Below are 461,373 nucleotides of genomic sequence, written 5' to 3'. Positions count from 1 at the left end.
CGGCGACGTCGCGGTGCGCGCGCACGGGGTGCCTGTGCGGGGAGACGACCTGAGCGCGCTCGGCGGCACCGCCGCCATCCGGATGGACGCGGCGGATGTCGACGCGCTGCTCGCCGCGGTCGGCGGCAGCTGGGCGACGTGGGGGGATGTCGCCGTGCAGCTCCCCGGGCCCGCCGCGCGCCTGTCGACGCACGTGAGCCTGCTGGGCGCGGACATCCCGCTGTCGTTCACCGCCGTGCCGAGCGTGTCGGACGGCGACGTCGTGCTCACCCCCGAGGCGATCTCGATCGGCGACCTCGAGCTGACCGCGGACACGCTCACGCAGGCGCCGGTCGACCTCAGCGCCCTCGCGCGGCCGTTCACGCTGTGCCGCGCCGATGCGCTCCCCGACGGCCTCGAGGTGACCGCGGCCGACATCGTCGACGAGCATCTCGTCGTCCGCCTCGCGTGCGCCGACGGCGTCCTCTCTGACGCCGACGCCCTCGCCGCGGCGAGCTGCGGCTGATGCGTCGTCGTGCGTCGTCCCGCGGCACGGGTCGCGCGCGGCGTGCCATAGACTCTCAGTCACCGCGGCGACGTGACCATCCCGCGCCGCGGCGAACCCCATCCACTGATTGGTGCCCCGTGTCCTCGTCCGCCCTCGCGCCCGAATGGCTCACGTCTCCCGCTGACCCGAACGACCTCGCGCCCGGTGTCTGGCCGGCATCGGCGTCGCGCGACGCGAACGGGGTGCTCGTCATCGGCGGGGTGCCCGCCACGGCGCTCGCGCGCGAGTTCGGGACCCCGGTCGTCGTGATCGACGAGGACGAGGCGCGCTCGCGCGCCGTGCGCACGCGCGAGGCGTTCGCGTCCGCTGCGGCTCGCCGCGGCGGCGACGCGCGCGTCTACTACGCCGGCAAGGCGTTCCTGAGCGCCGAGATCGCGCGGTGGATGGTCGACGCGGGCCTGCGGATCGACGTCTGCTCGGGCGGCGAGCTCGCGGTCGCCCTCGCCGCCGGCGTGGCGCCCTCGCACATCGGCTTCCACGGCAACAACAAGCAGGTCTGGGAGCTCGAGCGCGCCGTCACCGCCGGCGTCGGCACGATCATCGTGGACTCGCTCATCGAGATCGAGCGCCTCGCGGCGATCACGGAGCGCCTCGACGTCACGCAGAGCGTGCTCGTGCGCGTCAACAGCGGTGTGCACGCCGAGACGCACAGCTTCCTCGCGACGGCGCACGAGGACCAGAAGTTCGGGTTCCCGCTCAGCGCGGCCGAGGAGGCGGTGGCCCGCATCCGCGAGCTGCCGCACGTGCGCTTCGCCGGCCTCCACTGCCACATCGGCTCGCAGATCTTCGGCGTCGCCGGCTTCCGCGAGTCGGCCTCGCGGCTCGTCGAGCTGCACGAGCGCCTCCTCGCGGGCGGCGACATCCCGCTGCTCAACCTCGGCGGGGGCTTCGGGATCGCCTACACGCGAGCCGACGATCCCTCGCCCATCGAGGAGCTCGCGGAGGGCATCGTCGGGGCCGTCGCGGACGAGTGCGACGCGCGCGGCATCCCGCTGCCGACCCTCGCCTTCGAGCCGGGCCGCAGCATCATCGGCACCGCGGGCGTCACGCTCTACGAGGTCGGCACCGTGAAGCCTGTCCGCGTGCAGACGCCCGACGGAGAGCGCGACCGCGTCTACGTGAGCGTCGACGGCGGCATGAGCGACAACGCGCGCGGCGCCCTGTACGGCGCGCAGTACTCGGCGCGGCTCGCATCGCGCGAGGGGATGGACGCTCCCGCGCTCGTGCGCGTCGTCGGCATGCACTGCGAGTCGGGCGACATCGTCGTCGACCACGAGTACCTTCCGGGAGACGTCACGCCCGGCGACCTGCTCGCGGTCCCCGCGACGGGCGCGTACACCGTGCCGCTCGCGAGCAACTACAACCACGTCCCGCGGCCGCCCGTCGTGGCGGTCCGCGGGGGGAGCGCCCGCGTGATCGTGCGCGGCGAGACGATCGACGATCTGCTCGCCCGCGACGCCGGGCTCGACACCGAGACCGGCCTCGCGGCCGGAGAGGGAGAAGGATGATCGACCACCGCACGCTGAGGGTCGCCCTGCTGGGCGCCGGTTCCGTCGGCTCGCAGGTCGCGCGCCTGCTTCTCGAGCACGGCGACGACCTCGCCGAGCGCAGCGGCGCGAGCCTCGAGCTCTCGGGCATCCTCGTCCGCGACCTCGACGCCCCTCGCGACGTCGAGCTCCCGCGCGAGCTGCTCACGACCGACGCCGAGAACCTCATCGTCGGCGCCGACATCGTCATCGAGCTCATGGGCGGCATCGAGCCCGCCCGCACCCACATCCTCACCGCCCTGAACTCGGGCGCCGACGTCGTGACGGGCAACAAGGCCCTCCTCGCCGCTCACGGCGCCGAGATCTTCGACGCGGCCGACCAGGTCGGCGCGTCCGTCTCGTACGAGGCCGCCGTCGCGGGCGCGATCCCGATCATCCGCCCCCTGAAGGACTCGCTCGCAGGCGACCGGATCGTCCGCATCTTCGGCATCGTCAACGGCTCGACGAACTTCATCCTCGACAAGATGGACCGCGAGGGGCTCTCCGCCGAGGAGGCGCAGCGCATCGCGACGGACCTCGGCTACCTCGAGGCCGACCCGACCCTCGACCTCGAGGGATACGACGCGGCCCAGAAGGCGGCCATCCTCGCGAGCCTCGCGTTCCACACCGAGGTCGCGATGGAGCACGTGCACCGCGAGGGCATCGAGTCGATCACGGCCGACATGATCGAGGGCGCGCGCCGCGCGGGCTTCGTCATCAAGCTCCTCGCCGTGTGCGAGCGCCTGCCCGGCGCCGACGGGGAGGACGAGTCGATCTCGGTGCGCGTGTATCCCGCGCTCATCAGCCGCGACCATCCCCTCGCGACGGTGCACGGCGGCAACAACGCCGTGTTCGTCGAGGCGGAGGCGGCGGGCCCCCTCATGTTCTACGGCGCGGGAGCGGGCGGCGTGCAGACCGCGTCGGCCGTGCTCGGCGACGTCGTCTCGGCCGCCCGCCGCCACATCGCCGGCGGCGTGGGCGTGGGGGAGTCGGCGCGCCAGAGCCTGCCGACCGCCGAGATCGGGCGCATCACGACGCGCTACCAGATCACCCTCGAGGTGTCGGACGAGCAGGGCGTGCTCGCGACGATCGCGGGCATCCTCAACGACGGCGGCGTCTCCGCGGCGACCGTCGAGCAGACCGTCGATGACGAGGGCACCGCCCGCATCGTGATCGGAACCCACAGGGCTCGGGAGCAGGCGCTCAGCGACACCGTCGCCCGCCTCGCTCAGAGCGATGTCGTCGAGCGCGTGGCCTCGGTGCTGCGCGTGGAAGGAGAATGACCATGGCCCACGTCTGGCGCGGAGTGATGCGCGAGTACGCCGACCGTCTGGGCGTCACCGACGCCTCGACCGTCGTGACCCTCGGCGAGGGCGGCACGCCGCTCATCCCGGCACCCGCCCTGTCGCAGCGCACGGGCGCGGATGTCTGGATCAAGTTCGAGGGCATGAACCCGACCGGCTCGTTCAAGGACCGCGGCATGACCGTCGCGCTCTCGCGCGCCGTCGAGCACGGCGCGAAGGCCGTCATCTGCGCGTCGACCGGCAACACGTCGGCCTCGGCCGCGGCGTACGCCGCGCACGCGGGGATCACCGCGGCGGTCCTCGTTCCCGAGGGCAAGATCGCCATGGGCAAGCTCAGCCAGGCCGTCATCCACGGCGGCCAGCTCATCCAGATCCGCGGCAACTTCGACGACTGCCTCGAGATCGCGCGCGAGCTCAGCGAGAGCTACCCCGTGCACCTCGTGAACTCGGTCAACCCCGACCGCATCGAGGGCCAGAAGACCGCGGCGTACGAGATCGTCTCGCAGCTCGGCGACGCCCCCGACTTCCACTTCATCCCGATCGGCAACGCCGGCAACTACACCGCCTACTCGCGCGGGTACGTCGAGGACGCAGAGGCCGGCACGTCAACGCGCGTGCCGCGCATGTTCGGCTTCCAGGCAGAGGGCTCGGCGCCCATCGTCCGCGGCGAGGTCGTGAAGAACCCGGAGACGATCGCCACGGCCATCCGCATCGGCAACCCCGCCTCGTGGGAGCTCGCCCTCGCGGCGCGCGAGAAGACCGACGGGTACTTCGGCGCGATCTCCGACTCGGCCATCCTCGCCGCGCAGCGGCTCCTCGCGAGCACGGCCGGCGTGTTCGTCGAGCCGGCGTCCGCGATCGGCGTCGCAGGTCTCCTCGAGCGCGCCGAGGCGGGCGCGATCCCCGCGGGCTCGCGCGTCGCGATCACTGTCACGGGCCACGGGCTCAAGGACCCGCAGTGGGCGCTCAAGCAGGAGGACGGCTCCGAGGTGACCCCGACGGTCGTCGACGCCTCGACGTCCGACGTCGCCGACGTGCTCGGGCTCGCTCCCGTCGGAGCGCCCGCGTGACGCCAGCCCGGCGCTCGGTGCACGTCCGCGTGCCGGCCACGAGCGCCAACCTGGGCCCCGGGTTCGACACCCTCGGCCTCGCGCTGTCGGCGTACGACGAGCTCACCGTGACGGCCCTGCCGGAGGGTGAGCTCGAGATCGAGGTGACCGGGTCGGGCGCGGAGGAGATCCCCCGCGACGAGTCGCACCTCATCGTGCGCGCCATCCGCCACGTCTTCGCCGATGCGGGGCGCCCCGCGCCGGGCCTGCGGCTCGTCGCGCACAACGGCGTCCCGCACGGGCGCGGCCTCGGCTCCTCGGGCGCCGCCGTCTCGGCCGGCGTGCTCGCCGCGAAGGGGCTCCTCGAGGGCGACGTCGAGCTCTCCGAGAACGACCTCCTCCGCCTCGCGACCGAGCTCGAAGGACATCCCGACAACGTCGCACCCGCCCTCTTCGGCGGGCTCACGATCGCGTGGGTCGACGAGCGGGGCCCGCAGCACAAGAAGCTCCTCGTGCATCGCGGCGTCGCGCCCGTCGTCTTCGTCCCGGAGACGACCATGTCGACCTCCCTCGCGCGCAGCCTGCAGCCCCTGCAGGTGCCGCGCGAGGACGCCGTGTTCAACGTCTCGCGCTCGGCGCTCCTCATCGCGGCGCTCACGCAGAGCCCCGAGCTGCTGCTCGCCGCGACCGAGGACAAGCTCCACCAGAACTACCGCGCCGAGGCGATGCCCGAGACGCACCGGCTCGTGCAGGCGCTGCGCGCGGCGGGCTTCGCGGCCGTCGTCTCGGGCGCGGGCCCGAGCGTCCTCGTCCTCGCCGACGGCCCAGGCCGCCGCGTCGAGGCAGCCGAGCTCGTCGCCCGCGTCGCGGACACCCCGTGGGACGCTCTCATGCTCGCCGTGGATTTCAAAGGTGGTACAGTGAGGGACATCCCGGTGGGTGCTGAATAGCACGTTCGAAGCCACCGTCGCAATTCTGCGAAGCCCCCGCACGATCCCCGCCGTCTCCGAGACCGGCCGAGATCCACGCGCGTCGTGGCGCGCGTCACGCGAATCCCGCCAGTGCGGTTCGGGTCATGCCACGCAATACCGACAGGAGTACTCGTGGAGCCGATCTCCGAGATCCAGAACGACGCCGTCGGCGGAGAAGAGACCCTCTTCGACGCGCAGCCCGAGGCGCAGACGACCGAGACGTCGCCCGCCGAGAGCGCGCAGGCCGACGCCCAGCCCGCCGCAGATGCGGCACCCGCCGAGGAGGCGCCCGCCAAGCCCGTGCGCAAGCGCGCACCGCGCCGCGTGAAGTCGGCCGGCACGGCCGACGCGGCCGTCGAGGCGCCCGCCGAGGAGGCCCCCGCGGCCGAGGAGGCACCCGCCGCCGCCGAGGCGCCCGTGGCTGAGGAGGCGCCCGCGAAGCCGGTGCGCAAGCGCGCGCCGCGCCGCACGAAGAAGGCCGACCCCGTCGTCGAGACGCCGGCAGAGGAGGCCCCGCAGGCCGACGCGGCGGCGTCCGCCGACGCCGGGGAGGTCGTCGAGGTCGCCGAGCAGGCGGTCGAGACCGCCCCCTCGCCCGAGGCCATGGACGAGGCGCCGACCGCGGAGGAGACCCCCGCCGAGGAGGAGGCGTCCGCTGAGGAGGCCCCTGCCGCCGACGAGACGGCCGCCGACGAGACGGCCGCCGCGGAGGACGCCGCCGAGGCGCCCGCCGAGGACGCCGAGAAGCCCGCCGAGCAGGCCGACGCCGCCCCGGCGGAGCAGGCCGAGGGCGAGCAGGCCGAGGGCGGCCGCGGCCGTGGCCGCAACCGCCGTCCGGTCCGCAAGGCCGAGCCGGCCGCCGAGGAGGCGCCCGCCGACGCGCAGGGAGACGCCGACGAGGCGTCCGACGCCGCACGCGCCGAGGGCGGCCGCGAGGGCGAGCGCTCGGAGGAGGGCACCGGCCGCCGAGGCCGCAACCGCAACCGCCGAGGCCGCAACAAGGGCAACGGCGAGGCACAGGGCGACGACGCCCGCGCGACGCAGGACGACGCCAACGACGAGGGCGACCGCGGGGACCGCGGCGGTCAGCGCCAGGGGCGCGGCCAGGCACAGGCCCAGGCGCAGAACGAGGGCCGTGGTCGCGCGCGCAACAAGCGCCGCGGCGGCGCCGACGACGAGTTCGACACCGAGATCGGCGAGGACGACGTCCTCATCCCGATCGCGGGCGTTCTGGATGTGCTCGACAACTACGCGTTCGTCCGCACCACGGGCTACCTCCCGGGGCACCAGGACGTCTACGTCTCGCTCGGCCAGGTGAAGAAGTACCACCTCCGCAAGGGCGACGCGATCGTCGGCGCGATCAAGCAGCCGCGCGAGGGCGAGTCGACGGGCCGTCAGAAGTACAACGCGCTCGTCAAGGTCGACTCGATCAACGGCCTGTCCGTCGAGGACGCCGCGAACCGCGTCGAGTTCGGCGACCTCACGCCGCTCTACCCGCAGGAGCGCCTCCGCCTCGAGACCGCTCCCGAGAAGCTCACGCAGCGCATCATCGACCTCGTCGCGCCGATCGGGAAGGGCCAGCGCGGCCTCATCGTCGCGCCGCCCAAGGCCGGCAAGACGATCGTCCTGCAGCAGATCGCGAACGCGATCTCGCAGAACAACCCCGAGGCCCACCTCATGGTCGTGCTCGTCGACGAGCGGCCCGAGGAGGTCACCGACATGCAGCGGTCGGTCAAGGGCGAGGTCATCGCCTCGACGTTCGACCGTCCCGCGGAGGACCACACGACGGTCGCCGAGCTCGCGATCGAGCGGGCGAAGCGCCTCGTCGAGCTGGGCCGCGACGTCGTCGTGCTGCTCGACTCGATCACGCGCCTCGGACGCGCGTACAACATCTCGGCCCCGACCTCGGGCCGCGTGCTCACGGGCGGCGTCGACGCGTCGGCGCTCTACCCGCCCAAGCGCTTCTTCGGCGCCGCGCGCAACATCGAGAACGGCGGCTCGCTGACCATCCTCGCCACGGCGCTCGTCGAGACCGGATCGAAGATGGACGAGGTGATCTTCGAGGAGTTCAAGGGCACCGGCAACATGGAGCTGCGCCTCTCGCGTCAGCTCGCCGACAAGCGGATCTTCCCGGCGGTCGACGTCAACGCGTCGTCCACGCGCCGTGAGGAGATGCTCCTGTCGCCCGACGAGGTGAAGATCACGTGGAAGCTGCGTCGCGCCCTCGCGGGCCTCGACCAGCAGCACGCGCTCGGCGTCATCCTCGACAAGCTCAAGGAGACGCAGTCGAACGTCGAGTTCCTCGTGCAGATGCAGAAGTCGATCCCGGCGACGGGCGGCCGCGGCTCGGGCCACGAGAACGACATCCGCTGACGCGGGCGGGGGAGCACGCGTGTTCGAGTCCGTCCAGGCGCTGATCGACGAGCACCGGCGGGTGCAGGAGGAGCTCTCCGACCCCGCCGTGCACGCCGACGCGGCGCGCGCCAAGCGGGTCAACCGGCGCTACGCCGAGCTCAGCCGCATCGTGCGCGCGCACGAGGAGTGGATCGCCGCGGGGGAGGACCTCGAGGCCGCCCGCGAGCTCGCGAAGGAGGACGACGCCTTCGCCGAGGAGGTGCCGGCACTCGAGGAGCACCTCGCGCAAGCGCAGGAGCGGCTGCGGCGTCTCCTCATCCCGCGCGACCCGGATGACGCGCGCGACGTGATCATGGAGATCAAGGCCGGCGAGGGCGGCGCCGAGAGCGCCCTCTTCGCGGCCGATCTCCTGCGCATGTACATGCAGTACGCGGCGTCGAAGGGGTGGAAGACCGAGCTCCTCGAGCGCGACGAATCCGACCTCGGCGGCTACAAGAACGTGCAGGTCGCCATCAAGGGATCCTCGAACGACCCCGCGCAGGGCGTGTGGGCGCATCTCAAGTACGAGGGCGGCGTGCACCGCGTGCAGCGCGTGCCCGCGACCGAGTCGCAGGGGCGCATCCACACCTCGACGACCGGCGTGCTCGTCTTCCCCGAGGTGGACGAGCCCGAGGAGATCCACATCGACCCGAACGACCTGAAGATCGATGTCTTCCGGTCGTCCGGACCCGGCGGCCAGTCGGTCAACACGACCGACTCGGCGGTGCGCATCACGCACGTGCCGACCGGCATCGTCGTGTCGATGCAGAACGAGAAGTCGCAGCTGCAGAACCGCGAGGCGGGCATGCGCGTCCTCCGCGCGCGCCTGCTCGCGAAGCAGCAGGAGGAGCTCGCGGCCGTCGCGGCCGACGCGCGCAAGTCGCAGATCCGCGGCATGGACCGCTCGGAGCGCATCCGCACGTACAACTTCCCCGAGAACCGCATCGCGGACCACCGCACGGGATACAAGGCGTACAACCTCGACCAGGTGATGGACGGCGCGCTCGAGCCCGTCGTGCAGTCCTGCATCGAGGCCGACGAGGCCGAGCGCCTCGCGTCGCTCGGGGAGTGATCTCGGCCGGCTGACGCCATCCGTCGCCCCGTTGGGCGGGCGTCGCCCCGTTCGGGTCGCAGTTGCCGGCCGTATTCGTCGGTTGGGGGCCGCGAAGTGCGACCTGGGCGGGTGTTGCGCCGTTCGGGTCGCGGTTTCCGTCCGTATTGGTCGGGTTGAGGCCGCGAAGTGCGACCTGGGCGATCGTCGCCCTGTTGGGGTCGCGGTTTCCGTCCGTATTGGTCGGTTGGGGGCCGCCAAGTGCGACCTGGGCGATCACCGTCGTGGACGAAGGCGGTGCGGCGATCGTGCGGGAGGATGGTCGGATGGACATCCACGAGCTGAGCGCCGTCGAGCTCGCGGCGGCACTCCAGCGCGGCGAGGTCGCGCCGCGCGAGGTCGCGACGCACTTCCTCGACCGGATCGCCCGGCTCGACGACGGCCTCGGGGCCTTCACCGAGGTGACGGCCGCGCGGGCCCTCGCGGCCGCGGATCGGCTCGGACGGCCCGACCCGACGCGTCCCCTGTGGGGCCTGCCTCTCGCCGACAAGGACCTCACAGCGCGCGCCGGAGTGCCGACCCGCTACGGATCGCGAGCGTTCGCCGCGTACGTGCCTGTGGCATCCGACCCGCTCGCGCTCGCGCTCGACGAGCTCGGCGCCGTGAGCCTCGGGAAGACCAGCACCCCCGAGTTCGGCATGACCGGCTACACCGAGTCGCGCGTCGCCCCGCCCGCGCGGAACCCGTGGGACCCGGCGACGGGCGCCGGCGGGTCGAGCGGCGGGGCGGCCGTCGCGGTCTCGGCGGGCCTGCTGCCCGCAGCTCCCGCCTCGGACGGCGGCGGGTCCATCCGCATCCCCGCCGCAACCGTGGGGGTCGTCGGGATCAAGCCGTCGCGCGGCCGCCTGCCGATCGGATCAGGGCTCGATGCGCCGGGCGGGCTGTCGGTCGCCGGCCCGATCGCCCGCACGGTCGAGGACGCGGCGTTCCTGCTCGACGCGCTCGTGGCATCCGCTCCGTACACCTACGCGACGCGCGCACCCGGACGCGGCCCGTTCGCCGCGGCCGCCCGGTGCGACCCCGGCCGACTCCGCGTGGGCGTCACGACCGTCACGCCGTGGGACGGATGGACCGACACGGCGCTCGATCGCGCCGCGCGCGCGGCGTTCGACCGCGGGATCGCGCTCCTCGAGGCCGCGGGGCACGATGTCTCGGATGCGGACTGGCAGCCGCGCGGGTACCCCGAGCTCTTCACGACGATCTGGCGCGCCTCCGCTGCGCGGATCCCCGTGGCCGACGATCGCCTGGACCTCGACCTCGAGCCCCTCACGGCGTGGCTCGTGCGCGAGGGGAGGGCGCTCGCGGCTGAGCGCGTGCTGGCCGCGTATGCCGCCGCGACCGTGTTCGAGCGGGAGACGATCGCGGCGTTCGCGCCGTTCGACGTCGTCCTGACGCCCGCGCTCGCGCAGTCGCCGCGCCCCGTGGGGTGGTACGACCAGGACGATCCCGAGCGGAACTTCGCGCAGCAGTGCTCCTACGCGCCGCACACCAGCTTCGTGAACGTGAGCGGGCTGCCCGCGCTCACGGTGCCGCTGCTGCCCGACGCGTCAGGGCGCCCCGTGAGTGTGCAGCTCATCGGACGCCCAGGAGGCGAGGGCACGATCATCGCCGTTGCCGCGCAGCTCGAGGCCGCGCGCGGGCCCCTGCCGCGCCCGCCAGTCGCGGCCTGACGGCCATCCGCTGGTTCCGCGAAACGCGGCGAACCAGCGGCGCCTCGCGGAGACCGGCGTCGAGCAGCGGTCAGATGCTGTACTCGGGCGCCATGAGGATGAGGCGCGCGTCCTCGCCGGACCGGCGTGCCCGCGCCTTCGCGGGGATGCCGACGAGAACCGTGTCGGCCGGAGCGCTGCGGGTGACCACGGCGTTCGCGCCGATCATCGAGCGGTCGCCGATCACGACGGGGCCGAGGACCTTGGCTCCCGCGCCGACGGCGACGCCGTCGCCCAGCGTGGGGTGGCGCTTGCCGCCGTCGTGGGTGCGGCCGCCGAGCGTGACGCCGTGGTAGAGCATGACGTCGTCGCCGATCTCGGCGGTCTCCCCGATCACGACGCCCATGCCGTGGTCGATGAAGAACCGGCGGCCGATCACGGCGCCGGGATGGATCTCGATGCCGGTCAGCCAGCGCGTGAGCTGCGAGCCCGCGCGCGCGACGAACCGGAGGCCCCGGATCCACAGGGCATGCCACAGCCGATGCGCCCAGATGGCGTGGAGGCCGGGGTAGAGGAGGGCGATCTCGAGCGCGGAACGCGCCGCGGGATCCCGACGCCGGGCGGCATCGAGATCCTCGCGGACGCGACTCCAGAACGACATCAGGCGGTCAGTCCTCGCGCAGGTCCTCGAACAGGGCCGTCGAGAGGTAGCGCTCGCCCGTGTCGGGGATGATCACGACGATCTTCTTGCCGGCGTTCTCGGGGCGCTTGGCGACCTCGATCGCGGCCCAGGCGGCGGCGCCCGACGAGATGCCGACGAGCAGGCCCTCGTTCGCGGCGAGCGCGCGCGAGGTGGCGATCGCGTCGTCGAACTCGACCGTGACGACCTCGTCGAACACCTCGGTGTCGAGGATCGGGGGCACGAAGTTCGGGCCGATGCCCTGGATCTTCGCCGGGCCGGGGGTGCCCTGCGACAGCAGCGGCGAGGCGCTCGGCTCGACCGCGACGACCTTCAGGTCGGGGTTGCGCTCCTTGAGCACCTGCCCGACGCCCGTGATCGTGCCGCCCGTGCCGATGCCGGCGACGAAGATGTCGACCTGGCCGTCGGTGTCGCGCCAGATCTCCTCGGCCGTGGTCTTGCGGTGGATGGCGGGGTTCGCCTCGTTCGCGAACTGCTTCGCGAGGATGGCGCCGGGCGTCTCGGACGCGATGCGCTCGGCCTCCGCGACGGCGGCCTTCATGCCGCCGGCGGGGTCGGTGAGCACGAGCTCGGCGCCGAACGCCTTGAGGAGCACGCGGCGCTCCTTCGACATCGAGGCCGGCATCGTCAGGATGACCTTGTAGCCGCGGGCGGCGCCGACGAGCGACAGGGCGATGCCCGTGTTGCCGCTCGTCGCCTCGACGATCGTGCCGCCGGGCTTGAGCTCGCCCGACTCCTCCGCCGCGTTGATGATCGCGATGCCGAGGCGGTCCTTGACGCTCGAACCGGGGTTGAAGTACTCGAGCTTGGCGTACACCTCGGCGCCCGCGCCCTCGACGACGCGGTTGAGGCGGACGAGCGGGGTGTTGCCGAACGCGGTGGTGACGTCTGCGTGGATACCGGTCATGACGGCCTTTCTGCGGAGGAGATCCTGCGATCGGCTTCACATTAGGGCACAACGCCCGGGGCGCCGCGCGACGGCGTAACCGAGTTACGCCGTCCGTAGACTGGACGGGCCATGACGCCCCCTGCCCCTCGGCCCGCCGCCGCCTCCGTCCGCTCCGCTCTGTCGGAGGCCGCCCGGATCCTCGCCGACGCGGGGGTGCCCGACCCCGACGTCGACGCCGAGCTCCTGCTCGCGCACGTGCGCGGCGAGAGCCGCGGGGGAGTGCAGGCCGCGGTCATCCGCGGCGATGCGCTCGCCCCCGAGCACGCGGCGGCGTTCGAGGCCCTCGTCGAGCGCCGCGCCGCGCGCGTGCCGCTGCAGCACATCACGGGCGTCGCGCACTTCCGGCACCTCGACCTCGCGGTCGGCCCCGGGGTGTTCGTCCCCCGTCCCGAGACCGAGATGGTGGCCCAGCTGGCGATCGACGCGCTCCGCGCCGACCCGTCGCCCGAGCCCGTCGCCGTCGACCTCGGCACGGGCAGCGGCGCCATCGCGCTCGCGCTCGCGACCGAGGTGCCGCACGCGCGCGTGCACGCCGTGGAGAAGTCGCCCGACGCGCACGCGTGGACCCTGCGCAACGCCGAGCGGATCGGCGCCGAGAACCTCCGCGTCGTCCTCGGCGACCTCGCCGACGCGCTCCCCGAGCTCGACGGCACGGTCGCGGTCGTCGCCTCCAATCCGCCGTACGTCCCCGACGACGCCATCCCGCGCGACCCGGAGGTGCGCCTGCACGACCCTGCCGCGGCGCTCTACGGCGGGCCGGACGGCCTCGACGTCGTGCGGGTCCTGAGCCGGACGGCCGCGCGCCTCCTGCGCCCCGGCGGCGTCCTCGTCATCGAGCACGGCGAGTGGCAGGGCGCGCCCATCCGCGATCTCCTCACGGCCGACGGATGGCGCGGAGCCGCGACCCATCCGGATCTCACGATGCGCGACCGCGCGACCACGGCCATCCGCGCCTGACCGCCTGCCGCACCGGTTCGGGCGCCGCCGCGGCGTCGCGACCGGCGTTCCCAGCGGCGTCGCCGTAGACTTGACCCGCTATGTCCCCCCTCTTCGATCTGCGCGACGAGACGCAGCTCCTCCCCGGCATGCGCCAGGCCCGTCAGGCGATCGCCCGAGGCGAGCTCGTCGTCCTCCCGACCGACACCGTGTACGGCGTCGCGGCCGACGCGTTCAGCCCCGAGGCCGTGCAGCGTCTGCTCGACGCGAAGGGGAGGGGGCGTCAGCAGCCGCCGCCCGTGCTCGTGGCGGGCGAGGACGCGATGCGCGCTCTCGTCGAGGAGGTGCCCGAGGCCGTCCAGCGCCTCGTCTCGCGCTTCTGGCCCGGCGGCCTCACGATCGTGCTCCCCGCCCAGCCGTCCCTCAGCTGGGACCTCGGCGAGACGCACGGCACCGTGGCGGTGCGCATGCCCGACCACCGGCTCACCCTGGAGCTGCTGACCGAGACCGGTCCGCTCGCCGTCTCGAGCGCGAACCTCACGGGGCGCCCCGCCGCCGTGACGATCGACTCCGCGATCGGCATGCTCGGCGAGAGCGTCGCGGTCTACCTCGACGCGGGCGCCTCCGCGACGGGCATCGCGTCGACGATCATCGACGCGACGTCGCTCGTGGGCGGAGTCGCCGACCCGGTCGTCCGCGTGCTGCGCGACGGCGCCGTCACGCGCGCGGAGCTGCGCGACGTGCTCGGCGACCTCCTCGAGCCCGACCCCGAGACCGAGGCCGAGCCCGAGGCAGCGAGCGGCCCGTGAGACAGTACGTCTTCATCATCGTCCTGACGGCCGCGGTCACCTACGGCCTCTCGTGGACGGTATGGAAGCTCGCGATGCGGTACAAGCTGTACCCCGGCATCCGCGAGCGCGACGTGCACAAGACGCCCACGCCCCGGCTGGGCGGCGTGGCGATGTTCCTGGGCATCGCGACCGCGTTCGCGGTCTCGGCGGCGAACCCGTACTTCGGGATCTTCTGGGACGAGCCGCAGCGCGTGTGGTCGATCCTCGCCGCCGTGACGCTCATCATGCTCGTCGGCGTCGCCGACGATCTGTGGGACCTAGACTGGATGATCAAGCTCGCGGCGCAGTTCCTCGCGGCGGGCATCATCGCCGTGGGCGGCCAGCTGCAGATCTTCTTCCTCCCGTTCGGCGGCATCACGGTGTGGGGGAGCTGGTTCAGCATCGGCGTCACGATCCTCTCGATCGTCATCGCCATGAACGCCGTGAACTTCATCGACGGCCTCGACGGGCTCGTCGCCGGCGTCTGCCTCATCTCCAACGCCGTGTTCTTCGTGTACTCCTACCTGCTCATCCGCGACATCGGCGCGACGAGCTACTTCAACTTCGCGACCTTCATCGCGGCGGTCCTCATCGGCGCCTGCATCGGCTTCCTGCCGCTGAACTGGAGCCCCGCCAAGCTCTTCATGGGCGACTCCGGCGCGCTCGTGCTGGGCCTGCTCATGGCCACGAGCGCGGTCGCGATCACGGGTCAGCTGCCTCCGTCGATCGTCGGGCGCGAGGACTTCGACTCGCAGCTGCTCGGAGCGTTCATCCCGATCATCCTGCCGATCATCGTCGTCGCGCTCCCGCTGGCCGACTTCGGCCTCGCCGTCATCCGCCGCATGGGCGCGGGCAAGTCGCCGTTCTCGCCCGATCGCAAGCACCTGCACCACCGGATGCTCGACATGGGCCACAGCGACCGCGACTCGACCCTCATCTTCTACGCGTGGACCTCGATCTGCTCGCTCGCGGTGCTGCTCATGTACATCGCGACGCAGAACGGATGGCCCGGCGACTGGTGGATCGGCATCGCGTTCGGCGGCGTCGGCATCATCGCGTGCCTCGTCGTCACGCTCACCCCCTCGCGCCGCGCGCCGCGCGGCGACGGCGCGGACACCCCCGCCGGCGCACCGACCCCACAGGAGGCCTGATGTCGCCCTCTCCCGTCTCGAGCACGCCCGTCCTGCGCGCGGCCATCCGGTGGAGCGTCATCGCGACGCTCGTCATCGCGATCGTCGGAGGAGCGATCGGCTTCCTCGTCGCGGGGGCGAACGGGCTGTGGTCGGCGCTCGCAGGCGCCCTCGTGGCCGCGGTGTTCCTCATCCTCACGAGCGTGAGCGTGCTCGTGGCGAACCGCTGGTTCGGCGACCCCCTCTACGTGCAGATCTTCTTCGGCATCGTCCTGGGCGGATGGTTCCTCAAGCTCATCGTCTTCATCGGCGCGCTCTTCCTCCTGCGCGGGCAGCCGTGGCTCGAGCCGGTCGTGTTCTTCGTCGCGATCGTCGCGAGCGTCGTCGCGTCGCTCGTCGTCGACGTCATCGTCGTGCGGACCATGCGCATCCCGCACGTGTCCGACGTCGCGCTGCCGGGGGAGGACGCCCCCGACGCCGACGCGCCCTGACGGGCGCCCGCCCGGATTTCTACAGAGCGTCAAAACCTGGGTTCGACCTTTGATAGGCTGGACTCACCTGCGGCCGGTGTGCGGCGCGATGAACGCGACGAGGCCCCGCAGACCCGCTCTCTCATGACAATTCACCGTGCTGGGCACTGCTCCGCGCGAGAAGCTGGAGCCACAGGTTGACTCAGGCAGCGAACCTCATCGCCAAGATCGCTGACGGCGAGGAATTCCACCCGCCGTCGATCGCGGACTTCTTCCCCGAGGGGCTGCTCTTCGTCGGCACGCCGTTCGAGATCACGCGCATCAACCTCGCGCAGTTCCTCGCCACCGCGGTCCTCGTCCTCATCCTCGTGCTCGGCACGCGCCGGATGACCGTGGTCCCCGGCCGCTTCCAGAGCATCGTCGAGATGGGCATGCTGTTCGTGCGCGACACCTTCGCGCACAACATCCTCGGGCGCAAGGACGGCGACCGCTTCCTGCCGCTGCTCATGACGATGTTCTTCATGATCCTGTTCATGAACCTGACGGGCATCATCCCCGGCATCAACATCGCCGGCACGAGCGTCATCGCGGTCCCGCTGCTGCTCGCGGTGGTCGCGTACGTGGCCTTCATCTACGCGGGCATCAAGAAGAGCCCGGCCGGGTTCTTCCGGAACGCGCTCTTCCCGCCCGGGGTCCCGCCGTTCCTCTACATCATCGTCACGCCGCTCGAGTTCCTCTCGACGTTCATCATCCGTCCCGTCACGCTGACGCTGCGACTTCTGATGAACATGATCGTCGGGCACCTCATGCTCGTGCTGTTCTTCTCGGCGACGCAGTTCTTCCTCATCTCGATGGGCGGATGGTGGTCGCTGCTGAGCGTGGGAACGCTCGCGTTCGGCTTCGCCTTCACCCTGTTCGAGGTCCTGGTCGCCGTGCTCCAGGCCTACGTCTTCACGATCCTCACCGCGGTCTACATCCAGCTCGCGGTTGCGGAAGAGCACTGACGGACGACCACACGGTCATCCGCCTTACCGAAAGGAAAAACCCGTGGACGCTACCACGATTCTGGCCGAGGTCAACGGTTCGATCGCGACGGTCGGCTACGGCCTCGCCGCCATCGGCCCCGCGATCGGCGTGGGCATCGTCGTCGGCAAGACGATCGAGTCGACCGCCCGCCAGCCCGAGCTCGCCGGCCGCCTCCAGACGCTGATGTGGATCGGTATCGCCTTCACCGAGGCCCTCGCCTTCATCGGCATCGCCACCGGCTTCATCTTCGGCTACAACTGATCCCTCGCCAGACATTTAAGGAGGCAGGATGCTGAACGCTCTTGTCACTGTCGCCGCTGAGGAAGCCGAGCACAACCCGCTCCTCCCGGCGATGTACGACATCGTCTGGTCCGCGGTGTGCTTCATCATCATCCTCGCGGTGGTGATCTTCGTCGCCATCCCGCGCCTGACGAAGATGCTCGACGAGCGCTCTGCCGCCATCGAGGGCAACATCGCGAAGGCGGACGAGGCCCAGAAGCAGGCCGAGGCCGCCCTCGAGGAGTACACCAAGCAGCTCGCCGAGGCCCGCAAGGAAGCCGGCGACATCCGCGAGGCCGCCCGCGAGGACGGCAAGAAGATCGTCGCCGAGGCCAAGGACACCGCGGTGGCCGAGGCCGAGCGCATCCAGGCGACCGCGCACGCGCAGATCGAAGCCGAGCGCCAGGCGGCGCTCGTGTCGCTCCGCGGCGAGGTGGGCACGCTCGCCCTCGACCTCGCTTCGGGCGTCATCGGCGAGACCCTCACGGAGGACCAGAAGGCCCAGGCCGTGGTCGACCGCTTCCTCGCCGACCTCGAGGCATCCGAGAAGGCGGCGAAGTAATGGGAAGCGCGACCACTCAGGCGCTCGCGGTCGGCGCGGAAGCGCTCGACGCGGCGCAGGTCGACCTCGACACGGCGCGCGAGCTGTTCGCCGCGTCGCGTGCCGTCGCCGGCTCGTCCGCGCTGAGCGGCGCGCTCGCAGATCGCGCGGCGACCCCCGAGGCGCGCGGCGCGCTCGTCGCCAGGGCCTTCGGGTCGCTGTCGCCGGCCGCCCAGGGTCTGCTCCAGCAGACCGTCGCGCAGCGCTGGTCGTCGGGCGACGACCTCGTCCTCGGTCTCGAGGAGCTCGCCATCCGCGCGGCCGCCAAGGCCGAGCAGAGCGACGTCGAGGCCGAGCTCTTCCAGGTCGCCCGCATCGTCTCGGCGAACCCGGAGCTCGAGCTCGCGCTCGGCAGCCGGCTCGGCGACGACGCCAAGAAGGGGGAGCTCATCGCCTCCCTCCTCCAGGGACGCGCCAGCGAGGGCACGACGCTCATCGTCTCGTCGCTCGTGCAGCAGCCGCGGAACCGTCGCGTGCGCGCGATCCTCTCGCGCGCCATGAAGATCGCCGCCGCCCAGCGCGGCCGGACGGTCGCGACCGTCTACACCGCCGTGCCGCTCTCGGCCGCGCAGAGCGAGCGTCTCGCCGCCGCGCTGTCGAAGCAGTACGGAGGCGCGGTCGCGCTGAACCCGGTGATCGACCCGACGGTCGTCGGCGGCATCCGCATCCAGGTCGCCGACGACGTCATCGACGGCAGCATCTCGTCCCGCCTCGCCGATCTCCGGCAGAGGCTCGCAGGCTGAAAGCTCTCCCGCCCCGGCGGACGGCTCAGGGGTCGCCATCGGCCCCACAACACTAAGGAAGACAATGGCAGACATCACCATCAGCCCCGACGTCATCCGTGACGCGCTGAAGGACTTCGTCGCCGCCTACGAGCCCACCGGTTCCGCGGCGAACGAGGTCGGCACGGTCACCGACGCGGCAGACGGCATCGCCCACGTCGAGGGCCTCCCGGGCGTCATGGCGAACGAGCTCGTCCGCTTCGCGGACGGCACGCTGGGCCTGGCCCAGAACCTCGACGAGCACGAGATCGGCGTCGTCGTCCTCGGCGAGTTCACCGGCATCGAAGAGGGCCAGACGGTCACCCGCACGGGCGAGGTCCTCTCGGTCCCCGTCGGCGAGGGCTACCTCGGCCGCGTCGTCGACCCGCTCGGCAACCCGATCGACGGCCTCGGCGAGATCACCGGCGTCGAGGGACGCCGCGCGCTCGAGCTCCAGGCCGCCGGCGTCATGCAGCGCAAGAGCGTCCACGAGCCGATGCAGACGGGCATCAAGGCCATCGACGCCATGATCCCGGTCGGCCGCGGCCAGCGTCAGCTCATCATCGGCGACCGCCAGACGGGCAAGACCGCGATCGCGATCGACACGATCATCAACCAGAAGGCGAACTGGGAGTCGGGCGACCCGACCAAGCAGGTCCGCTGCATCTACGTCGCGATCGGCCAGAAGGGCTCGACCATCGCCTCGGTGAAGGGCGCCCTCGAGGACGCCGGCGCCATGGAGTACACGACGATCGTCGCGGCTCCCGCCTCGGACCCGGCGGGCTTCAAGTACCTCGCCCCCTACACCGGCTCGGCCATCGGCCAGCACTGGATGTACCAGGGCAAGCACGTCCTCATCGTGTTCGACGACCTGTCGAAGCAGGCCGAGGCCTACCGCGCCGTGTCGCTCCTGCTGCGTCGTCCGCCGGGGCGCGAGGCGTACCCCGGTGACGTCTTCTACCTGCACTCGCGTCTGCTCGAGCGCTGCGCGAAGCTCTCCGACGAGCTCGGCGCCGGCTCGATGACGGGTCTGCCGATCATCGAGACGAAGGCGAACGACGTCTCGGCGTACATCCCGACCAACGTGATCTCGATCACCGACGGCCAGATCTTCCTCCAGTCCGACCTCTTCAACGCCAACCAGCGTCCTGCGGTCGACGTGGGTATCTCGGTCTCGCGAGTCGGCGGCGACGCGCAGCTGAAGCACATCAAGAAGGTCTCCGGCACGCTCAAGCTCGAGCTCGCGCAGTACCGCTCGCTCGAGGCCTTCGCGATGTTCGCGAGCGACCTCGACGCGGCGTCGCGCCGTCAGCTCGCGCGCGGTGCGCGTCTGACCGAGCTGCTCAAGCAGCCGCAGTACACCCCGTACCCCGTCGAGGAGCAGGTCGTCTCGATCTGGGCCGGAACGAACGGCAAGCTCGACACGATCGAGGTGGAGGACGTCCTCCGCTTCGAGCGCGAGCTGCTCGACTACCTCCGCCGCAACACGTCGATCCTCGACACGCTGCGCGACTCGGGCAAGCTCGAGGACGACACGGTGGCCGAGCTCGAGAAGCAGGTCGACAAGTTCGTGCTCGAGTTCAAGCAGGGCGACGGCAAGCACCTCACGGACGCAGGACGCGAGGAGTTCGCGCCGGCCGCCGCCGAGGACGTGAACCAGGAGCGGATCGTCAAGGGCCGCAAGGCGTAACGCCTTCCGGAGAAGACGCATCATGGGCGCACAACTCAGGGAGTACAAGCAGAAGATCTCTTCTGCTCAGACGACCAAGAAGATCACGAAGGCGATGGAGCTCATCGCGGCTTCGCGCATCCAGAAGGCGATGGCGCGCGTGCGCGCGTCATCGCCCTTCGCCCGCGCGGTGACGCGAGCGGTCTCGGCCGTGGCCACGCACACGTCGATCGACCACCCGCTCACGCGCGAGCCGGAGACGGTGCGGCGTTCGGCGGTCGTCATCATCAGCGCGGACCGCGGCCTCGCGGGCGCGTTCAACTCGCAGGTGATCCGCGAGGGCCTGGAGCTGGCGGAGCTGCTGAAGTCCGAGGGCAAGGAGATCGACTTCTACCTCTTCGGACGCAAGGCGGTGGGCTACTTCCAGTTCCGTCGTGTCGCGGCGAAGGCGGAGTGGGTCGGCGACGCCGACACGCCCCACTTCGACACGGCCGAGGAGATCGCCCAGGCACTCATCGAGGCGTACGAGCTCGACGCGAGCGAGGGCGGCGTGGACGAGATCCACGTCGTGTACAACCGCTTCGTCAGCATGATGACGCAGACGCCGGAGTCGGTGCGCCTGCTCCCGCTCGAGGTCGTCGACGCGGATGACACGGCCCCGGCCGACGTCTACCCGCTCTACGAGTTCGAGCCGGAGCCCACGCAGGTGCTCGACCGCCTGCTGCCGGTGTACATCCAGAGCCGCATCTTCAACGCGCTCCTGCAGTCGGCGGCCGCCAAGCAGGCCGCGACGCAGAAGGCGATGAAGTCGGCGAGCGACAACGCCGACAAGCTGATCACCGACTACACGCGCCTGCGCAACAACGCGCGACAGGCAGAGATCACTCAGCAGATCGCCGAGATCGTCGGCGGCGCCGACGCGCTGGCGTCCTGAGCTGCAGACCCACCAGGAAAGAGACGAAAGTATGACTGCCAACGCCACGGCTGAGACCACTGCGGTGGTCGGGCGCGTCGCACGCGTCACGGGCCCCGTCGTCGACATCGAGTTCCCGCACGACGCCATCCCCGACGTCTACAACGCGCTGAAGACGACGATCACGATCGGCGAGGAGTCGACCGAGATCACGCTCGAGGTCGCGCAGCACCTCGGCGACGACATGATCCGCGCCATCTCGCTGAAGCCGACGGACGGCATGGTCCGCGGCCAGGAGGTGCGCGACACCGGCGAGGCCATCTCGGTGCCCGTCGGCGACATCACCAAGGGCAAGGTCTTCAACGTGACCGGCGACGTCCTCAACCTCGGCGAGGGCGAGACGTTCGAGGTCACGGAGCGCTGGCCGATCCACCGCAAGGCGCCGAACTTCGACCAGCTCGAGTCGAAGACGCAGATGTTCGAGACCGGCATCAAGTCGATCGACCTCCTCACCCCCTACGTGCAGGGTGGGAAGATCGGCCTCTTCGGCGGTGCGGGCGTCGGCAAGACCGTCCTCATCCAGGAGATGATCCAGCGCGTCGCGCAGGACCACGGCGGTGTGTCGGTGTTCGCGGGCGTCGGCGAGCGCACGCGTGAGGGCAACGACCTCATCCACGAGATGGAGGACGCGGGCGTCTTCGACAAGACCGCGCTCGTCTTCGGCCAGATGGACGAGCCGCCGGGGACGCGTCTGCGCGTCGCCCTGTCGGCTCTGACGATGGCGGAGTACTTCCGCGACGTGCAGAAGCAGGACGTGCTCCTCTTCATCGACAACATCTTCCGCTTCACGCAGGCGGGCTCCGAGGTGTCGACCCTTCTGGGCCGCATGCCCTCGGCCGTGGGCTACCAGCCCAACCTCGCCGACGAGATGGGTGTGCTCCAGGAGCGCATCACCTCGACGCGCGGTCACTCGATCACCTCGATGCAGGCGATCTACGTGCCGGCCGACGACTACACCGACCCGGCTCCCGCCACGACGTTCGCGCACCTCGACGCGACGACCGAGCTCTCGCGCGAGATCGCGTCGAAGGGTCTGTACCCCGCGATCGACCCGCTGACCTCGACGAGCCGCATCATGGACCCGCGCTACCTCGGCGCGGACCACTACCGCGTCGCGACGTCGGTCAAGCAGATCCTCCAGAAGAACAAGGAGCTGCAGGAGATCATCGCGATCCTCGGTGTCGACGAGCTCTCGGAAGAGGACAAGATCGTCGTGTCGCGTGCACGCCGCATCCAGCAGTTCCTCTCGCAGAACACCTACATGGCGAAGAAGTTCACCGGTGTCGAGGGCTCGACCGTTCCGCTCAAGGAGACGATCGAGTCGTTCGACGCGATCGTCAAGGGCGAGTTCGACCACGTCGCGGAGCAGGCGTTCTTCAACGTCGGCGGCATCAGCGACGTCGAGGCGCAGTGGGCGAAGATCCAGAAGGAGAACGCCTGATCATGGCGCTCAACGTCACCCTCGTCTCCGCTGAGGCGGAGGTCTGGACGGGCGAGGCGAGCCTCGTGGTCGCCAAGACCACCGAGGGTGAGATCGGCTTCATGCAGGGGCACGAGCCCGTGCTGTCGATCCTCTCTCAGGGGCAGGTCCGCATCACGCAGGCGGATGGCACGAAGATCGTCGCGGACGCCCGCGACGGGTTCGTGTCGATGGAGGGCGACGTGCTCACCATCGTCGCCGGCCACGCCCAGCTCGTCGACTGACGCAGCTCACCTTCCCGCCAGGGCGGAGGATCCTCGGATCCTCCGCCCTGGCGCTTTCGTCTGCGCACCATCCGTGCGGAAGGGACCATCCGTGCTCCTCCTCCTTCCCCCGTCCGAGACCAAGCGGCCCGGTGGCGACCGGCCCCCGATCGACCTCGGGGGCCTGCGTCTGCCCTCGCTGCGGCGCCACCGCGAGGACGTCGCCGAGGCCCTCGTCGCGCTCTCGGCCGACGCCGACCGCGCGGCGCGCGTGCTGAAGCTCAGCGAGCGCCAGCGCGGCGAGATCGCGCACAACGCCGCGCTGCTGACGGCGCCGACGATGCCCGCCATGGACCGCTACACGGGCGTGCTGTTCGACGCGCTCGACGCGGCGTCCCTGTCGGCTGCCGCGCGCGGCTGGCTCGCACGGCACGCGCTCATCCAGACGGCGCCGTTCGGCCCGATCGGCGCGGGCGACCTCGTGCCGGCGTATCGGCTGGCCGCGGGCACCTCGCTGCCGGGCGTTCCCGCGCTCCGCCGCCACTGGGCGGGTCCGACGGGGGAGGCGCTGCGGGAGGCGGCCGACGGGCTCGTCGTCGACCTGCGCTCGAAGGCGTATGTCGACCTCGGCCCGGTGCCCGACGACGTCGCATCGGTCTACGTGTCCGTCGTCGCCGAGGGCGCGGACGGAGCGGTGCGCGCCCTCAACCACTTCAACAAGAAGGCGAAGGGCCTGTTCGTGCGCGCCCTCGCGGAGTCGCGTCCGACGTGGCGGACGGCGGATGGGCTCCTCGCGTGGGCGGCGGATGCCGGTCTGGACCTGCGGCCGGGGGAGAGCTCGCGCGAGGTGCTGCTCTTCGCGCGGGAGTAGCGGGGGATACCGCGCTTCTGGCATCGTGTGAGCTGCGGCTGACGGCAGCTGCAGACAGAGGGGAACTTCCATGTATGACGACGTGTACGGTCCCGACAGCAGCGCGATTCTCGCGCTCGCGGGACTCTTCGCCTTCTTCGGACTCCTGATCGGCGTTGTCTTCTACGTCCTGGGCTCGTGGTTCCTGATGAAGATCTTCGACAAGGCGGGCGTGCAGGGGCGCTGGCGCGCCTGGGTGCCGGTCTACAACATGATGGTGTTCTTCAAGCTCGGCGACCTCAGCCCCTGGCTCGTCCTGTACGGCCTCGGCGGCGCGCTGCTGCTGAGCTGGATCGGCATCGGGTATGTCTTCAGCCTCGCCATCGCGGTCCTGTCCGCGATGGCGGCCTACCGCGTCGGGCTCAAGCTCCAGAAGGAGGGCGCGTGGGTCGTCCTCTACGTGTTCCTGTCGCTCGTGTGGCTCGGCATCAACGCCTTCGACAAGTCGCGCTGGAACCCCAACGTCGCGCCCGCCTCGTGGGCCGGCAACGGATTCCTCGGCGACCGCACCGTGTGGGACGGCGTGCCGACCCAGCCCGCTGCCGCGCCCGGCTACGGCCAGGCCGCGCCGGCCTACGGCCAGCCCGCGGCCGGTCAGCCCGGCGCGTACCCGCCGCCGCCCGCCCCGGGTGCGTACCCGCCGCCGGCCGACGCGACCGGCGCCTTCCCGCCCGCGGGCGACGCGCCCGGAGCGTACCCGCCGCCTCCCGGCGGAACCACGCCGCCTGCCCCGCCGGCGGGAGACGACCGTCCGCCGGCCCCGCCCGCGCCTCCCGCGCAGCCGTGACGCGCTGACGACCTCGCGGAGGGCCCGCACCGGCACCGGTGCGGGCCCTCCGCCGTGCGGCCGACGCAGCCGGGTCGCACGGCTCGACTAAGATGTGATGACCCGCGCTCGCTCGCACGAGCGCTCCACGACACCCGGAGGCCGATCCGTGCCAGACGCACCCGTGACGACGCAGTCGACGATCGTGCGACGATCCGGAGGCGACGTCACCGTCTCGTGGGCGGCCGTGACGGACCGCGGTCGCAAGCGCGAGATCAACCAGGACGCGGTGCTCGCGCAGTTCCCGCTCTTCGTCGTGGCCGACGGCATGGGCGGCCACATCGGCGGCGAGATCGCGAGCGCCAGCACGATCGCGCAGCTGCAGCGCGTGGTCGAGCACGGCGACATCACTCCCGAGGCGATCGAGGAGGCGCTCCAGCGCGCCGTCGGCGACATCGGCGATCACCCCGAGACGACCGACGAGGGCACCGGCACGACGGTCACCGGCATCTACCTCCACGCGGACGGCGAGGAGGACGCCTGGATCGTCCTGAACATCGGCGACTCGCGCGTCTATCTCGACCGCGACGACGCGATCGCCCAGATCACGGTCGACCACTCGCTCGTGCAGGAGCTCGTCGCCTCGGGTCGGCTCAGCCCCGAGGAGGCCGAGAACCACCCATACGGCAACGTCATCACGCGCGCCGTGGGGCCGAGCGAGAGCGTGATCCCCGACTACGTGCGGCTCGACGTGCGCGCGGGCGACCGCTTCGTGATCTGCTCGGACGGGCTCACCAAGGAGCTCACCGACTACGGCATCCTCCATTTCCTCCGGCAGAACCCCGACCCTGCCGCGGCCATCGAGGCCATGCTCGCCGCGGCGCTCGAGAACGGCGGGCGCGACAACATCTCGATCATCGTCGTCGACGTCACCGAGCCCGGCGCTCCGGCCCCGGCGTCCGCCGATGACGCCGCGACCGCGCAGCTGCCGACCGTCGACGCCGCCGAGACGGCAGGCGCCTCGGCTTCGGGACGGGACGCGGACCCGGACTCGTCCGAGACGGCGGGCCCGGCCGCGTAGCGCGTCCTGACGTCGGCGCGGGCCGGTCCGCGCCGCGGGCACAGGCCCTCGCGCCGGATCGGCCCACGCCGGATCGGCCTGCGCGCGCGAGCGTCACCGGATTCGGATCGGCGGGGCGGGTGAGCTCTCCTGGGACAGACACGCGCACAGGAGCCCCGGCCATCCGATTCCGGGCACCACAACGCGGCCCGCGCCGCGTGCACAGGCCAGCGCGCCCGGCGCGTCTGTCCACAGGGGAGCAGTCGCCGGCCATCCGACTCGTCATCCGCGATGACATGGGAGCATGACGAGTCCCCTCGCGGCGCGCATCGACGAGCCGCTCTCGCTGCCGTCGCCCGCCCCGCCGCCGCGGCCCGCACGCTGGCCGCTGTTCGCGGCGCTCGTGCCCGTCGTCGGCGGCGTCGCCATGTGGTTCGTCACGGGGTCGCTGCTGTCCCTCTGCTTCGCCGCCCTCGGCCCGCTCATGGCCGTCGCCGCCGCGGTCGACGCGCGACGCAGCTCCCGACGGGAGCGTCGGCGCGCTGATGCCGCCTACACCGAGGCCTGTGCGCGCGTCGAGCGCGAGATCGAGCAGCGCCACGATCGCGAGCGGGTCGAGCTGAACCGCCGGCTCGTCGATCTCGGCGCGCTGCTCGCCGACGAGCGCGCGGTGTGGCGCGCTCCCTCCGACGAGCTCGTGGTCGGCCGCGGGGAGGCATCGAGTCGCGTCCGCGTGTCAGGCGGCGAGGGCGAGCGCGCAGACGCCCTGCGCCGACGGGCGGGCGTCCTCCCCGATGCCCCGATCTCCATCGCACCGGGCGAAGGCGTATGCGTGCGGGGAGCGCCGGTCGTGGCCCAGGCGGTGGCGCGCGCCCTCGCGCTCCAGGTCTGCCTGCGGATGGCTCCCGAGGCACTCGGCGTCGCGGCGGCTCCTCCCGGGGAGGAGTGGATGGAGGCGCTGCCGCATCGGCAGACCTCGGCGCCGTCGCGGCGTCTGGCGCTCTCCGGCGAGGGGCCGCCGCCGGACGCGGACATCGTGATCGCGGTCCGCGCGCCGGATGCCGCTCCGCCCGAGGCCTGCGGGGCGGTCCTCGACGTCGGCGAGGGCCTGCAGGGGCGGCTCATCCGCGGCACGCACGAGGAGGACGTCGCCGTCGAGGCCGTCTCCCGCGCGCAGGCGCAGGCCGTGGCCGAGGGGCTCGCGGGCCGCGGAGCCGAGCGCGGCGGCCGCGGCGGGCCCGATGCCGCGCTGACCCTCGGCGAGCTCGAGCCCGTCGCATCCGGGGATCGCGCGGGTCTGCCAGCGGTCGTGGGGCGGGCGGACGGCGAGTCGGCCGTGATCGACATCGTCGCCGACGGTCCGCACGCGGTCGTCGTGGGGACGACGGGAGCGGGCAAGAGCGAGCTGCTCGTCACGTGGGTCGCCTCGCTCGCGAGGACCTACACCGCCGACCGCGTGGTGTTCCTCCTCGCGGACTTCAAAGGCGGAACCGCGTTCGATGCGCTCTCCGAGCTGCCGCACGTGACCGGGGTCATCACCGACCTCGATGGGGCGGCATCGCGGCGGGCGGTCGAGAGCCTGCGCGCCGAGGTGCGCCGGCGCGAGGGACGGCTCGCTGCGTGCGGGGCGCGCGATGTCGGCGCGCCCGGCGTCGAGCTGCCTCGCCTCGTCATCGTCGTCGACGAGTTCGCGGCCATGCTGCAGGAGCACCCGGATCTCCACGCCGTCTTCGCCGACGTCGCCGCACGCGGCCGGGCGCTGGGCATGCATCTCATCCTGGGCACCCAGCGCTCGACGGGCGTGCTCCGCGATGCCCTGGTCGCCAACTGCCCCCTGCGCATCGCCCTGCGCGTCGCCGAGCCGTCCGAGAGCCGCGGCGTGATCGGCGTCGATCTCGCCGCGACGCTGCCGGGCGGCGCCGACGGGCGCGGCCTCGCGTACATCCGCCGAGCGGCCGACGCGGCGCCACGGCTCACGCGCATCGCGCTCACCACCCCGCGCGAGCTCGCGCCGATCGGCGCCGAGGGGGCGCCGCGCGCACAGGGACCGTGGCTGCCGCCGCTGCCGTCCGAGCTGCCCCTCGCCGCGGTGCGCGGCCGCGAGCCGGATGCCTCCGCCGTCGTGCTCGGCATCGCCGACGATCCGGAGCGGCAGCGCCAGCCGGTGGTGACCCTCCGCCCCGGTGTCGAGCGCGGGCTCGTCGTCGTCGGCGGATCGGGGAGCGGCACCTCGAACGTCGTGCGTCTCGTCCGTGCGCAGCGCCCCGATGCCATCGTCGTCCCCCGCGACGCGGAGGGAGCCTGGGATGCCGTCGAGCGCGCCGAGCACGCCGTCGACGGGCTGCTCCTCATCGACGATCTCGACGCTCTGCTCGCGCGATTCCCCCACGACTACGCGCACGCCATCGCCGAGCGCATCGAGAACGTCGTCCGCGATGCGGGGGAGAGGCGGATGACCGTCGTCGCGACGACCGCGCGCGTCACCGGCGCGGTCGCGCGGATCATCGATCTCCTTCAGCGGCGGGCGCTCCTGGCGCTCGCGTCGCGCGCCGACCACGCCGCGGCGGGCGGCGACGCGACGACGTTCGACCCGCGGCGGCCGCCCGGGCGCGGGGTCCTCGACGGGCAGGAGGTGCAGTTCGCTCTCGCTCCCGGCGCAGCGCGCGACGAGGCTGAGCCGGCCACGCCCGTCGCCTGGCGCCCGGGCGCTCCCGTCACCGCGCTGGTCGTGAAAGCGGCACGTCGACGCTGCGCCGCGCTCGCCGACGGATGGGGCGACGGCGTGCGGATCCTCGCCCTGGACGAGCTCCCGCCGGGATCCTCTCTCGAGAGCCTCGCTCTCGCGGACGCGCCGGTCGTCGTCGCGGGGGAGCCTGAGTCGTGGCAGCGCCAGTGGGCGCTCCTTCAGGAGGCGCGCGGCGGCCATCCGCTGGTCGTGGGCGCCGAGTGCGCGACCGAGCTGCGCGCGCTCACCGGGGAGCGGGAGCTGCCGCCGTTCGCGCGCACGCGCGCCTCGCGGGCGTGGCTGTGCGCCGACGGGCTCCCGCCGCGACGGATCGTCCTGCCATGATCCGACGCTGCTCGGTCGGGTTCGGCGTCACACGGTCGCGCGGATGCGACCCACCTCGACGCCGCCGCCGCGGATCGACAGCAGCGGGTGGCTGCGCGCGAAGGAGTCGACCGCCTCCGCCGAGAGAGCGCCCGCCCGCGCGAGCAGGGTGAGCGCGACGACGACCCCCGCGCGCGTCGAGCCGTCGAGCATCTTGAGTGCCACGGTCGTCCCGTCGGGAGCGATCATCGTCTGCACGCCCTCCGCGCCGAACTTCGAGTAGACCCCGAACGTCTCGATCGCGACCGTATCCGGGCGGCCCGGCCCGTCGACCGTCCAGGGGTGCTCGCGCACCGCCCGGACGAGCGCGCCTGCGACGCGGTGCATCGCGAACGGCGACCGCTCCGACGAGTTGCCCGCGCGGTGCACGGCGCGCGCGAGCCCCGCGAGCGTGATCGCGTGCACGGGCGCGCCGCAGCCGTCCACGACCGTGGCGCCGACGCGCTCGCCCGACAGTCGCTCGACGACCTCGCGGATGTGCAGCTGCAGCGGATGCGCGGGGTCGAGATACGTCGCGGTGTCCCAGCCGCTCGCGACGCACGCCATGAGCATCGCGGCGTGCTTGCCCGAGCAGTTCATCCGGAGGCGGGACGGCTCGAAGTGGTCGCGCACCATCGCGTCGCGGGTCGTCGAGTCGCTCGGCCACTGTGCGGGGCATCCGAGGGCGTCCTCGCTGAGGCCGACCGATCCGAGCATGTCACGCACCACCGAGGCGTGACGGTCGGTACCCGCATGGCTCGCGGTGGCGAGCGCGAGTCGCTCGCCCTCGAGGGGCGCGCCCGCGGTGACCGATCCGATGGCCTGCAGCGGCTTGAGCGCCGAGCGGGGGAGCACGAGCGCGTCGGTGCGGCCGAGCGCCGTGACCACCTCGCCGTCGGGCGACAGCACGAGCGCGGCGCCGACGTGGCGGGACTCCACGAACCCTCCTCGATCGACGACGGCGAGCTCGACGGCATCCGGGGCGGTGAAGGTCTCTGGGGTCACCTCACAACCCTAACGAAGCGCCGCGGGCCCTCCGCCGGCGTCCGTGGTGCGACACTGGGGGCATGCTCGGCGAACACCACTACGCGCTCACCGCCACCTGGACCGGCAACCGGGGCACCGGGACATCCGGATACCGCGACTACGACAGGTCCGTGTCCTTGAGGATCGAGGGCAAGCCCGAGGTGCTCGCATCCGCCGACGTGCCGTTCCGCGGAGACGGTGCGCGCTGGAACCCCGAGGACCTGCTCCTCGCGGCGCTGTCGGAGTGCCATCTGCTCTCCTACCTGCACGCGTGCGTCGTCCGCGGCGTCGTCGTCACGTCGTACGTCGACGAGGCGGTCGGAACCATGCGCCAGCAGGGCAACGGCGGGCGGTATGAGAGCGTGACGCTGCGCCCGCGGGTCACGGTCGCCGACGCGTTGATGGTCGAGGACGCGCGCGCGGCGCACGACGACGCCCACGAGTGGTGCTTCATCGCCAACTCGGTGAACTTCCCCGTGCACCACGAGGCGGAGGTCTCCGTCGGCTGACGGCTACAGGCGCTCGTGGGGCAGGGCGCGCTTGATCTTCTCGAGCGTGCTGCTCGCCGGAAGCTCGTTGTAGACCCCGGCGAGCTCCTGGCCGGACAGCTCGTGGATGGCCGCCATGATCTGATCCGTGGCCGCGCGGCGCGCCTTGCCCGAGGACGCCGGTCCGTGCACGGACACATCGATCGGCGCGCCGAAGCGCACCGTCACCCGGTCGCGGAGCGACGGCATCCGAGCGCCCACCGGCATCACCTTGTCCGTGCCGATGAGCCCGATCGGCACGACCGGGGCGCCGCTCTCGAGCGCGAGGTACGCGACGCCCGTCCGGCCCTTGTACAGGCGCCCGTCGCGCGAGCGCGTGCCCTCCGGGTGGAGCGCCACGGCCGCGCCCGTCGCGAGGATGTCCTTCTGCCGGTCGAGCGCGTCGAGCGCGGCCTGCCCGGCGGCGCGGTCGACCGGGATCGCGCCGACGGCCGTGAAGAACGTCCGCGAGAACCAGCCCTTGAAGCCGGTGCCGGTGAAGTAATCCGACTTCGCGAGGAAGTGGACAGGGCGCGGTGCCGCCGCGATCGGGATGACGATCGAGTCGATGAACGACAGGTGGTTGCTCGCGAGGATGACCGCCCCCTCGGCGGGGATGTTCTCCCTGCCCTCGACTCGAGGGCGGTAGACGGCGCGCGCGAGAGGAGCGAGGACGACGCGCCCCAGCGTGTAGACCCAGCTGGGGCGGACGGGTGAGCCGTCGGACTCGGCCGGGTTCTGCACGTCGTCGGTCATCCCTCCAGGGTACTGCCGACGTATGCCGCCGCCGGAATCCTGCGGATCGCCGGTGCGACCGCGGCGTTCAGCGCATGCGGAGCGGAAATCGGGGAGGATGGGACGCGATCCCCCGATGAATGAGGTTTCCGTGCGTGCTCGCTCCCTTGGCCTGATGTCCACCGCCGTCGTCGCGGCTCTCGCCCTCGCGGGCTGCGCGCCCTCGGGAGAGGCGGAGCCGGAGGCGTCGCCCACGGGCACGCCCGCCGACCTCTGCGCGGCCGCCGCCCCCACGGGCGAGGCCGTGGAGTCGGTGACGGTGGACGGCGAGCTCGGCGAGCCGTCGACGGCCACCTTCGAGAAGCCGATCGAGGTCCCCGAGGCCCAGCGCCTCGTCCTCGAGGAGGGCGACGGCGAGCCGGTCCAGAGCGGCGACTACCTCAACTACGCGCTCACGGCCTACGACGCCGTGAGCGGCGAGAAGGTCGGGGAGCTCGGCTACAACGAGGGCGAGCTGCTCCCCGCGCTCGTGTCGCCCGAGTCGCTCGGCCAGTTCACGGGGTGCGAGAACGTCGGCTCGCGTCTCGTGCTCGCGCTTCCGTCGGGCACCGACCAGGCCGGCACCGCGACGAACGCGCAGATCTACGTCTTCGACCTCCTGAGCGTGACGCCGACCGCGGCGTGGGGTGAGGAGCAGGAGCCGACCGAGGGCATGCCCACGGTCGAGCTCGCCGAGGATGGCGCTCCGACCGTCACGATCCCCGAGGGCGCCGAGGCGCCGGAGACGACCGAGCTGTCGACCCTCAAGGCCGGCGACGGCGCCACGGTCGAGGCGGGCGACATGGTCCTCGTCCAGTACACGGGCGTGAAGCTCTCCGACGGCTCCGTGTTCGACTCGAGCTGGGACCGCGGCACGCCCGCGCAGTTCGAGACGACGGGCGTCGTGACGGGCTTCAAGAAGGCCCTCGAGGGCCAGAAGGTCGGCTCGCAGGTTCTCGCGGTCATCCCGCCCGCCGAGGGCTACGGCGCGAGCGAGGGCAACGAGCTCCAGGAGGAGACGCTCGTCTTCGTCGTCGACATCCTCGCGACCCAGCACCCGGCGCCCGCCGCAGAAGAGGCTCCGGCGGAGTGACCCGCGTGCGCCGCGTCATCGTCCTGGGGTCGAGCGGGTCCATCGGCACGCAGGCGCTCGAGGTCATCCGCGCGCACCGCGACCGGTTCGAGCTGGTCGGCCTCTCGACGGGATCCAACGAGGACCTGCTCCGCGCGCAGGCGGCCGAGTTCGGCGTCGAGCACACGGCCCTCGGCGCGGAGGGCTCAGCCCAGCTCGTGCGAGACGTGGACGCCGACATCGTGCTCAACGGCATCACGGGCTCCGTCGGCCTCGGCCCCACGCTCGCCGCGCTCGAGGCCGGGCGCACGCTCGCCCTCGCGAACAAGGAGTCGCTCATCGTCGGCGGCGAGCTCGTCAAGCGGCTCGCCCGCCCGGGGCAGATCGTCCCGGTCGACTCGGAGCACTCCGCGATCGCGCAGGCGCTGCGGGCCGGGGAGCGCGGCGAGGTGCGCCGCCTCGTCGTGACCGCGTCGGGCGGGCCGTTCCGCGGATGGTCGCGCTCCGCGCTCGAGGACGTCACGCCCGCCCAGGCGCTCAAGCACCCGAACTTCTCGATGGGGCGCGTCATCACGACGAACTCGGCGACGCTCGTGAACAAGGGCCTCGAGGTGATCGAGGCGCACCTGCTGTTCGACGTGCCGTACGACCGGATCGAGGTGGTCGTGCACCCGCAGCAGCTCATCCACTCGATGGTGGAGTTCCACGACGGCTCGACGATCACGCAGGCCGGACCGCCGCGCATGCTCGTCCCGATCGCGCTCGGCCTCTCCTGGCCCGAGCGTCTCGTCGACGTCGACGTGCCGATCGACTGGACCGCGGCGCAGACGTGGGAGTTCTCGCCGCTCGACGACGACGCCTTCCCGTCGGTGCGGCTCGCGCGACGTGCGGGTGAGGCGGGTGGCACGCATCCCGCGGTCTACAACGCCGCCAACGAGCAGGCGGTCGAGGCGTTCCACGACGGGCGGCTGTCGTTCCCCGGCATCGTCGACACGATCGCCGCCGTGCTCGACCGGCACGAGGCTCCGGCCGAGCTCACGCTCGAGACCCTCGCCGACGCGGAGGCCTGGGCGCGGCGCAGCGCTGACGAGCTCATCGCCGCACGCGGCTGAGGGCGCGCGCGCCCGTGGGCCTGCTTGCCGCGTGCGGCCGCCATCCGCGGATCTGACCGGCCGCACGGGGCAAACGCCAGGGCTCGGGGGCAAACGCCAGGACTCGGGTGCGTGCGTCCTCGCGCGGCTCAGTTCTCGTAGGGGACGGGCCAGGCCGGGTCCGGCACGGGCCAGCCGGCGTCGCGCAGCGCGCGCCGCGCGAGCTCGCGCGCCGAGTACGGCGTGCGGACGCCCTTGATGTCGCGGTAGTCCTGGTGACCCGGGCCCGCCCAGAGGATCGCGTCGCCCGGTCCGACGAGCTTGACCGCCTCGACGATCGCGGTCTCGGGCGGCGAGAACTCGTAGATCGGGTGGTCCGGGTTCGCCGCGCGTGCGCCCTCGAGGAGGGTCGCGCGGATGGCCGCGGGGTCCTCGTGACGCGGGTGGTGGTCGGTGATGACGACGATGTCGCTGCCCTCGACCGCCGTGCGGCCCATGTCGCGGCGCTTCGTCTTGTCACGGTCTCCGTCGGCGCCGAAGAGCATGAGCACCTTGCCGGGAGTCACGCGGCGGACGGCCGCCAGCGTCTTCTCGAACGCATCGGGCGTGTGGCCGAAGTCGACGTAGACCGCGGGGCCCTCCGGTCCCGAGACGAGCTGCGTGCGCCCGGGCAGGTACGCGCGGATGCCGCCGTCGCGCTCGAGCGCCTCGACGATGCGCTCCCACGCGAAGCCGGCCTCGAGCAGCATGACGATGGCGGTGCCGGCGTTCGACGCCATGTGCGGGCCGATGACCGGCACGACCGACGTGAGCGCGCGGCCATCCGGTCCGGTCAGCGTGAACCGCGTGCCCTCCTGGCGCTCGTCGTCGATCGTGACGATCCAGTCCGCCTGGGCGGCCGCATCGGGGTCGGCCGCGATCGACGGGGTGGCGACGGTGACCACGGGCACGGTCGCGCGCGCGACGTACTCGGCACCGGGAGCCGAGTCGAGGGAGATGACCGCGCGGCGCGAGCGCTCGGGCGTGAAGAACGCCGCCTTCGCCTCGAAGTACTCGCGCATGTCGGCGTAGTCGTCGAGGTGGTCGTGCGTGAGATTCGTGAACGCCGCGACGTCGAAGACGAGGCCGTCGACGCGATGGCGGGTCAGCGCCTGCGCGCTGACCTCGACGGCGACGGCCTCGACGCCCCGCTCACGCATGAGGGCGAGCAGCGCGTGGAACTCGCTCGCCTCGGGGGTCGTCAGACGCGACACGATGACCTCGCCCGCGATGTGGCGCTCGGCGGTCGAGGAGAGCCCCGTCACCACGCCCATCTGGGTGAGGATGCCGTCGAGAAGGTGCGTGATCGAGGTCTTGCCGTTCGTGCCGGTCGTCCCGAGGAGCAGCGGCAGGTCGCGGTCGGTGCCGTAGACCCACGCCGACAGATCGCCGAGCACGGCGCGCGGGTCGGAGACGACGACGATCGGCAGACCGGCCGACGCCGCGATCTCGGCGCCCTCCGTGTCCGTCACGACCGCGACGGCGCCCTTCTCGGCCGCGGCCGCCGCGAACTCCGCACCGTGGCGGTTGACGCCGCGGATCGCGACGAACGCCTCGCCTGCGCGCAGGTCGGCGGTCGCGAGTGTGACGCCGGTGAGCTCGACGCCCGTCGCCTCCCCGCGCAGCTCGCCGCCGAAGCGCTCGGCGAGCTCGGTCAGGGAGCGTCGCGGCGGGTTCTCCGGTCGCAGGACGGGGGGCAGGTTCGACGGTGTCGCGGACATCCTCTCCATCGTCTCACGCGCGATCCGAGGAGAGCATGCGAGGCGCCGACGGGGTGTCGGCGCCTCGCATCGTCTCAGCGACGCGCGGTGCGGCGATACGCGAGGACGCTCACGACGAGAGCGGCGACCCCGGCAGCGAGCCCGCCCGCACCGAGCGCGACCGGCACTGCGCCGCTGTCGGCCTCGCCCGCGTCCGTCTCCGTCGTCGCGTCGTCCGCAGCGTGGCCGTCCTCTTCCGCCGCTGGCGCGAGCGTCACGACCGGCGCCGGAGCCTCGAGGTCGTGCGGGTCCTCGCCGTCCTCGGCGATCTCGGACCACGAGGTCGACCCATCGACGCACAGCTGCTCGACGGGGAATGCGAGCGTGTCGGGAGCGTCGGCGGCGTAGGCGACCGAGAGCTCCACGGCGGCGCGCATCGCGTTCGGGACGGGCTCGTCCGCCGTGTATGTGATCGACTGCACGAGGCCGGTCGACGCGTCGCGCTCGACGTCGATCGACCATCCGGCCTGGACGGCCGGGACGACCGAGTCGATGCCGTCGGCGGGCGGCGTGATCACGAGGGCGGTCGTGGGGGAGTCGTCGCATCCGTGCGAGAACGCGAACGTCAGCACGTCGTACCCGCCCGCGACGGGAGCATCGGGCGTCACGGTGACGTGCGCGTGCGCCGCGAGCGGTGCGGCCACGAGGGCGGCGGCGAGCGCGCCGGACGCGGCGAGGCGGATGCCGCGACGGCGGATGGCGGGACGACGGGCAGGGGCGATGGGAGTCATGGCTGTTTCCTTCGGGGTCTTCGATTCGCTCCGGCGCAGCGCGGCCCGGCTGCGAGGCAGGCCGGAGGGCGCGCGGGGGTGCCGGATGGCGCGGATGCGCCGGACGTCGCGCGCGGCGATCGCGGAGCGCGACGGGTGCCCGGGACGGGCGATGTCAGGCGAAGGAGGCCGAAGGCGGTCCGCGCTGCAGGCGGATGTCGTGGAAGCGCCGGCTCGCCCGCTCGCCGCGGCGGTCTGCACGCAGGGGAAGCCGACGACGGATGCGCACGAGCGGGAGCGCGGCCGCGCGCACGAGGCGCGCGATCGCCCACGCGGCGATCGCGCGGACGAGCTGCTCGCCGCGCCAGAGGAGCGCCGTCGTGACGAGCGCGGCGACCGCGTGCGCCGCGAGCATGGGGGCATCGGCCGCCGTCGCGAGGACGGCCGTCTCGACGAGGGCCGGATGCGCGTGCGCCTCGGCGTGCAGATGCCCCGCGTGCGCGCTCGCGGAGATGCGCGTCGCGACCGGCGACCCGAGCGCGAGGAATGCGAGGTGGAACGCCGCCTGGGTCGTGACGACGGCGGCGAGCACGCGCGACAGTCGCGGACGCCGGCCGACGACGAGGATGGCCGGCAGAGCGAGCACCGCGGCCATCGCGACGACGAGGAGCGGAGCGGGAGCGGCTCCGCCGCCGACCGTGTGCGAGACGGCGGCGAGCACGGTCGCGACCGTCGACGCAGACGCCCCGCGGAGGGCGCGCAGCTGCCGGTCGGTCACGCCCCCAGGATAGGCGCTCGCCGCGTGCGTCCGTGCCGTGCGGGGAACTCCGAGGCGTGGCCGCTAGCGTGGCGGCGTGGATGTCCTCGCGTTCGTGATCGGTGTGCTGGTCATGGTGGTCGGCCTCGCGGTCTCGATCGCGCTGCACGAGATCGGGCATCTCGTGCCCGCCAAGCGCTTCGGCGTGCGGGTCGGGCAGTACATGATCGGCATGGGCCCGACGCTGTGGTCGACGCGCCGCGGCGAGACCGAGTACGGCGTCAAGGCGCTCCCGATCGGCGGCTACATCTCGATGGCGGGCATGTACCCGCCGGCGAAGGACGAGCCGACGACCGCGGTCGACTCGGCCGCGGCGTCCGCGCGCGCCGCCCGTCGCCGCGGCATCTACGCGACGCTCGTGCAGGACGCGCAGGCCGCGAACGCCGAGACGCTCGAGGGCGTCGACGACGCGCGCACCTTCCATCGGCTGCCGGTGTGGAAGCGCGTCGTCATCATGCTCGGCGGCCCGATCATGAACCTCGTGCTCGCGGTCGTCCTGTTCGCGGTGCTCTTCAGCGGCATCGGCATGCAGCAGGCGACGACGACGGTCGCCGCCGTGTCCGAGTGCGTCCTTCCTCCCGGTTCGACAGCCACCGAATGCGCGGCCGACGACCCCGAGGCGCCAGCGCACGCGGCCGGCATCCTCCCCGGCGACCGTCTCGTCGAGCTCGACGGAACCCCCGTGGAGACGTTCGCCGAGGCATCCGAGATCATCCGCGCGCACCCCGGCACGGCCATCCCCGTCGTCGTGGAGCGCGACGGCGCCCGTATCCCGCTGACGCTCACGCCCGTCGAGAACGAGGTCGAGGTCACCGCGGACGACGGCACGACGTCGGTCGAGACCGTCGGCTACGCCGGCATCAGCTCGTCGGTCGAGCGCGTGCGCGAGCCGATCTGGGCGGGTCCGCAGGCGGCAGCAGACAACGTCGCGGCGGTCGTGGGGATCGTCGTCGACCTTCCCGCTCGGCTGTACGACACCGCCTACGACCTCTTCACCGGCGGGGAGCGCGACGCGGACGGCCCGATGAGCGTCGTCGGCGTGGGGCGTCTCGCGGGTGAGGTGGCCGCGACCGACGCGCCGATCCTCGACCGCGTCGCCGTGATGACGAGCCTCCTGGCGTCGCTCAACGTCGCGCTGTTCGTCTTCAACCTCGTGCCGCTGCTGCCGCTCGACGGCGGTCACATCCTCGTCGCCCTGTGGGACGGCGCGCGCCGGGCGGTCGCCAAGCTCCTCGGCCGCCCCGAGCCGGCGCCCACCGACGCCACGCGCCTCGTGCCCCTCACGCTCGTCGTGGTGGTGCTCCTCATCGGCATGGGCGCGCTGCTGTTCGCGGCCGACATCTTCAACCCCGTGCAGCTGCTCGGCGGCTGAACGCGCGCCAGGCGGTCTCAGGCGAGCGCGTGCGCGACGAGGCGCTCGAGGGTCCGCATGCCGTCGCGCGACAGGATGGACTCGAGGTGCCCCTGCACCGACGCGAAGCCCGCACCGCGGAGGGCGTAGACGTCGCCCGTCGACGGGTCCGCCGCGACCTCGACCTCGCCGACCGCGCCGCACCGCGTCTCGCTCGGCGTGAGCCGCGTGACGCCGGGGGTCACGCGGGCCGTGAAGGTGTTGTAGAAGCCGATCGATGCGCGCTCGCCGAACAGGTCGACATCGAGCTGGAGGCCCTGGTGGGGGCTCGCGAGCGTCCCGAGGCCGACGCCGATGCGGTCCGCGAGGATCTGGTGGCTCAGGCACACGGCGAGGAGGGGTCGGTGCTGCTCGAGTCGGCGCACGACGACCTCGCGCATGCGGGCGACGCGCGGGCTCTCGTCGTCGCGCGGATCGCCGGGGCCGGGGCCCGAGACCACGAGCTCCGCCGCGTCGAGGCGGGCGGGCTCGGCCTCGCTCCAGTGCACGATCTCCACGTCGAGGCCCAGGTGGCGCAGCTGGTGGGCGAGCATCGTCGTGAAGCGGTCCTCGGCGTCGACGACGACCGCGCGTCGGCCCGTGAACGGCGCCTGCCGGGCACCCGGCTCCTGCTCCTGCATCCAGAACGGCGCGAGGCGCGCGTTGCGGGAGGCCAGGAGCGTCGCGATGTCGGGGTCGTGGGCGAGGCGACGGGCGGGAGCCGGCTCGTCGTCGTCGGGCACGATCGTGATCGCGCGCGGGATGGCGCCGATCGCGCCGAGCACGCCGGCCGCCTTGCCGTGCGTCTCGCTGACCTCCCCGTACGGATCCGAGTGCCGCACGAGGGTCGCGCCGACCGGCACGCGGAGGCGGCCGTCCTCGAGATACGCGGTGCGGATGAGGATCGGGGCGTCGAGGTCGTGCCCGCCCTCGGCGTTCGGCGTGAACAGCGCGGCGACACCCGAGTAGTACCCGCGCGGCGACGCCTCGTGGCGGCGGATGACCGCGCACGCGTTCTGCATGGGGGAGCCCGTGACCGTCGGGGCGAACATCGTCTCCCGGAGGATCTCGCGCGGGTCCAGGCGCGAGCGCCCGCGCAGCACGTACTCCGTGTGCGTGAGGCGCGACATCTCCTTGAGATGCGGGCCCGTGATCCGGCCGCCGTCGCTGCAGACGGCGCTCATCATCTTGAGCTCCTCGTCGACGACCATGAAGAGCTCCTCGGTCTCCTTCGTCGACGAGAGGAACTCCGTCAGCGTCTCGACCGTCGCGCCGCCGGCCGGATGGCGGAAGGTGCCCGAGATCGGGTTCATCGTGACCACCCCGTCGCGCGCGCTGACGTGCGCCTCGGGGCTCGCCCCGACGGCCACGTGCCCGGGCGTGATGATCGCGAAGGTCCAGTACGCGCCGCGCTCGTGCTCGAGCAGCGCGCGGAACCAGGTCAGCGCGGCCACGCGCGGGTCGGCGTCGACGCCGGCCACGTAGTCGCGGCGGATGACGAAGTTGGCGCCCTCTCCGCGCCCGATCTCCTCGGAGATGACACGGCGGACGATCGCCGCGTACTCCGCGTCGTCGAGGTCGAATCCCGCGGCCGCGAGCGGGATGTGCTCGGCCGGCAGCGCGTCGACGGCGGCGTCGAGCGGGATGGCCGAGTGCGCGTCGACGGTGAGGCAGCGCAGCGGCGCGTCGTCGTCGTGCGCCTCGAAGCCGCGCTCGCGCACCTGGCGGAACGGCACGAGCGCGAGCACCTCGCGCGGGGTGCCGTCGGGCCCGGTCAGCGGGATGTCCGCGAGCAGCTCGACGTCGACGACCTCGCCCTCGAGCACCTCGACCGCGTCGCCGCCCTCTCGGACGATGAGCGCGAACGAGGCGCCGGGGTCGGCGGCGAGGCGGGCGATGAGGTCGGCCGTGGCGGGGGCAGCGGTCCCGGTCATGCGTGAAACTCCTCCTGGGCGAGGCTGCCCTCAGACAGAAAAGACCGCCCCATCCGGTTGAACTGGGCGGTCGAATTCGAGGTTCGCGAAGCACCGCCTATCGGGCGGGCCACCAGGTGCGGTTCGCGAACATGCGCCTGAAACTACCACAGGCGCGCGGAGCGTGCCGCGCGGTGCGTCGCTCCCGCCGCTCCGCTCGCCCGCCATCCAGCCCGCTTCCACCCGTGCGGCGTAACCTGGACCCGTGCCTGCAGTGAACATCGGTATGCCCCGCGTGCCCGAGACCCTCGCCCCGCGCCGCAAGTCGCGTCAGATCCGGGTCGGGAAGGTCCTCGTCGGCGGCGACGCCCCCGTCAGCGTGCAGTCCATGACGACGACGCCGACCACCGACATCAACGCGACGCTGCAGCAGATCGCCGAGCTCACGGCGTCGGGCTGCGAGATCGTCCGCGTCGCGGTGCCGAGCCAGGACGATGCGGATGTCCTCCACATCATCGCGAAGAAGAGCCAGATCCCGGTCATCGCGGACATCCACTTCCAGCCGAAGTACGTGTTCCAGGCGATCGACGCCGGTTGCGCGGCTGTCCGCGTCAACCCCGGCAACATCCGCAAGTTCGACGACCAGGTCGGCGCGATCGCGAAGGCCGCGCAGGCCGCCGGCGTCTCGCTCCGCATCGGCGTGAACGCGGGCTCGCTCGACCGCCGCCTGCTCGAGAAGTACGGCAAGGCGACGCCCGAGGCCCTCGTCGAGTCGGCGGTGTGGGAGGCGAGCCTGTTCGAGGAGCACGACTTCCACGACTTCAAGATCTCGGTCAAGCACAACGACCCGATCGTCATGGTGAAGGCGTACCGTCTGCTCGCCGAGCGCGGCGACTGGCCGCTGCACCTCGGTGTGACCGAGGCGGGCCCCGCCTTCCAGGGCACGATCAAGTCGGCCACGGCGTTCGGCATCCTCCTCGCGGAGGGCATCGGCGACACCATCCGCGTCTCGCTCTCGGCGCCGCCCGCCGAGGAGGTCAAGGTCGGCCACCAGATCCTGCAGTCGCTCAACCTGCGCGAGCGCAAGCTCGAGATCGTGTCCTGCCCGTCGTGCGGACGCGCCCAGGTCGACGTCTACTCGCTCGCCGACAGCGTCACCGAGGGGCTCAAGGACATGACGGTGCCGCTGCGCGTGGCGGTCATGGGGTGTGTCGTGAACGGGCCCGGCGAGGCGCGCGAGGCCGACCTCGGCGTCGCATCGGGCAACGGCAAGGGCCAGATCTTCGTCAAGGGCGAGGTCATCAAGACCGTGCCGGAGGCCGAGATCGTGCAGACGCTCATCGAGGAGGCGAACCGCATCGCCGACGCGATGGGCCCGGACGCCCCGCTCGGCACCGCGCAGGTCGTCACGGCGTAGCGCCGCGCGGCGCCGTGCCAGGATGGCGTCCGTGCCCCTCGACCGCATCGCCCTGATCTCCGACGTCCACGGCAATCTCACGGCGCTCGAGGCCGTGCTCGCCGACATCGCCGCGCGCGGCATCGGGCACATCGTCAACCTCGGCGACACGGCGGGCAAGGGCCCGCGCGGAAGCGCCGCCGTGGCGCGCGTGCAGGAGGCCTGCGCGGTCAACGTGCGGGGCAACTGGGACGACTTCCTCGACACCATCCCGGACGAGGGCCCCGCCGAGATGGTCTGGTGGCGCGACGAGCTCACGGCCGCGCAGCGCCTCTGGCTGCGCACGCTGCCGCTCCGCCACGATCTCGCGCTGAGCGGGCGCCGCATCCGCCTCTTCCACGCGTCGGCGGAGAGCCCGCACGTGCGCGTGCACTTCCACCACACGGCCGAGCAGTTCGACGGGATGTTCCGCGCCACCGAGATGACCGGACCGGGTGCGGCTCCCGACGTCGTCGGCTACGGCGACATCCACGACGCGTACATCGAGTCGGCCGACGGGCGCACGCTCTTCAACGTCGGCAGCGTGGGCAACCCGCTCGACGAGCCCACGCCGTCGTACGTCATCCTCGAGGGCGAGCTCGATGGGGAGCGCGGCGCCCCCTTCGGCGTCCAGTTCGTGCGCGTGCCGTACGACGTCGAAGCCGAGATCGCGGTCGCCCGGGAGCGCGCGATGCCCACGGCGGACGTGTGGGAGATCGAGCTGCGCACCGCCGTCTACCGCGGTCGCCAGACCGCCTGAGCGGCCTCAGCGCACGGCGGCGACGACGAGCTCGGCGAGCCGCTCCGGCTGCGTGAACTGCGGCCAGTGCCCCGAGCCGATGCGCACGACCTCGACGTCGGCGATGGCGCCGAACTCGTCCGCGAACGGCCCCCACTGCGCGAGCTCGGCGCGGAGGGCGTCCTCGTCCATCGACCCCATCAGGAGCGTGACCGGCACGTCGTGCCGTCGCGGATCCGAGAGCGCGATCTCGTCGGTCGGGACCCGGGCCGGCACGCTTCCGGTGAGCGCGGCCGTCCGCTCGCGCGTCTCCGCGTCGAGGTCGGCGGTCTCGGGCGCGTCGAAGAAGTCCCACCCCGGGAACGGCACGACGCCGCCCTCGACGGGGAACTCCGAGATGCCGAAGCCGGGCGCAGGCGGCACCGTGTCCACGAAGACCACGCGTGCCACGCGATCGGGCCGCGCATCGACCGCGCCCCAGGCCACGTTGCCGCCGCCCGAGTGGCCCACGAGGACCACCGGCTCGGCGGCGGCGTCGATCTCCGCGACGACCGCGTCGATCCAGTCGGCGAGGCCGATGTCGCCGGGATCGGGGTCCCCGACGCCGGGCATGGTGAGGGGGCGAGGGCGATGGCCGGCGGCCGTGAGCGCGTCGACGATCGGCCCCCAGGACCGTGCGTCGAGCCAGAGACCGGGAATGAGGAGGACGTCCATGCCCTCGACGCTAGCGGCGGCCTCCGACATGGCGGAAGGGGCGGCGCCGCGTTCTGCTTCAGGCGGATACGGGGCGGGCGATCAGGGCGCCGGGCGCCTCTCGCGAGACGCGCGCGGCGTCTCGCCGCGCGTCCTCGGCGACCCGCTCCAGCCATCCGCTCCGCCGCTGCGCGTCGGCATGGCGGACGTCGGTGAAGCGAGAGGCGCGCACCCGGCGGATGCCGCAGAAGCGCAGGGTCTGGGCGCGCAGCTGGCGCATCGCGGGGTCGCCCGTCGCCCACAGGAACCATCGCGGTGAGTCGCTCGTCATGATGACGCGCCCCGTGCGGCCGCGGAGGAGCCCCTCCGGGAGCCCGTTCGAGCGATACCGGTACGCGACGCGGGGCAGGAGCACGCGATCCAGGAAGCCCTTGAGGAGGGCCGGCGTCGATGCCCACCAGACCGGGGTCGCGACGACGACGTGGTCGGCGGCGAAGATCGCCTCGAGCGCGTCCTCGAGGTCGGGCTCGAGCGGCTGCTCGGCCCGGTAGCCCGCGCGCAGCACGGGATCGAAGTCGAGATCGCGCACCGCGAGCACGACCGCGTCGCCGTGCGCCTCCGCGTAGCGGCGGGCCAGGGCGGACACGAGGGAATCGGGCGACGGATGGCCGTCGATGACGAGAGCGGGCACGGCTCCTCCTGAGAAGTGGGCACTGTCCAGAATGTGGACACTGTCAGGATAGCTAGGATCTTGCGCGTGTCAACATCCGTCAGCAGGTACCACCATGGCGACCTCGGTCCCGCGCTGCTCGAGGCGGCGGACGCGCTCCTGTCCGAGCGCGGTGCGGCGGCGCTGAGCCTCCGTGAGGTCGCACGCCGGGCGGGTGTGAGCCACAACGCGCCGTATCACCACTTCGCCGACCGCCTCGCGCTCCTCAAGCGCCTCTCCGAGCGGCACATGGACGCTCTCCTCGACGCGCAGCGCCGCGCGGCGGAGGGGGAGCGCGATCCGCGCGCACGGCTCCGCGCGATCGCGTCGGCCTACGTCGGGTACGCGCGGGAGCATCCGCACGGCTTCGGCATCGTCTTCGACCCCGAGGTGTGCGTGCCCGGCCATCCGTCGGAGGCGATGGCACCGCTCATCCGCGCGAACGAGGAGCTGATCGCCGAGGTCGTCGCACAGGCCGCGCCGGCGCTCGACGCCCCGACCCGAGAGGCGGCCGTGGCCGGTGTCTGGGGCCTCGCCCACGGGCTCGCGACGCTCGTCGTCGCGGGGCACATCGACGCGGGGCAGGTCGACGCGGGCATCGACGGCGTCATCGCCCTCGCGAGCGCTTCCGCCTGAGTGCGAGGCGTCACGCGACGGACAGGACGACCTCTCCCGTCGCGATGTCGGTCGACTCGACGCGCACGCGGATGCGCGTGCCCGGCTCGACCGCCTCCCGCACCGTCGCCGTCACGAACGGGTCGGCGATCTGCACGCGGCGTCCGCCCTTCGTCTCGGCGAGGACGACCGCGTCCAGGATGTCGCCGATGCGCGCGTGCAGGACGGCCGCCTCGACGCGGTCGACGGCGCCGGACTCGAGACGAGACGCGAGGGCCGACGACCGGCGCATGATGTCGGGCAGCAGCGGCAGGGTGTCGACATCGGCATGCCCCGTGCAGGCGAGCAGCACGAAGCGATCGACGAGCCGCCGCAGGGGAGCGGTCGCATGCGCGTAGGGCGCGCCGATCGCGGCCTGGCCGGCATCCGCCGGGACCTCGTCGGGAGACGTGAACGCCGCGTAGTCCGCACCGCGGAAGAGCGCGCTCGCGGCCTGCAGGACCGCGGGCGTCGCGGGGTCGGCAGGGTCGAGCCGGCGCAGGTACTCGCCGTAGTCCACGGCGTCGTCCCAGGGGCGACCGAGGAGCGCGACGCGCCGCCGGAACTCCGCGAGCGACTCCTCGTCGGCCGGCGGCATCGTCCGCAGGATGCCGCGGCCCTCCCGCTGCATGATCGCGGCCGCGGCCATCCCCGTCATGAGGGAGATCTGCGCGTTCCAGTCCTCGACGGGAAGGGGCCTGCGCATCCGCAGCGTGTAGCCGTCCGGCCCGTCGACGATCTCCTCCTCGGGGGCGTTGAGGCTCGCTCCGCCGCGCGCGGCCTCCTGCGCGATCCGCAGGGGGCCGACCTCTGCAAGAAGCCGGAGCGTCTCCGGAGCCGAGCCGTCGTCGATCGCCCGCTGGGCCTCCTCGTACGTCCACTGGCGCCGTGATCGCACCCACGCGCGCTCGAGCGTCACGTCCTCGGGGCCGTGCGCTCCCTCGGCATCGAGCGCGAAGCGCCACACATAGGCGCGGCGGTCCTCGTCGGGCAGGAGCGACGCGGCCCCGTGCGACAGCGCCTCGGGATGGAGCGGGATGGAGCCGTCGGGTGCGTAGAGGGTCTGCCCGCGGCGCCGTGCCTCCGCGTCGATCGCCCCGCCGGGGCGCACGAACGCCGCGAGGTCGGCGATCGCGTAGTGGACGACGAAGCCGTCACCCGCGCGGGCGATGTGCATCGCCTGATCGAGATCGCGCGATCCCTCGGGATCGATCGTCAGGAACGCGAGGTCGCGCAGATCCGCGCGCTCGGCGTCCGAGCCGTCGACGGCGGCATCGCTCGCGGCGACCTCCTCCGCCTCGGCGACGACCTCGGCCGGGAACGAATCGGGCAGCTCGAGCGATCGCCGCAGCTCGGCGAGCGCCTCTCCGAGCGCGCTCTGGACGGCGGACGGCGACAGGCGGGTGTGACGTGCCGGCATGCCGTCAGCCTAGGGGTGCGCCCGCCGCGCGGGAGTCAGGCGAGCACGCGCGTGAGCTTCTCGGGGTTCGACACCCGGCGGATGCCCCGGATGGCGCCGCTCGCGTCGAACTCGAACGCGATGACGTCGACCTCCGCCCCGATCGCGAGCGACAGCCCGGGCTCCCCGTTGACCTCCGTGTGCGCGACGCGGGGCCGCACGCCCGCTGCGATCGCCTTGCCGAGGATGCCCGCGAGGAAGCGGGCGATGCGACGCGGGCCGAAGACGGGGTTGAGAGCGCTGCGGACGCGTCCTCCGCCGTCCGCCCACAGGATGGCGTCGTCGGCGAGCGACGCCACCACGGCTGCGATGTCGCCGCCCTCGATGGCCTCGACGACGCGGGCGAGCGCCTCACGCGAGGGAGGGGGCGGCGACGCGGCGCGATCTCCGTCGAGCTGGAGCCGGCGCTCGCCGCGGGAGATGAGCTGACGCACGGCCGCCGGCGAGCGCTCGAGCACGCGTCCGATCTCGACCGCGCTCATGCCGAACGCCCGATGGAGCACGACGGCCGCGCGCGCCTCGGGCGAGGGCTGCTCGGCGAGGTGCAGCACCGTGAGCGAGAGCATCTCGCGATCGGCGACGACGTCCTCGGGCAGGCGGTCGACCGCGACCGGCTCGGGGAGCCACGGGCCGGGGTACTCCTCCCGCTCCGCCGCGAGCTGCCGCAGTCGGTCGATCGAGCGCCGCACGCACGTCGTGGTGAGCCATGCGGGCCACGACCGCACGGGCGCGCCCCGCTCGGCGCGGACAGCCTCGAGCGCCACCTCGGAGACCACGTCCTCCGCGTGGCCGAAATCCCCGAGCATCCGATAGGCGATGCCGACGAGGCGGTCGCGCTCCTCGCGCCAGGCGAGAGCGGCCGCCGAGCGCGACGACAGGGCCTCCACGATGCTCAGGCTACGGGGTGGGCGGCGTCCACCGGCGGCTCCATCTCGGTCGCGATCGCGATCCGGTTCCAGACGTTGATCGTCGCGATCGCCAGCACGATGGCACCGAGCTGCCCGTCGTCGAAGTGCCGCGCCGCGGCATCCCAGACCTCGTCGTCGACCCCGTCGGGCCCGAGGCGGGTGACGGCGTCGGTGAGGGCGAGCACCGCCGTCTCGCGCTCGTCGAACAGGGAGCGCGCATGACGCCACGCGGCGACCGCGTGCAGCCTGCGCTGCGAGATCCCGCGCCGGGCTCCGTCGGTCGCGTGCATGTCCACGCAGAATCCGCATCCGTTCAGGACGGATGCCCGCAGCTTGATGAGCTCGTAGAGCTCGGCGTCCACGGTCGAGCGCACATAGCCCTCGAGGCCGATCACCGCGGCATAGCCGAGCTTGTTGGTCTTCGCGATCGCGATGCGCGTCATGGGGGTCCTCCTCCGGTCGGTGTCGACGGCGGATGGCCGTCCATCCATACCGTCGGAGCGCGTGCGCGAAGTGTGACAGGGGCGCCGCCGGCGTGTCGGAGCGGCGAGGACGCGGGCCTAGACTTGTCGCTCGTGGTCACCCGTCTGTCGCAACTCTTCGTCCGCACGCTCCGAGAAGACCCTGCCGAGGCAGAGGTCGCGAGCCACCGCCTGCTCGTCAGGGCCGGCTACATCCGCCGTCAGGCGGCCGGCATCTTCGCGTGGCTCCCGCTCGGCCTGCGGGTGAAGGCGCGGATCGAGCAGATCATCCGCGAGGAGATGACGGCGGCCGGTGCGCAGGAGGTGCACTTCCCGGCGCTCATGCCGCGTGAGCCCTATCAGGCCACGGGCCGCTGGGACGAGTACGGCGACCTCCTCTTCCGTCTGCAGGACCGCAAGGGCGGCGACTACCTCCTCGCGCCGACGCACGAGGAGGCGTTCACGCTCCTCGTCAAGGACCTCTACTCGTCGTACAAGGACCTTCCGCTCACGATCTACCAGATCCAGGACAAGTACCGCGACGAGGCTCGGCCGCGCGCCGGCCTCCTGCGCGGACGCGAGTTCACGATGAAGGACGCGTACTCGTTCGACCACACCGACGAGGGCCTCGACCGCTCGTACCAGGCGCAGCGCGACGCGTACGAGCGCATCTTCCAGCGCCTCGGACTCGAGTACGCGATCGTGCAGGCCGACGCCGGGGCGATGGGTGGGTCGCGCTCCGAGGAGTTCCTCCACCCGACGCCCGTCGGCGAGGACACCTTCGTCCGCAGCGAGGGCGGCTACGCGGCCAACGTCGAGGCGTACACGACGACGGCGCCCGAGCCCGTCCCGTTCGACGGCCTCCCCGAGCCCGTCGTCTTCGACTCGCCCGGCACGACGACCATCCAGACCCTCGTCGCGCACGCGAACGACGTGCTCGAGGGGGAGTGGACCGCGGCCGACACGCTCAAGAACGTCGTGCTCGCGCTCACCCATCTGGACGGCACGCGCGAGCTCGTCGTGGTGGGCATCCCCGGCGACCGCGACATCGACGACAAGCGCGTCGAGGTCGCCTTCGCGCCCGCCGAGGTCGAGCCAGCGACGGACGCCGACTTCGAGGCGAACCCGCTTCTCGTCCGCGGGTTCATCGGACCCTGGAGCGCGACCGGGCCCATCCTCGGCGAGGAGTCGGCCACGGGCATCCGCTATCTCCTCGACCCCCGCGTCGTCGACGGCACGCGCTGGATCACGGGCGCGAACCAGGCCGACCGCCACGTGCACGGGCTCGTCGCCGGGCGCGACTTCACGGCGGACGGCTTCGTCGAGGCCGCGACCGTGCGCGACGGAGACCCCGCTCCGGATGGCTCGGGCCCCGTGACGCTCGCGCGCGGCATGGAGATCGGCCACGTCTTCCAGCTCGGCCGGAAGTACGCGGAGGCGCTCGGCCTCAAGGTGCTCGACGAGAACGGCAAGCTCGTGACCGTCACGATGGGCTCGTACGGCATCGGCGTCACGCGCATCCTCGCGATCATCGCCGAGCTCTCGCACGACGACAGGGGCCTCATCTGGCCCGAGTCGGTCGCGCCGTTCGACGTGCACGTCGTGGCCACGGGCAAGGGAGACGAGGCGTTCGCGCTCGCCGAGCGGCTCGTCGCCGACCTCGAGTCGGCCCGCCTCGACGTGCTCTACGACGACCGTCCGAAGGTGTCGCCGGGGGTCAAGTTCGGCGACGCCGAGCTCATCGGCGTGCCGAAGCTCGTCGTCGTCGGGCGCGGTGCGGCCGACGGGATGGTCGAGCTGTGGGACCGTCGGACGGGCGACCGCGAGGTGGTCCCGTTCGCCGACGCGGTGGCGCGCCTGACCGCCTGACGCGCCGCACGGCGCTTGGCCCGCGCCCGCGGCCCGCTCCCAGCGTGGGCGCGGCTCGATCCGGTATCGTTGCGGAGATGTCGGCGAGACGTGTGCCGATGAGAGCTGAATACGGAGGACGCTGTGGATATCGATCTCGGATTGCTGCGAACGGTCGAGCGCGAGAAGGAGATCCCGTTCGACGAACTCGTTCGGATCATCGAGCAGGCCGTCCTCACGGCATACGGCAAGCACGTCTCCCAGAGCGGCGAGATCCCCGAGGGCGCACGCGCGCACCTCGACCGCAAGACCGGCCACGTCGCGATCCTCGTCCCCGTGCGGGATGAGGAGGGCGCGATCATCGGCGAGGAGGAGACGACTCCCGAGGACTTCGGCCGCATCGCCGCCTACGCGGCCAAGCAGGTCATCAGCCAGCGCCTGCGCGACCTGGCCGACGACGCCGTGCTCGGCGAGTTCCGCGGCAAGGAGGGCGACATCGTCGCGGGCGTCGTGCAGCAGGGGCCCAACCCGCGCATGATCCACGTCGACCTCGGCACGGTCGAGGCCATCCTGCCGCCCGAGGAGCAGGTGCCCGGCGAGGAGTACTCGCACGGATCTCGCCTGCGCGTCTACGTCACGAGCGTCGCGAAGGGCCTCAAGGGCCCGCAGATCACCGTGTCGCGCACGCACCCCGGTCTCGTCCGCAAGCTCTTCGCGCTCGAGGTCCCCGAGATCGCGAACGGGCTCGTCGAGATCACCTCGCTCGCCCGCGAGGCGGGGCACCGCACGAAGATCGCCGTGCGCGCGAACGACCCGTCGATCAACGCGAAGGGCGCCTGCATCGGCGAGCTGGGCCGCCGCGTCCGCGCCGTGACGGAGGAGCTCAGCGGGGAGAAGATCGACATCGTCGACCACGATGACGACCTCCCGAAGTTCGTCGCGAACGCGCTGTCTCCCGCCAAGGTGACGAGCAGCTTCGTGCTCGACGCGACGACGAAGGCCGTTCGCGCGCTCGTGCCCGACTACCAGCTGTCGCTCGCGATCGGCAAGGAGGGGCAGAACGCCCGTCTCGCCGCCAAGCTCACGGGCGCCAAGATCGACATCCAGCCCGACAGCATCCTCGAGCAGGGCTGAGCCGGCCCGATCGAAAGGGCCGTCGCGACACGCGCGACGGCCATCCGCGATGCCGAGGTGTAGGATGGAACCCGTACGGACGTGCGTCGCCTGTCGCATGCGCGCTCCCCGAGCCGCCCTTCTCAGGGTGGTCGTCATCGATTCCGAGCTCGTCCCCGATGAGCGCGCTGTCATGCCGGGCCGGGGGGCGTGGGTCCATCCGACGCCCGAGTGCATCGGAACCGCACTCACACGCCGCGCCTTCGTACGAGCACTGCGCGTGCCGGGCCCGCTCGACACGCAGACCTTCGAGAAATGGCTGAGCAGCTATGGAAATCAAGTGAACGGCTCGAAATGAGACCCGTCCGCCTTTAGAGGTCTGCCCTGTCCGGGGCAGGCCGCCCCAGACAGGAGAATTGTGGCAAAACCACGCGTACATGAGATCGCCGCGGAGCTGGGTGTCGACAGCAAGGTCGCGCTCGCGAAGCTCAAGGAGCTCGGCGAGTTCGTGAAGAGCCCGTCGTCGACGGTCGAACCGCCCGTCGCGCGCAAGCTGCGCGCCGCGCTCGAGTCGGAGGCCGCCGCGAAGCCCGCGGACGCCCCCGCCGACGCGAAGCCCGCGGCCCGCAAGCCCGCACCCGCGCGCCCCGGCGCGCCGCGCCCCGGCGCACCCAAGCCCGGTCCCGCGCGTCCGGCCGAGAAGCCGGCCGCCGAGGCGCCCGCTGCACCGAAGCCCGCACCCGCGAAGCCCGCTGCCAAGCCGGCTCCCGCGGCCCCGCAGGCCGAGAAGCCGGCCGCTGGCGAGGCGCCCGCCGCGCCGAAGCCCGAGGCCGCCGCTCCCGCGGCGCCCGGCGCACCGACCCCCGGGCCCCGTCCCGGCGGCCCGCGTCCCGGCAACAACCCGTTCGCGTCGCAGCAGGGCATGGGCAAGCGTCCGGGCGGTCCGCGTCCCGGCAACAACCCGTTCGCGTCGGCGCAGGGCATGGGCCAGCGCCCGACGCCCGGCAACATCCCCCGTCCGCCGAAGCCGCAGGCTCCGCGCCCGGGTGCACCGCGCCCCGGCGCGCCGCGCCCTGGTCGTCCCGGTGGCGGCGCCGGTCGTCCCGGTGCTCCGTTCCAGCAGCGTCCGGGCGGCGCGGGTCGTCCCGGCGGCCCCGGTGCCGGCGGCGGCTTCCGTCCCGGCGGCGCACCCGGCGGTGGCGGCTTCGCCGGCCGTCCCGGTCCCGGCGGCCGCGGTCGTGGCGGCACGGCCGGCGCGTTCGGCAAGGGCGGCGGCAAGTCCAAGCAGCGCAAGTCGCGTCGGGCGAAGCGTCAAGAGTTCGAGATGCGGGAGGCGCCGATCGTCGGCGGCGTCAAGGTCCCGCGCGGCGACGGCAACACCGTCATCCGGATGCGCCGCGGCGCATCGATCTCCGACTTCGCCGACAAGATCGAGTCGATCACCGGCATGAGCGTCCAGCCGGGCAACCTCGTCACGGTGCTGTTCCACCTCGGTGAGATGGCGACCGCGACCGAGTCGCTCGACGAGGCCACGTTCGAGGTGCTGGGCTCCGAGCTCGGCTACAAGATCCAGATCGTCTCGCCCGAGGACGAGGACAAGGAGCTCCTCGAGGGCTTCGGCCTCGACCTCGAGAAGGAGGAGCTCGAGGAGGATGACGCCGACCTCGAGATCCGTCCCCCGGTGGTCACGGTCATGGGTCACGTCGACCACGGAAAGACGCGACTGCTCGACGCCATCCGCAAGACGAACGTCGTCGCGGGCGAGGCCGGCGGCATCACGCAGCACATCGGCGCGTACCAGGTGTGGACCGAGCACGAGGGCTTCGAGCGCGCGATCACCTTCATCGACACCCCGGGTCACGAGGCCTTCACGGCCATGCGCGCCCGCGGTGCCGAGGTGACCGACATCGCGATCCTCGTGGTCGCGGCCGACGACGGCATCATGCCGCAGACGGTCGAGGCCCTGAACCACGCGCAGGCGGCCGGCGTGCCGATCGTCGTCGCGGTCAACAAGGTCGACAAGCCCGAGGCGAACCCGGCCAAGGTGCGCCAGCAGCTGACCGAGTACGGTCTCGTGGCTGAGGAGTACGGCGGCGACGTCATGTTCGTCGACGTCTCCGCGCGTCAGAACATCGGCATCCAGGACCTCCTGGACGCCGTCCTCCTCACGGCGGACGCGGGTCTCGACCTGCGTGCGAACCCGAACAAGGCGGCGCGCGGTGTCGCGATCGAGGCGAAGCTCGACAAGGGCCGCGGCTCGGTGGCGACCGTGCTCGTCCAGGCGGGGACGCTGCGCGTCGGCGACCCGATCGTCGCCGGCACGGCGTACGGCCGCGTCCGCGCGATGATCGACGAGAACGGCGACGCCGTCACCGAGGCCGCTCCCTCGCGGCCCGTGCAGGTGCAGGGTCTCAGCTCGGTTCCCCGGGCCGGCGACACCTTCATCGTCACGGACGACGACCGCACGGCGCGTCAGATCGCCGAGAAGCGCGAGGCCGTCGAGCGCAACGCCCAGCTGGCCAAGGCCCGCAAGCGCATGTCGCTCGAGGAGTTCACGCGTGCGCTCGAAGAGGGCAAGGTCGAGTCGCTCAACCTCATCATCAAGGGCGACGTCGCCGGTGCCGTCGAGGCGCTGGAGGAGTCGCTGCTCAAGATCGAGGTCGACGAGAGCGTCCAGCTGCGGATCATCCACCGCGGTGTCGGCGCGATCACGGAGTCCGACGTCAACCTGGCCACGATCGACAACGCGATCGTGATCGGCTTCAACGTCCGCCCCGACGCCAAGGCCCGAGAGGCCGCAGCTCGCGAGGGCGTGGACGTCCGGTTCTACTCGGTCATCTACAACGCGATCGACGATGTCGAGCAGTCGCTCAAGGGCATGCTCAAGCCGGAGTATGAGGAGGTCCAGTCGGGCGTCGCGGAGATCCGCGAGGTCTTCCGCTCCTCCAAGTTCGGCAACATCGCGGGTGTCATCGTCCGCTCCGGCACGATCACGCGCAACGCCAAGGCGCGCGTCATCCGCGAGGGCGTGGTCATCGCGGACGGCCTGGCGATCGAGTCGCTGCGCCGCTTCAAGGACGACGTCACCGAGGTCCGCACGGACTTCGAGGCGGGCATCGGCCTCGGCAAGTACAACGACATCCAGGTCGGCGACGAGATCGAGACGACCGAGATGGTCGAGAAGCCGCGCGGCTGACGCGGATCTCACCCACCGGCCCTGTCGGGCGGCTCCGGCCGCTCGGCAGGGCCGTCTCATCCAAGGAGGACAACATGGCCGGACAGGAACGTCAGGCGCGGCTCGCGGATCGCATCCGCGTCATCCTCGCCGAGCGCCTCGAGAAGGGCCTGCGCGATCCGCGGCTCGGCTTCGTGACGATCACGGACGTGCGCGTGTCGGGTGACCTGCAGCACGCGTCGGTCTTCTACACGGTGTATGGCTCCGACGAGGAGCGCGTCGCGAGCGGCGCGGCCCTCAAGGCCGCCACCGGCATGCTCCGCCGCGAGGTCGGGAAGCAGCTCAACACGCGGCTCACGCCGTCGCTCGAGTTCATCCCCGATGCGCTGCCGGAGACGGCCGACCACCTCACCGCGCTCCTGCGCGAGGCGCGCGAGCGCGACGAGGCGGTCGCCGGGCTCGCCGCTGGCGCGCAGTGGGCGGCGGGGGAGGACCCCTACGTCAAGCCGCGCGAGACGGCGGACGAAGACGACGCCTGAGCCTCACCGAGGCAGGCGCAGCAGCTCTCCGTCGGTCTCCACGAGGCCGTCGGACAGGAGCGAGAGGATGGCCCGGTCGCGCTGAGCGCGGTCGGGCCATTCCGCGATCACGGCGTCCTGCGGGGCGCCATCCGGGCCGGCCTCGCGGAGCCGGCGCAGCACGGCGCCGCGGGCCTGACGGTCGCTGCCCTCGTACCGGGCCTGCCGTCGCCGCGTGTCCGGCGTCTCGGGCCGCCCCGCCGCCAGCCACGCGCACGACGCGCGGACCGGGCACTCGTCGCATCGCGGGGCGCGCGCCGTGCACACGACCTGACCGAGCTCCATCGCCGCGGCGTTCATCGCCGCTGCCTCGGCCGGGGTCTCCGGCAGGAGCGCGGTCATCGCCTCGAGGTCGCGGCGGTGGGGAGGACCCGGCTGCGCGCGGCCGTCCACGGCGCGCGCGATGACGCGCCGGGTGTTCGTGTCGACGACGGGATGGCGGTCGCCGTACGCGAAGACCGCGACGGCCCGCGCCGTGTAGTCCCCGATGCCCGTGAGCGCGAGGAGCGCGTCCACGTCACGCGGGACGACGCCCTCGTGGCGGTCGCGGATCTCGACCGCGGCGCGGTGCAGCCAGAGTGCGCGGCGCGGGTAGCCGAGGTTCGCCCACTGCCGCACGGCCTCGGCCGGAGCGTCGTCGGCGAGCGCGGTCGGCGTCGGCCAGCGCTCGAGCCATGCCTCGAGGTGCGGGATCACGCGCGCGACCGGCGTCTGCTGGAGCATGAACTCGCTCACGAGCGTGCCCCAGGCCCCGTACCCCGGGCGGCGCCACGGCAGATCGCGCGCGTGCGCGCGGAACCACGGCACGAGCCTGTCGGCGAGGTCGAGGGAGGGCATCGTCTCAGCCTAGGACGTGCGCCTCCGCGCCCCGTGCGCACCCGTTCAGGTGCTTCGCATCGGGGCGCGACCGAAGCGTTATCGGACGGCGTCCTAACCGTTACCGACCCCGCCGATCCGGGCACTACCGTCGAAGAGGGGCAGCTGAGAGGAGATCATCATGATGCGCATCCGAGCGGGAATCGCTCTGACCGGTGTGCTGGCGCTCGCGATGGCCGGCTGCGCTTCCGAGGGAGATCCGGCCGACACCGCGGAGCCGACGTCGGCCTCGCCGAGCGAGAGCGCGTCGCCCTCGCAGACGCCGAGCACGCCGCCGCCCACCCCCACGACGCCCGGGCAGGACGCCGAGGACCCGGCCGACCCCGCCACGTGGGAGATCGAGGACGGCGAGCTCGGCCCGATCGAGCTCGGCGACGACTTCGACGAGGTCGTGGCGTCGCTGCCCGGCGACTGGGTGAACGACGACAGCTGCGCGTGGGTGGCGTACTGGAGCGCACCCGACGGCACATACCTCGTGTCGTTCCAGCGCGACGCCGAGGGCGCCGGTCCCGTCATCGCCGCGACCGTCGAGTCGCTGAGCGACCGGTCGGGGATCGGCCCGCGCACCGAGGACGGCCTCGGTGTGGGCGCGACGCGCGAGGACGTCCTCGCGGTGCACCCCGACGCCGTCGAGGTCGACTCGCCGATCGAGGGCATCTCGTTCCTGCGGATCGACGACGACGATGCGTCGGACGGATCGGTGTTCTTCCAGTACGCGGACGGACAGGACGGGGCGACCCGGGTGGCGGTCACGACGCTCGAGACCCCCGCGTACGAGGCCTGCGCCTGACCCGTCCGCGGGGCACTCGGCAGACGCAATACGCTGGAGGGATGGCGTCACGCGTTCCCCAGGCCGGAGGCATCCTGCTCGTCGACAAACCGGGAGGCGTGACGAGCCATGACGTGGTCGCGCGCTCACGGCGCGCCTTCGGAACCCGGAGGATCGGCCACGCCGGAACGCTCGACCCGATGGCGACGGGGCTCCTCGTCCTCGGGATCGAGGGGTCGACGCGCCTGCTGACGTATCTCGTGGGCCTCGACAAGACCTATACCGCGACCATCCGGCTCGGGCAGTCCACGACGACCGACGACGCCGAGGGCGAGGTCACCGCATCCGTCTCGCCGGAGGCCCTCGCTGCCGTCGCGGACGCCGACATCGCGCGCGGCGTCGCCGCGCTGACCGGCCCGATCTCGCAGGTGCCGAGCGCGGTGTCCGCGATCAAGGTCGACGGACGCCGAGCGTACGACCGGGTGCGGGCGGGCGAGGAGGTCGAGCTCGCGGCGCGCGAGGTCACGATCTCGCGCTTCGAGATCGTCGCCGTGCGCCGATCCGAGGGGGCGATCGATCTCGACGTCGCCGTGGACTGCTCGTCGGGAACGTACATCCGCGCCCTCGCGCGCGACCTCGGTGCCGCGCTCGGGGTCGGCGGGCACCTCACCGCGCTGCGTCGCACGCACGTCGGGCCGTTCGACGTCGCCGACGCGGCCGCCGTCGACGACCGGCTCGCCGACGCGCCCCTCCTTCCGCCCGCCGACGTGGCCGCCAGGGTCCTCGGCCGCTTCGACGCGACCCTCGACGAGGCGCGGGACCTGCGCCACGGCAAGCGGCTCGCCGGCGCGGCCGCACGCGTCCCCGGCGCTCTCGCTGCCGCCATCGATCCGGATGGCGCGCTCATCGGGATCGTCGAGAAGCGCGGATCCGCCCTCAAGAGCGCCATGAACATGCCGGAGCCTCAGGGAGGCGCCGCATGATCGCGTGGTTCACGATCGCGCAGGTCGCCGTCGCGAGCCTCGCGGGCGCGCTGTGCGTCATCCTCGGACTCGCCGGACGGCGCCCGAGCGACCTCTCCGTGGGCGCCATGGCTCTCGTGCAGGTGCTCCTCGTCGTGCAGATCGTCATCGCGATCATCGCGCCGCTCGCAGGCAACCCGCCTACGGGCGACCTGCTCGAGTTCTGGACCTACCTCGTGTCGGCCGCGCTCCTTCCCGTCGCGGGCGTCGTGTGGGCCTTCATCGACCGCACCCGATGGAGCGTCGTCGTCATGGGGGTGCTCGGGCTCGCCGTCGCGGTGATGGTGTACCGCATGCACGTGATCTGGACGATCCAGGTGGCCTGACCGCGCTCTCGCGCGGCCCGCGCGCAGGTGCGCCGCCTAAAATGGAGCCGTTATGACAGAGCCAGCGCGCACCCGCCGGATGACCGGCGTGGGCATCGTCCTCGTGTTCGTGTACGGCGTGATGGCGCTGGCCGCCACCGGGCGGTCGTTCGTGCAGATCGTGCGCGCGTTCGACGAGGCGCCGGTGGCCTACACCCTGTCGGCGGCGTCCGCCGTCGTGTACATCCTCGCGACTCTCGCGCTGATGTTCTCGAAGAGCGACGCGTGGTACCGCGTCGCGTGGGTGTCGGTGATCTTCGAGCTCGCGGGCGTCATCATCGTGGGCTCCCTGAGCATCGCGCTTCCCGCCCTGTTCCAGCACCCGACCGTGTGGTCGCTCTACGGAAGCGGATACGTCTGGATCCCGCTCGTGCTGCCGTTCTTCGGCATCTGGTGGCTCGCGACGCACCGCCCCGCCCGCTCGCGGCAGGCCGCGGAGGTCGCCCGATGATGCTCTTCAGCGACGCGGGCGAGGTGCCGGAGGGCTTCGGACCCTCCGTCGTCGCGATCGGCAAGTTCGACGGCGTGCACGCGGGGCACCGCGCGCTCATCGAGCGGATGCTCGTCGATGCCGCAGGCACGGACGCCCGCACGGTGGCCGTCACGTTCGATCGGAACCCGCTCGCGCTCATCGCGCCGGCCCGCTGCCCGCAGCCGCTCGTGAGCGTGCAGCAGAAGGTCGACCTCCTCGAGCGCACGGGCGTCGACGCGACGCTGCTGCTCGCGTTCGACGAGCAGCTCGCGGCGGAGCCCGCGGAGAGCTTCGTCGAGCGCGTGCTCGTCGGCGCGCTGCGCGCGCAGCGGGTCCTCGTGGGGAGCGACTTCCGCTTCGGGCGCGGGGGAGCGGGCGACGCCGCGCTGCTCGAGCGGATGGGGGCCGAGCACGGGTTCTCGGTCGAGATCATGCCCGACATCGCCAGCTCGGGCGACGGGCGCCGCGTGTCGTCGTCGTGGATCCGCGAGCTCCTCGACGCGGGCGACGTCGAGCGCGCCGCGAAGCTGCTCGGTCGCCGGCACGCCGTGCGCGGCGAGATCGTGCACGGGCTCAAGCGCGGGCGCGAGCTGGGCTTCCCGACGGCGAACCTCGCGCAGGACGCCGAGGGGTTCATCCCCGCCGACGGCGTGTACGCGGGATGGCTGGTCGTCCCGCGCGGAGAGCTCGGCTCGGTCGTGCGGTACCCCGCGGCGATCTCGGTCGGCACGAACCCGACCTTCGACGACGTCGTGCAGCGCCAGGTCGAGGCCTACGTGCTCGACGAGGACGACCTCGACCTCTACGGACTGAGGGTCGAGGTGCAGTTCGCGGCGCGCATCCGCGGGATGGTCGCGTTCGAGGGCATCGAGAAGCTCGTCGTCCAGATGACCGACGACGTCGCGCGCGTGCGCGAGGTCCTCGCAGGCGGCTGACGCTCAGTACGAGGTGGAGTCCTCGGCGCCCGTGGCGACGCCTCCCGCGGCGCGCGCCCGCAGCTCGCCGAGGATCGTCGCGCTCGCGCTCGTCCCGAGGCGGGTCGCGCCGGCTTCGAGCATCGCGATCGCCGCGTCCAGCCCGCGGACGCCGCCGGACGCCTTCACCTGGACGGCGGGGGAGACGCTGCGGCGCATGAGCTCGACGTGCGGCACCGTGGCGCCGCCGCCCGCGAAGCCCGTCGACGTCTTGACGAACGTCGCGCCGCCGGCCTCCGTGAGCCGGCTGCCGCGCGCGATCTGCTCCTCGTCGAGGAGGCTCGTCTCCAGGATGACCTTCGTGACGAGGCCATCTGCGGCGTCGACGACGGCGCGGATGTCCGCCTCGACCCGCTCGTCCTCGCCGCCGCGCAGGGCGCCGATGTGCACGACCATGTCGAACTCGGTCGCCCCGTCCTCGCGCGCCTGACGCAGCTCGGCGACCTTGGCGGCGGTCGACGTCGTGCCGTGCGGGAAGCCGATCACGGTGCCGACCGCGACGCCAGAGCCCTCGAGCCGGCGCACGGCGTACGCGACGTCGGACGGGCGCACGCACACGCTGAACACCTTCCACTCGGCAGCGATGTCGAGTTCGCGATCGACGTCGGCGCGCGTGAAGTCGGGCTTGAGGATCGCGTGGTCGATGGCGGCGGCGACAGCCGCCTCGGTGAGCTCGATGGCCATGCGCCCAGCCTACCTTCGCCTGCCGGGCCGCCGCCCGAGGCCGGTGCGGCGCGATTGCATCACGATCGGCGTGCGTCGTCGCCCGCGCGCCATCCGCTCGGATAGCGTCGAGAGCATGATGCGCCGTGCACTCGCCCCTGTCCTCGCAGCGGGCGTCCTCCTCTCTCTCGCAGGATGCGCGAGCAGCGTCGGCACCGGCCAGGGCGCGGAGCCCGATCCGACGCCGTCCGCGACCTCCACTCCGACGACCGCGCCGACGACATCCGTGCCCACCACCGCGCCCGGCGTGTTCACGATGCCTGCCTCATGCGAGCAGGCGTGGTCGCGCGAGGCGCTCTCGATCCTCAGCGAGGAGGCCGGCGCGCTGAACGACCCGGGTCTCACGATGCTCTCGACCGAGGTGGTCCCCGCGCTCGAGGTGCTCGACGCCGTCGAGCCGCTGCGCTGCACGTGGGGGCTCGCGAGCGAGGTCGGCATCGCGACGACCCTCGCCGCCGTCGACGAGGCCCAGACCGAGACCATCCGCGCCGCGCTGCTCGCCGAGGGCTTCACGTGCGAGGAGCGCGAGGTCGTCACTCGCTGCGAGCTCGAGACGGAGCTGACCGGGGAGGTGCCCGGTGCGACCGGCGAGGTGCACGTGCTCGGCGGCGGCGGGTGGGCTGCGACGCACTGGCTGAACGCCGACTTCGAGCCCCAGTACACCGACGACCTCATCGCGACGCTCTGGATGTGACCGCGCCTGGTGGGATCCGGCGCGTGATGGCGTAGAATGCCCGTGAGGCTTCCGCTCATCCGTTCGACGCGACAGCGCCGGAGGAGCGGGCCGCGTCACCGGACGCCGGAGTGCGCGCGCTGTTCGGTCGCCGTCCGTCGATCCAGGCGGTCGGCGCCGCCGCAGTCCGGCAGGGCGTGACGCACGCACGACTTCGACCGGCCAGGCACCAGCGGCCGCCGGCAGCGACGCTCAGGAGGAGCATGCCGACCACGGCACCCGCGCGACAGCGCAAGAAGTCCTCGTCCGCACGACGCGACGACGAGGCCCCGATCATCCCGATCCTCGCGCGCAAGGTGCGCGAGATCGAGGCCAAGGCGCAGCGCAACAAGCTCGGCCCGACCAACCGGGTCAAGTTCCAGGTGATCGCGTTCCTCGTGCGCGAGGAGCGCGCCCGCGTCAAGGCCGACGACGCGCTCTCCGACGCCGCGCGCGCCGAGCTGCTCAAGCGGCTCGACGGCGTCGCGACCATCCTCGCGAAGACCGCGGCACGCGACACGTCCCTCATCCAGCTCCTCGAGGCCGACCACGCGACGTCTCCCGTCGCGCGCCGGATGCGCCGTGACTGGCTGCTCGAGTCGGGTGCGGAGCTGCCGCCCGAGGAGCTCGTCATCACCGACGAGAAGCCCGCGCTGCCCGCGACGGTCGTCGCGCCCGTCGTGTCCGAGCGCGCCGTGACGCCGCCGCAGATCGAGGCGCGCCGCGAGGCGAACCCCTTCCTCGCGCCTGACCTCTCGCGCGTGCCCGCCGGCCCGACGCCGCGTCGACGGCTCGATGGCTGGGAGCTCATGGGGCCGCTCTACAAGGCGTTCGAGCTGGGCGCCGGCGGCGGGGCCGCCACGATGCCCCTCCCGCCCGTGCCCGAGTTCGACCGGCTCTCGCCCAAGGGGCTCGAGATCATGCCGCATCAGTCCCGGTTCCTCGAGGCGGTGCGCGCGGGGCACCGCGAGTTCCTCCTCGCCGACGAGCCCGGTCTCGGGAAGACGGCCGAGTCGGTGCTCGCGGCGTCGGTCGCCGAGGCGTACCCGCTCGTGGTGGTCGTGCCCAACGTCGTCAAGATGAACTGGGCGCGCGAGGTGGAGCGATGGACGCCGCAGCGGCGCGCGACGGTCATCAACGGCGACGGGCAGGACGTCGACGCCTTCGCCGACGTCTTCATCGTGAACTACGAGATCCTCGACCGGCACATCGGATGGCTCGCGACGCTCGGGCTGCGGGGGATGGTCGTCGACGAGGCCCACTTCATCAAGAACCTGTCGTCGCAGCGCTCGCAGAACGTGCTCGCGCTGTCGCAGAGCATCCGCGAGTCGACGCCCGGCGGCAAGCCGCTCCTCCTCGCCCTCACCGGCACGCCGCTCATCAACGACGTCGAGGACTTCGACGCGATCTGGCGCTTCCTCGGGTGGACGAACGGCGAGAAGCCCGGTCCGGAGCTCATGGAGAAGCTCGACGCGACGGGGCTCACCCCGGCCGACAAGGCGTTCTACCCCGAGGCGCGCGAGGCCGTCATCTCGATGGGCATCGTGCGACGTCGCAAGAAGGATGTCGCGGCCGACCTGCCCGACAAGCTCATCGCCGATCTGCCGGTGCAGCTCGACGACGAGTTCGGGCGCAGCATCCGCGCCGCCGAGCGCGAGCTCGGGGAGCGCCTCGCCGCTCGCTACCGCCGGATCATCGAGGCGCGCGGCGAGCGCGGGCTCGAGGCGGGCGAGATCGACGACGACATCGTGCGCCTCGTCGCGCAGGGCGAGCTCGACGAGTCGAAGGCCGCGGGCACAAGCGGCGACAACGTGTTCGCGATGGTGCGGCGGATCGGCCAGGCGAAGGCCCTCCTCGCGGCGGACTACGCCGCGCAGCTGCAGCGCTCGGTCGGCAAGGTCGTCTTCTTCGCCAAGCACATCGACGTCATGGACCAGGCGGAGGCGCACTTCGCCGCGGCAGGCATCAAGGCGGTCTCGGTGCGCGGAGAGCAGACCGGCGCCGTGCGCCAGGCGGCGATCGACGCGTTCAACAACGATCCCGAGGTCGGCATCGCGGTCTGCTCGCTGACGGCTGCGGGCGTGGGCGTGAACATGCAGGTCTCGTCGAACGTCGTGCTCGCGGAGCTGAGCTGGACGGCCGCCGAGCAGACGCAGGCGATCGACCGCGTCCACCGCATCGGGCAGGACGAGCCGGTGACCGCGTGGCGGATCATCGCCGCGCACACGATCGACACGAAGATCGCCGAGCTCATCGACCGCAAGCAGGGTCTGGCGGGCCGCGCGCTCGACGGCGAGGCCTTCGACGAGACGTCGAGCGACTCGGTCCAGCTGGCCGCGCTCATGCACCTGCTCCGCCAGGCTCTGGGCGACGACTAGGCTCCCACCGCAGACGGCGCCCGGGAGGGGAAAGGACACCCTCCCGGATGCCCTAGCGTTGTTGTCATGAAGATCGGCGTTCTGACGAGTGGTGGCGACTGCCCCGGCCTCAATGCAGTCATCCGTGGTGCGGTGCTCAAGGGCACCGAGGCGTACGACATGGAGTTCGTCGGCATCCGCGACGGCTGGAAGGGGCTCGTGGAGGCGGACTTCTTCCCCCTCACGCGGCGCGACGTCAAGGGCCTCTCGAAGGTCGGCGGGACGATCCTCGGGACGAGCCGCACGAACCCCTACGAGGGCGACCGCGGCGGTGCCGAGAACATCGCGAAGACGCTCTACGGGCACAAGCTCGACGGCATCATCGCGATCGGCGGCGAGGGCACTCTCGCGGCCGCGCAGCGCCTCAACAACGACGGGATCCCCGTCCTCGGCGTCCCCAAGACCATCGACAACGACCTGCGCGCGACCGACTACTCGTTCGGCTTCGACACGGCCGTGAACATCGCGACGGACGCGATGGACCGCCTCCGCACGACGGGCGACTCGCACCAGCGCTGCATGGTGGCCGAGGTCATGGGCCGTCACGTGGGCTGGATCGCCCTGCACTCGGGCATGGCCGCCGGCGCGCACATCATCTGCATCCCCGAGGTGCCGCTGTCGCTCGAGGAGATCACCGAGCACGTGCTCGCGGCCGCGGAGCGCGGTCGCGCCCCGCTCGTCGTGGTCGCCGAGGGCTTCAAGCTGAAGGGCCAGGACGAGGCCTACAGCGACAAGGGCCTCGACGCGTTCAACCGCCCCCGCCTCGGCGGCATCAGCGAGGTGCTGGCACCGCTCATCGAGCAGGCGACCGGGATCGAGACCCGCTCGACCGTGCTCGGCCACATCCAGCGCGGCGGCGCCCCCTCGGGCTTCGACCGCGTGCTCGCGACGCGCCTCGGGCTGCACGCCGCCGACGCCGTCGTGGATGGCGCGTGGGGACAGATGGTCGCGATGCAGGGCACCGACATCGTGCGAGTGCCGTTCACGGAGGCGCTCGGCGAGCTGCACACCGTGCCGCTCGCCCGCTACGAGGAGGCCGCAGCCCTCTTCGGCTGATCCTCCCTCCTCCCGTGTCTCACTCTCGGCGGGAATCGCTGCCGCGTTCCCGCCGAGAATGAGACATGCGTCACGCGGGGGCACCGGGGCGCCATCCGCGTTCCCGCAGCGCGGCCGCGACGAGCCCGGCCGCAGCCGGGCTCGGTCCGGCGAGGTGATGCCGCAGGATCCGCACCATGAGCCATCCGCGTCTGCGCACGGCCTCCCAGCGGTCCGCGTCGCGCTCGAACTGCCGTGCGTCCTGCGCGTGCACGCGTCCGTCGTACTCGACGCACACCCGTCGCCGCAGGTAGGCCATGTCGAACCGCGCGACGTGCGTGCCGTCGGCGTCGTGGAGATCCCAGTTCAGCTCCGGCTCGGGCAGGCCGCCCCGCCAGATCGCGAGCCTCGTCCGCGTCTCGCCGGGGGACTCCGCTCCCGGCCGGGTGAGGGCGAGCGCCTTCGCCAGGCGGCGGCCGCGCACGTCGCCCATGACCTCGACCTCCGCCGCGAGATCCGCGAGGGTGAGCACCCCGTGGCGGCGACCGGCGAGGTGATCGGCCGCGACGACGAGCTCGTCCAGCGTCCAGAGCCCGCCGACCTGGCGCCAGGCGCGGGCGGGCGACTCCAGCGGGAGCTCGGCATCTGGGTACAGGAGAGCCTCGCGTCGCTGCAGTCGATGGCCGCGGATCCCCGCGATGCGGGGCGGATGGGATGGCCGGTGCACCGACACGTGCAGCTGCGCGTTCGCCCGAGCCGGCACCGGCACTCCGATGAGGCCGAGCGCGGTGTCGTGGCTGTAGAACTCGCCGGGCTTCAGCCGCGGCGCATACTCGAGGCATCTCTCGCGGAGGCTGTCGGGAGCGAGGGCGCGCGGCGTCCGCACCCCGGGATAGGGGCGGTCGAGGTCGAGGGCCCGGAGCCGTGCGGTCGAGATGCCGCGATCGAGCGCGTCACGCACGTGGAACGGCGCAGTGGCCAGGTCGAGGGGGAGAGGCTCAGGACGACGCGACATAGCGGCAGGATGGCCCGGCGGAGCCGACCGGAGCGGCGCCTGCGCGCGCGGATCGGCGCCGATCCGGCGCGCCCCCGCCCTGTGCACGCGGTGTCGCCGTCGTTGCGCGGGTGTCCGGTCCTCCGGCGCTCGCCCGGGGTCGTCCGGCGCGCCATCCCATGTCTCATCTCTTGCGGCTTTCGCCGTGCGATTCCCGCGCGAAGTGAGACACGGGTGCGGGACCGGGCGGTGCATGTCTCGATTGCTGCGGTCATGGGAGGCGAATTCCCGCGCGAAGTGAGACATGTGTTCAGTGCGCGCCGTGCATGTCTCGATTGCTGCGGGCATGGGAGGCGAATTCCCGCGCGAAGTGAGACATGCGGCCCTCGCGTCAGGCGATGGGGTCCTCGCGTCAGGAGACGGGCTCGTTGCGCCGCCGTCCGGGGCGGCCCCTAGGCTGGCGGCATGGAGCAGTTCGGCAGGCATGCGCCCGCGCGGCGCACGATCGTCCACCTGAGCGACACCCACCTGCTCGCGGGCGGGCGCCTGCTCAACGGCGCGATCGACACCGACGCCAACCTCGTGCAGACCCTGGAGCGCGTCGAGCGCCTCGCGGGCGGCGTCGACGCGCTCGTCTTCACCGGCGACCTCGCCGACCTCGGCGAGCCCGAGGCCTACACCCGCCTGCGCGCCCTCGTCGACCCCGTGGCCGAGCGCCTGGGCGCTCCCGTCGTCTGGGTCGCGGGCAACCACGACGAGCGCCCGGAGCTGCGCCGCGACCTGCTCGGCCTGCCCGCGACGCAGGAGGCGGTGACCGGCGCATGGGATGTCGGCGGGCTCCGTCTCATCGCGCTCGACTCATCGGTCCCCGGATGGCACCACGGCGATCTCGACGACGGCCAGCTCGAGTGGCTCGCGGAGCAGCTCGCGACACCCGCGCCGCTCGGCACCGTCCTCGCGCTCCACCATCCGCCGCTGCCCAGCCACATCCCGCTGTTCGACATCCTCGAGCTGCGCCGCCAGGATGAGCTCGCGCGCGTCCTGCGCGGGTCGGACGTCCGCGCCATCCTCGCGGGGCATCTGCACTACTCGACGAGCGGCACCTTCGCGGGCATCCCCGTGAGCGTCGCATCGGCCTCCTGCTACACGATGGACATCGCGCTCCCGGCGCAGAGCGTGAACGGGATGGACGCGGGCCAGGCGTTCCACCTCGTGCACGTCTACGACGACACGATCACCCACTCGGTCGTGCCGGTCGCGTCAGCCGACCCGGGCGACTACTTCACGCCCGCGTGGTACGCCGAGATGGCCGCGCTCACCCCGCAGGAGCGGCTCGAGCGCTTCTCACGCAAGCCGGTCTGAGGCCTCGTCGGCGATCCCCAGGACGTCGAACATCCACGCGAGCTGGAACGCGCGCTCGCGCCACGCGTTGTAGCGGCCGCTCACGCCGCCGTGCCCTGCGGTCATCTCGCACCGCAGGAGCGCGTCCGCGTCGACCTCGCGCAGGCGCGCGACCCACTTCGCCGGCTCGACGTACAGCACGCGCGTGTCGTTGAGCGACGTCATCGCGAGGATGCGCGGGTACCGCACGCCCTCGCGGACGTTCTCGTACGGCGTGTACGACTTCATGTACGCGTAGACCTCGGGGTCGTGCAGCGGGTCGCCCCACTCCTCCCACTCGATCACGGTGAGCGGGAGGGACGGGTCGAGGATGGTCGTGAGCGCGTCCACGAAGGGGACATCGGCGAGGATGCCCGCGAACAGCTCGGGGGCGAGATTCGCGACCGCGCCCATCAGCAGACCGCCGGCGGACCCGCCCTCGGCGACCATCCGGTCCGGCGAGGTGTACCCGCCGTCCACGAGGAAGCGCGCGACGTCGACGAAGTCGGTGAACGAGTTGCGCTTGTTCGCGAGCTTGCCGTCCTCGTACCACGCGCGGCCCATCTCGCCGCCGCCGCGCACATGGGCGACGGCGAAGACGACGCCCCGGTCGAGCTCCGACAGGCGCGCGTACGAGAAGCCGGGGTCGATCGAGTGCTCGTACGAGCCGTAGCCGTACAGGTGCAGCGGGCGGGGTGCGGCGCCCGGGTCGCCGAAGGAGCGCTTCCACACGACGGAGACGGGGATGAGCGTGCCGTCGGCCGCCGGCGCCCACAGTCGCTCCTGGCCGTAGTCGGCGGGGTCGTAGCCGCCGAGCACCTCGACGTGCTTGAGCTCGCGCAGCTCGCCGGTCTCGACCACGTAGTCGAACACCGTGCCAGGCGTCGTGAACGAGCCGTAGCTCAGTCGGACGACGGGCTGCGCCCACTCGGGGTTGCCTCCGGACCCCGCGTTGTACAGCGGCTCGTCGAACGCGATCTCGCGCACGGCGTGGGTCCGGTAGTCGAGGATGCCGACCCGCGGGATGCCGCCGGACCGGTACTCCACGATCGCGAAGTCGCGCAGGCAGTCGACGCTCTCGAGGCGCGTGCCGGGGGAGTGGGGGATGACGAGCTCGGGCTCCGCGTCGGGGGCGTCGGCGGGCACGCGCACGAGCTCGAAGTCGAGCGCGCCGCGGTTGTGGAGCACGTAGAGCCAGTCCGCATCGTCGACGACGGCGTGGTCGACGGAGTACTCGATGCGCTCCGAGCGGCTCCAGATGGTCGTGCGGGGGACGGCTGCCGGATCCTCGGCGAGGCGGGGCAGGTCGGCGACGGGGAGCACCTGGATCTCGCTCGTCGTGTTCGACGCCGACTCGATCACGAGGTACTGCCGGCTGCGGGTGAAGCCCGCTCCGATCCAGAACGCGTCGTCGTCCTCGTGCGCGATCTCGACGTCGTGCTCGCGGGTCGGCTCGCCCACGCGGTGGAGCCAGACGCCGTCGGGGCGCCACGCATCGTCCACGGTCGAGTAGAGGATGAAGCGCCCGTCGGGGGTGAAGCGCGCCCCGCCGCCGAGCCCCTCGAGCACGTCGGGCAGGAGCTCGCCGGTCGCGATGTCCTTCACGCGGACGGTGTACCGCTCGTCGCCCTGCGTGTCGACGCCCCACAGCATGCGCGAGCCGTCGGTCGTCACACTGAACGCCCCGAGTGCGAAGTACTCGTGTCCCTCCGCCTCGACGTTGCCGTCCAGCAGCACCTGCTCGCCCGGCACCTCGACGTCGACGTCGAGCTTCGGGGGAGTCCAGTCGTCCTCGCTCGCGAGCGGCGCGCGGCACTGGAGGCCGTACTGCCGGCCCTCGAGCGAGCGGCCGTAGTACCACCATCCGCCCTGGCGCACGGGGACCGTCAGGTCCGTCTCGCGCACGCGGCCCTTGATCTCCTGGAAGATCGTCTCGCGCAGCGGCTCGAGGTGGGCGAGACGGGCGTCGGTGTACGCGTTCTCCGCCTCGAGGTGCGCTCTCACCTCGGCGTCGTCCTTCGCACGCAGCCACTCGTAGCCGTCCTCGACCACGTCGCCGTGATGCGTGCGGACGACAGGGCGTCGCGGGGCGGTCGGGGCGATGGGGGGCGCGGTCTGCGCATCGGGGGTCACGGGTCCACGCTAATGCGGACGAGCGCTCTCGCGGGGGAGGACATGGCACTTGTACGCTCTGTACATCGGGCGCGAACACCCTGTACGCGATGTCGAGAACCGAGAGCACCTGCCCTGAGTAGGATCGTGCACATCCCGCTCACATCGACGTGAAGACCCACGAGGAAGACGCACATGGTTCAGGACGCAACCCCCACCCGCACCGAGACCGACTCCCTGGGGTCCATGGAGATCCCCCGCGAGGCGTACTGGGGCATCCACACCGCGCGGGCGATGGAGAACTTCGACATCACGAAGCGCCCGATCTCGGTCTACCCCGAGCTCGTCGTCGCGCTGGCCATGGTGAAGCAGGCGGCTGCCCGCGCGAACGCCGAGATCGGCGTGCTCGACGCGCACCGGGCCGACCTCATCGATCGCGCCGCGCAGCTGGTGATCGACGGGCAGTTCCACGACGAGTTCCGCGTCGGCGTCATCCAGGGCGGCGCGGGGACCTCGACGAACATGAACGCGAACGAGGTCATCACCAACATCGCCCTCGAGCTCGCGGGACGCGAGCGCGGCGACTACGCGTACCTCTCGCCGATCGACCACACCAACCGCAGCCAGTCGACGAACGACGTGTACCCGACGTCGATCAAGATCGGGCTCTCGCTGTCGCTGCGCTCCCTCCTCGAGGAGCTCGACCTCCTGCGGCGGTCGTTCCTCGGCAAGGCCGTCGAGTTCCACGATGTGCTCAAGGTCGGACGCACGCAGCTGCAGGACGCCGTCCCCATGACGCTCGGGCAGGAGTTCCACGGCTTCGCGACGACGCTCGAGGCCGATTACCAGCGGCTCAACGAGAACGCCGTGCTCCTGCACGAGATCAACATGGGCGCGACGGCGATCGGCACCGGCATCACGACGCACCCCGGGTACGCGAAGGCCGTCGAGCGGCATCTCCGCGACATCACGGGGCTCGACCTCGAGACGGCGAGCGACCTCGTCGAGTCCACGAGCGACACCGGCTCGTTCATGTCGTTCTCCGCGTCGCTCAAGCGCAACGCGATCAAGCTGTCGAAGATCTGCAACGACCTGCGCCTGCTCTCCTCGGGTCCGCAGGCCGGGTTCGGCGAGATCAACCTTCCGGCGCGCCAGGCGGGATCCAGCATCATGCCCGGCAAGGTGAACCCCGTGATCCCCGAGGTCGTGAACCAGGTCGCGTTCGCGGTCGCGGGAGCGGATGTCACGGTCACCATGGCGGTCGAGGCCGGTCAGCTGCAGCTCAACGCGTTCGAGCCGGTGATCGCGCACTCGATCTTCCAGTCGATCATCTGGATGCGCCAGGCGATGCGCACGCTGCGCGTCAACTGCGTCGACGGGATCACGGCGAACCGCGCCCGCCTGGGTGCGATGGTGGGCTCGAGCGTGGGCGTCATCACGGCGCTCACGCCGTTCATCGGCTACTCGGCCGCTGCGGCCCTCGCGAAGACCGCGCTGCTGACGAACCGCAACGTCGCCGACCTCGTCGTCGAGGCCGGTCTCATGGACCGCGACGAGGTCGAGAAGCAGCTCAGCCCGTCGCGCCTGTCCGGCCTCGAGCCGGTGACGTCGGTCATGCCCGTGATCGCGCCGGAGGACGTGCCGACCCAGGCGTAGCGCGCCGCATGCGAAGGCCCCCGCTCAGGAACCGGAGCGGGGGCCTTCGCGCCAAGCGATCAGTCCGTCATGCGGCAGTGCGTCGTGAGCTCGCCGATGCCGTCGATCCCCACGGTCACGGTCGAGCGGTCGCGCAGGAGCACCTGCGGCGTCCGCGAGAACCCCGAGCCGCCGGGGCTGCCGGTCGAGATGAGCGTGCCCGGCAGGAGCGTGATCCCCTGCGACAGGTGCGAGATGAGCTTGGCGACCGTGCGCACCATCTGCCCGGTCGAGGCGTCTTGCATCATGTGCCCGTCCACGCGCGTCCAGATGTGCAGGTCCTGCGGGTCGGCGATCTCGTCGGCCGTGACGATGTACGGCCCGACGGGCGTGAAGCCGTCGAGCGACTTGCAGCGGCACCACTGCGCCTCGGAGTACTGGATGTTCCGCGCCGAGATGTCGTTGACGACCGTGTACCCGAACACGTAGTCGAGGGCGTCCTCCTCGGAGACGTCCTTCGCCGGGCGGCCGATCACGACGCCGAGCTCGGCCTCGTAGTCCACGGCCTCGCTCATGCGACGCGACCACGTGGTGGTCTGCCCGTGGCCCTGGAGCGAGTTGGGCCAGAACGTGAACACCGTCGGGGTGTCGTCGGTCTTGAGGTTGAGCTCGCCCGAGTGCGCGGCGTAGTTGAGCCCGACGGCGAGCATGGTCGGCGGGGTGAGCAGGGCCGGTGCGAAGTCGAGCTCCGACACCGGGGTCCGCTGCCCCGCGCCCGCCGCGGCCCTGACCCGCTCCAGGAGCTCCGGTCCGCCCGCGATGAGCTGCTCGATCGTGTCGGGCCCGCCCTCGACGAGCTCGGCGACCGCGACGGCGCCGTCGTCGTCGACGAGCGCGAGGGAAGGGGCGACGCCCCCGGGGAAGGTCACGTGGGCGAAGCGCATGGAATCCAGGCTATCCGCCGCCCGTGCACGATCCTGGGACGGATCTGCACAAAAGCGGAGCCATAGGCTGTGTGACATGACCTACGGCACCGGGCTCACGCCGCCGTCGCAGCAGCCGTTCTCGACGCCCTTCGATCAGCCGGAGCGCGCGCCGGGCGCGGCCATCCCGGTCGGCGGCCACACGCAGCCGCACCTTCCCCGCCTCCCCGTGCCCACGCGCCGAGGGCGCGGTGCGTGGATCTGGCTGTGGGCCGTCCTCGCGGTCCTGCTGTTCGGCCTCGCGTCGTACTTCACGAGCGCGCTCGGGACGGCCGCGTCGATCGTGGGCCTCGTGCTCGCCCTCGTGCCGTTCGCGCTCGTCGTGTCGGCGATGCTGTGGGTCGACCGCTGGGAGCCCGAGCCGCGGAGCCTCGTCGTGTTCGCGCTCGCGTGGGGAGCGATCGCGTCCGTGGGCTTCGCTCTGCTCTTCGACCTGGGGGTGCAGATGACGCTCCCGCGGTCGCCCGCGCTCGACCTCCTCGGCACGGTCGTGCAGGCGCCGATCGTCGAGGAGCTCGCGAAGGGGGCGGGGCTGCTCCTCATCCTCGTCATGGGACGCCGCGCGTTCGACGGCCCTGTGGACGGCGTGGTGTACGGCGCGCTCGTGGGGGCGGGGTTCGCATTCACCGAGAACATCCAGTACTTCGCGGTGTCGGTGATCGAGGGCGGCGCCGCGTCGCTCACCTGGACGTTCGTGCTGCGCGGGCTCCTCTCGCCCTTCGCGCACGCGATGTTCACCGCGGTCACCGGCTACGCGCTCGGGCGCGCGGTGCGCCGCGGTGCGTCGTTCGGGGCCGCGCTCGGCCCGTGGCTCGGCGGACTGCTCGGCGCGATGGCCCTGCACGCGCTCTGGAACGGCTCGGCCACGTTCACCGACCTCGAGGGCTTCCTCCACCTCTACGTCGTCCTGCAGGTGCCGCTGTTCGTCATCTTCACGCTCGTGCTGGTGCGACTCCGACGCGAGGAGGAGCGCCTCACGAAGCAGCGGCTGGGCGAGTACGCGGCGGCCGGATGGTTCACGCCGCAGGAGGTCGAGATGCTCGCGACCCCGGCCGGCCGGCGCGCGGGGATGGCGTGGGCGCGGACCCTGCGCGGCGACCGATCCGATCTCATGCGCGCGTTCATCCGGGACGCGACGGCGCTCGCCGCGACCCGCCAGCGCGCGGTGTCGGGGCGCGACCCGCACGCGGCGTCGGATGAGCGGGCGCTCCTCGCGCGGGCCGCGCACGCCCGCAGGGAGCTGCTGTCGTACTGATCGGGAATCGGCTCTTGACACGGCCGGAGCGCCCGGAGCATCCTTGAGTCAGATCCACTCAGCGCTCGGAAGTCTCGCAGGCATCGCCGCGGCCCGGGCGCTGAGTTCTGTTCCGGGTCCTCACAGCAGCCCCCGCCGCCCCGCTTCCTCGAGCGCCGACGTGCGGTCGGTCGCCCCGAGCCGCCGGTACGCGGCCTGGAGATGCGTCTTGACGGTGTTCGGGCTGAGGCCCAGGGCGGAGGCCGCCTGGGCGACCTGCTCGTGGTCGACGAGAGCGCGGACGACCGCCAGCTGCTGAGGCGAGAGCCGCTCGTAGCGGTAGGAGGGCGACGGCGTGAGGACGTCGCGTGCGGCGACGAGCTCTGCCGCGGGCGGCAGCCCGGCCGCCGCTCCCAGAGCGCCGAGGTCGGTCGCGGGCACGACGGAGAGCGATGCCCGCAGCCCGTGCTCCTCGCTCAGCTCGCACGCGAGGCGGAACGACGTGACAGCCGACGCGTGGTTCCCGAGGCGCAGCAGGGCCGCCGCGCGGACGACGAGAGCCTCCGTGCGGGCGCGCGGGGCGACGCTCGACGTCTCGCGGGACGCCTCGCGCACGGCCGCGTCGAGCTCGCCGAGGCCGAGGAGCGCGACGGCCCGCCGGGTGCGCAGCACCCCCGTCGCCGGGCGGGGGAGCGCGGGGCAGGCGTCCAATGCGAGGATCGCCGCTTCATGGAGGCCCTGGTACGACAGCAGCGTCGCGCGGCCGATCGCGACGAACGCGGCGTTGAGGCCGCTCGCCGTCCGGGGCGCGGGGCTGTTCTCGACCTCGACCTCGAGCCGGCTCAGCATGTCGACCGGGTCGGCGGAACGCGCCCTCGCCCCGAGGATGCTGCGCAGCGACGCCGCGATGATCCCCAGCTCCTCGAACGACTCCTCATGGCCATCCAGCAGCGCGATCGCGCGCTCGACGTCGAGCGCGTCGCTCGCGCGGTAGGCCTTCGCGAGCGCGAGTCCTCCGCGGATGCGCTGCACGTCCGGGTGCCGGCGCCGCAGCGCGTCCGCGCGGGCGATGCACCGGTCGGCATGCGCCCCCTCCCCGGCGGCCGCGTTGATCCACGCGAGCTCGCCCAGCGCCTCCATCTCGGCGCGGAGCGAGCCGGTGCGCTCCGCGAGGGACGCGGCCCCGAGGAGAACGTCGATCGCGGCGGGCAGCTCGCCCGCCGCCGCGAAGGTCGCTCCCCACTGGGTCATGAGCGTCGGCAGGAACGGCTCGAGCTCGGCGCGGTCCGCATCGTCGAGACGCTGCAGCGCGTCGCGCGCATCCTCCGCGGCAGCGGCGGCCTCCGCGAACATCCCGCGCGTGCGCAGCGCGGCCGCACGGCCGGTGAGCAGCCCGACGCGGTCGCCCGCCTCGAGATGATCGAGCGCGCGCGGGTCCGCCTCGGGGAACACGGGCGGCTTCGAGGGCGACGTGAGCAGATGGTGGACGTACTGCCGCAGGCCGATCCAGCGCGGACGACGGTGCAGCTCCGCCTCCGGGAGCGCATCCGCGACCGTCCGGATGATCGCCGGCTCGAACGCGAGCAGCGCGCCGAACCCGCGCTCGACGAGCAGCATGGCGTCGCGCCACCGCTCGTCGGCGAGTGCCTCGAACACGGCCGAGCGGAGCCCGTCCCTCTCCTCGTCCTCTTCCATCGTCCCTCCCCAGGGTGTCGGTCAGAGCAGTCCGTGCTCCTGCGCCGCGAGCAGCATCTGCCGGCGATCCGAGACGCCGAGCTTCGCGTAGATCCGCCGCGCGAGCGTCTTGACCGTGTTCGGGCTCACCCCGAGCACGGCGGCCGCCTGTGCGATGCTCCGGTCGCCGGCGAGGAGGCGGAGCACCGCGAGCTCCTGCTCGGTCGCGCGCACGCCGCTCAGCGGGGGCACGCTCGGACGCCGGACGGGCGCGCGCTCGAGGACGCTCATGCTCGGGCTCCCCGATGGCGCGAACGGCGCGAGCGCGGCGAAGTCGCTCGCCGGCAGGTTGGCGAGCGCGAGCGGCAGGCGATGCGTGTCGGCGAGCGTGACGGCGCGCCGGAAGGCGGCCGCCGTCTCGCCGTCGCGGCGGCGCAGGTGCACGGCCGCGATCACCGCCGCAGCCTCGACGACCCCGCGCGGCCGACCCAGCTCATGCAGCGACGCGTGCGCGTCGCGGAGCGCGCGATCGAGGTCTCCCTGCACGAGATGCGCGGATGCGCGCAGGGCGCGGATGGAGGGCAGGACGGGCACGGCCACCTCCTCGAGCAGGCGTCGGGCCTGCTCGCCGTGACCCGTGTGCAGAAGCGCGCACGCTCTCGCCGCGTCGAGGCGGCCCCGCCGGTCGTCGATGAGGTGCGCGAGCGATGCGGACTCGAGACGGGCCACATGCGCGAACGGATCCGCTGCCGGGTCCTTCGCGTCGACGAACGCCTGGAGCGTCGAGATCTCCACGGCGCGCTCGCCGCGGTCGTCCCACGCCGCCTCGAGCAGGCGGTGCGCGGCGGGGAGGTCGTTCGCGTCGTATGCCGCGATCGCGTGCGCGAGCAGGAGCGAGACGGGCGCGTGCGGCTGCATCTCGCCCGCCGGGAGGAGCAGGCGCGCCGCCGCCATCCAGTCGTCGCGCGCATCTGACCGGCCCTCCATCGCGTGCTGCCACGCGAGCTCGGACGCCGCGGCCAGCGCGATGCGCGGCGCACCGGTGGATCGGGCGGTCGAGTAGGCGCGGACGAGATGGTCGACCGCTGCGCCGCCGTCGCCGCCGAGGGCCTCGGTGAGCCCCCACGTGAGGAGGAGCTGCGGCAGGTCGTCCGCGAGTGCCCCCCTTCGGTGCGCAGAGGCGGACTCGTACGCGTCGCGGGCCGCGCGGACCAGGCGCAGGGCCTCGGCGTGGTCCTCGGCGGTCCGGGCGCCGCGCGCGGCCGACGTGAGCCGCAGCACCTCGTCGACGCGCTCGCCACCGGGGCCGACGCGCGGGGGAGCGCTCTTCGTCGGGATGGTCAGGAGGTAGGCCCGTGCACGCGGCCACCGCGGGTCGGCTTCGAGTCGCTCGACCGGCACGGTCTCGACGACCGCGCGGATCGCCGACACGTCCTCGGCGATGAGCCGCGTCCAGTTCTCCTCGACCAGGCGCAGCGCTGTATCCCAGGACCTGGTGCCGAGAGCTCGATAGATGCGCGCTGAAACGCTCGGTGCTCGCGGAGCCTCCCCGGGTACGGAAGCATCCGAACTACCCCTCACGAGCCACATTGTGCTCCTCTCGCGCGCTCCGCGGGGGCCGTGTTCTCGACGACGCTCCTGCGGACGGGTGACGAGCCGGGTGAACCCGCGGAATTCCGCGCTCCCCGTCGCCTCGTGCGGGGCGGGTGACGGGCCGGGTGAATTGCGACGGTGACAGCTCTCGGCAACCTCCCAGGTCGCGAAGTTGTCCTCAGCGGTCTCGCGACCGCTGCACCCGCGCAGCCGTGACTCGGCGGCTCTTTCCCGTGCGTGGGCGCAGGTACGGGGGCAGAAGTGCCCGGACAGGAGTGAATCATGTCCAGGATCCGGATGGTCGGACGCCCGGCTTCGAGGCGAACCGTGCGCCGCCGCGTGAGGGCGCTCCTCGCAGGCGCGACCGCTGTGGTGCTCGCCTCGTTCGGCGCCTTCGTCGCCGTCCCCGCGCAGGCCGCGACCGTGGGCATCGTGAACACCTCGTTCGCGATCGACGGGGACAAGGCGGGGCCGACGGACTGGGACGCCTTCTACGGCCCCGGCATCACGCCGGATGGGCGCCCGACGACGGGCATCCTGGACAGCTCGGTCGTATCCGAGTACTGCGTAGGCGGAACGATTCCCGGAGACCAGGACGATCAGCACGTCCCTGGAACGAAGCTCGATGACGTCGAATGGCCGACCGAGCTCGGCACGTCCAATACCAAGTCCGACCTCTGCGATGTCGGAGCTGCCTACGAGATTGTCGACGTCGATGGCCAGCAGCATGTCATCCTCTACCAGTACTGGACGCGGTCTGCAGACGGCACGGGAGACCTGACCGTCTACCAGGAGCTGAATGGCCCGGAGGAGGGACGTGTCGACGACTTCCTCATCGAGTTCGACTACGACGCGAGCGGCGGCGGCGGCGTCGACATCGACGTCCTGCGGTGGAATGGCAGCTCCTGGACCAGCGGCGACGCCGTCTTCGAGGCGATGGTCGGAACGAACGGCGCTGCGGGGAACGTCGGAACGTTCGGCGAGTCCGCGGTCGATCTGACCGCCTCGGGGGTCCTTCCGGACGATGAGTGCGTGAACGTGAGTACCGGTCCCGCTCACTCGCGGACCGGAAACGCACAGCAGGCGACCCTCCAGGACTTCGTCGGAGCAGGTGCCCTCACGATCGGCACGTGCGGCGACCTCATCGTCGAGAAGGTCGTCGACGGCGCGGTGCCCGACGGGCTCCTGTTCGACTACGTGATCGACCAGGCCGACGGCATGCCGTCGCACGGGGCGGGGGGAGCCACGGGCCCGGTCGCCGATCAGGACGGCTCGACCGCGTCGGTGACGGCAGAGATCGCGGCGAACACCTCGCACACCTGGAGCGGACTCATCGCGCAACCCGACTACCGCGTCGGGGAGCTCGTCGACGGGCTTCCCGCCGGCGTCACCGGCCTGTCCGTCGTCTGCACCTACCAGGATCCCTTCCAGGTCGGCTCGCCCACCGTGGAGACCACGGTGTGGCAGGGCGGGGCTTACACGGGGCAGGACTTCGTGCTGTCGGCGGCGACGCTCGGGCTCATGACCCCGCACTGCGTCATCACGAACGAGGTGACCTCGCTGACCCTCGACAAGGTGGTCGTCAACGACGACGGCGGCACCGCGGGGGCCGCCGACTTCCCGCTCACGGCGGTGAACGGCGACACCGTGATCACCGGCGCCGACACGGTCGACGGCGAGGGCAGCGACTTCACCTCGCTCGTCACCCCCGGCGCCTACACCCTGTCGGAGGAGGAGCTGCCCGGCTACACCGCGAGCGCCTGGTCGTGCGCGGGGGCGGCCCTCGTCGGCGATGTCGTGACGATCGCGCCGGGCGAATCGGCTGTCTGCACGATCGTCAACGACGACCAGCCCGCGCACCTCACGCTCGTGAAGGACGTCGTGAACGACGACGGCGGCATCGCGCTCGAGACCGACTTCACGCTCACAGCGGACGGCCCCGCGTCGATCTCGGGCACGGAGGGCTCGCCCGAGGTGACGGACGCCGAGGTGCCGGCCGGCGCGTACGCGATCGGCGAGCAGCCTCTCGCCGGCTACGAGCTCACGGGGGTGTCCTGCTGGACCGACGACACGCGCCAGACGGAGATCGCGCTCGAGCAGGGTCAGCTCACGCTGGCCAACGGCGGCACGGCGTTCTGCGAGCTGACGAACGACGATCTGCCGGGCACGCTCCAGCTCGTGAAGAGCGTCGACAACGGCGACGGCGGCACGGCGGAGCCGACGGACTGGACGCTCTCGGCCGACGGGCCCACCCCGATCTCGGGCCCGGGAGGCACGGATGTCGAGGAGGTCTCGGCGGGCGAGTACACGCTCTCGGAGACCGGCGGCCCCGCGGGGTACACGCCCGGCGCATGGACCTGCTCGGGCGCGGAGGCGAACGGCGACACGGTCGTCGTCCCGAACGCCGGCGACGTCGTCTGCACGATCGTGAACGACGACGTGGCCCCGCGGCTCACGCTGCGGAAGCAGGTCGTCAACGACGACGGCGGCACGGCCGCGGCGACGGAGTGGACGCTCACGGCGTCTGGCCCGGTCGAGATCTCCGGCGCCACGGAGTCGGGAGCCGTCACGGATGTCGCGGTGCCGGCGGGCTCCTACGATCTGTCCGAGGCCGGCCCCGGCGGATACGCGGCGAGCGACTGGACCTGCACGGGCGGCGGATCGCTGCAGGGGGCGACGGTCACGCTCGACCTGGCTGAGAACGTCACGTGCACGATCGTGAACGACGACATCGCGCCGACGCTGACCCTCGTGAAGGACGTCGTGAACGACGACGGCGGCACGGCGGTCGCCACGGACTGGACGCTGAGCGCCGAGGGCCCGACCCCGATCTCGGGACCGGGCGGCGTCGGGCCGGAGACCGTCTCGGCCGGCGAGTACACGCTCGCCGAGGTCGGACCCTCTGGATACGCGGCCGGCGCCTGGAGCTGCACGGAGGGCGTCCTCGAGGGCGATCAGCTCACGCTGCCCCTCGACGTCGACGCCGTCTGCACCATCGTGAACGACGACGCCCCCGCGCAGCTGACGCTCGTGAAGAGCGTGGTGAACGACGACGGCGGGACGGCGGTGGACACGGACTTCACGCTCACGGCGGATGGCCCCACTCCGATCTCGGGGACCGAGGGCTCGCCCGAGGTCACGGACGCCGAGGTATCTGCCGGCTCGTACGCGATCGGCGAGGAGGCGCTCGTGGGCTATGAGCTGACCGGGGTGTCCTGCTGGACCGACGAGACGCGGGTGACGCCGATCGATCTCGAGGAGGGGCAGCTGGTTCTCGCGAACGGGGCGACGGCTCTGTGCGAGGTGACGAACGACGACCTGCCCGCGCACCTCACGCTCGTGAAGAGCGTGGTGAACGACGACGGCGGGACGGCGGTGGACACGGACTTCACGCTCACGGCGGATGGCCCCACCCCGATCTCGGGGACCGAGGGCTCGCCCGAGGTCACGGACGCCGAGGTGTCTGCCGGCTCGTACGCGATCGGCGAGGAGGCGCTCGCGGGCTATGAGCTGACCGGGGTGTCCTGCTGGACCGACGAGACGCGGGAGACGCCGATCGATCTCGAGGAGGGGCAGCTGGTTCTCGCGAACGGGGCGACGGCTCTGTGCGAGGTGACGAACGACGACCTGCCCGCGCACCTCACGCTCGTGAAGAGCGTGGTGAACGACGACGGCGGGACGGCGGTGGATACGGACTTCACGCTCACGGCGGATGGCCCCACTCCGATCTCGGGGACCGAGGGCTCGCCCGAGGTCACGGACGCCGAGGTGTCTGCCGGCTCGTACGCGATCGGCGAGGAGGCGCTCGCGGGCTATGAGCTGACCGGGGTGTCCTGCTGGACCGACGAGACGCGGGAGACCGAGGTCGACCTCGCGCAGGGCGAGGTGACCGTCGCGAACGGCGGCAGCGCGTACTGCGAGCTGACGAACGACGACATCGCGCCGCTGCTCACCCTCATCAAGGAGGTCGTGAACGACGACGGCGGCACGGCCGTCGACATCGACTGGACCCTCATGGCCGACGGGCCGACGCCCATCTCGGGCGTGACCGACGACCCGGCCGTCACCGAGGCGCCCGTCTCGGCGGGAGAGTACGCGCTGTCGGAGTCGGGCCCGGGCGGCTACGCAGCCGGCGCGTGGAGCTGCGACGGCGGATCCCTGACGGGTGCGGACCTCGTCCTCCACGTGGGCGACGTCGCGGTCTGCACGATCGTGAACGACGACCAGCCCGGCGAGCTCACGCTCATCAAGGACGTCCGCAACGATGACGGCGGGACGCTCGACCCCGCCGAGTGGACGCTGACCGCCGAGGGGCCGGTCACCATCTCGGGTGTGACGGGAGATCCTGCCGTCACCGACGCCGTGGTCCCCGGCGGCGACTACGTCCTCAGCGAGGAAGGGCCGGACGGCTACGAGCCGGGCGTCTGGGTCTGCGACGGGGGCGCGGTCACGCCCGACGGCGTCGTCACCGTCCCGAACGGCGGGGACGTCACGTGCACCATCGTCAACGACGACATCGCACCGCATCTGACGCTCGTCAAGGAGGTCGTGAACGACGACGGCGGCACCGCGCTGCCGACGGACTGGACCCTGAGCGCCGACGGCCCCGCCGACATCTCAGGGCCGACCGGCGACCCGTCGGTCACGACGGCGACGGTTCTCGCCGGCGAGTACTCCCTCGCCGAGACCGGACCCGGCGGTTACGCCGCAGGGGAGTGGAGCTGCGAGGGCGGAGCGCTCGACGGCTCGACGCTGACGCTCGACGTCGGCGAGGATGCGGTCTGCACGATCGTGAACGACGACATCGCGCCGCGTCTCACCCTCGTGAAGGAGGTCGTGAACGACGACGGCGGCGACCTCGGCGTCGCGGACTTCCCGCTGATGGCCGAGGGGCCGGACTCTCTCTCGGGAGTCTCGGGCGACGATGCCGTGACCGACGCGCCCGTCACCGCCGGCGTGTACGAGCTGTCGGAGCAGACGCGGCCCGGCTACACGGCCTCGGCATGGTCGTGCGAGGGCGGAGCCCTCGACGGATCGGCGCTCGCCCTCGGCGTCGGCGACGTCGCGGTGTGCACGATCGTGAACGACGACGATCCCGTCGACCTCGCCCTCACGAAGGACGACGGGGGAGCCACCGGGGCCAACGGCGACAGCTTCGACTACACGATCACGGTGGTGAACGAGGGGGCGCGCGATGCCGACCTGGACGAGCCCGTGACGGTCGTGGACGAGCTGCCCGAGGGCATGCGCTTCGTGTCCGGCCCTGCCGAGTGCTCGGCCGACGGCCGCGTCGTGACCTGCGAGATCGATCCCGCCCTGCTCGGCGCGGGCGAGTCGGTGCAGCTCGTGCTCACGGTCGCGTTCGAGGCCGACGCGCCCGCCGGCGAGTACGAGAACCTCGCGTGGGTGACGACCGAGGACGACCCGGCTCCTGAGGAGCCGGAGTGCCCCAGCCCGTCGAACAACGTCGACTGCGAGCCGACGCCGCTGCAGCACCCCACCCTCACCCTCGTCAAGGTCGTCCACAACGACGACGGCGGCGACGCCGAGGTGTCGGACTTCGTCCTCCGGGCCGAGGGGCCCGTGGCGATCGAGGGCACGACCGGCGAGGAGGCCGTGACGAGGGCGGATGTCCCCGCGGGCGCCTACTCCCTGTCGGAGAGCGGGCCCGGCGGCTACGAGGCGGGCATGTGGACGTGCGTGGGCGGCGCGCTCGAGGACGACGTCGTGACCATCGTCGGGATCGTCGACGTCGTGTGCACGATCGTCAACGCCGATCACCCCGTCGACCTCCTCCTGACGAAGGACGACCGCGGCGTCACGGCGGAGGCCGGGCAGGAGTTCGACTACACCATCACGGTGGCGAACATCGGCTCGCGCGACGCCGACGCCGACGAGCCGGTCACGGTGACCGATCGCCTCCCCGATGGGATGGTCTTCGTCTCCGGGCCCGACGGGTGCTCCGCCGACGGCCAGACCGTGACCTGCGCGGTCGACCCCGCCCTGCTCGGGGCAGGGGAGAGCGTCGAGCTCGTGCTCACGGTGCGGTTCGCGGATGACGCACCCGCAGGCGAGTACGAGAACATCGCCTGGGTCACGACCGAGGACGATCCCGCGCCCGAGCAGCCGGTCTGCCCGGAGCCCGTCGGCGCCGTGGCCGCGATGCCCGGCAACAACGTCGACTGCGAGCCGACGCCGCTCGTGGCGGGCGCGCTCGAGGCCGAGAAGTCGGTCTGGGAGCAGGACGGCGGCGACTGGGTCGAGTCGGACGGCCGGGTCGACTTCGGCGACACCGTGCAGTACCGCATCACGCTGACGGCATCGGGCGATGCCCCGAGCCGCGACGTGGTCGTCGTCGACGCGCTGCAGGACGGGCTCGAGAGCGCCGCGGAGGCGACGTGCTCGGTTCCCTGCGACGCGGCATACGATGCGGAGTCCGCCACGCACCGCGTCGAGATCGCGGCGATCGACCCCGGCGCCGTCGTCACGGTGACGTTCGAGGCCGCCATCCCGTCGGCGCCCCCGCTGGCGCCGGGCGAGCGGGTCGAGACGTCCTTCGACAACGTCGCGACCTTCGCCACGCGCAACCAGCCGGAGGCGCCGACCAACGAGGTCACCGTGACCGCCCGCGACGAGGAGGCACCGGCCGCCCCGCCGAAGCCCGAGAAGCCGAAGCCCGAGCCGAAGCCCAAGCCCCGCCCGCTCGCCCCGACCGGCGGCGAGCTCGGATGGGCCGGTCTGGCCGTCGGCGGCGGCCTCCTCCTCGCCGGCTGGGCTCTCGTGTCCCGCGCCCGCAGGGAGAGCGTGCGCTGACACGGGCCGCGGGCCGATGCAGCCGAGTCCCCCTCCGCGCTGCATCGGCCCTTCGCGGCGTCCCCGGGGCGATGATCGCGCACGCCGGGAGCGGATCTCGGCCAGAGCGGGCAAGATGGAGGCATGAGCGCAGAACGCACCAAGCCCGAATTCGACGCGCCCGAGGGCCCCGCTCCCTCCGAGCTCGCCATCCGCGACATCATCGTCGGCGACGGCGCAGAGGCGAAGGCGGGCGACACCGTCACCGTCCACTACGCCGGTGTCGAGTACGAGACCGGCGACGAGTTCGACTCGTCGTGGAACCGCGGCGAGAGCATCCAGTTCCCGCTGCGCGGTCTCATCCAGGGGTGGCAGGACGGCATCCCCGGCATGAAGGTCGGCGGACGCCGCGAGCTCGTGATCCCTCCGCACCTCGCCTACGGTCCCGCGGGCTCGGGGCACTTCCTGAGCGGCAAGACCCTCATCTTCATCATCGACCTCATCGACGTCGCCTGACGCGATTCGATCCGGGAGCGCCCTGCGGAGGAATCCGCAGGGCGCTCCGCGCGTTCAGGCGACGCTCACGCGATGTTCAGCGCCTCGGGTGGAATATATTCAGGTGAATGCGTATTGTTCCTCTGTGACGCCGCTCGGAGCGGCCCGACCATCTGAGGAGCATCCATGACCATCGACATCCCCGGCTACCGTCCCGGCACCTACAACCTCGACCCCGCGCACAGCGAGGTCGGCTTCGAGGTGCGCCACATGATGATCTCGAAGGTGCGCGGCGCCTTCACGGTCAAGTCGGCCACGATCGTCCTCCCCGAGAACGTGCTCGAGGCCTCCGTCACCGCGAGCGCCGACGCCGCGTCGCTCGACACGAACGACGAGGGCCGCGATCAGCACCTCCGCTCGGCGGACTTCTTCGACGTCGAGAACCACCCGGCGCTCACGTTCGCGAGCACGGGCGTGCGTCACGAGAACGGCGAGTTCTACGTCGACGGCGACCTCACGATCAAGGGCGTCACCCGCCCGGTCACCTTCGAGCTCGAGCTCGGCGGGTTCGGCACGGACCCGTGGGGCAACTACAAGGCCGGCGCGACGGCCAAGGCCACGATCAACCGCGAGGACTTCGGCCTCACCTGGAACGCCGCGCTCGAGACCGGCGGCGTCCTCGTCGGCAAGGACGTCAAGATCACCCTCGACCTCCAGGGCGCGCTCGCGGCCTGACGTCGTATGCAGCAGGAGGGCCGGCCCCGCGGGGTCGGCCCTCCTGCTGTGTCAGAGCTCGGGAGCTTCGGCGTCGTAGGCCCGGAATCGAGGGTGCGCGCGGACGATCGCGGTCGTGATCGCGACGACGAGCAGCCCGCCGAGCAGCGGCGGGAGCCACGCGCTCCCTGCCTCGCCGAGCCACCCCGAGGCGGCGGTCGCGAGACCGCCCGCGTAGAGTGCGCCGATGCGCGGGCCGCCCGTCACCACGACGATGAACACGCCCTGCAGGCGACCGCGGATGGCATCGGGCACAGCCGACTGCAGCATCGTCTGCCGGTAGATCGAGCTGACGTTGTCGGCAGCGCCGGTGCACGCGAGACAGAGCATCGCGATCGCGATGAGCGGCACGTTCGGGCTGCTCGGCCCGACGTCGCCGGGGCCGAGCCATCCGGCCGCGGCCGCCGCGAGCACGAGGCCGAACACCGCGGTCACGACGCCGAACACCTGGATCGCGCGCGTGATCCCCAGGCCGTGGAAGCGGTACGCCGAGATGCGCCCGGAGAAGAGGCTCGACGCGAACGCGCCGACCGCGTTCGCCGCGACGAGCAGGCCCGTCGTGATCTCTCCGCCGCCGAGGACGATCGCGCCGATCGCGGGGAACAGCGCGAGGGGGTTCCCGAAGGTCATCGCGACGATGTCGAGGAGGAACTGGATCCGGATGTTCGGGGCGCGACGCAGGAAACGCCATCCGTCTGCGAGGGAGGCGAGCCCCGGGCGCGCCGTCGCGCCCTCGGGGCGCAGACGGGGGAGCGTCCACAGACCGAGGAACAGTGACAGCATGAGGACGACGTCGAGCGTGTAGGTCAGGGGGTAGCCGAAGAGCGCGACGAGGACGCCGCCGAGCGCCGGCCCCACCATGACCATGATCCCCACGGTGATGCCGTTGAGCGCTGCGGCGGCAGGGATCAGCTCAGCGCCGACGAGGCGCGGCGTGATCGCCATCTTCGTCGCCGACACGATCGAGTTCGCGGCCGAGTTCACGATCGAGAGCGCGTAGAGCCATCCCGCGTCGATGTGCCCGGTCCACGCGAGCACCGCGAGAAGGGCCGTCGTGAGCCACGTGGCCGTGGCCGCCGCGAGGGCGACCGTCCGCCGATCGAACCAGTCGGCGAGCATGCCTCCGTAGAGGCCCGCCACGATCATCGGCGCGAGGCCTGCGACCGCGATCATCGACACGGCGAACGTCGACCCGGTCAGCTCGTACATGTGCAACATGACCGCGGTGATCGTGAGCTGCCCGCCGAGCCCGCCCAGCGTGGATCCGACCCACAGGCGCGCGAACGCGGGGCTCTGTGTCAGGGGACGCAGGTCGAGGAGCACGCGCGAGGACATCGGGGAGAGGCTATCCGCTCTTCCGTGCCCCGCGGATGGGGTAGACTCTGGTGGTTGCCGTTCGATCGGCCGCGGATGAAGAGAGCTCGCGCATCAGGCGACGGGCGCCGCGCAACGAGGAGAGAGGGGATCGAATCTATGGCTCTGGAAGCAGACGTCAAGAAGGCGATCATCGAAGAGTACGCGACGCACCCCGGTGACACCGGATCCCCCGAGGTGCAGGTCGCGCTGCTGACGCAGCGCATCAAGGACCTCACCGAGCACCTCAAGGAGCACAAGCACGACCACCACTCGCGTCGTGGCCTGTTCCTGCTCGTCGGTCAGCGCCGCCGCCTGCTCGGCTACCTCCAGGACATCGACATCGCACGCTACCGTGCGCTGATCGAGCGTCTCGGTCTGCGCCGATAAGGCAGAGCGCGACCAGCGTTCAATCGTCTTCTCGAAGGCCCGTCCCCGGTGGGACGGGCCTTCGCTGTACCCGGGGTCGTGCGCGGCGGATCAGGGCTTCGGCCGGCGTGAGCCGGTCGGGTCGTTCCGTCGGCCGGGGAGCAGGGCAGGGTCCTGGAAGAGCCAGCGGGCGCGCGGCTCGACGAGCGGCCCCGTCAGCCAGCGCACCGGCCGGGTCGAGAGGAGCACCGTGACCGCGACCGAGAGGACGGCGACCGTCGGCAGCCAGATCCAGGTCGGCTCGAGATCGCGCAGCACGCCGGACTCGCGGAACGGGTACAGCACGAACGAGTGGAGCAGGTAGACGTACATCGTGTACTGCCCGAGGCGCGTCCAGGGGGTCTGCCGACGGGGGATGAGCACGAAGAACGCCGCCGAGAGGACGAGCCCGATCGCGAGCGTCGCGAGACGCATGGCGCCCGCCCACCAGACGCTGTGCGAGAGCAGATCGACGTACGCGTCGTCGTAGAAGAACCAGTAGCGCAGCTCCATCTCGCGCCATGTCTCGATTCCGGTCCAGGCGAGCCATCCGTCGATCGCGAACAGGGCGAGCGCGCCCGCGTACGCCCACCAGGGGCGGTGGCGCAGGAGGCCGAGCCGCTCGACGATGTCGTGCTCGCGCAGCCACCATCCGAGCACGAAGAAGGGCAGGAAGCCGAGGGTGCGCGACAGCGAGAAGGTGCTGTCGACGTTCGGCAGGTATCCGACGCCCACCGAGATGAGCACCGACCACAGGAGCGGCCAGCGCAGCAGGGCGAGGTAGGGCAGCACGAGCCGGAAGATGCCGAGCGCGAGCAGGAACCACAGGGTCCACGACGGCTTGGTGAGGTTGGGGTCGACCTGGCCCTCGACGAGCCACTTCGTGAACCACCACAGGGCCTCGAAGACGAGGTACGGCAGGAGCACGTCGGTGATGAGGCGCACCATCTGCCGACGGGACGGCGGGTCGGACTTCGAGAAGTAGCCCGAGATGATCGCGAACGCCGGCATGTGGAAGGCGTAGAACGCGAGGTAGAACGCGTAGGCGACGTCCGAGTCGTAGATGAGGCGCTGGATCGCGTGGCCGAGCACGACGAGCACGATGCACGCGAAGCGCGCGTTGTCCCAGAACGGCACGCGCCGCTTCTGCCGGATCGTCCCCGTCGACGCCGTGACCGGCGGCACTGCCTCGCTCGTCATCGCGCTCTACGCTACCGATGCGCGAGGCCCCCTCGAGGATCCGCGCCGCGGGGAATAGATTCGCTCGGGAGCCGTTGAACCAGGTATATTCACTTGCATGCAATCGGCGGGCGGGAATCCGCGCGCGGAATCGGAGGATCTGGTGAGCGACACGACCTCGTGGAGCGGGATGCAGTTCGGGCTCATGTCCGTGAGCGACATCACGCGCGACCCCACGACCGGATACACGCCGAGCGAGGCCGAGCGCATCCGCGACGTCATCGCGATCGCGAAGCACGCCGAGGAGGCGGGGCTCGACGTGTTCGCACTGGGCGAGCACCACAACCCGCCGTTCTTCTCGTCGTCGCCGACGACCACGCTCGCGTACATCGCGGCGCAGACCGAGCGGCTCATCGTCTCGACCTCGACGACGCTGATCACGACGAACGACCCGGTGCGCATCGCCGAGGACTACGCGATGCTCCAGCACGTGTCGGGCGGTCGCATGGACCTCATGATGGGGCGCGGCAACACGGGCCCCGTCTACCCGTGGTTCGGCAAGGACATCCGCCAGGGGCTCCAGCTCGCGATCGAGAACTACAACCTCCTGCACCGCCTCTGGACCGAGGACGTCGTCGACTGGGAGGGCGCGTTCCGCACGCCGCTGCAGGGCTTCACGTCCACACCGCGTCCGCTCGACGACGTCAAGCCCTTCGTGTGGCACGGCTCGATCCGCACGCCCGAGATCGCCGAGCAGGCGGCCTACTACGGCGACGGGTTCTTCGCGAACAACATCTTCTGGCCCAAGGAGCACTACCAGCGCCTCATCTCGCTGTACCGCCAGCGCTATGCGCACTACGGTCACGGCGCGCCCGAGCAGGCGATCGTGGGGCTCGGCGGCCAGGTGTTCATCGCGAGGAACTCGCAGGACGCCGTCCGGCAGTTCCGGCCGTACTTCGACTCGGCGCCGGTGTACGGCAACGGGCCGTCGATGGAGGACTTCACCGAGATGACGCCGCTCACGGTCGGCTCTCCGCAGCAGGTCATCGACCGCTACGCGGCGATGCGCGACACGTTCGGCGACTACCAGCGCCAGCTGTTCCTGACCGACCACGCCGGGCTCCCGCTCAAGACCGTGCTCGAGCAGATCGACTTCCTCGGCGAGGACGTCGTGCCCGTGCTCCGGAAGGAGCTCGCGCAGAACCGCCCGGCGAACGTGCCCGACGCCCCGACGCACGCCGCGCGGGTGAAGGCCCGATACGGCGACGCCGAGCCGCGCCAGCCGCGCCCCAACCCGAACCGCGGCGACAACGTCACGGGCGGTTCGCCGTATCAGGACACCGACACGGCGTCGAAGCCCGGAGCGGCCTTCGGCGCGGCAGCCCGGAAGGGAGCGTGACCGCCATGAGCACCACCCGCATCGTCGTCCTCTCGGCCGGCATCTCGGAACCGTCCTCCACGCGTCTCCTCGCGGACCGGCTCACGCGTGCTGTGATCGACGATCTCGCCTCGCGCGGCGTGGAGACCGACGTCTCCGTCGTCGAGCTGCGCGACCATGCGCACGACATCATGAACGCGATGCTCACCGGCTTCCCGCCGAAGGGCCTCGCGGAGGTGATGGAGCGGGTCGCGGCGGCCGACGCCCTCATCGCGGTGACGCCGATCTTCTCGACCTCGTACTCGGGCCTCTTCAAGTCGTTCATCGACGTGCTCGACCGCGAGGCGATCGAGGGCACCCCGGTCCTGCTGGGCGCGACGGCCGGCACGCCGCGGCACTCGCTCGCGATCGACTACGCCATCCGACCGCTGTTCACGTATCTGCACGCCGAGCCGGTCTCGACCGGGGTGTTCGCCGCGGCCGACGACTGGGGCCAGGGCGCCGACAGCGTGGCGCCGCTCCAGAAGCGCGTCGACCGCGCCGCGCGCGAGCTCGCCGATGCGGTCGCCGGCGGCACCGCGGTCGAGAGGGTCGATCCCTTCTCGCCCGAGAGCTACCTCGGCGAGGGCGGATCGTTCGAGAGCCTTCTCGGGGGCCTCGGGCGCTGACGAGGGGGCCGGCCGCGCGCCGGCCCCTTTCAGCGCCCGGTCGCGCCGCGGGGCGCGAAGCGGGCGATGAGCGCGTCGGTGATCCAGCCGAGGACGAGCGCGACCGCGATCGACACGAGCACGGCGACGACGGGCCCACCGGGCACGATCGCGCCGACGGCGGCCCCGACGAGGGCCTGGTAGGCCGCCCATGCGGTCGCGGCGCCCGCCGCCACCGGCAGGTAGCGCACGGCGGGAATGCGCGTCGCTCCTGCGGTGAGGTTCACCGCGAGCCGCGCGAACGGGATGAACCGGACCGTGAAGATCGCGGCCGCAACGTGCGAGCGCAGACGCGTCTGGGCCCACGCGAAGACGCGCTGGAAGCGCGGATGCCGCATGACGCGCCAGCGCTGGGGGTGGAACGCGCGCCCGAGCGCGTAGCAGGCGGCGTCGCCCGCGAACGCGGCCGCCGCCGCGACGAGGATCACGCCCCACAGCGGCGGCCCCGACGGCGTGAACGACACCGAGGCGAGAACCGTCACGGCGATCTCGCCCGGGACGACCACGAGGAACGCGTCGGCGAGCACGAGCCCGAACAGCGCCGCGAGCGCCCACGGGTTCGCGGCGAGGGCGGAGACGAACTCGTCGATCATCCCGGCAGTCTGCTCCGTCGGGGTGAACGCCGCGCGAACATCAGGGAAGCGGCGGACTCGACAGCTCGCTGCCATCGCCGGTCTGGGCGCGACGCCCCGCGAGCTCGACGAGCGCGTCGTGCTTCGCGACGAGGCCGTCGCCCGCTGTCCGCCCGCGCATGCGGCGCCAGACCCAGGGGAGCGCGTGACGGCGCAGCCATCCGCTCGCGGGCGGCGCGTCGGCGTGCAGCGCGTCGTCGAGGTCGCCGAGTGCTCCCGCGTCGGGGATCCCGAGCACCTCGGCCGCACGGTACGCGAGGAGCCGGTGGCCTCGCGACCCGAGGTGCACGCGGTCCTCGGCGTACATCGACAGGTCTCCGAGCTCCGGAAGGGCCTCCACGTCGAGCAGGATGGCCCCGGTCTCGGCTGCGATCCGCCGGATCTCGTGCGCGAAGGCCGCGAAGCGGCGCGCGAAGATCATCGCGGCGCGGCGACGGGGGAGGAACGGGGTGACGAGGAGCACGTCGGCTCCCGTCGCGCGGATGTCGCGGACCACCCGCTCGAGATCGCGCGCGAGGGCGACGGGGTCGGCCCCATGCCCGACGAGGTCGTTCGCGCCCATGAGGATGGACACGAGGTCGGGGCGCATCGCGATCGCGCGGGGCCCTGCTCGCTCACCAGGTCGCGCACCCGCCGACTGCGCACGGCGAGGTTCGCGTAGCGGAACGGCGTGTCCGCGCCGCTGCGCTGGGCGAGCAGGGAGGCGAGTCGGTCGGCCCATCCCCGGTACTCGCCCTCGCGCATGCGCGATGTGTCGCACAGGCCCTCGGTGAGCGAGTCGCCCAGGGCGACGAAGCTCGACCAGCGCCGCGTCGCAGGCGCCGACGTCGGCGGCAGCGGCCGGGTGGCACCGCGGGCGAGGAGCGCGTCGTCGAAGCGCCGCAGCCGCGCGGCCTCGGCGTAGTGGCTCACGAGCTGCTCCGTGAGCGCGCTCCAGGTGCGCGCGCGGACGCTCTCGAGCGCCGCCTGGCCGAAGGACCGTCGCTTGGCGTCGTCGCCGAGGAGGTCCGCGACGCGGGCCCGCAGGTCGTCCAGGTCGCCGGGCCGGTAGAGCCAACCGTCGACGCTGCTGCGGACGAGGTCGAGCGGCCCGCCGCGCCCCGTTGCGACGACGGGCACGCCGCTCGCGAGGGCCTCCTGCACCGTCTGGCAGAAGGTCTCGCTCTCGCCGGGGTGCACGAAGACGTCGAAGCTCGCGAGCGCCTCCGCGAGCTCGTCTCCGCCGAGGAAGCCCGTGAACACCGCCTCCGGCAGCCGCGCTTCGAGCCGTGCGCGCTCGGGGCCGTCGCCCACGATCACGAGCCGCGCTCCGGGCAGGTCCGAGAGCACGTGCAGGTCCTCGACCTGCTTCTCCGCCGCGAGACGGCCCACGTAGCCGATGATGCGCTCGCCGGGGGCGATCCGTGCCCGCCAGGACTCGGAGCGTCGGGCCGGGGAGAACCGGTCGGCGTCGACGCCGCGGCCCCATCGCCAGATCCGGTCCACGCCGAGCTGCTCGAGCTGCGCCTGAGCGGCCGACGACGGCGCGAGCGTGAGCGTCGAGCGCCGGTGCAGCCGGGCGACGTGATTGGCGGCGGCGGCGGCCGCGCCGGCGACCCCGTAGCGCTCGGTGTAGGAGACGACGTCGGTCTGGTAGATCGCGACGACCGGGATCCGCAGGGCGTCCGCGGCGACGAGCGCCTGCCATCCGAGCACGAACGGGGACGCGAGGTGCACGACGTCGGGCCGGAACTCCTCGAGGAGGCGGCGGATCCGCCAGGTCGGCGCGAGGGCGACCCGCACGTCGGGGTACGAGGGGAGGGGCATCGACGCGACGAGCGCGGTGCGCGAGCCCAGCGAGTCGGCCTTCTGCCCCGCCGCGCGCGGAGCGATGACGAGGGTCTCGTGGCCCTGCTCCTCGAGATGGCGCACGACCTGCAGAACGGAGTTCGTGACCCCGTTCATGTGGGGGAGGAAGGATTCCGCGAAGAGTGCGACTCTCACGTGTCCAGGGTCCCGGGCGCGGGACGCGCGCGGGGCCGACTTCTCCCGACCTTCGCCGGCTGTTCACCTGAGTCGGGCGGCCGTTCAGCGCGGCGTCACCGATGCCTCCGACTCCGGTGCGTCGACGAGGATCAGGGCGAGGTAGGCCCGGAGGCCGGCCGTCACGTCGACGTCGGGGTCGAGCAGCCACTGCGTCTGCAGCCCGTCCCAGATCGCGATGAGCCCGGTCGCCGCGATCGACGGCTCGATCCCCGGGCGGAGTCGGCCCTCCTCGGCGAGCCCACGCAGCTCGTCGGCGTACTGGTCTCGCAGCGACGCGAACCGGCGGGCGAAGTGCTCGCGCGCGGGGTGGCCCTCGGTGACGGACTCGCCGCACAGCACGGTGTAGAGCTCGGGGAGCCCGTGGTGCCGCGCGTTGAGATCCGCCTGCGCGAGGACGTCGTCGGGGAAGGACAGCCCTGCCGGCGGCTTGTCCACCGCGTCCCGCTGGTCGAGGACCGCGAGGAGGAGGTCGCGCTTCCGGGGGAAGTAGTGGAGCAGGCTCGTCTGCGACACGCCGATGCGGTCGGCGATGTCCTGGAGCGACCCGGCGAGATAGCCCTTGGCGGCGAAGACCTCGAGCGCGGCGTCGACGATCGCGCGGCGTCGCTCGGCCGATCGCGCATACGGGCCGCGCTTGCGCGGAACATCCTCGTCCATGTCGGAATGCTAGACCGGCGCCACGAATTTCGAGTACGTACTCGAATCCTGTGGTAGCTTCGTCGCCACGCGGGCGCACGGCTCGCACGGACCACGCCGACGTGGCCGCTTTCACAGAGACGTGGAGGTCAGATGGGCGCGATCACGCGCAGACAGCTGCTGGGCGCAGGGCTCGGCGCGGTGGCGGCGGGCATGCTCGCCGGCTGCTCGACACCGGGGACGACCTCGGTCAACGTCGAGCCGACCATCCCGCCGGCGACGGGCAAGAGGATCACCCTCACCTACTGGGCCTGGCTGAAGGACCTGCAGAAGGTCGCCGACGTCTGGAACGCGCAGAACCCGGATGTCCAGGTCGAGGCCGTCTGGATCCCCGGCGGCAACGCGGGCGGATACCAGAAGATCTACTCCGCCCTCGCGGCGGGTGGCGGGCCGGACATCGCCCAGGTCGAGATGCGCTCGATCCCCGAGTTCATGCTCGTGAACGGCCTCGTCGACCTGTCGCGCTACGGGGCCGCCGACCACGCGGCGAAGTTCGACCCGACCCTGTGGGGTCAGGTGAGCTTCGACGGCGGCGTGTACGCCATCCCGCAGGACTCCGGCCCCATGGCCTGGTACTACCAGCACCCGATCCTCGAGCAGATCGGATCGCCGCCGCCCACGACCTGGTCCGAGTGGCGCGAGCTGGCGGTCGAGGCGCGCGCTGCGGGCGCGTACCTCGACACCTTCCCGATCGGCGACGCATCCGTGTTCGCGATGTACGCCACGCAGGCGGGCGCGTCGTGGCTGCGGGTGGGTGAGGACGGCTGGGAGATCGACATGACTGACGACGCGACCCTCGAGGTCGCGGACTTCTGGGACCGCGTCGTCGATGACGAGCTCGTCACGACCGCCTACGGCAACTTCACGCCCGCGTGGTTCGCGGCCGCCGCCGACGGCGGGATCGCCGCGGTCACCGGCGCGAGCTGGGCCGACGCGCTCATCCAGGGCGTCGCCGGAGGCGAGGGCAGATGGCGCGTGGCGCCCATGCCGGTCTGGCCGGACATGGGGTACGGGTCGAGCTACCAGGGCGGATCGACGGCTGCCGTGCTCGCGAACAGCCGCCACCCCAAGGAGGCGATGGACTTCGCCGTCTGGATGACGACGTCGCCCGAGGGCATCGACGCGATGATCGAGCACAGCGGGATCGGATGGTCGCCGGCAGCCGACTACATCGGATCGCAGCGGCAGCGGCCATCCGACTTCTTCAGCGGCCAGAACTACAACGAGGAGGTGTTCGTGCCCGCCTCGAAGGCGCAGAACCCGGACTGGGTCTGGTGGCCGATCACGCAGCAGTCCTTCAACATCCTCTCCGACGGCTTCCGGCGGAAGGCGTCCGGTCAGAGCCTCGTCGAATCGGTCCGACAGGCGGAGGAGCAGATCACGCGGGTCTTCCGGAACAAGGGCCTGCGCATCCGGAAGGCGACATCATGAGCGAGACGCGCACGATCGTCACGGGCGACGCCCGGGTGCGCCGGCGCCCCGGCGTGCGTCAGGCCGCCGTCAGCCGGGCGCCGTGGATCCTCCTCGCGCCGTTCCTGGCGCTCTTCGTCCTCACCTTCATCCTCCCGATCCTCGTCGCGATCGGGTCGAGCTTCACGCGCGTCCAGCGCGGCGGGCTGTTCGGCGAGGAGGGCGTGACGAGCTCGTTCGCGTGGTTCGAGAACTACGCGCTCGCGCTCGCCGACGGCAACTTCATCGCCTCCATCGGGCGGATGCTCCTGTTCGGTGTGGTCCAGGTGCCCGTCATGATCGTCGCGGCCACCCTCCTCGCGCTCCTGCTCGAGTCGGCCTCGGCGATGTGGCCGCGCTTCTTCCGCGCGGTGTACTTCATGCCCTACGGCATCCCGGGCGTCATCGCGACCATCCTCTGGTCGTTCCTCTACGTGCCCGGGCTGAGCCCGGTCGTGGACGTGGCGTCCTGGATGGGCATCGAGATCGACTTCCTCGGCGCGGGATCCGTGCTGTGGTCGATCGCGAACATCGTGACCTGGACGTACGTCGGCTACAACATGCTCATCATCGTCGCCCAGCTCAAGGCCATCCCGGGGGAGCTGTACGAGGCGGCGCGCATCGACGGCGCCTCCGCGTTCCGCATCGCGACGAGCATCCAGCTGCCCCTCATCGCGCCGGCCCTCGTCCTGACGACCGTGTTCAGCATCATCGGGACGCTGCAGCTGTTCGCCGAGGCGGAGGTCCTGAAGACCGTCGCGCCGGCCATCGACACCCAGTACACGCCGAACCTGTCGGCGTACACGACGGCCTTCGCCTACAACGACTACAACGTCGCCGCGGCGCAGGCCGTGCTCATCGCCCTCGCGGCGTTCGTGCTGTCCTTCCTCTTCCTCCGCGTCACGAACAGGAGCGGCCGATGACCCTCACCCAGCCGCGCACGGATCCCGTGCGCACGCAGACCCTCGTCGCGGTCAACCCGACGGGTTCGTCGACCGCCCATCGCCGGTCGCGGGCGTCGAAGATCATCGTGACGGGCATCCTCGTCGTCGCCGCCCTGTACTTCCTCATCCCCGTCTACTGGGTGGTCGTCGCGGCCACGAAGTCCACGGAGGACCTCTTCTCCACCTTCGGCTTCTGGTTCGGGTCGGACGTCCACCTCCTCGAGAACCTCGGCCAGGTCCTCGCGTACGACGGCGGCATCTTCGTGCGGTGGTTCCTCAACTCGATCCTCTACGCGGGAGTCGGCGCCGTCCTGGCGACCTACTTCGCCGCGGCGGGCGGCTACGCGCTCGCGAAGTACCGCTTCCGCGGGCGCGACCTCGTCTTCGGCACCATCCTCGGGGGCGTTCTCGTGCCGGCCACCGCCACGGCGCTGCCGCTCTTCCTCCTGTTCAGCCAGCTGGGGCTCGCGAACACCTACTGGAGCGTGCTGATCCCGTCGCTCGTGTCGCCGTTCGGGCTGTTCCTCTGCCGCATCTACGCCGATGCGACGGTCGACGACTCGCTCATGGAGGCCGCCCGGCTCGACGGCGCGGGGGAGCTGCGGATCTTCCACACGGTCGGGCTGCGGATCCTGACGCCCGCGCTCGTCACGGTCTTCCTCTTCCAGCTCGTGGGCATCTGGAACAACTACTTCCTGCCCCTCGTGATGCTCGCCGACCAGAGCCTGTACCCGATCACCCTCGGCCTCAACAACTGGCGCGCGCAGGTGGATCGCCTGCCCGAGTTCTACGAGCTCACGACCGGGGGAGTGCTGCTCTCGGTCATCCCGCTCGCGATCGCGATGATCGTGCTGCAGCGCTTCTGGCGCGGCGGCCTCACCGAGGGCGCGGTGAAGTAGGAGTCGCAGGGGTGCGTCCACGGCCCGCGCTGGTAGGGTGGCCGTGGACGCGCCCGTGCGCGTCCGCACAACTGAACACGACATGGAGCAGGCTGGCAGGAAGCTGGTCCCCTGAAGTGGTCTCCCGGGTGCCGCGCATCCGGTGGATTTCTCCTGGTGGCCAGCGCAGGCGAGCGTGAAGCTTCGGTTCTGGCCGTGCGGCCTATATCTGCCTGTTCCTGCTCCTTCGCATGACTCGTCCGTCACATGGACCGGCGAGGTTAAACAAAGAAGGAGAGACCTCTTGGAAGGTCCTGAAATCACCGCCGCCGAGGCCGTTCTCGACAACGGCCGCTTCGGCACCCGCACCATCCGGTTCGAGACCGGCCGTCTCGCGCAGCAGGCGCAGGGCGCCGTCGCCGCGTACCTCGACGAGGAGACGATGCTCCTCTCGGCCACGAGCGCGTCGAAGAGCCCTCGCGAGGGCTTCGACTTCTTCCCGCTGACGGTCGACGTCGAGGAGCGCTCGTACGCCGCGGGCAAGATCCCCGGCTCGTTCTTCCGCCGCGAGGGCCGCCCCTCGACCGAGGCCATCCTCGTGTGCCGCCTCATCGACCGTCCGCTGCGCCCGTCGTTCGTCGACGGCCTGCGCAACGAGATCCAGATCGTCGTCACGGTGCTCTCCATCGCGCCGGGCGAGTTCTACGACGCGCTCGCGATCAACGCGGCGTCGGCGTCGACCCAGATCTCCGGCCTGCCGTTCTCGGGCCCGATCGCCGGCGTGCGCCTCGCGCTCATCCCCGGCCAGGCGGGCAACGACGACCAGTGGGTCGCGTTCCCGAACGCCGAGCTCCTCGAGTCCGCCGTGTTCGACCTCGTCGTCGCCGGTCGCGTCGTCACGGGAGCCGACGGCTCCGAGGATGTCGCGATCATGATGGTCGAGGCCGAGGCGACCGAGGCGAGCTGGAACCTCATCAAGGCCGGCGCCACGAAGCCCAGCGAGGAGATCGTCGCGCAGGGTCTCGAGGCCGCCAAGCCCTTCATCAAGCAGCTCGTCGCGGCGCAGGCCGAGATGGCCGCGAAGTCGTCGAAGGAGCCGCTCGAGTTCCCCGTGTTCCCGGCATACAGCCAGGAGACGTACGACTTCGTCGCCGCCGAGGCGCACGCGGACCTCGAGAAGGTCTACGTCATCGCCGACAAGCAGCAGCGCCAGGCCGCGGATGACGAGGTCAAGGCCCGCGTCAAGGCCGCCCTCATCGAGAAGGTGGAGGCGGGCGAGCTGCCCGCGGCCGCTCCGCTCGAGTTCGGCGCCGCCTACAAGTCCGTCACGAAGAAGATCGTGCGCGGCCGCATCCTCACCGAGGGCGTCCGCATGGACGGCCGCGGCCTCGCCGACATCCGCCCGCTCGACGCCGAGGTGCAGGTCATCCCGCGCGTCCACGGCTCGGCCATCTTCCAGCGCGGCGAGACGCAGATCCTGGGTGTCACGACGCTCAACATGCTCAAGATGGAGCAGCAGATCGACTCGCTGTCGCCCACGACGAGCAAGCGCTACATGCACCACTACAACTTCCCGCCCTACTCGACCGGCGAGACCGGCCGGGTGGGCAGCCCGAAGCGGCGTGAGATCGGCCACGGCTTCCTGGCCGAGCGCGCGCTCGCTCCCGTGCTGCCCAGCCGCGAGGAGTTCCCGTACGCCATCCGCCAGGTGTCCGAGGCGCTCGGGTCGAACGGCTCGACCTCGATGGGCTCCGTGTGCGCCTCGACCCTGTCGCTGCTCAACGCGGGTGTGCCGCTGCGCGCCCCCGTCGCCGGCATCGCGATGGGCCTCGTCTCCGACGAGGTCGACGGCCAGACGCGGTACGCCGCGCTGACCGACATCCTCGGCGCGGAGGACGCCCTCGGCGACATGGACTTCAAGGTGGCCGGCACGAGCGAGTTCGTCACGGCGATTCAGCTCGACACGAAGCTCGACGGCATCCCCTCCGAGGTGCTCGCCGGCGCGCTCACGCAGGCGAAGGACGCGCGTCTGCGCATCCTCGAGGTCCTGAACGCGGCGATCGACGCTCCGGACGAGATGGCGCCGACGGCGCCGCGCGTCATCAGCGTGCAGATCCCGGTCGACAAGATCGGCGAGCTCATCGGCCCCAAGGGCAAGACGATCAACTCGATCCAGGACGACACCGGCGCCCAGATCTCGATCGAGGACGACGGCACCGTCTACATCGGCGCGACCGACGGCCCCTCGGCCGAGGCGGCGCGGGCCGCGGTCAACGCGATCGCGAACCCGACGAACCCCGAGATCGGCGACCAGTTCCTCGGCACGGCCGTGAACATCGCCAAGTTCGGCGTGTTCGTCTCGCTCCTGCCGGGCAAGGACGGCCTGCTGCACGTCACCGAGCTGCGCAAGCTCAACGGCGGCAAGCGCGTCGAGAACATCGAGGACGTCGTGAGCGTGGGTCAGAAGATCCTCGTCCGCATCTCGAAGATCGACGACCGCGGCAAGCTCTCGCTCGAGATCGTCGACGAGGCCGGCGAGGGCGCGTCCGACGCGTCGGAGGCCCCGGCCGAAGCTCCCGCCGAGGCCTGATCGGCTCACGGAACGGCCCGGTCGCACACGGTGCGGCCGGGCCGTTCCGCGTCCGTGATGAAACAGTTACGACCCGCGGCGCGGCGCGCGCCGCGGGTTCCGGTTCAATGGAGGCACGGGAGGACCGCGGTTCGTCGCACCCTCCGTGAGGGAGCGACATGGATGCAGCGTCACCGCCGGAGCGGCGCGACGGCGCGGCCATCCGCACATCCGACGCGTCCGCGGACGTGCCGACCCAGCCCATCCGGCTCCCCGGTCATCCGTCGGCGCCCGTCCCCGAGCTCGGCCCGGGCATCGGCGCGGGCCTGCGCTCGCCGATCGGGACGTCGGGCGTCGAGGTGTTCCCGCTCATGCTCGGCGGGGCCGAGTTCGGGTGGAACCTCGACCGCGCCGCGGGATTCGCCGTGCTCGACCGCTACGCCGAGCTCGGCGGCAACGCGCTGCACACCTCCGACCGCTTCGGCGCGGGGCGCAGCGAGTTCATCCTCGGCCAGTGGGTCGCCTCGCGCGGCGTGCGCGACGACATCGTCCTCGCGGTGCGCGTCGGCGGCCATCCCGACAACCCGGGCCTCGGCTCGGTCAACCTCGTCCGCGCCGTGGAGTCGTCGCTCGAGCGCCTCGGAACCGATCGCATCGACATCCTCTACCTCGATGCGGCGAGCTACCCGCTGACGTCCCTCGAAGACGCGCTCGCGACGGCCGAGTGGCTCGTCGAGGCGGGAAAGGCGCGCGCGGTCGGGGCCTACGGGTTCACCGCGGACCAGCTCGTCGAGGCGCGGATCCTGTCGTCGGCCGGGTACCCGCGGATCGAGGCGCTCGACGTGCCGTACAACCTCATGCGCCGCGGGGAGTACGAGGGCGACCTGCGGCTCGTGTCCGACGCCCAGGGCCTCGCCGTGACGCCGTCGCACGCCCTCGAGCACGGGTTCCTCTCCGGACTGCATCGCTCGCGTCAGACGATCGGCCAGGGCACGAGGTCGGAGCAGCTGTCGAAGCTCCTCAACCGCCGAGGAGCGCGGGCGCTCAAGGCGCTCGACGCCGTCGCCGCGGAGCTGCAGCTCCCGCACGCGGCGGTCGCCGTCGCGTGGCTCCTCGCGCAGCGGAGCGTGGTCGCCCCGATCGTCAACGCCTTCACGCCGGGGCACGTCGACGAGCTCGTGCAGGGGGTGGGCGTGCAGCTCGGACGCGGGCATCGCGCCGACCTCGCGAAGGCCGCGGACTGACCATTATTCCGCCGATGGCGTAACCGCACGGCGCGTCCGCCGAGGCGTGACCTAGGCTGGAGGACGCCCGCCCTGCGGGCTCCAGGTGCGGACGATGAGGGGGTTCGGATGACGCACTACATCTACCTCGTCCGCCACGGAGAGCACCAGCACGCCGAGCACGGGCTCGAGGACGGGCCGCTCTCCGCGCGCGGAGAGCGCCAGGCGGCGCTGCTCGCCGACCGGCTCTCGGGCGTGCCGTTCGACAACGTGTGGCACTCGCCCCTCGCACGCGCCGCGGAGACCGCGCGCATCGTGGCCGAGCGGATGCCCGCGATCGATCCGCAGCCGCACGCGCTCCTGTTCGACTGCGTCCCGACGGGCATGACCGACGAGACGCCGAGCGTGTTCGAGCCCTTCTTCGGCGGGATCACCGAGGAGGAGGTCGAGGCAGGCAGGGCCCAGATGGCCGACGCGATGAACGAGTTCCTCGTGCGCAAGAACGGCGACGTCCACGAGTTGCTCATCACGCACAACTTCGTGATCGCGTGGTTCGTGCGCGAGGTGCTCGGCGCCCCCGACTGGCGCTGGATGACGCTGAACCAGGCGAACTGCGGGCTCACGATCATCTCGCAGAAGCAGGGCCGCCCGTGGACGCTCATCGCCCACAACGACCTCGCGCACCTGCCGTTCGAGCTGCGCACCGGGCTGCCGGAGACCCCGCCGGTCTGAGCCGCGCCGGACGGGCGTCGTGCCGGGCCGCCGTGCCGGGCCATCCCGGGATGTGCCAAGCCGAGTTGTGCCGGGCCGGTTCGGATGCGCCGAGCCGTGCCGGGATTCGGATCGCCGGGGCGGATGTGCGCGTGTCGACCTCAGGGAGCGACACACGCCCCACGGATCCGATTCCTCGCACACGCACGGTCACAGGCGGCCGTGCATTCGGGCCCCGGGGCGCCTGCGGTCACGCCCTCCGGCGGAGGGCGCCGACGATCGCGCGCTCCACGCGCGGCCAGTCGTGGATGACGAGCGCGTAGTCGAACCGGAGGGTTCGGTAGCCGAGCGCGGCGGCATTCGCGTCTCGGACGAGGTCGCGGTGCCGGTGGCTCTCCCCGTCGTGGTTCTCGCGCCCGTCCACTTCGAGGATGATCCGGTCGCCGACGACGAAGTCGACGCGTCCGACCGTGCGGATGCGCACCTGGCAGCGGAGCACGATGCCCATGCGGAGCAGCCGGATCCTGAGGAGCGACTCGAGCCCGCTCTCGGAGTCCGATCGCGCTGCGTCGACGAGTCGCCGCTTCCGCGCATCCAGACGTGCGCGCACCGCGAGACGGTCACGTCGAGACAGCAGCCCCCGGTGCCACGCGGATTCGAACGCGGCGAAGAACGCCTCATCGCCCTGGCAGCGCGCGAGCTGGACGAGAGCGCGGACGATGTCGACGCGCCCGAAGCCCGTCGCGCCTTCATCCCAGTGCGGGATGCACGCGCACCCTGCGTGCTCGCGCTGGCGCCCGTGCGGTCCCATCGCGACGTGAATCGCGTCGGCGTCGAGAACCCATACGCCGAGCTGGGCGAGCGCAGATGCGCAGCAGAGTGCGCCGCCGTGCCGCGCCGCCGTGACGATGTCCGCGCTCACGTCCGGAGTCGCATAGACCCCGGGGCGCACCTTCCAGATCGATCCGGTCACAAGCGCACGCCGGATGTCGCGCGCAGACGCGCCCGCCATCCGCAGCGTCGATGCGCGGGCCACTCCGTGACGGGCATCGATGCGAGCGGCGATCTCCGTCGGATACATCCCGCCAGCCTCGTCGGCCCGCGGGCCCGCCACCGGCACAGCGCGTGTGCTCGTGCCGGTGCGCGCGTGTCGTCCGCCTGTGCACGAGGCGTCGGCGCAAGACGCCCAGGGTGCGGTCCGATTCGGGGCACGGCGCTCGAGGGCGGGGCGGCGTGCGGGGTGTCGGGATTCGGATGGCTGGGGCGGGTGTGCGCGTGTCGGTCTCAGGAGTCGACTTCAGCACCACGGGTCCGATTCGGGGGACGGATGAGCGAGGCGGGGCGGCGTGCGGGGTGTCGGGATTCGGATGGCTGGGGCGGGTGTGCGCGTGTCGGTCTCAGGAGACGACTTCAGCACCACGGGTCCGATTCGGGGGATGGGTGTCGCGCCGGGCCGGGGTGTGCCGTCGCACCGGGACCGCTGGCGTGCCGGGCCGCCGGGCGCCGTGCCGCGAGGGCGCACTGGAGCACGCCGCACTCCGGCGGACGTCCTGGCCGTCCCGCCTAGGATGGTGGCATGACGACACGCGTGGCACTGGTCGGCGGCAGCGGCAAGCTCGGCAGCATCATCCGCGAGGTCGTCGACGGAATGGACGGGTTCGAGGTCGTCGCGGTGCTCGGATCGAGCAGCGACCTCGCCGAGCTCGACGGCGCGGATCTCGTCATCGACGCCTCGACTCCGGCCGTGAGCATCGACGTCGTGCGCGCGGCGATCGAGCGCGGCGCCCAGGTTCTCGTCGGCACGAGCGGATGGTCCGCGGAGCGCGTCGCGCTCGTGCGCCCGCTCGTCGAGGCGGCCGGGACCGGCGCCGTCTTCATCCCGAACTTCTCGCTCGGATCCGTGCTCGGCACGGCGCTCGCCGCGGCAGCCGCGCGGTTCTTCCCGTCGGTCGAGATCGTCGAGACTCATCGCGACACGAAGATCGACTCCCCGTCGGGCACGGCCGTCCGCACGGCCGAGCTCATCGCGGCGGCCCGTGAGACGCCCGTCGACGCGCCGTTCGTCGACCAGCGCGCCCGCGGGCAGCAGGTCGCGAGCGTGCCCGTGCACTCGCTGCGCCGCCCCGGGGTGGTCGCCCGACAGGAGACGATCCTCTCCGGGCCCGGCGAGTCGCTCTCCCTCGTGCACGACACGATCGATCCGGCCGCCGCGTACGCGCCGGGCATCCGCATCGCCGTCGAGGCCGCGACCGGCGTGCGCGGCGTCGTCGTGGGCCTGGAGAACTTCATCGACATCGGCATCGGCACGCCGCGCCCCGCTGCGGCCGAGCCCGTCGACGACGGTGCGACGGTCGCGGGCCAGGCCGCGCGGGCCACGGGCGCATGAGACTGCGCGTCGGCGTCGCCGTCATGACGGCGCTCCTGCTGCTCTACATCCTCGTCGTGGGGCAGAAGGCCGTGTCGGCTCTGTCGATCGGCATCTCGACCGGCGAGCCGATCCTCGCTGTCATGGGCGGCGCGATGATCGTGCTCCCGCTCATCGCGCTGTGGGGGCTCGGCCGCGAGCTCCTGTTCGGATGGCGCGCCGAGCGCCTCGCACGCCGTCTCGAGAGCGAGGGCGGGCTGCCGACCGAGGAGGTCAGCATGTCGCCGAGCGGGCGCCCGGCGCGGGCGGATGGCGAGGCGCTCTTCCCGACGTACCGCGCCGAGGTCGAGGCCGACGAGACCGACTGGCGCGCGTGGTACCGGCTGAGCCTCGCGTACGCCGCTGCGGGCGATACGAAGCGCGCGCGATCCGCGGTGCGCGAGGCCATCCGCCGCGAACGGGCCGCGCAGAGCCCCGTCTAGCACGCGGCGCGGACGCCCGCTGCAGCCGTTCAGCGCTCGGGGACGACCGCGGCGATCGCGTCCTCGAGCGCCGGGTGGGCGAACGAGAAGCCGGTGGACTGCAGCGCTCGCGGCACGATGTCGGCGTCGACGAGGAGCATGTCGTCGGCGAAGTCGCGCCCGAGCGCGGCGCGGAGAGCCCATGCGGGCGCCGGCAGGGCGAAAGGGCGTCGCAGCCGACGTGCGAGCGCCCGCCCGAAGTCGTTCGCGGTCGTCGCGACCGGGGCAGCCAGGTTGACCGGCCCGGTCAGCCGGTGCTCGAGGACGTGGCGGATGGCCGCGATCGCGTCCTCGAAGGAGATCCAGGCCCACACCTGGCGCCCCGAGCCGAGCGGGCCGGCCAGACCCGCTCGCGTCAGGGGGATGAGCGGACGCAGGACGCCGTCGGGATGCACGACCGGCGCGGTGCGGAGGAGCGCGACGCGGGGCCCGGCGTCGTGCGCGGCCTGCTCCCACGCGCCGCAGAGGTCGGCGAGGAATCCGCTGCCATGAGGTGCGTCCTCGGTGACGGGGCCGTCGGGTGAGGACCCGTACCAGCCCGCGGCGCTCGCCGAGACGAGGAGGGGCGGATCGTCGAGCTGGGAGATCGCGCGGGCGAGGACGCGCGTGGGCGTGAGCCGCGAGGAGTGCAGGCGCCGCCGGTACGCGGGCGTCCAGGGGATGCGCCCCACGCTCGCGCCGCAGAGGTTCACGACGGCGTCCGCGCCTCGGAGGACAGCGGGATCGAGATGGGGAGCGTCGAGCCAGCGCGTCTCGTCCGCGGCGCTCGGGGCGCGGCGGACGAGACGCGTCACCTCCACGCCCGCCGCGCGGAGGTCGTCGACGACGCCCTGGCCGAGGAGGCCCGACGAGCCGGCGACGATGACGCGCGTGAGCGAGGAGGCGGTCATCCTGGGTTACGCGAGCGTCGCCTCGAGCGAGATCTCGATGCCGGCGAGCGCCTGCGAGACGGGGCAGCCCGCCTTGGCCTCCTCGGCGATCTGCTGGAAGCGCTCGGCGTCGATGCCGGGGACGACGGCGTTGACGTTGAGGTGGCTCCCCGTGATGCCGGTGCCGGGCTTGAAGGTGACCGACGCGGTCGTGTCGATCTTCTCCGGCGGGGTGCCGTTCTCGGCGAGCGCGTTCGAGAGCGCCATGCTGAAGCACGACGAGTGCGCTGCCGCGATGAGCTCCTCAGGGGTGGTCGTCGTGTCGGAGCCCTCGCTGCGGGCCTTCCAGTTCACGGGGAACGTCCCGACGCCGGTCGAGAACGAGACGGTGCCGGAGCCCTCGAAGAGGGATCCCTGCCACGAGGTGCTGGCTTCGCTGGTGACGGTCATTGTCGTTCCTCCTGATCGGGGGCGGATGGTCCGCGGCCAGCCTAACGGCGCGGCCCGACACGGGGAACGCCTTGCGTCGGCGCCCCTCATGTCATATTCCGCCACCTCGGGTCCGTCGGCACGGCGACGGATCTACCGTGGTTCCGATGACCCCCGCCGCCGCTCTCGCCGCTCTCGTCGCGATCGTCCTCGTCGCGACGGCCGTCGGCGTGCTCCTGCGGCGACGCGAGGGCCGCGCTCGGGCGGTCCGGGCGGATGCCGTCGCCCCGACGGCGCTCGGGCTCGCCCCCGGCGCCTTCGGGGAGCGCGCGACGCTCGTGCAGTTCAGCACCGAGCTGTGCGCCCGGTGCCCCGCGGTGCGGCGGCTGCTCTCCGACGTGGCGGGGGAGAGGGATGGCGTCGCGCACGTCGACGTCGACGTCACGCACCGCGTCGAGATCGCCCGGCGCTTCCACGTGCTCCAGACGCCCACGACCCTCGTCCTCGACGCGCGCGGCGTCCCGCGCGCCCGCATCGCCGGAGCTCCGACCCGCGACACGGTGATGGCCGAGCTCGACGCCATCGAAGGGAAGACCCATGCCTGACGCCCCCGCAGGGATCGATCCGCGCGGCCCCCGCTTCGCCGCCGCCATCACGAGCGCGCTGCTGCTCGCCGCGACGTTCCTCGCCTTCACGGGGGTCTCGACGCGGACGGCGGCGTCGTTCGGCTGGTTCGCCCACCAGCCCGCGAGCGGTGCGGTCTTCACGCCGGGGATCGGCGCCGCCTCCGTCTTCGAGCGCGCGGCGGATCCCGGCTTCCTCGCGGTGCTCGTCGTCGCGCTGCTCTTCCTCTGGAGCGTCGTCTCGCCGCGCACCGCGCCGTGGGGCGTGCTCTTCCGCCGCGTGGTCCGCCCTCGACTCGGGCCTCCTGCGGAGCTCGAGGACCCGCGCCCGCCGCGCTTCGCGCAGGGCGTCGGCCTGTTCGTCACGGGGCTCGGCCTCGTCCTGCATCTCGCGGCCGTGCCCTGGGCGCTGCCGATCGCGGCGGCCGCGGCGTTCGTCGCCGCCTTCCTCAACGCGGCATTCGGCTTCTGCCTCGGCTGCCGGATCTACCTCCTCCTGCAGCGCGCGGGCATCGTCGGACGCGAGCGCGCCGCCTGAGCCGGCGCGCGCCATCCCGACTAGCCTTGACGTCATGAGCGGCGCCATCCCCACCCCGTACGAGGATCTCCTTCGCGACGTGCTCGCGAACGGCACGCACAAGGACGACCGCACGGGCACCGGGACGACGAGCGTGTTCGGGCGGCAGATCCGATACGACCTCAGCGCGGGCTTCCCGCTCATCACGACGAAGCGCGTGCACTTCAAGTCGGTCGCCTACGAGCTGCTGTGGTTCCTGCGCGGCGACTCGAACGTGCGGTGGCTCCAGGAGCACGGCGTGTCGATCTGGGACGAGTGGGCTGACGAGGACGGCGAGCTCGGCCCCGTCTACGGCGTGCAGTGGCGCTCGTGGCCGACGCCGAGCGGCGAGAGCATCGACCAGATCGCGAAGGTCGTCGCGCAGCTGAAGGCGAACCCCGACAGCCGTCGGCACATCGTGACGGCGTGGAACCCGGCCGAGGTCGACGACATGGCGCTGCCGCCGTGCCACGCCCTCTTCCAGTTCTACGTCGCGGACGGCCGCCTCAGCTGCCAGCTCTACCAGCGCAGCGCCGACCTCTTCCTCGGCGTGCCCTTCAACATCGCGTCGTACGCGCTCCTCACGCTCATGGTCGCCCAGCAGACCGGTCTCGAGCCGGGCGACTTCGTGTGGACCGGCGGCGACTGCCACATCTACGACAACCATCGGGAGCAGGTCGTCGAGCAGCTCTCGCGCGAGCCCTACCCGTACCCCGCGCTGCGATTCGCCCGGAAGCCGGAGTCGCTGTTCGACTACGCGTACGACGACTTCGTCGTGGAGGAGTACCGCCACCATCCCGCGATCCGCGCGGCCGTGGCGGTCTGAGCCGTGACCATCCGCTCGATCTGGGCGCAGTCGCGCACCCGCGCGATCGGGTCCGACGGGGGCATGCTGTGGCAGCTGCCCGAGGACATGGCCTTCTTCAAGCGCGCCACGACGGGAACGCCGGTCGTGATGGGGCGGAAGACGTGGCTGTCGTTCCCCGAGCGCTTCCGCCCGCTTCCCGACCGGCCCAACATCGTCGTCACGCGCGACGAGGGCTTCGCGGCGGAGGGCGCGCAGGTCGTGCACTCGCTCGAGGACGCCCTCGAGGCCGCGGGGCGGATCGACGACGAGGTCTGGGTGATCGGCGGCGCGCAGATCTACGCGCAGGCCATGGACGTCGTCGACGAGCTGTGGGTCACCGAGGTCGACGTCGACGCGGATGGCGACGCCTACGCGCCCGAGATCGGCGAGGAGTGGCGGGTCGTCCGGTCGGAGCCCGAGGGCCCCGCGGAGTGGCTCACGAGCCGGACGGGCACCCGCTACCGCTTCATCGTGTACCGGCGCCGCTGAGCCCCCGCTGCGGGGGCCCAGCGGCTCGGCTCACGCGCCCAGCCGGAGGCTGACCGTGGCGTACGAGTGCGGCGGGAGCTCGACCTCGAGGCCGCGCGCGTGCGTGCGGACGCCGTCGAAGTCGACCGGCGCGACGTTCTCCGGCTGACCGGGCACGTTGTGCGCGGCCGTGCTGTCGGCCGTGAGCAGGCGGGCCGACCAGCCCTCGACCGCCCTGCCGCGCAGGTCGAGGACGACCGTGCGCGGCTGGTCGGCGTCGAGGTTCGACAGGGACACGAGTGCCGCGCCGTCCTTGGTCGACGCCGACGCCGAGATCATCGGCAGGTCGCGCCCGTCGACCGCGCGGGTCTCGCCGTCGACGACATGCGCCTCGAGCGCCTGCGCGTCGTGGTGGCCGACGTTCATCGCGAACACGTGGAACGTGGGGGTCTTCACGAGCGCTCCGGTCTCGGGGTCGGTGAGGAGCATCGCCTGAAGCACGTTGACGGTCTGCGCGATGTTCGCCATGACCAGGCGGTCGGCGTGGCGGTGGAACGCGTCGAAGTGCACGCTCGCGACGAGCGCGTCGCGCAGGGTGTTCTGCTGGTAGAGGAACCCGGGGTTCGTGCCGGGCTCGACATCCCACCACGTGCCCCACTCGTCGAGGACGAGGCCCACGCGGCGGCGCGGATCGTGCCGGTCCATCACGGTGCTGTGCCGCGTGAGGAGCTGCTCGATGTGGAAGGCGCGGGAGAGCGCGAGGTACCACTCGTCCTCGTCGAACTCGGTCGCCGAGCCCTTGCTCTGCCACGAGCCCGACATCGTGTAGTAGTGCAGCGAGACCGCCTGATAGGGCGAGGATCCCTGGCCGTCGCAGCCGAGGCATCCGAGCGCCTTCATGAGGGTCTCGGTCCACTCGAGGTCGTCGGCGTTCGCGCCCGCCGCGATCCGGTACACCGTGTTGCCGCCGTGGTCGCGCACGTACGTCGCGTACTGGCGGGCGAGGTCCGCGTACGCCTCGGCGCGCATGTTGCCGCCGCAGCCCCAGGCCTCGTTGCCGATGCCGAAGAACGGCACCTTCCAGGGCTCGTCGCGGCCGTTCTCGCGGCGCAGCGCGGCCATGGGGGAGTCATCGGCCCGTGTGAGGTACTCGATCCACTCGCTCATCTCGCGCACGGTGCCCGAGCCGACGTTGCCGTTCACGTAGGCGTCGGCGCCGAGCATCTCGCAGAGCTGCATGAACTCGTGCGTTCCGAAGGAGTTGTCCTCGACGACGTTGCCCCAGTGGGAGTTGACCATGCGCGGGCGGCTCTCGCGCGGGCCGATGCCGTCGCGCCAGTGGTAGTCGTCGGCGAAGCAGCCGCCCGGCCAGCGCAGGTTCGGGATCGCGAGCTCGCGGAGCGCCTCGACGACGTCGAGGCGGATGCCGCCCTCGTTCGGGATGTCGGAGTCCTCGCCGACGAAGAAGCCGCCGTAGATGCACCGCCCCAGGTGCTCGGCGAAGTGCCCGTAGAGGTGGCGGCTGATCGTGGGGCCGGGGAGGTCGAGGTCGATGACGACGCGGGTGGAGGACATGGGAGCCTTTCCGGGTGAGAGAAGTGATGTAACGATACATCCGGACGGGCTCCGGGGGAAGAGCGGATTCGCATAGGGTCGATCCGAGCGGCGCGAGCGCGAAGGAGGCGGCCATGGCGACGATGAGCGACGTGGCGCGCGCGGCCGGGGTGTCGGTCATGACGGTGTCGAACGTGCTCAACGACCGCGGGCGGGTGAGCGCCGAGACACGGCTGCGGGTGCTCGAGAAGGTGCGGGAGATCGGGTACGAGATCGACCTCACGGCGCGGCGCCTGCGCGCGGGGCGCACCGACACGGTCGCGCTCATCGTGCCGCGCTTCGACCACGCGTACTTCGGCGACCTCGCGGCCGCGTTCGCCGAGGCGTTCGCCCTTCGGGGGCGCCACCTCGTCGTCGAGCAGAGCGGTGCGAGCGTCGAGGGCGAGCTGTCCGCCCTGTCGCTCGCGCGCCTGCGCATGTACGACGGCGTGATCCTGAGCCCTGTGGGGCTCGGCGCGCCCGACCTCGACCGCATCGCCATCCCCACGCCCATCGTCATGCTCGGCGAGCAGCAGGTGCCCGAGCGCTTCGACCACGTCACCATGGCGAACGCCGAGGGCGCGCGGATGGCGGTCGCCCACCTCATCGGGAGCGGCGCGCGGCGCGTCGCGATCGTCGGCGGCGCGCGCGCGTCGCGCGGCGTGACGATGTCGAGCCAGCGCACGGACGGATGGCGCGCGGCGCACGCGGACGCGGGGCTCGCCGCGGATCCCGAGCTCGTCTTGGAGGTGCGCGAGCCGGCCGTCGACGGCGCGCGCGACGCCATCGCGCGCGCGGTGCGGGACGGCCTCGGCGTCGACGCCGTCTTCGCGGTCACCGACCAGATCGCCTTCGGCGTGCTCGCGGGGCTCGCCGACGCGGGCGTCGCGGTGCCGGGGGACGTGCAGGTGATCGGGTTCGACGACGTCGGGATCAGCCGCCATGTCGCCGGCGGGCTGTCGACGGTCGATCCCGGCTCCCGCTGGATCGTCGAGCAGGCGGTCGAGACGCTCGAGGCGCGGATGGCGCGCGCGGACTTCGCGCCGCGGCACCTCGTGAGCCCCGCGCGCCTCGTGCTGAGGGCCACGACGAAGGCGTCGCCGTCGTCGAGGCGATAGCCTTGATGCCATGACGCACACGGGCAATCCCTTCGGACAGGTTCTCGTCGCGCTCGTCACGCCGATGACGGCGGACGGCGAAGTGGACTGGCCCGGCGTCGAGAAGCACATCGACGCGTGCATCGCCCAGGGCGCCGACGGGATCGTCGTCACGGGCACGACGGGGGAGACCTCGACCCTGACCGACGCCGAGAAGCTGCGCCTCGTCGAGGTCGGCAAGGACGTCTCGGCCGGGCGCGCGAAGATCATCACGGGCGGCGGCTCGAACGAGACCGCGCACGCGATCGACCTCTACCAGAAGAGCGAGAAGGCCGGCGCCGACGGCATCATGATCGTCACGCCGTACTACAACAAGCCGACGCAGGCGGGCGTCCTCACGCACTTCCGGCTCATCGCCGACTCGACCGACCTCCCGGTGATCCTCTACGACATCCCCGGGCGCACGGGCATCCCGATCCGCTACGAGACGATCCTGCGTCTCGCGAAGCACCCGAACATCCTCGCGGTCAAGGACGCCAAGGGCGACCTCAGCGAGGTGAGCCGCGTGCTCAACCAGACCGACCTCATGTACTTCTCGGGTGACGATGCCAACGTGCTCCCCGAGCTCGCGATCGGCGCCACGGGCCTCATCGGCGTGACCGCCAACGTGGCCTCGGGCCCGTACCGCACGATCGTCGACGCGGTGAACCGCGGCGACCTCGCCACGGCGACCGACCAGCACAAGCGCCTCGAGCCGCTCGTGCGCGCGCTCATGACGCACGTGCCCGGCACGGTCGCGACGAAGTACGTGCTGCACGGCCTCGGCCGGATCTCGAGCCCGCGCGTGCGCCTGCCGCTCGTCGGTCCCGAGGAATGGGAGGCCGCGCTCATCGAAGACGAGCTCGCGCTTGTCAAGGACGTCGACGGGGTCGACTTCTCGAACTTCCGCCCCGACCGCAACGCGGCCGCGGGCGGCGCGCTGCCGAAGGTGCCCGGCACCACCCGCTGATCTCCCGCGGCGGCACCGGTCGTCGCGACAACACCGAATACGACGAACCGGATGCCGCAGGGCATCCCGGAAGGCGGACGATGTCCACACAGGTTCTCGAGCCCGCAGATCTCACCCCGGGGACCCTTCGGGTGACGCCCCTGGGCGGTCTCGGCGAGGTCGGCCGCAACATGACCACGTACGAGATCGACGGCGAGATCCTCATCATCGACTGCGGCGTGCTCTTCCCCGAGGAGCACCAGCCGGGCGTCGACCTGATCCTGCCCGACATGGAGCCGCTGCGCGGACGTCTCGACGACGTCGTGGGCGTGGTGCTCACCCACGGGCACGAGGACCACATCGGCGCCGTCCCGTACCTCCTCAAGCAGCGCCCCGACATCCCGATCATCGGCTCCGCGCTCACGCTCGCGCTCACCGCAGCGAAGCTCAAGGAGCACCGGATCACCCCCGTCGCGCACGTCGTGAAGGAGGGCGAGACGTGGGAGGCCGGGCCGTTCGAGCTCGAGTTCGTCGCGGTGAACCACTCGATCCCGGACGCGCTCGCGGTCGCCGTGCGCACGGACGCCGGCCTCGTGCTCCACACGGGCGACTTCAAGATGGACCAGCTGCCGCTCGACGGCCGCATCACCGATCTGCGCGCCTTCGCGCGGCTCGGCGAGGAGGGCGTCGATCTCTTCCTGCCCGACTCGACCAATGCCGACGTGCCCGGCTTCACGCCGACCGAGCGGTCGATCGGGCCCGTGCTCGACCAGGTCATCTCGAAGACGCCGGGGCGCGTCATCGTCGCGAGCTTCTCGAGCCACGTGCACCGCGTGCAGCAGGTGCTCGATGCCGCGGCCGCGAACGGGCGGCGCGTCGCGCTGCTCGGCCGCAGCATGGTGCGCAACATGACGATCGCCGCCGACCTGGGATATCTCAACGTGCCCGACGGCGTGCTCATCGACTACAAGAAGGCACGCGATGTGCCCGACCACCAGATCGTCTACATGTCGACGGGGTCGCAGGGCGAGCCGATGGCCGTGCTGAGCCGCATGGCGAACCTCGACCACGAGATCGAGCCGGGGGAGGGCGACACGGTCATCCTCGCCTCGAGCCTCATCCCGGGCAACGAGAACGCCGTCTACCGCGTCATCGACGGGCTCACGAAGCTCGGCGCCAACGTCGTGCACAAGGCCAACGCGAAGGTGCACGTGTCGGGCCACGCCGCGGCCGGCGAGCTCATCTACTGCTACAACATCCTCAAGCCGCGCAACGTGCTGCCCGTCCACGGCGAGTACCGGCACCTGATGGCGAACGCCCGGCTCGCGCAGGACACGGGCATCGACGCCGAGCGCACCATCATCGGCTCGAACGGCACGGTCGTCGACCTCAAGGACGGCGAGGCGCGCGTCGTGGGCCAGCTCGACCTGGGCTTCGTCTACGTGGACGGCTCGAGCGTCGGCGCCATCACGGATGCCGACCTCAAGGACCGCCGGACGCTCGGCGAGGAGGGCTTCGTGTCGGTGATCGTCGTGGTCGACTCGCAGACCGGCAGGATCATCACGGGCCCCGAGATCCACGCGCGAGGCATCGCGGAGGAGGATCGGGTCTTCGACAAGGTCAAGCCGAAGATCGTCGCGGCCCTCGAGGAGGCCGCCCAGAAGGGCGTGCGCGACAACCACGCGCTCTCGCAGACGGTGCGTCGGACGATCGGCCGCTGGGTGAACCAGTCGCTGCGCCGCCGGCCGATGATCGTGCCGCTCGTCATCGAGGCCTGAGGGGGCGCGAGCGCCGTCGTGGACGCCGGATCGGCGCGGGATTCCGCGCCGATCCGCGTCGTTCCGGCCGGATGTCGGCCCGGCGACGTACCGTGGAGCAATGCCACGTACGTCCGCCGCGTCGAAGAGCCCGGGAACCAGAAGCACCCGCGGGGCCTCGAAGGATGAGGCCGTGGCCGCTCCGCGCCCGCGCAAGAAGGCCGATCCGGCTCCCAAGCGCTATGTCGACGAGGCCGAGCGGCAGCCCCTGCTCGTCCGGGGATGGAACGGCCTCGCTCGCGCGGTGGGCGGCCTCTTCCGCGCGTTCGGGCCCGAGGTCCTCGAGAAGGACCAGCGCCGCGACGGCTTCCCGCTCCTGCTCGTGCTGCTCGCGATCGCGGGTGCCGTCAACGAGTGGTTCTTCATCGGCAACGAGATCGCCGTTCAGATCAGCGCCTACTCGTTCGGCCTGCTGATCGGCCGCGCCGCCTTCATCTTCCCGATCCTCCTGCTCCTGCTGGCCGGCTGGTTCTTCCGCCATCCGTCCTCGGTGAACGACAACGGGCGCGTGGGGATCGGCTTCGGCATGCTCACCGTGACGATCGCGGGCTTCCTGCACGTGGCAGGCGGGCGCCCCAAGCCGGTCGAGGGCGTGCTCGCCCTGAGCGAGGCGGGCGGCGTCTTCGGGTGGCTCGTCGCCGAGGCCATGGCCTTCCTCATCACGGACGTCGGCGCATACGTCGTGCTGTCCCTGCTCGCCGTGCTCAGCGTGCTCATCCTCACCAAGACGCCGCCGAACCGCATCGGCCAGCGGCTCGGCGACCTCTACCTGTGGATGTTCGACGCCGAGCGCACCGCGCCGGAGAGCCGCGAGAAGCCCGCCAAGGGCGCGACGGCTCCGACGAAGGTGCTCGAGGGCGACGAGGCCGACGAGGGCAAGGACGCGGGCGTGCCGTGGTGGCGGCGGAACAAGTCCGGCCGCGAGGAGGACCCCGAGGTCGTCTCGGAGCCACAGGACCTCACCGAGCTGCTCACCGACCAGACCGATCGCGGCTACGACCAGGCGATCGTGACGTCGGCGCCGGCGGCCGACGACATCCGCACGGACGACCCGGACGACGCGGTGACGGAGGTGCTCACCTCCTCGGTGCTCGCCGGGCTGCGCGGCGACGGCGCCGAGCGGCGCACGGGCCTCGTCGGCGACGGAGACGACCTCGACGACGAGACCGACGATCTGCCGGGATTCACCGGCTTCGGGACCGACGGCCCCGGCGGCCGCGGGCCGCAGCCGCCCTCGCAGCCGTACGTGCTGCCGTCGCCGACCGCGCTCGCGTCGGGCCCTCCGGCCGTCGCGCGCTCCGAGGCCAACGACCGCGTGGTCGCCCAGATCACGAGCGTCTTCGAGCAGTTCAAGGTCGATGCGCAGGTCACCGGGTTCTCGCGCGGCCCGACCGTGACGCAGTACGAGATCGAGCTCGGGCCCGGCGTCAAGGTCGAGAAGATCACCCAGCTCTCGAACAACATCGCCTATGCCGTCGCGTCGAACGACGTGCGCATCCTCGCCCCGATCCCGGGCAAGAGCGCGATCGGCGTGGAGATCCCGAACGCCGACCGCGAGACGGTCGCGCTCGGCGACGTGCTCCGCTCTGCCGCGGCCCAGAAGTCGACGCATCCGCTCACGATCGGCGTCGGCAAGGACGTCGGCGGCGGCTTCGTCGTGGCGAACCTCGCGAAGATGCCCCACCTCCTGGTCGCGGGTTCGACGGGCTCCGGAAAGTCGAGCTTCGTGAACTCGATGATCACGAGCCTCCTCATGCGCGCCAAGCCGAGCGAGGTGCGCATGGTGCTGATCGACCCGAAGCGGGTCGAGCTCACGAACTACGCGGGCGTGCCGCACCTCATCACCCCGATCATCACGAACGCGAAGAAGGCCGCAGAGGCTCTCCAGTGGGTCGTGAAGGAGATGGACATGCGGTACGACGACCTCGCGTCGTTCGGATTCCGCCACATCGACGACTTCAACCGCGCGGTCGTCGCGGGCGAGGTCGACGTGCCGGCCGGCAGCGAGCGCGTGCTGAAGCCGTACCCCTACCTCCTCGTCGTCGTCGACGAGCTCGCCGACCTGATGATGGTGGCTCCCCGCGACGTCGAGGACTCGATCGTCCGCATCACGCAGCTCGCACGCGCGTCCGGCATCCATCTCGTCCTCGCCACGCAGCGGCCGTCGGTCGACGTCGTCACCGGCCTCATCAAGGCCAATGTGCCCTCGCGCCTCGCGTTCGCCGTGACGAGCGTCACCGACAGCCGCGTCATCCTCGACCAGCCGGGCGCCGACAAGCTCATCGGGCAGGGCGACGCGCTGTTCTCGCCCATGGGGTCGTCGAAGGCGCTCCGTGTGCAGGGCGCGTGGGTGACCGAGGAGGAGATCGAGAAGGTCGTCGCGCACGTCACGGGGCAGGCGCGGCCCGAGTACCGCGCGGATGTCGCGGAGGCGCTCGAGCCGAAGAAGAAGGAGGTCGACGAGGACATCGGAGACGACCTCGAGCTGCTCCTCGCCGCGGCCGAGCTCATCGTCACGAGCCAGTTCGGCTCGACGTCGATGCTCCAGCGCAAGCTGCGCGTGGGCTTCGCGAAGGCCGGCCGCCTCATGGACCTGCTCGAGTCGCGAGAGATCGTCGGACCGTCCGAGGGCTCGAAGGCCCGCGACGTGCTCGTCACGCCCGAGCAGCTGCCCGGCGTGCTCGCGAAGCTGCGCGGCGAGGAGCCGCCCGCTGCCGCTCCGGCGGCTCCCTCGCCCGAGGCGCCCTCGGTGCCCGACGCCGACGACCGCTATGCCGACGACCCCATCGAGGCGCAGTTCGCCGGCCGCGAGGTCGTCGACGAGAGCGAGTCCGAGGACGCCTGGGGTCTGACCGGGCGCGACGAGCCGCGCTACTGACGCCCGCGCCTGACAGACTGAGGCCATGAGCATCCCCCGCCAGCTCCCCAACGCGATCACGGTCGTGCGCATCCCGCTCGCGATCGTGTTCTTCGTGCTCCTGCTCATCGGGGGGCATCTCGGCGAGGGAAGCCTTCCCCTGCGGTGGACCGCGGCCATCCTCTTCATCGTCGCGATCTCGACCGACTGGGTCGACGGCTACCTCGCGCGCCGCTACGACATCGTGAGCGACTTCGGCAAGCTCTGGGATCCGATCGCCGACAAGCTGCTCACGGGCGCGGCCTTCGTCGGGCTCGCGATCCTCGGCGAGATGGCGTGGTGGATGGTCGTCGTCATCCTCGTCCGGGAGTGGGGGATCACGATCCACCGCTTCGTGGTCGTCCGGCAGCACGTCGTGGCCGCCGCCTGGATGGGCAAGGTCAAGACCGCGTTCCAGGGCGTGGCGCTCGGGTGGGCGCTCCTGCCGTTCTGGCTTCTCATCGGCGAGCCGGCGTTCGCGGTCATCACCCTCATCCTCATGTGGATCGTCGTCGTGCTCACCGTGGCGAGCGGCGTCGACTACGTGCTCGCGCAGATCCGCGGAGCGCGGGCGGACACCGGTGAGTGACGTGAAGCGCGAGACGTTCGCGGTCGCGAACGAGCTCCTGCGCCGGCTGTCGGCGCGCAACTGGAGCATCGCGACCGCGGAGTCGCTCACGGGCGGCCTGCTGTCGTCGGCGATCATCGAGGTGCCCGGCTCGTCGCAGCGGATGCGCGGCGGCGTGGTGGCCTACGACACCGCGATCAAGCACAGCGTGCTGGGCGTCGACGCGGCCCTCCTCGAGGAGCACGGCGCCGTGCACCCGGACGTCGCGCGCGAAATGGCGGCCGGAGCGCGGCGCACGCTCGCGCTGGCCGACGAGGACACCATGGTGGGGCTGTCGACGACGGGGATCGCCGGCCCGGCGTCGCCGGACGGGCAGCCGGTCGGGACCGTGCACGTCGCGGTCGCCACGCCCGAGCGCGTCGTCGTGGCCTCGCACCTGTTCGACGGCGACCGGGCGGAGATCCGGGCGAGCGCCGTGCTCGCGGCCCTCGATCTCGCGGTCGCAGAGATCTGAGGGCGGGCACTGGGCGGATTCTCGGCATGAGCGGCGCCCCGCCCCGTGTCAAGCGGGATTAAATTGGTCTCATCGGTGTTGTACTCTGATGCATCCGTCGGATGGTGGAGTGAGGAGGGGATAGTCATGATCCTGGTTCGTCAAGAGATCGGCGACGTTCTGCGCGGCTTCCGCCAGCAGAAGGGCCAGACCCTCCGTCAGGTCGCGAGCAAGGCGAGCGTCGCGCTCGGATACCTGAGCGAGGTCGAGCGGGGCCAGAAGGAGGCCTCGAGCGAGATCCTCGCCTCGGTCGCCGAGGCGCTCGACGTGCCCATCTCCACGATCTACCGGACGGTGGGCGATCGCATCGCGGTGCTCGAGGGACTCGACGTGCAGGCGTTCCCCGACGTCGTGCCCGACGACCTCATCGCCGAGGTCGAGCCCGAGCTGTCCTTCCGCTGACCGCGCATGCGCCGCAGCGAGTTCCTGCGCGCCGTCGACGCCGAGTTCGGCGGTCGCGCGGCCTCGCTCGTGCACGACCTGGTGCTCACGGGCATCGGGCGCACCGCCCAGGAGGCGCTCGAGGCCGGCGTGCCTCCGCGCGACATCTGGGAGGCGCTGTGCATCGAGACGGACGTCCCTCCCGCACGCCGGCACGGAGCCGGCCGGCTCGAGCCGCGACGCTGAGCCCGCGCCCGCCGTTCGATTCTCGGATCGCGTTCATCGGCGTGTCATCGAAGGTGCGTTCGAAGAGAGCGTAGTCTCGTGCACAACGTGGTTCCGGGACGATATCCCTCCACAGATGCGGCGGTCCGGCGGCGATGTCGGTGGTCCTCCGTAGCGTGGGAGTCGGCATCAGCGCCACGCGCCTTGTCGCAGTCCTCGGCCATCCGGTCGGAGCGCGACAGCCTACAGGCGGCGGTTCACGAGTGGAGAAGGAACAGGAAATGCCCGCACCAGCAGACCGCGAGAAGGCCCTCGAGTCGGCCCTCGCACAGATCGACAAGCAGTTCGGCAAGGGCTCGGTCATGCGACTGGGCAGCGACGAGCGCGCGCCCGTCGAAGTCATCCCCACGGGGTCGATCGCGCTCGATGTCGCGCTCGGCGTGGGCGGGATCCCGCGTGGCCGCATCATCGAGATCTACGGCCCCGAGTCCTCGGGAAAGACGACGCTCACGCTCCACGCGATCGCCAACGTGCAGCGCGCGGGTGGCATCGCCGCGTTCATCGACGCCGAGCACGCGCTCGACCCCGAGTACGCGCAGAAGCTCGGCGTCGACATCGACCAGCTCCTCGTGTCGCAGCCCGACACCGGAGAGCAGGCGCTCGAGATCGCCGACATGCTCATCCGGTCGGGCGCGATCGACCTCGTCGTCATCGACTCGGTCGCCGCGCTCGTTCCGCGCGCCGAGATCGAGGGCGAGATGGGCGACTCGCACGTCGGCCTCCAGGCCCGCCTCATGTCGCAGGCGCTCCGCAAGCTCACGGGCGGCCTGAACCAGACGAAGACCACGGCGATCTTCATCAACCAGCTGCGCGAGAAGATCGGCGTGTTCTTCGGGTCTCCCGAGACCACCGCGGGTGGAAAGGCGCTCAAGTTCTACGCGTCCGTCCGCATGGACATCCGCCGCATCGAGACCCTCAAGGACGGCGCCGAGGCGGTCGGCAACCGCACGCGCGTCAAGGTCGTCAAGAACAAGATGGCTCCGCCGTTCAAGCAGGCCGAGTTCGACATCCTCTACGGTGTCGGCATCTCGCGCGAGGGCAGCCTCATCGACTTCGGCGTCGAGCACGGGATCGTGAAGAAGTCCGGCTCCTGGTACACCTACGACGGCGACCAGCTCGGGCAGGGCAAGGAGAACGCGCGCAACTTCCTCATCCAGAACACCGACATCGCACTCGAGATCGAGAACAAGATCAAGGACAAGCTCGGCATCGGCCAGCGCGGCGTCGCGGCCTCGGCAGAGTCCGCGCCCGCGGCGGTCGAGCCGGTCCGCCGCACGGCGTGAGGCGCGCATGAGCGACGTGGCCGACGGGGGCGAGGGCGACCTCGCCCCCGTGATCCCGCTCTTCGGTGGGAGGGGGCCGGTGGCACCCTCTCACCCCACGCGCCGCACGCGCCCATCCGATGACGCCGACCGCGGGGCGGCCGGCGTCGCGGATCCCGCGAGGTCGGCGCATCCGGCCGGGAGGGCGAGCCGGCACGCGGCGGACGGCGCCATCCCCGGCGATGCCATCCCGAGCGGCGTCGCGTCGATGAGCGGCGACGACGCGGATGACGCCCGAGCGTCCGACGAGGCGTCCGGCGAACGCTGGCACACGACCTGGCGGGATCTCGGGGCCGGCGAGCGGCGCATCGCTCCCGTCCCGGCCGTCACGACGACCGTGCGCGACGGCGTGCGGTTCGTGGAGGTCGCTCCTGCCGTCGACCCCGCTGGTTCCGAGGACGAGCGGGGGCCATCGGAGGTCGCCGACGCTGCGGAGGCTCGGCTGCTGAAGGCGCTGCGTTCGCGCTCGCTCTCCGTGAGCGAGGCGCGCATGCGGCTGCGGAAGGACGAGGTCGACGCGGGCCTGGTCGACGAGATCATCGACCGGCTGGAGCGGCTCGGCGCACTCGATGACGCCGCCCTCGCGGAGCAGCTCGTCCACGCCGGCACGACGCGCAAGAACCAGGGGCGCCGCGCGATCGCGCAGGCGCTGTCGTCCCGCGGCATCCCGCGCGACGTGATCGACGCCGCGCTCGACGACCTGCCCGACGACGACGAGGAGCGCGCCCTCGAGTTCGCACGCGGGAAGGCGCGGAGCCTCGTGCGCTATGACGACGACACCGCTCTCCGGCGGCTCGTCGGCCAGCTCGCGCGGCGGGGGTTCGGCGGCTCGCTCGCGATGACCGCGGCGCGTCGCGCACTCGACGAGGCACGCGGCGGCGGTCACAGCGTGCGGTTCCGCTGAGCGATCCCTCGGCGCGCCCGCGGGGAGCGGAACGTAGAATGTCCTGGTCATGACTACGCCATCCAGCGCCCCCACGCTCATCGAGCCCTCGCCCGCAGCCTTCGACGCACAGGGACGCGCTCGCTCGTACGAGGTCCGCACCTTCGGGTGCCAGATGAACGTGCACGACTCCGAGCGCCTCTCCGGCTCGCTCGAGAGCGCCGGCTACGTCAAGGCGGCGCCCGGCGAGGAGGCCGATCTCGTCGTCATCAACACGTGCGCGGTCCGCGAGAACGCGTCGGGCAAGCTCTACGGCACGCTCGGTCATCTCAAGTCCCGCAAGGACGCCCACGCGGGCATGCAGATCGCCGTCGGCGGCTGCCTCGCCCAGATGGACAAGGAAGCCGTTCTCGAGCGCGCGCCCTGGGTGGACGTCGTCTTCGGAACCCACAACATGGGCTCGCTGCCTGAGCTCCTCGAGCGGTCGCGCCACAACGGCGAGGCCGAGGTCGAGATCCTCGAGTCCCTCGAGGTGTTCCCGTCGACCCTCCCGACGAAGCGCGACTCGACCTACTCGGGATGGGTCTCGATCTCCGTCGGGTGCAACAACACCTGCACGTTCTGCATCGTCCCCAGCCTTCGCGGCAAGGAGAAGGACCGTCGGCCCGGCGACATCCTCAGCGAGATCCGCCTGCTCGTCGACGACGGCGCGATCGAGGTCACCCTGCTCGGCCAGAACGTGAACACCTACGGCGTCGAGTTCGGCGATCGCGAGGCATTCGGGAAGCTGCTCCGCGCCGCCGGCGAGATCGACGGCCTCGAGCGCATCCGCTTCACGAGCCCGCACCCTGCGGCCTTCACCGACGACGTCATCGCGGCGATGGCCGAGACCCCCGCGGTCATGCCGCAGCTGCACATGCCGCTGCAGTCGGGCAGCGACAGCATCCTCAAGGCGATGCGCCGGTCCTACCGCAGCGCCAAGTTCCTCGGGATCCTCGATCGTGTCCGCGAGCGCATCCCGCACGCCGCGATCTCGACCGACATCATCGTCGGCTTCCCGGGTGAGACGGACGCCGACTTCGAGGACACGCTGCGCGTCGTCGAGGAGGCGCGGTTCGCGAACGCGTTCACGTTCCAGTACTCGATCCGCGAGGGCACGCCGGCGGCGACCATGCCGAACCAGGTTCCGAAGGAGGTCGTGCAGGAGCGCTACGACCGCCTCATCGCCCTTCAGGAGCGCATCTCGCTCGAGGAGAACCACAAGCAGCTCGGTCGGTCGGTCGAGGTGCTCGTGTCGACCGGCGAGGGGAAGAAGGACGCCGCGACCCACCGCCTCACGGGCCGCGCGGAGGACAACCGGCTCGTGCACTTCGAGCTGCCGGACGGTTCGGAGCGCCCGCGCCCCGGCGACGTCGTGACCGTCGAGATCACGCACGCCGCGCCCTTCCACCTCCTCGCGGACAGCCCCGACGGCGCGCCGCTGCGCATCCGGCGCACGCGCGCGGGCGACGCATGGGATCGCTCGCAGGCGGAGTCGTGCGCGGTGCCCGCGGCACCCGGCGCGAGCGCCTCGGGCGCCGTGCGGCTCGGCCTGCCCACCATCCGCGTCGGCGTGTGACGCTCGCGGATTCGCCGCGGCTCTGGGCCGTCGTCGGAGCGACGGGAACGGGCAAGAGCGACCTCTCGCTCGACATCGCCGAGGCCGTCGCCGCGGAGGGTCGGCACGCCGAGATCGTGAACGCCGACGCCATGCAGCTCTACCGCGGCATGGACATCGGCACGGCCAAGCTCCCCGTGGCCGAGCGCCGCGGCATCCCGCATCACCTCCTCGACGTCCTGGAGGTGACCGAGGAGGCCGCTGTCGCGCGCTACCAGGTCGACGCGCGCGCGGCGATCGACGCCGCGCTCGCCCGCGGGCACGATGCGATCCTCGTCGGCGGATCGGGGCTCTACGTCTCGAGCGTGCTCTTCGACTTCCGCTTCCCGCCGCGCGACGCGGCTCTGCGTGCGCGCCTCGAGGCCGAGCTCGAGACCTCGGGGCCCGGCGCGCTCTACGCGCGTCTGCAGCACGAGGACCCGCAGACCGCCGCCCGCGTCGACCCGCGCAACGGCCGCCGCATCGTGCGCGCCCTCGAGGTCCTCGCGCAGGGCGCGTCCACGCACGGCGCCGCTCTCCCGGAGGCGCCCGAGCTGTGGCGTCCTGCGACGATCCTCGGTCTCCACCTCGAGCGGGCGGCCCTCGTCGAGCGTCTCGACCGGCGCGTCGAGCGGATGTGGGACGAGGGTCTCGTGGGGGAGGTCGAGCACCTCCGCACGCAGGGTCTCGAGCAGGGGGCGACGGCGCGGCGCGCGATCGGCTACGCCCAGGCGCTCGCGCAGCTGGACGGCACCCTCTCCGAGGAGGACGCGATCGCCGAGACGCAGGCGCTCACGCGCCGCTACGCACGACGGCAGGTCTCGTGGTTCCGGCGGTACCCGGAGGTGCGCTGGTTCGAAGCGGGTGCTGTCCCGCTCGTCGACGCCCTGCGCTGAGTCCGCCCGACGTCCCCGTGCCCCGGCCGCCGCCATCCTGCGGCCATAGACTGGGGGGATGACGGAGATCCAGTTCACCAAGGGACACGGCACGGGCAACGACTTCGTCATCGTCGCCGACCCGGAAGGCGAGCTGGACCTCACCGACGACCAGATCGCGGCGCTGTGCGACCGGCGCTTCGGCATCGGCGCGGACGGCCTGCTGCGCGTGGTGCGCTCGGCGGCGCTCCCGGAAGGCGCCGCGTCGCTCGCGGAGGAACCGGCCGCCGAGTGGTTCATGGACTACCGCAACGCCGACGGCTCGAAGGCCGAGATGTGCGGCAACGGCACGCGCGTGTTCGCGCGCTATCTGCTCGACGCCGGCCTCGCCGACCTGCCGGCGGGCTCGACGCTGCCGATCGGCACTCGCGCGGGCGTCAAGGACATCACACGCAGCGAGACGGGCTTCCAGGTCGACCTCGGGCGATGGCGCGCCGAGCCGGGGGACCCGCTCGTGCGCGCGCGGGGCCTCAGCGTCGCACGGCCGGGCCTCGGGATCGACGTCGGCAACCCCCACGTCGTGGTGGCGCTCGCCTCCGAGGAGGAGCTCGCCGGCCTGGATCTCACGGTGCAGCCGATCATCGACCCGGTGCCGCCCCACGGAGCGAACATCGAGTTCGTCGTCCCGCAGGGCGTGAAGGACGGCATCGGACGCATCCGCATGCGCGTGTTCGAGCGCGGCGTGGGGGAGACCCTCTCCTGCGGAACGGGGACGGCGGCCGCGGCCCTCGCGGTCCGCGACTGGGCGGGCGCCGACGCCCCTGACTTCTGGCGGGTCGACGTGCCCGGCGGAACGCTTGGGGTGCGGATGTTCCCGACCGAGGAGGGCGAGCACGTCGCGCTCTCGGGACCGGCGACCCTCGTGTTCTCGGGGACCGTCGCGCTCGCCTGATCAGGCGAAGGCGAGCGTCGTCGCGAGCGCCGCCATGATCACCGCGATCGCTCCGTCGAGGATGCGCCACGAGCGCGGGGAGCGCAGCCAGCGCGCCGCGACGCGCGCCATCGCCGTGAGGAAGGCGAACCAGACGGCGCTGCCCAGCACCGCGCCGAGGCCGAAGAGCCAACGGGCGTCGCCGTAGCTCGCGGAGATCGAGCCCAGCAGCAGCACGGTGTCGAGATACGTGTGCGGGTTGAGCCACGTGATCGCGAGGCACGCGAGGACGGCCGGCAGGAGCGCCGTGGTCGCCGTGCGCGGACGGACGATCGTCGCCGTGCTCGTGCGCGGTGCCGCCGAGGACTCCGGCTCGCGGTCGACGCCCGGCTCCTCGGCGACCGCGAGGGTCTCGCCCGTCGGCCGGAGGGCGCGCCACCCCGCCGCGAGAGCGTATCCCGCGAGGAACACGACGCCCGCCCACTTGACGGCGTCGAAGAGCCAGGGCAGGTGCTCCACGACCACGCCGAATCCGGCGACGCCCGCCGCGACGAGCGCGACGTCGCTGAGGAAGCAGGTCACCGCGAGTGCGACCGCGTGCTGGCGGCGGATGCCCATCTTGAGGAGGAAGACGTTCTGCGCACCGGGTGCCACGATGAGCGAGAGGCAGAGGCCGAAGCCGGCGAGCAGGGCGCTGAACATGCTCTCGACGCTACGCGCCCGCCGCGAGAAGTGAAAAGCGGATCTAACGATTCTCACGCTCGTTAAGCTCTGCTTATGCAGATCTCGCCCGAACTCGCCGGCACTGTCTCCGCGATCGTCGATGAGGGGAGCCTCGAGGGCGCCGCTCGCGCGCTGCGGATCACTCCGTCGGCGGTCAGCCAGCGGCTGCGGTCGCTCGAGGCGCAGCTCGGGCGCGTGCTCATCGTCCGCTCCAAGCCCGCCCGCGCCACGGAGGCGGGCGCGGTCGTCGTGCGCCTCGCGCGGCAGTACGGCCTGCTTGCGCACGATGCGAGCGTCGCGCTCGGACTCGAGGGGCCCGGACGGATGAGCGTGCCGATCGCGGTGAACGCCGACTCGCTCGCGACGTGGCTGCTGCCGGGGCTGGAGCCGGTGACGCGCACGCACGACGTCGCCTTCGAGCTGCGCCGCGAGGACGAGGACCGCACGGCCGCGCTGCTCGAGGCCGGAACCGTCATGGCCGCGGTCACGTCGCAGCGCGAGCCGATCGCGGGGTGCACGGTCACCGCCCTGGGCGACACGATCTACGACGCCGTCGCGACGCCGGGCTACGTCGCTCGGTGGCTCCCCGACGGCGTCACGGCGAGCGCACTCGCGCGCGCGCCGCTGATCGACTTCGACCGCGCCGACGACGTGCAGTCGGCCTGGCTGCGCGAGCGCGGCGTCGACCCGTCGCGGCCGCCCCGCCACTACGTCCCGGCATCCGAGGACTACGCCGCCGCCGTGCGGCTCGGCTTCGGTTGGGGGATGCTCCCTCCGCTGCAGGCGAAGCCGGGCATCGAGACGGGACTGCTCGTGAAGCTGGGCGAGCCGCGGCTGCGCGTCCCGCTCTACTGGCAGCAGTGGAACCTGCGGTCGCCGCTGCTCACGGCCATCCGCGAGGCGGTCGTCACGGCCGCGCGCGCCGCGCTGCCGCCTGAGCGCGGCTAGGCGATCTCGACGGCTCCGGTCGCCGGGCTGCCGTGTCGGCGCACCTTGAGCACGCGGAAGCCCTTGGCCGTCGCGTGGCGGTGGACGCTGAAACGGTCGTCGAGAGCGGCGTCGAGCCAGCGGTGCAGGGAGTCGGAGCCCAGGTTGCGCTGCACGACGAGGTAGGCATCGCTGCGCTCGGCGAGTCGGGGGAGCCACGTCTCCATGAGCTCGTGCAGCACGGCCTTGCCGACCCGGATGGGCGGGTTCGACCAGATCGTGCGGAACGAGATCCCGTCGGGAACATCCTCGGGCAGCACGGCGTTGACATTGTCGAGGCCGAGCTCATCGGCATTGCGACGGACGAGATCGAGCGCGCGCTCGTTGACGTCGACCGCCCAGATCCGAGCGCGCGGAGAGAGCATGGCCAGCGACAGGGAGATCGGGCCCCAGCCAGCGCCGAGGTCGAGGAAGTCGCCGCCGGCGGGAGGCTCAGGGGTGTTCGACAGCAGCACGCGGGTGCCGCTGTCGACGTGATCCGGGCTGAAGACCCCGCCCGCGGTCGTCACCTCGACGTCGCGGTCGGCGAGGGACACGCGGATGCGACGGAGCTGCTCGGGGGCGGAGGGATGCGCGCTGAAGTAGTGGTCCCCCATGATCCTCGAGATTACCGGAGGCATCCGGGTCGCACGCAACACCCTCGTTCCCGCAACCGCCTGTCCCGCGATCCCCGCGCGCGGTATCCTGTAGGGCTCATCGCCCCCGGACGCACGCCGGCCAGGGCCCGCGGAGCGCACACCACCACGAAAGGCACCCTTTGACCGACACCTTCCATCCCGACGTGCAGACCGATCCGACGACGGACCCGGTCGATCGCGTGCTCTCGCACGCGGAGGCGCGCTCGGGCGTCCGCATCTTCGGAGCAGCGCAGGCGCTGCAGGATGCGGGAACCGCGGCCGGGTCGACGACCGACGGCGACCAGTGGGACCTCGAGGCGCGCCACGCGCTCCGACGCGTCGCCGGTCTGTCCACCGAGCTCGAGGACGTCACGGAGGTCGAGTACCGCCAGCTGCGTCTCGAGAACGTCGTCCTCGTGGGCGTGTACGCGCAGGGCTCGCTCGTCGACGCCGAGAACTCCCTGCGGGAGCTCGCCGCGCTCGCCGAGACGGCGGGCTCGACCGTGCTCGACGGCGTCCTGCAGCGCCGCCCGCATCCCGACCCCGCGACTTACATCGGGCGCGGCAAGGCGGAAGAGCTCAAGGACATCGTGATGTCCGCCGGCGCCGACACCGTGATCGCCGACGCCGAGCTCGCCCCGAGCCAGCGGCGTGCGCTCGAGGACGTCATCAAGGTCAAGGTGATCGACCGGACCGCCGTCATCCTCGACATCTTCGCCCAGCACGCGAAGACCCGAGAGGGCAAGGCCCAGGTCGAGCTCGCTCAGCTCGAGTACCTCCTGCCGCGTCTGCGCGGCTGGGGCGAGTCGATGAGCCGCCAGGCGGGCGGACAGGTCGGCGCGGGCGGAGCGGGCATGGGCTCGCGCGGACCGGGTGAGACGAAGATCGAGCTCGATCGCCGCCGCATCCGCACTCGCATGGCGCAGCTGCGCAAGCAGATCAGGGATTTCGCGCCCGCGCGCGACGCCAAGCGCTCCGAGCGCAAGCGGCACACCGTCCCGTCGGTCGCGATCGCCGGCTACACCAACGCGGGCAAGTCGTCGCTGCTGAACCGCCTCACGAGCGCGGGGGTGCTCGTCGAGAACGCGCTCTTCGCGACGCTCGACGCGACCGTGCGGCGCACCGAGACATCCGACGGGCGCGTGTTCACGTTCGCCGACACGGTCGGGTTCGTGCGCAACCTGCCGCACCAGCTCGTCGAGGCGTTCCGCTCGACGCTCGAGGAGGTCGCCGACGCCGACGTCATCGTGCACGTCGTCGACGCGCACCACCCGGATCCGGCCGGCCAGATCGCGACCGTCCGCGACGTGATGGCGGATGTCGGCGCGCGCGACATCCGCGAGATCATCGTGTTCAACAAGGCCGATCTCATCGATGAGGACGCGCGGCTCGTGCTGCGCGGCCTCGAGCCCGACGCCGTGTTCGTCTCGTCCCGCACGGGCGAGGGCATCGAGGAGCTCCGCGCCGTCGTGGAGGCGGCGCTCCCCGTTCCCGCCGTGGAGGTGCGCGCCCTCGTTCCCTACGACCGCGGCGATCTCATCTCGGCCATCCACGAGACCGGCCTCTTCCTCGAGCAGGAGCACGAGTCCGGGGGCACGCGAGTCCATGCGCGCGTGTCGCCGCGTCTCGCCGCCGAGCTCGAGCGCTTCTCGAGCGCGGGGTGAGCGCGGGGTCCGCCTCGCTCAGCCGAGCGCGGCGGACCCCAGCCACACGTGGGCGGTGATCGCGAGCGCCTGCGCCCAGCTCACCATGCTCCCGACGAGGAAGTACTCCGCCTGCGTGCCGCGCTCGCGGTCGCGGGAGATCTCGGGGAAGCGCACGATTCCCTTGGCCGCGATGAGCGCGGCGACGACCGGGTAGGCGTGCGCGAGCAGGAGGCCGCCGACGACGATCCGCTCGAGCGGTCCGATGAGGCGTCCGCCGCGGAGCGTGTGCACGTCCTGCAGGTCGGGCGCCGCGGTGTCGCGCTCGCCGCGCTGGCCGAAGAGGCGCCGCCGCCGCGACGGGGCGACGTCGCCGTCCGCGGGGACGTCCTCCGTGCGCAGCGCGGTGCGGACGACCCGGTTCGCCGACTCGAGCAGGAACAGGGCGCCGCCGGCCGCGAGGAGGACGAGCGACAGGGGAAGGCCCTCGCCCTGCCCCCACTCGACGCGGATGGCGACCGCGGGCGGCGGGATGACGATCGCCGTCAGGGCGATGCCGCCCAGGAGCACGACCGGGAGGAAGCCGAGCGGAGAGTCGTCGGCGCGCATGGTCGCGAGCCAGCCGAGCGCGGCGACGACCGGGGCCAGCGCCAGGACGAGCGAAGCGAGCGGATCGGCGCCGAGCGCCGCGCCGGCGAGCGCGCAGACGACGAGCACGGCAGACACGCCCGCCGTGCGCAGGCGCGCGCCCGGCGCTGCCGCGCGGATGAGGTCGGCGCCGCCGATCGCGGCGAGCACGAGCGCTGTCAGTTCCATCGCGTCAGACCGTACCCCGCGGGTCGGACAGGCCCTCGATCTCGAGGGGCGGCACGCCGGGCGTCTCGAACCCGAGGACGGCGCCGAGGAACGCGACCTCGGCCTCGAACGAGCGGATGATCGCCTCGCGTCCGCGGAACCCGTGCGCCTCGCCCTCGAACAGCAGGTAGGCGTGCGGGACCCCGTTCGCCGCGAGCGCGTCGCGCAGCGCCTCGGACTGCGAGGGCGGCACGACCGGGTCGTCCGCGCCCTGGAGGATGAGGAGGGGCGTGCGGAGCGCTTCGGGGCGAGACAGCGGCGATCGCCTCGCGTACAGCTCCTCCGCCTCGGGGAGCGGGCCGACGAGGCCGTCGATGTAGCGCGCCTCGAAATCGTGCGTCTCGGCGACGAGCATCCGCAGGTCGGCGACGCCGTAGCGGCTGATCCCGGCCGAGAACACGTCGGTGTCGGCGATCGCGCACAGCACGGTCCATCCGCCCGCCGATCCTCCGCGCACCGCGAGGCGCGCGGGGTCGGCGATGCCGGCTTCGGCGATGCCGCGCGCGGCGGCCGCGACGTCCTCGACGTCGACCACGCCCCATCCGCCCTTGAGGCGCTCGCGGTACGCGCGCCCGTAGCCGGTCGATCCGCCGTAGTTGACATCGAGCACGCCGATGCCCCGGCTCGTGAAGTACGCGACCGCGAGGGAGAGGTCGCCCGAGACGTGCGCGGTCGGGCCGCCGTGCACGAGCACGAGATACGGCGGCAGGTCGCCCTCGGGGCCCGTCGCGAGCGGGTTCGTCGGCGGATACGCGAAGGCGTGCACATCCCCTCGCGGCCCGGGGAACGACAGCGGCAGCGCCTCGGGCATCCACGCCGGGTCGAGGTCGGTCTCCCCGCCGCGCACCGGCGCGAAGGTCCGCGCGTCGACGTCGAGGAGCCAGATGCCGCCCGGCGTCCGCGGACCGGCGCCCGACAGCAGCAGGCGTGCGCCGTCGACGTCCTTGACGAGCATCTGCCCGAGCGGCGTCTCGAGCTCCGTCACCGCCCGCGTTCCGGGATCGACGAGCACGAGCCGGTCGCGTCCGTTCGTCTGCACCGCGGCGATCCGCCCGTCCTCGAGCCGCGCGTACCAGCGGGTGCCGAGATTCCAGAGCGGCCCGCCCGTGTCGGCGTCGGCAGGCAGGAGCGGCTCCACGACGGCGCCTCCGGCCGCGTCGAGCCGGGCGCGGCGGAGGTTCCATCGGGCAGGGCCGCCGGGCGCGGCAGGAGGGTCCGCGACGAACAGGAGCTCATCGTCCGCCGCCCATTCGGGCTGCAGCGCCGACACATCCTGACCGTCCGCGACGCCGCGCCCGCCGGCGAGTGTCGTCCAGCGGCGCACGCGCCCATCCGATTCGATGCGCCCGACGCGCAGCTCCGCGGCATCCCACGGCATGTCCGGATGGTCCCACGCGATCCACGCGAGCCGGCCAGCGCGCGGTGCGGGGTAGGCGACGAAGTCGCTCCCTGCGACGACGCTCACGATCGCGGACGCGTCCTCCGCCGCACTGCCGTCGAGCGGGATGACGACGATGTCGCGACGGGGAGCCCCCGTGGCGCCCTGCGTCTCGCGGACCGCCCACAGCCGGCCCTCCGCGAGGACGAGGTCGCCGAACGCCATGCCGGTGCCCGCGGGCGTGAGCGGGATGGGCTCCGCATCGGTCGTGCGCAGGTACACGCGCTGATCCGACTGCTCGACGAAGAGGAGCGCGCCGTCGTCGGCCGCGGTCCACGCGCCGCCTCCGTACTCGTGGACGCGCGACCGCGCGCTCCACGGCGCGGGAAGAACGCTCGCGCCGTCGCTCGCCCGCAGCACCGCTGTGCGCCCCCGCTCGGCCGCGACTCCCTCGGCCCACCACACGTCGCCCCCGACGAACCGCGCGTCGCCGAGGCGCGGGGAGTTCCCCGCGATGTCGGACGCCGCGATGGGCGACGGCCACGAGCCGAACGGGAGCGTCTGCGTCATGTCCTCCACGGTAACCGGCGACGTTCCGACACGGAGCGTCACAGATGCTCCCGCGCCCGCGCGCGGGCGACTACGGTCGGGAGAGGAGAGGCCGGATGCGGCGGCAGGGGATCGCCGCGGCGACCGGAGAGCACGGAGGAGGGACATGGCGACGTCGGCCACGCCGTTCTCGTTCGAGCTGTACCCGCCGCGCACGCCCGCGCGCACCGCGGCTCTCGAGGAGACCATCCGCCGCCTGGCCGCAGCAGGCCCGGACTTCCTCTCCGTCACGTACGGCGCGGGCGGCTCCACGGGCGGTGCGTCGCTACGCGTGCTGCGGTGGATCCGCGAGAACACGGACGTCGAGCCGCTCGCTCACCTCACGTGCGTCGGCAACGACTACGCGACGGCGAGCGCCCTCATCCGCGAGTTCCTCGACGCGGGCATCCTCAGCTTCCTCGCCATCCGCGGCGACCCGCCCGCCGGGAAGGATGAGGACGACGCGTTCCTGGGCGACCTGCGGACCTCGGCCGAGCTGGTCCAGCTCATCCACCGCGTGCAGGCCGAGCGCGCTCCCTACGGCGAGACGACGATCCCGGGCGTTCCCGAGGCGGTGCGGGTGGACCGCGCCCCGCGTGCGCGCACGCTCGTCGCGGCCTTCCCCAACGGGCATCCGCGCTCGCGCCATCCGCTCGAGCACCTCGATGCGCTCCTCGCGAAGCAGGCGGCCGGCGCCGAGGCGGCGATCACCCAGCTCTTCTTCCATGCCGACGACTACCTGCGCTTCGTCGATCGCGCCCGGGCCGCGGGCGTGACCATCCCGATCCTCCCCGGCATCATGCCCGTGACCTCTCCCGCCAAGCTCGCGCGCATGCTCGAGCTCACGGGCGAGCCCCTGCCGTCGGAGCTGTCGATCGCGCTCGAGGTCGAGCCGACCCCCGAGGGCCGCAGGGAGATCGGCATCGCCTACGCGGCGGACCTCGCGCGCGAGGTGCTCGCCGGCGGGGCCCCGGGCATCCACCTCTACGCCTTCAACGAGCACGAGACCGTGCTCGCGGTGCTGCGCGAAGCCGGGGTCGCGCTGCGCGAGACCGCGGCTTCCTGACCGCCGGTTCGCTCCCGGCACACGAGGAGGGCGGGAGCCGACCGGCTCCCGCCCTCCTCGTCTGCGCCGTCAGACCGCGCGCAGGATGGCGACGACCTTGCCGAGGACCACAGCGTCGTCGGCGAGGATCGGCTCGAACGCCGAGTTGCGCGGGAGGAGCCAGGTGTGGCCGTCGCGCTGACGGAACGTCTTGACGGTCGCCTCGCCGTCGACCATGGCCGCGACGATGTCTCCGTTCTCCGCCGTGCCCTGCGACCGGATGACGACCCAGTCGCCGTCGCAGATCGCCGCGTCGATCATCGACTCGCCGCTGACCTTGAGCATGAACAGCTCGCCCTTGCCGACGAGCTGTCGGGGGAGGGGGAAGATCTCCTCGACCTGCTGCTCGGCCGTGATCGGGACGCCGGCGGCGATGCGGCCGACCAGCGGCACGAGAGCGGCGTCGCCGACCGCGGGGCCCGAGTCGGCCGGGTTCTCGGCCGCCGAGCCCGGGAGATCGATGAGCACCTCCATCGCGCGGGTCTTCCCGGGGTCGCGACGCAGGTAGCCGCTCAGCTCGAGCTGCCCGAGCTGATGCGTCACGCTCGAGAGCGACTTCAGTCCGACCGCGTCGCCGATCTCGCGCATGCTCGGCGGGTAGCCGTTGTGCTGGATGGAGCGCTGGATGACCTCGAGGATGGCCAGCTGCTTGTCGCTCAGGTTCTTGCGCCGCCGCGTGCGCGGCTTCTCCTCGCGCGTGCCCGCATCCGTCATGTCGTGCTCCTTCGCTGCCCCGCTCGAATGTCGGAGGTGCGTGATGTGGTGGTCCCGTCAGGACGACGCTAGCGGATCTCGACGGGATTCCGGGAGATTTGTTCGAGCGTGTCTCGCAGAAGTCGCGAAACCCGTTCGAAGAGAGTTCTTGACACCGCGACCACATCGAAGATAGGTTCGGAACATCACTTCGGGTCCGTCTCTCCCGGCCGAGCAGACGGACTCGAAGTGATCTACAGGAAGGAACCGCCATGCGCACGACCAGCTCCGCTCCGGCACGCTCGACCCGCCTCCGACTCACGGTGCGCGGCCGCCGGGTCCTCGCCGCGCTCGCCGCGGCTCCGCTCGTCGCGGCGATCGGATTCGGGGTGCTCAGCGGCGGCGCGGCCCTCGCCTCGCGCGAGGACAGTGCGCCTGCCGGCACCTTCGACACCGTCACGGTCATGGCGGGCGACACCCTGTGGGACATCGCGCAGGCGGTCGCCCCCGAGGCGGACCCGCGCGACGTCGTCGACGAGATCCTGCACCTCAACCAGCTCCCGGGGAGCGACATCGCCGCGGGGCAGGAGATCGCCATCCCCGCCGCCTACTCGACGGGCGAGTGAGTCCGTCGCGCGCTCTAGCATGGACGGGTGACCGTCTCTCTCGATGACCTCCCCCTGCGCGACGACCTCCGCGGACAGCAGCCCTACGGCGCTCCGCAGGCGCCGCTGCCCGTCGCGCTGAACGTCAACGAGAACACGCACCCGATCCCCGACGAGGTCGCCGACGACATCGCGGACTCGGTGGCCCTCGCGCTGCGGGATGTGAACCGCTACCCGGATCGCGAGTTCACGGCGCTCCGCGAGGGGTTCGCGGAGTACCTCGGGCACGGGCTCGAGCCCGAGCAGATCTGGGCCGCGAACGGCTCGAACGAAGTGCTGCAGCACCTCCTCCAGGCGTTCGCCGGACCGGGGCGGACGGCGTTCGGCTTCGCCCCCACCTACTCGATGTACACGCTGCTGACGCGCGGCGTCGGCGCGACGTTCGTCTCGGGGGAGCGGGGGGCGAACTTCTCCCTCACGCCCGAGAGCGCGGCCGCGCAGGTCGCGGAGGCCAGGCCCGACGTCGTGTTCCTGTGCGCACCGAACAACCCGACGGGGACGCCGCTCGAGAACGACGTCGTGGAAGCCGTCTACGACGCGACCGACGGCATCGTCATCGTCGACGAGGCGTACCGCGAGTTCGCGCCGCGCGACGTGCCCTCGGCGCTCCAGCTGCTGCCCGGGCGGCCCCGGCTCGTCGTCTCGCGCACCATGAGCAAGGCGTTCGCCTTCGCGGGCGCGCGCGTCGGCTACCTCGCCGCGGACCCCGCGGTCGTCGACGCCCTCCGCCTCGTCCGCCTCCCGTACCACCTCAGCGCGCTCACGCAGGCGGCGGCCTCCGCGGCCCTGCGTCACGCCGACACGATGCTCGCGATGGTCGACGAGATCGTCGAGCAGCGCGACCGGATCTCGGCCACGCTCGAGGCGCTCGGCTACACCGTGTACCCGACGTGGTCGAACTTCGTCCTGTTCGGCGGCGTGGAGGATCCGCACGCGACCTGGCAGGCGCTCTACGACCGCGGCGTGCTCATCCGCGACATCGGGATCCCCGGACACCTCCGGGTGACCGCGGGGACCGAGGACGAGACGAGCGCCTTCCTCGACGCGCTCGCCGAGATCGGCCGCTGAGCGCGCGAGGAGCCCGGTCGGGTCGCGCCGGTAGAATCGGAGCATGACCCGTACCGCGCGCCGCACCCGTTCCACGAGCGAGTCGAGCATCGAGCTCGAGCTCGACCTCGACGGAACGGGCAGGAGCAGCATCGACACGAGCGTGCCGTTCTTCGACCACATGCTCACGGCGTTCGCGAAGCACTCGCTCACCGATCTGACCGTGAAGGCGACCGGCGACACCCACATCGACGCGCATCACACGGTCGAGGACACGGCGATCGTGCTCGGGCAGGCCATCCGCGAGGCACTGGGCGACAAGGCCGGGATCTCGCGCTACGGCGACGCCCTCGTCCCGCTCGACGAGGCGCTGGCACAGGCCGTCGTCGACATCTCGGGGCGTCCCTACCTCGTGCACACGGGGGAGCCGGCGGGCTTCGAGCAGCACCTCATCGGCGGCCACTTCACGGGCTCGCTCGTGCGCCACACGTTCGAGGCCCTCGCGTTCAACGCGGGCCTGACCGTGCACGTCCGCGTGCTGAACGGCCGCGACCCGCACCACATCGCCGAAGCGGAGTACAAGGCCTTCGCGCGCGCGTTCCGTCAGGCCAAGGCCCTCGACCCGCTCGTCGAGGGCATCCCCTCGACCAAGGGCGCGCTGTGAGCGGCGAGCGACCGAGCGTCGCGGTGCTCGACTACGGGTCGGGCAACGTGCACTCCGCCGTCAAGGCGCTCGAGGCCGCGGGCGCCGACGTCGAGCTGACGCGCGACCGCGAGGCGGTGCTCGCGGCCGACGGGCTGCTCGTGCCCGGCGTCGGCGCGTTCCAGGCGGTCATGGAGCAGCTGAACGCGATCCGCGGCGGCGAGCTCATCGAGCGCCGCCTCGCGGGAGGGCGCCCCGTCCTCGGGATCTGCGTCGGCATGCAGGTGCTCTTCGCCCGCGGCATCGAGCGCGGGGTCGAGACGGAGGGCCTCGCGGAGTGGCCGGGGACCGTGACCGAGCTCGACGCCCCGGTCGTGCCGCACATGGGCTGGAACACCGTCGAGGCGGGGGAGCGCTCGCGCCTCTTCCAGGGGCTCGAGTCCGAGCGGTTCTACTTCGTGCACTCCTACGCCGCGCAGCAGTGGGAGCTCGAGGTCGATCCGCCGTTCCCGCAGCCCGTCCTGACGTGGGCGACGCATGGCGGCCGGTTCCTCGCCGCGGTCGAGAACGGACCGCTCAGCGCGACGCAGTTCCACCCCGAGAAGTCGGGCGAGGCGGGCATCCGCCTGCTCCGCAACTGGGTCGACGGGCTGCGCCGCGCAGGCTGAGCCGCGTCGACTTGGAGTCGGGGGCGGCACGGGTCTAGTCTCTTGACTCGTGCGTCGGCAGGAGATGCCTGCGAGCACGAGGTGACATGAACGATTTCGCATCCACTCCCGCTCTCACCCTCCTCCCTGCCGTCGACGTCGCGGACGGCAAGGCCGTCCGCCTGACGCAGGGCGAGGCCGGTTCGGAGACGAGCTACGGCGACCCCATCGAGGCCGCGGAGAACTGGAAGAGCCAGGGGGCGGACTGGATCCACCTCGTCGACCTCGACGCCGCGTTCGGCCGCGGCAGCAACGCCGGCATCCTGCGCAAGGTGATCAAGCACATGCGCGGCGTCAACGTCGAGCTGTCCGGTGGCATCCGGGACGACTCCTCGCTCGAGGCTGCGCTCGAGAGCGGCGCCCAGCGCATCAACCTCGGCACGGCGGCCCTCGAGAACCCCGAGTGGACGGCCTCCGTGATCAGCCGCTACGGCGAGGCGATCGCGGTCGGCCTCGATGTGCGCGGGACGACGCTGGCCGCGCGCGGCTGGACCCAGGACGGCGGCGACCTCTGGGAGGTGCTCGACCGCCTCGAGGAGGCCGGCTGCAGCCGCTATGTCGTCACGGACGTCACCAAGGACGGCACGCTGCGCGGCCCCAACATCGAGCTGCTCCGCGAGATGGCGCAGCGCACGCCCAAGCCGATCGTCGCCTCGGGTGGCGTGTCGAGCCTCGACGACATCGTCGCGCTGCGCGAGCTCGTGCCGCTCGGCGTCGAAGGGGCGATCGTGGGCAAGGCGCTCTACGCCGGTGCGTTCACGCTCGCCGAGGCACTGGATGTCGCGGGGTACTGACAACTCCGCCGACTCCGCCGGCGTCCCCTGGGAGGGCCGCCGGTTCCAGCCGAACCCGGCGGCAGGCGACGACGGCTCAGCCGATCCCGCCCTGTGGGAGGCGCTGACGTCGTTCCGTGCCGGGACCGGCTCTCAGCGCGCGGTCGTCGACGCCCTGCGGACGGCGCGCGTGCTCGTGCCGCTCGTCGCGGAGAAGGGCGACGAGGGCGTCGGGCCGAACGGCCTCACGGTCGACAAGACCCAGGAGCTCTCGATCGTGACGGTGGCCGCGCCAGACGGGCGCAAGGTGCTTCCGCTCTTCTCCTCCGTCGACACCATGTCCGCGTGGGACCCGAAGGCGCGGCCGATCCCGGTTGCGGGCACGCGCGCTGCGCTCTCGGCGGCGGGCGAGGACACCGACCTCATCGTGCTCGACCCGACGAGCCCGACCGAGTTCGTCGTGCGCCGCCCTGCCGTGTGGGCGATCGCGCAGGATCAGGGGTGGGAGCCCGCCCCGGCCAATCCCGACGTCTTCCTCGGGCTGCAGGACAGCGTGGCGGGGGAGCTCGCCGTCGTCGATGTCGGCGTGGAGGCAGGGGATCCGGGCGCGCGGCTCGCCGGCCCGGAGCTCATCGTGCGCCTGAAGCTCATCGCGGGCCTCGACCGGTCCGAGCTCGACGCCGTCCTCCAGCGTCTCGCGCGCCGCTGGGCCGCCGACGACCGGATCGCCGTGCTCGTCGACTCGCTCCAGGTCAAACTCGACGCCGCCTGAGACGTGGGGCCGCCGCGTCGGGCGTCAGACGACCGGCCCCGTCCACTTCTCGCCCGGCCCCTTGCCGGGGGCGTCGGGGATCGTCGACAGCTCGCGGAAGCGCAGCTGAAGCGAGCGCAGGCCATCCCGGATCGGCCGCGCGTGCATGTCGCTGATCTCGGGCGCCGCGGCCGTGACGAGGCCCGCGAGGGCGTTGATGAGCTTGCGCGCCTCGTCGAGATCGACGAGGTCGTCGGCGTCCGGCGAGTCGGCGAGACCGAGCTTGACGGCGGCGGCGCTCATGAGGTGCACGCAGCCGGAGGCGATGACCTCGACGGCCGCGACGTCGGCGATGTCGCGGACGGCGTCTGTCGCCGCCGACGCCTGCTCCTGCTCCTCCCATCGCGCGTGGCGCTCGGGGTCGAAGGGGGAGTTGTCCGCGGGAATGGCGCTCATGGTCCGCTCTCTGTTAGACTTCTGCGGGCTCCGGAGTGCTCTCCGGACGAAAGAGGATTCAGTTCCCACCCGCGCTTGCCGTTCCAGGCTACCGGGTCATGCACACTCCGCTCGCGTCTGCGCGAGTCGATCAGGGTGTCGAGCCGATGCGTGTCGTCGTGCTCGGGTGGATGCTGAAGACTCTCCCGCCCGCAGCCGCGACCCTCGCAGCTGCGGAGGCTCGAATCTCGCACCCAAGGAGTTCCGCATCAGCGATCCCCGCACCAACGAGCGCATCCGCGTGCCAGAGGTCCGACTCGTCGGCCCGGCAGGCGAGCAGATCGGCGTCGTCCGTATCGAGGTGGCTCTGCGCCTGGCGCAGGAGGCAGACCTCGACCTCGTCGAGGTGGCCCCCAACTCTCGTCCTCCCGTGGTCAAGATCATGGACTACGGGAAGTTCAAGTACGAGGCCGCCCAGAAGGCCAAGGAAGCACGCCGCAACCAGGCGAACACGGTCCTCAAGGAGGTCCGCTTCCGCCTGAAGATCGACCAGCACGACTACGACACCAAGCGCAAGCGTGCCGAGGGCTTCCTGCAGGCCGGCGACAAGGTCAAGGCGATGATCCTCTTCCGCGGACGCGAGCAGTCGCGTCCCGATCAGGGCGTGCGCCTGCTGCAGAAGTTCGCCGAGGACGTCTCGGAGTTCGGCTCCGTGGAGTCGCGCCCGACGATCGACGGCCGCAACATGGTGATGGTGATCGCTCCGCACAAGAACAAGTCGGAGGCGAAGGCCGAGCAGAACGCCGCCCGCGCAGCCAACAAGCAGGCGCAGCGCGAGGCCAAGGCCGCTCCCGCCGGGGAGTAGTCCCGAGAACTTCCCGCCGCGGCGGGTTGCACACAACGTCGCCCCGTGGGGCGCAGACGTAAGGAAAAGAAGAAGATGCCGAAGCAGAAGACCCACTCGGGCAGCAAGAAGCGCTTCAAGATCACCGGCAGCGGCAAGATCAAGAAGCAGCAGGCGAACATGCGTCACAACCTCGAGCACAAGTCGAGCCGCCGCACCCGCCGCCTGAACCAGGACCAGGTCATCTCTGGCAACGACCTCAAGGTCGTCAAGAAGCTCCTCGGTCGCTGACCGCGACGCACGTTCGTTAGGAAGTATGAAGAATGGCTAGAGTCAAGCGCGCAGTCAATGCGCAGAAGAAGCGTCGCGTCATCCTCGAGCGCGCCTCGGGCTACCGCGGACAGCGTTCGCGTCTGTACCGGAAGGCGAAGGAGCAGGTCACCCACTCGCTCGTCTACGCGTACCGTGACCGCCGCCAGCGCAAGGGCGACTTCCGTCGCCTGTGGATCCAGCGCATCAACGCTGCGAGCCGCGCCAACGGCCTCACCTACAACCGCCTCATCCAGGGCCTCGGCCTCGCGGGTGTCGAGGTGGACCGCCGCATGCTGGCCGAGCTCGCCGTGAACGAGCCCGCCACGTTCGCCGCGCTCGTCGACGTCGCCAAGAAGGCGCTGCCGGGCGACGTGAACGCGCCGAAGTCGGCTGCGTGATCTGACACGATCTCCGCAAGAGGGCGTCCCGTGAGGGGCGCCCTCTTGTCATGTCCCTAGACTTGACATGTGCTGGAGAATCCCCGGTCGCCGCGTGTGCGGGCCGTAGCGAAGCTGGCGAGGCGCGTCGCGCGCAAGGAGACGGGGCTGTTCCTCCTGGAGGGGCCGCAGGCCGTGCGCGAGGCGGTGACCTACCGCCCCGACGTGATCGTCGAGCTCTTCGCGACGCCGACGGCGCTCGAGAAGCACGCCGACCTCCGTGCTCAGCTGATCGACGAGGGCGTCGACATCGAGTTCGTCACCGAGCCCGTCCTCGAGTCGATGGCCGACACGGTCACGCCGCAGGGGTTCGTCGCGGTGGCGAAGCAGAACCCCACGGCGCTGAAGGACGTGTTCGCGGCAGAGCCGCGCCTCATCGCGATCTGCGAGGAGGTGCGCGATCCCGGCAACCTGGGCACGATCATCCGGGCGGCCGATGCCGCGGGCGCGGACGCCGTGATCCTCACGGGCCGCACGGTCGACCCGTACAACCCCAAGGTCGTCCGCTCGACCACCGGGTCGCTCTTCCACGTGCCGGTCGCGGTCGGCGCGGAGCTCGAGGACGTCATCACGCGCGCGAAGGGCGCGGGACTCGCTGTCCTCGCGGCCGACGTGAAGGGCGACGACCTCCTCGCGGCGCGGGAGAGCGGCGCGCTCGCTCGCCCGATGGGATGGCTGTTCGGGAACGAGGCGCGCGGGCTCGCCGACGAGGCGCTCGCCCTCGCCGACGGCGCGCTGCGCCTCCCCATCTACGGGAAGGCCGAGTCGCTCAACCTCGCGACCGCCGCGAGCGTGTGCCTCTACGAGACCGCGTTCGCGCAGCGCGCGGCCGGCTGAGCCGCCGTCGACCCGTTACAACTCGGTAAAGGCTCCCGCGTCGGTGTTCAGCCGATGCTCAGAGTGCGCCTAGGGTGGGCCCATGGCTGAGCCCCTCGTCGTCATCAAGGACGTGCAGAAGCACTACGGAGATTTCCACGCCCTGAAGGACATCGACCTCACCGTCGACAAGGGCGAGGTCGTCGTCGTCATCGGGCCGTCCGGCTCGGGCAAATCGACGCTGTGCCGCACGATCAACCGCCTCGAGACGATCACGAGCGGCACGATCACGATCGACGGCAAGGAGCTGCCCAAGGAGGGCAAGGCGCTCGCGAATCTCCGCGCCGAGGTCGGCATGGTGTTCCAGTCGTTCAACCTCTTCTCGCACCTCACGATCCTCGAGAACGTGACCCTCGGCCCGATCCGGGTCCGCGGCATGAAGAAGGCCGACGCCGAGAAGGAGGCCAGGGCGCTGCTCGACCGCGTCGGCGTGGGCCAGCAGGCGTCGAAGCTCCCCGCCCAGCTCTCGGGCGGCCAGCAGCAGCGCGTCGCGATCGCACGCGCTCTCGCGATGCATCCGAAGGTCATGCTCTTCGACGAGCCGACGAGCGCGCTCGACCCCGAGATGATCAACGAGGTGCTCGACGTCATGGTCGGCCTCGCACGAGAGGGCATGACGATGATCGTCGTGACGCACGAGATGGGATTCGCGCGCAAGGCCGCGAATCGCGTCGTGTTCATGGCGGATGGGCAGATCGTCGAGCAGGCGACGCCCGAGGAGTTCTTCACGAATCCCCGGTCGGACCGTGCCAAGGACTTCCTGTCGAAGCTCATCACCCAGTGACGTACCGGGGTCGCGCGGCCACGCGCACGCGACTCGATCTGATCCACGAGAGAGGAAATCACATGCGAAAGTTCCGGAACATCGCGGGCGTCGGCATCGCGGCCGTCGCGCTGCTGGCCCTCGCCGGCTGCAACAGCGGGTCGCCCACGGGTGATGGCGGCACCGGCGGGGACGCGGGTGGCGACGGCGGCGACGAGGCGCTCTGGGAGGTCGCGAGCGACGTCCAGCTCGAGGGCAGCCCGACCTTCGATCGCATGACGGAGGCCGGCGAGGTCGTCATCGGCGTCAAGAACGACCAGCCGGGGCTCGGCTACGAGGACCCGGTGAGCGGCGAGCGCACGGGCTTCGACGTCGACATCGCACGCTGGATCGCCGCGTCGCTCGGATTCAGCGAGGACCAGATCGACTTCCAGACGATCCCCTCGGCGAACCGCGAGCAGGAGATCATCAACGGCAACATCGACTACTACGTCGGCACCTACTCGATGACCGACGCGCGCGACGAGCTCATCGACTTCGCCGGGCCGTACTTCATCACCGGCCAGGGCCTGCTCGTGGCAGCCGACGACGACTCGATCAACGGGCCCGACGACCTCGTCGACAAGGTCACCTGCTCGGTCACGGGCTCGACGCCGCTGCAGCGCATCCGCGAGGAGTACGGCGGCGAGGTCGTCGAGCGCGGCACCTACTCGGAGTGCGTCGAGAACCTGCTCCAGGGCCAGGTCGACGCGATCACGACCGACGAGGCGATCCTCGCGGGCTACGTCCAGGAGCGCCCCGACGAGCTGAAGCTCGCCGGCGAGCCCTTCAGCGAGGAGCGCTACGGCGTCGGCATCGCCGACGGCGACACGGCGCTCCAGGAGCACATCAACACCCTCTTCACCGAGGGCAACGACGTGTGGACCGCCCTGTACGAGCAGTACCTCGAGCCGGCCGGCGTCGTCGCCGAGCAGCCCGAGGTCGACTGATCCCGTGCGGGCCGGGGGCGGCGTCCCCGGCCCGCACCCTCGACGCTGATCGTCTGGAAGGAGAACCGTGGGCGTCATCACCGACAACCTCGACCTGTGGGGCGAGGCGCTGCTCGGCACCCTCAAGCTCTTCTTCGGCGGCGGGCTGCTCGCGCTCGTCCTCGGCATCATCGTCGGGGCCATGCGCGTATCGCCCGTGCCCATCGCCCGGGCGGTCGGCACGCTGTACGTGAACACGATCCGCAACACGCCGCTCACCCTCGTGTTCTTCGGGTTCTCGTTCGCGCTGCCGCCCCTGCTCGGGGTGCGGATGGACTACACGCTGCTCGGCATCTGCGCCCTCGGGATCTACACGGCGACCTACGTGGCCGAGACCATCCGCTCGGGCATCAACACGGTGCCCGTGGGGCAGGCCGAGGCGGCCCGTGCGATCGGCCTGAGCTTCGGGCAGGTCATGACGCTGGTCGTGATGCCGCAGGCGTTCCGGTCGGTGATCCCGCCCATGATGAGCGTGTTCATCGCGCTCCTCAAGAACACGACGGTGGCCGCCGGCTTCTCCGTGCTCAACCTCGGGTCGCTGCGCGACTGGATGAGCGAGCGCGGCGAGAACCAGCTCGTCGTGATCATCTGGGTGATGGTGGTGTTCGTCGCGCTCGTCATGCTGCTGTCGTGGCTGCAGCGGGCGCTCGAGAAGCGTTGGACGGTGTCGCGATGAGCGGAAGCGTTCTCTACGACGTCCCCGGGCCGCGCGCGATCGTCCGGAACCGGATCATCGGCGCCCTCACGATCGTGCTCGTCGCGGCCGTGATCGGATGGCTCGTGTGGCGGCTCGCGGCGACGGGCCAGTTCACGGCGTCCAAGTGGGAGGCGTTCACCTACACCGCGGTGTGGGCGCAGATCGCAGCGGCCACCGGACGGACGCTCGCCGCGTTCGGCCTCGCGGCGGTCGGCGCGCTCATCCTCGGCTTCCTCCTCGCGATCGGCCGCCTGTCGGATCACGCCTGGATCCGCTGGCCCATCGCGACCGTGACCGAGTTCCTGCGCGCGGTCCCCGTGCTCGTCATGATGTTCCTCCTCTACTACGGGCTGCCGGTCGTCGGCATCCGGATGGAGAACTACTGGGTCGTCGTCATCTCGCTCATCGCGTACAACGGCTCCGTGCTCGCGGAGGTCATCCGGGCCGGCGTCCTCGCCCTGCCGAAGGGGCAGAGCGAGGCGGGGTACGCGATCGGACTCGGCAAGTCGGGCGTGATGCGCCTCATCCTGCTGCCGCAGGCGATCCGCGCGATGATGCCGGTGATCATCGCCCAGCTCGTCGTCACCCTCAAGGACACGGCCCTCGGCTTCATCATCACGTACGAGGAGCTGCTGTTCTTCGCGCGCTTCATCGGCTCGCGAGCGCCGCTCGACTCGCCGATCGTCCCGGCGACGATCATCGTCGCGGCCATCTACATCGGCCTCTGCCTCATCCTCTCGGGCATCGCGAGGTACACCGAGAAGCGGATGAGCAGCTCGCCCAAGGTCCGCGGCGGCGCGCCCGATCCGCGTCAGCACGAGGACGCGACGGTCACGTCGGTCATCGCGCAGCAGGGCGCTGACCCCTTCGGCGAGGGCACGAGCGGCCGCTCGGCCTGAGCACGGCGCCCGTCGGCCGGCGTCGCGCCGGGCACGCGGCCCGCTTCTGGAATACTGGCCGCGTGCCTCTCCCCACATCGCGCTCCCACCGGAGCCCTCTGCGTCGCGTCGCGCTCGGAATCGCGGCCGCCCTCGCGATCGCCCTGCTTCCCGCCGCCGGCTCTGTCGCCGCTCCCGTCGCCGATCCGCGTTCCGCGGCGCTCTCGGCGGCCGCCGAGACGGATGTCGCCGACATCCCGACGCCCGAGGACGGCGACTACCTCGGATCGCCCACGGAGGACGAGGCCGACCCGGGAGAGTACTCCGCGCAGGACGACGCGGTCGACGCGGCGACGCTCGCCGGCTTCAACGCGGGCAACCTCATCAGCGACGCGAAGATGTACACCTCGGGCACGATGTCGGCCGCGCAGATCCAGTCTTTCCTCAACGGCAAGGTGCCGAACTGCCATCCGGACTACACGTGCCTCAAGGAGTTCGCGCAGCGGACGACGACGAAGCAGGCGAACGCGTACTGCGCCGGGACGTATCAGGGAGCATCGCGCGAGTCGGCGGCGAACATCATCTCCAAGGTCTCCCGCGCGTGCGGCGTGAGCGAGAAGGTGCTCCTCGTCATGCTCCAGAAGGAGCAGGGCCTCGTCACGCACACCTGGCCGAGCGACTGGCGCTACGACATCGCGATGGGCTACGCCTGCCCGGACGGCGCGGCGTGCGACGAGCGGTACTTCGGCTTCCAGAACCAGGTGTACATGGCGGCGTACCAGCTGCAGCGGTACGCCAAGGACCCGTACTTCAACTGGTACCCCGTCGGGAAGACCTCGCAGGTGCGCTGGCACCCGAATGCGAGCTGCGGATCCGGCCCGGTCCAGATCGCCAACAAGGCGACCGCCGCGCTGTACTACTACACGCCGTATCAGCCGAACGCGGCGTCGCTCGCGGCAGGCTATGGAGCCTCGTCCGACCCCTGTGCGTCGTACGGCAACCGGAACTTCTACAACTACTACACCGACTGGTTCGGGCCCACGGGCGGCGGGTCGGGCGGCAAGGCCGACCCCCGCGACAGCGTCGCGGTGTACCGCTTCTGGAGCCAGAAGTTCGACAACGCGCACTTCTACACCGTGAACCGGTCCGAGGCCCAGACCCTCCACCGGACCGATCGGAACTGGACGTACGAGGGCACCGACTTCCGCGTGTGGCCGGTGTCCAACGGAAGCTGCCGCGCCGGAACGGTCGCCGTCCACCGCTTCTGGTCGTCGTCGTTCGCATCGCACTTCTACACGACCAACGCCCAGGAGGCGCAGAAGGTCCGCACCACCGACCGGAACTGGACGTACGAGGGCATCGGGTTCTGCACCGCCGCCTCCGCCAGCCGCGACACGGTGCCGGTGCACCGCTTCTGGAGCGCGAAGTTCCGCAAGCACTTCTACACCGCGAACGCCGCGGAGGCGCGGCAGCTGCGCGAGGGCGACCGGAACTGGACCTACGAGGGCGTGGCGATGTACGCGCCGTCGTGGGGCCCGCAGCCGCCCGCGCTCTGAGCGCGACGGAGCACGGCGACCGGATGCGCCGTGCTCCGCGGGGCTCAGTCCAGGATCGCCTCGGCCTCGACCTCGACGAGGACGTCCGGCTCGAACAGGTAGTCCACCCCGATGGCCGACAGCGGCGGCAGCGGCCGCGGGATCCCGAGCTCATCGGCGACCCGCTCGATGCCCTCCACGAATGCCGGATACGACTCCGGGGTCCACCGCGTCACGAAGAAGCGCAGGCGCACGACGTCACCGAAGGTGGCACCGGCGCCGGCGAGACCTCGCGCGGTGTTGCGGAGGGCATGGGCGAGCTGCCCGGCCAGGTCGCCCGGCGCCACGGCGCGGCCGGCCTCGTCACGCGCGATCTGGCCGGCGACATGGACGAGACGCGACCCGGTGCTCACCGAGACGTGGTGGTAGGGCACCGGCTGGAACATCCCCTCCGGGGTCAGCAGTTCTACAGTCACGACACGATTCCTTTCCGTTCAGGGATCTCCTGTGTACTCACCGCCGAGAAGGCACTTCAACGAGACGAGGTTTCATGCCGGATACCGACCCGCTCCGACTCGCCGAAGAGCACCGCGATCTCCTCGACCAGCTCCTCGACAAGTGGTCGCTGCGGATTCTCGACACGCTCTGCGAGCGACCGCGGCGCTTCAGCGAGCTGCGCCAGACGATCCCCGCGATCACCCAGAAGTCGCTCACGACTGCTCTGCGCCGCATGGAGCGCAACGGCATGGTCGACCGTGTCGTGCTGAGCACGCGGCCGGTCGCGGTGGAGTACCGCATCAGCGCCCTGGGCCGAACGCTGCAGGACCTCATCGACGCGCTCTACCGCTGGACCACCGCGGCGCTGCCTGCGGTCGAGGCCGCTCGAGCGGCCTTCGACAGCGTGGAGGACGAGGAGCTCGCGGTGCGGATGCGCCGATCGCCGAGCACATCCCGCTCCCTCGCCCGCGCTCTGAGCGCGGCGGAGCACGGCGACCGGCCGACTAGACTCGACTCTCGTGTCTGATGCTCCCGAGATCACGCCCGAAGGGGTCGAAGCAGCCGTCGCGGCCGCGCTCGCCGCGATCGCCGCGGCCCCCGACACCGCGGCCCTGAAAGCCGCCCGCGCCGCGCATGCGGGGGAGGGGTCGCCCCTGGCCGCCTTCAACGCGCAGATGCGCAGCGTGCCGAAGGAGCAGAAGGCCGAGTTCGGCAAGCTCGTCGGGCAGGCACGCGGACGAGTGACGCAGGCCCTGGCCGCGCGCGAGGAGGAGCTCGCGCAGGCCGAGCTGGCCGCCCGGCTCGAGGCCGAGCGGGTCGACATCACGGCCGTCGCGAGCCGCACGCGCACCGGCGCGCGCCATCCGCTCTCGCTCCTGCAGGAGCAGATCGGCGACATCTTCGTCGGCATGGGATGGGAGATCGCGGAGGGACCCGAGCTCGAGCACGAGTGGTTCAACTTCGACGCCCTGAACTTCGACGAGGACCACCCCGCGCGCCAGATGCAGGACACGTTCTTCGTGGACCCGGTCGAGCGCCATCTCGTCATGCGCACGCACACGAGCCCCGTCCAGGTGCGCTCGATGCTCGAGCGCGACCTGCCGGTCTACGTCATCTGCCCCGGCCGTGTGTACCGCACCGACGAGTTCGACGCGACGCATCTGCCTGTCTTCACGCAGTTCGAGGGCCTGGTCGTCGACAAGGGCATCACGATGGCGCACCTCAAGGGCACCCTCGACCACGTCGCACGGCAGCTGTTCGGCGCGGAGGCGAAGACCCGCCTGCGCACCAACTACTTCCCGTTCACCGAGCCGTCGGCCGAGCTCGACCTCTGGCACCCGACCTTCAAGGGCGGCGCGCGGTGGATCGAGTGGGGCGGCTGCGGCATGATCAACCCCAACGTGCTCCGCGCGGCGGGGATCGATCCGGAGGTCTACAGCGGGTTCGCGTTCGGCATGGGCATCGAGCGCACGCTCATGTTCCGCAGCGACGTGAAGGACATGCGCGACATGGCAGAGGGCGATGTGCGCTTCAGCGAGCAGTTCGGGATGGTGGTGTGATGCGCGTCCCGCTTTCGTGGCTGCGTGAGTACGTCGATCTTCCGCAGGAGGCGACCCCCGAGGACGTCCTCGCTGCGCTCGTGCGCGTCGGGTTCGAGGAGGAGGATGTCGTCCGCTTCGACCTGACCGGCCCGATCGTCGTGGGCCGGGTGCTCTCCTTCGAGGAGGAGCCGCAGAAGAACGGCAAGACGATCCGCTGGTGCCAGGTCGACGTCGGAGAGGCGGAGCCGCGCGGCATCGTCTGCGGCGCGAGCAACTTCTTCCCCGGCGACAAGATCGTCGCGACGCTCCCCGGCGCCGTCCTGCCCGGACCCTTCCCGATCGCGGCCCGCAAGACGTACGGTCACCTGTCGGATGGCATGATCGCCTCCGCGCGCGAGCTCGGCCTGGGCGACGAGCACAACGGCATCCTCCGTCTCGTCGAGCTCGGCCTCGACCCGGAGGTCGGCGCCGACGCGATCGCCCTCCTCGGCCTCGATGACGCGGCGGTCGACGTCAACGTCACGCCCGACCGCGGCTACGCGCTGTCGATCCGAGGCATCGCACGCGAGTACGCGCACGCCACCGGCGCGGCGTTCCGCGACCCCGCCGAGCTCGCCGACGTCGCGTCGGGCGAGGGCTTCCCGGTGTCGGTCGTCGACACGCGGCCCATCCGGGGGCGCGTGGGCGCGACGGAGTTCGTCACGCGGGTCGTCCGCGACGTCGACACATCGAAGCCGACGCCGCCGTGGATGATCGCGCGGCTGTCGCTCGCAGGTGTGCGCTCGCTCGGCATCCTCGTGGACATCACCAACTACGTCATGCTCGAGCTCGGCAACCCGATCCACGGCTACGACCTCGACAAGCTCTCGGGCGGCATCACGGTCCGCCGAGCGGATCCGGGCGAGAAGCTCGAGACGCTCGACGGCCAGGTGCGCACGCTCGACCCGGAGGACCTCCTCATCGCCGATGAGTCGGGCCCGATCGGCCTCGCCGGCGTGATGGGCGGTGCGACGACCGAGATGGGCGACGACACCAGGAACGTCCTCATCGAGGCCGCGACGTTCGACGCGGTCTCGATCGCGCGCACGGCGCGCCGGCACAAGCTGTCGAGCGATGCGTCGCGTCGGTTCGAGCGCGGGGTTGACCCGGCCATCCCGTACGCGGCGGCGCAGCGCGCGGTCGACCTCATGGTCGAGCTCGCAGGCGGAACGGCGGACGAGCTGGGCAGCGCGCTGTACGCCGAGCAGGTGTCCGAGGGGATCGAGCTCCCCGCGGCCTTCGTGCCCGGCATCGTGGGCGTCGACTACACAGACGACGAGATCGTGGGCGCCCTCGAGATGATCGGCGCCCAGGTGGCCGCCGTCGATGGCGGATGGCAGGTCATCCCGCCGTCCTGGCGTCCGGACCTCACCGACAAGTGGACGCTCGCGGAGGAGGTCGCGCGCATCCACGGGCTCGACCGCATCCCGTCGATCCTCCCGACTCCGCCGTCGGGACGCGGCTACACGCCCCTGCAGCAGGGGCGCCGCCGCGTCGCGAACGCGCTCGCGGCCGCGGGCTTCGTGGAGACCCCCGCCTTCCCGTTCACGACGCAGGAGCAGAACGACCTGCACGGGTCGGCGTCGGGAGAGCGCCTGCCGAGCGTCCGGCTCGCGAACGCGCTCGACGGCCAGGCCCCGTACCTGCGCCGATCGCTCATCCCGGGCCTGCTGCAGACCGCGCACCGGAACCTCGCGCGCGGTCTGACCGATCTGGCGCTCTTCGAGGTCGGCACCGTCTTCCTCCCCGAGCCCGGCATGACCTACGGGACCGACACCATCCCGCCGCTCGCCGTGCGACCCGACGCGACCACGCTCGCCGCGATCGACGCCTCCATCCCGGAGCAGCCGCGCCGGATCGCGTTCCTGCTCGCGGGCAGCATCGCGCCGAAGCAGCCCGGTCGCGCGGCCGAGGGCGCCGGACTCGAGGTCGCCCTCGACGCGGTCCGGCTGATCGCCGCGGCCGCAGGCGTCGAGATCGACGTCGTCCAGGGCGAGCGCGCGGCGCTGCATCCGGGCCGCACCGGCCTGCTCTCCGTGGGCGGCGACGTCGTGGGGTACGTGGGCGAGCTGCTCCCGCAGGTCGCCGACGAGGCCGACCTCGTCGGGCGGGTCACCGTCGGCGAGATCGACCTCGACGCCGTGCTCGATCGCGCGGGCGATCGCGTCGTCGCCGAGTCGCTGTCGACGTTCCCCGCCGCGACGCAGGACGTCTCGCTCATCGTCCCGGCCGATCTGCCGGCGGCCTCGCTCCGCGCCGCGCTCGCCGAGGGGGCCGGCTCCCTGCTCGAGTCGCTGCGCCTCGTGGACGACTACCGCGGTCAGGGTGTGCCCGAGGGATCGAAGAGCCTCACGTTCGCGCTGCGCTTCCGCGCACCGGACCGCACGCTCACCGCCGCCGAGGCATCCGACGCGAAGCTCGCCGGAGTGGCCGTCGCGAGCGAGCGCTTCGGCGCGCAGCTGCGCGACTGAGACGGCGCGTGCACGGCGAGACCCCGCTCCTGGCGGGGTCTCGCCGCATCCGGGATGCCGCGGCGCGCCGATGCTGCGGTCTGCACGCGGGCGCGGATGGCCCGGGCCGCGAGACGCGCGCGTGCGTGGGGCCTCGCGATGCGGCACGGCTACCGTGGAGGACGTGATCGAGACCATCGCGCATCCGACCGCGCCCTCCGCACCGGAGGGCGCTCGCCCCGCCGGTGCGCCGCCGTTCCTCCGCCCGGGGGCGCAGATCGACTGGCACTACCGTCGACCCGGGTGGACAGCGGGGGACGCGTCCACGATCGCGCCGATGCGTGTCGTCCGCGATGACCCGCGGGGGCTCGTCGCCTGGCTCGCGCCGGGCACGGTCCAGGAAGCGCAGGGCGCTCCTGACGGGCGCCGAATCCGGACGGTGCCGCTCGAGCGACGCTGGACGGAGCGTCGCATCCGCATCCGCGAGGAGTGGTGGGGCAATGGCATCCTGCGCATCGCGCCGACCGGGACACCGTGGTCGGTGTGGCTGTTCTGGTCGGGGGAGCCGTGGACCTTCTCCGGCTGGTACGTGAACCTCGAGAACGCGCATCTGCGGGCGGGAGAGGCGACCTATTCGTCGGACCACGTCCTCGATGTGTGGATCGACGCGGCCGGGCACGCGCAGCTGAAGGACGAGGACGAGCTCGAGGAGGCCCTCGTGCAGGGGCGGATCGCACCTGAGGAGGCCGCCCACATCCGCCGTCATGCGGAGGCGGCGATCGCGTCGTTCGCGGCCGGGGACTGGCCGTTCGAACCCGCGTGGCGCGACTGGCGCCCCGATCCCTCATGGACGACGCCCACGCTCGCCGACCTGCCTGACTGACGAGCCGGCCATCCGCTCCGTGGTACTGTCGTCGGCATGACCTCGCCCGCGACCTCGCGCACGCTCGCTCCGAGCGCGCTCGTCGCGCCCCGACGTCGCAGCGGCCGCCGAATCTAGGCGACACCGCGAGACACTGCGCCTGCGCGCGGTCCGTCGGCCGGTGTCGCCGTCTCCGGCCCCCGCCCACGGACAATAAGGTAGAAGTCATGTCGTATTCGGTCGCCGTCTCCGGCGCTTCGGGCTACGCCGGCGGAGAGCTCCTCCGTCTGCTCGCCGAACATCCGGACGTCGAGATCCGCACGGTCACCGCGCACTCGAACGCCGGCCAGCCGCTCATCCAGCATCAGCCGCATCTCCGCTCGCTCGCGCACCTCACCCTGCAGGACACGACGCCGGAGATCCTCGCCGGTCACGATGTCGTCTTCCTCGCGCTCCCGCACGGCCAATCCGGCCAGTACACCGACGCGCTCGGCGACGCCGCGCTCGTCATCGACTGCGGTGCCGATCACCGTCTCGTCGACGAGGGGGACTGGGACGCGTTCTACGGCGGTGCCTTCCACGAGCCCTGGGCGTACGGCGTCCCCGAGCTTCCGGTCGGCGGCGCGAAGCAGCGCGAGCGTCTCGTCGGGGCCACCCGGATCGCGGCGCCCGGGTGCAACGCGTCGACCGTGAGCCTCAGCCTCGCGCCCGGCGTCGCCGCGGGCGTCATCGACCCGTCCGACATCGTGAGCGTCCTGGCGGTCGGCCCCTCGGGCGCGGGCAAGAGCCTCAAGACGCATCTTCTCGGCGCTGAGCTCCTTGGAACGGCGAACCCGTACGCGGTGGGGGGAACGCACCGCCACATCCCCGAGATCCGGCAGGCGCTCCGTGCCGCGGGCGCGACCGGCGACATCCGGATCTCCTTCACCCCCGTGATCGTGCCGATGGCCCGCGGCATCCTCGCGACCTCGACGGCGCGCATCGCGGACGGCGTGACCGACGCGCAGATCCGCGACGCGTGGGAGCAGGCGTACGCGGGCGAGACCTTCGTGCAGCTCCTGCCCGAGGGACAGGTGCCGCGCACGGCCGACGTCCTCGGCGCGAACACGGCCCTCATCGGCCTCGCGATCGACCGCGCGGCCGGCCGGGTCGTCGTCGTGACCGCCGTCGACAACCTCGCGAAGGGGACGGCGGGCGCGGCGATCCAGTCCATGAACATCGCGCTCGGCCTGCCGGAGGGCCGCGCTCTCACCGTGAACGGAGTGGCGCCGTGAGCGTGACCGCACCCGCAGGATTCGAGGCGGCCGGAGTCGCCGCAGGGCTCAAGTCGACGGGCAAGCCCGACGTCGCGGTCGTCGTCAACCGCGGGCCGCTCAAGGCCGGCGCCGCCGTGTTCACCTCGAACCGGGCGAAGGCGAACCCGATCCTGTGGTCGCAGGAGGCGATCAAGGGCGGCGTGATCGAGGCGGTCGTGCTGAACTCGGGCGGCGCCAACTGCTTCACGGGCGCGTTCGGCTTCCAGACGACGCACCAGACCGCGGAGCGCGCGGCGGAGCTCCTCGGCGTCGGAGCCGTCGGCATCCAGGTCTGCTCGACCGGCCTCATCGGCACGGGCGACGAGGTGTTCCGCGCGAAGGTGCTCGACGGCACCGCGAAGGCGATCGCCTCCCTCAGCGCCGACGGCGGAGACGACGCGGCTCGCGCGATCATGACGACCGACACGGTTCCCAAGACCGCGGTGCATCGCGGCGGCGGATGGTCGATCGGGGGGATGGCGAAGGGCGCGGGGATGCTCGCTCCCGGGCTCGCGACGATGCTCGTCGTGCTCACGACCGACGCCGTGCTCGACGCGGCGGCCGCCGACGCGCACCTCCGCTCCGCGACGAACGTCAGCTTCGACCGGCTCGACTCCGACGGATGCATGTCGACGAACGACCAGGTCACGCTCCTCGTGAGCGGGGCCTCGGGCGTGACCCCCGACCCGGACGAGTTCGCGAGCGCGCTCGCCGCGGTCTGCTCCGACCTCGCGCGGCAGCTGCAGGCTGACGCCGAGGGGGCCAGCCATGCGATCGCGATCGAGGTCGTCGGGGCCGCGAGCGAGCAGGACGCCGTCGAGGTGGGTCGCTCGGTCGCGCGCAACAACCTCTTCAAGGCCGCCATCTTCGGCAACGACCCGAACTGGGGCCGCGTGCTGGCGGCGATCGGCACGACCTCCGCGGAGTTCGACCCCTACCAGGTCGACGTCTCGATGAACGGCGTCCGCGTGTGCAGCGCGGGCGGCCCGGACCGCCCCCGCGAGGAGGTCGATCTCGCACCGCGCGACACGCACGTGCTCATCGACCTGCACGCGGGAGAGGCGACCGCGACCATCCTCACGAACGACCTCACGCACGACTACGTCCACGAGAACAGCGCGTACTCCTCATGACACCGATCGACCTGCAGGACACCAGCCCCGAGGAAGCCGAGTTCAAGGCGGCCACCCTCATCGAGTCGCTTCCGTGGCTCAAGGAGTACCGCGATCAGATCGTCGTCGTGAAGTACGGCGGCAACGCGATGATCTCGGAGGAGCTCCAGGACGCGTTCGCGGCCGACATCGCGTATCTCCGCTACGTGGGCATCAAGCCCGTCGTCGTGCACGGCGGCGGGCCGCAGATCTCGAGCATGCTCGACCGCCTCGCGATCCCGAGCGAGTTCAAGGGCGGCTACCGCGTCACGAGCACCGAGGCGATCTCGGTCGTCCGGATGGTGCTCACCGGCCAGATCAACCCCCAGCTCGTCGCCAAGATCAACTCGCACGGCCCGTTCGCGGTGGGCGTCTCGGGCGAGGACGCCGGCCTCTTCGGCGGGCGGCGCCGCGGCGTCGTCATCGACGGGGTCGAGGAGAGCCTCGGCCGGGTGGGCGACGTCGTCCGCGTCGACCCGACTCCCGTGATCGACCAGCTCGAGGCCGACCGCATCCCGGTCGTCGCGGGTGTCGCGCCCGACCTCGACCACCCCGGTCACACGCTCAACATCAACGCGGATGCCGCGGCATCCGCGCTCGCGGTGGCGCTCGGCGCGCGGAAGCTCGTGGTCCTCACCGATGTGCCCGGCTTGTACGCCGACTGGCCGAACCGCGACTCGCTCGTGTCGCACATCAAGGCCGACGAGCTGCGCGAGATGCTGCCGAAGCTCGAGTCGGGCATGATCCCGAAGATGCAGGCATGCCTCGACGCGGTCGACGGCGGCGTGCTGACGGCCGCCATCATCGACGGGCGCGTGCCGCACTCGGTGCTCGTCGAGCTCTTCACCAGCAAGGGAATCGGAACGGAGGTGGTGGTCGGATGAGCACCTGGCAGGACGACGCATCGCGGGATCTCATGAGCCTGGGCGGGCGCCTCGCGCTCCTCGCCCGGGGCGAGGGCTCGCATGTCTGGGACGCGGACGACCGCCGCTACCTCGACTTCCTGGGCGGGATCGCCGTCAACTGCCTCGGCCACGCGCATCCCGTGTTCGTGGAGGCCGTGTCGAAGCAGGCGGCGACGCTCGCGCACATCTCGAACTACTTCGCGAGCCCCGCGCAGCTCGAGCTCGCCGCCCGCCTGAAGCGTCTGGCCGGCACCGGCGACGACGGACGGGTGTTCCTCTCGAACTCGGGCACCGAGGCGAACGAGATGGCGATCAAGCTCGCCCGCCTGCACGGCGGGAAGACCGGCAAGTCGACCATCCTCGTGCTCAACGGCGCGTTCCACGGCCGCACCATGGGCGCGCTCTCGATCACCCCCAAGGCCGCCTACCGCGATCCGTTCGAGCCCGTCCTGCCGGGCGTGCGCTCGATCGACGCCACGCTCGAGGCGCTCGAGGCGGCTTTCGACGACTCGATCGCGGCGCTCTTCGTCGAGCCGATCCAGGGCGAGGCCGGCGTCGTCCCGATGCCCGACGGCTTCCTCGCGAGGGCTCGCGAGCTCGCGACCGAGCGCGGCGCGCTCCTCGTCCTCGACGAGGTGCAGACCGGCTCGGGCCGGACGGGGGAGTGGTTCGCCTTCCAGCGCGAGGGGATCGTCCCCGATGCCGTGACGCTCGCGAAGAGCATCGGCGCGGGATTCCCCCTCGGCGCCCTCATCACGTTCGGCGCAGCGAGCGACCTGTTCTATCCCGGCACCCACAACTCGACGTTCGGCGGCAACCCGCTCGCCAGCGCGGTCGCGAACGCCGTGCTCGGCTACATCGAGAGCGAAGGGCTGCTCGCGAACGTGACCGCGCGCGGCGCTCAGCTGCGCACGGCCGTCGCCGAGCTCCCGCTCGTCTCGGGCGCGCGCGGCGAGGGCCTCCTCATCGGCATCACGCTGACCGCGCCGGTTGCGGCGGAGGTGCGCGCGGCCGCCCATGAGCGCGGCCTCATCGTCAACGCCCCCGATGCGGACGTCATCCGCATCGCTCCCGCCTACACGATCGGCGATGCGGAGATCGAGGAGTTCCTCACCCTGTTCGGCGAGGCTCTCTCGGCCGTCGCCGCGACCATCCCGACCCCGACGGAGACCCACGCATGACCCGCCACTTCCTGCGCGACGACGACATCACGCCGGCCGAGCAGGCCGAGATCCTCGAGCTCGCGGCCGAGCTCAAGAAGGACCGCTGGGCCGACAAGTCCCTGGCCGGCCCGAAGACCGTGGCGGTCATCTTCGACAAGTCGTCGACTCGCACGCGCGTCTCGTTCGCCGTCGGCATCGCCGACCTCGGCGGCACGCCGCTCATCATCTCGACCGCGAACAGCCAGCTCGGCGGCAAGGAGACGCCCGCCGACACGGCGCGCGTGCTGGAGCGCCAGGTCGCCGCGATCGTGTGGCGCACGTACGCGCAGCAGGGCCTCGAGGAGATGGCGAAGGGCACGCGGGTGCCCGTCGTCAACGCTCTCAGCGACGACTTCCATCCGTGCCAGCTGCTGGCCGACCTGCTCACCGTGCGCGAGCACAAGGGCGAGCTGCGCGGGCTCACGCTGTCGTTCTTCGGAGACGGCCGCAGCAACATGGCGCACTCGTATGCGCTCGCGGGCGTGATGGCCGGCATGCACGTGCGGATCGCATCGCCGATCGACTACGCGCCCCGCGAGGACATCGTGATGGACGCCGACCGCATCGGCATCGAGACCGGCGGCTCGCTCACCCTCTTCACCGATCCGCTCGAGGCGGCCGCCGGTGCCGACGTCGTCGTGACCGACACCTGGGTCTCGATGGGCAAGGAGGAGGAGAAGCTCGCCCGCCTGCGCGACCTCGGCGCGTACAAGGTGACGCCCGAGCTCATGGGGCTCGCCGACGACAAGGCGATCTTCATCCACTGCCTCCCCGCCGATCGCGGCTACGAGGTCGACGCCGAGGTCATCGACGGCCCGCAGAGCGTCATCTGGGACGAGGCGGAGAACCGCCTGCACGCGCAGAAGGCCCTCCTCGTTTGGCTGCTGCGCCAGGCGGACTGACCGGCTGGATCCGGACCCGTCTGGCTCGGCTGGACGGGTCCGGCCGCGCGCCCGGCATCGACCTCGCGCGCGGCCTCGCGGTGATCGGCATGTTCGCCGCCCACCTGCTCGACACGTCGCCCTTCGCCTGGGGTGACCCCGCGACCTGGATCGACGTCGTCAACGGCCGCTCGTCCATCCTCTTCGCGACGCTCGCCGGCGTCTCGCTCGCGCTCGTCACGGGCGGGTCGACCCCGGTCGACGGCGAGCGGATGGCGGTCGCGCGCGGCCGGATCGTCGTGCGGGCGATCGCGATCTGGGTGCTCGGCCTGCTCCTGGTCGCACTCGACACGCCCGTGCTCGTGATCCTGCCGGCATACGGCATCCTGTTCCTCCTCGCGCTCCCGGTGCTGCGGATGCGCCCCGCGTTGCTGCTCGCGATCGCCGTCGCGGTCGCGCTGATCGCGCCGTTCGCGGTGTGGGCGATCGACGGATGGGCAGGGTGGGAATCGCTCTCCGGCGAGCTCATCGCGCAGCTGACCGGATGGCACTATCCGTTCGCGCTCTGGTTCGCCTTCATCGCGGCGGGGCTCGCCATCGGACGCCTCCGCCTCGGTCGGCCGCGGACGGCGTTCGCGCTCGTCCTCGGCGGCGCGGCCGCGGCCGTCATCGGGTACGGGGTGCTGGGCCGGTGGAGGTCGCTCGCCGAGCCCGAGAGCGTGTGGGCGCACGTGCTCGATGACGCGGCGCACTCGAGCGGAGTCGCCGAGGCGGTCGGCTCCGGCGGTTTCGCCGTCGCGGTCATCGGCGTATGCCTCCTCGCGTGCCGGACACCGCTCCGCTGGCTCGCGTGGCCCCTGCGGGCGATGGGCTCGATGCCGCTCACGGCATACGCGGCGCAGCTCGTCGCGTGGGCGCTGCTGCAGCCCGAGCCCACCGTGCTGCAGTTCGGGTCGGATCTCGTGGCGTTCCGCGCGACCGAGCCGTTCTGGCCCCTGACCGTCGCGACGATCGTCGGCTGCAGCCTGTGGTCGCTGCTCGTCGGGCGCGGCCCGCTCGAGGCCGGCATCGCCTGGCTCGCCCGCACGATCGTGCCCACGTCCCGTCGCGGTGTCTCACTCGCGGTGGGATAGCGACGGGCTTTCCCGCGGCGGGCGAGACATGGATGGTGGTCGGAGCGGGTCCTGGCGCTTCAGTACGCTGGACGGGTGAGCACAGGCGAGACGCGTGGGACGAACGAGGGAGCCCTCTGGGGCGGACGCTTCGCAGGGGGGCCGAGCCCCGAGCTGCAGGCCCTGAGCCGGTCGACGCACTTCGACTGGCAGCTCGCGCTCTACGACATCCGCGGATCGCACGCGCACGCAGCGGCCCTCGAGGCCGCCGGCTACCTCACCGCCGACGAGGCGGCGCGCATGCACGCCGGACTCGACGCGCTCGCCGAGGGCGTGCGAAGCGGTCGTCTGCGTCCGCGCGATGCGGATGAGGATGTGCACGGCGCCCTCGAGACGGCGCTCCTCGAGGAGGTGGGCGCCGAGCTCGGCGGCCGACTGCGCGCAGGCCGGAGCCGCAACGACCAGATCGCGACGCTCATCCGCCTGTTCCTCATCGATCACGCGGGTGTGATCGCGCGCGAGCTCGTCCAGCTCATCGACGCGCTCGTGGCGCAGGCCGACGCACACCCGTCCGCCATCCTGCCGGGCCGCACGCACCTCCAGCACGCCCAGCCCGTGCTCCTCGCGCATCACCTCCAAGCACACGGATGGCCGCTCGTGCGCGACCTCGAGCGGCTCCGCGACTGGCGCGCCCGCGCGGGCGTGTCGCCGTACGGGGGAGGGGCGCTCGCCGGGTCGACCCTCGGTCTCGATCCCGCGCTCGTCGCCCGCGAACTCGGCCTCGATCGGCCGGCCGAGAACTCCATGGACGGCACGGCCGCGCGCGACGTCGTCGCCGAGTTCGCCTACATCGCGGCGCAGATCGGCATCGACCTGTCGCGCATGGCCGAGGAGATCATCCTCTGGAACACCCGCGAGTTCGGCTTCGTGACCCTCGACGACGGGTATTCGACGGGCTCGAGCATCATGCCGCAGAAGAAGAACCCCGACATCGCCGAGCTCGCGCGCGGCAAGTCGGGACGCCTGATCGGCAACCTCTCCGGCCTGCTCGCGACGCTCAAGGCGCTGCCCCTCGCGTACAACCGCGATCTGCAGGAGGACAAGGAGCCGGTGTTCGACTCCGTCGCGACTCTCGAGGTGCTTCTTCCCGCCTTCACAGGGATGGTCGCCACACTGCGCTTCGACACCGAGCGGATGGCCTCGCTCGCGCCGCAGGGATTCTCGCTCGCGACGGATGTCGCGGAGTGGCTCGTCACGCAGCGGGTCCCGTTCCGCGACGCCCACGAGATCTCCGGTGCGCTCGTCCGCGCCTGCGAGGAGCGGGGGATCGGCCTGGAGGACGCGACGGACGAGCTCCTCGCCGAGGTGTCCGAGCACCTCACGCCCGCCGTGCGGGAGGTGCTGTCGATCGAGGGGTCGGTCGCATCGCGCGCCGGTGTCGGCGGCACCGCTCCCGAGCGGGTGGCCGAGCAGCGCGCGGAGCTCGTCGCACGGACGCAGGCCGTCGCGCACGCGCTCGGCTTGTGAGGACGGGTCCCGGGAAGCCCTAGGCTGGAGCGCATGACTGTACCCGCAACCTCCGTTGCCGTGCAGGCGAACGATCCCTCTTTCGAGACCATCTGGGATGAGCTCGTCTGGCGCGGCCTCGTGCACGTGTCGACCGACCAGGACGCTCTTCGCGAGCTGCTCGCGGGCGAGTCGATCGTGTATTACTGCGGGTTCGACCCGACCGCGCCGAGCCTTCACCTCGGGCATCTCGTGCAGCTTCTCACGATGCGTCGCATGCAGCTCGCCGGCCACCGGCCGCTCGGTCTCGTGGGCGGGGCGACCGGCCTCATCGGGGACCCCCGCCCGACCGCCGAGCGCGTCATGCAGACGAAGGAGACGGTCGCCGAGTGGGTCGCGCAGCTGCGCGCCCAGATCGAGCGGTTCCTCAGCTTCGACGGCGAAAACGCCGCTCGGATGGTGAACAACCTCGACTGGACGGCGCCGATGTCGGCGATCGACTTCCTCCGCGACATCGGCAAGCACTACCGCGTCGGCACGATGATCAAGAAGGACGCGGTGACCGCGCGCCTGAACTCCGAAGCCGGCATCAGCTACACGGAGTTCAGCTACCAGATCCTCCAGGGGATGGACTTCCTCGAGCTCTACCGCCGCTACGACTGCGTTCTGCAGACGGGCGGCAGCGACCAGTGGGGCAATCTCACGAGCGGCACGGACCTCATCCACCGCGTCGAGGGACGGTCGGTCCACGCCTTCGGCACCCCGCTGATCACGAACAGCGACGGCACGAAGTTCGGCAAGAGCGAGGGCAACGCGATCTGGCTCGATCCGGAGATGTGCAGTCCGTACGCGTTCTACCAGTTCTGGCTCAACACCCATGACGCCGACGTGGTCGAGCGTCTGAAGGTTTTCACGTTCCTCACGCGGGCCGAGATCGAGGAGTACGCAGCTCTCGTGGAGAGCGAGCCGTTCCGCCGTGCGGCGCAGAAGAGGCTCGCGCTCGAGGTGACGACCGCCGTGCACGGGGCAGAGGCGACCGCTGCGGCCATCGACGCGTCGGAGGCCCTGTTCGGAAAGGGAGATCTCGGTGCTCTCGACGCGGGCACCCTCGCCTCCGCGCTCCGTGAACTGCCCCACGCGACGCTCGCCGCAGGCACGCCCGTCACCCAGGCGCTCGTGGAGACGGGGCTCGTGTCATCGGTGTCGGAGGCGCGTCGCGCGATCTCCCAGGGCGGCGTCTCCGTGGACGGCGCGAAGGTCGACTCCGATGAGGCGACGGTGAACGGCACGCTCCCGGGCGGCGTCTCGGTGCTGCGGCGCGGCAAGAAGGCGCTCGCCGGCGTCTTCATCGACGACTGACATCCAGCGTTCCGCCGAAGGGCGCGTCTCCGTGAGGAGGCGCGCCCTTCGGCGCAACAGGGACCGGATGGCCCTGCTTCCGGCTCGCGACACGCCCGGGTGGTGGGTGGGTTTGCTGGGGGTGGGGGTTCGGCGTAATGTATTCCCTTGTCGCCGCCAAGCGGTGAGGTTGAGCCGGAAGGTTCCCCGCCCCAGGTCTGCGACGTACAACACAATCCCTGGTTCTGGTGAGGCTGTGGTCTTGCTGGTGCTGGGGGTGGATGGTTGCCCCGGAGGGCCGCGGCGGGAGTCGTGGGGCTGGGTGCGTCTGATCCTTGAGAACTCAACAGCGTGCACTTGTCAAATGCCAAATTATCCTCGTCCAGCTTCGGCTGGTTGAGAATTCCTTTGGATCAAATTTTATGGTTGTCAGTTTTTGGCATCCTTTTTGGTCATGATTGAACTCGCAGGTGCCTGTCCCGTTTTCCCGGGTGGGTGTCTGCTTTACGTTTTTTACGGAGAGTTTGATCCTGGCTCAGGATGAACGCTGGCGGCGTGCTTAACACATGCAAGTCGAACGATGAAGCCCAGCTTGCTGGGTGGATTAGTGGCGAACGGGTGAGTAACACGTGAGCAACCTGCCCCTGACTCTGGGATAACAGCCGGAAACGGTTGCTAATACCGGATATGCATCATGGCCGCATGGTCTGTGGTGGGAAAGATTTTTCGGTTGGGGATGGGCTCGCGGCCTATCAGCTTGTTGGTGAGGTAGTGGCTCACCAAGGCGTCGACGGGTAGCCGGCCTGAGAGGGTGACCGGCCACACTGGGACTGAGACACGGCCCAGACTCCTACGGGAGGCAGCAGTGGGGAATATTGCACAATGGGCGGAAGCCTGATGCAGCAACGCCGCGTGAGGGATGACGGCCTTCGGGTTGTAAACCTCTTTTAGCAGGGAAGAAGCGTAAGTGACGGTACCTGCAGAAAAAGCGCCGGCTAACTACGTGCCAGCAGCCGCGGTAATACGTAGGGCGCAAGCGTTATCCGGAATTATTGGGCGTAAAGAGCTCGTAGGCGGTTTGTCGCGTCTGCTGTGAAAACCCGAGGCTCAACCTCGGGCCTGCAGTGGGTACGGGCAGACTAGAGTGCGGTAGGGGAGATTGGAATTCCTGGTGTAGCGGTGGAATGCGCAGATATCAGGAGGAACACCGATGGCGAAGGCAGATCTCTGGGCCGTTACTGACGCTGAGGAGCGAAAGGGTGGGGAGCAAACAGGCTTAGATACCCTGGTAGTCCACCCCGTAAACGTTGGGAACTAGTTGTGGGGGCCTTTCCACGGTCTCCGTGACGCAGCTAACGCATTAAGTTCCCCGCCTGGGGAGTACGGCCGCAAGGCTAAAACTCAAAGGAATTGACGGGGACCCGCACAAGCGGCGGAGCATGCGGATTAATTCGATGCAACGCGAAGAACCTTACCAAGGCTTGACATACACCGGAAACGTCTGGAAACAGTCGCCCCTTTTTGGTCGGTGTACAGGTGGTGCATGGTTGTCGTCAGCTCGTGTCGTGAGATGTTGGGTTAAGTCCCGCAACGAGCGCAACCCTCGTTCTATGTTGCCAGCACGTTATGGTGGGAACTCATGGGATACTGCCGGGGTCAACTCGGAGGAAGGTGGGGATGACGTCAAATCATCATGCCCCTTATGTCTTGGGCTTCACGCATGCTACAATGGCCGGTACAAAGGGCTGCAATACCGTGAGGTGGAGCGAATCCCAAAAAGCCGGTCCCAGTTCGGATTGAGGTCTGCAACTCGACCTCATGAAGTCGGAGTCGCTAGTAATCGCAGATCAGCAACGCTGCGGTGAATACGTTCCCGGGTCTTGTACACACCGCCCGTCAAGTCATGAAAGTCGGTAACACCTGAAGCCGGTGGCCTAACCCCTTGTGGGAGGGAGCTGTCGAAGGTGGGATCGGTAATTAGGACTAAGTCGTAACAAGGTAGCCGTACCGGAAGGTGCGGCTGGATCACCTCCTTTCTAAGGAGCATCTCGAGCCCTTCGGGGTTCGCAGAGGCCCGTTTCGAGGCGAATGTTCTCGACGGGTTGCTCATGGGTGGAACATTTGACAAGGCGTCAGCGCAGCTGAGTCCTTCTAGTACGTCTGGCCTTCGGGTCGGGTGGGAACGGGGGTTCGGTGAGCGGGGCGCCTGCACGCTGTTGGGTCCTGAGGGACCAGGCGCTTTCGGGTGTCTGTTTCCTTGTGGGCCTCGTCTGAGCCGGCTGTCTGGTCGGGGAGGGTGGGGTGCCGCCCGTACTTTGAGAACTACACAGTGGACGCGAGCATCTTAAAGAAGCGAACGCAGGATCCTTTCGGGGGTTCTGTGGCTCATGTGATTTCAAGTCTTTAAGAGCAAACGGTGGATGCCTTGGCATCTGGAGCCGAAGAAGGACGTAGCAATCTGCGATAAGCCTTGGGGAGCCGATAAGCGGGCTGTGATCCGAGGATTTCCGAATGGGGAAACCCCGCCAGGCGGCGTGCTGACCTGGTGACTCCCGTCTGAATATATAGGGCGGGTAGAGGGAACGTGGGGAAGTGAAACATCTCAGTACCCACAGGAAGAGAAAACAACAGTGATTCCGTGAGTAGTGGCGAGCGAAAGCGGATGAGGCTAAACCGGATCGTGTGTGATAGCCGGCAGGTGTTGCACGTTCGGGGTTGTGGGACCATTCTGAGACCGCTGCCGCAGGTCTCGGTGGTACAGGTGCGTATAGACGAACGGTTTTGAATGGCCGGCCAGAGCGGGTGGTAGCCCCGTAGTCGACATGCGTTTCCTGCCGCGAGTGGTATCCCAAGTAGCACGGGGCCCGTGAAATCCCGTGTGAATCTGCCAGGACCACCTGGTAAGCCTAAATACTCCCAGATGACCGATAGCGGACAAGTACCGTGAGGGAAAGGTGAAAAGTACCCCGGGAGGGGAGTGAAATAGTACCTGAAACCGTTTGCTTACAAACCGTCGGAGCCTCCTTGTTGGGGTGACGGCGTGCCTTTTGAAGAATGAGCCTGCGAGTTAGTGATACGTGGCGAGGTTAACCCGTGTGGGGCAGCCGTAGCGAAAGCGAGTCTGAATAGGGCGAGTTTAGTCGCGTGTCCTAGACCCGAAGCGAAGTGATCTATCCATGGCCAGGCTGAAGCGACGGTAAGACGTCGTGGAGGGCCGAACCCACTTAGGTTGAAAACTGAGGGGATGAGCTGTGGATAGGGGTGAAAGGCCAATCAAACTTCGTGATAGCTGGTTCTCTCCGAAATGCATTTAGGTGCAGCGTTGCGTGTTTCTTGCCGGAGGTAGAGCTACTGGATGGCCGATGGGCCCTACAAGGTTACTGACGTCAGCCAAACTCCGAATGCCGGTAAGTGAGAGCGCAGCAGTGAGACGGTGGGGGATAAGCTTCATCGTCGAGAGGGAAACAACCCAGACCACCATCTAAGGTCCCTAAGCGCGTGCTAAGTGGGAAAGGATGTGGAGTTGCTCAGACAACCAGGAGGTTGGCTTAGAAGCAGCCACCCTTGAAAGAGTGCGTAATAGCTCACTGGTCAAGTGATTCCGCGCCGACAATGTAACGGGGCTCAAGCACGCCACCGAAGTTGTGGCATTGACATTTTTGGTAGGCCTTCGTGGTCCAGCCGTGTTGATGGGTAGGAGAGCGTCGTGTGGGCGGTGAAGCGGCGGAGTGATCCAGCCGTGGAGGCCACACGAGTGAGAATGCAGGCATGAGTAGCGAAAGACGTGTGAGAAACACGTCCTCCGGAAGACCAAGGGTTCCAGGGTCAAGCTAATCTTCCCTGGGTAAGTCGGGACCTAAGGCGAGGCCGACAGGCGTAGTCGATGGACAACGGGTTGATATTCCCGTACCGGCGAAGAACCGCCCCAATCAATCCAGTGGTGCTAAGCGCCCAAAGCCAGACATCGCCGCCTTCGGGTGGCACCGTCTGGTGGAGCGCGCGACCCCATGCTGGTGCGGTTAGCGTATTAACAGGTGTGACGCAGGAAGGTAGCCCAAGCCAGGCGATGGTTGTCCTGGTCCAAGCATGTAGGCCGAGCCATAGGCAAATCCGTGGCTCATGTGGCTGAGATGTGATGGGGATGAAAAGTGGGTGATCCTATGCTGCCGAGAAAAGCATCGACGCGAGGTTCTAGCCGCCCGTACCCCAAACCGACTCAGGTGGTCAGGTAGAGAATACCGAGGAGATCGAGATAATCGTGGTTAAGGAACTCGGCAAAATGCCCCCGTAACTTCGGGAGAAGGGGGGCCCAGCGCGTATTAGAACTTGCTTCGAAAGCGTGTGTGGGCCGCAGAGACCAGTGGGTAGCGACTGTTTATTAAAAACACAGGTCCGTGCGAAGTCGCAAGACGATGTATACGGACTGACGCCTGCCCGGTGCCGGAAGGTTAAGAGGACCGGTCAGCCGCAAGGCGAAGCTGAGAATTTAAGCCCCGGTAAACGGCGGTGGTAACTATAACCATCCTAAGGTAGCGAAATTCCTTGTCGGGTAAGTTCCGACCTGCACGAATGGCGTAACGACTTCCCAACTGTCTCAACCACGAACTCGGCGAAATTGCATTACGAGTAAAGATGCTCGTTACGCGCAGCAGGACGGAAAGACCCCGTGACCTTTACTACAGCTTGGTATTGGTGTTCGGTGTGGCTTGTGTAGGATAGGTGGGAGACTGTGAAGCAGTGACGCCAGTCATTGTGGAGTCGTTGTTGAAATACCACTCTGGTCACTCTGGATATCTAACTTCGGACCGTGATCCGGTTCAGGGACAGTGCCTGGTGGGTAGTTTAACTGGGGCGGTTGCCTCCCAAAGAGTAACGGAGGCGCCCAAAGGTTCCCTCAACCTGGTTGGCAATCAGGTGGCGAGTGTAAGTGCACAAGGGAGCTTGACTGTGAGACTGACAGGTCGAGCAGGGACGAAAGTCGGGACTAGTGATCCGGCAGTGGCTTGTGGAAGCGCTGTCGCTCAACGGATAAAAGGTACCTCGGGGATAACAGGCTGATCTTGCCCAAGAGTCCATATCGACGGCATGGTTTGGCACCTCGATGTCGGCTCGTCGCATCCTGGGGCTGGAGTAGGTCCCAAGGGTTGGGCTGTTCGCCCATTAAAGCGGTACGCGAGCTGGGTTTAGAACGTCGTGAGACAGTTCGGTCCCTATCCGCTGCGCGCGTAGGAAGTTTGAGAGGATCTGACCCTAGTACGAGAGGACCGGGTTGGACGAACCTCTGGTGTGCCAGTTGTCCTGCCAAGGGCACCGCTGGTTGGCTACGTTCGGGATGGATAACCGCTGAAAGCATCTAAGCGGGAAGCCGGCCTCAAGATGAGACTTCCATCACCTTCGGGTGGAGAGGCTCCCAGCAGACTACTGGGTTGATAGGCCAGACGTGGAAGCCCAGCAATGGGTGCAGCTGACTGGTACTAATAAGCCGATGACTTGATAACACACCGTCTTCTGCGGTGCTCGCGTCCACTTTGTGGTTCCCGATGTACGGGCACCAGAAACTTTCATAGAGAAAGCTTGATGTCGAACACATCACCAGATGTTTCGGCGGTCATAGCGAGAGGGAAACGCCCGGCCACATTCCGAACCCGGAAGCTAAGCCTCTCAGCGCCGATGGTACTGCAAGGGGGACCTTGTGGGAGAGTAGGACACCGCCGGACTTCACGTAGACGAAAGGGTCATCCGACGACGGATGACCCTTTCGTGCGTTACACGGGCATCACCGAGGAGTAGACATGCCGAACGACGGAGAAAACGACCGCCCCGAGGGCGGGTCACGACCGCGCGGCGGCGACGACAGGGCTCGTGGGCGTGACGGGGCGCGTCCCCGATACTCCGACAGCTCATCCCGCGACCGGCGTCCCCGTGATGGGCGCCCGCAGCGCGATGGCGACCGTCGTCCGTACCAGCGTGATGACCGGAACTCGGGGGAGCGTCGCCCGTACCAGCGGGACGACCGGAACTCGGGGGACCGTCGCCCGTACCAGCGGGACGACCGCAACTCCGGTGACCGTCGCCCCTACCAGCGCGACGATCGGAACTCGGGTGAGCGTCGTCCGTACTCCCGTGATGACCGGAACTCGGGGGAGCGTCGTCCGTACCAGCGGGACGACCGCAACTCCGGTGACCGTCGCCCTTACCAGCGCGACGATCGGAACTCGGGTGAGCGTCGTCCGTACTCCCGTGATGACCGCAACTCGGGTGAGCGTCGTCCCTATCAGCGGGACGACCGCAACTCGGGGGAGCGTCGCCCGTACCAGCGCGACGACCGGAACTCGGGGGAGCGTCGACCGTACTCCCGTGATGACCGGAACTCCGGTGAGCGTCGTCCGTACCAGCGGGATGACCGGAACTCGGGCGAGCGTCGCCCGTACCAGCGCGACGACCGCAGCTCCAGCGACCGCCGCCCATACCAGCGAGACGACCGCCCGCAGCGCCGTCCGCAGAGCCGCGACGGTCAGGCCGGACCGCGCCGTCCCTACGACCGCGACAGCCGACCCGCGCGTCCGCGTCACGACGGTGGCGGCGCGTCGCGTCCGCCCGAGCACGCTCGCGTGCCCGATCCGTTCCTTCCCGAGGACATCACGGCGCGCGATCTCGCGCCGGCAGCCCGCAACGAGCTGAAGACCCTCAGCAAGGAGAACGCGGAGCGCGTCGCACGTCATCTCGCGATGGCGTCGCGCCTGATCGACGAGGACCCGCAGCTCGCCCACGAGCACGCCCTCGCCGCGGTGCGACACGCAGGCCGCATCGGCGTCGCCCGGGAGACGCTGGCGATCACCGCGTACGCGAACGGCGACTTCGCGCTCGCCCTGCGCGAGCTGCGCACGCAGCGGAGGATCACGGGGCGCAACGACAACGTCGCGCTCATCGTCGACAGCGAACGCGGCGTCGGGCGCCCCGAGAAGGCGCTCGAGGAGGGTCGCGCCGCCGACCGCGAGGCCCTTGACGTCGCGGCGCGCGTCGAGCTCGCGATCGCGATGTCGGGTGCGCGTCTGGATCTCGGTCAGACCGAGCTGGCCCTGCACGAGCTCGACATCCCGGAGCTCGATCCCGATCGGGCGTTCGAGTGGAGCCCGGGTCTCTTCGCGGCGCGCGCGAACGTGCTCGAGGACCTCGGCCGCACCGATGAGGCGGCGTCGTGGCGCCGCCGGGCGGAGGTGGCCGAGGAGGCGCTCCTCGCGCACCGCGGCGCAGACGAGGACGACTTCATCTTCGTCGACGACACCGACACCGAGGCGCTCCCGGCCGAGGAGGAGCACGCGTCCGACGACGCCGCCTCCGAGCTCGAGACGGCAAGCGAGCAGGACCCCGCAGCCGCTCCCGAGCCGGCAGAGGAGCCCGAGCCCGAGCCGGCAGAGGAGCCCGAGCCCGAGCCCGAGCCCGAGCAGGAGTTCACGATCGAGGACGAGGTGTCCGAGATCCTGATCGCCGCCGGGATCGAGGGCGCCGCCGACACGACGCCGGACGCTGCCGCTGCCGCCGAGCCCGACGCGACACCGGTCGACACCGAGGACGCCGAGTCCGAGGCGCGCGGAGAGCAGCAGCCTGCACCTGAGGAATCGACGACGGAGGATGACCGCCCCGATGGCGCTCTTTTCTAAGCGGACGGATGGCCCCGCACCGATCGAGGGGGTCGACGTCCTCCTCGCCGACCTCGACGGCGTCGTCTACGCCGGCCCCGGGCCGCTGCCGCACGCGGTCGAGAGCCTGAACCGTGCGACGAGCGAGGGCCGCCGGCTCGGGTTCATCACGAACAACGCCTCGCGGACGGACGCGTCCGTCGCCGCTCACCTGAGCGAGCTCGGCATCCCCACCGCGCCCGACGACGTCGTGACGAGCCCGCAGGCCGCCATGCGCCTGCTCGCGGAGCGCGTGCCGGCAGGCTCGACCATCCTCGTCGTGGGCGGGGAGGGCCTCGTCGTCGAGGCCGAGAAGGCCGGCTATGTCGTCACCCGCAGTGCCGAGGACGCGCCGGCGGCCGTGGTCCAGGGCTTCGCACCCGAGGTGGGCTGGACCCAGCTCGCGGAGGCCGCGTTCGCCCTCGCTCTTCCCGAGGAGGAGGGCGGCATCCCCTGGATCGCGACGAACACCGACTGGACGATCCCGCAGGCGCGGGGCGTCGCGCCGGGAAACGGCACGCTCGTGTCGGCCGTGCACACGGCCGTCGGTCGTCTCGCGACGGTCGCCGGCAAGCCCGAGGCCCCGATCTTCCACGCGGCGGTCGCACGATTCTCGGCGCAGAACCCGCTGTTCCTGGGCGACCGGCTCGACACCGACATCATGGGCGCGCAGGCGGCCGGGATGGCGTCGGCGATCGTGCTGACGGGGATCGACCGGCCCAAGCACATCCTCGCCGCGCCGTCTCACTCGCGCCCGACCTACATCCTCAGCGACCTGCGCGAGCTCTTCGAGCCGTATCCCGTCGCCCGCGTGAAGGGCGACACGGTCTGGGTCCGCGACGCCGCCGTGCGCATCGACGGGCCCGACGTGCACATCGTGAGCGAGGGAACGCGCGACATCGACCTGCTGCGTGCGGCGTCGAAGGCGATCTGGGACACCGGCCGCCAGATCTTCGGCTTCCGCGTGCCCGAGCGCCTCTACGAGGACCGCTTCCGCCGCGGCTAGTCTGAACGGGTGACGGATCAGGACCACGGCGCAGAGCTCGTCAGCCGGCTCAGGGTGATCGAGGATCAGCCTCTCGCCGAGCGGGCGAGCGCGTACGCGGCCCTGCACGACGAGCTGGCCGCGCGGCTCGAGTCCGCTCCTCGCGACGGCACCGCGCCCCGATGACGCAGCGACTCGACGCGGCGCTCGCCGAGCGCGGCCTCGCGCGCTCGCGCACGCACGCGGCGGGCCTCATCGCGGATGGCGCGGTGCGGGTCGAGGGCGAGATCGTCACGAAGGCGTCGGCGAGGGTCGACGACACGACGCGCATCGAGGTGGACGCCGCCGATCAGTGGGTCAGCCGCGGCGCCCACAAGCTCATTCACGCGCTCGACGCGTTCTCGATCGAGGTCGCCGACCGGGCCGCGCTCGACATGGGAGCGTCGACCGGCGGCTTCACCCAGGTGCTCCGAGCCCGCGGGGCGTCCCCGGTCATCGCCGTCGACGTGGGCCACGGACAGCTCGCGCCAGCGGTCGCGAGCGATCCCGAGGTGCGTGCGGTCGAGGGCTTCAACGTGCGGTTCATGACCCCGGAGAGGCTCGCGGAGGCCAGCGGCATTGCGACACCGCCCTCCGTCGTCACGGGCGACCTGTCGTTCATCTCGCTCACGCTCGTCCTGCCATCCGTCGCGTCGGTGGCGGCAGACGGCGCCGACGTCGTCCTGCTCGTCAAGCCGCAGTTCGAGGTGGGGCGCACCGGCATCCGCGGCGGTGTCGTGATCGACCCCGCTCTCCGCATCGATGCCGTGCGCGGCGTCCTGCGTGCTGCCTGGGATCTCGGCCTCGGCACCCGCGCGGTGCGCCGTTCGCCGATCGAGGGCGCGCACGGCAATGTCGAGGTGCTTGTGCACATCTCGCCGGGCCGCGGAGCGGATCCGACAGAATGGGAGGACACGATCGTGACGGAGGCGGGAGGACGATGACGCAGCGCAGGATCCTGATCGTCGCCCACGCGTATCGCGAGGACACGGTGCGCGCCGCGGTGCGGGTCGTGAACGCCGTGCGCGCCGAGGGCGCCGTCCCGGTGCTCGCCCCCGACGACCGTGCCGAGCTGTCCGCGATCGTCGCCGAGCTCGCCGACGTCCCCGCTCTCGGCGTCGACGTGGCCCTGACCGAGATCGACATCGCGATCGTGCTCGGGGGAGACGGCACCATCCTGCGCGCGGCCGAGCTGGTGCGCGGAGGCACGGCGCCTGTCCTCGGCGTCAACATGGGGCACGTCGGCTTCCTCGCCGAGATCGAGCGCGACGACATGGACGAGGCCGTCCACCGCGCGATCATCGGCGACTACGCGGTCGAGGAGCGCCTCGCCCTCGCCGTCATCGTGAAGGACGACGACGACCGTGTGGTCTACGAGACGTGGGCCCTGAACGAGGCAGCGATCGAGAAGGACCAGCGCGAGCGGATGATCGAGGTCATCATCGAGGTCGACCGTCGGCCGCTCACGGCGTACGGTGCGGACGGCGTCGTCGTCGCGACTCCGACGGGATCCACGGCGTACAACTTCTCCGCGGGCGGGCCCGTCATCTGGCCGACCGTGCAGGCGATCGCCGTCGTGCCGCTCTCGGCGCACACGCTGTTCTCGAAGCCCCTCGTTGTCGGGCCCGACCACGCCGTCGCAGTCGAGCTCAAGGACGACTCGGCGGGCACCGGCGTCCTCTGGTGCGACGGGCGCCGCTCGCACCCGCTCCCGCCCGGCGCGCGCGTCGTCGTGCGGCGCTCGCCGAAGCCCGTGCTGCTCGCCCGCCTGCACCCCGCCGCGTTCACCGACCGGCTCGTCCGCAAGTTCAAGCTGCCGACCGAGGGATGGCGCGGCCCGAGCGAGCACACGCCCACCGAGACCCTCACGCTGCCGAGCCTGGAGGCCCACGAGTGATCGAGGAGATGCGACTGCGCGACCTCGGCGTGATCGCCGAGGCGACCCTGCCCATGGGCGCCGGGTTCACGGCGATCACGGGCGAGACCGGTGCGGGCAAGACCATGGTGGTGACCGGCCTCGGGCTGCTGCTCGGCCAGCGCGCCGACTCGGGCGCCGTGCGCGCGGGGGCGGCGCAGGCTGTCGTCGAGGGCGTGTGGATCGTGCCGGAGACCGGCGCCGTCGCCGAGCGCGTGCGCGACGCCGGCGGCGACCTGGAGCCGATCGGCGACGGCAGCGCCGAGCTGTATCTCTCGCGCACGCTCGCCGCCGAGGGTCGCAGTCGTGCGAGCGTGGGCGGCCGCGCCGCCCCGGCCGGGGTGCTCGCCGACCTCGCTGATGCGCTCGTCGTCGTGCACGGCCAGACCGATCAGCTGCGTCTCCGCTCGGCGGCCGCTCAGCGCGACGCGCTCGACCGCTTCGCGGGAGCGCCCGTGCGCGAGGCCCTCGAGGCCTACCGGGTCGCATGGCATGCGCACCGCGAGCTCGAGCGCGAGCTGGAGACCCTCACGACCGAGCGCACCGCGCGCGAAGCCGAGGCGGAGTCCCTGCGCGCGACCCTCGCGGAGATCGAGCAGATCGCCCCTGTCGAGGGCGAGGACGTGCAGCTCGCCGAGCGCGCCGAGCGGCTCGCGAACGCCGAGGAGCTGCGGTCTGCGGCGGCGCTCGCCCGCGAGGCCCTCTCGAGCGAGGAGGGAGCTCCGGATGTCTCGGGGCTCGTGAGCGAGGCGCGTCGCGCGCTCGAGCGCGCGGGCGACCCGGCGCTCACGACCCTGGCGGAGCAGATCGCCGACCTCGGATACCGGGCGGCGGACCTCGCCGTCGAGCTCTCGGGCTTCCTCGCCGATCTCGACGAGACCGGGCCGCAGGAGCTGGCGGCGGTCGAGGAGCGCCGGGCCGCCGTCGGCTCTCTCGTCCGCGCTCACGGGTCGCTCGACGCCGCGATCGCCCTCCTCGAGACGGGCTCCGCGCGGCTCGCGGAGCTCGACGACGACGGAGACCGGATCGAGCGGCTGTCCGCCCAGCGCGAGGAGTCGCGCGCCGCGCTCGACGCCGCGGCAGCGACGCTCACCGCGGCGCGCCGGGAGGCGGCGACGCGCCTCGGCGACGCTGTCACGGAGGAGCTGCACGCCCTCGCGATGCCCGACGCGCGTCTCGTCGTGGAGGTCTCGCCGGGCCAGGAATCGGCGACCGGGCGCGACGACGTCGCCTTCCTGCTCGCTCCGCACCCCGGAGCCGAGCCGCGCTCGGTCGCGCGCGGCGCGTCGGGCGGCGAGCTGAGCCGCGTGATGCTCGCGATCGAGGTCGTGATCGCCGAGACCGACCCCGTGCCGACGTTCGTGTTCGACGAGGTCGACGCGGGCATCGGCGGCGCCGCGGCGATCGAGGTCGGCAAGCGCCTCGCGCGCCTCGCGCAGTCGTCGCAGGTGATCGCGGTGACCCATCTCGCGCAGGTGGCGGCGTTCGCGAGCAACCACCTGAGCGTGGTCAAGGCCAACGACGGGTCGGTCACCCGCTCGAGCGTGCAGCGTCTGGAGGGCGCAGAGCGGGAGGCCGAGATGGCACGGCTGCTCTCGGGACTGGCCGACTCGGACGCTGCGCTGACCCACGCGCGCGAGCTTCTCGCGCTCGCCCACACCGCCGTCTGACACCGCCCGCGAGGTCGCTCTCGCCCGCGCGCCGGGAACGTGGCACGATAGCCCGAAGGATGCCGGGCGCGGCGCCTCCCGTCGGCCGCGACAAGCATCCGCCGCTGGGAGCACACTGCGAGCGGCACGCCCTCCTCCCACCCCGGACTGTTAGGATCGAAGCCCGTGATGCAGACTCCTGAGGCACGGCGCGACGACACCACCAAGCAGATCTTCGTGACGGGCGGTGTCGTCTCCTCGCTCGGCAAGGGGCTCACGGCCGCGAGTCTCGGGAACCTCCTCACCGCACGCGGGCTGCACGTGGTCATGCAGAAGCTCGACCCGTACCTCAACGTCGACCCCGGCACGATGAACCCGTTCCAGCACGGCGAGGTCTTCGTCACGGACGACGGCGCCGAGACCGACCTCGACATCGGGCACTACGAGCGCTTCCTCGACATCAACCTGTCGCAGGCCGCGAACGTCACGACGGGCCAGATCTACTCGCAGGTCATCGCGCGCGAGCGCCGCGGCGAGTACCTGGGCGACACTGTGCAGGTCATCCCGCACATCACCGACGAGATCAAGCGGCGCATGCGCCTGCAGGCCGAGGACGAGCCGCGTCCCGACGTCATCATCACGGAGGTCGGCGGCACGGTCGGCGACATCGAGTCGCAGCCGTTCCTCGAGGCGGCCCGGCAGCTGCGCCACGAGCTCGGTCGCGACAACGTGTTCTTCGTGCACGTGTCGCTCGTGCCGTTCATGGGCGCATCCGGCGAGCAGAAGACGAAGCCCACGCAGCACTCGGTGGCCGCGCTGCGCCAGGTCGGCATCCAGCCCGACGCGCTCGTGCTCCGCAGCGATCGCCCTGTGAGCGAGAGCAACCGCAACAAGATCGCCCTCATGTGCGACGTCGACATCGAGGGCGTCGTGAACACGGTCGACCTCCCGAGCATCTACGACATCCCGTCGACGCTCAACGAGCAGGGCCTCGACGCCTACATCGCGCGCCGCCTCGGCCTCGCCGAGAAGGCCGGCGACGTCGACTGGACGCGCTGGGGCCGCGTCCTGCACGCGGTCCACAACCCGAAGCACGAGGTGACGATCGGCCTCGTCGGCAAGTACATCGACCTGCCCGACGCCTACCTCTCGGTGACCGAGGCGCTCAAGGCCGGCGGATTCGCGCAGGAGACCAAGGTCAACATCCGCTGGATCCCGTCGGACACCTGCGAGACGCCCGAGGGCGCCAAGGAGCAGCTGTCGTCGCTCGACGGCATCTGCGTGCCCGGCGGATTCGGCATCCGCGGCATCGAGGGCAAGCTCGGAGCGCTCCGCTTCGCCCGCGAGCAGGGCATCCCTACGCTCGGCCTGTGCCTCGGCCTGCAGTGCATGGTGATCGAGTACGCCCGCGACGTGGCCGGCATCGCCGACGCGTCGTCGACCGAGTTCGACCCCGAGACGACCGCTCCCGTCATCGCGACGATGGCCGAGCAGGTCGACATCCTCGACCGCGGCGACCTCGGCGGCACGATGCGCCTCGGTCTGTACCCCGCGCGCCTCGCGGACGGCTCGCTCGCCGCCGACCTCTACGGCGCCGCCGAGGTCCAGGAGCGCCACCGCCACCGCTACGAGGTCAACAACGCCTACCGGGCGCAGCTCGCCGAGGCGGGGCTCGTGTTCTCCGGCCTGAACCCCGACCTCGACCTCGTCGAGTTCGTCGAGCTGCCGCGCGACGTGCACCCGTACTACATCGCGACCCAGGCGCACCCCGAGCTCCGCTCGCGCCCGACCGACCCGCACCCGCTGTTCCGCGGGCTCGTCGGCGCGGCCGTCGAGCGCAGCCGGGCGAGCGAGCTGTTCGACGTCGAGAACGCCTGATGACCGAGGAGCTCCGAGACGAGGCCCACGAGGTCGAGATCGTCGAGAGCGAGGTCGCGTTCCGCGGCATCGTGTGGGACATCGTCTCGGAGCGTTTCGTCTACGGCGACGACCAGCTGACGCGCCAGTACCTCGCCCATCCCGGGGCGGCGGCGGTCGTCGCACTCGACGCGGACGAGCGCGTCCTGCTCATCCAGCAGTACCGCCATCCGATCGGCGAGCGCGACTGGGAGCTCCCCGCCGGGCTCCTCGACGTCGCGGGCGAGAGCCCGCTCGAGGCCGCGCAGCGGGAGCTCGCCGAGGAGGCCGACCTCGAGGCCGCGGACTGGCAGGAGCTGAGCGCCGTGCATCTGTCGCCGGGCGGCACGTCGGAGCTCATCCACCTGTTCCTCGCACGCGACCTCACGCCGACGGAAGGCGCGTTCGAGCGCGAGGGCGAGGAGGCCGACATGCGCGTGGAGTGGCTGCCCCTCGAGGAGGCCGTGCGCGCGGTGGTCGAAGGGCGGTTCCGGAACGCGACCACGGGCATGGGACTGCTGCTGGCCGCGGCGCGGCTGCGCGGCGCCTAGGACGCGGCGTGCGTCTCGAGCGCGCCGTCGACGCGTATCTGCGGCACCTCACGATCGAGCGCGGCCTGTCGGAGCACACGATCGCGGCGTACCGCCGCGATCTGGAGGGCTATGCCGCGTGGCTGCGCGCGAACGGGGTCGACGATGCTGACGCCGTGACCCCCGCGATCGCCGCGGAGTTCGCGGCGGCACGGGCCGGGGAGGACCCGCCGCCCGCTGCCTCCTCACTCGCTCGCCTCCAGTCATCCGTGCGCGGTCTGCACCGCTTCCTCGTGCGCGAGGGCCTCGCGGCCGACGATCCCGCCCAGCGGCTGCGTCCTCCGAAGCAGCCGCAGCGGCTCCCGAAGGCCCTGACGATCGAGCAGGTCGAGCGCCTGCTCGCCGCGCCCTCGCCCGACGAGCCCCTGGGCATCCGCGATCGCGCCCTGCTGGAGCTGCTCTACGCGACCGGCGCGCGCGTGTCGGAGGCGATCTCTCTCGATGTCGACGACCTCGCGAGCGGCGACGTGCTGCGTCTGCGCGGCAAGGGCTCGAAGGAGCGCATCGTGCCGGTGGGGTCGTTCGCGCGCGCCGCGGTGGATGCGTACCTCACGCGCGTGCGCCCCGAGCTCGCGGCGAAGGGGAGGGCCACCGCGAAGATCTTCCTCGGCGCCCGCGGCGCCCCGCTCTCGCGGCAGAGCGCGTGGCTCGTGATCCAGGCGGCTGCGGAGCGCGCGCACCTCGAGGCGCACGTGTCCCCGCACACACTCCGCCACTCGTTCGCGACGCACCTCCTGCAGGGCGGCGCCGACGTGCGCGTCGTGCAGGAGCTCCTCGGCCACTCGTCGGTCGCGACCACGCAGATCTACACCCACGTCACGGTCGACACGCTCCGCGATGTGTACGCGACGAGCCATCCCCGAGCGCTCTGACCGGAATATCACGGGTCGGTAACGAAGTCCTCCGCGATAAGAGGAATCGGCGCTGCGGCGACACATCCTCAGTGAGAGCGCCTCCGCAGATCATCCTCCAGACGGATGCCCCGCGGGTCGCGCGCTTGGAACGATGGCAGGACACAGCACCGCGCGCTCGCCGCGCCTCGACGCAGGGACCATGATGCGAACCACACGCCCTCTCACGCTCGTCGCCTCGGCGGCCATCCTCACCGCGACCCTCGCGGGATGCTCGCAGCAGGGCGGCGGTGAGCCCGAGCTCTCGTGGGAGGACTCGCCCCTCAACGAGTACACGGCAGCCGTGTACGGCAGCGACCTCTCGCCCGAGGAGCAGCAGAAGCAGATGGACGAGCAGACGCGCGAGATCGAGGAGCGCACCGCGGAGTGCATGCAGGCCGAGGGCTTCGAGTACGTGCCCAACCTGCAGAACGGCGGCGTGGTCTTCGAGGACGACGGGGTCTGGGACCCCGAGTCGCGCGAGTGGGTCGCGCAGTACGGGTACGGCATGTTCAACGACCCGTGGCAGGACCAGCCGCAGCCCGAGCCGGAGGAGTACGTCGACCCGAACCAGGAGTACATCGAGTCGCTGTCGGAGTCGGAGCAGCTGGCCTACAACGAGACGCTCTGGGGCGAGCAGCCGTCCGAGGAGGAGATGAGCGACCCCGAGTTCGACTGGAACGCGTTCTACGAGACCGCCGATCGCGGCTGCAACGGGGAGGCGTCGGACGAGGTGTACGGCACGAACCTCTGGGACAAGCTGTACGAGGAGTTCGAGCCGCTCATGACGAAGATGGACGAGCTCTACACGACCGTCCAGGAGTCGCCCGAGATGGTCGAGCTCGACGCGGAGTGGGCGTCGTGCATGGCCGACGCGGGCCACGCGGGCTACTCGAAGCAGGCGGACCCGATGAACGAGCTCTCGGAGAAGCAGAACGCCTTCTACGAGGAGCAGAACGCCGCGTACGAGGACTTCGACTTCGAGAACGCGAGCGAGGAGGAGCTCGCGGCTCTCGAGGAGCAGAGCGACCCCACGCAGACGCCCGAGTGGAAGGAGCTCGCCGAGAAGGAGATCGAGATCGCGCTCGTCGACCTCGACTGCCGCGAGAAGACCGACTACCGCGACGCGAGCCTGCGCATCCAGTTCGAGCTCGAGGAGCAGTTCATCGCCGACAACAAGGCCGAGCTCGAGGCGTACAAGGCCGCTGCCGAGCAGGCGAGCTGAGCGGTGCGCGCACGGGATCTTCGCATGGAGGGGCGCGAGAAGAGCGGCGGGGACGAGCAGGACCGAGAGACAGAGCTCGTCCCCGCAACATCCGACGCCGCCTCGACGGACGCGACGTTCGACGAGGTCGTCGAGCAGGCGGCCGTCGAGGAGGCGCCGGCCGAGAGCACGCAGGGACGCGCCGCCGGGTGGGGGCGCGTCATCCGCGGCAACAAGGGGCTGTGGATCACCGCGGCGGTCGCGGTCGTCGCGCTCGCCGGGGGCCTCGCGCTCGGGCGCTTCGTGATCTCGCCGCTCGACGCGGCGGCAGGGGCGGGGGCGCCGGACCCGGGCCTCGTCACGGTGCCGGTCGAGTTCGGCGCGCTGAGCAACGACGTCACGCTGCGCGGCGACGTCGGCTACACCGACGCGGTCGAGCTCAAGATCGACACGTCGTCGTTCACGGGGGCCGCCATCGTGACCGGGCAGGTGCCCGAGGCGGGCGCGGAACTCGACAGCCTCTCGATCGCGCTCGAGGTGACCGGGCGGCCGGTCATCGTGCTGCCGGGGGAGCTGCCGGCCTACCGCACGCTGCGCGTCGGGGTCTCCGGCCCCGACGTCATCCAGCTCAAGGAAGCCCTCACGGCCGTCGGGATCGGTGTCGGCGACGCCGCGTCCGATGTCTTCGACGAGGCGACGGCGCTCGCGGTGGGCGAGCTCTACAACCAGGCCGGGTATCCGGCTCCCGAGCCCGAGGAGGGCGTCGCGGAGGCGGTGATCGCGGCCGAGGAGGGCGTGCGGATGGCGGAGCAGTCGCTCGCGGACGCGCGCAAGGCCCTCGCGACGGCGGGCCAGGGCCCGTCGGACATCGAGATCCGCGAGGCGGACAACCAGATCGCGAGCCTGCACCGCCAGATCGCCGCGGCCGAGGGGGCGGGTGAGGATGCGAGCGACCTGCGCGATCAGCTCGCGGTCGCGGAGCTGCAGCGACAGGCCCTCGACGCTCCCCGCGACACGAGCGCCGAGCAGGCGATGGTCGACAGCGCGATCGCCGGTGTCGAGACGGCGAACGCCTCGCTCGCCGAGGCGCGCGAGTCGGCGCTGCCGTTCCTCCCGGCGAGCGAGGTGCTCTACCTGCAGGAGCTGCCGCGCCGCGTCGACGCCGTGAACGTCGAGCGCGGCGCCGCGCTCGAGGGTGCCGCCATGACGGTGTCCGGCGCGTCGGTCGAGCTCACGGGCACCGCCGCTGCCGCCGACGTCGAGCTGCTCGAGGTCGGCGCCGAGGCGACCTTCGAGCTGCCGGACGGCGCCGAGCACCGCGCGGTCATCGCCGCGATCGAGCCCGCGGAGGACGGCGGCCGGACGAAGATCTCCTTCGAGCCCGACCCGCTCACTCCCGAGCAGATGGAGCAGGTGCAGGGCACGAACGTCCGCATCAACGTGCCGGTCGGCGCGACCGAGGGCGAGGTGCTCTCGGTGCCGTACGCGGCCCTCACGGCGGGCCCCGGCGGCGACTCGCGCGTCGAGGTCGTCACGGGCGACCCGCGTGACGGCGAGAGCGCCGAGACGCGTCTCGTGACGGTCGAGACCGGCCTCGCCGCGGGCGGCTACGTCGAGGTGACTCCGGTCGAGGGCGAGCTCGAGGAGGGCGACCTCGTGGTGGTCGGCTCGTGACCGATCCCATCGTCGAGCTCCGCGACGTGACCCGCTCGTTCCCCGGGCCGCCGGAGGTGCAGGCGCTCAAGGCCGCATCGCTCCGGCTCGAGCAGGGCGAGTACGCGTCGATCGTCGGGCCGAGCGGCTCGGGCAAGTCGACCATGCTGAACATCCTCGGTCTCCTCGATCGTCCGACCGTGGGGGAGTACCGGCTCGCGGGCGCCCTCACCGGCGATCTGACCGAGGACGAGCGCGCCGCCGTGCGCGCGCAGTTCATCGGCTTCGTCTTCCAGGCGTTCCACCTCATGCCGCGTCGCACCGTGCTCGACAACGTGCTCATGCCCATGCTCTACAGCGGCGTGCCGCGCGCCGAGCGCGAGGCTCGCGCCGAGGCGGCCCTCGACCGCGTCGGGCTGGGGCACCGCAAGTCGTTCTTCCCCGGCACGCTCTCGGGCGGCGAGCGGCAGCGCGTCGCCGTCGCGCGAGCGGTCGTGAGCGGGCCCCGGCTGCTCCTCGCGGACGAGCCGACCGGCAGCCTCGACCAGAAGACCTCGCGCGAGGTCATGGAGCTCTTCGAGGAGCTCAACGCCGACGGTCTCACGCTCGTCGTGATCACGCATGACCAGGGCGTGGCCGAGCGCGCGCGCCGGAGCATCCGGATCTCCGACGGCCGGCTGAGCGAGGTCGCATGACCGCCGTCGAGACCGAGGCGCCGGCCGAGGAGTCGCCGTCGCGCCGCCGTCGGCTGACCTGGCGCCGGCGGCGGCCCTCTGCCGACGGCCCCGCACCCTCGCGCGCGGTGGACCTCGTGCGCCCCGTCGCCCGCGCCGACCGGTTCACGGCGAGCGATCTGTTCCTCGAGGCGACCACGGACATCGGGTCGCGCCCCGGCCGACTCATCATGACCATCCTCGGCACCGTGCTCGGGATCGGGTCCCTCGTCGCCACCTGGGGGTTCGCGCAGACGGCGGCCGCGCAGATCGCGAGCCAGTTCGACGCGGTCGCCGCGACGCAGGTCTCCATCGCTCCTGCCGAGGCGTCGAGCGGGCCCGACGGCCGGACGGGGGCGCTCGGCACGATCCCGTGGGATGCTCCCGACCGGCTCGAGCTGCTGGCGGGCGCCGAGGCGGCGGCTCTCATCTCGGAGGTGCCGCTCGAGGAGGCCGCCATCACGGCCGTGCCGCTCAACGACCCGTCGGCGCCGGCGACCGCGCCGCCGCCGCTCATGGCGACGTCGGCCGGGCTGCTCGACGTGGTCCGCGGCGAGATGCTCACGGGGCGCATGTTCGACGAGGGGCATGACGTCCGCGGCGACCGCGTGGCCGTGCTCGGCGCGCGTGCCGCCGAGCGTCTCAGCATCGCGCGCGTCGACCGACAGCCCTCGATCTTCATCGACGGCCTGGCGTATGCCGTGATCGGCATCGTGGGCGAGACGCAGACGCGCGGCGAGCTCCGAGACGCCGTGATCATCCCCGACGGCGCCGCGCGCGCCGACTTCTCGCTGCCCGCGCCCGCCGAGGCCGTCGTCCGGATCGCCGTGGGCGCGGGGCCCCAGATCGCCGAACAGGCGCCGCTCGCCCTGGCACCCGACGCTCCCGACACGCTCGACGTGCGCGCGCCATCCGCCGGATCGGATCTGGGCGATGCGGTGCAGTCCGACGTCAACATCGTGTTCGTCATCGTCGGCGCGGTGTCGCTGCTCGCCGGCGGACTCGGGATCGCGAACGTCACGCTCCTGTCGGTCATGGAGCGGGTCGGCGAGATCGGCCTGCGGCGCGCGCTCGGCGCCACCCGCCGGCAGATCGCCGCGCAGTTCACGGTCGAGTCCATCGTCATCGGCCTGCTCGGCGGGCTCATCGGGGCCGCGCTCGGGGTCCTGTCCGTCGTCGTCGTGGCCGCGACACAGCAGTGGACGGCCGTGGTCGACCCGCTCGTCGCCTGCGCCGGCGTCGTGCTCGGCGCGGTCGTCGGATGGCTCTCGGGCTGGTACCCGGCGCGTCGTGCCGCGCGGGTCGAGCCGGTCAACGCGCTCCGCGGCGCCTGACACACGCCGCGGGAAGGGGCCCGGGCACCGGCGACCCCGACCCGCGGCGTCGGCTCACCGGGTCGGGAGAGAGGGCGATTAGACTCGGACAGGTCGTATCGAGACCAACCAGGACAGTGAGAGCAGGGGATTCGGTGGCGCGCAAGGCCCAGCAGGACGAGAGACCGATCGGCCCGACCGGTCGTCCGTACCAGGGGTTCCCGACGCCGCCGAAGCTCGACAGCCACGGCCCTGCCCGGATCATCGCGCTCTGCAACCAGAAGGGCGGCGTCGGCAAGACGACCACGACGATCAACCTCGCGGCCTCGCTCGCAGAGTACGGGCGCAAGGTGCTCGCCGTGGACTTCGATCCGCAGGGCGCCCTGTCGGCGGGCCTCGGCGTGCAGACGCACGACGTGACGACCATCTACGACCTGCTTCTCGAGCCCAAGCGCGACGCGCACGAGGCGATCGTCCACACCGCGGTCGAGGGGCTCGACATCATCCCCGCGAACATCGACCTGTCGGCGGCCGAGGTGCACCTCGTGAACGAGGTCGCCCGCGAGATGATCCTCGCGCGCGTGCTCCGCGGCATCGCGAACGAGTACGACGTCATCCTCATCGACTGCCAGCCCTCGCTCGGCATCCTCACCGTGAACGCGCTCACGGCGGCGCATGGCGTGCTCATCCCGCTCGAGTGCGAGTTCTTCGCCCTGCGCGGAGTCGCGCTCCTCATCGAGACGATCGACAAGGTGCGCGACCGCCTGAACCCGGCGATCGAGCTCGACGGGCTTCTCGCGACCATGTACGACTCCCGCACGCTGCACTCGCGCGAGGTGCTCGACCGCATCGTCGAGGCGTTCGGCGACAAGGTGCTCGAGACGGTCATCGGCCGCACCGTGAAGTTCCCCGACGCGTCGGTGTCGGGCGTGCCCATCACGGAGTTCGCACCCGAGCACCCGGCGGCTCAGGCCTACCTCCGGCTGGCACGGGAGCTGGTGGCCCGTGGCGCCGTCGCCTGACGCGGCGCACGACGAGACTCCGCTCGCCCCGCGCGCGGAGGAGGCAGACCCGGCGGGGGCCGCGGAGCAGGACGGAGGCGGCGGCTTCCGTGTCTCGCTCGGGAACTTCGACGGGCCGTTCGACCTCCTGCTGACCCTCATCTCGAAGCACGAGCTCGACATCACCGAGATCGCGCTGAGCAGGGTCACCGACGAGTTCATCGCGTATCTGCGCGATCTCGGGCCCGAGGAGGACCTCGACCAGGCCAGCGAGTTCCTCGTCGTCGCCGCGACGCTGCTCGACATGAAGGTCGCGGGGCTCCTTCCGCAGGGCGAGCTCGTCGACGCCGAGTCGGTCGCGCTGCTCGAGGCGCGCGATCTGCTCTTCGCCCGTCTGCTGCAGTACCGCGCGTTCAAGGAGGCGTCCGGATGGTTCCGGGCGCGCCTGCAGGCCGAGGACGGGCGCCACGCACGCGCCGTGCCGCTCGAGGAGAAGCATCGCGCGAAGACCCCGGAGCTCATCTGGACGCTCACGAAGGAGGAGTTCGCGGCGCTCGCGATGCTCGCGTTCGCCCCGAAGGCCCTTCCCCACGTCGGGCTGGACCACCTGCACGCGCCGCTCGTGTCCATCCGCGAGCAGGCCGCGATCGTCGTCACGCAGCTGCGCTCCCGCGAGAGGATGAGCTTCCGGGAGCTCGTCGCGGGGGTCGATCAGATCGGCGTCGTCGTCGCGCGGTTCCTCGCGGTCCTCGAGCTCTACCGGCATGCGGCCATCAGCTTCGAGCAGCTCGAGCCGCTCGGCGAGCTCACCCTCACCTGGACATCCGAGCAGTGGTCGGATGAGATGCTGGCGAGTCTGGGGGCCGACTATGACCGCTGAGCGCGGAGCAGGACGGAAGCGGATGGCCGAGGCAGGAGGGCGAGGATGAGCGACGAGCGGACGGAGACGGCGGAGCGCGTCGACGCGCCGGCGGGCGGCACCGTGACGCAGCGTCTCGAGGCCGTGCTCATGATCGCCGACGAGCCGCTCAGCGTCGTGAGCCTCGCGACGGCAGTGGGGGCGCCCGTGCCCGCCGTGCGCCAGGCGATCGAGACGCTCGTCGCGGACTACGACGGCGCAGCGGGCGGCCCTGTGCGCGGATTCGAGCTGCGCGAGGTCGGCGGCGGATGGCGGTTCTACGTGCGCGAGCAGTTCGACGACCTCGTCGCGGACTTCGTCGGGGGCCAGGCGCCGGCGCGACTCTCCCAGGCCGCGCTCGAGACGCTCGCGGTGATCGCCTACAAGCAGCCCGTGACGCGCTCGCAGGTGGCGTCCATCCGTGCCGTGAACGTCGACTCCGTCGTGCGGACGCTGCTCGCGCGCGGGCTCATCACCGAGCTCTATGCCGACCCGGAGACGGGCGCGGTCAACTACGGCACGACCGACCTGCTGCTGCAGCAGCTCGGGATCAACTCGCTCGACGAGCTCCCGCCGATCTCGCCGCTGCTCGATGACGGCGCCGACGGGTTCGACGAGCTCACCGCATGAGGACGAACGGCCCGCCCCGTCGCCTGTCTCGTCTCCGGCCGGAGGCGACACATGTCTCACTTCCCGCCGGAAACGCGGCATGATTCCAGCGGGAAGCGAGACACGGGGCGGCGCACAACGCATTGATGTCTCACGCGTCGCGGGAAAGGCCGGGGTATTGCCGCCGCGCGTGAGACATGCGAAGAGGAAGAAGAGGAACAGCGCATGACAGAGGCAGAGGGCATCCGCCTGCAGAAGGTGCTCGCGAACGCCGGTGTGGCATCCCGCCGTGTCTCGGAGCAGCTCATCGTCGAAGGGCGCGTGCGCGTCAACGGCACCGTCGTCACCGAGCTCGGCACGCGCATCGACCCCGAGAAGGACCTCGTCGACGTCGACGGGACGGCCGTGCAGCTCGACACGACGAAGCGGTACGTCATGCTCAACAAGCCCACGGGCGTCGTGAGCACCATGAAGGACGACCGCGGCCGCCCCGACCTGCGTCGCTTCACGCGTGAGTGGGAGGAGCGCCTCTACAACGTCGGCCGGCTCGACGCCGACACGAGCGGCCTGCTCGTCCTGACCAACGACGGCGAGCTCGCCCACGTGCTCGCCCACCCGAGCTTCGGCGTCACGAAGGTCTACATCGCGAAGGTCGAGGGGCGGGTGACGCCGCAGACGATCGCGAAGCTCACGCGCGGCATCGAGCTCGAGGATGGCCCGATCGCCGCCGACAAGGCCCGCCTGCTCGACACCTCGGGCGACTCGAGCCTCGTCGAGCTCACCCTGCACTCGGGGCGCAACCGGATCGTGCGCCGCATGATGGCGGCGGTCGGCCATCCGGTTCTCGAGCTCGTGCGCCGCCAGTTCGGGCCCCTGCACCTGGGAACCCTCCCAGTGGGCCAGACCCGCGAGCTGACTAAAGTGGAGCGTGGCGCGCTGCTGACCCTGTCGCGCCGTGAGACGGATGCTCCGCCCGCCGATGGCGTCGAGACTCCGGCAGCGGAGGAGCAGGAGACCTCGTGAGCGAGAGCGGCATGCCGAGCGGCGTCGTGTCCGACGCCGCTCCGACGACCGTGAGCGGACGTGCCGCGCGCGTCACGGGCACCGTCCGCGTCGTCGGATCCGGCCTCCTCGGCGCGAGCATCGGGCACGCGCTCACGCAGCACGGCGTCGACGTCGCGCTCGCCGACACCTCGCCGTCGCAGCTGCGGCTCGCGGTGGACTACGGAGCGGGTCGCCCCGCTGCGGATGGCGACGACCCCGCGATCGTCGTCGTGTGCGTTCCGCCGGACGTCGTCGCCGACGTCGTCGCGTCGGAGCTCGTGCGCTTCCCGCGCGCGGTCGTCACGGATGTCGCATCGGTCAAGCTCGAGCCGCTGCGGTCCCTGCGCGCCCGCGGCGTCGACCTCACGCACTACATCGGCTCGCATCCCATGGCCGGTCGCGAGCGCGGCGGGGCGATCTCCGCGCGCGCCGACATCTTCACCGGGCGCCCGTGGGTGATCTGCCGCGACGGCGAGACGCCCGCGGCCGACCTCGCGCGCATCGAGGCCCTCGCGCTCGACCTCGGCGCCGTGCCGGTCGAGATGACGCCCGAGGAGCACGACCGGTCGGTTGCACTCGTGTCGCACGTGCCCCAGGTCGTCGCGTCCCTGCTCGCGGCGCGCTTCGCGGACGCCCCCGACCTCTCTCTGAGCCTCGCCGGGCAGGGGGTGCGCGACACCACGCGCATCGCGCACTCGGCGCCCGAGCTGTGGGTGCAGATCCTCAGCGCGAACGCCGAGCCCGTCGTCGAGGCGCTCGACGCGCTCGCCGCGGATCTCGCGGCGGCCGCGGAGGCCCTCCGCGCCCCTGACGCCCCGGGCGCCCGTCGCGCGATCGCCGAGACCATCCGCCGCGGAAATGTCGGCGTGGAGCGCCTGCCGGGCAAGCACGGCCAGCGCCGACGCTTCGAGTCGCTCGTCGTCATGGTCGACGACGTGGCGGGCCAGCTCGGCCGGCTGTTCGGCGACCTCGGCGAACTCGGCGTGAACGTCGAGGACTTCCGACTCGAGCACTCTCCGGGGGCCCCGCTCGGCCTCGCGGAGATCGCGGTCGACCCGGCCATCCTGAGCGCCGCCGTGGAGGGCCTCGAGTCCCGCGGCTGGCGGATTGCGAGCACCAGTGACTGAACCCTTCTTCATCGGCATCGACGGCCCCGCGGGCGCGGGCAAGTCGAGCGTCTCCAAGGAGAGCGCCCGGCGTCTCGGCTACGGCTACCTCGACACCGGGTCGGTGTACCGCGCCCTCGCATGGCACGTGCTCGCCGCCGGCGCCTCGACCGACGACGCCGACGCGGTCCTCGCGGCGTTCGAGACCTTCGAGCCCGTGGTCTCCCTCGATCCCGATGTGCGGACCATCCGCGTGGGCGAGACCGACGTGACCCAGGCCATCCGCACGCCCGAGACCTCCGCCGCCGTGAGCGGCGTCGCGCGCGTGCTGCCGGTGCGGGAGAAGGTCAACGAGCTCTTCCGCGCGCTCGTGGCGGAGTCGGGGCTCCCGGGCGTCGTCGTCGAGGGGCGCGATATCACGACCGTCGTCGCGCCTGACGCGCCCGTGCGCATCCTGCTCACGGCCCACCCCGACGTGCGCGCGGCACGGAGGTCGGCCGAGCTCGGCGACCCCGACACCGCTGCCGTGGCGGAGGCGATGCGCAAGCGCGACGCGTCAGACAGCAAGGTCGTCGACTTCCTCCACGCCGCGCCCGGGGTGGACGTCGTCGACACGACCGACTTGGATTTCGACCAGAGCGTCGCCGCCGTGCTCGCGGTGATCGACGAGAAGACGGGAGGCCGGGATGGCCGCTGAGAACGAGTACGAGGGCGAGCCGGACCGGCTCGCCGAGAAGCTCGCGGAGCTCGACGAGGAGCTCGTCGAGCGCCGCGCGGAGACCCTGCGCGCGAGCCTCGAGGACTACGAGCTCGACGACGAGGATGCGGCGCTGCTCGCCGGCCTGCACGACGAGGGCGACGGGATCGAGTACCTTCCGGCCCTGCCGGTCATCGCGATCGTCGGCCGCCCGAACGTCGGCAAGTCGGCGCTCGTCAACCGGATCCTCGGCCGCCGCGAGGCCGTCGTCGAGGACACGCCGGGCGTCACGCGCGACCGCGTGACCTACAAGGCCGAGTGGCTCGGCCGTCGGTTCTCGCTCGTCGACACGGGCGGATGGGAGCCCGACGCGAAGGGCATCGACCGGTCGGTCGCCCTGCAGTCGGAGGTCGCGATCGAGCTGGCCGACGTCATCCTCTTCGTCGTGGACGCGACGGTGGGCGCGACCTCGACCGACGAGCACGTCGTCCGCCTGCTGCGCAAGACGTCGAAGCCCGTCTTCCTCGTCGCGAACAAGGTCGACGACGCGCGTCACGAGCCCGAGGCCGCCGCCCTGTGGAACCTGGGCCTCGGCGAGCCGCACCCGGTCTCGGCCATCCACGGCCGCGGCGTCGCGGACCTGCTCGACGCCGTGCTCGCGAAGACGCCCGACGTGTCGGCCGTCGCCAAGCACGAGATCGGCGGGCCGCGTCGTGTGGCCATCCTCGGCCGCCCCAACGTCGGCAAGTCGTCGCTGCTCAACAAGGCGGCCGGCGAGGAGCGCGTGGTCGTCAACGACCTGGCGGGCACGACGCGCGACCCCGTGGACGAGGTCGTGGAACTCGGCGGCAAGCTGTGGCGTCTTGTCGACACCGCGGGCATCCGCCGCCGGGTGCACATGCAGCAGGGCGCGGACTTCTACGCCTCGCTGCGCACCTCGGCCGCGCTCGAGAAGGCAGAGGTCGCGGTCGTCGTGCTCGACGTGACCCAGCCGATCAGCGAGCAGGACGTGCGCATCATCGACCTCGTGCTCGAGTCGGGGCGCGCGCTCGTGCTCGCGTTCAACAAGTGGGACCTGCTCGACAGCCCCGAGATGATCAACCAGGATCGCCGCCGCTACCTCGAGCGCGAGATCGAGCAGGATCTCGCGCACGTCGCGTGGGCGCCGCGCGTGAACATCTCTGCGAAGACCGGCCGTCGTCTGGACAAGCTCGTGCCCGCCCTCGAGCAGGCGCTCGAGTCGTGGGACCAGCGCATCCCGACCGGCAAGTTCAACGCGTTCATCACGGAGCTCGTCGCGGAGCACCCGCACCCGCTCCGAGGCGGCAAGCAGCCGCGCATCCTGTTCGGCACGCAGGCGGGCACACGTCCGCCGACCTTCGTGCTCTTCACGACCGGCTTCCTCGACCCGGGCTACCGTCGCTTCGTGCAGCGACGCCTGCGCGAGCTGTACGGCTTCGAGGGCACGCCGATCGTCATCAACATGCGCGTGCGCGAGAAGCGCCAGCGCAGATAGGCGCCGACCGTCGCAAGGGCGCCCCTCTTCGGAGGGGCGCCCTTCGTGCGTCTGCGGGGCGGGGGGCCGGGGCGAGGTGGGTCGCGGCGCCGGATGGTCGCGGCGCCGGCAGCGTGCGTGTCCGGATTCGGATCGGTGGGGCTGGTGTGCGCGTGTCGTGCTCAGGGGGTGACTTATGCACCGCCGGTCCGATTTCAGGAACGGCGGATGGCTGCGGCTCCGGCCGTGCGCGTGTCCGGATTCGGATCGGTGGGGCTGGTGTGCGCGTGTCGTGCTCACGGGGTGACTTATGCACCGCCGGTCCGATTTCAGGAACGGCGGATGGCCGCGGCGCCGGTAGCGTGCGTGTCCGGATTCGGATCGGTGGGGCTGGTGTGCGCGTGTCGTGCTCAGGGGGTGACTTGCACACCAGTGCTCCGAATCCAGGGACGGCTGACCAAGACGCCGGATGGTGACGGCGGATGGCGGCGCCCGCGCGTGATCCGGCTCGCGCGGGCATATGCGAGGCTGGAAGGGTGACGATCGAACCTCCCGCGCCCGGTGAGCCGCGACGGCCTGACGGCCCGCGCGACCCGGGTGACGCGTGGGTGGTCGCGGAGGACGGCACGCGCTACTGGGGCCGCTTCGGCGCTGCCGGGCTCCTCGCCGTCGATCCCGCGCGCGGCGTGCTCCTGCAGCACCGCGTCGGGTGGAGCCACTTCGGCGGAACCTGGGCTCTGCCGGGCGGCGCGCTGCACCAGGGCGAGAGCCCGCTGCGAGGCGCGGTCCGCGAGGCTCAGGAGGAGGCGGGCGTGCCGGACGGTGCGATCGTCCCGCGCTTCACGCACGTGTTCGATGCCCGCATCTGGCGGTACACGACCGTCGTGGCCGATGTCGCCGATCCGTTCGAGCCCGTGATCAGCGACCCTGAGAGCCTCGAGCTCGCGTGGGTGCCGCCCGCGATCGTCGATGCGCTGCCGCTTCATCCGGGGTTCGCTGCCGCGTGGCCCGATCTGCGTGCTCGTCTGGACATCCGTCCGGCTGTGCTCGTCGACGCGGCGAACGTCGTCGGCGCGGTGCCCGACGGATGGTGGCGCGACCGCCAGGGCGCCGCCACACGGCTGCGCGACCGCATCGCCCGCCTGGCCGAGCGCGGTATCGAGGCACCGACGCTGGGGCTCGAGGGCATGCGGTGGTTTCCGCTGTTCGCGATGGTGGTCGAAGGCGCTGCGCGCGGCGTCGAGGAAGCGGATGGCGTGCGCGTGTTCTCCGCGGATGGCTCGGGTGATGACGAGATCGTCCGTCGTGCCCAGGCGATGGTCGCGTCGGGGCTGCGGCTCACTGTGGTCACGAGCGATCGGGAGCTGCGTCGGCGGCTGGACGAGGTCGGCGCGGCGGTCGAGGGGACGCGCTGGCTCCTCGAGCAGCTGGACTGATCTCGGTGCTCAGCTGCGCCCGAGCAGCTTGTCGATCTCTCGTCGCTCGCGCTTCGTCGGTCGGCCTGCGCCACGGTCACGTGTGACGATCGGCGCGACGAACTCACGAGGCGGTGGCGGGGGAGTGCGGTCCTCATACGCCTCTGCTGCGAGTGGCGCCGACACGCGCTTCTGGAGCATCCCGCGGACGCCGAGAATCCGGTCGAAGCCGTTAATGCGCACGCGCACCTCGTCGCCGACCTTCACGGCGTAGGCCGCCTTCACGTGGTCGCCGTTGACCCGCACGTGTCCGCCGCGGATCGCCGTGGTCGCCGCGGACCGGGTCTTGTAGACGCGCACCGCCCACAGCCAGACGTCGATTCGAACGGACTCGCTCATGATCCGTCCATCGTACGGCGCGCTCGCCGCAGGGCGGTCAGAGGCGCAGAGCGACCACGGCTCGCGACGGGGTCGGGTGCGCGATGACCTCGAACCCCGCATTCGCGAACGTTGAGAGGGCGCCGACGTAGAGGTCGTTGGACCGCGTCTCGCGCCCGGAGTCCGTGTCGATGGGGTACGCCTCGAGCACGCGCGCCCCGTTGCTTCGTGCATAGTCCACGGCCGCGTCGAGCAGCGCGCGCGTGATGCCCTGGCCGCGGTGCTCGCGGCGGATGGAGAAGCACGTGATGGCCCAGACTCCGTCGTCCTCCAGAGGTTCCTGTGTTCCCGACTTCACGATGCGCGACCGCAGAACGCGCCGCTGCGCCGGTCGCGGGCCCACGCGCACCCAGCCGGCGGCCCGGCCATCGGCGTAGGCGACGAGCCCCGGGGGCGGACCGGCGTCGATCTCGTCGCGCAGCATGCGCTCGCGCTCGTCAACGGACGTGGTCTGCCACTCCTTGTTCGGAAGCACGGGCCACATGCACTGGCAGCTGCGGCCGTCGCCGCCGCCCGTGAGGGCGCTCTGCACGTCGTGCCACTGCGCTGTGGTGGCCGGCGCCGTCGTGATCTCAGCCATGCCCCGACGCTACCCCCGACCGCCGACACACGCGGCGGTCGTGTGGGTTCGCGGCACCTCGTTCGACCCGGTAGACTGTTCGAGTTGTCCGCGTCCGCGCGGGCTACGGGATGTGGCGCAGCTTGGTAGCGCACCTGACTGGGGGTCAGGGGGTCGCAGGTTCAAATCCTGTCATCCCGACAGAGAGCCCTGATGAGAAGTGATTTTTATCAGGGCCCACTGTTTCGTTTCTGGTTCCTCGACCGTTCTTGCACCCCGCGCATGCCCCAGGGACAGGCAAGATGTCCTGTAGCAGGGCTATCGCGACGAACAGCAGCGGGCTCAATTGGCCAGAGCCCTCGCTCAGCACCCCGAGATCGTCGTCCTGGACGAGCCGACCAACCATCTCGACATCCGCTACCGGCTGGAGCTCCTCGAGCTGCTCCGCAGTGAGGTCCTCACAGTCGTGACCGCGTTGCATGACCTCTACCTCCCCGCCCGCTTCTGCGACACAGTCATCGTGTTGCAGCACGGGAGGATAACGGCAGCAGGAGCACCAGAGGATGTCATCACGGCACCACTGATCGAAGACGCCTACGGCGTCACCGCGGTCGCGGAGATGACGCCGCATACCCGAGCCGTCTCGGCGACCTACCTTCGAGTAAGTGATCACGTACCGGATGCCGCTCGGTCTCAGGTGAGCGCCACGGCACGGGTGCCGTCAACTGGGTAGAGAGGCACAGCCCCTCGAGGCCGCCGTCTTCCGTTACGAGCGGAGGGCCGACAGCAGTGCGAATGCTGCTGCCGCGCGACGCACGGTGGCGTTGGCGGCTGCATCGGATGACGGCATCATTGTCCCGAGCCTCCTTCGCTGGTGTAATCGGACTACTGAACGTGCTGTGTCAGTGAGGACTTGTTGACGGTGTAGATCGCCTTGAACGTCGCCGCGAAGCTCACGGGGCCGCCCTTGATGATGGCGTGGAACGTGCCCTTGCTCAGGACGTTGAATGATCCTTCGAACCACGAGTAGTTCGGGGACCACTGGAAGACGCAGACGCCCTCCTGGTAGGAGCTGCCACGCAGGCTCTTCGACGTCACCTTGTAGTTGCTCACGGTGGCGGAGAAGTCCTGCTTGATCCAGCAGGCACCGCCCGCGGGGACACCGGCGAAGACACTGGAGGTGTAGTTCGCGAACGGAGTCACGCGGTTCGGCTCCTGTGTCGGAGCGTCGCTCTTGAACGCCTCCATGATGTCGGCGGCGTACGCGTCCGCGTCTCCGTCGTAGAGGGCGACGACGTCCGGACCAGCGTCGATGCTGATGTCCCCGAACGAAGCCTCGAGGCCGTTGGTGTCCACGGCTGCGTCAAGCTGAGTCTTCAGCGCCTGCTCAGCCTCGGTGTTGAACTGAGACACCGCACCTTCAGTGTCCGCAGCCTGGGCGGGTGCTGCTCCCGCCAGGACGCCGACAGCTACGACGCATGCCAGCATGACGTTGGCGATCTTTGCACTCTTCATGATTTCCCTTCTCAGTGGTTTTTCGTGCCAGCCCGAACCACGACAGTGGCCGCGAGCTTGTCAGCGAAGCTCTGCGCCCGGCTGTCCCAGAGCGGCCAGAGGAATCCGACCCCGAGACTCAGCATGTCGAGGAGATGGCCGGCCGCTCGGGCCGCCTGTCGTCCCCGCCCAGCCACACGATCATCGAGAGTCAGGACGCGCAATCCACAGAGTCGTTGGGACGGTGTCTGGCCGTCCTTCGACAAGGCGGAGCCGATCACGACGATTGCGGCGAAAGCGAGGGTCGCGACCAGCGCCCCTCCCCATCCGCCCGGCCAGGACCGGCGGAAGAAGACGGTACCGAGGAGCTGGGAGAGAAGCGACCAGGGGATCAGCGTCCCCACAAGGAAGTCGCCCGCTCTTCTCCACCAGAGCACCTTCATTGTGTTCTCCCGGTCCTTGACGGAGCCTCTTGCTGAGTGGACCATCTCCGCGTCTTTCGTCCCATTCACTGTGAAACCATCCTTCGTGCGCGGAAACCATGTCTGCGGACTCTGGCCTTGTGCGTGCATCACCGGGGGGACGATCCCTCTGGTTCGCTAGCACTGTGCCTTCACCGCAGTTTGAGGCGAGTCGCGGCGGTTCAGCAAAGCTGGCGGGGCTTCCTAGCCCTGGGGCTATGAATTCCAGAAGGGTGGTGCATTCTCAAGGGACTATGCGAGTTTTGCCCCCCCCCGGGAGCGAGGTCAGGCGAGGGAAATGGGACTCAGAAGAAGGGGTCCAGAACGGGGCGAGGACTGCTCGCGCGCTGCACGTACGCGTCAGAGGTTGATGATGCCGAGCTCGGTGGCACGGAGAACGATCTGCAGGCGGTTCTCGACACCCCACAGCTGGTTGATGTGCCTGATGTCGGCCTTCACCGTGCTCTCGGCGTAGTGGAGCTCGTCGGCGATCTCAGAGTTGGACATGCCCCTCGCGATCAGCTCGATGATCTGCCGCTCTCGGTCACTGAGCGCGGGACCATCGGTGAAGCGTCCGTCGCCGGACGCGATCGCGGCGCGCACGAATCGCTCTTGCACTTCGGGTGAGACGACGCGGTCGCCGGCGTGGGCGGCGACAATGGCGTCGATGATCTGCCCAGGGGTGGAGTTCTTCACCAGGTATCCGCAAGCACCGGCATGAAGCACCTCGAGGGCGCGCCACTCGGTGGTGAACGTCGTCAGCGCGACCACGCGACAGCGCGGGTTCCACTCCAGGACACGACGGGTGGCTTCGACGCCGCTGACCTCGGGCATCTTGATGTCCATCAGCACCACGTCCGGCTGAGCCTGCTTGCATGCCTTGACGACCTCCGAGCCGTCTTGGGCTTCTCCCACGAGGGTGACTCGTGCATCGTCAGCGATGAAGGCCCGAAGGGCGTGGCGCACCAGGGCTTCATCGTCCACGACGAGAACGCGCACGACTTCACTCACCTCTTCACGCTATCGCTCTTGCGAGGGCGAATCTGTAGCCCCAGGGCTATGGTTCTCCAGCCCTGGGGAGGTGCGACGTAGTGTGGAGGAACATCCATGTACCGGGACGCCGTCGCCCGCTCGGGCAGACGTCGTGTCTTGACCGTGAGGAGTCACCATGCACACCCCGACCATGTTCAGCCTCGCATCGTTGGTTCGCCTGGCCAGTGGGGCGAATGCCGACCTCGGCGACTGGCTGTGCAAGGTGCTGGGGATCTGTGCCTGAACCGCGCGATCGTCCTCGCGCCGGCGGCGAGCTGACGCTCTCCGACCCGGGACGGACGTCTCTGCGCCGAATGCTCGTTTCCAGACAGGTCTGGCAGCAGCGATCCCTGCATCCGATCGCCCGCATCCTGCTCATCGTCGTCGTTAGCGTCCTGGTGTGTATCGCTCTGGGCTTCATCGTCGCCACCGGGCGCTTCGCCCGAGCAGATTTGCTTGCGCTGATGCTCTATGCCGCCATCGCAGCCTTCGCATGGCACCCCCTGACTGCGGCGTTCATGGTCATGGTGATCTGCGGCCTCGGCGCGGTGCTGGCCGGCAGCGCCGGCGACCTTCTCGAGCTGGCAATCGCGCTGGGACTGGTGGCAGCGACGTGCGCACCCTGGGTGATCGTGATCCACGTCGTGGTGCTCGGCGTGATCACCGCGGACATCGCTCTGAACGGCTCGTCCCTCACCGACGGCGGGGTCTTCGGGATCGCGGGTATCGCAGTGATCTCGTTCCTAGCGGGTCTCACCTTTCGGCTCGTCTCAGCACGGGAGGCGATCTTCGCCTCCGAACGTGCCCGCGTTGTGAGAGATCTCGAGACGCTGGCGCGGGAGGAGCAGGAGCGGATCGCCGATGAGCTGCACGACGGGATCGCGCACGATCTCACGCTCGTGCTGTTCCACGCCCGCGCACTGCCGCGCCAGCCAGACGAGGCAGCACGGCAGGTGTCCCTCTCGACGATCGAAGACTCCGCCGAGAAGGCGCTTGAGAGAATCCAGTCCCTGCTGTCTCTGATCCGCGACACCAGTGCTGGCGGCGCGGGTTCATGCCCGACACGGTATGAGGGCGACATCGTCGACGTCGTGACATCCCTCGGAGCCTTGTTGAAAGATGCCCACATCCCCACGTGTGTCTCCACGCCTCGCACTCCGCTCGGTGCGACGCCGGCTGCGGATCGGGCGCTCACGGAGACCGCGATAGAGGCCGTCACCAACATCCTCAAGCACGCCCCGAACTCACGCTCCGCGAGCGTGGAGATCCTTCGTCAGCCCGAAACCGTCGAGCTCGTCGTGAAGAACGTCTCGACGCCGTTGGCGAGCGGAGCGGTCGGCGGCAGCGGGGGAGGCCGTGGCCTCGTGCGCGCCCGCCAGCGCCTCATCCACCACGGAGGGCAGCTGCAATCAGAAGCCACCGCGGATGGGTGGGTCCTCCGTGCCACCGTTCCTGCCTCTGGTGCGGAGTTGGAGCGAAGAGTCGCGACGGAGAGCCGCGCAGCACACTAACTCGGGGTGCTGGCTTCCTCGGAGAACTCGATCGCACCGAGAAAGTTGTTGCTAGGGTCATAGAACTTCACGAACCGGGCGAAACCGAGATCCTCGATGCTGGCGATTCGTGCCTGCTTCTGCTCCTATTACCGCACTGCGGAAGTGGACGCGCGTGCCGTTCATCGAATCGCCGACGACCCGATCCGCACGCCGGTGCTCGCGCTCGGCGGGGAGTTCGGCATGGGCAGCGCCGTCGAGGAGGGGATGAGGGGCCTCGCGACCGACGTCACCGGCCGTGTCCTCCCGGGAGCGGGCCACTATCCGGCCGAGCAGAATCCCGCCGCCGTCATCGACGCGGTCATCCCGTTCCTGAGCGCCCACGCGGACTGATCTGCGGGGCACGCGCGCTGCGCCGCTCACACCAGCAGCAGGCGCCTCCAGCTATCCGCGAGCCAGGCGCGGAAGCGCTCGGGGGGCCATCCGCGTGCCCCCACCAGCAGATTCCAGTACTCGGGGGCGTTCATGCTCCAGACGACATCCGCTACCGCCTCGTCGTCGAGGTCGTCCCGCAGCTCGCCCGTTGCGCGCAGGTCGGCGGCGAAGTCCCGCATGTTCAGCGCGCGGCGCTCCGAGATCTCGTCCCACAGCCGCCGACACGAGTCGTCGGTGCGAGCGGCGTCGCTGAGCGCGGCGAAGACGGGTGCGAGTCGCTGCTGGATGGCGGTGACGGCTCCGGCGTAGAGGTCGAGCTTCTCGCCCGCCGTCGCCGCGGCCCTGATCCGCAGGACGTAGTCGCGCTCATGAGCCGGCACCGTCTCCGCCGTGCCGGACAGGGCGGACTCCACGACGGCGCGGATCACGTCGGGCTTCCGTCCTACCGCCCGATACATCGTGTCGACGTTCACGCCGGCGCGCGCGGCGATCTTGTGCACCGTCGTCCGGTCGAATCCCTCGGTCACGAGGAGATGGCGTGCCGCGTCGATCACCGCCGCGCGGGTGCGGCCGGCGCGCTCGGCCCGGACGGGGGAGCGGTATGCGCGCGGCGTCACGTCGTGCTCATCTCGCGATCTCCGCGGCGACGTGCGCGGCGTCCCGAGCGGCTCCGCCGATGAGCGTCGACGTGAGCCCGAACTGGAAGGGCAGCCCGAGGAACGCGAGGCCGGGGATGATCGTCGAGATGCCCCGACGATGCTCCGGCAGCCCGAGCTCGTCGAGGGGCAGGCCCTCGATCCAGTCCAGTGCTGGGCGGTACCCGGTCGCCCAGAGCACCGTGTCCACCGCGACGACGCGTCCGTCGGCGAGCGCCGGCTGACCGTCCACCGCGGCGACGAACCGGGGCGCTCGAGTGGCGCCGGCCTCATCAAGCGCCCGCGCGCTGAGGCCGATGAGCGGCGCGCCCGCCCGGAGCGCACGCGGCGCCGCCTTGCGCCCGATCGGCGTCGCACGCGTCAGGACGTGGTGAAGGAACGCGAACCAGAGCGCGCCCGCGACCTTGAGCAGAGGCTTCGGGATGGCGGGGGTCGGGCGCCCGGCGACCGTCACCTCACGCCCGCTGCGCGCGAGCTCGATGCCGAGCTGCACGCCCGACGCTCCGCACCCCACGACAAGCACGCGCTCGCCGGGCAGATCCTCCGGGCGGCGGTAGTCACCGGAATGCACCCGCACGATCCCGGCGTCGAGGCCGGCCGCCTCGGCGGGAACCCGAGGCTCGGCATGACCGCCGGTCGCGATCACGACGCGCCGCGCGCCGATCTCGGCCGCGCCGCGAGCGGTCTCGAGGCCCACGATGAATCCGCCGGCCGGCGCGGCGACGACGCGCGTCGCGCGCACGCCCATCCGCAGGGGAGAGCGGATGGCCTCGGCATAGTCGTCGAGGTAGTCGGCGAACTCGCGTCCGCGAGGGCAGTACGATGCCGAGTCGGCCGGGAACGGGCGGTCGGGAAGGGCATCGAATCGCGCGGGAGTGAACAGCCGCAGGGAGTCCCAGCGGTCGCGCCACACGTCGCCGGGTGCCTCGCGGGCATCGACGACCTCGTGAGCCACATGTCGTCGCATCAACTCGCGACTGAGGGCGAGGCCGCACTGCCCCGCGCCGATGATGAGGACGTCGGTGTCCATGGCGCGCTCCCTATTCGTACGAACATGCTTCGTATGAATTCGACGCTACGCCGCGAGAGGTCCGGCGTCAACGGGGCTCTCCTCACCGCGATCGGCGCCCGGCCCGGATAGGGTGACGACGTGCCAGCCCCCGTCTCGCCGACTCCCGCTGCGGCGCCGGTTCCGCGCCCCGGCGCCGTGTACTTCATCGGCCGCGTCATCCTTCGTCCTCTGTTCTGGCTGCTCTACCGCCCACGCGTCGTCGGCCGGGAGAATGTGCCCGCGAGCGGCCCCGTTCTCCTCGCGAGCAACCACCTCGCGTCGCTCGACACGGTCATCATCCCGACCTCCGCGACGCGGCCCGTGCAGTTCCTCATCAAGTCGGCATACTTCACCGGCCCCGGTGCTCTCGGCCGCGCCAAGCGCTGGTTCTTCACCTCGATCGGCGGGGTTCCCGTCCAGCGCGCCACCGGACGCGACGCCCGTGCCGCGCTCGACGCGGGAAGCAGCATCCTCCGGGCAGGCAGCGTCTTCGCCGTCTTCCCCGAGGGCAGCCGCTCGCGTGACGGCAAGCTGCACGACGGCCACGGCGGCGCGGCATGGATGGCCCGCGACACCGGCGCCGCCGTCGTGCCCGTCGGCCTCATCGGAACCGGGACCGTCGCGCCGTTCAGCCATCTCCTCCCCGGGCGGCCGCGACTCGAGGTGCGCTTCGGCGAGCCGCTTGACCTCACCGACCTCGAAGGCATGCCTGACGGCAAGGCGCGCCGTGAGATCACCGAGCGCATGATGGCTGCCATCGCCGCACTCAGCGGACAGGAGCGCTCGGGAAGCGTCAACGCGTCGTCGCGGGACTGACGCGCGGCGCGAGGCGGCGCGCGCAGCGACCTCGTGGCCGCAGCGCGGCTCAGCTCACGAGCTCCCGCAGCGAAGAGATCGTGTAGTCGTACGTGTCCGACGCCGCGGGCGCGTCGGCATGCGGTCGTGGGTAGTGCGCGGTCTGGAACCCGAACCCCTTCGCAGCGTCGAGATCCCACGGATGCGCGGCCACGAAGACGCACTCCTCGGGGATGAGCCCGAGGGCGTCGATCGCGAAGCGATACGCCTCGGGCTGTGGCTTGAAAGCCCGGACGAGGTCGGCCGAGAGCAGAGCGTGCCACCGCAGCCCTGCCGCTGCCGAGAACGCGGATGCCGCCGGGAGCGTGCTGTTCGTCAGCCCGACGACGCGTGCGGACTCCGCGAGCGCGGTGAGCTCGTCGGCGGCACCCGGGAAAGCGGCCAGAGAGCATCCGACCCGCCTCAGCGCCTTGAGCTGTGCGCGCCCCGGCCGATCCTGCCGCTCCTGCAGCACGCCGCTCAGGGCCTCCGAGCGCAGCGACTCGTAGTCGGCCCAGTCGCGCTCGCCGCGAACGACGGCGTCGACCTCGGACTCGAGCCCCGCCTGCCATTCGCGTGCGAAGGCGAGCGACTCGGCGTCGGAGAGGCGGAGCACCTCCGCGACGACCCTCTGCACCGTGCCCACTTCGTCGGTCAGCGTCCCGACGATGTCGAACACGAAGGTTCGCGGCCGGGCGGATGGGCCGTCAGGGATCCTCTGCGCACGCTCCACACCGCCACGCTAACGGCGCACGCGACAGCGCATCCGGCTCGCCGGGATTCGCGCAGGGTCTTCGGAGCTTCACGAGCCCGACGGGGGAACGAGCGCTCGGGGATGCGCGTCTGCGTCGATGACCTCGCCGTTCGCGGGGAGCGTGCCGTTGAAGGTGATGCCGACGGCACCGGCTCGCTCGATGTCGCGGCTGTCGAGCGCCTGCACATGGACGTGGGGCTCGGTGCTGTTTCCCGAGTTCCCGCATTCGCCGAGCACGTCACCGATCCGCAGCTCCTGCCGCGGGCGCACGGCGACACTGCCCTGACGCAGGTGGCACAGCGCGACGATGACGCCGCGCTTCTCGATCAGGACGTGGTTTCCGGCCAAGGCGATCCAGCCGGCCCTGGCGCGACGCCGCCGGGTCAGCGCGTAGCGGAGCGAGGGCAGCCCGCGATAGGCAGGGTGATCCGGCTCGCCGTCGTGCACGGTCAAGACGACACCATCGACAGGCGCCAGGATGGGGCGCCCGAATCCGGGGAACCTGTCGACGGGTTCCGGCTTCACGAGAGAGCCGAGGGTGATCGGGGCGGTGCGCCCGGTCTCGTCGACGGGAACGAAGTCGATGGCGTAGTCCGTCGCGAACAGCCGCGTCCCGTGGCTGGGAACCCGGTTCGCCGGACTGTTCCGCGCGAGCCAACGACCTGCGAAGGGATATCTCAGATCGATCGAAGTGCTCATGTCGCTGTCACCTCACGTCCGCGATGACCCCGGGGAACCGTGGCGCGAGCTCTCCGGCGAGGAAGCCCACGCCATCCGTGCCGCGTGCGAGCTCGCCGCCCGCGGTCGCGTGCACGTACGTGGCCCACACGGCGGCGCGAGCGGGGGAGACCCCGCGGGCGGCGAACCCCGCGACGGCGCCCGCGAGGACGTCGCCGCTTCCTGAGGTGCCCAGGCCCGCTCCGCCCGCAGGGATGGCCCAGGCGCTGCCATCTGCATCGGCCACGAGCGACTGCGTCGCGACCGCCGCTCCGTATCGGCGGGCCGCCTCGCGGGCCGCTCGCCGGATCTCGCGCGCATCCCCGGCATTCACCTCGTCCTCGTCGAGCAGCACGCCGAGCTCGGTCGGGCTCGGCGTGAGGATGAGGCGCCCGCGAACGGCGGAGGCGAGGTCGGGATCGGCCGCGAGCGCACCGAGAGCGAACGCGTCGACGACGAACACGACCGACTCCGGCGCCTCGGCCGCGAGCGACGCGAGCAGGCGCCCCGCGACCTCGATGTCGTCGAGTCCCGACCCGATGAGCACGGCCTGCACGCGGTCGAGCTCCGGAACGAGAACGGCGCCCGCCTCCGCACGGACGGAACCCTGGTCGGTCTCCGGCAGCGCGACGATGCCCGACTCGGGAACCGCTGCGCCCACGGACGGTGCGACGGAGCGCGCCACGGCGAGCGTGATCCGACCGGCGCCGACCCGGAGGGCGGCCGTTCCGGCCAGGATGGCGGCGCCTGGGCTGCGTAGCGCCCCGCCGACCACGAGCACGGTGCCGCGCGAGTACTTCGAGTCGCCCGGGTCGGGAAGCCCCCAGCCGCGCAGCAGCCGGGGCGTGACCCGCTCACTCCGCAGAGACACGCGATTCCTCCTCCGCGTCGTCGGGATGCCCGGGATCGATCTCGCCCCTGCTGGGCAGCGCGTCCCGGCGCCCAGTGTGCAGCGTCGCCTCGACGCCCGCCTCGATCAGATGGCCGACGTCGCCGACGCGTGCAGCGCGCCAGCGTCCGTCCGCCCGCTCGAGCACCGTCGCCGATGCGTTCGGCACGGGCTCCTCGATCGCCGCGGCGAGGACGCGGCGCTCATCCCACCCCTCGAGCACGTACCGGATCAGGTGGACGACCGCCTCGTGCACGAACACGACGCCGGTCGCGGCTGCCGCCCCGGCTGCGTCGGAGAGGAACGAGCGCAGTCGCAGTGCGACGTCCGCCCACGACTCGCCGCCCGGCGGACGATAGAAGAACTTGCCCAGATGGTCGCGTCGCTCGGCCTCCGACGGATACCGCGCGACGACGCCGTGCGAGGTCAGGTGATCGAGCACGCCCAGCTCGCGGTCGCGGAGGCGCTCGTCGGCGACCGCGAGCGTGCCGAGCTCGGCGAGGGCGCGCTCGGCCGTCTGCGCCGCGCGTCGATACGGAGACGTCCAGGCGATCGCATCCCCCGCGCCGAGCGCGCGCAGCGCCGAGCGGAGCGCGGCCACCTGCGCCTCGCCGGTCGGGGAGAGCGGTGTGTCCGCGTCGCGGTACGGAAGGTCGATGACCTCCTCGCCCGCACGCTCGGCGGCGCTCGCCGCCTCGTTGCCGACGCTCTCGCCGTGGCGGATGAGGATGAGCCGCTGGAGTGCCATCGTCCGAGGCTAGCGAGCGGCCCCCGCCGGTCGGCAACCCCTTGCGCGACTACGCGCTCCGGGTGTGATCCTCGACGTCGGGCTCGGCCCGCAGCACGTCGGCGATCTCCTCCTCGGGTCGCGGCGCGACGGTCTCGTCGTCCTCCAGCTCGGGCACGCTCGGCTCGCCCGGTGCCGGGACGTGATGCTCTTCCTGTCGAGACATGGCGGCTCCTTCGCTCGCGTCGTGCACAGCGTAACGCGGTCGTCCGCGACACTGGGGGCATGGCACTTCTCGACCATCTCGGAATCACCGTGGAAGACCTCGCGCGAGCCAAGGAGCAGTACCACCCCATCCTCGAGGCGCTCGGCTACACGTGCGGATTCGACGACGGCAGCTCCGTCTCCTGGCAGCGCGGCGACGACACGGAGTTCATCATCTATCCGCCCCGCGAGCCCGACAGCGGGCCCCACCGTCACGGGCGGGTCGGATGGCAGCACCTCGCGTTCGCGGTCGACTCGCGCGAGGAGGTGGACCGGATGCACGCGATCGCGCTCGCCGCAGGGTGGACGCCCGTGCGCGACCCCAAGGAGTACCCGCGCTACACCGACCGGTACTACGCGTCGTTCGTCGAGGATGACAGCGGCATCCGTCTCGAGTTCATGCACAATCCGCCGGCCGACGCGTCCTGACGAGGGCACGGCCGCCGGCGATCCGGTGGATCAGCGCCGCCGCTGCGCGCGGGCCGCGCACGCGACGCACGTGCGTGAAGCAGGCCGGGCGAGCAGCCGCTCGCGGGCGATCGGCTGACCGCAGCTCTCGCAGACGCCGTACGCTCCTTCGTCCATGCGCGTGAAGGCGAGGTCGACGTCGGCGAGGTGAGCGCGCGTCGAGACGAGCAGCGCGCTCGTCTGCGAGCGCTCGAGCGCGATCGTCGATCCCTCGGGGTCGTGCTCGTCGTCGGTCGCCGTGTGGTCGACGGCACCCACGATGTCGTCGAACGCGCCCGTGAGGGACGCGATCTGCGCGCGGGCGCGTCGGCTCTCGTCGACGAGCAGCTCGCGGAGCTCCGCGAGGTCGCCCGGCGTGAGCGCGGCCGCCTCCTCGGGACCTGCCATGCCCTCTCCTCCCGTCGTTCCCGCCAGCCTTCCACGCAGCACCGACATCGACCATCCGCGGCCGCATGCCGACATCGGCGAGAACGCGCAACCCCGTGACATGCCGGGGGCCGACGCGCTATACCGAAGTGACCCGCAACGAGAAGGAGCGTGTCATGACCCATCGGATCGGCTACCTCGTCGGCAGCCTCTCGCAGGATTCCATCAACCGCGTGCTCGCGAAGGCGCTCATCCGCCTCGCGCCCGACAGCCTCGAGCTCACCGAGATCCCCATCCGAGACCTCCCGCTGTACAACCGCGACGACGAGATGGACCCGGTGCCCGCGGTGACCGAGTTCAAGGCCGCCATCGAGGGGTCGGATGGGCTGCTGTTCGTGTCGCCCGAGTACAACCGCTCGATCCCCGCGCCGCTGAAGAACGCGATCGACTGGGGATCGCGGCCGTGGGGTCAGAACTCCTTCGCCCGCAAGCCCACCGGCATCATCGGCGCATCGGTCGGAGCGATCGGCACCGCCGTCATGCAGTCGTCGATGCGCAGCGTGCTGAGCTTCCTCGACGCACCGCAGCTGAACGCGCCCGAGGCCTACATCACGTTCAAGCCCGAGGTCTACGGCGACGACGGCGAGGTCGCCGACGAGGGCACGGAGAAGTTCCTCCGCCACTACATGGACGAGTACGCGGCGTTCGTCGATCGCGTGCTCTCGGTGACGCTGCCGGGCCACATGGGCGACTCCGACCCCGACACGATGCACTGACGCGCGCGAGACGAAGGAGGGAACGACATGCAGGCACCCAAGATCGTGAACGACCTCGTCGAGCGCATCGGGAAGGCGAAGGAGCTCGACGGCATCGTCGAGAAGGTGAGCGGATGGGTCGCGGCCGTCACGAAGGCCGCTCCCGTCAAGAACGCGCTGTCGGGCTCGTGGCTCGGCCACCAGCTGCACCCTGTCCTGACCGACCTGCCGATCGGCGCATGGGGCGCGGCGACGGCCCTCGACCTCCTCGGGGGCGAGGACAGCGCGGAGGCCTCGCGCAAGCTCGTCGGACTCGGTCTGGTCGCCTCGGCGCCGACGGCGCTCGCCGGCGCGGCGGACTGGTCCGACACGTACGGACCCGACAAGCGGGTCGGCCTCGTGCACGCGGCGACGAACGGCACGGCCTCCGTGCTGCAGGCGGCATCGTGGGTGGCGCGCCGACGCGGCCACCGGGGCGTCGGCGTCGCGCTGAGTCTCGTCGCGGTGAGCGTCACGCTGGCATCGGCCTACCTCGGCGGGCACCTGTCCTACGTCAAGGGCATCGGCGTCAACCACACCGCGTTCCAGAAGACGACCCGGAAGTGGAACGACGTCGCGGCCGACGACGAGATCCGCGAGGGCGAGCTCAACAGGGTGACGGTCGGCGACACGCCGCTTCTGCTCGTGCGCCAGCGCGGCGAGCTCCACGCGCTCTCGGCCACCTGCACGCACGCGGGCGGGCCGCTCGACGAGGGCGAGCTCGACCCGAGCGGCTGCGTCACGTGCCCCTGGCACGGAAGCCGCTTCCGCCTCGACGACGGCAGCGTCGATCGCGGCCCCGCGAGCGTGCCGCAGCCGCGCTGGGAGGTGCGGGTCGACGGCGGCCGCGTGCTCGTGCGCGCGGCCTGATCGGACGGATGGCGATGGCCGACATCGATCGCCCCGGCGCCGGGGAGTGGGTTCCCGAGGGAGCGGATCTGGACGGCCTTCGGCAGGCTGCCGAGACGTGCCGCGGCTGCGAGCTGTGGGAGGACGCGACGCAAGTCGTGTTCTCGCGCGGCTCGGCCGCGGCGCGTCTCATGCTCGTGGGGGAGCAGCCGGGCGACCGCGAGGACCTCGAGGGGGAGCCCTTCGTCGGCCCGGCGGGCCGGGTCCTCGCGGACGCCCTCGATGCCGCCAGCGTGCCGGATGAGGATGTCTACCGCACGAACGCGGTCAAGCACTTCCGCTTCGAGCGGCGCGGCAAGCGGCGCGTCCACGAGAAGCCCGCCGTCGGCCATCTCACCGCCTGCCGACCGTGGCTCGAGGCCGAGATCGCCCTCGTGCGGCCATCCGCCATCGTGGCGCTCGGCGCGACCGCCGCACGGTCGGTTCTCGGCGCCCCCGTGAAGATCGGCGAGGCACGCGGCACGGTGCTCGAGTCGGCGGACGCCTCGGCGACGCCGACGATCGTGACCGCGCACCCGTCGAGCCTGCTGCGCATCCGCGAGGCGACGGATCGGCAGACGGCCTTCGACCGCCTCGTCGACGATCTGCGGACCGCCGCCCGGATCGCTCACGGATGACCCTTCCCCGATCGCTCTCGACGACATATCGTTGAGTATCGTTCGAGATGAAGGAGACGATCATGAGCGGTTCGTTCCCGGCCGGCGGCTTCGGCGGCGGCAACCCCCTCGAGGGCATGTGGCAGATGATGGAGCAGCTGCGCTCGTCGTTCGACAAGCGCAGCGGCACGCGGATGGGGCGCGGCGACGTGCGCGCGGCCGTGCTCGTGCTCCTCGCCGAGCAGCCGATGCACGGCTACCAGATCATCCGTGAGATCGAGGAGCGCACGGGCGGCAGCTGGAAGCCCAGCGCCGGCTCGGTGTATCCCACCCTGCAGCTGCTCGCCGACGAGGGACTCGTGCGCGCCGAGGAGTCGGGCGGCCGCAAGACGTACGTGATGACCGACGCCGGCCGCGAGGAGGCCGCGCGCGCCTCAGTCCCGTGGGGGTCGCCGTCCGAGGGCGCGGAGCGCCCGGCGTTCACGGCGCTGCCGAAGGCGGGTCTCGAGCTCGCGCAGGCCGCGGCCCAGGTCGGCCGCACTGGCACGCCCGAGCAGGTGCAGCAGGCGGTGGACGTGCTCGACGAGGCACGGCGCCGGCTGTACGCGATCCTGGCGCAGGACTGAGCGGGGTGGCGGCCGCCGGCGCGTCGGGCGCGCCCGTCGACGACGTCTCCCGCGCGCGCTACCGTCGCATCCTCCGCTTCGCGGCGCGGAACCTCGCGATCGAGTGGTGGTACGAGCTCGTGCTGCCGCGCATCGGCCTCGCGGGCGTCGCCGAGCGCACGAGGACGCAGCGCCTGACGCGCTTCGCGCGGCGCTTCCACGCGCTCGCCGTCGAGCTCGGCGGGCTCATGATCAAGGTGGGGCAGTTCATGTCGTCGCGCCTCGATGTGCTCCCGCCCGAGATCACCTCCGAGCTCGAGGGCCTGCAGGACGAGGTGCCGCCCGTGGCCTTCGCCGACGTCCGCGCGCTCGCGGAAGCCGAGCTGGGCATCCCGCTCGACCGTGCGTTCGCGACTGTGGACGAGACCCCGATCGCGGCCGCGTCGCTCGGACAGGCGCACCGCGCGCGCCCTGCCGCGGCCGACGCGGCCGAGACGGGCATCCACGGCGTCGTCCTCAAGGTGCAGCGCCCCGGCATCGATGCTGTCGTCGACACCGACCTCGCGGCGCTCCGGCGGGTCGCGGGATGGCTGCGCCGCGTCCGCGTCGTCCGCGAGCGGGTCGACATGCCCGCGCTCATCGAGGAGTTCGCCCAGACGTGCCGCGAGGAGATCGACTATCTCCACGAGGCCGCCGCCTCCGAGCGCTTCGCCGAGGACTTCGCGGGCGATGCCCGCGTGGCGGTGCCGGCCGTGCTCTGGGAGCGCACGACGCGCCGCGTCCTCGCCCTGGAGGACGTCACCGCGATCAAGATCACCGACGCCGACGGGCTGCGCGCGGCGGGCATCGACCCGGCCGAGGTCGCGCCCGTGTTCGCCTCGGTCATGTTCGACCAGCTCTTCGTGCACGGGTACTTCCATGCCGATCCGCACCCCGGCAACATCTTCGTGACGCCGACGAGCGGCGGCTCGTGGCGGCTCACCTTCATCGACTTCGGGATGATGGGCGAGGTCCCGCCGAGCACCCGCGCGGGGCTGCGCAAGGCGCTCATCGCCGCGGCAGCTCGCGACGGCCGCGGTCTCGTCGACGCGATCCGGTCGGTCGGCGCCCTCCTGCCCTCCGCGGATGTCGCCGAGCTCGAGCGCGCGCTCGCTGCGCTCTTCGCCCGCTTCGGCGGGATGGGGTTCGCCGAGCTCCGCGAGGTGGATCCGCGTGAGTTCCGCGACTTCGCGGCGGAGTTCGGCGATCTCGCCCGTGCGATGCCGTTCCAGCTGCCCGAGAACTTCCTGCTCGTCGTGCGCGCCATGTCGCTGACCTCCGGGGTGTGCAGCGCGCTCGACCCGCGCTTCAACCTGTGGGACTCGGTCGAGCCGTACGCCGCGCAGCTGCTGCGCGACGAGGGCGGCAACGTCGTGCAGGATGTCGCCAAGGAGGCGCTCGACGCCGCAGGCCTCGCGCTGCGCCTGCCGAAGCGGCTCGACGGCCTCATCGGGAGGATCGAGGACGGCTCCGTCGAGGTGTCGACCCCGCGGCTGGATCGGCGCCTGTCGCGGCTCGAGAACCTCGCGCGGCGGCTGGGCTCCGCGATCGTGTTCAGCGCGCTTCTCATCGCCGGGGCGACCCTGCACGCGGGCGACGCGGCGCTCGGCGGCTGGCTCATGGCGGCCTCCGCGCTCCCGCTCCTGCACGCCGTGTTCGCGCGCGGGCGCTGAGTCGGCATCCAGACGGGTTCCTAGACTGGGTCCGTGCCGATCACCTCGACGATCCTCGATGTCGCGTCGCGGCATCCCGAGCGGACGGCGATCGCGGGGGAGTGCGAGCGGCTCTCGTACGCCGAGCTCGTCGAGGACTCGCGGCGCGTGTTCGCGGTCGTCGACGCGCTCCACGGCGCCCAGGACCATCCGCCCGCCCCGGCGCGCGAGACGGAGGGCATCCCGATCACGGCCGTCAGCGTCACCTCGGCCTTCCACACGGCGCGCTTCGTCGCGGGGCTCGCGGGGCACCGATCCGTCTCCGCCGTCATCGACCCGCGCTGGCCGCTCGCGCATCGCGTGCGCGTCGTCGTCGCGACCGGGATCGGCGTCGTCCTGAGCGACGACCCCGCGCTCGCCGCCGCGCTCGCGGAGGCCGGCTGGAGAGGCGTCGTCCTCTCGCTCGACGACGTCCGGCGCCGAGAGGCCGAGACGCGGCCGGCCGCGCCGCCCGCCGTGCGCGACGCGGACGAGCCGTTCCTCATGCTCTTCTCCTCAGGCACGACAAGCGACCCGAAGGCGTTCCTCAAGACCCGCCGGCAGTATCGCGAGAACGTCGCCGTGTCGAGCGCCCATCTCGAGCCGCTGCCCGGTGTCGCGACGCTCGCGCCGGGCCCCGTCTCGTACAGCCTCACGCTCTACGCCGTGATCGAGTGCCTGGCGACGGGCGGCAGCGTGCACCTCGCCGACGCGTTCGACCCCCTCGACGCGACCCGGCGCATCCGCGACGAGCACATCACGCGCGTCGTCGCGGTCCCTGCGGTCGTCGAGGCGCTCACCGCCGCGGCTCGGCGGGATCCCGGCCGGCTCGCGTCGCTCGACCTCGTCGTGACCGGGGGCGCGAACCTGCCGGCGCGCATCCGCGCGGGCCTCGCCTGGGCGCTCCCGCACGTGCGCCTGATCAGCTACTACGGCGCGGCGGAGATCGGCTTCATCGGCGACAGCCGCGGCGGCGACGGCACGCTCATCGACGTCTACGACGGGATCGCCGTGCGTGTCCGCGACGCCGACGGCGTCGACCTGCCCGACGGCGAGCCCGGCACCCTGTGGGTGCGCGCCGCCGCGTGCTCCGACGGCTACGTCTCGGGCACGACCGACGCCGTGCTGCGCGATGCGTCGGGGTGGGCCACGGTCCACGATCAGGCGCGGATCATCGGCGGCCGTCTCGAGCTCATCGGGCGCGCCGGAGACATCGCGGTGACCGGGGGCCACAAGGTCGCGCTGCCCGACGTCGAGCGGGCGTTCGACGGGATGGCCGGGGTCGGGGCGACCTGTGCGGTCGCCCTGCCCGACGGGCGCCTCGGGACGGCCGTCGCCCTCATCCTCGAGGGCGACGCACCCGACAAGGCGGCGCTCCTGGCGCACGCGCGCTCGCACCTCGCCCCCCAGTTCGTGCCGCGCCGCTGGTACCGGGTCGCTCGCCTGCCGCGAACCGTCGGCGGCAAGATCCGGCGTGCCGAGGCGACGGAGCTCGTCGTGCGCGGAGAGGCGGAGCGCCTGTGAGCCGCCGCGTCGTGATCACGGGAGCCGGCGCGGTCACGCCGAGCGGCATCGGCGTCCCCGCGATGTGGCAGGCCGTCGCCGACGGCCGCAGCGCCATCCGCGAGCTCGACGGGCCGGAGTTCGCCGAGCTCCCCGTCCGCATCGGGGGCCAGGTGCGCGACTTCGATGCATCCGACCTCCTCGAGCCCGGCCTCGCGCGGCGCCTCAGCGCCGTGCTCCAGTGGGCTGTCGCCGCAGGAGACGAGGCGATCGACGACGCGGATGCGCGCGGCATGCTCGGCGGCCGCGTCGATGTCATCGCCGCGACCGGCTCGGGGCCGGTCGACGCCATGCAGCGCGCGACGAGAGCGCTGGATGCCCGCGGGCCGCGGGCGGTCCCGCTCGCTCTCGCGATGCACGGCGCGCCCGACGCGGCGGCCGCTCTGCTCAGCCAGAGGCATGGCCTCACGGGAGCCGCCTCGGCGGTCTCGGCCACGTGCGCGAGCGGCGCCGTCGCGATCGGCGAGGGCATGCGCCGCATCCGGCACGGGTACGCCGACGCCGTGCTCGTCGTGGGGATGGAGGACTGCCTCGGACCCGTGAACCTCGCCTCGAACGCCAACCTGCGCGCGCTCGCGACGGGATACGAGGACGACCCGTCGGCGGCATCGCGGCCGTTCGACCGCGGGCGAACGGGCTTCGTCATGTCGCAGGGCGCCGCGGCCGTGCTCCTCGAGTCGGACGACGGCGCGCGGGCTCGCGGTGCCTGTGCGATCGCCGAGGTCGCGGGATTCGGCGCATCGAGCGATGCGCACCATCCCACCGCTCCGCGCCCCGACGGCGCAGGCGCGGCGGCCGCGATCCGCGCCTGCCTCGATGACGCAGGCGCGACAGCCGAGCGGGTGCAGCACGTGAACGCGCACGGCACGGGCACGCCCGCGGGCGACGCGGCCGAGCTCGCGGCGCTCGAGGCCGCCCTCGGCGCCCGCGCCCGCGCCATCCCCATCAGCGCGACGAAGTCGTCGACCGGGCATCTGCTCGGCGCGGCGGGCGTCGTGGAGGCGATCATCGCGGCGCTGAGCATCCGCGACGGCATCCTGCCGCCCACGCTCAATCTCGACGACCCCGAGCCCGGATGGGACCTGGTCGCCGGCACGGCGCGGCGCGCTGACGTCGCCGCCGTGCTGTCGACGTCGTTCGGCTTCGGCGGGCACAACGGCGCGCTGCTCATCGCGCGCGGAGAGGAGACACATGGACCGGGAACGCAGGCATGCTGAGCTCGCCGAGCGGTACCTCCCCGACGATCTGCTCGAGCGGTTCCGGGAGCGCGCCGCCGTGTACGACCGGGAGAACCGCTTCTTCGACGAGGACCTCGAGGAGCTGCGCGCAGTCGGCTATCTGACGCTGTTCGTCCCCGAGGAGCTCGGCGGGGCCGGCCTCGGCCTCGGCGACGTCTCCCGGCTGCAGCAGCGTCTCGCCGGGGCGGCTCCGGCCACGGCGCTCGCGATCAACATGCACCTCATGTGCACGGGCGTCGTCCAGGCGATGCTCGCGCGCGGCGACCGGTCGCTGGCGTGGGTGCTCGAGGAGGCCATGGCCGGCGAGATCTTCGCGTTCGGCATCAGCGAGCCGTCGAACGACTGGGTGCTTCAGGGGTCGAACACCGTCGCGGAGCCCGACGGCGACGGCGGGTACCGCCTCACGGGCGTCAAGATCTTCACGTCGCTCTCGCCCGTGTGGACGCGCCTCATCGTGCACGGACGCGACGGCTCCGTTCCCGACGACCCCGTGCTCGTGTACGGCTTCGTCGACCGGGACGCGCCCGGCATCACGGTCTCCGACCAGTGGGACGTGCTCGGCATGCGCGCGTCGCAGAGCCGTGCGACCATCCTCGACGGCGTGCCGCTCCGCGCCGACCGGGTCGCTCGCCGGATCCCGGCGGGACGCTATCCCGACCTCCTCGTGTTCGCGATCACGAGCACGTTCCAGCTGCTCGTCGGGTCGGTCTACGCGGGCATCGCACGCCGCGCGCTCGAGCTGGGCGCCGAAGCGCTGAAGCGGCGGCGGTCGGCGAAGACCGGCACGACGTTCGCCGAGGTGCCCGAGGCGCGCGTGCGCCTCGCCGATGCGCACATGGCGTACCTCGCGGTGCCCGCGCAGCTCGAGGCCTACACGCGCGACTTCGACGAGCTCGTCGAGCACGGCGCCGGATGGCCGCTGCGGCTCGTGAGCGCGCGGCTCAACGCGTCGCACGCGGCGCGCAGAGCCGCGGAGACCGCCCTCCTGTGCGCGGGCGGCAGCGGCTTCGACAACGGCAGCGAGCTCAGCCGCCTGTACCGCGACGCGACGGCGGGCCTCTTCCACCCGCCGAGCGCGGATGCCGCGCGGCCCATGTACGCGGCCGCGCTCCTCGACGACGACTGAGCATCACGCGCGCCTATGATCGGCAGAGGAACGGCATCGAGCGCGGGGGAGACAGCCATGCGGCGGACGACGGTCGAGAGCGAGCCCCGTGGGCCGATCGAGGCGAGGCTCGTGGGCTGGCGCATCCGCCCGTTCACCTTCGGCCTCTTCGGGGCGCTCGGCGTGCTCGTCGCGCTGCTCATCGGGTCGCTCGTGGGCAAGCTCGCCACGGTCCTCGTGTACATCGGGATCGCGCTGTTCCTCGCGCTCGGTCTCGATCCGGTCGTCCGCGCGATCGAGCGGCGGCTCCCGCGCCCGGCCGCGGTCGCGATCGTCGTGGCCGGCGTGCTGCTCGCGTTCGCCGGCATCGTGCTCGCGATCGTCCCCGTGCTCGTGCAGCAGGTGACGAACCTCATCGACAACGGGCCGCAGATGGTGAGCGACGTCATGGCCAGCGACTGGTACCGGCAGCTGAGCGCGCAGTTCGGGTCGTCGTTCGAGGACGCGGCAGGGCAGGCGCTGAGCTTCCTCCAGGATCCGGCCAACCTCACCCAGATCGGCGGAGGCATCGTCGCGGTCGGAGCCGGCATCGCGGGCGGCGTCACGGGCATGACGATCGTGCTCATCCTCACGCTCTACTTCATGGCATCGCTGCGCGGCATGAAGCGCCTCGCGGCGCGCTTCGTTCCCGCCTACCAGCGGGCGCGCTTCACCGAGGTGCTCGAGGAGATCTCGAGTGCGGTCGGCCGCTACGTGATCGGCCAGGCGAGCCTCGCGCTCATCAACGGCGTGCTCAGCCTCATCGTGCTGAGCATCATCGGGGCGCCCATGCCGGCGCTCCTCGCGCTCATCGCGTTCATCGGCTCGCTCATCCCGCTCGTCGGAACGCTCAGCGCGTCGATCATCAACTCGCTCATCTGCCTGATCGCCTCGCCGGTGACGGCGCTCATCGCGTTCGGGTACTACCTCGTCTACATGCAGATCGAGGCGTACGTGCTGAGCCCGCGCATCATGAGCAAGGCTGTCGCCGTGCCGGGCGCGATCGTCGTCATCGCCGCCGTCGCGGGCGGTGCCCTCGGCGGCGTGCTGGGCGCGCTCGTCGCGATCCCGGTGGCGGCGAGCATCATCATCATCGTGCAGAAGGTGATCTTCCCGTCGCAGGACGCCAAGCGGCTCCCGCCGGCGAAGGTCTGACGAGGGCCGGCGATAACGCGCGCGCGGTCGCGGATCAAGCCCCTCGGCGCGGACCGCGCCGTCGCGCAGAGTGGACGGGTACCGACACCCGGCTCCGACAGGAGGACCCCATGGACGCGAACGACAGCCGCCTGACCGACGACCCCGACGCCATCCGCCCTGTCCGGGATGCGGAGGCGACCGCGTACGCGGACCCGTCCGCCGATCCTGCGCAGGCGGAGTGGGAGCAGACCGAGGCGCGCGATGCGGGGGAGGGGGCGAGCGAGGAGACGGCGACCGGCCGTGACCCCGACGAGATCCCGGCGGACGACGACGAGATCCCGGCGGCCGACCTCCCCGTGAGCGACGTGCAGCCCGAGACGCAGGACGAGGATCCGGTCGTCGCCGAGCTTGGCGAGGACGGGGAGGGCGACCTCGCCCCCGAAGACCTCTGAATCGGCGCGCCGCCTCCGCTCCCGAGAATCGAGGGAATGGCGATCGGCGGGTGCAGAACTCCAGCGTCCCGTGCGCTGAACATGACACTCGTGCGGATATCGCCGGAGCTGCCCGAGATTCCTTCTCCTGAGGCCCGCAAGCGCTGGATTTCCGCGCTTGCGGGCCCCTCCTCTGCGTGCGTAGGATCCAGGCGATCCCGCACAGGAGGACCCGCCATGACCGAACCCATCGGACCCGTCGACGCATCCGTCGTCCCCCGCTTCGCGGGCATCGCGACCTTCGCGCGCCTCCCGCGCATCGACGAGGTGGACCGAGCCGACATCGCCGTCGTGGGCGTTCCGTTCGACAGCGGTGTGAGCTACCGCCCCGGCGCCCGGTTCGGTCCCGCTCACGTCCGCGAGGCGTCCCGTCTGCTGCGGCCGTTCAATCCCGCGCAGGGCGTCTCGCCGTTCGCCGCTCAGCAGGTCGCCGACGCGGGCGACATCGCGGCGAACCCGTTCGACATCGACGACGCGGTCCGCGCGATCGACGAAGCAGCGACGGCGCTGCGCGCAGGAGGAACGCGCCTCGTGACGATCGGCGGCGACCACACGATCGCGCTTCCGCTTCTGCGCTCCGTCGCGCGCGACCACGGACCGGTCGCGGTGCTGCACTTCGACGCCCACCTCGACACGTGGGACACCTACTTCGGCGCGCCCGTCACGCACGGCACGCCCTTCCGTCGCGCGAGCGAGGAGGGGCTCATCGACCAGACCGCGAGCATGCACGTCGGAACGCGCGGCCCCCTGTACGGGCAGTCCGACCTCGTCGACGACGAGCGCCTCGGCTTCGCGATCGTGACGAGCGAGCAGATCGAGGAGGACGGCGTCGAGCGCGCGATCGAGCGGATCCGCACGCGGATCGGCGACGCGCCGCTCTACATCTCGATCGACATCGACGTGCTCGATCCCGCGCATGCCCCGGGCACGGGGACGCCCGAGGCCGGCGGCCTCACCTCGCGCGAGCTCCTGCGCATCCTGCGCGCCCTCGCCGACAAGCGCATCGTCGGAGCCGACGTCGTCGAGGTCGCGCCGGCCTACGACCACGCGCAGCTCACGGCCGTCGCGGCGTCGCACGTCGCGTACGAGCTCATCAGCGCGATGGCGCCCCGGGTCGAGCGATGAGCGTCCGCACGCCCGGCGAGGACGAGGTCGCGGCGGCGGCCGCCGCCATCGTCGACGCGTTCGCCGCGACCGACACCCGGCGCTACTTCGCGCGCTTCGCACCCGACGCCTCGTTCGTGTTCCACACCGAGGCCGCGCGGCTCGACGACCGGGCGTCGTACGAGATCCTGTGGAGGTCGTGGACCGAATCGGGATGGCGCGTGCTGTCCTGCACGTCGTGGGACGCGCTCGTGCAGACCTACCCCGGCGGTGCGGTCTTCAGCCACACGGTGGCGACCCGGGTCGCCACCGGCGCCGGCGAGGAGGCGTACCGCGAGCGCGAGAGCATCGTCTTCCGCGTCGACGGCGATCGCCTCGTCGCGATCCACGAGCACCTGTCCCCCCTTCCTCCCGGCCACTGAGCCGCACCCCGAGGAGACGCCGATGTCATCCGAACGCCGTCGAGAGACCCCCGCCGACGCGACCGGCCCCGTCACGGGCACGCTCGCGGTCCGGCGTGTCGGGATGATCTGGCTCGCCGCCAACCTCGTCGTGACGACTCTTCTGACAGGCACGCTGTTCGTGCCAGGGATCGACTACGGCGGCGCGCTTCTCATGATCGTGATCGGCACGCTCGCGGGCGTGGCCGTGCTCGCGGCCGTCGGCAACATCGGCACACGCACCGGCCTGCCCACGATGGCGCTGACACGCGGCGCGTTCGGCACCCGCGGCAGCCTGCTGCCGCTCGCGGCGAACGTGTTCGTGCTCATGGGATGGAGCTGGGTGCAGGCCATGCTCGCGGGGGTGACGGTCGACGCGCTCGTCGCGCAGCTCACGGGCTTCTCGAACCCGGTCCTGTTCTCGGTGCTGTGCCAGGCGATCGTGGTCGTCCTCGCGATCTTCGGCCACGAGGGCATCGCCCGGGTCGAGCCGTGGCTCGCGGTGCTCATGCTCATCGTCATCGGGTGGATGTTCGCGCAGGCGTTCACGGCGTTCCCTCCGGCGGACTACTTCGCGCTCGAGCCGACCGGTGAGCTCACGCACGTGTTCGTGCTCGACATGGTCATCGCGACGGCGATCTCGTGGACCGTGCTGTCGGCCGATGTGAACCGGCTCGCGCGGACCTCGCGCGCGGGCGTCGTCGGCTCGGTCGCGGGCTACGCGACCTCGACGATCGTTTCGATGTCGCTCGGAGCGACCGCATTCGCGTACATCCTGCTGTCGGGTGCCGACGGGGCGCCGTTCGACCCGACCGCGCTCGTGACGGCGTTCGGCGCGCCGATCGCGGTGGTGATCTTCGTCTCGGTCATGGCGACGAACACGATGGTCGTGTACGGGATGACGACGTCGGTCATGAACTCCCTGCCCGGCTGGCGGCCGCGCTTCCTCCCCACCGCGCTCATCCTCGGCGCGATCTCGATCGCGGGCTCGACGTGGCTCGCGCTGCTCGACCGGTTCACGACGTTCCTCACGGTCATCGGCGCGTTCTTCGTGCCGGTGTTCGCGATCATGATCGTGGACTACTACGTCATCCGGCGCGGGTCGTACAACGCCGACATCCTCCGCAGCTCGGGGGGCCGCTACTGGTTCGCGAAGGGGGTGAACCCGATCGCGATCATCGCCTGGGTCGTCGGCGCGCTCGTGTCCTATCTCCTCACCTATGTCTGGCCGAGTCCGATCGGCGCGACCGCCGCCGCGTTCGCCGTGACATTCGCGGTGTACCTCGTCCCGATGCTCCCCGTCCGGCGTCGCGCGCGCGCCGAGCGCAGCGTGCACCTCGCCGAGCAGCCGCTGGAGGGCTGAGGCCTCAGCGCGCGGCGGGCCGCAGCGTCCGCGCGTAGTCCTCCTTGAGCACCGCGAGGTGCAGCCACGACTCCATCCGCGCGACGCCACGGAGCGTGCGGAGCCGTTCGAGGCTCGCGTACAGCGCGCCCGCCGTCGGCTCCACGAGCGTCGCGACCGCGTCGAAGCGGCCCAGCGTGCGAGCGGCGAAGTCGACGCCGCGCCACTCGCGCAGCGCGTCGATCACGGCGTCGTCCTCCCCGGAGAGGTTGAGCCCGACCCCCATCGACAGCTGCCGGTGCGCAAGGCCCCGCGCCTCGACGGCGCTGATCTTGATGACACCGCCCGCGATGAGGCGCTGCACGCGCGTCGTGACTGCGGAGGGGGAGAGGCGGACCGCCTCGCCGAGTGCGCGGTAGCTCATGCGGCCGTCGCGCTGCAGCATCTCGATCAGCGACATGTCGATGTCGTCGATCACGAGGTCGCCCTGATAGTCCGAGACGAAGAAGCCCTTCACGACCGTCGAGTAGATCAGGGTGCTGATGTCCACGACGCCGCTGAGCCCGCGGATGCGCGCGAGCAGCTCGTGGAGGGTCGCCATGGAGCCGACCCGCACCTCGGTGACGAGATCGTGCGAGCCGCCCACGGCCGAGACGAGCACGGTCTCGGGGAGCCCGCGCAGATGCTCCGCGATGGGCTGCACGGAGCCGTCGGCCCGCACCGAGACGTGCGCGAGCACGTGCTGACCGAGGAAGGCGGGATCGACCGCGGCGACGACGCGCACGGTGCCGTCGGCGAGCATCGCGCGGAGCCGTGTCGAGACGGCCGCGCGGGACTGCCCGAGCCTCAGCGCGAGGGAGTGGATGCTCGCACGCCCGTCCTCCTGCAGTGCCCGAACGAGGTCGGCTTCGAAGTCCATCCCGTCTCCGATCCGCGAGATTCCGTGGAACGCGCGTCGACGCGCGCAGAAGTGAAGTCTACTCGCGATTCAAGGAGACACCGCGAGCGGATCTGCGCGTTCTTCGAATCGGAACATCGGCGACAGCGAGATTCTCCTGGAGTTCTGGCCTTGCTCCGCCTTCCGGCCGCTCGTAGCATCCGATGCAACCCGATACCCCCGCAAAGGAGCGGCCACCATGACTTCCACGCACAGCAGAGCGCGGCGCGCCGGCTTCGCCGCGTTCGTCGGCACCACGATCGAGTGGTACGACTTCTACGTCTACGCGACCGCCGCCGCCCTCGTCTTCGGACCGCTGTTCTTCCCGAGCGACGACCCGCTCGCCGAGACAGCGGCCGCCTTCGCGACGTTCGCCGTCGCCTTCCTCGTCCGTCCGCTGGGCGGCATCGTCTTCGGCCACATCGGAGACAAGCTGGGCCGCCGTGTCTCCCTCGTGATCACCCTCCTCCTCATGGGCGTCGCGACCGTGCTCGTCGGCTGCCTGCCGACGTACGCCGACATCGGCATCGCCGCGCCGATCCTCCTCATCGCCCTGCGCGCGCTGCAGGGGCTGGCCGTCGGCGGCGAGTGGGGCGGCGCCGTCCTGATGAGCGTCGAGCACGCGCCCGAGAAGTCGAAGACCTTCTACGGGGGATTCACGCAGCTCGGCAACCCCGCCGGTGCGCTGCTCGCGTCCGGCGTCTTCGCGATCATGTCGCGCGGCGGCGAGACCTTCATCATCGACGGCGGATGGCGCATCCCGTTCATCGCGTCGATCGTGCTCATCGGGGTGGGGCTGTGGGTCCGCTACCGCGTCGAGGAGTCGCCGGTCTTCGCCTCGAAGGTCGAGGGGCGCAAGCAGTCCATGCCGCTCGCGTTCGCGCTGCGTGCCAACTGGCTGCCGATCCTCCTCGGCATCGGCCTGCTGCCGATCTCGACCGGCGGCTACTACCTCGCGACGACGTTCGCCACGGCATACGCGACCGGCGAGACGGTCGCGCTCAGCGAGCAGCTGATCCTCGACGCGATGACCGTGGCGTCGTTCGTCGAGTTCCTCGTGACGCTCCCCATCGCGTGGCTGGGCGACCGCTGGGGGCGCAAGAACATCATGTACATCGGCCTGGTCACCTCCGTGCTCACGTTCGCGCCCTTCCTGCTCGTCATGCCGGGGCGGATCGAGCCGGCCGTCTTCCTCCTGGCCTCGCTCGTGCGCGTCGCGATGAGCGCGACGTACGCTCCGATCGCCGCGATCCTCGCGCAGATGTTCCGCCCTCAGGCGCGCTACACGTCGATCGCGCTCGCCTATGGCGTGGGCGCGGCGGTCTGGGCAGGGTTCTCGCCCTGGTTCGCGACGCAGCTCATCGCGTGGACCGGCAGCGTCTGGTCGGTGATCGCGATGTTCACCGGGATGGCCGTGCTCGCGGGCATCTGCACGCGGCTCGCTCCCCAGCACTCCGACGAGGCGCCGGTCACGGCGTCCTTCACGCCCCGCACCGACACGAGGACGAACCGACTCCCATGAGGAAGCTGACCCCCTTCGACCGACCCGCTCAGACCGCGCCGCGGATGATCGTCGCGCGTGCGATCCACACGGTCGACGCCCGCGACACGACCGCGACGGCGATGCTCATCGATCGCGGCCGGATCCTCGCCGTCGGCGACCGCGAGACCTGCGCGGCGGCCGCGCACGCGCTCGGCCTCGATCCGGAGACCGTCGACCTCGGCGACGGCGTCGTCGTGCCGGGCTTCGTCGACGCGCACGCGCATCCGCTCATGTACGGGCAGATGATGACGTGGGTGGACTGCGGGCCCGAGAAGGCGGGCAGCATCCCCGAGATCGTCGCGCTGCTCCGCGCCGCGGCGGAGGGCCTCCCCGAGGGGCGTCCCGTCCGCGGCTACGGGTACGAGCACCGCAACCTCGCCGAGCGCCGTCACCCGACCCGCTTCGAGCTCGACGAGGTGTCGACCGAGCGCGAGGTCTACCTCATGAACGCCTCGGGCCACGGCGGCGTCGTCAACAGCGTGACGCTCGAGCGCGCGGGCGTCGACCGCGGCACGCCCGACCCCGAGGGCGGCGTGTTCTTCCGCGACGCAGACGGCGAGCTCACGGGCGAGCTGTCCGACGCGGCCTGCAACATCCTCACCGGGGTGCACGGCGTGAAGATCGGCCATCACGGACCGAACTTCCACCTCGCCGACGAGCCGGAGGAGCACCTGCGCCAGCTCGATGTCGCGACCCGCCGGTTCCTCGAGGGCGGTGTGACCGCGATCGGCGACGCTCAGGTCTCGCGTCGCGAGTTCGACATGTACCTGCGCCTCGCCGAGGCCGGGCGGCTCGAGCTGCGCGTGTCGATGTACCTGCTCTCGCACCTCCTCGACGAGGCACTCGAGATGGGGCTCGTGGGCGCCTTCGGCAACGCGCACCTGAGCTTCGCCGGCATCAAGCTCTACGCCGACGGCACGCTCGGCGGATGGACGGCGTACTTCCCAGACGGGTACGTGGGCGACCCGTGCCGCACGGGCCAGCTCTACCACGAGCCCGCAGAGTACGCAGAGCTCATCCGCCGCGCGCACGCCGCGGGCCTGCAGACCGCCACGCATGCGCAGTCGCCGACCGCGATCGAGATGGTCGTGTCGGCGATCGAGGCGGCGCTCGCCGAGCGCCCCGATCCCGACGCCCGCCATCGGATCGAGCACTGCGGCCTGCCGACGGCCGACCAGATCCGCCGGATGGCTGCAGCGGGCATCCGGCCGGTGAACCAGACGCAGCACTACTACAACTGGGGCGAGGGCGTCGAGGAGGCCATCGGAACCCCGGGGGAGCGGTTCAACCCGCTGGGCGAGTTCGAGGCCGCCGGCGTGCCGATCACGATCTCGTCGGATGCGCCGGTCGCCGAGCCCATCCCGCTCGAGGCGATCCAGACGGCCGTGACGCGGATGACGCGGCGCGGGCGCCGCCTCGGCCCCGACGACCTGCGCGTGTCCGCGCGCGCGGCGCTGCGCGCCCACACCTACGAAGGCGCGGTGTCGCTCGGGCGGGAGGACGATCTCGGCTCGCTCGAGGTCGGGAAGTGCGCGGACTTCGCCGTGCTGAGCGACGACCCGCTCGCGGTCGAGCCCGAGCGCATCGCCGCCATCCGGGTCAGGGAGACGTGGATCGGCGGCGAGCGCCGTCACCGCGCGGAGGTCGGCTCGTGACGGGGGCGCACGGCTCGGACACCGCGGGGCGTGCGGTGCTCGAGACGATCCGCGCCTATGGCGTCACGGCCGTCTTCGGCATCCCCGGCACGCACAACCTCGAGCTCTACCGGCCGCTGACCGATCTCGGCATCCGCGCGGTCACGAATCGCCATGAGCAGGGCTCCGGCTACGGGGCGGACGGCTGGACGCAGCTGACGGGGATGCCGGGCGTCGTCATCACGACCTCGGGGCCCGGTCTGCAGAACGCCATGAGCGCGATCGGCACGGCGTTCTGCGAGTCCCGCCCGCTGCTCGTGCTGTCGCCCGGGGTCGCGCGCGGAGACGAGTTCCGCGACGTCGGCACGCTCCACGAGACCAAGGATGCGAGCGCCATGGTCGGTGCGATCGCGGAGTGGTCGCGCCGCGTCGAGAGCGCGGCTGAGGCCGTGGACGCCGTGCACGACGCCTTCGCGCTCTTCCGCACGGGGCGGCCGCGCCCCGTGCACATCGAGATCCCGCTCGACGTGCTCGAGGCGCCGGCCGAGGTGCCGGTCGCCGCACGGGCGCCGCGCGAGCTCCGCCCGGCGGCACGGCCGGACGCGACCGCCGTCGCCCGTGCTGTCGCGCTTCTCGAGGGCGCCCGGCGCCCCGTGATCGTCGCCGGCGGGGGCGCCACGCGCGCCGCCACGCAGGTGACGGCGCTCGCCGAGCGCCTCGGCGCTCCGGTGCTGACGACCCTCAACGGCAAGGGGACGGTCGACGAGCACCACCCCCTGTCGCTCGGCTCGAACCTGCGACTCGCGTCGGCGCGCGGGGTCGCGGAGGACGCAGACGTGCTCGTCGTGCTCGGCTCGAAGCTCGGCGAGGCCGAGCTGTGGGCTCCCGCACTCGCCGCACGCGGCCGGGTCATCCGCATCGACATCTCGGCCGCGCAGGTGCACAAGAACCTCGAGGCGACGGTCGGGATCGTGGGCGACTGCGGGGCCGTCCTCGATGCGCTGCTCGCCGAGCTCGCGATCCAGACGCGCCCCGCGCCGGACCTCGCCGACGCGCGAGCGGCCATCCTCGCGGAGACCCGTGAGGCCCTCCCGGAGACCGTCGCGCTCGCCGAGGCCATCGCGCGAGCCCTGCCCCACGACGCGGTCGTCGCAGGCGACTCGTCGCAGATCGTCTACATGGCGCTCGCGAACGTGCTCCGCCAGGCGCGCCCGCATTCGCTGCTCTACACGCCGACCTACGCGACGCTCGGATACGGACTCCCGGCCGCGATCGGCGCCCGGGTCGCCCAGACCGAGCGGCCCGTCGTCGCCGTCCTGGGCGACGGCGCGCTCATGTTCTGCGTCAACGAGCTCATGACCGCGGTCGAGCAGCGGCTCGACCTCGTCGTCGTGTGCGTCGACAACGGCGGCTACGAGGAGATCCGGCAGAACGAGATCGACCGGGGCATCGCGCCGATCGGCGTCGATCTCGTCCAGCCGGACTGGGCTGCGCTCGCAGATGCCTTCGGCGCGCGGGGCATGCGCGTCGAGCGACGGGCCGACATCGGCACCGCGATCGGCGAGGCGGTCGAGGCCGGAGGCGTCCGGCTCGTCCACATCCCGCAGGGCGCACTCGTCGACGGATGAGTCCTCAGCGCGCTCGGTCGTAGACGAGCGCGAGCTCCCCGCGGTCGCCGGCCTCGTGCAGCACCAGGCGCCAGGACGACGACGGGAGCCCGTCCTCGAGCAGCCGCTCGCCGCCGCCGGAGATCTCGGGGCAGACGATGAGGTAGAGCCGGTCGATGAGGTCCGCGGCCAGGAGCGGGCGGATGAGGCTCGGGCTGGTGTTGACGAGGATGTCGCCCTCGCCGGACGCGCGCAGCTGCGTCACGACGTCGGCGACGGGGGCCGAGACGATGCGCGTGCGCTCCCAGGGCGCCTCCGAGAGGGAGGACGAGAGGACCACCTTCTCGACATCGCGGAGCCAGGCGGCGTAGCCGCGGTCGCGCGGGTCTGCGGAGGGGTCGTCGGCGACGGAAGGCCAGAAGCCGAGGAACCCCTGCGCGTTGCCGCGTCCGAGCACGGCCGTCGTCGCGTTCTCGTGCATGCGGTGCATCTGGTCGCGTGCGACATCGGTCACCGCGTACGGGACGATCGCCGCGAGGTCGCCGGGCCCGCCGGGGCCGTTGAAGCGTCCATCGAGGGTGAGGCTGAGGTTCGCCGTGACCCTGCGAGGTGCGTGAGCGTTCATGAGAGGGGTTCCTTCCGATCAGGCCGCGGGTCCGCGGCGACGCGTGCGACGAGGTTGTCGAGCACCTGGTTCCATCCGGTCTCGATGCCGGCGATGAACGGAGCGGAGGCGACGGCGGTGGCGTCGAGGTGCAGCTCCGCCACGAGACGGGTTCCCCGGGGAGCCTCGTCGAGCGAGACCGCGTAGTGGGCCGTGAAGGCCACACCGCCCTCGCTGTCGCGCACCGACAGGTCGAACTCGAGGCGCTCCGGAGCCTCGGCGACCCGGACCCGCCCGTCCGACCGGTAGTGAGCGCCGTCCGGATCGCGGTAGGCGAGCACGACCGCTCCCTCCGGATGCGGTGCGATCATGCTCTCGATGACCTCGAAAGACGGCGGCGCCCACCACGTGGCGAGGAGCGCGGAGTCGGTCCAATGACGCCACACCGTCTCGCGCGGGGCGGCGAGGTGGCGCTCGAAGGCGAATGAGCGGCCATCCGCCCATCCAGGGGAGTCCGCGGCGGCACGCTCCGCACTGATGGCGGCGCGATAGCGATCGAGCACCTCGCGCTCGTCGGCGTGCGCATCGGCCTGCTGCAGGAGGTTCGCGAGGCGGTTCGCCGCAGCCCGGAGGGGCGACGTCTCGAGCGCGTACACCCTCCGCTGGCCGAGGGGATGCACGCTGACGATGCCCGCGCGCGCGAGCGTCTGCAGGTGCTTGGTGGTCTGCGGCTGGCGCAGGCCGAGGAGCTCCGCCAGCTCGCCCACGGCTCGGGGGCGGAGGGCGAGCAGCTCGATCATCCGCCATCGGGCGGGATCGGCGAGAGCGGCGAGCAGCGGGTCCATGACTGAAGTATTCACTGCGACGAATATTCACGTCAAGGAAAATCTTCTGCGCGGTGTACCGTCGGCGCATGCGCGATCTCAGCCATCCCATCCGCACCGGCATGACCGTGTACCCCGGCGACCCCGCGGTGCGCATCGAGCCGGCTCTCGAGATCGCGCGCGACGGCGTCGAGGTCGCCGCCCTGCACCTCGGCTCGCACACGGGAACGCACCTCGACGCGCCGTCCCACGTCATCGCGGGCGGGCGCACGACCGGCGCGATCCCGCTCGACGAGCTCGTAGGCGAGGCAATCGTCCTGCACCTCGGCGAGGTCGCCGCCGGCGCGGTCATCACGCTCGACGACCTGCGTCGGGCGTCGGCCGACCTCGAAGCCGATCTGCGGCCGATCGTCGTGCTGGACACCGGATGGGCGGAGCGCTTCGGGTCGGCGGACGCGACCGCGCATCCGCACCTCGACCCGGTGGCGGCCGCCTGGCTCGTCGCGCACGGGATGCGCGTGCTCGCGGTCGACCTGCTGAGCCCCGACCCGACGGGCGGGGAGGGCTTCCCCGTGCACGAGATCGTGCTCGGCGCCGATGCGCTCATCGTCGAGAACCTGCGCGGCCTGGCGGGCCTCGAGCGGCATCCGCGGATCGGCGTCTTCCCGCTCGCGATCGATGCGGATGGAGCACCGGCGCGCGTCGTCGCGCTCTGATCTCCCCGCGGTTCCAGTGTACGGCCGGGGTGGGGGCTTGCCGCAAGGCCCCCGGTACGGGGCAGAATCGTCTCCTTCCCTCCGGCCGGCACCCGCGCGCAGCGGGTGTCCGCCGTGCCGTCGCGATCGTCGGAGCCGCCCGCATGACCACCGCCCTCAGCCCGTTCGCCCTTCCCGACAGCCGCGCCGCCAAGGCCGAAGCCGCGCTCATCGCACGCGACGAGGCGCAGTTCGCCGCGATCGCCGCGAGCCTCGCTCGCCAGATCGCCGACGCATCCGACCGCCTCGAGGCGCAGCGCCGCGCGCCGGCCGGCCAGGGGCAGAAGGCCCTCGACCGCGACCTCGAGATCCACCGCCTGACGGCCCGCCTGCGCCTGCTGCGGCGCTTCGGCCTCGATCTCTGCCTCGGCCGCATGGTGCCCGCCGAGGGCGGCGACCCCGTCTACATCGGCCGCATCGGCCTCTCCGATGCCGATGGCGAGCCGCTCCTCGTCGACTGGAGGGCGCGGGCGGCCGAGCCCTTCTTCGGCGCGACGCACGCCGATCCGATGGGGCTGAGCAGCCGACGGCGCTACCGGTGGAGCGGCGGCCGCATCGTGGACTACTGGGACGAGGTGTTCACGGCCGACGCCCTCGAGAGCGGCGCGGCGCTCGACGACCAGTCCGCCTTCATCGCGAGTCTCGGCGCGAGCCGCTCTCCCCACATGCGCGATGTGCTCGCGACCATCCAGGCCGATCAGGACGCGATCATCCGCGCGCCCTCGGCCGGCGCGCTCGTCGTCGACGGCGGCCCGGGAACGGGCAAGACGGTCGTCGCGCTCCATCGCGCGGCCTACCTGCTGCACGCCGAGCCGCGGATGGCGCGCGGTGGCGGCGGCGTGCTCGTCGTCGGCCCGTCGCGCGCGTATCTCGACTACGTGTCCGACGTGCTGCCGAGTCTCGGAGAGGAGGGCGTGCGCGTGTGCACGGTCGACGACCTCGTCGCCGAGGGCGCCGTCGCCCGCGCGGAACCCGACGCCCGGGTCGCGTCTCTCAAGGCGGACGGGCGGATGGTGCAGGCGATCGAGCCGGCCGTGCGCCTCTACGAGGAGCCGCCCGTCGACGAGGTGCTCGTGGAGACGCCATGGACGGACGTCGTCGTGACGGCGGATGACTGGGCCGACGCGTTCGCGTCTCCCGAGCCGGGGACGCCGCACAACGAGGCGCGCGACCAGGTCTGGGAGACGCTGCTCGAGCTCATCGCCGACCGGCACGACGACGAGGAGGCGCCGGCGGACCTCCTGCGCCGCGCGCTCGCGCAGGACAGGGACCTCGCGACGGCCTTCACGCGCGCGTGGCCGCGGCTCGAGGCAGCGGATCTCGTGAGCGACCTGTGGACCGTGCCGGCGTACCTGCGGCGCTGCGCGCCGTGGCTCGCGGACGACGAGGTGCGGCTGCTGACGCGGGCGGATGGCGCGGCCTGGACGAGCGCGGATCTCCCGCTTCTCGATGCAGCCCGGATGCGACTGGGCGATCCCGGGACGGCGCGCCGCGCGCGGGAGCGCGAGGCGGCGCTGTCCGCGCAGCGGGCCTACCGGGAGGACATCGCCGACTACCTCATCGCGAACGACGACAGCGAGATGGGCGTCGCGATGATCCTGCGCGGGGACGACGCGCGGGAGAGCCTCGTCGATGAGGCGGACGTTCCGGCGCCCGAGCCCGACGCGCTGATCGGGCCCTTCGCCCACATCGTCGTCGACGAGGCGCAGGAGCTCACCGACGCGCAGTGGCAGATGCTGCTGCGCCGCTGTCCCTCCCGCAGCCTGACGGTCGTCGGCGACCGAGCGCAGGCACGGCACGGCTTCCTCGGCTCGTGGGAGGAACGGCTCGCGCGCGCGGGTCTGCGCGACGTGCGCGTCGCCTCGCTCACGGTCAACTACCGGACGCCGTCGGAGATCATGGCGGTCGCCGAGCGGGTCATCCGCGCCGCCCTGCCCGACGCGAACGTCCCGGTGTCCGTACGCAGCTCGGGCATCCCCGTGCGGAGGGCGCGGGCGGGTGAGCGCGACGCGATTCTCGAGCGGTGGCTCGCCGAGCACGTCGAGGGCACGGCATGCGTGATCGGTGACCCGGACTTCCGCCCGCACGGGCGCGTCCGCTCGGCGACGCCGGAGGACGCGAAGGGGCTCGAGTTCGACCTCGTGCTCCTCGCCGGCGCCGATGCGCCGGGCGAGGGGATCGAGGCCGCGGTCGACCGCTACGTCGCGATGACGCGTGCGACGCGCGAGCTCGTCCTCCTCGATGCGGAGCCGGGGGAGACGGATGTCCGACGACCTCGCTAGCGTGTGGGTCATGTCCGCTCTCGATGCGCTCCGCGGCCGCCTCTCCGGCCTCCTCCGCCTGCCCGACGATGCCGCCTTCGACGAGGCGCGCCGACCGTGGAACCTCTCCGTCGAGCAGCGGCCCGCGGCGGTCGCTGAGCCGGCCGGTGTCGACGACCTCGTCGCCCTCCTCGCCTTCGCGCGCGAGGAGGGCGTCGCGCTCGCCGTCCAGCCGTGCGGGCATGGCGCGGCCTCGGCTCTCGAGGGAGCAGTGCTCGTTCGGCCCCGTGCTTTCGATGCGCTCGAGATCGACCAGGAGGCCCGCATCGCGCGCATCGGCGCCGGCGTGGGGTGGGGTGCGGTCATCGACGCCCTCGACGGCACGGGACTGGTCGCGCCCGCCGGCACGAGCCGTGTCGTGAGCGCGACGGGCTACACCCTCGGCGGCGGACACTCGTGGTTCAGCCGATCGGCGGGCCTCGGGTCCGACGCGCTGCGCGCGGCCTGGATCGTCCGGCCCGACGGGACGCACGAGCGTGTGGATGACGCGAGCGACCCCGAGACCATGTGGGCGCTGCGCGGCGCGGGCGGCATCGCGGGGATCGTGACCGAGATCGAGATCGACCTCGTCGCGGCCCCCGTGCTCGTGGGCGGCAGCATCGTCTTCGACTCGGCGCACTCGGTCGACGCGCTGCGGGCCGTGCGCGACCTCGCCGCTGTCGCCCCGCTGTCGCTCAATCTCTTCGCGACGTCGATGCGCATGCCCGACGTTCCTCAGCTGCCCGAGGCGATCAGGGCGCGCAGCTTCCTCACGGTCGATGTGCTCGCGATCGACGAGGCCGCGGCGGAGTTCCTCGAGCCGATCCGCGCGGCGGCCCCCGTCGAGCGCGAGGACTTCGGTCACACGACACCGGCGCTCATGGCCTCCCGATCGGCGGAGCCCACCGATCCCACGCCCACACGCGGTGTGTCCTCCGCACTGCGGTCTCTCGACGACGCCCTGCTCGACGACCTCCTCACGTTCCGCGCGCTTCCCGAGCAGGCGCCCCTCGTCGGACTCGGGCTCCGCATGCTCGGCGGCGCACTCGACTCGCCACGCCGCGAGGGGTTCGCGTCCCTGTCCGACGCCGCATGGCTCGTGCACGGGCTCGCCCCGGTCGCGCCCGGTGCGCCGCGCGAGCCGGGTGACGCGAGCCTCGCTGGCCTGCGCGAGATCCTCGGTCGCGCGGACGAGGCGCCGCTCGTGCCGACGTTCCTCGCGCCCGAGGAGACGCTCGAGCGCGCGGGGACCCGCGCCGATCTCGATCGACTCCGCGCCATCCGCGAGCGCGTCGATCCCGACGCCGTCCTGCACGAGGGGCGCCTGCCGCGATGACGGCGGCGCGGCGGACCGAGGAGCGCGCCGGGTGACGACGCGCCTGCTTCTGCTCGCCGACACCCATGTGCCCGCGCGCGCCCGGCGGCTGCCGGATGACGTGTGGCGCGCGATCGACGCCGCCGAACGGCCCGGCCGCGCGAACGCAGCCGGGCCGTCGGGGACCTCGCGTCAGCTCGAGCGGTGCGCGCGGTAGTACGCGAGCAGCGCCTTCGTCGACGGGTCCTGGGCCTCGAGCGCGGCCTCGTCGCCCTCGATCGCGGGCGCGATCTGGAGGGCGAGCTGCTTGCCGAGCTCGACGCCCCACTGGTCGAAGGAGTTGATGCCCCACACGACGCCCTGCGTGAAGACGATGTGCTCGTACAGCGCGATCAGCTGGCCGAGCACCGCCGGCGTGAGGGCGGGAGCGAAGATCGACGTCGTCGGGCGGTTGCCCGCGAACGTGCGGGCCGCGACGAGCGGACCCGTCGTGCCCTCGGCCTCCACCTCATCCGCGGTCTTGCCGAACGCGAGCGCCTTCGTCTGCGCGAGGAAGTTCGCGAGGAACAGCCCGTGCACGTCCCGGCCGCCGTCCTGGAGGGGGTATGCGGGGTTCGCGAACGCGATGAAGTCGGCGGGGATGAGCCGCGTGCCCTGGTGGATCAGCTGATAGAACGCGTGCTGGCCGTTCGTGCCCGGCTCGCCCCAGAACACCTCGCCCGTGTCAGTCGTCACGGGCGTGCCGTCCCAGCGCACCGACTTGCCGTTGGACTCCATGGTGAGCTGCTGGAGGTAGGCCGCGAAGCGGTGCAGCTGCTGCGCGTAGGGGAGCACCGCGTGCGACTGGGCGCCGAGGAAGTTCGTGTACCAGACGTTGAGGAGCCCCATGAGCACGGGCACGTTGCGCGTGAGCGGCGTCGTGCGCACGTGCTCGTCCACCGCGTGGAATCCCTCGAGCAGCTCGCGGAAGACCGCCGGTCCGAGCACGATCGCGAGCGACGTGCCGATCGCCGAGTCCACCGAGTAGCGGCCGCCGACCCAGTCCCAGAACCCGAAGGCGTTCTCGGGGTCGATGCCGAAGTCGGCGACCTTGTCGAGGGCCGTCGACACGGCGACGAAGTGGTGCGCGACGGCGTCGGTGCGCGCCGCGTCGTCGTCGGCGATCGCGCCCTTGCCGGCGAGCTGCGACCACAGCCAGTCGCGTGCGAGGCGCGCGTTCGTGAGCGTCTCGAGCGTCGTGAACGTCTTCGATGCGACGATGAACAGGGTCGTCTCGGCGTCGAGGTCGGCGACCTTCTGCGCGAGGTCCGTGGGGTCGATGTTCGAGATGAAGCGCGCCTCGATGCCCGCGTCAGCGTAGGGCTTGAGCGCCTCGTAGACCATCACCGGCCCGAGGTCGGATCCGCCGATGCCGATGTTCACGACGTGCGTCACGCGCTTGCCGGTGACGCCCCGCCAGTCGCCGCCGCGCACGCGCTCCGCGAAGGCGGAGACCTTGTCGAGCACGGCGTGCACGTCGGCGTCGACATCCTGCCCGTCGACCGTGAGCGCGGGCGTCGCGCCGGCCGGGCGACGCAGCGCGGTGTGCAGGACCGCGCGGTCCTCGGTCGTGTTGATGTGCGTGCCCTCGAGCATCGCCGCGAAGCGCTCGGCGACGCCGGTCTGCTCGGCGAGTCGCACGAGCGAGGCGAGGATGTCGTCGGTCACGAGGTTCTTCGAGAGGTCCACGTGGAGGTCGGCGAGCGGAAGGCTGAGACGCTCGGCCCGATCGGGGTCGGCGGCGAACCAGCCGCGCAGGTCGGGGGAGAAGCTCGCGCGGTGCGCCTCGAGCTCCGCCCAGGCCGAGGTGGACGTGGGGTCGACGGGAGCGGTCATGCTGCAACCGTACCGAGTGCCGCCCTCACGCGCCCACCGGGCGTCATGTGAGGGCAGGCTCCGCATGTCAAGCCCGTGCCGCGGTCAGGGGCTGCGTCTAGCGTGAGCACCAGGCACCGAGAGCCGGAGGCGACCATGTCGATCAACGTCCGCGAGATCCGCTGCACCCCCGAGGAGATCTTCCGCGTCCTCGGCGACGGATGGCTCTACCCGGTCTGGGTCGTGGGGGCGTCGCGCATGCGCGAGGTCGACGACGACTGGCCGCGCCCCGGCGCCGAGCTCCACCACTCGGTGGGCAGCTGGCCGCTGCTCCTCGACGACACGACCGAGTGCGTCGAGTGGGATCCGCCGCGCCGGATGGTGCTGCAGGCGCGCGGATGGCCGATCGGCGAGGCGCGCGTGACGATCGAGGTCAAGCCGCGCGGCGCCGGATCGCTCGTGCGGATCTCGGAGGCGGCCGTCGAGGGTCCCGGGTCGCTCGTTCCCCGGTTCCTCGTCGATCCGCCGCTGCATGCGCGCAATGCCGAGACGCTGCGGCGTCTGGCGTTCCTCGCCGAGGGACACGCGGCCCGCGACCGTGCGGCGGGCTCCTGAGCGTCAGTCCGTCGGCGCGCCCGAGGCGATGCGCTCGCGCGGCATCGCGATCGCGGCCGCGAGCATGAGCGCCGCCGTGACGGCGACGCCGACGAAGACCCAGGTGGAGGCCGCGACGATCGTGTCGTAGTCGTGCTCGCCCTCGCCAGCGGCGATGATGCCGTTCGCGACGGCGCCGAAGATCGCGACGCCGACGGCGGAGCCCACCGAGCGCGAGAAGGCGTTGAGTCCCGTGACGACCCCGCGCTCGCCCCACCCGACCGACGCCTGCGCGGCGATCAGGGTCGGCGCGGCCGTCCAGCCGAGGCCGAAGCCGACGACGAACGCGGTGAGGGCGACGAGGAACGGGTTGGGCCAGGGCGCGACGGCCACGAGCCCGGCAGCGCCCGCGAGCGAGATCGCCGCGCCGATCACGGTCGTCGTGCGGAAGCCCCAGCGCAGGTACAGGCGCCCCGAGTTCGACGCCGCGAGCGGCCATCCGAGCGTGAGCGCGGCCACCGCGAGCCCCGAGAGGAGCGGCACGGTGCCGATCGAGTTCTCGAGGTAGGTGGGCGCGAAGCTCGTGATGCCCGTCAGCAGCGCACCGACTGCGAGCGCCACGAGGGTGGTCGTGAGGATGAGCCGGCGCCGGAGCAGCGACAGGTCGATGATCGGCTCGGCTGCGCGCCGCTCGACGAGGGCGAACGCGACGAGGGCGACCCCGGCGATCGAGAAGGCCGCGATGCTCGGCGGAGCCGTCCATGCCCAGGCGCTCCCGCCCTCGAGGACCGCGAGGATGAGGGCGGACATCCCGATCGTCAGGAGCGCGGCTCCCGCGTAGTCGATGCGGTGACGGCGCCGCTCGACCTGCTCGTGATACGCGCGCACGAGCATCCAGCCCGCGGCGATGCAGAGCGGGATGTTGATGAGGAAGATGCCGCGCCACGACGCGAACTGAGAGAACACCCCGCCGAGGGCAGGGCCGAGGACCGATGAGACCGCCCAGACGCTCGCGATGTACCCCTGCACCTTCGCGCGCTCCTCGACCGTGTAGATGTCGCCGACGATCGTCATGGCCATGGGCGTCGCCGCGCCCGCGCCGAGACCCTGGACGAGGCGGAAGAGGATGAGCGACGTCATGCTCCAGGCGACGCCGCACAGAAGGGAGCCGACGAGGAACAGCCCGATGCCGATGAGGATGATGGGCTTGCGCCCGATCGTGTCCGAGAGCTTCGAGTAGATCGGGACGCTCACGGCCTGCGCGAGCAGGTAGACCGAGAACAGCCACGGGAACTGGTCGAACTGCCCGAGATCGGCCACGACGCTCGGGACGGCCGTCGCGAGGATGGTCGCGTCGATCGCGATGAGCCCCGTCGCCAGCATGAGCGCTCCGAGCACGGGCCCGCGCTCGGATCGAAGGCCGACGGTCCTGCTGCGACTGCTCGTGGTGCTCACCTCACATCCCAAGTCGCGGGGCGCCCCGGGCATTCCCGATCAGGCGAGACGTCGGACGAGGGTCCAGACGTTCCCGTGGTCGACATGGTGATCGAGCACGTCGAGCGCTTCTCGGGCGAGCGCGAGACCGCGCCCCGATTCCGCTTCGGGGCCGGGCATCGACACGTCCGCCCACGCGATGTCGACCGGCCACGCCGTGTCGCGGATGATCGCGGTGAGCGCGGTCCGCCCCACCTCCAGGTCGGCCGTGACACGGACCTCCGCGTCGTCGGGGGCGTGCGTCACGACGTTGGTCGCGATCTCGGACACCGCGAGCCCGAAGAGCATCCGGTCCGCGTCGGCGACGTCGGCCCGGGACCAGATCCTCTCCAGCGCGTCGAGCACGGCGTCGACGAAGGCGATCTCCGCGCGTCCCTCGACACGGGCACGCAGGACCGGCTCGTCACCGTCCATCGAACGCGGTCTCCGGCGACGCGTGCTCGCGCAGCACGCGATCGAGGTTCGTCAGGCGCATCACCGTCCGCACGGCATCCGGGACGGCGGCGATGCGCAGGTCCCCACCCGCGACCCGCGCGGTCTTGAGACCGCCGATGAGGGCGCCGAGACCCGACGAGTCCACGAACTCGGTGCCGCCGAGGTCCACGACGATCCGCGTGCGGCCGGCCTCGACGAGCTCCTTCACGGCGTCGCGCAGACGCGGTGCGCCCGACGCGGTGAGGCGTCCGGTGATCGCGATGACGGAGAACCCGTCGCGGTGAGCGCTCGTGAGGTTCATGCGGTTGCCTCTCTGTCGGCGGCCGCCGGCCCTCGATAGCGGGCGGCCTGGATGATCACGCTGAGGACGACGACGTCGTAGGCGACCCACAGGGTGTTCACGAGGGTCCCCGTGCCGTCCGCGGTTCCGACCGCGACGCGGACGACGCCGATCAGGAGCGACGCGACGAGCACCGCCATGGCGGTGAGCTGCGGCCAGATCTCGCGCCACGGCACTCCTCCGGGTGCCCGCCCGTCCTTCCTGGTCACCGCGAAGCCGAGGGGGCGGCCCAGCACGACGTTGGCGAAGGCCGTCCAGCACGCCCGGATCCAGACCGGGAAGAGCGCGAGCGAGTACTGCTGCCCGCGCCACGTGCGCACGCCCTTGGCGACGACGAGGAACAGCAGCTGGTTCACCGCGAAGGCGGGGAGGAAGCGCGCGAAGAAGTCGACGGACCACGCCGTGACCGGCATGACGCCGAAGACGAGGTAGAACACGGGAGCGGCGAGGTACACGATCGCGGCGAAGCCCGACAGGTACGTCCACATCGTCGCGAAGTACATGAGCCGCTGGCCGGCGGAGAGCCCGCGCTTCACGAGCGGGTTGTCGCGCAGCATCACCTGAAGCGTGCCCTGCGCCCACCGCAGGCGCTGCGTGAGCATCGTGCGGAGGTCCTCCGGGGCGAGTCCGCGGGCGAGGATCTCGTGGTGGTAGACGCTGCGCCACCCGAGGGCGTGCAGCTGCATCGCGGTGGCCATGTCCTCGGTGACCGAGATCGTCGCGAGCGGCAGGAGCGGCTGGGCCTCACCCGGCCGGTCCACGCGCAGCGCGTCGAGCAGCGATCGGACGGCCTCGATCGCGCCGAGCGGGGAGAGGTCGCGGGCCGCCAGCTCGTCGAGCGCGACCTCGTCGACGACCATGACGTCGAGCTGCGCGTCGTGCGCGATCGGCAGCTCGCCGATCTCCTCGAGGTCGGCGCGGATGGCGGCCAGGTCGTTCTCGACGAGACGCCGACCTGCGTCGTCGACGCGCGCGCGCACGCGGTACGTCGTGTCGGCCACCGGCTCGCCCGCGGCGATCTCGGCGCGTGCGGCTGCGACCTCGGCGCGCAGGGCCATCAGCTCCTCGCGGAGCGCTCCGTCGGCGCGCTTCGCCTCGCGCCCGAGCAGCGACTCCGACGCGCGGAGCGCGCGCTGCGTCGATTCGGCGAGGTCGCGCACGTAGCCGACGATGCCGAGCTGCATGAGCGCCTCGCGGCGCAGCACCGCGTTCGACCCGCAGAAGAACGCGGCGTTCCAGCCGTCCTTGCCCTGCTGGATCGGGCCGTAGAACAGCGGCGCCTGGCTGCCGAGCGGGTCGGCCTCGTCGACGTTCGAGAACCACTGCGGCGTCTGGACGAGCGCGACTTCCGGATCGTCGGCGAAGTAGCCGAGCGTGCGGTGGAGGATCAGGGGATCCGGCACCTGGTCGGCGTCGAGGATGAGCAGGAACTCGCCGTCGGTCTGGAACAGGGCGTTGTTGAGGTTGCCCGCCTTGGCGTGGCGCGGTTTGCCGTCCCAGTCGTCCGAGCGCCGGATGTAGCCGATCCCGGCCTCGGCGGCGGCGAGCTCGAGATCCGCGCGTGCACCGTCGTCGAGGATCCAGGTCGAGTGGGGATAGGCGATCCGCTTCGCGGCCCGTGCGGTGCCCATCACGAGGTCGAGCGGCTCGTCGTACGTCGTGATGAGCACGTCGACCGTGCCCTGCGGCTCCGAGCGCGGGCCGGGGCGGTCCCGTGCGCGCCACATCGTGAGGCAGAAGAGGATCGTGTCGATGAGGCTGTACGTCTCGGCGAGCACGAGCGGCACGGCGATCCACCACGCCGACCAGTTGACGGACTCGAGCCAGCGCCAGGCGACGTAGTTCACGCCGAGGATCACCGACAGGACGGCGAGGATGCGGATCGCTGCGAAGCGCGCGCTCATGTGCGGACCATCCCGTCGTCGCTCGTGCCCATCCGCGCCATCCTATGGCCGCGGTGGATCCGAGCGGTCGGCGTTGACATCGGCCCCGCCGGCCGGTACGACGATCAGGCGCGTGGGCGCGACAGGACGGCGTTCGCGATCGCCGCGATGAGGACGAGGGCGGCCGCCGCGATCGGCAGCAGGAGCGCAGCCGACGTGCCGAACGTCTCGGACACGGACCCGGTGAGGGCCGAGGCCATCGCCTGCCCGACGACGACGGCCGAGCCGACCATCGTCATGACCGTGGCAGAGCGGCCCTCAGGGCTGCGGGCCGCGGCGAGGCTGTACTGCGTCACGAGGGTCGGCCCGATGCCGATGCCGATGACCGCGAGCGAGCACGCCATGGCGCCAGGGCTCGCGGCGAGCAGGAGCGAGAGGGAGCCCGCGAGCAGCACCGAGGCGAACGCGATCCATCGTGCGGCGAGCGAGAACCGGGCCGGAAGATACGCGATGCCGAGCGCGAACAGGGCCGAGCCGATGCCCATCACGCCGTACATGAGCCCCGCCTCGTCGGCGCGGCCGCGGTCGGCCATGAACGAGGTCAGGGAAGTGAGCATCGAGCCGAAGAAGAGGCCCACGCCGAGCGTGCCTCCCACGACCACGAGGACGCGCGGCCGGAAGAGCTCGCGCACGTCGGAGGAGGGCGCCGCGCCGTCCTCGCGACCGGGGGCGACCAGGCGCCCCGTGGGATGCAGCGCGAAGGCGCCGACGAAGACCGCGGTCAGCGCGGCGGCGCCGACGAGCGGCGCCCACGGCGCGATCGCCGCAGCGAGCAGGCCCACGATGAAGGGGCCGATCACGAAAACGGTCTCGTCGGCCGCGGACTCGTACGCCATCGTCGACGAGAGGGTGCGCGGTGCGCGGTCGGGGGCCATCCGGTGCCGGATGAGCGTCACGAGCCGGGCGCGCGAGAGCGGCGCGACCTGGGGAGCCGTCGCGCCGATCCCGAAGGCCGCCGCGAGCACGAGTCCGTCGGGGGTGTCGCCGTAGACGACCGCGGCGAACAGCGCGAGCGCCGCCGCGTTCGCCGCCGCGAGCAGAAGGAGCACGCGGCGCTGCCCGAAGGCATCGGCGGCGGCGCCCAGCAGTGCGCCGAAGCACGCCGTGCCGAGTCCGACGGTCGCGGACGTGAGCCCGCCGAGCGCGAGCGAGCCCCGGACGGACACGACCGCCGTGAGCACGCCGACCACCATCATGGCGAACGGCAGCCGCGCCACGAGCGCGATGAGGAAGTAGGGGAGTCCTGCGATGCGCAGGAGGCTGCGGCTCTCTCGGACGTCGCTGATCGTCATGGGCACCTCCGGTCTGCGGGGTTCGGGTGCCGCCGCTGTCCGCCGGGGTCTCCGGCGGCCGGTAGATGCACTGCTCTCGGACGACGAGCGTCCGACAGGCTGACTCTACCGAGCCGACCTCGGCGTCAGCTGATCACGTCGTCGGAGGCGATCTCGCTCCACACCGTCATCATGTGCGACCGCGAGTGCCGTTCGGCGGCGTCGCGGTCGCCCTCGGCGATGGCCCGGGCCGTGAGCAGATGATCCTCGAGCGTGCCCTCAGCGGGGATGCCCGGAGTGAGGCCGAGCTTCGCGCGTCCGCTCAGCACCTCGTGGACCGGCGTCTCGAGCGCTGTAAGAAGCGGGTTCCCGGAGGCGGCGAGGAGCGTGCCGTGGAAGGCGAGGTCGGCAGCGAGGTACTCCTCCGAGTCGCCGTCGCCCGCCTGCCCGAGTGCGTTGAGCCGCTCGGCGAGACGCAGGAGCTCGGCGCGCTGAGCCGAGGTCGCGCGGGCGGCAGCGAGGCGCGCGGCCATGGGCTCGACCGTGACGCGCAGCTCCATGAGGGCCTCGAGCTGCTGCTGGCGGAAGCGGCCGCGCAGGTTCCACTGGATGAGGTGCGGATCGAAGGCGTCCCACTGCTCGCGGGGGAGGACGGTGATGCCGACCTTGCGGCGCGACGCGACCATGTGGATGCTCTCGAGCACGCGCACCGCCTCGCGGACGACCGTGCGGGAGGCGCCGTAGTCGCGCTCCAGCTGGGCGAGCGTGAAGACGGCTCCCGGCTGGGGGTCGCCCGATGCAATCCGGCTCCCGAGATCGTCGAGCACATCGCCGTGGACTCCGATGGCCATGTCGCTCCCTTGCTCGCGGTTACGTAGTATCTTATCGGTTGTTTAAGTAGTACCTTTGATGCACGGCGCGCGACAGTGCGCGCCCTCGATTTCAATGGAGAAACCATGGAAGACTGGACCCAGACGATGGGCACCGGGCCTCTGCTCGGCATCGCGGCCGTCGCCGTCGCGCTCATCCTCTTCCTCGTGATCAAGGTGAGGCTGCACGCCTTCCTCGTCCTCATCGTCGTCTCGCTGCTCACCGCGATCGCGACCGGCCTGCCGCTGAACGCGCTCGTCAACGAGGTGCTCGTGTCGAGCTTCGGCGGGACGCTCGGCTCCGTCGCCCTGCTCATCGGCCTCGGCGCGATCATCGGCCGCCTCATCGAGTCGTCGGGCGGAGCCCGCGTCATCGCGGAGAAGATGGTCGCCATCTTCGGCGAGAAGCGCGCAGCCTTCGCGCTCGGCCTCACCTCGCTCATCCTCGGCTTCCCGATCTTCTTCGACGCGGGCCTCATCGTCATGCTGCCGATCATCTTCGCGGTCGCGCGTCGCATCGGCGGCCGGAACCTCCTGCTCTACGGCTTCAGCGGGGCGGCGGCCTTCTCGGTCATGCACGTCTTCCTGCCCCCGCACCCGGGCCCTGTCGCCGCATCGGACTTCTTCGGCGCGAACCTCGGCGTCGTCATGCTGCTCGGCCTCGTCATCGCGTTCCCGGCCTGGTACCTCTCGGGCTACCTGTGGGGCAAGTTCGTCAACTCGCGCTACCCGATGATCGTCCCCGAGCTCTTCGGCGCGCAGGACGACGACCAGCCCGCGAACCCGCCGAAGGCGAGCACGGTCATCATGATCCTCCTGCTCCCGCTCGTGCTCATCTTCCTCAACACCGGACTCAGCACCCTGGCGACCGCGGGCGTCGTCGACGGCGACGCCGTGTGGGTCCAGGCGCTCATCCTCATCGGCACGTCGCCGGTCGCGCTTCTCATCACGGCCCTCGTCGCCCTGCTCGTCCTCGGCAAGTTCCGCGGCGAGAACGGCTCGGCGCTCGAGAAGCTCGTCGAGGGCACGCTCGGCACGGTGGCCTCGGTGATCCTCATCACGGGCGCCGGCGGCATGTTCGGCGGCGTCCTGCGCGCATCCGGCATCGGCGACGCCCTCTCCAGCACCCTCGCCGACCTCGGCATGCCCGTGATCTTCGCCGCGTACGTCATCGCCGTCGCGCTGCGCGTCGCGCAGGGCTCGGCGACGGTCGCCCTCGTCACGACCGCGGGCCTTCTCGCGCCGGCCGTCACGTCGGGCGGATACAGCGTCATCGACACGGCCGCCATCACGCTCGCCGCGGCGGCGGGCTCGGTGTTCGCCAGCCACGTGAACGACTCGGGCTTCTGGCTGGTCGGCCGGCTCATGGGCATGGACGTCAAGACCACCCTCAAGACCTGGACCGTGCAGCAGGCGATCGAGTCGGTCGTCGGCTTCGCGATCGTGCTCGTCATCTTCGCGATCTTCTGAGCATGGCGGGGATCTTCGACATCACGGGCCGGCTCGCGCTCGTCACCGGCTCCTCTCGCGGGCTCGGCGCCTCTCTCGCCCTCGCGCTCGCGGAGGCGGGCGCCGAGGTCGTCCTGCACGGACGCGACGCCGCGGCGCTCGCGTCCGCGCAGGACGCGATCGCCGAGGCGACCGGCCGCCGACCGCACGCGGCGACGTTCGACGTCACCGACGCCGAGGCCGTCGAGCGCGGCGTGGCCGACATCGTCGCCGCGCACGGCGTGCCCGACATCCTCGTGAACAACGCGGGCGTGCAACGGCGCGCTCCGTTCACCGAGTTCCCGGTCGCGGACTGGGATGCCGTCGTGAGCGCGAACCTCTCGAGCGTGTTCTACGTGTCGCGGTTCGTCACCCCCGGGATGGCCGAGCGCCGCTCCGGCAAGGTGATCAACATCGGATCGGTGCAGTCGCAGCTGGCACGGCAGACGATCGCGCCGTACTCGGCGTCGAAGGGCGGCGTCGCGATGCTCACGAAGGGGATGGCCGCCGACCTCGCGCGCTACGACGTGCAGGTCAACGCGATCTCGCCCGGGTACTTCGCGACCGAGATGAACCGGGCCCTCGTCGAGGACGAGGCGTTCAACTCCTGGCTCGTGAACCGGACGCCGGCGCAGCGCTGGGGGACTTCCGCGAGCTGTGGGGCACGCTGCTCTACCTCGCGTCCGATGCGTCGAGCTTCGTCTCGGGGCAGAACATCTTCGTCGACGGCGGCATGACCGCCGTCGTGTGAGCGAGAGGGAGAAGAGCATGCGCGCCGCATTCATCGACGGCAAGGAGCGGATCGAGGTCCGCGAGGCCCCGACGCCCGAGCCGGGGGAGGGCGAGGTGCGGATCCGCGTCGACAGCGTCGGCATCTGCGGCTCCGACCTGCACTACTACTTCGAGGGCGCGAACGGCGAGTACGTGGTGCGGGAGCCCCTCGTCCCCGGCCACGAGCTGTCGGGACGGGTCGATCTCGACCCGTCGGGCCGGCTCGCCCCCGGGACGCCGGTGACGGTCCATCCCGCGCGCTTCGGGACCCCGGAGCGCGGCATCGAGGACGACCCGCACCTGTGGCCGGGCGGGTCGTACCTCGGCAGCGCGTCGACGTGGCCGCACACCCAGGGCGGCATGAGCGAGCAGCTCGTCGTGCGGGCCGACATGATCCGCATCCTGCCCGACACGCTGCCCGTGCGCCGCGCCGTGCTCGCCGAGCCGCTGGGCGTCGCCCTGCACGCCGCCACGCGGGCCGGCGATCTCGCCGGCGCCCGGGTGCTCGTGTCGGGTGCCGGGCCGATCGGCCTGCTCGCGGTCGCCGCGGCCCGCGCACGCGGCGCCGCGCACATCACGGTGAGCGACGTGCTCGAGGCCCCGCTCGCGCGGGCCGAGGAGCTCGGCGCCGACGCGCTCGTTCGCGTGGGCGTCGAGGAGCTCCCGCAGAGCGCGTTCGACGTCGTCTTCGAGTGCTCGGGGGCGCCCGTCGCGATCTCGTCGGCCGGCACGGCGGTGCGCCGCAAGGGCGTCGTCGTGCAGGTCGGGATGGTCCCGAACGAGCCGCGGCCGGTGAACCTCGCGCCGTACATCTCGAAGGAGGTGCACCTCGTGGGCACCTTCCGGTTCCATGACGAGATCGACGAGGCCGTCGCGCTGCTGGCGGCCGACCCCGGCATCGAGAGGGTCGTCACGCATGCGCTTCCGCTCGCCGAGGTCGCCGAGGCCTTCCGGATCGCGCGCGATGCGCAGGTTTCCGGCAAGGTGGTCGTGACGCTGCAGAGCGACGCTGGCTGACGAGGAGGTCGGAGCATGACGAACCCGCGCGACATCGTGATCGGCGTCGACATGGGGACGACCGCCACGAAGGCGGTCGCCTACACGGTCGACGGCGAGCTCGTCGCCTCGGCCTCGCAGGGCTACCCGCTCGAGGAGCCGCATCCCGGTCACGCCGTCCAGGATCCCGAGCTCATCCTGGGCGCGGTCTACGCATCGGTGCGCGAGGTCGTCGCCGAGGTCGGCGCGGAGCGCGTCGCGGGGCTGTCGTTCTCCTCGGCGATGCACTCGCTGCTGGCGCTCGACGCGCAGCTGCAGCCGATCACGCCCGTCGTCACGTGGGCCGACACGCGCGCGGCGGTGCAGGCGGAGCGGCTGCGCGCGTCCGCGAGCGGGCTCGCGCTCCATCGGCGCACGGGAACGCCCATCCACCCCATGTCGCCGCTCACCAAGCTCATCTGGTTCCGCGAGCAGGAGCCGCGGATCCGCCAGCAGGCGGCCATCTGGGCGGGGATCAAGGACTGGGTGCTGCTGCGGATGTGCGGCGCGCTCGTCATCGACCACTCGCTCGCGTCGTGCTCGGGGCTCATGGACATCCACCGCCTCGACTGGGACGAGGAGGCGCTCTCGCTCGCGGGCATCCGCGCCGAGCAGCTCCCCGAGCTCGTCCCGACGACCACGGTGCTCGACGCGCTCACGGAGGAGGGGGCGTCCGCCACGGGCCTCCCGCTCGCGACCCCCGTGGTCGTCGGCGCAGGAGACGGCCCCCTCGCCAATCTCGGCGTGGGCGCCGTGCGGCCCGGGGTCGCCGCCTGCTCGATCGGCACGAGCGGGGCGCTGCGCGTCGCCGTCCGCCGTCCGGCGGTCGACCCTCGCGGCGGCGTCTTCTGCTACGCCCTCACGGAGGACCGCTGGGTCATCGGCGGGGCGATCAACAACGGCGGCGTGACCCTCGAGTGGGTGCGGTCCGAGATCGCCGGCGGTCACGAGCTGTCGACCGCCGAGCTGCTCGATGCGGCGGCGACCGTGCCGGCCGGCTCGGGCGGCCTGATCATGCTGCCCTACCTCCTCAGCGAGCGCGCACCGCACTGGAGCAGCATCGCGCGCGGCGCCTACATCGGGCTCACCCGCGCACATCGCACGGAGCACCTCGTGCGCGCGGCGGTCGAGGGCGTCGCCCTGCAGCTGGCCCTCGTCCTGCAGTCGATGCGCGCGGCCGACCTCGAGGTCGAGGAGATCCGCGCGACGGGCGGCGTCATGAAGCACCCGCTGTGGCAGCAGACCCTCGCGGATGCGTTCGGCGCTCCGGTCGGCCTGCTCGAGGGGCAGGAGGGCTCCAGCTACGGCGCAGCCCTCCTCGGCATGCAGGCGCTCGGGCTCATCGAATCGATCGACGTCGCGGCCGAGCGCCTGCCCGTGCACGAGACCATCCGCCCGCATCCCGGCGACGCCGCCGTCTACGGAGCGCTCCTGCCCGTCTTCGACGAGCTGTACGACGCCCTCCTGCCGACGTACACGCGGCTTCGGCGGCTCGCGCCCTCGCTTCCGATCGCGTTCTGAGGCGGATGGCCGGGGAGCGTCCCCGGGTGCTTCCGGCCGTTCACCTCGGCGTCGCCGCGCAGCCGCATGCGCGACACCGTCGTGCTCGCGCGGTTCGGTTCGCTGGCGGCATGAAGCGAATCCTCTCCCGGAGGCCCCAGCGCCTGGCCGCGGCCGCCGCGGCGGCCGCCGTGGCCGTCTCCCTCGTCCCCGCTCCCGCCCTGGCCGCGAACGAGAAGGGCGGCGCGCCCGTCGACGAGCCCACGCTCGTCGCGCGCGCGACCCTCTCCGCCGACCACCTCGAGGAGGGGCCGCCGTCGGGCGCCCTCGCGACCCCCGCGAACGGCCGCACGGGCCCGTGGGAGGGCCAGGTCATCCCCGGGTTCTCCGCCATGATCGACAACGGCGACGGCACGTTCTGGGCTCAGCCCGACAACGGGTTCGGCTCCAAGGCGAACTCCGCCGACTTCCTCCTGCGCAGCTACCTCGTCCGTCCCGACTGGGAGACGGCGGAGGGCGGCTCCGGCGAGATCGCGGTCGAGCGGTTCATCTCGTACAACGACCGCGACGACCTCCTGGACTTCCCGATCGTGAACGAGGGCACGGAGGAGCGGCTGCTGACGGGCGCCGACTTCGACATCGAGTCGGTCGTGCGCGCGAAGGACGGCACGTTCTGGGTCGGCGAGGAGTTCGGGCCGTTCCTGCTCCACTTCGACGCCGAGGGCACGCTCCTCGAGAAGCCCTACGCGCTCGAGGGCGCGAAGTCGCCGCAGAACCCCTACCTCTCGGCCGGAGAGACGCCGCGCGTGCGCTCGAGCCGCGGCTTCGAGGCGCTCGCGATCTCGACGAACGGCCACTACCTGTACCCGGTGGTCGAGGGCGCGTACGCCGACGACGCCGACCAGCGTCGCCGGGAGATCCTGGAGTTCGACATCCGCGCGGGCGCGTACACGGGGCGCACCTGGAGCTACCAGGCCGACCAGGAGGCCAACGTCATCGGCGACGCCTTCGCCGTCCGCGGCGGCGATCTGCTGCTCGTCGAGCGCGACGACTTCGAGGGCGAGCAGGCCGTGACCAAGCGCGTGTACCGCGTCGCCCTGGACAGCGTGGACGACGACGGATACGTCGAGAAGACCCTCGCGCTCGACGCGCTGCGCATCGCGAACCCGAGCGGGATCGGCGCGGGCGACGGCTACGGGACGGGCGAGGTCTTCTCCCTCCCCGTCCAGTCGTTCGAGACGGTCGTGCAGCTGCGCGGCGGCGACCTTCTCATCGGGAACGACAACAACTACCCCGGCAACGACGCGCGCGTACCGGGCACGCCCGACGACACCGAGTTCGCGGTCGTGTCGTTCGAGAAGACGCGACCGCAGGTCTCGGCGGTCGACGTCATCGGCCACCGCGGCGCGAGCGGGTACCGTCCCGAGCACACGCTCGCGGCGTACGAGACGGCCATCCTGCAGTGCGCCGACTACATCGAGCCGGATGTCGTGTCGACGAAGGACGGCGTCCTCGTGGCCCGGCATGAGAACGAGATCGGCGGGACGACCGACGTCGCCGCCCATCCGGAGTTCGCCGATCGCCGGACGACGAAGGTCATCGACGGCGTGAGCGTGACGGGCTGGTTCACGGAGGACTTCACGCTCGCCGAGCTGCGCACGCTGCGCGCCAAGGAGCGCGTTCCGCACGTCCGCCCTGGCAGCGCGGCCTATGACGGGCTGTACCTGATCCCCACCCTCGACGAGGTGATCGACCTCGCCCGCCACTCCACGACGTGCGACGGGGAGCCCGTCGGGATCGCGCCCGAGACGAAGCACCCCACCTACTTCGACGGGATCGGCCTCTCGCTCGAGGAGCCGCTCGTCGCGGCGCTCGAGGCCGACGGGATGAATCGCGCGGACGCGCCCGTCGTCATCCAGAGCTTCGAGACCGGCAACCTGCGCGATCTCGACGCGATGACGGATGTCCGGATCGCCCAGCTCGCGAACTCGTCGGGCGCACCGTTCGACCTGCGCGCCGCGGGCGACCCGCGCACGTACGCCGACCTCGTCACGCCCGAGGGGCTCGCGGAGATCGCGACGTACGCCGACATCCTCGGCGCCGAGAAGTCGGTCGTCATCCCGCGCGCGGCCGATGGCACGCTCGCCGAGCCGACCGCGGTCGTCGCCGACGCGCACGCCGCCGGACTCGAGGTGCACGGGTGGACGTTCCGGCTCGAGAACCAGTTCCTGCCCGCCGAGTTCCGGTCGAGCGCCGACCCGAATGCGGCCGGCGATCTCGCCGGGGAGCTGCGCGCGTTCGTCGATGCCGGCCTCGACGGCGTCTTCAGCGACCATCCCGACGTCGCCGTCGCGGCCGTGGCCGACGCGCGCTGACCGGCCGGCGCCATCCGCTCGGCCGCCGCGTGACACGCGGCGTCATCCGCCCGGCTCCCCTCTTCGCGCGGGGAGCCGGGCGGCCTACCATGTCGGGATGTCCTCCGGGAAGAAGAAGAGCAAGCGGGTCAAGCCGAAGAAGTCCTGCTGCAAGTCGAAGCCACGCTGCAAGCGGTGCCCCATCCGCCTGCTCGCCGAGGGCAGACTGGACCCAGCGGACGCGAAGAAGATCTTCGCGAAGGACCGCAACCGCAAGCAGGCGAAGAAGGCCAAGCTCGCACTCCCCGAGGGCTGAGGAGGCGAGTCGGGCCGCAGGACACAGGGGGAAGCATGGCACTCGAGCGGATCGCGATCGTCTGGAACCCGTCGAAGACCGAGCGCGAGGTGCTCGAGACCGGGCTCGCCGCCGCGCTCGGCGATGACGAGCGGGAGATCTCGTGGTGGGAGACCACCGTCGAGGATCCCGGTCAGAAGGCGACGGAGGATGCGCTCGAGTGGGGCGCCGACGTGATCGTCGCGGCGGGCGGCGACGGCACGGTGCGCGCGGTCGCGGAGCGCCTCGCGGAGCCGGGCGCGGGCGCGGAGCTCGCGATCGTGCCCCTGGGAACCGGCAACCTGCTCGCGCGCAACCTCGACATCCCGCTCAACAACCCGCAGGCGGCGTTCGCTCGCGCGCTCGCCGACGAAGCGCGCGTGATCGACATCGGATGGATCGAGACGGCCGTCGACGGGGCGCCCACGCGGCAGGCCTTCGCCGTCATGGCCGGATTCGGCATCGACGCGCACATGATCGTGGAGACCGACGACGACCTCAAGAGCAAGGTCGGATGGCTCGCCTACGTGGAGTCCCTCGGGCGCGCGGTCAACGCGAGCGAGGTCATCGAGCTGCGGATCGCGGTCGACGGGGGAGAGGCCGTGACGGCGGCGGGGCACACCCTGATGGTCGGCAACTGCGGCATGCTGCAGGGCGGCATCACGCTCCTGCCCGACGCGGATCCGTCGGACGGCGAGCTCGACCTGCTGCTGCTGAGCGCGGAGGGCATCGCCGGCTGGCTGGACACCCTGCGCTCGTTCGTGTGGGACAACGGCATCCGCCGTCTCATGGGTGCGACCGACCGCGCCGAGAGCGGCGACACGGCGGCCCACGCGCGGGCGACGTCGGTCGCGGTCGAGCTGCCGGAGCCGCGCGTGCTCGAGGTCGACGGCGACGACCTCGGCGAGGTGACGCAGTTCACGGTCGAGATCCAGCCCGGCGCGCTGCGCGTGCGCTGACGTCGGGCGGTGCGCCTCCTCTGCAGCTTCGTCGGCGGCGCGGCCTGCTCTGAGCCTCCGAGCCGGGCCCGCCGCGTCGGCGACTATGCCTGCGGCAGGCGGATGGTCCCGGTCGCGGAGTGCTCCGTCGGCATGCGATCGCGCTGGTAGGTGATCGAGTCGTAGCCGTGGGGGGCGGGGTTGCCGTCCTCGCCGAGGTTCACGAAGACGATCTTCTCGATCGTGAGGATCGTCCGCCGCGTGATCATGTTGCGCACGACAGCGCGCATCGTGAGCGACGTGCGGCCGAAGTGCGTCGCGATGAGGCCCATCTCGATGAGATCGCCCTGCACAGCCGACGCCTCGAAGTTGATCTCCGAGATGAACTTCGTCACGACGCGGTAGTTGCCGAGCTGGATGATCGCGTAGATCGCGGCTTCCTCGTCGATCCACTTGAGCAGGCTCCCGCCGAACAGGGTGCCGTTCGCGTTGAGGTCCTCGGGGCGGACCCACTTGCGCGTGTGGAAGTTCATGCGGCCGTCGTCTGCGGAAGTGCTCATCGCGGCCAGCCTACGCGCGGGGCCGCTCCGCGGCGACGGCTCCGCGCCGTGAAAGCATGGACCGGTGAACAGCGCCAACCTCAGCCGTGAAGCAGCGGCCGCGCGATCCGCGGCCATCACCGTCCACGCCATCCGCGTCGAGCTCGATCTCACGGGAGCACCCGATCCGCAGCGCAGCGGCTTCCCGACGACGAGCGTCCTCGAATTCGACGCGACGGCCGAGGAGACGTGGATCGACTTCATCGGAGAGGCCGTCGAGTCCGTCGAGGTGAACGGCGTCGCGCACGATGTCGAGTGGGATGGCGCGCGCATCCGCGTCTCGGGCCTCGCCGACCGCAACACCGTGCGCATCGCGGCACGCGGCGCATACAGCCGATCGGGCGAGGGCCTGCACCGGTTCGTCGACCCCGTCGACGGCGAGACCTATCTGTACACGCAGTACGAGCCCGCCGATTCCCGCCGGGTGATGGCCTGCTTCGAGCAGCCCGACATGAAGGCGCGGTACACGTTCCGCGTCTCCGCGCCGCGCGGATGGCACGTGCTCTCGAATCAGAGCGCGGTCGCGTCGGAGGAGGCGGATGGCGCGCAGCACGTCGAATTCGCGCCGACTCTGCCGATCTCGAGCTACATCACGTCGGTCGCCGCGGGCCCCTACCACCGCGTCGACGGCGTCTGGCGCCGCGACGAGCAGGAGGTCGCGCTCGGCGTCCTCTGCCGCGGGTCGCTCGCGGAGCACCTCGACGCGGACGAGGTGCTCGAGGTCACGCGCCAGGGCCTCGACTTCTTCACGGACGCGTTCGCGTTCGCGTACCCGTGGGGCAAGTACGACCAGGTGTTCGTTCCCGAGTACAACCTCGGGGCGATGGAGAATCCCGGTCTCGTGACCTTCACGGAGGCCTACGTGTACCGCGGCGCGTCGACGGCGGCGCAGCACGAGGCGCGCGCCAACACGATCCTCCACGAGATGGCGCACATGTGGTTCGGCGATCTCGTCACGATGCGCTGGTGGGACGACCTCTGGCTCAAGGAGTCCTTCGCCGACTACATGGGCTCGCACGCGGCCGCCGCGGCGACCCGGTTCACAGACGCCTGGGTGACGTTCGCGAATCGACGCAAGGCGTGGGCGTATCAGCAGGACCAGCTGCCGACGACCCATCCGATCGTCGCCGACATCCCCGATCTCGAGGCAGCCAAGCTCAACTTCGACGGGATCACCTACGCGAAGGGCGCGTCGGTCCTCAAGCAGCTCGTCGCGTTCGTCGGCGAGGAGGCGTTCTTCGAGGGGGCCCGACGCTACTTCGCCGCGCACGCGTACGGGAACACGACGCTCGAGGATCTGCTCGCGCAGCTCGAGGCCGTGTCCGGCCGCGACGTCCGCGCGTGGTCGCGCGCGTGGCTCGAGACGACCGGCATGTCGACGATCTCGGTCGAGCGCGGGCAGGGCCTCACCGTCGTGCAGACCGATCCGCGTCCGCACCGGCTCTCGCTCGGCCTGTACGCGATCGACGCGGGCCGCCTCGTCCGCCGCGCATCGCTCGACCTCGACATCCGCGCGGAGCGCACGACCGTGGATCTCCCGGTCGCCCCCGACGTCGATCTGATCCTCCCGAACGACGGCGACCGCACGTACGCCAAGGTCCGCCTCGACGCGCGCTCGCTCGACGCCGTGCACGAGGCGCTCTCGACCATCGACGATGCGCTCGCGCGCGGGCTCGTGTGGTCGGCGCTCTGGAACGCGGCCCGCGACGGGGAGCTCCCCACGGGGCGCTACCTCGAGATCGTCCGGCGTCACGCACCGGCCGAGTCGAACGTCGCGCTGCTCGGCGGCGTGCTCGCGAACTCCGCCTACGCGGTCGGGCACTACACGCCGGAGTCGTCGCGCGCGGCCGAGCGCGCGGCCTGGCTCGAGACGACGTGGCAGGGGATGACCGCGGCGGCACCGGGGTCGGACGGCCAGCTCGCCTGGGCGCGTGCGGTCGCGTCGGCGGCGGCCTTCCACGACGGGCGCGCCGCCGACCTCCGTGCGATCCTCGCGGGCGAGCGGCCTGCGCCGGATGGCCTCGCTCTCGACCCCGACCTCCGCTGGGCGTGGCTCGCGGCGCTCGCCGCAACCGGGCATGCGACGTCTGCCGACGCCGACGCCGAGCTCGCGCGCGACGACACCGCGAGCGGCCGGACGGAGCACCTCCGGGTGCTCGCGTCGCGCCCTGACGCCGCGGTCCGCCGGGACGCGTGGAACGCCGCGTGGGAGGATCGGACGCTCACGAACGACCACCTCTCGGCGACCATCTCGGGCTTCCGCGCCGGCGGCCGGCGCGACCTCGTCGCCGATTTCGACGACGCCTACTTCGCGCGGATCCGCGCCGCGTGGGAGGAGCGCAGCATCGAGATCGCGGGGCGCCTCGTGCGCGGGCTGTTCCCCGAGGCCGATTCACTCGATCGCGTCGACGCGTGGCTCGCCGCGAACGGCGACGCCCCGGCCGCACTGCGCCGGATCGTCATCGAGGAGCGCGACCACCTCGCGCGCGCCCTGCGGGTCCGCGCGGCTCAGCCGGCCTGATCGCCGTCGTCCGCCTCGCGGCCGAGCATGCGCGCGTGCAGGGCGCGGATCTCGGCCGCGAGCTGGGGCGCGGGGCCGGCGACGCGGACGCCGGGCGCGACCGCCGTGATGGGCAGGGCGGCGACGGGGCCAGGGGGGACGCCCCACGCGCGATGCCACGCGTCCAGCTGCTCGGTGCTCGACGCGTACACGATGCGCCCGAGCCCGACCCACGCGTGCGCAGCGGCGCACATCGGGCAGTGCTCACCCGAGGTGTACACGGTGCACGTCCGCCGCTCGGCGGGCGACAGGTGCGCGGCTGCCCAGCGTGCGATCTCGAACTCCGGGTGTCGGGTGGCGTCGCCGTCCTTCACGCGGTTGCGGTCCTCGAAGCGCACGAGGCCCTCGGCGTCGACGAGGACGGAGCCGAACGGCTCATCCCCGTCGTCGAGGGCCTCGCGCGCGAGGTCGACGCAGCGGCGCAGATGCGCGAGATCGGTGTCGCTCAGGGTGGTGCTCATGCCGCGACGATAGCGCGGCCCTGGCCTCAGATCCGGACGAGCATCTTCCCGGTGTTCGCGCCGCGCATCATGTCGAGGAACGCGTCGACCGCGTGGTCGATGCCGTCGACGATCGTCTCGTCGTAGGCGATGCGTCCCTCCGCGAGCCATCCGCCCATCCGCTCCTGGAACTCCGGCGCCGCCGACAGATGATTGCCGACCGTGAAGCCCTCGAGGCGCAGACCGCGCGTGACGAGGTTCGACAGGTTGTCGGGGCCCGGCACGGGGCCGTCGGCGTTGTACGTGGCGATCGCCCCGCACAGGGCCGCGCGGCCGCCGTCGTTGAAGGCGTCGAGGGCGGCCTCGAGGTGGTCGCCGCCCACGTTGTCGAAGTAGATGTCGATGCCCTCGGGCGCGGCGTCCGCCAGCTGCTGACGGATGGGGGCGACCTTGTAGTCCACCGCCGCGTCGTAGCCGTACTTCTCGGTGAGCAGGGCGACCTTCTCGGGCGAGCCCGCCGAGCCGATCACGCGCTTCGCGCCGAGGAGCCGCGCGATCTGGCCCGCGGCCGTGCCCACGGCTCCGGCCGCGCCCGAGATGAAGACCGTGTCGCCCTCCTTCATCTCCGCGATGCGGGTGAGCCCGACGTACGCCGTGAGCCCGGTCATCCCGAGGATGTGGAGCCGCAGCGAGAGGGGAACGCCGGGCAGGTCGGGGACGACTCGGAACGCCGACGCGTCAGCCTGCGCGATGTCGCGCCATCCGAGCTGGTGCACGACGACGCTGCCCACCGGCACGTCGTCCGACGCCGACGCCACGACCCGTCCGACCGCTCCGCCCTCCATGGTCTCGCCGAGCGCGTACGGCGCGACGTAGCTGCGCGCGTCGTTCATGCGCCCGCGCATGTACGGGTCCACGGAGACGAACGCGTTCTCCACACGGACCTCCCCGGCAGCGAGGTCGCCGTAGGTCACCTGGACCGTGCGGAAGTCCTCGTGGGTCGGCCAGCCCTGAGGGCGGGACACGAGCTGGATCTGAGTGCTGACGGCGGATGGCATGGGCCGGGTTCTCTCCTTCGCTGCGGTTTCGCGGGGTGCGTCGATCACAGGGCGAGGCCGATCGCGAGCGCGATCACGGACAGAGCAGGGACCAGGCCCTGCTTCAGCGCGGCCGCGGCCTTGTCGGGGCTCGAGATCAGGAGCACGAGGCTCGCGGCCAGCATCGAGCCCACTCCGGTGAAGACGAGGGTCGCCCCGACGACGGCCGCGCCCGTGGCGAACAGCACGACGCCGAGGGCCGCGACGATCGCGAGGAACAGGTTGTAGAAGCCCTGGTTGAAGGCGAGCTCCCTCTGCGCCTCGGCCGCCTCGCGCGTCTGCCCGAACGTCCTGAGGGCGCGCGGGCTCGTCCAGGCGATCGACTCGAGGAAGAAGATGTAGACGTGGACGAGTGCCGCGACGGCGGCGAGCACGAGACCTGCGACGATCATGATCGACCTTTCTGTAATGACCGTTACAATATAGTCCGGGGAACGGGTGACGGGAGCGGACATGGGGCGGATTCCGAGCTTCGACCGCGCGGAGGTCGTGCGCGCGGCGCGCGGCGTGTTCTGGCACGAGGGCTATGAGGGCGCGTCGGTGCCCGCGCTCGAGGAGGCGACGGGGCTGCGGCGGTCGAGCCTCTATCACGCGTTCGGATCCAAGCGCGGTCTCTTCGACGCCGCCGTCGAGAGCTACCTCGACGAGGTCGTGCGCCCGCGCCTGAGGCCGCTGCAGGGCGCGGACGTGGCGGTGACCGCGGCACGCGACTATCTCGTGGGTCTGCGCGATGCGCTCGCGCGGGCGCGCACGCTCCCGGCCACGAGCGGGTGCCTCCTCATCAACGCCGCGTCGGCGCCGATCGGCGACGACCACGCGGTCGCCGAGACGGTCGCGGCCTACCGTGCCGAGTTGCGCGACGCGCTCGCCGCAGGCGTCGCCGCACGGCATCCGGAGCGGTCGGAGGGCGAGCGGCTGCGACTCGCGGAAGCGCTCACGGGGCTCGTCGTCGCGGCGCTCGCCACCGTGCGGGTCGACGCGCAGGCTGCGGCGCGCACGCTCGACACCGCGGTCGGCCTGCTGGAGGGCTGAGCTCCGCGGGATCAGCGCGCGTCCGCGGAGTCGCGGTACGCGACGGCGTACCGGATGTGGGTCACGCCCGTGCCCTCGACGACCTGGAGCTGCGTGAGCTCGATGTCCCGGCGGGCGATCCCGGCGAGGTACCGCGTGCCGGCGTGCAGCAGCACGGGCGCGAGGTCGACGCGGATCTCCTCGAGGACGCCGCGGTCGAGGCACTGGCGCACGATGTCGGCGCCCGCGACGTTGATGTCGCCGTCGCCGGCGAGCTCGCGCGCGATCCGCAGTCCCTCGTCGAGGTCGCCGACGAAGGTGAAGGGCGCGTCCGGCACGGGCGGCCAGCCTTCCGGAGGCGGTCGATGCGTGACCACGACGGTCGGCGAGTCGCCCGGCGGCCTCCCGCCCCAGCCCCGCGCGTCGTCGAAGATCCCGCGTCCGGCCACGAACGCGCCCTCGGTGTCGTTCTGCCGCCAGTAGTCGGCGCTCGCCTGCGACATGTGGAACACCAGGCCGTAGCCGCGCAGCGGCACCTCGACGTCGCCGTTCTCGTACCAGTCGAAGAGCGCGCCGACCCGGCCGTGCTCGTCGGCGATGAATCCGTCGAGAGACGTCGTGAAGCTCGAGAACACCACTCCCATGCGCCTGCCTCCTCGGGGCCGCCTGCGACTGACGCTAGGCACCCGCGGCGGCGCCGTCAACGCCGGTCGTCGCGTCAGCGCCGGTTCATGTCGCGTTCACGGCCGGGGAGAACGATCGAGCGTCACCGTTCCCCGAACCGAGGAGAGACCTTGCTGCCCCGACTGCTCACCGTCACCGCGATCGGCACGGCCGCCGTGCTCGTCGGCGCCTCCGCCACGCAGGCGCGCCCTCACCACGACGAGCCCGATGAGCTCACGGCCGTGCTCGAGACCCCCGCGCTGTGGGACGAGGACGACGCCGACGCCGACGACCCCGCGATCTGGATCGACGAGGACGACCCCGAGGACAGCGTGGTCATCGCGACCGCGAAGGAGGCCGGCATCTACGTGTACGACCTCGACGGCGAGGAGCTCCAGCACATCGCCCCGAAGCCGGCACCCGGCGACGACCACGCGCCCGGCCGCTACAACAACGTCGACATCGTCGAGGACTTCGAGCTCGACGGCGACGAGGTCGACCTCGCGGTCGCGTCCGACAAGGGCATGGACGACCTGGGCATCTTCGTCATCGACGACGGCGAGCTGACCGAGGTCACCGACCCCGACGCCGGCTGGATCTTCAGCGCCTCTCAGGAGGAGATCGACGGCGAGCACACCGCGTACGGCCTCACGACGTGGCAGGACGACGACGGCGCGTACGCGCTCGTCAGCCGCAACTCCGAGACGGAGGTGGCCCTCCTCGAGCTGAAGGCGCGCGAGGACGGCACCGTCGGCTGGGAGCGCATCCGCGAGCTCGCCCTGCCGGCCGCGTTCACGCTGCCCGACGGCTCCACCTGGACGACGTGCGACGACCCCGGCGAGTACGCGCAGGTCGAGGGGATGGTTGTGGATGACCGGACAGGGACGGCCTACCTCGGCCAGGAGCTCGTGGGCATCTGGAAGGTCGACGCCGACCTCACCGGAGAGCCCGAGCTCGTCGACACCGCGGTCGAGTTCGGCCAGCCCGCCGTGTACGACCCGGAGACCGACGAATGCGTCGCGGGGGAGAACCCCGGCTTCGGAGGCGATGCTCTGCGCACCGACATCGAGGGGCTCACGATCTACCGCACGAAGGGGAAGAAGGGCTACCTCCTCGCCTCGAGCCAGGGCGACGACACCTTCGCCGTCTACGAGCTGCAGGGCGGGAACGACTACGTCGGCTCGTTCGCGATCGGCGACGGCGCGGTCGACGGCACGCAGCACAGCGACGGCGCGGACGCGGTGAGCGCGAGCCTGCCCGGCTTCGACGGGGGACTGCTCGTCGTGCAGGACGGCGACAACACGCCGGAGGGCTCGGACGAGGCGAGCACGAACTTCAAGTTCCTCGCCTGGGAGGACGTCGCGCAGCGCAGCGGCCTCGACCTCGACGTCGCACGCCGGTGACGGGTCGGAGGGGAGCCGCCGGCGGGGCGGCTCCCCTCCGCGGCCGAGACGGGATACATCGCGAGGATGACCGGATGGGGCCGCCCGGCGGACGCCGCCGCGGGAGGCCGTCCGATGTCATGGATGCATGCACACTCCAGACCCTCGACCCGATGCCTCCGCCCATGCCCCGTCCGCGCCGCTGCTCAGCGGACGCGGCCTGACGAAGGCCTACGGACCGACCTACGCGCTCGCGGGCGTCGACATCGAGGTGCGCCCGGGCGAGGCCGTCGCGATCATGGGCGCCTCGGGGTCGGGCAAGACCACCCTGCTGCACGTGCTCGCGGGCATCATCACCCCCGATGCCGGGACGGTGACCCTCCAGACGCGCACGGGCGCCAGGCTCGTGAACGACCTGCGCGAGTCCGAGCGCTCGAAGCTGCGTCGAGAGGAGCTCGGCTTCGTGTTCCAGCAGGGCCTCCTCCTGCCTGAGCTCACGGCCGTCGAGAACGTCGCGCTCCCGCTCATGCTCGCCGGCCATCCGCGGGAGGCGGCACAGGCGCACGCCGCGCAGTGGCTCGCGGCGCTGGGCCTCGCCGGCATGGAGGACCGTCGCATCGGCCAGCTCTCCGGCGGTCAGGCGCAGCGCGTCGCGATCGCGCGCGCCCAGGCGACCGGAGCGCGCGTCGTGTTCGCCGACGAGCCGACCGGCGCGCTCGACTCGGCCACGTCGGCCGACGTGATGACCGCCCTGCTCGACGCGACCCTGCGTCAGGGGCACGCGCTCGTCGTGGTCACGCACGATCCGCAGGTCGCGGCGCGCTGCACGCGGACCATCCGCCTGAGCGACGGACGGATCGTCCAGGGCGAGCGGACGACGGCGGTGGCGCGATGACCGCGCTGGCGGCCGAGCGCACGGCGCCTCCCGCGCCGCTCGGGCAGGGGAGCGGCCGCGCCCCGGTGCTGCGCCTGACCTGGCACCTCTCGCGACCGAGCGCGCAGAGCGCGGCCGCGCTCGCGCTGCCCGCCGTCGCGTTCGCCGTGACGACCGCTCTCCTCCTCACCGTGCTCGGGGGCGTGCTCATGTTCTGGGCCTGGCCGGTCGACGACGCCGGCATCGTCCCGCTCTACCAGGTGCTGAGCATCGTGGCGCTCGCGATCCTCGCGGTGCCGCTCATGGCTCTCGGCGGCGCTGCGGCCCGGCTCTCGGCGCGCCGTCGCGACGACCGGCTCGCGACGCTCCGCCTCCTCGGGGCGACGCCCCGCCTCGTCACGATCATGACCGTGCTCGAGTCGACGGCGGTCGCCGTGGCCGGGGCGCTCGTCGGCATCGTGCTCTACCTCGGGCTCATGCCGTTCGTCGGCCTCATCCCGTTCCTCGGACGGCCGATCGGCGCGGCGTCGCTCTGGGTCGGACCCGGGCCGCTTCTCGGCGTCGTCGCCGCGGTCGGCGCGGTCGCCGCCCTCAGCGCGGGGCTCGGACTGCGCCGCGTCAACATCTCGCCGCTGGGTGTGCGGACGAGGCAGGAGGCGCCGCGGCTGCACTGGCTGCGGGCGGTCATCGCCGTCGCGGTCGTCGCGGGTGCGTATGCGGTGCTCAGCGCCCTGGGCGCGCTGCCGGGATACGCCGCCGTCGTCATCGCGCTCGGCGGCTGCTTCGCCGCGGGCGTGGGGGTGCTCGGGCTCATCGGGCCGTGGGCGATCGGCGTGCACGCGCGGCTCCGCGTGAAGCGCGCGACGACCCCCGAGCGGCTCATCGCGGCGCGCGCCGTCCTCGAATCCCCCAAGGCCGCATGGCGGCAGGTCGGCGGGATGGCCATGACGACGTTCGTCGCGGTGGTCGGCGGCTCGGGCATGGCCTTCGCCGAGGCGACCCCGGCCGGCGAGGGAGCGGAGGCCTACCTCATGGTCGACGTGCGCACGGGCATCCTCATCACGCTCGTCGTCTCGTTCCTCATGGTCGCGTGCTCGGTGGGCGTCAATCAGGCGGCCGCCATCCTCGACCGGCGCGGGCTCTACGTCGCGCTCGATCGCATCGGGATGCCGCGCGCGACGATGGAGGCCGCGCGCACGCGCGCGACGATGGGGCCGCTGCTCTTCACGGTCATCGTCTCGGCGCTCGCCGGGGGCGCGCTCGTCTTCCCGCTCCTCGGCATGTCGCTCATCCTCGCGCCCATCTCGATCCTCGTCATGGTCGCGTGCTTCGCGTTCGGCATCCTGCTCGTGTGGCTCGCCCTGCGGGCGACGCGCCCCGTGCTCACCCGCGTGCTGCGGGACCCCGAGCGGACCGAGTAGCCGTCAGCCGCGCGCGGCGATGAGCGCTGCCGCCTCGTCGACGTCGTCCACGAGGTGCACGTGCCCCGCCATGGACCGCCCCTCCGCGAGAGCGCGCAGGAGCGGCCAGGCGGGGTACGTCTCCGTCCAGTGCCGCCGGCCGACGAGCACCATCTCGCCCACGGTCCCCGGCGTCGCGTAGTAGTTCTCGCACGCGTCCTGGAAGATCTCCTGCACGGTTCCGCCGGCGCCGGGCAGGAAGACGATGCCGCGGTCGCAGAGCTGCAGGAGGATCGACTCGCGCAGCGCGTTCCGGAAGTACTTCGCGATGGCCGTCGCGAAGAGGTTCGGCGGCTCGTGCCCGTAGTGCCAGGTGGGCACGCCGAGCGTGTCGACGGGCGACGCGAGGCCGGCGAGGACGGCGCGCGCCGATGAGGCCCATCTGTCGACCGACGGATGGAAGGACGGATGCACGGCGAGGGTCGCGAGCGCCGCATCGAGCGCGTCCTCGGGGAGATCGGCGAAGCGCGCGCCCAGATTCGCGGCCTCCATGGCGCCGGGACCCCCTCCGGTCGCGACGACGAGGCGCCCGTCGGGGCGCTGCGCCGCGAGGAGGCGCCCCAGGCGCGCGGCCTCGCGGTAGTCGGGCTCGCCGCGCCGGAGGGCGTGGCCGCCCATCACGCCGACGAGGTGCCGCCCCGCGACCCAGCGCTCGAGCGCCGCGTCGACCCCCGCGTCGTGCAGCACGCGGGCGAGGACGGCGTCGGGGTCGCGCGCTTCCTGCGACCAGGCGTACGCGCGTCCGTCGAGGGATGCGTCCCACGCCGGCGCGTCGTAGAGCTCGTCGGCCGTGTAGAGCGCGTCGCGATGGGGGTCGACGGGGGCGAAGGCGACGTCGGGGAGCACGAGCGCGCCCCGACCGGCGTGGAGCTCGGCGTCACCCGGGGCGAGCGCACATCCCGCGAAGGTCGCGCGCGACGTGTCGACCTCCGCGAGCTGCCCGGACCGCTCGCGGAGGTCGAGGCCGAGCAGGCGCCATCCGCGCAGGCTCCGCGCGCCCTGCGCGAGCCGGGCGTCGAACTCGGCCAGGGACTCCACCACGACGATCCGCCCGCGCCTGTGCCTCATCCGTCCGAGGTTAGCGCGGTGCCGTGCCGCGTCAGGCCGGGCGCGGCCACCATGCGGGAAGGTGCTGGAAGATCGCGCGCGTGTACGACTCCTCGTCGGCGTCGTCGCTCGTCGCCCAGCGCAGGGCGGCGCCCACGAACCCGCCTGCGACGTACGCGGCAGCGACCGCGTCGTCGAAGACCACATCGAAGCCGCGTTCGCGGAACCGCGACAGCGCCGTGGCGCACCGCTCGTCGAAGAGGGCCTGCAGCCGTCGGCGGAAGTCGAGGGAGAACTCCGAGGCGAGGAGCGCGCGCAGGGCGGGGCGCTCCGCGGTGATGCCGCGCAGGACGGCCGTGGTCGCCTCCTCGTACCGCGCCGCGAGGTCGTCGAGCGAGTCTCCCGGCTGCACGGAGATCTCAGCGGCTGCGTCGAGCCAGCTCGCGTGCATGTCGGACGCGACGTCGCCCACGTTCGTGTAGTGCCCGTAGAACGTCGTCCGGTGCACACCGGCCGCGCGGCACAGCTCGGCGACGCCGATGTCGGTCAGCGCCTCGCGCGTGAGCAGGTCGTGCAGCGCCTCCTGCAGCCGCCTGCGGCTGCGCAGCGCTCGGGGGTCCTCCGCCATCCCTCCAGTGTGCCCGATCGCGGCATCCCGCACATCCCACCCTGCAAGCGCTTGCGCGGAAGGGGCCAAGTCGGCGGCGACGCTTCATGTTTCTCGCTGCAAGCGCTTGCAGAATCGCCGCCGAGGTTGCTACCTTCGGCGGGACGCCTGGCGTCATCACCCGAGCACCCCCGGAGAAGACGTGTCGAAGACGACCGCTGCGCGACGTCGCGCGCTTGCCCTCATGACCATCCCCGCCCTCGCGCTCTCGGGCGCGGTCGGCTCCGCCGTGTCCGCGAGCGCCGCCGATCGGTCGCCTGCGCTCGTGGGCAGCCTGCAGAGCGAGCTCGGCTGCGCCGACGACTGGCTGCCGGACTGCTCGGAGACCGAGCTCGCGCCGACCGACGTCGAGGGCGTGTACGCCGCCGAATTCGAGGTGCCGGCGGGCAGCTACCACTACAAGGTCGCGCTGAACGACACATGGGACGAGGCGTACGGGCTCGACGGGGGAGCCGACGACATCCCGCTCGCCGTCGCGGGACCTGCGACCCTGCGGTTCGTCTTCGACGACAACCTCAAGCGCGTCGGCGTCGAGGTCGTGGATCTCACGGGCGGGTACACGGCGGAGGACGACGCGCTCGTCGCGGCGCCCGTGCGGCAGCCCGGCTCCGACGAGCGGTTCTACTTCGTGATGACCGACCGGTTCGCCAACGGCGACCCCGCGAATGACACGGGCGGCATCGAGGGGGACCGGCTCGCGCACGGCTTCGATCCGACCGACCGCGGGTTCTACCAGGGCGGCGACATCGCGGGACTGCGCGACAGTCTCGACTACATCGAGGGTCTGGGCACGACGGCGATCTGGCTGACGCCGAGCTTCGCCAACAAGCCCGTGCAGGGCGAGGGCGCGAACGCGAGCGCCGGGTACCACGGGTACTGGGTCACCGACTTCACCCGCATCGATCCGCACCTCGGCACCAACGCCGAGCTCGAGGCGCTCATCGCGGACGCCCACGCGCGCGGCATCAAGGTGTACTTCGACATCATCACGAACCACACCGCCGACGTCATCGACTACGCCGAGGGCCAGTACGGGTACATCGACCAGGCGACGAGCCCGTATCGCGACGCGGACGGCAGCGCCTTCGACCCCGCGGACTATTCCGGAACGGGATCGTTCCCGGCTCTCGACGCGGAGACCTCGTTCCCGTACACGCCCGTGACGAGCGACCCCGGGGCCAAGACCCCCGCGTGGCTCAACGACCCGACGCTGTACCACAACCGCGGCAACTCGACCTGGTCGGGGGAGTCGGTGACCTACGGCGACTTCGACGGTCTCGACGACCTCATGACCGAGCACCCGACCGTCGTGAACGGCTTCGTCGAGGTGTACCGCGACTGGGTCGACCTCGGCATCGACGGCTTCCGCATCGACACCGTCAAGCACGTCGACTTCCCGTTCTGGGAGACCTGGACGAAGGAGGTCCTCGACTACGCGCACGCGCAGGGCAAGGACGACTTCTTCATGTTCGGCGAGGTCTACGACGCCGACCCGGTCAAGCTCGCGCCGTACGTGCGCGACACCGACATGAACTCGGTCCTCGACTTCGCCTTCCAGTCCTCGGCGGCGGGCTTCGCGGCGGGCAACTCCGCGAAGGGCCTCCAGGGCCTCTTCGACGGCGACGACCGCTACACGACGCCCGACTCGTCGGCGACGGCGCTGCCGACGTTCCTCGGGAACCACGACATGGGGCGCATCGGCTACCTCCTCCAGAACACGGGCGAGGCCCTCGAGCGGGATGAGCTCGCACACGAGCTGCTGTTCCTCACGCGCGGGCAGCCGGTCGTCTACTACGGCGACGAGCAGGGCTTCGCGGGCACGGGCGGCGACAAGGGCGCACGCCAGACGCTCTTCGCCTCGCAGGTCGCGGAGTACGTCGAGCAGCCCCTCGTGACGGGGGAGACCGCGGGATCGGTCGACCGCTACGACACGTCGGCGCCGCTCTACACGCACATCGCCGAGCTCGCTGCGCTGCGCGAGGCGCACCCCGCGCTGTCGACCGGCGCCCAGGTCGAGCTCTACGCCGAGAACGGCGCGGGCGTGTACGCCTTCTCGCGCGTCGATCGCGATGAGAAGGTCGAGTACGTCGTCGCCCTCAACAACGCCGAGGAGGCGCGCACGGTCGAGCTCACCACGCTCACCTCGGATGCGTCCTACGCTCCCGTGTACGGCGCGGACGCGCCCATCGCGAGCGACGCGTCCGGCACCGCATCGGTCACCGTCCCCGCACTCGGCGCGGTCGTCTACCGCGCCGACGCCACGGTGTCGGCGGGCGACGCCGCGCCCGCCGTGCAGATCGCGGCCCCGACACCCGGTGCAGGCCTCGAGGGCCTCGCACCGATCTCGGCGGAGGTCGAGGGCGACGGATGGATCGAGACGAGCTTCTCGTGGCGCACGGTCGGAGAGGATGCCTGGCACGCGCTCGGCACCGCCGAGGACACCGAGCCGCGCGTTTTCCACGACGTCTCGGAGCTGCCAGCGGGAACGCTCGTCGAGTACCGCGCCGTGGTGACCGATGCCGCGGGCAACCGCTCGGCGGCCTCGACCTACGCATCGGTCGGCAATGCGGTCGATCTCGTCGAGAGGGAGGAGCCGGAGACGCCGATCGAGCTCGTCACGGTGCCCGGAAGCCACAACTCCGAGCTCGGCTGCGCGGGGGACTGGGACCCGGCGTGCGAGGCGGCGAAGCTCGAGCTGCAGGCGGGCGGTGTCTACGCCGGCACGTTCGACCTGCCCGCGGGCGACTACGAGTACAAGGTGGCGCTGAACGGCAGCTGGACCGTGAACTACGGCCAGGGCGGCGTCCAGGACGGCGCGAACTTCTCGTTCTCGCACGACGGCGGCCCGATCACGTTCCTCTTCGACCCGCGCTCGAACGTGGTGCAGTCGACGGCGGAGGGCCCCATCGTGACGGTGCCAGGGAGCTTCCAGAGCGAGCTCGGGTGCGCGGGCGACTGGGCTCCCGACTGCCTCGGCTCACTGCTCTCCGACGGCGATCGCGACGGCGTCTACGAGCTCACGACCGACGCCATCCCCGACGGCGGCTACGAGGCCAAGGTCGCGCACGGGCGCAGCTGGGACGAGAACTACGGCGTCGACGGCGTGCGCGACGGAGCGAACTACTCCTTCAGCGTGGCCGACGGCACGCCCGTGACCTTCCGCTACTCGATCGCCGACCACCGGCTCGAGATCGCCGCCGCCGAGCCGCCGCTCGCCGGGACGGGGGAGCAGCGCGCGCACTGGATCGATGAGGAGACGCTCGTCTGGCCCGCCGACCTCGGGCAGCCCGACGGGGCGTCGTACGAGCTCTACGCCTCGCCGGACGCGAGCCTCGAGCTCGTCGACGGCGCCGTCGAAGGCGCCGACCCCATCGCCCTGACGGTCGTCGACGGGGGCCTCACCGAGGAGCAGCGCGAGCGCTTCCCGGCGCTCGCGGACGGGATCGCGCTGCGGGTCGAAGGGCAGGACGCCGCGGAGCTCGCTCGCGGCGAGCTGGCCGTCGCACAGCGCGGCGGAGACGGCGTCATCACCGGCTACACCGGCGTCCAGATCCCCGGGCTGCTCGACGCGCTCTACGCGGACGCGCTCGAGCGGGTCGAGCTCGGCGTCACGTTCCAGGGGAGCAAGCCGACCTTCCGCCTGTGGGCCCCCACGGCGCAGTCGGCGACCCTGCTCACGTGGGACGAGGGCGCGGACGGCGATCCGCTCCGCCACGAGGCGCGCTACGACGAGGCCTCCGGAGTGTGGGAGGTCCGCGGGAAGAAGGATCTCAAGGGCGATGAGTTCGCCTGGGAGGTGACCGTCTTCGCGCCGACGACGGGCGCCATCGAGACGAACGTCGTCACGGACCCGTACTCCGTCGCGCTCACGTCGAACTCCGAGCGCTCGGTCGCGATCGATCTCGACGACAGGGCCTGGCAGCCGAAGCAGTGGACGAAGGCGAAGGCGCCCGAGGTCGAGCAGGACGTGGACCGCGCGATCTACGAGCTGCACATCCGCGACTTCTCGATCGCGGATGAGTCCGTGCCCGCGGAGGAGCGGGGCACGTACCGCGCGTTCACGCGGGACAGCGACGGCACGCGGCAGCTGCGTCAGCTCGCCGACGCCGGCATCACGACCGTGCACCTCCTGCCGTCCTTCGACATCGCCACGATCGAGGAGGACCGGGCCGCGCAGCTCGAGCCCGGCTGCGACCTCGCCTCCATGGGGCCGGCGTCGCCCGACCAGCAGGAGTGCGTGTCGGCGGTCGCCGCTCAGGACGGCTTCAACTGGGGGTACGACCCGTACCACTACTCGGTGCCCGAGGGCTCCTACGCGGCCGACGCCCACGGAGGGGCTCGCGTCGCGGAGTTCCGCTCGATGGTGGGAGCGCTGCACGGCATGGGGCTCGAGGTGGTGCTCGACGTGGTGTTCAACCACACCGCGGAGTCCGGTCAGGGGGAGCGCTCGGTGCTCGACCGCGTCGTGCCGGGCTACTACCACCGCCTCGACGCCGCGGGAGATGTGGAGACGTCGACGTGCTGCCAGAACGTCGCGACCGAGCACGCCGCGGCGCAGAAGCTCATGGTCGACTCGGTGGTGACCTGGGCGCGGGACTACCACGTCGACGGATTCCGCTTCGACCTCATGGGCCACCACTCCGTCGAGAACATGACCGCCATCCGCGCGGCGCTCGACGAGCTCACCCTGCGCCGCGACGGCGTCGACGGATCGTCCATCTACCTCTACGGCGAGGGCTGGGACTTCGGCGAGGTCGCGGGGAACCGGCTCTTCACCCAGGCGAAGCAGGGCCAGCTCGGCGGCACCGGGATCGGCACGTTCAACGACCGGCTCCGCGACGCCGTGCACGGCGGCAGCCCGGTCGACGGATCGTCGACATTCCGCCAGGGCTTCGGCACGGGCCTCGGCACCGACCCGAACGGCGACCCGATCAACGGCACCGGCGAGCAGGCGCTCGCAGACCTCGGCCACGAGACCGACCTCGTGAAGCTCGGCCTCGCGGGCAACCTCCGCGACTACGAGCTGCTCACGTCGGACGGCGAGATCCGCCGGGGCGATGAGATCGACTATCGCGGCGCGCCCGCCGGCTACGCCGACGAGCCATCCGAGGTCGTGAACTACGTCGATGCGCACGACAACGAGACGCTCTACGACCTCTCCGTGTTCAAGCTCCCGGCCGACACCCCGATGGCCGAGCGCGTGCGCATGAACACGCTGTCCCTCGCGACCGCCACGCTGTCGCAGTCGGTGTCGTTCTGGCACGCGGGCACCGAGCTGCTCCGCTCGAAGTCGCTCGACCGCAACAGCTACGACTCGGGCGACTGGTTCAACCGGATCGACTGGTCGGGGCAGGAGTCCACCTTCGGGTCGGGTCTGCCTCCCGAGGCCGACAACGGCGGCAAATGGAGCATCATGGCGCCCCTCCTCGAGGACCCTGCGCTGAAGCCGACGGCCGACGACATCGCGACGGCCGAGGCCGCGGCGCTCGACCTGCTCGAGGTGCGCTCGGAGGTGGGCCTGCTCACGCTCGGCTCGTCGGAGCTCATCCACGAGAAGGTGTCGTTCCCCGCGACCGACGCGCCGGGCACGATCGCGATGTGGATCGACGATCTGCGCGGCGCCGACGCCGACCCCGAGCTCGACGGCGCGCTCGTGTTCTTCAACGCCTCGGATGAGCCGGTCACGCAATCGCTCGCGGGGCTCGAGGGACGCGCCCTCGCGCTCACGCCCGCGCAGGCCGACGGCTCCGACCCGGTCGTCCAGGAGACCTCCTGGAGCGCGGACACGGCGACCATCGAGATCCCGGCGCGGACGGTCGCGGTGCTCGTCGACTGAGCTCGGACCACGCGGGAGAGGAGGGGCGCGATGCGCCCCTCCTCTCCCGCGTTTCCTAGGATGGATCGAGTCCCTCGACCCCGAAGGCCTCATCTCCCATGCGCACCACCCCTCGGCGCCCGCTCGGCGTGCTCGCGGACGTCCCGCCCGCCGGCTGGGCAGTGGTGGCGCTCGGGGTCCTGCGGGCGGGCGCCCTCACGGGGGCCGCGCTCGCCGCGGGCGCGGGCATCGACGCGCTCCTCCAGGGCGCGAGCGCCGCCCCCGCACTCGGCATCGCGCTCGCCGCCACGGCGGCCGCGGCGCTTCTCGCAGGAGCCGAGGCGCTCCTTCCTCCGCTCGCGCAGGCCGGTGAGGAGCGCGCCTGGCGTCGCGCCGTCGTCGCGGCGCAGCTGACGGCGCCGCTCGATGACGGCACGCCGTCGGGCGACCGCGTCGCGCGCGCGACCGACGACGTCGAGCGGGCCGCGCACTACCGCAGCGTCTTCCTCGGGCCGCTCATCGCCGCGTTCACCGTGCCCGTGGTCGTGATCGTCGCGATCGCGGTGCTCGTCTCGACCGGCATCGCGCTGCCGATCGCGGTCTGCGCGGCGGCGATCCCGCCTGTGATCGCCTGGTTCCTGTCGCGCTTCCGCGCGGGGTCCGGCCGCTTCCGGATGATCTCCGCGCGTCTGGCCGCGTCCTTCCTCGAGACGCTGCGCGCTCTCGGCACGATCCGCCTGCTGGGTGCCGAGGGGCAGCGCCGCGCGCAGCTCGCCGCCCAGGCCGAGAGGATGCGCGTGGAGGCCATGCGCCTTCTCCGGCGCAATCAGGTCGTGCTGCTCGTCACCGATGCGATCTTCGGGGTCGTGATGCTGTCGCTCGTCGGCGCGCTCGCGGTGTCCGGCGTCGCGGACGGCTCCGTCTCGCCGGGGGCCGCATTCGCGCTGCTCCTCCTGACCGTGCCTCTGCGTGAGCCGGTGGACCGCCTCGGCCGCTCGTTCTACGTCGGGCTCGCCGGACGCGCCGCGGCCGAGCGCGTGCGCGCCGCCATCGCGTCCGCTCCGTCGCCCGCATCCGCAGCGCCGGCCGTCGCGCCGGGCGCCCGCATCCGCGGAGACGGCATCCGCGTCGATCGAGGCGGCGTCCGTGTCGTCGACGAGGTCGATCTCGAGCTCGCCCCCGGGCTCACCGCGATCATTGGACCCTCGGGATCCGGCAAGTCGTCGCTGGCGCTCGCGGTCGCCGGGCTCCTGCCCGCGACGGGCCTGCGCATCGACGGGCGCGAGGCGTCCGCCGAGGCCCTCCGCGCGGCGGTCGCCTACGTCCCGCAGCGCAGCGTGCTGCTGACCGGCACGGTGCGCGACAACCTCCTTCTGGCCGCGCCCGGCGCGTCCGACGACGATTTGGTCGCGGCGCTTCGCGCCGCAGGTCTCGCGACGCCGGAGGCCGAGCTGCCGGCCGGAATCGAGACGGGGGTCGGCGAGGGCGCGCGAGGCGTCTCGGGCGGTCAGGCGCAGCGCATCGCGATCGCGCGTGCCCTGCTCGGCGGCCGGGGTGCGCTCGTCGCCGACGAGCCGACGGCGAGCCTCGACCGCGACACGGCCGACCGGGTCCTCGCGACGCTCCGAGACCTCGCGCGCACACGCGCGGTTCTCCTCGTCACACACCGTCTGGCCGAGGCGCACGCCGCCGATCGGGTCGTGGTGATCGAGGGCGGAAGAGTCACCGCCGCGGGCGCTCCTGCCGAGCTCGCGCTGTCGAGCGGCTACCTCGCGGCCGCCACCTCGGCGGAGGAGGCATCGTGATCGCACGGCTCGCTCGCATCGCCGCACCGGCCTGGCCCTGGCTGCTCGCGTCCCTGCTCGCGCGGCTCGCGGGGCTCGCCGCGGGCGTCGCGCTGCTCGCCGTGCCGGCAGGGGCCATCGTGTCCGTCGCCGCGGGCGCCTCCGTCGACATCCTGCCGCTGGTCGTCCTGCTCGTGGCCCTCGCCGTCGCGAAGGGCGGGCTGCGGTATCTCGAGCAGTTCCTCGGCCATCGTGCCGCGTTCGATCTCATCGCCGACATGCGGCTGCGGTTCTACGACGCGGTCGTCCCGCTCGCGCCCGCCGAGATCGCGGAGGGGTCGGGCGAGCTCACCTCGATCGCCGCACGCGACATCGACCGCGTAGAGGTCTTCTTCGCGCACACCCTCGTTCCGGCGCTCGCGGCGGTCATCGTGCCCGGCGGTCTGGTCGCGGCGGGCTTCGCGGTCGGACCGGCCGAGGGAGCTGTCGTCCTCGCGGCCTTCATCATCGGGGGAGTGCTCGCGCCGCTCGTGGGCCGCGCGCGCGGAGCCTCCGCAGCGCGCGGGCTCCTCGTCGAACGCGCCGCGATCGCCCAGCACGTCGCGGAGGACGCGGCCGCCGCGGTCGAGATCCGGACCCTCGGCGCCGAGGAGCGGCGCCTCGCCGCACTCGATGCGCTCGGGGCGCGAGTCGGGGCGCACCTGCGAGCGGAGGGGCGCGCGCTCGGCGCACGGACGGCGATCGGCGCCGTCTGGCCGTTCGCGGCCGTCATCGCCCTGCTCGCGCTCGCGGGCGGCGACCCGGCGGCGCACGTCGTGCTCGCGGCCGCGGTCGTGGGCGCGGCGCCCGCCGTCACCGCGGTCGAGGCGTTCGCGCGCAGCCTCCCGCTCGCGCTCGCGGCGGCCCGGCGCTACCTCGACGTGCTCGATCGCAGCCCGCGCGTCGCCGACCCCGAGCGACCCGTGAGGCTGCCGGACGGCCCGCTCGACGTCCGGGGCGAGAACGTGACCGCGGCGTATTCGGAGGCCGCTCTTCCGGTCCTCGATGCACTGTCGTTCGCGGTGCCGGCGGGCGGGAGCCTCGCCGTCGTGGGGCCGAGCGGAAGCGGCAAGTCGACGCTCGCGTCGCTCCTCGTCCGGGCACGGGATCCCCGGTCGGGGCGCATCCTGCTGGGCGGCGTGGATCTCCGCGACATCGCGCTCTCCGAGCTGCGTGCCGCGGTCGCGCTCGTCGAGCAGCGGGCCGTGCTCGTGAGCGGGACGGTCCTCGAGAACCTGCGCCTCGGACATCCGCGGCTCTCGGAGGATGACGCGTGGCGAGCGCTCGAGCAGGCGGCACTCGCCGACGACGTGCGCGCGCACCCCGACGGTCTCGCCGCGCGCGTCGGCGAGGACGGTCTCGCGCTCTCGGGCGGCCAGCGCCAGCGGCTGAGCCTCGCGCGCGCCCTCGCGCGGCGCCCGCGCCTCCTCATCCTCGACGAGGCGACATCCCATCAGGACCCGATCACCCAGGAGGCCATCCGCCGCAGCGTCGCGGCGCGCCCCGAGCTCACGACGATCGTCATCGCGCACCGTGCGGACGCCGTGGCCGGCATCTCCGAGATCCTCGCCCTCGAGGCCTCCGACGCGGGAGCCCTTGACACGGAGCGAGCACGCACGGGAGGCTCACGAGGCCTCGAACGTCCGCAGGCAGAACGAGGAGGACTCTGATGGAGAGACAGCACACGAGGACCAGCGGCCGGGTGATCGGCATCGCGATCGCCGCGGCGCTCGGAGGATTCCTCTTCGGATTCGACACCGCCGTCATCAACGGCGCCGTCGACGCGCTCGCGGCGGACTTCGAGCTCGAGGCCGCGCTCAAGGGCTTCGCGGTGTCGTCCGCGCTGCTCGGCTGCGTGGCCGGCGCATGGTTCGCCGGGTCGATCGCCAACCGCTGGGGGCGCGTCCCCGTCATGCTCGTCGCGGCCATCCTCTTCCTCGTCTCCGCGATCGGATCGGGTCTCGCGTTCGGCGTGATCGACCTCATCGTGTGGCGCGTCGTGGGCGGTCTCGGCGTCGGCGCGGCCTCGGTCATCGCGCCCGCGTACATCGCGGAGGTGTCGCCCGCGCGGATCCGCGGCCGGCTCGGCTCGCTGCAGCAGCTCGCGATCGTGCTCGGCATCTTCGCGGCTCTGCTCTCGAACGCGCTGCTTGCCGGCATCGCGGGCGGCTCGAACGCCGTGCTCTGGTGGGGCATCGACGCGTGGCGGTGGATGTTCATGGCCGAGGCGATCCCGGCGATCGTGTACGGCGTCATGTCGCTGCGGCTGCCTGAGTCGCCGCGCTTCCTCGTCCGCAAGGGCGACTACGACCGCGCGTCGCAGGTGCTGCTCGACTTCACGGGCGAGCCCGACGTCAACCTCAAGATCCAGCAGATCCGGGACTCGCTCGACAGCGAGAAGCGCGAATCGCTCCGCGACCTCGCCGGGCCCGTGCTCGGCCTCAAGCCCATCGTGTGGGTTGGGCTGCTGCTGTCGGTGTTCCAGCAGTTCGTCGGGATCAACGTCATCTTCTACTACTCGACGACGCTGTGGCGGTCGGTCGGCTTCGACGAGTCGAGCGCCCTCACGACGTCGGTCATCACGTCGATCACGAACATCGCGGTCACGATCGTCGCGATCATCCTCGTCGACCGCGTCGGCCGCCGCGCGCTTCTCCTGTCCGGCTCGGTGCTGATGACCCTCTCGCTCGGGACGATGGCCCTCGCGTTCTCGTTCGCCGAGCTCGTCACGGCGGCCGACGGCACGACGAGCGCCGAGCTCGCGGCACCGTGGTCGATCATCGCCCTCATCGCCGCGAACCTGTTCGTCGTCGGCTTCGGCGCGACCTGGGGCCCCGTCGTGTGGGTGCTCCTCGGGGAGATGTTCCCCAACCGGATCCGCGCGAGCGCGCTCGCGGTCGCCGCGGCCGCTCAGTGGGTCGCGAACTTCTTCATCTCGACGACCTTCCCGGTGTTCAGCGACATCAGCCTGACCTTCGCGTACGGGTTCTACGCGTTCTTCTCGCTGCTGTCGTTCTTCTTCGTGCTCTGGAAGGTGCGCGAGACGAAGGGCCGAGAGCTCGAGGACATGGAGGGCTGACCTCCGCTCAGCCCTGCTGCGCGGGCTCCGCGTCGAGGAGCCCGCGCAGCACGGCCACGACGCCCTCGTCCTCGCTCGCGGGCGCCGTGAAGCGGGCGCGCGCGAGGATGTCGGGGTGGGCGTTCGCCATCGCGTACGACTGCCCCGACGCATCGAGCATCTCGAGGTCGTTGAGGTAGTCGCCGAAGGCGACCGTCTCGTCCCGCGTCACGCCGAGCTCGCGCTGCAGGCTCTCGACCGCAGCGCCCTTGTTCGCGGCGGGCGGCATGACGTCGATCCAGTTCCGTCCCGAGACGACGACCTGGTGCGTCTCGCGCAGCCGGTCGAGTTCGGCGCCCGTCCCGGTGGCGGCGTCGACGAAGTCGTACACCGCGATCTTCAGGACGTCGTCATCGGCGGCGAGGATGTCGTCCACGCGCTCGAGCGCGGCGTAGTACCGGCTCGCCTCGGCGACGAAGGGGGCGTCGACGCGCTCGATGTACGCCGAGCGCTTGCCGCAGAGGACGACGCCGATGTCGCGCCCGGCGCCCGCGAGGGAGCGCAGGAGCCGGACCGCCTCGACGACGAACGCCCGATCGAGGACGAGCGACGAGATCTCCACGCCGTCGCGCACGACATAGGCGCCGTTCTCGGCGATGAAGGGCATTCCGTCGGAGGCGCGCGCGAAGAGCCGGGCGAGCGTGGCGTACTGCCGCCCGCTCGCCGGTGCGAAGACGATGCCGCGCTCGCGCATGAGGTCGAGCAGCGGCCAGAACGCCTCGGGAACCTCGCCGGCCGCGTCGAGGAGCGTGCCGTCCATGTCGCTCACGACGAGTCGGGGAGCGGGCAGGTCCGTCGCCGCGGCGGCGGACGGCAGGGGAGAGGTGCGGGGCACGGCGAGGCCTTTCGTCGGAGAGCACCATGACACCACACGCGCCTCGGAGGCCACTCACCTCCGAACCGCCTGGCAACGCGTCGGGCGGGGGTGTCGCTCGAGGTACCCGGGGCGTCGCGACTTAGGCTCGGTACGCCATGATCCGGTTCGAACACGTCACCAAGCGCTTCAAGGGCACGGCGAAGCCGGCCCTCAGCGACATCGACTTCGAGGTGCAGCGCGGCGAGTTCGTCTTCCTCGTCGGAGCCTCCGGCTCGGGGAAGTCGTCCTGCCTCCGCCTCATCCTCCGCGAGGACCTTCCGTCCTCGGGCCGCGTCGTCGCGCTCGGTCGCGACACGAAGACCCTCACCTCACGGCGCACGCCGTACTTCCGCCGCAACATCGGGGCGGTGTTCCAGGACTTCCGCCTCCTGCAGTCGAAGACCGTCGCGCAGAACGTCGCGTTCACGCTCCAGGTGATCGGCCGGTCGCGCGCCTTCATCAAGGAGGCCGTGCCCGAGGCGCTCGAGCGCGTGGGCCTGGCCGACATGGGCCGCCGCATGCCGCACGAGCTGTCCGGCGGCGAGCAGCAGCGCGTCGCGATCGCCCGGGCGCTCGTCAACCGGCCGCAGCTGCTCCTCGCCGACGAGCCCACCGGCAACCTCGACCCGACGACGTCCGTCGACATCATGCGCATCCTCGCGCAGGTCAACGCGACAGGGACGACGGTCGTGATGGCGACCCACGAGGCGACCTTCGTCGACCAGATGCGGCGCCGCGTCATCGAGCTCCGCGAGGGCGAGCTCGTCCGCGACGACCGCCACGGCGGCTACGGAGACACCTCGGTCATCCGCACGCTGCAACCGGAGACCGAGCGCGGTGCGGCCGCGATCGCGGCCCTGACCGCCGTCCTCGAGGTCCAGCGCGAGGTGTCCGAGACCCCGGGCGAGACGGCCGAGAGCGCCACGCAGCGCGCGGTCGACGCCGTCGAGGAGGTCGTGGAGACCACCGCCGAGCCGACGTCGGCGCCCGCCGCGCGGGCGGTGCCGGCGCCCGCCGCGCAGCCGTCCGAGCCCGCCGACGCGGCCATCCCGCCCGTCGAGCGCGCCGCCGAGACATCCGCCGCGCCCGGCGTCGATCCGGAGTCGGAGGACGCCGCCAACCGCACCTCGTCCATCCCGCGCGTCGACGTCGACGTGGACGCGCTCGGCATGGCCGACCGCCTGGGGCTCACCTCCCGCGACGACGAAGTGGGGCCGACCTCATGAGATTCGGACTCGTCCTCGGCGAGGCGCTGCAGGGCCTGCGCCGCAATGCCTCGATGGTCGTCTCGGTCATCCTCGTGACATTCGTCTCGCTCACCTTCGTGGGCGCGGCCGTGCTCATGCAGGCCCAGATCGCCAAGACCAACGCGTACTTCCAGGACCGCGCGCTCGTCGACATCTACATGTGCTCGCCCCTGTCGACCGGCGACACGTGCGTCGACGGCGCCGCGTCGGAGGAGCAGATCGCCGCCGTGCAGGAGGAGCTCGAGGGTCCGACGCTGTCGCCGCTCATCCAGGACTACACCTACCTCAGCCCCGAGGAGGCGTTCGACTCGATCGTCGAGAACCTCGGCGAGGACTACGCGAGCCTCCTCACCGCCGAGCAGACGAGCGCGGAGTTCCACGTCAACCTCGTCGACCCGAGCCAGTCCGACGTCATCGTCGAGGCGTTCACGGGCATCCAGGGCGTCGAGGAGATCACCGACCAGCTCGAGTACCTCGATCCGCTCTTCGCGACCCTCACGATCGCGACGTACATCGCGATCGGCATCGCGGCCCTCATGCTCGTGTCGGCCGTGCTCCTCATCGCCACGACCATCCGCCTCTCGGCGTATGCCCGCCGCCGCGAGGTCGGCATCATGCGCCTCGTGGGCGCGTCCAACCGGTTCATCCAGACGCCGTTCGTCCTCGAGGGCGTGTTCGCGGCGTTCATCGGCGCGGCCCTCGCCGGCGCGGCCGTGCTCGCGGGCGTGCACTTCGGCGTCGAGCGGTACCTCGTGAACGAGATGTACGCCATCCCGTGGGTGGGGATGGCCGAGGCGTGGGCCGTCGTGCCGGTGCTCGTCGTGGTCGGCGTCGTGCTCGCGGCGCTGTCGGCGGGCTTCGCGATCCGGCGCTGGCTCCGGGCATAGCCCGACCCTTGCTAGGGTGGAAGGCTGCGCCGTGAGAGCGAGGAGGTGAGCGCATGCCCCGGGAACAGGGTGAGAAGGTGGTGGCGACGAATCGTCGCGCCCGCCACGAGTACACCATCGAGAAGACCTATGAGGCGGGCCTCGTGCTCACCGGAACCGAGGTGAAGTCGCTGCGCCAGGGGCGCGCGAACCTCAGCGACGGCTACGCGTACATCGATCGCGGCGAGGCCTGGCTCGACGCCGTGCACATCCCGGAGTACTCGCAGGGCACCTGGACGAACCACGCGTCCAAGCGGACCCGCAAGCTGCTCCTGCACCGCGACGAGATCGTGAAGCTCAGCCACCAGGTCTCGGCGGGCGGGTACACGCTCGTGCCGCTGCGCCTCTACTTCCTCGACGGCCGCGCGAAGGTCGAGATCGGCGTCGCGAAGGGCAAGCGCGAGTTCGACAAGCGCCAGACCCTCCGCGAGCGGCAGGACAAGCGCGAGGCCGAGCGCGCGATGCGCATGCGCAACCGCATGGGGGAGTGACTCTCCACAGGCATCCGCGCCACCCCCGCAGGCGTCCCTAGCCTGACGGGATGCCGCTTCCCGAGGTTCTCGCCGCCGTCGCATACGGCGGCTTCCTCGTCGTCGGCGTGATCCTCATGCGCGTCGACATCCATGAGCATCGGCTCCCCGATCGGATCGTCCTGCCCTCGACGGCCGCTCTCCTCGCCGTCGTCGCCGCGCACGCCGTATCGCTCGGAGATGCGGCGCCCCTGGCCCGTGCCCTCCTCGGCGGACTCGCGCTCGGCGCCTTCTACCTCGCTCTGCGGGTCGCGAACCCCGAGGGGATGGGCGGCGGCGACGTCAAGCTCGCGGCGCTCGTGGGCGTCTTCCTCGCCTGGCACGGATGGGCCGTGCTCGCGGTCGGCGCGGCCGCGGCCTTCGTCGGCGGGGCCGCCTGGGCGCTCGCGCTCCTGGCCGCGCGGCGCGCCGACCGCGACGCGCGCATCCCGTTCGGCCCGTGGATGATCCTCGGCGCCTGGGCGGGGCTGCTCGTCGCCTGAGCGCGGCGGGGCGCTCGGGCTGCGCGGCGCTCGGTAACGTGGCAGGCATGTCGTCGATCGAGAGATGGGTGCGCTCGGCCATCGCCCGGATGCTGCGCGTGCGCATCGTGCGCGCCGTGCTCCTCTTCACCGAGCACCAGGGCGGGCTGCTCGCAGCGGCCGTGACCTTCCGGGCGCTGTTCTCGGTGTTCGCGGCCGTCGCGCTCGGCTTCGCGGTCGCGGCGCTCTGGCTCAACGCGCGCAGCGACCTCTGGCAGGCTCTCATCGACGCCGTGAGCGCGGCCATCCCCGGTCTCGTGCGCAACGGCAGCGGCGACGGCATCATCGACGCCGACAGCCTCGGCGCCGCGCTCGGCGGCAGCGTCTGGCTGAGTGTCGTCTCGGCGCTCGCCCTCGTCTGGGCGGCGATCGGCGCGATCGGCAACATGCGCACGGCCATCCGGATGATCGCGGGCACCGCCCACGAGGAGGTCCTCGTCGTGTGGCTGCTGCTGCGCGACCTGCTCTTCGCGGTGTCGGTGGGCGTGCTGTTCCTCGCAGCGGCCGTGCTCACGTTCCTCGGCTCGACGTTCATCGAGACGGTGCTCGGATGGCTGGGGCTCTCCGGCGGCGGATGGGCCGAGATCCTCACGCGCGTCGCGACGGTCGCCACGACGTTCGCGCTGGACGCGGTGATCATCGCCTGGCTCTTCCGCCTGCTGTCCGGCGTCCGCGCTCCGGCGCGTGCGCTGTGGACGGGCGCGCTCCTGGGCGGCGCGGGCCTCACCGTCCTGCAGCAGCTGTCCGGTCTGTTCGCCGGCGGGGCGGACCGCAATCCGTTCCTGGCGTCGTTCGGGTCTCTCATCGCCCTGCTGCTGTGGTTCAACCTCTCGGCGCAGGTGATCCTCATCGCGTGCACGTACATCGTCGTCCGCGTCGAGGAGCAGGAGGCGCGGGTGAGCGCCCGGTTCGGCGCCGAGACGTTCGCCCAGCGGCGCGTGCGGATGGCCGAGCGCGACGTCCGGCTCGCCGTAGACGCTCTCGAGCTCGCGCGCAAGGCCGAGCGCGAAGAGCGCGAGCACGTCGCGGCGCGGCTATCGTGAGGGCATGGCCATCGCACGACTGCACGGAGGACCCCTCGACGGACAGGTCCTGCCCCTGGACAGCCCCGATCTCGAGCAGCTGATCGTCCCGTATTCGGAGACGCAGGTCGTCTACCACCGCTCGGGCGCGGCTCAGCACACGGGGGAGGGCGACGGCCCGACCGAGGTCGCGTTCCTCTTCGTCGAGGAGGAGGACAGCCTCGTCCAGGACGGCGAGGACGACGAGGACGAGGGCGGTTCGCGCTGACATGACCGAGCCCACGCGCTTCGTCGAGGTCGAGCGGAAGTTCGACGTCGACCCTGGAACGCCCCTGCCCGACTGGACGGCCGTGCCCGGCGTCGCGTCGGCCACGGAGGGCGAGGAGCGGCATCTCGACGCCCTCTACCTCGACACCGACGACCTCGCGCTCGCGCGCGCCGGCGTCGCGCTGCGGCGCCGCACCGGCGGGCCCGACGCGGGCTGGCACATCAAGGGCCCGCTCGTCGACGGCGCGCGCACGGAGCTCGGATGGCCGCTGGGCGACACCGAGGAGATCCCGGATGCGGTCGCCGCGGAGATCGCCGCCTGGACGACCGAGCCCCTGCGCCCGCTCGCGCGCATCGTCAACGACCGCACGGCGTACGAGCTGCTCGACGCCGACGGCGGCGTCGTCGCGGAGTTCGTGGACGACCACGTGCGCACGGCTGACCTCCGCGCGGGGGTCGACCGCGAATGGCACGAGTGGGAGATCGAGCTCGGACCGGCCGCCCCGGCCGACCGCGACGCGTTCTTCGACGCGGTGGCACGCGCGGCGACCGCAGCGGGCGCACGCTCGGCCTCGAGCGCGTCCAAGCTCGCCCGCGCCCTCGGGAACTGAGGGCGGCGCCACCCACCCCGGTCACTGAGGGCGGCGCCACCCACCCCGGTCATTGAGCGAGCGGAGCGAGTCGAAATGACGTTAGCCGGCCCCGGGATCGTCCCGGGGCCGGCTCACGTCGTTTCGTCTCCTCGCTGGCGCTCGTCGCTCAACGACCGGAGGCGGCGCGCTGCGCGCGCTCAGTCCTACATGTTGATGAAGTGACCGAGGAGGCCGTGGAAGCCCTCCTGCAGCGTCTCCGAGAGGGTCGGGTGCGTGTGCACGTTGCGGGCCGCCTCGAGCGCCGTGATGTCCCACTTCTGCGCGAGCGTGAGCTCGGGGAGGAGCTCCGAGACGTCGGGGCCGATGAGGTGGGCGCCGATGAGCTCGAGGTGCTCGGCATCCGCGATGAGCTTGACGAAGCCGACGGGCTCGCCGAGGCCGTTCGCCTTGCCGTTCGCGCTGAACGGGAACTTCGCGACCTTGATCTCGCGGCCCTCGGCGCGCGCCTGCTCCTCCGTGAGGCCGAAGCTGGCGACCTGCGGCGAGCAGAAGGTGGCGCGCGGCATCATGCGGTAGTCGCCGAGCGGCATCGTCTCGGCCTTGCCGATCGTCTCGGCCGCGACGACGGCCTGAGCCTCGGCGACGTGCGCGAGCTGGAGCTTGGCGGTGACGTCGCCGATCGCGTAGATGCCCTCGACGTTCGTGCGCATGAACTCGTCGATCTCGATCGCGCCGCGGTCGGTGAGCTGGACGCCCGTGTTCTCGAGGCCGAAGCCCGAGACGTTCGGCGCGAAGCCGACCGACATGAGCACCTTGCCGGCCGTGATCTCGCCGGCCACGCCGTCACGCGACTCGTACGTGACGTGCACGGACGAGCCGTTGTCGGTGACGGTCTTGACGGCGGTCGAGGTGAGGATGTCGATGCCGTACTTCTTGTACTGCTTCTGGATCTCCTTCGAGACCTCCGCGTCCTCGTTCGGGAGCGCGCGGTCGAGGAACTCGATGATCGTGACCTTGACGCCGTAGTTCGACAGGACGTAGGCGAACTCCATGCCGATGGCGCCGGCGCCGACGATGACGATCGACTCGGGCAGCTCGCGCGTGAGGATCTGCTCCTCGTACGTCACGACGTTGTCGCTCAGCTGGACGCCGGGGAGGAGGCGCACGGTCGAGCCGGTGGCGATGATCACGTTGTCGAACGTGACCTCCTCGGTCGAGCCATCCGACTTGGCGACCGAGATCGCCTTGGGTCCCGTGAAGGTGCCGCGGCCCTCGTACTCGGTGACCTTGTTCTTCTTCATGAGGAAGTGGATGCCCTTGACGTGCGTCTCCGCGACCTTGCGGCTGCGGTCGAACGCCGCGCCGAAGTCGAAGTGCACGTCGCCCGAGATGCCGAACAGGTCGGCCTTGTGGGTGAAGGTGTGGGCGATCTCGGCGTTCTTCAGGAGCGCCTTCGAGGGGATGCAGCCGACGTTGAGGCAGACACCGCCCCAGTACTTCTCTTCGATGATGGCGGTCGTGAGACCGAGCTGGGCGCTGCGGACGGCGGCGACGTAGCCGCCGGGGCCCGCGCCGAGGATGACGACGTCGTAGTGAGCCATGGGATCAAGCCTATCTGTGCGGGAGGGACCTGAGCGCGCGGGCGGGCGGATGCCCGGGGCGGCTCAGGAGGACCGGCGTGCGCGGCCGACGAGGACGGCGACGAGCGACAGGGCGACCACCGCGCCGATGCCCCCGAGGATCCAGGGGAGGGGAGACGCGGCATCCTCCGACGTCTCGGTCGGGGCGGCCGTGTCCTCCGCTGCGGGCGTCTCCGCCGGTTCGGCGCTCGGCGCCTCGGAAGCCCCGCCCGGCGCGGCCTCGGTCGTCGTGAACCGGAAGATCTTGTCCTCGCTGTGCGAGTCGCCGTAGGTGACGCTCGCGATGACCGTGTACTCGCCGGCGGGCGCCCCGGCGACGTCGAGCTGCTGCGTGAGGAGCGGGCCGTCCGCCACGGCGTCGCCGGCCGCGTAGTCCCGGCACGACGCGCGGTCGATCGCGATGCTGCCCGGCTCGGCCTCGGCGATCCCGGGGCACGACGCGTCCGTGACGAACACCGCCTGCGGCGCGCCCTCGAGGAGAGCGCCGCTGAATGTGAGGGTGATCGCGTCGGGGAGGGTCTGCACGGTCTCGCCGTCGGCGGGCGACGTGCTGACGAGCGCGTCGTGCGCCGACGCGGCGGATGGCATCAGCTGCGGCGCGAGGATCGCGGCCGCGACGAGCGCTGCGGCGGCAAGACGGCGGGACGGACGGCGGGTGCGTGCGGAGGCGTGGAGAGCAGTCATGGCACGTCGACGCTATCGGCCGATTCTGAACGGATCTTCCGCTCGCGTCGTGCACAGGGCAGACTTTCGCGAGTGCCCTCACAGGCCCCTGGGAGGGGCCGATCCGATCGACGGCGATCGGATAGGGTGGAGCGAAAGGGAGGTCGAGCGTGACAGAAGCGCAGTACCGGCCGGCGGGCGGCCACGACGGAGCAGGTGACGTCACCCAGACGTTCGGGCATGACGCCGACCTGTCGTTCGTGCCGTTCGCGGGTGAGCTGTCGACCGCCGAGCTCGAGGCGGTGGGGGCGCTCCCGTCGGGAGCCGCGCTGCTCCTCGTGCGCTCCGGCCCGACCGCGGGCGCGCGCTACCTCCTCGACGCCGACGTGACGACCGCGGGTCGGCATCCCGAGGCCGACATCTTCCTCGACGACGTCACGGTCTCGCGCCGTCACGCCGAGATCACCCGCGACCGGACGGTGTTCGAGATCATCGACCAGCGCTCGCTCAACGGAACCTATGTCGACGGAGAGCGCGTCGATCGCGCGGTGCTCCGCAACGGCGCCGAGGTGCGCATCGGCAAGTTCCGCTTCAACTTCTTCGCCTCCCCCCGAGACATCGCGGGGGCGGGCGCCTGATGGCAGCCGCTGCCGCAGAGCGAAGCGCGTCAGCGGCGCTGCTGAGCATCGGACAGGTGCTCGCCAAGCTCACTCCCGAGTTCCCCAACCTCACCTCGAGCAAGCTCCGCTACCTCGAGGAGCAGGGGATCGTCTCGCCGCAGCGGACGCCGTCGGGGTACCGCAAGTTCTCCCCGCAGGACGTCGAGCGGCTGCGTCTCGGTCTCGTGCTGCAGCGCGATCACTACCTCCCGCTCAGCGTGATCCGCGATCACCTCGACGAGGTCGATGCGAGCGGAGGCGAGAGGCTCGCGCTGCCGACCTCGATCCATCCGACGACCCGCACCTACACGCGCGCGGACCTGCTCGCCGAAGCGGGTGCGGCCCCGCAGCTGCTCAACGACGCGATCAGCATCGGGCTCATCCAGGCATCCGACGTCTACGACGAGCACGCGGTCGCGCTGCTGCGCGCGTTCGTCGCGCTCGACCGGCACGGCATCGAGCCGCGTCACCTCCGCGCCGTGAAGCAGAGCGCAGACAAGGACGCCGACCTCGTCGATCAGGCGCTCACCCCGCTCCTGCGGCGCACGGACGCGCGCTCGCGCGCGCGGGCCGGTGAGCTCGGCCCCGAGCTCGCGCGGCGTCTCGACGAGGTGCGCGGCATCTTCGTGCGGCAGGCGCTCGAGCGCGTCCTCCCGTGACCCGCGGCGTCGTTCTATAACGTTCATAACGCTTCGCTCGACACGCCGCCGCCTCGACGCGGATGTCGTTGCCGGGGCCCCATCCCTGCCATACGGTGGACAGGAATCGAACGTGAGGAGTAAGGATCACGATGGCTGAGGATCCCGCAGCGGACGGCTTCACCGCCGACCTTCTCTTCACCGACGGCCTGCCGCAGCTCGACCCCGAAGCCGGCTACCGCGGTGCGGTCGCGGCGCGAGCGGCGGGCATCACCTACCGGCAGCTCGACTACTGGGCGCGCACCGAGCTCGTCGTGCCGACCATCCGCAGCGCCTCGGGATCGGGCTCGCAGCGGCTGTACGGCTTCCGCGACATCCTCGTCCTCAAGCTCGTGAAGCGCCTGCTCGACACGGGCATCTCGCTTCAGCAGATCCGGGTCGCCGTCGATCAGCTGCGCGCGTCGGGCATCCGCGATCTCGCCGGGACCACGCTCATGAGCGATGGCGCCTCGGTCTACCTCTGCACCTCGAACGACGAGGTCATCGACCTCGTGAGCCGCGGTCAGGGCGTGTTCGGCATCGCCGTCGGGCGCGTGCTGCGCGAGGTCGAGTCGACGCTCGTCGACTTCGACCCGACCGCTCCGGACCCGGTCGACGAGCTGGCTGCACGCCGCTCGAAGCGCACCGCCTGACGCTCCTCCCCGGGTCGCGTCGACCCATCCGTCGGCGGTGTCGGGGCTTTCGCACGCCGTGTCTCGTTTCGGGTGGGTATGGCCGGTGCTTTCCCGCGGCGGGTGAGACACGGGTCGGGGTGGGGCGGTGCGTGTCTCGCTTCGCGTGGGTATGGCGGGTGCTTTCCCGCGCCGGGTGAGACACGGGTCGAGTCAGCACGACGTACCTGCCTCACCAAGGTGAGTGCGTGTCTCACTGAAGGTGAGAATGGCGAGCGTCAACCCAACGCAGGTGAGACAAGCGAATGGGGCCGGAACGCCCCGGGGGCGGATGGCCCGGAGGCTCACTCCGCGGCGGTGGGGCCCGTCTCGGGGACGGGGATGCGGCCGGCGCGCACGATGCGGTCGAGCAGCTGGTCGAAGTCCTGCGCCAGCTCCTGCGCCGATTCGCCCGGCCACACATGCAGCGGCTTCGCGGCGCCCTGGGCCTGCTGGAGCGAGGTGCGCTCGGGCAGCTGCGGCGACAGCACGAGGGGGCCGAACATGTCGCGGAGCTCCTTGATGCGGAACTGGTGCTCGATCGACTGGGGGCGCACGCGGTTCACGACGATGCCGAGCGGCTGGAGACGCGGCGAGAGGCCACGGCGGATCTCCTCGATCGCACGCAGCGCGCGGTCGGCGGCCGCGACGGAGAAGAGCCCCGGCTCGGTGATGACGGCGACGCGGTCGCTCGCGGCCCACGCCGTGCGCGTGAGCGCGTTGAGCGAGGGAGCGCAGTCGATGAGCACGAGGTCGTAGTCGGCCTCGACCGAGGCGAGCGCCTCCTCGAGCTTCCACACGTCGCGCACCGTCGGGTGCGGTCCGTCGTAGTTGATCGCCGACGGGCTCCCGATGAGCACGTCGATGACGCCGGGGTGCACCTTCGTCCATCCGCTCGCCGTGATGGCCTGGCGGACGACCTTCTCCTTCGGGTTCTCGAGAACATCGGCCACGTTCAGGTGGCCGGCGATCTGGATGTCGAGTCCCGTCGACACGTCGGACTGGGGGTCGAGGTCGACGACGAGCGTCCGGATGCCCCGCGAGAATGCCGCTGAGGCGAGCCCGAGGGTCACGGTCGTCTTGCCGACGCCTCCCTTGAGAGAGCTGACGCTGAGTACGTGCACGTGGTCTAACCTACCCTCCCCTAAGCTGGGGGCGAGCTCAGCGATGTCGGTGTGCCGGGCTCCGCCGTGCCAGCTGTCGCCGAGGAGGCGTATGTTCTCGAAGGTTCTCGTGGCCAACCGTGGCGAGATCGCCATCCGCGCGTTTCGCGCGGCGTACGAGCTGGGGGCGCGCACGGTCGCGGTCTTCCCGTACGAGGATCGCAACTCGCTCCATCGCCTGAAGGCGGATGAGGCGTACCAGATCGGCGTGGAGGGCCATCCGGTCCGCGCCTACCTCGACGTCGACGAGATCGTCCGCGTGGCGGTCGAGTCGGGCGCCGACGCGATCTACCCCGGCTACGGGTTCCTCTCCGAGAACCCCGACCTCGCGGCGAAGGCCGCCGCGCACGGCATCGCGTTCATCGGCCCGCCGGCCGAGGTGCTCGAGATGGCCGGCAACAAGGTCACCGCCAAGGAGCACGCGATCCGGGCGGGCGTTCCCGTGCTCCGGTCGACGCCCGCGTCCGACGACGTGGACGAGCTCGTCGCCCAGTCCGACGAGATCGGATTCCCCCTCTTCGCGAAGGCCGTCGCGGGCGGCGGCGGCCGCGGCATGCGCCGCGTGGAGTCGAAGGAGGAGCTCGCCCCCGCGCTCGCCGAGGCGATGCGCGAGGCCGACAGCGCCTTCGGCGATCCGCGCATGTTCCTCGAGCAGGCCGTGCTCCGGCCGCGTCACGTCGAGGTGCAGGTCCTCGCCGACGCATCGGGGGAGACCGTCCACCTGTTCGAGCGGGACTGCTCGGTGCAGCGCCGCCATCAGAAGGTGATCGAGATCGCGCCAGCGCCGAACCTCGACGACGCGGTGCGCTCCGACCTCCACCGCCACGCGGTCGCGTTCGCGCGGTCGATCGGCTACGTCAACGCCGGGACCGTCGAGTTCCTCCTCGAGACCGCGGGGCCGCGCGCGGGCGAGGTCGTCTTCATCGAGATGAACCCGCGCATCCAGGTCGAGCACACCGTGACCGAGGAGGTGACGGATGTCGACCTCGTCCAGGCGCAGATGCGCATCGCGTCGGGCGAGACGCTCGCCGACATCGGGCTCCTGCAGGACGACATCCGCCTGCACGGGGCGGCTCTCCAGTGCCGCATCACGACCGAGGACCCGGCACAGGGATTCCGGCCCGACACCGGCAAGATCACGACCTACCGGTCGCCGGGCGGCGCGGGCATCCGCCTCGACGGCGGCACGACGGCCGCCGGCGCCCAGGTGAGCCCGCACTTCGACTCGATGCTCGCGAAGCTCACGTGCCGCGGACGCGACTACACCGCGGCCGTCCGCCGCGCGCGCCGCGCGCTCGCGGAGTTCCGCATCCGCGGCGTCTCGACGAACATCCCGTTCCTTCAGGCCGTCCTCGACGACCCGTCGTTCATCGAGGGCGACCTCTCGACGTCGTTCATCGACGAGCGCCCCGAGCTCGTCCGAGGGCGGCCCTCGAAGGACCGCGGCTCGAAGATCCTCAACTGGCTGGTCGACGTCACCGTCAACAAGCCCCACGGGGAGAACCCGCTCTCGATCGACCCGCGCTCGAAGCTGCCGGCCGTCGACCTGTCGGCCGCGCCGGCCGCGGGCTCGCGCCAGCGGCTCCGCGAGCTCGGCCCTGCGGGCTTCGCCCAGGCGCTGCGCGAGCAGAAGGCCCTGGCCGTCACGGAGACGACCTTCCGCGACGCGCACCAGTCGCTGCTCGCGACGCGCGTCCGCACGAAGGACCTCCTCAACGTGGCGCCGCACGTCGCGCGTCTGACTCCGCAGCTGCTCTCCGTCGAGGCGTGGGGCGGTGCGACCTACGATGTCGCGCTGCGCTTCCTCGCCGAGGACCCGTGGGAGCGTCTCGCACGGCTGCGCGAGGCGCTGCCGAACGTCGCCATCCAGATGCTGCTGCGCGGTCGCAACACGGTCGGGTACACGCCGTATCCGACCGAGGTGACCGATGCCTTCGTGCGCGAGGCCGCGGCGACCGGGATCGACATCTTCCGCATCTTCGACGCGCTCAACGACGTGTCCCAGATGCGCCCCGCGATCGATGCGGTGCTCGAGACCGGCACGACGGTCGCCGAGGTCGCCGTCTGCTACACGGGCGACCTGCTGAACCCCGCCGAGGATCTCTACACGCTCGACTACTACCTCCGACTCGCCGAGCAGATCGCGGACGCGGGCGCGCATGTGCTCGCGATCAAGGACATGGCGGGCCTCCTGCGACCCGCCGCCGCGGCGAAGCTCGTCTCGGCGTTCCGCGAGCGCTTCGACCTGCCCGTGCACGTGCACACGCACGACACCCCCGGCGGCCAGCTCGCGACGCTGCTCGCGGCGAGTGCCGCGGGCGCCGATGCGGTCGACGCCGCGGCGGCGACCATGGCCGGCACGACGAGCCAGCCGTCGCTGTCGTCGCTCGTCGCCGCCCTCGCGCACACCGATCGCGACACGGGGCTCGACCTGCAGGCCGTGTCCGACCTCGAGCCGTACTGGGAGGCCGTCCGTCACCTGTACAAGCCGTTCGAATCGGGCCTCGCCGGGCCCACCGGGCGCGTCTACGCGCACGAGATCCCGGGCGGACAGCTGTCGAACCTGCGTCAGCAGGCGATCGCGCTCGGTCTCGCCGACGACTTCGAGCTCATCGAGGACATGTACGCCGCGGCGAACGAGATCCTCGGGCGCGTTCCCAAGGTCACCCCGTCGTCGAAGGTCGTGGGTGACCTCGCGCTCCACCTCGCGGCGGTCCGCGCCGATCCCGCCGACTTCGCCGAGAACCCCGGCAAGTACGACGTGCCCGACTCGGTTGTCGGGTTCATGGCCGGTGAGCTCGGCGACCTGCCGGGCGGATGGCCCGAGCCGTTCCGCACGAAGGTGCTCGCCGGGCGCGAGGTGAAGACCGGCGTCACGCCGATCAGCGCCGACGACCAGGCGGCTCTGGACGGCGACTCGGCCACGCGACGCGCGACGCTGAACCGCCTGCTCTTCCCGCAGCCGACGAAGGTCTTCCAGGAGATGCGCGAGACCTACGGCGACCTGTCCGTCCTCGACACGGCCGACTACCTCTACGGGCTGACCCCGGGTCGCGAGCACGTCATCACGCTCGAGAAGGGCGTGCAGCTCTACGCGGGGCTCGAGTCGATCGGCGCGGCCGACGACAAGGGCATCCGGTCGGTCATGACGACCCTGAACGGCCAGCTCCGCCCGGTCTCGGCGCGCGACCGCAGCATCCAGGTCGAGGCGCACGAGGCCGAGAAGGCCGACACGAGCAGGCCGGGGCAGGTGGCCGCGCCGTTCTCCGGCGTGGTCACGGTCAAGGTGGAGCCGGGCGACCGCGTGGCCGCCGGGCAGCCGGTCGCCTCGATCGAGGCGATGAAGATGGAGGCCGCCATCACGGCGCCCGTCGACGGCGTCGTCGAGCGGATCGCGATCGCGGCCACGCAGCAGGTGGAGGCGGGCGACCTTTTGGTCGTCGTCACGCCCGCCCAGTAACCTTGAGCGGGGCGCGACGTGTGTCGCGCCCCGCTTGGGGAGACATGACAGTGAGTTCGGATCGCAGCGGACGGCCAGAGGAAGAGCCCGAGGACCACGGAGTCCTCGAGGACACCGGCATCGACACGACGGCGATCGGCATCCTCGGCACGCACACGGCACAGGTGCGCGTCGTGCTGCCGCAGACCATCGAAGACCCGGATGACGACGTCGTCGACGATGACATCCCGGGCGGCGACGTGCGCCGCGGCGGGATCGTCATCGAGCTCCCAGCCGACGAGCCCGACGACGACCTCGAGGTCATCACGGGCGAGCTCGACGAGGAGACCGTCGCCGCCGCCCGTGAGTCCACGCCCGCAGAGACCGTCGAGGACGACGCCGAGGCGGATGGCGCGGAGTCGGACGGCGCGCACGCCGACGAGGCGGATGGCGCGGAGGAGCTCGACGCGGATGGCGCGGCTGCGCTCGAAGCCGACGACGTCGAGGTGGACGACGTCGAGGTGCTCGAGCCCGAGGCCGAGGAGCCCGAGGTCCACGAGCCTGGAGCCCAGGAGCCCGACGCCCAGGTGGAGGAGCTCGAGCCGGACGACGACCTCACCGCTGCCGCAGCCGAGGCAGAGGAAGCGGGCCTCCACGAGGAAGACGTCGAGCCTGACGACCAGCCCGCCGCGGCGGACGACATCGAGCCCGACGACGAGCCCGACGACCAGGCCGACGAGCCGACCGAGGTCGAGTCCGACATCGCCATCGAGGCCGACGAAGCAGAGGCCGACACCGCCGCGGCGTCGGACGACGCGCAGAGCGCCCCGCACACCGAGCCGCGCGAGCGCCGTCCCGTCGTGCGCGAGGAGACGCTCCCGCCGGGTTACGACTCCTTCCTGCGCCCCGCGGCCGCTTCCGCCCGAGACGAGGAAGAGCCGGCCGAGCACGTCGGAGAGACCGCGCCCGATGGCGCCGTCGCCGATGCGAGAGAAGAGGACATGTCCGAATCCACCGAGAACGCGAAGCCCGCGCCGCCGATCACGCGTCCGTCGTTCATCGAGCAGGCGAAGGCCGCGCCCGAGTCGTCGCCCGAGCCCGTCCGCAAGCCGCGTGAGACCTTCTCTCGTCGGGCGGGGGAGGTGAGCGAGAACGCCGCACGGGAGAGCGCGGATGTGCTCACGGCCGACCGGCTCCTCGATACGGGCGCCATCCACCGTCCCGAGCCCGAGGGGCCGTGGCGGCAGCTCGTCTACCGCCTGTCGGGACACCTCATCAACCTCGGCGACAGCCGGCGGACGCGCGAGCGCAAGGAGCTCTCGCGGCGCATCGCCGCTCCGCTGAGCGGCGCGGCGCGCTTCGTCCCCGTGCTCAGCCGGAAGGGCGGCGTCGGCAAGACGACCGTCACGGCACTCCTCGGCATGGCGCTCGCCGATGCCCGCGACGACCGCGTGATCGCCGTCGACGCGAACCCCGACCGCGGCACGCTCGCCGAGCGCATCGCGCGGACGACCGGGAAGACCGTCCGCGACCTCGTGCGCAACCGCGACGCCGTGCACGGCTACGCGGACATGTCGAGTCACGTCGTCCGCGACGAGACCCGCCTCGACGTGCTCGCGTCGGACACCGATCCGCACGTGTCGGAGGCGTTCAGCGATCAGGACTACCGCGACGTCGCCGACGTCGCCGCGCACTACTACTCGATCGTGCTCACCGACACGGGCACGGGCATCGTGCACTCCGTCATGGGCGCGACGCTCGACCTCGCCGACCAGATCGTCGTGGTCGCGGGGCTCAGTGTCGACGAGGCGCGCCTCGCGAGCGAGACGCTCACGTGGCTCGAGTCGAACGGCTTCGCCGATCAGGTGCGCTCTGCGGTCGTCGTGCTGAACCAGTCGACTCCGGGTGCTCCGCTCGTGCGCCTCGACGAGCTCGACGCGCATTTCCGCAGCCGTGTGCGCGCTGTCGTCCGCATCCCGTACGACCCGCAGCTCGCGACGGGCAGCGCCATCGCGTACGGCGAGCTCGCTCCTGCCACCCGCGACGCCGCGCGCGAGCTCGCCGCGCGCGTCGTCGAGGGACTGCGGCAGCCGGCGCAGGAGGAGAAGTGACCGTCCGCGACATCCGGATCATCGGCGACCCCGTCCTCGCTCAGCGGTGCGCCGAGATCGAGCACATCGACGACGGCGTCCGCGCGCTCGTCGACGACCTCATCGAGACGGTGAAGCTGCCGGGCAGGGCCGGGGTCGCGGCGCCGCAGATCGGCGTCGGGCTCCGTGCGTTCAGCTACAACATCGACGGCGACATCGGGTACATCCTCAACCCGCGGATCGTCGAGGTGCGCGGCGAGCCCGTCCCGACCGGAGAGGGATGCCTGTCGGTGCCGGGCCTCTGGCACGACGCCCTGCGCCACCCGTACGCACGGGCGGAGGGCATCGACCTCGACGGCGCGCGCGTCGTGCTCGAGGGGGAGGGCCTCTTCGCGCAGATGCTGCAGCACGAGACCGATCACCTCGATGGCATGCTCTACCTCAAGCGCCTCTCGGCGGACGACCGCAAGGCCGCCATGCGCGAGGTGCGGGAGAAGATCTGGCTCACCTAGGCAGGGCATGAGTGAGGGGGACGGCCGGCGGCCGTCCCCCTCACTCATGCCTGCTCACCCCATCGGGATGTTCGTCGTCTGGATGGGCGCCTCGTAGATCGCCTCGATGTCCTTCGCGAAGTCGCGCAGGATCTCCGCGCGCTTGATCGACATCTTGGGCGTCAGATGGCCGGTCGCCTCCGTCCACTCCGTGCCGAGCACGGTGAACTTGCGGATGGACTCGGCGCGAGAGACGCGCGTGTTCGCCTCGTCGATCGCCCGCTGGATCTCGGCGCGCACCGTCGCATTCTGCGCCGCCTGCTTGAGCGTGAGGTCGGACGACTCGCCGTGCGTCGCGAGCCAGGCCGGCAGCATCTCGGGGTCGAGCGTGACGAGCGCCGCGATGAACGGCTTCTGGTCGCCCACCACGACGACCTGGCTGACGATCGGGTTCGCGCGGATCGGGTCCTCGAGCGCGGCCGGGGCGACGTTCTTGCCGCCCGCGGTCACGATGATCTCCTTCTTGCGCCCCGTGATCGTGAGGTAGCCGTCGTCGTCGAGCGCGCCGATGTCGCCGGTGCGGAACCACTCGCCGTCGAAGGCGGCCTCGGTCGCCTCGGGGTTCCGCCAGTACTCGCGGAAGACGTTGATTCCGCGCACCTGCACCTCGCCGTCGTCCGCGATGCGCACGCCGACGCCGGGGAGCGCAGGGCCGACCGAGCCGATCTTCGACTTGGACGGGAGGTTCACGGTCGCCGGAGCGGTCGTCTCGGTGAGGCCGTACCCCTCGAGGATGGTGATGCCGAGGCTGTGGAAGAAGTGCCCGAGCCGGGCGCCGAGGGGCGCCGAGCCGGAGATCGCGTAGCGGACGTTCCCGCCCATGAGCGCGCGGAGCTTCGCGTAGACGAGGCGGTCGAAGAGCGCGAACTGCACGCGCAGCCCGAGCCCGATCTTCTCGCCGTCCTGCACGCGACGGGAGTGCTCGACGGCGACCTTCGCCGCGGCGCGGAAGATCCGGCCCTTGCCCTCGGACTCGGTCTTCTGCTCGGCCGAGTTGTAGACCTTCTCGAAGACGCGGGGCACCGCGAGGAGGAACGTCGGCTTGAAGGAGCCGAGCGCCGCGACGAGCTGCTTCGTGTCGGGCTGGTGGCCGGTCTTGACGCCCGAGTGGACGCACAGCAGCGAGATGAACCGGGCGAACACGTGCGCGGTCGTGATGAAGAGCACCGTCGAGGCGCCGGGCTGGTGCACGATCTCGGTCATCGCCTTCGCCGAGTTGCGGCAGAGCTCGACGAAGTTCGCGTGCGTGATCACGCATCCCTTGGGGCGCCCGGTCGACCCGGACGTGTAGATGAGGGTGGCGATGTCGTCGCCGTTCGCGAGCTGACGTCGCCGCTCGATCTCGGCATCCTCGACCGACGCGCCCGCCGCCGTGAGCGTCGCGATGGCGTCCTGATCCATCCGCCACAGCTCGCGCACGAGCGGGAGCTCGCCGCGGACCTCCTCGAAGCGCGCTGCGTGGTCGGCGCTCTCGACCATGAGGGCGGTCGCACCCGAGTCGGAGAGGATCCACTGGATCTGGGCGGGCGAGCTCGTCTCGTAGACCGGCACCATGACGGCGCCCGCGAAGAAGAGAGCGAAGTCGACGACCGACCACTCGTAGGTCGTGCGCGCGAGGAAGGCGACCTTGTCGCCGGGTTGCACGCCCGCGGCGACGAAGCCCTTCGCGAGGGCGACCACCTGCTCGTGGAACGTGCGGGCCGAGACGTCGCGCCATCCGCCTGAGCCGTCGGGGACCGCGAACAGTGCCCGATCGGGGGTCTCCGACACCCGCTCGACGAGGAGGTCGGCGACGTTCGCCGACGGATCGGCGGGGACGATTGCGGGCGTCGATGTCTCGATCACGGCATCTCCTTCGGTACCGGCTGCGGATGCTGCGAGTATATGCCGGGGCATGCGCCCGACCCTCGCGCGTGCACGGTTCCTACAAGGCTAGACTTCCAGGCGACCGATTCCGACAGTGGGAGCTGACCTTGTTCTACTGGCTCATGAAGTACGTCTTCGTCGGTCCGATCGTGAAGGCCATCTACCGCCCGTGGGTCACCGGACGCGAGAACGTCCCGACGACGGGCGCGGCCATCCTCGCGAGCAACCACCTGTCGGTCATCGACTCGGTCTTCCTTCCGCTCATGCTCGATCGTCCCGTGTCCTTCCTCGCGAAGGCGGAGTACTTCACGGGTCGCGGCCTCAAGGGCTGGGCCACGAAGTGGTTCATGAAGGGCACAGGGCAGATCGCCCTCGACCGGTCGGGCGGGCCCGCCTCGGAGGCGGCGCTCAACACGGCTCTCCAGGTCATCGGCCGAGGCGACCTGCTCGGCATCTACCCCGAGGGCACACGCAGCCCCGACGGCAAGCTCTACCGGGGCCGCACGGGCATCGCGCGGATGGCGCTCGAGGCGAAGGTGCCGGTCATCCCCGTCATCATGGTCGACACCGGCACGATGATGCCGATCGGGCAGACCCTCCCGCGCGTCATGCGCGTGGGCGTTGTGATCGGCGAGCCGCTCGACTTCTCCCGCTACGCGGGCATGGAGGGCGACCGCTACGTCCTGCGCTCCGTGACCGACGAGATCATGGTCGCGCTTCAGCGGCTCGGCGGCCAGGAGTACAGCGACGAGTACGCGTCGACGGTCAAGAACCGCCTCGCCGCCAGCTGACATCCGCCGGCCATCCGCCGTGAACGGAGGGGCCGCTGTCCCGCGATAACATCGGACAATGCCCCGAACGCTGGATGCACTCGACGCCTGGAAGTCCCTGCCGATCAAGCAGCAGCCGGTGTATCCCGACGCGGCGGCGGTCGCCGAGGTCGCCGCCGAGCTCAGCACGCTCCCGCCGCTCGTCTTCGCCGGCGAGGTCGATACCCTCAAGGCGCGTCTGGCCGACGCGGCCGCGGGCCGGGCGTTCCTCCTCCAGGGCGGCGACTGCGCCGAGACGTTCGCGGGCGCCACGGCCGACAAGATCCGCAACCGCGTCAAGACCGTGCTGCAGATGGCCGTCGTCCTCACGTACGGGGCCTCGATGCCCGTCGTCAAGATGGGGCGGATGGCCGGCCAGTTCGCCAAGCCCCGCTCGAGCGACACCGAGACGCGCGGCGACATCACCCTCCCCGCGTTCCGCGGCGAGATCGTCAACGGCTACGACTTCACCGCGGCCTCGCGTGAGGCCGACCCGCAGCGCCTCCTGCAGGCGTACCACACGTCGGCTTCGACGCTGAACCTCATCCGCGCGTTCACGCAGGGCGGCTTCGCCGATCTCCGCGAGGTGCACTCGTGGAACAAGGGCTTCGCGGAGAACCCCGCCAACAAGCGATACGAGCGTCTCGCCGCCGAGATCGACCGCGCCATCCGCTTCATGGACGCGTGCGGCGCGGACTTCGACGAGCTGCGCCGCGTCGAGTTCTACACGGGGCACGAGGGCCTGCTCATGGACTACGAGCGTCCGCTCACGCGCATCGACTCGCGCACGGGGGAGATCTACAACACGTCGAGCCACTTCCAGTGGATCGGCGAGCGCACGCGCGAGCTCGACGGCGCGCACGTCGAGTACTTCTCGCACATCCGCAACCCCATCGGCGTCAAGCTCGGTCCGACGACCTCGACCGACACCGCGCTCGCGCTCATCGACAAGCTCGACCCCGAGCGGGAGCCCGGTCGCCTCACCTTCATCACCCGGATGGGCGCCGGCAAGATCCGCGACGCGCTGCCCCCGCTGCTCGAGGCCGTCAAGGCCTCCGGCGCGCAGCCGCTCTGGGTCACCGACCCGATGCACGGCAACGGCATCACGACCCCGACCGGGTACAAGACGCGTCGCTTCGACGACGTCGTCGACGAGGTCCGCGGCTTCTTCGAGGCGCACCGCGCGGCGGGCACGTTCCCGGGCGGCATCCACGTCGAGCTCACGGGCGACGACGTCACCGAGTGCCTCGGCGGATCCGAGCAGATCGACGAGGCGACCCTCGCGACCCGCTACGAGTCCCTGTGCGACCCGCGCCTCAACCACATGCAGTCGCTCGAGCTCGCCTTCCTCGTGGCCGAGGAGCTCGAGAAGCGCTGACCTGCGCGGCATCGGCCCCATTCGAGTGACGGGGGATGGTGCCGCACCGGTTCCGGGAATCGGATCGGTGGGGCGGGTGTGTGCGGGTGGGGTCGACACGCGCACACCAGGCGCGTGCATCCGATTCCGGTGACGGCGGATGGCGCAGGGGAACGAACGCGCGCAGCTAGAACGAGCCGGTGATCGTCAGCGTGATCGTCGTGCCGGCACGCTGCTGCGAGCCGCCCTCGGGGCTCATCGACACGACCTCGGTGAACTCGTCGACCACGGCATCCCACAGTCCGTTGTACGAGTAGGCGAAGCCGGCGGCCTCGAGCTCGGCCTTCGCCTCGTCACGCGTCATGCCGACGACGTCCGGAACCTCGAAAAGCTGCGGGCCGAGCGAGGTGACGAGACGCACCGTGTCGCCGGGGCGCCAGCTGCCCGGCTCGGACCGCTCGAGGAAGTAGATCACGTGCCCTTCGGGCACCGTGTCGTGGTACTCCTGTGACACGACCTCGGTCTTCACACCGACGGCGTCGAGGGTCGCCGCGGCCTCCTCGGAGCTCATCCCGACGACGTTGGGCAGCTCTCCGAGGGAGACGGTCAGCTGCGCCGCGTCGCCCTGGTGCACCGAGCAGCCGGCTGCGCAGTCGACCGGGTCGCCCCCGGCCGCCGGAGTGATGCTCACCCCGAGGACCGTCCCCTCCGCCTCCTCGGCGAAGAGCGGCACGTCGTCCTCGGCCACCGAGATCCGACTGTCCTCGAGCAGTCCGCGCACCTCGTCGGCGCTCAGACCCGCGAGCTGGCCGAGCTCGGCGCTGGCGGGACCCGCCGACGTCACCACCGTGACGACCGTGTCCCTGTCGACGCGCGCGCCCTCCGAGGGGTCGGTGCGGATGACCTCGCCGGCGGGCACGTCGAGCGTGTTCTCCGTGCGCTCCTGCGCGTCGAGCTCGAGCCCCGCGAGCGTGCTCTCCGCCTCGGCGTAGGTCAGCCCGTCGAGATCCGGAACGGCGACGTACGATCCCGGACCCGAGCCCCACCACCATCCGGCGCCCGCCGCGCCTCCCGCGAGCAGGAGCGTCAGCACGATCAGCCACACGCCGCGCGCGCGTCGGCGCTTCGCCCGTCGGCGGAGGACCGCGGCGTTGTCGGCGTCCTCCTGCGGGCCCGTGCTCGTCAGCGACGGCGGGAGCACCGAGGTCGCCGCCTCGGGCATGACCTTCGTCTGGCCGCCCGTCTGCTCGCCCTCGTCAGGAAGCTCCTCGGGGAACCTGCTGGCCGCGGCCGTGCGCGTCGGCAGGGGAGTGACGCCGAGCTCGCGCTCGATCTCGCGCAGCCGTTCGAGCATCTGCTGCGCGTCGGACGGACGCTCGTCCGGCTCCTTCTCGGTCGCCCACAGCACGAGCTCGTCGAGCTGCTCGGGCACGCCGGGGTTCTTCACGCTCGGTCGCGGCACCGACTCCGTCGCGTGCTGGTACGCGATCTGCATGGGCTGCTCGCCCTTGTACGGCTGCTCGCCTGCGAGCATCTCGTACAGCATGATGCCGAGGGCGTAGATGTCGCTGCGGGTGTCGGCGGTCCCGCGCGTCACGAGCTCGGGTGCGAGATAGGCGATCGTGCCCAGAAGCTGCTGGCCGGTCGCGGTGTTCGCGGACGTCGCGCGCGCCAGGCCGAAGTCGCCGATCTTGATGCGGCCGTCCTCCGCGAGGAGCACGTTCTCGGGCTTGACGTCGCGGTGGATGAGTCCCGCGCGATGCGCGGCGGACAGCCCGGCGAGCACGGCGTCCATGATCGTGATCGTCTGCGTCACCGTGAGCCGGCGCTGCTCCTTGAGCAGCTCGCGCAGCGTGATCCCGGGCAGGTACTCCATCACGAGGTACGCGAGCTCGCCGTCCTGGCCCTGGTCGAAGACGTTGACCACGTGCGGGTCGGACAGGCGGGCCGCGGTGCGCGCCTCCTGGATGAAGCGGCTCTGGAAGACGCTGTCGTCGCTCAGATGACTGTGCATCACCTTGAGCGCGACGCGGCGCTCAAGGCGGAGGTCCGTGGCCACGTAGACGGTGGCCATCCCACCGCGCGCGATGCGGGCGCGGACGCGGTATCTGTCGTCGACAAGCCGCCCGATGAGGGGATCGACCTGCTGACTCATGGACACCGTTGAATTCTACGAAAGGGCCCCTGAGACGCCTGTGACCGGCGCGCCCGGCGCCGGTCACAGGTCGATGACGATCCCGCGCGCCTCCGCGCGGATCAGCCGAGCTGGGCCAGCCAGCTGTAGGCCTGCTGCTCCCAGCGGCGGTACCGGTCGGGGAACGCCGAGATCTGGACGGTCTGGGCTGCCTCGCCGAACTCCATGCTCTCCCAGCCGGGGATGTCGCGCAGGCCGCGCGTCGTGTGCCCGTTCGGGTCGCCCGCGCCGCCGTAGAAGACCCGGATGGAGTAGTCGCGGTCGAGGATCTGCTCCTCGGTGCCCCAGCCCGTGCTCGGGCGCTGCTGGAACAGGCCCAGCGAGTCGCGGTCGCCCCAGCTGACGTTGCGCAGCGAGGACTCGACCATGGCGGTCGCCAGCGCGATCGCGATGCCCTTGTCCGGGATGCCGAGCTCGCGTCCGATGCGGATGATCATCTGCGCGTTCTCGGTCTGCGGCGCGTTGAGCGACGAGGTGAGCTGATCCTGCGGCGAGTCGTAGATCGACGGGGGAGCGGACTCCTCCTTCTTCTCCTCGCCCTGCGGCGCCGGCTTCGCGTCGGCGCGCGGGATGACGATCTTCTGCCCGGGGTAGATGATGCTCGACCCGTTGAGACCGTTCTCCGCGAGGAGCTCGCTCACGCTCACACCGTGCTCCTGCGCGATGCTCCAGAGGGTGTCGCCGGCCTGGACGATGTAGGTCTCGTCGGCGGGGGATTCGGGGACGGCGGGCGCCTGGGGTGCCTCGGGCGCCGACTCCTGCTGCTTCGCCTCGGCCTGGGGCGCGACGGCGTTGCTCGCGACGAGGAGCTTCTGCCCGGGGAAGATCATCGCGTCCGCGCCGAGCTTGTTGAGCGAGATGATGCGGTCGACCGACGTGCCGTGCTTCTGCGCGATCGACCAGACCGTGTCGCCCGCCGCGACCGTGTGGCTCTTCGTCGTGGCGGACGCCTCGATCGAGGGCTTCGCCTCGGTCTGCGCAGGCGCCGCGGCGCGCGCGGCCAGCGTGAGCTTCTGGCCCGGGTAGATCGTGCTCGACCAGCTGAGGCCGTTCCAGGTCAGCAGGTCGACGGTGCGCAGGCCATGGCGGATGGCGATCCCGGTGATCGTGTCTCCCGACTCGACCGTGTAGCTCGTCGCGACAGCGGCGGCAGCGCGCACCGTGATCTGCGCAGCGGCGGCCATCGGCTGCTTCGGCGCCGTGCCGGCGGCGACCGCGAGGCTGCCCTGCACGTGGCCGAACGCCGACGGCAGATGGCGCATGCCGTCCCGCGGCTTCGGCTCCGCGGCGACGGCAGCGGCAGGAGCTCCCAGGGTCACGGCGATGGCGCCGGTGACAGCCATGGGAACGGTGGTGAACAGGTCGCGCCTGCGGCGCGGAGTCGGTCGATGCACGTTGAACCCCCAACGATCGGACTCGAGAAACGTTGTCACGGAAGTGTTACGAAGTCAATTGGTGTCACCGGAAGTGACCGGTGGTGCCCGGGGTGTCAACGGGACGGATGTGACTGATGTGATTTGTGTCGCGGTGTCGCCCGAGCGGCGTCGCCCGTCGAGGAGATGAGAAACTGATGACGTGACTGCGGAGACCTCCTCGACCGTTCCCACCGACTGGCTGACCATTCCCGAGCTCGTCGAGATCCTCGGCGAGCCGCAGGGGCGCATCCGCCGGCTGCTCGATGAGCGCGCGCTCATCGGCTCGCGGCGCGAGGGGCCGATCAAGGTGCCCTCCGTCTTCATCGTGGACGGCCATCCGCTGTCCTCGCTCCGGGGCACCGTGATCGTCCTCGCGGACGCCGGCTTCAGCGACGACGAGGCGATCGACTGGCTGCTCACGACGGATGACACGATCGGCGTCGCGCCGATCACGGCGCTGCTCGCGGGGCGCAAGAGCGAGGTGCGCCGGGTCGCTCAGACGCTCGCGTGACTCACGCGGTGCGCTGGGTGGCCGCGTCGAGCAGCTGACGCAGGTCGACGACCGCATCGGCGTCGATGGGCGCGGATGCCAGGGCCGCGACGGCCTCATCGGCGTACGCGGCGATGCGCTCCTCGACGCGCTCGAGCGCTCCGCTGCCGACGATCTGCTCGCGGAGGAAGGCGATCTCGGCATCGCCGAGATCGGGGTCGCCGACGAGCGCGTCGATCCGCGCGCGGATGTCTGCGGTCGCCCGCTCGCGCGCGTACGCGATGAGCAGGGTGCGCTTCCCCTCGCGGAGGTCGTCGCCGGCGGGCTTGCCGGTCTCGTCCGCGTCGCCGAACACGCCGAGCACGTCATCGCGCAGCTGGAACGCGAGCCCGAGCGGATGGCCGAAGGCCGCGAGCGCCGCGAGCTGCGCGTCCGAGCCGCCCGCGAGGGCCGCGCCGATGACGAGGGGCTGCTGCACGCTGTATCGGGCCGACTTCAGGGAGGCGATGCGGAGGGCGCGATCGGCGTGCTGCGCGTCGGGTGTGCGCGGCCAGGCCGACTCCTCGGCGACATCGAGGAACTGCCCGATCATCACCTCGCGGCGCATCCGCGCGTACTCGGACCGCGCGCGGCCTGGGGCCGTGTCGAGCCCCTCCAGCGCGGCGTCGAAGAGGTCGGCGCTCCATGACAGGAGCAGGTCTCCCAGCAGGACCGAGCCGGATCGCCCGAACGCGGCCGCATCCCCGGCCCAGCCGGCGTCGCGGTGCCACGACTCGAGCGCGCGGTGGGCGGAGGGCCGCCCTCGGCGCGTGTCGGAGTTGTCGATGAGGTCGTCGTGCACGAGCGCGGCGGCCTGGAACACCTCGAGCGCCGCGCACGCGTCGACGACGCTGCTCGGGAGGGCGGCGTCCGCCCCGCGCACCGCGCGCCATCCCGTCGCGCAGAACCGCCCGCGGAGGCGCTTCCCGCCGACGAGCGCGGCCGTCGCGCTGGCGACGAATCCCTCGGCCTCGGGGCCGTGCTCGCGAGCGGCCTGGTGCTGCACTGTCGAGAAGCTCTCCAGTCGCTGGGAGATCGTCTCGATCAGGGGGAGAGGAGGCGCCACAGGCCTAGCCTAGTGAGGACACGCGGCGATAGAATGATCGTCAGTTTCACCCGAGGGGGACACCATGCCACTCTCCGAACAGGAGCAGCGCCTGCTGGACGAGATGGAACGCCATCTCATGCAGAACGACGCCGACGTCGTGAGCGCTTCGGCGAGCCGTGCGCTCAGCTATCGCAATCTCATCTACGGGGCCATCCTCGTGCTCGTCGGCCTCGCCGCCGTGATCGCGGGCATCGCCCTGTGGAACAGCATCCTGGCTCTCGGCATAGGACTCGGGGTCGCGGGCTTCGCCGCGATGGTCGGCGGGGTCGTGCTCGCCACCACGCCGGCCAAGGGCGACGACGCGCAGGGTCTCCCGCGCACGGGCACCGTGCCCGGCAAGCCGATGCAGGGTGCCTCCTTCATGGACCGCATGAACGATCGATGGGACCGCCGCCAGCAGGGCCGCTGAGCCCCACCGACCTCCACACGAGAAGCGCCGACCTTCGGGTCGGCGCTTTTTCTGTGCCCGGCGATCGTCATCCGCTCCACCGACCCTCCACTTGGCCTCCACTCTCCTCCACCGCGTTCTCCCTTGAGATCACGCGGCACTCCGACGCGCCGCATTCCTGAGAATGCGCAGATCTCCCTGGACAGTGGAGGGAAGTGGAGTAAAGTGGGGCGCACCTGAGTTGGCCGGAACGAAGGGGGGTGTGATGGCCGATGCTGTTGGGCACGCATACCCCCAAGCTCGACGACAAGGGCCGCGTCATCCTCCCCGCGAAGTTCCGCGAGGAGCTCGCCGGCGGGATCGTCGTGACGCGCGGACAGGAGCGCTGCCTGTACGTGTTCAGCACGGCGGAGTTCGAGCGGGTGCACGAGCGGATCCGCGAGGCTCCGCTCACGAACAAGCAGGCGCGCGATTTCATGCGCATGTTCCTGTCCGGTGCGAGTGCCGAGACCCCCGACGGTCAGAACCGGATCACCATCCCGTCCCACCTGCGCACCTACGCGGGCCTGGAGAAGGAGCTCGTCGTCACGGGCGTCGGGTCGCACGCCGAGATCTGGGACGCGGGTGCGTGGAACGCGTACCTCGAGAGCAATGAAGAGAGCTACTCCGAACTGGAGGAGGAGGTGATCCCCGGACTGTTCTGACCCCGGTTGTGATCCCCACCCGCAGCCCTGAAGCCACTTCCCCGGCGGCAGGTCGAGCGGTTGGGAATCAGAGCCGGGGACGGATGAGGGAGACGACATGGGCATCCGCGACATCCACACCCCGGTGCTGCTGGAGCGGTGCGTCGAGCTGCTCGGCCCCGCGCTCGAGCGCGATGGCGCCGTGTACGTCGACGGCACCCTCGGCATGGGCGGCCACTCGGAGGCGTTCCTCGAGCGCTTCCCGGGGATCCGACTCGTCGGCCTCGACCGCGACCCTGATGCGCTGCGCATCGCGGGGGAGCGGCTCGCGCGCTTCGCCGACCGGACGACGCTCGTCCACACGGTGTACGACGGCATCCGGGCGGCGCTCGACTCCGCGGGCTTCCCCCGCGCCGACGGCATCCTCTACGACCTCGGCGTCTCGTCGCTCCAGCTCGACGAGGCCGAGCGCGGCTTCGCCTACGCCCAGGACGCTCCGCTCGACATGCGGATGGATCCCACGGGCGGGATGACGGCAGCCGACGTCATCGCGACGTACGGCGAGGGCGACCTGCGCCGCATCTTCGAGCGGTACGGCGAGGAGAAGCTCGCCGGGCGCTACGCCCGCGCGATCATCGCCGCGCGGGCAGAGGCCCCCATCGAGCGCTCGGGACGGCTGGTCGACATCCTCCAGGACGCGACGCCGTCGGCGCTCAAGAACGCCGGGCACCCCGCGAAGCGCGTCTTCCAGGCGCTGCGGATCGAGGTGAACGGCGAGCTCGCCGCGCTCGAGCGGGCGATTCCGGCCGCGCTCGCGTCGCTCGCGGTGGGCGGACGGATGGTCGTGCTGTCGTACCAGTCGCTCGAGGACCGCTTCGTCAAGCGGCTGTTCGCGGAGGCCGTCAAGTCGAAGGCGCCGGCCGGCCTCCCGATGGAGATGCCCGAGCACGCCGCCGAGTTCCGCCTCCTCGTCCGCGGCGCCGAGCTCGCGAGCGACGCCGAGGCGGAGTCGAACCCCCGTGCCAAGCCGGTGCGCCTGCGCGCCATCGAACGAGTGAGGGATGTGCCATGAGCCTTGCCACCCAGAGCTCCGTGCTCGCGCCGCCCGCCCGGCGGCCCGTCGAGAAGCGCCGCCCCGACCTCCGCCCGGTCGAGGCCCCCGCCCGCCGCAGACGCCCGAAGCTGGCGTACGCCGTCGTCGCGGTGGTCGGCGCCGTGCTCATCGCGGTCGCGCAGATGGCGCTGTCGGTCATGACGACGCAGAGCACCTTCGAGATCGCGGCGCTCGACGCGCAGCAGCGCGAGCTGACGCTCGAGACGCAGGCGCTCTACGACGAGGTCGCGGGCCTCAGCTCGCCGCAGCACCTGGCCGAGCAGGCCGCGTCGCTCGGCATGGTCATCGACGCGGCGCCCAGCTACCTGCGTCTGAGCGACGGAGCCGTGATCGGCGGCGGCGCCGCGGCGGGCTCCGCCTCGGCCGTCGATGCGGCGGGCCGCGGAGCGGTCGGCAACGCGTTCCTCGCCGACACGCAGTCGGGCTCCGCCGAGGAGTCGGCGGATGAGGCACCCTCGAGCCAGACGGAGAAGAGCGACGAGAGGGCTCAGGAGGAGCAGCCGCAGCTGCCGCCTGCCGTGACCGACGGCCTGCCGAGCCCCACGACCCACTGATCCGACCCGCCGAAGCACGCGACACCAGGAGGCGAGATGCACGCGAAGGCCCGTCGAAGCGCGAGGCGCCGCACCGCCGTCGCCGGAGCCCTCGTCGCGGTCGTCGTGGCCGGCTTCGCCGTGCGCCTGGTCGACATCCAGGTGGTCAACGCGCAGGAGCACCTCGACAACCGCGCGGCCTACAGCGGCATCGCCTCGACGCAGACGCTGTACGGGACACGCGGCTCGATCGTCGACGCGAACGGAGCCGTGCTCGCGAGCAGCACGATGCAGTACGCCGCGCAGTTCAACCCGCAGAACGTGAAGGACCTCACGCGCGAGGACGAGGACGGCGAGGAGCACGTCGTCACGTGGGAGGAGAGCGCCGCCGCGATCGGCGAGATCGTCGGGATGAGCGGCGAGGACATCGAGAAGATCGTCTCGGACGCCCTCGCGGCGAATCCGGACTCGGAGTACGCGCCGCTCGGCAAGAAGCTGTCGACCGAGCAGTACCGGAAGATCCTCGCGCTCGGCCTGCCGTACATCCACTTCGAGCCGGTGCAGTCGCGTGCCTACCCGTACGGCGCCGTGGCCGGGAACCTCCTCGGGTTCGTCGGCACCGACGGCGAGCCCCTCGCGGGCTACGAGTCCGCGCAGAACGCGTGCCTCCAGGCCGAGAACGGCTCGCTGAGCTACCAGCAGGGATCGGACGGGCTCATCATCCCCGGCACGGAGACGACGAAGGCGCCCGTCGACGGCGGCACGCTGCAGCTCACGATCGACGCCGACCTCCAGTGGTACATGCAGCAGATGATCGCGGAGGAGACCCAGAACCAGGGCGCGCAGTCGGGCGCGGTCATGGTCGTCGAGGTGGCGACCGGCGCGGTCCGCGCGGCAGCGGAGTACCCCACGGTCGACCCCAACGACTTCGGCGCGAGCAAGGAGGATGACCGCTACTCGCGCATCTTCTCCCGCACGTTCGAGCCGGGATCGACGTTCAAGGCCATCACCGCGGCGACGCTGCTCGACCAGGGCGCCGTGACCCCCTCCAGCTCGGTGACCGCCTCGGGGTTCGAGACCTTCCCGAACGGCGCGCGCGTCGGCGACTCGTTCTCGCACGGCACGTTCAACTACACCCTCACCGGCGCCCTCATCGACTCGTCGAACGTCGCGCTGTCGAAGTTCGGCGAGCTCGTCCCCGATGAGACGCGCTACGAGTACCTGCAGAAGTTCGGCGTCGGCACCCCCACCGACATCGGGTTCCCCGGGGAGGAGTCCGGGCTGATCTACCCGCCCGACCAGTGGGGCCCGCAGGGCCACTACGCCACGACGTTCGGGCAGGCGTTCACGACGACGATGCCGCAGGTCGTCAACGCCTACCAGACCATCGCGAACGGCGGCGTGCGCGAGCCCCTCCACATCGTGGAGTCGTGCACGACGGCCGACGGCGAGGTCGAGAAGCCCGAGCTGAGCGACCCCGAGCGCGTGGTGAGCGAGGACGCGGCCGATACGACCATCCGCCTGCTCGAGAACGTCGCGACGCAGGGCACTCTCGCCGACCAGGTGGCCGTCGACGGCTACCGCATCGGCATCAAGACGGGCACCGCGCAGAAGAGCGACGGCAAGGGCGGATACAAGGCCGGCGTCTACTTCACGAGCATCGTCGGGGTGGTCCCCGCCGACGACCCCGAGTACATCGTGATGGTCACGCTCGACGAGCCGACGCGGGTAACATCGTCTGCGGCCACGGCTCCCGCCCTGCAGAAGGCGATGACGCAGGTCGTGAAGAACTACCGTGTGATGCCGTCTGAGACGACAGAAGAGCCGCTTCCCAAGTTCGCCGAATGACGCGCACCGCGCGGAGGATCTCCATTCCATGATCGCTTTGTCCCTTGCCGAGATCGCTGCCGCCGTCGGCGGAGAGCTGCGCCTGCACGGCGCCGACACTCCCGAGACGACGGTCGACGGGGTCGTCGACACCGACTCGCGGAACATCCGCGAGGGCGGCGTCTTCGTCGCCAAGCCCGGCGAGGCGACCGACGGGCACCTCTTCGTCGGGAAGGCGCTCGAGCAGGGCGCGGCACTCGCCCTCGTCGAGCGCGTCGTCGACGAGCCGATCACGCAGATCGTCGTGCCCGATGTCGTGGTCGCGATCGGCGAGCTCGCTCGCGAGGTCGTCGCCCGCGTGCGCGCCGCCGGCCGCCTCCAGGTCGTCGGGATCACCGGCTCGAACGGCAAGACGACGACCAAGAACATGCTCGCGACGATCCTGCGCGCAGAGGGTGAGACGGTCGCGCCCGTCGGCTCGTTCAACAACGCGGTCGGCGCCCCGCTCACGATGCTCCGCGTCACGCATGACACGCGCTTCCTCGTGTGCGAGTTCGGCGCCGACGCATCGGGGCAGATCGCGCGCCTCGCGGGGCTCGTGACGCCCGACGTGGGCGTCGTGCTCATGGTCGGGATGGCCCACGCGGGCGGATTCGGCGGAATCGAGGCGACGGTGAAGGCCAAGTCGGAGCTCGTCTCGGCCATCCGCGACGGCGGTACGGCCGTCCTGAACATCGACGACGCGCGTGTGGCGAGCATGGCCGGCATCGCGCGCGAGCGGGGCCTCGGCCTCCTCTGGTTCGGCGAGGGCGAGGGCGCCGACGTCCGCGCCTCCGACCTCCGTGTCACGGCGTCGGGCACGGATGCCGTGATCTCGGCGGGGGAGACCGCGCTTCCGCTCCACCTGCAGGTGCTCGGCAGCCACCACGTCAAGAACGCCCTCGCCGCCGCGACCGCGGCGACCGCGCTCGGGGTCTCGCTCGACGACGCGATCGCGCGCCTCGAGACCGTCGAGCTCGCCGAGCGCTGGCGCATGCAGGTCATGGGATCGGAGCGCGTGCGCATCATCAACGACGCCTACAACGCGAGTCCCGACTCGATGCAGGCCGCGCTGCGCACGCTCGCTCAGATCACGGGACCGGACGAGCGGATGGTCGCGGTGCTCGGCGCGATGAGCGAGCTGGGCGAGTACGCCGTCGAGGAGCACAGCAAGATCGGCCTCCTCGCCGTGCGCCTGCGCATCCCGCGCATCGTCGTCGTCGGCCAGGACGCCCGGCCGCTCTATCTCGCGGCCGTGGCCGAGGGGTCGTGGAACGACGAGGCGGTCTTCTTCGAGGACGCCGAGGCGGCGTTCGCGTACCTCCAGGGCGAGCTGCGCGACGGCGACCGGGTGCTCGTGAAGTCGTCCAACTCGGCGGGACTCAGGTTCCTCGGCGATCGTCTGGGAGAATCGTTCTCGTGAGATCACTTCTGACGGCTGCGGCGATCTCACTGGCGTTCACGCTCTTCCTCACGCCCCTGTTCCTCCGCGCGTTCCGCCGCTGGGGCTGGGGACAGGTCATCCGCACCGACGGCGAGAACTTCAACGCGCCCAAGCACGAGCTGAAGCGCGGCACGCCCACGATGGGCGGCGTCGTCTTCATCGTCGGCACGATCGTCGGCTATCTCATCGGCGCGTACACGGGCTACAACCCGCCCACCGTCTCCGGCTGGCTCGTGCTCTGGATGATGGTGGGCTTCGGCGCCGTCGGGTTCATCGACGACTTCCTCAAGGTGCGCATGCAGCACTACGCGGGGCTGTCGGGCTGGAAGAAGATCGTCGGCCAGGTGCTCGTCGTCATCCCGTTCGGCATCGTGTCGCTGAACTTCGCCGACACCTACAACCTCACGCCGGGCAGCGCCTACGTGTCGTTCTTCCGCGACATCTCGGTGCTCTCCTTCATGGCGCTCGGCCCCGTGCTCGGATGGATGCTGTACCTCGCCTGGCTCGCGCTGCTCGGCGTGGGCTTCTCGAACAGCGTCAACCTGACCGACGGCCTTGACGGCCTCGCGGCGGGGGCGGGAATCTTCGTCGTCGGGTCGTACAGCCTCATCGCGTTCTGGCAGTTCAATCAGTCGTGCTCGACGACGCAGCTGGCCGACGAGTACCTGCAGGCCTGCTACCAGGCGCGCGATCCGCTCGACCTCGCCATCGTCTCGGCCGCCTTCGTGGGCTCGCTCGTCGGATTCCTCTGGTGGAATGCGCCCAAGGCGAAGGTCTTCATGGGCGACGTCGGGTCGATGGCGATCGGCGGCGTCGTCGCGGCGCTCGCCATCCTCACCCGCACGGAGCTGCTGGGCGTGCTCATCGCCGGCCTCTTCGTTCTGTCGTCGGGCTCGGTCATCCTGCAGCGCCTGTACTTCAAGGCCACCAAGGGCAAGCGCCTCTTCCTCATGAGCCCGCTCCACCACCACTTCGAGCTGCGCGGATGGCCCGAGGTGACGATCGTGGTGCGGTTCTGGATCATCGCCGGCATGCTCGCCGTGAGCGGCGTCGGCCTCTTCTACGTCGAATGGCTCTCGAAGGTATGACGAACGAGCAGGACGCTCCGACCACCCGACTCGACGCTCTGACGAGCTGGCACGCGGACTGGAAGGGGCTGCGCGTCGCGGTGCTCGGCCTCTCGGTGACCGGCTTCTCCGTCGCCGACACCCTGGCCGAGCTGGGTGCCGAGGTGCTCGTCGTCACGGAGAGCGCGGCGGAGGAGTACGCGCGCCTGCTGCCGGTGATCGGCGCGCGCCTGTGGGAGGGTCCGCTCGACGTCGTCCCCGATGAGCTCGTCTCGTTCGCTCCCGAGGTCGTCGTCGCCTCGCCCGGCTTCCCGCCGTCGCACCCCGTCATCCGGTGGGCCGACGAGGCGGGCGTCCCGCTCTGGGGCGACATCGAGCTCGCGTGGCGCGTGCGCGACAAGGTCGTGCGGCCCGACGGCAGCCCCGCAGCCTGGGTGCTCATCACGGGCACGAACGGCAAGACGACGACCACGCGACTCGCGGCCACGATGATGGTCGAGGGCGGGCTGCGCGCCGCGCCCTGCGGCAACATCGGGGTGCCGGTGCTCGACGCCGTGCGCGACCCCGCGGGATTCGACGTGCTCGTCGTCGAGCTCTCGAGCCACCAGCTCTGGTACCTCGGCCGCAGCGCGGAGGCGGGCGCTCCCGTCCCGCACGCGTCGGTGTGCCTGAACCTCGCCGACGATCACCTCGAGTGGCACGGGTCGTTCGAGGCGTACCGCGACGCGAAGGCGGTCGTGTACCGCAACACGCGCGTCGCGTGCGTCTACAACAAGTCGGACGCGGCGACGCAGCGGATGGTCGAGGACGCGGATGTCGTGGAGGGAGCGCGCGCGATCGGCTTCGATCTCGGCGTCCCTGGCCCGAGCGACTTCGGCGTCGTGGACGGCATCCTCGTCGACCGCGCGTTCCTCGACGACCGGCGGACGTCGGCGCTCGAGCTCACGACCGTGGCCGACCTCGCGGAAGCCGGGCTCGCCGCGCCGCACGTCGTGGCGAACATCCTCGCCGCGTCGGCTCTCGCGCGCTCCCTGGACGTGCCGCCTGCGGCCATCCGCTCGTCGCTCGCGTCGTTCCGCCTCGACCCGCACCGGATCGAGGTCGTCGGCGTCGCCGACGGCGTGACGTGGGTGGACGACTCGAAGGCGACCAACCCGCACGCCGCTGCCTCGTCGCTCGCGGCGTACCCGGGAGCCGTGTGGGTCGTCGGCGGGCTCCTCAAGGGCGTCGACATCTCCGATCTCGTCGCCCAGCACGGCGCCCGCGTGCGCGCCGCGATCGTCATCGGCGTCGACCGCTCGGCGGTGCGCGACGCGTTCGAGCGACACGCGCCGGCGGTGCCGCTCTTGGAGGTCGACGACGCGGACACTGAAGACGTCATGGCGCGGGTCGTGGAGCTCGCCGCAGGGGTCGCCGTCGCAGGCGACACGGTGCTCCTGGCGCCGGCGGCGGCGTCGTTCGACCAGTTCCGCAGCTATGGCGACCGCGGGGAGCGCTTCGCCGCCGCGGTGAGGGAGCGTCTGGGGAAGGGGACCGAGGATGGCCCGCACGACGACGATCCCGAAGGCCGCTGAGTCCGAGCGCCGCGCGCTTTCGGCACGGGTCTCGCTCGGGGCGGCCTTCAAGCCGGTTCCGCTGGAGTTCCTCCTCATCGCCTCCGCGGCGCTGCTGCTGACGATCTTCGGCATCCTCATGGTGTTCTCGGCCACGACCGTGACGTCGATGCAGGCGCAGAACAACCCGTACAACGACGGGGCGAAGCACGCGGTCTTCGCGGCGGTCGGCGTCCCGCTCATGTTCATCGTGAGCCGGTTCTCCATGGCCTGGCTCAAGCGGCTGGCCTGGCCCGCGCTCATCGGCGCGATCCTCCTGCAGCTGCTCGTGTTCACGCCGCTCGGCATGGAGAACGGCGGAAACCGCAACTGGCTCAACTTCGGCTTCATGTCGGTTCAGCCGTCGGAGTTCATCAAGCTCGGCCTCGCGATCTGGTGCGCCTTCATGCTCGACCGGAAGAAGGCGGTCCTCGGGAAGTGGAAGCACGTCCTCATCCCGCTCGGCCCGGTCGCGGTGCTCGCGATGGGAACGGTCATGGCGGGCAAGGACCTCGGCACGGTCATGGTCATCGCGCTCGTCGTGCTCGGCGCGCTGTTCTTCTCGGGGGTGAAGCTCCGCTTCTTCATCGCCCCCGTGCTCGCCGCCGTCGCCGCAGTGGCGGCGTTCGCGATCGCGAGCCCCAACCGCATGCTGCGCATCATGAGCGTGCTCGACCAGAGCTGCCTCGACCGCTACCTCAACGAGTGCTACCAGCCGCTGCACGGCATCTGGGGACTCGCGAGCGGCGGCTTCCTCGGGCTCGGCCTCGGCAACTCCAAGGAGAAGTACGACTGGCTCCCCGCGGCCGCGGACGACTACATCTTCGCGATCGTCGGCGAGGAGCTCGGACTCCTCGGCTGCATCGCCGTTCTCGCTCTGTTCCTCGTGTTCGCGCTGGGCGCGTTCCGCATCGTGAGCCGTGCCGATGACCTGTTCGTGCGCGTCGTGGCGGGCGCACTCGGCGTCTGGATCATCGGCCAGGCGCTCATCAACATCGGCGTCGTGCTGAGGGTCTTCCCCGCGCTGGGCGTGCCACTGCCGTTCCTGTCATCGGGAGGCTCCTCGCTCATCGCGGTGCTCCTCGCGTCGGGTGTGCTCCTCGCGTGCGCGCGCACCCTGCCCGACCGGCCAGCGCGCCGCGCCTGACCCGCGCCATCCGGGCGGCGCCGTGCCATCCGGGTTCCGTGAACGTTCGGGACATGCCCGTCCGTGCGGTCGTGCCCGGGCCCGCGCTGCGCACATGGGAGGATCGAGGGGTGACGACGTACCTCCTCGCCGGCGGCGGGACCGCCGGCCATGTGAACCCGCTTCTCGCTGTCGCCGACGGGCTCCGCGCCCGCAGCGCGTCCGACGAGGTCCTCGTCCTCGGCACACGCGAGGGGCTCGAGTCGCGTCTCGTGCCGGAGCGCGGCTATGAGCTGCTCGTCGTCGACAAGGTGCCCTTCCCGCGTCGGCCGAACGGGTACGCGCTCCGCTTCCCGGCGAAGTGGCGGAAGGCCGTCGCGGACGTGCGCCGTCACATCCGCGAGCGCGGTGTCGACGTCGTGCTCGGCGTCGGGGGCTATGCGGCAGCGCCCGCGTACGTCGCCGCCCGGAAGGAGGGCGTGCCCTACGTCGTCCACGAGGCCAACGCCCGTCCGGGTCTCGCGAACGTCCTCGGGGCCCGCGGCGCCGCGCATGTCGGCGTCGCGTTCGAGGGCACGCCGCTCAAGCGCGGTGAGGTCGTGGGCATGCCGCTGCGCCCCGAGATCGTGAACCTCGACCGGGCCGCCGCGCGCGAGGAGGCCGCAGCGCACTTCGGACTCGACCCCGACCGGCCCACCCTGCTCGTCTTCGGCGGGTCGCTCGGCGCGCGCCGCCTCAACGAGGCGATCGGCGCGTCGTGGCAGGAGATCCTCGACACCGGATGGCAGCTGCTGCACGTCACGGGGGAGAAGTCCGACCTGGTCGACCCCGGCGTCGCCGGATACGCGGTCCGCCGCTACGTGGACCGGATGGACCTCGCGTTCGCCCTCGCCGACCTCATCGTGTCGCGCTCCGGCGCCTCGACGGTGAGCGAGGTCAGCGCGCTCGGCATCCCCGCGGTCTACGTGCCGTATGCCGTGGGCAACGGCGAGCAGCGGCTCAACGCGGCATCCGCGGTCCACGCGGGCGCCGCCATCCTCATCGACGACGCCGATTTCACTCCCGAGAAGGTGCGCACCGACATCCTGCCGCTCCTGCAGCGCTCGGACCTCCTCGAGCGGATGGCCGCGGCGGCCGACGGGGCCGGCACGCGTCGCGGGACCGAGAACGTCATCGCGCACCTCGACCGGGCCCTCGCGGAGCGGCCCCGGGCATGACAGCGCGCCGTGAGCCCGATGCCAGGCGCGCGGCTTAGACTCGACGGGCCATGATCAAGCCCGACCTCTCCGTCCCCATCCCCGAGCGCATCGGCGCCGTGCACTTCATCGGCATCGGCGGCTCGGGCATCTCGGGCCTCGCCCGCATGTTCCTCGCCGCCGGCATCCCCGTCTCGGGCTCCGATCGGTCGGAGAGCCAGAACACGCGCGATCTCGCCGAGCTCGGCGCCACGGTGCACATCGGCCACGACGCCGCGAACCTCGGCGACGTCGACACCGTGGTCTACACGGGCGCGATCTGGCCCGAGAACCCCGAGTTCCTCGCGGCGAAGGAGCGCGGCCTCGCCGTCATCCACCGCTCGCAGGCTCTGCACTACCTCATCGGCGGGCGTCGCCTCGTGTCCGTCGCGGGCGCGCACGGCAAGACGACCTCGACGGGCATGATCGTGACCGCCCTGCGCGCGCTCGACGCCGACCCGAGCTACGTCAACGGCGGCGTCATCCAGCAGGTCGGCGCGTCGAGCGGCGTCGGCTCCGATGACCTCTTCGTGATCGAGGCCGACGAGTCGGACGGGACGTTCCTCCTCTACGACACCTCGGTCGCGCTCATCACCAACGTCGACGCCGACCACCTCGACCACTACGGCTCGCACGAGGCCTTCGACGACGCGTTCGTGCGCTTCGCGGACGAGGCGCGCGAGGCCGTCGTCATCTCGTCCGACGACCCCGGCGCCCAGCGCGTCGCGGCGCGACTGCGCCACGAGAACGTCGTGACGTTCGGCGAGGCCGAGTCGGCCGGCGTGCGCGTCGTCGACATCGAGACCGACGGACCCGTCGGCTTCACGCTCGTCCACGGCGAGGAGCGTGTCTCGGGCCGCCTCGGCGTGCCCGGCCGCCACAACGCGATCAACGCGGCCGGAGCCGTCGCGGTCCTCCTCACGCTCGGATACGACCTCGAACCCGCGGTGCGCGCGGTCGAGACGTTCGGCGGCACCGTGCGCCGATTCGAGCTGCACGGCGTCGAGCGCGGGGTGAGCGTGTACGACGACTACGCGCATCACCCGACCGAGGTCGCCGCCGCGCTGTCGGCCGCGCGCACGGTGGTGGGCGAGGGGCGGATCATCGCGCTCCACCAGCCGCACACCTACTCGCGCACGAAGCTCATGGCGGGCGAGTTCGCCAGGGTCCTCGAGGAGCTCGCCGATCACACCGTCGTGCTCGACGTGTACGGCGCCCGCGAAGATCCGATCCCCGGCGTCACGGGCGAGCTCGTGAGCGGCGCGTTCGACGACCCGTCGCGCGTGCACTTCGTCGCGGACTGGCAGCAGGCGGCGGACTACACGGCGTCCGTGGCCCGCGAGGGCGACTACGTCATCACCCTCGGCTGCGGTGACGTGTACCGGATCATCCCGCAGGTGCTCGACTCCCTCGCGAGCTCGGACGCCCGCGCAGCAGGCTAGGCGCCATGCGGCGACCGGGACCCCTCCCACCCTCCTCCGGCACGGAGGAGGACGCGTCGGCTCACGACGAGGAGCGCCGGCTCGCCGAACGGCGTTCGGCGATGCAGCGGCTCGGCATCGGCGAGCCCGTCTCCGAGAACCGCGCGTCGAGCGCACCGGCCGGCGATCACGTCGACACGGCCCCGATCGTGCAGATCCGCTCCGGCGGTTCGGCCGAGCCGGGTGACGGCGGTCGTGCGGAGGAGCGGTCTCGGCCGGGCGCACGCGGCGCCGACGACGAGGCGAAGGGCCGGGTGTCGGGCCGCGCGGACGACGACCGGGTCGGATGGCGCGGCGTCTGGCGCGCTGCGCGCGCACGCCGGAAGGCCCTCCGCGCGGAGGTGCGCCGGTTCACGGTGCGCGCGCGGCGGCGCCGTCTCGCGTGGCTGATCGGGATCGGCTCGGTGCTGCTCCTCGTCGTCGGGAGCGTCGGAGCGGCGTACAGCCCGCTCTTCGCGGTCGAGGAGATCTCGATCGAGGGTGCCGAGCAGCTCGATGCCGCGGCGGTCGAGTCCGCGCTGGCCGACCAGCTCGGCAAGCCGCTGCCCCTCGTCGACGCGAGCGCGGTCAAGGCCGCGCTCGTGGCGTTCCCGCTCATCGAGACCTACACCCTCGAGGCGCACCCGCCGCACGATCTCGTCATCCGCGTCGTCGAGCGCACGCCGGTCGGCGTGGTCGAGTCGGAGGCCGGCTTCACGACGGTCGACGCTGCGGGCGTCGTGCTCGCCACGGCGGGGGAGCGACCGGCCGGGCTGCCCCTCATCCAGGTGGAGGGCGGGACAGGCGCCGACGCGTTCCGCGCGGTCGGCCAGGTGCTCCGCTCCCTGCCGGAGGACCTCCGCGCGCGCGTCACGGGCGCGGGGGCGACGTCGCCCGAGGACGTGACCCTCACGCTCGGCGATGGCGGCCCGCAGGTCATCTGGGGGAGCGTCGACGACACGTCCGAGAAGGTCTCGACACTCCAGGGAGCGCTCAAGGGCGCCCTGGCCGAGGGGGCGACCGTCTACGACGTCTCCGCACCCGGCACCATCATCGTGCGCTGACAACCTTGGACCGTGTCTCACGACGGGCGGTTTTGGGCGTCGAAATCCGTGCCGAAGTGAGACATGCGAGCAAGGGGCGGGGCATTCCGGGAATTTCTCCCGACACGCCCGCATCCATTGCGCGCGTGGCGCCCGCGCCGCACGTAGCGTCGAGCACGAAAGAAATACATACCGGGCAATACTTTAACCCTCTACTTGAACGTGAAGGTTGAGGCCCGGTGAAGCCTGGGGTCGATACGGAGGCCGGCATGAGCCAGAACCAGAACTACCTCGCCGTGATCAAGGTCGTCGGCGTCGGCGGCGGTGGCGTCAACGCGGTGAACCGCATGATCGAACTCGGGCTTCGCGGCGTCGAGTTCATCGCGGTCAACACGGATGCGCAGGCGCTGCTCATGAGCGACGCCGACGTCAAGCTCGACGTCGGCCGTGAGCTGACGCGAGGGCTCGGCGCGGGCGCCGACCCCGAGGTCGGGCGCCGCGCGGCGGAGGACCACGCGGAAGAGATCGAGCAGGCGCTCGCGGGCGCCGACATGGTGTTCGTCACGGCGGGCGAGGGCGGCGGCACCGGCACGGGCGGCGCGCCCGTCGTCGCGCGCATCGCGAAGTCGATCGGCGCGCTCACGATCGGCGTCGTCACGAAGCCCTTCTCCTTCGAGGGCCGCCGCCGCCAGAACCAGGCGGAGCTCGGCGTTGCGACCCTGAAGGAAGAGGTCGACACGCTCATCGTCGTGCCGAACGACCGTCTCCTCGAGATCAGCGACCGCGGCATCTCCATGGTCGAGGCGTTCGCGACGGCCGACCAGGTGCTCCTCGCGGGTGTTCAGGGCATCACCGACCTCATCACGACGCCGGGTCTCATCAACCTCGACTTCGCCGACGTCAAGTCGGTCATGCAGGGGGCGGGTTCCGCCCTCATGGGCATCGGCTCCGCGCGCGGAGCCGACCGGGCGATCAAGGCGGCGGAGCTCGCCGTCGAATCGCCCCTGCTCGAGGCGTCGATCGAGGGTGCGCACGGCGTGCTGCTGTCGATCCAGGGCGGGTCGAACCTCGGCATCTTCGAGATCAACGACGCCGCGCAGCTCGTCAAGGAGGCCGCGCACCCCGAGGCCAACATCATCTTCGGAACGGTCATCGACGACACCCTCGGCGACGAGGTGCGCGTCACGGTCATCGCGGCCGGGTTCGACAGCGGCGAGCCGCAGCCGCGCGTCGAGGTCCCCGCGTTCGGCGGGCGCGTCGAGCCGCAGAAGCCCGCGTCGCTCCCGACCGTCGTGAAGACCGAGGAGAAGCCCGCGGCCGAGACGTCGCGCGCCGAGCGCGAGCCCGTCAGCGTCGGCGCGACGAACCCGGTCCTGCCCGACTCGAGCGGGTTCGACTCGGCGTTCGGCGACGACGACCTCGACATCCCCGACTTCCTGAAGTAGGCCGTGTCGGGCCTCGCCGAGCGTCTGGCGGCCGTCGACGCTCAGATCGCTGATGCCGCACGCGCGGCGGGGCGCGACGCCGGGGAGGTCACCCGGATCGTCGTGACGAAGTTCCACCCCGCCGCTCTCGTGCGCGAGCTGCACGGGCTCGGGGTCGTCGACGTCGGCGAGAACCGCCAGCAGGAGCTCGTCGCGAAGGCGGAGGAGCTCGCGCCCCTCGGCCTGCGCTGGCACTTCATCGGCCAGCTGCAGACGAAGAAGGCGCGAGCGGTTCGCCGGGTCGCCTCGGCCGTGCACTCGGTCGACCGGGATCGGCTCGTCGACGCGCTCGAGGCTGCGGCCGAGCCGGGGGAGAGCCCGCTCGACGTGCTCGTGCAGATCAACCTCACCGACGACCCCGCCCGCGGGGGCGTCGCGCCGGACGGCATCGAGGCGCTCGCCGAGCGGATCGCCGCGGCGCCGTCACTCGCCCTCAGGGGCGTCATGGCCGTCGCGCCGCTCGGAGAGGCCCCTGCTGCCGCGTTCGAGCGCCTCGCAGGCTACGCCGCGCGCGTGCGCTCGGTGGAGCCGCACGCGACCTGGATCTCCGCCGGCATGTCGGCGGATCTCGTCGAGGCGATCGCCTGCGGCGCGACACACCTGCGGATCGGATCCGCAATCACGGGCCCGCGCGACGCGCGGGGTTAGCCTCGGACAAGACGCGAACACAACGGAGGACGCCATGGCGAACCCGCTCAAGAAGACGATGGTCTACCTCGGCCTCGCCGACGAGGAAGAGTACGAGGAAGAGGCCGCGGCGCAGTCCCGCACGCCGCGCGAAGAGCGCATCGTGCGCGAAGAGCGTCCGCACCGAGAGGAGAAGCTCATCGAAGAGGCAGCTCCCGCGCCCGTCACGCCGCTGCGTCGCCCCGCCGTGGTGCGCCAGCCCGCGTCCGGCGCGGTCAACGAGATCGTCACGGTCCACCCCAAGCAGTACCGCGACGCTCAGACCATCGCCGAGCACTTCCGCGACGGCATCCCCGTGATCATCAACCTCTCGCAGATGAGCGACGCCGACGCGCGCCGCCTCATCGACTTCGCGAGCGGCCTCTCGCTCGGCCTGTACGGCCGCATCGAGCGCGTCACGAGCAAGGTCTTCCTGCTGTCGCCGGAGAACATCGCCGTCTCGGGCGACGGGGCGATCGCGCACGCCGACATCGAGTCGGCGCCGTTCGCGCAGTCGTGACGGCCCCGCACAGCCGAATCGGGCAGAATCTTACGCTGTGAGCGCACTCGGACTCATCGCGTCGATCCTGAACTTCGCACTGCTGCTGTACATCTTCGTGCTCTTCGGGCGCCTCATCCTGGAGTACATCCCGATGTTCAACCGCGAGTGGCGTCCCAAGGGAGCGGTGCTCGTGCTCGCGGAGATCGCGTACACGCTCACCGACCCTCCGATCAAGATGTTCCGGCGAGTCATCCCCCCGCTTCGCGTCGGCGGGATCGCGATCGACTTCGCGTTCGCGCTCACGATGCTGCTCTGCTTCATCCTGCTGTCGGTGACGCGGACCCTCACCTATCTCTGACCCCTCCCCGGGTCGCGGCTCGGCAACGCCCATGAGCGGCGGTTATGCTGTCAGACACGGACACGTGCCAGGTTCGTTCCCGGCCGCCGACCGAGTACTCATCGAAAGAGGAGCCAAAACCATGGCATTGACCCCGGATGACGTCGTCACCAAGCAGTTCCAGCACGTCCGGTTCAAGGAGGGCTTCGACCCGGACGAGGTCGACGACTTCCTGGATGAGATCGTCGTCGAGTGGCGCAAGACCATCGAGGAGAACGAGCAGCTGAAGGCGAAGCTCGCTCAGTACGAGTCGGGCGAGGCCGCTCCGGCTCCTGCCGCCGCTGAGGCTCCCGCCGCCGAGGCCGCTCCGGCCCCTGCCGCCGAGGCGCCCGCCGCTCCGGCCCCCGCGCAGGAGGCTCCGGCCGCTGCTCCCGCGGTGTCGTCGACCGCCACGAGCGCCGCGAGCATCATCGAGCGCGCGCAGCGCCTGCACGACGAGCACGTCGCCGAGGGTCAGGCCACGGCCGAGCAGATCGTCAGCGAGGCGAACACCAAGGCGAGCCAGATCGTCTCGGAGGCCGAGGCCAAGCAGCGCGAGATCCACGCGAAGCTCGAGAGCGAGCGCAAGACGCTCGAGGGCCGCATCACGGAGCTCCGCCAGTTCGAGCGCGACTACCGTCAGCAGCTGCGCACGTACTTCGAGACCAAGCTCAAGGACCTCGACTCGTCGGCCACGCCCGCGAGCTCGACCCCGGTCTCGGCAATCGGTCTGTAAAGCCCGTCTTGTCGGGCCGACCCCCTCTGCGTGCGGCGGCGGCCGGTACGACGATCGCGATCCTCGCGATCGTCGTGCTGGCCGCCGACCAGTTCAGCAAGCAACTCGCCATCCAGAGTCTCGACCCCGGGCGCACGGTTCCCGTCGTCGGCGACGCTCTGCAGTGGCACCTCGTCTACAACCCGGGTGCGGCGTTCTCCCTCGGTGAGGGCGTGACCTGGGTTTTCACCCTCGCCATGGCGCTCGTCGCGTCGGCGATCGTCTGGCTCACGATCACGCGCATCCGCTCGCGGCTCTGGGCGGTCGTGCTCGGCCTGCTGCTCGGCGGCGTGCTCGGCAACCTCGTCGACCGGGTGTTCCGGGAGCCCGGGTTCGCCGTGGGCCACGTTGTCGACTTCATCCTGACGCCCTGGATGTGGTTCTGGACCACTCCCGCGATCTACAACGTCGCCGACATCTTCATCGTGTCGATGATGATCTCGGTCGCGCTGCTCACTCTCGTCGGCATCCGCTTCGACGGCTCGCGCGAGAAGGACCGCGCCGTCGCCGAGGGCGCGCATCCGGATGACGAGGGCGCCGACGCAGGACGGCACGCGTGAGCCAGTCCCGGCGGCTGCCGATCCCCGACGGGCTCGAGGGGACGCGCGTGGACGCGGCTCTCGCGAAGATGCTCGGCTTCTCGCGGACCTTCGCCGCCGAGGTCGCCGAGTCCGGCGGCGTGCAGGTCGACGGCGTCACGGTCGGCAAGTCCGACCGCGTCTCGGCCGGCTCCTGGCTCGACGTCGAGTGGCAGCCGAAGGAGGAGCCGCGGGTCGTGCCGGTCGAGGTGCCCGAGCTGGGCATCGTCCACCAGGACGACGACATCGTCGTCGTCGACAAGCCATCGGGAGTGGCGGCGCATCCCTCCCTCGGCTGGGAGGGGCCGACCGTGCTGGGTGCCCTTCTCGCCGCGGGCGTGCGCGTCGCGACGACGGGGGCTGCAGAGCGCCAGGGCATCGTGCATCGCCTCGACGTCGGCACGAGCGGGCTCATGGTCGTGGCGAAGACCGAGCGCGCCTACACGCTGCTCAAGCGCGCGTTCAAGGAGCGCACGGTCGACAAGATCTACCACGCGGTCGTGCAGGGCCACCCCGACCCGCTGACGGGGACGATCGACGCGCCGATCGGCCGCCATCCGAGCCATTCGTGGAAGTTCGCCGTCACTCCGGACGGCAAGGACTCCATCACGCACTACGAGACCATCGAGGCGTTCCCCGGCGCCTCGCTTCTCGAGATCCACCTCGAGACGGGCCGCACGCACCAGATCCGCGTGCACATGGCGGCGCACCGCCATCCCTGCGTCGGCGACCCCCTCTACGGCGCGGATCCGACGCTCTCGGCGCGCCTCGGACTCACGCGCCAGTGGCTGCACGCGCATGAGCTCGCGTTCGCGCATCCCGGATCGGGGGAGTGGGTGCAGTTCACCTCGGAGTACCCCGCGGATCTCGCCCACGCGCTCGCGGTCCTCCGCGGCGAGTAGCGCCGTCGCCCGCCCTCGGGCGGCGCGCGCCCGACACGCCCCCGGCTCCGTGTCGGACGCCGAACGTAGACTCGAGGCATGGCGTCTGATTCCTTCGTCCACCTCCACGTGCACAGCGAGTACTCGATGCTCGACGGGGCGGCGAAGCTCTCTGCGATGACGCAGGCGGCGGCCGACTACGGCATGCCGGCGATCGCGGTCACCGACCACGGCAACACGTTCGCGGCGTTCGAGTTCTACAAGGCCGCCAAGGCCTCGGGCGTGAAGCCGATCATCGGACTCGAGGCCTACGTCACGCCCGGAACGCACCGCAGCGACAAGTCGCGCGTGCAGTGGGGCTCGCCCGATCAGAAGAGCGACGACGTGTCGGGCTCCGGCGCGTACACGCACATGACGCTGTTCAGCGAGACGACGCAGGGCATGCACAACCTGTTCCGTCTCAGCTCGCTGTCGAGCATCGAGGGCTACTACTTCAAGCCCCGCATGGACCGCGAGCTGCTGCAGACGTACGGCAAGGGGCTCATCGCCACGACCGGATGTCCGTCGGGCGAGATCCAGACGCGCCTGCGCCTCGGGCAGTACGACGCCGCGCGCGCGGCAGCCGCCGAGTTCCAGGACATCTTCGGCAAGGAGAACTACTTCGCCGAGATCATGGATCACGGCCTCTCCATCGAGCGCCGGATCATGAGCGACCTCCTGCGTCTCGCGAAGGACCTCGGCATCCCGCTCGTCGCGACGAACGACTCGCACTACACGCACCAGCACGAGGCCGATGCGCACGCGGCGCTCCTCTGCGTGCAGTCCGGCTCGACGCTCGACGACCCCAACCGCTTCAAGTTCGACGGCGACGGCTACTACGTCAAGACCGCGCAGGAGATGCGCCAGCTCTTCCGCGACCATCCGGAGGCGTGCGACAACACGCTGCTCATCGCCGAGCGCTGCAACGTCGAGTTCAACACGTCGGCGAACTACATGCCGCGCTTCCCGGTGCCCGAGGGCGAGACCGAGGAGAGCTGGTTCGTGAAGGAGGTCGAGAAGGGCCTCCACTACCGGTACCCGAACGGCGTCCCGGAGGCGTCGCGCAAGCAGGCCGAGTACGAGATCGGCATCATCACCCAGATGGGGTTCCCCGGCTACTTCCTCGTCGTCGCCGACTTCATCAACTGGGCGAAGGACAACGGCATCCGCGTCGGTCCGGGCCGCGGCTCGGGCGCCGGCTCGATGGCCGCCTACGCGATGCGCATCACCGACCTCGACCCGCTCGAGCACGGACTCATCTTCGAGCGCTTCCTCAACCCCGACCGCGTCTCGATGCCCGACTTCGACGTCGACTTCGACGACCGCCGCCGTGGCGAGGTGATCGACTACGTCACCGAGAAGTACGGCTCCGAGCGCGTCGCGCAGATCGTCACGTACGGCACGATCAAGTCCAAGCAGGCGCTGAAGGACGCCGGCCGCGTGCTCGGCTTCCCGTTCAGCATGGGCGAGAAGCTCACGAAGGCCATGCCTCCGGCCGTGATGGGCAAGGACATGCCGCTCGACGGGATGTTCAACCCCGAGCACCCGCGCTACAAGGAGGCCAGCGAGTTCCGGACGGTCATCGAGACCGATCCCGAGGCGCGCACGGTCTTCGACCGCGCGGTCGGCCTCGAGGGCCTGAAGCGCCAGTGGGGCGTGCACGCGGCCGGTGTCATCATGTCGAGCGAGCCGCTCATCGACATCATCCCGATCATGCGCCGCGAGCAGGACGGGCAGATCGTCACGCAGTTCGACTACCCGGCGTGCGAGTCGCTGGGCCTCATCAAGATGGACTTCCTGGGGCTCCGGAACCTCACGATCCTCTCGGACGCGCTCGACAACATCCGCACCAACCGCGGCGAGGAGGTCGACCTCGAGCACCTGCCGCTCGACGACCGCGGTGCCTACGACCTGCTCTCCCGCGGCGACACGCTCGGCGTCTTCCAGCTCGACGGCGGCCCCATGCGCTCGCTTCTGCGGCTCATGAAGCCCGACAACTTCGAGGACATCTCGGCCGTCATCGCCCTGTACCGTCCGGGCCCCATGGGCGCGAACTCGCACACGAACTACGCGCTCCGCAAGAACGGGCAGCAGGAGATCACGCCGATCCACCCCGAGCTCGAGGAGCCGCTGCGCGAGATCCTCGACACGACCTACGGCCTCATCATCTACCAGGAGCAGGTGATGGCCATCGCCCAGAAGGTCGCGGGCTTCAGCCTCGGCCAGGCCGACATCCTCCGGCGCGCGATGGGCAAGAAGAAGAAGTCCGAGCTCGACAAGCAGTACGAGGGCTTCTCGAACGGCATGAAGGAGCGCGGGTTCGGCGAGGGCGCGATCAAGGCCCTCTGGGACATCCTGCTGCCCTTCTCGGACTACGCGTTCAACAAGGCGCACTCGGCCGCGTACGGCGTCGTCTCGTACTGGACCGCGTACCTCAAGGCGCACTATCCCGCCGAGTACATGGCGGCGGTCCTCACGAGCGTCGGCGACTCGCGCGACAAGCTCGCGATGTACCTGAACGAGTGCCGTCGGATGGGCATCCACGTGCTGCCGCCGGATGTCTCCGAGTCGATCGGCTTCTTCGCGGCCGTCGGCGACGACATCCGCTTCGGCCTCGGCGCGATCCGCAACGTCGGGTCGAACGTCGTGGACGGCATCATCGCCGCGCGCGAGGAGGGCCCCTACACCGACTTCCACGACTTCCTCCGCCGGGTGCCGATGCACGTCGCGAACAAGCGCACGGTCGAGTCGCTCATCAAGGCCGGCGCCTTCGACACGATGGGCTCGACGCGGCGCGCGCTGCTCGAGATCCACGAGCAGGCGGTCGAGTCCGCGGTCACCGACAAGCGCAATGCGGCGGGCGGCGCGATCGGATTCGACTTCGACAGCCTGTGGGATGAGCCAGAGGCCGTGCAGAAGGTGCCGGACCGCCCCGAGTGGACGAAGAAGGACAAGCTCGCCTTCGAGCGCGAGATGCTCGGGCTCTACGTGTCCGACCATCCGCTCGCGGGCCTCGAGGTGCCGCTCGCGAAGCACCGGTCGATCACGATCAGCGACCTGCTCGCCTCCGAGGACCTGCAGGATGGCGACCAGGTGACCGTCGCGGGGCTCGTCACGAGTGCGCAGCACCGCGTCGCGAAGTCGAGCGGAAACCCCTACGGCATGATCACCGTCGAGGACTTCGACGGCGAGGTCACGGTCATGTTCATGGGCAAGACGTACACGGAGTTCCAGCCGATCCTGCAGCAGGACTCGGTGCTGGCCGTGCGCGGCCGCGTGTCGCGCCGCGACGACGGGCTGAACATCCACGCGCAGATGGCGTTCGTGCCCGACGTGGGCGCGCTCGAGGTGTCGGGGCCGCTCACGCTGCTCCTTCCCGAGCAGCGTGCGACCGAGCGCGTCGCGCAGGACCTCGCGGAGGTCCTGCGGCGCCACCGCGGCGAGACCGAGGTGCGCCTGAAGATGCACCGCGGGCGCACGGCGAAGGTCTTCGAGATCCCGATGCCCGTCTCGATCACGGCCGAGCTCTTCGGCGACCTCAAGGCGCTCCTCGGGCCGCAGTGCATCGCGTGAGCGACCGCCCGGCGGGCAGGGGAGTCGTGCCCGCGGCCGCTCTGAAGCGCGGCAAGTAGGATCGACCCGCACCTCGACGGAAGGACACAGGGTGAGCGACCAGTACCCCGGCTACACGCCCCAGCCCGAACCGGCGGCGCACGCGCCGCGGGAGACGAACAGCGGGCGCCCGCAGAAGGGCGTCGGGCCGTTCACGGCGCGTGAGCTCATCCTCGTCATCGTCGGCGGCCTCGCGCTGCTGTTCTCGTTCTTCTCCATCGTGCGGTTCTCGTTCGTGCCGATCTGGGCATCGGGCCTCGACTGGATCCTCGGCGCCCTCCTCCCCGCCGCCGGCGCGTTCCTCATCCTGCTTCGCCGTCTCGCGCCCACGGCCGTCACCCGCGTCGGGTCGCTCGGCGTCGACCAGTTCGCCTCGGTCGCGTTCTCGGTGGGCGCGGTGCTGTGGGTGAGTCGCCTCGCCTGGGGTGCGCAGGGCGGCGAGTGGTTCCTCACATGGGTGCCCTGGCTCGAGGCGCTCCTCATGCTCGCCGGGGTGTTCTTCACGGTGGTCGCCCCCTTCGTCCCGCCCTTCCGCGAGGACTTCGACGGCCGTGAGGAGAGCCCCGCGCACCCCGCGGCCCGGAAGGCGCGTCCTGTCGCACGCGCGCCGCGTCCGCAGCCGGCCGCGCAGGGTGGATGGCCCCACGCGCCGGCCGGGCAGGGCGGCTGGCCGCAGGCGCCGGGAGCGCAGCAGGGCCAGCACCCGTACGGTCAGCAGTACGCGCAGACGCCGTACGGCCAGCAGCCCTACGGTCAGCAGCCCTACGGTCAGCAGCCCTACGGTCAGCAGCCCTACGGTCAGCAGGGCTACGGCCAGCAGCCGTACGGACAGGCCGGCTACGGTCAGCAGCCTTTCGGCCAGCAGCCCTACGGCCAGCAGGCCGGCCAGCCGGGTCAGGCCGCATACGGCCAGCAGGCCGGCCAGCCGGGTCAGGCCGCATACGGCCAGCAGCACGGTGCCGCGCAGGACGCCTGGGTCGCTCCGGGCGCGAATCCCTACGTGACTCCGGCGGCAGCCGCTCCGGAGGACCCGTCGGCGCCCGAGTCCGCCGCGGCGCCCGAGTCCGCCGCGGCGGCCGAGGAGCAGCCGGCGCCCGAGCAGGCGTCGGCCGTGCAGCCTGCCGATGAGGGTCTCTACGACACGATCCTCAGCGACGACGAGCCGCGCGGCGCCGAGCATGGTGTGCACGAGACCGAGGTCTTCTCCGACGTCGAGGTCACCGAGCCCGATGCCGAGCAGCCGGCGCCCGCGCCCCATGACGGCGCCGACGAGCTGTCGCGACTTGTCGAGGGCTCCGAGGGTTCCCCGACGGCCGATGCTCAGACGACCCAGGCCGTCGAGCGTCCGACCGCCGCCCAGCCCTTCTGGGCCCTCGTCCCGGTCGAGCGCGACGTCGTGGACGAGAGCGGCGATCCGCTGTTCCGCATCGGGCCCACGGCCTGGGCCCTCGTCCTGGAGGACCGCGGCGACGTCTTCGTCGTGCGCGACGACGACGGCCGCATCGGCTACCTGCACGACGTGTCCGGCGTGACGCGCGGCTGATCGCCCTCGCCGACGGCCTCTCCTCGCTGCGAGGGGAGGCCGTCTGTCATGAGCACGTCGCCGCCGCGGGATAATTGATGCATGCGCACCATCGACCTCCGCGGCCGCTCGCTCACTCCCGCCGAGCTGCTGGCCGTCGTCCCCCGTGCCGCCGAGGCGCTGCAGACGGCGGCGTCGGTCGCCGTCGAGATCGTCGCCGACGTCCGCGCCCGTGGCGAGGCGTCCCTGCGGGAGCAGGCCGAGAGGTTCGACCGCGTCTCGGGGCACGAGATCCGCGTGCCGACCGAGCACATCGCCGAGGCGGTGGCGGGGCTCGAGCCCGAGGTGCGCTCGGCGCTCGAGCGGGCCATCGACCGCGTGCGCGCGGCATCCGCCGCACAGGTGCCCGAGGGGCGTGAGACGCGCATCGGGCAGGGAGCCCGCATCATCCAGCGCTGGCAGCCCGTCGCCCGTGCCGGCGTCTACATCCCGGGCGGGAAGGCCGTCTACCCGTCGAGCGTCGTGATGAACGTCGTGCCCGCGCAGGTTGCGGGCGTCGAGAGCATCGCACTCGCGTCGCCTCCGCAGGCCGACCAGGGCGGCCGCGTGCACCCGACGATCCTCGCTGTGGCGGGCCTGCTCGGCGTCGACGAGGTCTACGCGATGGGCGGGGCCGGTGCGATCGGCGCGCTCGCGGCGGGCGTGCCCTCGCTCGGCCTCGATCCGGTCGACGTCGTGTCGGGGCCGGGGAACAACTTCGTCGCGGCGGCCAAGCGCGCCGTCGCGGGCTTCGTCGGCACGGACGCCGAGGCCGGCGCGACCGAGATCCTCGTCGTGGCCGATGGCGCCGCCGATCCGCGCCTCATCGCCTACGACCTGGTGAGCCAGGCCGAGCACGACGAGCAGGCCTCGGCCGTGCTCGTCACGACGTCGGCTGCGCTCGCCGACGCGGTCGCGGCCGAGCTCGCGCGCATCGCGCCGCTCACCCGCCACGCCGATCGCGTCGCGACCGCCCTCGCGGGGGAGCAGTCGGCGATCGTGCTCGTCGACGATGAGGCGACCGCTGAGGCGTTCAGCAACGCCTATGCGCCCGAGCACCTCGAGCTGCACCTCGAGGACGCATCTCGCGCGGCGGCGCGGTACACGAGTGCGGGCGCCGTCTTCGTCGGCGGCTTCGCTCCGGTGAGCCTCGGCGACTACCTCGCGGGGTCGAACCACGTGCTGCCGACGGGCGGGCAGGCGCGCTACGCCGCAGGACTCGGCGCGCACACGTTCCTGCGACCGCAGCAGGTCATCGAGTACGACCGGGATGGCCTCGCCGAGGTCGCCGACGCGATCGTCGCGCTCGCGAACGCCGAAGCGCTCCCGGCGCACGGCGAGGCGATCACGGCCCGATTCGCAGGAACCGCCGAGTAGGCTGACGCGCTATGCACTGCCCGTTCTGCCGCCACGGCGACTCCCGCGTCATCGACTCGCGCACGAGCGACGACGGCCTCTCGATCCGGCGTCGACGGCAGTGCCCGCAGTGCGGGGGCCGCTTCTCGACCATCGAGACCGCGAGCCTCAACGTCATCAAGCGGTCGGGCGCCGCTGAGCCGTTCAGCCGGGAGAAGGTCGTCGCCGGTGTGCGCAAGGCCTGCCAGGGGCGCCCGGTCACGGACGCCGACCTCGCGATCCTCGCGCAGCGCGTGGAGGAGTCGCTGCGGCAGACCGGGCTGAGCCAGATCGACGCGAACGACATCGGCCTGGCCATCCTCGGCCCGCTCCGGGAGCTCGACGAGGTCGCGTATCTGCGGTTCGCGAGCGTGTACCAGGCGTTCGACTCGCTCGAGGACTTCGAGGCGTCGATCGCCGACCTGCGCGCGGACCACGCGCGGCGCCGCAGCGCAGAGGCTCCGTCGGCGAACTGACGGCGGCACCCGATACCCTGGCGGGGATGTATCCCCTCCTCTTCACGCACGTCCTCTCGCGCTTCGACCCCGAGGTCGCGCACCACCTCGCCATGCCCGTGATCCGGGCCATGGGCATCCGCCCGATCTCCTGGGTGGCGCGCGCTCTCACGCGCCCGGCTCCGGAGCTGCGCGTGAAGGCGCTCGGGCACGAGTTCCCGACGCCGTTCGGCGTCGCCGCGGGATTCGACAAGAACGCCGTGGCCGTGCGTGGTCTGGACGCCCTCGGGTTCGGCCATGTCGAGGTCGGCACCCTCACCGCGATCCCGCAGCCGGGCAACCCCCGTCCGCGCCTGTTCCGTCTCGTGGCCGACCGGGCGCTCATCAACCGGATGGGCTTCAACAACGCCGGCGCGGAGGCGGCCGCGCGGCGACTCGCCCGACTGCGCCGCGGAGGCGCCGTCGTGGGGGTGAACATCGGCAAGAGCCGGGTGGTCGCCGTCGAGGACGCAACGGCCGACTACGTCGCGAGCGCCCGCATGCTCAGCCCGCTCGCCGACTACCTGGCCGTGAACGTGTCATCGCCCAACACGCCGGGCCTGCGCGGGCTGCAGGCCGTCGAGACGCTGCGCCCCCTGCTCACCGCGGTCAAGGACGCGGCGGGGGAGACACCCCTGCTCGTCAAGATCGCGCCCGACCTGCCCGACGACGAGGTCGAGGGTGTGACGCGTCTTGCCCTCGAGCTCGGGCTCGCGGGCCTCATCGCCACGAACACGACGATCTCGCGCGAGGGCCTCACCGCCGACCCCGCGACGATCATCGCAGCGGGCGAGGGCGGCCTCTCCGGCGCTCCGCTCAAGGCGCGCTCGCTCGAGGTGCTGCGGATCGTCCGGTCGGTCGCGACCGATCCCGGCTTCTGCGTCATCTCGGTCGGCGGCGTCGAGACGGCCGAAGAGGTGCAGGAGCGCCTCGACCTGGGCGCGACGCTCGTGCAGGGGTACAGCGCCTTCATCTACGAGGGCCCGCTCTGGGCCCGCAGGATCAACCGCGACCTGAACGCGCTGCGAGCTCCGGGCGCTGTGCGCCCGGACGTTGAGCGAGCGTAGCGAGTCGAAACGCAGCGCGTCGAGAAAAGAGAAGCCCCGGAGCCGACGGCTCCGGGGCTTCTGCCATGCGTCTCAGACCGCGGGGTACTGGCCCCGCTTGACCTGCGCCTTGGGGAGGCGCATGAAGCGCATCTGCACCGAGCGCATCGCGGCGTACCAGCCGAGGCCCTTCTCGAGCTTGTCCTTGCCGCCGAACTTCTCTGCCGCCTTCGTCTTCACGCGCCGCGACAGGATGATCATGTCGCCCACGGCGAAGAGGATGAAGACCCAGAGCACGATGAACGACCAGTACTGGGTCGCCGGCGACGGGATGAACGTGGCGACGATGACGAGCACCATCATCGGCATGAGGAACTCGCCGAGGTGCCAGCCTGCGTCGGTCCAGTCACGGGCGAACCGCTTCTGCGGGCCCTTGTCGCGCAGGGGGAGGTACTTCTCCTCGCCGTTCGCCATGCCGATGCGGGCACGCTCCTGGCGTGCGCGCAGCTCGGCCTTCGCCGCCTGGCGGGCCTCCTTGGTGTCGGGCACGAGGGGTCGACGGCGAGCCGCCTCGCGCTCGGCGCGGGTCGGGGTGGGGCGCCCCTTCCCGACGGGGGGCGTCGCCTCGGACGCGTCGTTCTCGGCGGGTGGTGTCTTGGCCATGAGGGAACCTCGGAAGTCTCGTCGCGGGATGTACCTAAGATTACCGGCATGACCTCCCAGCTCCCTGCGGAACCCCAGCTCATCGACGCCGCGGAGGGCGGCATCCCCTCGGCGCTCGCCGATCTCGGGCGCCTCGTGCGCATTCCCGGAATCGCATGGCCGGCTTTCGACCAGGAGCAGCTGCAGCGCAGCGCGCAGGCGATCGCGCAGCTCGCGGAGGACACCGGCGTCTTCGACGAGGTCCGCGTCCGCACCGCGGCGATCCCGGAGACGGGGGAGCAGGGGCAGCCGGCCGTGCTCGCGACGCGCGCGGCGCGCAACGGCCGCCCGACGGTCATGCTCTACGCCCACCACGACGTGCAGCCCCCGGGCGACGAGGCGCTCTGGGAGACGCCGCCGTTCGAGCCGACGGTGCGCGACGGGCGCCTCTACGGGCGCGGTGCGGCGGACGACAAGGCCGGCGTCATGGCGCATATCGCCGCCCTGCGCGCCCTGCGCGAGACGTACGGCGATGATCTCGACCTCGGCATCGTCCTCTTCGTCGAGGGCGAGGAGGAGTACGGCTCGCGGTCGTTCACGTCGTTCCTCGCCGATCACGCCGAGGAGATGCGCTCAGACGTCATCGTCGTCGCCGACTCGGGCAACTGGGACGCGGAGACCCCGGCCGTGACGGTATCCCTCCGCGGGAATGCGAAGTTCCACCTCACCGTCCGCACCCTCGACCACGCGTCGCACTCCGGGATGTTCGGAGGGGCCGTGCCCGACGCGATGATGGCGACCATCCGCCTCCTCTCCACGCTGTGGAACGACGACGGCTCCGTCGCCGTCGACGGGCTCGCCGCACGCGAGGCGGAGACGCCCGCCTACGACGAGGACACACTGCGCAGCGAGACCGGGCTCCTGCCGGGCGTCCAGCCCATCGGGAACAGCAGCATCCTCTCGCGGATCTGGAACAAGCCGTCGATCACCGTGACCGGCATCGACTTCACGAGCGTCGCGGCCGCATCGAACACCCTGTCGCCCGAGGTCACGGTCGTCGTGAGCGCCCGTGTGGCACCGGGGCAGAGCGCGCAGGACGCGTACGACGCGATCGAGAGGCATCTTCGCGCCCACGCGCCCTTCGGCGCCGAGCTGGCCTTCAGCGAGATCGACCTCGGGAACGGCTTCCTCGTCGACACGAGCGGATGGGCCGTGGAGACCGCGCGCGGGGCGATGCGCGACGGCTACGGCAAGGATCCGGTCGACCTGGGGGTGGGCGGGTCCATCCCGTTCATCGCCGACCTCGTCGAGCGGTACCCCGGCGCGCAGATCCTCGTGACCGGCGTGGAAGACCCTCACTCGCGCGCGCACAGCCCGAACGAGTCGCTCCATCTCGACACGTTCCGCCACGCCGTGCTCGCCGAGACCCTCCTCCTCGCACGCGCGAACGCGCGCACCGTCTGATCACGTCGCGCTGAGCCCGCACCCGGCGGGCGGCGGTACGATGGATCGACCCCGCCGCCTGCGCGGCCGTCCCCGAAGGAGCGTCATGACAGACACGACACTTGCGGCCGATGCCGCGACGCGCGCTCACGGCGTGAGCCTCACCGACGCCGCAGCCGCGAAGGTCAAGAGCCTGCTCGAGCAGGAGGGTCGCGACGACCTGCGCCTGCGCGTCGCCGTGCAGCCCGGCGGCTGCTCGGGCCTCATCTACCAGCTGTACTTCGACGAGCGCTACCTCGAGGGCGACGAGACCGTCGACTTCGACGGCGTCGAGGTCATCGTCGACAACATGAGCATCCCGTACCTCGACGGCGCTCAGATCGACTTCAAGGACACGATCTCGGAGCAGGGCTTCACGATCGACAACCCGAACGCATCGGGTTCCTGCGCCTGCGGCGACAGCTTCCACTGACCCCGCCCCGCGAAAAGCCCCGCGCCACGCCGGAGCGGGGCTTTCGTGTGCCCAGACGGGCCCTGCGAACCGGGGCACGCGCTGGAAGGTTGGCCAGAATCGCATGTGCGGTTGCCCTAGACTTGAAGACGCCCTATCCACGTTCGAAAGGTGAATTCGTGCCGTCGAAACGCCATCTCCGCTGGGCTGCGATCCCCGCGATCGCTGCGGCAGCCGTCGCTCTCGCAGGGTGCACGCCCACGGAACTGCACGGATACCTCCCCGGGTTCGATGAGTCCGGGACGCCCACCACCGACCAGGCGCCCATCATCGCGTCGCTCTGGGTGGGCTCGTGGGTCGCGGCGCTCGTCGTCGGCATCATCACCTGGGGCCTCATGCTCTGGGCGATGGTCGTGTACCGCCGCCGCAAGGGCCAGACGGGGCTGCCCGTGCAGCTCCGCTACAACATGCCCATCGAGATCTTCTTCACCTCGGTGCCGCTCATCCTCGTGCTCGGCCTCTTCGCCTTCACGGCGCGCGACCAGGCGATCATCGAGACGCCGCACGAGGACCCCGACGTGACGATCACGGCGATCGCCAAGCAGTGGGCCTGGGACTTCCAGTACAACGGCGAGGCCGAGGACGGCTCGGACACCGTCTGGACGATGGGCGTCCAGGCGCAGCCCGAGGACAACGGCGACATCGACCAGGACGAGCTGCCCACCCTCGTGCTCCCGGTCGACAAGCGCGTCACGATCGACCTGCAGTCGCGCGACGTCATCCACTCGTTCTGGATCATCGACTTCCTCTACAAGAAGGACATGTACCAGGGACACGAGAACTCGTGGTCGTTCATCCCGACCCGCGAGGGCGAGTACCAGGGCAAGTGCGCCGAGCTCTGCGGCGAGTACCACTCGATGATGCTCTTCAACGTGAAGGTCGTCAGCGAGGCCGAGTACGAGGCGTACCTCGACGAGCTCGAGGCCAAGGGCCAGACGGGCGACATCACCGACGCCTACGACCGTCTCGCCAACAACCCCGGCACCGGGGCTGCCAGCACCACGGAAGAGGAGCACTGATCATGGCGACCGTCACGGAGCGCCCGACCACGCTGCCTCCCCGCCAGGCCGCTCTCCTGAGCGGCTCGCGCGTGGAGCAGAAGGGCAACATCGTGGTCAAGTGGATCACCTCCACCGACCACAAGACCATCGGGTACATGTACCTGATCGTGTCGCTGCTGTTCTTCGCGCTCGGCGGCGTCATGGCCCTCGTCATCCGCGCGGAGCTCTTCGCGCCGGGCATGCAGATCATCCCGACGAAGGAGCAGTACAACCAGCTCTTCACGATGCACGGCACCGTGATGCTGCTCATGTTCGCGACGCCGCTCTTCGCGGGCTTCGCGAACGCCCTCCTGCCCCTGCAGATCGGTGCGCCTGACGTCGCGTTCCCGCGTCTGAACGCCTTCGCCTTCTGGCTGTTCACGTTCGGATCGCTCATCGCGGTCGCGGGCTTCCTCACGCCGCAGGGTGCGGCCTCGTTCGGATGGTTCGCCTACCAGCCGCTCGCCAACGCGTCGTTCACGCCCGGCATCGGCGGCAACCTCTGGATGCTCGGTCTCGGCATCTCGGGCTTCGGCACGATCTTCGGCGGTGTGAACTTCATCACGACGATCATCACGATGCGCGCACCGGGCATGACGATGTGGCGCATGCCGATCTTCACGTGGAACACGCTCATCACGAGCCTGCTCATCCTGATCGCGTTCCCCGTGCTCGCGGCCGCCATGTTCGCCGCCGCCTCCGACCGCATCTTCGGCTCGCACATCTACGACCCGGCGAACGGCGGCGTGCTCCTCTGGCAGCACCTGTTCTGGTTCTTCGGCCACCCCGAGGTGTACATCATCGCGCTGCCGTTCTTCGGCATCGTGTCGGAGATCTTCCCGGTCTTCAGCCGCAAGCCGATCTTCGGCTACAAGACGCTCGTCTACGCGACGATCGCGATCGCCGCGCTGTCCGTCTCGGTGTGGGCGCACCACATGTACGTCACGGGCGCCGTCCTGCTGCCGTTCTTCGCCCTCATGACGATGCTCATCGCCGTCCCGACCGGCGTGAAGATCTTCAACTGGATCGGCACGCTCTGGCGCGGCTCGGTGACGTTCGAGACGCCCATGGTCTTCGCCCTCGGCTTCCTCGTGTCGTTCGTCTTCGGCGGCCTGACTGGCGTCATCCTCTCGTCGCCGCCGCTCGACTTCCACCTGAGCGACTCGTACTTCGTCGTGGCGCACTTCCACTACGTCGTGTTCGGCACGGTCGTGTTCGCGATGTTCGCCGGCTTCTACTTCTGGTGGCCGAAGTGGACGGGCCGGATGCTCAACGAGCGCCTCGGCTACGTGCACTTCTGGATGCTGTTCATCGGCTTCCACATGACGTTCCTCATCCAGCACTGGCTGGGCGTCGACGGCATGGTCCGCCGCTACGCGGACTACTCGGAGGCCGACGGATGGACCTGGGGCAACCAGCTCTCCACGGTGGGTGCGGTCATCCTCGGCGCCTCGATGCTGCCGTTCCTCCTCAACGTGTGGATCACGGCGCGCACCGCGCCGCGCATCACGGTCAACGACCCGTGGGGCTACGGCGCCTCGCTCGAGTGGGCCACCTCGTGCCCGCCGCCGCGCCACAACTTCACGTCGATCCCGCGGATCCGCAGCGAGCGCCCGGCGTTCGACCTCAACCACCCCGAGGCCGGCGTGCCCGTGGGTGTCGGACCGGCCAAGGACGCGCCTGACGCGCCCGCGGTGGACCTCGCCGATGGGAAGGTGAAGTAATGCGCTCCAACGTCGTCATCTGGTGGCTGCTCAGCGGGTTCTTCCTGCTCTGCGCGGTCATCTACGTCGGGTGGGGGCTCGCCTACTACGGCGGCCACATCGAGTGGGTGGGCGCTGTGGCGCTCCTCTTCACGGCCTTCATGGCCGCTCTGATCGCCTTCTACGTCCAGTTGGTCCACAAGGGCCAGCACGGTGTGGAGCTCCCCGAGGATCGTCTCGACGCCGACATCGACGATGGCGAGACCGAGCAGGGCGAGTTCAGCCCGTGGTCGTGGTGGCCCCTCGTGCTCGGCAGCGCCGTGGCGGTGGGCGCCGTCTCGCTCGCGACCGCGCACTTCCTGATCCCCGTCGCGGCCGGCCTGCTGATCGTCGCCCTCTTCGGGTGGGTCTACGAGTACTACCGCGGCAACTTCGCGCGCTGAGCAGCGCACGCGCCGCAGAGGCCCCGATCCGGTTCGTCCGGGTCGGGGCCTCTTCCGTTCATGCTCTTGTCACCCGAGGCCGATACCGGACGGCGACGGCTCCTGAACCGAACTCGCGTCGAGCCACGGGCTCGAGCTCGATGCGCGCGCGCAGACCGGAGAGCAGGGTCGGTCCGCTCCCGGCGAGCACGGGGTGGACGACGAACTCGTACTCGTCGATGAGCCCCCGATCGGCAAGGGCGAGGGGAAGCCGCACACCGCCGACCCACAGGTCCTCGCCCGGCTCCTCCTTCAGGCGCTGGACCGCGGTGCCGACGTCGCCTTCGAGGAGCTCGGCGTTCCAATCCACCTTGTCGAGTGTGGCGGACACGACGTACTTCCGAGCGCCGTCGATGGCTTCGGCGAACGCGACCTCGGCGCCGCCCATCCATCCCGGCCATTCACCGGAGGCCGGTCGTCGCCAGGCGGACTCCATCATCTCGTACGTCACGCGGCCGAAGACGAGGGCATCGGCCCGCTCCATCTCCTCCGTCCAGTACCGCATGGACTCGTCGTCGGGCGGGAGTCCTGCGTCGTGGTGGCAGCACCCGTCGAGGGTGACGTTGATCGAGTAGCGAAGCGTTCTCATCCCGGCGCTCTCTCTGCTGCATGGCACGCCCCGGGCCGGGGCGCCCGACGCCGCTCACTCTACGCGCGCCGCTAGGTTCGGAGCATGGGATCTCTTCGCCGACTGGCCGTGCTCGACGACTACCAGCGCGTGGCGGCGTCCTACGCCGACTGGGATGCGCTCCGCGCGCGAGGCGTCGACGTGGTCTTCTTCCACGAGCACCTCGGGGATGATGCCGCTCGCGCTCTGCAGGGCTTCGACGCGATCGCGGCGATGCGCGAGCGCACGGCCTTCGACCGGGCCGCTCTCGAGCGCCTGCCCGCTCTGCGCCTTCTCGTCACGACAGGGATGGCCAACGCGTCCATCGACCTCGCGGCGGCGCGCGAGCGAGGCATCGTCGTCGCCGGGACGCCCGGCTCCGCGGCCGGTGCTCCTGAGCTCACCTGGGCGCTCCTGCTGGCCGCCCTCCGGAACCTCCCCGTCGAGGACGGGAACGCGCGCAGCGGGGCCTGGCAGCAGACCGTCGGGCGCGAGGCGGAGGGGATGACGCTCGGCATCGTCGGGCTCGGACGCATCGGCTCGCGCATCGCCCGCTATGCGCATGCGTTCGGGATGTCGGTGGCCGCGTGGAGCCCGCATCTCACGGACGAGCGCTCCGCTGCCGCCGGCGCCGAGCGCGCGGCGACGCTGCTCGAGCTCGCCGAACGAGCGGACATCCTCTCGCTCCACCTGCGGCTGTCCGACAGCACGCGTCTCGTCGTGGGGGAGAGGGAGCTGCGCGCGCTCGGCCCGGACGGACTGCTCGTGAACACGGCGCGCGCGGGCCTGGTCGACACGGACGCTCTCGTCCGCGGGCTGACGGAGGGATGGCTCGGCGGCGCCGCGCTCGACGTGTTCGACACCGAGCCGCTTCCGCATGACCATCCGCTCGCGTCGGCGCCGCGGACCGTCCTCACGCCTCACCTCGGCTACGTGACGAGCGCGTCGTACGAGGTGTTCTATCCGGCGATCGTGGAGAACGTGCAGGCGTTCCTGGATGGCGCGCCCATCCGCGTGCTCGGCTGACAGAGCCGGTGACAGCAGAAGGGCCCCGGATCCGAGGATCCGGGGCCCTTCTGCTGAACCCGTTGGCTCAGTGCTTGTCGTGGCCCGACTCGAGCTCACCGTGGGCGTGCCCGTCGCCGTACTCGTGAAGCACGTGCTGCTGGTGCTCGAGCGCCGCGCGGTACTCCGTCTCGGTGACCGGAGCGAGGCGGTCCTCGAAGAACCAGCGCGAGAGGCCCGCGCGGAGCTTCTGGCCGGCCGTGATGCGGCCACGGTCGTCAGGACGGACGACGAGAGGCTCGTACGTCTCCTCCGCGACGAGCTTCCAGCGCTCGTACTCGTTCACGGGCTTGTGCACCTCGCGGTACTCGCCGCCGGGGAGGCGGACGATGCGGCCCGACTCGTAGCCGTGGAGGACGATCTCGCGGTCCTTCTTCTGCAGCGCGATGCAGACGCGCTTCGTGATGAAGTACACGACCACCGGGGCGAGGATCAGCGAGATCTGGAGGAAGAGGATGACTCCCTCCATCGTCAGGCGGAAGTGCGTCGCGATGATGTCCGACGAGGCAGCGGCCCACAGCGTCGCGTAGAAGACCACGCCGGCGGCGCCGATCGCGGTGCGCGTCGCGGCGTTGCGCGGGCGCTGGGCGATGTGGTGCTCGCGCTTGTCGCCCGTGATCCACGCCTCGATGAAGGGGTAGAACATGACGACCACGATGAAGAGGCCGAGGACGACGAGCGGGATGAGGATGCCGAACGACAGCGTGTAGTTGCCGATGACGACGTCGAGGTGCGACGGGGCGAGACGCAGCGCGCCGTCCGCGAAGCCGATGTACCAGTCGGGCTGGGTTCCGGCCGAGACGGGGGACGGGTCGTAGGGACCGTAGTTCCAGATCGGGTTGATCTGCACGAGCGATGCGATGAGCACGATCGCGCCGAACACGATGAAGAAGAAGCCGCCCATCTTGGACATGTAGACCGGCATCATCGGGTAGCCCACGACGTTCTCGTTCGTGCGGCCGGGGCCGGCGAACTGCGTGTGCTTGTTGACGATCATGAGCAGCAGGTGCACGGCGATCAGGCCGATGACGAGCAGCGGCAGGATCAGGATGTGCAGCGTGTACAGGCGGCCCACGATGTCGGTGCCGGGGAACTCGCCGCCGAAGAGGAGGTACGAGGTCCACGTGCCGATGAGCGGGATGCCCTTGATCATGCCGTCGATGATGCGGAGGCCGTTGCCCGAGAGGAGGTCGTCGGGGAGCGAGTAGCCCGTGAAGCCCTCGGCCATCGCGAGGATGAAGAGGACGAAGCCGATGACCCAGTTCAGCTCGCGCGGCTTGCGGAACGCGCCCGTGAAGAACACGCGGAGCATGTGGATGCCGATGCCCGCCACGAAGACGAGCGCCGCCCAGTGGTGGATCTGGCGGACGAGCAGGCCGCCGCGGATGTCGAAGCTGATGTGCAGCGTCGACTCCATGGCCGCGGACATCGGGATGCCGCGCATCGGCAGCCAGGCGCCGTCGTAGTGCGTCTCGACCATCGACGCCTGGAAGAAGAACGTGAGGTACGTGCCCGAGAGCAGGACCACGACGAACGACCACAGCGCGATCTCGCCGAGCATGAACGACCAGTGGTCGGGGAAGACCTTGCGTCCGAGGGCCTTGACGAAGCCGGACATGCTCGTCCGCTCGTCGATGTAGTTCGCCGTCGCGCCGACGAAGCGTCCGCCGAGGGGCTTCTCCTGCGGCTTGTCAGTGACGGTTGCGGTGCTCAATGACGCTCCCAGAAGCTCGGGCCGACGGGTTCGGTGAAGCCGCTCTTGGCGACGAGGTAGCCCTCGTCGTCGACGGTGATGGGCAGCTGCGGCAGCGGACGCGCGGCGGGGCCGAAGACGACCTTCGCGTGGTCGGACACGTCGAACTGCGACTGGTGGCAGGGGCACAGGAGGTGGTGCGTCTGCTGCTCGTACAGGGCGACGGGGCAGCCGACGTGCGTGCACACCTTCGAGTACGCGACGATGCCGTCGTACGACCAGTCCTTGCGCTCCTCGCTCTCCGTGAGCTGCTCGGGGAGCAGGCGGACGAGGAGGACGATGGCCTTCGCCTTCTCCTCGAGGTAGCCGTCGGAGTGCGACAGCGACGCGAGCGACTCGGGGATGATGTGGAACGCCGACCCGAGCGTGACATCCGACGCCTTGACGGGCGTGCCCTCGGGGTCGAGCACGAGGCGCTCGCCCTTCTCCCACATCGTCTCGTTGAGCAGCTGGACCGGGTCCTTGCCGTCGTTCGGGGCGAGGTTGCGGAAGAGCGTGATGCCCGGGATGATGCTGGCCGCGAGAGCCGCGAACAGCGAGTTCCGGATCATCTTGCGGCGTCCGAAGCCGGACTCCTCGTTCGCGTCGGCGAAGGCCTTGACGGCGGCCGCGCGCGTCGGCTCGGAGCCGCGGGTCGTGTGGCGCTCCTCGACGAACTCCTTGTCGCTCATGATCGCCTTGGACCAGTGGATGGCCCCGATGCCGATCGCGAGCAGCGCGAACGCGATGCCGAGTCCGATGAACAGGTTGTTGTTCCGGATGGCCGACATCGTGGCGTTGTCGCCCTCGATGGGGAACAGCATGTAGGCGGCGACCGCCCAGATGCTCGCCGCCACCGAGACGTAGAACAGCGTGTAGATCGTGCGGACCGCACGGCGGTTGGCCTGCGGGTCCTTGTCCGTGATGCGCGCCCGGTGCGGGGGGAGCCCCGGGTTCTTCACGGGGTCGTCGACCGCGACGGCGAGGCCGGGAGAAGGCCGGTAGGCCTTCTCGACCGCCTGCGTGTCGTGCTCGTGTGCCATGTCGCTCTTGTCCTCTTCGTTCGCCATGCTCAGTTCGACTTCGCCGTGATCCACACCGTGATGGCCACGAGGCCGCCGATGCCGAAGATCCACACGAAGAGACCCTCCGCGACGGGGCCGAGCGAGCCGATCGTGAAGCCGCCGGGCGCCTGCTGCTCCTGCTGGTAGAGGAGAGCGGAGATGATGTCGCGCTTGTCCTCGGGCGTGAGGTTCATGTTGTTGAAGACGGGCATGTTCTGCGGGCCGGTGACCATGGCCGCGTAGATGTGCAGGGCGCTCGTGTCCTGGATGTCCGGGGCCCACTTGCCCTGGGTGAGCGCGCCGCCGGCTGCGGCGACGTTGTGGCACATGGCGCAGTTGATGCGGAACAGCTCAGCGCCGCGCGCGAGGTCGCCCTGCCCGTCGAGCACGTGGTCCGACGGGAAGTCGGGGCCGGGGGCGACCGACTGCACGTACTCGGCCATCGCGAGGATCTGCTCCTCGGTGAACTGGACCGGCTTCTGGTCGGCCTGCGGGCCCTGGGCGGCCATCGGCATGCGGCCGGTGGAGACCTGGAACTCGACCGCAAGCGCGCCGACGCCGTACAGCGAGGGGCCGTCGTCCGTGCCCTGCAGGTCGAGGCCGTGGCAGGTGGCGCAGTTCGCCTGGAACAGCTTCTCGCCGTCCTCGGCGGTCAGGCTCGTCTCGGCCGCGGTGGGCTGGCTCGTCGCGGCGACGGCCGCGGACGCGCCGGCGTAGATGCCGCCGGACAGGACGAGGCCGATGCCGATGAGGGCTGCTGCGGCGAGGGGGCTGCGACGGCCGTGGGAGCGGCGCTTCTTCTCTCGTGCCATGGGGATGTTGTTGCTCCGCTCTTACTTCAGGAAGTAGATGACCGCGAACAGGGCGATCCAGACGACGTCGACGAAGTGCCAGTAGTACGACACGACGATCGCCGTGGTGGCTTCCTTGTGCGTGAACTTCTTGACCGCGTACGCGCGGCCGATGGTGAACAGGAACGCGACGAGGCCGCCGGTCACGTGCATGGCGTGGAAGCCGGTCGTGAGGTAGAAGGCCGACGAGTACGAGTCGGCGCCGTACGGCATGCCCTCGCTGACGAGCTGCGCGTACTCCCAGACCTGGCCGGAGACGAAGATCGCGCCCAGTGCGAAGGTCACCCAGAACCACGGGACCATGCCCCAGCTCTTCCAGCCGTTGCCCTTGACGGTGTAGGGCTGCATGCGCTCCGCGGCGAACACGCCCATCTGGCACGTGACACTCGAGAGCACGAGGATGATCGTGTTCACGAGCGCGAACGGCACGTTGAGGAGCTCGGTGCGGCTCTCCCAGAGCTCAGGGGAGGTGCTGCGGAGGGTGAAGTAGATCGCGAACAGACCCGCGAAGAACATGACCTCGCTGCCGAGCCAGACGATCGTGCCGACGGCGACGGGATCGGGGCGCTTCACGGTTCTCGGCGCAGGGGCATACGTAGCTGAGGTCGTCACCCGTCCATTATGGCCGATATCGGGGAGTGATTTTGGCACCGGAGGGTGTGCGTCGCACCCTCCGGCGACTTAGGTTCGCCTTACAACCTGCTGGGAGACCGCCCCGCATGCGCCCTAAGATCGAGGCATGATCGATGAGCTCAGCTGGCCGTCCGTTCTGACCACGGTGCTGTCCCGTCAGGACCTCAGCGTGTCGGAGGCGACCTGGGCCATGCGGCAGGTCATGCAGGGTCAGGCGACGCCCGCTCAGCTCGGCGGATTCCTGCTCGCCCTGCGCGCCAAGGGGGAGTCGGTCGAGGAGATCATCGGCTTCCGCGACGCGATCCTCGAGGCCGCCGTGCCGCTGCCCGTCGATCCGCGTGTGCTCGACATCGTCGGGACCGGGGGCGATCGCTTCGGCACCGTCAACATCTCCTCGACGGCATCGATCATCGTGGCGGCCACGGGCATCCCCGTCGTGAAGCACGGCAACAAGGCCGCGAGCTCCAAGTCGGGTGCATCGGATGTCCTGAGCGCGCTGGGCATCGACCTGCGCCTCCCGGCCGAGGCCGTCGCGCAGGTGCTCGACGCGGCCGGCATCACGTTCGCCTGGGCCGCCGCGTTCCATCCGGGCTTCAAGCACGCGGGCCCGACGCGCGCCGAGCTGGGCGTCCCGACCGTCTTCAACTACCTCGGGCCGCTCGTGAACCCGGCGCGCGCCGAGGCGAACGCGGTGGGCGTCGCGCAGATCGAGAGCGTTCCGCTCATCACCGGCGTGTTCCGCACGCGCGGCGCGACGGCCCTCGTGTTCCGCGGCGAGGACGGGCTCGACGAGCTCACGACGACGGGGTACAGCCGCATCTGGGAGATCTCGAACGGCGACATGCACGAGTTCGACATCCATCCGCGCGACATCGGCATCCCGACGGCGCAGATGGAGGACCTCCTCGGCGGCACCCCCGAGCACAACGCCGATGTGCTGCGTCGCACGCTCGCGGGCGAGGAGGGCGCTGTCCGGGACATCGTCCTGCTCAACGCCGCGGCGGGGATCGTGGCCTACCGGCTGTCGCAGGACCCGACGCAGGCCCAGCGCAACATGATCCAGCGGCTCACCGAGGCGCGCGACGAGGCGGCGGCCGCGGTGGACGACGGGCGGGCGACCGCGAAGCTCGAGGAGTGGATCGCGGCGACGCAGCGGTTCAGCGTCGCCTGATCGTCAGCGGTCGAGCGCGTCGATCGCGCGGGCCATCGACGTCCCGAGGTTCCATCGCTCGGCGAGCTCGAGGGCGGCGGTGCGGCGCGCTTCGTCGAGCGGGCGCAGCTCTCCGTCGACGTCGCCGAGCGCGAGGTCTCTGACGACCGCGACGACCCGAGGCGCCACGTCGAGGTACGGCGCGGCGGCGAGGACCTTCGCGGCCTGACCCTTCGTCATGCCCACGCCCTCGGCGGCGGCAGAGCGGATGGCCGCGAGATCGCCATGCGCGGCGAGGAGCGTCGCCGCCGTCTTCTCGCCGACACCCGCGACGCCCGGCAGCCCGTCGGAGGCGTCGCCGCGGAGCGTCGCGAAATCCGCGTACTGGTCGGCGCGGATGCCGTATCGCTCGAGGATGACGCCCTCCGTCATCACCTCGAGCTTGCTCATGCCCTTCACAGTGGAGATGACGCGCACCTCGCGGGCGTCGTCGACGAGCTGGAAGAGGTCGCGATCGCCCGTGACGATGTCGACGGGCATGGCGGACTGCGTCGCGAGCGACCCGATGACGTCGTCGGCCTCGTGCTCCGCCGCCCCCACGATCGGGATGCCGAGCGCGCTGAGCTCCTCGCGGATGACCGGCACCTGCGCCTCGAGGGGATCGGGCACCTCCTCCACGTCGGGGCCTGCGGCGACGACCTCGACGACGCGGTGCGCCTTGTACGACGGGATGAGGTCGACGCGCCACTGCGGGCGCCAGTCGTCGTCCCAGCAGGCGACGAGGTGCGTCGGCTCGTAGGTCGTGACGAGCTTCGCGATCATGTCGAGGAGGCCGCGCGCCGCGTTGACGGGCGTGCCGTCGGCGGCGCGCACCGTGTCGGGGACGCCGTAGAACGCGCGGAAGTAGAGCGAGGCGGTGTCGAGCAGCATGAGGCGGGGCACGTGCCCATCCTGCCAGTGCCGCCGCGTCACCATCCGTTCATGTGCGCGTCGTCCGCGGCTCACCCGCGGACCGGGGCCCGTTCACGCCCTCGACTCACCCTGGTCGTCAAGGTGGGACACCCGCGTCTCGCCGCGCGGGGCATCCCGCGGAGCCAGGAGGTCACGTGGAGCGCGAGCCGGTCGCATGGATCGAGTCGCCCCTGCAGCTGCTCGGGGCGGCCGAGTGGGCGCACGCTCACGGCACCGTGATCGATGTCGCGTGCCGCCTCACGACCCAGGTTCCCGAGACCGCGGCAGAGCTCTCGGCCCGGCGCGCGCCGCTCGGAGACATGCTCCCGTACTTCGGCATCCCGTGGCGGCTGCTTGCGCGCCACCGGCACTGGATCGTCGGCGACGGCTTCTCGGGGCAGTTCCGTCTCGCCGCGAGCGTGCTGCGCCCCGACCGCGTGACGTTCCTCGACGACGGCGCGAACACGCTCGCCCTCGCCGAAGCGCTCACGGGGCGGCGCCCCTACGCGCGACCGGGGCAGACCGAGCGCGGGCTCACGGCGCGATTCGGCCCCTCGGCCCTCGAGCACCTGCGGCGACGCGCACACGCCGGCAGCGTCGACCTCTTCACGGCGTTCGCACTGGGCGACGAGCGCACCGCGGCGCTGGGCACGCTGGGGGTCGGCGTCGGCGCCCACGGATTCGGATGGCTGCGCGACAGCGCGCACAGCGACCGGATGAGGCGGGCCGTGGGTGGAGATCGCCTTCTGCTCGGCAGCGCGCGCCCGGTGGACGGGCATATGCCGCTTCCCGACTACATCGCGTGGGTCGCCGACGAGGCGGCCGCTGAGCCGGTGACGTACCTGCCGCACCGCCGTGAGACCGACGAGCAGCTCGACCTTGTCTCGGCGCTGCCGGGTGTGACGGTCGCGCGCCTCGGGCTTCCGGTCGAGCTGGTGCTGGCGGGGGCCGGGCGGCCGCTCGAGGTCCTGTCGCTCACGACGAGCGCGACGACGACGCTGTCGCTGCTGCTCGAGGGCACGGGAAGCGTGCTGCGCGAGAAGGACGGCATCGTGCGACGCACGGGAGAGCCGTTCGCGGACGAGCTGCCGGGGCGGACAGCCCCGGATGAGACTGCGGCGGTCGGCGCGAGGGAGCTGGGGGGCTCCGGGGGCGCGCCGACCGCTGCGATCGACGACGCGGCGACGGCGCCGGCCGACGTCGTCGCGGTGATCCCCGCTCGCGGCGGATCGGTGGGGGTGCCGGGCAAGAACCTCCGCCGCATCTCGGGGGCCCCGCTTGTGGGCCGCGCGGTGCGCTCGGCGCTCGACGCGGGCATCGACCAGGTGTTCGTGTCGACCGATGATGCGGAGATCGCGGCGACCGCGAAGACCTACGGGGCGGCGGTGATCGAGCGTCCGGCGGAGATCGCCGGTTCGACCGCGAGCTCGGAGTCGGCGCTCCTGCACGCGCTCGACGCCCTCGCGGCCCAGGGCGTGCGCCCGCGCGTGCTCGTCTTCCTGCAGGCGACGTCGCCGTTCATCGACGCCGAGGCGCTCCGGATGGCGGTGGCCGGGGTCCGAGAGGGGAATGCCGACTGCGCGTTCTCGGCGGTCGAGTCCTACGGCTTCCTGTGGCGGCGGGGCGAGCAGGGGGCCGAGGCGGTCAACCACGAGGTCGGGTACCGACCGCGGCGGCAGGACCGCGAGCCGCACTTCCTCGAGACAGGCGCGTTCTACGTGCTGGATGTCGAGGGCTTCCTCCGCGCCCGCCATCGGTTCTTCGGCCGTATCGAGATCGTCGAGGTTCCCGAGCGCACGGCCATCGAGATCGACTCCGAGGAGCAGCTCGAGATCGCCCGGGCGATGGCGCCTCTCATCGACCGGATGCGCGTTCGCGCGGGCGCGCGGCGTCGGTCCGCGCACGCGATCGACGCATGACCACCGCCGCACTGCGGCGGGTCGTGGGGATCGCCGACACGGACTCGTACGTCAAGTGGGCGGCCGCCCTGCTGGGGACCCTCCCGGATAAGGCTGGCGAGCTCATCGTGCTGGACACGCCGCTCGTCGTGAGCGACGCCCAGCTCGAGACGGCGCTCGCGGGAAGCGGGCTCGACCGCAGCCGTGTGCGGCGCGCCGCCTTCGACGAGCTCGCGGAGCTCGTGGCGGATGCCGACGCGGTGCTCGTCGCCGCGCGCGGTCCGCTCGTGCGCGTCGTCGCGAGGGAGGTCGCACAGCTGGAGCCGCGGCCCGTCATCGTGACGGGGCTCCCGGGCATCTCCGTCCCCGCGACGTGGCTTGCCCTGCACTTCCGGCGTCAATGCGATCTCTTCGTGCTGCATGCGCATCGCGAGGTGCGTGAGTTCGCCCGGCTCGCGGAGGAACGGGGGATCGCGCAGCGGTTCGGCCTGGCTCGCCTGCCGTTCGCGGCAGGAGGCACGCCGAGCGGGCAGCCTGCGCGCGGCGGCACGGACCTCGTGTTCGCGGCGCAGGCGATCGTGCCGCGCGCGCGTGAGGATCGTGAGCTCGTCGCGCGCATCCTCGTCGACGCGGCGAAGCTCGATCCGAGTCGCCGTGTCGTCGTGAAGCTGCGCGGGCGCGCGGGGGAGCAGCAGACGCACGCCGAGCGGGACGCCTATCCGGATCTCATCGCCGAGCTCGGCGACGTGCCGCCGAATCTCGTCTTCTCGACGGAGCCGATGGGCGAGGCGCTCGACAGGGCCGAAGGGCTCGTGACCGTCAGCTCGACCGCCGCGATCGAGGCCATCGCGCGCGGCGTGCCCGTGATCGTGCTCGACACGTTCGGCGTCTCACGCCGCCTCATCAACGTCGTGTTCGAGGAGAGCGGCCTGTTCGGCGGTGAGGACGACGTGATCGCGCGGAGCTTCCGCATGCCCCGCGCGGAATGGCTGCGCGACAGCTACTTCCACGACACGGCGGACGACGACTGGAGCCAGCAGCTCGCCGGGCTCGTGGCGCAGCGGCGGGCGGGAGCGCTCGCGCCGCGCCCGCCGTACCGGCGCTGGGGAGGCCGCGCTCGCGACGCGTGGGAGCGGCGGCTCGCACTGGGCGACGCCGACCGCACGGTCTCGGGAGCCGTCGCGTACGCGATCGGCGTGCCCATCCGCTCGGTGCTGCGCTTCACGAGGCGCATGAGACGACGCCTCGGCGCTGCCGTCTCAGCAGCCGGGGCCCGCGGGGTTCTCGACGCATGAGCCCTCGACGAGGGCGGTGTGCGCCTCGACCACCCGCACGGATGATCCTGCTGACGTCGCGGTGACGAGCCCGTCGACGGGATAGACGCCCCACACGCCGAAGTCGACTACGGCGCTGTACGACACGGAGACGACGACGTCGTACGAGCCGCGGGCCGCATAAGCGTGACTCGTCTCGGTCGCCGAGAACTCCGGGAGCCCGAGGTCGTTCCATGTCGATCCGCCCGAGCCGACCGTCTGCACCGTGCCGTCGCCGAAGTCGAAGGCGAACGACGTGGGCGTGAAGGTCACGGTGACCGGCAGTCCGAACAGCGAACCGCCAACGACGTGCTCGTGAGCGGGCGCGACGACGTTCATCGGCATGCCCACGATCGCGATGCCGGCGGGCTCGGTGGTCACGCTCGGTGGAGCCGGCGCGAACGTCAGCACGTCGCGCTCGGTCAGCGGCGGGATGACCGGCGCCTCCGGCTCGGGATCCTCCTCCGCCGGCGGCTTCTCGACACGGCACTGATCCCGTGCCGCCGGCCAGTTCTCGAGCCGGCACGGCACTCGCTCCTCCTGCTGCCCCGGCACCTGCGGCAGGCCGTTGTCGCCGTAGTCGATGTACTCGTACTCCTGCTGCGGGTTCTGCTGCTGCGGCGGAGGAGCCTGCGGAATGTGCCGCTCTCCCTCGAGCTCGACGTGGTCTTCCTCATTGTCCGGGCACGAAATCCAGGCGTTGGGCGCGGCGCAGACCGGGACGGCCTCAACATCACCGGGAGCAATAGCGAGTGCCTGGCCCGCTGCGAGCATCGCGAGAGCGATCGTCCACGGGCGAGTTAGCATTCGTAATCACCTGCCACATCGCTCTCGGCGATTGCATAGCCGGTCCGGGTCGACGCATGTTCGAATGCGACTTCAAGCGGTTGACGGTCTAGCCGCTCTTCAGTGACGAGGGATCTACCTTCTGCGTCAACAACATCAACGTCAGTCACATCGAGACAGAGCATGGCAACTGTTCGCCCGCCATCGGTGCTAAAGCTCACTCCGGAAAATGTGTCATATTTTGTTTCGCCGGTTACGGTCCATCCATCGGCGTGCATTTGGGAGAAAAGTTCTCTGAGCTCGGCGTTCTCCTTCTCCACGGCCCACTCATAGACGTTCTCAAAAGTCTTGGGATCGCTGAGTATCACTGCGTTCGTTGCCGCGATATACGCCCGATACGTCTCCTCCGCCGCGGCGAATGCCTCCTCCTCGGACGCGAAGCCGGTCGGTGTCGGCGTCGGTGCGGGCTCGGGAACGCAGCCCGCGAGCGAGATCGCGCCGGCGATCGCGGCGACGAGGGCGAGGGGCCTGCGGGGCATCATGCTTGTCACGGTAGTGCGCTCGCGGCGCGGACGCGGCAGTTATCCACAGGCCATGATGCGGTCACTGGAAGTCGCGCGAGTTGTGCTTGACCCCGACGCGGAGGTCTTCGAACGCGTCGGCGAGGAGGTTGACGACGCCCTCGGGTGAGCGCTCGAGGATGCCGCGTGCGATGAGCGCGGGGCTGTCGCGCAGCACGCGTCGGTAGCGGTTCCAGACGCCCGTCGAGCAGATGACGTTCATGAGCCCGTGCTCGTCCTCGAGGTTGAGGAACGTCACCCCCGATGCGGTCGCCGGGCGCTGCCGGTGGGTCACGAGGCCCGCGATCTCGACGCGGCGACCGGACTCGTGCGTGCGCAGCGCCGTCGACGGCAGCACGCCCCGGCCGTTGAGCTGCACCCGGTAGTGCGCGAGCGGATGGTCGTTGACCGAGATGCCCGTGGCCCACAGGTCCGCGGCCAGGCGCTCGAAGCTCGAGGGGTCGGGGAAGAGCGGCGGCTGCACCGACGCGACCGTGCCCGGCAGGAACTCCGCGCGATCGAGCGCCGCCGAGCCGGCCATCCAGATCGCCTCGCGACGGGTCATCCCGAGGCCCTCGAAGGCCCCCGCCGTGGCGAGCGCCTCGACCTGCGCCTCGGTCACGCCCGTGCGCCGCACGAGCCCGTTGAGGTCGGTGAACGGGCCGTTCGCGGCGCGTTCGGCGACGATCCGCTTCGCGGTGGCGAGGCCGATGCCGGTGACCCCGGCCAGGCCGAGGCGGACGGCGTGCGCGCCATCGCGTCGGTGCGCCTCCGACTCGTCTGGTGCGCTCCGCTCGAAGTCGCCGACGGGAGGCTGGTCGTGCTCACGGCACGCTTCCCGTCCGGTCGGCGCCCTGCGCGACGCGCCGATGGTCTCGCGGCTGTGCACACGGTGCGCAGGCTCGTCGGCGCGCTCGAGGGGCTCGAGCTCCTCGGTCGCACCCGACAGATTGATGTCAGGTCGGCGCACGCGCACCCCGTGTCGACGCGCATCTGCCGTGAGCGACGCGGGCGAGTAGAAGCCCATGGGCTGCGAGCGGAGGAGCCCTGCGAGGAACGCGGCGGGGTAGTGGAGCTTGATCCACGACGAGGCGTAGACGAGCAGCGCGAACGACAGCGAGTGCGACTCGGCGAAGCCGAAGTTCGCGAACGCCTGGATGCGCCCGTACAGGTCGTCGGCGAGCTCTCCCGTGATGCCGTTCTCGGCCATCCCCGCGTAGAGCTTCTTCTTGAGCGTCTCGATCTTCTCCTGCCCGCGCTTGGAGCCCATCGCCCGACGGAGCAGGTCGGCCTCGCCCGCGTCGCAGTTGCCGACGGCGACCGCCATCTGCATGAGCTGCTCCTGGAAGATCGGCACGCCCAGCGTGCGCTTGAGCACCGGCTCGAGCTTGGCGTGGGGATACTCGACGACCGCCGCGACGCACGCGTCGTACGACAGATCCGGGTGCTCGCGGCGGTAGGCCTCGAGGGCCGCCTTCCGCTTCACGAACGGATGGACGGCCCCGCCCTGGATCGGACCGGGGCGGATGAGGGCGATCTGCACGACGAGGTCGTAGAACGAGCGCGGCTGCAGCCGGGGGAGGAGGCCCATCTGCGCACGCGACTCCACCTGGAAGACGCCGATCGAGTCGGCGCGGCACAGCATGTCGTAGACCGCGGCCTCCTCGCGCGGGAGCGTCTCGAGTCGCCACTCCTCGCCTGTGGCCTCGCGGATGATGTCGAAGCAGTGCTGCAGCGCCGCGAGCATCCCGAGACCCAGCAGATCGAACTTGACCAGACCCATCCACGCCGCGTCGTCCTTGTCCCACTGGATGACCGTGCGCTTCTCCATGCGGGCGTGCTCGATGGGCACGACCTCGCCCACGGGGCGCTCGGTGAGCACCATCCCGCCCGAGTGGATGCCGAGGTGCCGAGGCGCCTTGAGCAGCTCGGTCGCGTACGCGAGCACCTGCTCGGGGATGTCGTGGTCGGGACCGGTGTCGACCGAGGCGCCCCAGCGCTCGACCTGCTTCGACCAGGCGTCCTGCTGGCCGGGGGAGAAGCCGAGGGCCTTGGCCATGTCGCGGATGGCGTTCTTCGGCCGGTACTGGATGACGTTCGCGACCTGCGCCGCGCGCTCGCGGCCGTACTCGTCGTAGACCCACTGGATGATCTCCTCGCGCCGATCCGAGTCGAAGTCGACGTCGATGTCGGGCTCCTCGTCGCGCAGCGCGGAGAGGAAGCGCTCGAAGGGGAGGTCGTAGAAGATCGCGTCGACCGCGGTGATGTCGAGCAGGTAGCAGACGGCGCTGTTGGCGGCGGAGCCCCGACCCTGGCAGAGGATGCCGCGGCGGCGGGCCTCCTGCACGATGCCGTGGACGATGAGGAAGTAGCCGGGGAAGTCCTTCTCCTCGATGACGCGCAGCTCCATCTCGATGCGCGTGCGCACCTCCTCGCGGCGACCGGGGTACTTGCGGTCGACGCCCTCCCAGACGAGATGGCGCAGATGCTCCATCGGCGTGCATCCGTCGTCGAGATCGAGCTTCGGCAGCGCGGGCTTCGCGAGTCGCAGCGGGAAGGCGAGCTCGTCGGCGAGCGGCACGGTGCGCTCGACCGCCCCGGGATGGCGCGCGAAGAGCCGCGTCATCTCGGCGCCCGAGCGCAGGTGCGCCGCCGTGTGCGCGGGAAGCCAGCCGTCCAGATCGTCCATGCTGCGGTTCGCGCGCACGGCCGCGATCGCCGTCGCGAGCTGGGCGTCGCGCGGCGAGGCGTAGTGCACGTTGTTGGTCGCCACGGTCGGCAGGTGCAGGCGGCCGGCGAGCGCCGCGAGCGCGTCGTTGCGGGGCGAGTCGAGCGGATCGCCGTGGTCCGTGAGCTCGACGTTCACGTTGTCGCGGCCGAAGAGCGCGACGAGGCGCTCGAGCTCGCGCCCCGTGCGCTCGAGATCTCCTCCTCCGCGCAGCGAGGCATCGAGCGCCCTCCGCACCGCGCCCTTGCGGCACCCGGTGAGGACGACCCACTCGCCGCCGGCCTGCGCGCCGAGCTCCTCGAGGTCGTAGAGGGGGCGCCCCTTCTCTCCTCCGCGCAGCTGCGCGTGCGTGATCGCGGCCGAGAGCCGGTGGTATCCCTCCTCGCCGCGGGCGAGCACGAGCAGATGATCGCCCTCGGGATCGGCATGACCCTTCTGCGGCTCGGAGAGCCCGAGCGAGAGCTCGGCGCCGAACACGGTCTTGACGCTCGTCGTCTCGGCCGCCTCGGCGAAGCGGGCGAGACCGTAGAAGCCGTCGTGGTCGGTGAGGGCGAGGGCATGCAGGCCGAGGCGCTCCGCCTCCTCGACGAGGGCCTCGGGTGACGAGGCTCCGTCGAGGAACGAGTACGACGAGTGCGCGTGCAGCTCGGCATAGGGGATGGCGTCGACCGGGCGCTCGATGGGAGGCGGCGTGTACGCGCCGCGCTTGCGGCTCCATGCGGGGCTGTCGCCGCCGTCCGCTCCGGCCGGGACGGGATCGGGGCGGCGCCCGCTCAGCGCGCGCTCGAGCTCCGACCAGCGCACGGGCGGGTTGTGCCATCCCATCAGGCGTACCTCCCCTCGATCCACCAGGAGTCGTCCTCCAGAACGATGAGCCAGGCCGTCTGCTCCGCGTCGACCACCTGGAAGCGGTGCGCTCGCCGCATCCGCTCGCCGTCCCATCCGCGCTCGATCACGGGCCACGGCCCTGCCCATGCCGTGATGGGGCGCCCGTCGATGACCGCGGGCGCCGCCGTGAGCAGCCCGCGGTCGTCGACGGAGACCTCCGCGCCGCCCTGGCCGGAGACGCGCGTGCGCCTCGGATGGCGGAACACCTCGCTCGGCAGCGGCTGCGGCAGCGATCCCGGCCACGGCGCGTCGCGTCGCTGAGCCGGCCGCTCGCCGTCGCCCCACGGCACGCGCACCTCGCGCTCCTGCAGCCAGCGCCCGCCGCCGACGGCAGGGGTGACGACGCCGCGGTGCCCGAGCATCGCCTGCACGCGCGACATCGCGTGATGGAGTCGCTCGTCGGGGCCCTGGCCGATGAGCGCCGGCTGGTGATGCACGCTGTCGTCGACGGCCTCGGGCTCGATGCGGACGTGCGCGATGCCGCCGACGAGGTCGCCGCCGCCGTCGTCGGCGGCAGCCTGCAGCTGCCAGCGCACGCGGTCGACGAGGGCCGCGGGGTCGAACCGCGTGGGATGCAGCCACACGCGCTCGCTGCGCGTGCCGCGGTCGTCGGTGAGGATGATCCGGGCCTCGGTGCAGACGAGCCCGGCTTCGCCGAGGGCGGTGCAGACGTCGTCGCACGTCTGGCGCACGGCGAAGGCGATCTGATCGGCGAGCTCGAGCGGCGGCTCGAGATCGAGCTCGCGCGCGAGCTCGGGCGGCGGCGTGCGCGGCTCGACGGGACGGGAGTCCGCGCCGCGTGCGAGATCGTGCAGCCGCACGCCGTGCTCGCCGAGTCGTGCGCGGACCTGCTCGCCGTCGAGCGCGGCGAAATCGCCGAGGGTCTGCACGCCGAGCTTCGCGAGCAGCCCCACGAGAGCGTCGTCTTCGATGGCTGCGATGGAGAGGGGCGCGAGGAAGTCGGCGGATGCTCCAGGCGGCACGCAGCGGACGGGGGCGTCCGCGCGCGTCAGGCGGGCGGCGCGCTCGGCGGTGAAGACGCCGTCGGCGACGCCGGCGCGGGCTCCTGGGAGCCCCATCGCCGTGAGCGCCTCGATGAGGGCGAGGGCGGCGGGCTCCTCCCCGCCGTAGAAGCGGGCGGGGCCCCGAGCCCGCACTGCGGCGAGGCCCGGCCGCAAGGGCTGCACACCGGGGGTGAGCTCGTCGAGGCGCGTGAGCACGGGCAGGAACGCGCGCTCGTCGCGCCCTGGATCGGCCGGGGCGAGCTGCAGGGAGGGGCAGGCCGCCTGCGCGTCGCGGCGGCGCTGTCCGCGGCGCACCCCCTCGGCGCGCGCCGCCGCCGAGCAGGCGACCACGCGGTTGGCATGCAGGATCGCGACCGGCGGAGCGGCGGCGACCGTCGCAGCGGCGGTCGCCGGCGCGGCGGTCGCGGGAGTGCTCGCCTGGCGTGCCCGCGGGTCGCGTGCGGCCCGGCGTGCCGCGTCGCGCGACACGGTCCGCAGGTGCGCGGTGACCGGCCAGTCCGGCAGCCACACGACGATGGCCCTGGTCATCCGACAGCCGCCAATCCGCGTCGCGCCGCGCGCGTCTTCTGCTCGGCGCGGGCGAGCACCGCGCGAGCGCGCTCGGCGCGTTCGGCCGCCGCCGCGTCGATCCGCTCCTCCGCTGCCGGGACGGGCACCACCGCGGGCACGAGAGCCGGACGGGACACCGCGACAGGGGCGCCCTGCGGCCCGGGCAGCTGCACGCGCACGCGCTTCGGGACGGGGGAGCGCCGCCCCGACGACGACACCGTGACGGTGCGCGCCGTGAGCAGACCGTGGCCCTCGCCGAGGCCGGACCACACGGGATCTTCGAGGTGCAGCGTCGCCTCGGCCTGCGGCCAGGGCCCCGTCACGAGCAGCACGCCGCCTCGGTCGCGCAGTCGCGCGGTCAGGCGCGCGACCTCGGCATCGCGCGGGCTCCCGGCGGGGCGCACCGCGACCACGGGGAAGACCTCGGCGATCGCGGACACCGCGGCGAGCCAGCGGTCGCCGGGCTCGGGGACGAGCGCGAAGCGCGACAGGTCGACGCCCGCGGCCTCGGCCGCCTCCGCCGAGAGCTCGGGCATCCCCACGACCGCGCACCAGGAGCCCGCTCGCGAGGGCTCGGCGAGCAGGGCCAGCAGCAGACTCGCCGCGGGATCGAGCGTGTAGACGGCGCCGGGGCGCAGGCCTCCCTCGGGGAACAGGGGCGCGAGCGCGTCGTGCACGGGCAGCGCCGTGACGCGGGCGCTCGCCCGCTGCATCCTGCTGATCTCGGTCTGCAGCCGCAGCACCTCGACCGGAAGCGCCATCCCCATCCCACCATTCTAGAAAGTATGTTCTAGCTCCGCCAGAGGAGTTGTTCGAACACTATTTCCAGCCTCCGACATCGCGGTCGAGAGGACGGTGAGAGGGGAGAAGGGGTGCTGGTCGCCTCGGAGATCCGCCTCAGCGGGCGCCGAGGAACGCGCCGTCCGCTGACCCGATGAACGCGTAGTCCGCGTAGCCGTCGCCGAAGGAGATCGAGATGCCGACCGGGGCGCCCTCCTCGTAGCCGCGCTCGACGAACATGTACGGCCCGTCGACGAGCTCGTCGCGCGTCAGGCCGGCCTCGTCGAGCGCCTGCGCGAGCAGCTCGGGGAACGCCGCCCACGCGATGTCGTCGAAGCGGAAGCGCTCCGCATCGGGGTTCTCCGGCTGGATCGACGCCGGCCCCTGGTTCTCGACGGTGCCGCCCCGGTAGAAGAAGGTGTCGAACCGGTCGGAGCCCGGTGCGGTCGCCATGTCGGCGGACACGTACTCCTCGTACACGAGCACCTGCACCGTCTCATCCGTTCCCGCGGCCTCCTCGATCGCGGCGAGGGCGCGCTGCACGCGCCCCTCCGCGAACATCGACGCGTGGTCCTCGCCGGTGATGATCGTGAGCGTCTCGGCCCGAACGTCGTCGGCCACCGGCACGAGCACGGCTGCCGCACCGACCAGGGCGAGCACCACGTAGGCGGCGATCCGCCATCCGCGGCCCTTCGGGCCCGTGCCGATGATCGGATCTCCCTTGCGCCTGCGCGGCGCGCGCTCCGCGCCCAGCACGACCGGGCCATCCTGCCACTCGGCCACGTGCTCGCGTGCGGGCAGGCGCGACAGTCGCGCGGCATCCGGCACCTCGTCCTCGATGATCGCGACCTCGGGCGCATCCGCCTCGAGGCGCGCGACGGTCACGGATGCCCCGGGCTGGTACTGCGGGATCCGCACGATGTCGACGAGTTGGCGGATGGTCGTGCGGTAGGCGGGGCGGTCGGCCGGCGCGACCGACACGTCGATCTCGCACACCGGCTGGTCGTTGATCGTCGTGCCGGTGCGGCGGAGCGCGTCGATGCGGGCGGGGGCGAAGCGCCCCGCGGCCCTGGCGGCTTCGATCTTCTTCGGATGGAGCCCCGCGAGGGAGCCCATCGACCGCGCGACGAGCACGAGGGGGAAGAGGGTCGACAGGACGATGATCGCGGTGATCCAGATCCACGTGAAGCGGTCGCCGACGAAGATCGAGAAGAGGAGCGCGGCGACCCCGGCTCCGAAGACGAAGGACATGAGGAGCCTGATCACGCTTCCACGCTATCGACATCTGCCGACGGGTGGATGACCGGGGTCCCGCGGGAATGCGGGGGCTCGGGATGTGTTGTAGTCTGTAGTGCTCGGGGAAACCCGAGGTGACAACTCCACAGAGCGACAGCGGTTCCCTTCGCGAGAAGGATTCCAGGGGCTGATCGGTTTCGACAGTGCTTGCGAATCTGCGAGAAGCGGGCCGAGGATGCAGGGTTATCTCGTAAACGCTCCCTGCGAACCAATAAGTGCCGAATCCAAGCGCACTGACTTCGCCCTCGCTGCCTAAGCGAGCCCGATAGTCCGTCAGACCGTGGTTGATCCCGACACGGACTCTGGCGTCATCTAGGGATCTTGCTGCACGGCGGTGTCGGGACGCCGTGCGGGACTCTTTCTCGACTGGGCTCGTCGACTTAGGTGTCTGTGACAAAGGTCGGAGCCGAGCAGAACGCTTTCACAGACTGCGCCCGGAGAAGCCCCAGAGACTCAGCGCTGGACGGGGGTTCGATTCCCCCCAGCTCCACCGATCGCTGTCGCACAGTGGGAAGGCCCCTTTCCTCGCGTCCGCGAGGAGAGGGGCCTTCGTCATGCTCGGGCTCGGCCCATCGCAGGTGCGCCCCGCCTCGTCAACCCCGCGCGCGGGCGCCGCGTCGCGGACAGGATGGTCGGATGGCGATCGACTCTGACACCGGAACGCGGCTGCGAAGGGGCATCACCACCCCGCTGCTGTTCGCCTTCATCCTCGGCGACGTCCTCGGCGCGGGCATCTACGCGCTCATGGGCGTGCTCGCCGAGGAGGTCGGCGGCATGCTCTGGGCGCCGCTTCTGCTCGCCCTGCTCATGGCGCTGCTGACGGCAGGCTCGTACGCCGAGCTCGTGACGAAGTACCCGCGCGCCGGCGGCGCCGCGGTGTTCGCCGAGCGGGCGTTCCGCAACCGGCTCGTGTCGTTCCTCGTCGGGTTCAGCATGCTGGCGGCCGGTGTCGTGAGCGCGGCCGGACTGGCCCTGGCGTTCGCCGGGGAGTACCTCGCCACCTTCGTCGAGCTGCCCGCGGTTCCCGTCGCGATCGCGTTCCTCGCCCTCGTCGCGGCGATCAACGCGCGCGGCATCCGCGAGTCCATGGGCGCGAACGTCGTGATGACCGTGATCGAGGCGAGCGGCCTCGTCATCGTCGTGGTCGTCGTGGGCGTGCTCCTCGGAGGAGGCGGCGGAGACCTCGGGCGCGTCACCCAGCTGCCGGATGGCGCGGGCGGGGCGGGCGCGATCCTCGCGGGAGCGATCATCGCCTACTACTCCTTCGTGGGGTTCGAGACATCGGCGAACGTCATCGAGGAGGTGAAGGACCCGACCCGCTCGTACCCGCGCGCGCTCTTCGGCGCGCTCGCCGCGGCAGGCGCCGTCTACGTGCTCGTGGGGCTCGCGAGCGCGATCGCGCTTCCGCCGGAGGAGCTGTCCTCCTCCACCGGGCCCCTCCTCGCGGTGGTCGAGTCGACCGGTGTGGCCGTCCCCTCGTGGCTGTTCAGCGCGATCGCCCTGGTCGCGGTCGCGAACGGAGCGCTCCTCACGATGATCATGGCCAGCCGACTCACCTACGGCATGGCGGAGCAGGGGATGCTGCCGGGCGCGTTCGCGCGGGTTCTCCCGAACCGGAAGACGCCGTGGGTCGCGATCGTCGCGACGACGGTCGTCGCGATGGCGCTCACCCTGATCGGCGACCTCGCGACGCTCGCGGAGACCGTCGTCCTGCTCCTCCTCTTCGTGTTCCTCAGCGCGAACATCTCCGTGCTCGTCCTGCGTCGCGACCGCGTCGGCCATCCGCACTACCGCGTGTGGACGTTCGTCCCCGTCCTCGGCATCGCGTCGTGCATCGTGCTGCTCACCCAGCAGCGCCCGATCGTGTGGGCCTTCGGCGCCGCTCTTCTCGCCCTCGGCGGCGTGCTGTACGCGGTCGCCCGCTGGACGAGCCGCGTGCGCGCGCGCTGAGTCCGCGGATTCAGGGACATCCCGGATGTCCGCGCTCCGCCTCGCGGGACACACTGGAGTGTGATCACCTCCTCTGTCCGTCGGCCTGCGGCCATCCGCATCGCGATCGTCGTCGCGGTGCTCGCGGTCGCCGCGGCGCTCATCGTCGGGCTCGTCACGTGGGCGTCGAAGGCCTCGTCGTCAGCGGTCGTCGACGGCATCGACTGGCCGTCGCAGGGGCAGGCCGCCGTCGCGATCGCCGATGGGGACGTCGTCGCGAGCTCGGACGCGCCCGTGCCGATGGCGAGCATCTCGAAGGTCGTGACGGCGCTCATGGTGCTCGAGGAGCGTCCGCTCGAACCCGGTGAGCAGGGCGGCGACTACTGGTTCACCGAGGAGTGGGACATCGCGTACCGGGACTACATCGCGCGAGGCGAGTCCGCCCTGAAGATCCCGGTCGACGGGATGCTCACGCAGCACCAGCTGCTCCAGGGGATGCTGATCGGCTCCGCGTGCAACTACGCCGACATCCTCGTGACGAGCATCTGGGGTGACGAGGCGGCGTTCGCGACAGCCGCGGCCGCCTTCGTGTCCGAGAACGGCCTCGACGGGATCACGATGGTCGAGCCGACCGGCATCGACACCCGGAACACGGCCACGCCCGAGGCGCTCATCGAGCTCGGCCGCCTCGCGCTCGAGAACCCGGTGATCGCGGAGATCGTCGCGACGCCGTCCGTGGACCTCCCGGGCGCAGGGCTGGTCGAGAACACGAACGACCTGCTCGCGGATCCGGGTGTCGTCGGCATCAAGACCGGCACTCTCGAGGGCAGCAGCCTGCTCTCGGCCAAGGATGTGCCGGACGGAGACGGCGGGACGACCCGCGTCTACGCGGTCGTGCTGGGGCAGCCCGACGACGACGCGCGATTCACGGCGTCGCGGAAGCTGTACGCGCAGGTCGAGGCGTCGCTCGCGGAGTGAGCGACCGGCTCAGCGCGCGGCGAGACGGAGCCGCGCGAAGAGGTCCTCGATGATCAGGCGCTCGTCGAGATCGACGCACACCAGCTCGTGGGGGAGCGATCCGGGAACGGTCCGCGTGCGCGCGTGCCGGAGCGCCGTGAACGCGAGCGGCGCGCTGTCGCCGAGCGGCCAAACGGGGTCGATCGCGACGCCCTCGGGAAGCGGCAGCTGCTCGTAGCGCTCCCACAGCCATCCGCCGAGTGCTCCGGAAGACGTCAGCCGCTCCTCGAGCTCGGCGACCGAGATCGCGAGCAGCCGGTACGTCTCGGCCGGGAAGCGGATGACCTCGAGTTCCGGCTGGGCGAAGACGAACGTCGCCGCGCCGGCATCGGTGTCGCGGTTGTACTCGAACCCGTCGCCCTCGAGCAGGCCGCCGACCCAGAGGAGGCGAGTCCGCTCGACGACGTCGGGCGCGAGGCGGATGGCGTCGGCGACGTTCGTCAGCGGGCCGCCGCACACGACGGTCAGCTTCGCGTCGGGCGTCGCCTGCGCGGCCGCATCGACGATGAGCCGCGCCGCGGGGGTCTCGCGCGGGCTGCCGTCGAACGCTGTGTCGGCTCCCGCTGCGAGCGGAAGAGGCGCCTGTGCCATCCGCGTCAGGAGCTCGGCGGCGAGCTCACGGCCGCCCTCCGCGGTGCCCTCGGATGGGCCGAACATCGGGTTGAGGAACGAGCTCGTGACCCCGACGACGTCGTCGGATGGCGAGAGGAGGTGGTGCGCGAGCGCCACGAGGCCATCCGGGTCGCCGCCCCAGTCGTTGTCGACGACCATCCGTCCTGCTGTCGCGATCGCATGCCTCATCCGCGCCTCCGCTCCGTTGCCGTGAATGAAAACATTACACGCTTTATGTTTTAGTGTGGCGCGTCACCGACCACCCACGGGAACGCCTTCGCCCGGCTGCGCGCGCCGGAGCGCGCTCGCGACCGGTCGGGCTCGCCGAGCGTCGTCGTGATCTCCTCACCGAGGCGGACGAGGGTGCCGAAGGCGTCGGGAGTGAGCCAGTCGGGGCGGAAGGCGAAGGCGAGGTCCTCCAGGGCGGTGTTGCCGGAGGCGCCCGGCGCGAACGGGCATCCGCCGAGGCCGCCGAGCGCTCCGTCGACGACGGTCGCGCCGCCATCCGCGGCCGCGGCGGCGTTCGCGACGCCGAGGCCCCACGTGTCGTGCCCGTGGAAGACGACGCCGAGACCGGGGCGCGCGGACGCGGCCAGCGCGACGCGGGTGCGCACCTCTGACGGATGGGCCTGCCCGAGCGTGTCGCAGACGACGACGTCGACAGCGCCGTCGGTGCGCGGGTCGTCGAGGATGCGCGCGAAGCGCTCGAGGGGGACCTCGCCCTCGAAGGGGCACGTGAACGACGTCGCGATGCAGAGCTGCACGCTCCCGCCGACTGCCGCGGCGGCCGCGATCGCATCGGGCATCGCCGCGAGCGACGTCTCGGTGTCGCGGCCGATGTTCGCCTGATTGTGGCTGTCGGAGGCCGAGAAGCAGTACTGGAATCGCCGGACACCCGCCGCGGCGGCGCGCTCGACGTGTCGCGGGGTCGCCACCCAGACCCAGACGCGGTCGCGCTCCTCGGGCGTCAGTGCGGCGACGACGTCGAGGGTGTCGGCGAGCGCGGGCACGAGGTCGGGGCGCGCCATCGAGCCCACCTCGATGTGCTCGACGCCGAGGGCGAAGAGCTCGCGGACGAGCTGCACCTTCCGCTCGGTCGGGAGCGGCCTGCCGACGAGCTGGAGGCCGTCGCGGAGCGTGACGTCGCGGTACTGCAGGGTCATCGGAGGTCCTCCTCGTAGGCGTCGATCCGCGCGTCGTCCCAGCCGAGCTCGCGCAGCACGTCGCGCGTGTGCTCGCCGAGATCGGGCCCGATGTGCGCGATGGGAAGCGATCGCCCGCCGAACACGGGCACGATGCCGGGGAATCCGACGCCCTCGCGGACGCCCTCTCCGTCGTCGACGTCGAAGCGCTGGATCATGTCGCGCGCCGCGTACTGCTCGTCGGCGCAGACATCCTCCGCCGTGTAGATCGGGCCGGATGGCACGCCCGCGGCATCGAGCACGGCGAGCGCCTCCTGGCTCGTGAGCGTGGCCGCCCACGCCCCGATCGCGTCGTCGAGGCGATCGCGCGCGGCCCACCGGCCCTCGTTCGACTGCAGATCGGGCGCGGATGCGAGGTCGGGTCGGCCGATCGCCGTCATGTACCGCTGGTAGATGGCATCTCCGTTGCCCGCGACGACGATGCTCTTGCCGTCTGCGCACAGGTACGCGTTCGACGGGGCGATGCCCTCCATCCGCCCTCCCGTGCGCTCGCGCCGGACACCGTACGCCTCCCAGTCGGGGACGAGGGACTCGGTCACCGACAGCATCGCCTCGTTGAGCGCGACGTCGATCACGCGATCGCCGAACGGCGTCTCGCGCAGCCGGCCCGCGTCTCGCAGACGCGCGAAGAGCGACATCGCGATGCCGAACGCCGCGTAGATGCCCGCGATCGTGTCGCCGATCGAGACGCCCGTGCGGCTCGGCGGTCGCCCGGGCTCTCCGACGAGCTCGCGGAAGCCGCCGTACGCCTCGGCGACGGCGGCGAAGCCGGGCCGGTGTGACAGGGGGCCGCTCTGGCCGAACGCGGAGATCCGCGCGACGATCAGGTCGGGGTTCGCCTCCTCGAGCGCGGCGGCGTCGAGGCCCCACCTCTCGAGGGTGCCGGGGCGGAAGTTCTCGAGGAGCACGTCGGACGTGCGGATGAGGTCGAGCACGATCGCGCGGCCCTCGTCGCTGCGCAGATCGACCACGACCGACCTCTTCCCGCGGTTGATCGTGCGGTAGAGCATCGAGGTCTCGCCGCGGTGCAGACGCCAGCGGCGCAGCTCGTCGCCCGTGCGCGGCCGCTCGACCTTGATCACGTCGGCGCCGAAGTCGGCGAGCAGGCGCCCTGCCGTCGGCGCCGCGATGTAGTTGCCGAGCTCGAGGACGCGGACGCCGTCGAGGGGACGGAAGGGAGACATCAGAGGAACACCGCCAGGACGAGGGTCATCGCGAGCGCGATGACGGAGGCGAGGGAGACGCCCACGGTCACGGTCTTGAGCGCGCCGCGCACCGACTGCCCGAGGAACGACTGCAGCAGCCAGAACGTGTTCGAGGTGACGTGCACGCAGAAGAGCGCTCCGGCGCCGGCCGCGAGGGCGATGAGCAGCGGGTCGAGCCCGAGGCTCGTCGCGACCGGCGCGATGACACCCGCCGCGGTGATCGCCGACAGGGTGACGGAGCCGACCGCGATGTGGAGCACGGCGGCCATCACCCAGACGACGAGCAGGGGAGCGAACGTCGTCGCCTGGAAGTACCCCTGCAGGATGGCGCCGAGGTCGCCCTCGGAGATGACGGCGGCGAGCGACCCGCCGACGCCCGTGAGGACGAAGATCTGCCCGCCGTCCTGGAAGCCCTTCACGAGCGACTTCTCGATGCGCTGCGTGCCGACCGCGCGGCGCCCGATCATGCCGGTCGCGATGACGGCGAACAGCAGGGCGATGACCGGATTGCCGATGAACTGCATCGCCGGCACCTCGATCGCCAGGACCGTCAGCACCGCCTGCGCGGCGATGAGCAGGAGGGCCGTGAGCATCGGGGCGAACAGGAGCAGGAGCGGCTGCTCGCGCTCGGTGCGCTCGGCGACGGCCGTGTATCCGTGCGGCACGCCGCCGAGCGCGGTGCGCACCGTGCCCGTCCGCGTGCGATCGATCCGGGGCGACGAAGCGGATGGCGCGGTGTCGGCCGAGGCATCCGTCGCGTCCTCATCGGTCAGCTCCTCGACGATCGCCTTCTCGTCCTTCTCGGGGTTCCAGAAGCCGAGGCGGAAGGCGATCGTCATGAGCATGATCGTGAGGATCACGGTCGGCACGACCACGACGAGGCCCCCGATGAGCATGACGCCGAGCGGCACGCCGAGGAGGCCCGCGAGCGCGACCGCCGCGAAGCCCGGCACCATGAGCACGATGCCCGTCTCGAGGCTCACCGCGAAGACGACGCCCATGATGCCGGTGCCGTTGCGACCCAGGCGCGGGGCGATCCGGCGCGCGAGGGGTGCGGCGATGACGATCATGACGTCGACGAAGATCGTCTGCAGGTAGGTCGCGAACGACAGGCCCAGCGCGTAGGGCACGCCGCGCTTGCCGAACATCCGCAGGAGGCCGTCGACGAGCCGTGTGATCGCGCCCATCTCGTTGAGCATCGCTCCGATGAGCACGCCCCACGCGATGAGCAGGCCGGCTTCCATCATGACGTCGCCGAAGCCGCGGGTCATGGTCGTCACGGTGTCGACCGGCCCGAGGCCGGTGAGCAGGCCGATCGCGGCCGCACCGACTGCGAGCGCGATCACGGGGTTGATGCGGAACCGCACGATCGCGAAGACCACCCCGACGATGACGAGTCCGACGACTCCCAGCGTGTACCACTCGTTCACAAACGGCCTCTCCCTTGAAGCGTCATCCTGCTCCTGCTCTGATCCCACACTGTAGGAGCAGTCTCACGATGTGGGCAAACCGGCGTCCGGTCCCTAGGATCGCCTCATGGCCGAACAGCCGCTCCTCGTCCTCGCGAAGATCACCGCCATCCTCGACGCGTTCACGCTCAGCGAGCCGCTGCGGACGGCGAGCGAGATCCGCGCCTCGACCGGCCTGCCCGCGTCGACCGCGCACCGGCTGCTGGCGAACCTCGTCGACCACGGGTTCCTCGAGCGCGAGGGCGAGCGCTACCGGATCGGCGTGCGGATGGCGTACTGGGCCGGCCCCGCGACCCGCGCGCGCGACTTCACGGAGCTCCTGACGCCTCAGCTGCAGGCGCTGCGCGACGAGACGGGGGAGACGGCGTGCTTCTTCCGCGTCGAGCAGGGCGCGCGGGTGTGCGTGGGGGTTGCGGAGACGCGCCACGGTCTCAAGCGCGAGATGTACGTCGGGCGCATACAGCCGCTGCACGTCGGCAGCTCGGGCCGCGTGCTCCTCGCGTGGACCGACGGTCTGCTCGACGAGGTCGCGTCGGGCGAGCTGCCCGCGCTGACCGAGGCGACCATCACCGACCCCGACGTGCTGCGCGCGGCGGTCGCGCAGACGCGCGCCGCGGGTTACGCGATCACCGTGGGCGAGCGCATGGAAGCGGCCTCGGGGCTCGCGGCTCCCGTCTTCGACCAGCACGCGGCGCTCGTCGGCGCGCTCACGGTGATGGGGCCCACCCTCCGGATGCCCGTCGAGGTCTGCGAGCAGCTCGTCGACGCGGTCGTCACCGCGGCCGATGCGCTCACAGCCGCGTTCGGCGGGCGCAAGCCCAGCGCGGCCTGAGCGCGCCTCTCGGCCGGATCAGGCCCATCCGCCTCAGTCGAGCGAGGGGTCGCGGCCCGTCCGGAGGCCCGACTCGAGTGCCGCGATCGCCGCGAGATCATCCGCGTCGAGCTCGAACCCGAGGACGTCGATGTTCGCGCGGATCCGCGCAGGGGTGACGGACTTCGGGATGACGACGTTGCCGAGCTGCAGGTGCCACCGGATGACGACCTGCGCCGGGGCGACGCCGTGCTTCTCGGCGATGCGGGCCAGGGCAGGGTCGTCGAGGAGCCGCCCGCGCGCGAGCGGCGACCACGCCTCGGTCACGATGCCGTGCGCGGCGTGATACGCACGCAGCTCGGCCTGCGGCAGGAGAGGATGCAGCTCCACCTGGTTCACGACGGGGGCCACGTCGGTCTCCGCGCGGAGGCGATCGAGGTGCGCGATCGCGAAGTTGGAGACGCCGATCGAGCGGGCCCGCCCCTCCTCGCGGATCCGCTCGAGGGCGCGGTAGGTCTCGACGTAGCGGTCGCGCGAGGGGATCGGCCAGTGGATGAGGTACAGGTCGACGGTGTCGAGGCCGAGGCGATCGAGACTCGCGTCGAACGCGCGCAGGGTCTCGTCGAAGCCGTGGTCGTCATTCCAGACCTTCGTCGTGACGAAGACCTCGTCGCGGGGGATGCCGCTCGTGCGGATCCCCTCGCCGACGCCGCGCTCGTTCTCGTACAGGGCGGCGGTGTCGATGTGGCGGTACCCCGCCTCGATCGCGACCCGCACGCATTCGGCCGCATCGGCATCCGGGATCTTGTACACGCCGAGACCGAGCTGAGGGATCGAGCGTCCGTCGGAGAGGGGGATGAGCGCATGCGACGTCATGCCTCCACTCTGCCGCAGGCCGCGTGCAGGATGTCGGCGCGTCGCGTGCAAGATCCGCGGGCGTCGCGACAGAGACATGGTGTGATGAGCGTGCGCACCGCAGCGGAGGATCCGCCGGCCGAGGGAGGCACGATGCCCGACGACCTCGCCTGGTTCACGGCGGTCGTGCGCGCCCATGCGACCGCGCTGGTGAAGTACTTCGCCCGGCGCGGGCCCCGGCAGGATGCCGAGGACCTCGCGTCGGACGTCTTCGCGGTCGCATGGCGGCGACGTGCCGACGTGCCGCGAGGCGCGGAGCTCCCGTGGCTCTATCGCACCGCCGAGCTGACCCTCGCGAATGCGCGTCGCAAGCACGTCGACCTCCCCGTTGAGACCCTGCCCGAGTCGGGAGCGTCTCGCGTCGCCGACGATCCCGAGCTGCACGCGCTGTTCGACGCCGAGCTGCGCGGTGCGCTCGCCGCGGTGGGGGAGCGGGACCGACGGATCCTCCTGCTGCACGCCTGGGAGGGGCTCGACGGCGAGGAGCTCGCGGCGGTGCTCGGCATCTCGCGCTCGGGCGCGGACGCCGCGCTCTCGCGCGCCCGAGCGCGGCTGCGCGCCGCGTGGGGCGAGCGCCTCCGGTTCTGATCCCGCCGCAAGATCCGGCCTTCCCGCCACATAGACAGGGAGAGCGAGCTTTCCAGGAGGACGCCATGAACGCGCATGACCAGGACCCGGTCGGCCGCCTCCGCGCGGCGGACCCGGCAGCGGACGTCGAGCCCAGGGAGGGCTTCGCCGACGCGGTGATCGCGGCGGCGACCGCGGAAGGTGCGGCACCGGTCGATCTGGACGCCGAGCGCGCTCGCCGCGGACCGAGGCGGATGGCCGTGCTCGCGATCGCGGCCTCCGTCGCGCTCGCGCTCGTCGTCGGAGGCGTCGCGGGCTACGGTCTCGCCGCGGGCCAGGCGACCGCCGGATCGGGCACCGGTTCTTCGGACGCCGGGGTCTCGGATGGCGACGGTGCGGCACCGCCGATCTCGCTGCCCGGAGAGGGCGGCCCCGCGCAGGGAGGCGCGCTCGCCGACCGGGGCGCGGCGGAGTCCGGTTCGCAGGACCTCTCCGCACAGTCGTCGGACACGAGCTACCCGTACGGGTATTCGTCGCGGAGCTCGTTCCGGTCGTCGATGCTGCTCTCGTCGAGCGGCGGCCGGGCGGCTGCATATGCCTACGACGCTGCCGCGTCGTCCACTGCGGAGAAGGTGGGCGCCTTCGCCGCGGCTCTCGGCGTCGAGGGCGCCCCGGAGATCCGCGACGGGATGTGGGTGGTCGGCCCGCAGGACGGCAGCGCTGCGTCGTTCAGCGCGAGTCTCGACGGCACTCTCGGCTTCTGGTTCTGGAGCGGCGGGGATCCATGGGCGTGCGGCGAGGCCTGCGTCGCCCCGGAGGAGGGCCCCGCCATCGCCGCCGCGCGCGACCTGATGACGCGGCTCGGAGAGGACCCGGCCGCGTACGAGTACACGTCGGAGACCTGGGAGGGGTCCGCGACCCGCTCGGTCGCGATCTGGACCGTCATCGATGGCCAGCGCATCGATAGCGCCCTGCACCTCGACTACGCCGCGGAGGGGATCGTCAGCGGATACGGCGCCCTCGCCGACATCGTGCCGTTCGGGGAGTACGAGGTCGTGAGCGAGCAGGAGGCGTTCGAGCGCCTGTCCGATCCGCGCTTCGGCGCTCAGCTGACGACCCTTCCCGAGGCGCTGCGCGAGGGCGTGGCGGGTGAGGAGTGGACGCCGCCGACCGCGGCGCCGTCGCTGCCGGAGCCGGGCGCGTCGGTCTCGTGGAGCGTCAATGACGTCGAGATCGTGTCGGCACGCCTCGGGCTCGCGAGCCACTGGCAGGCCGATGGATCGGTGCTGCTGGTGCCGACGTACGAGTTCACCGACTCCGCAGGCGGAACGTGGAGTGTCATCGCCGTCGCCGAGTCCGCACTGGACTTCTCCGCGGCCGAGGGCGGCCATTACGGCTGGATCGAATGACGCGTGCTCAGCCGCGCCACGTGATGACGGCGAGGCCGCTCTTCGTGTCCGCGAGCGCGACCCATCCGTCGCCGAACGCGTACGTCATGCCGTACCCCTGCTCATCCGCCCATTCCGCCGAGGGCATGCTCTCGGTGAGGTAGACGACGCCGTCGGCCTCCTCGCGCTTCCAGCCCTGGTCGGCGAGGTACCCCTGCAGCTCGGCGGAGACGTCCGCCTCGACGGGAGCCCATCCGTACATCTGGACGACGTCGGTCGCTCCGGCCTCGAAGTCGCCCCACGTGCAGCTGACGCCGCCGGGCACCTCGGTGGGGCCGACGTAGAACGGATCGGTGCGGGCCGTCCATCCGAGTTCGGCGAACTGGTCGACGAGCGCGGGCGCGATGATCGTCTCGCAGGTCGGCGCGCCGCCGCCCGCACCGGAGGCGCCGCCGTTCGCGGATGATCCGCCGTCGGACGGCGTCTTGGGCGTGAGCGGCGAGGCGCAGCCGACCAGCATCGCGGCGGCGACGAGGAAGGTCGCTCCCGCCGCGGCGAGGGAGCGCCGAGTGCGGGCCGCCCCGGTCGTCACGTCGTGGCCTGCGGCGGGGCGGCGAGGAGCTCGAGGAAGGCGTCGTGGAGGACGCCGTTGGTCGCGAGAGCCGAGCCCTCCGCGATCGTCGGCGCGCCGTCGAAGGAGGTCATGCGCCCTCCGGCCTCGGTGACGATCGCGGCGGCCGCGGCGAGGTCGTACTCCTTGACGTCGAACTCCGCGACGAACTCGAGACGGCCTTCGGCGAGGAGCATGTACGACCAGATGTCGCCGTACGCGCGGTCGCGCCACACACGGCGGCTCAGGGTGATGAGCTCCTCGAGGTGGCCCGCGTCGTCCCACTGCGCGATGCTCTGGAAGCTCACGCTCGCATCGTCGAGATCGGCGACGTCGGACACGCGGATGGGCCGCGGCTCGCCGCCGTCGACGCTCGTCCAGGCGCCGAGGCCCTCGGCCGCCCACCAGCGGCGGCGCATCGCGGGGGAGCTCACGACGCCGAGGCGCGGATAGCCCTCGATGTCGAGCGCGATCATCGTGCCCCACGCGGGGACGCCGCGGAGGAAGTTCGCCGTGCCGTCGATCGGGTCGATGATCCAGCGGCGAGGCGCGTCGTCGTCGCGGCCGTACTCCTCGCCGAAGATCCCGTCGTCCGGGCGCTCGGTCGCGAGGATGTCGCGGATGGCGCGCTCGGCGGCCAGGTCGGCGTCGGTCACGTGGCTGCGGTCGGCCTTGCGCGAGACCTCGAGGTCGGCGGAGTCGAAGCGCGGCAGCGTCTGGGCGTCGGCGGCGTCGGCGAGGCGGAGGGCGAGCGCGAGATCCTCGTCGAGGCCGGCGCGGGCGGGGGAGGCGGGAGTCGACGAGGGGGAGGTCACCCGCTCAGGATATCGGCGCCGTCGCGACCGGCCCTGAGGTTCAGAGCACGCGTGAGCGGTGCACAGGAGACGCACAGGCACGCCCGGGCGCACCTCGATTCGCGCGGGCCTGACGAGCCTGGTAACGTAGTCTCTCGGTTCGCAGGGAAGGAACTCCCGGAGAACGGAACGCACCTCTAGCTCAATCGGCAGAGCAACTGACTCTTAATCAGTGGGTTCAGGGTTCAAGTCCCTGGGGGTGCACCACCTGAAGGCCCGAGAGCCGCGGAAACACGCGGAACTCGGGCCTTCGTCGTTCCCGGGGGAGGGGCCGAGCGGGGCAGTTTCACCAAGAAATGCACCAGGAAACGCGCCAGAAGGCTCGGGGGCTGCGGCCCATCCTCCCGCACGGGCGCGCTCCTTCTGCCCACGACAGCCGCCTTCATCGAGTCAGAAGCGAGGCCTCGAGGCACTTGCCGCGTCAGACGATGCCGCCGCGATAGGCGAACGCGACCAGCTGTCCGCGGTCCCGTGCGCCGAGCTTGGTCATGGCTCGATTGATGTGCGTTTTGACCGTCAGCGGCGAGATGAAGAGGCGCCGGGCGATCGCGGCGTTGTCCTCGCCACGTGCGGCCGCAGCGACCAGGTCGCGCTCTCGGGGGGTCAGCGTCGCGACGAGAGCCGCGAGTTCCGAGTCGATCTCGGCTCGGCGCTGGCCCTTCGCGGTGGACAGGTGGGTGATCACAGCGCGCGAGGCGCGCGCGGACAGAGAGGACTCGCCCGCAGCGACGCGCTCGACGGCCTGGATGATCTCATCAGGATCCGCGGCCTTCCCCAGGAATCCGTCGGCTCCGGCGGACAGCGCAGCGACCACGTCCCCGTCGCCGTCGAACGTCGTGAGCACGAGTATGCGCACGTCGTCGAGGGCGGGGTCAGAGCGGATCTCGCTCGTCGCCGAGATGCCGTCCTCTCCGGGCATCCGCAGGTCCATCAGCACCACGTCCGGACGCAGCGAACGCGCGAGCTCGACGCCGCGGGAGCCTTCTGAAGCCTCACCGACGATCGTGACATCGGCGGACTCGAGGACGCTGCGCAGACCCGCGCGAATCACGGCCTGATCATCGATCAGCAGGACGGTGGTCATCGCAGACCCGGCTTCTCGTGCGTGTGGAGGGGCAGGAGGGCACGAAGTACGAAGCGCCCCTGTTCTGCGCCAGCGCGCATGGAGCCGTGCACGCTGGCCGCGCGCTCGCGCATTCCGATGAGCCCGAAGCCGCGTTCGTCCTCGCGGACCGCACCCCGAGCGTCGACGACACGATTGGCGACCTCGACGCTCAGCGCGCGGTCGTCATGGCTGATCGACACGGTGACCGGTTCCGTTCCATGCTTGCGCGCGTTTGTGAGCGACTCCTGCACGATCCGGTAGGCGGCCACGCCGACCGCTTGATCCACTGAATTCGGCAGGACCGCGCGGAACTCGACGCGCAGGCCAGCTGCCCGCGTCGCCTCAACGAGAGCGGCGATGCCGTCGAGGCCGGGCACCGAGCCGTGCTGCTCGTCGGCGGATGTGCCACCGGGGTTGCGCAGAACGGCCAGGACGTCTTGCAGCTCGTCCACCACGGTGCGGGCCGAGGCACGCACCTGCTGGAGCGCCGTGCGTGCCCGGTCAGGGTCGTTGGAGAGGTGTCGTTCGGCCGCGCCCGCATGGATCGCCACCGCGGAGACGGTGTGTGCGACTGAGTCGTGGAGGTCGCGTGCGATGCGGAGGCGCTCCTCATCGACCCGGTGACGGATCTCAGCGTCGCGGTGTGAGGCGGCAGCCCGGCTGTGCTCCTCGAGCGCGAGGAGGTAGTCGTTGTTGGTGCGGAGGAACAGCCCGGCTGCGACGACCGCGGCCGTCCAGACGGGCAGGATCAACGCGACGGGGTCGACCGGTGTGACCTGGAAGACGACCACGGCGCCGATGTACAGCAGGGCCGCATGTGCGCCCCCGAACCCGAGCGTCGTGCGCCGCCCGCATCGGAGGGTGAGAGAGAAGAGGCAGACCTCCGCGACGACCCACAGCGGCACCGCGCCCGAGGGCGTCAGGAGGACGAGCCCGCTCACGAGGATAGCGGCAGCCGCGGCAGTCGCGGGATAGCGTCGTCGGGCGGCCGCTGCCGCGACGGCGAGGACGACCACGGGCGCGGTGGCGAACGAGGACGTGGAGATCTCGCGTGTCAGTTCGACGACGATCGCGATCGCCGCCGCCGCATCGAGGCCCCACTCGACGCGGCCCAACTCGAGGCCGAGGCCGCGCGGACGCCGCGGGGCGGCCGGGGAACCTTCGCTCATGTCAGTTCACTCTGCCAGACACGGCGGTATCGAGCTGACCGTCCGCCAGCCCGATACCGCCCTCGCCCTCACCGGACGCCGGCAGGCCCCGGGGCCGGGATCGCTTCCGTGTGTGCAGCGCCAGGCTGCGTATCGAGTGCGGCGCCTTCCACGTCGATGCTCGGCACGATTCGGTCCAACCAGCGTGGCATCCACCATGCCGACTTCCCAAGCAGCGCGAGCGCCGCCGGCACGAGCACCATGCGGACGACGAACGCATCCGCGACGACGCCCACCGTGAGCGCCAGGGCGATGGAGCCGACCAGGGAGGAAGGGCTCATCGCGAACCCGCCGAACACGGCGGCCATGATCGCGGCGGCCGCGACGACGACGATCGCCGAGCGGCGGAAGCCGGTGCGGATCGCCTCCAGCGGGGTCATGCCATGCGTGTGGGCCTCGTGCATGCGGGACACGAGGAACACCTGGTAGTCCATCGCGAGCCCGAACAGGATCCCGGTCACGACGATCGGCAGCAGGCTCAGCAGCGGGTTGCCTTGCGGTGACGTGATCAGCGCATCCAGCCAACCCCACTGGAAGACCGCCACGGTCGCGCCCAGGCCCGCGCCGAGGGACAGCAGGAAGCCGGCCGTGGCGATGAGTGGAACCAGGATCGACCGGAACAGCACGATCATCAGCAGCAGCGACAGCCCCACGATGAGAGCGATGTACGTGGTCAGTGCTGACTGCAGCTGTTCGTCGGAGTCGAGGCCCATCGCCGTACCGCCGGTGACGAGCAACTCGGCGCCATCCACCCGACGATCCTCGGCGCGCAGATCGCGCACGAGGTCCTTCGTCTCGTCGTCGAGCGGGCCGTGCTCCGACATGACGGTGAGCATCGCTACGTCACCGCGGTCGTTGACGCCCGCCGGAACGACCATGTCGACGTTGTCGAGCGCGGCCAGGTGCTCCTGGACGTCCGGCAGCACCTCCTCGACGTCGTCGTGCCGCACCAGGACCACAAGAGGATCCTGTGCTCCCTCGCCGAACGCGTCCGAGATCAGGTCGTACGCTGCCCGCTGGCTCGACTCCGGATCCTCGCCGCCCGGGACACTCAGCGTGGTCTGCATTGTGGCGAGCGGCAGCGCGAGCGTTCCGAGCAGAAGCGCGCCGCCGAGGAGACTGACCACCCTGTGACGGGTGACGACACGCGACCATCCGGTCATGAAGGGTCCGCCGTCGTTCCGACAGGTGCTGCGCGCCGCGCGGTCCTTGCGAGACAGCGCACGGCGACCCATGAAACTCAGCATCGCCGGCAGCAGAGTGAGCGCCATCAGGACGGCGACAGCCACTGCGAATGCGGCCGCAAGACCCATCTCACCGAGGAAGGTGATGCCGACGACGGACAGTCCGGCCAGGGCGATGATGACCGTCGCCCCTGCGAAGACGACGGACGACCCTGCGGTCCCCACGGCGCGGGCGATCGCGTCCTCGGCGCTCACACCCTCGCGCAATTCGGATCGGAAGCGGGCGAGGATGAACAGGCAGTAGTCGATCCCCACAGCCAGTCCCAGCATGACCGCGAGGATCGGGGTCAGTGAGCCGATCGGGGTGATTGCCGAGACGCCGAGCACGCCCAGGATGCCGACTCCCACGCCGACGAGCGCGCCGAGCATGTTCGCGCCCGCGGCTACGAGTGATCCATAGGTGATCAGGAGGACGATGAACGCCAACACGGCACCGACGATCTCACTCGGGCCCATGATCTCCGGCACTCCGGACTCGAGGCTCCCGCCGACCTCCGCGATGAGGGAATCGCCACGCAGCGCAGCGGCGATGTCCGCGACCTCTTCGGCGACTCGCTCTCCGTCCGCATCGGGGTCCACCTCGAGCGAGACCACGGCTGTGCTGAGGTCCTGCGAGATGTACGGTCGTGCAGGATCGAGCGGGTCGGAGACGGTGAGAACGCCATCGATCGCCGCGAGATCGCCTCGAGCAGCTGCGATGTCGGCGGCGATCTCGGGGGCGGTCACATCCGCGTGGTCCTCAGTGCTCACGACGAGTTGCAGCGACTTCGCGGCGTCATCGTCGGACGGGAACTCGTCCTCCAGCGCCGACATCGCCTCGCTTGACGGCGTGCCGGGGACATCGAAGGTCCCGTCGCCGAACTTCATGCCGCTCAGCGCGACGATGGCGAGCGCAATGAGCACCAGGATCCAGCTGAACACCGTGGCCCAGCGATGGCGGGCGATGAAGCGCCCCAGACGTGACAGCAGGCGAGCCATAAGGCCCCTTCCTCAGGACAGGGAATCGGACGATCTCCAGCCTTTCCGCCGAAGCGGTCCGCCACGTCTGCCGAACGCAGGATCTTCATCTACTGCGAGCGCAGTAGGCGTTGGCCGACACGGTGATTCGTGTCGGCGTCACGGTCACGTGTCGCGTTCGGCCTGCGCCGACGCGATGTCTGCCGCGACGACGGGCGCTCAACGACGTCTCGCCGTTGATAGGGGAGGTGCGCAGTGCCCCTCGACCGACCCCGCCGGTGAGATCCGCCACGTCTCCGGTCGTGCTGGGCGACCCGCTCCTTCACGTCGTCCACGCTGTTCTCACACCAGCTGCTGGCGGCGATCATGGCCCTCGCGTTCTCAGCTGCGGCAGCAGGCACGCCGAAGGCCCGGCACGTCCCGTTCGGGACGCACCGGGCCTCAGCGCGGATCAGCGCACGAGCGACGTCTCGCTCGTCGCCGCCTCGAGCTTCTGCCGCCGGCGCGCGACGACCCGTCCGCGGATCGAGAACGAGAGCACGACGGCGAGCAGCGCGTAGAGCGCGATCGGGATCGGCCCGCCGACGAGCACCGAGAAGTCGCCGTTGGCGCTCATCGCGGCGTCGCGGAGGCTCGTCTCGGCCAGCGGGCCGAGCACCATGCCGATGATGAGCGGCGCCAGCGGATAGTCGACCGCCCGCATGATGAAGCCGACGATGCCGATGCCGAGCAGCATGAGCAGGTCGAACGTCGAGCCGCCGGTCGCGTACGTCCCGAGCGCGCAGAACACCGTGATGCCGGCGAACAGGTACGGCCGGGGGATGAGCAGCAGCTTGGCCCACAGCGTCGCGAAGGGCAGGTTGAGGATCAGCAGGACGACCATCGCGATGAAGAAGCTCGCGAGCAGCGACCACACGAGGTCCGGCGCACGCTCGAACAGCAGCGGGCCGGGCTGAAGCCCGTACTGGCGGAAGGCCGCGAGCATGATCGCGGCGGTCGCCGAGATCGGGAGGCCCAGAGCGAGCAGCGACCCCATCGCCATGCCGGTCGTCGAGTTGCCCGCGGCCTCCGGGGCGGCGAGACCGCGGATGGCGCCGCTCCCGAACCGGGGGACGTCCCGACGGGCGTCGAGCCGCTTCTCGAGTCCGTACGCGAGGAAGGTCGGGATCTCCGACCCGCCTGCGGGCACGATCCCGAAGGGCACGCCGATCGCCGTGCCGCGCAGCCACGCGGGCGCCGCCTCGCGGAACTCGGCGCGCGAGAGCCAGGGCCGGCCGGCCGGCTTGACCATCGAGCCCTCGCCCGACTGCCGCGAGAGGCACGCGACGTAGATCACCTCGCCGAGCGCGAGGACTGCCACGGTCACGGTGACGAGCGAGATGCCGTCGAAGAGGTACGGCGACTCCAGGGTGAAGCGCGGAGCACCGGACACGCTGTCGACCCCGATCACGGCGATCCCCAGCCCGAGGAAGAGCGACGCCATGCCGCGCAGCGGCGTGTCCGTCACGACGGAGGAGGTCGCGGCGAACGCGAAGACCGCGAGCGCGAAGAACTCTGCCGGGCCGAAGCTGCTCGAAAAGTCGGCGAGGAGCGGCGCGAGGAAGACGACGAGCACCGAGGCGACGAATCCGCCGATGAAGGCGCCGATCGCCGCGGTCGCGAGCGCCTGCGCCGCCCGGCCGCTGAGGGCCATCCGGTGCCCCTCGAACGTCGACGCGATGGCCGAGGCCTGACCGGGCGTGTTCATCAGGATGCCCATGGTCGAGTCTCCGAAGAGCCCGCCGAAGTAGACCCCGGCGAACATGATGAACGCGGCGGTCGGCTCGAGGGCGAAGGTGACCGGCAGCAGCAGGGCGACGGCCATCGACGAGCCGAGGCCGGGCAGCACGCCCACCGCGGTGCCGAGCAGGCATCCGACGAGGACCCAGATGAGGTTCTGCCAGGTCAGCGCGCCGGCGAATCCGTCGGCGAGAAGAGGAAGGACGTCCATCAGAGACCCCCTCCGAGAATGCCCGACGGCAGCGGGAGGCCGAGCAGCATGTCGAATGCGATGTAGATGACCGAGCTCAGGGTGAGCCCCACGAGCGCATTGAACAGCCAGCGCGACGACGCGAAGCCGCGCACGACGCCGACGAACAGCAGCGTCGCCGCGATGATCCAGCCGAGGACCTCGAGCAGGAGCGCGAAGGCGAGGAACGACCCCACGACCCACAGCAGCGAGCGCCAGCGCGGGCGGGAGAGGATGCCGCCTGCGCTGTCGGCTGCCGCGTCATCGGTCTGCGTCCGGCTGCTCTGCCACTGCCGGAAGCCCGAGAGCCCGAGCAGGACCGCCAGCAGGTAGAGGCCCGCCGAGATCAGTCCCGGGAAGAACTGCGGGCCGGGGAACGCCGCGCCCTCGGGGACCGACATCGTGAGGATGCCCACGAGCAGGTAGCTCGCGAAGGCCGCCAGGAGCACGGGCATCACGAGATGCGCCGCGAGCGTCGCGATCGACGGCGCCGTCGTGCGGGGCGCCCCCGGACCGCCCACGACCGCGGACAGGGCGGTGGGATTGTTCGAAGGCATCATTGCCCCATCTCCTCGTAGAGGTCGGCGATCCGAGCACGCTCGGATTCCAGGAAGTCGGTCAGCTCGTCACCCGTGATCACGCGCTCCGTCCAGTGGTAGCGCTCGATCGCGTCCTGCCACTCCGGAGTCTCGAGCGTCTCGAGGACGAGGTCGGTGAGCTCCGTGCGCTCTGTCTCAGACAGCGCGGAGGGCGCGGCCACCATGCGCCAGTTCGTCAGCGCCACGTCGTAGCCCTGCTCCGCCGCCGTGGGGATCTCGATGCCCTCGACCGGCTGCTCGGCGATCAGCGCCAGCGCCCGCAGACGTCCGGACGCGATCTGGTCGATGTTGTCGGGGTAGCCGCCCGTGGCCGCCTGCGCGGTCCCGTTCAGGAGGGCCTGGATGGCCTCGCCACCGCCATCCGAGGAGATGTACGTCGTCTCCACCGGATCGATGCCCGCCGCGAGAGCGAGATCGGTCACGACGAGCTGGTCGAACGAGCCGCCGCCGGTCCAGGGCAGCGCCCGCGGATCCTCCCGCCATGCGGAGACGAGATCGTCGAGGGTCTCGTACGGGGAGTCGGCGGGGACGACGACCACGTCGTATTCCTCCACCATCACGGCGATGGGCGTGACGTCGTCGAGCGTGGCGGCCGAATCGAACTGGATCGTCGCCGCGAGGAGGCCGGTTCCCCCGACGAGGAGGTTGTTCGGCTGCCCCGCGAGGACCGACACGTTCCCGAGCGCGATCGTGCCGCCGGCGCCCGGCATGTTCACGACCTGCACGTTGTTCACCAGGCCGTTCGCCCGCTGCGCCTGCTGCATCTCGCGCGCGACGCCATCCCATCCGCCGCCCGGAGCGGCGGGAGCGATGATCGTCATCGATGCATGGAGGTCCGTGCCGGCGGCTGCCGACGTCACGGATCCGTACACGGCGGTCGCGATCGCCGCCGTCGCGAGGGAGGCGCCGATCACGCGTGTGACGGTACGGGCGACCGGCGAGCGCCCACGGGGAGGGGTGACGGAATCGTCTGTGCTCATCTCTGCTCCTTCTGCGGACACCTTTGTCGCCGCAAGATGAGTAATAGGATGAGCCGCCGTGAGAGCGCGCGCCTCGTCCCGAGGCGTTGTGATCATTGATGCTCACCGAATCCTCGCGAGGACATGACAAGGACCGCCGACACCCGAACGCGCGCCGTGCGCCTCGTGATGCTCTTCCTGCCATCCGTCATCGTGCTCGCCGCGGTCGGCCTGACGACGCTCGTCGCGCTCACGGTGCAGGAGCGGAGCATCCGGGAGGCGACGACGCAGCGCGTGCACGACGTGGCGCGCAGTCTCGCCGAGCTGAACGAGGTCCGCACCGCGGTGGAGGCGGCCGGTCCGATCGGGACCGCGGAGCGCACCGCCGACGCATCCTCCCTCGCGACGGCGACCGCGGCGCTGCAGCCGCTGGCGGACGTGATCCAGCGCACGGCCGGGGTGTACTACGTCGTGATCACCGACGACGAGGGCGTGCGGATCACGCATCCCGATCCGTCTCAGCGAGGGGTCCAGGTGTCGACCACCACGGAGCCGGTGCTCGCGGGGGAGGAGTTCGTCGGCACCGAGACGGGGCCGTCGGGGGCCTCGCTCCGCGCGAAGGTGCCCGTGATCGGCTCGGACGGGGCTGTGGTCGGCATGGTGGCCGTGGGCATCCTCGAGTCGAGCATCTCGGCCCAGACGGCCGCGGGCGTCGAGAAGCTGCTGCCCTGGGCATCCGCCGCGCTCATCGTCGCAACCCTCGCGAGCTCGCTGCTCGCGGCCGCGATCGAGCGACGGTTCCGGAGGAGCGACGCCATGGAGGCGGAGCACCGCCAGCTGCGTCATGTGACGGCGGCGCTGCGCGAGCAGGCGCATGAGTTCGGCACCCGACTCCACGTGATCCACGGACTCGTGTCGCACGGCGATCGCGCAGAGGCGCTCCAGTACATCGAAGGGGTCGTGCCCGTCCTCTCCGGGAACGGAGGCGAGGGGGTCTCGCGGCCCTCGGGGCTGCTGAGCGCGAGCATCGAGGCGCTCCGCTCCGAGCTGAGCGCGCGTGGGACGCGGCTCGAGACCGACATGGATCCGGACGTACCGATCGACGAGGGAGTGCTCCTCGTCTTCGCGAATCTCGCGCGCAACGCCGCCGAGGCCGGGGCGTCGTCGGTGCGCTGCTCGCTGCGGCAGGTCGACGGCCGGTTCGTCGGAGCCGTCGAAGACGACGGGCCCGGCATCGACCCCGCCGACGTCGATCGCGTCTTCACGCGCGGCTATTCGTCGAAGCCGGACGCGTCGGGCGTCGGGCGCGGGATCGGCCTGGCGCTCGTCCGGCGCACCGTCACGTCGCGCGGCGGCACCATCGAGCTTCGTCGATCCGCGCTGGGCGGGTCGCGTTTCGACTTCGATCTGGGTGCCGAGCGATGAGCGAGCGGATCGGGGTGCTCATCGTGGACGACGATGCCGCGGCGCGCGCCCTGCACAGCCGGTTCGTCGCCGAGACCCCGGGGTTCTACGTGGCGGCGACGGCGGCCACTGGGCGAGCGGCGCTCGCCCAGCTCGGACGCGGCGTCGATCTCGTGCTCCTCGACATGCGGCTTCCCGACATCAGCGGGATCGAGGTCCTGCACCGTCTGCGGACCTTGGGCGAGGCCGGGGCGGATGTCCTCGTGATCAGCTCGTCCCACGATCAGGTGACCGTCCGGCAGGCGCTCGCCGCACGCGTCTCGGGATACCTCGTGAAGCCGTTCACGCAGGAGGCGCTCCAGGAACGACTGCGAGCGTACGCGGCCGACGCCGACCGACGACGGGCAGACGCTGCAGATCGGCGTCTCTCCCAGGGCGAGATCGATCGCCTCCTCGCCGTCGGCACCACGCGGGCTCCCGAACGACCGAGGCGCGAGGGGCGTGTCGAGCTTCCCAAGGGACTCGCCGCGCAGACACTCGAGCGCGTCCTCGCGGCGCTCGACCCCGTCCGCTCGGTCTCCGCCGAGGAACTCGCGGCCACGTGCGGGATCTCGCGCGCGACGGCTCGCCGGTACCTCGAGCACCTCGTCGCCGAGGGGCGGATCGACATCGCGCACAGCTACGGGCGGCGGGGCCGCCCGCGCGTGCTCTATCGGCTGGCCCCGGCGCCGTCAGGCTGACGGCACGCGCGCGTCAGCGGCTGTCGAGGGCGGGCCGCGGAGTCAGCATCAGGGCGGTGGCGATCGCCGCCGCGGTGAGACCGAGGACACCGGTGGCGAGCAGCGCGAGGCCGGCGGGCCACACCGTGTGGTACTCGGCCTCGTAGGTGTATCCGTCGTACGTCCGGGTGAACTCGAGCGTTCCGCTGCTCGTCAGCACGATCCCGACGACGAGCGCGACGACCGGGATGCTCCATGCCAGCCCCCACGCCAGGCGTCGTCGGGCCGACCATGGGTCGTCGATCTGTTCGGCCGAGGCTGCATCGAGATCGAGTCGGTGCTGTTCGTGCTCAGGCGCGTCTGAATCCACGTCTGCACCCTATCGGCGAAGAGCAGGCCGAGGCATGGACACGACGGGCGGCGGCGCCTGCCGTCTGCCCGCGTGCGTGTCAGAAGGGTGGTGGTTCGTCGTCGGGTGGGGTGAAGCGGGCGACGGGTGGTGGGGTGTCGGTGTAGACGCGTCCGTTCGGGGACGTCCATTCGAGAACACCCCCGGGCCCCTGGGTGACGGTCCATTGGGTCATCTGCTCGAGCATGTGATGCGTCTCGCAGAGGTACTCGAGGTTGGCCACGTTTGTGGGCCCGCCGCGGGAGTGGGGGTGGGTGTGGTCGATGTCGACGTAGTGCTTGCGGATGGCCTGCCGGCACCCGGGGAACCGGCACCGCTCGTCCCGGGCCTTCAGGAACCGCCGCTGCGCGGTGGTGGGGAATCTCTGGTCGACGGTGAGGAGGACCCCGGTGTTCGCGTCGGTGAAGGCGCGGTTCCAGATGGTGGCGTCCGCGGCGATCTGCTTGGCGTCGATGATCGGGATCGGTCCTGCCCCGGCAAGGGTGGCGCCCTCGGTGCGGTTCGTGGGGTTCGCCAGTGCAGTGGCGGGGATGGTGATGTGCACGCTCCCGCGAATCGCGCCGAGCCCCACGGGCCCGGCCTTCGCATCCGCACGCCCCGCGGTGTCCTTGTCCTTCCCGTCGGGTGCGCCCGTACCGCCTGTGCTGCTCGGTTCGGGGAAGGTGGCGCCGTAGAGGTGGTTGTGGCCGGTGGGGGTGCCGGTGAGGGTGAGGTCGGTGAAGATGTCCGCCCGGATCTCATCCAAGGTGCGGTCATCCGCGAGCGCGGCCGGGTCGCCGGCGCGGCGGGCGGCGGCGCGGGCGGCGATGACGGTCTTCGCCATCTGGTCGATGCGGTCCATCATCCCGACCCCGAGCACGTTCGCGACCTCCGCGTCGAACGCGCCCATCGCGTCCTCCCCGGGACGGAACCCCACCCGCCGCCTCCGCCTGGCGGCCTTGTGGCGGTCGCTGATCGAGACCGGGTCCAGTTCCTGCGCGATCTTCCGCGCCACCTCCGCCAACGCGGCCGCGGTCATCGGCACCCGGTCCAGCCGCTCCAGCACCCGCACCTCATACGTCGCCCGCACGGCAGGGTCGTCGATGCGGTCCCCGCACAGCACGATCACCCGCGCGTGCGGGAGCGACACCGTCCCCGCTGCGAGCCGGTCCCGCACGACCGGGAACCGGGACACCAGCACGGTCGCGTCGTTCATCTGCCGCTCCACCGACCGGCCCGGGGTGTGCGTGGCCGCGGCGATCTCCTCCGCGATCGCCCGATGCGCCCACGCCCGCGACGAGCCCCCGGCCGCGACCTGCCGCTCATGCTGCGCCCACGCCACCTGCGACGCCGACGCCAACGCCATCTGACGCGCCGCCTGCGCATGAGCGATCACCCTGTCTGCCGCCCGGATCGCCTCGATCGCCGACTCCACCGCCGCACGCTCCGAAGCCGTCGGGCACGGACCATCCCCTTCACCCCACACAGCCCCATCGCTCATGACACCAGTGTCCCGCCCACCACGGACATTCGAAGACCCCTACGAGCCAGAACGAAGCACAAAAGGTCACAGAACGATAACGAAGGCGAAGGTCAGGTCGCAGCGCGCCCGCGCTCCGCGTCCTCTCCGATGAAGCCGTCCGCGAGCGCCTCCGACGCGCGTGCGAGCAGCGCGACATCCGCTCCCACGAGCAGGAAGCGCGCGCCCGCCTCGGCGTAGGCGCGCGCAGCCGCGGGGTCGAACGCGTTCACGCCGCACGGCCGGCCCACGGCCGCGGCCGCCTCGAAGACGCGCTTCACCGCGGCGACGACCTCGGGGTGCGTCTGCTGCCCGAGCAGCCCCATCGACGCCGCGAGGTCGGCCGGGCCGACGAACACGCCGTCGATGCCCGGCGTCGCCGCGATGTCGGCGGCGTTGTCGACGCCCTCCGCGGTCTCGATCTGCACGTACACGGCGACATGCTCGGCCGCGTCGCGGAGGTAGCCGTCGACCCGGTTCCAGCGCGCCGAGCGCGCGAGGGCGCTGCCGACGCCGCGTCGCCCTGCGGGCGGGTACTGGACGGCCTCGGCGACCGCCCGCGCCTCGTCGGCGGTCGAGATCATCGGCACGAGGAGCGTCTGCACGCCGAGGTCGAGCACCTGCTTGATGACGACGGGGTCGGCCGACGGGATGCGCACGCCCGCGGTCACGGGGTACGCCGACACGGCGTGCAGGTGCGCGAGCACCGACTCGAGCCCGTTCGGGGCGTGCTCCATGTCGATGAGCACCCAGTCGAGTCCCGATCCCGCCATGATCTCGGCGACGACCGGGGAGCCCGAGCACACCCATCCGCCGTACAGCGGCCGCGTCGCCTCCGCGAGCCGGTGCCGAAGGGTCGGGTTCAGACGAAGCGGCATGAGATGGCTCCCATCGGCCCGTAGTCGGCGAGCACGGTGTCGCCCCTGTCGATCCAGACGGGGCGCGTGAAGGAGCCCGCGAGGACGATCTCGCCCGCCTCGAGACGCGCTCCGTGCTGGTGCAGCTTGTTCGCGAGCCACGCGACGCCTGTGCCGGGGTGATTGAGCACTCCGGCGGCGACGCCCGTCTCCTCGATCGTCTCGTTGCGGTAGAGCAGCGCCGACACCCAGCGCAGGTCGACGTCGTCGGGCCGGGTCGGGCTGCCGCCGAGCACGAGGCCGCCGTACGCCGCGTTGTCGCTGATCGTGTCGATGATCGTCCGCCCCTCGAGCTCGACGTGCGAGTTCAGGATCTCGAGTGCGGGCGTGACGTACTCGGTGGCCCGCAGGACGTCGAAGAGCGTGCAGTGCGGGCCCTCGAGCGGCGCGCTCAGCACGAACGCGAGCTCGACCTCGATCCGCACGTTCGAGAAGCGGTCGTGCGGGATGCGCGCGCCGCTCTCCCAGACCGTGTCATCGAACATGACCCCGTAGTCCGGCTCGGAGATGCCCGTCGCCTGCTGCATCGCGCGCGACGTGAGCCCGATCTTCCGGCCGACGAGGCGCCGCCCTGCGGCGATCCGGCCGTCGCGCCAGATGCCCTGGATCGCGTACGCGTCGTCGACGGTCGCCTCCGGATGGCGCGCGGTGATGCGCGGGATGAGCGTCCGGTCGCGGTCGGCCGCGGCCAGCTCGTCGGCGATCGCCCGGATCGCCTCGGCCGAGAGGCTCACAGCTGGTGCCCCAGCTTGTACTCGCCCTGCTTCCACTCGGGCATCGCCTCGTCGTCGTCTCGTCGCGTGTACGAGAAGCCGTCGGCGCCGATCGTCACCGCCATCTCGCTCGCGTCGGTGCGGGCGCGCACGGGCTGCGGGTTGCCGTCGAGGTCGAGCACGAGCGACGCGTCGGTGTACCAGCTCGGCACGACCGGATTGCCCCACCAGTCGCGGCGCTGGTTGTCGTGCACGTCCCACGTGATGACGGGGTTGTCGGGGTCGCCGGTGTAGTAGTCCTGCGTGTACACCTCGACGCGATGGCCATCGGGGTCGCGGAGGTAGAGGTAGAACGCGTTCGAGACGCCGTGTCGCCCCGGCCCGCGCTCGATCGCATCGGAGCGGCGCAGCGCCCCGAGCTTGTCGCAGATCGCGAGGATGTTGTGCTTCTCGTGCGTCGCGAAGCACACGTGGTGCATGCGCGGGCCGTCGCCGCCGGTCATGGCAGTGTCGTGCACCGTCGGCTTCCGGCGCATCCACGCCGCGTACACCGTGCCCTCCTCGTCCTGGATGTCCTCCGTGACGCGGAATCCGAGGCTCTGCATGTACGACACCGCCCGCGGGACGTCGGGCGTGACCTGGTTGAAGTGGTCCAGGCGTACGAGCTCGCCGGGGACATGGAGGTCGTACCGCCACGACATCCGCTCGACGTGGTCGGCCTGGTGGAAGAACTCGTACGGGAAGCCGAGCGGGTCCTCGACGCGGACCGCGTCGCCGATGCCCTTCACGAAGCCCTCGGGTCGGCGCTCGACGCGGCACCCGAGCTCGGTGAAGAAGGCGACGGCGCGGTCGAGGTCCTCGGGTGAGCGCACGCGGTAAGAGAACGCCGCGACCGCCGCGACCGGGCCCGTGCGGAGCACGAGGTTGTGGTGGATGAACTCCTCGGTTGAGCGCAGGTAGATCGTCGTGTCGTCCTCCTCGGTCACGTAGAGGCCGAGCACGTCGACGTAGAACGCGCGGGATGCCGCGAGATCGGTCACCACGAGCTCCATGTAGGCGCACCGGAGGATGTCCGGGGGAGCGGCAGCGGGGCGGGGGATCGGGTTCGCCGCGGCGATCGGCGCCTCCTGCGAGACGAAGTAGCCGGAGGAGGTGAGGGTCATGTCCTCGCGTCGGGTCATGTCATGCGTCCTTGCGTGAGCGGATGGCCGGGAGTCAGTTCCGGCCGAAGGTCGGGTTGTGCACCTCGCCCAGGGTGATGTGCACGGCCTGCTGGTCGGTGTAGAAGTCGATGGAGCGGTAGCCGCCCTCGTGGCCGAGCCCCGACGCCTTCACGCCGCCGAACGGCGTGCGCAGGTCGCGCACGTTGTTCGAGTTCAGCCACACCATGCCGGCCTCGACCGCCTGCGCGACATTGTGGGCGCGCTTGAGGTCGTTCGTCCAGATGTACGCTGCGAGCCCGTACTTCGTGTCGTTCGCGAGCGCGAGCGCCTCCTCGTCGCTGTCGAACGGCGTGATCGCGACGACGGGCCCGAAGATCTCCTCCTGGAAGATGCGCGCGTCGCGCGGGACGTCGGCGAACACGGTCGGCGCGACGAAGTTGCCGAACGCGAAGCCGTCGGGCTGCCCGCCGCCCGCGACGAGCCGACCCTCGCTCCTGCCGATCTCGACGTACGACATCACCTTCGCGAAGTGCTCGGGGTGCACGAGCGCGCCCACCTCGGTCGCGGGGTCGTGCGGGTAGCCGACCTTCACGCGCTTCGCCTGGGCCGCGTACCGCTCGACGAACTCGTCGTACACCGCGCGCTGGACGAGGATGCGGCTGCCGGCCGTGCAGCGCTCGCCGTTGAGCGAGAAGACGCCGAAGATCGTCGCGTCGATCGCGGCGTCGAGATCGGCGTCGGCGAACACGATCGCCGGGCTCTTGCCGCCGAGCTCCATCGAGAGCCCCTTGAGGTGCGGGGCCGCGTTCGCGAAGATGATCTGTCCCGTCCGGCTCTCGCCCGTGAACGAGATGAGCGGCACGTCGGGGTGCTTCACGAGAGCGTCGCCCGCCTCCTCGCCCAGGCCGTTGACGAGGTTGAACACGCCGCGCGGCAGGCCCGCCTTCTCGAAGATGCCCGCCCACAGCGACGCCGAGAGGGGCGTGAACTCGGCCGGCTTCAGCACGACGGTGTTGCCGGTCGCGAGCGCGGGGGCGAGCTTCCAGGACTCGAGCATGAACGGCGTGTTCCAGGGCGTGATGAGCCCCGCGACGCCGATCGGCTTGCGGTTGACGTAGTTGATCTGGCGGCCGGGCACCTTGAAGGTGTCGTCCGCCTGCGCGACGACGAGGTCGGCGAAGAAGCGGAAGTTCTCGGCCGCGCGCCGCGCCTGGCCGAGAGCCTGCGTGATCGGCAGGCCCGAGTCGAAGGACTCCAGCTCCGCGAGCCGCGCATCGCGCGATTCGACGATGTCGGCGATGCGGTGGAGCACGCGGGAGCGCTCGCGCGGCAGCATGCGCGGCCACGGGCCATCCGCGAACGCGCGGCGTGCGGCTGCGACCGCGCGGTCGACATCCGCTCTCTGCCCGGCGGCCGCCTGCAGGTACACGTCGTTCGAGACGGGCTCGAGCACGTCGAACGTGCCGCCGTCGACGGAGTCGACGAACTCCCCGTCGATGTAGTGCTGGATGCGCTCGGGCAGGTCCGCGGGCACGTGCCGGCGGTCGAGGGCGATGTCGGTCATGTCTCCTCCTCCTCGGTGAGGGGCTTCGTTCGGTCGGTCTGCGTCTCGGTGGCGTGGCGCTGCGCGAGGAAGGCGTTCATGGTCGCCCAGCGGTGCTCCCGCGCCGCGAGCTCGATCTCGAGGGGCTCGGCGCCCGAGCGGATGAGCTCGAGGATGCGGTCGTGCTCGGCGACGGACTCGTGCGCGCGGCCGGGGACGAAGGCGAAGCTCGAATCCCGCAGCCCGGCCATCCGCGTCCATCCGCGGTGCACGAGGTCGAGGATGTGCGGATTCGGGCAGGGCTCGAAGAGCACCGCGTGGAACTCCTGGTTGATCACCGTGAAGCGGTGCGGGTCGAAGTCGTCGAGCAGCCGGCGCAGCCGCTCGTTGATCGCGCTCGCGCGGTCGAGATCGGCGGCGTCGAGGAGCGGAGCCGAGAGCGAGGTCGCGACGCCCTCGACCACCCCGAGCGTCTGCATGGAGTGGAGGTACTCCGTCTCGTCGACGAGCGTCACGCGGGCTCCCACGTTGCGCTCGAACTCCACGATGCCCTCGGCCTCGAGGCGGCGCACGGCCTCGCGCACGGGGACGACGCTCATGTCCAGCGCGGCGGCGATCGAGCCGAGCACGAGACGGTAGCCGGGGCCGAACTCGTGCCGCTGGATCCGCTCGCGGATCCACTCGTACGCGCGCTGCGACTTGCTGAGGCCGGTGAGGGTGTCGGTCATGCTCTCATCCTCCCGTCCCGCGGGCGGCGTCGAAGCGCGCCCGCCACTCGGCGTTCATGGGGAAGAGGCCCTCGACCGGGTGCCCCGCGGCGACCTGCTCCGCGATCCAGGCGTCCTCGGCCTCCTGTGCGAGCGCCGCGTCGGCCACCTCGTCGGCGAGAGCGGGCGGGATGACGATCACCCCGTCGTCGTCGCCGACCACGATGTCGCCCGGGACGACGGTCGCGCCGCCGCACGCGATCGCGATGTCGGCGTCCCACGGCACATGGCGTCGGCCGAGGACGGCCGGGTGGGGCCCCTGACTGAAGACGGGCAGGTCCATCTCCGCGACGGCCGCGTAGTCGCGCACGCCTCCGTCGGTGACGACGCCGGCGGCTCCGCGCGCGAGGGCGCGCAGGGCGAGGATGTCGCCGAGCGTGCCCGAGCCGCGCTCGCCGCGGGCCTCGATCACGATGACCTCTCCCTCGCCGACGGCATCGAAGGCGCGCTTCTGCGCGTTGTAGCCGCCGCCGTGGCTGCGGAAGAGGTCTTCGCGGTGGGGCACGAAGCGCAGCGTCCGCGCGACGCCGACGAGCTTGACGCCCGGGCGGGTCGGCCGCACGCCGTCGATCGACACGCTGTCGAGACCGCGCTTGCGCAGCTGCTGCGAGAGCCCCGCGACGGGTGCCTCGAGGAGCTTGGCGCGCAGCGCGGGGTCGAGGGCGGGAGCAGGGGCGTCGAGCCCGGCGGCGGCGCGCGAGCCCCACGCCTCCTCGCGCTGGCGGTCGTCGACGGAGGGGAGGGATCCCAGCGCGGGATCGAACCGGGCGGCGCCCTCGATGACACGCGAGACGAGTCGGCCGCTCGTCGGGGCACCCGGCGCGTCGGGCGCGTCGACCTCGACCTCGACGACGTCGCCGGGGAGGGCGACCGACGAGCCGGCGGGGGTGCCGGTCAGGATGACGTCGCCGGGCTCGAGCGTGAGGTGCTGCGCGAGGTCGGCGACGAGCTGCCGGAAGGGGAAGAGGAGCTCGGCGGTCGTGTCGTCCTGCACGAGCTCGCCATTGCGCCAGGTGCGCACGCGCAGGCCCGCGGGGTCGACCGCGCGCGCGTCGATGAGGTCGGGGCCGATCGGCGTGTACCCGTCGCGGCCCTTGTTCCGCAGGTTCGAGCCCCTGTCGTTCGCGCGGAGATCGTAGAGCCCCCAGTCGTTGGCGGCCGTGACCCACGCGACGTGGTCCCACGCGTCGTCGATGCCGATCCCGCGCGCGGCCGTGCCGATCACGAGCGCGATCTCGCCCTCGAACGCGAGCAGCTCGGTCCCGGCGGGCCGTTCGACGGTCGCACCGCTCTCGGCGAGCGAGCTCGACGGCTTGAGGAAGTACGAGGGTGCGGCGGGGCGGCGCCCGCGCTGGTCGGCGCGCGAGGGATAGCTCAGGTGCACCGCGATGATCTTCCCGGGTCGGGGGAGGCGGCGGTCTTCGAGGCCCACGGGAGCTCCTTCGCTCGTCGAACGGATGTCGTGTACGAGATCATATACGATCCGTTGCCCGGTGCAAGGGGTGTTGTCGGAACGTATTCGAAATCGTATATTGTCCAGATCGACGGCGCGCAGACGCGCCATCCGACCTCGTCACATTGGAGTGCCAGATGTCCGCGCATCACCCGAACGGCGGGCCGCTCACGCCCACCGGCACCATCGCCTCGTCGGCCGACCGCCGCCGCGTCGCCATCGCGACCGTCGTCGGCACGACCGTCGAGTGGTACGACTACTTCATCTACGCCTCGGCCGCCGGCCTCGTGTTCGCGCAGCTCTACTTCGAGCCCGCGGGCCCGGGCCTCGGCACGATCCTGTCGTTCCTCACGGTCGGCATCAGCTTCCTCTTCCGCCCGCTCGGCGCGTTCCTCGCGGGCCACTTCGGCGACCGCTTCGGCCGCCGCATCGTCCTCGTCGTGACGCTCATCCTCATGGGGGCCGCGACCGTCCTCATCGGGCTGCTGCCGACCTACGCGCAGATCGGCGCTGCCGCGCCGATCCTCCTCATCGTCCTGCGCATCCTGCAGGGCGTCTCGGCGGGCGGCGAGTGGGGCGGCGCCGTGCTCATGGCCGTCGAGCACGCGCCGCGCGACCGCCGCGGCCTCTACGGGGCGATGCCGCAGATCGGCGTCCCGATCGGCCTCCTCCTCGCGAGCGCCATGCTCGCGATCATGAACGCCGTGTTCCCCGGCGACGCCTTCCTCGAATGGGGCTGGCGCATCCCGTTCCTCTTCTCGATCGTCCTCATCGTCGTGGGCTACTGGGTGCGCCGCCGCGTCGAGGAGAGCCCGGTCTTCACCGAGATCGCCGAGCGCAAGGAGCGCACGAGCGCGCCCGTCGTGAGGCTCTTCGCGCGCTTCGCGCCGCTCGTGGTGCTCGCGGCGCTCGTCTTCGCGGGCAACAACGCGGTGGGCTACATGACGACCGGCGGCTACGTGCAGAACTACGCGACGAACCCCGACGGGCCCGTCGGTCTCGATCGCGGCGCGGTGCTGTGGGCGGTCACGGCTTCGTCGGTGACGTGGCTCGTCTCCACGTTCATCGCCGGCTGGCTGAGCGACGTGCTCGGTCGGCGCACGACGTACATCATCGGCTGGGTCGCGCAGGGCGCCGCGCTCTTCGCGCTCTTCCCGCTCGTCAACACCGGCAGCGCCGCTCTCCTCGCGCTCGGCCTGATCCTGCTGACGATCGGGCTGGGGTTCACCTACGGCCCGCAGTCGGCGTGGTACAGCGAGATGTTCCCGGCCTCCGTCCGCTTCTCGGGCGTCTCCATCTCCTACGCGATCGGCGCCATCCTCGGTGGGGCGTTCGCCCCGACGATCGCGCAGTGGCTGCAGCAGACGACGGGCTCGTCGACCTCGGTCACGTGGTACCTCGTCGGCATGACGGCCGTCGGCCTCGTCGCGACGCTGCTCCTGCGCGATCGCAAGGGCATCAACCTGCGTCCGACCGCGGAGGCCGAGCAGTCGGAGGGAATCTACGCCTGGGAGCGCTGACCCGCGCACGGAAGGAGGCCGCCCGGTGATCCGGGCCGCCTCCTCAGCGCCGACGCCTCAGCTGTTCACGCGGATGACCTCGCGCTGATACGGGGCGATGACCGACCGGCTCACGCGGAGGTCGAGCAGGAGGAACGGCCGCTCCTCGACGGGGCGCGCGGTCCAGCGCGCGAGGTGCTCGAGGTCGGCGAGGTCGCGCACCACCACCCCCTCGGCTCCCACCGCCGCGCCGAGCGCGGCGAAGTCGACGTCCGGGATGAGCATGGGCGCCTCGGCGAGGCCCTTGAGCCCGTAGAGGTTCACCTCGGCGCCATACGCCCCGTCGTTCCAGACGACGCACATGCCCCGGCCGCCCGCGGTCCGGACGGCGGTCTCGAGATCCGCGAGCGCCATCAGGCCGCCCCCGTCGCCGGTCGTGAGCACGACCGTCGCCGACGGCGCGGCCTGCACGGCGCCCGCGACGCTCGGGAACCCCAGACCGATCGACTGGTACGCGGTGCCGACCATGATCATCCGCTCGGGCGATGCGACCGGCCAGTACATGTTGGCCCACGCGATGAAGTGCCCGCCGTCGCTCACGACGATGCGGTCCTCGGGCAGGAGCTCGCCGATGCGCGCCGCGGCGCTGCGCGGGTCGAGCCGCCCATCGGCTGCCGTGCGCTCGCCCGGGTCCTGCACGCGCAGGGGAGTGAGGTCGACGCTCTCGCGCCACCCCGACGGCGTCGCCCCGTCGAGCGCGCGCACGAGGTGCTCGGCGATCACGCGCACGTCGCCCTGCAGGAACTCGCCGACGCGCGGATGGGTCGCCGTCGGCGCGACGTCGACCTGCGCGACGCGGGTTCCGGGCGAGAAGAGCTCGCCGAAGCGCATCGTGAACGGGCTGAGAGACGCGCCGAGAACGACGGCGACGTCGGCCTCGCGGATGAGCTCCATCGCCCCTGGGGCGCCGAAGCCTCCCGTCACGCCGAGATCGTGGCGCGGGTCGGGGAAGACTCCGCGGCCGAGCGCCGTCGATGCCGTGATCGCCCCCGTCGCGTCGGCGAGTGCGCCCAGCGCGGTGCGCGCGCCGGCCAGGTGCGCACCGCGCCCCGCGAGGAGGAGCGGCCGCTCGGCCGCGGCGAGCGCCTCGGCGACGCGCGCGATCGCGGCGCGGGTGGCCGGCGACGGCTCCTGCGGCTGCGGCAGATGCAGCGGCGGCGTGGGCGGCACCTCGCCGGCCTCGAGGGTCGGCACGTCGTAGGGGATCGCGAGCACGACGGGGACGCGGTACGACAGCGCGTGCTCGATCGCGATCACGGTGCTCGCGGCGGCGTCCAGGCGTCCGGCGGTGTACGTGCGGACGCCGACGGCCGAGGCGAGCGCGATCTGGTCGACGTCCCACGGGCGGGGCCCGGATGTCGGCTCGTCCCCGACGATGAGGACGAGCGGCACGCGCGCCTGCGCCGCCTCGGCGAGCGCGGTGAGGGTGTTCGTGAAGCCCGCTCCGTACGTCGTCGTCGCGGCGGCGATCCGTCCGGAGGCGCGATAGTGCGCGTCAGCCGCGACCACGGCGCCCGCCTCGTGGCGGACGGCGGTGAATGACGCGGACGTGTGCCGCAGGATGGCGTCGAGGAAGTGGGCGTTGCCGTTGCCCATGAGGCCGAACACCTGGTCGATGTGGCGGGCGAGGGCGACGGCGACGTGCTGGGAGACATGGGGCATGGCAGGGCCTTTCGAGACGAGGACGGGCGACGGTGCTCCGTATGTGTCTCGCTCGCGCCGCCGCGCGGCTTCGTGCCCCTTTTTCGAGCACCGGGCGCTCCCGCGGCCCGGACGCGACCATCCTATCGAATCGACGGGCAGATCGTATACGTTCTCTTGCCTCGACGGCGGATCCGGAGTACGCTCGGCTCATTCGATAAGAGAACGACGTGTTCGATTATCGAACTCGCGGCGCAGCAGCCTGCATCACCCACATCGACGTGAGGAGATCTCCCGTGCAGTTCCACCACCATGGCTACGTCTCCGGCGATCCGCGCGTGCAGCCGGCCGCGGGCGTCGGGCTGGAGCGCCCGGAGGAGCTCCCCGACGTCGTCGACGTCCTCATCGTCGGCACCGGGCCCGCGGGCATCACCCTCGCGGCGCAGCTGTCGCAGTTCCCCGGGATCACGACGCGCATCATCGAGCGCCGCGGCGGACGGCTCGAGGTCGGCCAGGCCGACGGCATCCAGGCCCGCAGCGTCGAGACGTTCCAGGCGTTCGGCTTCGCGAACCGCATCATCGAGGAGGCCTACCGCATCACCGAGATGGCCTTCTGGAAGCCGGATGCCGCGCATCCCGAGAACATCGTGCGCACCGCGGTCGCCCCCGACGACCCGACCGGCATCAGCGAGTTCCCGCACCTCATCGTGAACCAGGCGCGCGTGCAGGACTACTTCCTCGAGGTCATGGCGCACTCGCCCACACGGAACCGGCCGGACTACGGGTGGGAGTTCGTCGGGCTCGAGATCGGCGAGGGCGACCATCCGGTGTCGGTCACGCTGCGGCGCACCGTCGGCCCGGACCAGGGCGCCGAGCGCGTCGTCCGCGCGAAGTACGTCGTCGGCGGCGACGGGGCGCACAGCCGCGTGCGCGAGGCGATCGGCGCGACGCACCAGGGCGCGAAGGCGTTCCACGCGTGGGGCGTCATGGACGTGCTCGCCGACACCGACTTCCCCGACATCCGCCGCAAGTGCGCCATCCAGTCGCACGACGGCGGCAGCATCCTGCACATCCCCCGCGAGGGGAACCATCTCTTCCGCATGTACGTCGACCTCGGCGAGGTGCCGCCCGACGACAACGGTCGGGTGCGGCTGACGACGCAGGAGGAGGTCGAGGCCCGCGCCAACCAGATCCTCCACCCGTACACGCTCACCGTGCGGCACGTCGCATGGCGCAGCGTGTACGAGGTCGGCCACCGCGTCACCGATCGCTTCGACGACGTCATCGAGCCGGGCTCGCGGACGCCGCGCGTCTTCATCATGGGCGACGCGTGCCACACGCACAGTGCCAAGGCCGGACAGGGGATGAACGTGTCGATCCAGGACGGCTTCAACCTCGGGTGGAAGCTGGGCCACGTGCTCGAGGGCCGCGCGCCCGAGACCCTGCTCGCGACGTACTCCGCCGAGCGGCAGGTCGTCGCGCAGAACCTCATCGACTTCGACCGGAAGTGGTCGTCGCTCATGGCCGCGAAGCCCGACGAGCTGGACGACCCGACCGAGCTCGAGCGCTTCTACGTGCAGACGGCCGAGTTCCCCGCGGGGTTCATGACCGAGTACGCGCCGTCCATGATCGTGGGGGAGGGTGTCCACCAGGCGCTCGCCGCCGGGTTCCCGATCGGCAAGCGCTTCCGATCGCACCCGGTCGTGCGCGTGTGCGACGGCAATCCCGTGCACCTGGGGCACCACGCGCGTGCGGACGGCCGCTGGCGCATCTACGTCTTCGCGGGGGCGGATGGCCTCGCGCGCGGGTCGGAGACGGTCGAGCTCGCCGAGTGGCTCGCGACCTCGGCGGCGTCGCCGCTCGCCGCGACGCCCGCCGGCGCCGACCGCGATGCGTGGTTCGACGTGAAGGTCGTCTACCAGGAGGCGCATCTCGACGTCGATCCGGGACGCGTGCCCGACGTGTTCCGGCCTCGCACGGGGCCGTTCCAGGTCGTCGACCACGAGAAGGTGTACGCGGCCGATCCGCGCGACGACATCTTCGACGCGCGCGGCGTCGACCGCTCGGGCGCCGTCGTCGTGGTGCGGCCCGATCAGTACGTCGCGCACGTCCTCCCGCTCGCGGCGCGCGACGAGCTCGCCGCATTCTTCGCCGGCTGCGCGGCGACCGCGGTCGGCGCCTGATCCGCTCCGGTCAGGCCCCGTAGCGGCGCACGACGCTCGCGGCCGCGGACTGCAGGCGCGCGGCGATGGCCGCGGCCTCGCGCGGCAGCGACACGTGGATGACCGCGATCGCGGCGGGCGGCTGACCCGGCACGGTCAGCGGAACCGCGACGGAGTGCAGCGACGAGACGACCTCGTCGTGGCTGACGGCGTACCCGCGCGCGCGGCTCTCCGCGATCTCCGTGCGCAGCCGGTCGTCGACGTCGGCGGGCCAGGACTCCTCGGGGATGGACAGGAGGATCGCCTTGCCGGGGCCGCCCCGCGTGATGGGATGGCGGTGGCCGGGGCGGTAGGAGACGACGGCGATCGTCTGCCGCGGCGATGCGCTCAGCAGCGTCACGGCCTCGTCGCGGTCGAGCTGGATCGCGAGGAGGCAGGTCATCCCGAGCTCGTCGGCGACCGCCTCGAGATCGGGGAGCGCGGCCTGGCGGAGATCGCGCGAGACGCCGGCCGCCAGGGCGGCGAGGCCCGCGGCGAGCGCGACCCTGCCCGATTCGTCGCGGGAGACGAGTCCGTGGTCCTCGAGCGTGCGCAGCAGACGGTAGGCGACCGAGCGGTGCACGTCGAGGCGCGCCGCGAGCTCGTCGATCGTCGGATCGCGCTCGGAGGCGGCGATCAGCTCGAGCAGCCGGATGCCGCGGCTCAGCGTCTGCGATCCAGCTGCGGGTGCCGCCATGGGTTCGAGACTAGGACATGTCCCGCAGGGCGCGTGCGAGGAGCTCGCGCACCTCGTCGTCGCTCGTCTGATCGAAGCGGTCGTACGCGGCGCCGACGGCCCACAGGCCCTCGGCGGTCCACGCGCACACCACCTCGTCGGCCTCGCGCGCGATGTCGTCGGCCGTCGTCCCGAGCGCGACGGGCACGGCGACGATGACGCGCGCGGGGGAGGCCGCGCGCACGGCCGCGACGGCGGCGCGCATGGTGGCGCCCGTCGCCAGGCCGTCGTCGACGAGCACGACCACGCGGCCGTCGATCCGCACGGGCGGTCGGCCGTCTCGGTACGCCCGCTGTCGGCGCCGCAGCTCGACCTCCTCGTCGGCCCGCACGCCGGCCATCGCCGAGGGGTCGGCGGTGGCCGGGTTCTCCACGGCGGCGAGGTCCTCGCGCCCGACCGCGGCGATCGCGCCCATGGCGACCTCGGGCTGCGCCGGATGGCCGAGCTTGCGCGCCACGAGCACGTCGAGCTCGGCGCCGAGCGCACGCGCGACCTCCGCCGCGACCGGCACGCCGCCGCGCGGGAGCCCCAGGACGAGGAGATCCGGCGTGCCGCGGACATCCGCGAGCAGGTCGGCGAGCGCGCGGCCCGCCTCCGCGCGGTCGGCGAAGCGGTCGGTCCGCATCCTGTCAGCGCTCCTTCCCGCCCTTCCGTGGACACCTCCCTTCTGCCATGATCCTCCGGAGGATGCAATGGGTGAAGTCGAGGGTTAAATCCGCGACGCGCCCACCTCGCAGACCGCGAGGTGGCTTTACTGGAGGGCGGATGGGGAACGTCCTGGAGACCGAGGGGCTGCCGCCGGACGGATCGGCGCGCAGGGGGATCGCGGGGCGACTGGGGCCTCATCTGCAGGGAGACGGAAATGCCTTTCATCCGCTATGACGTGTGCGCAGAGGTGGGGGACTCCCGGCGTCAGACGAGCCACAGCATGCTCGCCGAGACGCCCGGCTTCTCTCAGAACGCCCACACCCCGTTCGCGCGCGAATCCGAGACGCGCGGACGCGTGATCGGAGGAGGCGGCATGGCCGCCTGACTCCGAGCGCCGTCGGGATGACGTCCCGCACGAGGTCGAGGGGAACGCGCCCGCGCGTTCCCCTCTCTCGTGCGGTTGACCCCTCGTGTCCGGTCCGGCTAGGGTCGGTGCAGTCCTGATCTACAACGTTGTAAAAGGAGTCAGATGACATCGCGCCGCTCTTCCCTTCTCCCGGCCGCCCTGCTGACGGCCACGCTCGTCGCGAGCGCGGCCGTGCCCGCCGCGGCCGCCCCGCCGACCGAGCCGGAGCCGGCACCGACCGGAGGCATCTCGGTCACGGGGCAGACCGCGCCGATCCACGACCCGTCGCTCTTCATCGACGAGAGCGACGGCACGTGGTACGTGTACTCGACCGGAGAGGTCGGCCGCGCGAACGGCGGGACGATCCAGACCTGGTCGTCGCACGACGAGGGCGTCACGTGGGAGTACGACGGCAACGTGTGGGACGAGATCCCCGCCTGGATCGACGACCACTTCGCCGACGGAGCACTGCCCGACAACCTGTGGGCGCCCGAGCTCTACGAGCACGACGGCACCTACTACCTCTACTACTCCGCGTCGCGCTTCGGCACGAACACCTCCGTCACGGCGCTCGCGACGAACACGACGCTCGACCCCGACGACCCCGACTACGCGTGGGTCGACCAGGGTCCCGTCATCGCGTCGCCCCAGCCCATCGCCGGCGGCAAGGAGTTCAACGCGATCGACGCCGGCATCATCGAGGACGCCGACGGCACGCCCTACATGGCGATCGGCTCGCACTGGTACGGGATCTTCCTCGTCGAGATCGCGTGGCCGAGCGGCAAGCCCGTGCCCGGCGCGGTCGAGAACGCCGTGCACCTCGTCGACCGCTTCGCCCCCGGCAATCGCGTCGAGGCGCCGTTCATCGAGGAGCACGACGGCTGGTACTACCTCTTCGTCTCCTTCGACGCCTGCTGCCAGGGTGCGGACAGCACCTATCACGTCGCGGTGGGGCGCTCGCGGTCGGTCACGGGCCCGTACCTCGACAAGGACGGCCGCGACATGCTCGGCGGGGGAGGGAGCACGCTGCTCGACACCCACGGCGCGATCGTCGGCCCGGGCGGGCAGTCCGTCGACGACGGCGTGCTCGCCTTCCACTACTACGACGCGGCCAACGAGGAGATCCCCTACTTCCCCCGTCTCGGTCTCCATCGACTCGCGTGGGAGGACGGATGGCCCGTGGTCGATCAGACGGTCGGGCTGCCCGAGATCGCCGCGCAGCCGGAGGACGCGACGGCGCGCAGGAACGGATCGGCGCAGTTCGCGATCGAGGTCTCGGGTGCGCCCGCTCCGGTCGTGACGTGGGAGACATCCGCCGATGGCGGCGCGACGTGGCAGCCCGCGGCCGGCTCGACCGCGCAGATCGCGACGGATGGCTCGGCGTCGTACCGCATCGAGAAGGCGCGCTCCGAGAGCGACGGGATGCTCGTGCGCGCGACGGTCGAGAACGCCCACGGCCGGGTGCAGAGCGACGTCGCCCAGCTCTCGGTCGCGAAGCCCGGACGACGATGACCGCGTGAGGCGGCGGGCGCGTGCGGCGCCCGCCGCGTCAGCGCGCGGCGAACCGCGCCTCGACGGCGGCCGACACGACGATGTCGTCGGGGCGGTAGCTCACGGCGGCCTCTGCGGCGTCGAACGCCGTCGCGCGCATCGCGCGAAGCGGTCGCGGGCCGCCCTCGGGGGCGAGGAAGCCCGGGTCGGCCACCTCGAGCGGGACGACGGAGTGCAGGCCGAGCGCCTCGGCGTACGCCTTCGCCCTCGCGACCGCGATGCCCACCGCCCGCTCGGCGACCTCGCGCTCGAGGGCGGCCCGCGTCTGCGAGGTGAGGTGCCAGTGCACCTCGCCGATCTCGACGTCGTCGAGCGTCGACGCGTCCGACACCCACGCCGACAGGTCGCCGGCATCGGCGAACGTCGCTGTGAACTCGACCGCGGCCGTGTGCACGGGGTCGTGGCGGACGCCGCCGTCGCCCCACGGGCGCTCGACGCGCACGGCGAGACGCGCGCTCGACCAGTCGAGGATCGATCCGGCCGCGCTCGCCGCGGCGATCCGCTCGCGGACCGTCTCGGACCGCACGAGGACGCGCCGCACGACCTCGTCGCGCGCCGGCGCGTCGGCGCGCACGGAGAGATGGAGGGTCGCCCGCTCGGGGGCTCTGCGCTCCTCATCCTCGCCGCGCACCGTGATGATGACATCGCTCATGGCGCGACTCTACGCGGGCGCCCTCACACCTGCTCGAGCGGGATCCCGAGATAGGCCGTCTCGAGCCGCTCGAGCGCCGGGTGCGCGGGATCCCACGCGACCCCGTCGATGCTCGCGATGGGCCGCACACCGAATCCGGCGTTCGTCGCGAACGCCGCGTCCATCCGGGGGAGATCCGCCGGCGTCACGGCTGCGGTCGAGCTCGGCACCGAGTGCGCGCGCAGCGCGTCGTCGAGAACCGCCGCCGTGACACCGGGCAGCGCGTCGGCGGCCGGCCAGACGACGTCGCCGTCGCGCACGAACCCGAGGTTCCAGGTGGGTCCCTCCGCGAGCCGACCGGCGTCGTCGGCGAAGACGGCGTCATCCCACCCGTCGCGCTGCGCCTCGGCACGGGCGAGCAGAGCGCCGAAGAGGCCCGTGTGCTTGACGGCCGGGAGCTCGCGGGCGAAGCGGACCGTGCGCACGCGCAGGGCGGGAGGCCGCGCGGCGGCGGCAGGGCGCGGCGTCATGAGCACGCGGGGGCGAGCCTCCGCTCCGGGTCGCTCGACCCCGAGCCGCGGGTCGAACACCGTCACCCGCACGACGACGGGGTCCGGCTCGTCGGCGATCGCCGCGCGCAGCTGATCGCGCACGGTCGCGATGTCGAGCTCGACGCGGAACACCGTGCGGCAGTCTCGCGCGAGCCGCGCGAGGTGCCGCGCGAGGCCGCGCACGCCGCCGCGCTCGACCCGCACCGTGGTGAAGTGGCCGAAGCCCGTGAGCGCGAGCGGCTGGAGATCGGCCGCCGACGCGGGCGCCCCGTCGAGCAGCTGCATGCGCCCAGTCTCGCACCCGTCCGCGCGTGCCCCAGAATGGTGTCGATGACGAAGGGACAGGCAGGCGGGCTCCGAGTGCTCCTCGTCGACAACTACGACTCGTACACGGGCAACCTGCTGCAGCTCATCTGGAGCGCGACGGGCGTGGAGCCGCACCTCGTGCAGAACGACGACGTCGACGTCGACCACCTGGCGGGGTACTCGCACGTCGTGCTCGGCCCGGGGCCCGGCACACCCCATTGCGCGGAGGACGTCGGGCGCGGCTTCGAGGTGCTCGAGCGCGCGGCGGTGCCCGTGCTCGGCGTGTGCTTCGGATTCCAGGCGATGGCGGTCGCGCTGGGCGGGCGCATCGTGCCGGCCCCGCGCCCCGCGCACGGGCGGATCGACCGCATCGCGCACGACGGGTCCGCCCTGTTCGCGGGCATGAGCGACGGGTTCGACGCCGTCCGCTACCACTCGCTCGTCGTCGCCGAGCCCGCTCCGGCTGCGCTGCGCGTGACCGCGCGCTCGGAGGACGGCCTCATCATGGCCGGGGAGTGCGTCGAGCGCGGATGGTGGGGCGTGCAGTTCCATCCGGAGTCGATCGGGACCGGCGCGGGCGGTCGGATCGTCGAGAACTTCCTCGCACAGGAGCGCGCATGACGGGCTCGACGGGGCGCCCCGGCACGTGGCTCGCGTGGACGCGCACGCTGCCGCTCGAGGGCGACGCCGAGGCGATCTTCGCCGCGCTCCACGGCCCGGACGGAGGGACAGCGGTCTGGCTCGACAGCGCCCAGCAGGCGTACGGCATGGGCCGCTGGTCGATCATCGGCGCGCCGGAGGGGCCGCGCGATCACGTCGTGGAGTTCTGGGCGGCGGACGGCCGGGTGCGGATCGACGGGGCCGACGCGGGAGCCGGGATCGACCTGTGGGAGCTCCTCGCCGAGCGTCTCGACGCGAACCCCGTCGATGCGCCGTCCGATCTCCCGTTCGCCGGCGGCTACGTGGGCGCGATCGGCTACGGCGTCAAGGACATCGGCGCGCGGCGGCCGACGCGCGAGCCCGACGCCCAGCTCGTGCACCTCAGCCGGTACGTCGTCGTCGACCACGTCGACGGCGTCGTGCAGGTCGTCGCGACCGGCCCCGCATCCGACGAGGCGGACGCGCGCTCCTGGATCGCCGCGACGGCTCAGCGGCTCGGCGAGCTCGCGCCGCTCGCGCCGCTCGCGCCGCCGCTCGCGCCGCCGTCCGCGGGCGCTGCTGAGGCCTCCGTGACCCGCGCGCGCTACCGGCGCGACCTCGACGCCGTCCGCTCCTGGCTCCTCGCGGGGGACTCCTACGAGGCCTGCTACACCTACACGCTGCGATGCCCGGTCGACGACGCGCCCTTCGAGGCGTACCGGCGGCTGCGGCGCGCCAACCCCGCTCCCTACGCGTCGTACCTGCGGCTGCCGGGCCGGACGATCCTGTCGTGCTCGCCCGAGCGCTATCTCACGGTCTCGCGCTCGGGCTGGGCCGAGACGAAGCCGATCAAGGGCACCGCGCGACGCCTCGCCGATCCCGCCGCCGACCGCGCGGCGGCGGCCGCGCTCGCCGCGGACCCGAAGACGCGCAGCGAGAACCTCATGATCGTCGACCTGCTGCGCAACGACCTGGGCCGGATCAGCGCCCCGGGCACCGTCGACGTGCCCCAGCTCATGGCCGTGGAGACGTATGCGACGGTGCACCAGCTCGTGACCTCGGTGCGGGCGCGCCTGCTGCCGCGCCCCGCCGGGGGCGTGCGGGCCGCGGGGGCGCTGTTCCCGCCGGGGTCGATGACGGGTGCGCCGAAGCGGCGCACGGTCGAGCTGCTCGATGCGCTCGAGGCGGAGCCGCGCGGGGTCTACGCCGGGGTCATCGGCGCCTTCTCGCGCTGCGGCGCCGTCGACCTGTCGGTCGTCATCCGCACCGCGGTCGTCGCCGACGGCGTCGCGCGCATCGGCACGGGCGGCGCGATCACGATCGACAGCGATCCCGCGGCCGAGGCCGACGAGACCGTCGCGAAGTCGGCGGCGATGCTGCGCGCCTTCGGCTGCACGCACCCCTTCGAAGACGGTCAGAGTCGCGCGTAGATCGCGTGGATCTCCCGGATGATCCGCTCGACGCCGTCGGCATCGCGCTCCGCGAGCGCCTCGCGCAGCCGCCGGTACCCGTCGCCCATCGCCGCGAGCAGGTCGTCCGGCACCGACTCGACGCCGTGCACCGCTCGCGCGAGCGCGAGGTTGATGTCGCGCGACGCGAGCTGGAGCTGCCGGCTGCGCGACTGCTCGAGGAGGTCGAGGTAGAAGTCGTCGAGCCGCTTCCGATGGGCGTCGGCATCGCCGGTCTCGGCGAGGATCGCGTCGAGGAGCGAGAGCGCGTGCGCGAGCTCCTCGTCGGTCATCCGCTCGGCCGCGAGGCGCCCCGCCCATCCGGCCTGGTTGCCCGCGTACTCGAAGGCGTCCCGGGCGATCTCGGGCGTCATCTCGGTCACGCGCGTGTATCTGCTCGCGACCATCTCGATGAGGCCGATGCGCTCGAGATGGAGGAAGGCCTCGCGCACCGGCATGCGGGACACGCCGAGCTGGGCGGCGACCTCGTCGTCCTTGATCTGGGCCCCGGGCGCGAGCTCTCCCGACACGATCGACGCGGCGATGCGCTCGAACACGAGCTCGCTCAGTCGAGTGGGTGCCGGGGGCCGCAGGGGCGTGAAGTCGCTCATCGCGATACCGATATGACGCGCATGTTCGCAGTGTAGGGCCGCGCGCGCTCCGAGCGCGATACCCAGGTGCCCGTGGAGTCGCGGCGCGCTCGGCGCCGAGACTCCACGGGGCGCCGCATCAGTCGGCGTCGCCGACGAGGACGGCCTGAGCCTGGTCGACCGCGGTCTCGTGGCCCGCATCGGCGCGCGCGAGCAGACGGCGTCCGCTCACGACGATGACGGCGGCGATGAGCGCGGCGATCGCCCCGAACACGTAGGGAGCGGTGTCGCCCCAATGCTCGGCGAGCACGGCCGCGAGGGGCGGCGCGGCGGCGCCGCCGAGGAAGCGCACGCCCGAGTACGACGACGACGCGATCGAGCGCGGGATGTCGGTCGCCTCCATCACGGTCTCCGTGAGGATCGTGTTCATGAAGCCGAACAGCAGCCCGCCCACGACGATGCACGTCACGAGCGCGGGCTTGCTGTGGACGAGGAGCCCCGCGACGACGAGGTCGACCGCGATGAGCGGGAGGATGATCGCGATCGCCGTCGTCCTGCGCACGACGCGCAGGAGCAGCGGCGCGCCCCAGATCGAGGTGATCGCGAGGCCGAGCCCCCAGCCGAAGAAGGTGAAGCCGATGCCGAGCGCCGAGAAGCCGAGCGGGAACGGCGAGTAGGCGAGCAGGACGAAGAACGCGATGTTGTAGAAGATCGCGGCCGTCGCGAGCAGGCCGAGCGCCGGCGTCGCGAGCGCGCGGAATGCCGCCGTGAGGCGCACGGGCTCCGGGCGGTCGGCCGGTGCCCTGAGCAGCACGGCGATCGCGATGATGGCGATGGCCATGAGGGTCGCGACGCCGAAGAAGGGAGCGCGCCAGGTCACCTCTCCGAGCAGACCGCCGACGAGCGGGCCCACGGCGAGACCGAGGCCGAGCGCGGCCTCGTAGAGCATGATCGCGTTCGCGCTGCCGCCGGCCGCCGCGCCGACGATCGTCGCGAGGGCCGTCGAGATGAAGAGCGCGTTGCCGAGGCCCCAGCCCGCGCGGAAGCCGATCACGGCGTCGACCGAGCCGCTGACAGCGCACAGGAACGCGAACACGAGGATGAACCCGAGACCGATGAGGAGGGTGCGCTTGGCGCCGATGCGGCTCGAGACGAAGCTCGTGAAGAGCATCATGAGCCCCGTGATGACGAGGTAGCTCGTGAAGAGCAGCTCGCTCTCGGCGGGGGTCGCGTGCAGCTGCTCCGCGATCGCGGGCAGGATCGGGTCGACCAGGCCGATCCCCATGAACGCGACGACGCTCGCGAATGCGACCGCCCATACCTGCATCGGCTGGCGCCAGATCGACGCCGTTCTCTCTCCTGAGCTCATCGTGCCGAGCTCTCCTCTCCGTCCGCGGGCCGCGCGTCGGCCATCCGCTGCGTGAGCAGCTCGGCCGAGGTGCGCAGCGCCTGCCATTCGCTGTCGCTGAGATCCGCGAAGCGGGGGAGGAGCGCCTCGACGAGCTGCACGCGCCATGCGGCGTACGCCTGCTCGCCGCGCTCGGTGGCGGCCACGCGCACCGCGCGCGAGTCGTCCGGGTCGGGCTCGCGCGCGACGAGCCCAGCGTCGGCCATGCCGCCGATCAGGCGCGTGACGCCCGGCTGCGTGATGCGGCTGAGTCGAGCGAGCTCGCCGATGCGCAGCGGCCCCCGTTCGCGGAGGATCGCGAGGGTCCGCCACTGCGCGGCGGGCGCCTCGTTCCGGGTCTCGAGCGCCGCCACGCGGGTGAGCGCGTGCGCCGCGACGATGATGCTCTCGAGGTCCCGTGCGCGATCCATGTCAACAGCATACCGCAGTTATATAACGTCGGTATGGATATGGGGACGACGGAGCGACGCGCTGACGCCGCGAGCGTCAGCGGCGCTTGCGGCCGCGCGTGCCCTTGTCCTTCTTGCCGGGCTTCGGCGTGCCGGCGTACTTGTACTCCTTGCCGGCGATGGGGGAGTCCTCGGGGACGGCGCCGCCGCGCGAGGCGGTGCGGATGTCGCGGGCCTCGCCGATCGCGAGGGTGAGCGTGATCGCCCAGCTCAGCCAGGCGAGTGCGACGCGCCACGTGAACCGCTTGTCGTTCGATCCCTTCAGCAGCGAGTAGCCGCTCGTGATCGCGCCGAGGAGTCCGGTTCCCATGAGGTACTTGCGCATGCCCCCACGCTAGCGCGCGACCCGCGCGTGCGCAGAGGGCGCCGTGGGGCTTGCGGCGTCTCGCGCGCGCTGGTATCGGACGCGGCGCCGTGCCGTCAAGGGCGCCGCGGGGGAGCGGGGTCGGCCGCGCGGCGCTGGCTAGACTGGCGAACCGGATACTCAAGGAGCGTCATGGCCGAAGCGGATCTCGTCGTCGTAGCAAATCGCCTTCCCGTGGATCGGATCGAGGACGAGACCGGCCAGCCGGCCTGGCGTCGCTCCCCGGGCGGTCTCGTGACGGCTCTCGAGCAGGTCATGCACAAGGTCGACGGCGCGTGGGTGGGCTGGGCGGGCAAGCCGGGCCTCGACGTCGAGCCGTTCGACTTCGACGGCACGCACCTCGTGCCGATCCAGCTCAGCGCCGAGGAGCTCGAGGACTACTACGAGGGGTTCGCCAACGGGACGATCTGGCCGCTGTACCACGACGTCATCGCGACGCCGGTCTACAAGCGCCGCTGGTGGGACGCGTATGTCCGCGTCAACCGCCGCTTCGCCGAGGCCGCGGCCGAAGTGGCGTCGGAGGGCGGCTTCGTGTGGGTCCAGGACTACCAGCTCCAGCTCGTCCCGCAGATGCTCCGCGAGCTGCGGCCGGACGTCATCATCGGCTACTTCCACCACATCCCGTTCCCCGCCTACGGCCTCTACGCCCAGCTCCCGTGGCGCCGCCAGGTCGTCGAGGGCCTCCTCGGCGCCGACGTCATCGGGTTCCAGCGGGTCGCCGACGCCGGCAACTTCCAGCGCTCGGTGCGGCGCATCCTCCGCTACGCGACGAGGAGCGACACGATCACCATCCCGCAGCCGGACGGCACCGCGCGCACGGCGATCGCGAAGGCGTACCCGATCTCGATCGACGCGCAGTCCTTCATCGAGCTGGCCCAGGATCCGGCCATCCGCGCTCGTGCGAAGGAGATCCGCGAGCAGCTCGGCAACCCCTCCAAGGTGCTCCTCGGGGTCGACCGCCTCGACTACACCAAGGGCATCCGGCACCGGCTCAAGGCGTTCGGCGAGCTCCTGCAGGACGGCCGCGTGCAGGTCGGCGACGTCACGCTCGTGCAGGTCGCGAGCCCCAGTCGGCCGGGTGTCGAGGCGTATCAGGAGCTCCGCGACGAGATCGAGCTCACGGTCGGCCGCATCAACGGCGACTACGACACGATCCACCACACGGCCATCCGCTACCTCCATCAGGGATTCCCGCGCGAGGAGATGGTCGCCCTCTACCTGGCGGCCGACGTCATGCTCGTCACCGCCCTGCGCGACGGCATGAACCTCGTCGCGAAGGAGTACGTCGCCGTGCACTCGGACAACCGCGGCGTGCTCATGCTGAGCGAGTTCGCGGGGGCCGCCGACGAGCTCAGCAGCGCGCTGCTGGTCAATCCGCACGACATCGACGGCATGAAGGAGGCGATCATGCGCGCGATCGAGATGCCCCCGGCCGAGCAGTCGCGGCGGATGCGCAGCATGCGCCGGCGCGTGCTCGAGAACGACGTCGAGCGCTGGGGGCGCCGCTTCCTGGCCGACCTCGAGACCTACCGGGAGCGTCGCCGGTGACCGGCGCGGCGCCCGTCGGCGACCCGCGCGCGCAGGCGGCCATCGCGTCGGTCGCGCAGACGCCGCGGCTGCTCGTGGCCCTCGACTTCGACGGCACCCTCGCGCCGCTCGTCGACGAGCCGCTCACGGCGAGGGCCATCCCCGAGGCCACGGCGGCGGTGGCGGCCCTCGCGGCCACCCCCGACACGATCGTGGCGTTCGTCTCGGGGCGCACGCTCGCCGACCTCCGGGTGATCGCCGAGCACGACGACGCCTCGCCCGTGTGGCTCTCCGGCTCGCACGGCGCTGAGCACTGGCGGCCCGCGGGCGCGGCGCCCGTGGCCGCCGCCGACGACGCCGATGAGCGGGCCGCAGCCGCCGCGCTGGTCGACGCGGCCGAGACCGCCGTCGCGGGGATGACCGGCGCGTGGATCGAGCGCAAGGCATTCGGATTCGCCCTGCACACGCGGCTGGCCGACGACGCGACGACCGCGGCCGCGCAGGACGCGGTCGACCGCCTCGTGGCGGAGCGCGCACCGGGATGGCGTCGCCGGACGGGGCGGGACGTCGTCGAGTTCGCGTGGCGGCACGAGGGCAAGGACTCGGCCGTCGCCGCGCTGCGCGAGGCGACGGGGGCGACGGCCGTGCTCTTCGCGGGCGACGACGTGACCGATGAGGATGCGCTCCGCGCGCTCGGGGACGGCGACCTCGGCATCCGCGTCGGCGAGGGGGAGACCGCGGCCGCCGTGCGCGTCCCCGACGCCGCCGCTCTCGCCGCGCTGCTCAGCGAGATCGCGCGTCGTCGAGCATCCTGACCAGTCGCGCGCGCCCTGGTCGACCCACCTGCGCAGCGGCACGGCGTCGCCCTGCGCGGGGAATAGACTTCCAGCGTGAGCGATACCCCTGAGATCGACATCAAGCCCCGCAGCCGCGTGGTGACGGACGGCATCGAGGCCACGACGTCGCGCGGCATGCTCCGCGCCGTGGGCATGGGAGACGCCGACTGGGACAAGCCCCAGATCGGCATCGCCTCGAGCTGGAACGAGATCACCCCCTGCAACCTGTCGCTCGACCGGCTCGCGCAGGGCGCGAAGGAGGGCGTGCACTCGGGCGGGGGCTACCCGCTCCAGTTCGGCACCGTCTCGGTCTCGGACGGCATCTCCATGGGCCACGAGGGAATGCACTTCTCGCTCGTGAGCCGCGAGGTGATCGCCGACAGCGTCGAGACCGTCATCATGGCCGAGCGCCTCGACGGCACGGTCCTGCTCGCGGGCTGCGACAAGTCGATCCCCGGCATGCTCATGGCCAGCGCGCGGCTCGGGCTGTCCAGCGTCTTCCTCTACGCCGGCTCGATCGCGCCCGGCTGGGTCAAGCTCTCGGACGGCACCGAGAAGGACATCACGATCATCGACTCCTTCGAGGCCGTGGGCGCGTGCCGCGCGGGTCTCATGTCGGAGGAGGACCTCAAGCGCATCGAGTGCGCCTTCGCCCCGGGCGAGGGAGCCTGCGGCGGCATGTACACGGCCAACACGATGGCCTCGGTGGCCGAGGCGCTCGGCCTGAGCCTGCCCGGATCGGCCGCGCCGCCGGCGGCCGACCGTCGGCGCGACTACTTCGCGCACCGGTCGGGCGAGGCCGTCGTCGAGCTGCTGCGGCAGGGCATCACGACCAAGGACATCCTGACGAAGGAGTCGTTCGAGAACGCGATCGCGCTCGCGATGGCCCTCGGCGGCTCGACGAACGTGGTGCTGCACCTGCTCGCGATCGCACGCGAGGCCGAGGTCGAGCTGAGCCTGCACGACTTCAACCGCATCGGCGACCGCGTGCCGCACGTGGCCGACATGAAGCCGTTCGGAAAGTACGTCATGAACGACGTCGACCGCCACGGCGGCATCCCCGTCATCATGAAGGCGATGCTCGACGAGGGACTCATCCACGGCGATGCGCTCACGGTCACCGGCAAGACCGTCGCGGAGAACCTGCGCGAGCTCGACCCCGACCCGATCGACGGCACGGTCGTCCACCGCTTCGACGACCCGATCCACGCGACCGGCGGGCTCACCATCCTGCACGGCTCGCTCGCGCCCGAGGGGGCGGTTGTCAAGACCGCCGGCTTCGACGCGTCCGTGTTCGAGGGCCCCGCGCGCGTGTTCGAGCGCGAGCGCGGCGCCATGGACGCGCTCGCGAACGGCGAGATCGCCGCGGGCGACGTGGTGGTCATCCGCTACGAGGGCCCCAAGGGCGGCCCCGGCATGCGCGAGATGCTCGCGATCACGGCGGCCATCAAGGGCGCTGGCCTCGGCAGGGATGTACTACTCTTGACAGACGGTCGATTCTCAGGCGGCACAACCGGGCTGTGCATCGGCCATATCGCACCAGAGGCGGTGGACGCTGGTCCCATCGCCTTCGTGCGCGATGGTGATCTGATCAGGGTCGATATCGCGGCTCGCACTCTCGACCTACTCGTCGACGAAGCAGAGCTGAGCTCCCGCCGGGAAGGCTGGGAGCCCCTGCCCCCGCGCTACACCCGAGGCGTTCTGGCCAAGTACTCCAAGCTCGTGCGCTCCGCCGCGGAAGGCGCGACGACCGGCTGAGCCGGTCCCGGCCCCGCCGCGTCCGCTGAGCACCCACTCGACCAACAGCGAGGAAGCATCATCATGCCTGCCGAAACCGCACCGGCCGTTCCGCGGCCACCCGCTCGCACCTCCGCGCAAGCGCCCGTGCTCACGGGCGCCGAGGCGGTCGTCCGCTCGCTCGAGCTGCTGGGCGTCACCGACGTCTTCGGCCTTCCGGGCGGCGCCATCCTGCCCGTCTACGACCCGCTCATGTCGGCGGCCTCGCTGCGCCACATCCTCGTCCGACACGAGCAGGGCGGCGGCCACGCGGCGGAGGGCTACGCCTCGGCCAGCGGCAAGGTCGGCGTGACGATCGCGACGAGCGGCCCCGGCGCGACCAACCTCGTGACCGCGATCGCCGACGCGTACATGGACTCGGTGCCGATGCTGGCCATCACCGGCCAGGTGTTCTCCACGCTCATGGGCACCGACGCGTTCCAGGAGGCGGACATCGTGGGCATCACGATGCCGATCACGAAGCACTCCTTCCTCGTGAAGGACGCCGCCGAGATCCCCGGCGCGATCGCCGCGGCGTACGAGATCGCGTCGACCGGCCGCCCTGGGCCCGTGCTCGTCGACATCACGAAGGACGCGCAGCAGGCCGAGGCCCCGTTCGTCTGGCCGCCCCGCTACGAGCTGCCCGGCTACCGCCCCGTCACGAAGGCGCACGGCAAGCAGATCCAGGCCGCCGTGTCGCTCATCGCGGAGGCGCGCAAGCCCGTCCTCTACGTCGGCGGCGGCGTCATCCGCGGCCGCGCGGCGGAGGAGCTGAAGACCTTCGCGGAGGCGACGGGCGCGCCCGTCGTCACCACGCTCATGGCGCGCGGCGCGTTCCCCGACTCCCACCCGCAGCACCTCGGCATGCCCGGCATGCACGGGGCGGTGCCGGCCGTGCTCGCCCTCCAGGAGAGCGACCTCATCGTCGCCCTCGGCGCGCGCTTCGACGACCGCGTCACCGGCAAGGCCGCGCTCTTCGCCCCGCACGCGAAGGTGGTGCACGTCGACATCGACCCCGCCGAGATCTCCAAGATCCGCACGGCCGACGTGCCGATCGTGGGCGACCTCAAGGAGGTGCTCGTCGATCTCGACACGGCGTTCCGCTCGACGACGCAGGGCGGCGCACCGGACTACGACGAGTGGTGGGCCTACCTGCGCGGCCTGCAGGATCAGTACCCGCTCGGCTTCGCCCCGACGACCGACGGGCTGCTCTCGCCGCAGCACGTCATCCAGCGGATCGGCGAGCTCACCGGCCCCGAGGCGGTCTACGCCGCGGGCGTGGGGCAGCACCAGATGTGGGCGGCGCAGTTCATCAAGTACGAGCGCCCGAACTCGTGGCTGAACTCCGGCGGCGCCGGGACGATGGGGTACTCGATCCCCGCCGCGATGGGCGCGAAGGTCGCCGAGCCGCACCGCGTGGTGTGGGCGATCGACGGCGACGGCTGCTTCCAGATGACGAACCAGGAGCTCGCCACGTGCGCGCTCAACGACATCCCGATCAAGGTCGCGATCATCAACAACTCGTCGCTCGGGATGGTGCGGCAGTGGCAGACGCTGTTCTACGACGGCCGCTACTCGAACACGGATCTCCAGACGGGCCACGACACCGTCCGCATCCCCGACTTCGTCAAGCTGGCCGAGGCGTACGGCTGCCTCGCGATCCGGGTCGAGCGGGAGGACCAGATCGACGACGCGATCCGCCTCGCTCTCGAGACGAACGACCGCCCCGTCGTGATCGACTTCGTCGTGAGCGCCGACGCCATGGTGTGGCCGATGGTGCCGCAGGGCGTCAGCAACAGCTACATCCAGTACGCGCGCGACCACTCGCCCGCCTTCTCCGAGGAGGACTGACATGTCGTCCCACGTGCTGAGCCTGCTCGTCGAGGACCGTCCCGGTCTGCTCACCCGCGTCGCGGGCCTGTTCGCCCGACGCGGCTTCAACATCCACTCCCTCGCCGTCGGCGTCACCGAGATCCCCGGGCTCTCCCGGATCACGGTCGTCGTCGACGTCGACGACCTCCCGCTCGAGCAGGTCACGAAGCAGCTCAACAAGCTCATCAACGTCGTGAAGATCGTCGAGCTCGACCCCGCGGCGTCGGTGCAGCGCGAGCACATGCTCGTGAAGGTGCGCGCCGACAACGCGTCCCGGTCGAACGTCCTCGAGGTCGTGAGCCTCTTCCGCGGCAACGTCGTCGACTATGCGCCCGACGCGCTCGTGATCGAGATCACGGGCGACCAGGGCAAGGTCGACGCCTTCCTCAAGGCCATCGAGCCCTTCGGCATCAAGGAGCTCGCGCAGTCGGGGCTGCTCGCCCTCGGCCGCGGCGGCAAGTCCATCACCGAGCGCGTCCTGCGCGGCTGATCAGAACCTCGGGCGGCGGTGCGCCGCCCGCGACGAACCCCATCCAAGGAGAGAAATACAGTGAGCACCGAGATCCTCTACGACGCAGACGCCGACCTGTCGATCATCCAGAACAAGAAGGTCGCGATCGTGGGCTACGGCTCGCAGGGCCACGCGCACGCGCAGAACCTCCGCGACTCGGGCGTCGAGGTCGTCATCGCGCTGAAGGACGGGTCGAAGTCGACGCAGAAGGCGCAGGAGGAGGGCTTCGAGGTCAAGAACGTCGCGGACGCCACCGCGTGGGCCGACCTCATCATGATCCTCGCGCCCGACCAGCACCAGCGCTCGATCTACGCCGAGTCGATCGCGCCGAACCTGTCCGAGGGCAAGACGCTCGCGTTCGCGCACGGCTTCAACATCCGCTTCGGCTACATCGACGCTCCCGAGGGCGTCGACGTCATCCTCGTCGCGCCCAAGGCCCCCGGCCACACGGTGCGCCGCGAGTTCGCGGCCGGCCGCGGCATCCCCGACATCATCGCGGTCGAGCGCGACGCGTCGGGCCAGGCCTGGGACGTCGCCCTCTCGTACGCGAAGGCGATCGGCGGCACGCGCGCCGGCGTCATCAAGACCACGTTCACCGAGGAGACCGAGACCGACCTCTTCGGCGAGCAGGCCGTCCTCTGCGGAGGCATGAGCCACCTCGTGCAGGCGGGCTTCGAGGTGCTCACCGAGGCCGGCTACCAGCCGCAGATCGCCTACTTCGAGGTGCTGCACGAGCTCAAGCTCATCGTCGACCTCATGTGGGAGGGCGGCATCGCCAAGCAGCGCTGGTCGATCTCGGACACGGCCGAGTTCGGCGACTACGTCTCGGGACCGCGCGTCGTCGACGCGCACGTCAAGGAGAACATGAAGGCCGTGCTCGCCGACATCCAGTCGGGCGCGTTCGCCAAGCGCTTCATCGACGACCAGGACGCGGGCGCGCCCGAGTTCCTCGGTCTGCGCGAGAAGGAGCAGCAGCACCCGATCGAGGCCACGGGCAAGGAGCTCCGCGCCCTGTTCGCATGGAAGCAGCAGGACTCGGACTACGTCGAGGGCTCGGCCGCGCGCTGATCTCCTGACCCGACCGACCCGGCCGCCGCCCTCACGAGGGGCGGCGGCCGATCTTTTTCGAACTTTCTCCGCCCGCATGTCGATCTGCGTCTGGCTCGTTCGACGCGTCAGTGAGAGGGTCGAGAGGCGGCCTTCGCACCAGACCGAGGAGAACATCATGGGCAAGTACATGCTGATCATGCGCGACACCGACGAGGCTCTCGCCGCGTCGAAGGAGATCCCCTTCGAGCAGATCATCGCGGCGATGGGGGCCTACAACGAGTCGATGATGAAGGCCGGCGTCCTCGCCGGCGGCGAGGGGCTCACGGACGCCGCAGAGGGCGTCGTCGTCGACTTCTCGAGCCAGCCGCCGGTCGCGACCGACGGCCCCTACGGCGAGACGAAGGAGCTCTTCAACGGCTTCTGGATCCTCGACGTGCCGACGATCGAGGAGGCCGTCGAGTGGGCCAAGCGCGCGCCGCTCGGCCCCGGCAGCAAGCTCGAGGTGCGCCGCATCAGCGGCGTCGAGGACTTCCCTGCCGACAACGAGTGGATCCAGAAGGAGGCCGGGTGGCGCGAGCAGCTCGGCACCGAGTGATCCCATGAGCGACACGACGGATGCCGCCGCGCGCGCATCGCGCGCGGCGGCATCCGCGCGCCGGAGCGTCGAGGCCGTGTGGCGGATCGAGTCGGCCCGCATCGTCGCGACGCTCACGCGGTTCACGGGCGACTTCGCCACTGCCGAGGACCTCGCGCAGGACGCCCTCGCGGCAGCGCTCGAGCAGTGGCCGCGCGACGGCGTCCCCGCCAACGCGGGCGCCTGGCTCGTCGCGGTCGCCAAGCGCCGGGCGATCGACGGATGGCGGCGGCGCGAGCGGCTCGACGAGCGCTACGCGGCGATCGCGCGCGAGATCGAGAGCGCCGACGCGGACGCCGAGCCGGACGATCCCGACGAGATCGACGACGACGTGCTGCGGCTCGTGTTCATCGCCTGCCACCCCGCGCTCTCGCGCGAGGCGCAGATCGCGCTGACCCTCCGCGTCGTCGGCGGTCTCACGACCGAGGAGATCGCGCGCGCGTTCTTCCTGCCCGTCGCGACCGTCCAGCAGCGCATCGTGCGCGCGAAGAGGACCCTCGCGGCCGTGAAGGCGCCGTTCGAGGTGCCGGGGCGGGAGGAGTTCGCCGAGCGGATGGGCACGGTGCTGAGCGTGCTCTACCTCGTGTTCAACGAGGGGCACGTCGCGAGCTCGGGCGAGCGGTGGCTGCGCGCGGATCTCGCGCACGAGGCGCTCCGACTCGGCCGCGTGCTCGCGGAGCTCGCGCCGCGCGAGCCCGAGGTGCACGGCCTGGTCGCCCTCATGGAGTTCACGGCCGCGCGGTTCCCCGCGCGCGTCGGCCCCGACGGCGAGCCGGTGCTGCTCGACCGGCAGGACCGGACGCGGTGGGACCGGCAGCTCATCGCCCGCGGCAGGGCCGCGCTCGCCCGCGCGGACGCGCTCGGGCGAGGGCGCGGGTCCTACGCTCTCCAGGCGGCGATCGCCGAGTGCCACGACATCGCGACCTCGGTCGACTCGACCGACTGGGAGCGCATCGTCCTCCTCTACGAGGCGCTCGCGCGCCTCGCCCCCTCGCCCGTCGTCGAGCTGAATCGTGCGGTCGCCGTCGCGATGGCGACCGGCCCGGCCAGCGCGCTGCGGATCGTCGACGAGCTCGAGCGCTCGGGCGCTCTCGCCGGCTCGCACCTGCTGCCGTCGGTCCGCGGTGAGCTCCTCGCGCGCCTCGGCCGGAACGCCGATGCGCGCGCGGCCCTCGAGGAGGCGGCGCGACGGACGGCGAACGAGCGCGAGCGCGACGTGCTGCGCGCGAAGGCCGCTGCGCTGCCCGAGGGGTGATCAGCCCCGGGCGTCGAGCTCGGCGCGCGTCGGCGGGTCGGCGCCGGGGCGCGACACCGTCACCGCGGCGGCGTCGGCACTGCGCCGCAGGAGGGACGTCAGGCGCGCGCCGTCGAGCGCGGCGATCGTCTCTCGCGCGCGCGACCCGGACGTGCCCGCATCGAGCAGGCCGTCGACGAGTGCGCCCATGAAGGTGTCTCCGGCTCCGACGGTGTCGACCACATCGACGCGCGGCGCGGGGACGCGCACGATCCCGCTCGCGGTCGCCGCGAGCGCTCCCTCGGCGCCGGACGTGACGACGACGAGAGCGGGCCCGGCGGCGACCCAGGCACGTGCGACCTCCTCGAGGTCGGCTCCGGGATGCAGCCAGGCGACATCCTCGTCGCTCGCCTTCACGACGTGCGCGCGCTCGATGAGCGCGCGGACGCGGCGACGGACGTCGTCTGCGTCCGTCACGAGGCTCGGGCGGATGTTCGGGTCGAACGTCACCAGCGCGCGGCCGCGGGCGCGCTCGACGAGGCCGAGCACGGCGTCGGCGCCGGGGGCGAGGGTCGTCGCGATCGATCCGACATGGAGGGCGCCGGGGATGTCCGCGCCCGCGGCGTCGACATCCCACTCGATCGCGAACGCGTAGCGCGCGGCGCCGGTCGCATCGAGCACGGCCGTCGCGGTGGACGTCCGAGCGGCCGCGCGCCCGGTCACCTCGACGCCGGAGGCCTCGAGCCACGCGCGCACGAGGCGGCCGCGATCGTCGTCGCCCACGTGCGTGAGGAGACGAGGGCGGCGGCCGAGGCGTCCCAGGGTGATCGCGACGTTCGCGGGGCTCCCGCCCGGCTTCTCGTCGACGCTCCCGTCGCCGCGGTGCACGATGTCGACGAGGGCCTCTCCGACGACGAGGACGTCGGGGGATGCGCCGATGGGCGTCATGGTTCACCTTGGCGGATCAGAAGGCGGCGGCGTACGCCTCGTAGGTGGTGCCCTCGGGGTGCACCTCGGTGAAGAGCGCCTCGAACGGAGCGCCCTCGTCGGCGGTGACCGCCGCGTCGGGGTAGGCCGTCGTGACCTCGAAGATCGCACCGTCGGCGTCCCGCGCGAGGACGATCACCTCGGCGAGGTCGATGTCGGCCGTGCCCTCCGTGGTCACGACGCCCTCGACGGCCGTCGAGTACTCGTCGGACACGTCGGTCAGCTCGCCGACGACGAGGGGACCGTACTCCTCGATGGGCGCCTCGTCGTACTCCTCGACGACCGGGTCGATCACCTCGATGCCGTCGATCTCCTCGTCGGCTGCCTCGAAGTATCCCGTCACGACGGTCGTGCCCGGCAGCAGCGTGCGCGGCGTCGAGCCGGCGTCGAGCACGTCGCCGTCGGCCGTGCGCGCCTCGACGTCGAGGAACGCGTACTCGTACGCGACGTCGCTCTGCGGCACCTCGAGCACCGCGACATACCACCAGTAGTCGTCGTCGCCCGGCAGACGGCCGAAGGCGGTCTCGGTCGTCTCGATGTCGACGGTGATCGACTCGGCGGGCGGCTCGTAGAGATCGGTCGGGCCGAGTGCCGGCGGAGACGAGATGAATGAGCCCACGGCGGCGAAGACCGACACGACGAGGACGACGATCGACGCGATCCCGCCCGCGACCGCGACGACGATCGCGGCGATGCTGAGGCCCCTGCCCTCCGCCCTGCGGACGAGGGCGACGATCGCCACGACGATCGCGGCGATGAGGAACAGCCACGACAGGCCGGTCACGACGGGGATGAGGGCGAAGACGAAGCCCACGCCTGCGAGGACGATCGCGGTGATGGCGAGGGCCATGCCGGGTCGGGGACCCGGGGCGGACGGGGGCGCTCCGTAGGTGGCGTACGGCGAGCCGTACGGTGGCGCGGGCGGAGCGCCGTAGGGCGGGGCGGGCGGAGCGCCGTAGTGCGGGGCGGGCGGAGCGCCGTAGGGCGGTGCCGGCGGAGCACCGTAGGGCGGTGCGGGCGGAGCGCCGTGGGGCGGCGCCGCGTACGGCGGGATCGGAGCCGGGGGCGGTGTCGGCGCTCCCGACGGCGGCTGCGGGGGAGGCGACGCGGGAGCCGGAGGGATGTCGGGCGTGCTGTCGTCGGTCACGAGCGCCTCCTCGATGGCTGGGCGGACGGCGGCGCCGTGCGCGGTGTCCCTCCATCATCGTGCATGCGCCCGGCGGTGCGGGAGCGTCGTCGGACACTCCCGCACCGCCGACCCGCGCTCAGAGCCAGGGGCTCCAGCCGTCGTCGCCCTGAAGGTACGCCTCCCGCGTGTGCGCGCGAGCCTGCTCCTTCGCCAGCTGCGGTCGACCCTCGGCGCCCGCGACGGCGGCCCCGTCGCCCCGGTTCCGGTACTCGGCGAACCGATCGTCCTGCCACCTCCATCCGCTCATGTCCGTCCATGCCGGCGTGGAGATGTGCGCACCGAGGTGCGAGTTGCGGACGACCATCGACGGGTCGACGTCGGGGTTGCTGCTCGGGTGCCACGGTCGACCGAGGAACACCGTGCCGGCGGCCGCGTCGGAGGTGAACCGGCTGCCCTGGAAGAGGAAGCCCGCGACCCCCGCCGCGGTCGAGGGCGCCGCGACGTAGCCGTTCACGGTCTGGCCGCGGTCGAGGGAGTGGATCCGGCTGTCCTCGAACACCGCCGTGGCGCGTCCGTAGATGAAGTCGACGTCGCCCTCGATGTAGGAGTCGGTCACGTACACGCGCGAGGTCTGCGTGATGTGCGGGGTGTCGGCGAGGAACGTGTCCTGGTTGCCGAGCAGGCGCACGCCGTCGAGCACCGTGCGGTCGCCGACCGTGCGCAGTGCGAGCGCCTGGCTCTGCCCCTTCGCGGCCTCGTCGTAGGCGTTCTCGATCGTGAGGTCTGCGAGCGTCACGTCGTCGGCCATCGCGGAGACGGTGGGCGAGCCGGTGTGCCCCTGCGTGCCGCCGTAGAACTTCTGCTGCCCGGCCGCGAGATCGTACGTGATCACGACGTCCTCGGCGATGCCCGTCGCGCCGCGGATCGTGAGCCCGTCGGCGTCCGGCCAGATCCGGACGACCTCGCGGTACACGCCGGGCTGCACGACGACCTCGACGGGATGATCGGCGCGTGCGGCGGCGCCCACGGCAGCGCTCACGCTCGCGAAGTCGCCCGTGCCGTCGAGCGCGACCGTGACCGACTCGCCGACGGCCTCCTCGTCGCCGAGCGAGCCCGCATGCGCGGCGAGGATCGCGGGGATCTCCCGAGCGGGGTCGGGGTGGTACGCGTAGCGATCGGCGGGCTCGAACGTCGCGCCGGTGTCGTCGCGTCGGCCGCGGGTGCCGGTGAACACGTTCTCCCGGGAGTCGACCGCCGAGCCGTCGCCGTAGGCCACGATGGGGTCCTCGCCGTTCTCGAAGTAGCTCTGCTCGACGACCACCTGCGATCCCTCGCGGGCCAGCATGCCGTAGCTCCCCGTGCCCTCGAGATGGTTGTTGTACGCGTGCGCGGCGGATGCCCCGCCGATGCTCGCGTTGCGCTGGTAGGTGTTCGAGAAGCGGTTGTGGTGCAGCGTGATCTCCGTCGCGACCTCCTCGGACCATCCGATCCCGACCGTCTTGTTGTGGTCGGAGAACGTGTTCCATGAGAGCGTCACCGCCGTCGACCCCTTCCGCACGTCGACGAGGCCGTCGCCGAGGCGCGCGAAGTCGTTGTGGTCGATCCACACGTGCGTCGCGGCATCCATCCGGACGCCGTCGTTGTCGTTCTCGCGGGTCTTGCCGTCCCAGTCGCCGGGGACGTACGAGTCGCGGAAGGAGAGGTTCCGCACGATGACGTTGGACGAGCCCCTGAGGAGGAGGCCGCCGCCGACGAGCGCGGCATCGGCGTCGGCGCCCGCGATCGTCTTGTCGTCGGCGACCTCGATCATCTCGCCGAACGGGACGTCGATGGCGCCCTCGACGAGGATGACGAGCGGATGGCGCGAGGCCGCGTGCCGGGCGAGCTCGTCGGCCGTGCGCACGGTCACGGTCGCTCCGCCCGCTCCGCCGGTCGTGCCCTGCGGTCGATCGGGCGACGGGAGCGAGGCGAAGCCGGTCGCCGTGGGCGCCCACACCGGCCCGTCGGCGGTCGCATCGGCGGGCGCGCCGATCGCGGCGAGCAGATCCGCTCCCGCATGCGCGGGGTCGAGCGGGTCGCGCCAGGCCTCGAGGACGCCGGAGCCGGCCCCCTCGGCGATCGCGCGGGCCGCGACCTCCGCGGGCTGGATCGGGCCATGCGGGCCGGCGGTCCCGATCACGGCGCCCGCGAGGGGCAGATCCGGGTTCGCCGCGTTGTAGGCCGCGAGCACGTCGACCTCCGCGCCGTTCACCCAGGTGCCCGCGGCGTCGATGCCGGTGCCGCCGAAATGGCCGATGATCCGGTCGGGGGTCACTCCCTCGGCGAGCTCGAAGGTGTTCTCGCGGGCGATGATGCTCGATTCGACGCCGACGCCCCACGAGTAGATGTAGTGGCCGGGATCGGTCACCCGGTAGGTGTTGTCGTACACGTGCGCCTGCCCGAAGCGCACCCGGGGAGCGCGCTGGTTGAGGTCGACGAGCTCGTTGTGGTGCAGCGTGACCCGCAGCGCGCCGCGGTCGGTGATGCGATCGTCGCCGTTGCCCCAGAGGAGCGACTTGTCGTGCCCCTGCATCCGGCTCCACGAGATCGTGACGAGGTCGGCCGCGCGGACGACGTCGAGCAGGCCGTCGTGCCGCAGGAAGCGCTCGCCGAAGTGGACCGGCTGCTCGGCGTCGACCGTGTCGCCGTCGTCGAGGGTGAGGTGGTCGAGCCAGACGTGCGTCGATCCCGAGACGACGAGGTTGTCCCATTCGGTCTTCCAGGTCTCGCCGTTCCACGTCGGGAAGCAGTCGTAGGCGTCGGAGATGCGGAGGTTCCGGATGATCACGTCGTCGACGCCCGACACCTGGAAGGTGAATCCCGTGAGCGCGACGTCGCCCACGCCGATGACCGTCGTGTTCGAGCCGATGCGGGCCTCGATCTGCGCGCGCTGCGCCGCCTGGGACGCCTTGCGCGCGTCTTCCAGCGGCCCCTTGGCAGGGCCGCTCCACACCGCGGGGTCGTATGCCGCCAGGTACGCGTCGAGCGAGTAGCCGTCTCGTGCGTACTCCTCGCACGCGATCCGCGTGCCGTCGGCGCGGGTGTTCGCGTCGATGTCCGCGACGACCCGCACGATCTTGGGCTCGTCGCCCGCGACGGCCGCGACGAGCTCGTCGCGGGTGCGGACGTCGATCACGCGGTCGGCCGGTGCGTCGGCCCCGCCGGTCGTCCCGCCGTCGAGGGAGGCCCATCCGTCGCCCGCGGGAAGCGTCTGCCGCTCCACGGGGACCGCAGGCGCCGGCGCGCCCTCCGCTGCGGGCGCGGCGCTCGGCTGGGCGTGCGCGGGCGCCGCGAGGAGAGATGCGCCGACGGCGGTCGCGAGGACGCCGACGGCGATCGGGGAGGGGTGTCGTCGAGGATGTCTCCATGGCATGTTCGCTCTCCTTCGAGGAACCGGCGGTGCAGGCGCACCGGGCACGTCGTCGTGCAGTAACCGGTTTCTCGAAAGCTAGCGACGCCCATGGGCGTCGTCAAGAGGGGCGGTCAGAGGCGCTCCTCGCGCACCTGCGCGATCGCCTCGGGCGCGAACGACGCGGTCGGCTCGTCGGTGTAGAGGTCGGCCTTCTGCGGCGCGATCGCGAGCGCCTCGACCGGCGCCGTCTCCGTCAGGACCTCGTCGAGGCCCTGCAGGGCGCTGAAGCGGCGCGCCTGGGTCACGACGTTCCGGTCGAGCGATCCGGCGAAGCGGTTGTACGCCTCCACGGTGGCGTTCAGGCGCTTCCCGAGCGTCGCGAGGTGCGTGCCGAGCGTGCCGAGGCGCTTGTGCAGCTCCTTGCCGACGAGGAAGATCTGCTGCGCCTCCTGCGCGAGCTGGTCCTGTCGCCACGTGTGACCCACCGTGCGCAGCAGGGCGACGAGCGTCGAGGGAGTCGCGATCACGACGTTGCGCTCGAATGCGTACTCGTACAGTGTCGCGTCCTCGTCGAGGGCGGCGGCGAGGAAGGGCTCGGCGGGGACGAACATCACGACGAACTCAGGCGACCCGGCCACCGCATCCCAGTACTCCTTCGCGCCGAGGTCGTCGATGTGCTTGCGGAGGTGGCGGGCGTGAGCCTGCAGTCGCTGCGCGCGCACCGTGTCGTCGGTCGCCTCCATGGCCTCGAGGTAGCCGCTGAACGCGACCTTGGAGTCGACGACGACGCGCTTGTCGCCCGCGAGGTGGATGACGAGGTCGGGCCGGAGCGCCCCGTCGTCGGTGACATGGTGGGACTGCTCGGCGAAGTCGACGTGGTTGAGCATGCCGGCGGCCTCCACGACCCGCCGCAGCTGGAGCTCGCCCCACCGTCCGCGCACCTGAGGAGCGCGCAGCGCGTTCACGAGGTTGCGGGTCTCCGAGCCGAGCGCGTCCGACGATCGCCGCATGTGCGCGAGCTGCTCCGCGAGGGCCGCGTTCGCCTCGAGCCGCGCCCTCTCGGCGGTCGACACCTCGGTCTTGACGGTGTCGAGCGTCTCGCGGATGGGGGCGATGAGCCGCTCGACCGCCTCCTGCCGTCGGCGCAGCTCGGCCGCGCCCTCGCTCTGGCTGCGCGTGAGGCGCTCCTCGGCCTGCGCGAGGAAGCTCCGCGTGTTGGCCTCGAGCGCGCGCCGGCTGAGCGCGTCGAACTCGTCGGCGAGGCGCTTCTGGTCGGCGCGCAGCTCGTCGACCCGCTCGGCTGCGCGCGTGCGCTCCTCCGCGACGCGCGCCGCGGTCTCCGCGCGTGCCGACGCGACGTCGCGCTGCAGGCTCGCGATCTGCAGGCGGGCGGCGCCGAGCTCCGCGCGCTGCTCGGCGTCTGCCGCGCTCCCGCGCTGGCGGCCGACGACGAAGCCGAGCGCGCCGGCGAGGGCCGCGGCGATCACGGCGATGGCGATGACGAGGAGGGTGTCCATACCGGCATTGTGCGCGAGGGGTCGGACATCCTCGGGCGCGTCGAGCGCGCGCCCTCTGCCGCTCAGGCGCGGACGGCGTTCTCCTGCTCCGAGTCCTCGCCGATCCTGCCCCGCGCGAGCCTGTTGATGACGAGGGCGATCGCGCCGTCGCCGGTCACGTTCGTCGCCGTGCCGAAGCTGTCGAGTGCGATGTACAGCGCGAACATGAGGCCGACCTCGGTCTCGCCGAAGCCGAGCATGCTCGTGAGCAGGCCGGCCGCGGCGGCGATCGCGCCGCCGGGGACGCCGGGAGCCGCGATCATCATGACGCCGAGCATGAGAATGAACGGCAGGTAGGAGCCGAGCTCGACCGGCCCGCCCGTGATGAGCAGGATCGCGATCGAGAAGCAGGTGATCTTCACCATCGAGCCCGAGAGGTGGATGGTCGCGCACAGCGGCACGACGAACCCCGCGACCGCGTCGCTCACGCGATTGCGCTTGACCGACTCGAGCGTGACCGGGATGGTCGCGGCCGAGGAGGAGGTGCCCAGCGCCGTGCCGTAGGCGTCGCGCATGTTCCAGAGGGCCTTGAGCGGGTTGACGCCCGCGATCGCGCCCGCTGCCGCGTACTGGAGAAGGAGCACGACGAGCGTGAGTCCGAACGACACCGCGACGACCACGACGAAGCGGCTCACGACGTCGACCGCCTCGCCGCTGCGCGCCAGGTCCATGAAGATGCCGAAGATGTAGAGGGGGAGCGCCGGCACGATGACGTGCCGGATGAGCGACTCGATGACCGTGCGGAACTCGACGGCTGCTTTGAGGAGGATCGACGGGCGGATGGCCGTGAGCCCGATGCCGACGACGAACGCGAGCACGAGCGCCGTCATCACCTCGAGAGCGGGCGGCAGCACGATCTCGGTGGGCGACCCGCTCGGGCTCGAGGCGACCGTGAAGTACGGCGTCAGCCCCGAGCCGCTGCCCTCGGTGAGGGCCTCGAGGCTCCGGTCGCTCATGACGGGGGTGAAGATCCACCGGCTGACGGCGTAGGCGAGGAGGCCGGCGAGGATGGTCGAGGCGTACGCGATCGCCGCGGTCAGGCCGAGCCACCGGCCGGCGCCGCGTCCGAGCTCGGCGATCGCGGGGGTGACGAGACCGATGATGATGAGCGGGACCGAGAATCCGAGGAGGCCCGAGAAGACCGAGTTGTACGTGAGGAAGACGTTGCCGAGCCACTCCGGCATGACGGGCCCGGTGACGATGCCCAGCGCGATCGCGATGACGATCCAGGCGAGGAGAGGGAGGCGGAGGAATGTCATCGGGATCCCGATCGGCAGTCGCGGCGCGCCGGCCCGGCGCCGGCGCGTGCGGCCCGGTCGGCCGCGCAGGTCATCGTAGCCGCGTGGCCGCGGACATCGCGATCTGATAACCTTGGCTGTCGCGCGCGTGCGCGCTCTTGGCGTGCCGCCGAGGGCCGCGTAGCGTGGGACAGCACAATCCAATCCACTGCCTCGGCTCATCCGGGGTGCCGTGCGTCGGCCAGCAGGCCCATGGCATCCGAGTCGCGAGGCCCGATCATCCCTCAACAAGGACAACCCACTACATGACTAACGCAACGACCGCCCCGGCCACCAAGCAGGTCGCGATCAACGACATCGGCTCTGCTGAGGACTTCCTGGCCGCGGTCGAGAAGACGCTCAAGTTCTTCAACGACGGCGACATCATCGACGGCACGATCGTCAAGATCGACCGCGACGAGGTCCTCCTCGATGTCGGCTACAAGACCGAGGGCGTCATCCCCTCGCGCGAGCTTTCCATCAAGCACGACGTCGACCCCAACGAGGTCGTCAGCGTCGGCGACCACGTCGAGGCCCTCGTCCTCCAGAAGGAGGACAAGGAAGGCCGTCTGATCCTGTCGAAGAAGCGTGCGCAGTACGAGCGCGCGTGGGGCGACGTGGAGAAGATCAAGGAGAACGACGGCGTCGTCACCGGCACGGTCATCGAGGTCGTCAAGGGTGGTCTCATCGTCGACATCGGGCTGCGCGGCTTCCTCCCCGCGTCGCTCATCGAGCTCCGCCGCGTGCGCGACCTGACGCCGTACCTCGGCCAGGAGATCGAGGCGAAGATCCTCGAGCTCGACAAGAACCGCAACAACGTCGTGCTCTCGCGCCGCGCGCTCCTCGAGGAGACGCAGTCGGCCACGCGCACGCAGTTCCTCAACAACCTGCACAAGGGCCAGGTCCGCAAGGGCGTCGTCTCGTCGATCGTCAACTTCGGTGCGTTCGTCGACCTCGGCGGCGTGGACGGCCTCGTGCACGTCTCCGAGCTGTCGTGGAAGCACATCGAGCACGCCTCCGAGGTCGTCGAGGTCGGCCAGGAGGTCACCGTCGAGATCCTCGAGGTCGACCTCGACCGCGAGCGCGTCTCGCTCTCGCTCAAGGCGACGCAGGAGGACCCCTGGCAGGTCTTCGCCCGCACCCACGCGATCGGCCAGATCACGCCGGGCAAGGTCACGAAGCTCGTGCCGTTCGGTGCGTTCGTCCGCGTCGCGGACGGCATCGAGGGCCTCGTCCACATCTCGGAGCTCTCGAACAAGCACGTCGAGCTCGCCGAGCAGGTCGTCTCGGTCGGCGAGGAGGTCTTCGTCCGCGTCATCGACATCGACCTCGACCGCCGTCGCATCTCGCTCTCGCTCAAGCAGGCGAACGACCTCGTCGACCCCAACGGCACCGAGTTCGACCCGGCGCTGTACGGCATGGCCACCGAGTACGACGAGAACGGCGAGTACAAGTACCCCGAGGGCTTCGACCCCGAGAGCGGCCAGTGGCTCGAGGGCTTCGACGAGGCCCGCGAGAAGTGGGAGCAGGAGTACGCTGCCGCCCAGGCTCGCTGGGAGTCGCACAAGGCCCAGGTCGCCAAGGCCCTCGAGGCCGAGGCCGAGGCCGGCGAGGAGTTCGGCGCGCCGACCTTCTCGAGCGAGTCGACCGGCGCTGGCACGCTCGCCGACGACGAGGCTCTCGCCGCTCTGCGCGAGAAGCTCTCCGGTCGCTGAATCCCGCTGACGCGGCGGATCTGATCCGCTGACGCTGCGATCACACGGCAAAGGGCCGGCTCCTTCGGGAGCCGGCCCTTCGTCGTGCGCGCCGGCTACATGCCGACGACGCCCTCGAAGAGTCCGATGTCGTTGCCGTCCGGATCGCGGAAGACGGCCCACCAGCTGGTCTCGGTGATCGGCGTCTTCTCCATGACGACCGTCGCGCCGGCGGCCTGCGCCTTCGCCAGCACGTCGTCGATCGAGTCGACCTCGACGTACGAGCGCGGCTGCGTGAAGTCCGCACTGCGCGGCGCGAGCCCTCCGCCGGAGATCTTGTTCGGCGCCTGCCACATGGGGTACTCCTCGAAGCCCGGAGGCGCCGAGATCTCCCATCCGAACAGCTCGCCGTAGAACGCCGCGGCGCGATCGAGGTCGGACACCGGGATGTCGATGTGGGTGATGTCTCCGTGGGGCATGGCGGTCCTTTCACAGCGGGTGGCGGTGGACGCGGTCACCGTACCGCCGCCGGCGGAGGAGGACAAGGGCACGGCCCGCGAGCGCGCACAGCGGACGCATAGAGAAGGGACACGCGGCACGGAGCCAGGGGCGCTATCTTCGGATCACGAACCCCGACAGGAGGTTGATCATGGGATTCCTCGACCGCATCAGGCAGGCCGCGCGCGACGTCATGGGCGACGAGCGCTCCTCGACCTCCGTCGATCAGGATCGCACGCGCAGCTACGCGCAGACACCGCCTCCGCAGACGACCGCCTTCGGCACGATCGACCCCGACGGGCGGCCCACATCGCGCTCGTACACGACGGCCACCACTCCGCCTCCGCCGAGCGCCGCAGGCCGGAGCGAGGACGAGATCGCCGTCGAGCGCTACCGCTACCTCCTCCGCACGGCCCCGCCCGAGACGATCGAGCAGGTGCACGCCGAGGCGTTCGGCCGGCTCACCGAGGCTCAGCGCCAGCAGGTCCTGGCGGATCTGTCGCAGACCCTGCCCCCGCAGGAGCGTCCTGCGAATGCGGATCCCGCGACCATGGCACGGGCCGCCACGCGGGCCGAGTACCTCAACCCTGGCACGATGGAGCGCACGCTGGGCGGCGGCCGTCAGAGCCCGGGACTCGGGACGATCGTCGGCGGATCCCTGCTCGGGACGGTCGCCGGCTACGTCGTCGGCTCGGCGCTCGTGAGCGCCTTCCTCGCGCCGTCCTTCGCGGGCGGGGAGGACGGCTCGGGCGGAGAGGACGCGTCGGCCGACGCCGGCGGCGCGGATGGCGCCGATGCGGCTGCCGACGGCGGCGCCGCCGACATCGGCGGCTTCGGAGATTTCGGAGGAGATTTCGGCGGCTTCGAGTTCTGACTCGCCGCCTCGGACTCGGGCTCTTTGGGAGAGGAGCCCGTGCTCGGATTCTCGGGAGAGGAATCCGTGGGAGAGAGAAGGGCGCCCCGGCCGGACCACCCCCAACCGGCCGGGGCGCTCGTTCGCGCACGCGCGCCGTGCGCCGAAGATCAGCGCACGCTGGCGGATCGTCTCCGCATGAGGCGGCTCACTCGCCCGTGAGCTCCCGCGCATACGCTGCCGCCGAGCGGCGGTAGCGCGGCAGCGACGGGACGAGCGCCTCGATCGCCGTCCGCAGCGCCTCCGCGTCGCGGCCCGCGCTGTGCAGCGCGAGGGCGAGGAACACCTCCCGCGCGGCACCTGTCGCGGGGTGAGCAGGCGCGGCCTCGAGGAGGGCGATCGCGTCGTCGGCGCGGCCGAGGTTGCGCAGCGTCGATGCGCGCTGGATCGCGAGCTGCGCGGCCCGATCGGGGTCGAGGTCCGCGATCCCCGCGGCGGCAGCCCGCTCGTAGAGCTCGAGGGCCTCCGCCTCGCGGCCGACGCTGTCGTGCGCGCCGCCCAGCTCGAACGCCGCGAGCGCGGGATGCGGCGCATCCGCCGCGACCGCGGCCATCCGCTCGACGAGGGTGGATTCGTCGTCGTCGGCCCAGACCGCCGCGACCCGCTTCTCCCATTCCGCGTTCACAGGCGGGCGATCTCCTGGCGCGGGCGCAGTGCCACATCCGTGATGTGCGCGTCGGCGGGCAGGTCGACGACGTACCGGACCGACGCCGCGACGGTCGCGGGGCGGATGTACCGCTCGGCCGCGTAGCTCTCGGCGGGGATCCCGGCGCGCAGCATGGGCGTGTCGGTCTGGCCGGGTGCGATCGTGACGACGCGCATGCGGTGCCTCTCCTCGTCGAGGCGCAGCACGTCGGCGACGGCTCGGAGGGCGTGCTTCGATGCCGTGTAGACCGCGCTGCCGGGCACCGGCCGCGTGCCTGCTCCCGAGCCGATGAACACCACGGTCGCCGCGCTCGCGCGCAGCTGGGGCAGCAGAGCGCGCGTGAGGAGCGCGGGCCCCACGACGTTCGTCGACAGCATCCGCAGCCAGTCGTCCTCCGTCGCGTCCTCGACCGAGATGTGGTCGCCCACCGCGGCGGCGTGCACGAGGACGTCGACGCGGTCGAGGTCGGAAGCGAGAGCGGCGAGCGCGTCGCGGTCGGTGACGTCCAGGCGGCGGGGCTCGGCGTGGGTCTCGGCCGCGAGCGCCGCGAGCGCGTCGTCGCGGCGTCCGAGTGCGATGACGCGGTGCGTGCGGACGAGGTCGCGCACGATCTCGGTGCCCATCCCGCCGGTGGCTCCCGTGACGATCGCGACGGGTCGGTTCTCGGTCATGTCGTGCTCCCGTGGTCGGATGCCGCGGCCGCGGCGATGAGGGACCGTGCGACGCGATCGGTCTCGCGCAGCATGGTGGGGTCGGTGCGCGGCATCGGGCTGATGATCGCGTCGTGCATGGTCTCGTCGATCGGGATGCCGGCCACGTGGAACGACGGGTCGACGGTGCCGTCGGCGTGCACAAGACGCCCCGTGGCGGGCTCGATGTCGAATCCGCCGGTCGCCACGCCGCCCGACGCCCGGGACGGCGCCTCGAACGGGCGGACCCTGCCGTCCGCCGCGAGCGAGCGGACGAGCGGGTCCGCCGTCTCCGCCACGTCGTGGGCGTGCATCCACGCGTCCACGAGCACGGGTGCCGAGACCCCGGAGCCGGAGACCGCGGGCGAGGATGCGTGGAACGCGCCGTCGGCGGACGTCACGGCGGCGCCCGGGCCGATGAAGCGCACGATGCCCGCGCGCATGAGGGCGAGCAGCTGCCGGCTGCGGAACGCGGGCGGCCCCGATCCGACCATCCCGCCGACCGTCATCAGGGATCGGAACCCCGCGGCGCGGGACTCCGCGTCGAAGCCGCCGAACGCGCCGATGCGGCTCACCACGCCGCGGGCGGAGGCGATCGACCACAGCGCCGCCTTGAGCGGGCTGTCGAGGCCGCGCTCGGCCTCGGCGAGGTCGTCGAGGACGAACCGCTCGACCCAGGACGCGTACTCCGCAGGCGACGCCCACGTGGCGCCCTCGCCCGGCAGGATGGCCGCCGCCAGGTCGAGCCGATCCTCCGGATCGGCGACGAACGGGGAGACCGCGTCGGCGAGCACCGAGATCCGCTCGCGGGTCGCGGCGCCCGACGCCTCGAGCGGAGCGGAGCGGATGGCGTCGAGGGCCGCGCGGAGATCCACGGCCTCCGGCTTCACGCGCGCGAGGGTCGTGTGGTAGTCGGCGAACGCGTCGCGCAGGATGAGCGGCCACACACGTCCGTCGAAGTCGATCGGGCGGGGGACGGCCGTCCAGTCGACGGCGCGGAGGTGGTGCTGAGGCGCCCGAGGCGGGAGGGAGCCGTACAGCGTCTTCGCGCGGAACGGCACCCCGCGCCGCGACGTCACGTGGAGCCGGGGCTCGCGCCCCGACGGCTCGTAGCGGAGGCCGCCCGGAGCGCCGGCGTCGTCGGCGAAGCGCCCGCCGCGCCCGACGCTCAGCAGGGCCATGGCGTCGAAGAATCCCATGCCGAGCCCCCGCACGATCGCCTCGGCGCGGTCGGGCACCCTGTCGAGGGACTGATCGGCGGGCGAGTCGGGGCGGACCCAGATGAGGGAGGGGTGCGCGTCGACCGCACCGAGGATCCTCCGCTCCTCGGCGGTCACCGTGCGCTCGAGCCATCCGGTCGCCGCGACGACCGCGTCTGCCGCGATCTCCCGATCGCCGAGGTCGAGGATGTCGCGCCCGTCGTGACGCCGGGCGCCCACGACGCGCGCGAGGTGCTCGTGGACGCGCACGCCAGCGGGGAGGGACGCCTTCGCATGCGCGAGGCACCACGCGATGTACTCGCCGTAGAGGGCGCGCGACGGATGCGACTCCGGGCGCTGCGCGCGCAGCTCGGCGCCGTACTCATCCGCGAGGCCGGGACGGACCGGCACACGGGCGAAGGCGGCGACGTGAGCCTCCGGGATGCGCGAGACGACGGCATCCGCGCCGCCGTGGGCGCCGTGCCGGACGAGCTGGCACCACTCGTAGAGGGTCGGGCCGGGGCGGATCGGGCCGGCGATGCTCGCGGCGTCGTCCGTGAAGAGGGTCACGGCGTCGGCGAGCGTGTTCATGCACAGCTCGCGCGGCTGGTCGGTGCGCCAGATCCGGCCGGCTCCGATCTGCGTGTCGTCGATGAGGTGGACGTCGAGCGCGGCGCCGCGAGGGAGGTTCGCGCCGATCCGCTCGAGCAGCGAGACCCCGCGGGGTCCGCCGCCGACGATCGCGATGACGGGTCGGGCAGTGGTGGGCATCCCCTCCATTCTCGCGCGCTCCTAGACTGGCGGCATGCCACTGGTAGCACTGACGGGCGGGATCGCGTCGGGCAAGTCGACCATCGCGCGCCGGCTCGCGGAGCACGGCGCGGTCATCGTGGACGCCGACGCGCTCGTCCGAGAGGTGCAGGCGCCCGGCCAGCCCGTGCTCGCGGCGATCGCCGCGGAGTTCGGGGACGACGTGCTGACGGAGGACGGCGCACTCGACCGTGCGGCGCTCGGCGCGATCGTGTTCGGCGACCGGGAGCGGCTCGCGCGCCTCAACGCGATCGTCCACCCGGCCGTCAAGGCCGAGTCGCAGCGCCGCTTCCGCGCCGCGCTCGATGCCGATCCGGATGCCGTGGTCGTCTACGACGTGCCCCTGCTCGCCGAGGCGCGCGGAGCGGGGGAGTGGGATCGGATCGTCGTCGCGCATGCTCCGGCGGACGTGCGCGGTCGTCGCCTGGTGACGGAGCGGGGCATGAGCGAGGCAGACGCCGCCGCCCGGATCGCCAGCCAGGCCGGCGACGACGAGCGGCTCGCCCTCGCCGATGTCGTCATCGACACGTCGGGCTCGCTCGACGAGACGCTCGCCCAGGCCGACGCGCTCTGGCGATCTCTCACGGGCGGCCCGTGATCGACCTCAACGCCGACCTCGGCGAGAACGCGCCTGATCGCGTCGTGAGCGACGACGACGCGATGCTCGCGGTGGTCACGAGCGCGAACGTCTCGTGCGGCGCGCACGCGGGAACGCCCGACGGGATCCGCGCGACGCTCCGCGCGGCGGCTCGGCGCGGCGTCGTCGTCGGCGCGCATCCCGGCTACGAGGACCGAGCGGGATTCGGCCGCCGCCCCGTCGAGATCGGCGCGGCCGCGCTGCAGGAGAGCATCGAGCGCCAGCTGCACGACCTGCAGGCCCTCGCCGACGGCGCGGCCATCCGCTATGTCAAGCCGCACGGCGCGCTGTACAACGACGCCGCGTCCGATCCGGTGCGCGCTGCCGCCGTCGCCGCGGCCGTCCGCGCGGTCGATCCGCGGCTCGTCGTCCTGGGCCTGCCCGCCGGCGCCCTCCTCGCGGCGGCCGCACGGGCGGGGCTCTCCACCGCAGCCGAGGCGTTCGCCGACCGCGGCTACCTGCCCTCGGGCGCGCTCGCACCGCGCGGCGAGGCGGGAGCGCTCCTGCACGACCCCGATGTCGTCGCGGAGCGGGTCCTGCGCCTCGCGCGGGACGGCGAGATCGAGGCCATCGACGGGACCGTCATCCGCGTCCGCCCCGCCTCGGTCTGCGTGCACGGCGACAGCAAGGGGGCCGTCGCCATGGCGACGGCGGTGCGCGCCCTGCTCGAGCGCGAGGGCATCGCGATCGCCCCCTTCGCCGCCCGCCCATGAGGCGCATCCTCACGGCGTCCGGCCGTGCCCTCCTCGTCGAGGTGGATGACCTCGAGAGCGCGGTCCGGCTCCACGCGGCGCTCGAGGCGGCGCCGCCCGTCGGGGTCGTCGAGCTCGTCCCGGCCGAGCGCACCGTGCTCGTGCGCTGCGAGCCGCGGCGCCTGCCCGAGGTGCGGGTCGCGCTCGAGCGGATCGCGCTCGCCGCGCGCGCGGCCGCCGTCGACCGCTGCGTCGAGATCCCCGTGCACTACGACGGCGACGACCTCGCCGAGGTCGCGGATCACCTCGGCCTCTCGCCCGCCGAGGTCGCGGCCCGCCACCAGACGGCCACCTGGCACGTCGCGTTCACGGGCTTCGCGCCGGGCTTCGGCTACCTCGTGGGCGACGACCCCGTGTTCGACGTGCCGCGGAAGGCATCGCCTCGCGCGCGCGTCCCCGCGGGAGCGGTCGCGCTCGCCGGCCGGTACTCGGGCGTCTACCCGCGGGAGAGCCCGGGCGGCTGGCAGCTGATCGGGCGCACCGACGCCGCGCTCTGGGACCTCGACCGGGATCCGCCCGCGCTCCTGCTCCCGGGAACGACCGTGCGCTTCGTCGACGCCTCGCGCGCGCATCCCGCGACCGCGGCCGAAGGACGCAGGGGACGTCCGGCTCCGCTCGGAGCGCGCGCGGTCGACATGCCGGGCGATCGCGGCATCGCCGCTGCCGTCGAGGTCATCGAGCCGGGGCTGCAGCTCCTCGTTCAGGATCTCGGCCGACCGGGTCGCGCGCACCTCGGCGTCTCCGCGTCGGGCGCGGCGGACCGCGGGGCCCTTCGCGCGGCCAACGCCGCGGTCGGCAACGGGCACGGCGAGGCCGGCCTCGAGCTGCTCGGCGGCGGAGCGCGGCTGCGCCTCCGCGGCGCGGGCGTCCTCGCGCTCGCGGGCGCGGAGGTCGACGCCGCGCTCGTGCACGCCGACGGCGGGAGCGAGCCGGTGCCGCGCGGCGCGCCGACCGCCTTCCGCGAGGGCGACGAGCTCGTGACGGGCTTCGCGACGCGCGGTGTGCGCGCCCTCGTGGCGTTCCGAGGCGGTCTCGCTCTCACTCCCGTGCTCGGCAGCCTCGCGACCGACACCCTCGCCGGCATCGGGCCGCGCGAGCTCGGCGGACGCGCTCTCCGAGCGGGCGATGTCGTGCCGCTGCGCGGGCTCTCCGGCGTTCGCGACGCGGTCGCGCCATGGTCTCCCGCGCCGCGCGCTCTTCCCGCCCCTGGCGAGACCGTCGAGCTGCGGGTCGTGCGCGGGCCGCGCGACGACTGGTTCGCGGCGGACGCCCTCGACGCGCTCCTCGGCGACGAGTGGGCGGCGACGTCCCGCTCGGATCGGGTCGGGATCCGCCTCGAGGGGGCGCGGCCGCTCGCGCGCGCCGTGCCCGGCGAGCTCCCGAGCGAGGGGACGGAGACGGGGGCCGTCCAGGTGCCGCCGCACGGCCATCCGGTCGTCTTCCTGCCCGACCACCCGCTCACCGGCGGCTATCCCGTGATCGCCTCGGTGGTGGCCGCCGACCTCGACCTGGCGGGGCAGATCCCGCCCGGCGCGCGCGTGCGCTTCCGGCTCTCCGGCGCCGATGTCGGACGCCCCTCCTAGGCTGGAGGCATGCAGACCACACGCAGCGTCCGGCCCTTCGAGGTGGTGAGCGAGTACCAGCCCAGCGGCGACCAGCCCAAGGCGATCGCCGAGCTCGCCGCGCGCATCAACGCGGGTGAGACCGACGTGGTCCTGCTCGGCGCGACCGGAACGGGCAAGTCCGCGACGACCGCGTGGCTCATCGAGCAGGTGCAGCGCCCCACGCTCGTCCTCGCGCACAACAAGACCCTCGCGGCGCAGCTCGCGAACGAGTTCCGCGATCTCCTGCCGAACAACGCGGTCGAGTACTTCGTGTCGTACTACGACTACTACCAGCCAGAGGCGTACGTCCCGCAGACCGACACCTTCATCGAGAAGGACTCGTCGATCAACGCGGAGGTCGAGCGGCTGCGGCACTCCACGACGAACACGCTGCTGAGCCGCCGCGACGCCGTCGTCGTGAGCACGGTGTCCTGCATCTACGGCCTCGGCTCGCCCGAGGAGTACCTCCGCGCGCTCGTCGCGCTCCAGGTGGGGGAGCGCTACGACCGCGACGCGATCATCCGCCAGTTCGTGGCGATGCAGTACAACCGCAACGACGTCGACTTCTCGCGCGGCAACTTCCGCGTCCGCGGCGACACGATCGAGATCATCCCCGTGTACGAGGAGTTCGCCATCCGGATCGAGCTGTTCGGCGACGAGATCGAGGCGCTCTACAAGCTGCACCCGCTCACGGGCGATGTCATCGAGCGCATGGACGCGGTCGCGATCTTCCCGGCGACGCACTACGCGGCCGGCACCGACACCGTGCAGCGGGCGATCAAGACCATCGAGGAGGAGCTCGCCGAGCGCCTGCAGGAGTTCGAGAAGCAGGGCAAGCTGCTCGAGGCGCAGCGGCTGAAGATGCGCACGACCTTCGACCTCGAGATGCTGCAGCAGCTCGGCTTCTGCTCCGGGATCGAGAACTACTCGCGCCATCTCGACCAGCGCGCGCCGGGCGAGCCGCCGCACACCCTGCTCGACTTCTTCCCCGACGACTTCCTCCTCGTCATCGACGAGTCGCACGTCACGGTGCCGCAGATCGGCGCGATGTACGAGGGAGACGCATCCCGCAAGCGCACGCTCGTCGAGCACGGCTTCCGCCTGCCGAGCGCGATGGACAACCGGCCGCTGCGGTGGGACGAGTTCAAGGAGCGCATCGGGCAGACGGTCTACCTGTCGGCGACCCCCGGCAAGTACGAGATGGGCGTGGCCGACACGGTCGTGGAGCAGATCATCCGCCCGACGGGCCTCGTCGACCCGCGGATCGTCGTCAAGCCGTCCAAGGGGCAGATCGACGACCTCCTCGAGCAGATCCGCCAGCGCGTCGACCGCGACGAGCGCGTGCTCGTCACGACGCTCACGAAGAAGATGGCGGAGGAGCTCACCGACTTCCTCGGCGAGCACGGCGTCCGCGTCCGGTACCTCCACTCCGACGTCGACACGCTGCGGCGCGTCGAGCTGCTCACCGAGCTGCGTCAGGGCGTGTACGACGTGCTCGTCGGCATCAACCTGCTGCGCGAGGGGCTCGACCTCCCCGAGGTCTCGCTGGTCGCCATCCTCGACGCCGACAAGGAGGGCTTCCTGCGCTCGGGCACCTCGCTCATCCAGACGATCGGGCGCGCCGCGCGCAACGTGTCCGGCGAGGTGCACATGTACGCCGACAGCATCACCGACTCGATGCGCAAGGCGATCGACGAGACCGAGCGGCGGCGCGAGATCCAGATCGCCTACAACCGCGAGCACGGCATCGACCCGCAGCCCCTGCGCAAGAGGATCGCCGACATCACCGACTCCCTCGCGCGCGAGGAGGCCGACACCGCGAGTCTGCTCTCGAAGCGGGACTCCGCGCGCACCAAGACCGGCAAGGGGCGCGCGCCCACGCCCGTGCGCAAGCGCGAGGGCATCGCCGCGGAGGGGGCGATGCAGCTCGAGGAGGCGATCGCCGACCTCACGCAGCAGATGCTCGTCGCCGCCGAGGAGCTCAAGTTCGAGCTCGCCGCGCGGCTGCGCGACGAGGTCCAGGACCTCAAGAAGGAGCTCCGGCAGATGGAGAAGGCCGGCCACGCGTGAGCGCGCGGTCCGCGTCGGGCGGCGCCCGGCGCGGACGCGGCTGCACTCACTCCTCCGGGCAGTAGAGCACGCCGTCGCGCTCGACGTGCTCGACGCGCGTGCGACCGCAGTGCGTGCACGGCGCACCGGGTCCGTCGCCGAGCTGCGCGGGTCCGGCGATGCGGATGAGCACGTCGTTGGCCCACTCGTAGATGCCGCCCGCCTCGCGGATGCGCTCCCGGAGATGCGGGTGGTGGTGCGTTCCGCTCTCCATGCTGATCATCTCCTCTCCCTCCAGTGTGCGCCTCCCGGGGCGCGGAGGACAGGGGATGCGCGGCACCGCTCGTCACGCGCGGATCTTCGAATCCGCTGAGCGAACACGTCGAACAAACGTCCAGATGTCCGTGGGGGTCCGTAGGATTGGATCGTGCCCATCATCCCCGTCGCCTCGCCCGGAAAGATCAGTGTCCGCGGTGCCCGCGTGCACAATCTCAAGAACGTCGACCTCGACATCCCGCGCGACGCGCTCGTCGTGTTCACCGGCCTGTCGGGCTCGGGGAAGTCGAGCCTCGCGTTCGACACGATCTTCGCGGAGGGGCAGCGGCGCTACGTCGAGTCGCTGAGCGCGTACGCGCGCCAGTTCCTCGGCCAGGTCGACCGCCCCGACGTCGACCTCATCGAGGGGCTGAGCCCCGCGGTGTCGATCGACCAGAAGTCGACGAACCGGAACCCGCGCTCGACCGTCGGCACGATCACCGAGATCTACGACTACCTGCGCCTCCTGTGGGCGCGCATCGGCGTGCCGCACTGCCCGCAGTGCGGCGAGCGGATCCAGCGCCAGACCGTGCAGCAGATCGCCGACCAGCTGATGACCCTCGAGGAGGGCACGCGCTACCAGATCGTCGCGCCCGTCGTCACGCAGAAGAAGGGCGAGTTCGTCGACCTCTTCAAGGAGCTCGCGGCGAAGGGCTACTCGCGCGCGGTCGTCGACGGCGAGCTCGTGCAGCTGGCTGAGCCGCCCGTGCTCAAGAAGTCGTACAAGCACGACATCGCGGTCGTCGTCGACCGTCTCGTCGCTCGCGCCGACATCCTCGGCCGCGTGACCGACTCCGTCGAGACCGCGCTCGGCCTCGCGGGCGGCGTCCTCCAGGTCAACTTCGTCGACGAGGAGGGCGACGACGCGTGGCAGTCGTTCTCCGAGAAGCTCGCCTGCCCCAACGGGCACGCGCTGCAGCTCACCGAGATCGAGCCGCGCACGTTCTCGTTCAACGCCCCGTTCGGCGCCTGCCCCGCGTGCTCGGGTCTCGGCACCCGGATGTCCGTCGACGTCGAGCTCATGCTCGGCGATGAGGAGCTCTCGATCCGCGAGGGCGTCATCGTGCCGTGGACGACGCAGGGCAAGGGCCTCTTCCAGTACTACGAGCGTCTCCTCGAGGGCCTCGCCGACGAGATGAGCTTCTCGCTCGACACCCCGTGGCGGGCGCTCCCGCAGATCGTGAAGGACGCGGTCCTGCACGGGCAGGACTACAAGGTCAACGTGCGGTTCAAGAACCGCTGGGGCCGCGAGGTCCGGTACGCGAGCGGCTTCGAGGGCGTCGTGCCCTACATCGAGCGCCAGTACGCGCAGGCCGAGACCGACACCACGCGCGCGCGGTGGGCGGAGTACCTGCGCGAGGTCCCCTGCCCCGTGTGCGAGGGCGCGCGCCTCAAGCCCGAGGTGCTCGCGGTCAAGGTGGGCGGCCGGTCGATCGCCGAGACGGCCGACCTCAGCCTCGAGGACACGCTCGCGATGATGAACCAGGTCACGCTGACCGACCGCGAGAAGCAGATCGCCGCGCAGATCCTGCGCGAGATCCGCGTCCGCCTCGAGTTCCTCATCCAGGTCGGCCTCAACTACCTCACGCTGAGCCGTGCCGCCGGGTCGCTCTCGGGCGGGGAGGCGCAGCGCATCCGGCTCGCGACGCAGATCGGGACGGGATTGACGGGCGTGCTCTACGTGCTCGACGAGCCGTCGATCGGCCTCCACCAGCGCGACAACCGGCGACTCATCGAGACGCTCGTCACGCTGCGCGACCTCGGCAACACGCTCGTCGTCGTCGAGCACGACGAGGAGACGATCGAGGCGTCCGACTGGGTCGTCGACATCGGCCCGCGCGCGGGCATCGGCGGGGGAGAGGTCATCCACTCCGGTCCGTTCGAGGCGCTCGTCGAGGACGAGCGGTCGCTCACGGGCGACTACCTCGCCGGCCGGCGGATGATCGAGATCCCGCGCAAGCGCCGCCGGATCGACCGCAAGCGCATGCTCTCGGTCGTCGGAGCCCGTGCGAACAACCTCAAGAACGTGACGGCCGAGTTCCCGCTGGGCGTGCTCACGGCGGTCACCGGCGTGAGCGGGTCGGGCAAGTCGACCCTCGTGAACGACATCCTCTACGAGGTGCTCGCGCAGCGCCTCAACGGCGCCCGCACCGTGCCCGGCAAGCACACGCGCGTCACGGGCCTCGAGCACCTCGACAAGGTCGTGCACGTCGACCAGGCGCCGATCGGGCGCACGCCGCGGTCGAACCCCGCGACCTACACGGGCGTCTTCGATCGCATCCGCAACCTGTTCGCGGAGACGCCCGAGGCGAAGGTGCGCGGCTACAAGGCCGGCCGCTTCAGCTTCAACGTCAAGGGCGGGCGGTGCGAGGCGTGCTCGGGCGACGGCACGCTCAAGATCGAGATGAACTTCCTCCCCGACGTCTACGTCGACTGCGAGGTGTGCCACGGCAAGCGCTACAACCGCGACACCCTGCAGGTGCACTACAAGGGCAAGAACATCGCCGAGGTCCTCGAGATGTCGATCGCCGAGGCGGAGGAGTTCTTCGAGCCGATCCAGGCCATCCACCGGTACATGAAGACGCTCGTCGACGTGGGGCTGGGCTACGTCCGGCTCGGGCAGGCGGCGACGACCCTCTCCGGCGGCGAGGCGCAGCGCGTCAAGCTCGCGACCGAGCTGCAGAAGCGCAGCAACGGGCGCTCGATCTACGTGCTCGACGAGCCGACGACGGGTCTGCACTTCGAGGACGTCCGCAAGCTCCTCGAGGTGCTGAACGGGCTCGTCGACAAGGGCAACAGCGTCATCGTGATCGAGCACAACCTCGACGTCATCAAGTCGGCCGACTGGATCGTCGACCTCGGCCCCGAGGGCGGCTCGGGCGGCGGAACGATCGTCGCGACGGGCACGCCCGAGCAGGTCGCGAAGACCGACGGCAGCCACACGGGCGCGTTCCTCGCCGAGGTGCTCGGAATGGCCGAACGGCAGCGCAAGGCCGGCTGACATGGCCGACCAGCTCCCGTACAAGCCGAAGCCGGGGGAGATCCCCGTGAACCCCGGCGTGTACCGCTTCCGCGACGCGCACGGGCGGGTGCTCTACGTCGGGAAGGCGAAGAACCTCCGGCAGCGGCTGTCGAACTACTTCGCGCCGCTGCACACGCTCCACGAGCGCACGCGGCGGATGGTCACGACCGCGTCGTCCGTGGAGTGGACCGTCGTGCCGACCGACGTCGACTCGCTGCAGCTCGAGTACCAGTGGATCAAGGAGTTCGACCCGCCGTACAACGTCCGCTACAAGGACGACAAGTCGTACCCGTTCCTCGCCATCACGCTGGGCGACGAGGCGCCCCGCGTGATGGTGACGCGCAACCGGCGCATCCCCGGCGCGAAGTACTTCGGGCCGTACCCGAAGATCTGGGCCGTGCGCGACACGATCGACCTGATGATCAAGGTGTTCCCGATCCGCACGTGCAGCGACGCCTCCTACAAGCGCGCGATGCAGACGGGGCGGCCGTGCTTCCCCGGGCAGATCGGCAAGTGCGGCGGCCCCTGCTCGCAGCGCGTGACGATCGAGGAGCACCGCGCGATCGTCGACGACTTCATCGCGTTCATGAACGGCGGCGACGAGCGCTTCACGCGCGAGCTGACCGCGCGGATGAAGGCGGCGGCGGCCGCGATGGACTACGAGCAGGCGGCGGTGTACCGCGACAAGCTCGCCTCGATCGACGCCGTCCTCAACAAGAGCGCGCTCGTGCTGCCCGAGGACACCGAGGCGGACCTGTTCGGCGTCGCGGAGGACGAGCTCTCCGCGGCCGTCCACCACTTCGTGATCCGCGGCGGCCGCGTGCGCGGCGTCCACTCGACGACGATCGACAAGGAGCTCGACATCTCGGGCCCCGACCTCGTCGACCAGATCCTCCAGCGCGTGTACGGCGATGCGGCACCTGCCGACATCCCCCGTCGCGTGCTCGTGCCGGTCCTCCCGCCCGACGCGGCGGAGATCGAGGAGTGGCTCTCCGGCAAGCGCGGCCGCCGCGTGGAGGTGCTCGTCGCGCAGCGCGGCCAGCGCGCCGAGCTGCTGCGCAATGCGACCCTCAACGCCACGCAGGCGCTCATGCGGCACAAGACGCGGCGCACGAGCGACTACGCCGCCCGCTCGCAGGCGCTCAGCGATCTGCAGGAGGCGCTCGGGATGGACGAGGCGCCGCTGCGCATCGAGTGCTACGACATCTCGCACCTGCAGGGCACGAACGTCGTGGCGTCGATGGTCGTGTTCGAGGACGGGCTGCCGCGCAAGGACCAGTACCGGTCGTTCTCGATCGCCGAGACCACCGACGACACCGACTCGATGCACCAGGTGCTCATGCGCCGCCTCGCATACCTCGACCGCCCCGAGGAGGTCGAGCCCGACGCCGCCGAGCTCGCGACGAGCGGCGAGGACGGCGTCGTCACGGCCCCCGCGAAGCGGCGGCGATTCGCGTACCCGCCGCAGCTCCTCATCGTCGACGGCGGACAGCCGCAGGTCGCGGCCGCCGCCCGCGCGCTCGCGGACTCGGGCCACGAGGAGATCGCGCTGTGCGGGATCGCGAAGCGACTCGAGGAGCTCTGGCTGCCGGGGGAGGACTACCCCGTGATCCTCCCGCGCACGTCGGAGGCGCTCTATCTCGTCCAGCGTCTGCGCGACGAGGCGCACCGGTTCGCGATCACGCACCAGCGCAAGCGGCGGCGTCGCGACATCCGCACGGTGCTGAGCGAGGTGCCGGGGCTCGGCGACGCGCGCATCCGCTCCCTGCTCCGGCACTTCGGCTCGGTGGCCGCCCTCCGCGAGGGGACGATCGAGCAGATCGAGGAGCTCCCGGGGATCGGCCCGAAGCTCGCGACGACGATCTACGAGCACCTGCACCGCGAGGATGCGCGCGAGGCCGCCGTCGACGCGGCAGGAGCGGATGATCGCTAGGCTGGCGTCGATGACGGAGACAGCGGGCGAGGTCCTGATCGTGACCGGGATGAGCGGCGCGGGCCGCTCGACGGTCGCGAACGCCCTCGAGGACCTCGACTGGTACGTCGTCGACAATCTGCCGCCGCAGATGCTGCGCCCGCTGCTCGACCTCTCCGGGCGCCTCGGCGACCAGCTGCCGCGGATCGCGGCGGTCGTCGACGTGCGCGGCCGCGACCTCTTCGCCGAGCTGCCGGCGGCCACCCAGGCGCTGCGTGAGCGGAACAACCTCCGGATGCTCTTCCTCGACGCGTCGGACGACGTGCTCGTGCGCCGCTTCGAGGCCGTGCGCCGGCCCCATCCGCTGCAGGGCGACGGGACGCTGCTCGACGGCATCCGCCGAGAGCGCGAGATCCTCGCTCCCGTGCGCGGCAGCGCCGACATCATCATCGACACCTCGAGCTACAACATCCACCAGCTCGCCACGCACGTGACCGACCTCCTCCGCGAGGAGGGGGCGCCGCGGCACCGCGTCACCGTCATGAGCTTCGGGTTCAAGTACGGTCTGCCGCCCGACGCGGACCTCGTCGCCGACATGCGCTTCCTCCCCAACCCGTTCTGGAACGACGACCTCCGCGCGCTCACCGGGCAGGACCCTGCGGTCAGCGACTACGTGCTCGATCAGGAGGGTGCGCGCGCGTTCCTCGACGCGTACGCTGAGGCCCTGACACCCGTGCTCGAGGGCTATCAGCGCGAGAACAAGAGCCACTCCACGGTCGCCGTCGGGTGCACGGGCGGCAAGCACCGCTCCGTCGCGATGGCGCTGGCGCTGGCGGAGCGGCTGAAGGATGTCCCGGGTGTCGCGGTCCGCGTGCGGCACCGCGATCTCGGGCGCGAGTAGACGGCGCCGACGGCGCCATAACCCCGTCGGCTGGGAGTTCGCACCCGGTCTCTGCGGGGGTATGGCGGCTAAGCTTGACCCTTGCGCCAAAATGGCCGAATCACCGTCTTCGAGAGTGGGGAAATCCGTGTCACTGACCGCCGATGTCAAGGCAGAGCTGATCACCGTCAGGGACCCGCGTCCTTCGGTTCGGATCGCTGAGACGACGGCGCTGCTGCGGTTCTCGGGCGGCCTCCACTCCATCGCCGGCCGCGTCGCGGTCGAGGCCGAGGTCGACTCGCCCCACCTCGCGCGCCGCGTCGCGCGCGACATCGCCGAGATCTACGGCGTCCGCCCCGAGATCGCGCACATCCAGGGCTCGGGCTCGCGCGACGGCGAGCACTTCGCGGTGCGCGTCGTCGACGGAGGCGAGACGCTCGCGCGGCAGACCGGCCTGCTCGACCAGCGCCGCCGCCCCGTGCGCGGTCTCCCCAACCGGCTGACCACCGGCACGCGCGACGACCTGGCCGCCATCTGGCGCGGCGCCTTCCTCGGCGCCGGCAGCCTGTCCGAGCCGGGACGCTCGGCGTCGCTCGAGGTCGCCTGCCCGACCGGCGAGGCCGGCATGGCCATCGTCGGCGCGGCCGGGCGCATCGGCATCTCCGCGAAGGCGCGCGAGGTGCGCGGCGTCCCGCGCGTCGTCATCCGCGAAGCCGAGGGCATCCGCGGCATGCTGCAGGCGATCGGCGCCGTCAAGGTCGCGGCCGAGTGGGACCAGATGCGGCAGCGCCGCGAGGTGCGCGCTGGCGTCAACCGGCTCGTGAACTTCGACGACGCCAACCTCCGCCGCTCGGCGCAGGCCGCCGTCGCCGCGTGCGCGCGCGTCGAGCGCGCCCTCGAGATCCTCGGTGAGGACGTTCCCGACCACCTCCGCGAGGCCGGCACGCTCCGACTCGCGCACCGCGACGCGAGCCTCGACGAGCTCGGCCACCACGCCGACCCGCCGCTCACGAAGGACGCCGTCGCCGGCCGCATCCGCCGTCTGCTCGCGATGGCCGACAAGCGCGCCGAGCAGGAGGGCATCCCGGGCACGCAGGCCGCGGTGCCCGTCGGCGCGGAGTAATCCGGCGTCAAGGCCCATCCCCGGTCCTCCCCGCGTCATTAGGATGTGAGGGAACCCTCCGTCCGCGCAGCGGGGAGGCACCGGACAGCGCCGCTCGGCGGCGCCGAGAGATGGGAAGAATCGACGCATGGCGAAGTACACGCTCCCGGAGCTCACCTACGACTACGCAGCCCTCGAGCCGCACATCAGCGGCCGCATCATGGAGCTGCACCACTCGAAGCACCACGCGACGTACGTCGCCGGCGCCAACACCGCGCTCGAGCAGCTCGCTGAGGCCCGTGCGAAGGGCGAGTTCGCGAACGTCAACAAGCTCGAGAAGGACCTCGCGTTCAACCTGGGCGGGCACACCAACCACTCGATCTTCTGGACGAACCTCACGCCCGAGGGCCAGGAGCGCCCCGAGGGCGAGATCGCCGCGGCGATCGACGAGTACTTCGGCGGGTTCGAGGGCTTCCAGGGCCAGTTCAACGCGGCCGCCCTCGGCATCCAGGGGTCCGGCTGGGCTGGCGTCTTCTGGGACTCGATCGGCCAGCAGCTGATCATCCAGCAGTTCTTCGACCAGCAGTCGCAGTTCGCTGCGGGCACGGTCCCCGTCCTGCTGCTGGACATGTGGGAGCACGCCTTCTACCTCGACTACCAGAACGTGAAGGCGGACTACGTCAAGGCGTTCTGGAACATCGTCAACTGGGACAACGTGCAGCAGCGTCTCGCCGCCGCACGCGAGAAGACCGCCGGTCTCCTGGTAGCGTCCTGAGTGACACGGCCGTCCGACGCGGGGTGCGAGCCCGCCCGGACGGCCTTCCCCTCCACAGCGCCTGTGCGGGCGCACCAACGATATTCAGGAGAAGACCCAGTGTCTGTTCGGATCGGAATCAACGGCTTCGGTCGTATCGGCCGCAACTACCTCCGCGCGGCTCTCGCGCAGGGGGCTGACCTCGAGATCGTCGCCGTCAACGACCTCACCGACAACAAGACCCTCGCGCACCTGCTCAAGTACGACTCGATCCTGGGCGTGCTCGACCAGGAGGTCACCTACGACGAGACGTCGATCACGGTCGGCGGCCGCAAGATCGCCGCCCTCGCGGAGCGCGACCCGGCGGCCCTGCCCTGGGGCGAGCTCGGCGTCGACATCGTCATCGAGTCGACCGGTCGCTTCACGAACGCCGACGACGCGCGCAAGCACATCGAGGGCGGCGCGAAGAAGGTCATCATCTCGGCTCCCGCGAAGGGCGAGGACGCGACGTTCGTCCTCGGCGTGAACGAGGACCAGTACGACCACGAGAACCACCACATCATCTCGAACGCGTCGTGCACCACGAACTGCCTCGCTCCCCTCGCGAAGGTGTTCAACGACAAGTTCGGCATCGTCCGCGGCCTCATGACCACGGTCCACGCGTACACGGCGGACCAGAACCTCCAGGACGGTCCGCACTCGGACCTCCGCCGCGCCCGCGCCGCCGCGCTCAACATCGTGCCGACCTCGACCGGCGCTGCCAAGGCCATCGGCCTCGTGCTGCCCGAGCTCAAGGGCAAGCTCGACGGCTTCGCGCTCCGCGTGCCGGTCCCCACCGGCTCGATCACCGACCTCACGGTCGAGACCGAGCGCGAGCTCACGCTCGACGAGATCAAGGCCGCCTACAAGGAGGCCGCGGAGGGCCCGCTCAAGGGCATCCTCAAGTACACCGAGGACGAGATCGTGTCGAGCGACATCACGCACGACCCGCACTCGTCGATCTTCGACGCCGGCCTGCTCCGCGTGCTCGGCACGCAGGTCAAGCTCTCGTCGTGGTACGACAACGAGTGGGGCTACTCGAACCGCCTCGTCGACCTCACCGAGCTGGTCGCCTCGAAGTTCTGACAGACGGACAGCTCCCGGGAAGCCCGTCGGCATGTGGTCTGCACCCGTGCCGGCGGGCTTCCCGCCTGTAGATTGAGAAACGATGTCACTGCGAACACTCGATACCCTCGGCGATCTCGCCGGCAAGCGCGTCATCATCCGATGCGACTTCAACGTCCCGCTCGCGGACGGCGTCATCACCGATGACGGCCGCCTCCGCGCGTCGCTGCCCACGCTGACCGCCCTGCTCGACGCGGGCGCTCGCGTCGTGGCGGTCTCGCACCTCGGGCGCCCGAAGGGCGAGCCCGACCCCCAGTACAGCCTCAAGCCGGTCGCGGACCGTCTCGCCGAGCTGCTCGACCGCCCTGTCGCCTTCGCGACGGACACGGTCGGCGACTCCGCGCGCGAGACCGCCGGCGCACTCGAGGACGGCCAGCTCGCCGTGCTCGAGAACCTGCGCTTCAACGCCGGCGAGACCGCGAAGGACGACGCAGAGCGCGGCGCCTTCGCCGATCAGCTCGCCGAGCTCGCCGATGTGATGGTGTCCGACGGGTTCGGCGTCGTGCACCGCAAGCAGGCGAGCGTCTACGACCTCGCCCAGAAGCTCCCGAGCGCCGCCGGCCTGCTCATCGCCAAGGAGCTCGAGGTGCTGGACACCCTGACCGAGAGCCCGGTGCGCCCGTACACGGTCGTGCTCGGCGGATCGAAGGTGTCCGACAAGCTCGGCGTCATCGACCACCTGCTCCCGCGGGTCGACCGCATCCTCATCGGCGGCGGCATGCTCTTCACGTTCCTCGCCGCGCAGGGCCACAAGGTCGCGTCGAGCCTCCTCGAGGCCGACCAGATCGAGACCGCCCAGGGGTACATCCGCACGGCGGAGGAGAAGGGCGTGCAGCTGATCCTCCCGACCGACGTGGTCGTGGCCTCGAAGTTCGGCGCCGACGCGGAGTACGTCGTGACCGCGGCCGACGCGATCGAGGAGTCGCCCTTCGGCGCCTCGGGCCTCGGGCTCGACATCGGACCGGAGACCTCGGCGGCGTTCGCCGAGGCCATCCGCGGGTCGAAGACCGTGTTCTGGAACGGCCCGATGGGCGTGTTCGAGCTCGAGCCGTTCGCGGCGGGCACGAAGGCTGTGGCGCAGGCGCTCACCGAGGTCGACGGACTCAGCGTCGTCGGCGGCGGAGACTCCGCGGCCGCCGTGCGCCAGCTCGGGTTCGACGACTCGGCGTTCGGTCACATCTCGACCGGCGGCGGTGCCAGCCTCGAGTTCCTCGAGGGCAAGAAGCTTCCCGGACTGGAGGTGCTCGGATGGGCGTGACGAAGAGGACCCCGCTGATCGCGGGGAACTGGAAGATGAACCTCGACCACCTGCAGGCGGTCGCGCTCGTGCAGAAGCTGCACTGGGCTCTCAAGGACGCCAAGCACGAGGACGGCAGCGTCGAGGTGGCGGTCTTCCCGCCGTTCACCGACCTGCGCAGCGTGCAGACGCTCCTCGACGCCGACAAGATCGCGTTCACGCTGGGCGCGCAGGACCTGTCGACGCACGACGAGGGCGCCTACACGGGCGAGATCTCGGGCGCGTTCCTCAAGAAGCTCGCCGTGTCGCAGGTCATCATCGGGCACTCGGAGCGCCGCGAGTACCACGCGGAGACCGACGAGGTCGTCGCCGCGAAGGTCCAGGCCGCGCTGCGCCACGAGCTCGTCCCGGTGATCTGCGTGGGCGAGACGAGCGAGGACCTCGAGAAGCACGGCGCGAGCGCCGTGCCGGTCGCGCAGCTCGAGAAGGCGATCGCGGGCGTGCCCGCTGACGCCGAGATCGTCGTCGCCTACGAGCCGGTCTGGGCGATCGGATCGGGCCAGGCCGCGACGCCGCAGCAGGCGCAGGAGGTGTGCGCGAAGCTCCGCGAGGTGCTCGCCGACCGGCTCGGCGCCGACACCGCGGCGCGCACGCGCGTGCTCTACGGCGGCTCGGTCAAGGCGGCCAACATCGCGAGCTTCATGCGCGAGCCCGACGTCGACGGCGCGCTCGTCGGCGGAGCCAGCATCAAGGTCGACGAGTTCGCCTCGATCATCCGCTTCGAGAAGCACGTCGGCGTGTGAGCGCATGCGGCCCGGGCGCGTGCGCTCGGGCCGCATGCCCCTCGCCGTATACTGAACTCCTGTGCGCGGCGCACGCGCGCACTCACGAAAGGCTCTCCGTGGAAGTTCTCGAGTTCATCCTCCAGGTCATCCTGGGCGTCACCAGCCTCCTGCTGACGCTGCTCATCCTCCTGCACAAGGGCCGCGGCGGCGGGCTCTCCGACATGTTCGGCGGCGGGATGTCGCAGGCCGTGGGCTCGTCGGGCCTCGCCGAGCGCAACCTGAACTACCTGACCGTCATCCTCGCGCTGGTGTGGTTCCTCTCCATCGTCGGCCTGGGCCTCATCACCAAGTTCCAGGTGATCTGATGGCCGTCGGCGGCAACGCGATCCGCGGGACGCGCGTCGGATCGGGCCCTATGGGCGAGCAGGACCACGGCCACCACGCCGATCGCGTGGCGGTGTCGTACTGGGATGCGCTCGGCAACGAGACCGTGCGGTACTACGCGGCGGGCGTGGCCGAGGAGGAGATCCCCGACGTCATCGACCATCCGCACTCCGGGCTGCCTGCGGGGCGCGACCGCGAGAACCCGCCGGAGGCCTCGCGCAACGAGCCCTACAAGACGCACCTCGCGTACGTGAAGGAGCGCCGCACGGACGAGGAGGCCGAAGAGCTCCTCGGCGACGCGCTGCAGAAGCTCCGCGAGAAGCGCGGCCAGTAGCCGATCTGCGAGAAGGCCCCCGATCCTGAGGATCGGGGGCCTTCTCGCTTCGCTCGCTCAACGACCGGACGCGGCTCGCTGCGCTCGCGGAGCGTTTCGCCTCGCTTCGCTCGCTCAACGACCGGAGGCGGCTCGCTGCGCTCGCGGAGCTCAGTCGGGGTCGATGAGGTCGTCGGGCACCTCGGCGGCCGCGGCCGCATCGGTGAACACGATCGTCTGCTCGGTGCCGTACGCGCCCGCCGCCGGCACGGACGCGTAGCTCGCGCCGGCCATCACGAGCCCGAGAGCCGACGCCTTGTCGGCGCCGGCCAGCACCATCCACACCCGCGCGGAGCCGTTGATGACGGGGCGGGTGAACGTGACGCGCTCGGGCGGCGGCTTGGGGGAGTCGCGCACCGGCAGCACCACGGCGTCGGTCACCGCGACCTCCCCGCGATCGGGGAAGAGCGAGGCGACGTGGCCGTCGGGGCCGACGCCGAGGAAGCACACGTCGAACGCGGGGAAGCGGCGCTCCTCCGACGACGCGAAGCGCGCGAGCTCGTCCGCGTAGGCCGTCGCCGCCTCGTCGAGGGTGACCCCGTCGTCGGCTGCCGCCGGCTCGTGGACGTTCTCGGCCGGGATGGCGATGCGGTCGATGAGCGCCGCGCGGGCCTGACCCGCGTTGCGCTCGGCATCGCCGCGCGGCACGAACCGCTCGTCGCTCCACCACAGGTGGACGAGCGACCAGTCGATGTTGTCCCGCCAGGGGTGCGCGGCCGTCGCCTCGAGGACCGCGATGCCCATCGAGCCGCCCGTGAGCGACACGTGCACGGGGCGCGAGAGCTGGGTGAGCTGCGCGAGCAGTCCCACGAAGCGGTTCGCGACGTGCTCCGCGAGCGCGGGCTTGTCGGGCTGGACGACGACCCGCGTGTCGGCGTCGGCCATCAGAATTCCTCCGTGGGCGGCCCCAGGCGCTCCCAGCCGTCCGTGAGGACGCGGCCGTAAAGCAGGTCGGGGTCGAGCCGACGCAGCTCCTCGGCGATGCACTCGCGCAGCGAGCGGCGGGGGAGGAGGAGCACGTGGTCGGGCTGGCCCGGCTGGGTGAGGCGCGCGTGCGTCGCGCTCGTGCGCTCGAGCACGATGTCGCCCCCCGCGCGGTGCAGCACGACGGAGTGGATGCCGTGGTTCCAGCGCTCGGGCGCCTCGTAGCACCACTCGACGGGCACGTCGAGTGCCATCCCGAGCCAGGCGGCGAGGAGGGCGGTCGACGGAGACGTCGAGGCGCCGCGCACCTCGACGGCCGTGACGGGCTCGAACGGCGGCTGGTCGAGCACCGCCGCGAGCTGCTCGCGCCAGCGCGTGAGGCGGGTCCACGCGAGGTCGGTGTCGCCGGGCGTGTAGACGAGGTCGAGCTGGCGCAGGCGGTCCGGCGCGTACGGAGCGGTGGACGTGTCGGTGATGCGCCGCTGGGCGATGCGGCCGAGCGCGTCCTTGCCGGGGCGTGCGGGCGGCTCGTCGGGCCACCACACGACGACGGGCGCGTCGGGCAGCAGCAGGCCGGTGATGAGGGTCTCCTCGTTGCTCGCCGCAGGGCCGAATGCGCGCAGCACGATGACCTCGCTCGCGCCCGCGTCGCCGCCCACGCGGATCTCGGCGTCGAGCCTCGCCTCGCCGCGCGGGTCGGTCACGAGCACGATGACGCGCATCGGGTGCTCGCGCGACGCGTCGTTCGCGGCGTCGATGACGGCCTCGTCGAGCGTCCGCTTCGACTTGATGATGAGCGTGAGCACGCGGCCGAGAGCGACCGCGCCGCCCTCCTCGCGCACGGAGACGAGGCGCTTGGCGACCTCGCTGACGCTGGTGTCGGGAAGGTCGATGATCACGGGCGCCTCCAAACGCGGCCGTCGCGGGCGAGGAGCGCGTCGGCGGATGCCGGCCCCCACGACCCCGAGTCGTACTGCTCGAGCGGCTCGTCGAGCGAAGCCCAGTACTCCTCCACGGGGTCGAGGATGCGCCAGGACAGCTCGACCTCCTCGTGGCGGGGGAACAGGGGCGGGTCGCCGAGCAGCACGTCGAGGATGAGCCGCTCATACGCCTCGGGGCTGGCCTCGGTGAACGCGTGGCCGTACCCGAAGTCCATCGTGACGTCGCGGACGTTCGTGCCGGCGCCCGGGACCTTCGAGCCGAAGCGCAGCGTCACGCCCTCGTCCGGCTGCACGCGGATGACGAGCGCGTTCTGGCCGAGCTCGCTCGTCTGGCCGCGCGAGAACAGGTGCTCGGGGGCGCGCTTGAACACGACCGCGATCTCGGTCACACGACGCCCGAGGCGCTTGCCCGTGCGGACGTAGAACGGCACTCCGGCCCAGCGGCGGGTGTTGATGTCGAGCTTGATGGCCGCGTACGTCTCCGTGCGCGACTCGGGGCTCATCCCGTCCTCCTCGAGGAAGCCGGTCACCTTCTTCCCGCCCTGCCATCCGCCCGCGTACTGCCCGCGCGCGGTCGCCGTGGAGAGGTCGGCCGGCAGCGTGACGGCCGCGAGCACCTTCTCCTTCTCCGCGCGCAGGTGCTCGGCGGAGAGGCTGATCGGCTCCTCCATGGCGGTGAGGGCGAGCAGCTGCAGCAGGTGGTTCTGGATGACGTCGCGCGCTGCGCCGACGCCGTCGTAGTAGCCCGCACGACCGCTCACGCCGATGTCCTCGGCCATCGTGATCTGCACGTGGTCGACGTAGTTGCGGTTCCAGATCGGCTCGTACAGCTCGTTCGCGAAGCGCAGCGCCAGGATGTTCTGGACCGTCTCCTTGCCGAGGTAGTGGTCGATGCGGAAGATCGAGTCGGCCGGGAACGCGGCCTCGAGGGCGTCGTTGAGCTCGCGCGCGGACTCGAGGTCGTGGCCGAACGGCTTCTCGATGACCACGCGGCGCCAGCGGTTGTCGTCGGGCTTGTCATCGACGAGCCCCGACTCGAGCAGCTGCTGCGCGACGACGGGGAACGACTTCGGCGGGATCGACAGGTAGAACGCGTGGTTGCCCATCGTCCCGCGCTCGACGTCGAGGGTGTCGACGGTCTCGCGCAGACGGCGGAATGCCGCGGGGTCGTCGAACTCGCCCTGCACGAAGCGGATGCCCTGCGCGAGCTGCTGCCAGGTCTCCTCGCGGTACTCGGTGCGCGCGTGCTGCTTGACGGCCTCCTGCACCACCTGGGCGAAGTCCTCGTCCTCCCAGTCACGGCGGGCGAACCCGACCAGTGCGAAGCCGGGGGGCAGCAGGCCGCGGTTGGCCAGGTCGTACACCGCGGGCATGAGCTTCTTGCGCGAGAGATCGCCGGTAACACCGAAGATCACGAGGGCGCTGGGCCCCGCGATGCGGTTGAGGCGGCGGTCATCGGGATCGCGCAGCGGATTGACGCCGCGCGAGATGTCAACGGTCATGAAAGGGGGGACTCCTCTTGCCCTTACTGCGCTGCTTCGAACAGCGAGAGAACCTCGGTCTGGGGATCGGTGAGAGTGAGCGTCACGACGGGCCGGCCGAGCGCGGCCAGGACCTTCGCGTCGCCGTCGGCCTGCGCCTCGATGAGCTGCCCGAACGTGAAGGGGAGACCGGGGATCTCGAGGTCGACCGGCGTGCGCTCCGTGATCTGCACGAAGACGCCCTGCGCGGGGCCGCCCTTGTGATACTGCCCGGTCGAGTGGAGGAACCGCGGCCCCCACCCGAAGGTCGCGGGGCGACCCGAGTCGGCGGCGACCATCTCGCGCAGGCCGTCGAGCTGCGGCACCTCGGTGCGCGCGACGTAGGCCTGGATCGAGACGTACCCGTCCTCCGGCAGACGCGCCCACAGCGCGTCCAGGACGCCCGCGATCGTCCCCGACTCGGCGAGTGCGGGGTCGCTCACGCGCACCTCGACGCCGTCCTCCGTGAAGGCGGGGGCGGCGGGCTCGGGACGCTGCGCGAGAAGTCCGCGCGCGGCCTCCTTCGCCGACTCGACGTCGGGCTGATCGAACGGGTTCACCCCGATGAGACGCGACGCGACCGCGACCGCGTACTCCCACACGAGGAACTGCTCGCCGAGCGCTCCGCTCACGAGCACCTCGCCGGGGTTGTGGTGCGGCGCATCGTCGACGTCGTCGACGATGCGCACGAGCTGCATGTCGGACGGCGTCTGCTCGACCTCGGGGGAGACCGGGAGGAGGACGACCGGCAGGATGCCCTTGCCGTCCTTGCCCGTGGACTCGGCGAGCAGCTGCTCGATCCAGTCGGGGAGTCCCTCGAGGCGCGTGCCGTCGGCGATGAGGCCGAGCTTGTCGCGGCGCGGCTCGGTCGCGGCGATCGCCGCTCCCAGCACGAGAGCGGGGTTCGACGGCGAGTCGATCGCGACGTCGAGCATCACGGCCTCCGCCTCGTCGAGCAGCCGCTCGATGTCCGCGCCGGCGAGGCCGCTCGGCACGAGGCCGAACGCCGTGAGGGCGGAGTAGCGGCCGCCCACCTCGGGGTCGGCGGCGAAGACGCGATAGCCGGCCTCTCGGGCAGCCGTGTCGAGCGGCGAGCCCGGGTCGGTCACGACGACGATGCGCTCTGCGGGGTCGATGCCGAGATCGCGGAAGGCGGTCTCGAAGACGCGGCGGTGCGCGTCGGTCTCGACGGTCGAGCCGGACTTCGACGAGACGACGAGCGCCGTGCGCTCGAGGCCGCCGTCCAGAGCGGCCAGCACGTCGCCCGGGGAGGTCGAGTCGAGGATGTCGAGCTCGACGCCGGCCGAGCGCGCGATCACCTCGGGGGCGAGCGACGAGCCGCCCATCCCCGAGAGGACGATGCGGTCCACGCCGCGCGCGCGGAGGTCGTCGCGCAGGGCGACGATCTCCGCGACGAGCGGGCGCGAGTTCGCGACGGCCTGGACCCAGCCGAGCCGGCGCGCCGCCTCGCCCTCCGCCGAGGAGCCCCACAGGGTGGGGTCCTCGGCGGTGATGCCCGATGCGACGAGGTCCGCGACGAGGCCGGGAACGGCCTCCTCTGCGGCGGTCCTCGCCGCACCGGACACGCGGATGGCGAATGTCACTTGGCGGACTCCAGCGCGGTGCGCACGGTCTCCTGGAGGTCGTGCCACGACGCGATGAACTTCTCGACGCCCTCGTCCTCGAGCACCTGGGTCACGTCGGCGAAGTCGACGCCCACGCCCGCGAGCGCGGAGAAGACCTCGCGCGCGTCCTCGTACGCGCCCGTCACGGTGTCGCCCGTGACGACGCCGTGGTCGAACGTGGCCTGGAGCGTCTTCTCGGGCATCGTGTTGACGACGCCCGGCGCGACGAGCTCGGTCACGTAGAGGGTGTCGGGAAGCGCCGGGTCCTTGACGCCGGTCGAGGCCCACAGCGGACGCTGCAGGTTCGCGCCGGCGGCGAGCAGGCCCTTCGCGCGGTCCTCCGCGAACTTCTGCTCGAACAGCTCGTACGCCAGGCGCGCGTTGGCGAGGCCGGCCTTCGACTTGAGCGCGAGCGCCTCGTCCGTGCCGATCGCCGCGAGGCGCTTGTCGACCTCGGTGTCCACGCGCGACACGAAGAACGACGCGACGGAGTGGATGCCCGACAGGTCGTGCCCGGCCTCCTTCGCCTTCTCGAGGCCGGCGAGGTAGGCGTCGATGACCTCGGCGTAGCGCTCGAGGCTGAAGATCAGCGTGACGTTGACGGAGATGCCCGCGCCGATCACCTCGGTGATGGCGGGCAGGCCCGCCTTCGTCGCGGGGATCTTGATGAGGACGTTCTCGCGGTCGACGGCCGCGTGGAGCTGCTTCGCCTGCGCGATCGTGCCCTCGGTGTCGTGGGCCAGGTCGGGGGAGACCTCGATCGACACGCGCCCGTCCACGCCGTTCGTGCGGTCGTAGATCGGACGGAAGATGTCGCAGGCGTCGCTCACGTCGGTCGTCGTGAGCGCGAAGATCGCGTCGTCGGCCGAGGCGCCCGCCGCGGCCTGCGCCGCGATCGAGTCCTCGTAGCCCACGTGCGCCGAGATCGCGCCCTGGAAGATCGTCGGGTTCGTCGTGATGCCGACGACGTCGCGCGTCTCGATGAGCTCGTGCAGGTTGCCCGACGTGATGCGCGAGCGCGACAGGTCGTCGAGCCAGATGCTGACGCCGGCGGCGGACAGGTCTGCGGTGGGGGAGGTCATGCGTTCTCCTTGAGGGTCTCGCGTGCGGCCGCCACGACGGCGTCCGCGGTGATGCCGAACTTCTCGAACAGCGTCTTGTAGTCGGCGGAGGCGCCGAAGTGCTCGATGGAGACCGAGCGGCCCTTGTCGCCGACGATGCCGCGCCACGTGAGCGCGACGCCCGCCTCGACCGAGACGCGCGCGGTGACGGACGAGGGCAGCACGCTCTCGCGGTACTCCTCGCTCTGCTCGGCGAACCACTCGAGCGACGGCGCGGACACGACGCGCGCGTTCACGCCGTCGGCCGCGAGGCGCTCGCGCGCCTCGACGGCGAGCTGCACCTCGGAGCCCGTCGCGATGAGGATGACATCGGGCGTGCCGTTCGGCGCCTCGGCCAGGACGTAGGCGCCCTTGACGGCGTGGGCCGCGGAGGCGAACACGTCCCCGCGCGCCTCCCCGTCGCCGCGCTCGTAGACGGGGATGTTCTGACGCGTGAGCGCGATGCCCGCGGGGCCCTGACGGCGACGCAGGATCTCGAGCCACACGACGCCCGTCTCGTTGGCGTCCGCGGGACGCACGACGGCGAGGTTCGGGATCGAGCGGAGCGTCGCGAGCTGCTCGACGGGCTGGTGCGTCGGGCCGTCCTCGCCGAGGGCGACGGAGTCGTGCGTCCAGACGAACACGCTGGGCACGTTCATGAGCGCCGCGAGACGGACCGCGGGGCGCATGTAGTCGCTGAAGATGAGGAACGTGCCGCCGAAGGCGCGCGTCGGGCCGTGCAGGACGATGCCGTTGAGGATGGCGCCCATCGCGTGCTCGCGGATGCCGAAGTGCAGCACGCGGCCGTAGGGGTTGCCCGACCACTCGTGCGTCGACCACTCGGCGGGGATGAACGACGCGGCGTCCTTGATCGTCGTGAGGTTCGACTCGGCGAGGTCGGCGGAGCCGCCCCACAGCTCGGGCAGCTCGGCCGCGAGGGCGTTGATGACCTGGCCCGACGCGGCGCGCGTGGACACGTCCTTGCCCGCCTCGAACACGGGAAGCGCGCTCTCGATGCCCTCGGGCAGCTCGCCCGCCTGCAGGCGGTCCCACAGCGCCTTGCGCTCGGGGTTCGCCTCGGCCCACGCGTCGAACGCCTTCTGCCACTCGGCGTGCGCGGCGGCGCCGCGCTCGACGAGCTGGCGCGTGTGCGCGATCACGTCGTCGGCGACCGCGAAGTGCTCCTCGGGGTCGAACCCGAGGACCTTCTTCGTCGCGGCGAGCTCCTCGGCGCCGAGCTTCGCGCCGTGGATCTTGCCGGAGTTCTGCTTGCCCGGCGAGGGGTAGCCGATGATCGTCTTCAGGATGATGAGCGACGGCTTCGAGGTCTCGGCCTTGGCCGCCTCGATCGCCGCGAACAGCTCCTGCACGTCCTCGACGTACTCGCCCGACTTCTTCCAGTCGACCGTGAGCACCTGCCAGCCGTACGCCTCGTAGCGCGCGGCGACATCCTCGGTGAAGGCGACGTTCGTGTCGTCCTCGATCGAGATCTGGTTCGAGTCGTAGATCGCGATGAGGTTGCCGAGCTGCTGGTGGCCCGCGAGCGAGCCGGCCTCGCTCGTGACGCCCTCCTGCAGGTCGCCGTCGCCCGCGATCACGTAGATGTGGTGGTCGAACGGGCTCTCGCCCGCCGGCGCCTCGGGGTCGAACAGGCCGCGCTCGTAGCGCGCCGCGTACGCGAAGCCGACCGACGAGGCCAGGCCCTGACCGAGCGGGCCGGTCGTGATCTCGACGCCCTTCGTGTGGCCGTACTCGGGGTGGCCGGGGGTCAGCGAGCCCCACGTGCGCAGTGCCTTGAGGTCGTCGAGCTCGAGCCCGAAGCCGCCGAGGTACAGCTGCACGTATTGGGTCAGCGAGGAGTGGCCAGCGGACAGGATGAACCGGTCGCGACCGGGCCACTGCGTGTCCGCAGGGTCGTGCCGCAGCACCCGCTGGTACAGGAGGTACGCCGCGGGAGCGAGGCTCATCGCCGTTCCCGGGTGGCCGTTGCCGACCTTCTCCACGGCGTCTGCCGCCAGCAGGCGTGCTGTGTCCACAGCGCGCCGATCGATCTCATCCCAACGCAGTTCCGACACCGGACCGCCTTTCGTGGTGGGGCTTGTGCGCCCGGCTCTCGGTCCGCGGATCCCGTAACACAGGCGAAGCAGACGGCACTCGGGCGCGCGTTTCTGGCCCCAGCATAGCCTCGCGGCGGATGGGGCGTGCCGGTCTGTGACGACCGGTTGCGCCGAGTGTGGCAGAGCGCTGTGACGCGCGGGTGACGTGCGTCTCACGACGCCGGCCGCACGGGTGTGAGGAGGATCCGGGCGGCGCGCCGATGGCCTAGAATCGGATGTGCCTGTGCCAGCCGAGGGGAGACGTGAGCGCATGTCCACGACGATCGTCGATTCGGATCGGACCTCGCGTCAGCGTCTCGGCCGGAAGATCCGCGCGTACGTCGCGCTCACGAAGCCGCGCGTGCTCGAGCTGCTGCTCGTGTCGACCGTGCCGGTCATGTTCCTCGCCGCGAACGGCGTCCCGAACCTCTGGCTCGTGCTCGCGACCGTCATCGGCGGATCGCTGAGCGCCGGCTCCGCGGCCGCGTTCAACATGTACATCGACCGCGACATCGACGCGCACATGGCGCGCACCGAGAACCGGCCGATCGTGACGGGGGAGATCTCGCCCCGCAGCGCGCTCGTGTTCGCGTGGACCCTCGCGATCGTCTCGACCGTCTGGTTCCTGGCGACGACGAATCTCCTGACGGCGTCGCTGTCGGCGTTCGCGATCTTCTTCTACGTCGTGATCTACACGATGATCCTCAAGCGCCGCACCGAGCAGAACATCGTCTGGGGCGGCATCGCCGGGTGCTTCCCGGTGCTCATCGGCTGGGCCGCCGTCACGAACGGCCTGGACTGGGCGCCCTTCATCCTCTTCGCGCTCGTGTTCCTGTGGACGCCGCCGCACTACTGGCCGCTCTCCATCAAGTACGCGGTCGACTACGAGAACACCGACGTCCCGATGCTCGGGGCCACGCGATCGGGATCCCAGGTCGGCCTCCAGATCATCCTCTACGCATGGGCGACCGTCGCGTGCTCGCTCCTGCTCATCCCGGTCGCCGGCATGGGCCTCGTGTACTCGGTGTCGGCGCTCGTCTTCGGCGGCTGGTTCATCTACGAGTCGCACCGGCTCTACAACCGCACGGTGCTCGAGCAGGACGGCGAGAGCCGACCGCGCCCGATGCGCGTCTTCCACGCGTCGATCACGTACCTCACGCTCGTCTTCGTTGCCGTCGCGGTCGACCCGCTGCTGCCGTTCTGACGCGTCCGGCACGCGCAGGGGTAGCGTTCTGAGTGATGACGAACCCTCCCGCGCAGCCGCCGACCCGCTCCATCCCGATCTCCGACCGCCGCCGGTGGGAGGCGTTCTGGGTCTGCGTGAGCGTGTCGGGCTTCACGATCCTCGACATCTCGAAGGTCAACGTCGCGCTCCCTGCGATCGAGACGGCCTTCGGCGCCGGATCGACCGAGCTCCAGCTCGTCGTCTCGGGATACATCCTCGCGTTCGGGCTCGTGCTCGTGCCGATGGGTCGCCTCGGCGACCAGCGGTCACGCAAGTCGCTCCTGCTCATCGGCCTCGTGCTCTTCACGCTGTCGAGCGCCGCGTGCGCGCTCGCGGGCGACATCTGGGTGCTGCTGGCAGCGCGGCTCCTGCAGGGCGTGGCAGCGGGCATCCAGATGCCGCAGGTGATGGGCACCATCCAGCAGCTGTTCACGGGCAGGGAGCGCGGCACAGCCTTCGGTCTCTTCGGCGCGATGATCGGCCTCGCCACGGCCTTCGGCCCCACGATCGGCGGCCTCCTCATCGCGGTCGGCGGGGAGGCCGACGGATGGCGATGGATCTTCTGGATGAACGTCCCCCTGTTCGCGATCGCGTTCGGGCTCGTCCTGTGGCTGCTGCCGGAGCTGCGCAGGCCGAGCCGCGACCCGGTCTCGCTCGACCCCGTGGGCGTGCTCCTCTTCGGCGTCGCGGTCGTCGCGCTCATGCTGCCCTTCCTCTTCACGACGGGCTCGCCTGACGACGCCCCCGAGCGGTGGTGGACGCTCGTCGTCTTCGTGCTGTTCGCGGCCGCCTTCGTCGCGTGGGAGCGCGGATACGAGCGCAGGGGCGGCTCGCCCCTCATCACGCTGCGCCTGTTCCGCGTGTCGTCGTTCCGCAACGGCACGATCATCATGGCCGCGTACTTCACGGGCCTACCTGCCCTGTTCCTGCTCACGACCCTCTTCCTGCAGACCGGGCTCGGCGTGTCCGCGCTGCACGCCGGCATGGTCACGATCGGGTTCGCCCTCGTGAGCGCCGTCTCGTCGTGGTTCGGCGGTCAGCTCGTCGGGCGCTTCGGGCGCCCCGTGGTGGTCGTCGGCCTCGTCCTCGTGCTCGCGACGGTCGTCGGGCTCGCCGTGACCGCGCTGTTCATCCCGCCGGCTGCCACGCCCTGGGCGATGGCCGCGGTGATGGTCGTGGGCGGCCTCGGCGGCGGCATGGTCATCTCGCCCAACCAGACGCTCACTCTCGCCGAGATCCCGCCCGTGCAGGGCGGCGTCGCCGGATCGATCGGACAGCTCGGACAGCGCGTCGGCACCGCGATCGGCACGGCGGTCGGTCTGTCGCTCTTCTACGCGACGATCTACCGCGAGACGGCCGAGAAGCCGGCGCTCGAGGTGTACCACGATGCCTACGCGATCGGGCTCATGTCGGTCGCGCTCTTCGTCGCGGTCGCGTTCGCTGTCGCCCTCATCGACATGGGGTCGCGACTGCGCCGCGACCGGTCGGGAGCCGGAGAGGCCTGAGCCTCCCCGGCACCCGACCTGCGCCCTCAGCGGACCTCGGCGGGCTCCGAGACGGCCGGCGCGGTGTGCACGTGCGCGGCGGGCTCATCGTCGGCGGACTGGTCCTCGGCGGACATCGCCGGGGCCTGCGCTTCGGCGGCGCGCGGCGCGACGACGGCCTTCGCGGCGGCGAGGGCGAGCGCGAGGATCAGCCCGACGGCGCCCGCGCCCACGAGCCCCGCAGCGAGGGTGATCCAGGCCTGGCCGACGTACACCTCCACGCCGGTCGCCGTGCCGTTCAGGAGCATCTCCTCCATGGTGCCGATGCGGGGCAGGGACAGCGCGAGGCCGCCCGCGATCGCGAGCACGGATGCGAGCACGAGCGTCCAGTACGCGGCGCTGCGGGTGAGACGGGCGGGGTGAGTCATGATCCTCCTCTGTGCGCCGCATCTCGGCGCGGGGTCCACCCTCGCGACCCGGCCAGGGCGCGGCCGATGCGCGGGCTATGCGTCCTCTGTGAACCGCGGCCCTGGTGGTGGCGCCCCCGCGGGCCTATCGTGCCGCCCATGGGCATCAGGATGGAGAACGTCGGCATCGCCGTCCGCGACCTCGAGGAGGCGATCGCGTTCTTCCGCGATCTCGGCCTCGCCGTCATCGGGCGCGACGAGGTGAGCGGCGAATGGGCGGACACGGCGGTGGGACTCGACGGCAACCACGCGCGGATCGCGATGCTCGAGACGCCGGATGGGAGCGGACGGCTCGAGCTCTTCGAGTACCTCCACCCCGATGCGCTCGAGACGGAGCCGACCCTCCCGAACGAGATCGGGATGCACCGCGTCGCGTTCTCGGTCGACGACCTCGATGCGGCGCTCGAGATCGCCGCCCGGCACGGCTGTCGCCCGCTGCGCGGCGTCGCGGACTACCAGGGGGTCTACCGCCTGACCTACCTGCGCGGCCCGAGCGGCATCCTCGTGATGCTCGCGGAGGAGCAGCGGCGCTCTCGCTAGTCTGGACGCGACGCCGATCGGAAGGAGTCCTGTGTTCTCATACGATCCGTACGCCGAGCTCGCGACGCTGCGCAGCTTCGCGCCGCTCGCGCTCACGAGCACCGACATCGCCGAGGGGCAGCCGCTGCCTCTCGCGCAGTGGGGATCCGCCGGCGGCGGCTCCGACACGTCGCCCCAGCTCAGCTGGTCGGGCGCGCCGGAGGGAACGCGGTCGTACGCCGTGTCGTGCTTCGACCCGGATGCGCCCACGGGCGCCGGCTACTGGCACTGGGCGGTCTACGACGTGCCCGCCGATGTGACGTCGTTCGCGACGGGCGAGGCGGGGCGCACGCCCGGCATCACCCTGCGCAACGAGGCGGGAGTCCCCGGCTACATCGGCGCGGGGCCGCCTCCGGGCACGGGGGTCCACCGCTACTTCTTCGTCGTGGACGCCCTCGACGTCGAGCACCTCGACATCACGTCGGACGCGACACCGTCGATCCTCGGATTCCAGCGTCATTTCCACTCGCTGGCCCGCGGCATCCTCGTCGCGACCGCGACGGCCGATTAGTCGCGGGGGAGCGCAGCGGGGGTCTTCATCCGCAGCACGACCACCGTGAACGTCGCGGCCGACAGCGCGGCGAGCACCATGTGGATGCCGACGAGCAGCTCGGGCAGGCCGTTCCTCGCCTGGATCACGCCCACGAGGATCTGCACGCCGATCGCGAGCAGCAGCACGGCCATCCAGCGGCGCGTCGGCAGGCGGAGCGTCCAGGCGGCCGCGAGGAGCACGACGACGAGCCCGAGCAGGATGTAGCCGGGCCAGGAGTGCACGTGGGCGAGGACCGTCGCGTCGAACCCGCGGCGGATCACCTCGGCGTCGCCCGAGTGCGGGCCGGAGCCGGTCGTCAGGACGCCGAAGAGGATGGTCACCGCGAGCACGAGGGACGTGACGTGCGTGAGGATCAGGTACCAGCGGGGGACCGCGAGGCTGCGCGGTCCCGGTGCGTCGTATGCGCGGACGAGGAACGCCGCGGTCAGGCACACGAGGGTGAGCGATGCGGCGTAGTGGAAGCCGACGATGAAGGGGTTCAGCCCCGTCCACACGGTGATGCCGCCGACCACGGCCTGCGCGACGATGCCGCCGAGCACGATCGCCGCGAGCGCGAACAGGTCGCGGCGCTCGGCGCGCATCCGCCACACGAGCACGAGCACGGCGAGGGCGACGAGGCCGACGACGCCCGTCATCGTGCGGTTGCCGAACTCGATGAGTCCGTGCACGCCCATCTCCGGGGTCGGAACGAGCGACTCCGGCGTGCACAGCGGCCACTCCGAGCAGCCCAGGCCCGACCCCGTGAGGCGCACGGCGCCGCCCGTGCCGATGATGATCGTCTCGGCGATGAACGACAGCCAGGCCGCGACGCGCACGCGCGCGTCGACCGCGGTCGGAAGCCAGGAGACGAACCGCGTGCGCAGGTCGGCGGCGGCGGATGGTGCGGTGTCGGCGGGCATGGCGAGGCGCCTCCTGCGGTTCGCCTGAGCGTCCGGCGCGAACGGCGCCGAACGAGGCGGAACCTGTAGAATCGTGGGTGACTGAGGATGCGGGCGCGTGCGCTCAGCGCATCCACTAACAGTGTAGGCGCGAGCGATCGCGCCGGAAGCCGGGTCCCACAGACGGCCGCTCCGCTCCGAGCGACCGGGGCGGATGACACCGCTGCGAGACCCCTGAGGAGAGTGTGAAGCGTCATGTCTGATGTGCTGATCGACCGCCCCGAGCTCGAAGGACTGGGGGTGTACGAGTTCGGATGGCACGATGCCGACGCGGCTGGCGCGAGCGCCAGGCGCGGCCTCAGCGAGGCCGTCGTGCGCGACATCTCGGCCCTCAAGAGCGAGCCGGAATGGATGCTCAAGAACCGTCTCAAGGGCCTCCAGCTCTTCGGACGCAAGCCGATGCCGACGTGGGGCGCCGACCTCAGCGAGATCGACTTCGACAACATCAAGTACTTCGTCCGCTCCACCGAGAAGCAGGCGCAGTCCTGGGAGGACCTCCCCGAGGACATCAAGAACACGTACGAGCGCCTCGGCATCCCCGAGGCCGAGCGCCAGCGCCTCGTCGCGGGCGTCGCGGCTCAGTACGAGTCGGAGGTCGTGTACCACCAGATCCGCGAGGACCTGGAGGCGCAGGGCGTCATCTTCATGGACACCGACACCGCGCTGCGCGAGCACCCCGAGTTCTTCGAGGAGTACTTCGGCACGGTCATCCCGGCCGGCGACAACAAGTTCGCCGCGCTGAACACGGCCGTCTGGTCGGGCGGCTCGTTCGTCTACGTGCCCAAGGGCGTCCACGTCGAGATCCCGCTCCAGGCCTACTTCCGCATCAACACGGAGAACATGGGCCAGTTCGAGCGGACGCTCATCATCGCCGACGAGGACTCGTACGTCCACTACATCGAGGGCTGCACGGCTCCCATCTACAAGAGCGACTCGCTGCACTCGGCGGTCGTCGAGATCATCGTGAAGAAGAACGCCCGCGTGCGCTACACGACGATCCAGAACTGGTCGAACAACGTCTACAACCTCGTCACCAAGCGCGCGATCGCGCACGAGGGCGCGACGATGGAGTGGATCGACGGCAACATCGGCTCCAAGGTGACGATGAAGTACCCGTCGATCTTCCTCATGGGCGAGCGCGCCAAGGGCGAGACCCTCTCGGTCGCCTTCGCGGGCCCCGGCCAGCACCAGGACGCCGGCGCGAAGATGATCCACATGGCGCCGTACACGCAGTCGTCGATCGTCTCGAAGTCGATCGCCCGCGGCGGCGGTCGCGCCGGCTACCGCGGCGAGGTGCGCGTCGACGCGAACGCGCACCACTCGGCGAACACCGTGCGCTGCGACGCGCTCCTGGTCGACACGATCTCGCGCAGCGACACCTACCCGGCGATCGACATCCGCGTCGACGACGTGCAGCTCGGCCACGAGGCGACCGTCTCGAAGGTCAGCGAGGAGCAGCTGTTCTACCTCATGAGCCGCGGCCTCCCCGAGGACGAGGCGATGGCCATGATCGTGCGCGGGTTCATCGAGCCGATCGCGCGCGAGCTGCCCATGGAGTACGCACTGGAGCTCAACAAGCTCATCGAGATGGGCATGGAAGGATCGGTCGGCTAGATGACGACCCCGACGCAGGCGCCGGAGCAGACGGCGCAGGACACGCACGCTCACGTGGACCCGGCCGCGGCTCTCCGCGACGACGCCGTCGTCCCCGTCCAGACGCGCTCGGAGCGGCTCCGCTCCTACGAGCCGGCCGACTTCGGCACGCCCACGGGCCGCGAGGTCAACTGGAAGCACACGCCCGTCGACCGCATCGCGCCGCTCTTCGCGGTCGCCGACGCGAACGACGGCGTGACCACGACCTTCGTCTCGGGCGGGCAGTACGCCGCGGCACCCCTCGCCGCCGGCACGGCGCCGCGCGGCGAGTTCTTCGAGCCCGAGGACCTGCCGGCCGCCGTGGCCTGGCAGGGGGCCGCCGAGGCGCTGCACATCCGCGTTCCGCGCGAGGAGGAGGTCGCCGAGCCGATCGTCGTCCTCGTCGACGGCCAGGGCGCTGACCGCCGCGCTGACGCGCACATCGTGATCGAGGCGCTCGAGCTGTCGAAGGCCACCGTCGTGCTGCGGCACACGGGCACGGCCCAGTACGCGCAGAACGTCGAGATCCTCGTGCGCGACGGCGCCCAGCTCACGGTCGTCTCGGTGCAGCAGTGGGACGACTCGGCCGTGCACGCCGCTGCCCACCAGGCGCGCGTCGACCGCGATGCGACGCTCCGCCACGTCGTCGTGAGCTTCGGCGGCGGCGTCGTCCGGGTGAACCCGAACGTCGAGCTCGCCGGCCAGGGCGCGAACGGCGAGGTCTACGGCCTCGCCTTCGCCGACGACGGGCAGCACCTCGAGAGCCAGGTCTACCTCTTCCACAAGGGCCCGGAGACGACCGGCGACGTGCTCTACAAGGGCGCGCTGCAGGGCCTCACGGCCCGCTCGGTCTGGATCGGCGACGTGCTCATCGGCCCCGACGCGACCGGGACCGACTCCTACGAGGCGAACCGCAACCTCATCCTCACGAACGGCGCGCGCGCGGACTCGATCCCGAACCTCGAGATCCAGACCGGCGACATCAAGGGCGCCGGCCACGCGTCCGCGACCGGTCGATTCGATGACGAGCAGCTGTTCTACCTCCAGGCGCGCGGCATCACCGAGGCCGAGGCGCGCCGCCTCGTCGTCCTCGGCTTCCTGAACGAGATCGCGCAGAAGATCGACGTGCCGGGCCTGCAGGACGAGCTCGTCGCCGCGATCGAGAAGGAGCTCGCAGACGGGGCGGCGGCATGACCGCGTCCCGTGTGTGCTCGTTCAGCGAGCTCGAGCCGGACACCGCGCTGCGGGTCGTCGTCGACGGCGTGCCGATCGCGGTCGTGCGCGACTCGAACGACGAGGTGCACGCGATCGGCGATGTCTGCACGCACGGCGACATCTCGCTGTCCGAGGGCTTCGTCGAGGGCGAATCGCTCGAGTGCTGGGCCCACGGCTCGGCCTTCTCGCTCCGCACGGGCAAGCCCCTGAACCTCCCCGCTTACGAGCCCGTCCCGGTCTACGTCGTCCAGATCGACGGCGACGACGTGCTCATCGACCCGAATGTGAAGAAGGAAATCTGAAATGGCAGTCCTCGAGATCCGCGACCTGCACGTGACGGTCGAGACCGATGAGGGTACGACGCCCATCCTCAACGGCGTCAACCTCACCGTGAAGACGGGCGAGACCCACGCGATCATGGGCCCCAACGGCTCGGGCAAGTCGACCCTCGCGTCGACCATCGCCGGTCACCCGAAGTACACCGTGACCTCCGGCTCGATCACGCTCGACGGCGAGGACGTCCTCGAGATGTCGGTCGACGAGCGCGCCCGCGCCGGCCTGTTCCTCGCGATGCAGTACCCGGTCGAGATCCCCGGCGTGACGGTGACGAACTTCCTCCGCACCGCCAAGACCGCGCTCGACGGCGAGGCGCCGGCGATCCGCACGTGGACCAAGCAGGTCAAGGAGGGCATGAAGAACCTCCGGATGGACGACAGGTTCGCGCAGCGCAACGTCAACGAGGGCTTCTCGGGCGGCGAGAAGAAGCGCCACGAGATCCTCCAGCTCGAGCTCCTCAAGCCGCAGCTGGCCATCCTCGACGAGACCGACTCGGGGCTCGACGTCGACGCGCTCAAGATCGTCTCGGAGGGCGTGAACCGCGCCAAGGAGAACACCGGCCTCGGCGTCCTCCTCATCACGCACTACACGCGCATCCTCCGCTACATCAAGCCGGACTTCGTGCACGTCATGGTCAAGGGCCAGGTCGTCGAGGAGGGCGGGCCGGAGCTCGCCGAGCGCCTCGAGAACGAGGGCTACGACCGGTACTTCGCCCCCGGCGAGCCGATCGAGGCGTAGGCTCGCGACATGTCCGCGACCCTCACCCCGGAGAAGTACGACGAGGTCATCGAGGCCCTCAAGGAGGTCATGGACCCCGAGCTCGGCGTCAACGTCGTCGACCTCGGGCTCATCTACGACCTCGCGTGGGACGACGAGAACGACGCGCTCGTCATCCACATGACGCTCACGAGCGCCGGGTGCCCGCTGACCGACGTGCTCGAGGAGCAGACGGCCCAGGCCCTCGACGGCGTGGTCGACCGCTTCCGCATCAACTGGGTGTGGATGCCGCCGTGGGGTCCCGAGCGGATCACCGACGACGGGCGCGACATGATGCGCGCCCTCGGATTCGCGATCTGAGACCGACCGACACGGAACGACCCGGAGCCGCGGCTCCGGGTCGTTCCGCGTCTAGGCTCGAAGGGTGACCACGCCGCTCGACGCCCTGCCCCTGGAGACCCTGCGCACCCGAACGAGCACGAAGTGGGCGACGTACCCCGCCGACGTCCTGCCGCTCTTCGTGGCCGAGACGGACTTCCCGCTCGCCCCGGCCATCTCCCAGGCGCTCAGCGCGGCGGTCGAGCGCGGCGACACGGGGTACGTGCCCCCGCGCACGCGCTATCCGGAGGCGTTCGCGGGCTTCGCGAGCCGCCGCTACGGCTGGGAGGTCGACCCCGCGCGCGTGCGCACGACGTGCGACGTCATGATGGGCGTCGCCGAGGCCATCCGCGCGGTGGCCGGCCCCGGCGAGGGCGTCATCGTCACGCCGCCGGTCTACCCGCCCTTCTTCGCGGTGCACGAGGAGTCCGCCACCGAGGCCATCCGCGTCCCCCTGGTTCGCACCGACGCCGGCTGGCAGCTCGACCTCGACGGCATCGACGCGGCGTTCGCGGCCGGTGCGAAGGCCATCCTGCTCTGCAACCCGCACAATCCGACCGGCACGGTGCACGCGCGCGAGGCGCTCGCGGAGCTGGCCGAGATCGCCGCGCGCCATGGCGCGTGGGTGATCAGCGATGAGATCCACGCGCCGCTCGTGCTGCCCGGCGCGGAGTACACGCCGTTCCTCGCGGCGAGCGAGACGGCGGCCGAGGTCGGCATCGCCCTCACGAGCGCGAGCAAGGCGTTCAACCTCGCGGGGCTCAAGTGCGCGCATTTCGTCACGGCCTCCGACGCCGCGCACGCCGTCGTGAGCCGGATCCCCATGGAGGTCGAGTGGCGCACGGGGCTGTTCGGCATCCTCGCGGGGATCGCGGCGTTCGAGGACGGCGACGGATGGCTCGACGCCCTGATCGCGCGACTCGACGCGAACCGCGCCCTGCTCGCGGACCTGCTCGCGGAGCACGTGCCCGGCGCGCGCTATCTGCCGGGCGACGCCGGCTTCCTGGCCTGGGTCGACCTCGGCGCGCTCGGATGGGGCGACGACCCGTCGCGGCGCATCCTCAAGGACGCGAAGGTCGCGCTCAACCCCGGACCGTCCTTCGGCGCGGAGGGCGCGGGATTCGCGCGCATCAACTACGGCACCGGACCGGAGATCCTCGAGGCGGCCATCCGGCGCATCGGCGCGCTCATCGCGTCGTGAGCGGGGTCGATCCCCGCGCCGCCGCGTCGGGGCAGGTTCCGGTCGTGCCCGCGACCGCGGGGCCGAGCATCTGGCGGAGGCCGTACCTCCTCACGACGCTCGGCGCGGTGGCGCTCATCTTCCTCGCCGCGCTCCAGTCCCTCGCCGTCACCACGGTGATGCCGGTCGTGGCGAGCGACCTGAACGGCGAGGCCCTGTACGCTGTCGCGTTCTCGGGGACGTTCGCGACCGCGGTGATCGGGATGGTCGCGGCCGGCGCGTGGTCGGATCGGACGGGGCCCGTCGCACCGCTCTTCACGGCCGCGCTGTTCTTCGTCGCGGGCCTTGCGATCGACGCGCTCGCGGGCGACATGACGACGCTCGTCGTCGGGCGGCTCATCATGGGACTCGGCTCGGGAGGCCAGGTCGTCGCGCTCTACGTCGTCGTCGCACGCGTCTTCCCCGCGCAGGTGCAGGGTCGGGTCATGGCGTCGTTCTCGGCCGCGTGGATCGTCCCCTCGCTCGTCGGCCCGGTGCTCGCGGGCGCCGTTGCCCAGTATCTCCACTGGCGGTGGGTCTTCGCGGGGATCGCGATCCTCACCGTCGCGGCCTTCGCGATGATCGCGCCCAGCCTGCGGGGCCTTCGCACGTCGCCGGAGGAGCCCCACATGGGCGGCATCGCGCGACGCCTCCTGTTCGCGGTCGTCGTCGCGGTCGGGGCCCTCGCGCTCAGCCTCTCCGGCGAGTTCGAGGGGGCGCTCGGCTGGCTCGCGGCGGCCGCATCGCTCGTCGTCGTCGCGGCGTCCATCCTGCCGCTCCTGCCGGCGCGGACGATCCGCCTCGCACGCGGACTGCCGAGCGTCATCGTGATGCGCGGGCTCATCGCGGGCGCGCTCTTCGGCGCCGAGATCTACGTGCCGTACCTGCTCATCGACCGCTTCGGGTTCTCTCCGACGACGGCGGGGGCCGGTCTCACCGTCGCGGCGCTCACCTGGGCTGCAGCGGCGGAGCTGTCGGGGCGATTCGGAGATCGGATGGGGAACCGCCGCATCGCGCTGCTCGGCGCCGCCCTGCTCGCGGTCGCCCTCACCGCGTGCATGCTCACGGCCGCGCTCGGCCTGCCGGCCTGGGTGCCGATCGGCTTCTGGGGCTTCGCGGGACTCGGCATGGGCCTCGTCTACCCTCGGCTCACCGTGCTCACGATCGCCTACTCATCGGCTCGCAACCAGGGGTTCAACTCCTCGGCGCTCCAGATCAGCGACTCGGTGGGGGCGTCGGCGACGATGGCGGTCATGGGGCTCGCGTTCACGGCCCTCGGGGGCGCGTCGGGCGCGTTCGCCGCGGTCTTCGGCATCGGGCTCCTGCTTGCGCTGGCCGCGCTCGTCCCCGGGCTGCGCCTGGGCCACGCGCGCGAGGTCTGAGCGCGCTCAGCCGGCGCCGAGACCCGCGAGGATCACCGCGACGCCGTGCCGGAAGTCGGCATCCGCTGCGTCGGCGCCGTCACCCGGCACGACACCCAGCTCGGCGGCCTGCAGCCGCTGCTGCACGAGCGACGCGTGCCCGAGGACGAACGGGAGCAGGATGGCGGCCCCGCGGTCGGCGTCGTCCTGCGGGAGCGTCCGGGCGAGCGCCTCGGCGAGCCGTCGGCGGGGGGCGTCCTCGCCGAGCGCGAGCGCCTGCGTGCTCAGCACGACCTCGGCGCCGTCGCGATGCGCGAGAAGCGCGTCGCGGAGGGCGAGCGCGACCTCGGCCGGCGAGGCGTCGTCGTCGACCTCCGCCGCCCGCACGATGCGATCCGCGAGCGCGGCGAGGAGCACCTGCTTGCTGTCGAAGTGCCAGTAGAGCGCGCTGGCGCGCACGTCGAGCTCGGCCGCGAGCCGCCGCATGGTGAGATCGCCCAGTCCGTGGGTGTCGAGGATGCGCAGGGCGGCCTCGACGATGCCGGCGCGATCGTTGCGGGCTGTCGTCGCGTCGGCCATGCCCATGAGTATACTGAACGCCGTTCACGTGAACGCTGTTCAGGACGCGTTCCCCGCCGACAGGAGACCCCCATGACCGTGACGAGCCGTTTCGAAGGCCGCGACATCGCGCGCATCGCCGTGTTCGCCGCTCTCATCATCGCCCTCGGCCTGGTCGGCCCGATCCCGGGCCCGGTCGGCGTGCCGATCACGGCGCAGACGCTGGGCGTGATGCTCGCCGGCGCGGTGCTCGGATGGCGGAACGCGGCCGCCGCGGTGCTCGTGGTCATCGTGCTGACGGCGGTGGGGCTCCCGGTCCTCGCCGGCGGGCGCGGCGGGCTCGGCGTCTTCGTCGGCCCCACGGCGGGGTATCTGCTCGGCTGGATCCCGGGCGCTGCGGTCGTCGGGCTCATCGCGCACGCGGGCCGTCGCTTCGCGTGGTGGCGGGTGGCCGTCGGCGCCGTCGTCGGCGGGATCGGCGTGATCTACGCGATCGGCGTGCCGGTGCAGGCCCTCGTGATGGGCCTGCCCCTCGGCGATGCTCTCGTCGCGAGCGCCGTGTTCCTGCCGGGCGATCTCATCAAGGCCGCCGCCGCGACGGTGCTCGCGGTCGCGCTGCACCGCGCCTATCCCGTCGCGTTCCCTCGGCGCACGCCGCAGCCCGCCCTGCAGGCCGCCGGTGAGTGACGCGCGCGGGGTCATCCGCCTCGAGCGCGTGTCGGTCGAGGTCGGCGGCGCGCGCATCCTGCAGGACGTCTCCGTCGAGCTGCCGCAGCGCCGGATCGCGGTGATCGGCGCGAACGGCTCGGGCAAGTCGACGTTCGCTCGGGTGCTCGACGGCCTCGTCGCGCCGACGTCGGGCGTCGTCTCGGTCCACGGCATCGACGTCGTGCGCGAGCCGAAGCGGCTGCGCGAGGCCGTGGGATTCGTGTTCACCGACCCCGACGCGCAGATCCTCATGCCCACTCCGGCCGAGGACGTCGCCCTCTCGCTCAAGGGGAGCGGGCTCTCGCGCGGCGAGGTCGCCGCGGCCGTCGCCCGCGAGCTCGAGCGGCACGGACTCGACGCGCACGCCGACCAGCCCGCCTACAGCCTGTCCGGCGGCCAGAAGCAGCTGCTCGCGCTCGTCTCGGTGCTCATCCGCCGCCCGCGCCTCATCATCGCCGACGAGCCGACGACCCTGCTCGACCTCGGCAACGCGCGTCGCATCGCGGACATCCTCATCGACGAGGTCGTCGCGCAGACCGTGATCGTCACGCACGACCTCGAGCTCGCTGCGCGGTGCGACATCGCGCTCCGGTTCGCGCACGGCCGCCTGATCGAGGTCGGCGAGCCTGACGGCGTGATCGCACGCTACCGAGCGGAGTTCGCGGGGGAGCGCGCGTGATCTCGCTGTACCGGCCCGGCGGCAGCGTCATCCATCGGATGCCCGCGGGCGCGAAGCTCGCGGTCATGGCCGCGCTCGCGCTGGCGATCTCGCTGTGGCCGCACACGCCCCTCACCGCGGTCGCCGCGCTGGTCCTCGTCATCGGGCTCTTCGCCCTCGGCGGCTTCGGGCCACGCGAATGGCTGCGGCAGGTCTGGGCGCTGCGGTGGATCGTCGCCTTCATGGCGGCGACGCAGCTCCTGTTCCTCGGGCCGACGCCGGCGCTCGTCAACACCGTGCGCGTCGCGTCGGTCGTGCTCCTCGCGGCGCTCCTCACGCTCACGACCCGCACGGACGAGCTCCTCGCCGCACTCGAGCGCCTCCTGCGACCGCTCTCGCGGATCGGCGCGGATCCGTGGCGGATCGCGTTCACGCTCTCCCTCACGATCGCGCTCGTGCCCGTCGTGGCCGACTTCGCACGGCGCATCCGCGAGGCACAGCGCGCGCGGGGCGTGAGGCTCGGATTCCGGGCCGTGCTGCCGCTGCTCGTGATGTCGCTGCGCCATGCCGACGGCGTGGCCGACGCGCTGACCGCCCGCGGGGTCGCGTGATGCCCGTGCGCGTGGGGGAGCACCTCGTCCACGGCGCGGTCGTCGACGCTCAGACACGGTGCGCGCACTGGCACGGGCCGCGCGACGTCCTCGCCATCCGCTTCCCGTGCTGCGGCCGCTGGTATCCGTGCCACTCCTGCCATGAGGAGGCGGCCGACCATCCGGGCGAGGTGTGGCCAGCGGATGCCGCGGGTGAGCGCGCGCTCCTGTGCGGCCGCTGCGGCGAGACGTCGACCATCGCGGAGTACCTCTCGTCCTCGACGTGCGCCCGCTGCGGCGGGGCCTTCAACGAGCGCTGCCGCCTCCACCACGACCTCTACTTCGCGTAGGCGCCTCTCCCAGGAGGCCGAGCGGCGCCCCCGCCTATACTGGGAGGCTGGCCGTTCGGCCGCAGAACCCCCGGAGAGAAACTGGTGCCGCTGTGCTCGCCGTGCACGACCTCGAGATCCGCGTCGGAGCCCGACTCCTCATGTCGGGAGTGGACTTCCGCGTCGGCCCCGGCGACAAGGTCGGGCTCGTCGGCCGCAACGGGGCGGGCAAGACGACCCTGACGAAGGTGCTCGCCGGCGATCTCATCCCCTCCGACGGCACGGTCACGAAGTCGGGCGAGATCGGCTACCTGCCGCAGGACCCGCGCTCCGGCGACCCCGAGGAGACCGCGCGCACGCGCATCCTCAACGCGCGCGACCTCGGCGACCTGGCCGCGGGCATCCGCGAGTCGTCGGAGCGGATGGCGGATGACGACGCCGCCGTCGCCGAGAAGGCGATGAAGCGCTATGCGCGCCTCATGGAGCGGTTCGAGGCGCTCGGCGGCTACGCCGCCGAGGCGGAGGCCGCGTCGATCGCGCACAACCTGTCGCTTCCCGACCGCATCCTCGATCAGCCCCTCAAGACGCTGTCAGGCGGTCAGCGGCGTCGCATCGAGCTCGCGCGCATCCTGTTCTCCGACGCCGAGACGATGATCCTCGACGAGCCGACGAACCACCTCGACGCCGACAGCGTCATCTGGCTGCGCGAGTTCCTCAAGACCTACAAGGGCGGGCTGATCGTCATCAGCCACGACGTCGAGCTCGTCGGGGAGACCGTCAACCGGGTCTTCTACCTCGACGCGAACCGCCAGGTCATCGACATCTACAACATGGGCTGGAAGCACTACCAGCGCCAGCGGGTCGCCGACGAGGAGCGCCGCAAGAAGGAGCGCGCGAACGCCGAGAAGAAGGCGTCGGTGCTGCAGCAGCAGGCAGCGCGCTTCGGTGCGAAGGCGTCGAAGGCCGCAGCGGCGCACCAGATGGTGGCACGGGCCGAGAAGCTCCTCGCGGGTCTCGAGGAGGTGCGCCAGGAGGACCGGGTCGCCAAGCTGCGCTTCCCGAAGCCCGCGCCGTGCGGCAAGACGCCGCTCATGGCGTCGAGCCTGTCGAAGTCGTACGGCGCACTCGAGATCTTCGCGGGCGTCGACCTCGCCATCGACCGCGGCTCGAAGGTCGTCGTGCTCGGTCTCAACGGCGCCGGCAAGACGACGCTCCTGCGCATCCTCGCGGGCGTCGACAAGAGCGACACGGGTCGCATCGAGCCCGGACACGGCCTGAAGATCGGCTACTACGCGCAGGAGCACGAGAACCTCGACGTCAAGCGGTCGGTGCTCGAGAACATGGTCTCGGCGGCACCGAACCTCAACGAGACCGAGGCGCGCAAGGTGCTCGGGTCGTTCCTGTTCACGGGCGATGACGTGCACAAGCCCGCCGGAGTGCTCTCGGGCGGCGAGAAGACGCGGCTCTCGCTCGCGACGCTCGTCGTGTCGTCTGCGAACGTGCTGCTTCTCGACGAGCCCACGAACAACCTCGACCCTGCGTCGCGCGATGAGATCCTCGGAGCGCTCGCGCACTACGAGGGCGCCGTCGTGCTCGTGTCGCATGACGAGGGCGCGGTCGAGGCGCTGAACCCCGAGCGCGTCCTGCTGCTGCCCGATGGCGTCGAGGACATCTGGAACAAGAGCTACCTCGACCTCATCACCCTCGCGTAGGGCCGGAGTGGGGGTCGCGTAGCGGGCCGTTCAGCGGCCCTCGATGAGGGCGTCCTCCTCGTCGGCGTCGCGATCGCGTCGTCGCGCGCGGCGAGGGGGCGTCGGATCGTCGTCGTCCTCGTCGCCGAGCGCGTCATCACGCCGTGCGCGGACCTCGGTGCGGATCATGTAGCCGATGAAGACGAACCCCATGATCGCGAAGAGGATCCACTGGATCGCGTACGACAGGTGCGGCCCCGGGTCGATCTCGGGCGCCTCGAGCGCGTGCGGGCGCGTCGCGGGCGCCGGATCCTCCGAGACCATGAGCCCGTAGGCGTCGACGATCGTGGCATCGCCCGCGAGCTCCGCGACGGACGGGAGATGGATGGTCGGGAGCTGCCCCTCGGGCGCGCTGCGGCCGGAGGAGGGGAGCGGCTCGCCCGGCTTGAGGCGCACGGTCACCTCGACCTGCCCCTCGGGCGGGGCCGGGACGGCGTCGGGCAGGGCCCCCTCTCCGGGCGGGAGCCAGCCCCGGTCCACGACGAGGATCCGCCCGTCGTCCACGGCGAACGGCACGAGCACCTCGAACGCGCTCGTCCCGCCCTGGGCGCGGTTGCGGACGAGGAGCTGCTCGTCGGCGAGGTACTCGCCCGTGAGGACGACCGGCCGCCACTCGTCGGCCGGGTCGAAGCCCTCGCCGGGCGGGAGGACCTCCTCGAGCGGGGCCGTCGGCGCGTCGTAGTTCCGCTCGATGAGCGCGTTCGCCGCGGACCGCTGCTCGTTGCGGTCGAACTGCCACTGCGACAGGAACGCGCAGGCGACCGCGAAGAGGATGGCGATGAGGACGTACACGCCCCACCGGCCGAGCCGCGAGCGGATCACGAGGGCTCTCCCGTCCCGACGCCCTCGACGACCTCGAGGGGGAAGTCACGGCTCGCGAGGAAGTCCCGCAGGAAGTCGACGTGCGCGTCGCACGCGAGCCAGGTCTTCCGGCGGTCGGCCGCGTGGATCTTCGGATTGCGCCAGAGGATGCTCCACGTCGCGCGCTCGCGGCACCCCGCGCGCGAGCACACGGGCTCGTCGAACCCGCCGCCGAATCCGATCACGCGCGCCCGTCCTCGTCCTCGTCGGCGCGAGCCGCGCCATCCGCTCGGCCGCTCTCGGAGATCCGCAAGACGCCGGGGCTCCCCGGCGCCTCGGAAGGCGTCGAAGCCGCGGGGAGCGCCTGCTGCTCGGGCGCCTGCGCATGCGCGACGCGGCCGGCCTGAGCGGCGTTCGCGATCACGACCGCGATGTAGGGGAGCACGACGGCGCCGATGGCGAAGAGGAACGTGTACCAGCCGTAGGGCACGACGACCACCATGAGGACGAGGCAGAGCGTGCGCACGCCCATCGTCAGGAGGTAGGTGCGCATGCGGTGCGACTCGTCATCGCGGGGAGCGCGATCGAGGGAGGTCGCCGACTGCGGCTGCGGCTTGCGGATCTTCACGGTGCTCTCAGCCTACTTCGCGCCGCCGCGCGCGGGCCGTGAGACGGCGGGAGCGCGGCCCGCATAAGCTGGTCCGGTTCCATCGGCCCAGAACACCGGGAGTCCAGCTGTGACCACTGATCGCGTCGTCCTCGTCACCGGCGGCAACCGCGGCATCGGCCGCGCCATCGCCGAGCGCTTCGTGTCGGAGGGGTACCGGGTCGCCGTCACGGCGCGCAGCGGCGAGGGGCCCGAGGGCGCGCTCACGGTCCGCGCCGACGTGACCGACTCCGCATCGCTCGACGCCGCGTTCACCGAGGTGGAGGAGAAGCTCGGCAACGTCGAGATCCTCGTCGCGAACGCGGGCATCACGAAGGACACGCTCATGCTGCGGATGAGCGAGGAGGACTTCGACGCGGTCGTGGGCACCAACCTCGGCGGGTCGTTCCGGGTCGTCAAGCGCGCGCTCAAGGGGATGATCCGGGCTCGCTTCGGGCGCGTCATCCTCATCTCGAGCGTCGTCGGACTGTACGGCTCCGCCGGCCAGGTGAACTACGCGTCGTCCAAGAGCGCCCTCGTCGGCTTCGCGCGCTCGCTCACGCGCGAGCTCGGCGCCCGCGGGATCACCTCGAACGTCGTCGCCCCGGGGTTCATCGAGACCGACATGACGGCCGAGCTCCCCGAGGAGACGCAGGCCGAGTACCGCAAGGCCATCCCGCTCGGCCGCTACGGAAGCGCCGACGAGGTCGCGGGCGTGACGGCCTGGCTCGCGTCGGACGCCGCGTCGTACATCTCGGGCGCCGTCATCCCGGTCGACGGCGGACTCGGCATGGGGCACTGAGCCCGCTCGTCACGGCAGCAGCGTGATGACCTCGCGCAGGTCGACCGGACCGATGGCGAGGGGCGCCGCCTGACGCACCGCCGGCTTGGCGTTGAAGGCGATGCCGAGCCCGGCGGCCGCGATCATCCGGAGGTCGTTCGCGCCGTCGCCGATCGCGATCGTGCGGCGGAGGGGCACGTCGTGCTCCTCCGCCCAGGCGCGCAGCGACGCCGCCTTCGCGTCGGCGTCGACGATCGCGCCGTCCACCTCGCCCGTGAGCACGCCGTCCTCGGCTCGCAGCCGGTTCGCGCGCCAGACATCGACGCCCAGGTCGGGTGCGACGGTGTCGAGGATCTCGTGGAACCCGCCCGAGACGACCCCGACCATCCCGCCCCGCTCATGCACGGCGGCGACGAGCTCGCGCACTCCCGGTGTCGGCTCGATGCGCGCGAGCACGCGCGCGAAGGATGCGACCGGCACGCCGGCGAGCGCCTTCACGCGCGACCGCAGGCTCTCGGAGAAGTCGACCTCGCCCCGCATCGCGGCCTCGGTGGCTGCCGCGACCTCGGGGCCGCGACCGGCCTCGTCGGCGATCAGCTCGATCACCTCATTGCGGATGAGCGTGGAATCGGCATCGAGGACGACGAGAAAGCGGGTCACGATCAACGAGGGTAGCGGGCGCGCCACGGACGAGCCGACCCGAGCGCCTCGGTAGGCTGGAGGCATGCTCCCCGTGCTCTCGTTCGACGGCGTCGTGGTGCGCCGCAGTGGTCGCAACATCGTCGACGGCATCAGCTGGACCGTCAACGACGACGAACGCTGGGTCGTCCTCGGCCCCAACGGCGCCGGAAAGACCACCCTCCTGCAGATGGCGGACGCGTACCTGCACCCGACCTCCGGCACCGTCGACATCCTCGACGAGCGCCTCGGGCGCACGGATGTCTTCGAGCTGCGTCCGCGCATCGGCTTCGCCTCGAGCGCGCTCGCCAAGCGGATCCCCGCGGAGGAGACCGTGCTGAACACGGTGCTCACGGCGGCGTACTCGGTCACCGGCCGGTGGAACGAGGAGTACGAGGGGATCGACGAGCGCCGCGCCCTGCGCGTGCTCGCCGAGTGGCGACTCGACCACCTCGCCGACCGCGAGTTCGGCACGCTCAGCGACGGGGAGCAGAAGCGCGTGCAGATCGCCCGCGCGATCATGACCGACCCCGAGCTGCTCCTCCTGGATGAGCCCACGGCGAGCCTCGACCTCGGGGCGCGCGAGGTCCTCCTCGAGCTCCTCAGCGGCTACGCGGCCGCTCCCGGGACGCCGGCGATGATCATGGTGACGCACCACGTCGAGGAGATCCCCGTCGGCTTCACGCACGTGCTCCTGCTGCGCGACGGCAAGGCGGTGGCCGCGGGCCCGATCCGCGACACGCTCACGGCCGAGAACCTCACCGCGACGTTCGGTCTCGACATCACGGTCGCCGAGCAGGACGGACGGTACGCCGCTCGCGCCGTGTCCGCGTCCGACGTCTGATAAGCTTGGGCTTTGGTGCTTCTGCGCCCGCAGACTTTCTCATCCGATCGAATCGATCCCGCAAGGACAACCATGAAGACTGACATCCACCCGACGTACCAGCCGGTCGTTTTCCGTGACCTCGGCTCGGGCGAGACCTTCCTCACCCGTTCGACCGCCACGAGCGACAAGACGATCGAGCTCGACGGCGTCGAGTACCCCGTCATCGACGTGGAGATCTCGTCGGCGTCGCACCCGTTCTACACGGGCAAGCAGCGCATCATGGACTCGGCCGGCCGCGTCGAGAAGTTCAACCAGCGCTTCAAGGGCTTCGGCGGCTCCAAGTAAGTCGTCTCGTCCACGAGGAAAGGCCCCGCTTCGGCGGGGCCTTTCCTCGTCTCGGTCACTCGTCGATCTCGATCGTGACGGTGCCGTCGTCGAAGTCGATGACGCCCGGCCCCTTGTCCGGAGAGGGCGCGGGGACGGGCACGATCTGGAGAGCGCGCCACGCCTGATCCGCTTCGTGCGCGCTGGGGCGCCAGACGGCGTCGAACCCGCCGCCGATGGCGGAGACGGGGTACTTGCGACGCAGGCGATCATCGTCCATGGGCTCACCCTAGGCGGTCCGTCGGGCGGCGGCGAGGTCGCGCACCCGCCGGAGTCAGGCGACGAGCGCCCAGACGCCGGCGACCGCGGAGGCGGCCGCGAGCACGAGGGCGGCGCCGATGAGCACGGCGTGCACGGTGTAGAAGGCCGTCCTGCGGCCCTGCTCATCGCGTGCACGGGGGTCCGCTGTCACCCGCTTCCAGAAGCGCGGCCACACCACGACGTTGAAGACGGCGTTGACGAGGAGCAGCACGGCGAGGAGGGCGGTCACCCTGCGAGTCTACGAGCCGGTTTGTAGGCTCGACGCCATGGCCATCCGCATCCGCCCCGTCGCTCCCCAGGATCTCGCCGATGTCGAGCGGATCGAGAACGAGGCGGATCGCCTGCTCGTGGACCTGCTCGCCCCGGAGCGGTGGGATCCGGCGCCGGCCGGGGCGGATCGGGCTGCGCAGCCCGGGTTCCTCCTGGTCGCGGAGGGTGACGCGCTCGTCGGGTTCGCGCATGTGCTCGAGGTGGACGGAGCCGCGCATCTCGAGCAGCTGTCGGTGCGGCCCGCCTTCGGTCGTCAGGGGATCGGGCGTCGCCTCGTCGATGCCGTGAAGGACGAGGCGCGGCGGCGCGGACACGCATCCATGACCCTGCGGACCTTCGCGGAGGTGCCCTGGAACGCGCCGTTCTACGCGAGGTGCGGGTTCATCGAGGAGCAGCCGACGACGGCGTTCGAGCGAGGTCTCGTGGCCGCGGAGCAGCGGCTCGGGCTGGACCAGCTCGGTCGTCGGATCCAGATGCGCGCCGTACTGCATCGGTCATAGATTCGATAGCGAGTTGTCCACAGTTTGGGATTGTTCGGTGGAATGTCCGATGGGGTGGGTAGTGTGGGGGTATGTCGAGGACGATGCCGCGGGAGGATGCGGGGGTGGGTTGGGAGCCCACTCCGGCGGAGGTCGCGGTGACGCGTTCGGCGGTGGAGCGGGCGCGTCGGGCGCGGGCTTTGCGGGCGGAGGCGGATGCGCTGGAGATTCAGGCGCTGGCTGAGGCGGGGGAGGTCGCGCGGGCGCAGCTGGCGAGGTCGGGGGCGGTCTCGTCGCGGTATGACTTCCCGTTCCGGGCGATGGCGGGGGAGTTCGCGGCGGCTCTGGGGGAGTCGAAGGGGCGGATGCAGTCGCGGATCTCGGATGCGATGGTGTTGGTGGGGTCGTTTCCGGAGACGTTCGCGGCGCTGGAGGGTGCCCGGATCACGGGTCGGCACGCGGACGTGATCCGGCAGGTCGGGATGCGGCTGCCGGATGGGCTGCGGGAGGTGTTCGAGGGCGCGGCCGTCGGGTACGCGGAGGGTGCGACGCCGTTCGAGACGCGGGTGTTCGCGGAGGCTCTGGCGGAGAGGCTGGATCCGGGGTCGTTCTCGGATCGGCATCGGTCGGCGATGGCGCGGCGGGGTGTGTGGGTGAAGGTGCTCCCGGATGGGACGCAGGCGCTGGAGATCGTGGGCGAGGCGACCCGGATCCAGGCGATCGCCCGGGCCCTGCGCCAGCACGCGCGGGACCTGGCCCGGCAGGAACGCCGCGCCGCCGAAACCGCCGCCGCCGCGGGCGCCGGGAGCGTTGCGGGCGCGGGTGCGGGTGTGGGTGTGGGTGCGGGCGTCGCCGGTGGGTCGGGGGTGCGGTTCGAGGATTCGGAGCGGGTCGGTGAGGGTGGGGAGGGGCCGCGGACGGCGATGCAGATCGCGTCGGACCTCGCCGTGGAGGTCCTGTCCGCCCTGTGCAGCGACCCCGACGACGCCCCCGCCCCCTGGACCACAGACACGAACTCGGGCGCCACGGATGTCGGCGATGCGGACGCGGGCACGACGGATGTCGGCGGTACGGACGCGGGCGCCACGGGTTCGACGGAGCCCGAAGCGGATGCCGCGGGTGCGACCGCGGACACGGATTCGGCGGCCCCCGATGCGGGTGCCGACGACGCTGACCACGCGCGAGGTCCCGGAGCCTCACCCCCGGACGGATCGCCTCCAGACGTGGATCCTCCGCGTGGGGCGCCGCCGTCGGTGCGGGGCTTGGTGGGGGATGTGGATCGGGTGCTGTCACGGGTGCGGGCGGTGGTGCAGGTCACGGTCGCGGCCACGACGCTGGCGGGGCTCGATGACGAACCGGGGTTCCTGGCCGGGTACGGGCCGATCGACGCGGACACCGCCCGCAAGCTCGCGGGGAACGCGGCCGGGTGGGAGCGGGTGTTCTGCCATCCCGACACCGGGGCGCTGCTCACCGTCGACCGGTACACCCCCACCGCGGCGCAGAAGCGGTACCTCCTCGCCCGCGACGAACGCTGCCGCACCCCCGGGTGCCGCAACCTCGCGATCACTGCCGACCTGGACCACACCATCCCGTACGCCCAGGGCGGTGTCACGGACGTGGGCAACCTCGCCTGCCTGTGCGAGGGATGCCACCAGGACAAGCACCACACGCCCTGGCAGGTCAGGCAGCTCGGCGACGGGGTCTTGGAATGGACCAGTCCCGCCGGATACACGTACACCGAGAAGCCACCCCCGCAGGTCCGCGCGGAAGCCACCCCGGACCAGCTCA

General features: G+C 71.5%; 419 protein-coding genes, 2 tRNA genes, 3 rRNA genes, 1 other RNA gene and 3 pseudogenes (2 of these 428 running past the window's edge). 284 read left to right on the top strand and 144 right to left on the bottom strand.

Annotation, left to right across the window (positions count from 1 at the left end; translation table 11 throughout):
• From GC092_RS11580 to GC092_RS11545, 8 genes are all read left to right on the top strand, one after another.
• Positions 1-505: the 3' portion of an LmeA family phospholipid-binding protein gene (locus GC092_RS11580; RefSeq protein WP_324012048.1), read on the top strand. It extends 266 nt beyond the left edge of the window; 505 of the gene's 771 nt are visible here — the last part of the coding sequence; its start codon lies beyond the left edge, outside the window; it ends in the stop codon at positions 503-505.
• A gap of 119 nt (positions 506-624) precedes the next feature.
• Positions 625-2,055 carry a diaminopimelate decarboxylase gene (gene lysA, locus GC092_RS11575; RefSeq protein WP_324012046.1) on the top strand — a complete coding sequence of 477 codons (1,431 nt, stop codon included), beginning with the start codon at positions 625-627 and terminating at the stop codon, positions 2,053-2,055.
• Positions 2,052-3,356 (top strand): homoserine dehydrogenase, encoded by a 1,305-nt coding sequence (locus tag GC092_RS11570; protein ID WP_271172242.1) that lies wholly within the window; start codon positions 2,052-2,054, stop codon positions 3,354-3,356. Before lysA ends, GC092_RS11570 begins: the two co-directional genes overlap by 4 nt.
• 2 nt (positions 3,357-3,358) lie before the next feature.
• The gene (thrC, locus tag GC092_RS11565; protein ID WP_271172241.1) at positions 3,359-4,447 is read left to right on the top strand and encodes a threonine synthase; all 1,089 of its coding nucleotides are present in this window, start codon (positions 3,359-3,361) and stop codon (positions 4,445-4,447) included.
• On the top strand, positions 4,444-5,376 hold the full coding sequence (thrB, locus tag GC092_RS11560) for a homoserine kinase (protein WP_271172240.1): 933 nt from the start codon (positions 4,444-4,446) through the stop codon (positions 5,374-5,376). The genes thrC and thrB overlap by 4 nt, the downstream gene beginning before the upstream one ends.
• Before the next feature lie 153 nt (positions 5,377-5,529).
• Complete coding sequence (gene rho, locus GC092_RS11555; RefSeq protein ID WP_416383270.1) at positions 5,530-7,770, top strand: transcription termination factor Rho; 2,241 nt, start codon at positions 5,530-5,532, stop codon at positions 7,768-7,770.
• A gap of 19 nt (positions 7,771-7,789) precedes the next feature.
• Complete coding sequence (prfA, locus tag GC092_RS11550) at positions 7,790-8,863, top strand: peptide chain release factor 1 (RefSeq protein ID WP_324012044.1); 1,074 nt, start codon at positions 7,790-7,792, stop codon at positions 8,861-8,863.
• A gap of 305 nt (positions 8,864-9,168) precedes the next feature.
• A complete protein-coding gene (locus GC092_RS11545; RefSeq protein WP_324012043.1) occupies positions 9,169-10,572 on the top strand; it encodes an amidase in 1,404 nt (467 codons plus the stop codon).
• A 70-nt stretch (positions 10,573-10,642) separates the two neighbouring features.
• Here the strand turns inward: GC092_RS11545 and epsC are convergent, their stop codons facing one another.
• A complete protein-coding gene (gene epsC, locus GC092_RS11540; protein WP_271172237.1) occupies positions 10,643-11,212 on the bottom strand; it encodes a serine O-acetyltransferase EpsC in 570 nt (189 codons plus the stop codon).
• A gap of 7 nt (positions 11,213-11,219) precedes the next feature.
• Entirely contained in the window at positions 11,220-12,158 is a 939-nt protein-coding gene (gene cysK, locus GC092_RS11535; protein ID WP_271172236.1) for a cysteine synthase A, read from the bottom strand.
• 111 nt (positions 12,159-12,269) lie between these two features.
• Between cysK and prmC the strand changes: the two genes are divergently transcribed.
• From prmC to GC092_RS11455, 16 genes are all read left to right on the top strand, one after another.
• A complete protein-coding gene (prmC, locus tag GC092_RS11530) occupies positions 12,270-13,157 on the top strand; it encodes a peptide chain release factor N(5)-glutamine methyltransferase (protein WP_324012041.1) in 888 nt (295 codons plus the stop codon).
• Positions 13,158-13,237: 80 nt separating this feature from the next.
• Positions 13,238-13,945, top strand: coding sequence for an L-threonylcarbamoyladenylate synthase (locus GC092_RS11525; RefSeq protein WP_271172234.1), 708 nt, complete (start codon positions 13,238-13,240; stop codon positions 13,943-13,945).
• Positions 13,942-15,117, top strand: coding sequence for an MraY family glycosyltransferase (locus tag GC092_RS11520; protein ID WP_271172233.1), 1,176 nt, complete (start codon positions 13,942-13,944; stop codon positions 15,115-15,117). The genes GC092_RS11525 and GC092_RS11520 overlap by 4 nt, the downstream gene beginning before the upstream one ends.
• Entirely contained in the window at positions 15,117-15,587 is a 471-nt protein-coding gene (locus GC092_RS11515) for a Cg1360 family ATP-synthase-associated protein (RefSeq protein ID WP_324012038.1), read from the top strand. Before GC092_RS11520 ends, GC092_RS11515 begins: the two co-directional genes overlap by 1 nt.
• Before the next feature lie 176 nt (positions 15,588-15,763).
• Positions 15,764-16,570, top strand: coding sequence for a F0F1 ATP synthase subunit A (gene atpB / locus GC092_RS11510; RefSeq protein ID WP_271172231.1), 807 nt, complete (start codon positions 15,764-15,766; stop codon positions 16,568-16,570).
• Positions 16,571-16,613: 43 nt separating this feature from the next.
• The gene (atpE, locus tag GC092_RS11505; RefSeq protein WP_156241867.1) at positions 16,614-16,853 is read left to right on the top strand and encodes a F0F1 ATP synthase subunit C; all 240 of its coding nucleotides are present in this window, start codon (positions 16,614-16,616) and stop codon (positions 16,851-16,853) included.
• A gap of 28 nt (positions 16,854-16,881) precedes the next feature.
• Complete coding sequence (locus tag GC092_RS11500; protein ID WP_271172230.1) at positions 16,882-17,433, top strand: F0F1 ATP synthase subunit B; 552 nt, start codon at positions 16,882-16,884, stop codon at positions 17,431-17,433.
• The gene (locus GC092_RS11495; RefSeq protein ID WP_324012035.1) at positions 17,433-18,215 is read left to right on the top strand and encodes a F0F1 ATP synthase subunit delta; all 783 of its coding nucleotides are present in this window, start codon (positions 17,433-17,435) and stop codon (positions 18,213-18,215) included. The genes GC092_RS11500 and GC092_RS11495 overlap by 1 nt, the downstream gene beginning before the upstream one ends.
• Before the next feature lie 64 nt (positions 18,216-18,279).
• Positions 18,280-19,923 (top strand): F0F1 ATP synthase subunit alpha, encoded by a 1,644-nt coding sequence (atpA, locus tag GC092_RS11490; RefSeq protein ID WP_271172228.1) that lies wholly within the window; start codon positions 18,280-18,282, stop codon positions 19,921-19,923.
• A 22-nt stretch (positions 19,924-19,945) separates the two neighbouring features.
• Positions 19,946-20,836: a F0F1 ATP synthase subunit gamma gene (locus tag GC092_RS11485; RefSeq protein WP_271172227.1), complete on the top strand. Its 891-nt coding sequence runs from the start codon at positions 19,946-19,948 to the stop codon at positions 20,834-20,836.
• Between the two features lie 31 nt (positions 20,837-20,867).
• Positions 20,868-22,316 carry a F0F1 ATP synthase subunit beta gene (gene atpD / locus GC092_RS11480; protein WP_271172226.1) on the top strand — a complete coding sequence of 483 codons (1,449 nt, stop codon included), beginning with the start codon at positions 20,868-20,870 and terminating at the stop codon, positions 22,314-22,316.
• A gap of 2 nt (positions 22,317-22,318) precedes the next feature.
• A complete protein-coding gene (locus tag GC092_RS11475; RefSeq protein ID WP_271172225.1) occupies positions 22,319-22,579 on the top strand; it encodes a F0F1 ATP synthase subunit epsilon in 261 nt (86 codons plus the stop codon).
• 91 nt (positions 22,580-22,670) lie between these two features.
• Entirely contained in the window at positions 22,671-23,429 is a 759-nt protein-coding gene (locus GC092_RS11470) for a YaaA family protein (RefSeq protein WP_271172224.1), read from the top strand.
• Between the two features lie 70 nt (positions 23,430-23,499).
• Complete coding sequence (locus GC092_RS11465; protein ID WP_324012029.1) at positions 23,500-24,255, top strand: large exoprotein; 756 nt, start codon at positions 23,500-23,502, stop codon at positions 24,253-24,255.
• Positions 24,256-24,403: 148 nt separating this feature from the next.
• Complete coding sequence (locus tag GC092_RS11460) at positions 24,404-25,315, top strand: PP2C family protein-serine/threonine phosphatase (RefSeq protein ID WP_324012027.1); 912 nt, start codon at positions 24,404-24,406, stop codon at positions 25,313-25,315.
• A gap of 283 nt (positions 25,316-25,598) precedes the next feature.
• Positions 25,599-28,364, top strand: coding sequence for an FtsK/SpoIIIE domain-containing protein (locus tag GC092_RS11455; RefSeq protein WP_324012026.1), 2,766 nt, complete (start codon positions 25,599-25,601; stop codon positions 28,362-28,364).
• Positions 28,365-28,391: 27 nt separating this feature from the next.
• On the opposite strand, the gene GC092_RS11450 is transcribed toward GC092_RS11455, so the two are convergent.
• Positions 28,392-29,387 carry an asparaginase gene (locus GC092_RS11450; protein WP_324012024.1) on the bottom strand — a complete coding sequence of 332 codons (996 nt, stop codon included), beginning with the start codon at positions 29,385-29,387 and terminating at the stop codon, positions 28,392-28,394.
• A 62-nt stretch (positions 29,388-29,449) separates the two neighbouring features.
• On the opposite strand from GC092_RS11450, the gene GC092_RS11445 reads away from it, so the two are divergent.
• A complete protein-coding gene (locus tag GC092_RS11445) occupies positions 29,450-29,917 on the top strand; it encodes an OsmC family protein (protein ID WP_324012022.1) in 468 nt (155 codons plus the stop codon).
• A 3-nt stretch (positions 29,918-29,920) separates the two neighbouring features.
• Here GC092_RS11445 and GC092_RS11440 read toward each other — a convergent pair whose 3' ends face one another.
• Positions 29,921-30,691, bottom strand: a complete 771-nt coding sequence (locus tag GC092_RS11440; protein WP_282978104.1) for a lysophospholipid acyltransferase family protein — start codon at positions 30,689-30,691, stop codon at positions 29,921-29,923.
• 154 nt (positions 30,692-30,845) lie between these two features.
• Here GC092_RS11440 and GC092_RS11435 point away from each other — a divergent pair, with 154 nt between their 5' ends.
• Positions 30,846-31,802 carry an FKBP-type peptidyl-prolyl cis-trans isomerase gene (locus GC092_RS11435; protein ID WP_271172217.1) on the top strand — a complete coding sequence of 319 codons (957 nt, stop codon included), beginning with the start codon at positions 30,846-30,848 and terminating at the stop codon, positions 31,800-31,802.
• A 5-nt stretch (positions 31,803-31,807) separates the two neighbouring features.
• Positions 31,808-32,893 (top strand): 1-deoxy-D-xylulose-5-phosphate reductoisomerase, encoded by a 1,086-nt coding sequence (gene dxr / locus GC092_RS11430; protein ID WP_324014901.1) that lies wholly within the window; start codon positions 31,808-31,810, stop codon positions 32,891-32,893.
• A gap of 128 nt (positions 32,894-33,021) precedes the next feature.
• Here dxr and GC092_RS11425 read toward each other — a convergent pair whose 3' ends face one another.
• The 3 genes from GC092_RS11425 to GC092_RS11415 all read right to left on the bottom strand — a co-directional run bounded on the left by GC092_RS11425 (position 33,022) and on the right by GC092_RS11415 (position 36,159).
• Complete coding sequence (locus GC092_RS11425) at positions 33,022-34,632, bottom strand: Mur ligase family protein (protein WP_324012020.1); 1,611 nt, start codon at positions 34,630-34,632, stop codon at positions 33,022-33,024.
• Positions 34,633-34,706: 74 nt separating this feature from the next.
• Complete coding sequence (locus GC092_RS11420) at positions 34,707-35,402, bottom strand: YcnI family protein (RefSeq protein WP_324012018.1); 696 nt, start codon at positions 35,400-35,402, stop codon at positions 34,707-34,709.
• 154 nt (positions 35,403-35,556) lie between these two features.
• Complete coding sequence (locus GC092_RS11415) at positions 35,557-36,159, bottom strand: hypothetical protein (protein ID WP_324012016.1); 603 nt, start codon at positions 36,157-36,159, stop codon at positions 35,557-35,559.
• A 76-nt stretch (positions 36,160-36,235) separates the two neighbouring features.
• On the opposite strand from GC092_RS11415, the gene GC092_RS11410 reads away from it, so the two are divergent.
• A complete protein-coding gene (locus GC092_RS11410) occupies positions 36,236-37,570 on the top strand; it encodes a M50 family metallopeptidase (protein ID WP_324012015.1) in 1,335 nt (444 codons plus the stop codon).
• A gap of 17 nt (positions 37,571-37,587) precedes the next feature.
• On the opposite strand, the gene GC092_RS11405 is transcribed toward GC092_RS11410, so the two are convergent.
• The gene (locus tag GC092_RS11405; protein WP_324012013.1) at positions 37,588-39,522 is read right to left on the bottom strand and encodes a chorismate-binding protein; all 1,935 of its coding nucleotides are present in this window, start codon (positions 39,520-39,522) and stop codon (positions 37,588-37,590) included.
• 244 nt (positions 39,523-39,766) lie between these two features.
• On the opposite strand from GC092_RS11405, the gene ispG reads away from it, so the two are divergent.
• Entirely contained in the window at positions 39,767-40,918 is a 1,152-nt protein-coding gene (gene ispG / locus GC092_RS11400; RefSeq protein WP_271172211.1) for a flavodoxin-dependent (E)-4-hydroxy-3-methylbut-2-enyl-diphosphate synthase, read from the top strand.
• A 22-nt stretch (positions 40,919-40,940) separates the two neighbouring features.
• Positions 40,941-41,696: a metallophosphoesterase family protein gene (locus tag GC092_RS11395; RefSeq protein WP_324012012.1), complete on the top strand. Its 756-nt coding sequence runs from the start codon at positions 40,941-40,943 to the stop codon at positions 41,694-41,696.
• A 6-nt stretch (positions 41,697-41,702) separates the two neighbouring features.
• On the opposite strand, the gene GC092_RS11390 is transcribed toward GC092_RS11395, so the two are convergent.
• Complete coding sequence (locus tag GC092_RS11390) at positions 41,703-42,389, bottom strand: alpha/beta fold hydrolase (protein ID WP_324012010.1); 687 nt, start codon at positions 42,387-42,389, stop codon at positions 41,703-41,705.
• Positions 42,390-42,447: 58 nt separating this feature from the next.
• Positions 42,448-43,059, bottom strand: coding sequence for an NAD(P)H-dependent oxidoreductase (locus tag GC092_RS11385; RefSeq protein WP_324012008.1), 612 nt, complete (start codon positions 43,057-43,059; stop codon positions 42,448-42,450).
• 66 nt (positions 43,060-43,125) lie between these two features.
• Here GC092_RS11385 and GC092_RS11380 point away from each other — a divergent pair, with 66 nt between their 5' ends.
• Positions 43,126-43,713, top strand: coding sequence for a TetR/AcrR family transcriptional regulator (locus tag GC092_RS11380; protein ID WP_324012007.1), 588 nt, complete (start codon positions 43,126-43,128; stop codon positions 43,711-43,713).
• Positions 43,714-43,723: 10 nt separating this feature from the next.
• Here the strand turns inward: GC092_RS11380 and GC092_RS11375 are convergent, their stop codons facing one another.
• From GC092_RS11375 to GC092_RS11365, 3 genes are read right to left on the bottom strand one after another with little or no spacing between them, the layout of a single operon-like run.
• The gene (locus GC092_RS11375) at positions 43,724-45,151 is read right to left on the bottom strand and encodes an RNB domain-containing ribonuclease (protein WP_324012005.1); all 1,428 of its coding nucleotides are present in this window, start codon (positions 45,149-45,151) and stop codon (positions 43,724-43,726) included.
• Positions 45,152-45,186: 35 nt separating this feature from the next.
• Positions 45,187-46,077: a sigma factor gene (locus tag GC092_RS11370; RefSeq protein ID WP_324012004.1), complete on the bottom strand. Its 891-nt coding sequence runs from the start codon at positions 46,075-46,077 to the stop codon at positions 45,187-45,189.
• Positions 46,078-46,082: 5 nt separating this feature from the next.
• A complete protein-coding gene (locus GC092_RS11365; protein WP_282978092.1) occupies positions 46,083-46,541 on the bottom strand; it encodes a carboxymuconolactone decarboxylase family protein in 459 nt (152 codons plus the stop codon).
• A gap of 132 nt (positions 46,542-46,673) precedes the next feature.
• Between GC092_RS11365 and GC092_RS11360 the strand changes: the two genes are divergently transcribed.
• The 5 genes from GC092_RS11360 to rbfA all read left to right on the top strand — a co-directional run bounded on the left by GC092_RS11360 (position 46,674) and on the right by rbfA (position 53,234).
• Positions 46,674-48,428 carry a proline--tRNA ligase gene (locus GC092_RS11360; RefSeq protein WP_282978091.1) on the top strand — a complete coding sequence of 585 codons (1,755 nt, stop codon included), beginning with the start codon at positions 46,674-46,676 and terminating at the stop codon, positions 48,426-48,428.
• A gap of 123 nt (positions 48,429-48,551) precedes the next feature.
• Positions 48,552-49,541, top strand: coding sequence for a transcription termination factor NusA (nusA, locus tag GC092_RS11355; RefSeq protein ID WP_324012002.1), 990 nt, complete (start codon positions 48,552-48,554; stop codon positions 49,539-49,541).
• Positions 49,542-49,590: 49 nt separating this feature from the next.
• A complete protein-coding gene (locus GC092_RS11350; protein WP_309299957.1) occupies positions 49,591-49,878 on the top strand; it encodes a YlxR family protein in 288 nt (95 codons plus the stop codon).
• Positions 49,879-49,938: 60 nt separating this feature from the next.
• On the top strand, positions 49,939-52,716 hold the full coding sequence (gene infB / locus GC092_RS11345) for a translation initiation factor IF-2 (protein WP_324011997.1): 2,778 nt from the start codon (positions 49,939-49,941) through the stop codon (positions 52,714-52,716).
• A gap of 74 nt (positions 52,717-52,790) precedes the next feature.
• A complete protein-coding gene (rbfA, locus tag GC092_RS11340) occupies positions 52,791-53,234 on the top strand; it encodes a 30S ribosome-binding factor RbfA (protein ID WP_271174195.1) in 444 nt (147 codons plus the stop codon).
• A gap of 3 nt (positions 53,235-53,237) precedes the next feature.
• Here rbfA and GC092_RS11335 read toward each other — a convergent pair whose 3' ends face one another.
• Positions 53,238-54,110 (bottom strand): iron-sulfur binding domain-containing protein, encoded by an 873-nt coding sequence (locus GC092_RS11335; RefSeq protein ID WP_324011995.1) that lies wholly within the window; start codon positions 54,108-54,110, stop codon positions 53,238-53,240.
• A 160-nt stretch (positions 54,111-54,270) separates the two neighbouring features.
• Between GC092_RS11335 and GC092_RS11330 the strand changes: the two genes are divergently transcribed.
• Genes GC092_RS11330 through GC092_RS11310 form a run of 5 tightly spaced genes read left to right on the top strand, consistent with a single transcriptional unit; the run spans position 54,271 to position 57,712 of the window.
• Positions 54,271-54,939: a hypothetical protein gene (locus tag GC092_RS11330; RefSeq protein ID WP_271174197.1), complete on the top strand. Its 669-nt coding sequence runs from the start codon at positions 54,271-54,273 to the stop codon at positions 54,937-54,939.
• Positions 54,940-54,980: 41 nt separating this feature from the next.
• Complete coding sequence (truB, locus tag GC092_RS11325; protein WP_324011993.1) at positions 54,981-55,901, top strand: tRNA pseudouridine(55) synthase TruB; 921 nt, start codon at positions 54,981-54,983, stop codon at positions 55,899-55,901.
• Entirely contained in the window at positions 55,898-56,266 is a 369-nt protein-coding gene (locus tag GC092_RS11320) for a hypothetical protein (RefSeq protein ID WP_271174199.1), read from the top strand. The genes truB and GC092_RS11320 overlap by 4 nt, the downstream gene beginning before the upstream one ends.
• Positions 56,267-56,318: 52 nt before the next feature.
• Positions 56,319-56,756 carry a hypothetical protein gene (locus tag GC092_RS11315; protein WP_324011991.1) on the top strand — a complete coding sequence of 146 codons (438 nt, stop codon included), beginning with the start codon at positions 56,319-56,321 and terminating at the stop codon, positions 56,754-56,756.
• Complete coding sequence (locus tag GC092_RS11310) at positions 56,753-57,712, top strand: bifunctional riboflavin kinase/FAD synthetase (protein ID WP_324011989.1); 960 nt, start codon at positions 56,753-56,755, stop codon at positions 57,710-57,712. The genes GC092_RS11315 and GC092_RS11310 overlap by 4 nt, the downstream gene beginning before the upstream one ends.
• A gap of 3 nt (positions 57,713-57,715) precedes the next feature.
• On the opposite strand, the gene deoC is transcribed toward GC092_RS11310, so the two are convergent.
• Positions 57,716-58,435, bottom strand: coding sequence for a deoxyribose-phosphate aldolase (deoC, locus tag GC092_RS11305; RefSeq protein ID WP_324011987.1), 720 nt, complete (start codon positions 58,433-58,435; stop codon positions 57,716-57,718).
• A 115-nt stretch (positions 58,436-58,550) separates the two neighbouring features.
• Between deoC and GC092_RS11300 the strand changes: the two genes are divergently transcribed.
• The 3 genes from GC092_RS11300 to GC092_RS11290 all read left to right on the top strand — a co-directional run bounded on the left by GC092_RS11300 (position 58,551) and on the right by GC092_RS11290 (position 62,659).
• Positions 58,551-59,168, top strand: coding sequence for a hypothetical protein (locus GC092_RS11300; protein ID WP_324011984.1), 618 nt, complete (start codon positions 58,551-58,553; stop codon positions 59,166-59,168).
• A gap of 242 nt (positions 59,169-59,410) precedes the next feature.
• The gene (locus GC092_RS11295; protein ID WP_271174204.1) at positions 59,411-61,564 is read left to right on the top strand and encodes a DEAD/DEAH box helicase; all 2,154 of its coding nucleotides are present in this window, start codon (positions 59,411-59,413) and stop codon (positions 61,562-61,564) included.
• Positions 61,565-61,630: 66 nt separating this feature from the next.
• Positions 61,631-62,659 carry an ATP-dependent 6-phosphofructokinase gene (locus GC092_RS11290; protein ID WP_271174205.1) on the top strand — a complete coding sequence of 343 codons (1,029 nt, stop codon included), beginning with the start codon at positions 61,631-61,633 and terminating at the stop codon, positions 62,657-62,659.
• A gap of 70 nt (positions 62,660-62,729) precedes the next feature.
• Here the strand turns inward: GC092_RS11290 and GC092_RS11285 are convergent, their stop codons facing one another.
• Positions 62,730-63,653 carry a hypothetical protein gene (locus GC092_RS11285; protein ID WP_324011982.1) on the bottom strand — a complete coding sequence of 308 codons (924 nt, stop codon included), beginning with the start codon at positions 63,651-63,653 and terminating at the stop codon, positions 62,730-62,732.
• A 444-nt stretch (positions 63,654-64,097) separates the two neighbouring features.
• Between GC092_RS11285 and GC092_RS11280 the strand changes: the two genes are divergently transcribed.
• Complete coding sequence (locus tag GC092_RS11280) at positions 64,098-64,994, top strand: phosphodiesterase (RefSeq protein WP_324011980.1); 897 nt, start codon at positions 64,098-64,100, stop codon at positions 64,992-64,994.
• On the opposite strand, the gene GC092_RS11275 is transcribed toward GC092_RS11280, so the two are convergent.
• Positions 64,977-67,145 carry a S9 family peptidase gene (locus GC092_RS11275; protein ID WP_324011979.1) on the bottom strand — a complete coding sequence of 723 codons (2,169 nt, stop codon included), beginning with the start codon at positions 67,143-67,145 and terminating at the stop codon, positions 64,977-64,979. The genes GC092_RS11280 and GC092_RS11275 overlap by 18 nt on opposite strands.
• Positions 67,146-67,319: 174 nt before the next feature.
• Between GC092_RS11275 and GC092_RS11270 the strand changes: the two genes are divergently transcribed.
• Entirely contained in the window at positions 67,320-68,780 is a 1,461-nt protein-coding gene (locus tag GC092_RS11270) for an aspartate ammonia-lyase (RefSeq protein ID WP_271174209.1), read from the top strand.
• Positions 68,781-68,839: 59 nt separating this feature from the next.
• Here the strand turns inward: GC092_RS11270 and GC092_RS11265 are convergent, their stop codons facing one another.
• Positions 68,840-69,703, bottom strand: a complete 864-nt coding sequence (locus tag GC092_RS11265; protein ID WP_282979982.1) for a fumarylacetoacetate hydrolase family protein — start codon at positions 69,701-69,703, stop codon at positions 68,840-68,842.
• A gap of 76 nt (positions 69,704-69,779) precedes the next feature.
• Between GC092_RS11265 and GC092_RS11260 the strand changes: the two genes are divergently transcribed.
• Positions 69,780-70,997, top strand: a complete 1,218-nt coding sequence (locus GC092_RS11260) for a PrsW family intramembrane metalloprotease (RefSeq protein WP_271174211.1) — start codon at positions 69,780-69,782, stop codon at positions 70,995-70,997.
• Positions 70,998-71,117: 120 nt separating this feature from the next.
• On the opposite strand, the gene GC092_RS11255 is transcribed toward GC092_RS11260, so the two are convergent.
• Complete coding sequence (locus tag GC092_RS11255; RefSeq protein WP_324011977.1) at positions 71,118-72,671, bottom strand: LuxR C-terminal-related transcriptional regulator; 1,554 nt, start codon at positions 72,669-72,671, stop codon at positions 71,118-71,120.
• A 21-nt stretch (positions 72,672-72,692) separates the two neighbouring features.
• On the bottom strand, positions 72,693-74,081 hold the full coding sequence (locus tag GC092_RS11250; RefSeq protein ID WP_324011976.1) for a LuxR C-terminal-related transcriptional regulator: 1,389 nt from the start codon (positions 74,079-74,081) through the stop codon (positions 72,693-72,695).
• A gap of 444 nt (positions 74,082-74,525) precedes the next feature.
• Between GC092_RS11250 and GC092_RS11245 the strand changes: the two genes are divergently transcribed.
• The 3 genes from GC092_RS11245 to GC092_RS11235 all read left to right on the top strand — a co-directional run bounded on the left by GC092_RS11245 (position 74,526) and on the right by GC092_RS11235 (position 82,265).
• Positions 74,526-81,056 (top strand): hypothetical protein, encoded by a 6,531-nt coding sequence (locus tag GC092_RS11245; protein ID WP_324011975.1) that lies wholly within the window; start codon positions 74,526-74,528, stop codon positions 81,054-81,056.
• A 123-nt stretch (positions 81,057-81,179) separates the two neighbouring features.
• Positions 81,180-81,551 (top strand): FKBP-type peptidyl-prolyl cis-trans isomerase, encoded by a 372-nt coding sequence (locus GC092_RS11240; protein ID WP_271174214.1) that lies wholly within the window; start codon positions 81,180-81,182, stop codon positions 81,549-81,551.
• 165 nt (positions 81,552-81,716) lie between these two features.
• Positions 81,717-82,265 carry a YceI family protein gene (locus tag GC092_RS11235; RefSeq protein WP_271174215.1) on the top strand — a complete coding sequence of 183 codons (549 nt, stop codon included), beginning with the start codon at positions 81,717-81,719 and terminating at the stop codon, positions 82,263-82,265.
• 51 nt (positions 82,266-82,316) lie between these two features.
• Here the strand turns inward: GC092_RS11235 and GC092_RS11230 are convergent, their stop codons facing one another.
• Complete coding sequence (locus GC092_RS11230) at positions 82,317-83,639, bottom strand: MFS transporter (protein WP_324011974.1); 1,323 nt, start codon at positions 83,637-83,639, stop codon at positions 82,317-82,319.
• 138 nt (positions 83,640-83,777) lie between these two features.
• Here GC092_RS11230 and rpsO point away from each other — a divergent pair, with 138 nt between their 5' ends.
• Positions 83,778-84,047, top strand: a complete 270-nt coding sequence (gene rpsO, locus GC092_RS11225) for a 30S ribosomal protein S15 (protein WP_271174217.1) — start codon at positions 83,778-83,780, stop codon at positions 84,045-84,047.
• A 90-nt stretch (positions 84,048-84,137) separates the two neighbouring features.
• Here rpsO and GC092_RS11220 read toward each other — a convergent pair whose 3' ends face one another.
• Complete coding sequence (locus GC092_RS11220; protein WP_324011973.1) at positions 84,138-85,265, bottom strand: acyltransferase family protein; 1,128 nt, start codon at positions 85,263-85,265, stop codon at positions 84,138-84,140.
• A 169-nt stretch (positions 85,266-85,434) separates the two neighbouring features.
• Between GC092_RS11220 and GC092_RS11215 the strand changes: the two genes are divergently transcribed.
• Together GC092_RS11215 and GC092_RS11210 are read left to right on the top strand one after the other, a co-directional pair.
• Positions 85,435-86,643, top strand: coding sequence for an LLM class flavin-dependent oxidoreductase (locus GC092_RS11215; RefSeq protein ID WP_271174287.1), 1,209 nt, complete (start codon positions 85,435-85,437; stop codon positions 86,641-86,643).
• A gap of 5 nt (positions 86,644-86,648) precedes the next feature.
• The gene (locus GC092_RS11210; protein ID WP_324011971.1) at positions 86,649-87,290 is read left to right on the top strand and encodes an FMN reductase; all 642 of its coding nucleotides are present in this window, start codon (positions 86,649-86,651) and stop codon (positions 87,288-87,290) included.
• 29 nt (positions 87,291-87,319) lie between these two features.
• Here the strand turns inward: GC092_RS11210 and GC092_RS11205 are convergent, their stop codons facing one another.
• The 4 genes and pseudogenes from GC092_RS11205 to GC092_RS11190 form a co-directional block, all read right to left on the bottom strand.
• The gene (locus tag GC092_RS11205) at positions 87,320-87,922 is read right to left on the bottom strand and encodes a DedA family protein (protein WP_271174220.1); all 603 of its coding nucleotides are present in this window, start codon (positions 87,920-87,922) and stop codon (positions 87,320-87,322) included.
• 40 nt (positions 87,923-87,962) lie between these two features.
• Positions 87,963-88,682: a GDSL-type esterase/lipase family protein gene (locus GC092_RS11200; RefSeq protein WP_324011969.1), complete on the bottom strand. Its 720-nt coding sequence runs from the start codon at positions 88,680-88,682 to the stop codon at positions 87,963-87,965.
• Positions 88,683-88,933: 251 nt separating this feature from the next.
• Positions 88,934-89,905: pseudogene (locus GC092_RS11195) on the bottom strand (glycosyltransferase family 4 protein); the annotation flags it as partial.
• Between the two features lie 123 nt (positions 89,906-90,028).
• Entirely contained in the window at positions 90,029-90,643 is a 615-nt protein-coding gene (locus GC092_RS11190) for a TetR/AcrR family transcriptional regulator (RefSeq protein ID WP_282979992.1), read from the bottom strand.
• A gap of 132 nt (positions 90,644-90,775) precedes the next feature.
• Here GC092_RS11190 and GC092_RS11185 point away from each other — a divergent pair, with 132 nt between their 5' ends.
• The 6 genes from GC092_RS11185 to GC092_RS11160 all read left to right on the top strand — a co-directional run bounded on the left by GC092_RS11185 (position 90,776) and on the right by GC092_RS11160 (position 98,477).
• On the top strand, positions 90,776-92,113 hold the full coding sequence (locus tag GC092_RS11185) for an ABC transporter substrate-binding protein (RefSeq protein ID WP_271174223.1): 1,338 nt from the start codon (positions 90,776-90,778) through the stop codon (positions 92,111-92,113).
• Positions 92,110-93,054, top strand: a complete 945-nt coding sequence (locus tag GC092_RS11180; protein WP_324011968.1) for a carbohydrate ABC transporter permease — start codon at positions 92,110-92,112, stop codon at positions 93,052-93,054. The genes GC092_RS11185 and GC092_RS11180 overlap by 4 nt, the downstream gene beginning before the upstream one ends.
• Entirely contained in the window at positions 93,051-93,974 is a 924-nt protein-coding gene (locus GC092_RS11175) for a carbohydrate ABC transporter permease (RefSeq protein ID WP_324011966.1), read from the top strand. Before GC092_RS11180 ends, GC092_RS11175 begins: the two co-directional genes overlap by 4 nt.
• 283 nt (positions 93,975-94,257) lie before the next feature.
• Positions 94,258-96,543: a polyribonucleotide nucleotidyltransferase gene (locus GC092_RS11170; protein WP_271174226.1), complete on the top strand. Its 2,286-nt coding sequence runs from the start codon at positions 94,258-94,260 to the stop codon at positions 96,541-96,543.
• A 158-nt stretch (positions 96,544-96,701) separates the two neighbouring features.
• Positions 96,702-97,766 carry an aldo/keto reductase gene (locus GC092_RS11165; RefSeq protein WP_324011965.1) on the top strand — a complete coding sequence of 355 codons (1,065 nt, stop codon included), beginning with the start codon at positions 96,702-96,704 and terminating at the stop codon, positions 97,764-97,766.
• Positions 97,767-97,874: 108 nt separating this feature from the next.
• Positions 97,875-98,477 (top strand): histidine phosphatase family protein, encoded by a 603-nt coding sequence (locus GC092_RS11160; protein WP_282979995.1) that lies wholly within the window; start codon positions 97,875-97,877, stop codon positions 98,475-98,477.
• Between the two features lie 229 nt (positions 98,478-98,706).
• Here the strand turns inward: GC092_RS11160 and GC092_RS11155 are convergent, their stop codons facing one another.
• A complete protein-coding gene (locus tag GC092_RS11155) occupies positions 98,707-99,537 on the bottom strand; it encodes an endonuclease domain-containing protein (protein WP_324011963.1) in 831 nt (276 codons plus the stop codon).
• Positions 99,538-100,032: 495 nt separating this feature from the next.
• On the opposite strand from GC092_RS11155, the gene dapB reads away from it, so the two are divergent.
• Positions 100,033-100,842 (top strand): 4-hydroxy-tetrahydrodipicolinate reductase, encoded by an 810-nt coding sequence (gene dapB, locus GC092_RS11150; RefSeq protein ID WP_271174230.1) that lies wholly within the window; start codon positions 100,033-100,035, stop codon positions 100,840-100,842.
• Entirely contained in the window at positions 100,839-101,303 is a 465-nt protein-coding gene (locus tag GC092_RS11145; RefSeq protein ID WP_324011962.1) for a hypothetical protein, read from the top strand. The genes dapB and GC092_RS11145 overlap by 4 nt, the downstream gene beginning before the upstream one ends.
• A 29-nt stretch (positions 101,304-101,332) precedes the next feature.
• Here the strand turns inward: GC092_RS11145 and GC092_RS11140 are convergent, their stop codons facing one another.
• Together GC092_RS11140 and GC092_RS11135 are read right to left on the bottom strand one after the other, a co-directional pair.
• Complete coding sequence (locus GC092_RS11140) at positions 101,333-102,232, bottom strand: TIGR01777 family oxidoreductase (RefSeq protein WP_324011960.1); 900 nt, start codon at positions 102,230-102,232, stop codon at positions 101,333-101,335.
• A 6-nt stretch (positions 102,233-102,238) separates the two neighbouring features.
• Complete coding sequence (locus GC092_RS11135) at positions 102,239-102,661, bottom strand: OsmC family protein (protein WP_271174233.1); 423 nt, start codon at positions 102,659-102,661, stop codon at positions 102,239-102,241.
• Between the two features lie 146 nt (positions 102,662-102,807).
• On the opposite strand from GC092_RS11135, the gene GC092_RS11130 reads away from it, so the two are divergent.
• From GC092_RS11130 to GC092_RS11115, 4 genes are read left to right on the top strand one after another with little or no spacing between them, the layout of a single operon-like run.
• On the top strand, positions 102,808-103,245 hold the full coding sequence (locus GC092_RS11130) for a TlpA family protein disulfide reductase (RefSeq protein WP_324011959.1): 438 nt from the start codon (positions 102,808-102,810) through the stop codon (positions 103,243-103,245).
• Positions 103,238-103,801: a DUF4395 domain-containing protein gene (locus GC092_RS11125; protein WP_324011957.1), complete on the top strand. Its 564-nt coding sequence runs from the start codon at positions 103,238-103,240 to the stop codon at positions 103,799-103,801. The genes GC092_RS11130 and GC092_RS11125 overlap by 8 nt, the downstream gene beginning before the upstream one ends.
• Before the next feature lie 34 nt (positions 103,802-103,835).
• Positions 103,836-104,645 carry a thymidylate synthase gene (locus tag GC092_RS11120; RefSeq protein ID WP_324011956.1) on the top strand — a complete coding sequence of 270 codons (810 nt, stop codon included), beginning with the start codon at positions 103,836-103,838 and terminating at the stop codon, positions 104,643-104,645.
• A gap of 3 nt (positions 104,646-104,648) precedes the next feature.
• Positions 104,649-105,155, top strand: coding sequence for a dihydrofolate reductase (locus tag GC092_RS11115; RefSeq protein ID WP_324011955.1), 507 nt, complete (start codon positions 104,649-104,651; stop codon positions 105,153-105,155).
• 30 nt (positions 105,156-105,185) lie between these two features.
• Here the strand turns inward: GC092_RS11115 and GC092_RS11110 are convergent, their stop codons facing one another.
• Entirely contained in the window at positions 105,186-106,709 is a 1,524-nt protein-coding gene (locus GC092_RS11110; protein WP_324011954.1) for an alpha-N-arabinofuranosidase, read from the bottom strand.
• 113 nt (positions 106,710-106,822) lie between these two features.
• Between GC092_RS11110 and GC092_RS11105 the strand changes: the two genes are divergently transcribed.
• The 13 genes from GC092_RS11105 (at position 106,823) to dapF (ending at position 120,980) form a co-directional block, all read left to right on the top strand.
• Positions 106,823-107,845 carry a LacI family DNA-binding transcriptional regulator gene (locus GC092_RS11105; RefSeq protein ID WP_324011953.1) on the top strand — a complete coding sequence of 341 codons (1,023 nt, stop codon included), beginning with the start codon at positions 106,823-106,825 and terminating at the stop codon, positions 107,843-107,845.
• A gap of 10 nt (positions 107,846-107,855) precedes the next feature.
• Positions 107,856-108,833 (top strand): 4-hydroxy-tetrahydrodipicolinate synthase, encoded by a 978-nt coding sequence (gene dapA / locus GC092_RS11100; protein ID WP_282980002.1) that lies wholly within the window; start codon positions 107,856-107,858, stop codon positions 108,831-108,833.
• An 80-nt stretch (positions 108,834-108,913) separates the two neighbouring features.
• A complete protein-coding gene (locus tag GC092_RS11095; protein ID WP_271174241.1) occupies positions 108,914-110,590 on the top strand; it encodes a ribonuclease J in 1,677 nt (558 codons plus the stop codon).
• A gap of 100 nt (positions 110,591-110,690) precedes the next feature.
• Positions 110,691-113,507: a DNA translocase FtsK gene (locus GC092_RS11090; protein ID WP_324011951.1), complete on the top strand. Its 2,817-nt coding sequence runs from the start codon at positions 110,691-110,693 to the stop codon at positions 113,505-113,507.
• Between the two features lie 25 nt (positions 113,508-113,532).
• Positions 113,533-114,114: a CDP-diacylglycerol--glycerol-3-phosphate 3-phosphatidyltransferase gene (gene pgsA / locus GC092_RS11085; protein WP_324011950.1), complete on the top strand. Its 582-nt coding sequence runs from the start codon at positions 113,533-113,535 to the stop codon at positions 114,112-114,114.
• On the top strand, positions 114,107-114,607 hold the full coding sequence (locus tag GC092_RS11080) for a CinA family protein (protein ID WP_309299976.1): 501 nt from the start codon (positions 114,107-114,109) through the stop codon (positions 114,605-114,607). The genes pgsA and GC092_RS11080 overlap by 8 nt, the downstream gene beginning before the upstream one ends.
• Before the next feature lie 126 nt (positions 114,608-114,733).
• Positions 114,734-115,048, top strand: a complete 315-nt coding sequence (locus tag GC092_RS11075; RefSeq protein ID WP_271174244.1) for a helix-turn-helix domain-containing protein — start codon at positions 114,734-114,736, stop codon at positions 115,046-115,048.
• Positions 115,049-115,054: 6 nt separating this feature from the next.
• Complete coding sequence (locus tag GC092_RS11070) at positions 115,055-115,273, top strand: DUF3046 domain-containing protein (protein WP_324011949.1); 219 nt, start codon at positions 115,055-115,057, stop codon at positions 115,271-115,273.
• 260 nt (positions 115,274-115,533) lie between these two features.
• Positions 115,534-116,595: a recombinase RecA gene (gene recA / locus GC092_RS11065; protein WP_271174246.1), complete on the top strand. Its 1,062-nt coding sequence runs from the start codon at positions 115,534-115,536 to the stop codon at positions 116,593-116,595.
• Between the two features lie 7 nt (positions 116,596-116,602).
• Positions 116,603-117,538 (top strand): regulatory protein RecX, encoded by a 936-nt coding sequence (locus GC092_RS11060; protein WP_324011948.1) that lies wholly within the window; start codon positions 116,603-116,605, stop codon positions 117,536-117,538.
• A 49-nt stretch (positions 117,539-117,587) separates the two neighbouring features.
• Complete coding sequence (miaB, locus tag GC092_RS11055; RefSeq protein WP_324011947.1) at positions 117,588-119,135, top strand: tRNA (N6-isopentenyl adenosine(37)-C2)-methylthiotransferase MiaB; 1,548 nt, start codon at positions 117,588-117,590, stop codon at positions 119,133-119,135.
• A complete protein-coding gene (gene miaA / locus GC092_RS11050; protein WP_324011946.1) occupies positions 119,132-120,049 on the top strand; it encodes a tRNA (adenosine(37)-N6)-dimethylallyltransferase MiaA in 918 nt (305 codons plus the stop codon). The genes miaB and miaA overlap by 4 nt, the downstream gene beginning before the upstream one ends.
• Positions 120,050-120,107: 58 nt before the next feature.
• Entirely contained in the window at positions 120,108-120,980 is an 873-nt protein-coding gene (gene dapF / locus GC092_RS11045) for a diaminopimelate epimerase (protein ID WP_282980016.1), read from the top strand.
• Here the strand turns inward: dapF and GC092_RS11040 are convergent, their stop codons facing one another.
• A complete protein-coding gene (locus GC092_RS11040; protein ID WP_324011945.1) occupies positions 120,981-121,661 on the bottom strand; it encodes a LysE/ArgO family amino acid transporter in 681 nt (226 codons plus the stop codon).
• A 75-nt stretch (positions 121,662-121,736) separates the two neighbouring features.
• On the opposite strand from GC092_RS11040, the gene GC092_RS11035 reads away from it, so the two are divergent.
• Positions 121,737-122,630 (top strand): LysR family transcriptional regulator ArgP, encoded by an 894-nt coding sequence (locus GC092_RS11035; protein ID WP_282980019.1) that lies wholly within the window; start codon positions 121,737-121,739, stop codon positions 122,628-122,630.
• Here the strand turns inward: GC092_RS11035 and GC092_RS11030 are convergent.
• Positions 122,627-123,265 carry a class I SAM-dependent methyltransferase gene (locus GC092_RS11030; protein WP_271174253.1) on the bottom strand — a complete coding sequence of 213 codons (639 nt, stop codon included), beginning with the start codon at positions 123,263-123,265 and terminating at the stop codon, positions 122,627-122,629. The genes GC092_RS11035 and GC092_RS11030 overlap by 4 nt on opposite strands.
• Before the next feature lie 161 nt (positions 123,266-123,426).
• On the opposite strand from GC092_RS11030, the gene hflX reads away from it, so the two are divergent.
• The gene (hflX, locus tag GC092_RS11025; protein WP_271174254.1) at positions 123,427-124,950 is read left to right on the top strand and encodes a GTPase HflX; all 1,524 of its coding nucleotides are present in this window, start codon (positions 123,427-123,429) and stop codon (positions 124,948-124,950) included.
• Positions 124,951-124,968: 18 nt separating this feature from the next.
• On the opposite strand, the gene GC092_RS11020 is transcribed toward hflX, so the two are convergent.
• Together GC092_RS11020 and GC092_RS11015 are read right to left on the bottom strand one after the other, a co-directional pair.
• Positions 124,969-125,745 carry a hypothetical protein gene (locus tag GC092_RS11020; protein WP_324011943.1) on the bottom strand — a complete coding sequence of 259 codons (777 nt, stop codon included), beginning with the start codon at positions 125,743-125,745 and terminating at the stop codon, positions 124,969-124,971.
• Positions 125,746-125,749: 4 nt separating this feature from the next.
• Positions 125,750-127,732, bottom strand: coding sequence for an alpha/beta hydrolase family protein (locus GC092_RS11015; RefSeq protein WP_324011942.1), 1,983 nt, complete (start codon positions 127,730-127,732; stop codon positions 125,750-125,752).
• 145 nt (positions 127,733-127,877) lie between these two features.
• On the opposite strand from GC092_RS11015, the gene GC092_RS11010 reads away from it, so the two are divergent.
• Positions 127,878-128,816 carry a methylenetetrahydrofolate reductase gene (locus GC092_RS11010; RefSeq protein WP_324011941.1) on the top strand — a complete coding sequence of 313 codons (939 nt, stop codon included), beginning with the start codon at positions 127,878-127,880 and terminating at the stop codon, positions 128,814-128,816.
• Between the two features lie 69 nt (positions 128,817-128,885).
• On the opposite strand, the gene lexA is transcribed toward GC092_RS11010, so the two are convergent.
• On the bottom strand, positions 128,886-129,569 hold the full coding sequence (lexA, locus tag GC092_RS11005) for a transcriptional repressor LexA (protein WP_271174258.1): 684 nt from the start codon (positions 129,567-129,569) through the stop codon (positions 128,886-128,888).
• A 251-nt stretch (positions 129,570-129,820) separates the two neighbouring features.
• Here lexA and GC092_RS11000 point away from each other — a divergent pair, with 251 nt between their 5' ends.
• The 6 genes from GC092_RS11000 to GC092_RS10975 all read left to right on the top strand — a co-directional run bounded on the left by GC092_RS11000 (position 129,821) and on the right by GC092_RS10975 (position 134,155).
• Positions 129,821-130,174 carry a LysM peptidoglycan-binding domain-containing protein gene (locus GC092_RS11000; RefSeq protein WP_271174259.1) on the top strand — a complete coding sequence of 118 codons (354 nt, stop codon included), beginning with the start codon at positions 129,821-129,823 and terminating at the stop codon, positions 130,172-130,174.
• A 27-nt stretch (positions 130,175-130,201) separates the two neighbouring features.
• Positions 130,202-131,281, top strand: coding sequence for a histidinol-phosphate transaminase (locus tag GC092_RS10995; protein WP_282980027.1), 1,080 nt, complete (start codon positions 130,202-130,204; stop codon positions 131,279-131,281).
• 43 nt (positions 131,282-131,324) lie between these two features.
• Positions 131,325-131,924, top strand: coding sequence for an imidazoleglycerol-phosphate dehydratase HisB (hisB, locus tag GC092_RS10990; protein ID WP_271174261.1), 600 nt, complete (start codon positions 131,325-131,327; stop codon positions 131,922-131,924).
• Positions 131,921-132,571 (top strand): imidazole glycerol phosphate synthase subunit HisH, encoded by a 651-nt coding sequence (gene hisH, locus GC092_RS10985; protein WP_324011938.1) that lies wholly within the window; start codon positions 131,921-131,923, stop codon positions 132,569-132,571. Before hisB ends, hisH begins: the two co-directional genes overlap by 4 nt.
• Positions 132,572-132,657: 86 nt before the next feature.
• On the top strand, positions 132,658-133,404 hold the full coding sequence (gene priA / locus GC092_RS10980) for a bifunctional 1-(5-phosphoribosyl)-5-((5-phosphoribosylamino)methylideneamino)imidazole-4-carboxamide isomerase/phosphoribosylanthranilate isomerase PriA (RefSeq protein ID WP_324011937.1): 747 nt from the start codon (positions 132,658-132,660) through the stop codon (positions 133,402-133,404).
• A complete protein-coding gene (locus tag GC092_RS10975) occupies positions 133,388-134,155 on the top strand; it encodes an SseB family protein (protein WP_324011936.1) in 768 nt (255 codons plus the stop codon). Before priA ends, GC092_RS10975 begins: the two co-directional genes overlap by 17 nt.
• Before the next feature lie 24 nt (positions 134,156-134,179).
• Here GC092_RS10975 and GC092_RS10970 read toward each other — a convergent pair whose 3' ends face one another.
• Positions 134,180-134,590, bottom strand: a complete 411-nt coding sequence (locus GC092_RS10970; protein ID WP_271174265.1) for a DUF1844 domain-containing protein — start codon at positions 134,588-134,590, stop codon at positions 134,180-134,182.
• Between the two features lie 247 nt (positions 134,591-134,837).
• Between GC092_RS10970 and infC the strand changes: the two genes are divergently transcribed.
• The 9 genes from infC (at position 134,838) to GC092_RS10925 (ending at position 141,960) form a co-directional block, all read left to right on the top strand.
• Positions 134,838-135,434 carry a translation initiation factor IF-3 gene (gene infC / locus GC092_RS10965; protein WP_310090211.1) on the top strand — a complete coding sequence of 199 codons (597 nt, stop codon included), beginning with the start codon at positions 134,838-134,840 and terminating at the stop codon, positions 135,432-135,434.
• A 75-nt stretch (positions 135,435-135,509) separates the two neighbouring features.
• Positions 135,510-135,704 carry a 50S ribosomal protein L35 gene (gene rpmI, locus GC092_RS10960; RefSeq protein ID WP_259606271.1) on the top strand — a complete coding sequence of 65 codons (195 nt, stop codon included), beginning with the start codon at positions 135,510-135,512 and terminating at the stop codon, positions 135,702-135,704.
• Between the two features lie 32 nt (positions 135,705-135,736).
• Positions 135,737-136,123, top strand: a complete 387-nt coding sequence (gene rplT / locus GC092_RS10955) for a 50S ribosomal protein L20 (RefSeq protein WP_271174267.1) — start codon at positions 135,737-135,739, stop codon at positions 136,121-136,123.
• A gap of 69 nt (positions 136,124-136,192) precedes the next feature.
• Entirely contained in the window at positions 136,193-136,999 is an 807-nt protein-coding gene (locus GC092_RS10950) for a TrmH family RNA methyltransferase (protein ID WP_324011932.1), read from the top strand.
• Positions 137,000-137,081: 82 nt separating this feature from the next.
• On the top strand, positions 137,082-137,822 hold the full coding sequence (locus GC092_RS10945; protein ID WP_271174269.1) for an amino acid ABC transporter ATP-binding protein: 741 nt from the start codon (positions 137,082-137,084) through the stop codon (positions 137,820-137,822).
• A 62-nt stretch (positions 137,823-137,884) separates the two neighbouring features.
• Positions 137,885-138,790, top strand: a complete 906-nt coding sequence (locus tag GC092_RS10940; protein WP_271174270.1) for a glutamate ABC transporter substrate-binding protein — start codon at positions 137,885-137,887, stop codon at positions 138,788-138,790.
• Positions 138,791-138,857: 67 nt separating this feature from the next.
• Positions 138,858-139,505 (top strand): amino acid ABC transporter permease, encoded by a 648-nt coding sequence (locus GC092_RS10935; protein ID WP_271174271.1) that lies wholly within the window; start codon positions 138,858-138,860, stop codon positions 139,503-139,505.
• Positions 139,502-140,425 (top strand): amino acid ABC transporter permease, encoded by a 924-nt coding sequence (locus GC092_RS10930; protein WP_271174272.1) that lies wholly within the window; start codon positions 139,502-139,504, stop codon positions 140,423-140,425. Before GC092_RS10935 ends, GC092_RS10930 begins: the two co-directional genes overlap by 4 nt.
• Before the next feature lie 62 nt (positions 140,426-140,487).
• Complete coding sequence (locus GC092_RS10925) at positions 140,488-141,960, top strand: hypothetical protein (protein WP_324011926.1); 1,473 nt, start codon at positions 140,488-140,490, stop codon at positions 141,958-141,960.
• Between the two features lie 44 nt (positions 141,961-142,004).
• On the opposite strand, the gene GC092_RS10920 is transcribed toward GC092_RS10925, so the two are convergent.
• Positions 142,005-142,415 carry a RidA family protein gene (locus GC092_RS10920; RefSeq protein ID WP_324011925.1) on the bottom strand — a complete coding sequence of 137 codons (411 nt, stop codon included), beginning with the start codon at positions 142,413-142,415 and terminating at the stop codon, positions 142,005-142,007.
• 74 nt (positions 142,416-142,489) lie between these two features.
• Here GC092_RS10920 and GC092_RS10915 point away from each other — a divergent pair, with 74 nt between their 5' ends.
• From GC092_RS10915 to rrf, 15 genes are all read left to right on the top strand, one after another.
• Positions 142,490-142,963, top strand: coding sequence for a winged helix-turn-helix transcriptional regulator (locus GC092_RS10915; protein WP_324011923.1), 474 nt, complete (start codon positions 142,490-142,492; stop codon positions 142,961-142,963).
• On the top strand, positions 142,956-143,996 hold the full coding sequence (gene pheS, locus GC092_RS10910) for a phenylalanine--tRNA ligase subunit alpha (RefSeq protein WP_271174276.1): 1,041 nt from the start codon (positions 142,956-142,958) through the stop codon (positions 143,994-143,996). Before GC092_RS10915 ends, pheS begins: the two co-directional genes overlap by 8 nt.
• Entirely contained in the window at positions 143,996-146,488 is a 2,493-nt protein-coding gene (pheT, locus tag GC092_RS10905; protein ID WP_324011919.1) for a phenylalanine--tRNA ligase subunit beta, read from the top strand. Before pheS ends, pheT begins: the two co-directional genes overlap by 1 nt.
• 163 nt (positions 146,489-146,651) lie before the next feature.
• A complete protein-coding gene (locus GC092_RS10900) occupies positions 146,652-147,350 on the top strand; it encodes a ribonuclease FAU-1 family protein (RefSeq protein ID WP_324011917.1) in 699 nt (232 codons plus the stop codon).
• Between the two features lie 206 nt (positions 147,351-147,556).
• A complete protein-coding gene (gene argC, locus GC092_RS10895) occupies positions 147,557-148,603 on the top strand; it encodes an N-acetyl-gamma-glutamyl-phosphate reductase (protein WP_282980044.1) in 1,047 nt (348 codons plus the stop codon).
• Entirely contained in the window at positions 148,600-149,757 is a 1,158-nt protein-coding gene (gene argJ / locus GC092_RS10890; protein WP_324011915.1) for a bifunctional glutamate N-acetyltransferase/amino-acid acetyltransferase ArgJ, read from the top strand. The genes argC and argJ overlap by 4 nt, the downstream gene beginning before the upstream one ends.
• Positions 149,754-150,659: an acetylglutamate kinase gene (gene argB, locus GC092_RS10885; protein WP_324011913.1), complete on the top strand. Its 906-nt coding sequence runs from the start codon at positions 149,754-149,756 to the stop codon at positions 150,657-150,659. The genes argJ and argB overlap by 4 nt, the downstream gene beginning before the upstream one ends.
• Positions 150,656-151,861: an acetylornithine transaminase gene (locus GC092_RS10880; RefSeq protein WP_324011911.1), complete on the top strand. Its 1,206-nt coding sequence runs from the start codon at positions 150,656-150,658 to the stop codon at positions 151,859-151,861. Before argB ends, GC092_RS10880 begins: the two co-directional genes overlap by 4 nt.
• Positions 151,858-152,784: an ornithine carbamoyltransferase gene (gene argF, locus GC092_RS10875; protein ID WP_271174283.1), complete on the top strand. Its 927-nt coding sequence runs from the start codon at positions 151,858-151,860 to the stop codon at positions 152,782-152,784. Before GC092_RS10880 ends, argF begins: the two co-directional genes overlap by 4 nt.
• The gene (locus tag GC092_RS10870) at positions 152,760-153,896 is read left to right on the top strand and encodes a heparan-alpha-glucosaminide N-acetyltransferase domain-containing protein (RefSeq protein WP_324011908.1); all 1,137 of its coding nucleotides are present in this window, start codon (positions 152,760-152,762) and stop codon (positions 153,894-153,896) included. The genes argF and GC092_RS10870 overlap by 25 nt, the downstream gene beginning before the upstream one ends.
• A 75-nt stretch (positions 153,897-153,971) precedes the next feature.
• Positions 153,972-155,402: an argininosuccinate lyase gene (gene argH, locus GC092_RS10865; RefSeq protein ID WP_324011906.1), complete on the top strand. Its 1,431-nt coding sequence runs from the start codon at positions 153,972-153,974 to the stop codon at positions 155,400-155,402.
• A 33-nt stretch (positions 155,403-155,435) separates the two neighbouring features.
• On the top strand, positions 155,436-156,740 hold the full coding sequence (gene tyrS / locus GC092_RS10860) for a tyrosine--tRNA ligase (RefSeq protein WP_324011905.1): 1,305 nt from the start codon (positions 155,436-155,438) through the stop codon (positions 156,738-156,740).
• A gap of 491 nt (positions 156,741-157,231) precedes the next feature.
• Positions 157,232-158,755: ribosomal RNA gene (locus GC092_RS10855) — 16S ribosomal RNA — on the top strand.
• 357 nt (positions 158,756-159,112) lie between these two features.
• Positions 159,113-162,217: ribosomal RNA gene (locus tag GC092_RS10850) — 23S ribosomal RNA — on the top strand.
• A 102-nt stretch (positions 162,218-162,319) separates the two neighbouring features.
• Positions 162,320-162,436: ribosomal RNA gene (rrf, locus tag GC092_RS10845) — 5S ribosomal RNA — on the top strand.
• The 16S, 23S and 5S rRNA genes sit together here, the layout of an rRNA operon.
• Before the next feature lie 183 nt (positions 162,437-162,619).
• Here rrf and GC092_RS10840 read toward each other — a convergent pair.
• On the bottom strand, positions 162,620-163,291 hold the full coding sequence (locus tag GC092_RS10840; RefSeq protein ID WP_324011903.1) for a hypothetical protein: 672 nt from the start codon (positions 163,289-163,291) through the stop codon (positions 162,620-162,622).
• Between the two features lie 39 nt (positions 163,292-163,330).
• Here GC092_RS10840 and GC092_RS10835 point away from each other — a divergent pair, with 39 nt between their 5' ends.
• From GC092_RS10835 to GC092_RS10735, 21 genes are all read left to right on the top strand, one after another.
• A complete protein-coding gene (locus GC092_RS10835; RefSeq protein WP_324011902.1) occupies positions 163,331-164,380 on the top strand; it encodes a tetratricopeptide repeat protein in 1,050 nt (349 codons plus the stop codon).
• Entirely contained in the window at positions 164,364-165,404 is a 1,041-nt protein-coding gene (locus GC092_RS10830) for an HAD-IIA family hydrolase (RefSeq protein WP_282979244.1), read from the top strand. Before GC092_RS10835 ends, GC092_RS10830 begins: the two co-directional genes overlap by 17 nt.
• 9 nt (positions 165,405-165,413) lie before the next feature.
• The gene (locus GC092_RS10825; protein ID WP_271173390.1) at positions 165,414-165,569 is read left to right on the top strand and encodes a hypothetical protein; all 156 of its coding nucleotides are present in this window, start codon (positions 165,414-165,416) and stop codon (positions 165,567-165,569) included.
• Positions 165,566-166,366, top strand: a complete 801-nt coding sequence (locus GC092_RS10820) for a TlyA family RNA methyltransferase (protein ID WP_324011898.1) — start codon at positions 165,566-165,568, stop codon at positions 166,364-166,366. The genes GC092_RS10825 and GC092_RS10820 overlap by 4 nt, the downstream gene beginning before the upstream one ends.
• A complete protein-coding gene (locus GC092_RS10815; protein ID WP_324011897.1) occupies positions 166,363-167,319 on the top strand; it encodes an NAD kinase in 957 nt (318 codons plus the stop codon). The genes GC092_RS10820 and GC092_RS10815 overlap by 4 nt, the downstream gene beginning before the upstream one ends.
• Complete coding sequence (gene recN, locus GC092_RS10810; protein WP_324011895.1) at positions 167,316-169,007, top strand: DNA repair protein RecN; 1,692 nt, start codon at positions 167,316-167,318, stop codon at positions 169,005-169,007. The genes GC092_RS10815 and recN overlap by 4 nt, the downstream gene beginning before the upstream one ends.
• A 168-nt stretch (positions 169,008-169,175) precedes the next feature.
• Positions 169,176-170,864 carry a CTP synthase gene (locus GC092_RS10805; RefSeq protein ID WP_324014898.1) on the top strand — a complete coding sequence of 563 codons (1,689 nt, stop codon included), beginning with the start codon at positions 169,176-169,178 and terminating at the stop codon, positions 170,862-170,864.
• Complete coding sequence (locus GC092_RS10800) at positions 170,864-171,433, top strand: NUDIX domain-containing protein (RefSeq protein WP_324011894.1); 570 nt, start codon at positions 170,864-170,866, stop codon at positions 171,431-171,433. The genes GC092_RS10805 and GC092_RS10800 overlap by 1 nt, the downstream gene beginning before the upstream one ends.
• A gap of 8 nt (positions 171,434-171,441) precedes the next feature.
• Entirely contained in the window at positions 171,442-172,344 is a 903-nt protein-coding gene (xerD, locus tag GC092_RS10795; protein ID WP_324011892.1) for a site-specific tyrosine recombinase XerD, read from the top strand.
• A gap of 181 nt (positions 172,345-172,525) precedes the next feature.
• Positions 172,526-173,587 (top strand): hypothetical protein, encoded by a 1,062-nt coding sequence (locus GC092_RS10790; protein WP_324011891.1) that lies wholly within the window; start codon positions 172,526-172,528, stop codon positions 173,585-173,587.
• A gap of 24 nt (positions 173,588-173,611) precedes the next feature.
• Positions 173,612-175,240 (top strand): efflux RND transporter periplasmic adaptor subunit, encoded by a 1,629-nt coding sequence (locus tag GC092_RS10785; RefSeq protein ID WP_324011889.1) that lies wholly within the window; start codon positions 173,612-173,614, stop codon positions 175,238-175,240.
• Positions 175,237-175,914, top strand: coding sequence for an ABC transporter ATP-binding protein (locus tag GC092_RS10780; protein ID WP_271173381.1), 678 nt, complete (start codon positions 175,237-175,239; stop codon positions 175,912-175,914). Before GC092_RS10785 ends, GC092_RS10780 begins: the two co-directional genes overlap by 4 nt.
• Positions 175,911-177,266, top strand: coding sequence for an ABC transporter permease (locus GC092_RS10775; protein WP_324011888.1), 1,356 nt, complete (start codon positions 175,911-175,913; stop codon positions 177,264-177,266). The genes GC092_RS10780 and GC092_RS10775 overlap by 4 nt, the downstream gene beginning before the upstream one ends.
• A 134-nt stretch (positions 177,267-177,400) precedes the next feature.
• Positions 177,401-178,267, top strand: coding sequence for a ParA family protein (locus GC092_RS10770; protein ID WP_324011887.1), 867 nt, complete (start codon positions 177,401-177,403; stop codon positions 178,265-178,267).
• Complete coding sequence (locus tag GC092_RS10765) at positions 178,251-179,126, top strand: segregation and condensation protein A (protein WP_324011886.1); 876 nt, start codon at positions 178,251-178,253, stop codon at positions 179,124-179,126. The genes GC092_RS10770 and GC092_RS10765 overlap by 17 nt, the downstream gene beginning before the upstream one ends.
• 45 nt (positions 179,127-179,171) lie before the next feature.
• On the top strand, positions 179,172-179,774 hold the full coding sequence (scpB, locus tag GC092_RS10760) for an SMC-Scp complex subunit ScpB (protein WP_324011885.1): 603 nt from the start codon (positions 179,172-179,174) through the stop codon (positions 179,772-179,774).
• A 204-nt stretch (positions 179,775-179,978) separates the two neighbouring features.
• Entirely contained in the window at positions 179,979-180,776 is a 798-nt protein-coding gene (locus GC092_RS10755) for a pseudouridine synthase (RefSeq protein WP_324011884.1), read from the top strand.
• 11 nt (positions 180,777-180,787) lie between these two features.
• Complete coding sequence (locus GC092_RS10750; protein ID WP_324014896.1) at positions 180,788-181,924, top strand: prephenate dehydrogenase; 1,137 nt, start codon at positions 180,788-180,790, stop codon at positions 181,922-181,924.
• Positions 181,917-182,600 (top strand): (d)CMP kinase, encoded by a 684-nt coding sequence (gene cmk, locus GC092_RS10745; RefSeq protein WP_324011882.1) that lies wholly within the window; start codon positions 181,917-181,919, stop codon positions 182,598-182,600. The genes GC092_RS10750 and cmk overlap by 8 nt, the downstream gene beginning before the upstream one ends.
• Complete coding sequence (der, locus tag GC092_RS10740; protein WP_324011881.1) at positions 182,590-184,116, top strand: ribosome biogenesis GTPase Der; 1,527 nt, start codon at positions 182,590-182,592, stop codon at positions 184,114-184,116. Before cmk ends, der begins: the two co-directional genes overlap by 11 nt.
• A gap of 515 nt (positions 184,117-184,631) precedes the next feature.
• Positions 184,632-185,531, top strand: a complete 900-nt coding sequence (locus GC092_RS10735; RefSeq protein WP_324011878.1) for an NUDIX domain-containing protein — start codon at positions 184,632-184,634, stop codon at positions 185,529-185,531.
• 9 nt (positions 185,532-185,540) lie between these two features.
• On the opposite strand, the gene GC092_RS10730 is transcribed toward GC092_RS10735, so the two are convergent.
• Both GC092_RS10730 and GC092_RS10725 read right to left on the bottom strand, forming a co-directional pair.
• On the bottom strand, positions 185,541-185,909 hold the full coding sequence (locus GC092_RS10730; protein ID WP_324011877.1) for an Hsp15 family ribosome-associated heat shock protein: 369 nt from the start codon (positions 185,907-185,909) through the stop codon (positions 185,541-185,543).
• Positions 185,910-185,946: 37 nt separating this feature from the next.
• The gene (locus GC092_RS10725) at positions 185,947-186,528 is read right to left on the bottom strand and encodes a GNAT family N-acetyltransferase (RefSeq protein ID WP_324011875.1); all 582 of its coding nucleotides are present in this window, start codon (positions 186,526-186,528) and stop codon (positions 185,947-185,949) included.
• A 106-nt stretch (positions 186,529-186,634) separates the two neighbouring features.
• Here GC092_RS10725 and GC092_RS10720 point away from each other — a divergent pair.
• Positions 186,635-186,708, top strand: a tRNA-Pro gene (locus GC092_RS10720).
• A gap of 145 nt (positions 186,709-186,853) precedes the next feature.
• Positions 186,854-187,240, top strand: a complete 387-nt coding sequence (locus GC092_RS10715) for an ATP-binding cassette domain-containing protein (protein ID WP_324011873.1) — start codon at positions 186,854-186,856, stop codon at positions 187,238-187,240.
• 152 nt (positions 187,241-187,392) lie between these two features.
• On the opposite strand, the gene GC092_RS10710 is transcribed toward GC092_RS10715, so the two are convergent.
• From GC092_RS10710 to GC092_RS10700, 3 genes are all read right to left on the bottom strand, one after another.
• Positions 187,393-188,022, bottom strand: a complete 630-nt coding sequence (locus GC092_RS10710; RefSeq protein ID WP_324011872.1) for a hypothetical protein — start codon at positions 188,020-188,022, stop codon at positions 187,393-187,395.
• Positions 188,023-188,033: 11 nt separating this feature from the next.
• A complete protein-coding gene (locus GC092_RS10705; RefSeq protein WP_324011870.1) occupies positions 188,034-188,444 on the bottom strand; it encodes an RDD family protein in 411 nt (136 codons plus the stop codon).
• A 378-nt stretch (positions 188,445-188,822) separates the two neighbouring features.
• Entirely contained in the window at positions 188,823-189,473 is a 651-nt protein-coding gene (locus tag GC092_RS10700) for a response regulator (protein ID WP_324011869.1), read from the bottom strand.
• Positions 189,474-189,730: 257 nt separating this feature from the next.
• Here GC092_RS10700 and GC092_RS10695 point away from each other — a divergent pair, with 257 nt between their 5' ends.
• Both GC092_RS10695 and GC092_RS10690 read left to right on the top strand, forming a co-directional pair.
• On the top strand, positions 189,731-191,005 hold the full coding sequence (locus tag GC092_RS10695) for a histidine kinase (protein WP_324011868.1): 1,275 nt from the start codon (positions 189,731-189,733) through the stop codon (positions 191,003-191,005).
• 144 nt (positions 191,006-191,149) lie between these two features.
• Positions 191,150-191,377 carry an alpha/beta fold hydrolase gene (locus GC092_RS10690; protein ID WP_324011867.1) on the top strand — a complete coding sequence of 76 codons (228 nt, stop codon included), beginning with the start codon at positions 191,150-191,152 and terminating at the stop codon, positions 191,375-191,377.
• Positions 191,378-191,403: 26 nt separating this feature from the next.
• Here the strand turns inward: GC092_RS10690 and GC092_RS10685 are convergent, their stop codons facing one another.
• On the bottom strand, positions 191,404-192,036 hold the full coding sequence (locus GC092_RS10685; protein WP_324011866.1) for a TetR/AcrR family transcriptional regulator: 633 nt from the start codon (positions 192,034-192,036) through the stop codon (positions 191,404-191,406).
• Positions 192,037-192,043: 7 nt separating this feature from the next.
• Positions 192,044-193,105: a flavin-containing monooxygenase gene (locus tag GC092_RS10680; RefSeq protein ID WP_324011865.1), complete on the bottom strand. Its 1,062-nt coding sequence runs from the start codon at positions 193,103-193,105 to the stop codon at positions 192,044-192,046.
• A 120-nt stretch (positions 193,106-193,225) separates the two neighbouring features.
• On the opposite strand from GC092_RS10680, the gene GC092_RS10675 reads away from it, so the two are divergent.
• Positions 193,226-193,942, top strand: a complete 717-nt coding sequence (locus tag GC092_RS10675; protein WP_324011864.1) for a lysophospholipid acyltransferase family protein — start codon at positions 193,226-193,228, stop codon at positions 193,940-193,942.
• Between the two features lie 49 nt (positions 193,943-193,991).
• Here GC092_RS10675 and GC092_RS10670 read toward each other — a convergent pair whose 3' ends face one another.
• The 5 genes from GC092_RS10670 to GC092_RS10650 form a co-directional block, all read right to left on the bottom strand.
• On the bottom strand, positions 193,992-194,693 hold the full coding sequence (locus tag GC092_RS10670) for a haloacid dehalogenase type II (protein ID WP_324011863.1): 702 nt from the start codon (positions 194,691-194,693) through the stop codon (positions 193,992-193,994).
• A gap of 69 nt (positions 194,694-194,762) precedes the next feature.
• Positions 194,763-195,413, bottom strand: a complete 651-nt coding sequence (locus GC092_RS10665) for a M23 family metallopeptidase (RefSeq protein ID WP_324011862.1) — start codon at positions 195,411-195,413, stop codon at positions 194,763-194,765.
• Positions 195,414-195,420: 7 nt separating this feature from the next.
• Positions 195,421-196,302 (bottom strand): ADP-dependent NAD(P)H-hydrate dehydratase, encoded by an 882-nt coding sequence (locus GC092_RS10660; protein WP_324011861.1) that lies wholly within the window; start codon positions 196,300-196,302, stop codon positions 195,421-195,423.
• Entirely contained in the window at positions 196,286-197,068 is a 783-nt protein-coding gene (locus GC092_RS10655; protein ID WP_324011860.1) for a histidine phosphatase family protein, read from the bottom strand. The genes GC092_RS10660 and GC092_RS10655 overlap by 17 nt, the downstream gene beginning before the upstream one ends.
• A 49-nt stretch (positions 197,069-197,117) precedes the next feature.
• The gene (locus GC092_RS10650) at positions 197,118-197,273 is read right to left on the bottom strand and encodes a hypothetical protein (RefSeq protein WP_271173353.1); all 156 of its coding nucleotides are present in this window, start codon (positions 197,271-197,273) and stop codon (positions 197,118-197,120) included.
• A 59-nt stretch (positions 197,274-197,332) separates the two neighbouring features.
• On the opposite strand from GC092_RS10650, the gene GC092_RS10645 reads away from it, so the two are divergent.
• A complete protein-coding gene (locus GC092_RS10645) occupies positions 197,333-197,740 on the top strand; it encodes a VOC family protein (RefSeq protein ID WP_324011859.1) in 408 nt (135 codons plus the stop codon).
• Positions 197,741-197,770: 30 nt separating this feature from the next.
• Here the strand turns inward: GC092_RS10645 and GC092_RS10640 are convergent, their stop codons facing one another.
• Complete coding sequence (locus tag GC092_RS10640) at positions 197,771-198,166, bottom strand: TraR/DksA family transcriptional regulator (RefSeq protein WP_324011858.1); 396 nt, start codon at positions 198,164-198,166, stop codon at positions 197,771-197,773.
• Positions 198,167-198,321: 155 nt separating this feature from the next.
• On the opposite strand from GC092_RS10640, the gene GC092_RS10635 reads away from it, so the two are divergent.
• The 13 genes from GC092_RS10635 (at position 198,322) to GC092_RS10575 (ending at position 211,259) form a co-directional block, all read left to right on the top strand.
• Entirely contained in the window at positions 198,322-198,921 is a 600-nt protein-coding gene (locus GC092_RS10635; RefSeq protein ID WP_324011856.1) for an NADPH-dependent FMN reductase, read from the top strand.
• A gap of 27 nt (positions 198,922-198,948) precedes the next feature.
• A complete protein-coding gene (locus tag GC092_RS10630; protein WP_324011854.1) occupies positions 198,949-199,809 on the top strand; it encodes a Rieske (2Fe-2S) protein in 861 nt (286 codons plus the stop codon).
• 14 nt (positions 199,810-199,823) lie between these two features.
• Positions 199,824-200,465, top strand: coding sequence for a UdgX family uracil-DNA binding protein (locus GC092_RS10625; RefSeq protein WP_324011853.1), 642 nt, complete (start codon positions 199,824-199,826; stop codon positions 200,463-200,465).
• 62 nt (positions 200,466-200,527) lie between these two features.
• Entirely contained in the window at positions 200,528-201,070 is a 543-nt protein-coding gene (locus GC092_RS10620; RefSeq protein WP_324011852.1) for a PadR family transcriptional regulator, read from the top strand.
• Positions 201,067-202,761: an ABC1 kinase family protein gene (locus GC092_RS10615; protein ID WP_416383307.1), complete on the top strand. Its 1,695-nt coding sequence runs from the start codon at positions 201,067-201,069 to the stop codon at positions 202,759-202,761. Before GC092_RS10620 ends, GC092_RS10615 begins: the two co-directional genes overlap by 4 nt.
• A 33-nt stretch (positions 202,762-202,794) precedes the next feature.
• Positions 202,795-204,303, top strand: a complete 1,509-nt coding sequence (locus GC092_RS10610; protein ID WP_324011848.1) for a class I adenylate-forming enzyme family protein — start codon at positions 202,795-202,797, stop codon at positions 204,301-204,303.
• Positions 204,300-205,559, top strand: a complete 1,260-nt coding sequence (locus GC092_RS10605; protein WP_324011847.1) for a beta-ketoacyl-[acyl-carrier-protein] synthase family protein — start codon at positions 204,300-204,302, stop codon at positions 205,557-205,559. Before GC092_RS10610 ends, GC092_RS10605 begins: the two co-directional genes overlap by 4 nt.
• The gene (locus GC092_RS10600) at positions 205,534-206,706 is read left to right on the top strand and encodes an acyl-CoA dehydrogenase family protein (RefSeq protein WP_324011845.1); all 1,173 of its coding nucleotides are present in this window, start codon (positions 205,534-205,536) and stop codon (positions 206,704-206,706) included. Before GC092_RS10605 ends, GC092_RS10600 begins: the two co-directional genes overlap by 26 nt.
• 57 nt (positions 206,707-206,763) lie before the next feature.
• A complete protein-coding gene (locus GC092_RS10595) occupies positions 206,764-207,879 on the top strand; it encodes an AI-2E family transporter (RefSeq protein WP_324011843.1) in 1,116 nt (371 codons plus the stop codon).
• A gap of 110 nt (positions 207,880-207,989) precedes the next feature.
• Positions 207,990-208,313, top strand: coding sequence for a sugar ABC transporter ATPase (locus GC092_RS10590; protein WP_324011842.1), 324 nt, complete (start codon positions 207,990-207,992; stop codon positions 208,311-208,313).
• A 216-nt stretch (positions 208,314-208,529) separates the two neighbouring features.
• Positions 208,530-209,477, top strand: a complete 948-nt coding sequence (speB, locus tag GC092_RS10585; protein ID WP_271173340.1) for an agmatinase — start codon at positions 208,530-208,532, stop codon at positions 209,475-209,477.
• On the top strand, positions 209,474-209,878 hold the full coding sequence (locus GC092_RS10580; RefSeq protein ID WP_324011839.1) for a nuclear transport factor 2 family protein: 405 nt from the start codon (positions 209,474-209,476) through the stop codon (positions 209,876-209,878). Before speB ends, GC092_RS10580 begins: the two co-directional genes overlap by 4 nt.
• A 22-nt stretch (positions 209,879-209,900) precedes the next feature.
• Positions 209,901-211,259 (top strand): purine-cytosine permease family protein, encoded by a 1,359-nt coding sequence (locus GC092_RS10575; protein WP_324011837.1) that lies wholly within the window; start codon positions 209,901-209,903, stop codon positions 211,257-211,259.
• 4 nt (positions 211,260-211,263) lie between these two features.
• Here GC092_RS10575 and GC092_RS10570 read toward each other — a convergent pair whose 3' ends face one another.
• On the bottom strand, positions 211,264-212,157 hold the full coding sequence (locus tag GC092_RS10570) for an Lrp/AsnC family transcriptional regulator (protein ID WP_324011836.1): 894 nt from the start codon (positions 212,155-212,157) through the stop codon (positions 211,264-211,266).
• Between the two features lie 217 nt (positions 212,158-212,374).
• Here GC092_RS10570 and GC092_RS10565 point away from each other — a divergent pair, with 217 nt between their 5' ends.
• From GC092_RS10565 to GC092_RS10555, 3 genes are read left to right on the top strand one after another with little or no spacing between them, the layout of a single operon-like run.
• Entirely contained in the window at positions 212,375-213,697 is a 1,323-nt protein-coding gene (locus tag GC092_RS10565; protein ID WP_271173336.1) for an MFS transporter, read from the top strand.
• Positions 213,694-215,373, top strand: a complete 1,680-nt coding sequence (locus tag GC092_RS10560) for an amidohydrolase (protein ID WP_324011834.1) — start codon at positions 213,694-213,696, stop codon at positions 215,371-215,373. Before GC092_RS10565 ends, GC092_RS10560 begins: the two co-directional genes overlap by 4 nt.
• A complete protein-coding gene (locus GC092_RS10555; RefSeq protein ID WP_324011833.1) occupies positions 215,370-216,980 on the top strand; it encodes a thiamine pyrophosphate-binding protein in 1,611 nt (536 codons plus the stop codon). The genes GC092_RS10560 and GC092_RS10555 overlap by 4 nt, the downstream gene beginning before the upstream one ends.
• A 4-nt stretch (positions 216,981-216,984) precedes the next feature.
• On the opposite strand, the gene GC092_RS10550 is transcribed toward GC092_RS10555, so the two are convergent.
• Positions 216,985-217,584 (bottom strand): dihydrofolate reductase family protein, encoded by a 600-nt coding sequence (locus GC092_RS10550; RefSeq protein WP_282979188.1) that lies wholly within the window; start codon positions 217,582-217,584, stop codon positions 216,985-216,987.
• A complete protein-coding gene (locus GC092_RS10545) occupies positions 217,581-218,408 on the bottom strand; it encodes a metalloregulator ArsR/SmtB family transcription factor (protein ID WP_324011831.1) in 828 nt (275 codons plus the stop codon). The genes GC092_RS10550 and GC092_RS10545 overlap by 4 nt, the downstream gene beginning before the upstream one ends.
• Before the next feature lie 68 nt (positions 218,409-218,476).
• Between GC092_RS10545 and GC092_RS10540 the strand changes: the two genes are divergently transcribed.
• The 4 genes and pseudogenes from GC092_RS10540 to GC092_RS10525 all read left to right on the top strand — a co-directional run.
• Complete coding sequence (locus GC092_RS10540) at positions 218,477-219,103, top strand: cyclase family protein (RefSeq protein ID WP_324011829.1); 627 nt, start codon at positions 218,477-218,479, stop codon at positions 219,101-219,103.
• Positions 219,104-219,246: 143 nt separating this feature from the next.
• Positions 219,247-221,424 carry an RNA polymerase recycling motor ATPase HelR gene (helR, locus tag GC092_RS10535; protein ID WP_324011828.1) on the top strand — a complete coding sequence of 726 codons (2,178 nt, stop codon included), beginning with the start codon at positions 219,247-219,249 and terminating at the stop codon, positions 221,422-221,424.
• 10 nt (positions 221,425-221,434) lie between these two features.
• Positions 221,435-222,778 carry an FAD-binding oxidoreductase gene (locus GC092_RS10530; RefSeq protein ID WP_324011827.1) on the top strand — a complete coding sequence of 448 codons (1,344 nt, stop codon included), beginning with the start codon at positions 221,435-221,437 and terminating at the stop codon, positions 222,776-222,778.
• Positions 222,779-222,809: 31 nt separating this feature from the next.
• Positions 222,810-222,905 (top strand): annotated as a pseudogene (locus tag GC092_RS10525) (YfcE family phosphodiesterase); the annotation flags it as partial.
• A 44-nt stretch (positions 222,906-222,949) separates the two neighbouring features.
• Here GC092_RS10525 and pgi read toward each other — a convergent pair.
• Positions 222,950-224,632: a glucose-6-phosphate isomerase gene (pgi, locus tag GC092_RS10520; RefSeq protein ID WP_282979182.1), complete on the bottom strand. Its 1,683-nt coding sequence runs from the start codon at positions 224,630-224,632 to the stop codon at positions 222,950-222,952.
• 135 nt (positions 224,633-224,767) lie between these two features.
• On the opposite strand from pgi, the gene GC092_RS10515 reads away from it, so the two are divergent.
• Positions 224,768-225,226: an SRPBCC family protein gene (locus GC092_RS10515; protein WP_271173396.1), complete on the top strand. Its 459-nt coding sequence runs from the start codon at positions 224,768-224,770 to the stop codon at positions 225,224-225,226.
• A 3-nt stretch (positions 225,227-225,229) separates the two neighbouring features.
• Here the strand turns inward: GC092_RS10515 and GC092_RS10510 are convergent, their stop codons facing one another.
• From GC092_RS10510 to GC092_RS10485, 6 genes are all read right to left on the bottom strand, one after another.
• Positions 225,230-226,693, bottom strand: a complete 1,464-nt coding sequence (locus GC092_RS10510; RefSeq protein WP_416383269.1) for an MFS transporter — start codon at positions 226,691-226,693, stop codon at positions 225,230-225,232.
• Positions 226,694-226,699: 6 nt separating this feature from the next.
• Complete coding sequence (locus tag GC092_RS10505; protein WP_324011826.1) at positions 226,700-227,113, bottom strand: ATP-binding protein; 414 nt, start codon at positions 227,111-227,113, stop codon at positions 226,700-226,702.
• On the bottom strand, positions 227,103-227,435 hold the full coding sequence (locus GC092_RS10500) for an STAS domain-containing protein (RefSeq protein ID WP_324011825.1): 333 nt from the start codon (positions 227,433-227,435) through the stop codon (positions 227,103-227,105). The genes GC092_RS10505 and GC092_RS10500 overlap by 11 nt, the downstream gene beginning before the upstream one ends.
• Positions 227,432-229,378 carry a glycosyltransferase family 2 protein gene (locus tag GC092_RS10495; protein ID WP_324011824.1) on the bottom strand — a complete coding sequence of 649 codons (1,947 nt, stop codon included), beginning with the start codon at positions 229,376-229,378 and terminating at the stop codon, positions 227,432-227,434. Before GC092_RS10495 ends, GC092_RS10500 begins: the two co-directional genes overlap by 4 nt.
• Positions 229,379-229,482: 104 nt before the next feature.
• On the bottom strand, positions 229,483-230,709 hold the full coding sequence (locus tag GC092_RS10490) for an MFS transporter (RefSeq protein ID WP_324011823.1): 1,227 nt from the start codon (positions 230,707-230,709) through the stop codon (positions 229,483-229,485).
• 125 nt (positions 230,710-230,834) lie between these two features.
• The gene (locus GC092_RS10485; RefSeq protein ID WP_324011822.1) at positions 230,835-231,539 is read right to left on the bottom strand and encodes a FadR/GntR family transcriptional regulator; all 705 of its coding nucleotides are present in this window, start codon (positions 231,537-231,539) and stop codon (positions 230,835-230,837) included.
• A gap of 105 nt (positions 231,540-231,644) precedes the next feature.
• On the opposite strand from GC092_RS10485, the gene GC092_RS10480 reads away from it, so the two are divergent.
• The 7 genes and pseudogenes from GC092_RS10480 to GC092_RS10450 all read left to right on the top strand — a co-directional run bounded on the left by GC092_RS10480 (position 231,645) and on the right by GC092_RS10450 (position 239,998).
• Positions 231,645-233,027: a GntP family permease gene (locus GC092_RS10480; RefSeq protein WP_324011821.1), complete on the top strand. Its 1,383-nt coding sequence runs from the start codon at positions 231,645-231,647 to the stop codon at positions 233,025-233,027.
• Between the two features lie 2 nt (positions 233,028-233,029).
• Positions 233,030-233,796 (top strand): annotated as a pseudogene (locus GC092_RS10475) (SDR family oxidoreductase).
• Between the two features lie 17 nt (positions 233,797-233,813).
• A complete protein-coding gene (locus tag GC092_RS10470) occupies positions 233,814-234,833 on the top strand; it encodes a zinc-binding dehydrogenase (RefSeq protein ID WP_324011820.1) in 1,020 nt (339 codons plus the stop codon).
• Positions 234,834-234,848: 15 nt separating this feature from the next.
• Complete coding sequence (locus GC092_RS10465; protein WP_324011817.1) at positions 234,849-236,372, top strand: gluconokinase; 1,524 nt, start codon at positions 234,849-234,851, stop codon at positions 236,370-236,372.
• Between the two features lie 110 nt (positions 236,373-236,482).
• A complete protein-coding gene (locus GC092_RS10460; protein WP_324011816.1) occupies positions 236,483-238,726 on the top strand; it encodes an esterase-like activity of phytase family protein in 2,244 nt (747 codons plus the stop codon).
• Positions 238,727-238,823: 97 nt separating this feature from the next.
• Complete coding sequence (locus GC092_RS10455; protein ID WP_271173316.1) at positions 238,824-239,021, top strand: hypothetical protein; 198 nt, start codon at positions 238,824-238,826, stop codon at positions 239,019-239,021.
• A gap of 35 nt (positions 239,022-239,056) precedes the next feature.
• On the top strand, positions 239,057-239,998 hold the full coding sequence (locus tag GC092_RS10450; RefSeq protein ID WP_271173315.1) for a diacylglycerol/lipid kinase family protein: 942 nt from the start codon (positions 239,057-239,059) through the stop codon (positions 239,996-239,998).
• 83 nt (positions 239,999-240,081) lie between these two features.
• Here GC092_RS10450 and GC092_RS10445 read toward each other — a convergent pair whose 3' ends face one another.
• Positions 240,082-240,537 (bottom strand): acyl-CoA thioesterase, encoded by a 456-nt coding sequence (locus GC092_RS10445; RefSeq protein ID WP_271173313.1) that lies wholly within the window; start codon positions 240,535-240,537, stop codon positions 240,082-240,084.
• Between the two features lie 64 nt (positions 240,538-240,601).
• On the opposite strand from GC092_RS10445, the gene pepN reads away from it, so the two are divergent.
• Entirely contained in the window at positions 240,602-243,097 is a 2,496-nt protein-coding gene (gene pepN, locus GC092_RS10440; protein WP_324011813.1) for an aminopeptidase N, read from the top strand.
• On the opposite strand, the gene GC092_RS10435 is transcribed toward pepN, so the two are convergent.
• The 3 genes from GC092_RS10435 to GC092_RS10425 are packed head-to-tail and all read right to left on the bottom strand — an operon-like array spanning position 243,085 to position 245,065.
• Positions 243,085-243,597, bottom strand: a complete 513-nt coding sequence (locus GC092_RS10435; protein ID WP_324011811.1) for a nucleoside deaminase — start codon at positions 243,595-243,597, stop codon at positions 243,085-243,087. The genes pepN and GC092_RS10435 overlap by 13 nt on opposite strands.
• Before the next feature lie 26 nt (positions 243,598-243,623).
• The gene (locus GC092_RS10430; protein ID WP_324011809.1) at positions 243,624-244,634 is read right to left on the bottom strand and encodes an NADP-dependent oxidoreductase; all 1,011 of its coding nucleotides are present in this window, start codon (positions 244,632-244,634) and stop codon (positions 243,624-243,626) included.
• Positions 244,635-244,678: 44 nt separating this feature from the next.
• Positions 244,679-245,065, bottom strand: a complete 387-nt coding sequence (locus GC092_RS10425; RefSeq protein WP_324011807.1) for a DUF1304 domain-containing protein — start codon at positions 245,063-245,065, stop codon at positions 244,679-244,681.
• Positions 245,066-245,126: 61 nt separating this feature from the next.
• On the opposite strand from GC092_RS10425, the gene GC092_RS10420 reads away from it, so the two are divergent.
• Positions 245,127-245,705, top strand: coding sequence for a TetR/AcrR family transcriptional regulator (locus GC092_RS10420; RefSeq protein ID WP_324011806.1), 579 nt, complete (start codon positions 245,127-245,129; stop codon positions 245,703-245,705).
• An 11-nt stretch (positions 245,706-245,716) separates the two neighbouring features.
• Here the strand turns inward: GC092_RS10420 and GC092_RS10415 are convergent, their stop codons facing one another.
• A complete protein-coding gene (locus GC092_RS10415) occupies positions 245,717-246,328 on the bottom strand; it encodes a dihydrofolate reductase family protein (protein WP_324011804.1) in 612 nt (203 codons plus the stop codon).
• A 150-nt stretch (positions 246,329-246,478) separates the two neighbouring features.
• Here GC092_RS10415 and GC092_RS10410 point away from each other — a divergent pair, with 150 nt between their 5' ends.
• The 3 genes from GC092_RS10410 (at position 246,479) to GC092_RS10400 (ending at position 250,024) form a co-directional block, all read left to right on the top strand.
• Entirely contained in the window at positions 246,479-247,750 is a 1,272-nt protein-coding gene (locus GC092_RS10410) for a phytase (protein ID WP_324011803.1), read from the top strand.
• Positions 247,751-247,877: 127 nt separating this feature from the next.
• Complete coding sequence (locus tag GC092_RS10405; protein WP_324011802.1) at positions 247,878-248,624, top strand: ABC transporter ATP-binding protein; 747 nt, start codon at positions 247,878-247,880, stop codon at positions 248,622-248,624.
• Positions 248,621-250,024 (top strand): ABC transporter permease family protein, encoded by a 1,404-nt coding sequence (locus GC092_RS10400; RefSeq protein WP_324011800.1) that lies wholly within the window; start codon positions 248,621-248,623, stop codon positions 250,022-250,024. The genes GC092_RS10405 and GC092_RS10400 overlap by 4 nt, the downstream gene beginning before the upstream one ends.
• A 3-nt stretch (positions 250,025-250,027) precedes the next feature.
• Here the strand turns inward: GC092_RS10400 and GC092_RS10395 are convergent, their stop codons facing one another.
• Both GC092_RS10395 and GC092_RS10390 read right to left on the bottom strand, forming a co-directional pair.
• A complete protein-coding gene (locus tag GC092_RS10395) occupies positions 250,028-251,131 on the bottom strand; it encodes an LOG family protein (RefSeq protein ID WP_324011798.1) in 1,104 nt (367 codons plus the stop codon).
• 31 nt (positions 251,132-251,162) lie between these two features.
• The gene (locus tag GC092_RS10390) at positions 251,163-251,738 is read right to left on the bottom strand and encodes a TetR/AcrR family transcriptional regulator (RefSeq protein WP_282979153.1); all 576 of its coding nucleotides are present in this window, start codon (positions 251,736-251,738) and stop codon (positions 251,163-251,165) included.
• A gap of 181 nt (positions 251,739-251,919) precedes the next feature.
• Here GC092_RS10390 and pulA point away from each other — a divergent pair, with 181 nt between their 5' ends.
• From pulA to GC092_RS10370, 4 genes are all read left to right on the top strand, one after another.
• Entirely contained in the window at positions 251,920-257,613 is a 5,694-nt protein-coding gene (gene pulA / locus GC092_RS10385) for a pullulanase-type alpha-1,6-glucosidase (protein WP_416383268.1), read from the top strand.
• A 98-nt stretch (positions 257,614-257,711) separates the two neighbouring features.
• Complete coding sequence (locus GC092_RS10380; RefSeq protein WP_324011796.1) at positions 257,712-259,397, top strand: ATP-binding cassette domain-containing protein; 1,686 nt, start codon at positions 257,712-257,714, stop codon at positions 259,395-259,397.
• Entirely contained in the window at positions 259,394-261,085 is a 1,692-nt protein-coding gene (locus GC092_RS10375; protein ID WP_324011795.1) for an amino acid ABC transporter ATP-binding/permease protein, read from the top strand. The genes GC092_RS10380 and GC092_RS10375 overlap by 4 nt, the downstream gene beginning before the upstream one ends.
• Positions 261,085-262,494 carry a sugar porter family MFS transporter gene (locus GC092_RS10370; protein WP_271173299.1) on the top strand — a complete coding sequence of 470 codons (1,410 nt, stop codon included), beginning with the start codon at positions 261,085-261,087 and terminating at the stop codon, positions 262,492-262,494. The genes GC092_RS10375 and GC092_RS10370 overlap by 1 nt, the downstream gene beginning before the upstream one ends.
• Positions 262,495-262,501: 7 nt before the next feature.
• On the opposite strand, the gene GC092_RS10365 is transcribed toward GC092_RS10370, so the two are convergent.
• The gene (locus GC092_RS10365; protein ID WP_324011793.1) at positions 262,502-263,368 is read right to left on the bottom strand and encodes a Cof-type HAD-IIB family hydrolase; all 867 of its coding nucleotides are present in this window, start codon (positions 263,366-263,368) and stop codon (positions 262,502-262,504) included.
• 137 nt (positions 263,369-263,505) lie between these two features.
• On the opposite strand from GC092_RS10365, the gene ftsE reads away from it, so the two are divergent.
• Genes ftsE through GC092_RS10330 form a run of 7 tightly spaced genes read left to right on the top strand, consistent with a single transcriptional unit; the run spans position 263,506 to position 268,513 of the window.
• The gene (ftsE, locus tag GC092_RS10360) at positions 263,506-264,615 is read left to right on the top strand and encodes a cell division ATP-binding protein FtsE (RefSeq protein WP_324011792.1); all 1,110 of its coding nucleotides are present in this window, start codon (positions 263,506-263,508) and stop codon (positions 264,613-264,615) included.
• Positions 264,612-265,523 (top strand): permease-like cell division protein FtsX, encoded by a 912-nt coding sequence (gene ftsX / locus GC092_RS10355; RefSeq protein ID WP_324011791.1) that lies wholly within the window; start codon positions 264,612-264,614, stop codon positions 265,521-265,523. The genes ftsE and ftsX overlap by 4 nt, the downstream gene beginning before the upstream one ends.
• 53 nt (positions 265,524-265,576) lie before the next feature.
• Entirely contained in the window at positions 265,577-266,053 is a 477-nt protein-coding gene (gene smpB, locus GC092_RS10350) for an SsrA-binding protein SmpB (RefSeq protein ID WP_271173295.1), read from the top strand.
• 50 nt (positions 266,054-266,103) lie between these two features.
• A complete protein-coding gene (locus GC092_RS10345; protein WP_271173294.1) occupies positions 266,104-266,574 on the top strand; it encodes a prepilin peptidase in 471 nt (156 codons plus the stop codon).
• A gap of 47 nt (positions 266,575-266,621) precedes the next feature.
• Positions 266,622-267,656, top strand: coding sequence for a YihY/virulence factor BrkB family protein (locus GC092_RS10340; protein WP_282979144.1), 1,035 nt, complete (start codon positions 266,622-266,624; stop codon positions 267,654-267,656).
• 4 nt (positions 267,657-267,660) lie between these two features.
• Positions 267,661-267,903 (top strand): response regulator, encoded by a 243-nt coding sequence (locus GC092_RS10335; protein ID WP_282979143.1) that lies wholly within the window; start codon positions 267,661-267,663, stop codon positions 267,901-267,903.
• Between the two features lies 1 nt (position 267,904).
• Positions 267,905-268,513: a CYTH domain-containing protein gene (locus GC092_RS10330; protein ID WP_324011789.1), complete on the top strand. Its 609-nt coding sequence runs from the start codon at positions 267,905-267,907 to the stop codon at positions 268,511-268,513.
• 185 nt (positions 268,514-268,698) lie between these two features.
• Here the strand turns inward: GC092_RS10330 and lpdA are convergent, their stop codons facing one another.
• Together lpdA and GC092_RS10320 are read right to left on the bottom strand one after the other, a co-directional pair.
• Entirely contained in the window at positions 268,699-270,096 is a 1,398-nt protein-coding gene (lpdA, locus tag GC092_RS10325; RefSeq protein ID WP_282979141.1) for a dihydrolipoyl dehydrogenase, read from the bottom strand.
• 63 nt (positions 270,097-270,159) lie between these two features.
• Positions 270,160-270,819 carry a copper resistance CopC family protein gene (locus tag GC092_RS10320; RefSeq protein WP_271173289.1) on the bottom strand — a complete coding sequence of 220 codons (660 nt, stop codon included), beginning with the start codon at positions 270,817-270,819 and terminating at the stop codon, positions 270,160-270,162.
• Positions 270,820-270,968: 149 nt separating this feature from the next.
• Here GC092_RS10320 and GC092_RS10315 point away from each other — a divergent pair, with 149 nt between their 5' ends.
• The 3 genes from GC092_RS10315 (at position 270,969) to GC092_RS10305 (ending at position 272,787) form a co-directional block, all read left to right on the top strand.
• Positions 270,969-271,436: an FHA domain-containing protein gene (locus tag GC092_RS10315; protein WP_271173288.1), complete on the top strand. Its 468-nt coding sequence runs from the start codon at positions 270,969-270,971 to the stop codon at positions 271,434-271,436.
• Entirely contained in the window at positions 271,436-272,116 is a 681-nt protein-coding gene (locus GC092_RS10310; protein ID WP_324011787.1) for a transcriptional regulator FtsR, read from the top strand. The genes GC092_RS10315 and GC092_RS10310 overlap by 1 nt, the downstream gene beginning before the upstream one ends.
• Positions 272,117-272,247: 131 nt before the next feature.
• On the top strand, positions 272,248-272,787 hold the full coding sequence (locus GC092_RS10305; RefSeq protein ID WP_271173286.1) for a MerR family transcriptional regulator: 540 nt from the start codon (positions 272,248-272,250) through the stop codon (positions 272,785-272,787).
• Between the two features lie 323 nt (positions 272,788-273,110).
• On the opposite strand, the gene GC092_RS10300 is transcribed toward GC092_RS10305, so the two are convergent.
• Positions 273,111-273,929: a ParA family protein gene (locus tag GC092_RS10300; RefSeq protein ID WP_271173285.1), complete on the bottom strand. Its 819-nt coding sequence runs from the start codon at positions 273,927-273,929 to the stop codon at positions 273,111-273,113.
• A 91-nt stretch (positions 273,930-274,020) separates the two neighbouring features.
• Between GC092_RS10300 and GC092_RS10295 the strand changes: the two genes are divergently transcribed.
• The 3 genes from GC092_RS10295 to GC092_RS10285 are packed head-to-tail and all read left to right on the top strand — an operon-like array spanning position 274,021 to position 280,009.
• Positions 274,021-277,428: a pyruvate carboxylase gene (locus tag GC092_RS10295; RefSeq protein ID WP_324011780.1), complete on the top strand. Its 3,408-nt coding sequence runs from the start codon at positions 274,021-274,023 to the stop codon at positions 277,426-277,428.
• Positions 277,429-277,472: 44 nt separating this feature from the next.
• Positions 277,473-279,518, top strand: a complete 2,046-nt coding sequence (locus GC092_RS10290) for a nucleotide-binding protein (RefSeq protein WP_324011778.1) — start codon at positions 277,473-277,475, stop codon at positions 279,516-279,518.
• Complete coding sequence (locus GC092_RS10285) at positions 279,515-280,009, top strand: peptide deformylase (protein ID WP_282979135.1); 495 nt, start codon at positions 279,515-279,517, stop codon at positions 280,007-280,009. Before GC092_RS10290 ends, GC092_RS10285 begins: the two co-directional genes overlap by 4 nt.
• Before the next feature lie 54 nt (positions 280,010-280,063).
• On the opposite strand, the gene GC092_RS10280 is transcribed toward GC092_RS10285, so the two are convergent.
• Positions 280,064-281,944 carry an AMP-dependent synthetase/ligase gene (locus tag GC092_RS10280; protein WP_416383267.1) on the bottom strand — a complete coding sequence of 627 codons (1,881 nt, stop codon included), beginning with the start codon at positions 281,942-281,944 and terminating at the stop codon, positions 280,064-280,066.
• A gap of 77 nt (positions 281,945-282,021) precedes the next feature.
• On the opposite strand from GC092_RS10280, the gene GC092_RS10275 reads away from it, so the two are divergent.
• Together GC092_RS10275 and GC092_RS10270 are read left to right on the top strand one after the other, a co-directional pair.
• A complete protein-coding gene (locus GC092_RS10275; protein ID WP_324011774.1) occupies positions 282,022-282,705 on the top strand; it encodes a lysophospholipid acyltransferase family protein in 684 nt (227 codons plus the stop codon).
• Positions 282,706-282,763: 58 nt separating this feature from the next.
• A complete protein-coding gene (locus tag GC092_RS10270) occupies positions 282,764-284,101 on the top strand; it encodes a class II 3-deoxy-7-phosphoheptulonate synthase (RefSeq protein ID WP_271173279.1) in 1,338 nt (445 codons plus the stop codon).
• 166 nt (positions 284,102-284,267) lie between these two features.
• Here the strand turns inward: GC092_RS10270 and pknB are convergent, their stop codons facing one another.
• Together pknB and GC092_RS10260 are read right to left on the bottom strand one after the other, a co-directional pair.
• Positions 284,268-286,241, bottom strand: coding sequence for a Stk1 family PASTA domain-containing Ser/Thr kinase (gene pknB / locus GC092_RS10265; protein ID WP_271173278.1), 1,974 nt, complete (start codon positions 286,239-286,241; stop codon positions 284,268-284,270).
• 95 nt (positions 286,242-286,336) lie between these two features.
• Entirely contained in the window at positions 286,337-287,617 is a 1,281-nt protein-coding gene (locus GC092_RS10260; RefSeq protein WP_282979130.1) for a LysM peptidoglycan-binding domain-containing protein, read from the bottom strand.
• 232 nt (positions 287,618-287,849) lie between these two features.
• Between GC092_RS10260 and GC092_RS10255 the strand changes: the two genes are divergently transcribed.
• Positions 287,850-288,200 carry an Rv2175c family DNA-binding protein gene (locus GC092_RS10255; protein ID WP_324011772.1) on the top strand — a complete coding sequence of 117 codons (351 nt, stop codon included), beginning with the start codon at positions 287,850-287,852 and terminating at the stop codon, positions 288,198-288,200.
• A 1-nt stretch (position 288,201) separates the two neighbouring features.
• Here GC092_RS10255 and GC092_RS10250 read toward each other — a convergent pair whose 3' ends face one another.
• Positions 288,202-289,284: a polyprenyl synthetase family protein gene (locus tag GC092_RS10250; RefSeq protein WP_324011771.1), complete on the bottom strand. Its 1,083-nt coding sequence runs from the start codon at positions 289,282-289,284 to the stop codon at positions 288,202-288,204.
• Between the two features lie 64 nt (positions 289,285-289,348).
• On the opposite strand from GC092_RS10250, the gene GC092_RS10245 reads away from it, so the two are divergent.
• The 24 genes from GC092_RS10245 to GC092_RS10130 all read left to right on the top strand — a co-directional run bounded on the left by GC092_RS10245 (position 289,349) and on the right by GC092_RS10130 (position 316,307).
• Positions 289,349-289,735, top strand: coding sequence for a DUF3040 domain-containing protein (locus GC092_RS10245; RefSeq protein ID WP_271173274.1), 387 nt, complete (start codon positions 289,349-289,351; stop codon positions 289,733-289,735).
• A 251-nt stretch (positions 289,736-289,986) separates the two neighbouring features.
• Positions 289,987-290,418: a division/cell wall cluster transcriptional repressor MraZ gene (gene mraZ / locus GC092_RS10240; protein WP_271173273.1), complete on the top strand. Its 432-nt coding sequence runs from the start codon at positions 289,987-289,989 to the stop codon at positions 290,416-290,418.
• A gap of 97 nt (positions 290,419-290,515) precedes the next feature.
• Positions 290,516-291,469: a 16S rRNA (cytosine(1402)-N(4))-methyltransferase RsmH gene (rsmH, locus tag GC092_RS10235; RefSeq protein WP_324011770.1), complete on the top strand. Its 954-nt coding sequence runs from the start codon at positions 290,516-290,518 to the stop codon at positions 291,467-291,469.
• Positions 291,466-292,065, top strand: a complete 600-nt coding sequence (locus GC092_RS10230) for a cell division protein FtsL (RefSeq protein ID WP_271173271.1) — start codon at positions 291,466-291,468, stop codon at positions 292,063-292,065. Before rsmH ends, GC092_RS10230 begins: the two co-directional genes overlap by 4 nt.
• A 36-nt stretch (positions 292,066-292,101) precedes the next feature.
• Complete coding sequence (locus GC092_RS10225) at positions 292,102-293,892, top strand: peptidoglycan D,D-transpeptidase FtsI family protein (RefSeq protein ID WP_324011769.1); 1,791 nt, start codon at positions 292,102-292,104, stop codon at positions 293,890-293,892.
• Between the two features lie 28 nt (positions 293,893-293,920).
• On the top strand, positions 293,921-295,333 hold the full coding sequence (locus tag GC092_RS10220) for a UDP-N-acetylmuramoyl-tripeptide--D-alanyl-D-alanine ligase (RefSeq protein ID WP_324011767.1): 1,413 nt from the start codon (positions 293,921-293,923) through the stop codon (positions 295,331-295,333).
• Entirely contained in the window at positions 295,330-296,442 is a 1,113-nt protein-coding gene (mraY, locus tag GC092_RS10215) for a phospho-N-acetylmuramoyl-pentapeptide-transferase (protein WP_271173268.1), read from the top strand. The genes GC092_RS10220 and mraY overlap by 4 nt, the downstream gene beginning before the upstream one ends.
• Positions 296,439-297,995: a UDP-N-acetylmuramoyl-L-alanine--D-glutamate ligase gene (gene murD, locus GC092_RS10210; RefSeq protein ID WP_324011766.1), complete on the top strand. Its 1,557-nt coding sequence runs from the start codon at positions 296,439-296,441 to the stop codon at positions 297,993-297,995. The genes mraY and murD overlap by 4 nt, the downstream gene beginning before the upstream one ends.
• Entirely contained in the window at positions 297,961-299,160 is a 1,200-nt protein-coding gene (gene ftsW, locus GC092_RS10205) for a putative lipid II flippase FtsW (RefSeq protein WP_271173266.1), read from the top strand. Before murD ends, ftsW begins: the two co-directional genes overlap by 35 nt.
• Before the next feature lie 110 nt (positions 299,161-299,270).
• Positions 299,271-300,356 (top strand): UDP-N-acetylglucosamine--N-acetylmuramyl-(pentapeptide) pyrophosphoryl-undecaprenol N-acetylglucosamine transferase, encoded by a 1,086-nt coding sequence (locus GC092_RS10200; protein WP_324011763.1) that lies wholly within the window; start codon positions 299,271-299,273, stop codon positions 300,354-300,356.
• Between the two features lie 50 nt (positions 300,357-300,406).
• On the top strand, positions 300,407-301,816 hold the full coding sequence (gene murC, locus GC092_RS10195; protein WP_271173264.1) for a UDP-N-acetylmuramate--L-alanine ligase: 1,410 nt from the start codon (positions 300,407-300,409) through the stop codon (positions 301,814-301,816).
• Between the two features lie 5 nt (positions 301,817-301,821).
• Positions 301,822-302,898 (top strand): FtsQ-type POTRA domain-containing protein, encoded by a 1,077-nt coding sequence (locus GC092_RS10190; RefSeq protein ID WP_271173263.1) that lies wholly within the window; start codon positions 301,822-301,824, stop codon positions 302,896-302,898.
• 248 nt (positions 302,899-303,146) lie between these two features.
• A complete protein-coding gene (gene ftsZ / locus GC092_RS10185; protein WP_271173262.1) occupies positions 303,147-304,322 on the top strand; it encodes a cell division protein FtsZ in 1,176 nt (391 codons plus the stop codon).
• A gap of 3 nt (positions 304,323-304,325) precedes the next feature.
• Positions 304,326-305,009, top strand: coding sequence for a YggS family pyridoxal phosphate-dependent enzyme (locus GC092_RS10180; RefSeq protein WP_324011759.1), 684 nt, complete (start codon positions 304,326-304,328; stop codon positions 305,007-305,009).
• Between the two features lie 34 nt (positions 305,010-305,043).
• On the top strand, positions 305,044-305,547 hold the full coding sequence (locus GC092_RS10175; protein WP_271173260.1) for a cell division protein SepF: 504 nt from the start codon (positions 305,044-305,046) through the stop codon (positions 305,545-305,547).
• Positions 305,548-305,584: 37 nt separating this feature from the next.
• Positions 305,585-305,887: a YggT family protein gene (locus GC092_RS10170; RefSeq protein WP_271173259.1), complete on the top strand. Its 303-nt coding sequence runs from the start codon at positions 305,585-305,587 to the stop codon at positions 305,885-305,887.
• A gap of 121 nt (positions 305,888-306,008) precedes the next feature.
• Positions 306,009-306,641, top strand: a complete 633-nt coding sequence (locus tag GC092_RS10165; protein WP_282979114.1) for a DivIVA domain-containing protein — start codon at positions 306,009-306,011, stop codon at positions 306,639-306,641.
• Positions 306,642-306,649: 8 nt separating this feature from the next.
• Positions 306,650-307,240 (top strand): signal peptidase II, encoded by a 591-nt coding sequence (lspA, locus tag GC092_RS10160; RefSeq protein WP_324011754.1) that lies wholly within the window; start codon positions 306,650-306,652, stop codon positions 307,238-307,240.
• Complete coding sequence (locus GC092_RS10155) at positions 307,237-308,160, top strand: RluA family pseudouridine synthase (RefSeq protein ID WP_324011752.1); 924 nt, start codon at positions 307,237-307,239, stop codon at positions 308,158-308,160. The genes lspA and GC092_RS10155 overlap by 4 nt, the downstream gene beginning before the upstream one ends.
• A gap of 78 nt (positions 308,161-308,238) precedes the next feature.
• Positions 308,239-311,751: a DNA polymerase III subunit alpha gene (dnaE, locus tag GC092_RS10150; protein ID WP_271173255.1), complete on the top strand. Its 3,513-nt coding sequence runs from the start codon at positions 308,239-308,241 to the stop codon at positions 311,749-311,751.
• Positions 311,752-311,842: 91 nt separating this feature from the next.
• Positions 311,843-313,333, top strand: a complete 1,491-nt coding sequence (locus GC092_RS10145; RefSeq protein ID WP_324011749.1) for a hypothetical protein — start codon at positions 311,843-311,845, stop codon at positions 313,331-313,333.
• A gap of 81 nt (positions 313,334-313,414) precedes the next feature.
• Positions 313,415-314,728 (top strand): histidinol dehydrogenase, encoded by a 1,314-nt coding sequence (gene hisD, locus GC092_RS10140; protein ID WP_324011747.1) that lies wholly within the window; start codon positions 313,415-313,417, stop codon positions 314,726-314,728.
• Between the two features lie 11 nt (positions 314,729-314,739).
• On the top strand, positions 314,740-315,222 hold the full coding sequence (gene nrdR, locus GC092_RS10135) for a transcriptional regulator NrdR (protein ID WP_271173252.1): 483 nt from the start codon (positions 314,740-314,742) through the stop codon (positions 315,220-315,222).
• 26 nt (positions 315,223-315,248) lie between these two features.
• Positions 315,249-316,307, top strand: coding sequence for a quinone-dependent dihydroorotate dehydrogenase (locus tag GC092_RS10130; protein ID WP_324011746.1), 1,059 nt, complete (start codon positions 315,249-315,251; stop codon positions 316,305-316,307).
• A 72-nt stretch (positions 316,308-316,379) separates the two neighbouring features.
• On the opposite strand, the gene GC092_RS10125 is transcribed toward GC092_RS10130, so the two are convergent.
• Positions 316,380-316,949 carry a DUF3043 domain-containing protein gene (locus GC092_RS10125; RefSeq protein ID WP_271173250.1) on the bottom strand — a complete coding sequence of 190 codons (570 nt, stop codon included), beginning with the start codon at positions 316,947-316,949 and terminating at the stop codon, positions 316,380-316,382.
• A 48-nt stretch (positions 316,950-316,997) separates the two neighbouring features.
• On the opposite strand from GC092_RS10125, the gene GC092_RS10120 reads away from it, so the two are divergent.
• From GC092_RS10120 to GC092_RS10100, 5 genes are all read left to right on the top strand, one after another.
• Positions 316,998-318,392, top strand: a complete 1,395-nt coding sequence (locus tag GC092_RS10120) for a dipeptidase (RefSeq protein ID WP_324011743.1) — start codon at positions 316,998-317,000, stop codon at positions 318,390-318,392.
• A gap of 85 nt (positions 318,393-318,477) precedes the next feature.
• Entirely contained in the window at positions 318,478-318,843 is a 366-nt protein-coding gene (gene erpA / locus GC092_RS10115; RefSeq protein ID WP_271173248.1) for an iron-sulfur cluster insertion protein ErpA, read from the top strand.
• A gap of 158 nt (positions 318,844-319,001) precedes the next feature.
• Entirely contained in the window at positions 319,002-319,901 is a 900-nt protein-coding gene (gene coxB / locus GC092_RS10110) for an aa3-type cytochrome oxidase subunit II (RefSeq protein WP_324011740.1), read from the top strand.
• A gap of 2 nt (positions 319,902-319,903) precedes the next feature.
• A complete protein-coding gene (gene ctaD / locus GC092_RS10105; RefSeq protein WP_271173246.1) occupies positions 319,904-321,646 on the top strand; it encodes an aa3-type cytochrome oxidase subunit I in 1,743 nt (580 codons plus the stop codon).
• Complete coding sequence (locus tag GC092_RS10100) at positions 321,646-322,068, top strand: aa3-type cytochrome oxidase subunit IV (RefSeq protein ID WP_271173245.1); 423 nt, start codon at positions 321,646-321,648, stop codon at positions 322,066-322,068. The genes ctaD and GC092_RS10100 overlap by 1 nt, the downstream gene beginning before the upstream one ends.
• Before the next feature lie 58 nt (positions 322,069-322,126).
• Here the strand turns inward: GC092_RS10100 and GC092_RS10095 are convergent, their stop codons facing one another.
• A complete protein-coding gene (locus GC092_RS10095; RefSeq protein ID WP_324011737.1) occupies positions 322,127-322,696 on the bottom strand; it encodes a dihydrofolate reductase family protein in 570 nt (189 codons plus the stop codon).
• An 84-nt stretch (positions 322,697-322,780) separates the two neighbouring features.
• Here GC092_RS10095 and GC092_RS10090 point away from each other — a divergent pair, with 84 nt between their 5' ends.
• Entirely contained in the window at positions 322,781-323,740 is a 960-nt protein-coding gene (locus GC092_RS10090) for a D-2-hydroxyacid dehydrogenase family protein (protein ID WP_324011735.1), read from the top strand.
• 67 nt (positions 323,741-323,807) lie between these two features.
• On the opposite strand, the gene GC092_RS10085 is transcribed toward GC092_RS10090, so the two are convergent.
• Genes GC092_RS10085 through GC092_RS10070 form a run of 4 tightly spaced genes read right to left on the bottom strand, consistent with a single transcriptional unit; the run spans position 323,808 to position 328,038 of the window.
• On the bottom strand, positions 323,808-325,493 hold the full coding sequence (locus GC092_RS10085; RefSeq protein WP_271173242.1) for a cytochrome bc1 complex cytochrome b subunit: 1,686 nt from the start codon (positions 325,491-325,493) through the stop codon (positions 323,808-323,810).
• Positions 325,490-326,554: a cytochrome bc1 complex Rieske iron-sulfur subunit gene (locus tag GC092_RS10080; RefSeq protein WP_271173241.1), complete on the bottom strand. Its 1,065-nt coding sequence runs from the start codon at positions 326,552-326,554 to the stop codon at positions 325,490-325,492. The genes GC092_RS10085 and GC092_RS10080 overlap by 4 nt, the downstream gene beginning before the upstream one ends.
• Before the next feature lie 29 nt (positions 326,555-326,583).
• The gene (locus tag GC092_RS10075; RefSeq protein WP_324011731.1) at positions 326,584-327,387 is read right to left on the bottom strand and encodes a cytochrome bc1 complex diheme cytochrome c subunit; all 804 of its coding nucleotides are present in this window, start codon (positions 327,385-327,387) and stop codon (positions 326,584-326,586) included.
• A 21-nt stretch (positions 327,388-327,408) separates the two neighbouring features.
• Positions 327,409-328,038, bottom strand: a complete 630-nt coding sequence (locus GC092_RS10070; protein WP_271173239.1) for an aa3-type cytochrome oxidase subunit III — start codon at positions 328,036-328,038, stop codon at positions 327,409-327,411.
• Between the two features lie 127 nt (positions 328,039-328,165).
• Between GC092_RS10070 and trpD the strand changes: the two genes are divergently transcribed.
• Positions 328,166-329,230: an anthranilate phosphoribosyltransferase gene (gene trpD / locus GC092_RS10065; RefSeq protein ID WP_271173238.1), complete on the top strand. Its 1,065-nt coding sequence runs from the start codon at positions 328,166-328,168 to the stop codon at positions 329,228-329,230.
• Between the two features lie 3 nt (positions 329,231-329,233).
• Here trpD and GC092_RS10060 read toward each other — a convergent pair whose 3' ends face one another.
• Positions 329,234-330,139: a 5'-3' exonuclease gene (locus tag GC092_RS10060; RefSeq protein WP_324014889.1), complete on the bottom strand. Its 906-nt coding sequence runs from the start codon at positions 330,137-330,139 to the stop codon at positions 329,234-329,236.
• A 176-nt stretch (positions 330,140-330,315) separates the two neighbouring features.
• Here GC092_RS10060 and GC092_RS10055 point away from each other — a divergent pair, with 176 nt between their 5' ends.
• Positions 330,316-332,079 carry an acylneuraminate cytidylyltransferase family protein gene (locus GC092_RS10055; RefSeq protein ID WP_324011728.1) on the top strand — a complete coding sequence of 588 codons (1,764 nt, stop codon included), beginning with the start codon at positions 330,316-330,318 and terminating at the stop codon, positions 332,077-332,079.
• Positions 332,076-333,353 carry a DUF6716 putative glycosyltransferase gene (locus GC092_RS10050; protein WP_324011726.1) on the top strand — a complete coding sequence of 426 codons (1,278 nt, stop codon included), beginning with the start codon at positions 332,076-332,078 and terminating at the stop codon, positions 333,351-333,353. Before GC092_RS10055 ends, GC092_RS10050 begins: the two co-directional genes overlap by 4 nt.
• Here GC092_RS10050 and GC092_RS10045 read toward each other — a convergent pair.
• The 6 genes from GC092_RS10045 to GC092_RS10020 form a co-directional block, all read right to left on the bottom strand.
• Positions 333,318-334,178 (bottom strand): hypothetical protein, encoded by an 861-nt coding sequence (locus GC092_RS10045; protein ID WP_324011724.1) that lies wholly within the window; start codon positions 334,176-334,178, stop codon positions 333,318-333,320. The genes GC092_RS10050 and GC092_RS10045 overlap by 36 nt on opposite strands.
• Positions 334,172-334,699: a hypothetical protein gene (locus tag GC092_RS10040; RefSeq protein ID WP_324011722.1), complete on the bottom strand. Its 528-nt coding sequence runs from the start codon at positions 334,697-334,699 to the stop codon at positions 334,172-334,174. The genes GC092_RS10045 and GC092_RS10040 overlap by 7 nt, the downstream gene beginning before the upstream one ends.
• Before the next feature lie 61 nt (positions 334,700-334,760).
• Complete coding sequence (locus GC092_RS10035; RefSeq protein ID WP_324011720.1) at positions 334,761-338,270, bottom strand: error-prone DNA polymerase; 3,510 nt, start codon at positions 338,268-338,270, stop codon at positions 334,761-334,763.
• Complete coding sequence (locus GC092_RS10030; protein WP_324011718.1) at positions 338,270-339,886, bottom strand: DNA polymerase Y family protein; 1,617 nt, start codon at positions 339,884-339,886, stop codon at positions 338,270-338,272. The genes GC092_RS10035 and GC092_RS10030 overlap by 1 nt, the downstream gene beginning before the upstream one ends.
• The gene (locus GC092_RS10025) at positions 339,883-340,674 is read right to left on the bottom strand and encodes a DnaE2-dependent mutagenesis accessory factor ImuA' (protein WP_324011716.1); all 792 of its coding nucleotides are present in this window, start codon (positions 340,672-340,674) and stop codon (positions 339,883-339,885) included. The genes GC092_RS10030 and GC092_RS10025 overlap by 4 nt, the downstream gene beginning before the upstream one ends.
• A gap of 130 nt (positions 340,675-340,804) precedes the next feature.
• A complete protein-coding gene (locus GC092_RS10020) occupies positions 340,805-341,953 on the bottom strand; it encodes a hypothetical protein (RefSeq protein ID WP_324011715.1) in 1,149 nt (382 codons plus the stop codon).
• A 153-nt stretch (positions 341,954-342,106) separates the two neighbouring features.
• Between GC092_RS10020 and ssrA the strand changes: the two genes are divergently transcribed.
• The 3 genes from ssrA to GC092_RS10005 all read left to right on the top strand — a co-directional run bounded on the left by ssrA (position 342,107) and on the right by GC092_RS10005 (position 344,890).
• Positions 342,107-342,476, top strand: a transfer-messenger RNA (tmRNA) gene (ssrA, locus tag GC092_RS10015).
• Between the two features lie 143 nt (positions 342,477-342,619).
• Positions 342,620-343,933 (top strand): APC family permease, encoded by a 1,314-nt coding sequence (locus tag GC092_RS10010; protein ID WP_324011713.1) that lies wholly within the window; start codon positions 342,620-342,622, stop codon positions 343,931-343,933.
• A 60-nt stretch (positions 343,934-343,993) separates the two neighbouring features.
• Complete coding sequence (locus tag GC092_RS10005) at positions 343,994-344,890, top strand: D-alanyl-D-alanine carboxypeptidase family protein (RefSeq protein ID WP_324011711.1); 897 nt, start codon at positions 343,994-343,996, stop codon at positions 344,888-344,890.
• 9 nt (positions 344,891-344,899) lie between these two features.
• Here the strand turns inward: GC092_RS10005 and GC092_RS10000 are convergent, their stop codons facing one another.
• From GC092_RS10000 to GC092_RS09985, 4 genes are read right to left on the bottom strand one after another with little or no spacing between them, the layout of a single operon-like run.
• Positions 344,900-345,730 (bottom strand): nucleoside hydrolase, encoded by an 831-nt coding sequence (locus tag GC092_RS10000; protein ID WP_324011709.1) that lies wholly within the window; start codon positions 345,728-345,730, stop codon positions 344,900-344,902.
• A 50-nt stretch (positions 345,731-345,780) separates the two neighbouring features.
• On the bottom strand, positions 345,781-346,704 hold the full coding sequence (locus tag GC092_RS09995) for a hydroxymethylglutaryl-CoA lyase-like TIM-barrel protein (protein WP_324011707.1): 924 nt from the start codon (positions 346,702-346,704) through the stop codon (positions 345,781-345,783).
• Positions 346,701-347,927, bottom strand: a complete 1,227-nt coding sequence (locus GC092_RS09990) for a CaiB/BaiF CoA transferase family protein (protein ID WP_324011705.1) — start codon at positions 347,925-347,927, stop codon at positions 346,701-346,703. The genes GC092_RS09995 and GC092_RS09990 overlap by 4 nt, the downstream gene beginning before the upstream one ends.
• Positions 347,927-349,378 (bottom strand): GntP family permease, encoded by a 1,452-nt coding sequence (locus GC092_RS09985; RefSeq protein WP_324011703.1) that lies wholly within the window; start codon positions 349,376-349,378, stop codon positions 347,927-347,929. The genes GC092_RS09990 and GC092_RS09985 overlap by 1 nt, the downstream gene beginning before the upstream one ends.
• Before the next feature lie 106 nt (positions 349,379-349,484).
• Between GC092_RS09985 and GC092_RS09980 the strand changes: the two genes are divergently transcribed.
• Entirely contained in the window at positions 349,485-350,249 is a 765-nt protein-coding gene (locus GC092_RS09980; RefSeq protein WP_271173968.1) for an IclR family transcriptional regulator, read from the top strand.
• A gap of 33 nt (positions 350,250-350,282) precedes the next feature.
• Here GC092_RS09980 and GC092_RS09975 read toward each other — a convergent pair whose 3' ends face one another.
• Positions 350,283-351,104, bottom strand: coding sequence for an aldo/keto reductase (locus GC092_RS09975; RefSeq protein WP_324011702.1), 822 nt, complete (start codon positions 351,102-351,104; stop codon positions 350,283-350,285).
• A gap of 84 nt (positions 351,105-351,188) precedes the next feature.
• Between GC092_RS09975 and GC092_RS09970 the strand changes: the two genes are divergently transcribed.
• Together GC092_RS09970 and GC092_RS09965 are read left to right on the top strand one after the other, a co-directional pair.
• Positions 351,189-351,731: an RNA polymerase sigma factor gene (locus GC092_RS09970; protein WP_324011701.1), complete on the top strand. Its 543-nt coding sequence runs from the start codon at positions 351,189-351,191 to the stop codon at positions 351,729-351,731.
• A gap of 65 nt (positions 351,732-351,796) precedes the next feature.
• Positions 351,797-353,119 (top strand): hypothetical protein, encoded by a 1,323-nt coding sequence (locus GC092_RS09965; RefSeq protein ID WP_324011699.1) that lies wholly within the window; start codon positions 351,797-351,799, stop codon positions 353,117-353,119.
• 7 nt (positions 353,120-353,126) lie between these two features.
• Here the strand turns inward: GC092_RS09965 and GC092_RS09960 are convergent, their stop codons facing one another.
• Positions 353,127-353,690 carry a hypothetical protein gene (locus GC092_RS09960; protein ID WP_324011696.1) on the bottom strand — a complete coding sequence of 188 codons (564 nt, stop codon included), beginning with the start codon at positions 353,688-353,690 and terminating at the stop codon, positions 353,127-353,129.
• Positions 353,687-354,523, bottom strand: coding sequence for an inositol monophosphatase family protein (locus GC092_RS09955; protein WP_324011695.1), 837 nt, complete (start codon positions 354,521-354,523; stop codon positions 353,687-353,689). Before GC092_RS09955 ends, GC092_RS09960 begins: the two co-directional genes overlap by 4 nt.
• Positions 354,524-354,693: 170 nt before the next feature.
• On the opposite strand from GC092_RS09955, the gene GC092_RS09950 reads away from it, so the two are divergent.
• Positions 354,694-354,769, top strand: a tRNA-Lys gene (locus tag GC092_RS09950).
• Between the two features lie 214 nt (positions 354,770-354,983).
• On the opposite strand, the gene GC092_RS09945 is transcribed toward GC092_RS09950, so the two are convergent.
• From GC092_RS09945 to GC092_RS09920, 6 genes are all read right to left on the bottom strand, one after another.
• On the bottom strand, positions 354,984-355,646 hold the full coding sequence (locus GC092_RS09945; protein ID WP_324011694.1) for a response regulator: 663 nt from the start codon (positions 355,644-355,646) through the stop codon (positions 354,984-354,986).
• The gene (locus GC092_RS09940; protein WP_324011692.1) at positions 355,643-356,836 is read right to left on the bottom strand and encodes a sensor histidine kinase; all 1,194 of its coding nucleotides are present in this window, start codon (positions 356,834-356,836) and stop codon (positions 355,643-355,645) included. The genes GC092_RS09945 and GC092_RS09940 overlap by 4 nt, the downstream gene beginning before the upstream one ends.
• A gap of 68 nt (positions 356,837-356,904) precedes the next feature.
• Entirely contained in the window at positions 356,905-359,097 is a 2,193-nt protein-coding gene (locus tag GC092_RS09935) for an MMPL family transporter (protein ID WP_324011691.1), read from the bottom strand.
• A 430-nt stretch (positions 359,098-359,527) separates the two neighbouring features.
• Positions 359,528-361,066 carry a tripartite tricarboxylate transporter permease gene (locus tag GC092_RS09930; protein ID WP_324011689.1) on the bottom strand — a complete coding sequence of 513 codons (1,539 nt, stop codon included), beginning with the start codon at positions 361,064-361,066 and terminating at the stop codon, positions 359,528-359,530.
• On the bottom strand, positions 361,066-361,644 hold the full coding sequence (locus GC092_RS09925) for a tripartite tricarboxylate transporter TctB family protein (RefSeq protein ID WP_324011687.1): 579 nt from the start codon (positions 361,642-361,644) through the stop codon (positions 361,066-361,068). The genes GC092_RS09930 and GC092_RS09925 overlap by 1 nt, the downstream gene beginning before the upstream one ends.
• Positions 361,641-362,663, bottom strand: coding sequence for a tripartite tricarboxylate transporter substrate binding protein (locus GC092_RS09920; protein ID WP_324011685.1), 1,023 nt, complete (start codon positions 362,661-362,663; stop codon positions 361,641-361,643). The genes GC092_RS09925 and GC092_RS09920 overlap by 4 nt, the downstream gene beginning before the upstream one ends.
• A 123-nt stretch (positions 362,664-362,786) precedes the next feature.
• On the opposite strand from GC092_RS09920, the gene GC092_RS09915 reads away from it, so the two are divergent.
• Together GC092_RS09915 and GC092_RS09910 are read left to right on the top strand one after the other, a co-directional pair.
• Entirely contained in the window at positions 362,787-364,067 is a 1,281-nt protein-coding gene (locus GC092_RS09915) for an ATP-binding protein (RefSeq protein WP_324011683.1), read from the top strand.
• On the top strand, positions 364,064-364,786 hold the full coding sequence (locus GC092_RS09910) for a response regulator (protein WP_324011681.1): 723 nt from the start codon (positions 364,064-364,066) through the stop codon (positions 364,784-364,786). The genes GC092_RS09915 and GC092_RS09910 overlap by 4 nt, the downstream gene beginning before the upstream one ends.
• Before the next feature lie 13 nt (positions 364,787-364,799).
• On the opposite strand, the gene GC092_RS09905 is transcribed toward GC092_RS09910, so the two are convergent.
• The 8 genes from GC092_RS09905 to GC092_RS09870 form a co-directional block, all read right to left on the bottom strand.
• Positions 364,800-365,135, bottom strand: coding sequence for a hypothetical protein (locus GC092_RS09905; RefSeq protein WP_271173985.1), 336 nt, complete (start codon positions 365,133-365,135; stop codon positions 364,800-364,802).
• A gap of 79 nt (positions 365,136-365,214) precedes the next feature.
• A complete protein-coding gene (locus GC092_RS09900; protein WP_324011679.1) occupies positions 365,215-366,654 on the bottom strand; it encodes an HNH endonuclease signature motif containing protein in 1,440 nt (479 codons plus the stop codon).
• A 92-nt stretch (positions 366,655-366,746) separates the two neighbouring features.
• Complete coding sequence (locus tag GC092_RS09895; protein ID WP_324011677.1) at positions 366,747-367,550, bottom strand: HpcH/HpaI aldolase family protein; 804 nt, start codon at positions 367,548-367,550, stop codon at positions 366,747-366,749.
• Positions 367,535-368,323, bottom strand: coding sequence for a 2-oxo-hept-4-ene-1,7-dioate hydratase (gene hpaH, locus GC092_RS09890; RefSeq protein WP_324011675.1), 789 nt, complete (start codon positions 368,321-368,323; stop codon positions 367,535-367,537). The genes GC092_RS09895 and hpaH overlap by 16 nt, the downstream gene beginning before the upstream one ends.
• Complete coding sequence (hpaD, locus tag GC092_RS09885; RefSeq protein ID WP_324011673.1) at positions 368,320-369,483, bottom strand: 3,4-dihydroxyphenylacetate 2,3-dioxygenase; 1,164 nt, start codon at positions 369,481-369,483, stop codon at positions 368,320-368,322. Before hpaD ends, hpaH begins: the two co-directional genes overlap by 4 nt.
• Positions 369,484-369,517: 34 nt before the next feature.
• On the bottom strand, positions 369,518-371,029 hold the full coding sequence (gene hpaE, locus GC092_RS09880; RefSeq protein WP_324011671.1) for a 5-carboxymethyl-2-hydroxymuconate semialdehyde dehydrogenase: 1,512 nt from the start codon (positions 371,027-371,029) through the stop codon (positions 369,518-369,520).
• Positions 371,026-371,736, bottom strand: coding sequence for a GntR family transcriptional regulator (locus tag GC092_RS09875; protein ID WP_324011669.1), 711 nt, complete (start codon positions 371,734-371,736; stop codon positions 371,026-371,028). Before GC092_RS09875 ends, hpaE begins: the two co-directional genes overlap by 4 nt.
• A 4-nt stretch (positions 371,737-371,740) precedes the next feature.
• A complete protein-coding gene (locus tag GC092_RS09870) occupies positions 371,741-373,207 on the bottom strand; it encodes a fumarylacetoacetate hydrolase family protein (protein ID WP_324011667.1) in 1,467 nt (488 codons plus the stop codon).
• A 158-nt stretch (positions 373,208-373,365) separates the two neighbouring features.
• Between GC092_RS09870 and GC092_RS09865 the strand changes: the two genes are divergently transcribed.
• The gene (locus tag GC092_RS09865; RefSeq protein WP_271173993.1) at positions 373,366-374,748 is read left to right on the top strand and encodes an MFS transporter; all 1,383 of its coding nucleotides are present in this window, start codon (positions 373,366-373,368) and stop codon (positions 374,746-374,748) included.
• Positions 374,749-374,805: 57 nt separating this feature from the next.
• Here GC092_RS09865 and GC092_RS09860 read toward each other — a convergent pair whose 3' ends face one another.
• Positions 374,806-376,449 (bottom strand): thiamine pyrophosphate-binding protein, encoded by a 1,644-nt coding sequence (locus GC092_RS09860; protein WP_324011665.1) that lies wholly within the window; start codon positions 376,447-376,449, stop codon positions 374,806-374,808.
• 275 nt (positions 376,450-376,724) lie between these two features.
• Between GC092_RS09860 and GC092_RS09855 the strand changes: the two genes are divergently transcribed.
• Positions 376,725-378,611, top strand: a complete 1,887-nt coding sequence (locus GC092_RS09855) for an FAD-binding monooxygenase (protein WP_324011664.1) — start codon at positions 376,725-376,727, stop codon at positions 378,609-378,611.
• Between the two features lie 10 nt (positions 378,612-378,621).
• On the opposite strand, the gene GC092_RS09850 is transcribed toward GC092_RS09855, so the two are convergent.
• Complete coding sequence (locus tag GC092_RS09850) at positions 378,622-379,326, bottom strand: IclR family transcriptional regulator (RefSeq protein ID WP_324011661.1); 705 nt, start codon at positions 379,324-379,326, stop codon at positions 378,622-378,624.
• A gap of 10 nt (positions 379,327-379,336) precedes the next feature.
• Entirely contained in the window at positions 379,337-379,990 is a 654-nt protein-coding gene (locus GC092_RS09845) for a phosphoribosyltransferase (protein WP_324011659.1), read from the bottom strand.
• A 237-nt stretch (positions 379,991-380,227) separates the two neighbouring features.
• Between GC092_RS09845 and GC092_RS09840 the strand changes: the two genes are divergently transcribed.
• Together GC092_RS09840 and GC092_RS09835 are read left to right on the top strand one after the other, a co-directional pair.
• The gene (locus GC092_RS09840) at positions 380,228-380,398 is read left to right on the top strand and encodes a hypothetical protein (RefSeq protein ID WP_271173998.1); all 171 of its coding nucleotides are present in this window, start codon (positions 380,228-380,230) and stop codon (positions 380,396-380,398) included.
• A 144-nt stretch (positions 380,399-380,542) separates the two neighbouring features.
• Entirely contained in the window at positions 380,543-381,931 is a 1,389-nt protein-coding gene (locus GC092_RS09835) for a glycoside hydrolase family 43 protein (protein ID WP_324011656.1), read from the top strand.
• 37 nt (positions 381,932-381,968) lie between these two features.
• On the opposite strand, the gene GC092_RS09830 is transcribed toward GC092_RS09835, so the two are convergent.
• Entirely contained in the window at positions 381,969-382,622 is a 654-nt protein-coding gene (locus GC092_RS09830) for an SIMPL domain-containing protein (RefSeq protein ID WP_324011654.1), read from the bottom strand.
• A gap of 23 nt (positions 382,623-382,645) precedes the next feature.
• Positions 382,646-383,437 (bottom strand): aminotransferase class IV, encoded by a 792-nt coding sequence (locus GC092_RS09825; protein ID WP_324011652.1) that lies wholly within the window; start codon positions 383,435-383,437, stop codon positions 382,646-382,648.
• A 45-nt stretch (positions 383,438-383,482) separates the two neighbouring features.
• On the opposite strand from GC092_RS09825, the gene GC092_RS09820 reads away from it, so the two are divergent.
• Together GC092_RS09820 and GC092_RS09815 are read left to right on the top strand one after the other, a co-directional pair.
• Positions 383,483-384,079 (top strand): anthranilate synthase component II, encoded by a 597-nt coding sequence (locus tag GC092_RS09820; RefSeq protein ID WP_324011651.1) that lies wholly within the window; start codon positions 383,483-383,485, stop codon positions 384,077-384,079.
• On the top strand, positions 384,076-385,527 hold the full coding sequence (locus GC092_RS09815; RefSeq protein ID WP_324011649.1) for an anthranilate synthase component I family protein: 1,452 nt from the start codon (positions 384,076-384,078) through the stop codon (positions 385,525-385,527). The genes GC092_RS09820 and GC092_RS09815 overlap by 4 nt, the downstream gene beginning before the upstream one ends.
• Here GC092_RS09815 and GC092_RS09810 read toward each other — a convergent pair.
• The 4 genes from GC092_RS09810 to GC092_RS09795 form a co-directional block, all read right to left on the bottom strand.
• The gene (locus tag GC092_RS09810) at positions 385,512-386,156 is read right to left on the bottom strand and encodes a GntR family transcriptional regulator (RefSeq protein ID WP_324011647.1); all 645 of its coding nucleotides are present in this window, start codon (positions 386,154-386,156) and stop codon (positions 385,512-385,514) included. The two genes, GC092_RS09815 and GC092_RS09810, sit on opposite strands and share 16 nt — an antisense overlap.
• 118 nt (positions 386,157-386,274) lie before the next feature.
• Positions 386,275-387,504 carry an MFS transporter gene (locus GC092_RS09805; protein WP_324011646.1) on the bottom strand — a complete coding sequence of 410 codons (1,230 nt, stop codon included), beginning with the start codon at positions 387,502-387,504 and terminating at the stop codon, positions 386,275-386,277.
• Positions 387,501-387,953, bottom strand: coding sequence for a MarR family winged helix-turn-helix transcriptional regulator (locus GC092_RS09800; protein WP_324011644.1), 453 nt, complete (start codon positions 387,951-387,953; stop codon positions 387,501-387,503). The genes GC092_RS09805 and GC092_RS09800 overlap by 4 nt, the downstream gene beginning before the upstream one ends.
• A 76-nt stretch (positions 387,954-388,029) precedes the next feature.
• Positions 388,030-388,317, bottom strand: coding sequence for a hypothetical protein (locus tag GC092_RS09795; RefSeq protein ID WP_271174007.1), 288 nt, complete (start codon positions 388,315-388,317; stop codon positions 388,030-388,032).
• 171 nt (positions 388,318-388,488) lie between these two features.
• On the opposite strand from GC092_RS09795, the gene otsA reads away from it, so the two are divergent.
• The 8 genes from otsA (at position 388,489) to GC092_RS09755 (ending at position 397,817) form a co-directional block, all read left to right on the top strand.
• Positions 388,489-389,904: an alpha,alpha-trehalose-phosphate synthase (UDP-forming) gene (gene otsA / locus GC092_RS09790; protein WP_271174008.1), complete on the top strand. Its 1,416-nt coding sequence runs from the start codon at positions 388,489-388,491 to the stop codon at positions 389,902-389,904.
• Complete coding sequence (gene otsB / locus GC092_RS09785; RefSeq protein WP_324011641.1) at positions 389,901-390,698, top strand: trehalose-phosphatase; 798 nt, start codon at positions 389,901-389,903, stop codon at positions 390,696-390,698. Before otsA ends, otsB begins: the two co-directional genes overlap by 4 nt.
• 75 nt (positions 390,699-390,773) lie before the next feature.
• The gene (gene ilvD, locus GC092_RS09780) at positions 390,774-392,477 is read left to right on the top strand and encodes a dihydroxy-acid dehydratase (RefSeq protein ID WP_271174010.1); all 1,704 of its coding nucleotides are present in this window, start codon (positions 390,774-390,776) and stop codon (positions 392,475-392,477) included.
• A 63-nt stretch (positions 392,478-392,540) separates the two neighbouring features.
• The gene (locus tag GC092_RS09775; protein WP_282979799.1) at positions 392,541-394,346 is read left to right on the top strand and encodes an acetolactate synthase large subunit; all 1,806 of its coding nucleotides are present in this window, start codon (positions 392,541-392,543) and stop codon (positions 394,344-394,346) included.
• A gap of 1 nt (position 394,347) precedes the next feature.
• Positions 394,348-394,857, top strand: a complete 510-nt coding sequence (ilvN, locus tag GC092_RS09770; protein WP_271174012.1) for an acetolactate synthase small subunit — start codon at positions 394,348-394,350, stop codon at positions 394,855-394,857.
• Between the two features lie 60 nt (positions 394,858-394,917).
• Positions 394,918-395,946, top strand: a complete 1,029-nt coding sequence (gene ilvC / locus GC092_RS09765) for a ketol-acid reductoisomerase (protein WP_271174013.1) — start codon at positions 394,918-394,920, stop codon at positions 395,944-395,946.
• Positions 395,947-396,103: 157 nt separating this feature from the next.
• The gene (locus tag GC092_RS09760; protein ID WP_271174014.1) at positions 396,104-396,523 is read left to right on the top strand and encodes a YciI family protein; all 420 of its coding nucleotides are present in this window, start codon (positions 396,104-396,106) and stop codon (positions 396,521-396,523) included.
• A gap of 4 nt (positions 396,524-396,527) precedes the next feature.
• The gene (locus GC092_RS09755; RefSeq protein WP_324011635.1) at positions 396,528-397,817 is read left to right on the top strand and encodes an RNA polymerase sigma factor; all 1,290 of its coding nucleotides are present in this window, start codon (positions 396,528-396,530) and stop codon (positions 397,815-397,817) included.
• On the opposite strand, the gene GC092_RS09750 is transcribed toward GC092_RS09755, so the two are convergent.
• The 5 genes from GC092_RS09750 to GC092_RS09730 all read right to left on the bottom strand — a co-directional run bounded on the left by GC092_RS09750 (position 397,818) and on the right by GC092_RS09730 (position 406,118).
• Positions 397,818-398,744, bottom strand: coding sequence for a carbohydrate kinase family protein (locus GC092_RS09750; protein ID WP_324011633.1), 927 nt, complete (start codon positions 398,742-398,744; stop codon positions 397,818-397,820).
• A gap of 16 nt (positions 398,745-398,760) precedes the next feature.
• A complete protein-coding gene (locus tag GC092_RS09745; RefSeq protein ID WP_324011631.1) occupies positions 398,761-399,930 on the bottom strand; it encodes a hypothetical protein in 1,170 nt (389 codons plus the stop codon).
• A 118-nt stretch (positions 399,931-400,048) separates the two neighbouring features.
• Positions 400,049-403,324 (bottom strand): pectinesterase family protein, encoded by a 3,276-nt coding sequence (locus GC092_RS09740; protein WP_324011629.1) that lies wholly within the window; start codon positions 403,322-403,324, stop codon positions 400,049-400,051.
• Positions 403,325-403,434: 110 nt separating this feature from the next.
• On the bottom strand, positions 403,435-404,820 hold the full coding sequence (rmuC, locus tag GC092_RS09735; protein ID WP_324011627.1) for a DNA recombination protein RmuC: 1,386 nt from the start codon (positions 404,818-404,820) through the stop codon (positions 403,435-403,437).
• A 62-nt stretch (positions 404,821-404,882) separates the two neighbouring features.
• Positions 404,883-406,118, bottom strand: a complete 1,236-nt coding sequence (locus tag GC092_RS09730; protein ID WP_324011624.1) for a dicarboxylate/amino acid:cation symporter — start codon at positions 406,116-406,118, stop codon at positions 404,883-404,885.
• A 284-nt stretch (positions 406,119-406,402) separates the two neighbouring features.
• On the opposite strand from GC092_RS09730, the gene rpsA reads away from it, so the two are divergent.
• Positions 406,403-407,851, top strand: coding sequence for a 30S ribosomal protein S1 (gene rpsA / locus GC092_RS09725; RefSeq protein WP_271174021.1), 1,449 nt, complete (start codon positions 406,403-406,405; stop codon positions 407,849-407,851).
• 95 nt (positions 407,852-407,946) lie between these two features.
• Here the strand turns inward: rpsA and GC092_RS09720 are convergent, their stop codons facing one another.
• A complete protein-coding gene (locus tag GC092_RS09720) occupies positions 407,947-408,309 on the bottom strand; it encodes a VOC family protein (RefSeq protein WP_271174022.1) in 363 nt (120 codons plus the stop codon).
• A 170-nt stretch (positions 408,310-408,479) separates the two neighbouring features.
• Here GC092_RS09720 and GC092_RS09715 point away from each other — a divergent pair, with 170 nt between their 5' ends.
• Positions 408,480-409,202 carry a hypothetical protein gene (locus GC092_RS09715; protein WP_324011622.1) on the top strand — a complete coding sequence of 241 codons (723 nt, stop codon included), beginning with the start codon at positions 408,480-408,482 and terminating at the stop codon, positions 409,200-409,202.
• Positions 409,203-409,389: 187 nt separating this feature from the next.
• Here GC092_RS09715 and GC092_RS09710 read toward each other — a convergent pair whose 3' ends face one another.
• Genes GC092_RS09710 through GC092_RS09700 form a run of 3 tightly spaced genes read right to left on the bottom strand, consistent with a single transcriptional unit; the run spans position 409,390 to position 412,546 of the window.
• Positions 409,390-409,866 (bottom strand): tetratricopeptide repeat protein, encoded by a 477-nt coding sequence (locus GC092_RS09710; protein WP_324011620.1) that lies wholly within the window; start codon positions 409,864-409,866, stop codon positions 409,390-409,392.
• Positions 409,863-410,558 (bottom strand): SDR family oxidoreductase, encoded by a 696-nt coding sequence (locus tag GC092_RS09705; RefSeq protein WP_282979813.1) that lies wholly within the window; start codon positions 410,556-410,558, stop codon positions 409,863-409,865. The genes GC092_RS09710 and GC092_RS09705 overlap by 4 nt, the downstream gene beginning before the upstream one ends.
• Positions 410,555-412,546 (bottom strand): FAD/NAD(P)-binding protein, encoded by a 1,992-nt coding sequence (locus GC092_RS09700; RefSeq protein ID WP_324011619.1) that lies wholly within the window; start codon positions 412,544-412,546, stop codon positions 410,555-410,557. Before GC092_RS09700 ends, GC092_RS09705 begins: the two co-directional genes overlap by 4 nt.
• A gap of 34 nt (positions 412,547-412,580) precedes the next feature.
• Between GC092_RS09700 and coaE the strand changes: the two genes are divergently transcribed.
• Genes coaE through uvrB form a run of 4 tightly spaced genes read left to right on the top strand, consistent with a single transcriptional unit; the run spans position 412,581 to position 417,648 of the window.
• Positions 412,581-413,183 carry a dephospho-CoA kinase gene (gene coaE / locus GC092_RS09695; RefSeq protein WP_324011617.1) on the top strand — a complete coding sequence of 201 codons (603 nt, stop codon included), beginning with the start codon at positions 412,581-412,583 and terminating at the stop codon, positions 413,181-413,183.
• Positions 413,180-413,935: a 5-oxoprolinase subunit PxpA gene (pxpA, locus tag GC092_RS09690; RefSeq protein WP_324011616.1), complete on the top strand. Its 756-nt coding sequence runs from the start codon at positions 413,180-413,182 to the stop codon at positions 413,933-413,935. Before coaE ends, pxpA begins: the two co-directional genes overlap by 4 nt.
• A complete protein-coding gene (locus tag GC092_RS09685; protein ID WP_324011614.1) occupies positions 413,932-415,557 on the top strand; it encodes a 5-oxoprolinase subunit B/C family protein in 1,626 nt (541 codons plus the stop codon). Before pxpA ends, GC092_RS09685 begins: the two co-directional genes overlap by 4 nt.
• A 9-nt stretch (positions 415,558-415,566) precedes the next feature.
• Complete coding sequence (gene uvrB, locus GC092_RS09680) at positions 415,567-417,648, top strand: excinuclease ABC subunit UvrB (RefSeq protein WP_271174030.1); 2,082 nt, start codon at positions 415,567-415,569, stop codon at positions 417,646-417,648.
• A gap of 46 nt (positions 417,649-417,694) precedes the next feature.
• Here uvrB and GC092_RS09675 read toward each other — a convergent pair whose 3' ends face one another.
• On the bottom strand, positions 417,695-417,901 hold the full coding sequence (locus GC092_RS09675; protein WP_310089271.1) for a hypothetical protein: 207 nt from the start codon (positions 417,899-417,901) through the stop codon (positions 417,695-417,697).
• A gap of 153 nt (positions 417,902-418,054) precedes the next feature.
• On the opposite strand from GC092_RS09675, the gene uvrA reads away from it, so the two are divergent.
• From uvrA to GC092_RS09625, 10 genes are all read left to right on the top strand, one after another.
• Positions 418,055-420,943, top strand: a complete 2,889-nt coding sequence (gene uvrA, locus GC092_RS09670; protein ID WP_271174032.1) for an excinuclease ABC subunit UvrA — start codon at positions 418,055-418,057, stop codon at positions 420,941-420,943.
• Position 420,944: 1 nt separating this feature from the next.
• Entirely contained in the window at positions 420,945-422,897 is a 1,953-nt protein-coding gene (gene uvrC / locus GC092_RS09665; RefSeq protein ID WP_282979821.1) for an excinuclease ABC subunit UvrC, read from the top strand.
• 10 nt (positions 422,898-422,907) lie between these two features.
• A complete protein-coding gene (gene rapZ, locus GC092_RS09660) occupies positions 422,908-423,777 on the top strand; it encodes an RNase adapter RapZ (protein WP_271174034.1) in 870 nt (289 codons plus the stop codon).
• Between the two features lie 127 nt (positions 423,778-423,904).
• Positions 423,905-424,879: a DNA-binding protein WhiA gene (gene whiA / locus GC092_RS09655; protein ID WP_271174035.1), complete on the top strand. Its 975-nt coding sequence runs from the start codon at positions 423,905-423,907 to the stop codon at positions 424,877-424,879.
• A 127-nt stretch (positions 424,880-425,006) separates the two neighbouring features.
• Positions 425,007-425,633 carry a superoxide dismutase gene (locus tag GC092_RS09650; RefSeq protein ID WP_271174036.1) on the top strand — a complete coding sequence of 209 codons (627 nt, stop codon included), beginning with the start codon at positions 425,007-425,009 and terminating at the stop codon, positions 425,631-425,633.
• Positions 425,634-425,732: 99 nt separating this feature from the next.
• Positions 425,733-426,737, top strand: a complete 1,005-nt coding sequence (gene gap, locus GC092_RS09645) for a type I glyceraldehyde-3-phosphate dehydrogenase (RefSeq protein ID WP_271174037.1) — start codon at positions 425,733-425,735, stop codon at positions 426,735-426,737.
• Positions 426,738-426,819: 82 nt separating this feature from the next.
• Positions 426,820-428,034: a phosphoglycerate kinase gene (locus tag GC092_RS09640; RefSeq protein ID WP_324011610.1), complete on the top strand. Its 1,215-nt coding sequence runs from the start codon at positions 426,820-426,822 to the stop codon at positions 428,032-428,034.
• Positions 428,025-428,816, top strand: a complete 792-nt coding sequence (gene tpiA / locus GC092_RS09635) for a triose-phosphate isomerase (protein ID WP_271174039.1) — start codon at positions 428,025-428,027, stop codon at positions 428,814-428,816. Before GC092_RS09640 ends, tpiA begins: the two co-directional genes overlap by 10 nt.
• Positions 428,817-428,914: 98 nt before the next feature.
• Positions 428,915-429,163 carry a preprotein translocase subunit SecG gene (secG, locus tag GC092_RS09630; protein WP_271174040.1) on the top strand — a complete coding sequence of 83 codons (249 nt, stop codon included), beginning with the start codon at positions 428,915-428,917 and terminating at the stop codon, positions 429,161-429,163.
• Positions 429,163-429,516: an RNA polymerase-binding protein RbpA gene (locus GC092_RS09625; protein ID WP_271174041.1), complete on the top strand. Its 354-nt coding sequence runs from the start codon at positions 429,163-429,165 to the stop codon at positions 429,514-429,516. The genes secG and GC092_RS09625 overlap by 1 nt, the downstream gene beginning before the upstream one ends.
• 150 nt (positions 429,517-429,666) lie before the next feature.
• Here GC092_RS09625 and pgl read toward each other — a convergent pair whose 3' ends face one another.
• The 6 genes from pgl to tkt are packed head-to-tail and all read right to left on the bottom strand — an operon-like array spanning position 429,667 to position 437,740.
• Positions 429,667-430,440, bottom strand: a complete 774-nt coding sequence (gene pgl, locus GC092_RS09620; RefSeq protein WP_324011608.1) for a 6-phosphogluconolactonase — start codon at positions 430,438-430,440, stop codon at positions 429,667-429,669.
• A complete protein-coding gene (locus GC092_RS09615; RefSeq protein WP_271174044.1) occupies positions 430,440-431,378 on the bottom strand; it encodes a glucose-6-phosphate dehydrogenase assembly protein OpcA in 939 nt (312 codons plus the stop codon). Before GC092_RS09615 ends, pgl begins: the two co-directional genes overlap by 1 nt.
• Positions 431,375-432,922, bottom strand: coding sequence for a glucose-6-phosphate dehydrogenase (gene zwf, locus GC092_RS09610; RefSeq protein WP_271174045.1), 1,548 nt, complete (start codon positions 432,920-432,922; stop codon positions 431,375-431,377). Before zwf ends, GC092_RS09615 begins: the two co-directional genes overlap by 4 nt.
• A 23-nt stretch (positions 432,923-432,945) precedes the next feature.
• Complete coding sequence (locus tag GC092_RS09605; protein ID WP_271174046.1) at positions 432,946-434,544, bottom strand: glucose-6-phosphate isomerase; 1,599 nt, start codon at positions 434,542-434,544, stop codon at positions 432,946-432,948.
• Positions 434,541-435,647: a transaldolase gene (tal, locus tag GC092_RS09600; protein WP_271174047.1), complete on the bottom strand. Its 1,107-nt coding sequence runs from the start codon at positions 435,645-435,647 to the stop codon at positions 434,541-434,543. The genes GC092_RS09605 and tal overlap by 4 nt, the downstream gene beginning before the upstream one ends.
• Positions 435,644-437,740, bottom strand: a complete 2,097-nt coding sequence (gene tkt / locus GC092_RS09595; protein WP_271174048.1) for a transketolase — start codon at positions 437,738-437,740, stop codon at positions 435,644-435,646. The genes tal and tkt overlap by 4 nt, the downstream gene beginning before the upstream one ends.
• A gap of 292 nt (positions 437,741-438,032) precedes the next feature.
• On the opposite strand from tkt, the gene GC092_RS09590 reads away from it, so the two are divergent.
• Positions 438,033-438,965: a heme o synthase gene (locus GC092_RS09590; protein ID WP_271174049.1), complete on the top strand. Its 933-nt coding sequence runs from the start codon at positions 438,033-438,035 to the stop codon at positions 438,963-438,965.
• 35 nt (positions 438,966-439,000) lie between these two features.
• A complete protein-coding gene (locus GC092_RS09585; RefSeq protein ID WP_324011606.1) occupies positions 439,001-440,491 on the top strand; it encodes an MFS transporter in 1,491 nt (496 codons plus the stop codon).
• A 26-nt stretch (positions 440,492-440,517) separates the two neighbouring features.
• Here GC092_RS09585 and GC092_RS09580 read toward each other — a convergent pair whose 3' ends face one another.
• The gene (locus tag GC092_RS09580; protein ID WP_324011604.1) at positions 440,518-440,898 is read right to left on the bottom strand and encodes a dinucleotide-utilizing enzyme; all 381 of its coding nucleotides are present in this window, start codon (positions 440,896-440,898) and stop codon (positions 440,518-440,520) included.
• A gap of 138 nt (positions 440,899-441,036) precedes the next feature.
• Between GC092_RS09580 and GC092_RS09575 the strand changes: the two genes are divergently transcribed.
• Both GC092_RS09575 and GC092_RS09570 read left to right on the top strand, forming a co-directional pair.
• Positions 441,037-441,477 carry a VOC family protein gene (locus tag GC092_RS09575; protein WP_282979827.1) on the top strand — a complete coding sequence of 147 codons (441 nt, stop codon included), beginning with the start codon at positions 441,037-441,039 and terminating at the stop codon, positions 441,475-441,477.
• 31 nt (positions 441,478-441,508) lie between these two features.
• The gene (locus GC092_RS09570) at positions 441,509-442,027 is read left to right on the top strand and encodes a YbhB/YbcL family Raf kinase inhibitor-like protein (RefSeq protein WP_271174053.1); all 519 of its coding nucleotides are present in this window, start codon (positions 441,509-441,511) and stop codon (positions 442,025-442,027) included.
• Here the strand turns inward: GC092_RS09570 and GC092_RS09565 are convergent.
• Positions 442,024-442,968, bottom strand: coding sequence for a COX15/CtaA family protein (locus GC092_RS09565; RefSeq protein ID WP_324011602.1), 945 nt, complete (start codon positions 442,966-442,968; stop codon positions 442,024-442,026). The genes GC092_RS09570 and GC092_RS09565 overlap by 4 nt on opposite strands.
• Before the next feature lie 234 nt (positions 442,969-443,202).
• Here GC092_RS09565 and sufB point away from each other — a divergent pair, with 234 nt between their 5' ends.
• The 7 genes from sufB (at position 443,203) to GC092_RS09530 (ending at position 449,886) form a co-directional block, all read left to right on the top strand.
• Positions 443,203-444,621 carry a Fe-S cluster assembly protein SufB gene (gene sufB, locus GC092_RS09560; RefSeq protein ID WP_271174055.1) on the top strand — a complete coding sequence of 473 codons (1,419 nt, stop codon included), beginning with the start codon at positions 443,203-443,205 and terminating at the stop codon, positions 444,619-444,621.
• Positions 444,622-445,833, top strand: coding sequence for a Fe-S cluster assembly protein SufD (sufD, locus tag GC092_RS09555; protein ID WP_271174056.1), 1,212 nt, complete (start codon positions 444,622-444,624; stop codon positions 445,831-445,833). It abuts the gene before it with no gap.
• The gene (locus tag GC092_RS09550; protein WP_271174057.1) at positions 445,830-446,156 is read left to right on the top strand and encodes a non-heme iron oxygenase ferredoxin subunit; all 327 of its coding nucleotides are present in this window, start codon (positions 445,830-445,832) and stop codon (positions 446,154-446,156) included. The genes sufD and GC092_RS09550 overlap by 4 nt, the downstream gene beginning before the upstream one ends.
• A gap of 1 nt (position 446,157) precedes the next feature.
• Positions 446,158-446,928 carry a Fe-S cluster assembly ATPase SufC gene (gene sufC, locus GC092_RS09545; protein WP_271174058.1) on the top strand — a complete coding sequence of 257 codons (771 nt, stop codon included), beginning with the start codon at positions 446,158-446,160 and terminating at the stop codon, positions 446,926-446,928.
• A 9-nt stretch (positions 446,929-446,937) separates the two neighbouring features.
• Positions 446,938-447,267, top strand: a complete 330-nt coding sequence (locus GC092_RS09540; protein WP_271174059.1) for a metal-sulfur cluster assembly factor — start codon at positions 446,938-446,940, stop codon at positions 447,265-447,267.
• 64 nt (positions 447,268-447,331) lie between these two features.
• Positions 447,332-448,486, top strand: a complete 1,155-nt coding sequence (locus GC092_RS09535; RefSeq protein ID WP_324011599.1) for a MalY/PatB family protein — start codon at positions 447,332-447,334, stop codon at positions 448,484-448,486.
• Complete coding sequence (locus GC092_RS09530) at positions 448,483-449,886, top strand: MFS transporter (protein WP_324011597.1); 1,404 nt, start codon at positions 448,483-448,485, stop codon at positions 449,884-449,886. The genes GC092_RS09535 and GC092_RS09530 overlap by 4 nt, the downstream gene beginning before the upstream one ends.
• 6 nt (positions 449,887-449,892) lie before the next feature.
• Here GC092_RS09530 and GC092_RS09525 read toward each other — a convergent pair whose 3' ends face one another.
• A complete protein-coding gene (locus tag GC092_RS09525; protein ID WP_282979835.1) occupies positions 449,893-450,444 on the bottom strand; it encodes a TetR family transcriptional regulator in 552 nt (183 codons plus the stop codon).
• A gap of 72 nt (positions 450,445-450,516) precedes the next feature.
• Between GC092_RS09525 and GC092_RS09520 the strand changes: the two genes are divergently transcribed.
• From GC092_RS09520 to GC092_RS09500, 5 genes are all read left to right on the top strand, one after another.
• Positions 450,517-451,110: a biotin transporter BioY gene (locus GC092_RS09520; protein WP_324011594.1), complete on the top strand. Its 594-nt coding sequence runs from the start codon at positions 450,517-450,519 to the stop codon at positions 451,108-451,110.
• Positions 451,103-451,810 carry an energy-coupling factor ABC transporter ATP-binding protein gene (locus tag GC092_RS09515; protein ID WP_324011592.1) on the top strand — a complete coding sequence of 236 codons (708 nt, stop codon included), beginning with the start codon at positions 451,103-451,105 and terminating at the stop codon, positions 451,808-451,810. Before GC092_RS09520 ends, GC092_RS09515 begins: the two co-directional genes overlap by 8 nt.
• On the top strand, positions 451,807-452,400 hold the full coding sequence (locus GC092_RS09510) for a CbiQ family ECF transporter T component (RefSeq protein ID WP_324011590.1): 594 nt from the start codon (positions 451,807-451,809) through the stop codon (positions 452,398-452,400). Before GC092_RS09515 ends, GC092_RS09510 begins: the two co-directional genes overlap by 4 nt.
• Positions 452,400-452,729: a CHY zinc finger protein gene (locus GC092_RS09505; protein ID WP_324011589.1), complete on the top strand. Its 330-nt coding sequence runs from the start codon at positions 452,400-452,402 to the stop codon at positions 452,727-452,729. The genes GC092_RS09510 and GC092_RS09505 overlap by 1 nt, the downstream gene beginning before the upstream one ends.
• A gap of 92 nt (positions 452,730-452,821) precedes the next feature.
• The gene (locus tag GC092_RS09500; RefSeq protein WP_282979842.1) at positions 452,822-454,420 is read left to right on the top strand and encodes an ABC-F family ATP-binding cassette domain-containing protein; all 1,599 of its coding nucleotides are present in this window, start codon (positions 452,822-452,824) and stop codon (positions 454,418-454,420) included.
• A gap of 30 nt (positions 454,421-454,450) precedes the next feature.
• Here the strand turns inward: GC092_RS09500 and GC092_RS09495 are convergent, their stop codons facing one another.
• The 3 genes from GC092_RS09495 to GC092_RS09485 are packed head-to-tail and all read right to left on the bottom strand — an operon-like array spanning position 454,451 to position 455,888.
• On the bottom strand, positions 454,451-455,278 hold the full coding sequence (locus GC092_RS09495) for an SURF1 family cytochrome oxidase biogenesis protein (protein ID WP_324014887.1): 828 nt from the start codon (positions 455,276-455,278) through the stop codon (positions 454,451-454,453).
• Positions 455,278-455,505: a hypothetical protein gene (locus GC092_RS09490; RefSeq protein WP_271174069.1), complete on the bottom strand. Its 228-nt coding sequence runs from the start codon at positions 455,503-455,505 to the stop codon at positions 455,278-455,280. The genes GC092_RS09495 and GC092_RS09490 overlap by 1 nt, the downstream gene beginning before the upstream one ends.
• Complete coding sequence (locus GC092_RS09485; RefSeq protein ID WP_324011587.1) at positions 455,502-455,888, bottom strand: DUF3099 domain-containing protein; 387 nt, start codon at positions 455,886-455,888, stop codon at positions 455,502-455,504. The genes GC092_RS09490 and GC092_RS09485 overlap by 4 nt, the downstream gene beginning before the upstream one ends.
• Positions 455,889-455,997: 109 nt before the next feature.
• On the opposite strand from GC092_RS09485, the gene fabG reads away from it, so the two are divergent.
• Positions 455,998-456,708, top strand: a complete 711-nt coding sequence (gene fabG, locus GC092_RS09480; RefSeq protein WP_271174071.1) for a 3-oxoacyl-ACP reductase FabG — start codon at positions 455,998-456,000, stop codon at positions 456,706-456,708.
• A gap of 9 nt (positions 456,709-456,717) precedes the next feature.
• Here fabG and serB read toward each other — a convergent pair whose 3' ends face one another.
• The gene (gene serB, locus GC092_RS09475) at positions 456,718-457,353 is read right to left on the bottom strand and encodes a phosphoserine phosphatase SerB (RefSeq protein WP_324011586.1); all 636 of its coding nucleotides are present in this window, start codon (positions 457,351-457,353) and stop codon (positions 456,718-456,720) included.
• 58 nt (positions 457,354-457,411) lie between these two features.
• Here serB and GC092_RS09470 point away from each other — a divergent pair, with 58 nt between their 5' ends.
• Both GC092_RS09470 and GC092_RS09465 read left to right on the top strand, forming a co-directional pair.
• On the top strand, positions 457,412-458,209 hold the full coding sequence (locus tag GC092_RS09470; RefSeq protein WP_282979847.1) for an ABC transporter ATP-binding protein: 798 nt from the start codon (positions 457,412-457,414) through the stop codon (positions 458,207-458,209).
• Positions 458,210-458,281: 72 nt separating this feature from the next.
• A complete protein-coding gene (locus tag GC092_RS09465) occupies positions 458,282-458,536 on the top strand; it encodes a type B 50S ribosomal protein L31 (protein ID WP_271174074.1) in 255 nt (84 codons plus the stop codon).
• 55 nt (positions 458,537-458,591) lie between these two features.
• Here the strand turns inward: GC092_RS09465 and GC092_RS09460 are convergent, their stop codons facing one another.
• A complete protein-coding gene (locus GC092_RS09460; protein WP_271174075.1) occupies positions 458,592-458,795 on the bottom strand; it encodes a hypothetical protein in 204 nt (67 codons plus the stop codon).
• Between the two features lie 54 nt (positions 458,796-458,849).
• Positions 458,850-459,065: an SCO4848 family membrane protein gene (locus GC092_RS09455; protein WP_324011582.1), complete on the bottom strand. Its 216-nt coding sequence runs from the start codon at positions 459,063-459,065 to the stop codon at positions 458,850-458,852.
• A gap of 37 nt (positions 459,066-459,102) precedes the next feature.
• Here GC092_RS09455 and GC092_RS09450 point away from each other — a divergent pair, with 37 nt between their 5' ends.
• Positions 459,103-459,606 (top strand): GNAT family N-acetyltransferase, encoded by a 504-nt coding sequence (locus tag GC092_RS09450; RefSeq protein WP_324011580.1) that lies wholly within the window; start codon positions 459,103-459,105, stop codon positions 459,604-459,606.
• A gap of 71 nt (positions 459,607-459,677) precedes the next feature.
• Positions 459,678-461,373: the 5' portion of an HNH endonuclease signature motif containing protein gene (locus tag GC092_RS09445; RefSeq protein WP_324011578.1), read on the top strand. It continues 365 nt past the right edge of the window; 1,696 of the gene's 2,061 nt are visible here — the first part of the coding sequence; its start codon is at positions 459,678-459,680; the stop codon falls past the right edge of the window.

It is taken from the genome of Microbacterium sp. JZ37, assembly GCF_035188445.1.
Classification (GTDB): Bacteria; Actinomycetota; Actinomycetes; order Actinomycetales; family Microbacteriaceae; genus Microbacterium; species Microbacterium barkeri.
This window is presented reverse-complemented; position numbering and strand designations above follow the sequence as displayed.

Coding starts and splice junctions, on each gene's coding strand:
- GC092_RS11570 (WP_271172242.1), top strand. CDS start 2,052: ATGATCGACCACCGCACGCTGAGGGTCGCCCTGCTGGGCGCCGGTTCC.
- thrC (WP_271172241.1), top strand. CDS start 3,359: ATGGCCCACGTCTGGCGCGGAGTGATGCGCGAGTACGCCGACCGTCTG.
- GC092_RS11545 (WP_324012043.1), top strand. CDS start 9,169: ATGGACATCCACGAGCTGAGCGCCGTCGAGCTCGCGGCGGCACTCCAG.
- epsC (WP_271172237.1), bottom strand. CDS start 11,212: ATGTCGTTCTGGAGTCGCGTCCGCGAGGATCTCGATGCCGCCCGGCGT.
- cysK (WP_271172236.1), bottom strand. CDS start 12,158: ATGACCGGTATCCACGCAGACGTCACCACCGCGTTCGGCAACACCCCG.
- prmC (WP_324012041.1), top strand. CDS start 12,270: ATGACGCCCCCTGCCCCTCGGCCCGCCGCCGCCTCCGTCCGCTCCGCT.
- GC092_RS11525 (WP_271172234.1), top strand. CDS start 13,238: ATGTCCCCCCTCTTCGATCTGCGCGACGAGACGCAGCTCCTCCCCGGC.
- GC092_RS11515 (WP_324012038.1), top strand. CDS start 15,117: ATGTCGCCCTCTCCCGTCTCGAGCACGCCCGTCCTGCGCGCGGCCATC.
- GC092_RS11500 (WP_271172230.1), top strand. CDS start 16,882: ATGCTGAACGCTCTTGTCACTGTCGCCGCTGAGGAAGCCGAGCACAAC.
- GC092_RS11495 (WP_324012035.1), top strand. CDS start 17,433: ATGGGAAGCGCGACCACTCAGGCGCTCGCGGTCGGCGCGGAAGCGCTC.
- atpA (WP_271172228.1), top strand. CDS start 18,280: ATGGCAGACATCACCATCAGCCCCGACGTCATCCGTGACGCGCTGAAG.
- GC092_RS11485 (WP_271172227.1), top strand. CDS start 19,946: ATGGGCGCACAACTCAGGGAGTACAAGCAGAAGATCTCTTCTGCTCAG.
- atpD (WP_271172226.1), top strand. CDS start 20,868: ATGACTGCCAACGCCACGGCTGAGACCACTGCGGTGGTCGGGCGCGTC.
- GC092_RS11475 (WP_271172225.1), top strand. CDS start 22,319: ATGGCGCTCAACGTCACCCTCGTCTCCGCTGAGGCGGAGGTCTGGACG.
- GC092_RS11465 (WP_324012029.1), top strand. CDS start 23,500: ATGTATGACGACGTGTACGGTCCCGACAGCAGCGCGATTCTCGCGCTC.
- GC092_RS11455 (WP_324012026.1), top strand. CDS start 25,599: ATGACGAGTCCCCTCGCGGCGCGCATCGACGAGCCGCTCTCGCTGCCG.
- GC092_RS11445 (WP_324012022.1), top strand. CDS start 29,450: ATGCTCGGCGAACACCACTACGCGCTCACCGCCACCTGGACCGGCAAC.
- GC092_RS11440 (WP_282978104.1), bottom strand. CDS start 30,691: ATGACCGACGACGTGCAGAACCCGGCCGAGTCCGACGGCTCACCCGTC.
- GC092_RS11435 (WP_271172217.1), top strand. CDS start 30,846: ATGTCCACCGCCGTCGTCGCGGCTCTCGCCCTCGCGGGCTGCGCGCCC.
- GC092_RS11425 (WP_324012020.1), bottom strand. CDS start 34,632: ATGTCCGCGACACCGTCGAACCTGCCCCCCGTCCTGCGACCGGAGAAC.
- GC092_RS11420 (WP_324012018.1), bottom strand. CDS start 35,402: ATGACTCCCATCGCCCCTGCCCGTCGTCCCGCCATCCGCCGTCGCGGC.
- GC092_RS11405 (WP_324012013.1), bottom strand. CDS start 39,522: ATGACCGGGACCGCTGCCCCCGCCACGGCCGACCTCATCGCCCGCCTC.
- GC092_RS11395 (WP_324012012.1), top strand. CDS start 40,941: ATGGCGTCCGTGCCCCTCGACCGCATCGCCCTGATCTCCGACGTCCAC.
- GC092_RS11390 (WP_324012010.1), bottom strand. CDS start 42,389: ATGGACGTCCTCCTCATTCCCGGTCTCTGGCTCGACGCACGGTCCTGG.
- GC092_RS11375 (WP_324012005.1), bottom strand. CDS start 45,151: ATGCCGGCACGTCACACCCGCCTGTCGCCGTCCGCCGTCCAGAGCGCG.
- GC092_RS11365 (WP_282978092.1), bottom strand. CDS start 46,541: ATGACGCGCATCGCGATCGCGAAGACCAACAAGCTCGGCTATGCCGCG.
- GC092_RS11350 (WP_309299957.1), top strand. CDS start 49,591: ATGCCGAGGTGTAGGATGGAACCCGTACGGACGTGCGTCGCCTGTCGC.
- rbfA (WP_271174195.1), top strand. CDS start 52,791: ATGGCCGGACAGGAACGTCAGGCGCGGCTCGCGGATCGCATCCGCGTC.
- GC092_RS11335 (WP_324011995.1), bottom strand. CDS start 54,110: ATGCCCTCCCTCGACCTCGCCGACAGGCTCGTGCCGTGGTTCCGCGCG.
- GC092_RS11330 (WP_271174197.1), top strand. CDS start 54,271: ATGATGCGCATCCGAGCGGGAATCGCTCTGACCGGTGTGCTGGCGCTC.
- truB (WP_324011993.1), top strand. CDS start 54,981: ATGGCGTCACGCGTTCCCCAGGCCGGAGGCATCCTGCTCGTCGACAAA.
- GC092_RS11320 (WP_271174199.1), top strand. CDS start 55,898: ATGATCGCGTGGTTCACGATCGCGCAGGTCGCCGTCGCGAGCCTCGCG.
- GC092_RS11315 (WP_324011991.1), top strand. CDS start 56,319: ATGACAGAGCCAGCGCGCACCCGCCGGATGACCGGCGTGGGCATCGTC.
- GC092_RS11310 (WP_324011989.1), top strand. CDS start 56,753: ATGATGCTCTTCAGCGACGCGGGCGAGGTGCCGGAGGGCTTCGGACCC.
- deoC (WP_324011987.1), bottom strand. CDS start 58,435: ATGGCCATCGAGCTCACCGAGGCGGCTGTCGCCGCCGCCATCGACCAC.
- GC092_RS11300 (WP_324011984.1), top strand. CDS start 58,551: ATGATGCGCCGTGCACTCGCCCCTGTCCTCGCAGCGGGCGTCCTCCTC.
- GC092_RS11295 (WP_271174204.1), top strand. CDS start 59,411: ATGCCGACCACGGCACCCGCGCGACAGCGCAAGAAGTCCTCGTCCGCA.
- GC092_RS11290 (WP_271174205.1), top strand. CDS start 61,631: ATGAAGATCGGCGTTCTGACGAGTGGTGGCGACTGCCCCGGCCTCAAT.
- GC092_RS11285 (WP_324011982.1), bottom strand. CDS start 63,653: ATGTCGCGTCGTCCTGAGCCTCTCCCCCTCGACCTGGCCACTGCGCCG.
- GC092_RS11280 (WP_324011980.1), top strand. CDS start 64,098: ATGGAGCAGTTCGGCAGGCATGCGCCCGCGCGGCGCACGATCGTCCAC.
- GC092_RS11270 (WP_271174209.1), top strand. CDS start 67,320: ATGGTTCAGGACGCAACCCCCACCCGCACCGAGACCGACTCCCTGGGG.
- GC092_RS11265 (WP_282979982.1), bottom strand. CDS start 69,703: ATGCGCTTCGCCCACGTGACCTTCCCCGGGGGCGTCGCCCCTTCCCTC.
- GC092_RS11260 (WP_271174211.1), top strand. CDS start 69,780: ATGACCTACGGCACCGGGCTCACGCCGCCGTCGCAGCAGCCGTTCTCG.
- GC092_RS11255 (WP_324011977.1), bottom strand. CDS start 72,671: ATGGAAGAGGACGAGGAGAGGGACGGGCTCCGCTCGGCCGTGTTCGAG.
- GC092_RS11245 (WP_324011975.1), top strand. CDS start 74,526: ATGTCCAGGATCCGGATGGTCGGACGCCCGGCTTCGAGGCGAACCGTG.
- GC092_RS11240 (WP_271174214.1), top strand. CDS start 81,180: ATGAGCGCAGAACGCACCAAGCCCGAATTCGACGCGCCCGAGGGCCCC.
- GC092_RS11235 (WP_271174215.1), top strand. CDS start 81,717: ATGACCATCGACATCCCCGGCTACCGTCCCGGCACCTACAACCTCGAC.
- GC092_RS11230 (WP_324011974.1), bottom strand. CDS start 83,639: ATGTCCTCGCGCGTGCTCCTCGACCTGCGTCCCCTGACACAGAGCCCC.
- rpsO (WP_271174217.1), top strand. CDS start 83,778: ATGGCTCTGGAAGCAGACGTCAAGAAGGCGATCATCGAAGAGTACGCG.
- GC092_RS11220 (WP_324011973.1), bottom strand. CDS start 85,265: ATGACGAGCGAGGCAGTGCCGCCGGTCACGGCGTCGACGGGGACGATC.
- GC092_RS11215 (WP_271174287.1), top strand. CDS start 85,435: ATGCAGTTCGGGCTCATGTCCGTGAGCGACATCACGCGCGACCCCACG.
- GC092_RS11210 (WP_324011971.1), top strand. CDS start 86,649: ATGAGCACCACCCGCATCGTCGTCCTCTCGGCCGGCATCTCGGAACCG.
- GC092_RS11205 (WP_271174220.1), bottom strand. CDS start 87,922: ATGATCGACGAGTTCGTCTCCGCCCTCGCCGCGAACCCGTGGGCGCTC.
- GC092_RS11200 (WP_324011969.1), bottom strand. CDS start 88,682: ATGGGCCGACCGACTCGCCTCCCTGCTCGCCCAGCGCAGCGGCGCGGA.
- GC092_RS11190 (WP_282979992.1), bottom strand. CDS start 90,643: ATGGACGAGGATGTTCCGCGCAAGCGCGGCCCGTATGCGCGATCGGCC.
- GC092_RS11185 (WP_271174223.1), top strand. CDS start 90,776: ATGGGCGCGATCACGCGCAGACAGCTGCTGGGCGCAGGGCTCGGCGCG.
- GC092_RS11180 (WP_324011968.1), top strand. CDS start 92,110: ATGAGCGAGACGCGCACGATCGTCACGGGCGACGCCCGGGTGCGCCGG.
- GC092_RS11175 (WP_324011966.1), top strand. CDS start 93,051: ATGACCCTCACCCAGCCGCGCACGGATCCCGTGCGCACGCAGACCCTC.
- GC092_RS11165 (WP_324011965.1), top strand. CDS start 96,702: ATGGATGCAGCGTCACCGCCGGAGCGGCGCGACGGCGCGGCCATCCGC.
- GC092_RS11160 (WP_282979995.1), top strand. CDS start 97,875: ATGACGCACTACATCTACCTCGTCCGCCACGGAGAGCACCAGCACGCC.
- GC092_RS11155 (WP_324011963.1), bottom strand. CDS start 99,537: ATGTATCCGACGGAGATCGCCGCTCGCATCGATGCCCGTCACGGAGTG.
- dapB (WP_271174230.1), top strand. CDS start 100,033: ATGACGACACGCGTGGCACTGGTCGGCGGCAGCGGCAAGCTCGGCAGC.
- GC092_RS11145 (WP_324011962.1), top strand. CDS start 100,839: ATGAGACTGCGCGTCGGCGTCGCCGTCATGACGGCGCTCCTGCTGCTC.
- GC092_RS11140 (WP_324011960.1), bottom strand. CDS start 102,232: ATGACCGCCTCCTCGCTCACGCGCGTCATCGTCGCCGGCTCGTCGGGC.
- GC092_RS11135 (WP_271174233.1), bottom strand. CDS start 102,661: ATGACCGTCACCAGCGAAGCCAGCACCTCGTGGCAGGGATCCCTCTTC.
- GC092_RS11130 (WP_324011959.1), top strand. CDS start 102,808: ATGACCCCCGCCGCCGCTCTCGCCGCTCTCGTCGCGATCGTCCTCGTC.
- GC092_RS11125 (WP_324011957.1), top strand. CDS start 103,238: ATGCCTGACGCCCCCGCAGGGATCGATCCGCGCGGCCCCCGCTTCGCC.
- GC092_RS11120 (WP_324011956.1), top strand. CDS start 103,836: ATGAGCGGCGCCATCCCCACCCCGTACGAGGATCTCCTTCGCGACGTG.
- GC092_RS11110 (WP_324011954.1), bottom strand. CDS start 106,709: ATGTCCTCCACCCGCGTCGTCATCGACCTCGACCTCCCCGGCCCCACG.
- GC092_RS11105 (WP_324011953.1), top strand. CDS start 106,823: ATGGCGACGATGAGCGACGTGGCGCGCGCGGCCGGGGTGTCGGTCATG.
- dapA (WP_282980002.1), top strand. CDS start 107,856: ATGACGCACACGGGCAATCCCTTCGGACAGGTTCTCGTCGCGCTCGTC.
- GC092_RS11095 (WP_271174241.1), top strand. CDS start 108,914: ATGTCCACACAGGTTCTCGAGCCCGCAGATCTCACCCCGGGGACCCTT.
- GC092_RS11090 (WP_324011951.1), top strand. CDS start 110,691: ATGCCACGTACGTCCGCCGCGTCGAAGAGCCCGGGAACCAGAAGCACC.
- pgsA (WP_324011950.1), top strand. CDS start 113,533: ATGAGCATCCCCCGCCAGCTCCCCAACGCGATCACGGTCGTGCGCATC.
- GC092_RS11075 (WP_271174244.1), top strand. CDS start 114,734: ATGATCCTGGTTCGTCAAGAGATCGGCGACGTTCTGCGCGGCTTCCGC.
- GC092_RS11070 (WP_324011949.1), top strand. CDS start 115,055: ATGCGCCGCAGCGAGTTCCTGCGCGCCGTCGACGCCGAGTTCGGCGGT.
- recA (WP_271174246.1), top strand. CDS start 115,534: ATGCCCGCACCAGCAGACCGCGAGAAGGCCCTCGAGTCGGCCCTCGCA.
- GC092_RS11060 (WP_324011948.1), top strand. CDS start 116,603: ATGAGCGACGTGGCCGACGGGGGCGAGGGCGACCTCGCCCCCGTGATC.
- miaB (WP_324011947.1), top strand. CDS start 117,588: ATGACTACGCCATCCAGCGCCCCCACGCTCATCGAGCCCTCGCCCGCA.
- dapF (WP_282980016.1), top strand. CDS start 120,108: ATGACGGAGATCCAGTTCACCAAGGGACACGGCACGGGCAACGACTTC.
- GC092_RS11040 (WP_324011945.1), bottom strand. CDS start 121,661: ATGTTCAGCGCCCTGCTCGCCGGCTTCGGCCTCTGCCTCTCGCTCATC.
- GC092_RS11035 (WP_282980019.1), top strand. CDS start 121,737: ATGCAGATCTCGCCCGAACTCGCCGGCACTGTCTCCGCGATCGTCGAT.
- GC092_RS11030 (WP_271174253.1), bottom strand. CDS start 123,265: ATGGGGGACCACTACTTCAGCGCGCATCCCTCCGCCCCCGAGCAGCTC.
- GC092_RS11020 (WP_324011943.1), bottom strand. CDS start 125,745: ATGGAACTGACAGCGCTCGTGCTCGCCGCGATCGGCGGCGCCGACCTC.
- GC092_RS11015 (WP_324011942.1), bottom strand. CDS start 127,732: ATGACGCAGACGCTCCCGTTCGGCTCGTGGCCGTCGCCCATCGCGGCG.
- GC092_RS11010 (WP_324011941.1), top strand. CDS start 127,878: ATGGCGACGTCGGCCACGCCGTTCTCGTTCGAGCTGTACCCGCCGCGC.
- lexA (WP_271174258.1), bottom strand. CDS start 129,569: ATGACGGATGCGGGCACGCGCGAGGAGAAGCCGCGCACGCGGCGGCGC.
- GC092_RS11000 (WP_271174259.1), top strand. CDS start 129,821: ATGCGCACGACCAGCTCCGCTCCGGCACGCTCGACCCGCCTCCGACTC.
- hisB (WP_271174261.1), top strand. CDS start 131,325: ATGACCCGTACCGCGCGCCGCACCCGTTCCACGAGCGAGTCGAGCATC.
- priA (WP_324011937.1), top strand. CDS start 132,658: ATGAACGATTTCGCATCCACTCCCGCTCTCACCCTCCTCCCTGCCGTC.
- GC092_RS10975 (WP_324011936.1), top strand. CDS start 133,388: ATGTCGCGGGGTACTGACAACTCCGCCGACTCCGCCGGCGTCCCCTGG.
- GC092_RS10970 (WP_271174265.1), bottom strand. CDS start 134,590: ATGAGCGCCATTCCCGCGGACAACTCCCCCTTCGACCCCGAGCGCCAC.
- rpmI (WP_259606271.1), top strand. CDS start 135,510: ATGCCGAAGCAGAAGACCCACTCGGGCAGCAAGAAGCGCTTCAAGATC.
- rplT (WP_271174267.1), top strand. CDS start 135,737: ATGGCTAGAGTCAAGCGCGCAGTCAATGCGCAGAAGAAGCGTCGCGTC.
- GC092_RS10945 (WP_271174269.1), top strand. CDS start 137,082: ATGGCTGAGCCCCTCGTCGTCATCAAGGACGTGCAGAAGCACTACGGA.
- GC092_RS10940 (WP_271174270.1), top strand. CDS start 137,885: ATGCGAAAGTTCCGGAACATCGCGGGCGTCGGCATCGCGGCCGTCGCG.
- GC092_RS10930 (WP_271174272.1), top strand. CDS start 139,502: ATGAGCGGAAGCGTTCTCTACGACGTCCCCGGGCCGCGCGCGATCGTC.
- GC092_RS10915 (WP_324011923.1), top strand. CDS start 142,490: ATGCCGGATACCGACCCGCTCCGACTCGCCGAAGAGCACCGCGATCTC.
- pheT (WP_324011919.1), top strand. CDS start 143,996: ATGCGCGTCCCGCTTTCGTGGCTGCGTGAGTACGTCGATCTTCCGCAG.
- argC (WP_282980044.1), top strand. CDS start 147,557: ATGTCGTATTCGGTCGCCGTCTCCGGCGCTTCGGGCTACGCCGGCGGA.
- argB (WP_324011913.1), top strand. CDS start 149,754: ATGACACCGATCGACCTGCAGGACACCAGCCCCGAGGAAGCCGAGTTC.
- GC092_RS10880 (WP_324011911.1), top strand. CDS start 150,656: ATGAGCACCTGGCAGGACGACGCATCGCGGGATCTCATGAGCCTGGGC.
- argF (WP_271174283.1), top strand. CDS start 151,858: ATGACCCGCCACTTCCTGCGCGACGACGACATCACGCCGGCCGAGCAG.
- tyrS (WP_324011905.1), top strand. CDS start 155,436: ATGACTGTACCCGCAACCTCCGTTGCCGTGCAGGCGAACGATCCCTCT.
- GC092_RS10830 (WP_282979244.1), top strand. CDS start 164,364: ATGGCGCTCTTTTCTAAGCGGACGGATGGCCCCGCACCGATCGAGGGG.
- GC092_RS10820 (WP_324011898.1), top strand. CDS start 165,566: ATGACGCAGCGACTCGACGCGGCGCTCGCCGAGCGCGGCCTCGCGCGC.
- GC092_RS10815 (WP_324011897.1), top strand. CDS start 166,363: ATGACGCAGCGCAGGATCCTGATCGTCGCCCACGCGTATCGCGAGGAC.
- GC092_RS10805 (WP_324014898.1), top strand. CDS start 169,176: ATGCAGACTCCTGAGGCACGGCGCGACGACACCACCAAGCAGATCTTC.
- GC092_RS10800 (WP_324011894.1), top strand. CDS start 170,864: ATGACCGAGGAGCTCCGAGACGAGGCCCACGAGGTCGAGATCGTCGAG.
- GC092_RS10790 (WP_324011891.1), top strand. CDS start 172,526: ATGATGCGAACCACACGCCCTCTCACGCTCGTCGCCTCGGCGGCCATC.
- GC092_RS10785 (WP_324011889.1), top strand. CDS start 173,612: ATGGAGGGGCGCGAGAAGAGCGGCGGGGACGAGCAGGACCGAGAGACA.
- GC092_RS10775 (WP_324011888.1), top strand. CDS start 175,911: ATGACCGCCGTCGAGACCGAGGCGCCGGCCGAGGAGTCGCCGTCGCGC.
- scpB (WP_324011885.1), top strand. CDS start 179,172: ATGAGCGACGAGCGGACGGAGACGGCGGAGCGCGTCGACGCGCCGGCG.
- GC092_RS10755 (WP_324011884.1), top strand. CDS start 179,979: ATGACAGAGGCAGAGGGCATCCGCCTGCAGAAGGTGCTCGCGAACGCC.
- GC092_RS10750 (WP_324014896.1), top strand. CDS start 180,788: ATGCCGAGCGGCGTCGTGTCCGACGCCGCTCCGACGACCGTGAGCGGA.
- der (WP_324011881.1), top strand. CDS start 182,590: ATGGCCGCTGAGAACGAGTACGAGGGCGAGCCGGACCGGCTCGCCGAG.
- GC092_RS10730 (WP_324011877.1), bottom strand. CDS start 185,909: ATGAGCGAGTCCGTTCGAATCGACGTCTGGCTGTGGGCGGTGCGCGTC.
- GC092_RS10725 (WP_324011875.1), bottom strand. CDS start 186,528: ATGGCTGAGATCACGACGGCGCCGGCCACCACAGCGCAGTGGCACGAC.
- GC092_RS10710 (WP_324011872.1), bottom strand. CDS start 188,022: ATGAAGAGTGCAAAGATCGCCAACGTCATGCTGGCATGCGTCGTAGCT.
- GC092_RS10705 (WP_324011870.1), bottom strand. CDS start 188,444: ATGAAGGTGCTCTGGTGGAGAAGAGCGGGCGACTTCCTTGTGGGGACG.
- GC092_RS10680 (WP_324011865.1), bottom strand. CDS start 193,105: ATGGACACCGACGTCCTCATCATCGGCGCGGGGCAGTGCGGCCTCGCC.
- GC092_RS10665 (WP_324011862.1), bottom strand. CDS start 195,413: ATGAGCACTTCGATCGATCTGAGATATCCCTTCGCAGGTCGTTGGCTC.
- GC092_RS10655 (WP_324011860.1), bottom strand. CDS start 197,068: ATGGCACTCCAGCGGCTCATCCTCATCCGCCACGGCGAGAGCGTCGGC.
- GC092_RS10650 (WP_271173353.1), bottom strand. CDS start 197,273: ATGTCTCGACAGGAAGAGCATCACGTCCCGGCACCGGGCGAGCCGAGC.
- GC092_RS10645 (WP_324011859.1), top strand. CDS start 197,333: ATGGCACTTCTCGACCATCTCGGAATCACCGTGGAAGACCTCGCGCGA.
- GC092_RS10640 (WP_324011858.1), bottom strand. CDS start 198,166: ATGGCAGGTCCCGAGGAGGCGGCCGCGCTCACGCCGGGCGACCTCGCG.
- GC092_RS10635 (WP_324011856.1), top strand. CDS start 198,322: ATGACCCATCGGATCGGCTACCTCGTCGGCAGCCTCTCGCAGGATTCC.
- GC092_RS10630 (WP_324011854.1), top strand. CDS start 198,949: ATGCAGGCACCCAAGATCGTGAACGACCTCGTCGAGCGCATCGGGAAG.
- GC092_RS10625 (WP_324011853.1), top strand. CDS start 199,824: ATGGCCGACATCGATCGCCCCGGCGCCGGGGAGTGGGTTCCCGAGGGA.
- GC092_RS10620 (WP_324011852.1), top strand. CDS start 200,528: ATGAGCGGTTCGTTCCCGGCCGGCGGCTTCGGCGGCGGCAACCCCCTC.
- GC092_RS10600 (WP_324011845.1), top strand. CDS start 205,534: ATGGACCGGGAACGCAGGCATGCTGAGCTCGCCGAGCGGTACCTCCCC.
- GC092_RS10595 (WP_324011843.1), top strand. CDS start 206,764: ATGCGGCGGACGACGGTCGAGAGCGAGCCCCGTGGGCCGATCGAGGCG.
- GC092_RS10590 (WP_324011842.1), top strand. CDS start 207,990: ATGGACGCGAACGACAGCCGCCTGACCGACGACCCCGACGCCATCCGC.
- speB (WP_271173340.1), top strand. CDS start 208,530: ATGACCGAACCCATCGGACCCGTCGACGCATCCGTCGTCCCCCGCTTC.
- GC092_RS10580 (WP_324011839.1), top strand. CDS start 209,474: ATGAGCGTCCGCACGCCCGGCGAGGACGAGGTCGCGGCGGCGGCCGCC.
- GC092_RS10575 (WP_324011837.1), top strand. CDS start 209,901: ATGTCATCCGAACGCCGTCGAGAGACCCCCGCCGACGCGACCGGCCCC.
- GC092_RS10570 (WP_324011836.1), bottom strand. CDS start 212,157: ATGGACTTCGAAGCCGACCTCGTTCGGGCACTGCAGGAGGACGGGCGT.
- GC092_RS10565 (WP_271173336.1), top strand. CDS start 212,375: ATGACTTCCACGCACAGCAGAGCGCGGCGCGCCGGCTTCGCCGCGTTC.
- GC092_RS10560 (WP_324011834.1), top strand. CDS start 213,694: ATGAGGAAGCTGACCCCCTTCGACCGACCCGCTCAGACCGCGCCGCGG.
- GC092_RS10550 (WP_282979188.1), bottom strand. CDS start 217,584: ATGAACGCTCACGCACCTCGCAGGGTCACGGCGAACCTCAGCCTCACC.
- GC092_RS10545 (WP_324011831.1), bottom strand. CDS start 218,408: ATGGACCCGCTGCTCGCCGCTCTCGCCGATCCCGCCCGATGGCGGATG.
- GC092_RS10540 (WP_324011829.1), top strand. CDS start 218,477: ATGCGCGATCTCAGCCATCCCATCCGCACCGGCATGACCGTGTACCCC.
- helR (WP_324011828.1), top strand. CDS start 219,247: ATGACCACCGCCCTCAGCCCGTTCGCCCTTCCCGACAGCCGCGCCGCC.
- GC092_RS10530 (WP_324011827.1), top strand. CDS start 221,435: ATGTCCGCTCTCGATGCGCTCCGCGGCCGCCTCTCCGGCCTCCTCCGC.
- pgi (WP_282979182.1), bottom strand. CDS start 224,632: ATGACCGCTCCCGTCGACCCCACGTCCACCTCGGCCTGGGCGGAGCTC.
- GC092_RS10515 (WP_271173396.1), top strand. CDS start 224,768: ATGTCGATCAACGTCCGCGAGATCCGCTGCACCCCCGAGGAGATCTTC.
- GC092_RS10510 (WP_416383269.1), bottom strand. CDS start 226,693: ATGCCCGGGGCGCCCCGCGACTTGGGATGTGAGGTGAGCACCACGAGC.
- GC092_RS10505 (WP_324011826.1), bottom strand. CDS start 227,113: ATGGACGGTGACGAGCCGGTCCTGCGTGCCCGTGTCGAGGGACGCGCG.
- GC092_RS10500 (WP_324011825.1), bottom strand. CDS start 227,435: ATGAACCTCACGAGCGCTCACCGCGACGGGTTCTCCGTCATCGCGATC.
- GC092_RS10495 (WP_324011824.1), bottom strand. CDS start 229,378: ATGAGCGCGCGCTTCGCAGCGATCCGCATCCTCGCCGTCCTGTCGGTG.
- GC092_RS10490 (WP_324011823.1), bottom strand. CDS start 230,709: ATGACGATCAGCGACGTCCGAGAGAGCCGCAGCCTCCTGCGCATCGCA.
- GC092_RS10485 (WP_324011822.1), bottom strand. CDS start 231,539: ATGGCCATCGGAGTCCACGGCGATGTGCTCGACGATCTCGGGAGCCGG.
- GC092_RS10480 (WP_324011821.1), top strand. CDS start 231,645: ATGGAAGACTGGACCCAGACGATGGGCACCGGGCCTCTGCTCGGCATC.
- GC092_RS10470 (WP_324011820.1), top strand. CDS start 233,814: ATGCGCGCCGCATTCATCGACGGCAAGGAGCGGATCGAGGTCCGCGAG.
- GC092_RS10465 (WP_324011817.1), top strand. CDS start 234,849: ATGACGAACCCGCGCGACATCGTGATCGGCGTCGACATGGGGACGACC.
- GC092_RS10460 (WP_324011816.1), top strand. CDS start 236,483: ATGAAGCGAATCCTCTCCCGGAGGCCCCAGCGCCTGGCCGCGGCCGCC.
- GC092_RS10455 (WP_271173316.1), top strand. CDS start 238,824: ATGTCCTCCGGGAAGAAGAAGAGCAAGCGGGTCAAGCCGAAGAAGTCC.
- GC092_RS10450 (WP_271173315.1), top strand. CDS start 239,057: ATGGCACTCGAGCGGATCGCGATCGTCTGGAACCCGTCGAAGACCGAG.
- GC092_RS10445 (WP_271173313.1), bottom strand. CDS start 240,537: ATGAGCACTTCCGCAGACGACGGCCGCATGAACTTCCACACGCGCAAG.
- GC092_RS10435 (WP_324011811.1), bottom strand. CDS start 243,597: ATGAGCACCACCCTGAGCGACACCGATCTCGCGCATCTGCGCCGCTGC.
- GC092_RS10430 (WP_324011809.1), bottom strand. CDS start 244,634: ATGCCATCCGCCGTCAGCACTCAGATCCAGCTCGTGTCCCGCCCTCAG.
- GC092_RS10425 (WP_324011807.1), bottom strand. CDS start 245,065: ATGATCGTCGCAGGTCTCGTGCTCGCCGCCGTCGCGGCACTCGTCCAC.
- GC092_RS10420 (WP_324011806.1), top strand. CDS start 245,127: ATGGGGCGGATTCCGAGCTTCGACCGCGCGGAGGTCGTGCGCGCGGCG.
- GC092_RS10415 (WP_324011804.1), bottom strand. CDS start 246,328: ATGGGAGTGGTGTTCTCGAGCTTCACGACGTCTCTCGACGGATTCATC.
- GC092_RS10405 (WP_324011802.1), top strand. CDS start 247,878: ATGCACACTCCAGACCCTCGACCCGATGCCTCCGCCCATGCCCCGTCC.
- GC092_RS10400 (WP_324011800.1), top strand. CDS start 248,621: ATGACCGCGCTGGCGGCCGAGCGCACGGCGCCTCCCGCGCCGCTCGGG.
- GC092_RS10395 (WP_324011798.1), bottom strand. CDS start 251,131: ATGAGGCACAGGCGCGGGCGGATCGTCGTGGTGGAGTCCCTGGCCGAG.
- GC092_RS10390 (WP_282979153.1), bottom strand. CDS start 251,738: ATGGCGGAGGACCCCCGAGCGCTGCGCAGCCGCAGGCGGCTGCAGGAG.
- GC092_RS10380 (WP_324011796.1), top strand. CDS start 257,712: ATGCGCACCACCCCTCGGCGCCCGCTCGGCGTGCTCGCGGACGTCCCG.
- GC092_RS10370 (WP_271173299.1), top strand. CDS start 261,085: ATGGAGAGACAGCACACGAGGACCAGCGGCCGGGTGATCGGCATCGCG.
- ftsE (WP_324011792.1), top strand. CDS start 263,506: ATGATCCGGTTCGAACACGTCACCAAGCGCTTCAAGGGCACGGCGAAG.
- ftsX (WP_324011791.1), top strand. CDS start 264,612: ATGAGATTCGGACTCGTCCTCGGCGAGGCGCTGCAGGGCCTGCGCCGC.
- smpB (WP_271173295.1), top strand. CDS start 265,577: ATGCCCCGGGAACAGGGTGAGAAGGTGGTGGCGACGAATCGTCGCGCC.
- GC092_RS10345 (WP_271173294.1), top strand. CDS start 266,104: ATGCCGCTTCCCGAGGTTCTCGCCGCCGTCGCATACGGCGGCTTCCTC.
- GC092_RS10340 (WP_282979144.1), top strand. CDS start 266,622: ATGTCGTCGATCGAGAGATGGGTGCGCTCGGCCATCGCCCGGATGCTG.
- GC092_RS10335 (WP_282979143.1), top strand. CDS start 267,661: ATGGCCATCGCACGACTGCACGGAGGACCCCTCGACGGACAGGTCCTG.
- GC092_RS10330 (WP_324011789.1), top strand. CDS start 267,905: ATGACCGAGCCCACGCGCTTCGTCGAGGTCGAGCGGAAGTTCGACGTC.
- lpdA (WP_282979141.1), bottom strand. CDS start 270,096: ATGGCTCACTACGACGTCGTCATCCTCGGCGCGGGCCCCGGCGGCTAC.
- GC092_RS10320 (WP_271173289.1), bottom strand. CDS start 270,819: ATGACTGCTCTCCACGCCTCCGCACGCACCCGCCGTCCGTCCCGCCGT.
- GC092_RS10310 (WP_324011787.1), top strand. CDS start 271,436: ATGGCAGCCGCTGCCGCAGAGCGAAGCGCGTCAGCGGCGCTGCTGAGC.
- GC092_RS10305 (WP_271173286.1), top strand. CDS start 272,248: ATGGCTGAGGATCCCGCAGCGGACGGCTTCACCGCCGACCTTCTCTTC.
- GC092_RS10295 (WP_324011780.1), top strand. CDS start 274,021: ATGTTCTCGAAGGTTCTCGTGGCCAACCGTGGCGAGATCGCCATCCGC.
- GC092_RS10290 (WP_324011778.1), top strand. CDS start 277,473: ATGACAGTGAGTTCGGATCGCAGCGGACGGCCAGAGGAAGAGCCCGAG.
- GC092_RS10280 (WP_416383267.1), bottom strand. CDS start 281,944: ATGCCCCGGCATATACTCGCAGCATCCGCAGCCGGTACCGAAGGAGAT.
- GC092_RS10270 (WP_271173279.1), top strand. CDS start 282,764: ATGCCCCGAACGCTGGATGCACTCGACGCCTGGAAGTCCCTGCCGATC.
- GC092_RS10260 (WP_282979130.1), bottom strand. CDS start 287,617: ATGGCTGTCACCGGCGCCATCGCCGTGACCCTGGGAGCTCCTGCCGCT.
- GC092_RS10245 (WP_271173274.1), top strand. CDS start 289,349: ATGCCACTCTCCGAACAGGAGCAGCGCCTGCTGGACGAGATGGAACGC.
- mraZ (WP_271173273.1), top strand. CDS start 289,987: ATGCTGTTGGGCACGCATACCCCCAAGCTCGACGACAAGGGCCGCGTC.
- rsmH (WP_324011770.1), top strand. CDS start 290,516: ATGGGCATCCGCGACATCCACACCCCGGTGCTGCTGGAGCGGTGCGTC.
- GC092_RS10230 (WP_271173271.1), top strand. CDS start 291,466: ATGAGCCTTGCCACCCAGAGCTCCGTGCTCGCGCCGCCCGCCCGGCGG.
- GC092_RS10225 (WP_324011769.1), top strand. CDS start 292,102: ATGCACGCGAAGGCCCGTCGAAGCGCGAGGCGCCGCACCGCCGTCGCC.
- GC092_RS10220 (WP_324011767.1), top strand. CDS start 293,921: ATGATCGCTTTGTCCCTTGCCGAGATCGCTGCCGCCGTCGGCGGAGAG.
- murD (WP_324011766.1), top strand. CDS start 296,439: ATGACGAACGAGCAGGACGCTCCGACCACCCGACTCGACGCTCTGACG.
- ftsW (WP_271173266.1), top strand. CDS start 297,961: ATGGCCCGCACGACGACGATCCCGAAGGCCGCTGAGTCCGAGCGCCGC.
- murC (WP_271173264.1), top strand. CDS start 300,407: ATGATCAAGCCCGACCTCTCCGTCCCCATCCCCGAGCGCATCGGCGCC.
- GC092_RS10190 (WP_271173263.1), top strand. CDS start 301,822: ATGCGGCGACCGGGACCCCTCCCACCCTCCTCCGGCACGGAGGAGGAC.
- ftsZ (WP_271173262.1), top strand. CDS start 303,147: ATGAGCCAGAACCAGAACTACCTCGCCGTGATCAAGGTCGTCGGCGTC.
- GC092_RS10175 (WP_271173260.1), top strand. CDS start 305,044: ATGGCGAACCCGCTCAAGAAGACGATGGTCTACCTCGGCCTCGCCGAC.
- GC092_RS10165 (WP_282979114.1), top strand. CDS start 306,009: ATGGCATTGACCCCGGATGACGTCGTCACCAAGCAGTTCCAGCACGTC.
- dnaE (WP_271173255.1), top strand. CDS start 308,239: ATGGCGTCTGATTCCTTCGTCCACCTCCACGTGCACAGCGAGTACTCG.
- hisD (WP_324011747.1), top strand. CDS start 313,415: ATGCGCACCATCGACCTCCGCGGCCGCTCGCTCACTCCCGCCGAGCTG.
- nrdR (WP_271173252.1), top strand. CDS start 314,740: ATGCACTGCCCGTTCTGCCGCCACGGCGACTCCCGCGTCATCGACTCG.
- GC092_RS10130 (WP_324011746.1), top strand. CDS start 315,249: ATGTATCCCCTCCTCTTCACGCACGTCCTCTCGCGCTTCGACCCCGAG.
- GC092_RS10125 (WP_271173250.1), bottom strand. CDS start 316,949: ATGGCCAAGACACCACCCGCCGAGAACGACGCGTCCGAGGCGACGCCC.
- GC092_RS10120 (WP_324011743.1), top strand. CDS start 316,998: ATGACCTCCCAGCTCCCTGCGGAACCCCAGCTCATCGACGCCGCGGAG.
- erpA (WP_271173248.1), top strand. CDS start 318,478: ATGACAGACACGACACTTGCGGCCGATGCCGCGACGCGCGCTCACGGC.
- ctaD (WP_271173246.1), top strand. CDS start 319,904: ATGGCGACCGTCACGGAGCGCCCGACCACGCTGCCTCCCCGCCAGGCC.
- GC092_RS10100 (WP_271173245.1), top strand. CDS start 321,646: ATGCGCTCCAACGTCGTCATCTGGTGGCTGCTCAGCGGGTTCTTCCTG.
- GC092_RS10095 (WP_324011737.1), bottom strand. CDS start 322,696: ATGAGAACGCTTCGCTACTCGATCAACGTCACCCTCGACGGGTGCTGC.
- GC092_RS10090 (WP_324011735.1), top strand. CDS start 322,781: ATGGGATCTCTTCGCCGACTGGCCGTGCTCGACGACTACCAGCGCGTG.
- GC092_RS10080 (WP_271173241.1), bottom strand. CDS start 326,554: ATGGCACACGAGCACGACACGCAGGCGGTCGAGAAGGCCTACCGGCCT.
- GC092_RS10075 (WP_324011731.1), bottom strand. CDS start 327,387: ATGGCACGAGAGAAGAAGCGCCGCTCCCACGGCCGTCGCAGCCCCCTC.
- trpD (WP_271173238.1), top strand. CDS start 328,166: ATGATCGATGAGCTCAGCTGGCCGTCCGTTCTGACCACGGTGCTGTCC.
- GC092_RS10060 (WP_324014889.1), bottom strand. CDS start 330,139: ATGCTGCTCGACACCGCCTCGCTCTACTTCCGCGCGTTCTACGGCGTC.
- GC092_RS10050 (WP_324011726.1), top strand. CDS start 332,076: ATGACCACCGCCGCACTGCGGCGGGTCGTGGGGATCGCCGACACGGAC.
- GC092_RS10045 (WP_324011724.1), bottom strand. CDS start 334,178: ATGCTAACTCGCCCGTGGACGATCGCTCTCGCGATGCTCGCAGCGGGC.
- GC092_RS10040 (WP_324011722.1), bottom strand. CDS start 334,699: ATGATGCCCCGCAGGCCCCTCGCCCTCGTCGCCGCGATCGCCGGCGCG.
- GC092_RS10035 (WP_324011720.1), bottom strand. CDS start 338,270: ATGGGATGGCACAACCCGCCCGTGCGCTGGTCGGAGCTCGAGCGCGCG.
- GC092_RS10030 (WP_324011718.1), bottom strand. CDS start 339,886: ATGACCAGGGCCATCGTCGTGTGGCTGCCGGACTGGCCGGTCACCGCG.
- GC092_RS10025 (WP_324011716.1), bottom strand. CDS start 340,674: ATGGGGATGGCGCTTCCGGTCGAGGTGCTGCGGCTGCAGACCGAGATC.
- GC092_RS10010 (WP_324011713.1), top strand. CDS start 342,620: ATGGCGATCGACTCTGACACCGGAACGCGGCTGCGAAGGGGCATCACC.
- GC092_RS10000 (WP_324011709.1), bottom strand. CDS start 345,730: ATGAGGCATGCGATCGCGACAGCAGGACGGATGGTCGTCGACAACGAC.
- GC092_RS09995 (WP_324011707.1), bottom strand. CDS start 346,704: ATGACCCTGCAGTACCGCGACGTCACGCTCCGCGACGGCCTCCAGCTC.
- GC092_RS09990 (WP_324011705.1), bottom strand. CDS start 347,927: ATGTCTCCCTTCCGTCCCCTCGACGGCGTCCGCGTCCTCGAGCTCGGC.
- GC092_RS09980 (WP_271173968.1), top strand. CDS start 349,485: ATGGCCGAACAGCCGCTCCTCGTCCTCGCGAAGATCACCGCCATCCTC.
- GC092_RS09975 (WP_324011702.1), bottom strand. CDS start 351,104: ATGACGTCGCATGCGCTCATCCCCCTCTCCGACGGACGCTCGATCCCT.
- GC092_RS09970 (WP_324011701.1), top strand. CDS start 351,189: ATGAGCGTGCGCACCGCAGCGGAGGATCCGCCGGCCGAGGGAGGCACG.
- GC092_RS09965 (WP_324011699.1), top strand. CDS start 351,797: ATGAACGCGCATGACCAGGACCCGGTCGGCCGCCTCCGCGCGGCGGAC.
- GC092_RS09945 (WP_324011694.1), bottom strand. CDS start 355,646: ATGACCACCGTCCTGCTGATCGATGATCAGGCCGTGATTCGCGCGGGT.
- GC092_RS09940 (WP_324011692.1), bottom strand. CDS start 356,836: ATGAGCGAAGGTTCCCCGGCCGCCCCGCGGCGTCCGCGCGGCCTCGGC.
- GC092_RS09935 (WP_324011691.1), bottom strand. CDS start 359,097: ATGGCTCGCCTGCTGTCACGTCTGGGGCGCTTCATCGCCCGCCATCGC.
- GC092_RS09930 (WP_324011689.1), bottom strand. CDS start 361,066: ATGGACGTCCTTCCTCTTCTCGCCGACGGATTCGCCGGCGCGCTGACC.
- GC092_RS09925 (WP_324011687.1), bottom strand. CDS start 361,644: ATGATGCCTTCGAACAATCCCACCGCCCTGTCCGCGGTCGTGGGCGGT.
- GC092_RS09920 (WP_324011685.1), bottom strand. CDS start 362,663: ATGAGCACAGACGATTCCGTCACCCCTCCCCGTGGGCGCTCGCCGGTC.
- GC092_RS09915 (WP_324011683.1), top strand. CDS start 362,787: ATGACAAGGACCGCCGACACCCGAACGCGCGCCGTGCGCCTCGTGATG.
- GC092_RS09910 (WP_324011681.1), top strand. CDS start 364,064: ATGAGCGAGCGGATCGGGGTGCTCATCGTGGACGACGATGCCGCGGCG.
- GC092_RS09900 (WP_324011679.1), bottom strand. CDS start 366,654: ATGAGCGATGGGGCTGTGTGGGGTGAAGGGGATGGTCCGTGCCCGACG.
- GC092_RS09895 (WP_324011677.1), bottom strand. CDS start 367,550: ATGCCGCTTCGTCTGAACCCGACCCTTCGGCACCGGCTCGCGGAGGCG.
- hpaD (WP_324011673.1), bottom strand. CDS start 369,483: ATGACCCGACGCGAGGACATGACCCTCACCTCCTCCGGCTACTTCGTC.
- hpaE (WP_324011671.1), bottom strand. CDS start 371,029: ATGACCGACATCGCCCTCGACCGCCGGCACGTGCCCGCGGACCTGCCC.
- GC092_RS09875 (WP_324011669.1), bottom strand. CDS start 371,736: ATGACCGACACCCTCACCGGCCTCAGCAAGTCGCAGCGCGCGTACGAG.
- GC092_RS09865 (WP_271173993.1), top strand. CDS start 373,366: ATGTCCGCGCATCACCCGAACGGCGGGCCGCTCACGCCCACCGGCACC.
- GC092_RS09860 (WP_324011665.1), bottom strand. CDS start 376,449: ATGCCCCATGTCTCCCAGCACGTCGCCGTCGCCCTCGCCCGCCACATC.
- GC092_RS09850 (WP_324011661.1), bottom strand. CDS start 379,326: ATGGCGGCACCCGCAGCTGGATCGCAGACGCTGAGCCGCGGCATCCGG.
- GC092_RS09845 (WP_324011659.1), bottom strand. CDS start 379,990: ATGCGGACCGACCGCTTCGCCGACCGCGCGGAGGCGGGCCGCGCGCTC.
- GC092_RS09840 (WP_271173998.1), top strand. CDS start 380,228: ATGCCTTTCATCCGCTATGACGTGTGCGCAGAGGTGGGGGACTCCCGG.
- GC092_RS09835 (WP_324011656.1), top strand. CDS start 380,543: ATGACATCGCGCCGCTCTTCCCTTCTCCCGGCCGCCCTGCTGACGGCC.
- GC092_RS09830 (WP_324011654.1), bottom strand. CDS start 382,622: ATGAGCGATGTCATCATCACGGTGCGCGGCGAGGATGAGGAGCGCAGA.
- GC092_RS09825 (WP_324011652.1), bottom strand. CDS start 383,437: ATGCAGCTGCTCGACGGGGCGCCCGCGTCGGCGGCCGATCTCCAGCCG.
- GC092_RS09820 (WP_324011651.1), top strand. CDS start 383,483: ATGACGAAGGGACAGGCAGGCGGGCTCCGAGTGCTCCTCGTCGACAAC.
- GC092_RS09815 (WP_324011649.1), top strand. CDS start 384,076: ATGACGGGCTCGACGGGGCGCCCCGGCACGTGGCTCGCGTGGACGCGC.
- GC092_RS09810 (WP_324011647.1), bottom strand. CDS start 386,156: ATGAGCGACTTCACGCCCCTGCGGCCCCCGGCACCCACTCGACTGAGC.
- GC092_RS09805 (WP_324011646.1), bottom strand. CDS start 387,504: ATGAGCTCAGGAGAGAGAACGGCGTCGATCTGGCGCCAGCCGATGCAG.
- GC092_RS09800 (WP_324011644.1), bottom strand. CDS start 387,953: ATGGATCGCGCACGGGACCTCGAGAGCATCATCGTCGCGGCGCACGCG.
- GC092_RS09795 (WP_271174007.1), bottom strand. CDS start 388,317: ATGCGCAAGTACCTCATGGGAACCGGACTCCTCGGCGCGATCACGAGC.
- otsA (WP_271174008.1), top strand. CDS start 388,489: ATGGCCGAAGCGGATCTCGTCGTCGTAGCAAATCGCCTTCCCGTGGAT.
- GC092_RS09775 (WP_282979799.1), top strand. CDS start 392,541: ATGCCTGCCGAAACCGCACCGGCCGTTCCGCGGCCACCCGCTCGCACC.
- ilvN (WP_271174012.1), top strand. CDS start 394,348: ATGTCGTCCCACGTGCTGAGCCTGCTCGTCGAGGACCGTCCCGGTCTG.
- GC092_RS09760 (WP_271174014.1), top strand. CDS start 396,104: ATGGGCAAGTACATGCTGATCATGCGCGACACCGACGAGGCTCTCGCC.
- GC092_RS09755 (WP_324011635.1), top strand. CDS start 396,528: ATGAGCGACACGACGGATGCCGCCGCGCGCGCATCGCGCGCGGCGGCA.
- GC092_RS09750 (WP_324011633.1), bottom strand. CDS start 398,744: ATGACGCCCATCGGCGCATCCCCCGACGTCCTCGTCGTCGGAGAGGCC.
- GC092_RS09740 (WP_324011629.1), bottom strand. CDS start 403,324: ATGCCATGGAGACATCCTCGACGACACCCCTCCCCGATCGCCGTCGGC.
- rmuC (WP_324011627.1), bottom strand. CDS start 404,820: ATGGACACCCTCCTCGTCATCGCCATCGCCGTGATCGCCGCGGCCCTC.
- GC092_RS09730 (WP_324011624.1), bottom strand. CDS start 406,118: ATGACATTCCTCCGCCTCCCTCTCCTCGCCTGGATCGTCATCGCGATC.
- rpsA (WP_271174021.1), top strand. CDS start 406,403: ATGACTAACGCAACGACCGCCCCGGCCACCAAGCAGGTCGCGATCAAC.
- GC092_RS09720 (WP_271174022.1), bottom strand. CDS start 408,309: ATGCCCCACGGAGACATCACCCACATCGACATCCCGGTGTCCGACCTC.
- GC092_RS09715 (WP_324011622.1), top strand. CDS start 408,480: ATGGGATTCCTCGACCGCATCAGGCAGGCCGCGCGCGACGTCATGGGC.
- GC092_RS09705 (WP_282979813.1), bottom strand. CDS start 410,558: ATGACCGAGAACCGACCCGTCGCGATCGTCACGGGAGCCACCGGCGGG.
- GC092_RS09700 (WP_324011619.1), bottom strand. CDS start 412,546: ATGCCCACCACTGCCCGACCCGTCATCGCGATCGTCGGCGGCGGACCC.
- coaE (WP_324011617.1), top strand. CDS start 412,581: ATGCCACTGGTAGCACTGACGGGCGGGATCGCGTCGGGCAAGTCGACC.
- GC092_RS09685 (WP_324011614.1), top strand. CDS start 413,932: ATGAGGCGCATCCTCACGGCGTCCGGCCGTGCCCTCCTCGTCGAGGTG.
- uvrB (WP_271174030.1), top strand. CDS start 415,567: ATGCAGACCACACGCAGCGTCCGGCCCTTCGAGGTGGTGAGCGAGTAC.
- GC092_RS09675 (WP_310089271.1), bottom strand. CDS start 417,901: ATGGAGAGCGGAACGCACCACCACCCGCATCTCCGGGAGCGCATCCGC.
- uvrC (WP_282979821.1), top strand. CDS start 420,945: ATGGCCGACCAGCTCCCGTACAAGCCGAAGCCGGGGGAGATCCCCGTG.
- rapZ (WP_271174034.1), top strand. CDS start 422,908: ATGACGGAGACAGCGGGCGAGGTCCTGATCGTGACCGGGATGAGCGGC.
- GC092_RS09650 (WP_271174036.1), top strand. CDS start 425,007: ATGGCGAAGTACACGCTCCCGGAGCTCACCTACGACTACGCAGCCCTC.
- GC092_RS09640 (WP_324011610.1), top strand. CDS start 426,820: ATGTCACTGCGAACACTCGATACCCTCGGCGATCTCGCCGGCAAGCGC.
- tpiA (WP_271174039.1), top strand. CDS start 428,025: ATGGGCGTGACGAAGAGGACCCCGCTGATCGCGGGGAACTGGAAGATG.
- GC092_RS09625 (WP_271174041.1), top strand. CDS start 429,163: ATGGCCGTCGGCGGCAACGCGATCCGCGGGACGCGCGTCGGATCGGGC.
- pgl (WP_324011608.1), bottom strand. CDS start 430,440: ATGGCCGACGCCGACACGCGGGTCGTCGTCCAGCCCGACAAGCCCGCG.
- zwf (WP_271174045.1), bottom strand. CDS start 432,922: ATGACCGTTGACATCTCGCGCGGCGTCAATCCGCTGCGCGATCCCGAT.
- tal (WP_271174047.1), bottom strand. CDS start 435,647: ATGACCTCCCCCACCGCAGACCTGTCCGCCGCCGGCGTCAGCATCTGG.
- GC092_RS09590 (WP_271174049.1), top strand. CDS start 438,033: ATGTCCACGACGATCGTCGATTCGGATCGGACCTCGCGTCAGCGTCTC.
- GC092_RS09585 (WP_324011606.1), top strand. CDS start 439,001: ATGACGAACCCTCCCGCGCAGCCGCCGACCCGCTCCATCCCGATCTCC.
- GC092_RS09580 (WP_324011604.1), bottom strand. CDS start 440,898: ATGACTCACCCCGCCCGTCTCACCCGCAGCGCCGCGTACTGGACGCTC.
- GC092_RS09575 (WP_282979827.1), top strand. CDS start 441,037: ATGGGCATCAGGATGGAGAACGTCGGCATCGCCGTCCGCGACCTCGAG.
- GC092_RS09565 (WP_324011602.1), bottom strand. CDS start 442,968: ATGCCCGCCGACACCGCACCATCCGCCGCCGCCGACCTGCGCACGCGG.
- sufB (WP_271174055.1), top strand. CDS start 443,203: ATGTCTGATGTGCTGATCGACCGCCCCGAGCTCGAAGGACTGGGGGTG.
- sufD (WP_271174056.1), top strand. CDS start 444,622: ATGACGACCCCGACGCAGGCGCCGGAGCAGACGGCGCAGGACACGCAC.
- GC092_RS09550 (WP_271174057.1), top strand. CDS start 445,830: ATGACCGCGTCCCGTGTGTGCTCGTTCAGCGAGCTCGAGCCGGACACC.
- sufC (WP_271174058.1), top strand. CDS start 446,158: ATGGCAGTCCTCGAGATCCGCGACCTGCACGTGACGGTCGAGACCGAT.
- GC092_RS09540 (WP_271174059.1), top strand. CDS start 446,938: ATGTCCGCGACCCTCACCCCGGAGAAGTACGACGAGGTCATCGAGGCC.
- GC092_RS09525 (WP_282979835.1), bottom strand. CDS start 450,444: ATGGCCGACGCGACGACAGCCCGCAACGATCGCGCCGGCATCGTCGAG.
- GC092_RS09520 (WP_324011594.1), top strand. CDS start 450,517: ATGACCGTGACGAGCCGTTTCGAAGGCCGCGACATCGCGCGCATCGCC.
- GC092_RS09505 (WP_324011589.1), top strand. CDS start 452,400: ATGCCCGTGCGCGTGGGGGAGCACCTCGTCCACGGCGCGGTCGTCGAC.
- GC092_RS09470 (WP_282979847.1), top strand. CDS start 457,412: ATGCTCCCCGTGCTCTCGTTCGACGGCGTCGTGGTGCGCCGCAGTGGT.
- GC092_RS09465 (WP_271174074.1), top strand. CDS start 458,282: ATGAAGACTGACATCCACCCGACGTACCAGCCGGTCGTTTTCCGTGAC.
- GC092_RS09460 (WP_271174075.1), bottom strand. CDS start 458,795: ATGGACGATGATCGCCTGCGTCGCAAGTACCCCGTCTCCGCCATCGGC.
- GC092_RS09450 (WP_324011580.1), top strand. CDS start 459,103: ATGGCCATCCGCATCCGCCCCGTCGCTCCCCAGGATCTCGCCGATGTC.